This is a genomic window from uncultured Dokdonia sp. (assembly GCF_947492535.1).
GTDB lineage: Bacteria > Bacteroidota > Bacteroidia > Flavobacteriales > Flavobacteriaceae > Dokdonia.
In genome coordinates this window covers 1-439,906 of record NZ_CANLNH010000002.1, presented here as the reverse complement: position 1 = coordinate 439,906, position 439,906 = coordinate 1, and the positions used below count along the sequence as shown (strand labels likewise).

395 protein-coding genes, 3 tRNA genes and 2 pseudogenes are annotated in these 439,906 nt (G+C 34.5%); 224 read left to right on the top strand and 176 right to left on the bottom strand.

Annotated features, from left to right (window positions below; all coding sequences use genetic code 11):
- The 4 genes and pseudogenes from Q1A60_RS04820 to Q1A60_RS04805 form a co-directional block, all read right to left on the bottom strand.
- Positions 1-3,564: pseudogene (locus Q1A60_RS04820) on the bottom strand (hypothetical protein); the annotation flags it as partial.
- A 68-nt stretch (positions 3,565-3,632) separates the two neighbouring features.
- A complete protein-coding gene (locus Q1A60_RS04815) occupies positions 3,633-6,686 on the bottom strand; it encodes a carboxypeptidase-like regulatory domain-containing protein (RefSeq protein WP_299762175.1) in 3,054 nt (1,017 codons plus the stop codon).
- Between the two features lie 164 nt (positions 6,687-6,850).
- Complete coding sequence (locus Q1A60_RS04810; protein ID WP_299762172.1) at positions 6,851-9,298, bottom strand: TonB-dependent receptor plug domain-containing protein; 2,448 nt, start codon at positions 9,296-9,298, stop codon at positions 6,851-6,853.
- 54 nt (positions 9,299-9,352) lie between these two features.
- Positions 9,353-10,429 carry a PA0069 family radical SAM protein gene (locus Q1A60_RS04805; RefSeq protein ID WP_299762169.1) on the bottom strand — a complete coding sequence of 359 codons (1,077 nt, stop codon included), beginning with the start codon at positions 10,427-10,429 and terminating at the stop codon, positions 9,353-9,355.
- A gap of 122 nt (positions 10,430-10,551) precedes the next feature.
- On the opposite strand from Q1A60_RS04805, the gene Q1A60_RS04800 reads away from it, so the two are divergent.
- Positions 10,552-11,964 (top strand): Gfo/Idh/MocA family oxidoreductase, encoded by a 1,413-nt coding sequence (locus Q1A60_RS04800; RefSeq protein WP_299762166.1) that lies wholly within the window; start codon positions 10,552-10,554, stop codon positions 11,962-11,964.
- 7 nt (positions 11,965-11,971) lie between these two features.
- Here Q1A60_RS04800 and Q1A60_RS04795 read toward each other — a convergent pair whose 3' ends face one another.
- The 9 genes from Q1A60_RS04795 to Q1A60_RS04755 form a co-directional block, all read right to left on the bottom strand.
- Complete coding sequence (locus tag Q1A60_RS04795) at positions 11,972-12,481, bottom strand: hypothetical protein (RefSeq protein ID WP_299762163.1); 510 nt, start codon at positions 12,479-12,481, stop codon at positions 11,972-11,974.
- Positions 12,482-12,539: 58 nt separating this feature from the next.
- Positions 12,540-13,355 carry a DUF2807 domain-containing protein gene (locus tag Q1A60_RS04790; protein ID WP_300007325.1) on the bottom strand — a complete coding sequence of 272 codons (816 nt, stop codon included), beginning with the start codon at positions 13,353-13,355 and terminating at the stop codon, positions 12,540-12,542.
- Between the two features lie 58 nt (positions 13,356-13,413).
- On the bottom strand, positions 13,414-14,196 hold the full coding sequence (locus tag Q1A60_RS04785) for an enoyl-CoA hydratase-related protein (RefSeq protein ID WP_299762157.1): 783 nt from the start codon (positions 14,194-14,196) through the stop codon (positions 13,414-13,416).
- Positions 14,197-14,220: 24 nt separating this feature from the next.
- Positions 14,221-15,624, bottom strand: coding sequence for a HAMP domain-containing sensor histidine kinase (locus Q1A60_RS04780; protein ID WP_299762154.1), 1,404 nt, complete (start codon positions 15,622-15,624; stop codon positions 14,221-14,223).
- A gap of 120 nt (positions 15,625-15,744) precedes the next feature.
- Complete coding sequence (locus Q1A60_RS04775; RefSeq protein ID WP_299762150.1) at positions 15,745-16,296, bottom strand: CopD family protein; 552 nt, start codon at positions 16,294-16,296, stop codon at positions 15,745-15,747.
- Between the two features lie 100 nt (positions 16,297-16,396).
- Entirely contained in the window at positions 16,397-19,450 is a 3,054-nt protein-coding gene (locus tag Q1A60_RS04770; RefSeq protein WP_299762586.1) for a glycosyl hydrolase, read from the bottom strand.
- A 194-nt stretch (positions 19,451-19,644) separates the two neighbouring features.
- Complete coding sequence (locus Q1A60_RS04765; RefSeq protein WP_299762147.1) at positions 19,645-21,030, bottom strand: MATE family efflux transporter; 1,386 nt, start codon at positions 21,028-21,030, stop codon at positions 19,645-19,647.
- Between the two features lie 67 nt (positions 21,031-21,097).
- Complete coding sequence (gene hemH, locus Q1A60_RS04760; protein ID WP_299762144.1) at positions 21,098-22,132, bottom strand: ferrochelatase; 1,035 nt, start codon at positions 22,130-22,132, stop codon at positions 21,098-21,100.
- A 154-nt stretch (positions 22,133-22,286) separates the two neighbouring features.
- Positions 22,287-23,054: a ThuA domain-containing protein gene (locus Q1A60_RS04755; RefSeq protein WP_299762141.1), complete on the bottom strand. Its 768-nt coding sequence runs from the start codon at positions 23,052-23,054 to the stop codon at positions 22,287-22,289.
- A gap of 239 nt (positions 23,055-23,293) precedes the next feature.
- Here Q1A60_RS04755 and Q1A60_RS04750 point away from each other — a divergent pair, with 239 nt between their 5' ends.
- On the top strand, positions 23,294-23,821 hold the full coding sequence (locus Q1A60_RS04750; RefSeq protein WP_299762138.1) for a hypothetical protein: 528 nt from the start codon (positions 23,294-23,296) through the stop codon (positions 23,819-23,821).
- Here the strand turns inward: Q1A60_RS04750 and Q1A60_RS04745 are convergent.
- Complete coding sequence (locus Q1A60_RS04745) at positions 23,804-24,700, bottom strand: AraC family transcriptional regulator (RefSeq protein ID WP_299762135.1); 897 nt, start codon at positions 24,698-24,700, stop codon at positions 23,804-23,806. The genes Q1A60_RS04750 and Q1A60_RS04745 overlap by 18 nt on opposite strands.
- A 180-nt stretch (positions 24,701-24,880) precedes the next feature.
- On the opposite strand from Q1A60_RS04745, the gene hemA reads away from it, so the two are divergent.
- From hemA to Q1A60_RS04700, 9 genes are all read left to right on the top strand, one after another.
- A complete protein-coding gene (gene hemA / locus Q1A60_RS04740) occupies positions 24,881-26,131 on the top strand; it encodes a glutamyl-tRNA reductase (protein ID WP_299762132.1) in 1,251 nt (416 codons plus the stop codon).
- Positions 26,124-27,041 carry a hydroxymethylbilane synthase gene (hemC, locus tag Q1A60_RS04735; RefSeq protein WP_299762129.1) on the top strand — a complete coding sequence of 306 codons (918 nt, stop codon included), beginning with the start codon at positions 26,124-26,126 and terminating at the stop codon, positions 27,039-27,041. The genes hemA and hemC overlap by 8 nt, the downstream gene beginning before the upstream one ends.
- 43 nt (positions 27,042-27,084) lie before the next feature.
- Entirely contained in the window at positions 27,085-28,164 is a 1,080-nt protein-coding gene (locus Q1A60_RS04730) for a DUF559 domain-containing protein (protein WP_299762126.1), read from the top strand.
- 97 nt (positions 28,165-28,261) lie between these two features.
- Positions 28,262-29,293 carry a uroporphyrinogen decarboxylase gene (gene hemE / locus Q1A60_RS04725; protein ID WP_299762124.1) on the top strand — a complete coding sequence of 344 codons (1,032 nt, stop codon included), beginning with the start codon at positions 28,262-28,264 and terminating at the stop codon, positions 29,291-29,293.
- Between the two features lie 28 nt (positions 29,294-29,321).
- Positions 29,322-29,783, top strand: a complete 462-nt coding sequence (locus Q1A60_RS04720) for a hypothetical protein (RefSeq protein ID WP_299762121.1) — start codon at positions 29,322-29,324, stop codon at positions 29,781-29,783.
- Complete coding sequence (locus Q1A60_RS04715; RefSeq protein WP_299762119.1) at positions 29,776-30,555, top strand: EI24 domain-containing protein; 780 nt, start codon at positions 29,776-29,778, stop codon at positions 30,553-30,555. Before Q1A60_RS04720 ends, Q1A60_RS04715 begins: the two co-directional genes overlap by 8 nt.
- A gap of 14 nt (positions 30,556-30,569) precedes the next feature.
- Complete coding sequence (gene hemF / locus Q1A60_RS04710) at positions 30,570-31,472, top strand: oxygen-dependent coproporphyrinogen oxidase (protein ID WP_299762116.1); 903 nt, start codon at positions 30,570-30,572, stop codon at positions 31,470-31,472.
- A 304-nt stretch (positions 31,473-31,776) separates the two neighbouring features.
- Positions 31,777-33,069 (top strand): AAA family ATPase, encoded by a 1,293-nt coding sequence (locus tag Q1A60_RS04705; RefSeq protein ID WP_299762113.1) that lies wholly within the window; start codon positions 31,777-31,779, stop codon positions 33,067-33,069.
- A gap of 7 nt (positions 33,070-33,076) precedes the next feature.
- Positions 33,077-34,291, top strand: a complete 1,215-nt coding sequence (locus Q1A60_RS04700; RefSeq protein ID WP_299762110.1) for a tetratricopeptide repeat protein — start codon at positions 33,077-33,079, stop codon at positions 34,289-34,291.
- Between the two features lie 2 nt (positions 34,292-34,293).
- On the opposite strand, the gene Q1A60_RS04695 is transcribed toward Q1A60_RS04700, so the two are convergent.
- A complete protein-coding gene (locus Q1A60_RS04695; RefSeq protein ID WP_299762107.1) occupies positions 34,294-36,957 on the bottom strand; it encodes a DEAD/DEAH box helicase family protein in 2,664 nt (887 codons plus the stop codon).
- 67 nt (positions 36,958-37,024) lie between these two features.
- Between Q1A60_RS04695 and hemB the strand changes: the two genes are divergently transcribed.
- Together hemB and Q1A60_RS04685 are read left to right on the top strand one after the other, a co-directional pair.
- Positions 37,025-38,014 (top strand): porphobilinogen synthase, encoded by a 990-nt coding sequence (hemB, locus tag Q1A60_RS04690; RefSeq protein ID WP_299762104.1) that lies wholly within the window; start codon positions 37,025-37,027, stop codon positions 38,012-38,014.
- Between the two features lies 1 nt (position 38,015).
- A complete protein-coding gene (locus tag Q1A60_RS04685) occupies positions 38,016-38,225 on the top strand; it encodes a hypothetical protein (RefSeq protein ID WP_299762101.1) in 210 nt (69 codons plus the stop codon).
- A 264-nt stretch (positions 38,226-38,489) separates the two neighbouring features.
- Here Q1A60_RS04685 and Q1A60_RS04680 read toward each other — a convergent pair whose 3' ends face one another.
- On the bottom strand, positions 38,490-39,098 hold the full coding sequence (locus tag Q1A60_RS04680; protein ID WP_299762097.1) for a superoxide dismutase: 609 nt from the start codon (positions 39,096-39,098) through the stop codon (positions 38,490-38,492).
- Between the two features lie 332 nt (positions 39,099-39,430).
- On the opposite strand from Q1A60_RS04680, the gene Q1A60_RS04675 reads away from it, so the two are divergent.
- From Q1A60_RS04675 to Q1A60_RS04660, 4 genes are all read left to right on the top strand, one after another.
- The gene (locus Q1A60_RS04675; protein ID WP_299762094.1) at positions 39,431-42,589 is read left to right on the top strand and encodes a UvrD-helicase domain-containing protein; all 3,159 of its coding nucleotides are present in this window, start codon (positions 39,431-39,433) and stop codon (positions 42,587-42,589) included.
- 27 nt (positions 42,590-42,616) lie between these two features.
- Entirely contained in the window at positions 42,617-43,813 is a 1,197-nt protein-coding gene (kbl, locus tag Q1A60_RS04670) for a glycine C-acetyltransferase (RefSeq protein ID WP_299762091.1), read from the top strand.
- Between the two features lie 115 nt (positions 43,814-43,928).
- A complete protein-coding gene (locus Q1A60_RS04665; RefSeq protein ID WP_299762089.1) occupies positions 43,929-45,335 on the top strand; it encodes an OmpA family protein in 1,407 nt (468 codons plus the stop codon).
- 113 nt (positions 45,336-45,448) lie between these two features.
- Positions 45,449-48,172, top strand: a complete 2,724-nt coding sequence (locus Q1A60_RS04660) for a PD-(D/E)XK nuclease family protein (protein ID WP_299762086.1) — start codon at positions 45,449-45,451, stop codon at positions 48,170-48,172.
- A 219-nt stretch (positions 48,173-48,391) separates the two neighbouring features.
- On the opposite strand, the gene Q1A60_RS04655 is transcribed toward Q1A60_RS04660, so the two are convergent.
- Together Q1A60_RS04655 and Q1A60_RS04650 are read right to left on the bottom strand one after the other, a co-directional pair.
- A tRNA-Ala gene (locus Q1A60_RS04655) sits at positions 48,392-48,465 on the bottom strand.
- Between the two features lie 59 nt (positions 48,466-48,524).
- Positions 48,525-49,319 (bottom strand): universal stress protein, encoded by a 795-nt coding sequence (locus Q1A60_RS04650; protein WP_299762083.1) that lies wholly within the window; start codon positions 49,317-49,319, stop codon positions 48,525-48,527.
- A 49-nt stretch (positions 49,320-49,368) separates the two neighbouring features.
- Here Q1A60_RS04650 and Q1A60_RS04645 point away from each other — a divergent pair, with 49 nt between their 5' ends.
- Both Q1A60_RS04645 and Q1A60_RS04640 read left to right on the top strand, forming a co-directional pair.
- Positions 49,369-49,872, top strand: coding sequence for a GNAT family N-acetyltransferase (locus Q1A60_RS04645; protein ID WP_299762080.1), 504 nt, complete (start codon positions 49,369-49,371; stop codon positions 49,870-49,872).
- Positions 49,873-49,908: 36 nt separating this feature from the next.
- A complete protein-coding gene (locus tag Q1A60_RS04640; protein WP_299762583.1) occupies positions 49,909-51,255 on the top strand; it encodes an MATE family efflux transporter in 1,347 nt (448 codons plus the stop codon).
- A 4-nt stretch (positions 51,256-51,259) separates the two neighbouring features.
- Here Q1A60_RS04640 and Q1A60_RS04635 read toward each other — a convergent pair whose 3' ends face one another.
- Positions 51,260-53,110: a sodium:proton antiporter gene (locus Q1A60_RS04635; RefSeq protein WP_299762077.1), complete on the bottom strand. Its 1,851-nt coding sequence runs from the start codon at positions 53,108-53,110 to the stop codon at positions 51,260-51,262.
- Between the two features lie 215 nt (positions 53,111-53,325).
- On the opposite strand from Q1A60_RS04635, the gene Q1A60_RS04630 reads away from it, so the two are divergent.
- The 3 genes from Q1A60_RS04630 to Q1A60_RS04620 are packed head-to-tail and all read left to right on the top strand — an operon-like array spanning position 53,326 to position 57,713.
- A complete protein-coding gene (locus Q1A60_RS04630) occupies positions 53,326-54,183 on the top strand; it encodes an MBL fold metallo-hydrolase (RefSeq protein ID WP_299762074.1) in 858 nt (285 codons plus the stop codon).
- Between the two features lie 17 nt (positions 54,184-54,200).
- Positions 54,201-55,868, top strand: coding sequence for a S8 family peptidase (locus tag Q1A60_RS04625; RefSeq protein WP_299762071.1), 1,668 nt, complete (start codon positions 54,201-54,203; stop codon positions 55,866-55,868).
- A 6-nt stretch (positions 55,869-55,874) separates the two neighbouring features.
- Positions 55,875-57,713 (top strand): M1 family metallopeptidase, encoded by a 1,839-nt coding sequence (locus Q1A60_RS04620; protein ID WP_299762068.1) that lies wholly within the window; start codon positions 55,875-55,877, stop codon positions 57,711-57,713.
- 66 nt (positions 57,714-57,779) lie between these two features.
- Here Q1A60_RS04620 and Q1A60_RS04615 read toward each other — a convergent pair whose 3' ends face one another.
- The 7 genes from Q1A60_RS04615 to Q1A60_RS04585 form a co-directional block, all read right to left on the bottom strand.
- On the bottom strand, positions 57,780-60,506 hold the full coding sequence (locus Q1A60_RS04615; protein ID WP_299762065.1) for a T9SS type A sorting domain-containing protein: 2,727 nt from the start codon (positions 60,504-60,506) through the stop codon (positions 57,780-57,782).
- 79 nt (positions 60,507-60,585) lie between these two features.
- The gene (locus tag Q1A60_RS04610) at positions 60,586-61,206 is read right to left on the bottom strand and encodes a lipoprotein signal peptidase (protein ID WP_299762060.1); all 621 of its coding nucleotides are present in this window, start codon (positions 61,204-61,206) and stop codon (positions 60,586-60,588) included.
- A 33-nt stretch (positions 61,207-61,239) separates the two neighbouring features.
- On the bottom strand, positions 61,240-61,872 hold the full coding sequence (locus Q1A60_RS04605) for a DUF4097 family beta strand repeat-containing protein (RefSeq protein ID WP_299762057.1): 633 nt from the start codon (positions 61,870-61,872) through the stop codon (positions 61,240-61,242).
- Positions 61,873-61,904: 32 nt separating this feature from the next.
- On the bottom strand, positions 61,905-62,291 hold the full coding sequence (locus tag Q1A60_RS04600) for a TraR/DksA C4-type zinc finger protein (RefSeq protein WP_299762054.1): 387 nt from the start codon (positions 62,289-62,291) through the stop codon (positions 61,905-61,907).
- Between the two features lie 5 nt (positions 62,292-62,296).
- On the bottom strand, positions 62,297-65,719 hold the full coding sequence (ileS, locus tag Q1A60_RS04595) for an isoleucine--tRNA ligase (protein WP_299762051.1): 3,423 nt from the start codon (positions 65,717-65,719) through the stop codon (positions 62,297-62,299).
- A gap of 195 nt (positions 65,720-65,914) precedes the next feature.
- Positions 65,915-66,982: a hypothetical protein gene (locus tag Q1A60_RS04590; protein WP_299762048.1), complete on the bottom strand. Its 1,068-nt coding sequence runs from the start codon at positions 66,980-66,982 to the stop codon at positions 65,915-65,917.
- A gap of 370 nt (positions 66,983-67,352) precedes the next feature.
- Entirely contained in the window at positions 67,353-67,943 is a 591-nt protein-coding gene (locus tag Q1A60_RS04585; RefSeq protein ID WP_299762045.1) for a carboxymuconolactone decarboxylase family protein, read from the bottom strand.
- 241 nt (positions 67,944-68,184) lie between these two features.
- On the opposite strand from Q1A60_RS04585, the gene Q1A60_RS04580 reads away from it, so the two are divergent.
- The 3 genes from Q1A60_RS04580 to recJ are packed head-to-tail and all read left to right on the top strand — an operon-like array spanning position 68,185 to position 71,926.
- A complete protein-coding gene (locus tag Q1A60_RS04580; protein ID WP_299762042.1) occupies positions 68,185-68,616 on the top strand; it encodes an OsmC family protein in 432 nt (143 codons plus the stop codon).
- 22 nt (positions 68,617-68,638) lie between these two features.
- On the top strand, positions 68,639-70,231 hold the full coding sequence (locus Q1A60_RS04575; RefSeq protein ID WP_300007303.1) for an SPOR domain-containing protein: 1,593 nt from the start codon (positions 68,639-68,641) through the stop codon (positions 70,229-70,231).
- Between the two features lie 3 nt (positions 70,232-70,234).
- Complete coding sequence (gene recJ / locus Q1A60_RS04570; protein WP_299762036.1) at positions 70,235-71,926, top strand: single-stranded-DNA-specific exonuclease RecJ; 1,692 nt, start codon at positions 70,235-70,237, stop codon at positions 71,924-71,926.
- Between the two features lie 207 nt (positions 71,927-72,133).
- Here the strand turns inward: recJ and Q1A60_RS04565 are convergent, their stop codons facing one another.
- From Q1A60_RS04565 to trpS, 4 genes are all read right to left on the bottom strand, one after another.
- Complete coding sequence (locus tag Q1A60_RS04565) at positions 72,134-73,066, bottom strand: alpha/beta hydrolase (RefSeq protein WP_300007300.1); 933 nt, start codon at positions 73,064-73,066, stop codon at positions 72,134-72,136.
- 27 nt (positions 73,067-73,093) lie between these two features.
- Positions 73,094-73,861 carry a UDP-2,3-diacylglucosamine diphosphatase gene (locus tag Q1A60_RS04560; RefSeq protein WP_299762030.1) on the bottom strand — a complete coding sequence of 256 codons (768 nt, stop codon included), beginning with the start codon at positions 73,859-73,861 and terminating at the stop codon, positions 73,094-73,096.
- Positions 73,862-73,864: 3 nt separating this feature from the next.
- Positions 73,865-74,314, bottom strand: a complete 450-nt coding sequence (locus Q1A60_RS04555; protein ID WP_299762027.1) for a 6-carboxytetrahydropterin synthase — start codon at positions 74,312-74,314, stop codon at positions 73,865-73,867.
- A 193-nt stretch (positions 74,315-74,507) separates the two neighbouring features.
- Complete coding sequence (gene trpS, locus Q1A60_RS04550) at positions 74,508-75,479, bottom strand: tryptophan--tRNA ligase (RefSeq protein WP_299762025.1); 972 nt, start codon at positions 75,477-75,479, stop codon at positions 74,508-74,510.
- A 196-nt stretch (positions 75,480-75,675) separates the two neighbouring features.
- Here trpS and Q1A60_RS04545 point away from each other — a divergent pair, with 196 nt between their 5' ends.
- Positions 75,676-76,368 carry a lysophospholipid acyltransferase family protein gene (locus tag Q1A60_RS04545; protein ID WP_363322569.1) on the top strand — a complete coding sequence of 231 codons (693 nt, stop codon included), beginning with the start codon at positions 75,676-75,678 and terminating at the stop codon, positions 76,366-76,368.
- 111 nt (positions 76,369-76,479) lie between these two features.
- Here the strand turns inward: Q1A60_RS04545 and Q1A60_RS04540 are convergent, their stop codons facing one another.
- The 4 genes from Q1A60_RS04540 to recA form a co-directional block, all read right to left on the bottom strand.
- A complete protein-coding gene (locus Q1A60_RS04540; protein ID WP_299762019.1) occupies positions 76,480-78,033 on the bottom strand; it encodes a hypothetical protein in 1,554 nt (517 codons plus the stop codon).
- Positions 78,030-78,578: an RNA polymerase sigma factor gene (locus tag Q1A60_RS04535; protein WP_299762016.1), complete on the bottom strand. Its 549-nt coding sequence runs from the start codon at positions 78,576-78,578 to the stop codon at positions 78,030-78,032. Before Q1A60_RS04535 ends, Q1A60_RS04540 begins: the two co-directional genes overlap by 4 nt.
- A gap of 29 nt (positions 78,579-78,607) precedes the next feature.
- Positions 78,608-79,021 carry a hypothetical protein gene (locus Q1A60_RS04530; RefSeq protein WP_299762014.1) on the bottom strand — a complete coding sequence of 138 codons (414 nt, stop codon included), beginning with the start codon at positions 79,019-79,021 and terminating at the stop codon, positions 78,608-78,610.
- 98 nt (positions 79,022-79,119) lie between these two features.
- Entirely contained in the window at positions 79,120-80,127 is a 1,008-nt protein-coding gene (recA, locus tag Q1A60_RS04525) for a recombinase RecA (protein ID WP_299762011.1), read from the bottom strand.
- Between the two features lie 437 nt (positions 80,128-80,564).
- Between recA and Q1A60_RS04520 the strand changes: the two genes are divergently transcribed.
- Positions 80,565-81,602 carry a rhodanese-related sulfurtransferase gene (locus Q1A60_RS04520; RefSeq protein ID WP_299762008.1) on the top strand — a complete coding sequence of 346 codons (1,038 nt, stop codon included), beginning with the start codon at positions 80,565-80,567 and terminating at the stop codon, positions 81,600-81,602.
- 6 nt (positions 81,603-81,608) lie between these two features.
- Here the strand turns inward: Q1A60_RS04520 and Q1A60_RS04515 are convergent, their stop codons facing one another.
- Entirely contained in the window at positions 81,609-82,997 is a 1,389-nt protein-coding gene (locus tag Q1A60_RS04515; RefSeq protein WP_299762005.1) for a peptidoglycan DD-metalloendopeptidase family protein, read from the bottom strand.
- Positions 82,998-83,179: 182 nt separating this feature from the next.
- Here Q1A60_RS04515 and ricT point away from each other — a divergent pair, with 182 nt between their 5' ends.
- From ricT to Q1A60_RS04485, 6 genes are all read left to right on the top strand, one after another.
- Positions 83,180-84,487, top strand: a complete 1,308-nt coding sequence (gene ricT, locus Q1A60_RS04510) for a regulatory iron-sulfur-containing complex subunit RicT (protein WP_299680063.1) — start codon at positions 83,180-83,182, stop codon at positions 84,485-84,487.
- A complete protein-coding gene (locus Q1A60_RS04505; protein WP_299762002.1) occupies positions 84,480-84,962 on the top strand; it encodes a gliding motility lipoprotein GldH in 483 nt (160 codons plus the stop codon). The genes ricT and Q1A60_RS04505 overlap by 8 nt, the downstream gene beginning before the upstream one ends.
- Before the next feature lie 5 nt (positions 84,963-84,967).
- The gene (locus Q1A60_RS04500) at positions 84,968-87,298 is read left to right on the top strand and encodes a transglycosylase domain-containing protein (protein ID WP_299761999.1); all 2,331 of its coding nucleotides are present in this window, start codon (positions 84,968-84,970) and stop codon (positions 87,296-87,298) included.
- A gap of 116 nt (positions 87,299-87,414) precedes the next feature.
- A complete protein-coding gene (locus Q1A60_RS04495) occupies positions 87,415-88,116 on the top strand; it encodes a CoA transferase subunit A (protein ID WP_299761996.1) in 702 nt (233 codons plus the stop codon).
- Between the two features lie 36 nt (positions 88,117-88,152).
- A complete protein-coding gene (locus Q1A60_RS04490; RefSeq protein ID WP_299761993.1) occupies positions 88,153-88,809 on the top strand; it encodes a CoA transferase subunit B in 657 nt (218 codons plus the stop codon).
- Between the two features lie 3 nt (positions 88,810-88,812).
- On the top strand, positions 88,813-89,469 hold the full coding sequence (locus Q1A60_RS04485; RefSeq protein ID WP_299761990.1) for a hypothetical protein: 657 nt from the start codon (positions 88,813-88,815) through the stop codon (positions 89,467-89,469).
- Positions 89,470-89,925: 456 nt separating this feature from the next.
- Here Q1A60_RS04485 and Q1A60_RS04480 read toward each other — a convergent pair whose 3' ends face one another.
- Entirely contained in the window at positions 89,926-91,611 is a 1,686-nt protein-coding gene (locus tag Q1A60_RS04480) for an ABC transporter ATP-binding protein (protein ID WP_299761987.1), read from the bottom strand.
- A 482-nt stretch (positions 91,612-92,093) separates the two neighbouring features.
- Here Q1A60_RS04480 and Q1A60_RS04475 point away from each other — a divergent pair, with 482 nt between their 5' ends.
- The 4 genes from Q1A60_RS04475 to Q1A60_RS04460 all read left to right on the top strand — a co-directional run bounded on the left by Q1A60_RS04475 (position 92,094) and on the right by Q1A60_RS04460 (position 105,526).
- Positions 92,094-93,560 (top strand): spondin domain-containing protein, encoded by a 1,467-nt coding sequence (locus Q1A60_RS04475; protein ID WP_299761984.1) that lies wholly within the window; start codon positions 92,094-92,096, stop codon positions 93,558-93,560.
- Between the two features lie 317 nt (positions 93,561-93,877).
- Positions 93,878-97,141, top strand: a complete 3,264-nt coding sequence (locus Q1A60_RS04470; RefSeq protein WP_299761981.1) for a S8 family serine peptidase — start codon at positions 93,878-93,880, stop codon at positions 97,139-97,141.
- Between the two features lie 362 nt (positions 97,142-97,503).
- Positions 97,504-101,226 (top strand): S8 family serine peptidase, encoded by a 3,723-nt coding sequence (locus tag Q1A60_RS04465; RefSeq protein ID WP_299761978.1) that lies wholly within the window; start codon positions 97,504-97,506, stop codon positions 101,224-101,226.
- A 280-nt stretch (positions 101,227-101,506) separates the two neighbouring features.
- The gene (locus Q1A60_RS04460) at positions 101,507-105,526 is read left to right on the top strand and encodes a M36 family metallopeptidase (protein ID WP_299761975.1); all 4,020 of its coding nucleotides are present in this window, start codon (positions 101,507-101,509) and stop codon (positions 105,524-105,526) included.
- A gap of 136 nt (positions 105,527-105,662) precedes the next feature.
- Here Q1A60_RS04460 and Q1A60_RS04455 read toward each other — a convergent pair whose 3' ends face one another.
- The 3 genes from Q1A60_RS04455 to Q1A60_RS04445 form a co-directional block, all read right to left on the bottom strand.
- Positions 105,663-106,376: a 3'-5' exonuclease gene (locus Q1A60_RS04455; RefSeq protein ID WP_299761972.1), complete on the bottom strand. Its 714-nt coding sequence runs from the start codon at positions 106,374-106,376 to the stop codon at positions 105,663-105,665.
- Positions 106,377-106,580: 204 nt separating this feature from the next.
- On the bottom strand, positions 106,581-107,738 hold the full coding sequence (locus Q1A60_RS04450) for a serine hydrolase (RefSeq protein WP_299761969.1): 1,158 nt from the start codon (positions 107,736-107,738) through the stop codon (positions 106,581-106,583).
- Between the two features lie 34 nt (positions 107,739-107,772).
- Positions 107,773-108,246, bottom strand: a complete 474-nt coding sequence (locus tag Q1A60_RS04445) for a methylated-DNA--[protein]-cysteine S-methyltransferase (RefSeq protein WP_299761966.1) — start codon at positions 108,244-108,246, stop codon at positions 107,773-107,775.
- A 112-nt stretch (positions 108,247-108,358) separates the two neighbouring features.
- Here Q1A60_RS04445 and Q1A60_RS04440 point away from each other — a divergent pair, with 112 nt between their 5' ends.
- Entirely contained in the window at positions 108,359-110,578 is a 2,220-nt protein-coding gene (locus Q1A60_RS04440) for a response regulator (RefSeq protein ID WP_299761963.1), read from the top strand.
- A gap of 3 nt (positions 110,579-110,581) precedes the next feature.
- Here Q1A60_RS04440 and Q1A60_RS04435 read toward each other — a convergent pair whose 3' ends face one another.
- The 7 genes from Q1A60_RS04435 to Q1A60_RS04405 all read right to left on the bottom strand — a co-directional run bounded on the left by Q1A60_RS04435 (position 110,582) and on the right by Q1A60_RS04405 (position 117,405).
- Positions 110,582-111,100 (bottom strand): DinB family protein, encoded by a 519-nt coding sequence (locus Q1A60_RS04435; RefSeq protein ID WP_299761960.1) that lies wholly within the window; start codon positions 111,098-111,100, stop codon positions 110,582-110,584.
- The gene (locus Q1A60_RS04430) at positions 111,093-112,184 is read right to left on the bottom strand and encodes a hemolysin family protein (protein WP_299761957.1); all 1,092 of its coding nucleotides are present in this window, start codon (positions 112,182-112,184) and stop codon (positions 111,093-111,095) included. The genes Q1A60_RS04435 and Q1A60_RS04430 overlap by 8 nt, the downstream gene beginning before the upstream one ends.
- A gap of 316 nt (positions 112,185-112,500) precedes the next feature.
- The gene (locus Q1A60_RS04425) at positions 112,501-114,399 is read right to left on the bottom strand and encodes an amidophosphoribosyltransferase (protein WP_299761954.1); all 1,899 of its coding nucleotides are present in this window, start codon (positions 114,397-114,399) and stop codon (positions 112,501-112,503) included.
- Positions 114,400-114,453: 54 nt separating this feature from the next.
- Positions 114,454-115,380: a PfkB family carbohydrate kinase gene (locus Q1A60_RS04420; RefSeq protein ID WP_299761951.1), complete on the bottom strand. Its 927-nt coding sequence runs from the start codon at positions 115,378-115,380 to the stop codon at positions 114,454-114,456.
- A 57-nt stretch (positions 115,381-115,437) separates the two neighbouring features.
- Positions 115,438-116,052 carry an START domain-containing protein gene (locus Q1A60_RS04415; RefSeq protein WP_299761948.1) on the bottom strand — a complete coding sequence of 205 codons (615 nt, stop codon included), beginning with the start codon at positions 116,050-116,052 and terminating at the stop codon, positions 115,438-115,440.
- Positions 116,053-116,111: 59 nt separating this feature from the next.
- Positions 116,112-116,750: a ribonuclease H family protein gene (locus Q1A60_RS04410; RefSeq protein ID WP_299761945.1), complete on the bottom strand. Its 639-nt coding sequence runs from the start codon at positions 116,748-116,750 to the stop codon at positions 116,112-116,114.
- A gap of 64 nt (positions 116,751-116,814) precedes the next feature.
- Complete coding sequence (locus Q1A60_RS04405; RefSeq protein ID WP_299761942.1) at positions 116,815-117,405, bottom strand: phosphoribosylglycinamide formyltransferase; 591 nt, start codon at positions 117,403-117,405, stop codon at positions 116,815-116,817.
- 180 nt (positions 117,406-117,585) lie between these two features.
- On the opposite strand from Q1A60_RS04405, the gene Q1A60_RS04400 reads away from it, so the two are divergent.
- The 6 genes from Q1A60_RS04400 to pyk all read left to right on the top strand — a co-directional run bounded on the left by Q1A60_RS04400 (position 117,586) and on the right by pyk (position 123,545).
- Positions 117,586-117,819 carry an acyl carrier protein gene (locus tag Q1A60_RS04400; protein WP_008269813.1) on the top strand — a complete coding sequence of 78 codons (234 nt, stop codon included), beginning with the start codon at positions 117,586-117,588 and terminating at the stop codon, positions 117,817-117,819.
- Positions 117,820-117,831: 12 nt separating this feature from the next.
- Positions 117,832-119,085, top strand: coding sequence for a beta-ketoacyl-ACP synthase II (gene fabF, locus Q1A60_RS04395; RefSeq protein WP_299761938.1), 1,254 nt, complete (start codon positions 117,832-117,834; stop codon positions 119,083-119,085).
- A gap of 4 nt (positions 119,086-119,089) precedes the next feature.
- Entirely contained in the window at positions 119,090-119,827 is a 738-nt protein-coding gene (gene rnc / locus Q1A60_RS04390) for a ribonuclease III (RefSeq protein WP_299761935.1), read from the top strand.
- A 55-nt stretch (positions 119,828-119,882) separates the two neighbouring features.
- A complete protein-coding gene (locus Q1A60_RS04385) occupies positions 119,883-121,514 on the top strand; it encodes a HAMP domain-containing sensor histidine kinase (RefSeq protein ID WP_299761932.1) in 1,632 nt (543 codons plus the stop codon).
- A gap of 118 nt (positions 121,515-121,632) precedes the next feature.
- Positions 121,633-122,118, top strand: a complete 486-nt coding sequence (locus Q1A60_RS04380) for an IPExxxVDY family protein (protein ID WP_299761929.1) — start codon at positions 121,633-121,635, stop codon at positions 122,116-122,118.
- Entirely contained in the window at positions 122,118-123,545 is a 1,428-nt protein-coding gene (pyk, locus tag Q1A60_RS04375) for a pyruvate kinase (protein ID WP_299761926.1), read from the top strand. The genes Q1A60_RS04380 and pyk overlap by 1 nt, the downstream gene beginning before the upstream one ends.
- Positions 123,546-123,614: 69 nt before the next feature.
- On the opposite strand, the gene Q1A60_RS04370 is transcribed toward pyk, so the two are convergent.
- The 3 genes from Q1A60_RS04370 to uvrC all read right to left on the bottom strand — a co-directional run bounded on the left by Q1A60_RS04370 (position 123,615) and on the right by uvrC (position 128,569).
- On the bottom strand, positions 123,615-124,424 hold the full coding sequence (locus tag Q1A60_RS04370; protein WP_299761923.1) for a hypothetical protein: 810 nt from the start codon (positions 124,422-124,424) through the stop codon (positions 123,615-123,617).
- 123 nt (positions 124,425-124,547) lie between these two features.
- Positions 124,548-126,776 (bottom strand): patatin-like phospholipase family protein, encoded by a 2,229-nt coding sequence (locus Q1A60_RS04365; protein WP_299761920.1) that lies wholly within the window; start codon positions 126,774-126,776, stop codon positions 124,548-124,550.
- Positions 126,773-128,569 carry an excinuclease ABC subunit UvrC gene (gene uvrC / locus Q1A60_RS04360; RefSeq protein ID WP_299762580.1) on the bottom strand — a complete coding sequence of 599 codons (1,797 nt, stop codon included), beginning with the start codon at positions 128,567-128,569 and terminating at the stop codon, positions 126,773-126,775. Before uvrC ends, Q1A60_RS04365 begins: the two co-directional genes overlap by 4 nt.
- Before the next feature lie 190 nt (positions 128,570-128,759).
- On the opposite strand from uvrC, the gene rimK reads away from it, so the two are divergent.
- The 14 genes and pseudogenes from rimK (at position 128,760) to Q1A60_RS04290 (ending at position 139,548) form a co-directional block, all read left to right on the top strand.
- The gene (rimK, locus tag Q1A60_RS04355; protein WP_299761917.1) at positions 128,760-129,632 is read left to right on the top strand and encodes a 30S ribosomal protein S6--L-glutamate ligase; all 873 of its coding nucleotides are present in this window, start codon (positions 128,760-128,762) and stop codon (positions 129,630-129,632) included.
- Positions 129,633-129,640: 8 nt separating this feature from the next.
- Positions 129,641-130,651, top strand: coding sequence for a succinylglutamate desuccinylase/aspartoacylase family protein (locus Q1A60_RS04350; protein ID WP_299761914.1), 1,011 nt, complete (start codon positions 129,641-129,643; stop codon positions 130,649-130,651).
- A complete protein-coding gene (locus Q1A60_RS04345) occupies positions 130,620-131,183 on the top strand; it encodes a 5-formyltetrahydrofolate cyclo-ligase (RefSeq protein WP_299761912.1) in 564 nt (187 codons plus the stop codon). The genes Q1A60_RS04350 and Q1A60_RS04345 overlap by 32 nt, the downstream gene beginning before the upstream one ends.
- A gap of 47 nt (positions 131,184-131,230) precedes the next feature.
- The gene (locus Q1A60_RS04340; RefSeq protein WP_299761909.1) at positions 131,231-132,370 is read left to right on the top strand and encodes a PAS domain-containing sensor histidine kinase; all 1,140 of its coding nucleotides are present in this window, start codon (positions 131,231-131,233) and stop codon (positions 132,368-132,370) included.
- Positions 132,371-132,530: 160 nt separating this feature from the next.
- Positions 132,531-133,673 carry a PAS domain-containing sensor histidine kinase gene (locus Q1A60_RS04335; RefSeq protein WP_299761905.1) on the top strand — a complete coding sequence of 381 codons (1,143 nt, stop codon included), beginning with the start codon at positions 132,531-132,533 and terminating at the stop codon, positions 133,671-133,673.
- A gap of 36 nt (positions 133,674-133,709) precedes the next feature.
- Complete coding sequence (locus Q1A60_RS04330; protein ID WP_299761902.1) at positions 133,710-134,123, top strand: response regulator; 414 nt, start codon at positions 133,710-133,712, stop codon at positions 134,121-134,123.
- A 248-nt stretch (positions 134,124-134,371) separates the two neighbouring features.
- Positions 134,372-134,851 carry a hypothetical protein gene (locus Q1A60_RS04325; RefSeq protein WP_299761899.1) on the top strand — a complete coding sequence of 160 codons (480 nt, stop codon included), beginning with the start codon at positions 134,372-134,374 and terminating at the stop codon, positions 134,849-134,851.
- 42 nt (positions 134,852-134,893) lie between these two features.
- Positions 134,894-135,283 carry a ribonuclease P protein component gene (rnpA, locus tag Q1A60_RS04320; protein WP_299761896.1) on the top strand — a complete coding sequence of 130 codons (390 nt, stop codon included), beginning with the start codon at positions 134,894-134,896 and terminating at the stop codon, positions 135,281-135,283.
- A complete protein-coding gene (locus Q1A60_RS04315; RefSeq protein ID WP_299761895.1) occupies positions 135,255-136,118 on the top strand; it encodes a DUF4349 domain-containing protein in 864 nt (287 codons plus the stop codon). The genes rnpA and Q1A60_RS04315 overlap by 29 nt, the downstream gene beginning before the upstream one ends.
- A gap of 109 nt (positions 136,119-136,227) precedes the next feature.
- A complete protein-coding gene (locus Q1A60_RS04310; protein ID WP_299761892.1) occupies positions 136,228-137,850 on the top strand; it encodes a S41 family peptidase in 1,623 nt (540 codons plus the stop codon).
- A 4-nt stretch (positions 137,851-137,854) separates the two neighbouring features.
- A pseudogene (locus Q1A60_RS04305) lies at positions 137,855-138,160 on the top strand (OmpA family protein); the annotation flags it as partial.
- Positions 138,161-138,376: 216 nt separating this feature from the next.
- Positions 138,377-138,730, top strand: coding sequence for an OmpA family protein (locus Q1A60_RS04300; RefSeq protein WP_299761889.1), 354 nt, complete (start codon positions 138,377-138,379; stop codon positions 138,728-138,730).
- A complete protein-coding gene (locus Q1A60_RS04295) occupies positions 138,731-139,300 on the top strand; it encodes a sterol desaturase family protein (protein ID WP_299761886.1) in 570 nt (189 codons plus the stop codon).
- A gap of 17 nt (positions 139,301-139,317) precedes the next feature.
- Entirely contained in the window at positions 139,318-139,548 is a 231-nt protein-coding gene (locus tag Q1A60_RS04290) for a sterol desaturase family protein (protein ID WP_363322570.1), read from the top strand.
- A gap of 2 nt (positions 139,549-139,550) precedes the next feature.
- Here the strand turns inward: Q1A60_RS04290 and Q1A60_RS04285 are convergent, their stop codons facing one another.
- The 3 genes from Q1A60_RS04285 to Q1A60_RS04275 form a co-directional block, all read right to left on the bottom strand.
- A complete protein-coding gene (locus Q1A60_RS04285; RefSeq protein ID WP_299761883.1) occupies positions 139,551-140,009 on the bottom strand; it encodes a GNAT family N-acetyltransferase in 459 nt (152 codons plus the stop codon).
- 31 nt (positions 140,010-140,040) lie between these two features.
- Positions 140,041-140,472, bottom strand: coding sequence for a ribose 5-phosphate isomerase B (rpiB, locus tag Q1A60_RS04280; RefSeq protein WP_299761880.1), 432 nt, complete (start codon positions 140,470-140,472; stop codon positions 140,041-140,043).
- Positions 140,473-141,092: 620 nt separating this feature from the next.
- Positions 141,093-141,251 (bottom strand): hypothetical protein, encoded by a 159-nt coding sequence (locus tag Q1A60_RS04275; protein WP_299761878.1) that lies wholly within the window; start codon positions 141,249-141,251, stop codon positions 141,093-141,095.
- A gap of 184 nt (positions 141,252-141,435) precedes the next feature.
- On the opposite strand from Q1A60_RS04275, the gene Q1A60_RS04270 reads away from it, so the two are divergent.
- From Q1A60_RS04270 to Q1A60_RS04250, 5 genes are all read left to right on the top strand, one after another.
- Positions 141,436-142,896 carry a T9SS type A sorting domain-containing protein gene (locus tag Q1A60_RS04270; RefSeq protein ID WP_299761875.1) on the top strand — a complete coding sequence of 487 codons (1,461 nt, stop codon included), beginning with the start codon at positions 141,436-141,438 and terminating at the stop codon, positions 142,894-142,896.
- A gap of 371 nt (positions 142,897-143,267) precedes the next feature.
- Positions 143,268-145,493: a ribonuclease R gene (rnr, locus tag Q1A60_RS04265; protein WP_299761873.1), complete on the top strand. Its 2,226-nt coding sequence runs from the start codon at positions 143,268-143,270 to the stop codon at positions 145,491-145,493.
- 435 nt (positions 145,494-145,928) lie between these two features.
- Entirely contained in the window at positions 145,929-148,487 is a 2,559-nt protein-coding gene (locus Q1A60_RS04260; protein WP_299761870.1) for a M1 family aminopeptidase, read from the top strand.
- Positions 148,488-148,642: 155 nt separating this feature from the next.
- Positions 148,643-149,311 (top strand): head GIN domain-containing protein, encoded by a 669-nt coding sequence (locus tag Q1A60_RS04255; RefSeq protein ID WP_299761867.1) that lies wholly within the window; start codon positions 148,643-148,645, stop codon positions 149,309-149,311.
- Between the two features lie 504 nt (positions 149,312-149,815).
- Positions 149,816-150,496 carry a LysE family transporter gene (locus tag Q1A60_RS04250; RefSeq protein ID WP_299761861.1) on the top strand — a complete coding sequence of 227 codons (681 nt, stop codon included), beginning with the start codon at positions 149,816-149,818 and terminating at the stop codon, positions 150,494-150,496.
- 8 nt (positions 150,497-150,504) lie between these two features.
- Here the strand turns inward: Q1A60_RS04250 and Q1A60_RS04245 are convergent, their stop codons facing one another.
- The 4 genes from Q1A60_RS04245 to Q1A60_RS04230 all read right to left on the bottom strand — a co-directional run bounded on the left by Q1A60_RS04245 (position 150,505) and on the right by Q1A60_RS04230 (position 151,976).
- Entirely contained in the window at positions 150,505-150,903 is a 399-nt protein-coding gene (locus tag Q1A60_RS04245) for a hypothetical protein (RefSeq protein WP_299761858.1), read from the bottom strand.
- 221 nt (positions 150,904-151,124) lie between these two features.
- Positions 151,125-151,195: transfer RNA gene (locus Q1A60_RS04240), tRNA-Cys, on the bottom strand.
- 85 nt (positions 151,196-151,280) lie between these two features.
- Complete coding sequence (gene folB / locus Q1A60_RS04235) at positions 151,281-151,640, bottom strand: dihydroneopterin aldolase (protein WP_299761855.1); 360 nt, start codon at positions 151,638-151,640, stop codon at positions 151,281-151,283.
- Positions 151,641-151,766: 126 nt separating this feature from the next.
- On the bottom strand, positions 151,767-151,976 hold the full coding sequence (locus tag Q1A60_RS04230; protein ID WP_089370310.1) for a zinc ribbon domain-containing protein: 210 nt from the start codon (positions 151,974-151,976) through the stop codon (positions 151,767-151,769).
- Between the two features lie 164 nt (positions 151,977-152,140).
- Between Q1A60_RS04230 and Q1A60_RS04225 the strand changes: the two genes are divergently transcribed.
- Positions 152,141-154,174, top strand: a complete 2,034-nt coding sequence (locus tag Q1A60_RS04225; RefSeq protein ID WP_299761848.1) for a glutamine--tRNA ligase/YqeY domain fusion protein — start codon at positions 152,141-152,143, stop codon at positions 154,172-154,174.
- 455 nt (positions 154,175-154,629) lie between these two features.
- Here the strand turns inward: Q1A60_RS04225 and Q1A60_RS04220 are convergent, their stop codons facing one another.
- The 4 genes from Q1A60_RS04220 to Q1A60_RS04205 all read right to left on the bottom strand — a co-directional run bounded on the left by Q1A60_RS04220 (position 154,630) and on the right by Q1A60_RS04205 (position 160,373).
- The gene (locus Q1A60_RS04220) at positions 154,630-156,099 is read right to left on the bottom strand and encodes a T9SS type A sorting domain-containing protein (RefSeq protein ID WP_299761846.1); all 1,470 of its coding nucleotides are present in this window, start codon (positions 156,097-156,099) and stop codon (positions 154,630-154,632) included.
- 112 nt (positions 156,100-156,211) lie between these two features.
- Positions 156,212-157,684: a T9SS type A sorting domain-containing protein gene (locus tag Q1A60_RS04215; RefSeq protein WP_299761844.1), complete on the bottom strand. Its 1,473-nt coding sequence runs from the start codon at positions 157,682-157,684 to the stop codon at positions 156,212-156,214.
- A gap of 112 nt (positions 157,685-157,796) precedes the next feature.
- The gene (locus Q1A60_RS04210) at positions 157,797-159,269 is read right to left on the bottom strand and encodes a T9SS type A sorting domain-containing protein (protein WP_299761842.1); all 1,473 of its coding nucleotides are present in this window, start codon (positions 159,267-159,269) and stop codon (positions 157,797-157,799) included.
- A 147-nt stretch (positions 159,270-159,416) separates the two neighbouring features.
- Complete coding sequence (locus tag Q1A60_RS04205; RefSeq protein WP_299761840.1) at positions 159,417-160,373, bottom strand: SPFH domain-containing protein; 957 nt, start codon at positions 160,371-160,373, stop codon at positions 159,417-159,419.
- Between the two features lie 155 nt (positions 160,374-160,528).
- On the opposite strand from Q1A60_RS04205, the gene Q1A60_RS04200 reads away from it, so the two are divergent.
- The gene (locus Q1A60_RS04200; protein ID WP_299761838.1) at positions 160,529-161,203 is read left to right on the top strand and encodes a hypothetical protein; all 675 of its coding nucleotides are present in this window, start codon (positions 160,529-160,531) and stop codon (positions 161,201-161,203) included.
- Positions 161,204-161,272: 69 nt separating this feature from the next.
- Here Q1A60_RS04200 and gltX read toward each other — a convergent pair whose 3' ends face one another.
- Complete coding sequence (gene gltX / locus Q1A60_RS04195; protein WP_299761836.1) at positions 161,273-162,787, bottom strand: glutamate--tRNA ligase; 1,515 nt, start codon at positions 162,785-162,787, stop codon at positions 161,273-161,275.
- Positions 162,788-162,961: 174 nt separating this feature from the next.
- Here gltX and Q1A60_RS04190 point away from each other — a divergent pair, with 174 nt between their 5' ends.
- A complete protein-coding gene (locus Q1A60_RS04190) occupies positions 162,962-163,948 on the top strand; it encodes a hypothetical protein (protein ID WP_299761834.1) in 987 nt (328 codons plus the stop codon).
- A 255-nt stretch (positions 163,949-164,203) separates the two neighbouring features.
- On the opposite strand, the gene Q1A60_RS04185 is transcribed toward Q1A60_RS04190, so the two are convergent.
- Together Q1A60_RS04185 and Q1A60_RS04180 are read right to left on the bottom strand one after the other, a co-directional pair.
- Entirely contained in the window at positions 164,204-164,950 is a 747-nt protein-coding gene (locus Q1A60_RS04185; protein ID WP_299761832.1) for an Abi-alpha family protein, read from the bottom strand.
- A gap of 170 nt (positions 164,951-165,120) precedes the next feature.
- On the bottom strand, positions 165,121-166,173 hold the full coding sequence (locus tag Q1A60_RS04180) for an alkane 1-monooxygenase (protein WP_299761830.1): 1,053 nt from the start codon (positions 166,171-166,173) through the stop codon (positions 165,121-165,123).
- Between the two features lie 91 nt (positions 166,174-166,264).
- Between Q1A60_RS04180 and Q1A60_RS04175 the strand changes: the two genes are divergently transcribed.
- From Q1A60_RS04175 to Q1A60_RS04160, 4 genes are all read left to right on the top strand, one after another.
- Complete coding sequence (locus tag Q1A60_RS04175) at positions 166,265-169,780, top strand: hypothetical protein (protein ID WP_299761827.1); 3,516 nt, start codon at positions 166,265-166,267, stop codon at positions 169,778-169,780.
- On the top strand, positions 169,773-170,201 hold the full coding sequence (gene ybeY, locus Q1A60_RS04170; protein ID WP_299761825.1) for an rRNA maturation RNase YbeY: 429 nt from the start codon (positions 169,773-169,775) through the stop codon (positions 170,199-170,201). Before Q1A60_RS04175 ends, ybeY begins: the two co-directional genes overlap by 8 nt.
- Positions 170,202-170,320: 119 nt before the next feature.
- Positions 170,321-172,198: a tRNA uridine-5-carboxymethylaminomethyl(34) synthesis enzyme MnmG gene (mnmG, locus tag Q1A60_RS04165; protein WP_299761822.1), complete on the top strand. Its 1,878-nt coding sequence runs from the start codon at positions 170,321-170,323 to the stop codon at positions 172,196-172,198.
- A 48-nt stretch (positions 172,199-172,246) separates the two neighbouring features.
- Positions 172,247-173,077, top strand: coding sequence for a class I SAM-dependent methyltransferase (locus Q1A60_RS04160; RefSeq protein WP_299761819.1), 831 nt, complete (start codon positions 172,247-172,249; stop codon positions 173,075-173,077).
- 62 nt (positions 173,078-173,139) lie between these two features.
- On the opposite strand, the gene Q1A60_RS04155 is transcribed toward Q1A60_RS04160, so the two are convergent.
- Positions 173,140-173,703, bottom strand: a complete 564-nt coding sequence (locus Q1A60_RS04155; RefSeq protein ID WP_299761816.1) for a lipocalin family protein — start codon at positions 173,701-173,703, stop codon at positions 173,140-173,142.
- 337 nt (positions 173,704-174,040) lie between these two features.
- On the opposite strand from Q1A60_RS04155, the gene Q1A60_RS04150 reads away from it, so the two are divergent.
- Positions 174,041-174,559, top strand: a complete 519-nt coding sequence (locus Q1A60_RS04150) for an OmpH family outer membrane protein (protein WP_299761812.1) — start codon at positions 174,041-174,043, stop codon at positions 174,557-174,559.
- 101 nt (positions 174,560-174,660) lie between these two features.
- Here the strand turns inward: Q1A60_RS04150 and Q1A60_RS04145 are convergent, their stop codons facing one another.
- The 3 genes from Q1A60_RS04145 to Q1A60_RS04135 all read right to left on the bottom strand — a co-directional run bounded on the left by Q1A60_RS04145 (position 174,661) and on the right by Q1A60_RS04135 (position 176,792).
- On the bottom strand, positions 174,661-175,146 hold the full coding sequence (locus tag Q1A60_RS04145) for a hypothetical protein (RefSeq protein ID WP_299761808.1): 486 nt from the start codon (positions 175,144-175,146) through the stop codon (positions 174,661-174,663).
- A gap of 27 nt (positions 175,147-175,173) precedes the next feature.
- The gene (locus Q1A60_RS04140; RefSeq protein ID WP_299761804.1) at positions 175,174-175,575 is read right to left on the bottom strand and encodes a DoxX family protein; all 402 of its coding nucleotides are present in this window, start codon (positions 175,573-175,575) and stop codon (positions 175,174-175,176) included.
- A 68-nt stretch (positions 175,576-175,643) separates the two neighbouring features.
- Positions 175,644-176,792 carry a DNA polymerase III subunit gene (locus Q1A60_RS04135; RefSeq protein ID WP_299761801.1) on the bottom strand — a complete coding sequence of 383 codons (1,149 nt, stop codon included), beginning with the start codon at positions 176,790-176,792 and terminating at the stop codon, positions 175,644-175,646.
- 170 nt (positions 176,793-176,962) lie between these two features.
- Between Q1A60_RS04135 and Q1A60_RS04130 the strand changes: the two genes are divergently transcribed.
- The 3 genes from Q1A60_RS04130 (at position 176,963) to Q1A60_RS04120 (ending at position 180,907) form a co-directional block, all read left to right on the top strand.
- Positions 176,963-178,150, top strand: a complete 1,188-nt coding sequence (locus tag Q1A60_RS04130) for a phosphoglycerate kinase (protein ID WP_299761798.1) — start codon at positions 176,963-176,965, stop codon at positions 178,148-178,150.
- Positions 178,151-178,309: 159 nt separating this feature from the next.
- A complete protein-coding gene (locus Q1A60_RS04125) occupies positions 178,310-179,905 on the top strand; it encodes a lytic transglycosylase domain-containing protein (RefSeq protein WP_299761795.1) in 1,596 nt (531 codons plus the stop codon).
- Between the two features lie 24 nt (positions 179,906-179,929).
- On the top strand, positions 179,930-180,907 hold the full coding sequence (locus Q1A60_RS04120) for a DUF4837 family protein (RefSeq protein ID WP_299761792.1): 978 nt from the start codon (positions 179,930-179,932) through the stop codon (positions 180,905-180,907).
- Positions 180,908-180,982: 75 nt separating this feature from the next.
- Here the strand turns inward: Q1A60_RS04120 and tatA are convergent, their stop codons facing one another.
- Positions 180,983-181,174 (bottom strand): twin-arginine translocase TatA/TatE family subunit, encoded by a 192-nt coding sequence (gene tatA / locus Q1A60_RS04115; RefSeq protein ID WP_299761789.1) that lies wholly within the window; start codon positions 181,172-181,174, stop codon positions 180,983-180,985.
- 96 nt (positions 181,175-181,270) lie between these two features.
- Between tatA and Q1A60_RS04110 the strand changes: the two genes are divergently transcribed.
- The 11 genes from Q1A60_RS04110 to Q1A60_RS04060 all read left to right on the top strand — a co-directional run bounded on the left by Q1A60_RS04110 (position 181,271) and on the right by Q1A60_RS04060 (position 194,698).
- The gene (locus Q1A60_RS04110; protein WP_299761786.1) at positions 181,271-182,140 is read left to right on the top strand and encodes a M23 family metallopeptidase; all 870 of its coding nucleotides are present in this window, start codon (positions 181,271-181,273) and stop codon (positions 182,138-182,140) included.
- A gap of 1 nt (position 182,141) precedes the next feature.
- Positions 182,142-183,629, top strand: coding sequence for a GH3 auxin-responsive promoter family protein (locus Q1A60_RS04105; protein WP_299761783.1), 1,488 nt, complete (start codon positions 182,142-182,144; stop codon positions 183,627-183,629).
- Positions 183,630-183,647: 18 nt separating this feature from the next.
- Positions 183,648-185,336 carry a hypothetical protein gene (locus tag Q1A60_RS04100; RefSeq protein WP_299761780.1) on the top strand — a complete coding sequence of 563 codons (1,689 nt, stop codon included), beginning with the start codon at positions 183,648-183,650 and terminating at the stop codon, positions 185,334-185,336.
- 21 nt (positions 185,337-185,357) lie between these two features.
- Positions 185,358-186,371, top strand: a complete 1,014-nt coding sequence (locus Q1A60_RS04095) for a hypothetical protein (RefSeq protein ID WP_299761777.1) — start codon at positions 185,358-185,360, stop codon at positions 186,369-186,371.
- Between the two features lie 30 nt (positions 186,372-186,401).
- Positions 186,402-187,517, top strand: a complete 1,116-nt coding sequence (gmd, locus tag Q1A60_RS04090) for a GDP-mannose 4,6-dehydratase (protein WP_299761774.1) — start codon at positions 186,402-186,404, stop codon at positions 187,515-187,517.
- A gap of 3 nt (positions 187,518-187,520) precedes the next feature.
- A complete protein-coding gene (locus tag Q1A60_RS04085) occupies positions 187,521-188,561 on the top strand; it encodes a GDP-L-fucose synthase (RefSeq protein ID WP_299761771.1) in 1,041 nt (346 codons plus the stop codon).
- A gap of 12 nt (positions 188,562-188,573) precedes the next feature.
- The gene (locus tag Q1A60_RS04080) at positions 188,574-189,818 is read left to right on the top strand and encodes an oligosaccharide flippase family protein (protein WP_299761768.1); all 1,245 of its coding nucleotides are present in this window, start codon (positions 188,574-188,576) and stop codon (positions 189,816-189,818) included.
- Positions 189,815-190,891, top strand: coding sequence for a glycosyltransferase (locus Q1A60_RS04075; protein ID WP_299761765.1), 1,077 nt, complete (start codon positions 189,815-189,817; stop codon positions 190,889-190,891). The genes Q1A60_RS04080 and Q1A60_RS04075 overlap by 4 nt, the downstream gene beginning before the upstream one ends.
- A gap of 622 nt (positions 190,892-191,513) precedes the next feature.
- Complete coding sequence (wzy, locus tag Q1A60_RS04070) at positions 191,514-192,308, top strand: O-antigen polysaccharide polymerase Wzy (RefSeq protein ID WP_300007255.1); 795 nt, start codon at positions 191,514-191,516, stop codon at positions 192,306-192,308.
- A complete protein-coding gene (locus tag Q1A60_RS04065; RefSeq protein WP_299761759.1) occupies positions 192,295-193,542 on the top strand; it encodes an O-antigen ligase family protein in 1,248 nt (415 codons plus the stop codon). Before wzy ends, Q1A60_RS04065 begins: the two co-directional genes overlap by 14 nt.
- Entirely contained in the window at positions 193,517-194,698 is a 1,182-nt protein-coding gene (locus Q1A60_RS04060; RefSeq protein ID WP_299761756.1) for a glycosyltransferase family 4 protein, read from the top strand. Before Q1A60_RS04065 ends, Q1A60_RS04060 begins: the two co-directional genes overlap by 26 nt.
- A gap of 5 nt (positions 194,699-194,703) precedes the next feature.
- On the opposite strand, the gene Q1A60_RS04055 is transcribed toward Q1A60_RS04060, so the two are convergent.
- Positions 194,704-195,843 (bottom strand): T9SS type A sorting domain-containing protein, encoded by a 1,140-nt coding sequence (locus Q1A60_RS04055; RefSeq protein WP_299761753.1) that lies wholly within the window; start codon positions 195,841-195,843, stop codon positions 194,704-194,706.
- A gap of 87 nt (positions 195,844-195,930) precedes the next feature.
- Here Q1A60_RS04055 and Q1A60_RS04050 point away from each other — a divergent pair, with 87 nt between their 5' ends.
- The 5 genes from Q1A60_RS04050 (at position 195,931) to Q1A60_RS04030 (ending at position 201,645) form a co-directional block, all read left to right on the top strand.
- Entirely contained in the window at positions 195,931-197,154 is a 1,224-nt protein-coding gene (locus tag Q1A60_RS04050) for a WcaI family glycosyltransferase (RefSeq protein WP_299761750.1), read from the top strand.
- Between the two features lie 62 nt (positions 197,155-197,216).
- Positions 197,217-198,524 carry a UDP-glucose/GDP-mannose dehydrogenase family protein gene (locus Q1A60_RS04045; RefSeq protein ID WP_299761747.1) on the top strand — a complete coding sequence of 436 codons (1,308 nt, stop codon included), beginning with the start codon at positions 197,217-197,219 and terminating at the stop codon, positions 198,522-198,524.
- 2 nt (positions 198,525-198,526) lie between these two features.
- Positions 198,527-199,516 carry a UDP-glucuronic acid decarboxylase family protein gene (locus tag Q1A60_RS04040; protein ID WP_299761744.1) on the top strand — a complete coding sequence of 330 codons (990 nt, stop codon included), beginning with the start codon at positions 198,527-198,529 and terminating at the stop codon, positions 199,514-199,516.
- A 1-nt stretch (position 199,517) separates the two neighbouring features.
- Positions 199,518-200,873 (top strand): undecaprenyl-phosphate glucose phosphotransferase, encoded by a 1,356-nt coding sequence (locus Q1A60_RS04035; protein ID WP_299761741.1) that lies wholly within the window; start codon positions 199,518-199,520, stop codon positions 200,871-200,873.
- On the top strand, positions 200,857-201,645 hold the full coding sequence (locus tag Q1A60_RS04030; RefSeq protein WP_299761738.1) for a glycosyltransferase family 2 protein: 789 nt from the start codon (positions 200,857-200,859) through the stop codon (positions 201,643-201,645). Before Q1A60_RS04035 ends, Q1A60_RS04030 begins: the two co-directional genes overlap by 17 nt.
- A gap of 25 nt (positions 201,646-201,670) precedes the next feature.
- On the opposite strand, the gene Q1A60_RS04025 is transcribed toward Q1A60_RS04030, so the two are convergent.
- Entirely contained in the window at positions 201,671-202,984 is a 1,314-nt protein-coding gene (locus tag Q1A60_RS04025; protein ID WP_299762574.1) for a phenylacetate--CoA ligase family protein, read from the bottom strand.
- Between the two features lie 218 nt (positions 202,985-203,202).
- On the opposite strand from Q1A60_RS04025, the gene purD reads away from it, so the two are divergent.
- Positions 203,203-204,471, top strand: a complete 1,269-nt coding sequence (gene purD / locus Q1A60_RS04020) for a phosphoribosylamine--glycine ligase (protein WP_299761735.1) — start codon at positions 203,203-203,205, stop codon at positions 204,469-204,471.
- Here purD and Q1A60_RS04015 read toward each other — a convergent pair.
- Positions 204,466-204,729 carry a uracil phosphoribosyltransferase gene (locus Q1A60_RS04015; RefSeq protein WP_299761732.1) on the bottom strand — a complete coding sequence of 88 codons (264 nt, stop codon included), beginning with the start codon at positions 204,727-204,729 and terminating at the stop codon, positions 204,466-204,468. The two genes, purD and Q1A60_RS04015, sit on opposite strands and share 6 nt — an antisense overlap.
- A gap of 86 nt (positions 204,730-204,815) precedes the next feature.
- Between Q1A60_RS04015 and Q1A60_RS04010 the strand changes: the two genes are divergently transcribed.
- The 9 genes from Q1A60_RS04010 to Q1A60_RS03970 all read left to right on the top strand — a co-directional run bounded on the left by Q1A60_RS04010 (position 204,816) and on the right by Q1A60_RS03970 (position 212,251).
- Positions 204,816-205,742, top strand: a complete 927-nt coding sequence (locus Q1A60_RS04010; protein WP_299761730.1) for a DUF6427 family protein — start codon at positions 204,816-204,818, stop codon at positions 205,740-205,742.
- A gap of 86 nt (positions 205,743-205,828) precedes the next feature.
- Positions 205,829-206,818 (top strand): DNA adenine methylase, encoded by a 990-nt coding sequence (locus Q1A60_RS04005; protein ID WP_299761727.1) that lies wholly within the window; start codon positions 205,829-205,831, stop codon positions 206,816-206,818.
- Between the two features lie 5 nt (positions 206,819-206,823).
- A complete protein-coding gene (locus Q1A60_RS04000) occupies positions 206,824-207,435 on the top strand; it encodes a DUF4254 domain-containing protein (RefSeq protein WP_299761724.1) in 612 nt (203 codons plus the stop codon).
- Between the two features lie 71 nt (positions 207,436-207,506).
- On the top strand, positions 207,507-208,520 hold the full coding sequence (locus Q1A60_RS03995) for a glycosyltransferase family 9 protein (RefSeq protein ID WP_299761721.1): 1,014 nt from the start codon (positions 207,507-207,509) through the stop codon (positions 208,518-208,520).
- 53 nt (positions 208,521-208,573) lie between these two features.
- Positions 208,574-209,524, top strand: coding sequence for a nitronate monooxygenase (locus Q1A60_RS03990; protein WP_299761718.1), 951 nt, complete (start codon positions 208,574-208,576; stop codon positions 209,522-209,524).
- A gap of 387 nt (positions 209,525-209,911) precedes the next feature.
- Entirely contained in the window at positions 209,912-210,220 is a 309-nt protein-coding gene (locus tag Q1A60_RS03985; protein ID WP_299761715.1) for a hypothetical protein, read from the top strand.
- Entirely contained in the window at positions 210,217-211,005 is a 789-nt protein-coding gene (locus Q1A60_RS03980) for a DUF6734 family protein (protein ID WP_299761712.1), read from the top strand. Before Q1A60_RS03985 ends, Q1A60_RS03980 begins: the two co-directional genes overlap by 4 nt.
- Entirely contained in the window at positions 211,005-211,913 is a 909-nt protein-coding gene (locus tag Q1A60_RS03975; RefSeq protein WP_299761709.1) for a DUF6734 family protein, read from the top strand. The genes Q1A60_RS03980 and Q1A60_RS03975 overlap by 1 nt, the downstream gene beginning before the upstream one ends.
- Positions 211,904-212,251 (top strand): hypothetical protein, encoded by a 348-nt coding sequence (locus tag Q1A60_RS03970; RefSeq protein ID WP_299761706.1) that lies wholly within the window; start codon positions 211,904-211,906, stop codon positions 212,249-212,251. Before Q1A60_RS03975 ends, Q1A60_RS03970 begins: the two co-directional genes overlap by 10 nt.
- Positions 212,252-212,301: 50 nt before the next feature.
- Here Q1A60_RS03970 and Q1A60_RS03965 read toward each other — a convergent pair whose 3' ends face one another.
- From Q1A60_RS03965 to Q1A60_RS03955, 3 genes are all read right to left on the bottom strand, one after another.
- Positions 212,302-212,964: an ATP-binding cassette domain-containing protein gene (locus Q1A60_RS03965; RefSeq protein ID WP_299761702.1), complete on the bottom strand. Its 663-nt coding sequence runs from the start codon at positions 212,962-212,964 to the stop codon at positions 212,302-212,304.
- On the bottom strand, positions 212,961-213,254 hold the full coding sequence (locus tag Q1A60_RS03960; RefSeq protein WP_299761699.1) for a hypothetical protein: 294 nt from the start codon (positions 213,252-213,254) through the stop codon (positions 212,961-212,963). The genes Q1A60_RS03965 and Q1A60_RS03960 overlap by 4 nt, the downstream gene beginning before the upstream one ends.
- 298 nt (positions 213,255-213,552) lie before the next feature.
- Positions 213,553-214,608: a ferredoxin--NADP reductase gene (locus Q1A60_RS03955; RefSeq protein ID WP_299761697.1), complete on the bottom strand. Its 1,056-nt coding sequence runs from the start codon at positions 214,606-214,608 to the stop codon at positions 213,553-213,555.
- Positions 214,609-214,703: 95 nt separating this feature from the next.
- Between Q1A60_RS03955 and Q1A60_RS03950 the strand changes: the two genes are divergently transcribed.
- From Q1A60_RS03950 to Q1A60_RS03845, 22 genes are all read left to right on the top strand, one after another.
- On the top strand, positions 214,704-216,173 hold the full coding sequence (locus tag Q1A60_RS03950) for a DUF5687 family protein (RefSeq protein ID WP_299761695.1): 1,470 nt from the start codon (positions 214,704-214,706) through the stop codon (positions 216,171-216,173).
- A 4-nt stretch (positions 216,174-216,177) separates the two neighbouring features.
- Positions 216,178-216,885 carry an ABC transporter ATP-binding protein gene (locus tag Q1A60_RS03945; protein WP_299761693.1) on the top strand — a complete coding sequence of 236 codons (708 nt, stop codon included), beginning with the start codon at positions 216,178-216,180 and terminating at the stop codon, positions 216,883-216,885.
- 296 nt (positions 216,886-217,181) lie between these two features.
- Positions 217,182-219,677, top strand: coding sequence for a hypothetical protein (locus tag Q1A60_RS03940; RefSeq protein ID WP_299761691.1), 2,496 nt, complete (start codon positions 217,182-217,184; stop codon positions 219,675-219,677).
- Positions 219,678-219,699: 22 nt separating this feature from the next.
- On the top strand, positions 219,700-220,107 hold the full coding sequence (locus tag Q1A60_RS03935; RefSeq protein ID WP_299761690.1) for a polymer-forming cytoskeletal protein: 408 nt from the start codon (positions 219,700-219,702) through the stop codon (positions 220,105-220,107).
- Entirely contained in the window at positions 220,076-220,294 is a 219-nt protein-coding gene (locus Q1A60_RS03930) for an AtpZ/AtpI family protein (protein WP_299761687.1), read from the top strand. Before Q1A60_RS03935 ends, Q1A60_RS03930 begins: the two co-directional genes overlap by 32 nt.
- Entirely contained in the window at positions 220,291-220,698 is a 408-nt protein-coding gene (locus Q1A60_RS03925; protein ID WP_299761685.1) for a DUF6168 family protein, read from the top strand. Before Q1A60_RS03930 ends, Q1A60_RS03925 begins: the two co-directional genes overlap by 4 nt.
- A gap of 83 nt (positions 220,699-220,781) precedes the next feature.
- Positions 220,782-221,900, top strand: a complete 1,119-nt coding sequence (atpB, locus tag Q1A60_RS03920) for a F0F1 ATP synthase subunit A (RefSeq protein WP_299761683.1) — start codon at positions 220,782-220,784, stop codon at positions 221,898-221,900.
- Between the two features lie 38 nt (positions 221,901-221,938).
- Complete coding sequence (atpE, locus tag Q1A60_RS03915) at positions 221,939-222,172, top strand: ATP synthase F0 subunit C (protein ID WP_299761681.1); 234 nt, start codon at positions 221,939-221,941, stop codon at positions 222,170-222,172.
- Positions 222,173-222,257: 85 nt separating this feature from the next.
- Positions 222,258-222,758, top strand: coding sequence for a F0F1 ATP synthase subunit B (locus Q1A60_RS03910; protein ID WP_299761679.1), 501 nt, complete (start codon positions 222,258-222,260; stop codon positions 222,756-222,758).
- Positions 222,759-222,764: 6 nt separating this feature from the next.
- Entirely contained in the window at positions 222,765-223,307 is a 543-nt protein-coding gene (gene atpH, locus Q1A60_RS03905; RefSeq protein WP_299761677.1) for an ATP synthase F1 subunit delta, read from the top strand.
- Between the two features lie 54 nt (positions 223,308-223,361).
- Positions 223,362-224,939 carry a F0F1 ATP synthase subunit alpha gene (atpA, locus tag Q1A60_RS03900; RefSeq protein ID WP_299761675.1) on the top strand — a complete coding sequence of 526 codons (1,578 nt, stop codon included), beginning with the start codon at positions 223,362-223,364 and terminating at the stop codon, positions 224,937-224,939.
- A gap of 83 nt (positions 224,940-225,022) precedes the next feature.
- A complete protein-coding gene (atpG, locus tag Q1A60_RS03895) occupies positions 225,023-225,883 on the top strand; it encodes an ATP synthase F1 subunit gamma (RefSeq protein ID WP_299761672.1) in 861 nt (286 codons plus the stop codon).
- Between the two features lie 1,065 nt (positions 225,884-226,948).
- On the top strand, positions 226,949-227,491 hold the full coding sequence (locus tag Q1A60_RS03890; RefSeq protein WP_299761669.1) for an outer membrane beta-barrel protein: 543 nt from the start codon (positions 226,949-226,951) through the stop codon (positions 227,489-227,491).
- A 36-nt stretch (positions 227,492-227,527) separates the two neighbouring features.
- Positions 227,528-228,958 carry an oligosaccharide flippase family protein gene (locus Q1A60_RS03885; RefSeq protein ID WP_299761666.1) on the top strand — a complete coding sequence of 477 codons (1,431 nt, stop codon included), beginning with the start codon at positions 227,528-227,530 and terminating at the stop codon, positions 228,956-228,958.
- Positions 228,955-229,389, top strand: coding sequence for a dUTP diphosphatase (gene dut, locus Q1A60_RS03880; protein ID WP_299761663.1), 435 nt, complete (start codon positions 228,955-228,957; stop codon positions 229,387-229,389). The genes Q1A60_RS03885 and dut overlap by 4 nt, the downstream gene beginning before the upstream one ends.
- 119 nt (positions 229,390-229,508) lie before the next feature.
- The gene (locus tag Q1A60_RS03875; RefSeq protein WP_299761660.1) at positions 229,509-230,528 is read left to right on the top strand and encodes a sugar phosphate nucleotidyltransferase; all 1,020 of its coding nucleotides are present in this window, start codon (positions 229,509-229,511) and stop codon (positions 230,526-230,528) included.
- Between the two features lie 31 nt (positions 230,529-230,559).
- Positions 230,560-231,939, top strand: a complete 1,380-nt coding sequence (locus Q1A60_RS03870; RefSeq protein WP_299761657.1) for a tetratricopeptide repeat protein — start codon at positions 230,560-230,562, stop codon at positions 231,937-231,939.
- A complete protein-coding gene (locus Q1A60_RS03865) occupies positions 231,936-232,712 on the top strand; it encodes a DUF4292 domain-containing protein (RefSeq protein WP_299761655.1) in 777 nt (258 codons plus the stop codon). The genes Q1A60_RS03870 and Q1A60_RS03865 overlap by 4 nt, the downstream gene beginning before the upstream one ends.
- Positions 232,702-233,934, top strand: a complete 1,233-nt coding sequence (locus tag Q1A60_RS03860; RefSeq protein WP_299761652.1) for a peptidoglycan DD-metalloendopeptidase family protein — start codon at positions 232,702-232,704, stop codon at positions 233,932-233,934. The genes Q1A60_RS03865 and Q1A60_RS03860 overlap by 11 nt, the downstream gene beginning before the upstream one ends.
- A gap of 71 nt (positions 233,935-234,005) precedes the next feature.
- Positions 234,006-234,713, top strand: a complete 708-nt coding sequence (locus Q1A60_RS03855) for a hypothetical protein (RefSeq protein WP_299761649.1) — start codon at positions 234,006-234,008, stop codon at positions 234,711-234,713.
- On the top strand, positions 234,703-235,308 hold the full coding sequence (locus Q1A60_RS03850) for a hypothetical protein (protein ID WP_299761646.1): 606 nt from the start codon (positions 234,703-234,705) through the stop codon (positions 235,306-235,308). Before Q1A60_RS03855 ends, Q1A60_RS03850 begins: the two co-directional genes overlap by 11 nt.
- A gap of 119 nt (positions 235,309-235,427) precedes the next feature.
- Positions 235,428-235,919 carry a hypothetical protein gene (locus Q1A60_RS03845; protein ID WP_299761643.1) on the top strand — a complete coding sequence of 164 codons (492 nt, stop codon included), beginning with the start codon at positions 235,428-235,430 and terminating at the stop codon, positions 235,917-235,919.
- Positions 235,920-235,927: 8 nt separating this feature from the next.
- On the opposite strand, the gene Q1A60_RS03840 is transcribed toward Q1A60_RS03845, so the two are convergent.
- From Q1A60_RS03840 to Q1A60_RS03820, 5 genes are all read right to left on the bottom strand, one after another.
- The gene (locus Q1A60_RS03840) at positions 235,928-236,830 is read right to left on the bottom strand and encodes a T9SS type A sorting domain-containing protein (RefSeq protein ID WP_299761640.1); all 903 of its coding nucleotides are present in this window, start codon (positions 236,828-236,830) and stop codon (positions 235,928-235,930) included.
- Positions 236,775-237,020, bottom strand: a complete 246-nt coding sequence (locus tag Q1A60_RS03835; RefSeq protein ID WP_299761637.1) for a hypothetical protein — start codon at positions 237,018-237,020, stop codon at positions 236,775-236,777. Before Q1A60_RS03835 ends, Q1A60_RS03840 begins: the two co-directional genes overlap by 56 nt.
- Before the next feature lie 290 nt (positions 237,021-237,310).
- The gene (locus tag Q1A60_RS03830) at positions 237,311-237,820 is read right to left on the bottom strand and encodes an acyl-CoA thioesterase (RefSeq protein WP_299761634.1); all 510 of its coding nucleotides are present in this window, start codon (positions 237,818-237,820) and stop codon (positions 237,311-237,313) included.
- Positions 237,821-237,909: 89 nt separating this feature from the next.
- The gene (locus Q1A60_RS03825; protein WP_299761631.1) at positions 237,910-238,239 is read right to left on the bottom strand and encodes a hypothetical protein; all 330 of its coding nucleotides are present in this window, start codon (positions 238,237-238,239) and stop codon (positions 237,910-237,912) included.
- A 204-nt stretch (positions 238,240-238,443) separates the two neighbouring features.
- Positions 238,444-239,379 (bottom strand): SPOR domain-containing protein, encoded by a 936-nt coding sequence (locus Q1A60_RS03820; protein ID WP_299761629.1) that lies wholly within the window; start codon positions 239,377-239,379, stop codon positions 238,444-238,446.
- A gap of 224 nt (positions 239,380-239,603) precedes the next feature.
- Between Q1A60_RS03820 and dprA the strand changes: the two genes are divergently transcribed.
- A complete protein-coding gene (gene dprA, locus Q1A60_RS03815; RefSeq protein WP_299761626.1) occupies positions 239,604-240,707 on the top strand; it encodes a DNA-processing protein DprA in 1,104 nt (367 codons plus the stop codon).
- A 42-nt stretch (positions 240,708-240,749) separates the two neighbouring features.
- On the opposite strand, the gene Q1A60_RS03810 is transcribed toward dprA, so the two are convergent.
- The 8 genes from Q1A60_RS03810 to Q1A60_RS03775 all read right to left on the bottom strand — a co-directional run bounded on the left by Q1A60_RS03810 (position 240,750) and on the right by Q1A60_RS03775 (position 250,273).
- Positions 240,750-243,191: a T9SS type A sorting domain-containing protein gene (locus tag Q1A60_RS03810; RefSeq protein WP_299761623.1), complete on the bottom strand. Its 2,442-nt coding sequence runs from the start codon at positions 243,189-243,191 to the stop codon at positions 240,750-240,752.
- 141 nt (positions 243,192-243,332) lie between these two features.
- Positions 243,333-245,489 (bottom strand): prolyl oligopeptidase family serine peptidase, encoded by a 2,157-nt coding sequence (locus Q1A60_RS03805; protein WP_299761620.1) that lies wholly within the window; start codon positions 245,487-245,489, stop codon positions 243,333-243,335.
- Positions 245,490-245,635: 146 nt separating this feature from the next.
- Positions 245,636-246,013: a DoxX family membrane protein gene (locus tag Q1A60_RS03800; RefSeq protein WP_299761617.1), complete on the bottom strand. Its 378-nt coding sequence runs from the start codon at positions 246,011-246,013 to the stop codon at positions 245,636-245,638.
- Between the two features lie 103 nt (positions 246,014-246,116).
- On the bottom strand, positions 246,117-246,740 hold the full coding sequence (locus Q1A60_RS03795; RefSeq protein WP_299761614.1) for a CatA-like O-acetyltransferase: 624 nt from the start codon (positions 246,738-246,740) through the stop codon (positions 246,117-246,119).
- 85 nt (positions 246,741-246,825) lie between these two features.
- Complete coding sequence (locus Q1A60_RS03790) at positions 246,826-247,815, bottom strand: aspartate-semialdehyde dehydrogenase (protein WP_299761611.1); 990 nt, start codon at positions 247,813-247,815, stop codon at positions 246,826-246,828.
- 208 nt (positions 247,816-248,023) lie between these two features.
- The gene (gene mscL, locus Q1A60_RS03785) at positions 248,024-248,428 is read right to left on the bottom strand and encodes a large conductance mechanosensitive channel protein MscL (protein ID WP_299761608.1); all 405 of its coding nucleotides are present in this window, start codon (positions 248,426-248,428) and stop codon (positions 248,024-248,026) included.
- A gap of 84 nt (positions 248,429-248,512) precedes the next feature.
- Positions 248,513-249,610, bottom strand: coding sequence for an alanine racemase (gene alr, locus Q1A60_RS03780; RefSeq protein ID WP_299761605.1), 1,098 nt, complete (start codon positions 249,608-249,610; stop codon positions 248,513-248,515).
- A gap of 6 nt (positions 249,611-249,616) precedes the next feature.
- Positions 249,617-250,273, bottom strand: a complete 657-nt coding sequence (locus tag Q1A60_RS03775; protein WP_299761602.1) for a thymidine kinase — start codon at positions 250,271-250,273, stop codon at positions 249,617-249,619.
- A gap of 102 nt (positions 250,274-250,375) precedes the next feature.
- Between Q1A60_RS03775 and Q1A60_RS03770 the strand changes: the two genes are divergently transcribed.
- From Q1A60_RS03770 to Q1A60_RS03755, 4 genes are all read left to right on the top strand, one after another.
- On the top strand, positions 250,376-251,236 hold the full coding sequence (locus Q1A60_RS03770; protein WP_299761598.1) for a hypothetical protein: 861 nt from the start codon (positions 250,376-250,378) through the stop codon (positions 251,234-251,236).
- An 11-nt stretch (positions 251,237-251,247) separates the two neighbouring features.
- Entirely contained in the window at positions 251,248-251,613 is a 366-nt protein-coding gene (locus Q1A60_RS03765; RefSeq protein ID WP_299761595.1) for a DoxX family protein, read from the top strand.
- A complete protein-coding gene (gene rsmI, locus Q1A60_RS03760; protein WP_299761592.1) occupies positions 251,606-252,286 on the top strand; it encodes a 16S rRNA (cytidine(1402)-2'-O)-methyltransferase in 681 nt (226 codons plus the stop codon). The genes Q1A60_RS03765 and rsmI overlap by 8 nt, the downstream gene beginning before the upstream one ends.
- 92 nt (positions 252,287-252,378) lie before the next feature.
- Entirely contained in the window at positions 252,379-252,954 is a 576-nt protein-coding gene (locus Q1A60_RS03755; RefSeq protein ID WP_299761590.1) for a uracil-DNA glycosylase family protein, read from the top strand.
- A 7-nt stretch (positions 252,955-252,961) separates the two neighbouring features.
- Here Q1A60_RS03755 and Q1A60_RS03750 read toward each other — a convergent pair whose 3' ends face one another.
- The 4 genes from Q1A60_RS03750 to gdhA all read right to left on the bottom strand — a co-directional run bounded on the left by Q1A60_RS03750 (position 252,962) and on the right by gdhA (position 259,885).
- Positions 252,962-255,382, bottom strand: a complete 2,421-nt coding sequence (locus Q1A60_RS03750; protein WP_299761587.1) for a TonB-dependent receptor — start codon at positions 255,380-255,382, stop codon at positions 252,962-252,964.
- Complete coding sequence (gene recO, locus Q1A60_RS03745) at positions 255,383-256,102, bottom strand: DNA repair protein RecO (protein ID WP_299761584.1); 720 nt, start codon at positions 256,100-256,102, stop codon at positions 255,383-255,385. It abuts the gene before it with no gap.
- Complete coding sequence (locus Q1A60_RS03740) at positions 256,102-258,378, bottom strand: two-component regulator propeller domain-containing protein (RefSeq protein WP_299761581.1); 2,277 nt, start codon at positions 258,376-258,378, stop codon at positions 256,102-256,104. Before Q1A60_RS03740 ends, recO begins: the two co-directional genes overlap by 1 nt.
- Before the next feature lie 163 nt (positions 258,379-258,541).
- A complete protein-coding gene (gene gdhA, locus Q1A60_RS03735) occupies positions 258,542-259,885 on the bottom strand; it encodes an NADP-specific glutamate dehydrogenase (RefSeq protein ID WP_299761578.1) in 1,344 nt (447 codons plus the stop codon).
- A gap of 217 nt (positions 259,886-260,102) precedes the next feature.
- Here gdhA and Q1A60_RS03730 point away from each other — a divergent pair, with 217 nt between their 5' ends.
- Positions 260,103-260,927 carry a glutamate dehydrogenase gene (locus Q1A60_RS03730; RefSeq protein WP_299761575.1) on the top strand — a complete coding sequence of 275 codons (825 nt, stop codon included), beginning with the start codon at positions 260,103-260,105 and terminating at the stop codon, positions 260,925-260,927.
- A 93-nt stretch (positions 260,928-261,020) separates the two neighbouring features.
- Here the strand turns inward: Q1A60_RS03730 and Q1A60_RS03725 are convergent, their stop codons facing one another.
- Positions 261,021-262,160 (bottom strand): cystathionine gamma-synthase, encoded by a 1,140-nt coding sequence (locus Q1A60_RS03725; protein ID WP_299761572.1) that lies wholly within the window; start codon positions 262,158-262,160, stop codon positions 261,021-261,023.
- A gap of 414 nt (positions 262,161-262,574) precedes the next feature.
- Here Q1A60_RS03725 and Q1A60_RS03720 point away from each other — a divergent pair, with 414 nt between their 5' ends.
- On the top strand, positions 262,575-265,967 hold the full coding sequence (locus Q1A60_RS03720; protein WP_299761569.1) for a T9SS type A sorting domain-containing protein: 3,393 nt from the start codon (positions 262,575-262,577) through the stop codon (positions 265,965-265,967).
- Between the two features lie 157 nt (positions 265,968-266,124).
- Here Q1A60_RS03720 and Q1A60_RS03715 read toward each other — a convergent pair whose 3' ends face one another.
- Positions 266,125-266,583 (bottom strand): DinB family protein, encoded by a 459-nt coding sequence (locus Q1A60_RS03715; RefSeq protein ID WP_299761566.1) that lies wholly within the window; start codon positions 266,581-266,583, stop codon positions 266,125-266,127.
- 81 nt (positions 266,584-266,664) lie between these two features.
- Between Q1A60_RS03715 and Q1A60_RS03710 the strand changes: the two genes are divergently transcribed.
- Genes Q1A60_RS03710 through Q1A60_RS03700 form a run of 3 tightly spaced genes read left to right on the top strand, consistent with a single transcriptional unit; the run spans position 266,665 to position 269,042 of the window.
- A complete protein-coding gene (locus Q1A60_RS03710) occupies positions 266,665-267,015 on the top strand; it encodes an ArsC/Spx/MgsR family protein (RefSeq protein ID WP_299761563.1) in 351 nt (116 codons plus the stop codon).
- Between the two features lies 1 nt (position 267,016).
- Positions 267,017-267,913 carry a DMT family transporter gene (locus Q1A60_RS03705; protein ID WP_299761560.1) on the top strand — a complete coding sequence of 299 codons (897 nt, stop codon included), beginning with the start codon at positions 267,017-267,019 and terminating at the stop codon, positions 267,911-267,913.
- Positions 267,906-269,042, top strand: coding sequence for a peptidogalycan biosysnthesis protein (locus Q1A60_RS03700; protein WP_299761557.1), 1,137 nt, complete (start codon positions 267,906-267,908; stop codon positions 269,040-269,042). The genes Q1A60_RS03705 and Q1A60_RS03700 overlap by 8 nt, the downstream gene beginning before the upstream one ends.
- 58 nt (positions 269,043-269,100) lie before the next feature.
- Here Q1A60_RS03700 and Q1A60_RS03695 read toward each other — a convergent pair whose 3' ends face one another.
- Entirely contained in the window at positions 269,101-269,469 is a 369-nt protein-coding gene (locus Q1A60_RS03695) for a DUF1761 domain-containing protein (RefSeq protein WP_299762571.1), read from the bottom strand.
- On the opposite strand from Q1A60_RS03695, the gene Q1A60_RS03690 reads away from it, so the two are divergent.
- Together Q1A60_RS03690 and Q1A60_RS03685 are read left to right on the top strand one after the other, a co-directional pair.
- Positions 269,381-269,581 carry a hypothetical protein gene (locus Q1A60_RS03690; protein ID WP_299762592.1) on the top strand — a complete coding sequence of 67 codons (201 nt, stop codon included), beginning with the start codon at positions 269,381-269,383 and terminating at the stop codon, positions 269,579-269,581. The genes Q1A60_RS03695 and Q1A60_RS03690 overlap by 89 nt on opposite strands.
- A 106-nt stretch (positions 269,582-269,687) precedes the next feature.
- Entirely contained in the window at positions 269,688-270,056 is a 369-nt protein-coding gene (locus Q1A60_RS03685) for a nuclear transport factor 2 family protein (RefSeq protein WP_299761554.1), read from the top strand.
- Positions 270,057-270,105: 49 nt separating this feature from the next.
- Here Q1A60_RS03685 and Q1A60_RS03680 read toward each other — a convergent pair whose 3' ends face one another.
- The 6 genes from Q1A60_RS03680 to Q1A60_RS03655 all read right to left on the bottom strand — a co-directional run bounded on the left by Q1A60_RS03680 (position 270,106) and on the right by Q1A60_RS03655 (position 274,174).
- Complete coding sequence (locus tag Q1A60_RS03680; protein WP_299761552.1) at positions 270,106-270,585, bottom strand: acyl-CoA thioesterase; 480 nt, start codon at positions 270,583-270,585, stop codon at positions 270,106-270,108.
- Positions 270,575-271,429: an alpha/beta hydrolase gene (locus tag Q1A60_RS03675; protein WP_299761549.1), complete on the bottom strand. Its 855-nt coding sequence runs from the start codon at positions 271,427-271,429 to the stop codon at positions 270,575-270,577. The genes Q1A60_RS03680 and Q1A60_RS03675 overlap by 11 nt, the downstream gene beginning before the upstream one ends.
- Positions 271,430-271,475: 46 nt before the next feature.
- Positions 271,476-272,066, bottom strand: a complete 591-nt coding sequence (locus tag Q1A60_RS03670) for a TetR/AcrR family transcriptional regulator (protein WP_299761545.1) — start codon at positions 272,064-272,066, stop codon at positions 271,476-271,478.
- Between the two features lie 117 nt (positions 272,067-272,183).
- The gene (locus Q1A60_RS03665) at positions 272,184-272,936 is read right to left on the bottom strand and encodes an SDR family oxidoreductase (RefSeq protein WP_299761542.1); all 753 of its coding nucleotides are present in this window, start codon (positions 272,934-272,936) and stop codon (positions 272,184-272,186) included.
- A 21-nt stretch (positions 272,937-272,957) separates the two neighbouring features.
- Positions 272,958-273,542: an NAD(P)H-dependent oxidoreductase gene (locus tag Q1A60_RS03660; protein ID WP_299761539.1), complete on the bottom strand. Its 585-nt coding sequence runs from the start codon at positions 273,540-273,542 to the stop codon at positions 272,958-272,960.
- 50 nt (positions 273,543-273,592) lie between these two features.
- A complete protein-coding gene (locus Q1A60_RS03655; RefSeq protein ID WP_299761535.1) occupies positions 273,593-274,174 on the bottom strand; it encodes a TetR/AcrR family transcriptional regulator in 582 nt (193 codons plus the stop codon).
- A 169-nt stretch (positions 274,175-274,343) separates the two neighbouring features.
- Here Q1A60_RS03655 and Q1A60_RS03650 point away from each other — a divergent pair, with 169 nt between their 5' ends.
- From Q1A60_RS03650 to Q1A60_RS03640, 3 genes are all read left to right on the top strand, one after another.
- Positions 274,344-275,315 (top strand): alpha/beta fold hydrolase, encoded by a 972-nt coding sequence (locus tag Q1A60_RS03650; RefSeq protein WP_299761532.1) that lies wholly within the window; start codon positions 274,344-274,346, stop codon positions 275,313-275,315.
- A gap of 151 nt (positions 275,316-275,466) precedes the next feature.
- Positions 275,467-275,970: an azurin gene (gene azu, locus Q1A60_RS03645; RefSeq protein ID WP_363322568.1), complete on the top strand. Its 504-nt coding sequence runs from the start codon at positions 275,467-275,469 to the stop codon at positions 275,968-275,970.
- A 23-nt stretch (positions 275,971-275,993) separates the two neighbouring features.
- On the top strand, positions 275,994-276,500 hold the full coding sequence (locus Q1A60_RS03640; RefSeq protein WP_299761526.1) for a hypothetical protein: 507 nt from the start codon (positions 275,994-275,996) through the stop codon (positions 276,498-276,500).
- A 127-nt stretch (positions 276,501-276,627) separates the two neighbouring features.
- On the opposite strand, the gene Q1A60_RS03635 is transcribed toward Q1A60_RS03640, so the two are convergent.
- The 4 genes from Q1A60_RS03635 to Q1A60_RS03620 all read right to left on the bottom strand — a co-directional run bounded on the left by Q1A60_RS03635 (position 276,628) and on the right by Q1A60_RS03620 (position 281,588).
- On the bottom strand, positions 276,628-277,866 hold the full coding sequence (locus tag Q1A60_RS03635) for a S8 family peptidase (protein WP_299761523.1): 1,239 nt from the start codon (positions 277,864-277,866) through the stop codon (positions 276,628-276,630).
- Positions 277,867-278,129: 263 nt separating this feature from the next.
- A complete protein-coding gene (locus Q1A60_RS03630; RefSeq protein ID WP_299761520.1) occupies positions 278,130-279,077 on the bottom strand; it encodes a TIM barrel protein in 948 nt (315 codons plus the stop codon).
- Between the two features lie 188 nt (positions 279,078-279,265).
- Positions 279,266-279,907 (bottom strand): gluconate 2-dehydrogenase subunit 3 family protein, encoded by a 642-nt coding sequence (locus Q1A60_RS03625; protein ID WP_299761517.1) that lies wholly within the window; start codon positions 279,905-279,907, stop codon positions 279,266-279,268.
- Between the two features lies 1 nt (position 279,908).
- The gene (locus Q1A60_RS03620; protein WP_299762568.1) at positions 279,909-281,588 is read right to left on the bottom strand and encodes a GMC family oxidoreductase; all 1,680 of its coding nucleotides are present in this window, start codon (positions 281,586-281,588) and stop codon (positions 279,909-279,911) included.
- 190 nt (positions 281,589-281,778) lie between these two features.
- Between Q1A60_RS03620 and Q1A60_RS03615 the strand changes: the two genes are divergently transcribed.
- The 7 genes from Q1A60_RS03615 (at position 281,779) to Q1A60_RS03585 (ending at position 288,216) form a co-directional block, all read left to right on the top strand.
- Positions 281,779-282,768, top strand: coding sequence for a TIM barrel protein (locus tag Q1A60_RS03615; protein ID WP_299761514.1), 990 nt, complete (start codon positions 281,779-281,781; stop codon positions 282,766-282,768).
- Positions 282,769-282,774: 6 nt separating this feature from the next.
- Positions 282,775-283,998, top strand: coding sequence for a nucleoside permease (locus Q1A60_RS03610; protein WP_299761512.1), 1,224 nt, complete (start codon positions 282,775-282,777; stop codon positions 283,996-283,998).
- Between the two features lie 55 nt (positions 283,999-284,053).
- Positions 284,054-285,193: a Gfo/Idh/MocA family oxidoreductase gene (locus Q1A60_RS03605; RefSeq protein ID WP_299761510.1), complete on the top strand. Its 1,140-nt coding sequence runs from the start codon at positions 284,054-284,056 to the stop codon at positions 285,191-285,193.
- A 142-nt stretch (positions 285,194-285,335) separates the two neighbouring features.
- Complete coding sequence (locus tag Q1A60_RS03600) at positions 285,336-286,388, top strand: sugar phosphate isomerase/epimerase (protein WP_299761508.1); 1,053 nt, start codon at positions 285,336-285,338, stop codon at positions 286,386-286,388.
- Between the two features lie 27 nt (positions 286,389-286,415).
- Positions 286,416-287,033 carry a hypothetical protein gene (locus Q1A60_RS03595; RefSeq protein ID WP_299761506.1) on the top strand — a complete coding sequence of 206 codons (618 nt, stop codon included), beginning with the start codon at positions 286,416-286,418 and terminating at the stop codon, positions 287,031-287,033.
- A 27-nt stretch (positions 287,034-287,060) separates the two neighbouring features.
- On the top strand, positions 287,061-287,807 hold the full coding sequence (locus tag Q1A60_RS03590) for a DUF1080 domain-containing protein (RefSeq protein ID WP_299761504.1): 747 nt from the start codon (positions 287,061-287,063) through the stop codon (positions 287,805-287,807).
- Positions 287,808-287,859: 52 nt separating this feature from the next.
- Positions 287,860-288,216, top strand: a complete 357-nt coding sequence (locus Q1A60_RS03585; protein ID WP_299761501.1) for an SdpI family protein — start codon at positions 287,860-287,862, stop codon at positions 288,214-288,216.
- A gap of 77 nt (positions 288,217-288,293) precedes the next feature.
- Here the strand turns inward: Q1A60_RS03585 and Q1A60_RS03580 are convergent, their stop codons facing one another.
- Genes Q1A60_RS03580 through Q1A60_RS03535 form a run of 10 tightly spaced genes read right to left on the bottom strand, consistent with a single transcriptional unit; the run spans position 288,294 to position 297,228 of the window.
- Entirely contained in the window at positions 288,294-288,908 is a 615-nt protein-coding gene (locus Q1A60_RS03580; RefSeq protein WP_299761497.1) for a PASTA domain-containing protein, read from the bottom strand.
- A gap of 6 nt (positions 288,909-288,914) precedes the next feature.
- Positions 288,915-290,186, bottom strand: coding sequence for a PASTA domain-containing protein (locus Q1A60_RS03575; protein WP_299761494.1), 1,272 nt, complete (start codon positions 290,184-290,186; stop codon positions 288,915-288,917).
- 11 nt (positions 290,187-290,197) lie between these two features.
- Entirely contained in the window at positions 290,198-290,917 is a 720-nt protein-coding gene (locus tag Q1A60_RS03570; protein ID WP_299761491.1) for a hypothetical protein, read from the bottom strand.
- A 12-nt stretch (positions 290,918-290,929) separates the two neighbouring features.
- Positions 290,930-292,036, bottom strand: coding sequence for a hypothetical protein (locus tag Q1A60_RS03565; RefSeq protein WP_299761488.1), 1,107 nt, complete (start codon positions 292,034-292,036; stop codon positions 290,930-290,932).
- A 3-nt stretch (positions 292,037-292,039) separates the two neighbouring features.
- On the bottom strand, positions 292,040-292,540 hold the full coding sequence (locus tag Q1A60_RS03560; RefSeq protein WP_299761486.1) for a hypothetical protein: 501 nt from the start codon (positions 292,538-292,540) through the stop codon (positions 292,040-292,042).
- 5 nt (positions 292,541-292,545) lie between these two features.
- Positions 292,546-293,331, bottom strand: a complete 786-nt coding sequence (locus Q1A60_RS03555; RefSeq protein ID WP_299761484.1) for a hypothetical protein — start codon at positions 293,329-293,331, stop codon at positions 292,546-292,548.
- A 34-nt stretch (positions 293,332-293,365) separates the two neighbouring features.
- A complete protein-coding gene (locus Q1A60_RS03550) occupies positions 293,366-293,815 on the bottom strand; it encodes a hypothetical protein (protein ID WP_299761482.1) in 450 nt (149 codons plus the stop codon).
- Positions 293,815-295,617, bottom strand: a complete 1,803-nt coding sequence (locus tag Q1A60_RS03545) for an OmpA family protein (protein WP_299761480.1) — start codon at positions 295,615-295,617, stop codon at positions 293,815-293,817. Before Q1A60_RS03545 ends, Q1A60_RS03550 begins: the two co-directional genes overlap by 1 nt.
- Before the next feature lie 22 nt (positions 295,618-295,639).
- A complete protein-coding gene (locus Q1A60_RS03540; RefSeq protein WP_299761477.1) occupies positions 295,640-296,191 on the bottom strand; it encodes a hypothetical protein in 552 nt (183 codons plus the stop codon).
- Positions 296,191-297,228: a hypothetical protein gene (locus Q1A60_RS03535; RefSeq protein WP_299761475.1), complete on the bottom strand. Its 1,038-nt coding sequence runs from the start codon at positions 297,226-297,228 to the stop codon at positions 296,191-296,193. Before Q1A60_RS03535 ends, Q1A60_RS03540 begins: the two co-directional genes overlap by 1 nt.
- A 131-nt stretch (positions 297,229-297,359) precedes the next feature.
- On the opposite strand from Q1A60_RS03535, the gene Q1A60_RS03530 reads away from it, so the two are divergent.
- From Q1A60_RS03530 to Q1A60_RS03510, 5 genes are all read left to right on the top strand, one after another.
- Complete coding sequence (locus Q1A60_RS03530) at positions 297,360-297,494, top strand: hypothetical protein (RefSeq protein WP_299761472.1); 135 nt, start codon at positions 297,360-297,362, stop codon at positions 297,492-297,494.
- A gap of 57 nt (positions 297,495-297,551) precedes the next feature.
- Complete coding sequence (locus tag Q1A60_RS03525; protein WP_299761470.1) at positions 297,552-298,409, top strand: YicC/YloC family endoribonuclease; 858 nt, start codon at positions 297,552-297,554, stop codon at positions 298,407-298,409.
- 20 nt (positions 298,410-298,429) lie between these two features.
- Positions 298,430-299,038 carry a guanylate kinase gene (gene gmk, locus Q1A60_RS03520; protein ID WP_299762565.1) on the top strand — a complete coding sequence of 203 codons (609 nt, stop codon included), beginning with the start codon at positions 298,430-298,432 and terminating at the stop codon, positions 299,036-299,038.
- 61 nt (positions 299,039-299,099) lie between these two features.
- Positions 299,100-299,681 (top strand): nicotinate (nicotinamide) nucleotide adenylyltransferase, encoded by a 582-nt coding sequence (gene nadD, locus Q1A60_RS03515; protein ID WP_299761468.1) that lies wholly within the window; start codon positions 299,100-299,102, stop codon positions 299,679-299,681.
- 10 nt (positions 299,682-299,691) lie between these two features.
- Positions 299,692-300,003, top strand: coding sequence for a hypothetical protein (locus Q1A60_RS03510; protein ID WP_299761466.1), 312 nt, complete (start codon positions 299,692-299,694; stop codon positions 300,001-300,003).
- Between the two features lie 55 nt (positions 300,004-300,058).
- On the opposite strand, the gene Q1A60_RS03505 is transcribed toward Q1A60_RS03510, so the two are convergent.
- Positions 300,059-300,682, bottom strand: coding sequence for a hypothetical protein (locus Q1A60_RS03505; RefSeq protein WP_299761464.1), 624 nt, complete (start codon positions 300,680-300,682; stop codon positions 300,059-300,061).
- Between the two features lie 249 nt (positions 300,683-300,931).
- Positions 300,932-301,897, bottom strand: coding sequence for a nicotinic acid mononucleotide adenyltransferase (locus tag Q1A60_RS03500; RefSeq protein ID WP_299761462.1), 966 nt, complete (start codon positions 301,895-301,897; stop codon positions 300,932-300,934).
- Positions 301,898-302,101: 204 nt separating this feature from the next.
- Between Q1A60_RS03500 and Q1A60_RS03495 the strand changes: the two genes are divergently transcribed.
- Positions 302,102-303,103, top strand: coding sequence for an NAD(P)H-dependent glycerol-3-phosphate dehydrogenase (locus tag Q1A60_RS03495; RefSeq protein WP_299761460.1), 1,002 nt, complete (start codon positions 302,102-302,104; stop codon positions 303,101-303,103).
- Between the two features lie 4 nt (positions 303,104-303,107).
- Here Q1A60_RS03495 and Q1A60_RS03490 read toward each other — a convergent pair whose 3' ends face one another.
- The 3 genes from Q1A60_RS03490 to pheS form a co-directional block, all read right to left on the bottom strand.
- Positions 303,108-303,503 (bottom strand): hypothetical protein, encoded by a 396-nt coding sequence (locus tag Q1A60_RS03490; protein ID WP_299761458.1) that lies wholly within the window; start codon positions 303,501-303,503, stop codon positions 303,108-303,110.
- Positions 303,496-304,020, bottom strand: a complete 525-nt coding sequence (locus Q1A60_RS03485) for a GNAT family N-acetyltransferase (protein WP_299761456.1) — start codon at positions 304,018-304,020, stop codon at positions 303,496-303,498. The genes Q1A60_RS03490 and Q1A60_RS03485 overlap by 8 nt, the downstream gene beginning before the upstream one ends.
- A gap of 99 nt (positions 304,021-304,119) precedes the next feature.
- A complete protein-coding gene (gene pheS, locus Q1A60_RS03480) occupies positions 304,120-305,142 on the bottom strand; it encodes a phenylalanine--tRNA ligase subunit alpha (protein ID WP_299761454.1) in 1,023 nt (340 codons plus the stop codon).
- A gap of 288 nt (positions 305,143-305,430) precedes the next feature.
- Between pheS and Q1A60_RS03475 the strand changes: the two genes are divergently transcribed.
- Positions 305,431-305,595 (top strand): hypothetical protein, encoded by a 165-nt coding sequence (locus Q1A60_RS03475; protein ID WP_299761451.1) that lies wholly within the window; start codon positions 305,431-305,433, stop codon positions 305,593-305,595.
- Between the two features lie 156 nt (positions 305,596-305,751).
- Here the strand turns inward: Q1A60_RS03475 and Q1A60_RS03470 are convergent, their stop codons facing one another.
- Both Q1A60_RS03470 and Q1A60_RS03465 read right to left on the bottom strand, forming a co-directional pair.
- The gene (locus Q1A60_RS03470) at positions 305,752-306,306 is read right to left on the bottom strand and encodes a tyrosine-protein phosphatase (protein WP_299761448.1); all 555 of its coding nucleotides are present in this window, start codon (positions 306,304-306,306) and stop codon (positions 305,752-305,754) included.
- 7 nt (positions 306,307-306,313) lie between these two features.
- Entirely contained in the window at positions 306,314-306,670 is a 357-nt protein-coding gene (locus tag Q1A60_RS03465) for a hypothetical protein (RefSeq protein ID WP_299761445.1), read from the bottom strand.
- 50 nt (positions 306,671-306,720) lie between these two features.
- On the opposite strand from Q1A60_RS03465, the gene Q1A60_RS03460 reads away from it, so the two are divergent.
- Positions 306,721-307,257, top strand: a complete 537-nt coding sequence (locus Q1A60_RS03460) for a CvpA family protein (RefSeq protein WP_299761442.1) — start codon at positions 306,721-306,723, stop codon at positions 307,255-307,257.
- Between the two features lie 64 nt (positions 307,258-307,321).
- Here Q1A60_RS03460 and Q1A60_RS03455 read toward each other — a convergent pair whose 3' ends face one another.
- From Q1A60_RS03455 to Q1A60_RS03400, 12 genes are all read right to left on the bottom strand, one after another.
- On the bottom strand, positions 307,322-309,199 hold the full coding sequence (locus Q1A60_RS03455; RefSeq protein ID WP_299761439.1) for a SulP family inorganic anion transporter: 1,878 nt from the start codon (positions 309,197-309,199) through the stop codon (positions 307,322-307,324).
- A 102-nt stretch (positions 309,200-309,301) separates the two neighbouring features.
- The gene (locus tag Q1A60_RS03450; protein WP_299761436.1) at positions 309,302-309,949 is read right to left on the bottom strand and encodes a carbonic anhydrase family protein; all 648 of its coding nucleotides are present in this window, start codon (positions 309,947-309,949) and stop codon (positions 309,302-309,304) included.
- A gap of 2 nt (positions 309,950-309,951) precedes the next feature.
- On the bottom strand, positions 309,952-311,526 hold the full coding sequence (locus Q1A60_RS03445) for a SulP family inorganic anion transporter (RefSeq protein ID WP_299761433.1): 1,575 nt from the start codon (positions 311,524-311,526) through the stop codon (positions 309,952-309,954).
- A 131-nt stretch (positions 311,527-311,657) separates the two neighbouring features.
- A complete protein-coding gene (locus Q1A60_RS03440; protein ID WP_299761430.1) occupies positions 311,658-311,963 on the bottom strand; it encodes a hypothetical protein in 306 nt (101 codons plus the stop codon).
- A gap of 45 nt (positions 311,964-312,008) precedes the next feature.
- Positions 312,009-312,782: a tetratricopeptide repeat protein gene (locus Q1A60_RS03435; RefSeq protein ID WP_299761427.1), complete on the bottom strand. Its 774-nt coding sequence runs from the start codon at positions 312,780-312,782 to the stop codon at positions 312,009-312,011.
- A 1-nt stretch (position 312,783) separates the two neighbouring features.
- Positions 312,784-314,559: a BatD family protein gene (locus tag Q1A60_RS03430; protein WP_299761424.1), complete on the bottom strand. Its 1,776-nt coding sequence runs from the start codon at positions 314,557-314,559 to the stop codon at positions 312,784-312,786.
- A gap of 15 nt (positions 314,560-314,574) precedes the next feature.
- Entirely contained in the window at positions 314,575-315,444 is an 870-nt protein-coding gene (locus Q1A60_RS03425; RefSeq protein ID WP_299761422.1) for a tetratricopeptide repeat protein, read from the bottom strand.
- A gap of 9 nt (positions 315,445-315,453) precedes the next feature.
- Positions 315,454-316,488, bottom strand: coding sequence for a VWA domain-containing protein (locus Q1A60_RS03420; RefSeq protein ID WP_299761419.1), 1,035 nt, complete (start codon positions 316,486-316,488; stop codon positions 315,454-315,456).
- 39 nt (positions 316,489-316,527) lie between these two features.
- Positions 316,528-317,532 (bottom strand): VWA domain-containing protein, encoded by a 1,005-nt coding sequence (locus Q1A60_RS03415; RefSeq protein ID WP_299761416.1) that lies wholly within the window; start codon positions 317,530-317,532, stop codon positions 316,528-316,530.
- Positions 317,532-319,193, bottom strand: a complete 1,662-nt coding sequence (locus tag Q1A60_RS03410; protein ID WP_299761412.1) for a hypothetical protein — start codon at positions 319,191-319,193, stop codon at positions 317,532-317,534. The genes Q1A60_RS03415 and Q1A60_RS03410 overlap by 1 nt, the downstream gene beginning before the upstream one ends.
- 11 nt (positions 319,194-319,204) lie before the next feature.
- The gene (locus Q1A60_RS03405; protein ID WP_299761409.1) at positions 319,205-320,071 is read right to left on the bottom strand and encodes a DUF58 domain-containing protein; all 867 of its coding nucleotides are present in this window, start codon (positions 320,069-320,071) and stop codon (positions 319,205-319,207) included.
- A 168-nt stretch (positions 320,072-320,239) separates the two neighbouring features.
- Positions 320,240-321,244, bottom strand: a complete 1,005-nt coding sequence (locus tag Q1A60_RS03400) for a MoxR family ATPase (RefSeq protein WP_299761406.1) — start codon at positions 321,242-321,244, stop codon at positions 320,240-320,242.
- A gap of 162 nt (positions 321,245-321,406) precedes the next feature.
- Between Q1A60_RS03400 and Q1A60_RS03395 the strand changes: the two genes are divergently transcribed.
- The 4 genes from Q1A60_RS03395 to Q1A60_RS03380 all read left to right on the top strand — a co-directional run bounded on the left by Q1A60_RS03395 (position 321,407) and on the right by Q1A60_RS03380 (position 325,266).
- Positions 321,407-322,279: an aldo/keto reductase gene (locus tag Q1A60_RS03395; RefSeq protein ID WP_299761403.1), complete on the top strand. Its 873-nt coding sequence runs from the start codon at positions 321,407-321,409 to the stop codon at positions 322,277-322,279.
- Between the two features lie 79 nt (positions 322,280-322,358).
- Positions 322,359-323,108: an SDR family NAD(P)-dependent oxidoreductase gene (locus Q1A60_RS03390; RefSeq protein WP_299761401.1), complete on the top strand. Its 750-nt coding sequence runs from the start codon at positions 322,359-322,361 to the stop codon at positions 323,106-323,108.
- A 166-nt stretch (positions 323,109-323,274) separates the two neighbouring features.
- Positions 323,275-324,411: an ATP-binding protein gene (locus Q1A60_RS03385; protein WP_299762561.1), complete on the top strand. Its 1,137-nt coding sequence runs from the start codon at positions 323,275-323,277 to the stop codon at positions 324,409-324,411.
- A 93-nt stretch (positions 324,412-324,504) separates the two neighbouring features.
- Complete coding sequence (locus Q1A60_RS03380) at positions 324,505-325,266, top strand: metallophosphoesterase family protein (protein ID WP_299761398.1); 762 nt, start codon at positions 324,505-324,507, stop codon at positions 325,264-325,266.
- Positions 325,267-325,641: 375 nt separating this feature from the next.
- Here Q1A60_RS03380 and Q1A60_RS03375 read toward each other — a convergent pair whose 3' ends face one another.
- The gene (locus tag Q1A60_RS03375) at positions 325,642-327,066 is read right to left on the bottom strand and encodes a PcfJ domain-containing protein (protein WP_299761395.1); all 1,425 of its coding nucleotides are present in this window, start codon (positions 327,064-327,066) and stop codon (positions 325,642-325,644) included.
- A gap of 514 nt (positions 327,067-327,580) precedes the next feature.
- Here Q1A60_RS03375 and Q1A60_RS03370 point away from each other — a divergent pair.
- Positions 327,581-328,714 (top strand): SPFH domain-containing protein, encoded by a 1,134-nt coding sequence (locus Q1A60_RS03370; RefSeq protein ID WP_299761392.1) that lies wholly within the window; start codon positions 327,581-327,583, stop codon positions 328,712-328,714.
- A 60-nt stretch (positions 328,715-328,774) separates the two neighbouring features.
- Positions 328,775-329,896, top strand: a complete 1,122-nt coding sequence (locus Q1A60_RS03365; RefSeq protein WP_299761389.1) for a DNA helicase PriA — start codon at positions 328,775-328,777, stop codon at positions 329,894-329,896.
- A 59-nt stretch (positions 329,897-329,955) separates the two neighbouring features.
- Here the strand turns inward: Q1A60_RS03365 and Q1A60_RS03360 are convergent, their stop codons facing one another.
- From Q1A60_RS03360 to Q1A60_RS03325, 8 genes are all read right to left on the bottom strand, one after another.
- On the bottom strand, positions 329,956-330,684 hold the full coding sequence (locus Q1A60_RS03360; RefSeq protein WP_299761386.1) for a glycerophosphodiester phosphodiesterase family protein: 729 nt from the start codon (positions 330,682-330,684) through the stop codon (positions 329,956-329,958).
- Between the two features lie 70 nt (positions 330,685-330,754).
- Positions 330,755-331,357 carry a hypothetical protein gene (locus Q1A60_RS03355; protein ID WP_299761383.1) on the bottom strand — a complete coding sequence of 201 codons (603 nt, stop codon included), beginning with the start codon at positions 331,355-331,357 and terminating at the stop codon, positions 330,755-330,757.
- A 17-nt stretch (positions 331,358-331,374) separates the two neighbouring features.
- Positions 331,375-332,325: an OmpA family protein gene (locus Q1A60_RS03350; RefSeq protein ID WP_299761381.1), complete on the bottom strand. Its 951-nt coding sequence runs from the start codon at positions 332,323-332,325 to the stop codon at positions 331,375-331,377.
- Positions 332,326-332,483: 158 nt separating this feature from the next.
- Complete coding sequence (locus tag Q1A60_RS03345; protein ID WP_299761378.1) at positions 332,484-333,659, bottom strand: MFS transporter; 1,176 nt, start codon at positions 333,657-333,659, stop codon at positions 332,484-332,486.
- 340 nt (positions 333,660-333,999) lie between these two features.
- A complete protein-coding gene (locus Q1A60_RS03340; RefSeq protein ID WP_299761375.1) occupies positions 334,000-335,553 on the bottom strand; it encodes an aldehyde dehydrogenase family protein in 1,554 nt (517 codons plus the stop codon).
- Positions 335,554-335,634: 81 nt separating this feature from the next.
- Positions 335,635-336,222: a pyridoxal 5'-phosphate synthase gene (locus tag Q1A60_RS03335; protein WP_299761372.1), complete on the bottom strand. Its 588-nt coding sequence runs from the start codon at positions 336,220-336,222 to the stop codon at positions 335,635-335,637.
- Between the two features lie 6 nt (positions 336,223-336,228).
- Positions 336,229-336,768, bottom strand: coding sequence for a 3-hydroxyanthranilate 3,4-dioxygenase (locus tag Q1A60_RS03330; RefSeq protein ID WP_299761369.1), 540 nt, complete (start codon positions 336,766-336,768; stop codon positions 336,229-336,231).
- A gap of 134 nt (positions 336,769-336,902) precedes the next feature.
- Positions 336,903-337,397: a CAP domain-containing protein gene (locus Q1A60_RS03325; protein ID WP_299761366.1), complete on the bottom strand. Its 495-nt coding sequence runs from the start codon at positions 337,395-337,397 to the stop codon at positions 336,903-336,905.
- Positions 337,398-337,672: 275 nt separating this feature from the next.
- Between Q1A60_RS03325 and Q1A60_RS03320 the strand changes: the two genes are divergently transcribed.
- Complete coding sequence (locus Q1A60_RS03320; protein WP_299761363.1) at positions 337,673-338,029, top strand: hypothetical protein; 357 nt, start codon at positions 337,673-337,675, stop codon at positions 338,027-338,029.
- Positions 338,030-338,703: 674 nt separating this feature from the next.
- On the top strand, positions 338,704-339,741 hold the full coding sequence (locus Q1A60_RS03315) for a hypothetical protein (RefSeq protein ID WP_299761360.1): 1,038 nt from the start codon (positions 338,704-338,706) through the stop codon (positions 339,739-339,741).
- Positions 339,742-339,963: 222 nt separating this feature from the next.
- On the opposite strand, the gene Q1A60_RS03310 is transcribed toward Q1A60_RS03315, so the two are convergent.
- Positions 339,964-340,995, bottom strand: coding sequence for a hypothetical protein (locus tag Q1A60_RS03310; protein ID WP_299761358.1), 1,032 nt, complete (start codon positions 340,993-340,995; stop codon positions 339,964-339,966).
- Between the two features lie 236 nt (positions 340,996-341,231).
- Between Q1A60_RS03310 and Q1A60_RS03305 the strand changes: the two genes are divergently transcribed.
- Complete coding sequence (locus Q1A60_RS03305; RefSeq protein ID WP_299761356.1) at positions 341,232-341,753, top strand: hypothetical protein; 522 nt, start codon at positions 341,232-341,234, stop codon at positions 341,751-341,753.
- Between the two features lie 444 nt (positions 341,754-342,197).
- On the opposite strand, the gene Q1A60_RS03300 is transcribed toward Q1A60_RS03305, so the two are convergent.
- The gene (locus tag Q1A60_RS03300; RefSeq protein ID WP_299761354.1) at positions 342,198-342,410 is read right to left on the bottom strand and encodes a hypothetical protein; all 213 of its coding nucleotides are present in this window, start codon (positions 342,408-342,410) and stop codon (positions 342,198-342,200) included.
- A 306-nt stretch (positions 342,411-342,716) separates the two neighbouring features.
- Here Q1A60_RS03300 and Q1A60_RS03295 point away from each other — a divergent pair, with 306 nt between their 5' ends.
- Both Q1A60_RS03295 and Q1A60_RS03290 read left to right on the top strand, forming a co-directional pair.
- Positions 342,717-343,019: a hypothetical protein gene (locus tag Q1A60_RS03295; protein ID WP_299761352.1), complete on the top strand. Its 303-nt coding sequence runs from the start codon at positions 342,717-342,719 to the stop codon at positions 343,017-343,019.
- A 37-nt stretch (positions 343,020-343,056) separates the two neighbouring features.
- Entirely contained in the window at positions 343,057-343,602 is a 546-nt protein-coding gene (locus Q1A60_RS03290; protein WP_299761350.1) for a hypothetical protein, read from the top strand.
- A gap of 432 nt (positions 343,603-344,034) precedes the next feature.
- Here Q1A60_RS03290 and Q1A60_RS03285 read toward each other — a convergent pair.
- Positions 344,035-344,115: transfer RNA gene (locus tag Q1A60_RS03285), tRNA-Leu, on the bottom strand.
- Between the two features lie 8 nt (positions 344,116-344,123).
- On the bottom strand, positions 344,124-344,369 hold the full coding sequence (locus Q1A60_RS03280) for a GIY-YIG nuclease family protein (protein WP_299761347.1): 246 nt from the start codon (positions 344,367-344,369) through the stop codon (positions 344,124-344,126).
- Positions 344,370-344,622: 253 nt separating this feature from the next.
- Between Q1A60_RS03280 and Q1A60_RS03275 the strand changes: the two genes are divergently transcribed.
- From Q1A60_RS03275 to Q1A60_RS03215, 13 genes are all read left to right on the top strand, one after another.
- On the top strand, positions 344,623-345,564 hold the full coding sequence (locus Q1A60_RS03275; RefSeq protein ID WP_299761343.1) for a ribose-phosphate pyrophosphokinase: 942 nt from the start codon (positions 344,623-344,625) through the stop codon (positions 345,562-345,564).
- Between the two features lie 25 nt (positions 345,565-345,589).
- Positions 345,590-346,204 (top strand): 50S ribosomal protein L25/general stress protein Ctc, encoded by a 615-nt coding sequence (locus tag Q1A60_RS03270; RefSeq protein ID WP_299761340.1) that lies wholly within the window; start codon positions 345,590-345,592, stop codon positions 346,202-346,204.
- A gap of 156 nt (positions 346,205-346,360) precedes the next feature.
- Complete coding sequence (pth, locus tag Q1A60_RS03265) at positions 346,361-346,990, top strand: aminoacyl-tRNA hydrolase (protein WP_299761337.1); 630 nt, start codon at positions 346,361-346,363, stop codon at positions 346,988-346,990.
- Positions 346,991-346,992: 2 nt separating this feature from the next.
- Positions 346,993-347,928, top strand: coding sequence for a bifunctional riboflavin kinase/FAD synthetase (locus Q1A60_RS03260; protein ID WP_299761334.1), 936 nt, complete (start codon positions 346,993-346,995; stop codon positions 347,926-347,928).
- A 10-nt stretch (positions 347,929-347,938) separates the two neighbouring features.
- On the top strand, positions 347,939-349,282 hold the full coding sequence (locus tag Q1A60_RS03255; RefSeq protein ID WP_299761331.1) for an HTTM domain-containing protein: 1,344 nt from the start codon (positions 347,939-347,941) through the stop codon (positions 349,280-349,282).
- 155 nt (positions 349,283-349,437) lie between these two features.
- The gene (gene serS, locus Q1A60_RS03250) at positions 349,438-350,709 is read left to right on the top strand and encodes a serine--tRNA ligase (protein WP_299761328.1); all 1,272 of its coding nucleotides are present in this window, start codon (positions 349,438-349,440) and stop codon (positions 350,707-350,709) included.
- Positions 350,710-350,793: 84 nt separating this feature from the next.
- The gene (locus Q1A60_RS03245; RefSeq protein WP_299761325.1) at positions 350,794-352,584 is read left to right on the top strand and encodes a tetratricopeptide repeat protein; all 1,791 of its coding nucleotides are present in this window, start codon (positions 350,794-350,796) and stop codon (positions 352,582-352,584) included.
- Between the two features lie 8 nt (positions 352,585-352,592).
- Complete coding sequence (locus Q1A60_RS03240) at positions 352,593-352,973, top strand: hypothetical protein (RefSeq protein WP_299761322.1); 381 nt, start codon at positions 352,593-352,595, stop codon at positions 352,971-352,973.
- The gene (locus tag Q1A60_RS03235; protein WP_299761319.1) at positions 352,970-353,278 is read left to right on the top strand and encodes a DUF4286 family protein; all 309 of its coding nucleotides are present in this window, start codon (positions 352,970-352,972) and stop codon (positions 353,276-353,278) included. Before Q1A60_RS03240 ends, Q1A60_RS03235 begins: the two co-directional genes overlap by 4 nt.
- A complete protein-coding gene (rsmA, locus tag Q1A60_RS03230; protein ID WP_299761316.1) occupies positions 353,278-354,153 on the top strand; it encodes a 16S rRNA (adenine(1518)-N(6)/adenine(1519)-N(6))-dimethyltransferase RsmA in 876 nt (291 codons plus the stop codon). The genes Q1A60_RS03235 and rsmA overlap by 1 nt, the downstream gene beginning before the upstream one ends.
- 38 nt (positions 354,154-354,191) lie before the next feature.
- Positions 354,192-355,550: a magnesium transporter gene (mgtE, locus tag Q1A60_RS03225; RefSeq protein WP_299761313.1), complete on the top strand. Its 1,359-nt coding sequence runs from the start codon at positions 354,192-354,194 to the stop codon at positions 355,548-355,550.
- Positions 355,547-355,972, top strand: coding sequence for a thioesterase family protein (locus Q1A60_RS03220; RefSeq protein ID WP_299761310.1), 426 nt, complete (start codon positions 355,547-355,549; stop codon positions 355,970-355,972). Before mgtE ends, Q1A60_RS03220 begins: the two co-directional genes overlap by 4 nt.
- A gap of 180 nt (positions 355,973-356,152) precedes the next feature.
- Complete coding sequence (locus tag Q1A60_RS03215; protein WP_299761307.1) at positions 356,153-357,841, top strand: S41 family peptidase; 1,689 nt, start codon at positions 356,153-356,155, stop codon at positions 357,839-357,841.
- Positions 357,842-357,854: 13 nt separating this feature from the next.
- Here the strand turns inward: Q1A60_RS03215 and Q1A60_RS03210 are convergent, their stop codons facing one another.
- A complete protein-coding gene (locus tag Q1A60_RS03210; protein ID WP_299761305.1) occupies positions 357,855-359,243 on the bottom strand; it encodes a TlpA disulfide reductase family protein in 1,389 nt (462 codons plus the stop codon).
- 122 nt (positions 359,244-359,365) lie between these two features.
- Between Q1A60_RS03210 and Q1A60_RS03205 the strand changes: the two genes are divergently transcribed.
- Complete coding sequence (locus Q1A60_RS03205; RefSeq protein ID WP_299761302.1) at positions 359,366-359,752, top strand: cupin domain-containing protein; 387 nt, start codon at positions 359,366-359,368, stop codon at positions 359,750-359,752.
- 9 nt (positions 359,753-359,761) lie between these two features.
- Here the strand turns inward: Q1A60_RS03205 and Q1A60_RS03200 are convergent, their stop codons facing one another.
- Together Q1A60_RS03200 and Q1A60_RS03195 are read right to left on the bottom strand one after the other, a co-directional pair.
- Positions 359,762-360,769, bottom strand: a complete 1,008-nt coding sequence (locus tag Q1A60_RS03200; protein WP_299761299.1) for a helix-turn-helix transcriptional regulator — start codon at positions 360,767-360,769, stop codon at positions 359,762-359,764.
- Positions 360,770-360,789: 20 nt separating this feature from the next.
- Positions 360,790-361,335, bottom strand: a complete 546-nt coding sequence (locus Q1A60_RS03195) for a hypothetical protein (RefSeq protein ID WP_299761296.1) — start codon at positions 361,333-361,335, stop codon at positions 360,790-360,792.
- Positions 361,336-361,556: 221 nt separating this feature from the next.
- Here Q1A60_RS03195 and Q1A60_RS03190 point away from each other — a divergent pair, with 221 nt between their 5' ends.
- The 12 genes from Q1A60_RS03190 to Q1A60_RS03135 all read left to right on the top strand — a co-directional run bounded on the left by Q1A60_RS03190 (position 361,557) and on the right by Q1A60_RS03135 (position 370,638).
- Entirely contained in the window at positions 361,557-362,495 is a 939-nt protein-coding gene (locus Q1A60_RS03190) for a 2-hydroxyacid dehydrogenase (protein WP_299761293.1), read from the top strand.
- Between the two features lie 14 nt (positions 362,496-362,509).
- Positions 362,510-362,923, top strand: a complete 414-nt coding sequence (locus Q1A60_RS03185; protein ID WP_299761291.1) for a response regulator transcription factor — start codon at positions 362,510-362,512, stop codon at positions 362,921-362,923.
- Positions 362,924-363,022: 99 nt separating this feature from the next.
- A complete protein-coding gene (locus tag Q1A60_RS03180; RefSeq protein ID WP_299761288.1) occupies positions 363,023-363,517 on the top strand; it encodes a DUF4199 domain-containing protein in 495 nt (164 codons plus the stop codon).
- 10 nt (positions 363,518-363,527) lie between these two features.
- The gene (locus Q1A60_RS03175) at positions 363,528-363,911 is read left to right on the top strand and encodes a VOC family protein (protein ID WP_299761285.1); all 384 of its coding nucleotides are present in this window, start codon (positions 363,528-363,530) and stop codon (positions 363,909-363,911) included.
- A 111-nt stretch (positions 363,912-364,022) separates the two neighbouring features.
- Positions 364,023-364,457 carry an NINE protein gene (locus Q1A60_RS03170; protein ID WP_299761282.1) on the top strand — a complete coding sequence of 145 codons (435 nt, stop codon included), beginning with the start codon at positions 364,023-364,025 and terminating at the stop codon, positions 364,455-364,457.
- Positions 364,458-364,569: 112 nt separating this feature from the next.
- Positions 364,570-364,893: a metalloregulator ArsR/SmtB family transcription factor gene (locus Q1A60_RS03165; protein WP_299761279.1), complete on the top strand. Its 324-nt coding sequence runs from the start codon at positions 364,570-364,572 to the stop codon at positions 364,891-364,893.
- Complete coding sequence (locus Q1A60_RS03160) at positions 364,865-366,349, top strand: pyridoxal-dependent decarboxylase (protein ID WP_300007180.1); 1,485 nt, start codon at positions 364,865-364,867, stop codon at positions 366,347-366,349. Before Q1A60_RS03165 ends, Q1A60_RS03160 begins: the two co-directional genes overlap by 29 nt.
- 63 nt (positions 366,350-366,412) lie before the next feature.
- On the top strand, positions 366,413-366,904 hold the full coding sequence (locus Q1A60_RS03155; protein ID WP_299761273.1) for a DUF6428 family protein: 492 nt from the start codon (positions 366,413-366,415) through the stop codon (positions 366,902-366,904).
- A gap of 56 nt (positions 366,905-366,960) precedes the next feature.
- On the top strand, positions 366,961-367,458 hold the full coding sequence (locus Q1A60_RS03150; protein WP_299761270.1) for a GNAT family N-acetyltransferase: 498 nt from the start codon (positions 366,961-366,963) through the stop codon (positions 367,456-367,458).
- Between the two features lie 129 nt (positions 367,459-367,587).
- Positions 367,588-368,007 carry an arsenate reductase ArsC gene (locus Q1A60_RS03145; RefSeq protein WP_299761267.1) on the top strand — a complete coding sequence of 140 codons (420 nt, stop codon included), beginning with the start codon at positions 367,588-367,590 and terminating at the stop codon, positions 368,005-368,007.
- 181 nt (positions 368,008-368,188) lie between these two features.
- Positions 368,189-369,220, top strand: coding sequence for a hypothetical protein (locus Q1A60_RS03140; protein ID WP_299761264.1), 1,032 nt, complete (start codon positions 368,189-368,191; stop codon positions 369,218-369,220).
- Between the two features lie 95 nt (positions 369,221-369,315).
- The gene (locus Q1A60_RS03135; RefSeq protein WP_299761261.1) at positions 369,316-370,638 is read left to right on the top strand and encodes an MBOAT family O-acyltransferase; all 1,323 of its coding nucleotides are present in this window, start codon (positions 369,316-369,318) and stop codon (positions 370,636-370,638) included.
- Here Q1A60_RS03135 and Q1A60_RS03130 read toward each other — a convergent pair.
- Positions 370,635-370,760: a hypothetical protein gene (locus Q1A60_RS03130; protein ID WP_299761258.1), complete on the bottom strand. Its 126-nt coding sequence runs from the start codon at positions 370,758-370,760 to the stop codon at positions 370,635-370,637. The two genes, Q1A60_RS03135 and Q1A60_RS03130, sit on opposite strands and share 4 nt — an antisense overlap.
- Before the next feature lie 176 nt (positions 370,761-370,936).
- Here Q1A60_RS03130 and Q1A60_RS03125 point away from each other — a divergent pair, with 176 nt between their 5' ends.
- Positions 370,937-373,387, top strand: a complete 2,451-nt coding sequence (locus Q1A60_RS03125) for a prolyl oligopeptidase family serine peptidase (RefSeq protein ID WP_299761255.1) — start codon at positions 370,937-370,939, stop codon at positions 373,385-373,387.
- Between the two features lie 125 nt (positions 373,388-373,512).
- Here Q1A60_RS03125 and Q1A60_RS03120 read toward each other — a convergent pair whose 3' ends face one another.
- Positions 373,513-374,265: a DUF5995 family protein gene (locus tag Q1A60_RS03120; protein WP_299761252.1), complete on the bottom strand. Its 753-nt coding sequence runs from the start codon at positions 374,263-374,265 to the stop codon at positions 373,513-373,515.
- Positions 374,266-374,410: 145 nt separating this feature from the next.
- Here Q1A60_RS03120 and Q1A60_RS03115 point away from each other — a divergent pair, with 145 nt between their 5' ends.
- A complete protein-coding gene (locus Q1A60_RS03115) occupies positions 374,411-375,883 on the top strand; it encodes a M28 family peptidase (RefSeq protein ID WP_299761249.1) in 1,473 nt (490 codons plus the stop codon).
- Between the two features lie 79 nt (positions 375,884-375,962).
- On the opposite strand, the gene Q1A60_RS03110 is transcribed toward Q1A60_RS03115, so the two are convergent.
- Genes Q1A60_RS03110 through Q1A60_RS03100 form a run of 3 tightly spaced genes read right to left on the bottom strand, consistent with a single transcriptional unit; the run spans position 375,963 to position 379,565 of the window.
- Positions 375,963-377,777, bottom strand: coding sequence for a lysophospholipid acyltransferase family protein (locus Q1A60_RS03110; RefSeq protein WP_299761246.1), 1,815 nt, complete (start codon positions 377,775-377,777; stop codon positions 375,963-375,965).
- A 39-nt stretch (positions 377,778-377,816) separates the two neighbouring features.
- Positions 377,817-379,070 carry an aspartate kinase gene (locus Q1A60_RS03105; protein ID WP_299761243.1) on the bottom strand — a complete coding sequence of 418 codons (1,254 nt, stop codon included), beginning with the start codon at positions 379,068-379,070 and terminating at the stop codon, positions 377,817-377,819.
- A 12-nt stretch (positions 379,071-379,082) separates the two neighbouring features.
- A complete protein-coding gene (locus tag Q1A60_RS03100) occupies positions 379,083-379,565 on the bottom strand; it encodes a GNAT family N-acetyltransferase (protein ID WP_299761240.1) in 483 nt (160 codons plus the stop codon).
- Between the two features lie 117 nt (positions 379,566-379,682).
- On the opposite strand from Q1A60_RS03100, the gene fbp reads away from it, so the two are divergent.
- From fbp to Q1A60_RS03075, 5 genes are all read left to right on the top strand, one after another.
- Entirely contained in the window at positions 379,683-380,690 is a 1,008-nt protein-coding gene (gene fbp / locus Q1A60_RS03095) for a class 1 fructose-bisphosphatase (RefSeq protein WP_299761237.1), read from the top strand.
- 78 nt (positions 380,691-380,768) lie between these two features.
- Positions 380,769-381,119: a fructose 1,6-bisphosphatase gene (locus tag Q1A60_RS03090; protein WP_299761234.1), complete on the top strand. Its 351-nt coding sequence runs from the start codon at positions 380,769-380,771 to the stop codon at positions 381,117-381,119.
- A gap of 21 nt (positions 381,120-381,140) precedes the next feature.
- Entirely contained in the window at positions 381,141-381,938 is a 798-nt protein-coding gene (locus Q1A60_RS03085) for a cell envelope biogenesis protein OmpA (protein ID WP_299761231.1), read from the top strand.
- Entirely contained in the window at positions 381,925-382,419 is a 495-nt protein-coding gene (locus Q1A60_RS03080) for a Rab family GTPase (protein WP_299761228.1), read from the top strand. The genes Q1A60_RS03085 and Q1A60_RS03080 overlap by 14 nt, the downstream gene beginning before the upstream one ends.
- Positions 382,412-383,974: an ATP-binding protein gene (locus Q1A60_RS03075; protein ID WP_299761225.1), complete on the top strand. Its 1,563-nt coding sequence runs from the start codon at positions 382,412-382,414 to the stop codon at positions 383,972-383,974. The genes Q1A60_RS03080 and Q1A60_RS03075 overlap by 8 nt, the downstream gene beginning before the upstream one ends.
- A 58-nt stretch (positions 383,975-384,032) precedes the next feature.
- On the opposite strand, the gene Q1A60_RS03070 is transcribed toward Q1A60_RS03075, so the two are convergent.
- Positions 384,033-384,464, bottom strand: a complete 432-nt coding sequence (locus tag Q1A60_RS03070) for a TerB family tellurite resistance protein (RefSeq protein ID WP_299761222.1) — start codon at positions 384,462-384,464, stop codon at positions 384,033-384,035.
- 88 nt (positions 384,465-384,552) lie between these two features.
- Here Q1A60_RS03070 and Q1A60_RS03065 point away from each other — a divergent pair, with 88 nt between their 5' ends.
- The 4 genes from Q1A60_RS03065 to Q1A60_RS03050 all read left to right on the top strand — a co-directional run bounded on the left by Q1A60_RS03065 (position 384,553) and on the right by Q1A60_RS03050 (position 387,570).
- Positions 384,553-385,146: a HupE/UreJ family protein gene (locus tag Q1A60_RS03065; RefSeq protein ID WP_299761220.1), complete on the top strand. Its 594-nt coding sequence runs from the start codon at positions 384,553-384,555 to the stop codon at positions 385,144-385,146.
- Between the two features lie 102 nt (positions 385,147-385,248).
- Positions 385,249-385,677, top strand: coding sequence for a dCMP deaminase family protein (locus Q1A60_RS03060; protein WP_299761219.1), 429 nt, complete (start codon positions 385,249-385,251; stop codon positions 385,675-385,677).
- Positions 385,677-387,263: a S41 family peptidase gene (locus Q1A60_RS03055; RefSeq protein WP_299761218.1), complete on the top strand. Its 1,587-nt coding sequence runs from the start codon at positions 385,677-385,679 to the stop codon at positions 387,261-387,263. The genes Q1A60_RS03060 and Q1A60_RS03055 overlap by 1 nt, the downstream gene beginning before the upstream one ends.
- Before the next feature lie 13 nt (positions 387,264-387,276).
- A complete protein-coding gene (locus Q1A60_RS03050) occupies positions 387,277-387,570 on the top strand; it encodes a hypothetical protein (protein WP_299761216.1) in 294 nt (97 codons plus the stop codon).
- A gap of 16 nt (positions 387,571-387,586) precedes the next feature.
- Here the strand turns inward: Q1A60_RS03050 and Q1A60_RS03045 are convergent, their stop codons facing one another.
- Together Q1A60_RS03045 and Q1A60_RS03040 are read right to left on the bottom strand one after the other, a co-directional pair.
- Positions 387,587-387,802: a hypothetical protein gene (locus Q1A60_RS03045; protein WP_299761213.1), complete on the bottom strand. Its 216-nt coding sequence runs from the start codon at positions 387,800-387,802 to the stop codon at positions 387,587-387,589.
- A gap of 5 nt (positions 387,803-387,807) precedes the next feature.
- A complete protein-coding gene (locus Q1A60_RS03040) occupies positions 387,808-388,389 on the bottom strand; it encodes a MarC family protein (RefSeq protein WP_299761210.1) in 582 nt (193 codons plus the stop codon).
- A 262-nt stretch (positions 388,390-388,651) separates the two neighbouring features.
- Here Q1A60_RS03040 and Q1A60_RS03035 point away from each other — a divergent pair, with 262 nt between their 5' ends.
- From Q1A60_RS03035 to Q1A60_RS03000, 8 genes are all read left to right on the top strand, one after another.
- Positions 388,652-389,221, top strand: a complete 570-nt coding sequence (locus tag Q1A60_RS03035; protein ID WP_299761207.1) for a DUF3109 family protein — start codon at positions 388,652-388,654, stop codon at positions 389,219-389,221.
- A 64-nt stretch (positions 389,222-389,285) separates the two neighbouring features.
- On the top strand, positions 389,286-390,428 hold the full coding sequence (locus Q1A60_RS03030; RefSeq protein WP_299761204.1) for a methionine aminotransferase: 1,143 nt from the start codon (positions 389,286-389,288) through the stop codon (positions 390,426-390,428).
- A gap of 154 nt (positions 390,429-390,582) precedes the next feature.
- Positions 390,583-391,545 (top strand): DUF2268 domain-containing putative Zn-dependent protease, encoded by a 963-nt coding sequence (locus Q1A60_RS03025; RefSeq protein ID WP_299761201.1) that lies wholly within the window; start codon positions 390,583-390,585, stop codon positions 391,543-391,545.
- Between the two features lie 31 nt (positions 391,546-391,576).
- Positions 391,577-394,513: a histidine kinase gene (locus Q1A60_RS03020; RefSeq protein ID WP_299761198.1), complete on the top strand. Its 2,937-nt coding sequence runs from the start codon at positions 391,577-391,579 to the stop codon at positions 394,511-394,513.
- A 5-nt stretch (positions 394,514-394,518) separates the two neighbouring features.
- Positions 394,519-395,265, top strand: coding sequence for a LytTR family DNA-binding domain-containing protein (locus Q1A60_RS03015; RefSeq protein ID WP_299761195.1), 747 nt, complete (start codon positions 394,519-394,521; stop codon positions 395,263-395,265).
- Positions 395,266-395,617: 352 nt separating this feature from the next.
- Positions 395,618-396,601 carry a hypothetical protein gene (locus Q1A60_RS03010; RefSeq protein WP_299761192.1) on the top strand — a complete coding sequence of 328 codons (984 nt, stop codon included), beginning with the start codon at positions 395,618-395,620 and terminating at the stop codon, positions 396,599-396,601.
- Positions 396,602-396,839: 238 nt separating this feature from the next.
- Positions 396,840-398,945: a T9SS type A sorting domain-containing protein gene (locus tag Q1A60_RS03005; protein WP_299761189.1), complete on the top strand. Its 2,106-nt coding sequence runs from the start codon at positions 396,840-396,842 to the stop codon at positions 398,943-398,945.
- A 275-nt stretch (positions 398,946-399,220) separates the two neighbouring features.
- Entirely contained in the window at positions 399,221-400,045 is an 825-nt protein-coding gene (locus Q1A60_RS03000; RefSeq protein ID WP_299761186.1) for an alpha/beta hydrolase, read from the top strand.
- A gap of 5 nt (positions 400,046-400,050) precedes the next feature.
- On the opposite strand, the gene Q1A60_RS02995 is transcribed toward Q1A60_RS03000, so the two are convergent.
- Positions 400,051-400,632, bottom strand: a complete 582-nt coding sequence (locus Q1A60_RS02995; protein ID WP_299761183.1) for a DUF2459 domain-containing protein — start codon at positions 400,630-400,632, stop codon at positions 400,051-400,053.
- Positions 400,633-400,704: 72 nt separating this feature from the next.
- Positions 400,705-401,853 carry a serine hydrolase gene (locus Q1A60_RS02990; protein WP_299761180.1) on the bottom strand — a complete coding sequence of 383 codons (1,149 nt, stop codon included), beginning with the start codon at positions 401,851-401,853 and terminating at the stop codon, positions 400,705-400,707.
- 233 nt (positions 401,854-402,086) lie between these two features.
- Here Q1A60_RS02990 and Q1A60_RS02985 point away from each other — a divergent pair, with 233 nt between their 5' ends.
- Positions 402,087-402,551 (top strand): ankyrin repeat domain-containing protein, encoded by a 465-nt coding sequence (locus Q1A60_RS02985; protein ID WP_299761177.1) that lies wholly within the window; start codon positions 402,087-402,089, stop codon positions 402,549-402,551.
- 10 nt (positions 402,552-402,561) lie between these two features.
- Here the strand turns inward: Q1A60_RS02985 and Q1A60_RS02980 are convergent, their stop codons facing one another.
- Entirely contained in the window at positions 402,562-403,032 is a 471-nt protein-coding gene (locus tag Q1A60_RS02980) for a DUF6252 family protein (protein WP_299761174.1), read from the bottom strand.
- Between the two features lie 169 nt (positions 403,033-403,201).
- Positions 403,202-404,497: an OmpA family protein gene (locus Q1A60_RS02975; RefSeq protein ID WP_299761171.1), complete on the bottom strand. Its 1,296-nt coding sequence runs from the start codon at positions 404,495-404,497 to the stop codon at positions 403,202-403,204.
- 117 nt (positions 404,498-404,614) lie between these two features.
- On the opposite strand from Q1A60_RS02975, the gene Q1A60_RS02970 reads away from it, so the two are divergent.
- Positions 404,615-405,157 carry a sigma-70 family RNA polymerase sigma factor gene (locus Q1A60_RS02970; protein WP_299761168.1) on the top strand — a complete coding sequence of 181 codons (543 nt, stop codon included), beginning with the start codon at positions 404,615-404,617 and terminating at the stop codon, positions 405,155-405,157.
- Complete coding sequence (locus Q1A60_RS02965) at positions 405,150-405,878, top strand: hypothetical protein (protein ID WP_299761165.1); 729 nt, start codon at positions 405,150-405,152, stop codon at positions 405,876-405,878. The genes Q1A60_RS02970 and Q1A60_RS02965 overlap by 8 nt, the downstream gene beginning before the upstream one ends.
- On the opposite strand, the gene Q1A60_RS02960 is transcribed toward Q1A60_RS02965, so the two are convergent.
- The 5 genes from Q1A60_RS02960 to Q1A60_RS02940 are packed head-to-tail and all read right to left on the bottom strand — an operon-like array spanning position 405,868 to position 412,672.
- Positions 405,868-408,939 (bottom strand): CHAT domain-containing protein, encoded by a 3,072-nt coding sequence (locus Q1A60_RS02960; protein ID WP_299761162.1) that lies wholly within the window; start codon positions 408,937-408,939, stop codon positions 405,868-405,870. The genes Q1A60_RS02965 and Q1A60_RS02960 overlap by 11 nt on opposite strands.
- Positions 408,940-408,994: 55 nt before the next feature.
- A complete protein-coding gene (locus Q1A60_RS02955) occupies positions 408,995-409,642 on the bottom strand; it encodes an HAD family hydrolase (protein WP_299761159.1) in 648 nt (215 codons plus the stop codon).
- Positions 409,639-410,295, bottom strand: a complete 657-nt coding sequence (locus Q1A60_RS02950) for a 3'-5' exonuclease (RefSeq protein WP_299761157.1) — start codon at positions 410,293-410,295, stop codon at positions 409,639-409,641. Before Q1A60_RS02950 ends, Q1A60_RS02955 begins: the two co-directional genes overlap by 4 nt.
- Entirely contained in the window at positions 410,295-412,202 is a 1,908-nt protein-coding gene (locus tag Q1A60_RS02945; RefSeq protein ID WP_299761154.1) for a DUF294 nucleotidyltransferase-like domain-containing protein, read from the bottom strand. Before Q1A60_RS02945 ends, Q1A60_RS02950 begins: the two co-directional genes overlap by 1 nt.
- A gap of 53 nt (positions 412,203-412,255) precedes the next feature.
- Positions 412,256-412,672, bottom strand: coding sequence for a hypothetical protein (locus tag Q1A60_RS02940; protein WP_299761151.1), 417 nt, complete (start codon positions 412,670-412,672; stop codon positions 412,256-412,258).
- Positions 412,673-412,834: 162 nt separating this feature from the next.
- On the opposite strand from Q1A60_RS02940, the gene Q1A60_RS02935 reads away from it, so the two are divergent.
- On the top strand, positions 412,835-413,614 hold the full coding sequence (locus Q1A60_RS02935; RefSeq protein ID WP_299761148.1) for an amidohydrolase: 780 nt from the start codon (positions 412,835-412,837) through the stop codon (positions 413,612-413,614).
- Here the strand turns inward: Q1A60_RS02935 and Q1A60_RS02930 are convergent, their stop codons facing one another.
- On the bottom strand, positions 413,615-415,186 hold the full coding sequence (locus Q1A60_RS02930) for an Ig-like domain-containing protein (protein ID WP_299761145.1): 1,572 nt from the start codon (positions 415,184-415,186) through the stop codon (positions 413,615-413,617).
- A gap of 113 nt (positions 415,187-415,299) precedes the next feature.
- On the bottom strand, positions 415,300-415,980 hold the full coding sequence (locus tag Q1A60_RS02925; protein ID WP_299761142.1) for a phosphoribosyltransferase family protein: 681 nt from the start codon (positions 415,978-415,980) through the stop codon (positions 415,300-415,302).
- A 54-nt stretch (positions 415,981-416,034) separates the two neighbouring features.
- Between Q1A60_RS02925 and Q1A60_RS02920 the strand changes: the two genes are divergently transcribed.
- The 3 genes from Q1A60_RS02920 (at position 416,035) to Q1A60_RS02910 (ending at position 420,631) form a co-directional block, all read left to right on the top strand.
- Positions 416,035-416,916, top strand: a complete 882-nt coding sequence (locus Q1A60_RS02920; protein WP_299761139.1) for a hypothetical protein — start codon at positions 416,035-416,037, stop codon at positions 416,914-416,916.
- Positions 416,917-417,078: 162 nt separating this feature from the next.
- Positions 417,079-418,620 carry a glycine--tRNA ligase gene (locus Q1A60_RS02915; RefSeq protein ID WP_299761137.1) on the top strand — a complete coding sequence of 514 codons (1,542 nt, stop codon included), beginning with the start codon at positions 417,079-417,081 and terminating at the stop codon, positions 418,618-418,620.
- A 124-nt stretch (positions 418,621-418,744) separates the two neighbouring features.
- Positions 418,745-420,631 carry a T9SS type A sorting domain-containing protein gene (locus Q1A60_RS02910; protein ID WP_299761134.1) on the top strand — a complete coding sequence of 629 codons (1,887 nt, stop codon included), beginning with the start codon at positions 418,745-418,747 and terminating at the stop codon, positions 420,629-420,631.
- Positions 420,632-420,774: 143 nt separating this feature from the next.
- Here Q1A60_RS02910 and Q1A60_RS02905 read toward each other — a convergent pair whose 3' ends face one another.
- A complete protein-coding gene (locus Q1A60_RS02905; RefSeq protein ID WP_299761132.1) occupies positions 420,775-421,122 on the bottom strand; it encodes a hypothetical protein in 348 nt (115 codons plus the stop codon).
- 41 nt (positions 421,123-421,163) lie between these two features.
- Positions 421,164-424,583 (bottom strand): hypothetical protein, encoded by a 3,420-nt coding sequence (locus tag Q1A60_RS02900; RefSeq protein ID WP_363322567.1) that lies wholly within the window; start codon positions 424,581-424,583, stop codon positions 421,164-421,166.
- 317 nt (positions 424,584-424,900) lie between these two features.
- Here Q1A60_RS02900 and Q1A60_RS02895 point away from each other — a divergent pair, with 317 nt between their 5' ends.
- The 4 genes from Q1A60_RS02895 to Q1A60_RS02880 are packed head-to-tail and all read left to right on the top strand — an operon-like array spanning position 424,901 to position 428,200.
- Positions 424,901-425,665, top strand: coding sequence for an exodeoxyribonuclease III (locus Q1A60_RS02895; protein ID WP_299761126.1), 765 nt, complete (start codon positions 424,901-424,903; stop codon positions 425,663-425,665).
- 41 nt (positions 425,666-425,706) lie between these two features.
- The gene (locus Q1A60_RS02890; RefSeq protein ID WP_299762558.1) at positions 425,707-426,690 is read left to right on the top strand and encodes an OmpA family protein; all 984 of its coding nucleotides are present in this window, start codon (positions 425,707-425,709) and stop codon (positions 426,688-426,690) included.
- Positions 426,691-426,709: 19 nt separating this feature from the next.
- Positions 426,710-427,120, top strand: coding sequence for a hypothetical protein (locus tag Q1A60_RS02885; RefSeq protein ID WP_299761123.1), 411 nt, complete (start codon positions 426,710-426,712; stop codon positions 427,118-427,120).
- Between the two features lie 45 nt (positions 427,121-427,165).
- Positions 427,166-428,200, top strand: coding sequence for an aldo/keto reductase (locus Q1A60_RS02880; protein WP_299761120.1), 1,035 nt, complete (start codon positions 427,166-427,168; stop codon positions 428,198-428,200).
- Positions 428,201-428,395: 195 nt separating this feature from the next.
- Here the strand turns inward: Q1A60_RS02880 and Q1A60_RS02875 are convergent, their stop codons facing one another.
- The 6 genes from Q1A60_RS02875 to panC form a co-directional block, all read right to left on the bottom strand.
- A complete protein-coding gene (locus Q1A60_RS02875; protein ID WP_299761117.1) occupies positions 428,396-429,154 on the bottom strand; it encodes a T9SS type A sorting domain-containing protein in 759 nt (252 codons plus the stop codon).
- 78 nt (positions 429,155-429,232) lie between these two features.
- The gene (gene radA / locus Q1A60_RS02870) at positions 429,233-430,603 is read right to left on the bottom strand and encodes a DNA repair protein RadA (protein ID WP_299761114.1); all 1,371 of its coding nucleotides are present in this window, start codon (positions 430,601-430,603) and stop codon (positions 429,233-429,235) included.
- 367 nt (positions 430,604-430,970) lie between these two features.
- Positions 430,971-432,119, bottom strand: coding sequence for an alpha/beta hydrolase-fold protein (locus Q1A60_RS02865; protein WP_299761111.1), 1,149 nt, complete (start codon positions 432,117-432,119; stop codon positions 430,971-430,973).
- 39 nt (positions 432,120-432,158) lie between these two features.
- Complete coding sequence (locus Q1A60_RS02860; protein ID WP_299761108.1) at positions 432,159-433,121, bottom strand: lysylphosphatidylglycerol synthase transmembrane domain-containing protein; 963 nt, start codon at positions 433,119-433,121, stop codon at positions 432,159-432,161.
- Positions 433,122-433,125: 4 nt separating this feature from the next.
- Positions 433,126-433,476 (bottom strand): aspartate 1-decarboxylase, encoded by a 351-nt coding sequence (gene panD / locus Q1A60_RS02855; protein WP_299761104.1) that lies wholly within the window; start codon positions 433,474-433,476, stop codon positions 433,126-433,128.
- Between the two features lie 19 nt (positions 433,477-433,495).
- Positions 433,496-434,344 (bottom strand): pantoate--beta-alanine ligase, encoded by an 849-nt coding sequence (gene panC, locus Q1A60_RS02850; protein ID WP_299761101.1) that lies wholly within the window; start codon positions 434,342-434,344, stop codon positions 433,496-433,498.
- A gap of 95 nt (positions 434,345-434,439) precedes the next feature.
- Here panC and Q1A60_RS02845 point away from each other — a divergent pair, with 95 nt between their 5' ends.
- The 5 genes from Q1A60_RS02845 to Q1A60_RS02825 all read left to right on the top strand — a co-directional run.
- Positions 434,440-435,249 (top strand): glycogen/starch synthase, encoded by an 810-nt coding sequence (locus tag Q1A60_RS02845; protein WP_299761098.1) that lies wholly within the window; start codon positions 434,440-434,442, stop codon positions 435,247-435,249.
- A gap of 7 nt (positions 435,250-435,256) precedes the next feature.
- Positions 435,257-436,954 carry a DUF4270 domain-containing protein gene (locus Q1A60_RS02840; protein ID WP_299761095.1) on the top strand — a complete coding sequence of 566 codons (1,698 nt, stop codon included), beginning with the start codon at positions 435,257-435,259 and terminating at the stop codon, positions 436,952-436,954.
- A gap of 23 nt (positions 436,955-436,977) precedes the next feature.
- Complete coding sequence (glmS, locus tag Q1A60_RS02835) at positions 436,978-438,825, top strand: glutamine--fructose-6-phosphate transaminase (isomerizing) (RefSeq protein ID WP_299761092.1); 1,848 nt, start codon at positions 436,978-436,980, stop codon at positions 438,823-438,825.
- Positions 438,826-438,936: 111 nt separating this feature from the next.
- Positions 438,937-439,371 (top strand): hypothetical protein, encoded by a 435-nt coding sequence (locus tag Q1A60_RS02830; RefSeq protein ID WP_299761090.1) that lies wholly within the window; start codon positions 438,937-438,939, stop codon positions 439,369-439,371.
- A gap of 227 nt (positions 439,372-439,598) precedes the next feature.
- On the top strand, positions 439,599-439,906 hold a 308-nt coding region (locus Q1A60_RS02825), incomplete at its 3' end, for a DDE-type integrase/transposase/recombinase (protein ID WP_300007148.1).

Sequence of the window (439,906 nt, the reverse complement as noted above, 5' to 3'; positions counted from 1 at the left end):
ACTTGCTATTTGTTGTACATCTAAAAAGTTAGGAGGGTCTTGATAGGGCGTACCATTGACAATCCAAATAGGAGGGATCTCATTTTCAATAGATTGATTTCCTCCTCGTATTTTATATACGACATCACTACCACTATACAATCCACCTTCTACAGACACCCCAGAAACCTTTCCGGTAATAAGCTGTCGTAAATTGGTAGCTCCAGCTGCAAAATCATTCTCCGTCAATTCTGATGCTGCATAGCCTAATTTGTCCTTATCAACACGCCTGCCATCATTTCCTTCTATAGTATTATCCACACGCTTATCTCCTGATACAATCACTTCGTCTAACTCGTCATTCTTTGGCGTAAGTTCAATACTTCCTACATCTTGGGTCTCTATCAAAACTTCTTTAGCAAACATTCCCGCTTTACTTACCACTAGTACATCGCCTAAAGAAGCCTTTATCTTAAAAGCACCTTGAGCATCTGTATAGACCTCGTCAAAACTGCCTTTACGCGTAATCGTAGCGTCTTCTAAAAATCCTTTTGGAGATCTTACAACACCACTTACCAATACCTTAGATGAACTCCCTAATAAAGGATCTGATAAAGATTTTACTTCTTCTTCAGCATAATCATTACCCTCTACCAAAGCAGAAGGAGTTTCTTTCTTTGCTAAATAAGAAGTATCATACGGAATTGTTGTTATTTTTATCACACCTCCTTCTCCTTGGCCTGCTGCACTCGTAAAACCAGAATTAATTACTTCTACTTTAGTAATTATATCCATATTTATAAAATCTAATATTTCTTGATCATAAAGAACACCATCTAAAAGAACACCAAAAGGAGCATTTGTGGCGGAGCGAGGATTTACGAGTACTAGATTTGGAGAAATCCCCTTAGCTTCAGTTCCAGAGAACTTTCCAGCAATAAGATCGATTAAATCGTGAGAATTAGATTTTGCAATTTCGTCTTTGGTTAAAACTCTTGGGCTATATGATTTACGTTTATACTCTTCATCAATAGCTTCTATTTTTTTAAGTTCGTCAGATTTATTTTCTCCGTTCAAAACAACCTCATCTAATACATCATTTTTAGGTACTAGATTAATTCTATAAGAAGTCTTATCATCTACTACAAAACCTGTAGGATACATTCCTAAATAAGACACAATCAATTGATCTCCTTCATTTGCAAGAGCTTTAAAACTACCATCGGCTTTTGAGGTATACTCTTCAAACGTTCCTTTTTTAATGATTGTCGCCCCTTGAATAGGTTTTCCTAGACTTATTATTTTTCCTGCAATTTGAGTTTTAGTATCAACTATTCCATTTTCAATAGTTGGTATCTCTTCAGCATAATCATTGCCTTTAACCAATGGAGAAGGTTGTTTTAAACTAGGATCTATAAATTGTTTCGTATTTATGAAAATAGCTCTTCCCGTAAAGCCTTCTACATTTCCTAAGCTTCTTTTTACAGAAATAGATTCTACAATTATTGGATTGAGATTTTCAAATTGCAAGGCATCTACAAGCTGTCCATCTATGAAATAAAAAGGGGTTTCGCCTCTCACTAAAACTCCGCCGTTTCCTTTAGTTACCCCTGCAAGTTTGCCATTTAATCCATCTACAAGGTCTTTAAAATGATCAAAATTAAAATCATCTCTTGTTAACGTTGTAACGTTGTATATGGCATTCCCTAGTTTATATTGTCCTCTTTCTAATATAGGACCTGCTACTTCAGGGATAACTGTTTTAGCCTTTCCTTTAATAACTACCTCATCTAGTACATCATTTTTTGGCAGTAATTCTATCTCAATAATTTTAGAGCTATCTTCTACTACCGCAAGCTTGGAATACATCCCTAAATATTTAAATACTAAAACATCTCCTTTATTAGCAAAAATTTTAAAGCTTCCATCTGAAGCTGAAGTAACTTCATCAAATGACCCTTTCTTAGTAATAGTTACCCCTTGAATAGGTTTTCCAAGACTAATTACTTTTCCTGCAATTTGAGTTTTACTATTTATTACAGAACTGGAGTTTATATCTTCTAATGTCTCATTAAAGTCATTATTCTTAGCTAAATATTCTTTTTCATTCTTAAATTCTTCACGTCCTCTCTTTGTTGTAACAATCACCTGTAATCCTGCTTCTCCCTGACCTCCGTATTTCAAATTTGTCATATCTGAATCTTTTACAATGATAGATGCAATCTCACTATCTAGAATATACAACGGCGCTGGTTCTCCTGGATTTAAAGCAAAACCATTTACTATCCATACAGGCGCTTTTCCAAAAATTGTAACCACTTCTCCATATGCAGTATAACTTACTGTTACCCCACTAAATTTTTCTCTAAGTACAACTTCTAATGTTTTACCATTAGGAACGATATCTTTATTGGTAATGTAAAAATCTCCTAATTTTGTAATACCCCCAGGTATATGAGGTTCGTTTGTTCCTTTTATGACTTTATTTCCAACAATGATATCTTCGTATTTTTCTGTGAGTATGACCTCATCCAACACATCATTTCTAGGCATCAATTCTATCTTGAGATCCTCTACGTTTTCTACCAAGACAACTTTGGGGAACATTCCTAAATACCGAAATTGTAATACATCTCCATCTCTTGCTGGTAATTCAAAACTCCCATCGGCCTTTGTGAAATATTCTGTCAAATCTCCCTTCTTACTAATAGATACTTCTTGCAATGGCTTCCCAAGACTCTCTACACGTCCACGTATCATTGAGACTTGGGATTTCTGAGCTGTTTCTTTAGTAGTAGACACTTGACCAGTATATGCTTGTAATAAACTAAACCTTCCTTGTGTGTATGAAGCCAATGAACGCATATAGTCTACCTCAACATCAATGTTCTTACTTGCAATGGCAGACACAGGAACCTCTTGAGACACTTTTAACGTTCCATAATTAGGATTTCCATTCGAACTCAATATCACAGCATCTGCAGTTGCAATATCCAGCACATCATAGTTAGAAGGACCGTTGTAAATTAAACTGTTTACGCTTTCGCGAAAGCGGGAAATGTCTCCATTACGAATCGTAATCAACTCCTCACTTCTCACCTTATAATCAAACACCACGAGTCGTAGCTTCAACTCTTTATACGCTGAAACATAATTTTGCACATATCTAACCTCCGCTTCGATATCTCTACCTTGCATATCTTCTGAAACATCCCAAAAAACAACTAGATCCTTAACCTGTGTCTGTTTTTGCTTCTTAGAAGTTGGTTGTAATTCTATCTTACTAGATCTATTAAACAGCGTACGAACCTTTTCTGCATCTAAGTGTACAGATTCATAACCCGTAGCACCAACTACAAGTTTACTGTCTGAAGTTAAAACCTCATGGTACTTTCTGTAATTGAAAAAACCTTTCGTATTGGTGATCTCACCTACACCTTGATTGCTAATACCTACACGCGCTTCTGCAATAGGTTGCTTTGTTTCTGAGTCAATTACAGTACCTCGAAATACGGTCTGTGCCATAGTCATCGTACTACATAATAGTAGGAAGACTATACTGAATAGTGTGATATGTGTTTTCATATAATAGCGTCTCTTATATATGTTATTGTAAAGTTTTAGTCTTATATTTTTGTTTTTATGTGATTTTTTTATCTAAGTGTTAGGGTTCCTAAGGTTGTTTTATCTTTCTGCTGAAAAAGCTTTATAAGCTTTATTTCTTTGGTTTCTTGAGGGGTTGCATAATTAAGGTACAGTGTATATTTGAGGTAAGATGGCGGCTGTATGCGATCTTCTCCTAAGTACTGTACATTGATGATCCATTCACCAGGAGGTGCATCATCAAGTGCGAATTCTTCTATACTATATCCTTTTGTTACTTCGTCCTTAAGACGTTCTTGATTTGAGAAAACAGAATGCTCCCATTTAAAGTATTTCCCTTTTGGGTTTACAAATTGAATTTCAAAATCTGCTTGAGGATTGGTCCACTCAAAAACAAGACGACGGTCTTTTTTAAACCCTACAACAAGTAGCTCATTAGAAACATCTTCATAACTGACTTTTGATTTATGAAACGTGAGTAATCGCATCATTTCATATTCTGCTGTTTTTTTAAGTGGTAAGAAATTGAGTCCTACAGTTTCATTAGCTAATATTTGTTTAAACAACTCGAAAGCCTGTTGATAGTTTCCTATTTCTTGATGCGATATAGCAAGATCTCTATACGATTGTATACGATCTGGTGCAAGTGTTAAAATCCTTTTATATAACGTATTCGCAAGTTGGAATTCATTAAAAGATTCTAAGTGATATGCCATTAGTTTTAAAACTTCAATATCTCCAGAAAGTGTTTCTGGTAGATTAGAAAGGATACGTAGAGCAATATTCTTATTCCATTTTTGAAAATACGTAGCAACATCTGTATAAAATACTATAGGATCTTCTAAGGTTGTATTCTTATAATCGTAATAGGTATTTAAGGCTTCTTCTAATGTGGTTGCTTTTTCTAATTGAATAAGGTAAAATGGTTTGTTTATGTTATCATCTAAAACAGCGACATCTTCTGCAACATAATCGTTACCCTTAATTAATGCTGAAGGTATTTTAGCTCTTTGATTTTTTTGTGCATAATATTCAGGATTACCAGATTTTGTTTCTACAATGATTGCGCCTCCTCTTCCTAATGTTCCATATAATGCATTTGCGTGTAATGATGTAATGACTTGAACTGAGAGAAGATCTTGTGGATTTATAGGAGGTACTCCACCATTAGCTTGTTCATAAACGACACCGTTTACTACAACAACAGGTAATACTTGCTGGGTAATGCTAATCGCTCGTGGGTTTATATATACTTCTTCTCTTGTAATAGGGTTTTGTTCTACTCTAATACTTGAAAGTCTTTTTAAAACATCTCCTAATGTTAAAAATGCAGGACTTATATCTTCCTCTCTAATAATGTTTGTTTTAAAAGTAACAGCATCAAAGTTCTTTTTTCCACTAGCGGTTTGTACTAACGCTTCTTCCTTTTCTTTCTTTTTACCTTTAAGGACAATTTCTTTTAGCCAATCTCCTTCTGTTTCTAAAGCAATCTGTACTTTTTTATTTGATGTTACTCGTATCAGCTTTGTTTTCATACCGGGAAACCTAATTTCAAGTTGGTCTCCTACTTGTGCTTCTATTTCAAAAGTTCCTAAACTATCTGAAATTACTTCATTAAAAGTTCCCCGCACTGCTATTCTAGCTCCATCAAGAAGTCCTATTTCTGAAGTAATCTTTCCAGTAACTTTTAGTGTATTTGGCTTTTGTATTGTAGTATCGGTTGGGAGATCTTTTAAAAGGAATTCTAATGCTTTTTTAGATGTATACGTATTCAAATTTATAAAGACTCCATCGGCATACAAAGCGACTTCTTCTAAGACTTCTTTATCTATATTTTCTGCACTAGATAGCGTAAAGGTTGTATTATTAAAGGAAGGTTGTAAATCAGAAAACAACGAATTCCCATCTGTAAATAACAGATTATAATGTTGTTGTTCTGGTTTCTCTCGTAATAAGCTATAGTCTGATGTTCCTCCGTATATAGTGCTTTCTATATATTCTATAACAGCATCTGAAGCCTCTTTTTTTACTGTAAATATTTGCGTTTCTTGGTAACCAAATGCAAACTTTTGAACGGTTACGTCTACATTTTTTAGTACTCTCAAATAGCGTTCTAAAAGTTCTAATTCTAAAGATATGTTTCGATTATTCGCTTTCGCGGAAGCGTCCCAAAAAACAGTAATTGCATTAGGTGATGGTCTATCTAAGGTTTCTTTAGCTCCCTTTTTTAAAGGATATGACACATCCATCGTAAAAGCCATGGCCTCTTTTTTATGAGGTTGCCAGTAATCTTGGCTAATAGATCTTGTAAAAGACGCATTTTTATTAGCGCTTCCTGCGACAGCAAACCCCAAACGATCTCCATAAATTTCTATCAACTCAATACTGACAATGATATCTGTATCTGTAAATATGTTATATTTAGATAAAGGAATACGTTCTATACCTTCTCTTCTTGAGATCGTATGGTAAATAGTCGTGTTTAAAATATTATTTTGAGGAATCCTAAAAATAGGATCTATATCATACACGTTTACGCGAACTCGTATACTGTCTGATAGATTTTCTAATACTGGAAAGCTTAAACTTTTTAGTTGGGTCTTCTCTTTTTTAATTTTAATTTTTGAGGCAATCTCTCCTCCTAAACCTAATTCGTTTTTCCAATAACCGAATTTTTCAGCATCTATTTTTGAATTTCCTATCGTCGCATTTTTAATTTTTGTATCTCCTAATACTACTTCTTCTAAACTATATCTTTCTGGAGATAGCGTAATGATATTGTTTTTTGATAGTATTGTTGAAATAGAAGCAATTTGGATTTGCTTTGTTTTAAATCCAATTATAGAGAATTGAATAATATCTGAACCTTTGATCTTTCGGGAATCATATGTGAGCTCAAAATACCCTTGCCCATCTGTTACAGATCCTATCCCTTTCCCAATAAAACCAACGTTAACAAAAGGAATAGGTTTTTTTGTGTCTTGGTTTATTACTCTTGCTTTTAAGCTTGAGTTTGTATCATTAGAAATATATTGAGCTTTTACATCTATTGTATAAGCACAACATGCCAAGAAACAAAATAATAAGAGCGTACTTTTTATCATAAGCAATGGTTACTAGTTATGTATCAAATTATTGTATACATAATGTATGATTACTTACTAAAGATAATTCATAAAATATTGCCTCTAGTATATACCGATAAATCCTTACTTAGCGTATATATAGGTATTCATGAATTTTAAAAGACTTAAAAACAGGTTGTTTACTATAACAAGAATTCGTCAAGCTGGGCTTTTCCTATATCGGAGGTAAGTTTTATAACTTTTACATCTTTACGCTCACGAGACGTTCCATAGTCTCTATAAATAGTATACTTGAGATATGGTGGCACGGTTGTAAAGGTCTCTTCTCCTAAATATTCTATATTCACAATCCACAAGCCGTGAGGAGCATCATCAATAACAAACTCTTCCGTTTGAAAACCTGATTTTACTTCGGCTTCTAGGCGTTCTTTATTATCAAATAGTGTATGATTCCATTTAAAGTATTTCTTATTAGGGTTGACAAACTGAAACTCAAAAGGAGCTTCTCTATCAGACCATTCTAATACCATACGTAAGTCTAGACTATAACTAGTCAACAACCAATCTTCCGGAAGTCTTTCTGTGTTTATTTTATCTTTATGTAAGGAGACTAAATGTAATAGTTCATGTCCTAAAGGTTTATCTAACCCAGAAAAATCAACCCCAAGAATTTGCTCTCCTAGCATGTTAATATATAGCTCTAAGGCTTTGTCATATACTCCAGCTTCTTCATAGGCTTTTGCAAGATCGCGATACGATTGCGCTTCACGAGGAGCAATGCTTGTAATACGTTCATACAATTTTAAAGCATTATCATACTCTCCTGCACTTTCATATAAATAGGCAGCTACTCGTAATACTTTAGGGTTCTTTTGAGCAACTTCTACAAGTCTTGATCTAATGGTTGCTGCTTTTTCTCTATCTAATGGCTGAAAATATAATGCCATATCTATAAAAAATGCCGCATTTGTCGTGTTGGCTTTAGAAAGGTTTTGATACATTGTAAACTGCTCATCTACACCTTCTATCCCTTGTATTTGTTTTACATAATTAGGTTTTAAAGCCTCTAAATTAAGTTGTGCGACTTGCTCTGTATAATCATTCCCTGTTACTAAGGCTGTATCTACAATTTCTCCGTCATCACCCACAGTTACAAATGCTTTTGTCTTTACAATAAAAGCACCTCCTGAAGCAATAGATCCATAACGAGCAGATGCTTGTATTGATTTTAAAATAGAAATACTTGCTACATTTTGAGGATCTACAAAATTTGGAGTTTGCTCATAAAGAGAACCGTCTATTATCCAAACAGCTGGTTTAGGACTATTACCTCCTCTTATTGTAAATACGGCTTCACTGCCAAAGCCTGATACTTGAACTCCTGCAAAGCGCCCTCGGATAATATCAGCTAAATACTGTGCGTTAGGACGTATATCTGCACTTGTAATTGTATTTACAGAAACTCCTACTTGATCTTTACTTCGCTCTCCAAAACCCGTATCAGATGTTTCTTTACTCTTTGCTCTTTTTCCTGTAATAACAACTTCTTTAAGTAATTCATCTATAGGTGTCATTTCTACAAGAAGTGTCTCTTTATTTTCTACAAGCATTTCTTTAGGATGCATTCCTAAATACCGTATTTGTAACACATCTCCTACCTCTGCAGGAACCGTAAAACTTCCATCTGATTTTGATAAAAATTCTTCTAAATCCCCTTTTATGGTTATACTAGCCCCTTGAATAGGTCCTATGGTTGTTTTTACAATCCCATTAAACGTAGATGCTATGGCAACATTTTTATCTTTAAAAAGAATTCCTCTTTTAATCTGATCTACACTCTCTGCAATTGATGCTTCCGAAAGGTTTACATAACTTCCAGAGGTAAATCGTGCCAATGATCGTAAATACGTATGATTGGCTCTAGACTGACTACTTATCGCATAAAAAGGAATATCTCTATCTCCTTCCCATTGTCCTAAGACTGCTTCTCCGTCAGAAAATAAAAGAGCCGCATCCGTATTACCTGTTGTAAGAATATCATATGAAGTTGTGCCTTCATATACCAATCCTTCAACTTCTTTTTTTAGCGTAGAAATATCTTTATTAATAGTGTGTCTTCTTGTAGAAAGTATCTCTTCATTAAATACAACAAAAGTCACATTAACTTCTCCTAGTTCTTCAAAATAAGCTTCTATAAATCCCCATTCTTTTTTAAAATCTCTTCGATCTGAAGATAAAGATGCATCCCAAAAGATTTTTATATTTTTTTGATCAGCAAATGCTTTTGATACTTGAGGGTCGCTCGTTTTTGTAAGGTAAATTTTACTTGATTTATTAAACAAGCCTCGTATATTTTCTCCTCTTAATTCTATAGTTTCATAACCAGCGGCACTAATTCTGAGTCGAGAAGCATTGCCTACAGTTTGATGGTATTTTCGATAATTAAAAAGTCCGTTAGCACTCGTGACAACACCAACTCCTTGATCTGTAATTCCAATCTTAACATCTCCTATGGGAGCTTTTGTTTCTTCATCTAAAATCTTACCTCTAAACACGGTTTGTGCCATAAGTGTTTGTAAAAACACCATAGCAATAAGTCCAAAAATTAAGATACTATATTTCTTTTTCATGCCTTAAAAGTACATTAACGCTGCAAATATGGCAAAACGTGTAAAAAAAGCATCTTAAAGATTGTTAAAAAGCCCCAATTGACCCTTGTTTGTCTTTATAAATAGGTTTGTATTGAGTGGAGGGAGTTCTCTATCCTTAAAATATCGATTTCTTCCTATCTCAAATTGCTTATGAATTTGTGTTGCATAATGTCCTTCTCCTTTCATACGTTGTCCAAATCTAGAGTCGTTTAATTGACCTCCGTGACAATCGGCTATTTGATGAAGTACCTTATCGGCTCTATCTGGTAAAACCTTTCGAATCCAATCTTCAAAAATACCACCAATAGCTCCATTTAATCGTACAATCGTATATCCTACTTTTAAAGCCCCTCTATCTGCAATCTCTTTTAGTAAAGGTAAAATTTCATGCGTATTAATACCAGGAATCATAGGGCCTGCCATGACCATGACAGGAATTCCTTCCTTACTTAACCGTTCTATAGCTTGCAACCTTCTTTTAATAGTTGCTGTACGTGGTTCCATAAGACGTCTTGTCTCTTCAGATAAAGTTGTCACTGAAAAAATAACTCTACATAAGCTGTCTTTAGCAAGTGCTTTTAAGATATCTATATCTCGTTCTACTAAAACGTTTTTGGTAATAATCCCAACAGGATGTTTATACTTTAAAAATAGTTGTAATAATTGCCTAGTAATTTCTAATTTCTTTTCTATAGGTTGGTAGCAATCTGTATTTCCTGACAATACAATTGTAGCCGCTTCCCATGATGCACTTTGTAGTTTTTTTTCTAGTAATGCAGGTGCATTTTTCTTTACTAATATTTTTTGTTCAAAGTCCAGTCCAGCGCCATAACCCCAATATTCATGACTGTTTCGTGCGTAGCAATAAATACATCCATGCTCACACCCTTGATAAGGATTTAAAGAATATCCCATACCTACATCTGGACTGGTTACTTTGTTTACAATTGTTTTCGGGAAGGTGTCTATGTATACCGTTTTAGGGTTACTCGGAAGTTCGTTTTCGCGAAAGCAAAATTCTAAAAAATCATCACGCATCTCCTCACTATGTTCAAAAAAGCGATTCGATACATGTAATTGAGCACCACGTCCTTTTATAGATTCTTTCATATATGCTTTCGCGAAAACAGAAACCTTCTGTATTAAAATTGGATTTAATACAAAATTATGGAATTATTCCAAATAATCAACTATTTAAAAGAATTAATTAACTTTAAAAAAAATCTCATCACATGAAACGTCGTTCCTTTATAAAAAAATCTGCAGCTGCCAGTGCAGCCTTCTCTATTGTGCCTAGTTTTGTATTAGGAGGAAACCATATTCCACCCAGTGACACACTCTATATCGCTGCTGTGGGGGTAGGTGGAAGAGGAGGAGGTGTGGTAAGAGATCTCACCAATCATGGAAAGGTGAAATTTGTTGCTTTATGTGACGTAGATGATAAAATGGGAGCGGGAAGTTATAAGTTACATCCTAAAGCAAAGCAATACCGTGATTTCAGAAAAATATATGATAATCATCTTAATGATATTGATGCGATTATGGTGGGAACACCAGATCATACACATGCAACTATTGCACTTCCTTTTATGCGTGAAAAGAAACATGCCTATGTAGAAAAACCACTTACACATAATATCTATGAAGCTCGCCTCATGGCAGAGACCGCTGCAAAGCAGGGTATTGTTACTCAAATGGGAAATCAAGGAGCTTCTGGAGATGGGATTCGTATTGCACAAGAATGGATTAATGCTGGGGTGATTGGAAAAGTGCATCGTGTAGACTGTTGGACCAATCGTCCAGTATGGCCACAAGGATTTAAGCATATTACCCAAGGACAAACCATACCAGATCATTTAGATTGGGATTTATGGCTAGGACCTGCTGCCAATAGACCGTACAATGAGAATTACCTTCCCTTTAAATGGAGAGGTTTCTGGGATTTTGGAACGGGTGCTATGGGCGATATGGGATGCCATATTATGGAAACTCCGTTTAAAACTTTAGAGTTAGGTTTTCCTTATGAAGCAGAAGCAAGTTGTACGACTATTTGGTCTGGTGATTTTGTAGAAGCCGATTATGCTGAAGCCTGTCCTCCGAGTTCTATTGTACGCTTAAAGTTTGACTCTCCTACACAGGGAGATGTTTCTTTAAATTGGTACGACGGTGGTATCATGCCCGATCTTCCATCTGAATTAAAAGATGGCGAAAAACCTGGTGACGGTGGCGGCGGAAGTATCTTTTATGGTACGGATGGTATTATGATTACAGATACGTATTCTCGTAACCCTAGATTACTACCTAGCGAACGTATGAAGGATTTTAAACGTCCAGCAGAAACCATTGCTAGGGTTACAACATCGCATGCAGGCGAGTGGATTGAAGCTTGTCTAAACAATAAACCAACCTCTTCTCCTTTTTCATATGGAGGGCCGCTTACAGAGGCTGTACTAATGGGTAATCTTGCTATTAAAGCATTTCAATACAAAACCTTAAAAGATGGGAAGAAAGTGGGTGATTGGGATCCATATGAGTATCCTGGACGTCGTACCATAAAATGGGATGGTGCTAATATGCGCGTAACCAATTACGAAGCTGCAAATGCATGGGTAAAACGTGCCTACCGAGAAGGATGGGAGTTGTAATATAATATCATTTTACCTGTGTCCTTGAATATTTTACTCTTAACAAAAGATATACTTTATTGAGAAAGTAAAAAACAGGTAATCCTATAATTATAGTAACTATAAGTGTAGCTATCATTAGCTTAAATCCTAGGAATGGAACTTTTCTTATTTCACTTAAGATATCTGTATCTTCAAATAAGAAATAAGAAAATCCAACAGAAATTGTATAAAATAATACGATTCCTAAGACACCTATAAACGCTGCATTGTCATATACATATACATTAGTATTATACTGATATGCATGAACTAACGCAAGTATAACCCCAGCAATAATAAGCATTCCTATAACTAATCTCTTATTCTTATAGAAATCTCCTTGTTTATAACTATAATTTCTGCAACTAGGACAGATATTTTCGTCCATGTTCAAACAAGTATAACACATGCCTCTATAGCATTCGTTACATTTTTTTTGAGAAAATAAGTTTGTATGTGTATGACAGAAATAGGCTTCTTTTTCTTGCTCATTCATAAATGTAATCTTTCTTTAAAAGGCGATTACGCCAATTTAAGTATAAAAAGATACAAACTTACTCCTTCTTTAAAATCTTAGCCTTATTTTTTAATCCTGTTACCGTTATGGTAGGTTCTCCATAAAGTTGCAAAACAGCACTGTCTTGGGCGTATAAAGTAATGGCTTCTTTCACTTGAATATAGGCATCTGCATCATCTGAAAGATTGATTTCTGTAGTAGTCAATAAGGCTTCTTTAGCCGTTAATTTTCCATTTCCTGCTAGGGTGAAATTTGTTGTTTCTAGCGTACCGTCTAATATCAGTTTTGATGTATCACTTATTTGAGATTCTAATCTATTTACAATAGCATACATTTTTAAAGTAGCTCTTCCTTCTAATGCTACCTTACTAGATTCAGATTTTGCTTTAAGTGTACCTTCTGCATCACTAAACAATTCAACATCAATAGCGTTTGTATAGGCTACATCGAGATCAAATTTTGAAGATTTACCCGCTGTAAGTATTAAGTTTTCTCCCGTTATGAGCCCTTCCCCTTTTATGCGAGCTTCATTATTCAAATGAATTTCAGCAATCGTACTCGCGGTGATTGTAATTTTAAATCTTTTCTTTTTTACAATACGATGTGTGGCCGATATTTTAAGTGTGTTATCTTCTACAGTAAACTGAATGACATCTATAAGATTATCATCTGTTTCTATGGTGTATACATCTGTGTTTCCTTGATTTAATTCAATATCAAAATCTCCATCGATATCAATCGTATCAAAAGACTCTTCAATCTCAACTTCTTTTAGAGTTACAATTCCAGACCCTTTAATTTTAGGCAATTGTTGTGCAAACGCACTCATGCTTACTAAAAGTAAGCAAATCATCCATAATCTTCTCATCTTCTACAAATAATATAGGTTAGTATTTAAAAGGAACCCTATATCATTTTCCAGGAAAATCGGCTTTGCGTTTTTCTAAGAAAGCAGTAGTTCCTTCTTTAAAATCTTCTGTACCAAAGCATGTGCCAAAAGCATCTATCTCTGCATCAAATCCATTTACACCATCTGTAAATCCTGCATTAATCGCTTTAATTCCTTCGGCAATGGCTACTGATGAATTACGCATAATCTTTCCAGCGATTTTTTCAGCAAGCGGCAGTAATTCTTCTTGTGTCACTATATGATTTACAAGTCCGTAGCTCAATGCTGTAGGAGCGTCTATCATGCCTGCTGTCATGATCATCTCCATAGCGCGTCCTTTTCCTACCAATTGTGGTAAGCGTTGTGTTCCTCCATATCCTGGAATGACGCCTAAAGAAACTTCTGGCAATCCCATACGCGCATTATCACTTGCTAGTCTAAAATGTGCTGCCATGGCGAGTTCTAAACCTCCGCCTAATGCAAATCCATTTACGGCTGCAATCACAGGTGTACTGAGGTTTTCTACAAAATCAAATAAATCTTCTTGTCCTTTTCTAGCAAGCTCAGCACCTTCTTCTACTGAGAAATCAGCAAATTCAGAAATATCGGCTCCGGCAACAAATGCTTTTTCTCCTGTTCCCGTAATGATAATTACTTTTGAGGTGGTGTCTTCGTTTGCTTTCGCGAAAGCGGTATGCAACTCTCCAATCGTTTCGGTATTTAAGGCATTTAACTTTGAAGGTCTATTAATTGTAATGGTAGTAATACCATTGTTTTGATCTACAAGAATGTTGTTATAATCCATGTGTATGTTATCTAGGTGTGTTGTTTATTCTTTTGGGAAGGTTACCGTAAATACGGTTCCTTTTCCTTCTTGGGATGTAAAATTAATACTTCCGTTATAGGTTTCCATAATATTTTTTACCATGGCAAGTCCAAGTCCCATTCCACTGGTTTTTGTAGTGAATTTAGGTTCAAATATTTTAGGTTTATTTTCTTCTGTAATCCCTATTCCGTTATCACTTACTTTGATGTGAACATCAGATCCTATTGTTTGTACATCAACAAGAATCTTAGGGGATTCTGTATTTTTAGTCGCTTGAATTGCGTTTTTAACTAGGTTGGTGACAACTCGTATTAACTGAGTTCTATCAAACTTTGCGCGTATTTCATAGTCCGCTTTCGCGAAAGCGATATTACGTTCTCTAAAAATATCTAAGGCTAGTTTTACCACATTAGAGACATCTAACGTCTCGCTTTGTTGCGCAGGCATATCTGCAAAATTTGAAAACGCCGAAGCAATACTACTCATAGTATCTATTTGCTGAATCAGTGTATTACTATATTCTTTGATTTTTGTATTGATTTCTGGATCTTCAGGATCAAAACGACGCTCAAAACTTTGTACCGTTAATCGCATAGGTGTCAACGGATTTTTGATCTCATGGGCTACTTGTTTTGCCATTTCGCGCCAAGCTGCTTCACGTTCATTTTGAGCTAACTGTGCCGCACTTTCTTCAAGTTCATCTATCATTCCATTATACGCAGAAACTAAGGTTAATAACTCTGTAGGAAGGCTTTTTGTATCTACTTTTTTATTCCGCTTATCAAGTTGAGTTTCCTTAATCTTTTCTTCTATATCCTTAAGACGAAGCGTAATATATCTCGCTAAAATAAAGGCAAGAAAAATAGCAGTGATAAAGACAATAAGTGCTACAACACCTATACGTAAGAGGAGTTCGCGCATTTCTTTATTAATAAACGACTCACTGTCTTCATATTGTATTTGAAGAATCGCTAATCGTTTAAACTTAGGATCATCTATGTATGAATATGATATTTGTTGTGGTATTTCTGTGTCTACACGCTCTACATATCTTTTTTCAACGGAAGCCGTTAAGGTTTCTAGAATACGATTAGATATATTCTCTTGATTATAGCTTTTGAAAAGATTTTCTGTCGAAGAAATCAAGGGATTCCCTTCTAAATCATATAGTGTTATATTTTCTCCATGAATACGGGCAATCTCATAAATTTCATCTCTAAAGATTAAATGAATTTTATCTGTTTGGAGTAAGAATGTTGTTTCTTTAAGGGTCCTATCTATGTCTTTTTTTATAGCAACCTCTTTACGTTCTAAACGGTCTTTATTATAATCTTTTATCTGCTCTCGATACTGGAAATAAGTAATCCCAGAAATTAAAGAAAAAGCAATCAGTACCAATATGAGCATAGAGGTAAAAATGCGAAAGCTTAAAGATTTACTATTTAAATTCAGCACACTATTATTTGTTGAATGACTAAGGTACTAAGAATACTATTGTATTAAGGTTATATACTACTTATAACTTTGTTAAGCATCTGGATTTTTTTCTTGAATCTTACGATATAGTCGTATGCCAAGCATTAACAATACACCTAGACCTATAATTCCAAAGACACCATAAATCCAGTTGGTTGCGCTTTTTGTAACTGCTAGAAAAACCACAGCAAATAAAATAATGGTGGCACCTTCATTCCACATACGCATAAATTTAGAAGAATGCTTAAATTCTCCTCTTTGTAATTGCTTGTATATACTCCATGTCTTAGCATGATAGATATATAGCAATATAACAAAACCTAATTTTATTTGCATCCAAGGGCTTTCTAATAAGGTAGGTGCGATATGCAACATCAAGAAGGCAAATAGCGAGCAAAGTACTAATGAAGGGGCTGTAATAATCTTCCAAAGACGCTTTGCCATTAGGCCTAATTGCTTTCCTAAAATCTCACGATCTGGGGAAGGTTTTTCATTAGCCTCTACTTGATATACAAATAGCCGAGGCATATAAAAGAGACCCGCAAACCACGTTACCATAAATATGATGTGGAGTGCTTTTATATAAAAGTAGTATTCTGCCATATGGCAAAGATACGAAGGGCATCTTTAATACTTAAAACATCAAAATAAAAGCCCAGTCAATATTGACTGGGCTTTTATTTTCTATTGTATATACTTTTCTTTAATCCTCTACAAACAAATAATTCAATTTTAAGTTATTAAAATCTGAATTAAACTGTGCCACCTCAGCATCTAACATGTTGTCAAAAGCTGTGAGTTGTGTTTTTATTTGTGCCGAGAGTTCATTTTTAACAGCAATATCTTGATCAGTGGGTCCAAAATCACCCATTCCTACAAGGCTATTTAAATGCCCTAACTTATTTGTTAATTTAATTGGGAAGTTCAAAGGATCTTGACCTGAACGATTTTTCGTTTGATATAATTCCTTTTCTATGTTACCGAACTCTTCTTGCATTTTCTTTGCTTTTTCACGTAGATCAGCCGTACGAGTATCGTCTTTATACTGAGCTTCAAAAGCTTTTAGTTGTGCATTAATCTTTCTAATTTTCTTAATACTTTGATGTGCACGATCTACTGTTTTATTTACATCGGCTATAAAGTCATATTGTCGTTGCATATCAGCCACTGTCGCTTCTGCATTTGGATTTGGTTTGATCACAAACGACTGCGTTTGCTCCTCTCCATTTACATTCATGACTACTTTATAGTTTCCTGGAACGGCTTTAGGTCCATCAAGACTTGCCCACCAAAGAATCATTCCTTTAAGACGTTCTGCACCATCGGTACGTGTATTCCAAGAGAATAAATTTCCTCCTTTTTCAGCTTTTAATTGATCTTTCTTCTCTTTAGCGCCTGTACTAAATGACTGTATCGTATCACCTGCTACTGTCATATAAGTCAATGAAACGGTATCTTTTTTGGTATCAAAATCTTTCAAATTAAAATAGGTCATGACTCCGCTTGGGTGATTGGTTCCAGTCGTAAGACTCCCAGCACGACCACCACCTCCCATACGGTAGGTATCTTTTGGTTTAAATAAGTGGTTTGCTCCCGCTTTCGCGAAAGCGGACTGATGTAACATCCCAAGGTCATCAATAATCCATAAACTACGTCCTTGCGTGGCTACAATAAGATTATTGTCTTTAATTGTCAAATCTGTAATAGGAACAATAGGAAGGTTTAACTGAAATGATTTCCAGTGTTGACCATCGTCAAAACTGATATACATTCCAGTCTCGGTTCCTGCATATAATAACCCTTTTTGTTTTGGATCCTCACGCAATACACGTGTAAAATGCTCTGAAGGAATTCCGTTGGTAATTTTCTTCCATGTTTTTCCATAATCAGATGTTTTATATAAATACGGCGCAAAATCACCCGACTTATAACGCGTACCTGCAACATAAGCTGTTCCTTCATCAAAAGCACTAGGCTCTACACTATTAATCATCATCCATTCTGGCATTCCTTTAGGCGTTACATTATCCCACGTTTGACCACCATTACGGCTCACGTGTACTAGTCCATCATCACTTCCTACCCAAAGTAATCCTTCTTTAAGAGGAGACTCAGCTGCAGCAAAAATGGTACAGTAATATTCTACCGATGTATTATCCTGCGTAATGGGTCCTCCAGAAGATTTCATCTTTTCTGGATCATTACGTGTTAAATCTGGACTAATTACTTTCCAACTTTGCCCTTCATTTTCAGTAACGTGTACATTTTGAGAAAAGGTGTACATACGATTAGGATTGTGCTTACTAAAGATAATAGGGAAGTTCCATTGGAAGCGGTATTTCATATCTTCTACACCATGACCCATTGGATTGTCTGGCCACACTGAAATAGAACGCACCGTGTTTTTTTCGTGATTTACTCTTGTTAAGAAACCATCATAACTCCCTCCATATACAATTTCATTATTTTTTGGATCTACTGCAATGTGAGCACTCTCACCTCCAGCTGTACTTTCCCAATCGTCTTCAGAGATGCTTCCACCTTCCGTTCTGTGCGGAATACGGATGGTACTATTATCTTGCTGTGCTACATAAATACGGTATGGAAAAGCATTATCTGTTGTTACACGATAAAACTGTGATGTTGGCTGATTCAAATACGTACTCCAACTACGTCCACCATCATACGTCACTTGCGCTCCTCCATCATCTCCAATAATCATACGATTTGGATCTTCTGGAGCAATCCATAAATCGTGATGATCTCCATGTGGTGCGTTATAGGTACTAAAGGATTTTCCTCCGTCTGTTGATTTATGATAACGTACATTTAAAACATATACGGTATTTTCATCTTTTGTATCTGCATACAGACGTGTATAATACCATGCACGCTGACGTAATTTACGTTCTGAATTTACCTTAGACCAATTCATTCCGCCATCTTTAGAGGTATATAGACCTCCTTCTTTTTCATTTTCGACCATCGCATAGAGACGGTTGCTATTTACAGGAGATACGGTAATACCCATAATTCCTAGAATACCTTTTGCAAAACCATCATTAGTAGATAGTTCTGTCCACGTTTCTCCTTCGTCTGTACTTTTCCATAATACCGATCCATCGCCACCAGAACTCAAGCTATACGGCGTACGTCTTGCATTCCATGTTGTAGCATATAATACTCTATAGTTATTTGGATCTATGATTAAATCGACAACCCCAGCATTTGAATTACTAAACAATGTTTGTCTCCATGTTTTTCCTCCGTCAACACTTTTATATACACCACGTTCTTGTGTAGGCTTATAGATATTACCTAACACACCTGCATATACAATATCAGGATTGGTAGGGTGTACTCGTATACGAGGTACGTGACGACTATTTTTTAGTCCTACCTGACTCCAGGTTTGTCCTGCATCTACTGTTTTCCAGATACCATATCCAGAAGACACATTTCCTCGAAGGGTTTTTTCTCCTCCGCCTACATAAATCACATTAGGATCACTTTTTGAAACCTCTACGGCTCCAATACTTCCTCCAAAAAAACCGTCAGAAATATTTTCCCATTCCTTTCCTCCATTGGTGGTACGCCAGACACCACCACCGGTACTCCCCATATAAAATAAATCAGGTTGTCCTGGCACTCCTGTGACAGCAGCACTACGGCCACCTCTAAAAGGACCAATTAATCGATATTCTAAGGCTTCATACGAAGATTCATCTGGGGTTTGCGCACTTGTTTGTAGTACCATTCCTGAGAAAATACTCAGAAAAAGGAAGAGAATGTTGGTTTTCATTGAATTTTAGTTTGGTATTTTGACAGAAATTTAAGGAATTCTTAAGAAGGATTTCTTTTTTGGGAGTTTTTTAACGTATTCTACAAAAGAGAATAATAGTTCTTTTTAAAAGGAGTATAGCTGTGTACGCTTTCGCGAAAGCATATACATCATCCTTCTTCTTGAAGAGCAAGTTTTGTTTTTACTTCTTTGTTTAAGAAAAACCCGGTCACTACTGTAGAAAGCACATCGGCGATGGGGAAAGCGATCCAAACACCCCAAACACCTATAAATGGAGGTAGTATTAAGATTAAAGGAATTAAAAAGAATCCTTGTTTTGTTAGACTTAAAAGTAAGGCTGGCACAGCTTTTCCTATAGATTGGAAATACGCAGATCCAATAAGTTGTACTACAATAATAGGGGTTGCGGCAAATACCCAACGTAAGGCATTAGGTGTACGTGCAAAGATTTCTGCATTGTCTGCAATGGTTTGAGCATCGCCTCCTTTGTCACTTAAGAATATAGACACAAAAAAGTCTGGGAAACTCATAATAATCGCAAAGATGAGTAGTGCCAGTATTCCTGCATATTTTATAGACGTATTAATAGTCTCTCTTACACGAGTATATTTTTTTGCTCCATAATTATATCCTGCAATGGGCATAAACCCTTGCGTGACTCCTATTACTGGAAATAAGGCAAACATAAGCATCCTACTTATGATTCCATAAGATGCTTGATCCAATGCATCGCCATACGTAATCAATACATTATTAAGTAAGATTCCTAAAACACTAATGATTCCTTGGCGTGCTAAGGTAACACCACTCAAACCGCTGATCTCTTTAAAAATAGTGGGTTCCAGTTTAAATGATTTTAATTTAAGACGTAATTCACTCTTGGCAACAAAAAACCAAAAGATAAAACCAAAGCAGATCCCATAACTTATAAATGTAGCCCAAGCGGCACCTTCCATTCCATATCCTAATACTTTAATAAGTATATAGTCCATTAAAATATTTCCAACCGCAGGAAGAATCATCGCATACATAGCAAATTTTGGCTTCCCTTCTGCGCGTATGACGTTATTCCCCATCATACATAAAGCAAGCATCAAAATACCGTAAAGTACGATACGATAATAGGTAAGTGCCATCTCTTTATAAGAATCGGCAGCACCAAAAAACTCTATAAAAAAGTCTTGAAACACAAGTCCTATAATGGCTAATGAGCCTGAGATGAGTGTGGTAATTGTGATTTGATTTCCAAAAACACGTAATGCTTTTTCTTCATCTCCTGCGCCTAAGGCTCTAGAAAGTACAGAGCTTCCTCCAATTCCCACAGCAAGACCGATAGCCGCAATAAAAAAAGTAAACGGAATAACAACGGTGATGGCAGAAATTGCTTGCGGTCCAATCCATCTTCCCACAAAGATGGTATCTACTATCATATTTAGAGACATCACCAAAATACCTATAGAGGCAGGTACTGCCTGCTTAACAAGTAATTTTGAAATAGGTTCTGTGCCTAAAGCTGTAGATTGTTTTTTGGACAAGAATTATGTGTTAGTTATATGCAAGATGCAACCACTTTTTGAAAAAGTGTGTTAATAGAACGTGAAATTAAACCGCTTCCATTTTAACACCTTCCCAATCTTTAATCCAACTTGCAATAACGGCTGCCCAATCATCACGATCATTTAAACAAGGGATCGTTGTAAATTCTTTTCCTCCAGCTTCATGAAAGATTTCTTCCCCTTCCATGGCGATTTCTTCTAAGGTTTCTAAACAATCAGATACAAATGCAGGAGTAACAATAGCCATTTTCTTAAACCCTTCTTTTCCCATACGTTCTATAGTACGATCAGTATACGGTTGTAACCAAGGATCAAACCCTAAACGTGATTGAAAAGATGTAGAAAAGGTTCCTGGTTCTAGATTGAGATATTGCCCCACTTTACGCGTGGTTTCATAACACTGATGACGATAGCAAAACTCATGTGCTTTTGAGGCTGCACTACAACAACTTCCATCCATCTTACAATGGAGTTTGGTTACATCACTTTTTCGAATATGCCTTTCGGGAACACCATGGTAACTAAATAGTAAATGCTCGTAGTCTAGTTCTTTAAGATGTTCTCCTATGCTTTCTGAAAGTACTTTTATATAATCATCTCTATGATAAAACGCAGGAACATCTGTAATTTTCATTGAAGGGAAATGCTTTGCGCGCAATTCTTCTGCTAAAACGAGAATTGTCTCTGTAGTTGCCATGGCAAATTGAGGATATAAAGGTAATAACATCACATCATCTACACCTTGATCATGAAGCTTTTGCAACCCTTCTTTAATAGAAGGTGTTCCGTAACGCATTGCAATTTCTACAGGTAATTGTGTATGAGATTGTACTTTCTTTTGTAAACGCTCTGTAAGTACAATAAGTGGCGAACCTTCCTCCCACCATATTTTACTATAGGCTTTAGCACTTTGTTTAGGTCGTGTGTTGAGAATGATTCCTTTTACTAGCAATGCGCGTGCTGCATAAGGAACGTCAATCACACGCTCATCCATTAGAAACTCTCCTAAATATTTTTTTACATCTTTAGGATCTGTACTTTTTGGAGATCCTAAGTTAACGAGTAAAACACCTTTGCTCATTCTTTATCTTTTATAATAGCTCTCTACGTTGTAGAAATAAATCTTATTCAAAATGTCTAACCTTTATTTAGTATGTTTAGACAAAATTCATTCGCAAAAATACGGAGTATCTTACAATACCGCATTATGAAACGTATAAGAGTTTTTGATAGTACTATTCTAAACACCATAAAAGTGCTTCTTCAAGATGTTTTCTAAATCCAACTTCTGCATACGACTCTTTCGTATGACCACCTCCAGTATAAAAAGCTTTACCGCCATCATAAAGATGATACCAAGCAATAGGATGAAAATCTCCATTGGTTCCGCCTTCGTAACTTGATTCATCAAGTTGCAATACGGCAGTAAGATTAGGGTTTAGGTTCTTATAATTATACCACTCATCGTCTCTTGAAAACGATGATTCGTAATGTTTTGTACTCCCGTGCTTATTTGTTGTTTTTTGTAGGGTTGCTTTCCTAATATTGGGATTATTAGGATGACTTTCAAAATAGCCTCCTACTAATTTTCCATACCAAGGCCATTCATATTCAGTATCAGCAGCAGCATGAATTCCTAGGTAACTTCCGCCTCCTTGTATATAAGCTTCAAACTTTTTTTGAGCGTCATCATCCAATACATTTCCAGTAGTACTCAAAAAGACAATTGCATCATATTTTGGTAAAAAAGCGGTTGAAAAATGTGTGCTATCTTCTGTATGTTCTACTACAAAGTTATGTGCTTTCCCAAAATCTTTTATGGTAGCAATACCTGTTTCAATGGATTTATGGCGCCACCCTAGTGTTTTCGTAAAAACCAACACCTTCTTTGTTTGGGTTTGCTTTTCGGTAGCAAGACTTGTAGTTGTGGCTTCTGTATTTTTTTTCGCGCAAGCGGAAAGAAGAAATGTAATACAGATTATTATAAAAAGTTTATTTATCATAATATCTTCAAAAAATGGATGAGAGGATAAAGTTACTACATATATGTTATTTTACTCATTGAAAACGCTAAATCCCTCATTTAGGATTTCATAGTATTCCAACAATATATATGTTTGTTTAAAGCACCTACTTTATGAAATTTTCAACGTATGTAATAATAAGCATTCTAATTTGCATTAATATCTCCTGTAAATCTACAATTCATAGTAATCAAGAGAAGGTTAAAAAGCCTTATACATTGTCTGACATAAAGCAAAAAGCGTATGTATTACATAGTATTGATTCTAATAAAGATAGTTTTTGTGATTTTATTTTAGTTGATGGGGTTCCTCATGATATATCTAACATAGATTCCGTACTATCGAGATATAATCAGAAAAGCATTGAATACATCCAATTTATAAAAAATACTTTTTCTCATAAACCTTGTGAAAATATAACCGTAATACGAACAGAAAAGCAATCGGAAAAAGAAAAGAAGAAAGAGCTGTTAGAAATTAAAAACCTACTTAACAATAAGGTCTCTAATATTGCTGTTAGACCTAGAATATGCAATTCTTGTCCATTAATTACTATTAATGACAAACCTATTTATGATCCACATGAACAGAAAAAGATTATCAACGAAATAGATATTAATACGATACAATCAATATATTATTTGCCTAGGGCACTTCGAAAAGATTTATGGGGAAGCTTAGGAGTCAATGGAATCGTACAAATAAAACTTAATAAACTAATTGTTAAATTACCCCAAAGACATTAAATACTTCTTAGGGGTGGTTCCAAATTTCTTTTTAAAGCCTGCGATAAAATGACTAGAGGTACTATACCCTACTTTAAGTCCGACTTCATTGACATTATACTGACCAGAGGCTAATAATTGCCGAGCCACTTCCATTTTATAATCAAACAAAAAGCTATATACAGAATCTCCATAAATCTGCTTAAATCCTTCTTTTAGTTTTTTAAGAGAAAGACCTATCTCTATGGAAAGTTCTAATAAAGTAGGAGGTTCTGTCATACGAGCAATAATGATCTCTTTGGCTTTTTTGATCTTGGTAACATTATCTTCATCTGCCAGAAAAGGACATTGTGCAATATCTGCATCTACAGGTTTATTAAAGTAAAGGCTCAATAACTCATATGCTTTTCCTTTAAAGTATAATTCTTTAATACTAGGGTGTAAATTATAATTCATTAACTGATTTAAGACAATAGCCATACTAGGCGTTACAGCACCATCTTTATAGTATTTACGATCTTTATTTTCTTCACTTAAAAAGGTAATATAATTTGCTTCACGCGAAAACAGACTATGAAACTTTTTAATAGACATCAATATAGAAACCACCCATGTATCAGGCTGTAATTGAAGATTCATAGGTAAATCTCGCTGTGGATTATACAGTAATAATGATTGATCTTCTGGCATAGGTAAATGATACGCACCATTATTAAATGTAAAGATAGATTGTCCTTTTAAACAAAAATGAAACTGAATAATACTGCTATCTACTTCGCGTACAATTTGTCTGTTGACATCTAATACATTAGAAAATGTCAATACAGAAAATCCAGACTCTAATATAGTTTCTGTTTCTAAACCTTGAGCGACACTTTTTTGATCTATTTGTAGAGCCATATTTACTATTTTATTTAGAATCATTCTAATTAACGATATATGCATATCGCTTACAGCACCTCTAAAATAAGGCGTTTTACAGAAATCTGCACGTAGAAATACCTGAATTTGTTCAATTCGACAATTTTGGAACGTCTAGCGTTATTTTTTTTCGACTAAGGAAGATATTTTTGCGCCACTATGAAAGTTTCAGAGTCTTCAGAATTTTATGTCATTGGTCTTAGCTATAAAAAAGCTGATGCCGAAGTACGTGGACATTTTAGTGTTTCTGAAGACGCACAAGAACACATCCTATCAAATGCTAAGGCTTCGGGAGTAGAAGCACTTACTGTAATATCTACGTGTAATAGGACCGAATTATACGGTTTTGCACAGAGTCCATCGCAACTTGTGCAACTTCTTTGCAAATACACTCTTGGAAGCGTAGAAGAATTTGAAAAAGTATCATACATACACGAAAGCGATGATGCCATTCAACATTTATTTAAAGTAGGGACTGGTCTTGATAGTCAGATTTTAGGAGATTTTGAAATTATCGGACAACTTAAAGTTGGATTTAAAAAAGCAAAAGCACACAATTTGGTCAATCCTTTTATGGAACGATTAATCAATAGTGTGATCCAAGCAAGTAAGCGTATTAAGACAGAAACAGAAATTTCATCGGGTGCCACTTCTGTAAGCTTTGCTGCTGTACAATACATCATGGCACGTGTACCTTATGTTTCTGAAAAGAACATTCTTCTTTTTGGAACTGGAAAAATAGGACGTAACACCTGTGAAAATCTCATTAAACATACCAAAAATGAGCATATCACACTTATAAATCGTACCAAGGAAAAGGCTCAGAAAATAGCAGGAAAATTCAACTTACTTGTAAAAGATTATGCAGATATCCAAAGTGAGATTTCACAAACAGATATCTTAGTTGTCGCTACTGGTGCTCAAAATCCTACCATTACAAAAGAGCTTATTTATACAAAAAAACCATTATTGATACTTGATTTATCCATTCCTAAAAATGTATCAAGTAATGTAACAGATTTAGAAAACGTAACGCTTATTCATCTCGATCAACTTTCTAAGATGACGGATGATACCTTAAAGCGTCGTCAAAAATATATTCCTAAAGCCGAAGCTATTATAGCACAAATCACAAAAGAATTTAATGCCTGGCTTTCTACAAGAGCATTTGCTCCAACCATACAAGCATTAAAATCAAAATTGAATGATATTAGTACCTTAGAACTCAATAATCATCGTAAGAAAATAGAACGCTTTAATGAAGAGCAAGCAAACCTAATTTCTGATCGCCTTATCCAAAAGATCACTAATAGATTTGCAAATCACTTACGTACTGCAAACGGTAGCACACAACAGAGTATTGAACTCATACAAGCTATTTTTCAACTAGAACAATCAGACAGTGAATAAAGTCATACGCATCGGGACTCGTGATAGTGAGCTCGCATTGTGGCAAGCAACAACCGTACAAAAACAACTTGAAGATCACGGTTATAAAACAGAGCTAGTTCCTGTAAAATCTACAGGTGATCTCGTACTAGATAAACCATTATACGAACTCGGTATCACGGGTATTTTTACAAAAACACTTGATGTTGCAATGCTTAATGGCACAGTAGATATTGCTGTGCATAGTATGAAAGATGTACCCACAGCCCTTCCTATCGGTATCGTTCAAGCAGCTGTATTAGAAAGAGCCGCTACACAAGATATCTTAGTTCATAAAGGGAATCCTGACTATACACAGCGTTGTACAATTGCAACAGGAAGTTTACGTCGTCAAGCACAATGGCTTAATAAATATCCTTCTCATACGACAACAGATCTACGAGGGAATGTAAACACACGACTTCAAAAACTAGCAGATAGTGATTGGACAGGGGCTATTTTCGCGAAAGCGGGATTAGAACGCATTAATGTCCTTCCATCTAATTATGAAGTATTGGACTGGATGACACCCGCACCCGCACAAGGAGCCATGCTTATTGTTGCACTAGAAGAAGATGATTTTTCTAAAACCGCTTGCGCGAAATTAAACCACAAAGCAACCGCCTTGTGCACCTATATAGAAAGAGAATTTTTACGAACGTTAGAAGGAGGATGTACTGCTCCTATAGGAGCTAGTGCTACCATAGAAAATGAAACGATTCATTTTACAGGTGTTTTATTTTCACTAGATGGTAAGATAAAATTAGAAGTTAATCAGTCTATTTCCATATCGCATAGTCAAGGATTTGGTGTAGACTGTGCATTAGAAATATTAGACAATGGAGGCCGCGAACTCATGAAAGAGATTAAAGCATCTATGAATAAGAAGTAAAATGCCCTCATCCCTAACCCTTCTCCCGCTGAGAAGGGAAATTATGAAAAAAGCTACCAAAAAAGATATCGCTCGGCACTTAAGACAGGAACAAACACCTGCCGAGGAGCATCTATGGCAATTACTAAGAAACAGGCAATTTGAAAATCTTAAATTTAGAAGACAACATCCTATAAAAGAATACATCGTTGATTTTTGTTCTCTAGAAATTATGCTTGTCATAGAGCTTGATGGAGCATATCACAATAAGAAAGATCAAAAAGAAAAGGATGAACTTAGAGATACTCATTTAAGAGGATTAGGATATCGTGTACTACGCTATCCAAATAAAATAGCTCTTGAAAGCATTCAAGTTATTTATGATGATATTATCAAAAGAAAAGGAGAAAAAGCTCCTTCTCCCTTGAGGGAGAAGGTTGGGATGAGGGTGTTATCCACAAAAAAACTACTCTCAAACCAGCGAGAACTCCTTCTCAATGCAGGTGTCAGTTTTGTGGAATATGATGCGATTTCTGTACAACCCATCGATTTTGAGATTCCAAAAGATATTCAGAATGTCATTATTACAAGTCAAAACGGGGCTAAAGCATTTTTAAATGTGATTAAAAAGCTCCCTCTCCTTGAGGAGAGGGCTGGGGTGAGGTGTTTTTGCGTTGGAAATAAAACAACGGCTCTTTTAGAAGAAAACAGTTATAAAGTAGCCAAAACAGCTCAAAATGGAGCAGAATTAGCACATTTTATAGCAAAAAACTATAAAAACGAGCATTTTACGTATTTCTGTAGTAAACAACGTAGAGACGAATTGCCTACAATTTTAAAACAAGCGAAGATTCCTTGTAACGAAATTGTGACTTATGAAACTCATAGAAATGAGCAGGTATTTCATCAGGCGTTTGACGGAATTTTATTTTATAGTCCCAGTGGAGTACAAAGTTACTTTAGTGCAAATAAAAAGCTACCCTCTCCTCAAGGAGAGGGGCTGGGGGTGAGGTTTTTCTGCATTGGAGAAACCACAGCAACCGAAGCAAGAAAATACACAAATCAAGTGATTGTATCTAATGCAACAACCATAGAAAGTACCATCGCAAAAGCGGTAAATACATTAAAAAAATTAACTAGTTAAGTTTAACAAAACAAATGTGTCCCCTCGAGCGCAGTCGAGAGGCCAACAAACAACATATTATTTTAGTTCTCGACTGCGCTCGAACAGACATAACATTATGAGTACACTAAAAAACGATTTATTTTTAAGAGCTTTAAAAGGAGAAACTGTAGAGCGTCCTCCCGTATGGATGATGCGTCAGGCAGGACGATATCTCCCTGAATTTATGGAAATCAAAGCAAAATATGATTTCTTTACACGCTGTCAAACACCTGAACTAGCTAGTGAAATTACCGTACAACCTATACGTCGTTACGGGATGGATGCTGCCATTTTGTTTTCAGATATTCTCGTGATTCCACAAGCTATGAATATAGATGTAGAGATGAAACCAAATATTGGTCCGTGGTTACCTAACCCTATTCGATCTGCAAAAGATGTAGAACAGGTGATTGTTCCAGATATTCAGGAAACATTAGGATATGTGATGGATGCGATCAAAATGACCAAAGAAAAACTCAATGATGAAATTCCGTTGATTGGTTTTGCTGGTAGTCCGTGGACAATTCTTTGCTATTGTGTGCAAGGACAAGGATCAAAAAACTTTGATAAAGCTAAAGAGTTTTGTTTTACACAACCGCTCGCAGCGCATACATTATTACAAAAAATTACAGATACGACGATTGCTTATCTTAAAGAGAAAGTAAAAGCAGGTGTGAATGCTGTACAAGTTTTTGATAGTTGGGGAGGCATGCTTTCTCCAGAAGATTATCAAACCTTCTCATGGCAATATATCCAGCAAATTATAGATGCGCTTAAAGACGAATCTCCTGTGATTGCTTTTGGAAAAGGATGTTGGTTTGCGTTAGATACGATGGCAAAATCGGGTGCTTCAGCATTAGGTGTAGACTGGACTGTAAGTGCTCGTAATGCGCGTTATTTAACGGGTGGAAACATTACATTACAAGGTAATTTTGATCCTACACGTTTGTTTTCGCCTCCGAGCGAAATTAAACGAATGGTTACAGAGATGATTCGTGCCTTTGGAAAAGATAAATACATTGTAAATCTTGGGCATGGTATTTTACCTAATGTACCTTTAGAAAATGCAGGTGCCTTTATAGAAGCTGTAAAAGAATACAAAGAGTAGTGTGAACCTCAATAAGGTCATAAAATCAATGGATTTTAAGCAGCTCTGGAGTCTTGCCGGGTTTTGCTTACGACATCCATTGTATGTGATTCCAACGTATACGGCCACTCGTAAAACAGTAAAGGTTTGTGACCAAAAATTCGGAAAAGCACATCATAAAAATGGTCGTGCTAATGCGTTTAGACATGCGCTATGGAATGTTTTAATTATCCGCAGATGCAAACGATGGTCTTCTATAGAAAAAGCTGCTTCATGGGCAAAACGTATTACCGATTGGCATGAAGATTTTTCTGTAAACGCACCTTTAGCAAGAGCTATGGATTTACATAATAATCATGTAGGACGTACCTTTGCAATGAAACATACAGATGCAAGTGAGAGCCAACTCGTACAATTGGTGATGGTGTTGATTCCGCTTTCGCGAAAGCATACCACTATAGAACAAATGCAGGAGCACCCTGACACATTAACACATATAGAAGATGATTAAAGGTATTCTTAACGGACTTAAAACCTACGGCAGCTCTTTTGGGCTTGTGACTAAACTAGGTCTTTGGAAATATTTTGCCATTCCGATGACTATTAGCTTACTCACTGCTATTATTATAGGCGTTTCTGCTTATAGCCTTTCTGATAATATTGGACATTGGATAGAACAAATCTGGCCTTGGGAATTTGGAAAACATGCCTTTTTTGTATTTGCCGAAATCTTAAGTGCATTATTCATCATTGCAATTGGATTCATCTTATATAAACACATTGTCATGGCATTAAGTGCTCCTTTTATGAGTCCTGTATCAGAAAAAATTGAAGCCCATTTATCCGGAGCAAATCATACGCATAGAGAGACGAGCTTTAAGGCACAACTCTGGCGAGGTATTCGAATAAACGTACGTAACCTAAGTATGGAATTGCTCTTGACGATTCCTATACTGTTACTAGGACTTATTCCTGTGATTGGTCTTATTTCGACAGTACTCTTATTTTTAACACAAGCGTATTATGCTGGTTTTGGTAATATGGATTATACCTTAGAACGTCATTATGACTATGATAAAAGCATACAATTTGTTCGTAAAAATAAAGGACAAGCGATAGGAAATGGTATTGTGTTTATGCTGTTTTTATTAATTCCAATTGTTGGGGTTATTCTTGTATTACCGCTTTCTGTAACTGCAGCTACTAAACAAACTATTGAGTTATTAGAGCCTGACACAAAACAACAGCTTCCCGCATCTCAAAAAAACAAACAACTCTCTTAAGAAGAAAGTACCTTATGAAAGACCAATTTGTATCCTACATTAAAAACTTACAAGACACTATTACAACAGCTATAGAAACTATAGATGGTAAAGCCACATTTCAAGAAGATCTATGGAAACGTCCTGAAGGTGGGGGTGGTCGTACGCGTGTGATTGAAAATGGGAATGTATTTGAAAAAGGAGGCGTGAATATCTCTGAAGTTCACGGGAAATTACCAGAAACCATGCAGCAGTATTTTGGCGTAAAAGATGCTAACTTCTTTGCCTGCGGACTGTCTCTTGTATTACATCCAAAAAGCCCCATGGTGCCAACGGTACATGCAAATTGGCGCTATTTTGAAATGTATAATAAAGAGGGGGAGATCGTAGATCAGTGGTTTGGTGGAGGTCAGGACTTAACGCCTTATTATCTATTTGATGAAGATGCCATTCATTTTCATACGGTATGTAAAAATGCCTGTGATGCACATGATCCTGCATTTTACCCAAAATATAAAGCACGTTGTGATGAGTATTTTTATAATGCACATCGCAATGAAGGTCGTGGTTTAGGTGGTCTGTTTTTTGACTATCTCAAAAAGACAGAAGAAATGTCTATGCGAGATTGGTACAATTTTGTGACGACCGTTGGAGATAGCTTTTTAGAAGCCTATATTCCAATAGTAGAGCGTAGAAAGGATACCGCTTTCGCGAAAGCACAAAAAGATTGGCAAGAAGTACGTCGTGGCCGCTATGTAGAATTTAATCTCGTACACGACAAAGGCACCCTATTTGGTCTTAAAACCAATGGCCGTATCGAGAGTATTTTAATGAGTCTTCCTCCTGTAGTACAATGGAAATATGATCATCACCCTGAAGAAGGAAGTGAAGAAGCTAGGCTTCTAGAAGTATTGAAAAATCCAAAGGAGTGGGTGTAATTTTTTAATTCTTGAATACGATTAATACCTATTTAGAAGGAGAGGCATCACTTTTGACCAAAATTTATATATAATAGATAATCTTTCTAATTATAGTGAGGTTTCCAAACTTATTAAAGAATTGAAAAAATAAAAATATATAGTACTACTGCAACTATATATCTATTTCTAAATATCAATTGTTTTTATTTTAAGTCCTCTTTCTATATTTAAATAATGAAAACGTATTTTTAGTCTCTCTTTACTTCTTATAAAAGTCAAGATGAGTTCTAAATAATATTTTTGAAAAAATAATTTATTCTCCATGCTAGAAAGTTTATTAGAAGCACTTCAATTTTCTCCTAACAATATTCCACTTAAAATACAAGTGGCCAAGCTCTATATTGATCAGGGTGATTTTACAGAAGCCGAACAACACTTAATTGAAGTACTCAATATAGAAAGCACTCATAAACAGGCAAAATTTATCTTAGCTACTTGCTTTTACAAGCAGAACAAAATACCTGCTGCTCTTGTACTATTAGAAGAGATAACATCAAACTCTAGTGATATAAAACACTTGGAATTACTTTGTTATTGTCAGCTTAACCAAAAGGATATTGCCGAAGCACAAAAAACATATCAAGTCATTCTTTCTATAGACCCTTCATATAGCAATGAAGATTTTGATCAGTATATGAAAGTAAGTACTACTCCAGATGCTGATTTTACAGATGAAGATGCGCTTTCTTTTATTAGCAAATCTGATGCTTCTTTTAGTGATGTAGGTGGTATGGATCTTGTAAAAGAAGAAATTTCTCTTAAAATTATTAAGCCATTACAACATCAAGATTTATACAAAGCGTATGGCAAGAAAATTGGAGGAGGTATTTTGTTATATGGACCTCCTGGCTGTGGAAAAACTCACCTAGCAAAAGCAACGGCAGGAGAGATTAATGCTAGTTTCATTAATGTAGGAATTAATGATATTCTAGACATGTGGATAGGAAGTTCTGAACGTAACTTACACGAAATTTTTGAAGTCGCTCGTAAAAATAAACCTTGTGTTATTTTTATTGATGAGATAGATGCTTTAGGCGCCAATCGAAATGATGTCAATAAAACAGCTGGTCGAACAGTTATTAATCAATTTTTAGCAGAATTAGATGGTTTAGAATCTGATAATGATGGCATCCTTGTTTTAGGCGCAACCAATGCCCCATGGTATTTGGACCCTGCGTTTAGAAGACCAGGTCGTTTTGATAGAATTATTTTTGTGTCACCACCTGATGCAGAAGCACGCGAAGCTATTTTTAACATCCATCTCAAACAAAAACCTACAGATCCTATAGATTACAAATCACTAGCAAAAGCATCTAAAGAATTTTCAGGAGCAGATATTATGGCAGCTATTGATATTGCTGTAGAACATAAATTACAAGCTTCTTTTAAAGATGGTATTCCTAAACCACTTAGTACAAAGGATATTTTAAAAGGGATAAAAAAGTCGAAACCTACCACAAAAGAATGGTTTAGATCTGCAAAGAATTATGCTTTATATGCTAATGATGGAGGATTGTATGATGATATTCTTGATTATTTAAAATTAACCAAATAGGAATACGATGGAATCATCAGATTTACTGAGAGGAGTACAATTATATGAATTAGGCAGATATCAAGATGCGGTTACGTATTTTGCAAAAGATTTAAAAAATTGGGAAAGTAGATTTTATCTGGCACAGTCTTATTATATGCTTTCTGAATATAAAAAAGCAGCAGACCTTGCAGAGGGATTACTTTCTGAATCTCCAAATGATCAAGATGTCTTCTATCTAAAAGCGCGCATCGCTTTACAACAAGATCAAGAACAAGAAGCATTACAAAACATTAATGAAGCGATCTCAATAGATCCTTATGATTCGAATTACTTTGGGTTTAAAGCTGCAATACTTCTCCAATTAAAAAAGTATGAAGAAGGATTAGAAAATGCTAATGAAGGTTTACATATAGATCCTAAAAATAGCTTTTGTCTTAATATAAGAGCACAATTACTTACAAAGTTAAATCGCGTATCAGAAGCAGGGCATACTATTGAAGATATTTTATTTGAAAATCCTGAAGATTCTTATTCGCATGCAAATGTGGGTTGGGTAGCTCTTGAAAACAATAAAATAGATACCGCATTATCTCACTTTAAAGAAGCATTACAAATCGATCCTAATTATCAGTATGCTAGAGAAGGCATGAGTACTGCCCTAAAAGCAAAAAATTTTATCTATCGTAATTATTTAAAATACTCTTTTTGGATTAGTAAACAATCTACAAAAAACCAATGGGGAATTCTCATAGGAATTTATATAGTGTATCGCTTCTCATTTAAGTTTTTAAGTGCAAATGGCCTTACATACTTAGCAATTCCTCTTCTTATTGCTTATTTATTATTTGCGTTAGGAAGTTGGATTATGGAACCTATGTCCAATGCTATCTTAGGTTTTAACTCCTATGGGAAATATCTATTAAGTAGCAAAGAACAATTAAGTGGTTATTTTTTTACTGGATTAATCACCCTTGGACTCCTATCTATTCTTGTGTTTTATACTCTTAAAATAGATTATTTTCTCCCTCTGGCTATCGCTAGTTTATCTGCTTTAATCCCATTACCAAGAGCTTTTCTGGAATACTCCAAGAAGGCACGCTATTTTGGAATTTCTGTAGGCGCACTTATTATATGTATAGGGATTTTTGGATTCTTATTCACAAGCAGTATTGCCACAATAGGAGGTGCCGCTTTCTTAATCATGGTTATATTTACATGGACTGCAAATATTTTTAAGTAACATCACTTCCAAATAGCTGCCGTCTTTGTTTTAAAACCACCTTCCGTATTTAAGTAATGGAAACGTGCTTTTAATAGTTTTTTACGACCTTCTGTATTTCTAGTAAAAATTAACTTAGCAGATCCTTTATAGATTTTCCAATAGTTAAAAAACAGCAAGGCATCTTCTTTACGCTCTGCAAAAACAGCAGGCACAGCAAAATAATTTGAAAAGCCAAATTTGCGTTGTAACCAGCCAGACTGAGCGATCATATATCTTGGACTATCTATTCTTTCAACGATTTCTTCTAGATTATTTACAAACAATAACTCCTCTTTGGCAGTCGCACCATATATAAAACAAGAAACCTCTCCTGTATCAAATTTTTCTATTTGTAATTGTATGTGTGATATAGGTGTTATAATCTGGTGTTTATCATACATTGTCTTAAGAAGTGCCTGTCCTATTTTATAGAGTTGTTTATCAATACGCCCATATTTTATGTAAAGTACAATTGCCTTATACGTTTTAGGAAGAAAAAGAATAGCCAACCCAGAAAGTATCGCATAAAAAAAGTATAATGCTCCACGGGATAAAAAGGTGCCTAAATTTTTAAAAAACAGTTCTGGTAATGTAAACGTTGCGAGTGTGACTAACTCAATAAAGGTATATTTTACTACATCTTTATAGTATACTTTCTTCTGTCCTGATCTTCCTTTAAGATTCTCTAAATTTAGCTTTAATTCTCTTACGAGAATATTCCCTTTAGCAATTGCTATATCCCATCTACTTTTTACTTCTTGGCGTTGTGCCGCAAATGAAAACATCTGTGTATTAAGAGTGTCTTTATCTAAATGCTCTTTAGGAATCGCAAAACGATCAACACCATTTTCTATAAAAGGATTACCTGTAAGAGAAACACCACAAAAAGCCTCAAATCTTTTATATAACTTTTTAATATCTTCTCCTCCGTCTGCAACTGTAGGGTCAATACATCCGAGATGCCATACAGATGCTACCTTATCTGGATTTTTTGCAAGTACTCTTATGGCTCTCCCTCGCATCTGATTAGACATCACAAAAGACCCAACATAAGAAGCTAGCACTAGCGTATTAATGGCAGGCGCATCCCATCCTTCGCCTAATAAAGATGTAGTCCCTATCAATACTTCTATATGTCCTTTTTCAAACAGCTCTGTCATCACGCTTACAATCTGACTTTTTCCTTTTTCTCTGGGCGTGATAATTAAAAAGTCTGTTTCTCCCAAAGGCGCTACCGAATAATAATCTGAAGGAATAGCAGCATCCAAATGAGATCGCATACGGTCATGTATAATAACTAAAGTTCCTGTCAGAACAGCTAGTTTCTCTTGTCTATTGGTAGCTTGCCATTTTTCAGGATCTCGCCTTAAAGAAGCTTTTAAATATTGAAATATTGGAACAACACCTAACTTATTAATCGTGTTCAATTGCTCTTCAGGAGTATCTAAAAACTCTTTCCGTATATAATCGGCAAGTACAACTGCACGTAAACCGGTTTTTAATTGTGCTGACTCAAAAGCTATAATCTCTTGTATGCTTTTGAGTTTGTTAGGGCTTTGTGCTAAGGATTTATAGAGTTCGTTCTTTCCTTCCAGATGAACACGCTTCTTATGAAAAGCTCCTATTTTTCGTAGTTCTTTTTCGATACTTGAAAGTAATGCCTCATGCTCAAATAATGCCTCTCTATGCTCAACCAACAACGGTTGTAGTAACGAAGTCACCCAGGTGTAGGTAAAATCAGGAATGATTGCTTTTTTACTTTTAACACCTAGAACTTCCAATTTTTCTAAAGGAATTTCTGTTTTTGTGGCATTCAAGTAAATCAACATGGCTGCATACAGATCGGAATGGTCATAAATAGCTTCTAATTCCTCAGAAGTTTGGGTGTAAAAAGGATGTTGAAGGATGAAATTTTTAAACGCTACGTCGGCTACAAGGTTATTAATGAAAGTCATTAACTTCATTCTATACGCAATGATATATTGTACTTGTGCTTCATCTGGTTGTGAAAAATGGATATAATCTTGATGCGGACACAAATTTCCTTCTTTGACTAATTCTGGCACACCAATCTCTACATCAATAGGGCCGCATAATTCAAAATACTTAGCAATTTCGCGTTGCTCACTATCATAGGGTGGCGTTGCCGTAAGGGCGATTAAGGAGCATTCAGGTAATGCTTTTAAAGCAAACAGCGGTTTCCACCATTCGTTTTTAAGATGATGTGCTTCATCTAATACGATATTTTTTATGCCCGCTTTCGCGAAAAAACCCACAAGTTTCTCTCCATCACTCTCCATTTCATTTTTAAAAAATGCGTGTAATGATTGATAGGTTGAAAACGTAATATGTGCGGGCTGTTTTATATTTCGCGAAAGCGGAATATCACAACGCCCCTTATCTACAAAACATTCAAACATGCGTTCTTCCCATTGATTTCGTATAGTTAACGTTGGGGCAAATACGATTGTCTTCTGATCTACACGTCGTATCATTTCTAAACCTAGCACCGTTTTTCCAGAACCTGGTGGAGCAACAACATGTAAATGACGATCTTCAAAATGAGTATCAAACCCTTCTAGAAAGCGACGTTGATAACTACGCCACTCATATTTAAACTGAAAGGTTTTTTGTAATGATATCAAACTACAGACTCGATTTTTAATTTGGTAAATTTGCACTATAATAAGGAATAGCAAAATACAGTATTTTATGTATCCATTACGAAGAAATCGTAGATTAAGAACTTCTGAGGCCATACGAAGCCTTGTAAGAGAAATTAGTATCACGCCTAACGACTTTATTGTTCCGTTGTTTGTCGTAGAAGGCACAGGAATTAAAGAAGAAATTCCGTCGATGCCTAATTACTATAGACAGAGTTTAGACCTTCTTGGAAAGGAAGTAAAAGCACTTTGGGCAATGGGTCTCAAATCTGTATTGCTGTTTGTAAAAGTTCCTGATAATTTAAAAGACAATGCCGGAACTGAAGCTATCAACCCCGACGGATTGATGCAACGTGCTATCAAGGTAGTAAAAGATGCCTGTCCTGAAATGCTTGTCATGACTGATGTGGCTTTAGATCCATATTCTAGTTATGGACATGATGGTGTTGTGGGTCATGGTCAGATTGTAAATGATGATACCAATGCAATTCTCGCAGAAATGTCTTTATCTCATGCAAAAGCTGGAGCCGATATTGTGGCGCCTAGTGATATGATGGATGGACGTATTTTTGAAATCCGAACCTTATTAGAAGATGAAGGATTTTATAATACAGGCATTATGAGTTATAGTGCGAAATATGCTTCTGCTTTTTATGGCCCTTTTAGAGATGCTTTGGATAGTGCTCCTGCAGATATACAAGATGTTCCTAAAAATAAAAAAACCTATCAAATGGATTTTGCAAACCGTGATGAAGCGGTTAAAGAAACGCTTATGGACATCGAAGAGGGTGCCGATATTGTCATGGTAAAACCTGGACTTGCCTATCTTGATATTGTACGTGATATACGCGATGCTGTAGATGTTCCTGTAGCTGTATACCAAGTAAGTGGGGAATATGCTATGCTGAAAGCTGCTGCTGCACAAGGTTGGTTAGATCATGATGCTGTGATGCTAGAGCAAATCACAGCCATTAAAAGAGCAGGCGCTCATATGATCGCAAGTTATTTTGCAAAAGATGTAGTAAAATTATTAGGATAATATGAAAGATAATACCGTACTCATATATGCGGTTACACTCATAGGTATCGCATTATTAAGTTATATCCTATGGAATCTTGATTATTCAGAACAACCTACTGAAGAACCTGTAGCGGTTAATAACAACTTTTGTGGTGGTGTTATTTCTATGCATCCGCAACCAGCTACTGAACTAGAAATAGAAGGAAAGGTTTTATTTAAAACGAACTGAGCTGCTTGCCATAAAATTTATAAGAGAGCGACTGGTCCTGCTGTGTATGAGTCTATGAAAAAATTTCCTTCAGACTCTATATTCCATGCGTTTATAAAGGGACAAAAAGTTCTCGATAGTCTTGAACACAATGCTTCCACACGAGCAAATCCATTTCCTCATTTAAGCTATAAAGAAGCCAGTGCTTTAAAAGCATATATTCAAATACATAATTAAAAAAGCCACTCAAATGAGTGGCTTTTCAGTATTTACAACAGTAATCTCTTACTTGTTATTTGCATATTTTGCGCTTACTGCTTCCCAGTTAATTACATTAAAAAATGCATTGATATAATCTGGACGTCTGTTTTGGTAGTTTAAGTAATACGCATGTTCCCATACATCTACTCCTAAGATAGGGGTTCCTCCACATCCTACACCTGGCATTAAACTATTGTCTTGGTTTGGTGTTGAACACACTTCTACTTTTCCTCCTTCGTGTACACACAACCATGCCCATCCAGATCCAAACTGAGTCGCTGCTGCTTTTGAAAATGCATCTTTAAAAGCTTCAAAGTTTCCGTACGCTTCGTTGATCGCATTAGCAAGCTCTCCAGTAGGCTCTCCACCTCCTTCAGGAGACATCACTTCCCAGAATAAACGGTGGTTATAAAAACCGCCTCCGTTATTACGTACAGCTCCATTTGACATATCAAGATTTGTCAATATATTTTCTATGGTCTTTCCAGCCAAGTCTGTTCCCTCTACAGCTGCATTAAGCTTCGAAGTATATCCATTATGGTGTTTGCTATGGTGTATCTCCATAGTGCGTGCGTCTATATGTGGCTCTAATGCATCATATGCATAGTTCAGTTTTGGTAACTCAAATGACATATCTGTATAATTTTAAGTGAATAAATCGATTGTTCACAAAGTTACGTAATAGTAAGAGTAATTAAAATGCTTACAGCTATAAATATCATATTGCGGTATAGACAGGATTGATATAACACATATGATTATTGGGCCTTTTTTAATCTTTTCAATAAAAAATCTATAAAATAAAGCAACCCTTTTGATAATCTTCCGTCTTTTATATATGTAACGGTGTTGGTTTTAGTCACATTCTTACATTTTAAGTTGGTTAGTTAGGTTTGTTTAGAAAAGCTACTCGCGTCTCGGGTAGCTTTTCTATCTTTATACCTCCCTTTATACTGGGTTAATCAATGGTATCTTCAAATAGTTTAACGGTATTAAATGCTTCGGCAGGCTCAGGAAAAACCTATAGCTTAGTAAAAGCGTATATCTCGACCTTACTTTTAAGTGAGAACCAAAAAAAATACAGACAGCTTCTAGCAATCACGTTTACCAATAAGGCGGTTCAGGAAATGAAAGAACGTATCTTGAAAATGCTGCATACGTTTAGTACGTATAAAGAACAAGATTCCATTCATGATATGATGGCTACCATTGCTAAGGAAACTGCACTGTCTCCAGCCACCATTGCAAAAAGAGCATCACACATTCTAAATGCTATTTTACATAATTATGCTGCTTTTGATGTGGTAACCATAGATACGTTAACACATCGTATTTTAAGAACATTTTCTAAAGATTTAGAAATCTCTGGAAATTTTGAAGTATCATTAGACACAAAAACACTACAAGCTAGAGCCGTAGATGCACTTATTGATAGTGCAGGCCAAGATGAGCGTATTACTGATATTCTCGTAGCATTTGCACTTCAAAAAGCGGATGATGATAAAAGTTGGGATATCACCAGAGATCTTAATGAAATAGCTCAATTGCTTTCTAGTGAAAATGATGCTCCTTATGTTGCTCAATTACAATCTAAAACATTAGATGATTTTGATACTTTAAAAAAGGAGTTGACTCAATTTGAAGTTTCGCTTAAAGCAGGTATAGAACATAGCGCAACAACACATTTAGACCTACTACATAGTTTAGAACTAGACGAAACCCATTTTTCAGGAAAATATTTTTATAATCACTTAGTCAAACTTCAAAAAAACCCGCTAGAAGTAGATTATAAAGCAAAATGGAAACAAGATATTGACAACTATACATTCTATAAAAAGGCAGAAAAACAACCTATAAAAGATGCTATAGATAGTATACGAGATCAGCTTATTGATTGTTTTAAGCAAACTAAAAACCTATACTATAAATACCAACTCGTCAATGCATTTACAAAAAAGGTAGTTCCGCTTTCTGTATTACAATTGATACAGAAAGAACTTCAAAAAATTAAAGAAGATGAAAATATTCTTTTAATCTCTGATTTTAATGCCTTAATTTATAAATCGCTTAGGGAACAACCTGCTGCTTTTATTTACGAACGTCTTGGAGAACGCTATGTACATTACTTTATTGATGAGTTTCAAGATACGTCGGTAGTGCAATGGCATAATTTAATACCTTTAGTAGATAGTGCGATAACGACAGAGACGCAAGATACTGTCAAGAATAGCTTATTGCTTGTTGGAGATCCAAAACAAGCCATTTATAGATGGCGTGGAGGAAAAGCCGAACAATTCATAGATCTTTCTAATAAGATACATCCTTTTTCTATAGAGCATACAACGGTAGAACAGCTAGACACTAATTATAGAAGCTATTCTGAAATCATTGCTTTTAATAATGGCTTTTTCACATACCTCTCTTCTTTTTTTAAAGACCCAACATATACCTCTATTTATAAGACTGATAATAACCAAGGATATAATCATAGAAAAGGAGGTCTCGTTTCTTTACAATTTATAGAAGCAGAAACAACTCAGGATGCAGATGAAATGTATCCCGAAGAAGTATTAAAAATCATTAATACGGTTATAGAACAAGGATTTCTTAAAAGTGATATTTGTATTCTTACCCGTAGTAATAAACATGGGGCTCATATTGCACAATATCTAGCTGCACATCAAGTGAAAGTGGTTTCTTCAGAAAGCTTACTCATATATAGTGCTCCGACAGTACGATTTGTTCATTCCGTTTTAGAATTACAGCTACAACCTAATACGCCTCAAATCACCCTGAAACTCCTTTCGTTTTTAGCACATAGATTTCAAATTGAAGACACTCATGACTTTTACAATCAATGGGCAAAAGCGCCTACAACTGATTTTCTAAAAGGCCTGGAAGAAAAACATATTTACTATTCCCCTTCTTTATTTGAATCATTACCTCTTTATGAAGGTGTAGAATATATCATACGTGCTTTTCATCTTGAAAAAGAAGCCGACGCCTATCTCTTTGGATATCTCAATACCATTTTTGAATATACACAACGAAATAATGGCGGACTCATTGGGTTTTTAAGTTATTGGGAAGAAAAGAAAGACAAACTCAGTATTGTTGCACCTCCGCAAAGTGATGCCATACAAATCATGAGTGTGCATAAATCAAAAGGGTTGGAATTTGATGTTGTTATTTATCCATATGCCGATTCAGAATTGTATACACATCGTAATGAGCACCACTGGTACCCTACAAGCGCATCTGATTTTGCAGGATTTGAACATTTACTAATAGGTCATAAAACAGATGTATCATCATACAGCGATCACGGGCGTGTTTTATATGAAGAACGTATCTCGCAACAACAATTTGACGCTATTAATATCTTATATGTAGCCTTAACCAGAGCTGTAGAACGGGTGTATGTCTTATCACGCTTTCGCGAAAGCGCACTCAAAACTAATACCACTAGCGACCCAAAAACATTTGGTGATCTATTTATAGCATATCTGCATCAGGAAGGAATTTGGGAAGGGCCCGAAAAACCATATATATATGGAGAGGCTCAAATAAAAGTTCAAAATGATATAGAAGACACTAAAAAAGCAGTAACCATTCCTTTCTTATCTTCTTCAAAAGAATCACATAACATTCGTACCATTACAAAAGCCGGGTTTTTATGGAATGAAGAACGCCAAAACGCTATAGCTTATGGAAACTTAATTCATGAGTTAATGGCTAAAGTGATAGACCGTCAAGATATAGATCACGCGGTTACAGAAGCTGTATATGAAGGAATGATTGCTGAAGATGAAAAAGAAGTGGTAAGAGGTATCCTTTCTAGTGTTGTAGATCACGCTGAATTACAGTCTTATTTTTCTCGGGCACATACCGTATATAATGAACGACAAATCCTTTCGGCCGATGGGACAATTCACATTCCTGATAGAATAGAAATTCTTCCTGAAGGAGATGCTGTTATTATGGATTATAAAACGGGAATTCCTTCAGAAACTCATGCATTTCAAATACAGCAATATGCACTGTTATTACGTGAAATGGATATTGTGATAAAACAATTATTCTTAATATACATTAATAAAGAAGTAACTATTATTAAGGTGTAATATATACATTTGCAAAAAACTAAAACCATGTACGGAAAAATACAAGAGCACTTACAAAACGAATTAGCTTCTATAAAAGAAGCTGGACTCTATAAAAAAGAACGTATTATTACCTCGCCACAGGATGCGGTAATTAAAATTTCTACAGGAGAAGAAGTGATTAACTTCTGTGCAAACAACTATTTAGGCCTCTCGTCAAATAAAGAAGTGATCCAAGCAGCAAAAGATGCCATGGATACACATGGTTTTGGAATGAGTTCTGTACGTTTTATTTGTGGTACTCAAGACATACATAAAGAACTAGAGCAAAAGATTGCCCATTTTTATGGAACAGAAGACACCATACTATATGCTGCTGCATTTGATGCCAATGGAGGTGTATTTGAACCCTTATTAGGTAAAGAAGATGCTATTATTTCAGATTCTTTAAACCATGCTTCTATTATAGATGGAGTACGCTTATGTAAAGCAGCTCGTTATCGTTATCAAAATAATGATATGGAAGATTTAGAAGCACAGCTTATAAAAGCAAACGAAGCAGGAGCACGTCATAAAATTATTGTAACCGATGGTGTATTTTCTATGGACGGACTCGTTGCTCCTCTAGATAAAATTTGTGACTTGGCAGACAAATACGATGCGCTGGTGATGATAGATGAGTGTCATGCTACTGGGTTTATTGGAGAAACTGGAAGAGGGACACTTGAAGAAAAAGAAGTGATGGGACGTATTGATATCATCACAGGTACGCTTGGGAAAGCATTAGGCGGTGCTATGGGAGGATATACAACGGCTAAAAAAGAAGTTATCGAGATCTTACGTCAACGCAGTAGACCTTATCTTTTTTCAAATTCTCTTGCACCAGCAATTGTTGGCGCCTCTATTAAAGTTTTTGAGATGTTAGAAAATGACACCTCGTTACGTGATAAACTGGCTAAAAACACAGCATATTTCAAAAATGGGATGAAAAATGCAGGATTTGATATCATAGATGGCGATTCTGCGATTGTTCCTGTCATGTTATATGATGCAAAACTTTCTCAACAAATGGCAGATGCTCTTTTAGAGGAAGGAATCTACGTTATTGGTTTCTTTTTTCCTGTTGTACCAAGGGATAAAGCCCGTATACGTGTACAATTAAGCGCTGCTCACGAGGTAAAACATCTTGATAAGGCAATAGAGGCATTTACAAAAGTGGGAAAAGAATTAGGCGTTATTAATTAGCAAACTTTACACTATAGTCAATGGAATTTCTAAAATTTTAGTACTTTTATCTTTGTTGATTAGTTTTAACAACTTACTTTTGCTTTTAATTAACACTTAAAATTAAGAATAAACAATGAAACATCTTAGCAGATTTTTAGTTGCTTCGCTTCTGATCATGGTAATCGGATCGGTGAATGCACAAGACCAAAATAACCCTTGGGCAATCAGTGTCGGTGCCAATGCTATTGACACTTATCCGGTTGGAGACCGTGCTCGTCAAGCTGGAACAAACCTTGAACTTAGAGGGGGCTTATTTGAAGAATTTTATAATGTAAATGATCACTGGAACATCGTTCCTTCAGTTTCTTATATTAACATTTCTAGATATGTTGGTGACGGATTTATCGTTGGAGTAACTGGAACATTAAACAGAATAGATAAATTAGGTGATGCTTCTCCTTCAAGTGAATTACAACATTATGCTGTAGATGGAGCTGTTTCATATAGTCTTAAAGAAGTTATCGGAACTACTTGGTTTGACCCATATTTATCGGTTGGAGCTGGTTATACTTGGATAGACAGTGAATTAACAGGAGGAACTCCTGGATTTGGAACTGCTAACGGAGGTGCTGGAGTACGTTTCTGGTTATCTGAAAACTTTAACGTAGGATTACAGTCTTTATATAAGCATGTATTTGAAGAAGAAACAGGACCTAAGCACTTTCAGCATTCTGCTTCTTTAGGATTCTCTTTTGGAGGAAAAGATACAGATGGTGACGGAATCTATGACAAAGATGATGCTTGTCCAGAAGTTGCTGGTATTCCTGAATTTGACGGATGTCCTGATTCTGACGGAGATGGTATCCAAGATTCTAAAGATGCTTGTCCTACTGTAGCTGGTTCAGCTGAGTTTGAAGGATGTCCTGATACTGATGGTGACGGAATCCCTGATCCTAAAGATGCGTGTCCAAATGTAGCTGGTGTTGCTGCTTTAGGTGGATGTCCAGATGCTGATAGCGATGGAATTAAAGATGCTGATGACGGTTGTCCAAATGAGGCTGGTCCTCGTGCTAACAACGGATGTCCTTACCAAGATAAAGATGGTGACGGTGTATTAGACAAAGATGATGAGTGTCCAGACGTTGCTGGTACTGTTGCAAATAATGGATGTCCTGAAGTATCTGTAGAAGTTCTTAACGAACTTAACGTACAGTTCAAATCAGTTCTTTTTGATTACAACGCGGCTACTGTTCGTGCAGAATCTAATGCAACTCTTGATAATGTTGCTAAAATCATGAAAGAATATCCTAAGACTCGTTTCTTAATCGAAGGACATACTGACGATAGAGGACGTGATGCTTATAACTTAAACCTTTCTAACGAAAGAGCAGCTTCAGTTAAAAATTACTTAACTAGTCATGGTATTGATGCTTCTCGTTTAGAGTCTAAAGGTTTTGGAGAGTCACAACCAATCGCTTCTAACAAAACTGCTGCTGGACGTCAAGAAAACAGACGTGTACAGCTTTCTATTCTTAAGTAATAGAAAAACAAACATATATTAAAAAAAGCCTTGCTAACGCAAGGCTTTTTTATTTTCCTTAATTTATTCTAGGACAATGCTCCATTTATAGAATAAGTGATTATTTTAGATACATGCAATCATTTATAGAAGACGTTATCACTAAATGTATAGAAGAATTACATGATTTTTCTTCTGTAGCATTTATTGTTCCTAGTAGACGTGCGGGAAGTTTTCTTCGTAATCGTATTGCAATTCATTTAGAGAAATCTATTTTTTCTCCTGAAATATATAGTATTGAAGAATTTATAGAATACTTATCTGGTCTTAAACAGGCATCACAAACAGATCAAATATTTGCATTATATCAAGCATATTTAAAAATAACACCTCCAAAGGAGAAAGAATCTTTCTCTATCTTTTATGGTTGGGCACAAACTATTTTAAGTGATTTTAATGAGATAGACAGATATCTTGTAGATCACACCTCTTTTTTTGATTACCTAAGTGCTATACAAGACTTAAATCACTGGTCTAAGGAAAAAGACACAACTTCTCTCATTAAGAATTATCTTAAATTCTGGAAACTACTCCCTGACTATTATACCCATTTTACTTCAATACTGCTTGAAGCCAATACAGCACACCAAGGACTTATCTATAGGAAAGCTGCAGAAGATATAGAACATTACATTAATAACAATGCAGATAAAAGACATGTGTTTTTAGGTTTTAATGCCTTAAATACTTCTGAACAACATCTTATACAGGCACTTTTAGCTACTGGCAACTCTAAAATTTATTGGGATGCTGAAGCTTATTTTATGGATAATAAAGCTCATGAGGCATCCCTATTTATGAGGGAACATATAAAAAATTGGCCTTATTTTAAATCACATCCTTTCGAAACAGTTTATACTCATTATAACCAACAGAAAGAAATAACAATTACAGAAGTTACTCAAGGATTACAACTTGCAAAATATATTGGAAATGTACTCTCTTCATACTCTAAAGAACAACTAAATGAAACTGTTTTAGTATTAGGTGACGAGTCACTTTTATTACCTATTATTAATGCCCTCCCAAAAAATATTAAAAACATTAATGTTACCATGGGTATTCCGTTAAGACAAACACCGCTAGCGTCTTTGTTTGAACATTTTTTTGTACTAAAAAAAGAGCATAATCAAAAAGGGTTTTATTATAAAAATGTAATTACTCTATTACAACAACCTATTATACATAAACTTCTCTTAGGTCAATCTGAACTGATTATTACTGCGATCCAACAATCAAATATTATTTATATCAATAATGAAGATCTAAAAGAAATAGTAAAGACAGAACAACTTCCTGAAGCGATTGTGACACTATTTGATATTTGGGAAGACAATCCTGCAAAGGCTATAAAAAATTGTTTAACACTCATTCAACTCCTTAAAAACACATTAGATCCTTCTGAAGATGCACTTAACTTAGAATATCTATTTGGTTTTTATAAAACCTTTAATAAATTATCTACATTAAATACTACACATACGTATATAGAAGATATCCCTACGTTTATACGATTCTATAGAGATACCATCTCTTCTGAAACTATAGATTTGCAAGGAGATCCTTACCAAGGATTGCAGATTATGGGAATGCTAGAATCTAGACTTCTAGATTTTAAGCATGTAATTGTTACATCGCTTAATGAAGGCATTCTGCCTGCCGGGAAAAGTAGCAACTCTTATATTCCATACGATTTAAAATACATGCATAACCTACCGACGTATCAAGAGAAAGATGCCGTGTATGCTTATCATTTTTATCGTTTATTACACAGATCAGAACACATTCATTTAGTGTATACCTCAGCAACAGAAGGTGTCGGGGCTACAGAGAAGAGTCGTTTTATACTACAGTTAGAATTAGAAGGAATCCACCCTATTCGTCATGAAGTTGCAACGCCAGCAGTAACTATGACAACGCTTCCATCACAATCCATCACAAAAACAACTGCTGTTATAGAAAGTCTCAAAGGCTTATTTGCATCTGGCTTATCACCCTCTGCAATAGGAACGTATTTACGAAATCCATTAGAGTTTTATTACAAATACGTATTAGGTATTAAAGAGTTGGATGAAGTAGAAGAAATTGTGGCTGCCAATACCATGGGAACCATTATTCACAATGCATTAGAATATCTATATAAACCGTATGTCAATACAAAACTGACTACCGGACATATTGATACCATGCTCTCTAAAATAACCCCAGTGATCAAAGCACAATTTGATCTTATTTTTAAGAGTATGAACCTTTCTAAAGGAAAGAATTTAATTATCTATGAAGTTATACAGCGATACTTAGTTAATTTCCTAGCATTTGAAAAACAAAGTATTCAAAAAGGAGACGACATACGTATTATTCAACTAGAGCAACAATTACAAACCCCTTTACAGCAAGATCAGTTACCTTTTACAACCGTTTTAAAAGGAACCGCTGATCGTATTGAAATACGAAATAATGAAGTTCGTATTATAGATTATAAATCAGGTAGTGTAGATAGAGCTGATCTTATCATCAAAGAATGGTCTGATCTTTTACTTCCTGAAGGCCGTTATGAAAAAGCATTCCAAGTACTCTTATACACCTACATGCTCTACAAATCAAACGGCATTACCTTTCCTGCAAAAGCGGGTATTATATCCTTTAAGAGGCTTAAAAATGGTTTTATGCCTTTTAAATTCGGGAAGGATAGTGACATCACAAAAGAAACCTTACTGGAGTTTGAAAAAGTATTGACGCAATTGATCTGTGAAATTGGAAGTCAGGAGTATGTTTTTGAGGAACAGCTTATCAAATAACAAAAGCTTTTAAGTATGCTAACCTTAAAAGCCATTGTTTAATATTTAAAAGTGGAGAAGATGGGATTAACTTCGTTGGGCCCATAAACACCGCTACTGCAAATAGAAAACCAGAAATGCTAGCGCATCCCTTGGTATTGTTTTTTCAAAAACTCGAAAGGGGACCTTTCGGTTTTCTCCAAAAGAAAAACCACACTCTCGTGTGTTTTCTAATTGATGTGGAGAAGATGGGACTCGAACCCACGACCTCTTGACTGCCAGTCAAACGCTCTAGCCAGCTGAGCTACATCCCCGACATATGCTAAATACGATTTCCTATCTGCCGATAGGCAGGCGCGAAAGCATATAAATACTACTCTTCTACTCGTAAAATAAGCAACGGTTTTGTCGTATAAAAATCTTTTTTCAAGACAGCATCTGTCTCCCAAAGCTTTTTGAAAAACCCTCGTTTCCTTTGTACTACACAAATCATATCTGGATCGTGAGATTGGAAATGTTCTAAAACACCTTGATACGTAGTTGCGTTTTTTGTTTGGGTATATGAAGATATTATTCTTTTAAGTTTACCACTCACTTCTAGCATTTCTGGAGTGCTATCTGGTGTCTCAACATGTAAAAGATGTACTTTACTATCAAAATGTTTTTGGAACTTAAAAATAGGATCTAGCATTCTCTTTTTAGAGAATTTTCCATACTTGAATGCCATTAGTATTTTTTCTGGTGCTTTAAACACTTCATTTACAGGAACAACAAGTGCTGGAATATTAGTGTCTTTAACAAGTTTTCCAGAGGTTTTTCCTAGATACACCTCATCTCTTTGCGAGTTACTACGAGGTGATAGTATCATTAAATCTACTGGAACATGTTTATTAAAGCGTTCTACACCTTCTAATATTTCTCCTTTAATAGGGTGTGCTATAACAGATACACTCTTCTTATCTACAGAGTTAAGTACCGTATCAATACGATTTTCAGATTCTTCTTTAAGTAGGGTATTTACTTTTGACATACCACCAACTCTTGAAAACTCTTGAAAAACAGAAATAACATATACATTAGCATCTATCTTTTCGGCAAGATCAATTGCATATTGTAGTGTCGTAATGGCACCATTAGATGAACCTATAGGAACAAGTATATTTTTCATAGAATAAGACTTATTTTAGCTGTATATAAAGCAAAAATACTCTATATCTGTGATTGTACCCGCAAAAATTTCGGAAATCCCTGAAATTCTATCGCTTACTAAGGCTTGCGCTGCCTTTATGATCTCTAAAGGAATCTACCAATGGAATGAGCATTATCCATCAAAAAAGGCTTTTGAAAGGGATATAAAACGTAATGAACTCTATCTTTTAAAAAAAGAAAATCAGATTATAGGAACAATTGTCATTTCTACCTTCATGGATGATGAGTACACCACTGTAAATTGGCTTTCGCCAAATGAAAAGAATCTTTACATTCATAGGCTCGCCGTACATCCATCGTTTCAAAAACAAGGGTATGCCATTCAATTAATGGAATATGCGGAAGCTTTCGCGAAAGCGAATAATGCCATTTCCGTACGATTAGATACGTTTAGTCAGAATCCTAGAAATCAAAGATTTTATGAGCAAAGAGGCTACAAACGCCTCGGCAATATTTATTTCCCTAAACAAAGCGAATTTCCTTTTTATTGTTATGAACTTCTCTTAACCTAGACTAACACGTAATTCACTTACTAAAACGTATTACATATCGAAGATAATTCCTCCATAAATATTTCCTTTAAGCGTATTCAGCAGCTGGCAATACCCGCTATTATTGCTGGTATCGCAGAGCCTGTTCTTTCTAGTACAGATGCTGCTATTGTTGGAAACATGGATGCTTATAGTACAGAATCACTTGCTGCTGTAGGGATTGTAGGCGCTTTTTTGTCGTCACTCATTTGGATATTAGGACAAACGCGAAGTGCAATATCTGCTGTTATTTCTCAAAATTTAGGTGCTGGAAAACTAGACGATATTAAAGTTTTACCTGCGCAAGCTGTCTATTTTAATATCATCCTCAGTTTTATCGTTTTGGGAAGCACTTACTTTTTTGCTGAAGAAATTTTTAGGGTACTGAAGGCAAAAGGAATGATCTTAGACTTAAGTTTAGAGTACTATAATATCAGAGTATGGGGATTCCCGTTGACCCTATTTACGTTTGCTATTTTTGGTATTTTTAGAGGTTTACAAAATACCTTTTGGCCTATGATTGTTGCTATGTCTGGCGCGCTTATTAATATAGGACTCGACTTTGTTCTTGTATATGGTGTTGAAGATGTAATAACCCCTATGGGTATTAAAGGTGCTGCATGGGCAAGTCTTATTTCACAAATTTTTATGGCAATTATGGCACTTATTTTTGTGCTCATAAAGACCGATGTTTCATTGCGTTTACGCTTTCCCTTACATAAAGAAATTAATAGACTTATTGGTATGAGTCTTAATTTATTTGTGCGTTCCTTGTCGCTAAATATTGCTATTGTTCTGGCTGTAAAAGAAGCCACGGCACTAGGAAAAGAAACGATTGCCGCACATACCATTGCTGCTAATATTTGGTTATTTACAGCCTTTTTTATTGATGGATACGGTGCTGCTGGTAATGTATTAGGAGGAAGATTACTTGGAGCAAAAAGCTATAAAGACCTCTGGACCTTAACGAAACGACTTAATCTATATAATCTAGTGGTTGCAGGGCTATTAATGATTACTGCCTTTTTATTTTATAAATCCTCAGGCCTTCTGTTTAGTAAAGATGAAAGTGTACTTGAAATCTTTTATACGGTCTTCTTTATTGTGATTCTTATGCAGCCTCTTAATTCTATCACCTTTACACTAGATGCTATATTTAAAGGCTTAGGAGAAACCGCTTATTTACGTAACACTTTACTAAGTGCTACTTTTTTAGGGTTTATTCCTATGATATACCTTAGTAAATATATGGGGTGGGGTCTTACGGGAATTTGGATCGCTTTTGTTGTATGGATGTTTATTAGAACTGGCGCTCTAATCATTAAGTATCATAACACCTATTATAAATTAGCCAAAAGAAACTAAATCACTATTCATTTGCAGTTTTCTCAAGTTTGTTAATCATCGGCTTTCCTAGATATACCACATTACAACCTTCAAAAGATTTTGATTCTATCTCTTCTATACGGGAGCTTATAATATCAATATACCCATCTTTCTCTTTAATGAATAGAGGGATCATTTCCTTTTCCTGTAATAATACTTCCGTTATAGATGTAAACTCTTCTTGAGAATTTACAGGAACTTCCTGAATAGTTGGATATTTTCTAGCGACTTCTATTAGATTGATATAATCGTCTGTTGTAGAAAAAAGACCCTCTTTAGGAATATTATTTGGATCGTCCATCTCTCTTTTTGAAATAAGTCTAAAAGCGCCATTCTCACCAAACTGTTTTCTAAATCGGTTTATTGCGTAGTTATTCACTTCACTACTTCCCGTTAGTGACATTAAATAACCTATATGACTAAGCTCAACATTATCTGTAACATCATCAGAATATATGTTGGCTTCGATAGCATCTAATTCTGCTTCTTTTGCCATACGAACATTTGCTCCATTACTATCTAAAAGTACTACATGCCTATCATTTTTTTGTAAATATTTAGCAATTAATCGTGATACCTCTGAGGCTCCTACAATTAAGATTCCATCAGATTTTTTAAGGAAAACGCCTATTGCTTTAGCAAAGATTCGTGCTGTAGTAGCGTTTAATAATACTGTTCCTAATACAATCATAAAAACTAACGGAGTAATATACTCTGCTCCTGGTTCTCCTTTTAATAATAATTTTGAACCAAACAGGGAAGCAATACCAGCAGCGACAATACCACGAGGTCCTACCCAACTGATAAAAATACGCTCATTCATTTTGAGATCAGAGCCATTTGTACTAAGAAATACGCCTATGGGTCGTATTACAAACACAACAACAAGAAACAAAACAGCTGTTTCCCATCTATACAGTAATTGTAGGTCTTCTATATTAATATTTGCAGATAGAAGTATAAATAAAATAGAAATTAATAAGACACTTAACGATTCTTTAAAATATAAGAGCTCTTTTAAATTAGGTAAGTTAATATTCCCAAGCACCATTCCCATTACTACAACTGCAAGTAATCCAGATTCATGTGCAAACGCATCTGACATCACAAAAACACCTAATACAGCAGATAATGTAGCTACATTAAGGAGGTAGTGCGGAATCAAATGTTTTTTAGTTGCAAAAGCTAGTGCATGTGCAAAAGAAAAACCAAATGTACTTCCAAAAAGAACAATTTTACCAAATTCTTTAAGTGCTGTGACTGTAAATTCTCCTCCTCCCTCTGCTGAAATAAACTCATATACTAATACAGCAACTAATGCACCTATAGGATCTATTAATATCCCTTCCCATTTTAATACAGAAGATACATCCTTTTTAAGGGGAATGTTACGTAAAATTGGAGAAATCACCGTAGGGCCTGTTACAATAATAAGCCCAGAAAACAGAAAAGAAATCTTAAGACTAAGTCCAAAAATAAAATAAGTAGCAGCGCCAGCTCCTACAAAAGTTACGATACTACCAAGAGTAATAAGTTTGGTTATTACAGGACCTATATTACGAAGTTCAGACCGTTTAAGCGTAAGTCCTCCTTCAAAGAGGATAATACTTATGGCTAATGAAACAAAATAATAAAGACTTTCTCCTGGAAAAAACCCTTCTACTCCATTCCATATGGGTTCTATCCACTTTGTTCCATCATCAGAAAATAATGTAGAAAAAGGTCCTACTAAAAGGCCTATCAGTATAAGCGGTAGAATTGCAGGCAATTTTAATCGCCAAGCCACCCACTGTGCAATAATTCCTAGAATAATAATTCCTGCTAATTCTAACATATACGCTCCATTTAGATGTTAAAGCTACTTCACAAATAAGGAATATACAATTCTTTGTTAAAAAGGCATCGAGAAATCTTTGTAAAAATGCCTTTTTCCTTATTTTGCATAGATTTTAGATATGAGAAAAAGATGGTTTTATACGCTTTCGCGAAAGCGTATACAGATCAACACCTATTTTATCTACGCTCTTTTTAAATATACAAATAGATTTTATGAAAATATATCCCATAGAAGCTGGTCATTTTAAATTAGATGGTGGCGCTATGTTTGGCGTAGTTCCTAAAACGTTATGGACACGTACCAATCCAGCAGATGCAAACAATATGATTGATATTGCTGCGCGCTGTATGCTTATAGAAGATGGGGATCGTCTTATTCTTATAGATACGGGAATGGGAAATAAGCAATCTGAAAAGTTTTATAGTTATTACCATTTATGGGGGGATTATACTATAGATACTTCATTGGCAAAGCATGGTTTCCATCGAGATGATATTACAGATGTGTTTATGACGCATCTTCACTTTGATCATTGTGGAGGCTCTGTACAATGGAATAAAGACAGAACAGGATACGAACCTGCGTTTAAAAATGCTACCTTTTGGAGTAATGAAGATCATTGGAAATGGGCAACACAACCTAATAGAAGAGAACGTGCTTCTTTCTTAAAAGAAAACATTCTTCCTATGGAAGAAAGTGGCCAATTACAATTTATCTCAAGAGAAGGAACTCATTTTCAAGAAACATCAGAACTGGGTTTTGGTATCTTTTTTGCAGATGGGCATACAGATAAACAAATGATTCCTCATATTACATACCAAGACAAAACAATTGTTTTTATGGCAGATTTACTCCCTACTGCGGGGCATTTGCCTTTGCCCTTTGTAATGGGGTATGATACGCGACCGCTACTTACTTTAGACGAGAAAGAACTCTTTTTAAATACTGCTGCAGATAAAGGATATTATTTATGGCTAGAACATGATGCTCATAATCCTATCATTACTGTACAGCATACCGAAAAAGGAGTCCGTCTTAAAGATACTTTTGCTCTAAATGAAATTCTTTAAATTTATTACCTATTAAAATGCATACTATTTATAAAAAAATCACCCTTATCATTACAATGGCTACTCTTATAGTAGCTTGTGATACTCCTGCTCCTTTAGTTTCTGTGGCAGAAGTAAATGTAGACAACAATCCTTTAAAAGTTAAATCACTTTCAGAAGCACAAGAAAAATCGTGGAGTTCTAAAGATTTGATGAATGACACTATACCTGGTATGAGTGTTGAAAAGACATATGCCGAAATCCTTCCAGGAAAATCAGGTGTTCAAACTATTGTCGCTGTTATTGATAGTGGAATAGATATTACTCACGAAGATCTTAAAAACTCCATTTGGACAAACTCTAAAGAGATTCCTGGTAATGGAAAAGACGACGATAATAATGGATATATAGACGATATTCATGGATGGAATTTCTTAGGAAACATTACAGACGAACAATTAGAACTTTCCAGAATTGTAGATCGCTACGATTCTGAGTTTAAAGGAAAAACAGTTGCTCAAATTCCAGCAAATAAAAAAGATGTTTTCCTGTCTTATCAAAAAGCAAAATCTGAACATTCTGAAAAAATACAAGAGCTTCAAGGTGTTTTACAACGTACTACCCAAATAAAACAACAAGTAGAAGCATCACATACAGTTGTATCAAAAAAATTAGGGAAGGAAGATTATAGTCTTAAAGAATTAAACGCTATTAAAAATCCAAATGAAGAAATGCAGAATCATATTGGTTTTTTAACGCAAATGTTCCAGTTTAGTGATAGTATTCCTGATATTATAACATTAATAGGGAAAGATTTAGAACAAATTGAAGATCAGTTTGTTAATTACAGTTTAAATGCATCTTTCAGAAAAGTATTAGGAGATAACCCCTATGATATAGAAGATAAAGGATACGGAGACAATAATGTTACTGGACCTGAAGCTGAAGGAGCTAGACACGGTACACATGTGGGGGGTATTATTGCTGCACAACGCAATAATGGTAAAGGTATGGATGGCATTGCCAATAGCAATATCAAACTTATGGTATTGCGCGCTGTTCCTAACGGAGATGAGTACGACAAAGATATTGCATTGGCTATTCGTTATGCTGTAGATAATGGAGCCAAAGTAATCAACACTTCTTTTGGTAAGTATTATTCTCAAAACCCAGGATGGGTATATGATGCGATTAAATATGCTGCCAAAAAAGATGTGCTTATTGTGAATGCTGCTGGGAATGAAGGATATAATCTAGATGATGCTACACATAGAGTATTTCCTAATGATCAATGGGGTAATAATCCCGAAATAAGTAATACATTTCTAACAGTAGGCGCATTGAATAAAAAATACGGAGGTGAAATGGTTGCAAACTTTTCCAACTATGGAAAGTCCAATGTAGATGTTTTTGCTCCTGGAGTTCGTATTTGGTCAACAACACCTAATAACACCTATGAATTTCTACAAGGAACGTCTATGGCGGCTCCAAATACAGCCGGAGTTGCTGCTATGTTACGAAGTTATTACCCTAAGCTTAAAGCAAGTCAAATAAAAGACATTATTATGAAAAGTGGATCACTGACTACTAACTCTGTAATTGTATCTGGAGATCCATCTAAAAGAGCTCGTTTTGATGAACTTTCTAAATCAGGAAAAATAGTAAATATGTATAATGCCTTTAAATTGGCAGCACTAAATAAATAAGTACCAATGATCAAACCTATTCTAAAATGCTTTCTTTTTGTAGGCCTATGTGCCTTTTTTATCACAAATAGTATTGCACAAAACACCTCATATTGGCAACAACATGTTGATTACAAAATGGAAATCGACATGAATGTAAATAACTATCAATACGATGGAAAACAAGAGTTAACGTATACCAATAACTCTCCTGACACCCTAACTCAGGTGTTTTATCACCTTTATTTTAATGCCTTTCAACCAGGAAGCGAAATGGATATACGATCACGCTCTATTGCCGATCCAGATCCTCGCGTAGGTGATCGAATAAGCAAATTAGCCCCTGATGAAATTGGATTTATGAAAGTAAATAGCCTTAGTCAAAATGGAAAAAACACCTCTTATACTGTTGCTGGAACTGTACTAGAAGTAATATTGGCTCAACCTATTTTACCTGGTCAAAAAACCACTTTTAAGATGGATTTTACAGGACAAGTGCCTGTACAAATACGTCGTAGTGGCCGCAATAATAAAGAAGGTGTTGCATTATCTATGACCCAATGGTATCCTAAACTTGCCGAATACGATTTTGAAGGATGGCATGCAGATCCTTATATCGGACGTGAATTTCATGGGGTATGGGGCGATTTTGATGTGAAAATCACAATAGATGCCGACTTTACACTAGGAGGAACTGGTTATGTGCAAAATGGAAATAAAGTAGGACATGGCTACCAAGATGAAGGAGCTTCTGCTACTCCTAAAACAAAAAGAGGAAAATACACTTGGCATTTTGTAGCACCAAACGTACATGATTTTACATGGGCTGCAGATCCAAATTATAGACATGATACTATTATAGGTGAAAATGGTGTAGAACTACACTTCTTATATAAGAACAATCCAGAAATAATAGAAAACTGGAAAAATCTACAATCTAAAACAGCAGCTATCCTTTCTTATCTTAATAAACATGTAGGCAAATACCCATACAAACAATACTCTGTTATACAAGGAGGTGATGGTGGTATGGAGTACGCAATGTGTACTTTAATTACTGGAGAACGAAGCTTTGGAAGTTTAGTAGGAGTAACTGCTCATGAATTTGCCCACACATGGTTTCAATTCTTATTAGCAACAAACGAAGCAAAACACGAATGGATGGATGAAGGTTTTACATCGTATATCTCTGCAAAAGCCATGAATGAAGTGATGGAACAAAACAGAGAAAACCCTGTTTCTGGATCTTATAGCGGATATTATAGATTAGTTGAAAGTGGATATGAGCAGCCACAGACAACGCATGCAGATCGCTATAATAGAAACTTTGCTTATGGAGTAGCAGCGTATAGTAAAGGAGCCATCTTCCTATCTCAATTAGGCTATATTATTGGTGAAGAAAACTTGGCAAAAACCTTAAAAAGGTATTATGCTGATTTTGCATTCAAACATCCTACGCCTAATGATATCAAGCGTACTGCAGAAAAAGTATCAGGCATACAATTAGATTGGTATCTAACCGATTGGACACAAACTACCAATACAATAGATTATGCTATTACAGAAGTTGTTGAAGATGGTAATAAAACGAAAATTACGCTTTCGCGAAAAGGTGAGATGCCTATGCCTATAGATTTACAGATTACAACGACTAAAGGAGAATCAATGTATTACGTACCTTTACGAATCATGCGTGGAGAAAAACCTAATACAACGAATTATACTCAATTAGAAGATTGGCCTTGGACAAATCCAACCTATACATTTACCATTGATGTTCCTATGTCAAAAATAAAATCAATGACTATTGATCCTAGCACATTGATGGCAGATATAAATCGAGAAAATAACGATTGGAGAAAGTAAGCTATTTCCAAAAAACAAAAATCCCGCTTTAATAGCGGGATTTTTTATTGTATATATTATTGTTTACTATCTCTTAATAAATCGAGTAGTAACTGTTGCATTATTCTGAGTAATAGCACGTATAAAATATACTCCATTTGTATATCCACTTACATCTATTGTACCTTGAGAAAGATTAGCTACATCTCCTCCTTCCAGAATTCTTCCTGTATAATCTATGATTTGATATTCTCTAATATTGTTAGCTCCAGAAGTTCTAAAGTTCAATATGTCGCTTGTAGGGTTCGGAAATACTCGTAGTATATTCTCATCTGCATCATTTTCTGCAAAATCATCTACAGCAAGTACGGTTGTTAATTCTGTAGCAAACATTCCATTTCCATGAGTTCCTATTAATAAAGTATTATCTGAAGGACGATACTCTAAATCACTTACAACAGGAATACCTAATATACTTCCTCCTTCTAGTTCCCAATCAATATTTTCTGGATCAATATTACTATATAAACCTCTTGCAGTCCCTACAAAATATTGTATCTGACCTTCAACTTCTAAAATTTGAGCTGACCTCATAGAGTTAGGAGCTATATTACCTTCTACTAACGTCCAATCAGGCGTGTCACTTGTTGCATTTGAAGTTATAAAAATACTAGGGATGTTATAATTAGCATACACAACCATTGCAATATCAGGATTTGTTGGATGGATTGCCATTGCACTAACAATTGACCCTTGCACCGTCGAAGCTGCTGGGGGTGTTATATTAATTGCATTACCTAAACTAGATGCATTTTGAGGGTCATCTAACCTGAAAACCCCTCCATTTTGTCCTCCAATTAATAAATAACTTGTAGCTGGGTCATAAGTTCCTCTAGTTGTTGCAAATGATCTTAAAAGTTCATTAGTTGGTAAAAATCCTAAATTATTCCAAGTACTTGAATTAACTGTACTCGCGTTTGTAGTTCCAAATAATTGTCCTCCATTAGCATAATACAATGCATTATTATTATCAGGATCTAAATGGAATAACGTCACAAATAGACTATTATTAGTATTAGTAGGCTGAATATTTACCAAATTTCCTGTTGTAAAGTTTTGTCTTAAAATCAATCCTAATTGAGATCCAAAATACCCAATAAGATTCCCTTCAGTTCTACCTATTCCAACAGAAACTCCATCACCTCCAAAAATAGTAAGCATCTCTGTTTCATTAGGTAATCCAACACTAACACCACCTCCAGTGGTTCCATTATCCTGAGCACCTCCAATTACAAAATCAGACCCCTCTAATTGATCTAGGAAAACATCATAATACTGATATGTTTGATAATTATTATTAAGATTTACCCAATCAACTGTTGGGGCATTAATGTCATCTGTTCTATGAACTCCTCCATCAGATCCTGTAAAAAAGACATTAGTATCAAATGGACTAAAAACTAGACTGTGAACATCTGGGTGATGTGTATCTCCATTTGGAGTGTCATAAAGTGCAATCATAGCTCCGTTATACCCTCCTATAATCTCAAACGAATTATCTGTTTCAATATTTTCAATACGATAAGCACTTGTGCCAGCAATTGCTACATAATTTGCATCATCAGGCCTAACAACAATATCTAAATCATATCCTCCTTGGATAGAAAAAGGGTCAACACCTCCTATAGGACCTCCTGGTAAATTAGGCATTTTTGAGGTAAAATCAGTCCATTCATCTGCAGCTAAATCATAGCGCCATATATCTGACTCTACTTGATTTGCAGCACTACTTGCTCCATTCCCATAAATAACATAAAGGACATTCGTATCTGATGGTGCTGTCGCAACAACAACTCTTCCAACAGAAGACCAACCTGTAGGATCTCCATTTTCAGCAATGCGTATCCAGGTTCCATCACCAGTTTCAGAGGTATAAACACCATTATTAACTCCTGTTCCTCCTATAGCAGCATAAACACGGCCGGTTGTATCTATATCTACATCAGTAAAGTTGTTTCCTCCTGCATTAAGTTCTGTTGTAAAGGTAGCTCCATCATATCGCATAATAGAGTTGATAGTTGCTACAAAGAGATCTCCTGTAATAGGACTAACTGCAAGTGAAAATGTAAGATCAAAAGGTGAATCAAATGCTTCAAATGTAGAATCTGTGCCTGGTATTTGAGTCCAAGTAACCCCTCCATCTACAGATTGCCATATTCCTTGTCCGAGAAATCCAGCACCCAATGATGCTGAATTTCCTAATGGTTCTCCTGTAGAATAATACATTATATTTTGAAATCCAGGACGAGGATCTTGTGCAATTGATACGACGTTATGAATTTCATTATTAGGTGTAACTTTAGTCCAGCTCTCGCCACCATTTGTTGTTCTAAAAACACCACTACTCACACCACCAGCTAACATGGTATTTCCTGTTGAATCAGAAATATCAATAATAATAGATCTTGTTCTTCCTCCTAAATTTGATGGCCCTCTAAGGGTATATGAATTCTCAGAAGCTTGAGTAATATTAGTAGTACTTAGTTTTTCTAATCCTATATTTAACTCTAGAGCTCGTTCTATTTTTGGAACTTCTCCAGAAACGGGATCTTTCTGAAGATTAAATTCATACTCTACACGATCTTGAGTATGTTCGTATTTTTCTTCTATTGTTTTTTTCTTTGTCTTGGCAGGAGTAGGAACTACTAAATGTAACTCTTTATTTTGTCTTTCTCCATTAGCTCCTCTATTTACGAGTAAATAGGAAAACACTCCTAAGGACAGGAATGCTAAAGCATACGTAATTTTTTTCATTTTAATAACAATTTTAATATTCTTAGTGTATATAGAGATTGACTAGGAATACTATGGTCGTTATTAATTATAAATCATTTCAAGCAGATTCGGTTTTTGGAAATACTTTTTTATTAAAAACAAGAAGTATTCCCACACCAGTACTTATTGCCATATCTGCTATATTAAAAATAGCATTAAAAAAAGTAAATGTTTTCCCTCCTATAAAAGGAATCCAAGAAGGAAATGTTGCGTCTTTTATAAATGGAAAATAAAGCATATCGACCACATTACCATATAATGGTTTTGCATACCCTCCTCCTCCAGGTAAGAAGTTTGCTATATTTCCGTTATCACTAGATTCAAAAAATACGCCATACAATAAAGAGTCAATAATATTACCTACAGCGCCTGCAAATATTAGAGAGACAGAAATAATAAGAAGTTTTGGAGCGTTATCTTTTACTGATTTATAGAGCCAATATCCAATTAATGGCGCGATAATTAAGCGAAATAATGAAAGTATAATTTTACCGTATTCTCCTGGTAATTGCGCACCCCAAGCAGCACCTTCATTTTCAACAAAATAAATTTGAAACCAATCCAATCCGAAAACTTTAATTGATTCATTTAAATGAAAATGTGTTTTTATATAAATCTTGATACATTGATCTACAAGAAGTATTAAAAAGACAATAAGTCCTGCTTTTTTTAGTGACATACAATTTATTTAAGGTGGTAAAAATACGTCTTTTTACTGTGAATTTATAACTGTTATATCACCATCGATACTCTGTAAATACAATGTTTTGGCTCCAGTCATCCCTTTAGGAATAACGATCATTCCGTTGCGAGATTGCGCGTCTATATTTACATTTTTTGTTTCTAGATCAATATTTCCAGATATTGTATTGATATATACGCTTTCGCGAAAGCGGAAACTGGATAAATAACATCTTCCTTTTTCTAAATTAACACGTATTTGATTATAATCTCCTTGCACTTCTACACTTGCTAGTGTTGAATACACATCAAGAGTGAGTCCTTCTGGAAGGGTTATATCTAATACAATAGATAATACCTTATGGGCTGATAGTTTATCGTTAAAAGGAATAAAATCTGGTGTGCGACCTGTCGTAATTTTTAAGGTTCCATCTTTAAGTACCGTGTGAAGTAATGTACTTTCAAAAGTTTCTCCTTCTATTTGAGTATATATCTCTATTTTATCTGTTTGACTTGTCGTGACTTTAATTTGAAAAATCTCATCACTATCAATGTACAATGTGTGCGTACTGCCTACATCATATTCTTTAAATAGTTTTTTTTGCGCAAATGTAGTACTTGGAAACGCAACTAATAGTGTAAAGAAGAAGAAGTAATATTTCATAAAAAAGCGTCCCGAAAGACGCTATTATAGTGTTAGCTCTGCATATTTTTAGCTTCAATGCTAAGTGTTGCATGCGGTACTAGTTTTAATCGCTCAGGATTAATAAGTTTTTTAGTGACACGACAAATACCATATGTTTTATTATTGATACGCGTAATCGCATTTTTAAGATCTCTAATAAACTTCTCTTGCCTAATCGCAAGTGCACTATTAGCTTCTTTACTCATCGTTGCACTTCCTTCTTCAAAAGATTTGAATTGAGGAGATGTATCGTCTGTACCATTTGTGCCATCGTTAAGATAAGCGCTTTTTATTAAATCTAAATCGCGTTGCGCTTTATCTATTTTTTCTTGAATGATGATGCGAAATTCTTCTAATTCGGCATCGCTATATCTTTGTCCTTTTGTTGTATCTGCCATATTAATTAATGTTTTGATATGGTTAAATATGTTGTTATATTATCAAAGCTTATTTCAAGCCCATCTGTTACTTTTTCTACTACTTCAAGAGAATCTGCTAGTGTCTCTGTTTTAATATACGTTGCATTATCTTTTACAGTTTGCTCAATAAGCGATTCTTTCTGTAAAACAACATGAATCCGATCTGTCACTTCAAATCCAGAGTCTTTACGTAAATTCTGAATACGATTCACCAATTCTCGTGCCACACCTTCTTTACGAAGCTCTTCTGTGATTGTAATGTCTAGTGCTACGGTCATTCCATTCTGACTTGCAACTAACCAGCCGTCTATATCTTGAGAAGAAATTTCTACATCACCCGATTCTAATGTAGTCATTTTTCCATTAATTTCTATCTCAATTTTACCATCACGCTCAATTTTTGCAATTTCATCAGCACCAAACTCTCGTATAGCACTAGCTATCAGCTTCATGTCTTTTCCAAATCGAGGTCCTAAAACTTTAAAATTAGGCTTAATCTGTTTAACTAATATGCCAGAATCATCACTTATAAGCTCAATTTCTTTAACATTTACCTCAGATTTTATAAGATCTGCAACTGCTAAAATCTCTTCGCGATCTGTATCTGACAATACAGGAATCATAATACGCTGTAATGGCTGACGTACTTTAATTTTTTCTTTTGCACGAAGTGATAACACCAATGAACTAGCTGTTTGCGCCTTTTCCATCTTGTGCTCTAACGTACTATCTATGTAATTAGTATCACTTTTTGGAAAATGTGACAGATGTATGCTATTAAATTTTTCTTTTCCTGTTATTGCATTCAAATCTTTATAGAGTCTCTCCATAAAAAATGGTGCTACAGGAGCTGCTAGTTTTGCCACTTCAACAAGACATGTATATAGTGTTTGGTACGCGCTTATCTTATCTGTACCATAAGATCCTTTCCAGAATCGTCTACGGCTTAATCTTACAAACCAGTTAGATAAGTTTTCTTGTACAAAAGTATCTATAGCTCTCGTTGCTTTTGTAGGTTCGTATTCTGCATAGAACGTATCTACTTTTGCAATAAGCGTATGTAATTCTGAAAGTACCCAACGGTCTATTTCTGGACGTTCGGCAAACGGCACTTCTGCTTCAGCATAGGTGAAATTATCAAGATTTGCATACAATGCAAAGAAGCCATACGTATTATAAAGTGTTCCAAAAAACTTACGCTTTACCTCTTCTATTCCTGCTAAATCAAACTTTAAATTATCCCATGGATTTGCATTACTGATCATATACCAGCGTGTAGCATCAGGTCCATAGGTGGCAAGTGTTTCAAATGGATCTGCTGCATTCCCTAGACGTTTAGACATCTTCTGCCCGTTCTTGTCTAATACAAGGCCATTAGAAACTACGTTTTTATACGCAACATCATCAAAAATCATCGTTGCAATGGCATGCAATGTATAAAACCAACCTCTTGTTTGATCTACTCCTTCGGCGATAAAATCTGCTTTACGCCAAGTTTCTTCTACAAGTTCTTTATTTTCAAAAGGATAATGCCATTGTGCATACGGCATAGACCCTGAATCAAACCACACATCGATAAGATCGCTCTCACGATTCATAGGTTGTCCTGAAGGTGATACTAATACAATACGGTCTACTACATTTTTATGAAGATCTACGAGGTCATAGTTTTCTTCACTCATATCATCAGCAACAAATCCTTCAAAAGGATCGCTATTCATCACTCCAGTATCTATTGCTTTTTTGATTTCTGATTTCAATTCTTTTACAGAACCTATAATGAGTTCTTCTTTCCCATCTTCAGTACGCCATATCGGTAATGGGATTCCCCAAAAACGACTACGGGATAAGTTCCAATCATTTGCATTGGCAAGCCAGTTTCCAAAACGACCTTCTCCAGTAGCTTTAGGTTTCCAATTAATGCCTAGATTAAGCTCGTGCATACGATCTTTAAAATCAGTTACCTTGATAAACCAAGAATCTAATGGATAATACAATACAGGCTTATCAGTACGCCAACAGTGTGGATAACTGTGTACATACTTCTCTACCTTAAATGCCTTATTTTCTTCTTTCAAACGAATAGCAAGCTCAACATCCATTGATTTTTCTGGAGCTTCGCCATCAGTATAGTATTCATTTTTGATATATTTATTTCCAAACTCCTTCAATTCAGGACGAAATCTTCCTTGTAAATCTACAAGCGGAACTAAATTATCATTCTCATCTTTAATTAATAATGGTGGTACTTCTGGAGATGCTTGCTTTGCTACCAAGGCATCATCTGCTCCAAAAGTAGGCGCTGTATGTACAATACCAGTACCATCTTCGGTGGTTACAAAATCTCCAGCAATGACTCTAAAAGCATCTTGAGGATTATCGTGTGGCTGTACAAAATCAAATAATTGTTCGTAACGTAATTCTAAAAGATCGGCTCCTTTAAATTCACGTGTTACGAGGTATGGTATTTTCTTGTCTCCTGCGGTATATGTTTCTAAGTCCGCTTTCGCGAAAGCGGTATCACCTCCAACTTCATAAAACTTCCCAGAAAACTGCTTCCCGACAAGCGCTTTTGCCAAAATGACTTTGACAGGCTCATGTGTATATTGGTTATACGTCTCAACTAGCATATAGCCTATCTTCTTTCCAACCGTAAGTGCTGTATTAGAAGGTAAGGTCCAAGGGGTAGTCGTCCAAGCTAGGAAATAGGTTTGCCCATCGGCTAATTCTTTGGCAAGAGGGTTCGTGCCTTCTGCTGTCATTTTAAACTGAGCAACTACCGTGGTATCAGTTACATCTCTATAACATCCAGGTTGATTAAGTTCATGCGAACTCAACCCAGTACCTGCTTTAGGAGAATACGGTTGTATTGTATATCCTTTGTATAGTAAATCTTTATTATAAATCTGCTTGAGTAACCACCAAACAGTTTCCATATACTTAGACTTGTATGTGATATATGGATCAGTCATATCTACCCAGTAACCCATCTTTTCAGTTAGGTCATTCCAGATATCTGTGTAACGCATGACTGCTTTTTTACACGCCTCATTATATTCTTCGACAGTGATTTTTTTACCTATGTCTTCTTTGGTAATCCCTAATTCTTTCTCTACACCGAGTTCTACGGGAAGGCCATGTGTATCCCATCCTGCCTTACGTTTTACTTGAAATCCTTTCATGGTTTTATACCTTGGAAAGATATCTTTGATAGCACGCGCTAATACATGGTGTACCCCAGGAAGTCCATTAGCAGATGGAGGTCCTTCAAAAAACACATAAGGAGTTGCTCCTTCACGTGTCGTGATACTCTTTTCAAATACCTTATTTTCTTTCCAGAAGGCAAGAACCTCATCGGCTACTTGAGGAAGGTTTAATCCTTTATATTCAGTGAACTTAGCGCTCATTTTATATGCTTTTAAATAAGGGAGCGAATTTACGGAATTTTTGTATGAAAAATAAGAGGTTTCTAGACTGTTATAATCTTCATTAAAATCAAGGGTAAAACTGACTCTTTTTTACATAAAAAACCTCCATAACAATATTGCTATGGAGGCGCTATAATTTAATAAGATTTCTATTATAAAACCTTATGTATAGTTCTAGTTGTTCTGTCTAAGTACTTGCTTGAATGCTTCGTAATCAACATTTTCTGAATGTAACATTGGCACATCAAATGGATCGTCAAAAGAAGAAGTTCCTGTACGACCATTCCATGTCCATATCCCTTTTTGTCCATCTATCGCTGTACATACATTTGATGGAGGGTCTGCAAAATCACTATTGTGGAATCCATGATTAACAAAAGTAGATCCATTGCTATCTACTAATCCGCTACTTTGCCCTAACCAATATTCTAACGTAGCATTTCCTAATTGAAATGATTGATTTTGTGCCCAAAACTCATTACGCCCATTTGGTGTAGTCATAGGATCTTCATGTAAAAACACAGGGGCTATCTCTGTAATAGTAGTTTCAAAAAAACAGAGGTAATTAAACATTTCGAAATCTGTATCTGAATATACATTCCCATTATTGGTAACTGTAATCACAACTTCTGTTAATAATGGAAAATTAAATGCATCAGGATTTGGTGTTCCGTCTGTAAGTAAGTCCCAAGTTCCTGAAATAATATCATCAGGATTATCATTTGTTGCAAATGTTCCTAATATAGCCGCAGCACGTTGCCCTGCTCTGTCTTTTACAGAAGCCACATGACCTGGTTTTGAATCTACGATTACATTAGTTGCAACAGGATTATTTATATCACTTATATCATAATCAAAAGTGCCTCTTTTTCCTCTAAAAACAAATTTACTGTTATCGAAATTTACTGGCTTCCCTAAAAATTTAAATCGATCTCCTTGATTTGTTACAACCGTAGCATTATAATGACCATCATTGTTAATGTTTATCCAGATTTTACCGTGAAGGTTATCTGATTGTCCTGGCTCTACAGTAACAATAACTCCATGATAAAGACCTTCGCTTGCATCATTAAATCTATTATTAGGTTCTGCCGTTTCCGGATCAAAGTCTATTTGTTCAATTTGTTCAATAGTAACTTCAAAATCTGTAATAGCATCATTACTAGTAATTATTTCTTCATCACTACAAGAAACAAAAAAAGCAGAAGCAAAAACACTTAAAAGTAGTATTTGTTTTTTCATATTATACATATTATTTATTTCAAAAAATCTCACGTAAATATAGAATTAATGAGTCTTTTATTTATTTAAAAATGTAATCGATCTGTTTTTTAACAATTCAATGCTTTTTAACCGATAAATATGCTTTTTAAAGACTTTTTAAATTCTATTAAGTAAGAATTGTTCGCCAAACATAAGAAAAAATTACGTTTTTTCCGTAATAGCCATAAGGTTTTTTAATATCGCTTTATAGTTTAAAATTCTAAAAACTAATAATTAAACCTAAAGAACGTTTTATTTTTGATGGTTTATAAAATAAAAATGCAAGAAAGATTCTCTTTTAAGTTTATCTTTCTTGCATAAAATATTTGGTTCTTTTTATAGTATGTATTTAAACGTGTTTTCCTACTTCAAACCCGTGTTTTCCTAAATATTGATTTCCACTTTCAATAGCATCTCCTTCTAGGGTAGTTCCCATAGAGTCATTCCAACGATTTAAATATCCAAATAAAGAAATCACTCCTAACATTTCTACAATTTCGCCTTCATTCCAATACTTATATAACTCTTCTTTAATTTTGTCATCTACAGCATTAGGCACTTGACTTGCTGCCAATGAAAAGTCTAGTGCAGCTCTTTCTGCATCAGAAAACGCAGCATGCGTTCTATATTCCCATATATTATCTAATTGCTCTTGTTCTGCTCCATAACGCTCTGCTGCTCGTATAGCATGTGCTTGACAATAACGACATCCTGTTGCATTACTAGAAACCCAAGCAATCATACGCTTTAGAGCAGAAGTAACATTTCCTTGGTTAGCCATTACCGCTTTATTAAGGTTTATAAATGCACGAGAGATATCTGGACGACGCTGCATCGTCAGGACAGAATTAGGGCAGAATCCTAATGTCTCATTAAAAAATTCAGCAAGTTCTCTCGTTGTTTCATCATGCTCTGGATTCAAAGGTGTTACTAATGGCATAGTTTTTTTATTTTTTGTGGTCGTAAAACTTATATCTACGTCACAAGTATTATACGTTATTTTTTGCTTTCGCGAAAGCGTATAGTTAAATATAACTAGTTTTTAAGACTTCTTATATATCATAAAAGCAGTATTTTTATACGCTATTTTAGAATAGATCATCTATTTTTTTCGCGAAAGCAAGATAGGCATTTCCCTATCATTTTTGTACCTTCAAATCTTTAAAAAAATTCACAAAATAATGGCATCACATACAGTTACTACCATCTATAAACAAGGAATGCAATTTGAAACCGATAGTCCAACGGGATATAAAACACTCATAGATACTTCTCCAGAAAACGGAGGGAATAATGACGGAATGGGACCAAAAGCACTTATGTTATCATCTCTAGCTGGTTGTACTGGTCTTGATATCGTTTTTGTACTCAATAAAATGCGTGTTTCCATTCCTGAATTTAAAATGGAAGTAAAAGGTGAACTTACTGAAGAGCACCCTAGATATTATCATAAAGTTTGGTTAGATTATCATTTTTATGGAGATGATCTTGATGAAGTAAAAATTCAAAAAGCAGTAGATCTTTCTGAAAGCACCTATTGCGGTGTTATGGAAATGTTTAGAAGATTTGCTACCTTAGAGGTTGGCGTACACTTTCATAAAGACAACGCTTAACTAACTATATTCCCCAGATCTTATGCGTTTTTCTTTTATTCTATTATATATGTTGTTTGCAGTTGCTATGTCTGCACAAAACAGCGCAGCATTTACACGAGTAAATGAATTTTATATTCATGGAAATACTCAAGTGATAGGAAACAATAATGTAAGTAAGCATAAAAGCAAAGCCATAGATGCTACAGATGAGTTTAATGACGAAACGAAGATGAAGTTTGTGGATATAGATAATACGCCCACTACATATAATTCTAGTAGTGCTAATCTTACGATTCCTGATGGGGTTTCTATAAAATATGCTGCTCTATATTGGGCAGCAACATATCCTACAGAAAAAGGAACGAAAGTTCCCAAAGGAAATCGCTATGTCTACAAAAAAAATGGAGAGCCTGTACATGATATTCAAGAGATACAATTAAAAATTCCTGGAGGAGCATATACCCCAATTAGAGGGAATTTAATTTTTGATGGAAAACAAGGTACAGTAAAAGGGGTTACCTCTAGTAGACCTTATACCTGTTATAAAGACATTACTGATCTTATAAAAAATAATCAAGTAATTAACGGAACCTATACTGTAGCAAATATTGCGGCTACACAAGGGTATATCTCTGGAGGAAGCTCGGCAGGATGGATGCTATATGTTATCTATGAAAATCAGGAAGACCCTTTACAGTATATTACAACCTATAATGGCTTTAGTTATATTAATAAAAAAGGAGTGGAAATTAATTTTGGAAACTTTAAAGCTCCCGAAAAAACCGAAACAAAAACAGCTCTTACTGTAAGTGCTCTTGAAGGAGATAGTACCCTTAAAAAAGATCAAATCGCTATCTATTATCCTGAAGAACAAAAATATGTCACTTTGGATAATGGGGTGAGGGCTTCTGACAATTTTTTTAATAGCAGTATCACCATAGATAATACATACTATACAGACCGCATACCAAATAGCAAAAACACGCTAGGCTTTGACATCGCAAAAATTACGGTTCCTAATGAAATAAACACAAGTATCGCAAACAACAGCAGCGGCTTTAAACTACAATTTAAAACGAGAGCAGATAGATATTATATTTATTTTGTTGCCTTTCAAACTACATTAAACAAATCGACTTCTGACATTGAACCCATCACCTCAACAACAGAAACCGAAGAAGAAGAAGAAGTAATAGAAGTTGTTGAAACTATTATTCCAAAAGAGCCTAAAGAAAAAGAAGTGATCGCCATCGTTGAAACACCTACTCCAAAACAACCTGAAGTCGTTAAGGAAAAAGAGGAAATTACGATCCCTCAAGAAAAAGAAACAACCCCCATTGATGATACTTTAGTGGAGATCATTGACAAAAAACCTACAAAAGTTCCTGATGTACTAAGAGGATATTATATCATCTCCAATGTATTTTCTTCAAAGACAAATGCCGAAAAATGGGCCGCTAAACTAAAAGGGAAAAACATTCAATCCAATATTTTCAGGAGACCACAAAATAACTTCTATTATGTTTCTGTAGGAAACAATGAAGATCCTGTATTACTTTATGAAGTTTTAAAAAAAATGAGAAAAGATCAAGATTTAAAAGATGCTTGGATACTTAAAATAAATATCCAGTAATCTATGCGATGGAATGTAAAACCAATACAAAATTCTGAAAACGTACAGTCACTTTCTCAGGCATTACAAATAGATACTACTATTGCACAATTATTAATAGCGAGAGGCATTGATAGTTATGACAAAGCAAAGCAATTTTTTCGCCCTTCACTAGACGAACTCCATGATCCTTTCCTTATGAAGGATATGGATAAGGCTGTTATTCGTATTGAGCAAGCAATTATTCAAGAAGAAAATATATTGGTGTATGGAGATTATGATGTAGATGGCACGACAAGTGTCGCATTAGTATCTTCTTATTTAAAGACCATTCACCCAACTATTGCCACGTATATTCCAGATAGATATGCAGAAGGGTATGGAGTTTCTTATATGGGTATAGACTATGCTTCAGATAATGACATCACGCTTATCATTGCATTAGATTGTGGCATAAAAGCAATAGATAAAGTAGCTTATGCAAAAGAAAAAGGGATTGATTTTATAATCTGTGATCATCACCGTCCTGGACCACAATTACCAAATGCTGTTGCTGTATTAGATCCTAAACGAGATGATTGTGAGTACCCCTATGATGAGTTATGTGGCTGTGGCGTAGGTTTTAAATTAATAAGTGCGCTTTCGCGAAAGCGTAATCAGCCGTTTTCAGAACTTCACCCATATCTTGATCTTGTCGCTACCGCCATAGGCGCCGATATTGTTCCTATTACCGGAGAAAATAGAACTCTTGCCTACTATGGACTAGAAGTAATCAATACAGCTCCTCGGGCAGGCTTTAAAGCAATTATACAACAACTCAAAAAAGATACACTTACGATTACCGATGTTGTTTTTATTATCGCACCACGCATTAATGCTGCAGGACGAATGAAACATGGAAACCATGCAGTAACATTACTTGTAGAACAAGATTATAATACGGCACAGATTTATGCTGTCGAAATAGAGCAATACAATTCCGATCGTAAAGATGCCGACAAGGCAATTACAGAAGAAGCCCTCGTTCAGATTCAAAAGAATAATGAGACCGACAGAAAAACGACTGTTGTTTTTCAAGAAGATTGGCATAAAGGGGTCATAGGAATTGTTGCTTCTAGACTTATAGAAACCTATTACCGTCCTACATTAGTGTTTACAAAAAGCGGTGATAAACTCGCAGCTTCTGCACGATCTGTAAAAGGGTTTGATGTATACAATGCACTACATGAATGTGAAGAATTTATAGAGCAATTTGGCGGTCATAAATATGCCGCTGGACTTACATTGAAAGAAGAAAACTACGAAGCATTTAAACAACGCTTTGAAGAAGTCGTAGCTGCTTCTTGCGAAGAACGTTTGCTTATTCCAGAAATTACCATAGATGCCAAAATTGACCTTAAGGATATTACTCCAAAGTTTTATCGTATTCTAAAGCAATTTGCTCCTTTTGGCCCTGGAAATATGAAGCCAATATTTATGACAGAAGACCTTGTAGATACAGGATATGGCAAAAAAGTAGGCGCTGATGAATCACATCTTAAAATAACCGTCACACAGCACAACAAAGGACCCCGTATAGGAGGCATCGGTTTTGGTATTGGGGATGCATATGATCTTATTAGCAACAAAAAACCATTTAGTGCGGCCTATACGCTAGATGAAAACACATGGAATGGAGAAGTAAGTTTACAACTTCGTCTTAAAGACATTAAATAAGCATACATGAAAGTAAAGCACATACTTGCATTATTCTTAATCGCCTATATTGCTATGACAATTGGGGCTTTATTAAAAATTATGCATTGACCATACGGCAATGAACTCATTACATTTTCTACAGTATTAAAAGTCATTGCAGCATTACTTGCTATTTGGAAAGTATTCACTATGAAAGGATTTAAAGACTTTTTGAATAGGTAGACGCTATTTAATAAATTCTAAAATCATCTGTACAATTTCTTGAGGCTTCTCTTCTTGAATAAAATGTTTTGCCTCTAGGATATGTACATCTTCATCTTTTATTCCTAAATCTTTCTGAAGTGCTTCTTGTTGTGGCTCTAATTTTAAGAATGTATCGTTCTTCCCCCAAATAATAGTGGCAGGCGTATCCATCTTTTGAATCATAGGTTGATACTCGGGAAGTGCATTACACGTCTGCGTAAAAAAGTAATACATCGCACGTGTCTTTCCTTCTTTAAGTGGTCGTTTATACCCTTCTATGTCTGTTTTATTTAAAGTATTTTCTGTTAATCCTTCTTTAAAAAGACCTTTAAGCATCATGTTTGTTGTAATACCATTACGATATCCCCACATCGCGGTACGCGCCATAAAACCAGGCTCAAAACGGATAGGAGGATCAAAGCCTTCTTCATAAATGATTGTATTTAAAATCACTAAATGATCTACTTTATCTGAAGCTTGTTCTAATAATTCCCATGTCCATAATCCTCCTGCATCATGCATCACATGTGTCCAAGCATCTATATTGAGGTGATTTAACAATTCTAGCAATCGTTGAGCATGCATCTCTTCGGAATAGATTTCATATCCTTCTGGAGAGTCACTATTTCCAAATCCTAACATATCTGGTGCAATCACTCGATACCCACTGTCTACTAAAGGATCTATCATTTTACGATACAACCATCCAGAAGTAGGAACTCCGTGTAATAATACAATAACAGGTCCTTCTCCTTTATCTATATATTTTATAACACCATCTTTTGAAGTAAACGATTGTTGTTGAGCTCTAAAGCTATCGTATGTTATCTGTTCTGGTCTCATAGTAGTTGACTGATAAGGTTTACAGGCTGTAAAAAATAAAACAAAAGATAATACTGTAAGAATGTATCTCATAACTCTTAATTTCTATAAATATACACCTTAGTCTTGAGTAGATTCAAATTTTTTTATCGAAAATACTGTTCCATCAAAAACACCATAGGTATAATGATCAATCCAATCTCCTATATTAAAATAGGTTGATTGTTCTCCAACTTTAATTTCCATAGGCAAATGACGGTGTCCAAAAACAAAGTAGTCGTAATGCTCCGTTTCTAGCTTACGTTTAGCATATGCAGCAAGCCATTCATTTTCTTCCCCTAAAAAAATATGGTCATCATTTCCAGAGATTAGTTTATTCTTTACTGAAAAATATTGTGCTATGCGCATTCCAATATCTGGATGCCCCCATCTAAATATCCATTGAAAAAAACGTCCTCTAAAGACTTTTTTCATACGCTTATAGCCTTTATCTCCTGGCCCTAGACCATCGCCATGTCCTAAGAAAAATTTCTTATCATTTATGGTAAATACTTTAGGGTTATGATATACTGGAATCCCTAATTCATCTTCAAAATAGCCATTCATCCACAAATCATGATTCCCTACAAAAAAATGAATCTCTATACCACTATCTCTAAACTCGGCAAGTTTCCCTAGGGTTCTCACAAACCCTTTTGGAACAACCGTTCGATATTCAAACCAAAAATCAAAAAGATCTCCTAGTAAGAAAATGGCATGCGCATCTGGACGAATCTCATCTAGCCATCGTAAAAACTTTTGTTCTCTAGGTCTACTCTCATTATGTGTAGGAGCTCCTAAGTGATTATCACTAGAAAAATATACTTTCTTTCCTGCGGGGATATTCATAGGCTAATTATCGCTTGCAAACCATTCTGCATAACTTGTACGCGTTTCTTGAAGTCGTAGTGAGTGAAGTTTAATATGATCTGGAAGTAAGGGTTGAATTTTTTTAGCAAAATCAATCACCATCATTTCGCTTGTAGGTTGGTAATCTACTAATAAGACATTGTGCCCTCTATCCGAAAGTTCTTTTGCAAGCTCTACATGAGGTGTATTCTTATTAAAAACAGTAGCGTGGTCAAACACATCTACAATTTCTTTATTAACGATCTTTTTAAGGTCTCCAAAATCAATTACCATCCCGTATTTTACGTGACTCGTATCAGAAATAGGGGTTCCTATTACAGTAACACTTAATTCATAACTGTGACCGTGTACATTTTTACATTTTCCGTCATACCCATAGAGCGCATGACCTGTCTCAAATGTAAATTGTTTTGTAATGCGAATATTTGCCATTATATGCTTTCGCGAAAGCGTACTATTAACGCCTTCTATTCTTAATTTTATTATATAAAAATACGATAATTAATACGAGTGCCAGTATCAAGAATATACCGCTACCTCCTAAAAAACTTAAAATATCCATACGACACGATTAGATTTAAATATAGGGTTATTTACTGTCTTTACCTTTTTTTACACTATTGAATTAATATCCTACTACTTTTCTAACTCTGGATAATACTTCATTTGCAACTGTTTTAGCTTTTTCTGCTCCAACAGCTAATGCTGCGTCTACCTCATCAAGGTTTGCCATATAATGGTTATATCGCTCACGTTGTGTTGCATATTTCTCTACTACTAGCTCAAAAAAGGCTTGTTTTGCATGACCGTATCCATAATTACCTCCTTCATAATTTGCACGCATCTCTGTGATTTGTTCTGGAGAAGCGATAAGTTTATACAAAGCAAATAGATTACAGGTGTCTGGGTTTTTAGGTTCTTCTAAAGGAGTGCTATCGGTTTGAACACCCATAATTTGCTTTCGCAATTTCTTATCTGGCTGAAAAATATCTATAATATTTCCTTTAGACTTACTCATTTTTCCTCCGTCAGTTCCTGGAACATACATGGTATCTTCATTATGCTTTACCTCTGGCATAACAAATACTTCCTTACCCGCAGAAGCATGAAAACGACTTGCTACATCTCTCGTCATTTCTAGATGTTGTGCTTGATCTTTTCCTACAGGCACGATCTCTGCATCATACAAAAGAATATCTGCTGCCATGAGCATAGGATATGTAAATAGCCCTGCATTTACATCTTCCAGACGATCTGCTTTATCTTTAAAACTATGTGCCAGTGTAAGTCTTTGATATGGGAAAAAGCAACTTAAATACCAAGAAAGTTCTGTTACTTGAGGAATATCGCTTTGTCTATAAAACACTGTTTTTTCTATATCGAGTCCAAAAGCTAACCAAGTAGCTGCAGTACTATATGTATTCTGTCTTAAAACATTCCCATCTTTGATTTGAGTGAGCGAATGCATATCTGCAATAAACAAGAACGAATCATTGCCTGGTGCATTTGCCATTTGGATTGCTGGAATGATTGCTCCTAATAAATTTCCTAAGTGAGGTGTTCCTGTACTCTGTACACCTGTTAAAATTCTTGCCATACTAATTACCTAAATAAGTAGGTGTCACATTATAATTACTATTCATTCTAGGCACTTTCTGTAAGATTATGACTAGTTTTTACAGCAAAGTTACTTTTTTCTAGGCATAGGCTACTACCTTTTGCCTATTTTTGAAGCAATGAATTTTTTTAGAAAAATCGGAATAGCAATTTGGAGGATCTGGTTTTACCTTCTTATGCTTATCATTATACTTATATTATTCCCGATACTTATCATAAGTATCTTAAAAGAATCTTGGTACCCTCTATTTTTTAGATTGGCTCAGATATGGGCTAGAGGGATCATGCTAGGGATGGGATTTTATCCTAAAGTTACGAGAGAGCAAACTTTAAAAAAAGGAGAAAGTTATATGTTAGTCTCCAATCACGCATCGATGCTTGATATTATGCTAATGCTACATCTTTCAAAAAACCCTTTTGTTTTTGTAGGGAAAGCTGAGCTTGCTAAAATTCCGTTATTTGGATTCTTTTATAAAAGGACGTGTATTCTCGTAGATCGCGGAAATGCAAGAAGTCGTAAAGCCGTTTTTGACCAAGCACAAAAAAGACTACAACAAGGCTTAAGCATTTGTATTTTTCCAGAAGGAGGTGTTCCTCATGATACGTCTATTGTTTTAGATAGTTTTAAAGATGGGGCCTTTAGACTTGCTATAGATCATCAAATTGCAATTGTTCCTATGGTATTTTATGATAATAAAAAGCTATTTCCATATCAATTTTATGAAGGAGGTCCTGGTAAAATGAGAGCAAAAGTTTTTTCTTTTATTCCTACAAAAGGCATGTCTCAGAACCAGAAAAAAGAATTGAGAGAACAAACGCGTACTGTAATATTAGATGCGTTACTTGAAGATTTAAATAATACAAATTAGATAACAAAAAAAGGCGCCGTAACCAGCGGCGCCTTGTTGTAATTATTGCAAGATTTTGCAACAACTAACCTAACCAACTAAAAAACTTAACCTAACGGTAAGTATTCTTTTTTAGAAGCGATAATTCACTCCTGTATATAGTCCAACATAATAAGGCTTAAATTCTCCTACGCTATTACTGTAGGCATTAAGCTGATATTTAAGTGATGGTTCTATATTTATTTTTACTTTTTCTGTTACTTTATAATTAAGTCCTAAACCTACATTTGTTGTAAAACTTACATCATTAAGCGCATTAGAGGTTCCTAGACTTGTTCTTAAACCATTAGACGCTAAAAAGACTTCATTGTTGTTTAATAGTAACGTACTTACTCCTCCTATAAGCTCAACACCTAGTCTCTTGTCTGAAAGCACATAGATCGCTTCTAAAGGAATCTCTATATAGCCAACATTTTGTTGAATCTCTCCATTAGAAAAAGTATTACCGCCTTGTCCAAATGAATCTTCATTTTGACCCGCTACTGCAGACGAAGGGTTTACTCGATCAGTTATATCTAAGAAACTGGCATTTTGAGAAAAATCTATGCCTCTTAATGTACGTGCGCTATTACTAGGGGCAAACGAAATATCTTGTGTATTGTAATTCAGATCTACATTACTAACTCCTGTTCGTACTTTAAATTTTGGAGTAACAGCATAGCTTACTTGTACTCCATAACTCAAGTTAACATCACTTGTCTTGGTATTATCTTTAAACTGAGGATCAATTCCTGAACCTCCAAAATCTCCATAATAAACAGGTGCTGCGACAGCTCCTACATCCCACCTACGAGCTATAGCATCTTTTTCTTGAACATCATCTTCTGTAGTAGCTTCTGCTATACGTGCAGCTTCATCAACAAGAGATTTCTTATTTTCTTCTTCGTCTACACTTTTGTTTTCTGTCTCTTCGTTTTGAGATGTATTAGCTGTGTCTTCCGTTACAGCTATTGCTGTATCATCTACACTTTTATCTATCGTGATATTAGGATCTATAAAGTCTGATCTTTTTTGTGGAGTGTTTTCTTGTTTTTCTTTAATTGTAGTTACATCACCAGTCGTTGACTGATCTGTGTTTATAGTAGTTGTATTATCAATATACGGTTGGTTTTTATTTTCTTTAGTATTAGTTTTCTGACTATTAGTAGGTATATCCTGATTTGCTATAGCTCCTTGCGTATCCTGTACACCAAAAAGAGAATTTTCTTCTTTCATTAGTTTATCCTTCTCTTCTCCTGAGGTAGCCTTATTAGAAGTAGTGTTTTCTATAGCTAGTCCAGATTCAATTTCTTTAGAATCAGAATTCACATCTTCACCGGGTGCGATATTCGTATTTATTGACTCATTTGGATTTGAATCTTCATTTCCATTTGGATCAGATTGAACAAGTTCTGGAGTTGTATTATTAAGATCTGAAGAGTTATTCCATAATGCAATACCTGTTGTAACAAGAATCAATACTAGTGCTGCTACTCCTGCAAATCGCCACCATATAGGAACAATTTTTCGGTCTTCTTTCTTCTTTTTTGCCTCAACAATATTCTTCCATACCTGATCACTAGGATGTACTTCAAAATCTTTAAATTTCTCCTGAAAAAGCCGATCTATGTTCTTTTTCTCTTTCATTGGTTTTGAGATTGATTTAAGGTATAGTCTTGACTTACCTCAATTTTATTCTTTAATATTTTGCGGGCACGAGCTAAATTAGATTTAGACGTACCCTCTGAAATTTCTAATAAATCAGAAATTTCTTTATGTGAATATCCATCTAATACATACAAGTTAAATACCATTCTGTATCTATCAGGTAATTCTTGGATAATTCTAAGTAAATAGTCTAGAGGCACACTTTCTTCTTCTACTTCTACATCTACTTCACTTATATTTTCTTCATTTATCAAATTAAGAACTCCTGCTTTACGATATCGCTGAAGTGCTGTATTGATTGCTATTCTTTTTAACCAACCTTCAAAAGAGCCTTGGTTTTTATATTGAGACACTTTATCAAAAATAATGATAAAGGCATCTTGCAGTATGTCTTCAGCATCTGCATAATTAGAAGCATATTTCAAGCAAACCGAAAAAAGTGAACTAGCATATCGCTTGTATAACTCTTCTTGGGCTTTTGCATGTTTCTTTTTACAATTATCAATGAGTTGTTCTAAACTCAAAATATCTCTATTGGTTAGTTTTCTTAAATTTATTCTATAATAGGCACATTAAATGTTAAAAATGTAGGATCACCTATTTCATTATTTCCTGTAAAAAAACTCAAATTTAATTGCCCCGCTTCTTCTGGTGTAATAACCAGAGGCGCTGTTCTTAAATCATTATCTAAGTCAGAACAGGTAGCTCTTCCTTGAACTACTTTTGTTATTATCGCAACTTCTCTTACATCTTCATCGTTTGTAATATCAAATCCATTAAATGCATGACACGTAGAAGGTCTTCTATACGTTACTTGTATCGTATCTGTTTGTCCTACTACAAAAACATCTGGCACATTACTTACCGTATTTACTGGTGTTACTTCAAAAAAGAAGAAAGGTGTATCATCGGTACTACATCCTATAAGGAATACAAGAATGAGTGATAATATACTTACTTTTTTCATATACAACGGGGGACATTATATACTATAGATACTAAATAGGACAAAAGGTTGCGTCTACCTATAAAAAAACCTCCTAGTAGTTAGGAGGTTTTTTTTATTTATTCGGCTGAAATTTTAATGGCTTCGTGAATTTTGGTTTCTAATTCTTCCATCAGATCAGGATTATCTAGCAGTAATGCTTTTACAGCGTCTCTACCTTGACCTAGTTTCGTGTCTTGATAGCTAAACCACGAACCACTCTTCTTGACAATTTCATAATTAACACCTATATCTATAATTTCACCCACTTTAGAAACTCCTTCACCATACATAATATCAAACTCCGCCATTCTAAAAGGAGGTGCTACTTTATTTTTAACAACCTTAACACGGGTTTTATTCCCCTTTACATTTGCGTTACTGTCTTTAATTTGAGTAGATCTTCTTATATCTAAACGTACAGAAGCATAAAACTTTAAAGCATTTCCTCCGGTAGTCGTCTCTGGATTACCAAACATAACGCCTATCTTCTCACGTAATTGATTAATAAATATAACGGTACAATTTGTTTTACTTATAGATCCCGTCAGTTTACGCAATGCTTGAGACATTAATCGAGCATGTAATCCCATTTTAGAATCTCCCATCTCTCCTTCTATCTCACTTTTTGGAGTCAAAGCAGCTACAGAATCTATTACAATAATATCGATAGCCCCAGAACGTATTAGATTATCTGCAATTTCTAGCGCTTGTTCTCCATTATCTGGTTGTGATATAATAAGATTTTCTATATCTACATTCAGTTTTTCTGCATAAAAACGATCAAATGCATGCTCTGCATCAATAAACGCAGCAATTCCTCCTGCTTTTTGAGCTTCGGCAATAGCGTGTAGTGTTAATGTTGTTTTTCCAGAAGATTCAGGCCCATATATTTCAATAATACGCCCTCGAGGATATCCTCCTACACCTAATGCAACATCAAGTCCTAAAGAACCTGTAGGAATAGAATCTACATCTACAATTGCTTGATCTCCCATCTTCATTACAGCTCCTTTACCATAGGTTTTATCAAGCTTATCTAGGGTAAGTTGTAATGCTTTTAATTTTGCTTCTTTTTCACTACTCATTTTCGTCATCTGTTTTGAATTCTAAAAATTGGATAGTAAAAGTAGGGTTTCTATTTGAAGGGGACAAGGTGCGCTTTCGCGAAAGCAAAATACTTTTTAACAAAAAAAATACGCAACCCTTTTCTTTTTTAGAAGTCTACTTCATGAGAAGTAATATTAAAAATGAGTTTACAACGAATTAAATACAATAAAATCCAGCTTAAGGCGAAGCGTTATTTGATGCTAGCGCATTGCCGAAAGTTGGAAGGCGGCTAGTTTAGATCGTATTTCTGTGCTTGTAACACAAAAGAAATAAGTCTAACAAAATGAATTAGCCGTTCAAAAAAATGCCCGCAGGATCGCCCTCCGGGCATTTTTTTGTGATCGTAATTCTTCCGTTTTTTAATTTCATCTATCTTTGCAAAAAAATAATTCTTTTAAACTTAAAAAAGTATAGCATGCAACTGTACAACAAATTAAGTGCAAAAGAGAGAGCCGCCCTTATTGATGAGGCTGGAGACGAGCGTTTCACACTCTCTTTTTACCAATATGCACACATCGGGAATCCTGAACTTTTTAGAAATCATTTGTTTATCGCGTGGGACGAAATGGACGTTTTAGGTCGTATTTATGTAGCCAAAGAAGGTATTAATGCCCAACTTTCTGTTCCCGCAACAAATTTTAACACATTCAAATCTTTCTTAGATGGCATTTATTTTCTAAATAATGTACGTCTTAATATTGCTATAGAACAGGATAATAAGTCTTTCCTTAAGCTTAAAGTAAAAGTGCGTCACAAAATTGTAGCCGATGGCCTAAATGATGATTCTTTTGATGTCACAAATAAAGGAGTGCATGTAGATGCACAAACATTTAACTCTCTTATAGAAGATGAAGATACCGTTCTAGTAGATATGCGTAATCATTACGAGAGTGAAATAGGTCATTTTAAAAATGCGGTGACTCCAGATGTAGATACGTTTAGAGATTCATTAGACATTATAGAAGATGATTTAAAAGACCACAAAGAAGACAAAAAACTTGTCATGTATTGTACAGGGGGTATTCGGTGTGAAAAAGCCAGTGCCTACTTTAAACACAAAGGGTTTAAGAATGTATACCAACTTGAAGGAGGCATTATAGAATATGCACGTCAAATAGAACAACAAAACCTTGAAAATAAATTTAAAGGGAAGAACTTTGTCTTTGACCACAGAAGAGGAGAACGTATTTCTGAAGATATTATTTCAAATTGTCATCAGTGTGGAAATCCTTGCGACACACATGTAAACTGTGCTAATGAAGCATGTCACCTTTTATTTATACAATGCGAGTCTTGTAACGCACAAATGGAGAGTTGTTGTTCTCAAGAGTGTGTAGAGATTACACATCTTCCATATGAAGAACAAAAAAGGCTTCGAAGTGGTAAAGGAAATAGTAATAAAATATTCAAAAAAGGACGTTCAGAGAAACTAAAATTTCAGAACAAAGTCTAGTTTACATTACTTTTTAAGAACTCGCAACAAGGTTTGTGCATCAGAATCTAAAGCTTCTGCTGTTACAAAGTAAATTCCTGTTCTTAAGTATGAAAAATCCATTTCTACGCTAATTCTATTCAAATCACGGTATTCAAGAACTGTTCTTCCTACAGCATCTCTTACTGTGATTTGTTTAAAAGGAACTGGTGCTCCTATCGTAACAATATCACTTGTAGGATTTGGAAATGCTCTAACCTCATCAAACACTTCATCTTCTACAGAAAGTTGTCCTACATTAAACGTGTGGGTATCACTTTCTCCATTGTAGGTTATAATATACGTCCATTCTCCTGTTTGGTTATTAATGGTTCTTTGTTGTGCCCACCACGATGCCACAAAATCATCATTAAAGTTTGTATTCCAACTTGAAAACAGATCGCCATTAGGATCATAAATTTCATTAAGAGCCGATGTTCCTGTTACTTGATCTTTAAAGTATCCTATAAACCATACCGTATCTCCTGGGTCAAATTGATTACTCTCAAAAGTTTCTTCTATTTCTGGACACGTTCCGAAATTAGGAAGATCTGTATGAGTGAGTGCTGCATTTACGCCAGAGTTAAGGTATTCTTTTTGTTCTGCCCACCAGCTTGTATCATTTAAATCATTACACGGTCCTGCATAAGGATCTATCAAGTTATTATTTTCATCATACACTTCAAAATGCAAATGAGGTCCTGTAGAGTTTCCTGAACTGGCAACAATTCCTAAATACTCTCCTTGTGTTACAGTATCACCAACATTTTTTGAAGTAAGGCTTCCATTTTTCATATGTCCATACCATGCAATACTACCATCTGAATGCTCTACAAAAACAGCATTCCATTGATCATTATTAAAAGAACAATTTTGATCAGAACTTCCATCATTTTTGTATATGATCTGACCCGAAGATGCAGCAATGATCTTTGTTTGTTCTTCATCAACTTGTTTCCAAGTAAATGGCCATAAGAAAATATCTACTCCTTGATGATTGTATCCGCTAGAAGTATCATAGGTACGTGTACCGCAATTCCAATCTTGTAATCCGCCTGTAGTTTGGTCATGATCAAAGTATACAGAAATTGCCCAAGTACTATTGTAATCAAAACCATCTGCTTGCTTTACAGGCCATATAAATGAAACTTGTTGTTCAGAACGACTTGCATTATCTTGATATAAGCGTAATCCTTCTCGAGAAAGATATTCTTGATTTGTAGCAACTGCATTATGATATACCTGATATTCTTCTTCAGAGACACAATTAATTCCTTCTGGATTAAAAACTCTTTCTCCACCAGCAGTTTGTGCAGTACTTATACCAAATGCGAGAAACATGCATAATAAAAAGGATACACGTAGAATTAGTTTCATAAGGTGAACTTTAAGTCTTAAATTTGTTCGATAACTTTTTTCTAAATGCTAATCAAGTAGTAAAGAACTTTAATAAATTGGTATCTTTAAACTTTAGCTAGTTATCAAATCTAAATAATAATAACGAGTAAAACACATAAATATATTGATTTTTAAGTGTTTTACCTTAAGATATATACTATATGGCGTGTGGAAATTGCGGAACAGGAGCTGATGGACAACCAAAAGGTTGTAAAAATAATGGCACCTGCGGTACGGACGGATGTAATAAACTTACTGTTTTTGATTGGCTTTCCAACATGACAATTCCAGAAGGTCAAGAAGCATTTAATTATATAGAGGTACGTTTTAAAAACGGACGTAAAAACTATTATAAAAACACTGAAAATGCAACATTAAGCATTGGTGATATTGTTGCTACTCAGGCAGCTTCGGGACATGACATAGGAATGGTTACACTTACAGGTGAACTTGTCCGTGTACAAATGAAGCGCAAAAAAGTAAAACAAGACACAGAAGACACCTTAAAAATATACCGTAAAGCCACTCAAAAAGATATTGATATTTGGACAAAAGCTAGAGATCGTGAAGAACCTATGAAGGTAAAAGCACGACAAATAGCTATCCGACTAGATTTACAAATGAAAATTTCTGATATCGAGTTTCAAGGAGATGGTTCAAAAGCTACATTTTATTATACTGCCGAAGATCGTGTAGATTTCAGACAACTTATTAAGGAGTTTGCGCAGGAATTCAGAACACGTATTGAGATGCGACAAATTGGTCTTCGTCAAGAAGCTTCTAGATTAGGAGGTATAGGGTCTTGTGGGCGTGAGTTATGTTGTTCTACCTGGCTTACAGACTTTAGATCTGTTACCACAGGAGCAGCTCGATACCAACAACTATCCCTTAATCCACAAAAACTAGCAGGTCAATGTGGGAAACTTAAATGTTGCCTTAACTATGAATTAGACGCCTATATGGATGCTTTAAAAGAGTTTCCAAAAACAGAAGTCAAATTACACACAGAAAAAGGAACCGCAGTATGTCAAAAAATAGATATTTTTCAAGGATTTTTGTGGTATGCATATGAAGGAGAATGGATGAATTGGCATAAGCTTACCGCAGCTCAAGCCAATGAAATCATCACGTCAAACAAAGCAAAAGAACCTGTTGCGAGTCTTGAAGAATTCTCTTCAGAACACATTGAAGACACTAAAATAGACTTTGGAAACGTTGTAGGACAAGATAGTCTTACGCGTTTCGACAAACCAAAATCAACTAACAAACGTCGCAACAATCGAAACCGAAATAAAAAACGCGCAACAGCTAACGCAACCAACAAAAAACCAGATCAGAAAAAAGCAGGTCAGAAGCCTAATCAAAAGAAGAAAGACCCTAACAAACCAGCACAAAAACAAAACCCAAACGCCAAACGTTCTAATAACAGACGTAACAGATCTAAAAAGAAACCAGACAACAATGCATAAAGTAGGCATAGTTATTCTTCTTGTCATCACTATGATCTCATGTGATACAAATCGGGTATATGACAATTACCAAACGGTAACTAATGGATGGAATATAAATGAATCGATCCAATTTGAGATTTCTGACGTAGATAGTATAACACCACATAATGTATTTATTACATTACGAAACACCAACGAGTATAAGTACAGTAATTTATTCCTGATCACAAGAATGGATTTTCCTAATGGCAAACAACTCACAGATACCCTTGAGTATCCTATGGCGACTCCAGAAGGAAAATGGTTAGGCACTGGATTTAATGACGTAAAAGAAAATAAATTATGGTATAAAGAAGGGGTACGCTTTCGCGAAAGCGGAGCCTATACCTTTTCCATAAAGCATGCGGTTCGTAAAAACGGAAGCATCACAGGAGACGAACATTTAGAAGGAATTACAGAAGTAGGATTGCGTATAGAACGCCCTCAAAATTAATAATAATGGCAAAGAAGCAGATTAAAAAAAAGCAAGCGACCAATACACAAACTGGCTTTAAGAAGTTTATTAAATGGTTTTGGGGATTATTTGCGGGAGGACTTTTAGCAGTCGTATTGTTATTTTTACTAGCAAGTTGGAATGTATTTGGCAAACTTCCCACCTTTGAAGAATTAGAAAATCCTGAAAGCAATCTTGCTACCAAGATTCTTTCTGCAGATGGTAAACAATTAGGGACGTATTATAATGAAAATCGTACACCTATTAAGTATGAAGACCTTCCTCAACATCTTGTGGATGCCTTAGTCGCTACAGAAGATGAACGATATTTTGATCATTCTGGCATTGATTTTAGAGGAACGGCAAGAGCCATTGCTTATTTAGGACAAAATGGAGGGGCAAGTACGGTGACACAACAATTATCCAAGCTTTTATTCTCAAACCCACCAAGATCTACAGTAGAACGACTAATTCAAAAGGTAAAAGAATATGTCATCGCTACGCGTTTAGAGCGTCAATACACCAAGGAAGAGATCATTACCATGTATCTCAATAAACAAGGGTTCTTATTTAATGCTATTGGAATAAGCTCTGCTTCTCGTATTTATTTTAATAAAAATGTAAGCGATTTATCTATTGAAGAATCGGCTGTTTTTGTAGCGATGCTTAAAAATCCTAGACAATATAACCCACATAGAAAAATCTCTAGAGAAAAATCTAAAAGGCGCCGTAATCAAGTATTTAAGCAGATGGAAAAAAATGGTTTCCTCACTACTGCTGAAAAAGACTCCTTACAAGGATTACCAATGGTGGTAAGATATACACCTGAAGGACATAGAGATGGAATGGCAACCTATTTTAGAGAAAATCTTAAAAAATTCTTAGCAGATTGGATTGAAAAAAACCCTAAAGGAGAAGATTCTGATGGAAATCTAGAATACTATAATATCTATAGAGATGGGTTAACTATCACCACAACCATAGACTCTAGAATGCAGCAAATAGCAGAAGAAGCTGTACAAAAACACATGCCTAGACTACAGGCTGAGTTTGATAAGCAAAATATAAAAAACAAAACAGCTCCTTTTAGAGATATAGAAGAAAGTGAAATAGAGACTATATTTAATAATGCTATAAAAAGCTCTGAGCGTTGGCGTAAAATGAAAGCCTCTGGAAAAAGCGAAAGTGATATTAGAAAGTCTTTTGACATAAAAACAGATATGTCTATTTTTTCTTGGCAAGGAAATATAGATACAATAATGACTCCTCGTGATTCTATACGTTATTACAAAAAGTTCCTACGTACAGGAATGATGTCTATGGTTCCACAAACTGGCGAAGTTCGCGCATGGGTAGGAGGTATTAATATGTCACATTTTCAATATGATCATGTACAAACAGGAAAACGTCAAGTAGGATCTACTTTTAAACCTTTCTTATATGCTACTGCGGTAGATCAGTTACATATTTCCCCATGTGATACACTTCCAAATACACTATTTTGTATTGCTGAAGGAAAAATGGGAAATACCAAAGAATGGTGCCCTAAAAACTCTGATGGAAAATATGGAGGGATGATGACGATGAAAGATGCACTTGCAGGATCTGTTAATACGATTTCGGCCAGATTAATGAATGAAGTAGGACCTCAACCCGTAATTGATCTTGTAGAAAAATTAGGTGTAGATGTAAGTAATATTCCTGCTGTGCCTTCCATTGCATTAGGAACTGCAGACTTAAGCCTTTATGAAATGGTGTCTGCCTACAGTGCTTTTGCAAATCAAGGCGTATATATAGAACCACAAATTGTAAGTACCATACAAGATAAAAACGGGACTATTTTATATCAACACGTTCCAAAAACACATGATGTTATCAGTGAAGAAGCTGCGTATGTAACCTTAAAATTGATGGAAGGGGTTACCCAGTCTGGATCAGGTAGAAGATTACGTACTGGAAAATCTAATCGAGCTGACTACAAAAATGTCGTCACTGGACATCCGTATTCTTTTACAAATCCTATTGCTGGAAAAACAGGAACCACACAAAATCAAAGTGATGGTTGGTTTATGGGTATTGTTCCTAACCTAGTCACTGGTGTCTGGGTAGGAGGCGATGATAGAGCAACACATTTTAGAACTACTCGATATGGACAGGGAGCCTCTATGGCATTACCCATATGGGGATTGTATATGAAAGATGTTTATAAGAATAAAGATCTTAATATCTCTGATGGTAGTTTTACAAAACCCAAAAATCTATCTATTGAAGTAGATTGTGAAAAATATAAATCGCAAAATACAGATAATGATGATTTTGACGAATTAGACATTTAATTAGTTTCATCCTAAAATATATTTATAACCCTATCTTTTTTGATAGGGTTTTTTTATGCTTTCGCGAAAGCGTACTCCCCTCTAATTTTTGTATTTTTAGTTCAAATTAAATAACAATGATCACAAAGAAAGTTGACGGTGTCCAAAATGCCTTACAAGGTGTGAAAAGTGGAATGACAATGATGCTTGGAGGTTTTGGATTAAGTGGTATTCCGGAAAATGCTATCGCAGAATTGGTGCACCTTAATATAAACGAGCTTACCTGCATTTCTAATAATGCTGGAGTAGATGATTTTGGACTGGGATTATTGCTTCAAAAGCGTCAAATCAAAAAGATGATTTCTTCGTATGTTGGTGAAAATGCTGAATTTGAAAGACAAATGCTTAGTGGAGAACTCGATGTAGAGCTTATTCCACAAGGTACACTTGCCGAACGTTGTAGAGCTGCTCAAGGTGGTTTTCCTGCATTTTACACTCCCGCTGGATATGGTACTGAAGTAGCAGAAGGAAAAGAAACTCGAGAATTTAATGGCAAAATGCATGTGCTAGAATATGCTTTTGACGCAGACTTTGCATTTGTAAAGGCTTGGAAAGGAGATGCTGCTGGAAATCTTATTTTTAAAGGTACCGCTCGCAACTTTAATCCGAATATGTGTGGGGCTGCAAAAATTACAGTAGCAGAAGTAGAAGAGCTTGTTCCCGTAGGAACTTTAGATCCTAACCAAATACATATCCCTGGTATTTTTGTACAACGTATTTTTCAAGGAGAACATTATGAAAAACGTATTGAGCAAAGAACCGTAAGACAAAAACACTAAAATAGTCATTGATTATACCATTAACTCATTGCAAATATGGCATTAGATAAAAATCAAATCGCACAACGCATCGCTCAAGAAGTAAAAAATGGATATTACGTAAACTTAGGTATAGGTATTCCAACATTGGTGGCAAATTATGTTCGTCATGATATAGAAGTAGAGTTTCAAAGCGAAAATGGCGTATTAGGTATGGGGCCTTTCCCATTTGAAGGAGAAGAAGATGCCGATATTATAAATGCAGGAAAACAAACTATCACTACGTTACCCGGCGCAAGCTTTTTTGATAGCGCTACTAGTTTTGGTATGATACGTGGCCAACACGTAGATCTTACCATTTTAGGCGCTATGGAAGTGGCAGATAATGGAGACATTGCAAATTGGAAAATCCCAGGTAAAATGGTAAAAGGTATGGGAGGCGCCATGGATCTGGTAGCAAGTGCAGAAAACATTATCGTTGCTATGATGCATACCAACAAAGCTGGGAAATCAAAATTATTAAATACGTGTAGCTTACCACTTACTGGGGTAGGATGCGTTAAAAAGATTGTAACAAATCTAGCTGTACTAGAAGTTACCAAAGATGGTTTTGTACTCTTAGAGAGAGCTCCTGGTGTTTCTGTAGAAGATATCAAAAACGCAACCGAAGGAAGATTAACAATTCCTGATAATGTTCCTGAAATGAATCTCTAATGTATGGTTATCTACGATCTTCAAGACATCCCACATCCATATATCTATATTGAAGATCATGATTACAATACAATCACTGATCGATTTTTACGAAATACTACAAAAGCATTAGATTATTTACATAAGACTAATGCGCTTACCATTACTTATGAAGATAATGGAGCCCTAGAAACCGTAGATATTATCGATGTTCTTATCGCAGATACCCAAAACAATATTAAAATTGTATATTCTGAAGGTAAAAACTTTTATAGTCCCGCAAATAATACGGTAGGCTTTTATGATACACATGGCGTCGTCTTTAGAAAAAACCACAAAAAAAAGTGGTTTGTAAAAAATAAAGGATATAATTCTCCCATGGCAGTATTAGCTCATGAGTTAATACATTGCTATAATGAACTCTACGAAACAGAAGAATATCTTAAGCGTAAAAGAGATCACTCTCCTAGAGGAAAAAAATTAGATCATATAGGGCGAGATCTTTCTTTTCCTAATAAAGAAGAAGAATTTGTAATTAGAATGACAAATCAAGTTGCAAAACGACTTCAAGAAGATAAGCGTTCCAATTATGGCCGGTCTTATTATAAAGTTGCAGATGTATGTGACGTACGAAAACACGGAACAAAAGAAAAAAGAAGAATTTCCCGAATTTTCAAATAGTTTCATTCTCAAAAACAACTGTTTTATACAAGCATTTTCTTTCAGCTATTTCATTTTCACGATTAAAAACTCAATAAAATCGATGAAATACACAAATTTTTAACATTTGAATGAAAAATTTAAGAATAAAGTTTGCATAAGTAAAAAAATATACTACTTTAGCAATCCCCAAATACAATAATTGATACCGATAAAGTGTACGAAAGATCAGACTAATGACCAACTAAACTTTATCAAAACCATATAGCTTTAAAACTCATACGAGTGTTTAATGTTATGATTTGTTAGAAATCCGCGGGGGGAGCCCTGCGGATTTTGTTTTATCCCTAAACTGACTACCATGCAAAAAAAGTACTCCCTACAACCTATCAAGTCATTTTTTGAAAGTATTAAAGAAGCGTTTACATTTATGGGTAATTGCTTATACCTAGCCAAGAAAGTATTTCTATTTATGATTTAAGATCCTTTAGGTATTGCGTCTATAAGATTCTTAGTATACACTTTTTGAGGATTTTTATAAATCTCATCTGCTTCACCTATCTCTTCTATTCTCCCTTTATTCATTACCACGAGTTGATCTGCCATGTATTTTACAACCGCTAGATCATGGGAAATAAAAATATACGTAAACTTAAAATCCTGTTTAAGTTCATTAAGTAAGTTTAATACTTGTGCTTGCACAGAAATATCTAATGCACTTACAGATTCATCACAGATGATCAATTTAGGTTGTACGGCAATAGTGCGTGCAATTCCTATACGCTGTCTCTGCCCTCCACTAAATTCATGAGGATACCTATTAAATTGAGCACTTTCCAGACCTACTCTCTCCATGATTTCTAATGCTTTCTCTTTACGAGTTTCCTTATTTGAGAAAAGCTTATGAACCTCCATAGGTTCAATGATTGCTTGCCCTATAGTAAGTCTAGGATTTAATGACGCGTATGGGTCTTGAAATATAATTTGTATGTCTTTACGCAATGCTCTAAGTTCCTTCCCTTTTACATGTGTTATATCATTCCCTTTATAGAGCACACTTCCAGCAGACACTTTATCCAATTGCAAAATAACATTTCCTAATGTTGATTTCCCACAACCTGACTCTCCTACTAATCCTAAGGTTTCTCCTTCATAAAGAGAGAAAGAAACATCGTTGACTGCATTCACAACTCTAGCTTTTCCAAATAACCCGGTTTTTGAAATATATGTTTTCTCAACATTGTGTACTTCTAAAATAGGTGTTGTCTCATACAATTCTTTTAACCTTTTAGTACGCTCTTCAGGAATTTCGATTTCTGTATGTAATGTGTCTGAGAGATAATCTTTAATAGTAGGTAGTGTAATTAACCTGTTCTCAAGAGAAGGTCTGGCACTCAATAATGCTTTTGTATAGGTATGTTGAGGTGTTTTAAAAATCATTTCTGAAGAAGCTTCCTCTACAATATCTCCTTTATACATGACAAGGACACGGTCTGCGATCTCTTTTACTAAAGATAAATCGTGTGAAATAAAAATAATACTCATTCCTGTATCCTTCTGTATGTCTTTTAGAAGCTGTATAATTTCTTTTTGAACCGTAACATCAAGTGCCGTAGTAGGTTCATCGGCAATAAGAATTTCTGGGCTACAAGCAATAGCCATAGCTATCATGACACGCTGCTTTTGACCCCCACTTATTTGATGTGGATAGGCATTAAACAATTCTTTAGGATCAGGTAATTTCACTTTTTCAAAAAGTGCTATTGTTTTATCTTTTGCCTCATGCTTAGTAAGCGAAGTATGTTGCTTTAGTATTTCAACCACCTGATAACCGCACGTAAGAGATGGGTTTAAAGAACTCATTGGTTCTTGAAAAATCATAGATATTAAACGCCCACGAATCGTTCTATACAATGATTCAGAATAGGAGAGCAAATCTTGCTCTTTAAAATTAATCTCTCCTTTTACAATTGCTTTCTTATCTAATAACCCTAAAGTAGCAAGTGTAGTAATTGATTTTCCAGATCCAGACTCTCCTACGATAGCAAGAATTTCGTTTTTATAAAGATCAAAGGAAATATGATGTATAATTTCTTCCATCTTTTTCCCTTGAGGAAAAGCTATTGAAAGATTTCTAATAGAAAGTAGCGCTTCTTGATCCATATGCTTCAAAATTACACATTAATTTGTGGTATTCTGTCGATAAAAACGCATGCGCATTCCTTTATTTTAAAAAATAGTTAACTCAATTCTGAATAAATACATTCATATCCAACGTAAAAAAAGTCAAATTTCTGTTTTTGCTTTCGCGAAAGCGTAATTTTTTTGATAAAAATCAGTGATGAAACATTTTTTCTTTATAAAGATTCCTTTTTAAAACCCAAAATCACTATAAGAAAAAACTATAGGTCATAGAATTTTAACATATTTCCTTTTTAGTGCTTTTTTTTCCTTTTTAAAACTCATTTCTTTTTTCCATTTTTCGCTCATTCCGCTTTAAATAGGGTTTTTCCTCTTCATTTAGTTTGTTTTAGACGCAGGCTATTTCTTGCCATAATATTGCACTATCAAAATAATCGAACGCAATTTCAACTCGATTATCAAAACTTGAATTATAAAAAAGACAATATTAAAAAGATTTAAAAATGAAAAAGACACTTTTATCGGCATTTGCCTTAGTAACCATACTCGCAGCATGTGAGTCTGATGACAACGATATATTCGTTGAAGAGCAGCAAGAAGAACAACAAGAAGAGCAACAACAGGAAGAAGAAGCAAACCTCGTTACTTTTGATATTACAGTAACAAATGCAGCAAATTATTTTGAAGCTATTCCTTTTTCAGAACGTTTAAGAGATGGTGAAACTCCTACCCCAGGACCACTGAATCAAAATGGAGATCAGTATCAAATCTCTTTCCAAGCAGTGCCTGGTACAAAATTTACTCCAGTAACTATGATGGGGAATAGTAATGATTGGTTTTTAGCGCCAGAAGATTTTGGAGGAATTGATCTATGGGAAAATGGCGCTCCTGTTACAGGAGACATCGCTAGTGAACTTATCTTATTTGATGCAGGAACAGAAGCAGACAACCTTCCGGAGTTTTTCCCACCAGCAGGAGCAAATGTAGGTCCTGAAGATCCAAATACAGCTACACGTATCGTAGATAGAAATGGTCGTCGTGGAGATACCTATATCACAGCTGTTCTAGATTATGAGGCAGGTACAGCAAATAGTGCAGGAACGTTTACGTTTACTATAACTGCTATTATGACTCCAAATCCAGATGAAGCACCGAGCTCACAAAATGGATTTGTAGTAACTCCTGGTATAACTGTATTACACGCATTAGCAAATCCACTATTCACATTAGGAGAAGCAGATCGTGGGGTTGGTCTTGAAGCTATTGCTGAAGATGGTATGCCAACTGCATTAAATAACTGGTTTCATGAAGAAGGACCTAATGGAGATCCTATTCGTCTAGCATCTACTTATAGTGTGCTTTCTGGAGGTGTTGCTTATGCATTTACTCAAGAAAGTGATCCTTGGTTCTCTCAAGGTAGTGCTGCAAACCCAAATAGTGGTGTAGAAGAAATCGCTGAAGATGGAAATAGAGCTGTAGCGGTAACTTACCTAAATACATTAGAAGGTGTAACGGCTGTTGCAAATAATGAAAATGCAAATGTACGTCCAGGAGAGAGTCTTACTTTCGAATTAACAGTACCTGTAGGAGCAGCTTATAAATTTGGATACGGAACCATGCTTGTAAATACTAACGACTGGTTTATTGCATACAATAATGAAGGATTCCCATTATTTGGAGAAGACGGAGAAACTCCATACTCAGGATTTGGAGCTACTACAAAATCATATTTATATGATGCTGGAACAGAAATAGATCAAACTGTAGGGTTTGGTGCAGATCAAGCACCTCGCCAAGCAGGTCCTAACACAGGAGCAGCAGATTCAAATACAACTATACGTCGTGTAAGTAATCTTGAAGATGTACAATACGGTAAAGGAGTATACAATAGTGGCCCTGGAGTAGTTGCTGTAGAAGACGGAAGAGGAGGTTATAATCTTGTAACTGTTGAAATCCGTCCTAGAAACTAAAAATATTAAGTGTTCATAATTGATTGTTTGGTTTGTTGAAGGGCTGTAATATTTTATTACAGCCTTTCTTTATGATATATATTTATTAAAATTGAGGGATTCCCTCAATTTAAGTTGTTGGTTTTCATCAAACATGCTATTTTAAAATGTTAAAATTGTGTCATTCATCGATGAAAATTTACTGCTATTTACAGGTAAAAGATTTTTTTGCGCATTTTGTCGAAAAATTTTTTTCTTTCTGTTTTTTTGATTGACTTTCGCCGCCGAAGTAATGCAATTGTATTGTAGATACTTAACCCCAAATTATAAAATAAGTCATGAAAAAAAATTACCTAAGAGTACTATCTCTAGGATTGGCATTATGCGCAACACAAGCATATGCACAAACGCTAAGCCAAATCTCGCAAATCACTAAAGAAAACAATCAAGAAAGACTTGCTCAATTAGAACAGCAGTTTTTACAAGTGAACGCTCAACAACGCCAGTTTGCAAAGCAACAAGCGTCTCAAAAAGGAATTCCTGCACAAATCACTTTAGATAACGGAGGAGTTGCAGAGTTACAACGTATCCTTCCTGACGGAACGCCTATTTACTATAGCACTTTTAACGCAGATGCTGCAGTTTCTACTAGAACAACACACATTAATGCTGGAGGTTCATTAGGATTAAACCTAATGGGACAGAATATGACAGCATATGTATGGGATGGTGGTCACGCAAGAGCATCTCACCAAGAATATGACGGTGCAGGAGGAACAAACCGTTACACGGTACAAGACGAAGCTAGTGAGGGTATTCAACTTAACTTTCATGCTGCTCACGTAACAGGAACTGTAATGGCCTCTGGTGTACAAGCAGAAGCACAAGGAATGGCTCCTCATGCAAAAATTAACGGATATCGTTGGAATGATGATGTTGCTGAAGCTACTAATGCTGCTGCAAATGGAATGCTTATCTCTAATCACTCTTATGGATTATTAGGAACTAATATTCCAGATCAGTGGTTTGGATCGTATTCTAGTGAGTCTCAAAGTTGGGATGAAATCATGTATAACGCACCATTTTACCTTATGGTTGCTGCTGCAGGTAATGAAGGGAATATAAACACATATAACGGAGCTCCACTTGGTGGGAATGCTGCGTATGACAAGCTTACTGGAAAAGCAATCACAAAAAACAACCTAGTTGTTGCAAATGCACAAGATGCTACTATCGCAGCAGATGGATCTCTAATAAGCGTAAACATAAATAGCGGAAGTAGTGAAGGTCCTACTGATGATTTCCGTATTAAGCCAGATATCGCAGGTAACGGAACAGAAGTATATTCTACATATCAAAACAGTGATACAGCCTATAATTCTATTACAGGAACGTCTATGGCTTCTCCAAATGTTATGGGATCATTACTTTTGATACAACAACACTATAATGATGTTAATGGCGCTTTCGCGAAAGCGGCCACATTAAAAGGTCTTGCTTTACACACAGCAGACGATGCTGGAGCAATAGGTCCTGACGCTATCTTCGGATGGGGATTATTAAATGCAAAAAGAATGGCAGAAACAATTACTGCCAATGGAACAACAAGTACAATCGATGAGCGTACGTTAACGGATGGTGCTTCATACCAAACACAAGTTACTGTACCAGCTGGTAAAATTTTACAAGCTTCTATTTCTTGGACAGATGCTCCAGGAACTCCAGTTACAGGAACAAATGATCCTACACCAGTACTTATCAATGACCTTGACTTACGTATTACTAAAGATGCAGATACTTTTATGCCTTGGAGATTAACAGGCGTTGACTCAAATGCAAAAGAAGATAATCTTGTAGATCCATATGAGCGTGTAGATGTTGCTGATGCAGATGGAACGTATACAATTATGGTAACTCATAAAGGAACTTTATTTTCTGGAAGTCAAAATTACTCACTTATTATAACAGTAATAGATACACCTGTAGAACCAGATAATAGCTGTGTTGCAGAAGTAACTGCTTTCCCATACAGTCAAGGGTTTAACAATACTCTTGGACAATGGTCTCAAGATACTAACGATGATTTTAACTGGACAGTAAGAACTGGAGGAACGCCTTCTGACGGAACTGGACCTTCAGGAGCTGTAGAAGGATCTCATTATATTTATATGGAGACTTCAAATCCTAATAACCCTGCAAAAGTAGCTATCTTAAACTCTCCTTGTTTTGACTTTACGGGAATGACAGAAGCACATGCTACTTTTCAATACCAAATGACAGGAAACGCAGTAGGAACTATTCGTTTAGAAGCAAGTACTAATAGTGGGATTTCTTGGACAGAAATATGGTCAAAATCAGGGAATCAAGGAGCTGATTGGCAAAACGCTATTGTAAATCTTGACGCTTATACAGGAGGCACTCTTACATTGAGATTTAATGGAACTTCTGGGAGCTCTTGGCAAGGTGATATTGCTATAGATGACCTAAGAATAGCAGAAGGAGCATTTGTAGATATTGTTGCACCATCTACTCCTATTAATTTAAATGCTTTAAACATAACTGAAACTACGGTAGATTTAACTTGGGACGCATCTACAGATAATATAGGAGTAACTGCCTATGATGTATACGTAGACGGAATCCTTTCTACAACAGTTTCTGGAACATCATCACAAATACAAGGTCTTACCCTTGATACAGCTTACCAATTCCAAGTTCGTGCTAAAGATGCTGCAGATAATGTTTCAGCATTAAGCAATGCTCTTAATATAACGACTGCAGGAGGTATCTCAACAGGGTGTGTTGGAGGAGAATCAATTCCATATGGAGAAGGTTTCGAATCAAGTATAGGTCTTTGGACACAATCTAATGAAGATAATATTAACTGGACAAGAGATGCTAATGGTACTCCTTCAAGAAGTACGGGACCATCAAGTGGATCTACAGGATCATTCTATATGTATGTAGAAGCATCTGGTAACGGAACAGGATTTCCAAATAAAAGAGCTATCTTAAATTCTCCGTGTCTTGATCTAACAAATGTTTCTAGTGCAAACTTCTCTTTTGACTACCATATGTATGGATCTTCAGATAGTGGAACTATTGCTGTAGAAATTAGTGATGACGATGGAGAAAACTGGACAGCTATCTGGAGTCAATCTGGAAATCAAGGAAATCAATGGATTTCTGTATCTCTAGATCTTTCTATATATACTGGAGGAGGTGTACAATTAAGATTTAATCGTGTAACAGGAGGTACTTGGCAATCTGATGTTGCTATAGATAATATTTCACTTGACTCTGGTAATGGTAACTTTGCTGAAGTACAAACACCATCAAACTTTACAGAAGACACAAATTCAAATATTCAAGAATCATTTGACTTTACTGTATTCCCTAATCCAGTAACAAACGGACAACTTTCTATTAAAGTTGTTGGAGCAGACGTAGAGCGATATGCTATCTATAACATGCTTGGTCAAATTGTAAATTCAGGTAACTTTAGCAATACATTAGATGTATCAAGACTTAAAGCTGGGATGTATATTTTAAAAGTTACTGCAGGTAATGAAACATATACAAAGCGATTTGTTAAAAAGTAACATTACATACTTGAACACACTTTTAAACTAGTGTAAAAAACCCGATGTTGAATAACATCGGGTTTTTGTTTTTTTAAGCTTTCTGCGATAGTACATCTCTTCTTACAGATTCCTTCCTAGTTTTCTAAAAAACAACCTTCGTGAATTGAAGTTTTTATATGTTTTTTATAAAAAAACAGTCATTACATCATTTATTCATCAAAATTATAATGAATATTGCTGTGTTTTTTATGATTTATTAAAAATACTGTGTAGTTAGTCGAAAAAATTTTTGTAATAAAAAACAAATCAGTTTTTTTTGCCAAAATGTTTAAGTATTCTCACAAATTAACTTAAATACACTAACCAAAATTAAACAAATCATGAAGAAAATGTACTTAAAAGGATTTTTCCTTTTAGCTGTGCTTTTTGGATCAATGCAGGTTTTTGCACAAACTACTGCACAAATTCAAAAAATCACTAAAGACTATGATCAATCTCGTCTATCACAATTAGAACAGAGACTTTCCCAAATTAATCAACAACAAAAACAACTGGCTAAACAACAAGCCACACAACGAGGATTAGCACTAACTCTAACATTAGATGATGGAGGCTTTGCAGAATTACAACGTATTTTGCCAGATGGAACTCCAATATACTATCGTACATTTAATGTAGATGCTGCTAGATCTACTCGTACTAATCATTTAAATGCTGGAGGATCTTTAGGACTTAATCTAATGGGGCAAAATATGACTGCTCACGTATGGGATGGAGGTCATGGTCGTGTAACACATCAGGAATACGATGGTGCAGGAGGAAACAATCGTTTAACGATAAGAGATATTGCATCTGAAGGAGGAACACAATTAAACTTTCATGCAGCTCATGTAAGTGGAACTATTATGGCTTCGGGAGTACAAGCTGATGCTAAAGGAATGGCTCCACATACAAAAGTGGATGGATATATGTGGAATAATGATATAGCTGAAGCTGCCGCTGCTGCTGCAAACGGGATGTTGATATCAAATCACTCGTATGGTTTTAGAGGAGATCTTGTTCCTGATCAATATTTCGGAGCTTATATTGACGAATCTCGTAATTGGGATGAAGTAATGCATAATGCGCCTAGTTATCTTATGGTCGTTGCCGCTGGTAATGACGGAAATCAAAATGGATATAATGGAGCTCCTTTAGATGGAAACTCTTCATATGATAAACTAACAGGACACTCCACTTCAAAAAACAACCTTGTTGTGGCAAATGCCCAAGATGCAAATATTGCTGCAGATGGAACTTTACTAAGTGTTACTATCAATAGTAGTAGTAGTGAAGGTCCTACAGATGATTATAGAATCAAACCAGACATTACTGGGAATGGTACAGGTGTTTATTCTACATATCAAAATAGTGACACAGCCTATAACTCTATTACTGGAACTTCGATGGCTTCTCCTAATGTAGCAGGATCTTTATTATTACTTCAACAACATTATAATAATACTAATGCCGCTTTCGCGAAAGCGGCAACAATCAAAGGTCTTGCCTTACACACTGCAGATGATATTGGTCCTACGGGTCCTGATGCTGTACATGGCTGGGGGTTATTGAATGCTAAGAAAGCGGCTGAAACAATTACTGGTAATGGTTCTTCTTCTATTGTAGATGAATTAACACTTACAAATGGAGGGTCTTATCAAATTCAAGTAGATGCTAATGGTGGTCCACTTTTAGCTTCTATATCATGGACAGATCTTCCAGGGACAGCTACTACAGCAACCAACTCATCTACATCAAGATTAGTCAATGACCTTGATATACGTGTTACTAAAAGTGGAACAACTTCTACTCCTTGGAGATTAACCGGAGTGACTACAAATGGAAAAGGTGATAATACTGTAGATCCATATGAGCGTGTAGATATAGATAATGCAACAGGAACGTATACAATTACAGTTACACATAAAGGATCTCTCTCAGGAGGAAATCAAGCCTTTACATTAATCGTAACAGGAACTGGAACAGCAACTCCTCCTCCACCTATTACGTGTAGCACTACCGTTTCAAGCTTCCCATATAATGAAGGTTTTGAAAACACATTAGGCGCTTGGTCGCAAGATTCAAGTAATGATTTTGATTGGACAATCAACTCTGGAGGAACACCTTCTAACAGCACAGGACCTGCTGCTGCGTTTGAAGGCACTTACTACGTATATATGGAAGCATCTGATCCTAACTTTGGAGGAAAGACTACGATTTTAAACTCTCCTTGTTTTGACCTAGCTGGGGTAACTACTCCTACAGCTAATTTCCATTATCAAATGACAGGTAATTCTGTAGGAACTATTAGACTTGAAGCAAGATTAGATGGAGAAAACACATGGACCGAACTATGGTCACAATCTGGAGATCAAGGTGCTGCTTGGATAGATCAAGACGTAAGTCTTGCTGCGTATAGTGGTAATACAGTACAATTACGATTTAGAGGCACAACAAATACTTCATGGCAAGGAGATATCGCTATTGATGGATTCAGCATTGAAGGTACACAAGCAGGAGATACACAAGCGCCAACAGTACCAACAAATCTTGCAGTAACAGGCGTAACAACTAGCTCTGTAGCTCTATCGTGGACAGCTTCTACTGATAATGTAGGAGTAACTGCATACGATGTATTCCAAGGAAGTTCTAATCTAGGAGAAGTTACAGGTACAACTGCTAATGTAACTGGACTTGCTGAAGGAACGACATACCAATTCTCTGTAAGAGCTAAAGATGCCGCTGGAAATGTATCGGCTAATAGTAATACCGTATCTGCAACTACAGACACAACAGCGCCTCCTGGTGGATGTACTGGCGGTGTTAATTCGTTGCCTTACGGCGAAAGCTTTGAAGCTAACCTTGGACTATGGACACAAGCTGGTGGGGATGACCTAAACTGGACGCGTGACTCTGGAGGAACACCTTCTAATAATACAGGACCGTCTTCAGGATCTGATGGATCATTCTATGTATATGTAGAAGCATCTGGTAACGGAACTGGATTCCCGAACAAACGTGCTATATTAAATTCACCATGTTTTGACTTAAGTGCGCAAACTGAAGCTTCTTTCATCTTTGATTACCACATGTTCGGTTCTACAGATGGAGGACGTGTTGACTTAGAAGCAAGTACTGATGATGGGGCTACTTGGACAAGTATCTGGAATCAAACTGGAAACCAAGGAAACCAATGGAATAATGTAACGATTGACCTTGCTGCTTATGTAGGTGGATCTGTACAATTAAGATTCAACCGTATCACTGGCGGTACGTGGCAATCGGATGTCGCTATTGATAATACAAGAGTTGTCGCTGGTGGTGGAAATGATCCGAATCCTCCTTCTGGATATTGTGCATCGAATGGACAAAACACAAATGATGAGTATATCTCTAGAGTGCAGATAGGAAGTATAGACAATAGTACTGGGGCTTCTGCTGGTGGATATGGAGATTTTACAAACCTATCTACAAACTTAAGTGGAAGTGCTAATATTACAATTACTCCAACCTGGACTGGTACTGTTTATAATGAAGCATATACTGTATTTATAGATTGGAATAGAGATGGTGACTTTGCTGACGCAGGAGAAACAGCATTTACGCAAGCGCCTACGCAAGCAACTTCTATTTCAGGTACTATCACAGTGCCTTCGGGAGCAGCTCAAGGACCTACTCGTATGCGAGTATCAATGAAGTATAATGCTGCACCAACAGCTTGTGAAAGCTTTAACTTTGGTGAAGCAGAAGATTATATTGTGAATGTAAGTAGTTCGACAACTAATACTTCATTCTCAGATCCTAATGCTTTAGATAATACAACTAGTTCTATTTCTTCTTTTGACTTTACAGTTTTCCCTAATCCTGTAACTAGAGGACAGCTTAGTGTAAATGTAATTGGAGCAGAAGCAGAAAATTATACTATTTATAATATGCTTGGACAAACTGTGCACAAAGGAGCATTTATAGAAACTGTAGATGTATCTAAACTTAAAGCTGGAATGTATATTATAGAAATTACTATAGGAAATGAAAATCATACAAAGAGATTCATTAAAAAATAAATAATATTACTTGAACATTAAAAACGAGTGTTCAAACCCCGGTATCAAAATATGATATCGGGGTTTTTTATTTCAAAATTCATTTTTACACAAAGTCTATCGATTTGGCGGGTTTTTGTTTAACGTTTTTAAGAAAAAATTAAATCTTAAAGAAATCTTAAAAAAAATTGTGCGTTTCATCGATTAAATTTCATTTATTTCAAAATTATTACGTTTTTTAGATAAAATCTTGAGTTTTTAACAAACGAGTTCCTAATTAACAAACAAATTACTAACGATTATGAAAAAATTGTACACATTTTTCTTGACAGCTTTTCTGTTAGGATCAACTGCTATTGCCCAAAATATGGATGGCATTATCCAGAATTATTTTGGTAAACACACTGAAAAATCCGAAACTGGTTTTTCATCTCAGGATGTATCTGAATGGCGAGTTACAGATATTGTCCCATCTTTGAATCCACAAATACAACACGTATATGTGCAACAAATGTATCAAGGAGTACCTATTCAAAACGGTACTTATAAGCTAACTGTTAAAAACGGCGAAGTAACTTGGGAAATTAATCAATTCATTAGTGACTTAGGAGCAAAAGCTAGTGTAACACAAGCATCATTAACGCCAGAAAGCGCTATTATGTCTGTTGTTAATGCGCATCAAATCTCAACACCAACAAACCTAAATTCAACTCAAAAATCGAAAGGCGTATTTGCATACGAAAATTCGGGAATAAGTATTGAACCAATTAATGTTGAAAAAGTATACCTATATCAAGATGGTGCTTTACATTTAACTTGGAAAGTGTCTATTTATCCTCTAGATGGAGAACATTGGTGGAGTGTAAATGTAGATGCTACCTCAGGAGCTATTTTAAGAACTGAAGACTGGGTAATTTCTTGTAGTTTTGGGGATTCTGATCATGCAAATCATGGTCATGATGCTACTGCAGTAGAAGAAACAATAGAAATGGGTCCTGTTACTTATAATATGACTTCTGTAGACGCTGCTTTTGTTGGTGGAGGTACATATAATGTATACCCATTAGGAATTGAAAGTCCTAGCCATGGTAACCGTGCATTGGTTTCAGATCCTGCAAATGCTACGGCTTCACCTTTTGGGTGGCATGATACAAATGGTAGTGCGGGTGCAGAATTTACAACAACTGTAGGTAACAACGTTACTGCTCAGGAAGACGCAAATGGAAATAATGGAACAGGATCAAGACCTAATGGAGGAAGTTCTCTTAATTTTGATTATCCTGTAAATTTAAATAACAATCCTTCTTCCTACCAAAATGCAGCTATTACTAATCTATTCTATTGGAATAATATTATACACGATGTATGGTATCAATATGGATTTAATGAAGCTTCTGGAAATTTTCAAGAAAACAATTATGGAAATGGAGGGGCTGGAAGTGATTCTGTAAATGCGGATGCTCAAGATGGAGGTGATATTAATAATGCAAACTTTGCAACACCACCAGATGGATCTAATCCAAGAATGCAAATGTTTCTTTGGAATACAACAAATCCACAATCAGATGGAGATTTCGACAATGTAATTATTGCGCATGAGTATGGGCATGGAATTTCTACACGTCTTGTAGGAGGCCCTGGAACAAATGCATTAGGAGGATCTGAGCAAATGGGAGAAGGATGGTCTGATTGGTTTGGACTAGTTATGACAATTCGTCCTGGAGATGATAGAAATACAGCAAGAGGAGTTGGTACATTTGTACTAGGACAACCTACTACAGGAGCTGGAATTCGCCCAACAAGATACTCGACAGATTTAGCAGTAAATGGTACTGATTATGGAGACATAGGAGGTCTTGCTGTACCACATGGTGTAGGATATGGTTTTGCTACTATTTTATGGGATATGACTTGGGATCTTATTGATCTTGAAGGCTATGATGCAAATCAATATACGGGAACTGGAGGTAATAATATTGCTATGGCACTTGTTATTGAAGGTCTTAAAAACACAGCTAATAATCCAGGATATGTGTCTGGACGTGATGGAATTCTTCAAGCAGATCAAGATCTTTACGGAGGACAATACAACTGTTTAATCTGGGATGCTTTTGCTAGAAGAGGTGTAGGTGTAGATGCTGTTGAAAACTCTAACGGAGGAACAAACACAAATACAGATCAAGTTATCTCATTTACAAGTGGATGTACTGGACCACCACCACCTGCAAGTTGTAATTCTACAGTAGCTAGTTTCCCATACAATGAAGGTTTTGAAAATACATTAGGGGCTTGGTCTCAAGATACGAGTGATGATATAGACTGGACAATCAATTCTGGAGGAACACCTTCTGATAGTACAGGACCTGCTGGAGCTAATGAAGGAACTTTCTATATCTATATGGAAGTGTCTGGTGATGGTGCAGGATTCCCTAATAAAACAGCCATCCTTAATTCACCGTGTTTCAACCTTGCGGGCGTAAACGCACCTTCTGCATCTTTCAGTTATCAAATGACAGGAAATGCTGTAGGGACAGTACGACTAGAAGCAAGAGAAGATGGATCACAAACTTGGACCGAACTATGGTCGCAATCGGGTGATCAAGGAGCCGCTTGGATAGATCAAAACGTAAGTCTTGCTGCATACTCAGGTACCGTACAACTAAGATTCCGTGGAACAAGTGCCGCTTCTTGGCAGGGAGACATCGCTATTGATGGATTCAGCATTGAAGGTACGCAAGCAGGAGATACACAAGCGCCAACAGTACCAACGAATCTTGCTGTTACTGGAGTAACAACTAGCTCTGTAGCACTATCATGGACAGCTTCTACTGATAATGTAGGAGTAACTGCTTATGATGTATTCCAAGGAAGTTCTAATCTAGGTGAAGTTACAGGTACTACTGCTAATGTAACTGGACTTGCTGAAGGAACAACATTCCAATTCTCAGTAAGAGCTAAAGATGCCGCTGGAAATGTATCAGCTAATAGTAATACCATATCTGCAACTACAGACACAACAGCGCCTCCTGGTGGATGTTCTGGTGGTGTGAATTCATTGCCTTACGGCGAAAGCTTTGAAGCTAACTTAGGACTATGGACTCAAGCTGGTGGGGATGACCTAAACTGGACGCGTGACTCTGGAGGAACACCTTCTAATAATACAGGGCCGTCTTCAGGATCAGATGGATCTTTCTACGTATATGTAGAGGCTTCTGGTAATGGAGCTGGATTCCCGAACAAACGCGCTATATTAAATTCACCATGTTTTGACTTAAGTGCGCAAACTGAAGCTTCTTTCATATTTGATTACCATATGTTCGGATCTACAGATGGAGGACGTGTAGACCTTGAAGCTAGTACTGATGATGGAGCTACTTGGACTAGTATCTGGAATCAAACTGGAAATCAAGGAAACCAATGGAATAATGTAACTATTGACCTTGCCGCTTATGTTGGAGGTTCTGTTCAATTAAGATTTAACCGTATCACCGGAGGTACTTGGCAATCTGATGTCGCTATCGATAACACAAGAGTTGTTGCTGGTGGTGGAAACACAGGATGTTCTACAGTTGATTTGAATACTACATACAATTCTTTCTCTAATCAAGATAATGGAACAGCTCAGTTATTGAATGGAAATACAGAATTAAAATTAGCCGACAATGCTTGGAAGTATATCAACTTCCCATACACAATTACTGCTAATACAGTTATTCAATTAGAGTTTAGAAGTGATATTCAAGGAGAAATTCATGGTATAGGACTTGAATCTGACAATACCTTATCTTCAGATTTAGTATTCCAATTCCACGGAACACAAAATTGGGGTATCCTTGACTTTAACAATTACTCTGGTAATGGATGGGTAACATATACCATTCCTGTAGGAACATTCTACACAGGGGCTGCTGATCGTTTACTATTTGTAACTGACCATGACGGCGGAGCTAGCAATGGAGATTCTTTCTATAGAAATGTTACTGTCTTTGAAGATGCTAACGGAAATGGTATTTGTGATAATGCAGAATCTAATGTGGTTACTAGCTTTGGAGGTGATGAAAATACAAATCCACTTGTTGGAAATAATAGTATAGAAGGTGTTGAGTTTGAAATATTCCCGAACCCAACAAAAGGAATACTAAATATCAATGTTGGAAATATAGAAGCAAAAAACCTTACTATCTATAATACACTTGGACAAGTAGTACGTCAAAGTGAATTTACAAATACTATTAATGTTGCTAACTTAAAGAAAGGAATGTACATTATAGAAATTGAAACAAATGGTAATAAAATGATAAAACAATTCATCAAAAAATAACCATATTTTTTGACACTAACCATTCAATCATGAATAGAAAACCCCGGTCAATGACCGGGGTTTTTGTTTTGAGACATATATCGTCATGAACTAGTGATGTCGATTATTTAGGACGAAACAACATTAAAACTATCTATTACACAGAAATGATCTCATGACCTTCTAATAGTCGTTCATTGCGTAATTTGAGAAGAATCTGAGCGACAGCTACGGTATCTTTTTCGCAATAAATAATAATTCTATCTATATCTCCTTCTTCATAATATACATTTCTAACCTCACTTCCATCTATATCATCTTTTGGAGAAGGAATTCCTAAGATATGGGTTAGTAATTTAAGCGATGTATAATGTTTATAATCTCCAAATTTCCATAAATCTAATGTGTCTAAATGGGGTACTTCCCATGGTTTTTTACCAAATAAATTAAGTTTATAAGGTAATTCTATGCCCAATATTATCATTCGTCTTGCTATATATGGAAAATCAAATTCTTTTCCATTATGGGCACATAATATGTGATTTGATCTATTAAAGTGCGTTTCTAATAGGTTTTTAAATTCCATAAGAAGGGTACGCTCTTCTCCATAAAAAGAAGTTGTCCTAAATGTTCTCGTATCTCCTGTTGTTTTAAAATACCCTACAGATATACACACAATCTTTCCGAATTCTGCCCAAATACCTGCACGTTCATAATACGCTTCTGGTGTATACTCGTCTTTACGCAAATATTTAGTTTTATCTGCATATAATGTTTTTGTTGTATTATCTAAGGTATCAAAGCTAATGGCTTGTGGTACTGTTTCGATATCTAAAAAGAGGATGTTTTCTAATTTTAATTTTGAGATCATATATGTATTTAAAATCTCTAAAATAAGAAAACCCTTTGTTCATTTTAAGTATCGGTTCTTATTTTACATTAGCGCTTAAAATGTATTATAAAGGTTGTAGCCGTCTTGCGTGAAGGATTGTAGTGAAAATCCCGCACCACACGAACGTGTGGGAGGAATTGTAGCGAAAAGCCTGACCCTTGTGGTCACGCCCAAAAAATAGAATTAATTGTTTTCAAGCATTGCATATGCCTCATCAATATAGATATAGAAGTCTTCTGTAAAAGATGCTCCTTCAACAAAGTTTCCCCTTTTGTGGCCTAATCTTACGATAATCATATCATCTTCAGGAATGGTAATTACATATTGTCCTAAAATACCTCGCATAACAAATATGCTTTTATTCTTATGGTCGCTAAGCCAAAAGCCATAGCCATACATATTATCATTTGGAAATCTAGGGTGTGTTGACTTTGCAACAAAGGTAGAATCTAGAAGTTGTTTTCCGTTCCACCTTCCATGATCTTTATAAAGTTTACCAAACTTTGCAAAATCTCTAGCATTACTTGCGATACAACAGTATGTTTTTACTAACCTATGGTCTGAGTCATCTACTTGCCATAAGGCAGATTGTTCCATTCCTAGTGGTTTCCAGAAACTTTCTGAGAGATATGATGCTAATTTCTTATTTGTCGCTTTTTCTATTACCATCCCTAATAATTGCGTGTTTCCACTTAAGTATTTAAAAGAACTCCCTGGTGTTTCTACTACTTTTTGATGTAGGATGGTTTCTGCTAAATCATCATCATAATAGGCTCTTGCGGTTACACTAAACGGACTTGTATAGCTTTCTTGCCAATCTAATCCTGATGACATGGATGACAGATCTCCAACTGTTGTCTTAGAGCCTTTATATTGCTCAAAAAAATCTCCTAAGGGTTGCTCTAAACTTTTTATATAACCGTCTTCAATTGCTTTGCCTAATAAAGCGCTGGTTATACTTTTTGCCATAGAAAAAGAGTTTGTTTTTGAAGTGGGACCGTACATTATTTCTCCATCTTCTTCATAGTTCTCATACCATATACTGTCATTTTTAATGATAAGGAATGCAATGGTTCCTAATTCTTGATGTGTCTTCTCTAATTTAGCGGTTGCTTTAGCTGTATTATATGCTTTATGTAATGCCCATGGTTGTGGTGTTCCATTTGCTATTTCTTCATTTTCAAAATGTGGATAATCGTCTATATAGGCTGTTACATGTCCTGTCATATAGACCACGCGAACTCCTTTCAAAATGTACTCGTAATCTGTTATATAGGCAATAATAACGAGTAGGATGATCACGCTTATTAATCCTTTTAAAAATTTCTTTATAAACTTCATAAGAGTATAAAATATCGTTTTAAATTGTATCTAATTAAAAAAGAGAAGTTTGTTTTAGAGGGCTTTCATGCTCTAATAACCATTTTTTACGATGTAATCCTCCTGCATATCCTGTAAGAGATCCATCGCTCCCTATGACTCGATGACACGGGATTATAATAGATATAGGGTTTTTCCCATTAGCACTTGCTGCTGCACGGATTACTTTTGGGTCTCCCAAGGCTTTTGCCATATCTAAGTAAGATGCTGTCTTTCCAAAAGATATTGTCTGTAACTGAGACCATACTTTTCTCTGGAAATCTGTTCCGCGTGGGTTTAATTTTAAATCAAAATCTGTTCTTTCTTTTGCAAAATATTCATTGAGTTGTTGTACCGCATCCTTTAGAACATCAGGGATTTCGTCAGTTGAAGGGAGATCTCCATCTAAAAAAGTAATTGCAGTAATACCTTGATCATCTCCTTCTATTTCTAACGTTCCTACAGGACTATTTATGTATACTTTATGCATATCTAAAGGTATGCATTTTGCTAAAAGTTTTGAATGATTTTTGGGTAGAATCTATTTTTTGTGTATCCTATTGTTTATGAGTAATTTTGTTATAGCCCTATAAACTGCGTAGATGAAGTGTAACCTATACTATATCATCCTTCTTCTTTTTTGTGTAAATCTTTCTTTTGCACAAGAAAAATCTATAACTCAAGATAGCATATACAATTTAAGTGAGCTGGTATTTAGTAATATAGATGAACTTGAATATAAAAATGCTATTGAGATTGCTACTCAAATTATAGCTGAAGGTGAAAGACAACAAAGTCCTTATTACACTTTTATTGGGTATGACCTTATGGGGAGTATTAATAGCGAAATGAAAGATACGCTTCAGGCTAGATTAAATCATGAAAAAGCATTAAAAATTGTAAAAGATAGTAAGCAAGATTCGATACTTTATTGGGCCTATTTAAGTTTAGGAAATGTAGAATCTGATGGAAAAGAAAATTATCAAAAAGGAATTGATTATTACAAAAAGAGCATTGAGCTTAATTCAGAAGGTAATGAATTAACAAAGATAGCCCCGCTTCTTAATATCGCCTGGACCTATCTAGATGAAAATAGAGCAGATGAAGCGCTTCCTTATCTTCTTCAGGCACAAAAACTCTATGAAAAAGATACGTTATACCCTAGAGATATTGTTGATGGTGAGACACTATTTGGCAGGTATCATACTCAAAAAGGAAACTATAAACTTGCCGAACAAGCTTTTTTAAAGGTTGAAGAAGTCATTAAAATAGAAAAATACAGTTCTATTGCTTTAGAGTTCTATAAACATTATGGTAAGCTTGCCGAACTTCAAGGGAATTATGAGAAAGCATATATATTACTTAAGGAAGCAAAAAAGCTTGATGATAAGAAGTATGAGCGTGATAAATTAAGAGAAGTACAGGCTGCTAATACTCGCTTTAATATTAAAGAATATGAACGCACTATAAAGTCTGCCAGGAATGAACAAATCATAAATGATAAACTCGTTGAGAAGTCTAGAGATTTGCGCAATATATTTATTCTTGCCTCTATTATTTTATTAATTGCGCTTATTGCTATCTTTTTTGCTTTTAAATCTCGAAAAAAATATATCAGACGCTTGCACGAAAAGAATAATCAATTAATGGTTGCTAAAGATGATGCAGAACGATTATCTCAACTTAAAACACAGTTTTTTTCTACAGTAAGCCATGAATTACGTACACCCTTATATGGTGTTATTGGACTAGCTTCCATTTTACTAGAAGATGAAGATTCTAAAAACAAGGAAGATCTTAAATCTTTAAAGTTTTCTGCAGATTATTTATTGGCACTTATAAATGATGTGCTTCTTTTAAATAAAATGGATGCTAATGGAGTTACTTTAGAGAAAACAGCATATCGATTATCTAGTCTTACAAAAAGTATTACACGTTCTTTCGAATTTAGTTTAGAGCAGAATAACAACAAAATACATTTACATATAGACGAAAACTTACCCGATAAACAAGTAGGAGATTATGTAAGGCTCTCTCAAATCCTCATGAATTTAATAGGAAACGCTATAAAGTTTAATGAAGATGGAAATATATGGGTATCTATTGATCTTTTAGAAAAGACAAAAGAAGGGTTATACAAAACAAAATTTACTATAAAAGACGATGGAATTGGTATTCCTACGAGTAAACAGAAAACAATCTTTGAAGAGTTCTCTCAAGTAGAAAACCGTAACTATAATTATCAAGGTACGGGTCTTGGTTTACCTATTGTAAAAAAGCTTTTGGCTTTATATGATAGCAAAATAGTTTTAGAAAGTGAAATGGGCAAAGGTTCTATTTTTACTTTTACGATCAATTTAGAGGCTAATGTTGCTAATGAAAATGAAACTGTAAAGAGTATTGGTAAAGAGAGTACTGCTATTCATGTATTCGAAAATGTGCACATTCTCGTAGTAGATGATAATCGTATCAATCAAAAAATCACCCAAAAGATTCTTGAAAAGCGTCAATTTCAATGCTCTTTAGCTGATGATGGGGAGCAAGCAATTGCATTGGTAAAAGAAAATACATACGATCTCATTTTAATGGATATTCATATGCCTAAGGTAGATGGGGTTCAAGCTACGAAAGCAATTAGAACGTTTAATACTGAAGTTCCTATTGTAGCCCTCACCGCTGTAGAGCTAGATGAAATGCGTGCTACAATTATGGATTCTGGAATGAATGATATCATTCTAAAGCCTTATGATATCTCACAATTTTTAACGACTATTTTACGTAACTTAAACAAGGCGTTTACAAAGTCTAGAAAAGCATTATAATAACTACCATCCGCTATAATCTGGAGGAACAATCTCGTTTAAGTTAAGATATACTATTATTTGACCTCTATGGTGTGTAAGATGATCTTGTAGAAGGTTTAAGATTTGTAATTTAGATTTAGGTCCTGCAAAAAACTGTACGGTTTCTTTTAATTCTTCTGGTAATGTTTTTTCAACAAGTACATATACATCATCAAAAGACTTTTTTAAAGCATTAATTATCGCTTCTTTCCCTTCTGGAGTGTTTTTAGAGAGCGCCTTTCTATCAAATCCTTCAGAAGAAAAATAAGTATTTCCTAACCAAAGCATATTACCTCTCATGTGTAATAGTTGAGCGCCAAAATTCATTTCTCTTTCTGTAGGAGCATATGTATACTTATCTTCTGGCATCGCTTCTGCGATCGCAATTAAATAATTTTTAGAATTATTCCATTTTTCTAGAAAAGCATCTTTTGCATTATCCTTTTGAGCATAGGTGATTGTAGTCAATAAACAAAGTGCTACACATAGTATTTTATTCATCTGATACTTTATTTTCATCTAATAATCCCAGCTCTTTTGCTCTCTTTTCCCAGTTTTTTCTAGCTAGTGTTTGTAAGTCTGCAACACGATCACTCTCGTCCATAATTTCTAGACCTAATAGTGTTTCAATAACGTCTTCCATGGTTACTAAACCACTTGTAGTACCATATTCATCTACTACTAATGCAATGTGGTTTTTTGTAGAAATTAACTCTTCAAAAAGGTCTGGTATAGGGAGATTACGATTTGTAATAAGTATAGGTCGTTGTATATTTTCCAATATTTTTTGATCATTCCCAAGCGCCATTTCTCTATACACTTCGCTTTTTAAAACAATACCCGTAACCTGATCTATATTTTTATCATATACTGGAATTCTAGAAAAACGCAATTCTTGATTCTCTTTAAAGAAATCACTTATTGTCATTTTAGAGGCGGCCGTTTTCATAACCGTACGAGGCGTCATTACATCTTTTGTAAGTACATCTTTAAATGATAATAAATTGGTTAGGATCTTACTTTCTGATTCTTCAAAGACTCCTTCATCACTAGCCATTTGAGCCATTGCTGTAAAATCTTCTCTACTTAAAACACTTCCATGGTGTCCTTTGCCTCCAACGAGTTTTGTTGTAAGCTGTAACAACCATAAGATTCCTGTCCATTTGAGCGGAAAAATAAGTGCTCTAAGTGCTTTTGCTGTAAAATTAGCAAGTTGCTTCCAATAGGTAGCTCCTATTGTTTTAGGTATAATTTCTGATGCTACTAGAATAAGAAACGTCATGATACCAGAAACCAATCCAACAAAATTTACACCTAAGATTTCAAAGTCTGGATATAAATCTGCAGCAACATTACCTACCATCATTGCACCTACAGTATGTGCTAATGTATTTAGAGTTAATATAGCAATAAGAGGTTTATCTACATCTTTTTTTAATTCTTCAAGACTAGATGCATACCCTTTGCCTTCACTTTTTTTAATATTTATAAATGTAGGAGATATACTTAGCAATACCGCTTCCAATATGGAACATAAAAATGAAAAGAAAATTGAAACGGTTGCCCAAAAAAGGAGTTGACCCATGGCTTATAAAACTGTTTCTGTAAAGGTATGTAAATTGAAATTAATCTGTAGACAGAAAATTTTAACTCTTCAAAAAAATAACAAGCCGATATTTTATACTTATTATCTACTTTTCTATTTAAAATTTTGGGCATAAAAAAAGGCGGAAAGTTCCACCTTTTTTTGCCCCAAATCTACCATGAACTTAACCTACTTATGCTATGGCTCTGCTAATATAATATTGATTTACAACCGTACAACATCTTTTAGACCAACTACACGATTTTTAGACCAAATACACAAAAAATATGAGATTTGTGATTTACTTAAGATCAATCTAATAAGCTCTGGCACTATTTCCTTCCATATAATTTATAAAAGCACGGTTAACAACGCGATTCCCTCCATTGGTAGGATAGTCTCCCGTAAAATACCAATCTCCTAAATTTTTAGGACATGCTTTATGAAGGTTTTCTACTGTCTGATAAATGATTTCTACTTCTGGTTTTACAGTTTCATCACTTAATAATTCTGAGATTTTTGATGAAATTTCTTGATCTGTAAAAGGGTCATAAATTTCTTTTACAAAGTTTTGTACATCTTTATCTTTAAGATCTACTTGTGCTTTGCATTTTTCATATACTTCTGAAATAACAGCTTCTTTTCCATTTTCTTTAAGAAGGGCTATTGCCGCTCTAAAAGCAATAAAGTCTTCCAGTTTTGCCATATCAATACCATAACAATCTGGATAACGTATTTGCGGAGCAGAAGAGACAACAATAATCTTTTTAGGATTAAGGCGCGCCATCATTTTAATAATACTCTTTTTAAGTGTCGTCCCTCTTACAATACTATCATCTATAATAACAAGTTTATCTTCAGGTTGAATCACGCCATAGGTAACGTCATATACATGGGCAACTAGGTCGTCACGACTACTATCTTCTGTAATAAAGGTTCTAAGTTTTGCGTCTTTTATCGCAATCTTTTCTGTTCTTAGCTTTCGCGAAAGGATACGTTCAACGGTTTCCTTATCTAGGTCTTCTTTTGAAGCTAACAGCTCTTCTCCTTTTTGTTTATTAAGTTCATCTTGAGCAGCCTCTACAAGTCCATAAAAAGAAGTTTCGGCTGTATTAGGGATAAAACTAAAAACGGTATTCTTAGTATCGTGATCTATGCTCTTAAGTACTTCTGGCATTAAAAGTCTTCCTAACAATTTACGCTCTTGATATATCTCAGCATCACTCCCTCTTGAAAAATAAATACGTTCAAATGAGCATGCTTTTCGCGTAAGCGATTCTAATACTTTTTTAATACTTAACTTTCCGTTTTTCTTTACTATTAGCGCACTTCCAGGATCTAATTCCTTTACATCATCAAAGTCTACATTAAATGCTGTTTGAATTACAGGACGTTCACTTGCAACCACTGCTACTTCATCATCTTCATAGTAATATGCTGGACGTATTCCTGCAGGATCTCTTAACACAAATGCATCTCCATGACCTAAAAGACCTACCATAGCATAACCGCCATCCCAGTCTTTTGAGGCTCTTTTTAATATTTTTTCAACTTTTAATCGTTCTGCTATTTGAGGAGAAGCTTGTTGCTTGTTATATCCTTCTTTTTTTAATTTCTTATATAATTTTGCCACCTCATCATCAAGAAAATGCCCTATTTTTTCCATAACAGTAATGGTATCTGCATGCTCTTTAGGGTGCTGGCCTAATGAAACAAGCTTATTAAAAAGCGTGCTTACATTTGTCATATTAAAATTACCCGCAACAATCAAGTTACGATGCATCCAATTATTTTGGCGTAAAAATGGATGTACACTTTCTACACTATTTTTTCCAAAAGTTCCATATCGTACATGTCCCATAAGTACCTCGCCTAAATAAGGAACATTGCTTTTTTGCCATTCTACATCATCTTTACGATCTGGATTTGCCGTCATGACTTCATTAATACGACCATTAATCTGAGCAAAAATATCCTGAATAGGTTGCTGTTCTGTAGATCGTTGCCTTGAGATATAACGCTGCCCAGGAGCCATATCTAACTTAATACTTGCAAAACCAGCACCGTCTTGACCACGGTTGTGCTGCTTTTCCATCATTAGATACATTTTATTTACTCCATAAAAAGCAGTTCCATACTTCTCTTTATAATAGCTAAGTGGTTTTTTTAATCGTATAAGGGCGATTCCACATTCATGCTTTATTGCATCACTCATAGTAGGTACTTTATAGTAAAAGCAAATGCGCCCCAAATTTGGGGCGCATTTATATTAATTAAGTTCTATTTCAAACTGCGTTAGCTGTTTAAACTGCTGCAGACGTTTTCTTATTTCTTCGGTTGTTACGTTTTCTAGTCGTTCTGTTCCAAATTTTTCTACGGTAAAGGAAGCGAGACAAGATCCATAAATCAATGCTTGTTTCATATTTTCAAACGTAATATCTCCGCTACTTGCTAAAAATCCAGCAAATCCTCCAGCAAAAGTATCTCCTGCTCCTGTAGGATCAAATACTTCTTCTAGTGGTAATGCAGGTGCAAAAAACACTTCTTCATTATGAAATAATAGTGCTCCGTGCTCTCCTTTTTTAATCACTACATATTTAGGACCCATTTCATGAATCTTTCTAGCTGCCGTCACTAAAGAATACTCTCCACTTAATTGACGAGCTTCCTCATCATTTATCGTAATAACATCTACTTTTTTAAGTGTTGTCTTAAGTTCATCTAATGCAATATCCATCCAGAAATTCATAGTATCGAGAATAACTAGCTTAGGGTCTGTCATTTGTTCAATGACACTAAGTTGCACAGTAGGCTGTAAGTTACCTAACATTACAATCTCTGCATCCTGATAACTCGCAGGAACTTGAGGGTTAAAATCTCCAAGGGTATTTAATTCTGTAACAAGGGTGTCACGAGTATTCATATCATTATGATATTTACCACTCCAAAAAAAGGTTTTTCCTCCTTTTACTACTTCTAATCCTTCTATATTAATATTTCTATTAGTCAGAAGGTTTATATATTCTTGTGGAAAATCTTCTCCAACAACAGATACAATAGCGGTATCTACGTTTTTAAATTGTGAGGCACAAAGACCTATATACGTAGCAGCACCACCAAGAATCTTATCTGTTTTACCAAAAGGAGTTTCTATAGCATCAAATGCACAACTTCCAACAATGACTAATTTACTCATCTATGTTTTTTTGCAAAGATATAGTTTTAAAGAAAAAGAAAAACACGAAATCTTGTCTCAATTTTGAGACATTTCTTTATATGAATCTAGCTTACGATGTAGCTCTGTAAATGTCTTAAAAGGTCCTTTTACTATAAGTGGGTTTACAATAATAGCTGGCACTCTACCTCCTGGGTCCATATGTATTTGTTGTGTCGCTCTTATACCCTCTTCTTCTTTCTCTAATAACCAAAACCCAGAAAGTTTTTCAATACGCAAACAGTTATCTTGAACATCTAATACATTAGATACTGTTTCTATAGAAAGGTATATTCTATCTTCTGTATGTTCTACTAGTTTTAACTCTGTTACTACATCTCTATCTTTTAGTGGCCAAGGCATTTCCTGTTTATAATAAAAAAATCGTGAGTTTTCTTTATCACTAGGAATACGATAGCTTATGTTAAATTCGCAAGAAGATGTATAGGTAGGTGCTTCATATAGTTCAAACAATAACTCTTCAAAAGTAGTCTCTATAACAGACGTTGCTTTAAATTCTTTAAAAGGACTATCTGGATATGCACGTGTATAGATCTCTATATTATCTTTTGATTTTTTAAGTTTCCATTTCTCTGGAGTGCTTGTACCAAAAGAGAGTAACATAAAAAAAGTAAGATAAAACAATGTCTTCATAGCGGGGGTTTAGTAGCGCAAATTTTAAAAAAATTACAAATCAAAGGGTATAAAAGTAATTACTTTCTTCCAAAATCTGCAGGAATCTCTCCCCAAGCTTTTGTTTCCCACTTGACAATAGTAGTTGTGTACGTATTTGTTTTTAGCCATTTTTCGGCACGACGTACAAGATCATATACTTCTTTATTACGAGGACTTTCTTGAAGTTTTGTATTGCAGGCTTTCTTTTTCACCCAACCTATAGCAATACGAGAATCTGAATAAATAATACGATCACTCCCTATTTTTTTTAGATATGCTAACCCATGTACAAGCGCTAAGAACTCTCCTATATTATTTGTTCCTTGTTTAAAAGGTCCTTGATGAAAAAGTTGCTTTACTGTTTGTGTATCTACTCCTCTATACTCCATAATGCCTGGATTTCCTGAACTCGCAGCATCTACGGCAATAGAATATAGATTAGGTTCTCCATATTTGGCTTTTTCTTCTGGAGTAAGCACTTTCTTTTTTTTAGAAGTTCCTTTTACATCAGCATAGTCTTTATTATACGCCGTTTTTGCTTCTGCAAAGGTTGGAAAAGATTTATACTGTGCTCCTGCAAAACCATCTATCATTGCCTTACAGTCTTTCCAAGTAAGATAAATGCCTGGTCTCTTACCTTGCCAAACCACATAAAACTTTTCTTTCTTTTTACTCATTGTTATGTCCCGTAAGCGGGTATATTTTCATTTCTCAATTTCAGCGAAGGCGGAAATCTCATCTCTATTTCGTATTAAATAAGAGCCTTTCTATTACTACAGGAAAGTGTTCATACTCTAATTGATGTACTTTTTCGGCTATTGTTTCTGGCGTGTCTTTTGGGGTAACTTCTACTTTTTCTTGGAAGATATAATCTCCTTTATCATATTCTGGTGTTACCTTATGTATTGTAATTCCCGTATAGGTTTTTTGCCCTTTATGCGCTTTCGCAAAAGCGTATACAGCTTCATGAACATGCTTCCCATACATACCTTTACCTCCAAAATTAGGTAATAATGCAGGATGAATATTGATAATTTGCTCAGGAAACAGATTAATTATTTTTTCTGGAAAAAGCCATAAAAATCCTGCCAAGACAATTAAGTCAGGTTTTGTTGCTTGTAAAAGATGTACAATATCGTCGGTTTTATAGAGTGCTGTTCTGTTAAAACTAATGGCACTTATTTGACTCTTATTTGCACGCTCTAAAACTTTGGCATCCTTGTTGTTACTGAGCACTTGCACGACTTGAGCATCCGTACGACCCTTAAAATGATTAATAATACGTTGGGCATTTGTACCGTTACCCGAAGCAAAAATTACAATACGTTTCATATATTTATGACACTGTTATAATGTGCAAAACAAACGATTATTATTAACAATTTGAAGGTTTTTATTAGAGAAATTATTTAATATTTACGTAAATTACCTTCATATTTTTGCGGCAATAGTGATCAAACCATAAAGGTTTGTTATTTTTGCCACTTAATTAAAAAATTAAATTTAGAAATTATGTCAGACATTGCATCAAGAGTAAAGGCTATCATCGTAGACAAATTAGGTGTAGACGAGAACGAAGTTGTAACCGAAGCTAGCTTCACAAACGACTTAGGTGCCGATTCACTAGACACTGTTGAACTTATTATGGAGTTTGAAAAAGAATTTGATATTCAAATTCCAGATGATCAAGCCGAGAACATTGCTACCGTAGGTCAAGCAATATCATATATAGAAGAGGCAAAATAAGTCTTATTATTTATGGAGTTAAAGCGAGTAGTAGTTACTGGACTTGGTGCACTTACACCAATAGGAAATAATATTCAAGAGTACTGGGATGGATTATCCACAGGAAAAAGTGGGTGTGCTCCTATTACATATTATGATGCAGAAAAGTTCAAAACAAAATTTGCTTGTGAACTTAAAAACTTTAACGCTCTAGATTTTTTTGATCGTAAAGAAGCTAGAAGGTTAGATAAATTTGCCCAGTACGCATTGGTGGCTTCAGACGAAGCCATCAATGATGCTGGAATTGACCTAGAAAAAGTTGATAAATTTAGAGTAGGTGTTATTTGGGGTGCCGGAATTGGAGGATTAGAAACTTTTCAAAATGAAGTTATTAATTTTGCTCAAGGTGATGGTACACCTCGATTTAATCCTTTCTTTATTCCTAAAATGATCGCAGATATTGCACCTGGTAATATCTCTATTAAGCATGGCTTTATGGGACCAAATTATACAACGGTCTCTGCTTGTGCTTCTTCTGCAAATGCAATGATCGATGCTATGAACTATATACGTTTAGGGCATTGTGATATCATTGTAACGGGAGGAAGTGAAGCTGCTGTGACACAAGCAGGAATGGGAGGATTTAATGCAATGCATGCCTTATCTACTAGAAATGACGATCCACAAGCAGCATCAAGACCTTTTGATGCTACACGTGATGGTTTTGTTTTAGGAGAAGGTTCAGGCGCATTGATATTAGAAGAATATGAACATGCAAAAGCTAGAGGGGCTCATATCTACGCAGAAGTTGTAGGTGGAGGAATGTCTAGTGATGCCTATCATATGACAGCACCGCATCCTGATGGAATTGGTGTAGAACGTGTAATGCTTAATTGTTTACGTGATGCAGGAATGACTCCTCAAGACGTAGATCATATTAATACACATGGTACTTCTACTCCTTTAGGAGATGTCGCCGAATTAAAAGCTATTTCTAAAGTTTTTGGAGATCACGCAAAAAACATCAATATTAATTCTACAAAATCTATGACAGGTCACCTTTTAGGTGCCGCTGGAGCGATAGAGGCTATTGCTTCTATTCTTGCTATGAAACATAGTTTAGTGCCTCCAACAATTAATCATAGTGTTGTAGACGAACGTATTGATTCTTCATTTAATCTTACATTAAATGAGGCACAACCTAAAGAAATTAATGTAGCGATGAGTAATACCTTCGGTTTTGGAGGTCATAATGCTTGTGTGCTATTCAAAAAAATAGACGCTTAATAGTATGAGCGCCATAAAAAAAATATTTTCTTCCCGTTCAAATACGAACGGGATTTTTTTTATGCGCATGCAAAGTATCTTGGGGTTTAAACCTAAAGACATAAGCCATTATGAAAAGGCTTTTACACATAGATCCTTAGGACTTAAAAAAGAAGATGGCAACCCTTTAAATTATGAACGATTAGAGTTTTTAGGTGATGCAATGCTAGGCGCTGTTATCGCTGCACATCTTTTTGAAGCTGTTCAAGGTGGAAATGAAGGATATCTTACCAAAATGCGCTCTAAAGTTGTAAGTAGAAAACACCTAAATGAATTGGGTAATGAGCTCAATTTATTACGATATGTAAAAGCAAATATTCCAAAAGAGAATTTTGGAGTTAATATTCATGGAAATTTATTCGAAGCACTTATCGGTGCAATATATTTAGACAGAGGCTATCCATATTGTAAAAAGTTTATCTATAAGAGGGTTATTAATCCTTATGTAGACATCGAAAAACTTGAAGGTAGAATTATAAGTTATAAGAGTGTTCTTATAGAATGGTGCCAAAAAGAAAAGAAAACTTTTAAGTTTGACACCTATGAAGATACAGGAAAAGATACCGTTAAACATTTTGCTGTTCGATTATATATTGACGGTAAAATTATAGCGAAAGCACGGGCAACGTCTAAGAAAAAGGCTGAAGAAATCGCATCTAAACGGTCTTTTTACGTGTTTCAACGACAAATAGAAAACAAATAAAGAAAGTCTTTAAGATTTTATTTACATTTGTTGTTTAACAGAGCCCTAACTCTAGATGTCTTTTCGTTTACCTAAAAAATATTATTCTGTTTTTGCACTATTTGCTATAATAAGTGGTATTCTAGTATTTTGGGCTGATTCATATATCACCGAAAAAGAAAAAGAAAACAGAAAAATACGTTTAGAAAAGTTAAACAAAAAAACAGCATCCGATTTTCAAAATGCTCTGAACAACTATGCCACTTTAATGTCAGGTATACGTTCATATGTTAAACTATCAAATGAATTTCCCTCTCAAGAAGCACTTCATCAATTTGTAGATTATCAGTTATCTAGTCTCCCAATAGATGATAGTTATGTTATTTCGTATATAGATTCAACACATTTTTTTAAATATTCTTTTACTAAAGACCTAATAGATCCTAGCGATCTTATTGGAACATCTATTAAAGACCTTGTAAGCGAAAAAGGGGTCAAACTCATGGAAAAGAAACTAAAAAGAAGAGACTATGTCGCCTTTAACCCATATAATATTGTGGAAGGTCGCGTAGGGCTTCCTATTGGTTTCAAAGCGTATAGTTCTCTTAACAAGGACATGGGCTACTTTTCTATTATAAAAGATTTCAAACCTATTATTGATCGTGTATATAGCAATATAGATACTACACAATATACTTTTAGATTTAAAACGTCTACGGGTGTAGAGTTTGATAGAGAACGTGTATATGACGGTAAAAAAATATACAATACTAAAAAAGATGAACAGTACTGGAGAAATTTTGATCTAAAGGATGAAGATTTTATAGGCACACAAATTCCATTTTTCAATAAAAAGTTTATTATAGAAACTGCCTACAAAGATTCCTATAAAAGGAATCCTAGATTGTTATTATTAATGATCTTATGGTATACCTTATTGTTAAGTTTTATGCTTTTTATTATTATTCAACTATATTTTTATAAGCGTAAAAACAGAACAATTGCTAAACAAAAAAAGGAACTATCAGAACTTGTTGCAACAAAAAATAAATTTTTTACCATCATTGCTCATGATCTTAGAAGTCCTTTATCTTCTGTTATTAATTTTCTAGATCTTTTAAAAGAAGAACAGAAGCCAAACAATCAAACAAATCAGATCATAGAGGCTCTTGGGGACTCCAGTAAAAATAGTCTCTCTCTTTTAGATAATTTATTGAAGTGGTCAAAAATCCAAACAGGTAAAACTCACTATGAGCCACAAAAAATTGATATTCTTAGCCTTGTAAAAGATCAAATAAAGACACAGAAACAACAAGCCCTTAGAAAAAATATAAACATAGTTATAGAGGCCAGTACAGACGTCAAAGTAATGGCAGACAAGAATATGATTGCGACTGTTGTTCGTAACTTATTATCTAATGCTATAAAATATTCTCATCCTGATGGGGTTGTCGTTATAGAGCTAAATAAAGTAGATACTTCCTTTTCTTTTAGTATTGAAGATAATGGTATTGGTATGCCTGAAGAATATCTTAATTCTTTATTTGATGTTACTAAAATAACAACTCAAAAAGGAACTTTACAAGAAAAAGGCTCTGGTTTAGGTCTCATTTTATCTAAGCAATTTATAGAGATCCACAATGGAATTTTAACAATAGAAAGTACACAGAATAAAGGAACTATTACTTCTTTCACGCTTCCTGTATAAAACTTTCGGCTTAATTATCTAACTCAAACGTTTGCGTATCTTTTTATATAAGATTGTCGCATATATCCATATGTAATAAGGTTAGTTTTATGTATCTTTAAATTTCGCAGTCATTTTTATGGGGACATTTAAGCTAGTATTAGAAGATGATTTTGGTTATGACTTTACACTTATTGCTATACATGGAGCTATAGAGTCTTATTATCTTGCTTATTTACTTAATAAGCATTTAAATCTTAGACTCAAAAGAAGTAGAACCAATTTAACAATAAGTCATGATGTTATCCCTGCAGAGTTTCCAGTATATGAATATCATAACGAAAAACAATACGCAACGTATCATCTTTTTAGTAATCTTACAAAAATTAAAAAAGAGCGAACTGATACGCATTCCAGTCTATTTGAATCTGAAACTGCTATAGAAAGGCGTTTTTTTTTAGAAGATTTACCTCGTGTAGACTATTTATTAAAAGTAAGTGAAGAAGGGAGTGGGTTTGCGCAAACAAAAACACTAAAAGAGCTTAACCAAATACCACAAATTGTAACCGCATACACTGTTGATATAAAACAACTTAAAACAAAAGAAAACTTAATTTTTGAATAATGCCAACTAGAAAAAAAACCAAAATCGTTGCTACCTTAGGTCCTGCTACAAGTACAGAAGAGACTCTTTTAAAAATGATGAAAGAAGGGGTTGATGTTTTTAGAATTAATTTTTCGCATGCAGACTATGAGGATGTCATAGAACGTATCAAAATGATTCGTAATCTTAGCAAAAAATACAAACATAATACAGCGATCCTTGCAGATCTTCAAGGACCTAAACTAAGAGTAGGTCGTATGAAAGAAGAAGTCGTTGTTAATCCTGGAGATAAGATTATCTTTTCTACAAAGGAAGAGTTTGAAGGTACTAAAGACAGGGTATATATGAATTATGCTCAGTTTCCTAATGATGTAAAAAAAGGCGAACGTATTTTACTAGATGATGGTAAACTCATGTTTGAAGTAGTAAAAACAGATGGTAAAAACGAAGTAGAAGCAAAAGTTATACAAGGTGGGCCTTTACGTTCTAAAAAAGGTGTAAACCTTCCAAACACAAATATTTCGTTACCTGCACTAACAGAAAAAGATGTTAAAGATGCCATTTTTGCTATTAGCCAAAAAGTAGATTGGTTAGCCCTTTCTTTTGTGCGTCATGCAGAAGATTTAAAGCAATTACAAGCTATAATAGATGAGCATTCAGAATATAAAATTCCTATCATAGCTAAAATTGAAAAACCGGAAGCTGTAGAAAATATAGATAAAATTATTGCGTATTGTGATGGCTTAATGGTTGCTCGTGGAGACTTAGGTGTAGAAATCCCTGCAGAAGAAGTTCCACTTATTCAGAAAAAACTTGTGCTACGTGCTAAAAAAGCACGTATTCCTGTAATTATTGCTACTCAAATGATGGAGACTATGATTTCTAGTCTTACTCCTACAAGAGCAGAAGTAAATGATGTTGCAAACTCTGTTATGGATGGAGCAGATGCCGTAATGCTTAGTGGAGAAACATCTGTAGGACAATATCCTGTGCAGGTCATCCAGAAAATGGCATCCATTCTCAAAAATGTAGAAGATTCTGAACTTATTCAAGTGCCACAGGACCCACCACATATACGTACGAAAAGATACATTACAAAAGCCATTTGTTATCATGCAGCACATATGGCAAATGAAATAAGTGCAAAAGCAATCTCAACACTTACCAATAGTGGATACACTGCTTTTCAAATCTCTGCCTGGAGACCAAAAGCACATATCTTAGTATTTACATCAAATAAACGTATTTTAACGCAACTTAATCTCTTATGGGGTGTTAGAGCTATTTTTTATGATAAATATGTTAGTACTGATGAAACGGTAGAAGATGTAAATAAAATTGCCCACGAGATGGGATTTGTAAAAAAAGGAGACATGCTTATTAGTCTAGCAGCAATGCCTATTGTAGAAAAAGGTATGGTAAATACATTACGTGTTTCTGAAGTGTAAGAGATATACTATAAAAAGCAAAAAGCGTTCTTAAAGAACGCTTTTTTTGTGCTATAAAAATGAGCATAATTACTTCGAAACCTCAACTTCCTTTACAATAAATCCTTTTTTATCTTTTGCAATGGTAACACTTCTGTTATAACCTCTTAATTGATATGTATACACGATAGATGTAATTTCTGATGCGGTGCCTCTATGTACTGCGATCTCATCTTTAAATGTTTTTTCTCTTTTATTTACATTAGCCACAACTTCAGATTTCTTTTTTGAAACTAAATCAGGTTGTAAACTTTTAGGTAAATCAAATAATTCTTTTGTAATTCTATAGGCTTCTGTCCAATTAGAAGCTGGTAGTTCTATACGTGTTGTAATACCAAATGCTTCTCCTTTTGGGTTTTTAACCTTACTAACCTTTACCGCATGATCTTTTGTTGAAATACGCTTTGCATATCCTTCTACAGATTCTCCATCTTGTGGAGGCGCTAATCGAGTAAGATATCCATCAAAAACAAAGCCTCTTGCTCCTTGATACTCTACTTCAATCATATCTCCAGTAATACCCGCAATAGTCATTGTTGTATGTTCTGGCGAGCTCATATGTTTTACTTGTGATCCGTAGGGAAGTGTCAAAATTTTCTTTGAACGTAAGTTTGTTCCTGATCGTAATGAAAGACCACTTGTTGCGTTTACATAAAATACAGAGGCAACAGGAGCTTCTTTTGGAACATCTAATTGTGCTAATAATGGTTTTTCAGAGGTAACCTCACTCTTAGTCTCTAAAGTAGTGGTATCGTTTTTAGGAGTTACTTCTTTTTGCTTGTTTGTGCAGCTAGTTAGTAAAATAGTTGCGGCGGCGATAGTTGTGATGATGATCTTCATAATAAATAGGTTTTAGTTAAACATTTATTATGAAAACACACATAACGTGCCATTATTTTAATTGATTATGTTAAAAAATTGATAATTATATAAAATTTTAACTTAAAATCAATCAATTTTTAATTAAAATTGAAATCCTATAGCTATAAACCATTCACCTGTTTTGATCTCAGGACTGTACGTATACTTTAATTCAAGGGGTCCTAAAAATGTATCCATCCCGTATCCTAATGCATATCCAGTAAAATCTGGACGCGTAAGCCACTCTTCTGAAGTAAAGAGATTATATCCCGCATTAGCAACGTTTACACCTATATTAAAATGATTCTTTTTAAGAAATTCAAAATCTACAGAAAACCCTGCTTTTACATACCCGTCTCCTGCAATACTTATAAAATCATATCCATAAAAGGGAACTAGATTATTGATCTTTTTATTGCCATATCCGCCTAGAAAAAAATCAAGAGATCGCACATCTTCACCGCCTATTTTAAAACCACCACTTAACTCTGTTAAAAATGTCCACTTTTTGGCAATACTTGCTGCATACAGAAAGTAAGCGTTTGCAATTGAAAACTCCGTAAAATTATCATTAAAATCTGAAGAATATAAATTCAAATCAAAATCACCATCAAAGTACACTCCAGATTTTGGGAAGTATCTATTATCTAAAGAATCATATCGCAACTGCCCATAGGCTCCAAAAAAATTGCTTTTTTCAAAAACAGAACCTGGTATATCATCATCGTCATCTACTGTTTCGGTTTCTACATCAAGAAACTTATGTTGTATGCCCAAGTCTAAAGAAAATTGTTTTACAAAAAGTGTTTGTAAATAAATCTGATTGGTAAGATCTTGATAGTCTAATGTAACGCGACTAAGTCCAGCTAAATCAGCATTACTAACTTCTTCTACAAGTCGAGCACTTACGCCTTTATTAAATGTATTATACGTAGATCGTATGCCTACACTCCAATAATATCCTTTATCTATATAATAGTTAAATGCATATCGAATATTATCTCCTATGATAAGATCAAACGTAGCGATATCATTATCAAAAAGAATACGTTTTCTAGTATAATTTACTAGCGCTGCACTACGATATAAATCATCATAATGTAATCCTAAACCTATAGATTGTTTGCTTTTAGACTCTTGAACATCTATGTTTAATAATGTCCCTTCAGGTATCTTGTCAAATCGATGTCCTATACGATCAAAATTTGCCGTTGCAGCGAGATTATTAATCCCATTACTGAAACGTTCATAGTCTAATGTAACTGGAAGATCTAACTGTAATTTCCCTAAAATATACGATCGTGTATAATCTTTATTTCCCCGAATTACAACAGCATCTATCTTGATGCTATCTTTTAATTTAGGTTCCTTCATACGCTTTCGCGAAAGCGTACCCTGCCGCATTGCAATGTCCTTTAAGGCATCAAATTGCTTTAATGCCTCCGTCTCTCCTCGATCAATAATCACATTTGCTTGATCAAAATCGACCACACTAAAATCTTTAATGTCAGGGCGTATATACACATCTGTACTATCGCGTTTTCCTTCCATTTCCTTTATAGTACGGTAATTATTGATCTGTAAAAAAATATCTGGTGCCGTAGTCAGTTGATCTCTCTCACGAAGTCCATCTTGTACATCTACCCCTATAATCACATCAACGCCTTTGGCTCGAAGCTCGTTAACCGGATAATTATTTAAAACCCCTCCATCAATAAGCATTCTATCGCCTAGAGTTACAGGTTTAAATAATGTAGGAAGTGCGCCACTAGAACTTATAGCTTCTGGTAAAAACCCTGTGTCTAAAATAACTTGTTCTGCTTTTTCTATATCTGTAGCAACACAAAAAAACGGAATAGGTAATTGTGTAAAATCATCTATGCCATTTACATGTTCTAAAAGACGTATTAATAGATTATACGTATTCTGTCCTTTAGAAATAGACTGTGGGAGCGACAATTTAAAACTATCAAATGGTAATGAAATCGCATACTTTTCTGAAGCCTCTTTTTCATAAAATGTCTTTGCCTTACGTGGCAACTCATCTTGAATGACTTTGTCAAAATCTACAGCTCTAAAAAGGGAATCTAATTGTGTGGCACTATATCCAGAAGCATACAATCCTCCTACGATAGCTCCCATACTTGTGCCTGCTATATAATCTATTTTTACACCTGCCTCTTCTAATACTTTAAGAACACCTACATGTGCAAGTCCTTTAGCTCCTCCTCCACTTAAAACAAGTCCTACTTTTACATCTTTTTCATTACCTACTTGAGCACTTAAAGAAAGTACAGCAAATAGGAACAAAAAAGTAAGTTTTAGTTTCATTCTTTTATATGGTAATAATTATAAATTATAGCCGCTTTTGCTGTTCCAACTACTTCTGTAAGACTCTTTTTACTCGCTTCTTTTACTTTAGAAACAGAGCGATAATGCTTTAGTAATGTCACAATTGTTTTTTCTCCAACACCCGGGATTTCTTCTAGCTCTGTACCTAACGCAGCATTGCTTCTTTTATTTCTATGAAATGTAATCCCAAAGCGGTGCGCTTCATTACGTAATTGCTGTATGATTTTAAGGCTTTCTGTTTTTTTATCCAGATATAACGGAATACTATCACCAGGATAATATATTTCTTCCAGTCGTTTTGCAATCCCTACAATGGCTATTTTACCTCGTAAGCCTAATGTTTCTAATGCTTTTAAACCGCTTGAAAGTTGTCCTTTTCCTCCGTCTACGATCACTAGTTGTGGTAAGGGCTGATCTTCTTCAAGGAGTCTTTTATACCGTCTAAAAACAACTTCTTCCATACTCGCAAAATCATCAGGGCCTTCTACCGTTTTTATATTAAACTTGCGATAGTCTTTTTTACTAGGTTTTCCATTTTTAAAAACCACACATGCTGCCACGGGATTTGTACCTTGTATATTTGAGTTATCAAAACATTCTATGTGTCTGGGCTCTTCAGAAAGTCGTAAATCAACTTTCATTTGCGCCATAATACGATTGGTATGACGATCAGGGTCAACGATTTTAGTTTGCTTAAAACGCTCCATCCTATAATACTTTGCATTGCGTTCAGAAAGTTCTAAAATGCGCTTTTTATCGCCCAGTTTAGGGACTGTTACTTTTATTGCATCACCAAGATCGACTTCAAAAGGCACATAAATCTCTTTAGATTGTGAGTCAAACCGCTGCTGAATTTCTATAATCCCTAACTCCAATAACTCTTTATCTGTCTCGTCAAGTCGTTTTTTAAGTTCTAGTGTATGCGATCGTATAATCGCTCCATGTGATAATTGCAAGAAATTTACATACCCATAGCCTTCATCACTAATAATAGAAAACACATCTACATTGGTAATTTTAGGATTTACTACAGTACTTTTTGCTTGGTAATTTTCAAGTATGTCTAGTTTCTCTTTGATACGTTGCGCATCTTCAAACTCCATAGCCGCTGCATGTTTTTGCATCTGATCTCTAAACTGATGTAACGATTCCTTAAAATCTCCTCGTACGATCTGACGGATATGTTCTACATGTTTGTGATAATCTTCTTCGGTTTGTTTTCCTTCACATCCGCCTTCACAATTACCCAAGTGATACTCAAGACATACTTTATATTTTCCAGCTGCTACCTTTTCTTTAGAGAGATCATAATTGCACGTTCTAAGCTTATATAAACTTTTAATAAGATCAAGTAATGTCTTGACTGTTTTCATGCTCGTATACGGACCATAATACTCACTGCCATCCTTAATCAAACGTCGAGTAGGAAATACTCTAGGAAAACGTTCATTTTTTATACAAATCCAGGGATAACTCTTATCATCTTTTAAAAGTACGTTATACCGAGGTTGGTATTTTTTTATCAAATTATTCTCAAGCAGTAATGCATCGGTCTCAGTCTCTACTACAATATGGCGTACTTCATGTATTTTTTTAACCATCGTACGAATACGACCGTTATCAAGCGTTTTATTAAAATATGAGAGGACTCTTTTCTTAAGATTTTTTGCTTTACCTACATAGAGTAATTTTTCATCTTTATCGTAATACTGGTATATTCCAGGGCTTGTTGGGAGTGTTTTTAATTGTATGTCGAGTTGAGAAAGCTCCATACTCAAAGATATAGATTCTCTTGCATAGACACTAGATGATATACATAAAAAGTACGCTTTCGCGAAAGCGTATAAAGAATCCTTCCAAGCGGTAAAAAACACATTCAAGAAATATGTAAATTGCAGAAATGATTTCTGTTAAGATCGTATGACGCTTACTACAGAATTCCATGTTTAAAATGTCTCTTTCATGAATTTGAAAATACTTTCTCGTAATGCACATCTGTATTCTACAAAACGACTTGTAGAAGCGGGCTTGCAAAGAGGTCATAGTATAGAGGTAATTGACCCTTTAAAATGTGACCTTATTATTCAAAAAAAGAATCCTACTGTGTATTACAAAGGGCGTCATCTTGATACTACAGATGCTATTATTCCTCGTATTGGTGCATCTATCACGTATTATGGAACAGCCGTAGTGAGACAGTTTCAAATGATGGGTACTTTTACGACAACTACCTCAGACTCTCTTATTAAAAGTAGGGACAAATTGCGAAGTTTACAGATTCTTTCTAAATCTAAATTAGGACTTCCTAAAACTATTTTTACAAATTACTCTAGAGACGTAAAAGAAGCAATACAACATGTGGGTGGAGCTCCTTTAGTTATAAAGCTATTAGAAGGAACACAAGGATTAGGAGTTGTACTTGCCGAAACAGAAAATGCTGCCGAGTCTGTTATTGAAGCTTTTAATGGTCTTGAAGCCAGAGTGATTGTACAAGAATACATAAAAGAGGCACAAGGAGCAGATTTAAGAGCTTTTGTTGTAGACGGTAAGATTGTAGGTGCGATGAAACGTCAAGCAAAGGAAGGAGAGTTTAGGTCCAATTTACATCGAGGAGGCACCGCACGAATTATTAGACTTTCTGAAGCCGAACAATATGCTGCTATTAAAGCTGCAGATGCTATGGGACTTGGCGTTGCTGGCGTTGATATGCTACAAAGTACAAGAGGTCCTCTTATTCTTGAGGTAAATTCTTCTCCTGGATTAGAAGGAATAGAAAGAGCCACCGGAACAGACATAGCGACAGCAATAATTTCCTATATTGAGCGAAATACATAAAGAGATACATGGCATTTATAGATACTGAAAATATATTAACCTTATTAGGACAAAAAGTAGGACCCGGAGAAAGTGCTACTATTAACTTTAATCTTGCCAAACTATATACAACCTCATCTGTTGAAATTCCTGTTATTGTAGAGCGTTCTAAAAAACCCGGACCGGTGATACTTATAACCTCAGGTATTCATGGTGATGAGATCAATGGAGTAGAAATTGTACGTCAGCTTATCGCTAAAAAAATAAATAAGCCTAAAAAAGGAACCATTATTTGTATTCCTGTGCTGAATATTTTTGGGTTTTTAGATATGAAACGTGCTTTTCCTGATGGTAGAGATTTAAATCGTGTATTTCCTGGTAATCCTAGAGGATCTTTAGCGAGTAGGTTTGCCTATCAATTTGTAAAAAAAATTCTTCCTATTGCAGACTATTGCTTAGATTTTCATACGGGAGGTGCCAGTAGGTTTAACGCAGCTCAAATACGCATAGAACCTCAAAATAAAACAGCTGTAGAATTTGCCGACATCTTTAATGCTCCTTTTACATTACATTCTAAAACGATCCCAAAATCCTACCGCGCTACCTGTTCAAGGTTAGGGATTCCTGTTTTATTGTTTGAAGGGGGGAAATCTAAGGTAAGTGATAAAGAAATTGCAAAAGTGGGAGTGGATGGTGCCATTCGATTTTTAAATCACTTAGGAATGTTACGATCTGCTATTGAAGTTCCTTCTATAAATAAGCCTTCTGTGCTTGTAGAAGCTACCAAGTGGATGCGTGCAAAGTATAGCGGATTAATGCATGTAAAAGTAATATGCGGACAGTATATCTCTAAAGGAGAGCATATCGCTACCATAACAGATCCTTATGGGAAGTTCAGATATCCTGTAAATGCACCGCATGATGGGTATATTATCAATGTAAATGAAGCCTCACTCGTATACCAAGGAGATGCTATTTTTAATATTTCTACCACTAAAACTGCTGGGCATGGAAAAAAAGAAGCTGAGGAAGAAGTATAAAGAACTCCGAGCAAATTTATCGGAAGAACAAATAGACACAAAAAGTCTTTCTATAGCAAACCACGCTCTTGAGTTAGATATATGGGACCATCAATATTATCATATTTTTTTACCTATTGTCAAACAAAAAGAAGTAGATACTTCCTATATTTTAAATATCCTTCAAGGAAAAGATAAACATATACTTATTTCTAAAAGTGATTTTACAACACATCATATGAAGCATTATTTACTGACGGATGCAACTCGATTTATTGTAAATGAATATGGAATACCTGAACCTGAAGATGGTATTGAAATTGACTCAAAAAAAATAGACGTCGTTTTCATACCATTATTAGCATATGACCTCCAGGGGAATAGGGTTGGGTATGGCAAAGGTTTTTATGATCGATTCCTTTCTGGATGCAAAAAAGAGGTTGTAAAAGTAGGGGTTTCACTGTTTGAGCCTGAGGTAAGGGAAATACGTAAAGATGATACGGATTCACCTCTAAACTACTGTATATCAACAACAAAGGTGTATAAATATTAGTTTTTATTAGAGAATTTAAATATATTATGGTTCCCAAATCATAGTATATGTTATTAAAAAGACGTAATCGCTTTAGTGTATTTACTGCAAAAAAAGACACTTCAAATTATCTAAATTATTTATGTGATAGTTTTCGTTATAGTGATATTTCAAACGGAACAGCTTCTGGCTGTTGGGGGGTTGATTTTATTAAAAAACAATCTCATCTTGACCTACAAGCTAGAAAATTATTAAACATCCCTCCAGATTATTCAATTTCTTTAAAAAATGGATATCGCTTTTTTGATCTACAAGATTTAGAAAAAGCATCAACACTATTTAACGTATGCTCCCAAGGAGAATCATTCAAAACAGAATTAAGAATGAGAACCTTTCAAGGAAAAACTTTTTATGCTAGAGCACAAGGAAAAGCTATAAAAAATGAATTAGGAGACATTATTGGAATACGTGGTGTTTTTCAAAATATTGAGGCAGAAAAAAAACAGGAATTAAAACTATTAAAATCTCTTAAATATACAGAAGAGCATAATAAATGGTTATATCAATTATCACATATTGTAAGTCATAATCTTCATGCTCAAGTTTGTAATTTACAGCTTACCTCTAAGCTAATGGATGTAGAAACCTTAACTAAAGATCAAGAAGAGCTTGTCACAAACATAAAAAACATCAGTCATAATTTAGAATGTACATTAGCACATCTTACTACTATTGCAACGTTACACAATGTTGATAAACAAGCCAAGTACATTGTTATAAAAGAGCTATTTCAAGAAGTTGTTCAAGAAATAAAAAAATCTACTTTTCAACAAAGAGCTATTTATTATACAGAATTTTCTGAGGTTGAGTTTATAAAATATATCCCTGCGTATTTAAAAAATATTCTTTCCCGTCTTATTATTAACGCTTTAAAAAACAAACACCCTGAAAGAGAGTGTGAAATCAATGTATTTACATATGAAGAAAACAGAAAAAAGTTTTTGGTTGTTAAAGATAATGGTATTGGTTTGCCACAAGATAAAATAGATTATTTAGTGTCAAAAACGCGCACAAGCCACTCTTATGTTGAAGATGAATATGGTTTAGGTATATTCCTTATAAAGAGTCAAATAGATGCTATGGGAGGTTCTTTGATGATAGAAAGTAAGTTAGGAAAAGGTGCTAAGTTTACCGTACAGCTCCAATAACAACATTTTAAAATTAACAATTTGATTGTTTTTTCTACATTAAAACCATTAAAACATCGATAAAATACACATATGTATCGCTAAAAAACCAATTTTCTTTAAAAAATGCTCTAAATTCAAAAAAAACTAGCTAACTTACGACATTGAACATTCAATTGTCATGGAGTTAAAATCTATAAAAAAACATTTACGCCCTTCCCTAAAACGCGTACAAGAAGAAAAAGCAAGTTTTTTTGCTATGGACGATTTCTATTATGAAGAAATCTCTAATCTTACACAAGCTGGAGGTTGGAGTGTAGATTTCGTAAATAAAAAAAGTTATTTTGATAAGCAAGCAAGGAAAATACTCAAAGTTCCAGATAGCTATATCCCTACTTTAAATCAATCTTATTTATTTTATGCCGAAGAACATATGCAAAAAGCAACTAATTTGTTTTTTGCTTGTGCACAAGGAGAGTCTTTCTCGGCAGAGGTTAAAATGGTGACATACACCAAAGAAGTTTTCTGGGCAAAAGCTCATGGAAAACCTTTAAAAAACGAAGAAGGAGAAATTATAGGAATACGAGGTGTTTTTCAAAGTATAGATGATGAAAAGAAAAAAGAACTTCAAATAGAAGCTTCGTTAGATATTATAGAAGGCCACAACAAGCGATTGTATAATTTTGCTCATATCGTATCACACAATTTAAGATCACACGTTAGTAATTTACAATTAACTACAGCCCTATTTGACACTAAAACTTTAGATCAAGATCAAAAAGAGCTTTTTGACAATTTCTCTAAAATAGCAACGAACCTAGATGTTACTCTTAAACACCTTAATGAAATTGTCACATTACAAACGAACGTTAATAAAGAAAAAGAGGTTGTAAATGTAGAAGAAGTATATAAAAGGGTCATAGGTTCTATAAGACAAATAAGCATTCAAAATAGAGTTGTTTACTATACTGAATTTTCTGAAGTAGAGGAGTTTCCATATGTCTCTGCATATTTAGAAAGTATACTTCATAATTTAATCACCAACGCTATTAAATATAAACATCCAGATAGAGATCCAGAAATCAATATATTTACATACGAAGAAGATAAAAAAAACTATCTTGTCATCAAAGATAATGGCTTAGGAATAGACCTTGAAAAATATGGAACTCAGCTTTTTCAAATGTATAAAACCTTCCATAACCATGATGACGCAACGGGATTAGGATTATTTTTAACAAAAAGCCAAATAGAATCCTTAGGAGGAAAAATTACTGTAGAAAGTACCGTTGGAAAAGGTTCTAAATTTACAGTTCAATTATAAAAAATAACTAAATATAAATTTCATTAACCCCTTAAAATGAAATATCCAATTGAAATGGCATGCATCATTGATGATGATGACATGTATGTTAACCTCATCACCAAGGTACTAGATATGAAAAACCTTGTGAAAAACCTTCTCATATTTAAAAATGGAAAGGAAGCACTAGATTATTTTGTAGGAGCCTTAAAAAAGCTAGAAGAACAAAAAATCCCTCAGGTTATTCTTCTAGATTTAAATATGCCTATAATGAATGGTTGGCAATTTCTTAGCAATCTTAGTGAATATGATTTTCCTGAATTAAAAAACTCTACACTATATATTGTAAGTTCTTCTATTAATCCTACAGATATAGAGCGTTCAAAAGCAATCAACTTAGTAACAGACTTTTTAATTAAACCTGTAACTATGGATCAATTGTCAGAGATTTTTATAGATAAATCTGCATAATTTTATTTTCAAAAGCTAGGTTTTATATATGCTATTCTTGAGTTGATTCCTTTTATTGGGTTTAGAACTGGCCTAGAATTTAATATCATAATTATGTATTTCAATACACTGTGTCATTCTATATAATTAAATGTATATAGAATATTAATGTTGTATGGGTATATAATTTCAATTAGTTTTATACGGTTGATTACTCATTGAACTTATGGCATCAATATTGACTGCTATAATCAATAAACAAAAAGCTTATGAAACTAGTTATTTCATCTTTTACTATAATTGCAACAATCATTATGTCAAGTTGTGGAGGTCATAAAAATGCTACTTTTGAAAAAGAAGGGACACTTTCTTTTAAAGAAGCTACCTATTCAAAATGGGTTGCTGGAATTAAAGGGGGTGGTGCAGGTTATAACATTAAATTACTATTAGATCCTACTCATGCAGACATCAAATTAGACAGTATTTATTTTAAAGATTTCAGTGCTTCACTTATAAGTAATGGAGACGGTCTTTATACTAGTTTTATTGATAATGGTCAAAATAGAGAAGTACTAAGCCCTATATATAAAAGAACTCCCGAAGTAACAGAAGCACCAAGCAAAAAAAATCTACAAACACTCTTTGAATTAACAGGAGACAACGCTGTCGTTTCTTATCTAAAAAATGGAAATACCGTCTATTATAAAGTAACACTTACACCTAATAGATCTATTAACTTACCTAGATAATACAAAAGACAGAATGCATACTTTTGTATCCTAGATTTTAAAATGACACAACCACATACATTTCCAAAAGAAGAAAAGCTAAAATCAAAAAAACTTATTGATGCTCTTTTTGTAGAAGGTACATCTGTAAAAGCATTTCCTTTACGAATTGTTTATTTAGAAACACCGCTACCCTATCCTGAAATTGTAATACAAACAGGGGTTTCTGTATCAAAACGAAATCACAAATTGGCTGTTACTCGTAATCGTATTAAACGATTAATGAGAGAAGCCTATCGCACTCATAAACAGCTAGTAGACACAAAAGGCACAACTTTTGCAATGCTAATCATATACACTCACCGTGATGTAGTGACCTATTCTGAAATGGAACGCGCTATGATCAAGGTCTTAAAACGATTTAATGATGCGATTACTACTACTCCTTCTTAGTTTTTTTATTCTTTTATCTTGTAGCAATTCAGAATACGATAGTGTTGAATATGCAGAAGAAACTACTTCCTTTGAAAGTTTTGCTCCTATTGGGAATCGAAATATTGATTTAAATGCTGAAATGTTAGATGATGTGGTTACTATAGAAAAAACAACGGCACCTAGATCTTCTCAAACCACTTCTCAAAAAATTATCAAAACAGGAAATCTTCGTTTTGAAACACAAGATCTTGAAAAGACACATCAAAAAATACTAGACGCTGTACGTAATGCAAAAGGATATGTACAACGTGATAATACAGGTAAAAACTACAACGCTCATTATCATAATCTTTCTATAAGAATTCCTTCCGAAAACTTTGATACCGTAATTCAAGCAATTTCTGATGGGGTTTCCTATTTTGAAGAAAAGACCATTTCGCAACGTGATGTTACTGAAGAATTTGTAGATCTCAACGCTCGTCTTAAAGCAAAACGCACTTTAGAAAAACGGTATTTAGAATTACTCTCTAAAGCTGGGAATGTAAAGGAAATGTTAGAGATAGAGCGCGAACTCTCAAAAATACGTGAAGAAATAGAAGCTCGAGAAGGAAGGTTGCAATACCTTCAAAGTCAGGTTTCAGAAAGTACTATCTCTATTTACTTTTATAAGGTCACTTCAGAAAGAGGGATTACCGTTTCTTATGGGCGTAAAATGACAAATGCACTCAAAAATGGATGGAACGGTATTTCAGAATTTTTCCTTGGGTTGCTACACGTCTGGCCTTTTATTATCTTAGTGGTCTTCGGGGTTCTTATAATTCGCCGTTGGATCAAGAAAAGAAAAAAGAAATAGTACGCTTTCGCGAAAGCGTAAACAATATAAATACCGATGTTGGGTTTTACATATATACTAGGTGTATTATGTGCTAAAACCCTAGTCATATAGAAGATAGTATGAGTCTATGAAAAAGAAAATTAGTATTTCCGTTATTGCTGTTGTTCTCCTTTTTACAACCGTAAGTTTTAAAAGCGATTTTTTTGAAATTGCTAAACAAATAGAAATTTTTACAACTCTTTTTAAAGAGTTAAATATGAATTATGTAGATGAAACCAATCCTGCAGAACTCATGGATGCCGCTATTGAGGGTATGCTTGATGATCTTGATCCGTATACAAAATACTGGACAGAGCAAGAGGTAGAAGATGCAAAAATTAATAGAAGTGGAGAGTATTCTGGTATTGGATCTACCGTTCGTACCAAAGATAAGGTGATGACTATTATAGAGCCTCGTAAAGGATATCCTGCTGACAAAGCAGGTCTTAAAGCGGGTGATCAAATTATAAAAATTGGTGATATCTCGGTCGCTGACTTTGAAGGAGATGCTGGTGATTTACTAAAAGGGTCTCCTGGAAGTAATCTTAATGTCACATACTTAAGACAAGGTAAAACAGCACAAGCCACTATAAAAAGAGCTGAGGTAGATGTAGATGCTGTTCCTTTCTATAAACTCGTTAATGGAAACACAGGATATATTGTTTTAACAAAATTCAATAAAAAAGCATCTGCCCAAGTAAAAGAAGCACTTATTAGTCTTAAAAATGATGGTGCTGAAAAAATCATCCTTGACCTTAGAGGTAATGGAGGAGGATTACTCGTAGAAGCGATTCGTATTTGTAATTTGTTTTTACCAAAAGGAGAAGTAATCACAACGACAAAATCTGTTGTAAAAAAATACAATAAAACCTATAAAACTAAAGAAGAGCCTGTAGATACAGAAATTCCATTAGCTGTATTAATTAACGGTCGCAGTGCTTCGGCAAGTGAGATTGTATCTGGAGGATTACAGGATTATGATCGCGCGGTTGTCATAGGAGCTCGTAGTTTTGGAAAAGGACTTGTACAGCGCCCTAAACCGCTTACGTATGGCACACAGCTTAAAGTAACTATCTCTCGTTATTTTACACCGAGTGGTCGTTGTATACAAGCATTAGATTATTGGAACAGAGATGAAAAAGGAAATGCTGTACGTACAGATGCACAAGATTATAAGGAATTTAAAACAAAAAATGGTCGTAAGGTTTTTGATGGTGGTGGTGTTTTTCCAGATATTGAAATAGCTTCTGCAAAAATGAGCCCTATTACAAAAGCTTTAAGTAAAGACAATGCCATTTTTGAATATGCTACAGAGTATTATTATAAACATCAATATGCCAACTTAGATGAGTTTCGTTTTACAGATACTGATTATGAAGACTTCAAGAAGTTCCTAAAAAAGACGCAGTTCAAATTTGAAACGGAAACTGAGGTTGCTTTCGCGAAAGCGTTACAACAAGCAGAAAAAGACGACTTAAAAGATGAGGTTTCTTCTATATACAATCAATTGGAAAGTACTATAGAGAAAGCTAAAAATAAAGAACTAGATGATCGTCAAGAAGAAATTCAAAATTTACTCATTGACGAGATTGTAAAACGTTATTTCTATCGTGATGGATTGTATGAATATCAACTACTAAACAATAAAGAAATTGCCGAAGCTGTTAGTATTCTTAATGATACTAAACGTTATGAAAACACTTTAAAATAAAACTATTAAGCAATTTTATATACATATTGTCTTTTTACTATACTCTGCGATTTCTATAGCACAAGTAGATAGATCTCACGAGACTTTTTTTGATACAGATCAATATGACATAACTAAGATAGAAACTGCAAAACTTAACCGTTTTATTGCGAGCTTACCTAAAGATAAAATAGAAGATATTTCTATTTATGGGTATTGTGATGACCGAGGAAGCGATGCCTATAATAAAAAGCTTTCTCAACAACGTGCAGATGCTATTAAAGCTATTTTTTCTGCTCAAGGTATCTCAGATACTATTATTAAAAATTCTGATGGGAAAGGAGAATTATTACTTACCCGACTAGATGATATCACAAATGAAGTACAACGTAAGCTTAATCGTAAAGTAGAAATTATTGTTTCTATTGCGCAACCTAAAATTGTAACGCCCGAAGAAGAAAAAACAGAAAAAGAACTTGTTAAAGCTGTTGAGGAAAAGCGTTATAAATCTTTTACAGATACTATTGTAAAAGGAGATCGTATTTTATTGGAAAATATTCTCTTTAAAATTAATTATAGCTATATAAAAGGAAGCTCTTATAAAAGTTTAAGAGAACTTGCAAAGTTTCTTAAAGAAAATGATAATATCATTTTTAAAATACAAGGACATGTCTGTTGTATAGGGAGAGGTCGTGATGCTATAGATTTAAAAACAGGTAAACGTAACCTATCTGTATCTCGCGCAAAATTTGTGTATGATTATCTATCTAAAAATGGGGTTTCTAAAAAACGAATGCGTTATGAAGGTTTTGGAAGCAAATACCCTTTAGGTGGAGATACAAAACTAGATAGACGCGTTGAAATTCTGGTAACATACGTCAAAAAGAAAAAGAAGAAATAAATGGAAGCGTTTCTTTATTTTTTTGAATCAATGCCTATCTGGCAAAAGTTGATTTGGCTTATAACTGTTATCACTCTTTTTTGGATATTAGAAGGGTATTATCCTTTTCAAAAAAAGAGTTATAAAAAATGGAGACACGCTCGAACTAATCTTACACTTCTTTCATTTACCATGGTTATTAATACTGTTTTTGGGATTGCTACCGCTGGTATTTTCTTATGGGGACAAGAGGTTCAATTTGGGTTATTACATTGGTTTGAAGCTCCTGTATGGATAGAACTTATTATATCACTCCTGCTTCTAGATCTTATTGCACAATACGGAGTACATTACTTTCTTCATAAAAATAAATGGTTGTGGCATTTACATACCGTACATCATAGTGATACACATCTTGATGTTACTTCTGGAACAAGACATCATCCTATAGATTTTATTATGAGGGAAATAGCAGCATTGTTTGCAGTGCTTATTACTGGAATGCCTATTTCATTTTATCTTTTATACCGTATCATTACGATCTTTTTACCTATTGGACACATACGAGTTTTACTATCCCAGAAAAACTAGATAAGGCTTTGAGTTATGTGATCGTAACACCAGGAATGCATCGCTTTCATCACCATAGAGAAATGCCATGGACCGATACGAACTATGGAAATATACTCTCCATTTGGGATCGTTTATTTGGAACCTTTTTATATGATGATCCTAGTAAAATTGAATTTGGGCTAGATATTATTGATGAAACTAAAACCGATGTACTTAGTTACCAATTAGGGCTTCCTTTTGATAAACGTGTAACGTATAAGAAATAGTCTTAAGACGTTCGTATCATCCCGATATGTGGGATTCCATCTTCGAGATACCCCTCTCCTACTTCTTTAAATCCTAGGTTATTATAAAATGATTTTAAATACGTTTGTGCTGAAATTTTAATAGTAGTTGTCGCGTATGCTTTTTCTGTGGCTTCGATAGATTTTTTCATAAGATCATATCCATATTTAAACTTACGTTCTGAAGCGCGTACCACTACCCTACCAATACTTGCATATTCAAAATACGTTTTTGGCGGAAAAATACGTGTATATGCAACAAGTTCTTTATCCTTATACCCTAATATATGTAATGCTATATCATCTTTACCATCTATGTCTTGATATACACAATCTTGTTCAACCACAAAAACTTCAGCACGTAATTGAAGTATTGCATATAACTCATCCCTACTAAGATCTGTATATGATTTTACTTCAAAAAAAAGTGGCTTGGTTTGCATATCATACCCGCAAAGCGGTTTTTTTAGAAAATTAACAATGAGATATTTTATCTACACGACGCTGATGACGTCCTCCCTCAAATGCTGTAGTTAAAAACGTTTTAACCATTTCTAATGCTTGATTTTCTGAAGTATATCGAGCAGGAATACTAATGACATTTGCATCGTTATGTTCTCTTGCTAATTCTGCGATTTCTTTCATCCAGCAAAGAGCAGCACGCACATTTTTATGCTTATTGACACTCATTGCAATACCATTACCGCTTCCGCAAATAACAATTCCAAAATCTACAACACCATTTTCAACATCTTTTGCAACTAGATGTCCAAAATCTGGATAATCAACACTATCAGTAGTATCTGTTCCATAATTTGTTACTTCATGTCCTTCACTTTCTAGATACTTTACAATTGTGTGTTTGTAATCTGGACCTGCGTGATCATTTCCAATGGCAATTTTCATGAGTTTGTTGTATTTGTTTTTGCAAATTTATATAAACTCTAAGGTTTAATATATACGCTTTCGCGAAAGCGTATACACTTTTAATAAACAATACTGATTGATTATAGTTTCATACCCAATGCTTGTTTATAAACTGTGAATAGTAGTTGTCAATAACTTTTAAAATATATTAATAACTGAAATTGGATACTATCTATTTTTTTACAATACAGGCTCTATAAGAATCTCACAACTTTTTATTTGATTAGTTTTTATCAATTATATCCATCATTTTTCACCTAATATTTAATAACTAACAACCTAAATTATCTTCAAAATAGTGTCAATTATGGTTTTCAACAATTGTGAATAGCTATTTATAAAACACCTATTATCAAGACATACAATAGTAATTTACTTTTCATAAGCAGTGAATAACTCATAGTAAGTGACAAATCAAAAAAAATGATCAAAAAGTTATACCGCTATTCACACCCTATTATAATCATCATATTTTTTTAAATTTTTAAAGAAAAGAAAATGATATATATATTATATGTTGATAACTGGATTTATGAAAATATTGAAGTAGATTATTTTAAAAAAGTAGAAATGAAAACTTTAGATATAGCTACTTATTTTTAACTAGCAATGTTTTCTATTTTAGAAGAAGGAGTAGAGGTGTGATTTCCATCTTTATTGAAAGAATTGTTAATATATACGCCTATGACAACGAGTCCTAATATGAATATTAAGATGAAAAGAATCGTAGTTTTATTTAATTTTTTAATAGAATTCATAGGTTATGTCTTACATAAAGACGCAACTTTTTACATATTGTTACATTAAATTTAAGTTTTTTTTAAGAATTATACCATTTTTGTTTAATCTATCTGTATTATTTTAATGTTAAATAAATATTTAATTAAACAATTTTTTATTAATAATAAATATTTCCGTTCTTTACATAAACATAATGGTAAAATGAAATTTCCATTACTTTTTATTCTTTTTCCTTTTATAGCCTTTGGACAAATCCAAATAGGTCAAACTATTCATGGAGAGGCTACAGGTGATCTTTTTGGTACAAATCTTAGTATATCTTCAGATGGTAGCACTGTTGCTATTGGTGCTTTTGATAATGATGGAAATGGTACTAATTCTGGACATGTACGTATTTATCGTAACATTAATGGCGTATGGACCCAAATAGGTCAAGATATTAATGGAGAAGGTGCAGGTGATCTTTCTGGAAGTAGTGTTAGTCTTTCTTGTAATGGAAGAATAGTTGCTATAGGTGCTAGTAACAACAATAATAATTCTGGTCATGTACGTATTTATGAAAATAATAATGGTGTATGGTTACAAGTAGGTGAGGATATTGATGGAAGTAGTTCACAACGTTTTTTTGGAAGTAGTGTTAGTCTTTCTTGTAATGGAAATATAATAGCGATAGGCTCAAATCTTAATAGCACTACAAATTCTAATTCTGGTCAAGTAAATATTTTTAGAAATGAAGGTAATACTTGGAGTAGGATAGGTAGCGCAATTAATGATGCAATAACTGCCAATGTTTTAGGAACTACTGTTAGTTTATCTGATAATGGAAATACAGTAGCTATAGGGACTCCTTTTGATATTGGTGATGGTGTTTTATCTGGCCATGTTCGTGTATATAAAAACTTACAAGAATCATGGAATCAAATAGGTGACGATATCACTAGTGATATGCTAGGTGATCAATTTGGCAGAGAGTTAAGTCTTTCTGGTGATGGTACGGTTGTAGCAATATCTTCTATGATAGACAGTGTAGATAATAATCAAACGGGCCAAGTTATTGTTTATAAAAATGTAGGAGAAAACTGGGTGCAAACAGGAAATAAAATTACTGGAGAAATGGCAGGCGATCAGTTTGGTAGAGGCGTAAGTTTATCTAGGAATGGATCTATTTTAGCGGTAGGCGCTAGACTTAATAATGATAATGGAATTTCATCTGGTAGTGTTCGTATATATCAAAATCAAAATAATCTTTGGAGACAAATTGGTGAAGATATAGATGGAGAAATGGCAGGCGATCAGTCTGGTATTGGTGTGAGTCTTTCTGCAGAGGGAACTATTGTTGCTATAGGCTCAAATTTAAGTAATTCTAGTACGGGACATGTACGTGTTTTTGATATTACCAATACATTATTATCTACAAAAGAAGCATCTATAACGTCTCAATTTAAACTTTTTCCAAATCCAGCACCTTCTAATGTTACTATAGAATTACCAAAAGAAGAAGCTGTAGCTATTCAACATATTACCATGTATAATGCCTTAGGGCAGCATGTGTTTTCTACGCAAGACACCACAATTAATACGAGTCAATTTCCAAAAGGAATCTACATAGTTGAAATTCGTACTAATGAAGGAATTGCTTCTAAAAAGCTGATTGTAGATTAATTAATAGGAATTATACTGAGTACGCTTTTAAGGAATTTATGACGTAGAAGTTTATACTGAGCTTGACGAAGTACGAAAGCGAATACTTTTAAAAATAATGAAAGCAAACCTGTTATAGGTTTGCTTTTATCTTTTATAATCTTAAATAATAGTCTTTTAACTTTAAAATAACGCTATAAATATTCCATTTAATATTTAAACCGTAGCTTTGCGGTAATCTTAATGGATTTATTTTAAAGAATTCATTCTATTTTTATAGACTTCACTATACTCACGCATTTATCCTTCAAAATGCATTACAATACATTCATTAAGTAAAAATAAATACATTTCTACAATGATAGAAATACAATATGATTACACAATTTTAAATGACTAGAAAAAAACGCAGACGTAGTTCTGCCAAGATAAATAACCTCACAGAAAGGATCATGCGTATCCTTAAAGAAGATCACCACCAAACGTTTAATTACAAACAAATATGTGCAAAACTCGATGTAAATGATACGAGTAGTCGCAATATGGTGATCAAAAGATTAGGACAATTAAGAGCCAAAGGTCAAATTATAGAACCTGAACGTGGCAAATATCAACTCACACCTAATCGTAACTACCATACTGGAATTTTAGATGTTTCTGGTAAAGGAGGTGGCTATGTGATGGTACCCGATATGGAACAAGATATTTATGTACCACCACATCACTTAAATAAAGCATTACATGGTGATGAAGTAGAAGTATATGTATATAAACAACGCCGTAGTAAAAAACACGAAGGTGAGATTGTTAAGATTATACAACGTAAAACAGAAGAGTTTGTAGGTGTTATAGAAATACAGAAAAAATTTGCTTTTGTACATACATCAGAAAGTAATAAGATGTATACAGATGTATTTGTACCGCTTAAAAAAATAGGAAAAGCTGAGCATGGTGATAAAGTAGTTGTCAAATTAGAAGATTGGCCAGACAAAGCAGATTCTCCATTTGGAAAAGTAACTAAAGTTCTTGGAAAACCAGGAGAACACAATACAGAAATTCATTCTATTTTAGTGCAATATGGTCTTCCTTATGAATTTCCTCAAGAGGTAGAAGACTATGCAAATAAGATAGATACTTCTATTAAAAAAGAAGAAATAGCAAAACGTCGTGATATGCGAGACATTCTCACATTTACGATAGATCCTAAAGATGCAAAAGATTTTGATGATGCCTTAAGTTTTCAAAAACTAGAAAATGGAAACTATGAAATAGGAATTCATATCGCCGATGTAAGTCACTATTTAGTACCAGGAACCATTTTAGATGATGAAGCTTATGAGCGTGCTACCTCTGTATATTTGGTAGATAGAGTAGTCCCAATGCTTCCTGAAATTTTAAGTAATGGCGCTTGTTCCTTACGACCACATGAAGAGAAATATACCTTTTCTGCAGTGTTTGAAATGGATCCTGCTTCCGCGAAAATACATAACCAGTGGTTCGGACGTACTGTAACCTATAGTGATGCACGTTTTGCTTATGAAGAAGCACAAGCCATTATTGAACAAAATGTCAGTTCGAGCGCAGTCGAGAACAAATCGTACAACAATACTATCCCTGCCGAAGTTTCCTTAACTGGAAAAACATACAAGGTAGATGATACATTGGTGGAAGCAACCTTAGAGTTAGATAGACTTGCTAAACTCATGCGTAGACAACGTATGAAAGACGGTGCCATTTCTTTTGATAAAGTAGAAGTAAAATTCAACTTAGATGAAGATGCCAATCCAACGGGGGTTTTCTTTAAAACATCAAAAGATGCAAATAAACTTATTGAAGAGTTTATGTTGTTAGCCAATCGTAAAGTATCTGAATTTATTGGTAAAAAGACACCAAAACATACCTTTGTATATCGTATCCATGACGAACCAGATGACGAGAAATTAGCAGCCTTAGAGAAGGTTGTAGGGAAGTTTGGGTACAAACTCAACTTAAAAGATCGTAAGAGCGTTACAAGCTCTTTAAATACCCTACTCGTTGATGTACAAGGGAAGAAAGAACAAAACATGGTAGATACCCTTGCCATACGTACTATGTCTAAAGCCGTATATTCTACAGAAAATATAGGACATTACGGACTCGCATTCGATTATTACTCACATTTTACATCACCTATACGTCGTTATCCAGATGTGATGGTACACCGTTTACTACAACATTATTTAGATGGTGGAAAGCCAGCAAGTGAAGAAGAGTATGAAGAAAAATGTAAACATTCCAGTGCCATGGAACAGCTGGCAACCAATTCAGAACGTGATAGCATAAAATACATGCAAGTCAAGTTTATGCAAGATCATAAAGATGAAGAATTCTTAGGGGTGATTTCTGGCGTAACAGAATGGGGAATCTATGTAGAAATTATTTCTAATAAGTGTGAAGGAATGGTACGTTTACGGGATATTAAAGACGATCATTACGAATTTGATCAAGAAACGTATTCTATTATTGGGCAAAGAACCCATAACCAAATCACGTTAGGAGATGAAGTAATTGTCAAAGTAAAAGAAGCCGATCTTGTCAAGAAACATCTTGATTTTCATTTGATAGGCGTGAAGGAATAATTAAATTCCCTCGAAGGAGGGAATCTTATTTTTTTAAAACTAAATTATCATTAATTTGTTGTCAACCTGAACTCGTTTCAGGTTCTCATCACATTGAGAATTTTTGTAGTAAGATTATGATAATACATTCATAATGCGGTTTAAATATATACGCTTTCGCGAAAATATACCAAGTATATCTCCCAAAAAGAATTAAAAGACTTTTTTAAAATAGCTTAGTACGCTATTTTACCCACGTCAACCTGAACTCGTTTCAGGTTCTCACTAGATATATAGTAAGGATTTCTCCTCTAGAAAGCTATGTAATGAGCATGTCGAAGTATCGTACTAGTTTATCTCTCGTTTTACAGTTTAAACAACAATACATACATTCGCATAAAGTCTTGACTTCTGATTCTTGTAGCATAGCGATCTTGAATCATAAATAAAAAATCTATGTTTAAATCTATTAGTAGTCTTATAATAGCACTTCTTTTGTGTCTATCCTGTAAACAAACAACCACCCCAGAAACTATATCCTTAAATGATACAGGCGTGCCCTTAGATATGGCAACCTATAGACGCTCACAAGTAGCAGATGTGGTATATAATCTATCTTTTGTCATTCCAGAAAAAAAGAACCTGCCTATTACTTCCCGAGCAACCCTAGAACTAACAGTGAATGATCTATCAAACCCACTATACCTAGACTTTAAAGAAGATAAAAATCTTATAAGCAGTGTTGCTGTTAATGAAAACATCATTAAAACCATACACGAAAAAGAACACCTCATCATTCCTGTAGAAGCCTTAGAATTAGGAAAAAATACTATTGACATTGGGTTTACAGCTGGAGAATTATCTCTAAATCGTAACGATGATTATTTATACACATTATTAGTTCCAGACCGTGCCAGAACCGTTTTCCCATGTTTTGATCAACCAGATATCAGAGCCAGTTATGTTGTAAAAATAATAGCTCCTTCGGCCTGGGAAGTATTGTGCGGAGCACCATTAGCATCTAAAGAAATAGCAGAAGAATTTACGACCTATCAATTTGAACCTTCGGATAAGATGAGCACCTATTTGTTTTCGTTTGTAGCGGGACAATTTGAAAAAGTGACCTCTCAAGATACCAAGCGTGAAATGAATATGCTGTACAGAGAAACCAATAAAGAAAAAATTACCGCTAGTACAGCTCGTATTTTTGAATTACACCAGTCGTCGTTAGATTTTCTAGAAGACTATACGCAAGTTGATTTCCCATTTAAGAAATTTGATTTTGCAACCATTCCAGGATTTCAATATGGAGGAATGGAACATACAGGAGCCATTCAATATCGAGAATCTAGTTTGTTTTTAGATACTAGTGCTACACGAACTCAAGAATTATCCAGAGCCAAACTCATTGCGCACGAAACTGCCCATATGTGGTTTGGAAACCTCGTTACCATGGAGTGGTTTAATGATGTGTGGATGAAAGAAGTGTTTGCTAATTTTATGGCAGATAAGATTGTAAACCCAGTCTTTACAGATATTAATCATGACTTACAGTTTTTAACATCACATTACCCAAGAGCCTATAGTGTAGATCGTACAAAAGGAAGCAATCCTATTCGGCAGGAGCTAGATAATCTAAAAAATGCAGGCTCTTTATACGGAAGTATCATTTATAATAAAGCACCTATTATGATGCGCCAACTAGAACTTTCGCTAGGGAAAGAGAAGTTTAAAGAAGGAATAGGGGAGTACATAGCCACCTATGCAAATGGAAATGCAGATTGGAACGGACTGGTAGAAATTCTTGATACAAAGACAGTATTAAATTTAAAAAAATGGAGTGATGTTTGGGTGAATTCGGCAGGGAGACCTGTATTCTCTGGTGACATTCAATATGATGACAACCATAAGATCAAACACTTTACAGTATCTCAAAAAGCAGAAGATGGCTCTGATAACCTATGGCCACAATCTTTTGAAATTAGCTTAGTATATCCAGATGCAATGAAGAAAATCTCTATAGTAAGCAATGCAAAAACCATTGAGGTATCTGAAGCGATAGGAGATGCGAGGCCTTTATATATTATTTATAATAGCAACGGGTATGGATATGGTGTATTTCCTGTAGACGCCGTATTACAAACCCCTTATATTCAAGAGGAAGTAGCAAGAGCACAGACATATCTTAATCTCTATGAACAAACATTACTAGGAACAGTAGAAACAGCAACGGTATTTGAAAATAGTATCAATGGGGTTGGTATAGAAACAAACGAACTTATTCTACAATTAATTACAAGACAACTCTCTAGTCTGTATTGGAATGCGTTTACAGAACAACAACGAACCGCCTATCAGTCAAAAATAGAAACGGTTTTATATAAAAGATTACAACAATCGGAACCCAAGAACATAAAGAAAATACTCTTTAATACGTATCGTTCTATAGCACATTCAGAAGAAGGAATGGCAACACTATATCGTATTTGGAATAAAAAAGAAACGATAGATAATTTGGTTTTAAATAAAGATAATTACACCAGTTTAGCACAACGATTAGCTTTATATGGTCATCCAGATGCTGAGGCAATTTTAGCGAAAGCGAAATCAGAATTGACCAATCCTGATAAAATAAAACGTTTTGAATTCTTAACACCAGCCTTAGATCAAGACGCTGCTGTGAGAATAGCTTTCTTTGAGTCATTTAAAGACGCTACAAACCGCGAAAAAGAAAATTGGGTACAAACAGCCTGCTCGTATATACATCATCCGTTACATCAAAAAGAAAACGGTGCTACCGTTGCGTTAAGTTTAGAGTTACTAGAAGAGATTCAGCAGACAGGTGATATTTTCTTTCCATTAGGATGGTTAAATAATACCATAGGACAATATACCTCTGCCGAAGCATATACACTTGTAGAAAACTACCTAACAACACATCCTGATCTTGATAAAAATCTAAAACGAAAACTCCTTCAGGCTACAAATAATCTATACAGAAGAAATAACAAATAATAATAAAAGCTCCTCCCCTCGCCGAGGGGAGGTGGATGTATTGAGGAACGAAAATACAGACGGAGGGGAGGTTTCAGTAATTAATTTAAAAGGCAATTTTTTAAAAACTGTAACATATACATAGATCATAGGTCTCTATAACAAATAAGAACAAAATGAAGAAGATCATACTAACAGTAATTGCAATATGTATATCAGCAATTACATTTGGACAAATCACAAAAAATGTAGGAGACTTTAATACCGTAAAAGTGTATGACCGTATTGTCGTAAACTTGGTAAAGTCTGATGAAAATAAAGTAGTTATTTCTGGAGCAGATGCTAGTCAAGTAGAAGTTGTCAATAAAGACGGAAAATTAAAGATTCGTATGGAGTTTGATTTGATTTTTGATGGTAATAATACCTTTGTAAACGTGTATTATAATAACTTAAAAACCATTGATGGTAATGAAGGTGCAGAGATTACTTCAAATGAATTGATAGAGCAAGACGAAATTGAAATCAAAATGCAAGAAGGTGCGCGTATTAATGTAGGATTAAAAGTAAGAAATGCTAATATGCGTGCTGTTACAGGCGGTGTTATAGAAGCTACAGGACTCGCAAAGACCCAAGATGTCACGGTAAACACAGGTGGTATTTATGAAGGAAGAGATTTAGAAACAGAAGAGGCTAAAGTATTTGTTCAGGCTGGGGGAGAAGTAGAGGTATATGCCTCTAAAAAAGTAGACATTACCGTACGTGCCGGAGGCGATGTAGATGTGTATGGAAAACCTGCAGAAGTGAAACGTAGAAGAACTTTTGGAGGAAGAATTAGGATTTTATAAGTGTTATACCACTTCTTATTTGGAATTACCGTAAAGAAAATGAAATATTTTTGTGAAAGGCGAAATATAAAATCAAAGCATAGCCATAGCTACGGTTTTATTTTATAATAAAGCATAGCGCAAAAAGAACAATTTTAAGAAGTTAATTTCAGGTAAGAAGTGGTATTGAATAGTTCAATGCTAAATAAAGGTATGTACACAGTATGTACCTTTATTTTTTTGCAATTATACGCTTTCGCGAAAGCGTAATAAGTAATAATAGATGATAAAACAAAGAGTTCTTTGGAGGTTAACTGGCATTCCCTAACTTTGTGTAAAAGGATACAACCCGAATTATGTAGTATAATTTCGTAATGAGGGTTAAAAGCATAATAAAATAAAGTGTTTTCTTAATTTTATCATAGCGTCGCTATGGTTATATTTAAAAAACACAGTAAAACGTTTTATTTTGCAGTGATTTTAAGACGTAATAGATGTTCTATTGCATAATACTGGTTTAATTATATGTTTCAAGATTTTCCTGCTGCACTTACCTCTGGTCTCGTACTGGCGTTTATGATAGGTCCAGTATTTTTTGTGCTTCTTGAAACAGCCGCTACCAGAGGATTTAGAGCCGCAATTATCTTCAATTTAGGGGTTTTTACAGCCGATATCGTATTTATTGGAATAGCATATTTAAGTAGTTATCAGTTATTGGAAAACCTCAGTAATGCTCCAGGCCTTTATGTCTTTGGAGGTGTCATACTCATTGTATATGGTCTGATGATGTATTTAAAAAGACCTACACGAGAAATGCTAGATCCTACACGCGTAAAAGGAGGAAAACATGGATACTTTCAACTTTTTATCAAAGGCTTCTTACTTAATTTTATTAATATAGGTGTACTCGTAATTTGGCTAGGTGTTATTATCGTAGTAGGACCTACGGTAGATAATGATCCTGTACGACTCTTTACTTTTTTAGGAATTATGCTTAGCACCTATTTTGTAGTAGACTTAGGTAAAATTGTATTAGCAAAACAACTAAAAGGATATCTTACACCCAGACGTATCTTTAAAGTAAAAAAATTACTAGGCCTTATTCTTATTATCTGCGGACTCGTATTAACCGTAAAAGGCTTTTTACCTAAAGATAAAATGGATATTAAAAAAGGTCTTGAAAACTTTCGCGATAGTAGAGAGTAATACCATTTCTACTCATAGACCAATACAGCAGCTCCGTCTTCACAAATCACATCTATCGGTTCTGCAGGAACATCACAAGTGGATCCAATACCATGATTAGCATTATATATAGCTTCTTCAGTCGTGTAGTTTTCTACCATTAATAAAAAGGCTTCTACATCTATCGTGGTAGGATAAGCAATATATCCTTGAGGTCCACCACAGGCTTTAGACCCATAAGCGACAAACTCCCATGCTGTTTCATCAGTACAAGGCTCATCAACCATCAATGTAATTTCATTAAATAATTCTTGTAATAGCTCCAAATCTTCTTCTTGACTTGTGGGCGGGGTATCATCATCAATACTACATCCACAAAAAAGGATTAATAAGCAGAAAATAGTTAAAGCATTTTTAAGAGTATTCATGATTGTTGTTTTTAATAAGATACTATGAATACAAAATAGTTGCGTTCTATTTTTTTATTAGTGAAACTCAATGTTGAGAAGTCTGTAAGACGTACTCAATAGTGTAAGTTGAACTAATCCCGCTTTTTCAGCGGGATTTAGGTTTAATATTTTTTATTTTAATGATTTTATAAAAGATATAAAAAACAAAAAGAGCTTCAATTTTGAAGCTCTTTTTGTTGAGGTATCGAGCGGATTCGAACCGCTGTAGATGGTGTTGCAGACCACTGCCTAGCCACTCGGCCACGATACCTTTTTAAGGTGATTGCAAATGTAATATATTTTTTAAGAGTATAGAAAATAGAAGCAAGAATATAGTATAAAAAAATACATATATGCTATACTCTGCTTTTACTACGTTCTACAGTGACCATTTCTACGTCGCCTCCAATAGGTGGATTTAATTTTGAAACCTGTACAGTGGCATGTCTAATTAAAGGTTCTTGATCTATAAAACGTTGTAAAATACGCTCACAAACCGTTTCTAATAAATGAGAAGACATAGACATTTCTTCCTTTACAATATGATTAAGTAATACATAATCTACTGTGTCTCCCAATTGATCTGTTTGTGCGCTTTTGGATAAATCGGCATCTACCTCAACATCTACACGATAATCGGATCCTATTTTTTTTTCTTCTGTTAGGCATCCGTGGTAGGCATATACTCTAATATTAGTTACTCTAATTTTTCCCATATTCTTTTCCCGCGTAGGCGAGAATCTTATTAATTTATAACAAAGTTACTTTAAAAAATAAAGAATGCTTTTGTTTTTAATTATACGCTTTCGCGAAAGCGTATTTATAACTATTTTTTATTGAAATTAACCTGTAAATAAATCAAATACATTACTAATAGCGCTGGTTTTTGCTTTGTAAAACTCTGTATATGTGCAATTTTCACAAGTAACAGAAGTATACTTTTCTGTCTGTACGTCAAATATTTTGGATAAGGTTCCTCCTGTGGCTCTCATTTGTCCAACAGTATAATGACGGTGATTGCACTTAGGACAACTATAATTTAAATGTTTCATGATTGATGTTTTATGTATTAGTGCTAGATAAAATAGTATTGTTACAACAATTCTTTTCTAAATAGCAATCTTTAAATGGCAGAAGCTACTTTAAATATCCTCTTTTCTTTTTCTCTAGTAGCGCAAGATTTTTCCGTAATTTTACGCCTTCAATTTTTAGGGCGATGAGTGATACACAAAAATCATTGAATTTTTTAGAACAAATTGTAGAAGACGATTTAGCAAATGGCTATACAAAAGACCAGTTGCGATTTCGATTTCCACCAGAACCTAATGGGTATTTACACATTGGGCATTGTAAAGCAATTTGTATCAGTTTTGGACTCGGAGAGAAGTATAATGCTCCTGTAAACTTACGTTTTGATGATACCAATCCTGCTAAAGAAGAGCAAGAATATGTAGATGCGATTAAGGAAGATGTAGCTTGGTTAGGGTATCAATGGGATAAAGAATGTTATTCAAGTGATTATTTTCAAAAACTATATGACTGGGCAATCCAACTAATTAAGGATGGAAAAGCCTACGTAGATAGTCAAACCAGTGAAGAAATTGCCGAACAAAAAGGAACACCTACAGAACCAGGAGTTGCTGGACCGTATCGTGATCGTTCGATAGAAGAAAACCTAGACCTTTTTACTCGCATGAAAGATGGAGAGTTTGAAGCAGGAGCACATATCTTACGTGCAAAAATCGATATGGCAGATCCTAATATGTTGATGCGAGATCCTATGATGTATCGTATTATGTATAAAGAACACCACCGTACAGGAAACGATTGGTGTATCTATCCAATGTATGACTGGACCCATGGAGAAAGTGATTATATAGAACAAATCTCACACAGTTTATGTTCGTTGGAATTTAAGCCACATAGAAAGCTATATGATTGGTTTTTAGATCAAGTATATACAGGAGAAGATGTACGTACCAAACAACGTGAATTTGCCCGTCTAAACTTGAGCTATACTATTATGAGTAAGCGTAAGTTATTACGTTTAGTAGAAGATAATATCGTTTCTGGATGGGATGACCCGCGTATGCCTACCATTTCTGGATTACGTAGACGAGGATATACTCCAGCAGCTATTCGTAAATTTATTGATACCGTAGGTGTTGCAAAGCGTGAAAATGTAATTGATGTTTCTTTATTAGAATTTAATATTAGAGAAGATCTTAATAAAACGGCTACACGTGTGATGGGCGTTTTAGACCCTATAAAACTTGTTATTACCAATTATCCAGAAGGAAAAGAAGAACTTGTTACGGCAGAAAATAACCCTGAAGATCCAAATGCAGGGGAACATCAAGTTCCGTTTAGTGGTGAATTATATATAGAAAAAGAAGACTTTAAGGAAGAAGCAGGAAACAAATTTTTCCGATTGACCCTTGGGAAAGAAGTCCGTTTAAAAAATGCCTATATCATCAAAGGGGAGAGTGTTGTTAAAGATGCAGACGGAACCATTACAGAAATTCATTGTACCTATGATCCAGAGAGTAGATCTGGAAGCGGTACAGAAGCATCTAAGCGTCATGTAAAAGGAACCTTGCACTGGGTGTCAATAGCACACGCAGTTCCTGCAGAAATACGTCTATACGATCGTTTATTTAACCATGAAGCACCCGATGGAGACAAGGATAAAGATTTTATGGAATACATCAATCCAAACTCTCTAAAAGTGATTACAGGATACGTAGAACCTTTTTTAGCAGAAGCTAAAGTAGGGGACAGGTTTCAGTTTCAACGTATGGGGTATTTTAATGTAGATACCGATAGTACTACAGAAAAATTAGTATTTAACCGTACGGTAGGATTACGTGATTCTTGGGCAAAACAAAAACCAAAGCCACAACAAAACAAACCGCAACAGCAAAAACCACAACCTCAACAAAAGGCTTCGTCCTTGAGTCAAATAAATAAGCTAGGTAAGAAACTAGCCAACCTTCCTGAAGAGAAACGTCTAGCAACGATGGAAACCATCCAAAAGCTAGCGATAGATTTAACAGAAGAAGAGGTGGTAGGATTCTTTAACACAGCCGCAAAAAAAGTGGGAACGCGTATGGCGGGGATTGAAAGTTTATACGCTTTCGCGAAAGCGCACTCAAAAGAAATTTCAACAATTCCAGGTGCCGATGAATTTATTCAGAAAGCGAAGGAAGATGCTAATGAATTATTGAGTGAGGCTGCAAGTAAACTATAAGATTAAAATTCTAATTTTTATTTAAAATAAAAGAAGGCTGAGAAAATTTCTCAGCTTTTTTTGTTAAAAAAACGTAGATAGATAAAATCAATACTATAAAAATAATAATCAATTTATCTTATTAAAAATGGCTTTACTAGAGCGGTTTTCATGTACTTATTTTTTATAGAAATATATTGTGTCGATTTAAAAAACAGAGTGGCTATAGGAGCTTTAAAATGCTTATTTGTCTTAAGGGAAGTTAAGAAATACTATTTTTTAACCGTATACTTATAAAATTTAAAATATTATAAAAGAAGCTATCTAAAAGTTAATCTAATACGTCATTCTGAATTTATTTCAGAATCCTTTTACATTGATTAGTAATCAATTTCTTGAGAAACTGAAACAAGTTCAGTTTGACGGAAATCACAACTTTTCAGATAGCTTTTTAGTTTATGGATTGTAGAAAAAATTTACTCTACAATCAATTTCTTAGAAGAAATTCCTTGATTGGTTTTTACTTCTACAATATATACTCCTTGCGATAGTGTAGAAGTAGTAATTGTTGTTTCTTTTGAACTTAGTACTTGCTGTCCTAAACTATTATAGATGGTTATTTTTTCTAGTGTACTTTCTTGTGGAATTTCTATGGTTACTTGTGTTGTAGCTGGATTTGGATATAAAGAAAAATTAGATGATATAAATTCTTCTGTAGAAAGCAGATCACTAAGATCAAATACACGTACATGGCCAGATTGATTTCCATTATCATTATTTCTTATGGCTCCTATAGCTACTTCTTCTCCAGTAGATGATAAACTAATACCAAGTCCTGAAAAATCACCTGGATTTTCTCCATTTATATTATTCCCTATTTGAATCCAGTTACCTTCTTGATTTCTATAAATACGAACCTGCCCAGAATTAGATCCATTTCCGTCATGGAGACGAGCTCCTACAGCTAAAATAGTACCATCACTAGATAAACTTAAATTAAATCCGAAATCGTCACCTTGATTTTCTCCATCAATATCTTGTCCAATTTGTATCCAAGTTCCTCCTTGATTTTCATAAACTCTTGCATGACCAGAAATAGAAGAATTCCCATTATTAAATACCGCTCCAATAGCTAAAATAGTACCATCACTAGACAAACTAGTACTAAAACCTGAAAAATCACCTTGATTTTCTCCATCAATATCTTGTCCAATTTGTACCCAAGTTCCCCCTTGATTTTCATAAACACGTACATGACCAGAGTTTGATCCATTTCCATCATTTTGATCAGCTCCTATAGCTAGAATAGTCCCATTATCTGATAAGCTAATATTTTGCCCTGAAAAATCACCAGAACTTTCTCCATTTATATCTTGTCCAATCTGTGTCCATGTACCATTATTATTTTCATAAATACGTACATGACCAGAAGAACTTCCATTACCATTATTTGACGGTGCTCCAATTGCAACAATGTCTCCATTTGATGATAAGCCTATACTAGTACCTGAAAAATCATTAGAGTTTTCCCCATTAATATCTTCTCCTATTTGTACCCAATTTTCGTTTTGATTTTGGTATACACGCACATGTCCGGCATTTTCACCATTCTCATTATTGTTATCAGGTGCTCCAACAGCTAAAATACTGCCATCAGAAGAAAGTTTTACACTGAAGCCAAAAAGATCTTCTGAACCTTCCCCATCGATATCCTCTCCGATTTGTATCCAATTTCCATTTTGATTTTGATATACACGCACATGTCCAGCATCTTCACCATTATCATCATTTCTAAATGCACCAATAGCGATAATAGTTCCATTTGAAGACAAACTTACATTTCTACCAGAAGCATCCCCAGCAGCCTCGCCATCAATATCTTGTCCAATTTGAACTTGTCCATATGTGATAAATGGAACTAATAAAAGAAGTACTAATTTTTTCATAATCAATTTTTAATTAGAATTTTAAGATGTCAAATAACGTATTTTTTTGTGTAAAAATAAAAGGCTTACATTAATTTGTAAGCCTTTTAAACTCTATGTTTAGAATAAGAACTTACTCTACTATCAATTTCTTAGAATAACTTCCTTGATTGGTATTTACTTCTACAATATATACTCCTTGCGATAGGGCAGAAGTATTAACTATTTTTTCTTTTGAAGTTAGTATTTGTTGTCCTAAGCTATTATAGATGGTTATTTTTTCTAGTGTACTTTCTTGTGGAATTTCTATGGTTACTTGTGTTGTAGCTGGATTTGGATATAAAGAAAAGCTGGACGATGTAAATTCTTCTGTAGAGAGGAGATCACTAAGATCAAATACACGGACATGACCTGAATTAAAATCATTTCCATCATTGAAATCAGCACCAATAGCAATAACAGTACCATTGGCTGACACGCTTATACTTCTTCCAAAAGTATCTTCTTCAGCTTCTCCATTGATATTTTCTCCTATTTGTACCCAATTTCCATTTTGATTTTCAAACACACGTACTTGTCCTGAATCGAAACCATTGGCATCACTGCGTATGGCGCTAACACCTAATATATTTGCTTCTGAAGAAAGACTTACTCGAACACCAAATTGATCACCTTCAGTAAGTCCATTGATATTTTCTCCTATTTGTACCCAATTTCCATTTTGATTTTCAAACACGCGCACTTGTCCTGTACCCTCTCCATTATCATCATTTCCTGGAATACCAATAGCAACAATATTCCCATTATTAGAAAGACGTACAGCAGAACCAAAACGATCATTCACGTTTTCACCATTAATATTTTGCCCTATTTGTGTCCAAGTATTGTTTTGATTTTCAAAAATACGCACATGACCAGAACTATCTCCATTTACATCATTTTGGGGAGCACCAATTGCTATAATTGATCCATCTGCAGATATATCTGAGGTAAATCCAAAGATATCTGCTTGATTTTCACCATTAATGTCCTGTCCGATTTGTGTCCAGACGCCATTTTGATTTTCAAACACACGAACGACTCCTGGGTCTGGATTTGCTGAATTAAGGGGAGTACCTCCAATAAGAATAATTGTCCCATCAGCAGAAAGGCTCACACTAATTCCAAAATTATTTTGGTTTTCTTCTCCATTAATATCTTGTCCTATTTGTGTCCAGATTCCATTTTGATTTTCAAATACGCGAACATGTCCAACATCGACTCCATTTTCATTCCCATCATTTCCAACTGCTCCAATAGCAACGATAGTTCCATCAGCTGAAAGACTAACATCTCTTCCTGAAAAATCAAGGAAGTCTTCTCCATCAATATCTTGTCCGATTTGTACCCAGTTATTGTTTTGATTTTCAAAAATACGCACATGACCAGCCGCTTCATTACTGTCACTATTATTGATGGCTCCTACAGCAAGTATGTTACCGTCAGCGGATAATTCTACTCGGATACCTGATTGATCGTTGGGAGCCTCTCCATTTATATCTTGACCAATTTGAACTTGTCCATATGTGATAAATGGAACTAATAAAAGAAGTAATAGTTTTTTCATAATCAATTTTTAATTAGAATTTTAAGATGTCAAATAACGTATTTTTTTGTGTAAAAATAAAAGGCTTACATTAATTTGTAAGCCTTTTAAATTCTATGTTTAGAATAAGAACTTACTCTACTATCAATTTCTTAGAATAACTTCCTTGATTGGTTTTTACTTCTACAATATATACTCCTTGCGATAGGGTAGAAGTATTTATAGTTGTGCTTTTTGATGAAAGAACAAGCTGTCCTAAACTATTATAGATGGTTATTCTTTCTAAAGTACTTTCTTGTGGTATTTCTATGGTTACTTGTGTTGTAGCTGGATTTGGATATAAAGAAAAATTAGACGTTGTGAATTCTTCTGCAGAGAGAAGATCACTAAGATCAAATACACGTACTTGCCCAGAGCTATCTCCGTTGCCATCACTTAAAAAAGAACCTAAAGCAACCGTATCTCCATTTGATGATAAACTTATATCAATACCAAAAACAAAGTTTGACGCTCCTGAATTAATAGCTTGTCCTATTTGCACCCAATTTCCATTTTGATTTTGATAGATATACACATGATCAAATTCTAATGCATTCTCATCATTAGCTGTAACACTTATGGCAACAATATTTCCATTGGCAGAAAGACTAATACCTGCTCCAAAAAATTCTTCGGTTGTTTGTCCATCTATATCTTGTCCTATTTGTGTCCATGTACCACCCAGGTTTTCATAAACTCGTACATGACCAGAACTATCTCCATTTTCACTATTACCTCTAGCACCAATAGCGACAATTGTTCCATCTGCAGAGAGACTTAAATTACCTGACTGATCATTTGAATTTTCTCCATCTATATCTTGTCCTATTTGTGTCCATACACCTTCTATATTTTCAAAGAGCCGTACATGACCTGAATCGGTTCCATTTCCATCATTAATTGTAGCGCCAGTGGCTACAATTGTTCCATCTGCAGAAAGGCTAACATTATTAACACTACCTAAACGATCTTCGAGAGCTTCTCCGTCTATGTCTTGCCCAATTTGTATCCAAGTGCCTTCTTGATTTTCATATATACGTACGTGACCAGAAAAATTTCCGTTGCCATCATTTCCGTCAGCACCAATGGCTACAATGGTACCATCTGCAGAAAGGCTAACACTTCTACCTGAAAAATCTTCTGAAGCTTCTCCATTAATATCTTGTCCTATTTGCACCCACGTACTTTCAATATTTTCATACACTCGTACATGTCCAGCATTTTCACCACTGGTATCATTTCCTCTAGCTCCAATAGCTAAAATATTTCCATTAGCAGAGAGACTAACACTACTACCTGAAAGATTTCCTATCGCTTGTCCATCTATGTCTTGCCCTAATTGAGTCCAAGTACCTTCTAAATTTTCATACACGCGTACATGACCTGATAAGTTTCCATTTTCATTGGTATTACCTTCAGCGCCAATAGCCACAATAGTGCCGTTTGCGGATAAGCTTATGCTCCTACCTGATTGATCGTTGGGAGCCTCTCCATTTATATCTTGACCAATTTGAACTTGTCCGTAAGCTAATACAGGGAATAATAAAAGAAGTACTAATTTTTTCATTTTTCATTTTTTCATTTATAAAGCGCAAAACTCTATTATTTAATTAAATAAGACAAAGTTTGTGTGCTAAAATTCACGAATTTAGCCATTAAAAAGGCTTGCAATATTTTTATTACAAGCCTTAAATTTTTAAAAGTATATAAAATTCTATTCGTCTCCTCTAGACTTCTTTTTATTTATGATCCCTTTTGCTTCATTGTCTATTTTCATTTGTTCTCCTATTTGATTAGAAGCGACAAAAGAAGCAATCATATCATTAAGCATATTACTTCCCGCTTGTGGAGAGTTAGGCATTAAGATTAGGTTAGAGTTGGTTTGCTCTCCCATAGATTGTAATGTATCATAATGCTGCGTTACTACAATAAGTGCTGATGCTTCTTGAGAATTAATCCCTACATTGTTTAATACATCTACAGACTCTTCAAGACCACGAGCAATCTCACGACGTTGATCTGCAATACCTTGTCCTTGAAGACGCTTAGATTCTGCTTCTGCACGTGCTTTTGCAACAATCTTAATACGCTCTGCTTCTGCTTCAAACTCCGCAGCTACTTTTTCACGCTCTGCGGCATTAATACGGTTCATTGCTTCTTTCACTTGTAAATCAGGATCGATATCTGTTACAAGGGTTTTAATAATATCAAAACCATAGCTAGACATCGCTTCATTAAGTTCTCCTTTTACAGCAATTGCAATATCATCTTTACGCTCAAATACATCATCCAATTTCATTTTTGGCACCTCTGCACGTACTACATCAAATACATAGGATGTGATCTGATCATGCGGATTTTCTAGTTTATAAAAAGCATCATATACAGCATCTTTACGCACCTGAAACTGTACAGAAATTTTAAGACGTACAAATACGTCATCTTTTGTTTTTGTTTCTACCACAACGTCTAGTTGTTGGATACGTAAATTAACACGTCCTGCAATACGATCAAAAACAGGAATCTTAAATCGAAGCCCTGAATGACGCGTACCAATAAATTTTCCAAAGCGTTCGACAATTGCAGCTGTCTGTTGCTTCACCATAAATATTCCTGAAAAAAGAATAAGAACTATTAGGAATAGAATTGCATATGTGATGATTTGTCCCATATTTTTTGTTTTGAAAGTTGATTAAAGTGTTGAAGTTATTAAAATAACTACATATATGTCTACGTTATAAGCAAAATGTAACAAGTCTTTTAGGATTTACTACATTTGCGCCCTTAACTAACGAACTAAAACGTCAATTTTATCCCCAAGTCTTTATGAAATTACACATTTTCATTTTTCTATTTTTTGCTAGTATTTTAAGTGCGTATGCACAATCTCACCGTAATTCAGGGAGTTATAATAGAATAGGTTTACAAGGAAGAATTTTACTTACGTCTATAGATAGTGATAATCTTAACATAGATGGCAATGAAGGGTTTCAAGGAGGATTTACTACTCGAGGACGTCTTTATAATAATTGGGGTATTGTATATGGTATTGACTTTATGAGTGCTAGTGTTTCTGTACAAGGTACAGGTGCAAGTCAAGCGATAGATAATCAAATAGATTATAACTTTATAGGAGCACAACTTAATTTCTTAGCAAGTTATAACCTAATAGGACAGAACCTAGCGATAGATTTTGGCCCAGCATTGCTTGTGAACGGTAAAATGAATCTTAAAGATAATGCACAAGCAGATACAAGAGTTGCAGGTTTTTCAAGTTTAACAGCAAGTGATATAGAAGAAATTTCAAAAATTAATCCGTTTGCTGTCGTTGGGTTAACCGGAGGTTTTGAAAATGTACGTTTGACAGTACAATATCAATATGGCGTGACAAATATCCTTAATGGATTGAATAAACAAGAATTAGAGACTATTGATTCTGAAGCTAGAAACTTTAAAGGAACCGCTTCCTTTATTTCTGCAGGAGTTGTATTTTATTTATAATACGATCACAAAAAACAAAAAAGCGTCACTCTTACAGTGACGCTTTTTTGTTTATATAGATATTCTTTTTTATAAGGTTTCTATTGCTTTTTTAATACGCGCAATCGTTTCTTCTTTTCCTATCGTAGTAGCAATAGCAAAAACATCAGGTCCCTGCATCGCACCCACAAGACTTAAACGTAAGGGTTGCATTACTTTTCCAAAACCTAATTCATTACTTGTAATCCATCCTTTTACAGCATCCTGTAGGGTAGGGGTATCAAATGTATTTACTCCTTCCATTACAGTAACGACTTTTTCCATAATAGAAGCCGTATCTTCTTTCCATCCTTTTTTTGCAGCTTTCTCATCATAGGATGTAGGTGCTTCAAAAAAGTAACTTCCTAGATTCCATAAATCAGAAACAAATACAGCACGCTCTTTTATAAGTGCTGTAACAGTAGTTACATACTCTAAAGAAGTGTCAACACCTTTTTCTGTAAGAAGCTCCATGAATTTATTAGCAATTACAGGAATAGCTGTTTGTTGTAAATAATGTTGCTGAAACCATTTTGTTTTTTCTGGATCAAATTTAGCTCCAGCTTTATTGACACGTGTAAGATCAAAGGCGTGTACCAATTCTTCTAAAGAAAAAATCTCTTGCTCTGTTCCTGGATTCCAACCTAAGAAAGCGAGCATATTGACAACAGCTTCTGGGAAATATCCATCTTCTCTATATCCTGAAGAAATGTCTTTGTTTTTAGGGTCTTCCCATTGTAATGGAAACACAGGGAATCCTAATTTATCTCCATCACGTTTACTTAACTTTCCTTTTCCTACTGGTTTAAGAATTAAAGGAAGGTGTGCAAACTTAGGAGCATCCCATCCAAAAGCACGGTATAATAACACATGTAATGCTAGCGATGGCAACCATTCTTCACCACGTATTACGTGTGTGATTTCCATTAAATGGTCATCTACAATATTAGCAAGATGATAAGTAGGCATGCCATCTGATTTAAAAAGAACTTTATCATCTAGTACATTAGTATCTATTTGGATATCGCCACGAATCTCATCTTGCAATTCTAAGATTTCATCTTGTGGTGCTTTAAAACGAATTACATATTCGGCTCCAGCATCAATACGTTGTTGTACTTCTTCTTCAGAAAGTACTAAGGAGTTATCTAATTTTAATCTGTTATGCCAGTTATAGATAAAGGTTTTTCCTTTTGCTTCGTGATCTTTACGATGCGCGTCTAGAGCTTCAGCGGTATCAAATGCATAGTAGGCATTTTCTGAATCTAATAACGCTTTCGCGAAAGCGGAATACGTCTCTTTACGCTCACTTTGTCTATAAGGACCAAAATCGCCTTCACGACCGGGTCCTTCATCATAAGGAATTCCACACCAATCTAAACTCTCTTTGATGTAGTCTTCGGCACCTGGCACATACCTATTTTGATCGGTATCTTCTATACGCAATACAAAGGTTCCGTTATGCTTTCTTGCAAAGAGGTAATTAAAAAGGGCTGTACGTACACCACCTATATGTAATGGTCCTGTTGGACTAGGAGCAAAGCGTACTCTTACTTGTTGAGACATAAATCAATCTTTTGAGGGTGCAAAGATAAATGTTTGTATGTGGAAAGTCTTAAAAGTTTTTACAAATAACCATCTACTTTTTAGGTAAAGAATTATAGGTGTTACGTTTATTATTATCGGCAATACCGTTTCTTTTAACACCTAATTATAGATTGGTCTCATAAAACAGTTATTATGAGAAAAAGATACTTTTTATTAGGGTTTATACTGTGTTTAATAAGTTGTTCTGAAGAAGATAATGTAATCAATCAAGTGCTCAATGCTGAAAGAGGGGCATTCTTAAGAACAAGTAATATTTTGCAAGGAGAATTATATGTAAATCAACCAAATTCAACTTTTGAAATAGAATTAGAAGAAATGGATAGTGCAGATGGAGGTCTTTTATCTTCTGTGGATGTATATCTAAGTTTTATAGATAATACGCCAGAAAATAATACTTCTACATCTAGTAATTTATTCAAAACATATAATGCGAGTGATTTTACAACAGGCCCTAATAATTTGCCAGTTATCTCTTTAAGATATACATATACTGAGTTGCTTGAAGCAGTCGGATTACTTATTGATGAAACACATTGTAAAGATCAGTTTAGACTTGATTTAGAACTTAATTTAACTGACGGACGTGTTTTTAAGCACGAAAATGCTGCAAATAGTGTTGTACATACTATAAGTTTTTCCAGATCTCCATTTTCATATCTTATAAATATTGTAGACCCAGTTTCTGAAGATTTATTTTTAGGAGAATATCAAATGGTGCATATTGAAGATGGTTTTTTTGGACCTACTTTTCTGTTTGATCAGCCCGTTTTAATTGAACAGGGACATTCTACAAATGTTAGAACGTTTGAGCTTAAACACCCGTTTATTAGAGTAAGAGGGCGTATTGTTGTAGAATTTACAATAGCATGTGATGCTTCGATAGTGACAAAATATATTAGAGCTGTCGATGTTTGTCAGGACATTAATGATGCTCCTAATCCACCTATTGAAACGTTTCCTCCAGAAGGAGGAGTGATAGGTCCAGACATATTTTTTGCCCCTTTATCTATGACAGACGATACTGTATTTGAATTATGGTATGTTGAAGGATTTGAAGGAAGAAGCAATGGGTGTGATTATAGTGATTTCCCTGCAAAAATTAGATTGACTAAACAATAGCATAAATGACTTTATAGAACACTCTTACTAGGAAATATAGTAACGTAAAATGTAAAAGTATTTTTTGTAAAAAAACAAACTCCTTCTCCTTTTGGGAGAAGGTTGGGATGAGGGTTTTAAATTCCTTTTTTTAACCAGTTTAAGAAACGTTAGGTCTCTGATCTTCAGGAACTCGCTTATTAGGAGGGTTAGTAACGCAAAATTCTTACTAATTTGTTCTAAAATTTACAAATTACTTAAGAATAACCACCAAGACTATTTGGTTTTTGAACAAAGTTGTATAAATTGATTACCTAGTTCGGTAATTCTGTGATAAGAAGAATGGGGTTCGTATTTTGCTTTTATTTTATGCCAATTTTCAGTTGAACCAAAGCCGCTTCCACCTGTTTTAAATTCCTCTATATAAATTTTAGGTGGCAGTTTTTTTATTAATCCTAGTCTAATCAAATTTGCTAATTCATATTCTTCTAATGAAACATAGAATCCTTCTTCTTCGTTATTCTCTAGTTCATTTTTAATTTTATTATCTTCTAGATTAAGAAGTTCGCCAGATTTTTTTCGGTTATTTATTCTTTGGAAAAGAATAAAGTGGTGTTTTTCGTTTTCGTGTAACTTTTCTAAGCCAGTAAATTCTTCAATAGATATTTGTCCAAGTATATATGGAAAAACATGGTTTTGTAAATTTGATTCACTGTCTGCCATATTACTAATCATATTAGCCCATTTATCTTGAAGATTTTCATTTTCTTCTAATGATGCATTTTCTAATAGTGGAACTAATATTTTTACGGGAATTTGTTTTGTTGAAATATTTCTAGATTCAATATATTTTTGAGCTTTGTTTAAAATTCTAATTTGGTTCTTAAATCTAAAGTATTTGATATTCTCTGAAACTAATAATCCTACTTCTTCAAATGAAGGTCCAAGTAGCTTACCTAAAAATTCTTTTGCTAATTCTAATCCTTTTTCAATAGTTGATGATTTAATATTTATATCTTTCATTACTTTATACTGTAGATAACAAATGTATTAAATAACTAGCTAGTTATTAATATTATAAAACTTTCTTATTGAAAATATAGTAACGCAAAATTCTTACTAATTTGTTCTAAAATGTACAAATTAGTTAAGAATAACTACCAAGACTATTTGGTTGTTATAATAGTGATATTCTATTTCTTAGCAAGTACCTTCTGATCTTCAGGAACTCGCTTATTCATAATCTTAAACCAAATAGGAGGGAAGAGGGATAAGACCATACTAGTAGGATATCCATAAGGCAGTTGCGGACTGATCTCGTGGTAGTCTAACAATTGAAATTTCTTATTGGCACGATAGTGATGATCGCTATGACGTGTTAATTCAAAAAGCATAATACGTCCAAATACATGATTGCTATTCCAAGAATGTACTTCACGTACACGCTCATAACGTCCGCTTTCTTTCTTTTTACGACGTAAACCATAATGCTCTATGTAATTAATGGTTTCTAAAAGTAAAAACCCAGAGATTGCAGCAAATAGTAAAACCTTAAACCCTAAAAAACCAAAGAAATAATAACCTGCATACAAATAAGCTATTTGAATAATAGTATACCAAAGCATATCATTTTTATAAGAGAAGAAAGAGCGGTTTTCTCTTTTTAATAAATCCTTCTGTATGCTCCATGCACTTGTATATTGTCTAATAATAGAGGTAATCCAAAAATGATATAGCGGTTGATTGTATTTTGCAGTTGCAGGATCTTCAGGGGTCGCTGCTTTAAGATGATGTCCAAAATTATGCTCTATAAAAAAATGCATATACAACGCGGGAAGCAATAGAAATTTTCCTAAGAATTGCTCTACTCTGCTATTGCGATGTCCTAACTCATGGGCTACATTAATTCCATTAGAACCTATAACAATACCACAAGAAAAAATAAGCCCTACTAACTCATAGGTTGCAATTTCTTTTGAAGTAATTGTTGTGATTGTAACGTAAAGCAATCCAAAAACGACAATAAGATTAAGATATAATAGAAAGTCTGTCCAATGCAAGGAAGCCTTAGATTGTTTTTCTTCTTCAGAAATGTTGGTGTCATTTATAGGGAAAATAGATTCTAAAACAGGAACCAATGCAAAAGCATATATAGGTGCTAGAAAAGACCAGATTCCTTGAAAATAAACTCCAATAAATGCACATAATGGTACAAGATATGCTGACAAATACTTTAAATCTTTCATAAATAGGCAAACTTTAACAAGGCGTTATAAAAGTATACTATTTAGAAAACATAATAAAATTGTAGTTTTAGGGGTTGGTATAGAAAGAAAAATGAATAAATTTAAAAACATAGAACAGAAGCTAGAACGCTTTATTCGTAAATATTACACAAACGAACTGCTTAAAGGAGCGATTCTTTTTTTTGCATTTGGTGTATTATATTTTTTACTCACCCTTTTAATAGAATATTTTTTCTGGCTAAGTCCTTCGGGAAGAACGGTGTTATTTTGGCTTTTTATAGGTGTAGAAATTGCGTTGCTTGCTAAGTTTATCATCATTCCGTTAGCGAGATTGTTCAAATTATCTAAAGGCATTAATTATACAGATGCAGCGCAGATGATTGGAAATTATTTCCCTGAAGTAAGTGATAAGCTTATTAATACCCTTCAGTTACATCGTGTTTCACAAGATTCGGAACTCATGCTGGCGAGTGTAGAACAAAAAAGTCAAGAATTAGAACCTGTTCCTTTCCGTTTAGCAATTAATTTTAAAAAGAACCTTAAATACTTAAAATATGCGGCGATTCCTATCGTGGTTTTTTTAATTGCAAATTATACAGGTAAAGATGAGGTCTTTTCATCTAGTTATGAGCGAGTTGTAAATTACAGTGAAGCCTATGAACCACCAGCACCCTTTAGTTTCTTTGTTGTCAATGAAAATTTACAAGCGGTAGAGAACAGAAATTACAAATTACAAGTACGTACCGTAGGTGATATTGTCCCTGATGAAGCATCTATACATTTCAATAACGAGATTTATTTTTTACAACAAGTTGCTCCAGGGGAATATAGTTTTACGTTTGAACAACCTACGGGTGACATCTCTTTTTATTTACAAGCAAATAAAGTTACTTCTCAAGCATATAATTTAGAAGTTTTAAAGGTTCCTGTGCTTGTTAATTTTGAAATGGAACTAGATTATCCTGCACACACTAAAAAGGTCACAGAACGCATTAAAAACACAGGTAATGCCATTATTCCAGAAGGGACGAAAGTTACTTGGATGTTAGATACACGTGAAACAGAACAGGTAGAACTTGTCTTGAAGGATACTTTATACGCTTTCGCGAAAGCAAAAGAAACCAACCCCACAACATCGTATAGTTTATCACAACGTATTTATAAAAACACACCCTACGAGGTGAGCACCAGTAATACGTCATTAAAAAACTTTGAAAACCTTGCGTATAATTTACAAACCATCAAAGATGAATTTCCTCAAATGAATCTTGAGGTAAAGACAGATAGTATAAGTAATCAACAAAATTATTTTTATGGAAAAGTAAGTGATGATTACGGACTTACGAAATTACGCCTTGTATACTATCCATCACAATCTGAAGATAAGAGCTATAAAAACATTGCAGTTTCAAAAGGAAATGTCGATCAATTTATTTATGCATTTCCTGACACACTTCAACTTCAAGAAGGGGTAAACTATGAATATTACTTTGAGGTTTTTGATAACGATGCTATTCATAATTATAAAAGCACGAAAAGTAGCGTGTTTAGTTTTGTGAAATTTACAGAGAGCGAATTAGAACAACAACAATTAGAACAACAGAATAAGGCCATTTCAGGTCTTGATAAATCGTTAGAAAAATTAAAAGAGCGAGAGAAAGAACTTCAAGAAATTTCTCGTACACAAAAAGAAAAGAAAGAGCTCAATTTTAATGATCAAAAGAAACTTCAGAATTTCCTAAAGAGACAAAAACAACAAGAGGAATTAATGAAAGATTTTTCTAAACAACTTAAAGAAAATTTAGAAGAATTTCAAAAAGATGAAGAGCTGACAGATGAGGAAAAAGAAAAACTAAAAGAACGTTTAGAGCGCCAAGAAAAGAAAGCGAAAGAAAACGAAAAGCTATTAGAAGAACTTGAAAAACTTCGTGAGAAAATCAGTAAAGAAGAGCTCTCTGAAAAACTAGAAAAGCTACAAAAGCAAAATAAAAATAATAAGCGCAATCTAGAACAAATGGTAGAGCTTACAAAGCGCTATTATGTTCAGAAGAAAGCTGAGAAAATAGCTAGGGATTTAGAAAAGTTAGCCAATAAGCAAGAAGAGTTGAGTAAGAAGGATGGAGAGGAAAATAATAAAGAAGAACAAGATAAACTAAATGAGGAATTCAAAAAATTAGAAGAAGACCTTAAAGATTTAGAAAAGGAAAATGAAGGGTTAAAAAAACCTATGGATATTCCTTCTGATGAAAAGAAACAAGAAGAAATTAAAGAAGAGCAACAAGGAGCTTCTGAAGAATTAGAAAAACAAGAGCAAGAACAGGAGAAACAAGAACAAGAAAACGGAGAAAGCCAACAGAGTCCACCCAGTAAATCGGGAGCACAGAAGAAGCAAAAGAAAGCTGCTCAAAAAATGAAACAAATGAGCCAAGCGATGCAATCTCAAATGCAGCAATCAGGTGAGCAAGGAATGGAAGAAGATACTGAGATGTTACGTCAAATTTTAGATAATTTACTTGTATTTTCTTTTGAGGAAGAAGGAGTGATGAAAGACTTCAAATCAATGGATGATAAGAATCCTAATTTTGCAAATAAGCTTAGACTTCAAAATGTATTAAAACAAAACTTCCAACATATTGACGATAGTTTATACGCACTTGCGCTGCGCAGACCAGAGCTAGATGAAAAGATCAATGAGTCATTAACAGAAATAGATTTTAATATTACAAAAGCATTAGAACGTCTTGCTGATAATCAAATTATTCAAGGTGTAAGTAGTCAACAATATATAGTGACAGGAGCTAATGAATTAGCAGATTTTTTAAGTAATTCTTTAGATCAGATGAATAATCAAATGAGTGGTCAAGGACAAGGTCAGGGACAAGGTCAAGGACAGGGGCAAGGTCAAGGTCAAGGAAGAGGTCAACAATTGCCTGATATTATTCAGAGTCAAGAAGAATTGAATAAAAAAATGGAAGAAGGAAGTAAACCTGGAGAAGGTAAACAAGGTGATAAAGGCAAAGAAGGAGAAGGTGAGAATGGAGAAAGTGGAGAAGGAAAAGAAGGTCAAGGAGAAGGCGAGGGTGAAGGACAAGGTGATGGTGAAGGACAAGGAAATGGAAATGGAGAAGGTGGTCAAAATGGAAAAGATGGCCGTGGAGAAGGAGAAGGAAATGGGGATAATGAAGGAGATGAATATGAGCAAGGATTACTCTATGAGATTTATAAAGAACAACAAAAACTCCGCCAACAATTAGAAGACGAGATACGTAAAAGCGGACTAGGAGATGATGCAGAACAATTGGTAAAAGACATGAAAGATGTAGAACAACAATTGTTAGATAAAGGTTTTAATAATGAAACGTTAGAGCGTATGACAGAATTAAAACATGAGTTGTTAAAATTAAAAGAAGCTACTTTTCAACAAGGAGAAGAGGAGAAAAGAGAGTCAAATACCAATTTAAAAAATTATGCAAATCCTGTAAATTCTTCTATTGAAAAAGCAAAGAAGTATTTTAATACAACAGAGATTTTAAATAGAAAAACACTTCCATTAAAAGAAGAGTACAAGAAAAAAGTACAAGACTATTTCCAAAAAGATAATGATTGAATTTAATAATACAAATGATTTTGAATTAGAAAATGCTGAATCAGTTTCAGCATGGTTACATCAAGTAATTGTAGAAGAAAAAAAAGAGCTTGGTGAGCTAAATTATATCTTTTGTGATGATGATTATTTACATAAAATGAATGTAGAATTTCTAGATCACGATACCCTTACTGATGTGATTAGTTTTGATTATACAGAAGGAATTGTCATAAGTGGCGATGTCTATATTTCAACAGAAAGAGTTGCTGATAATGCAAAAGATTTTAAGGTTTCTTTTTCTGACGAATTACATCGAGTAATGGTGCACGGAGTATTGCATTATTGTGGCTATAAAGACAAGACAGATAAAGATCAAGATGTGATGACAGAAAAAGAAAATTATTATTTGGACAAGAGAGATGTGATAAATTGTTCCACGTGAAACAATGGATAAACACCTTATAAAAACAATAAAAGAAAGGGCGTATATTTGCGAGCTAATTTTTTGCTGATAGTACGTCTTTTTCGTTTTACAGTAAATTTAATGTTCCACGTGAAACAATGAGCCTATTTCAAGATGTATACGATGTGATTGTAGTTGGTGCTGGCCATGCTGGTTGTGAAGCTGCCGCCGCTGCTGCCAATATGGGAAGTAAGACATTACTTGTGACGATGAATCTTCAAACCATCGCACAAATGTCATGTAATCCTGCTATGGGAGGAATTGCAAAAGGACAAATTGTAAGAGAGATTGATGCCCTAGGAGGATACAGTGGAATCGTTTCTGATAAAACAGCCATACAGTTTAAGATGCTCAATAAATCAAAAGGACCTGCTATGTGGAGTCCAAGGGTTCAAAGTGATCGTATGCGTTTTGCAGAAGAGTGGAGATTACGATTAGAGAGAACACCTAATTTGGATTTTTATCAGGAAATGGTGAATGGCTTATTGGTAGAGAAAGATAGAATTACGGGTGTTCGTACATCATTAGGAATTGAAATAAAAGGGAAGTCTGTGGTACTTACCAATGGAACTTTTTTGAATGGATTAATCCATATAGGAGAGAAGCAATTTGGAGGAGGAAGAGCAGGAGAAAGAGCGGCAACTGGAATTACAGAACAGCTCGTTGATTTCGGTTTTAATACCGGAAGAATGAAAACGGGAACGCCTCCTAGAGTAGATGGACGATCCTTAGATTTTTCTAAAATGATTATTCAACCCGGAGATGATATTCCAGAGAAGTTTAGCTATTCTAAAGAAACAAGTCCGCTTACACATCAGCGACCTTGTCATATGAGTTATACATCTCCAGAAGTACATGAGTTGCTGAAAGAAGGTTTTGATCGCTCACCGATGTTTAATGGAAGAATTAAATCTATAGGACCTAGATATTGTCCATCAATTGAAGATAAAATTCATCGGTTTGCAGATAAGGATAGACATCAATTATTTGTAGAACCTGAAGGTTGGGATACCTGCGAAATTTATGTAAATGGATTTTCAACATCACTTCCAGAAGATGTTCAATTTAAAGCATTACGTTCTGTAGCTGGTTTTGAAAATGTAAAGTTTTTTAGACCTGGTTACGCTATAGAATATGATTATTTCCCACCTACGCAATTAACACATACCTTAGAAACAAAACTAGTACAAGGATTGTTTTTCGCAGGGCAGATTAATGGAACGACAGGATATGAAGAGGCTGCTTCTCAAGGATTAATGGCAGGGATGAATGCACATTTAAAAGTGCATGAAAAAGATCCTTTTATGTTGCAACGTAATGAAGCATATATAGGCGTTTTAATAGATGATTTAATTACAAAAGGTACAGAAGAGCCGTATCGTATGTTTACCTCAAGAGCAGAGTATCGTACGTTATTAAGACAAGATAATGCAGACGAACGTTTAACTCCTTTGTCACATAAAGCTGGATTAGCTACGCAAGAACGCTTACACCTTATGGAGGAAAAACGCGAAGCTTCCGAAAAATTAGTAAAGTTTTTTGAAGACACAAGTATCCTTCCAGAAGAAGTAAATGATATTTTAGAAGAAAGAGGATCTTCTCCTATGAAACAATCTGATAAAATGTTTAAGGTGTTTTCTAGACCTCAAATTTATTTAGATGACATTAAGAAGTTTAAAAAAGTAGCAGCCTATATAGAAGATAATGCCATCGAAAAAGATGTGTTAGAACAAGCTGAAATTAAAGTAAAGTATGCAGGCTACATTGCAAAAGAAAAAGCAAATGCTGACAAATTAAATCGTCTGGAGAATATTAAAATCCCTGCTAATTTTGATTACAGTAAACTAAAGTCTCTTTCATACGAAGCCAAAGAAAAACTAGAAAAAATTAGACCGGCTACGATTTCTCAAGCATCTCGTATTAGTGGAGTATCTCCTTCAGATATTAGTGTGATGCTGGTGTACATGGGTCGATAATTCTTATAATGTTTCACGTGGAACATTGAAAATTCCTTATAAATAGTTATGAAAACTACCCTTGAAGTAAAAGATCATTCAGTTTCTGGAGAATCCTTTCGTCTAGAATACGATGCAAAACTTCATATGTATGTTACGACTCCAAAACCTTCCAAAGAAAAATTACCTTCTTATTATGCGAGTGAAGATTACATTTCTCATACAGATGGCAAACGATCGTTGTTTGAAAAAATGTACCAGGTTGTAAAAGGAATTACGCTTTCGCGAAAGCAAAAACTTCTTACGTCATATATTCCTCAAAAAGGAGCTCTTTTAGATATTGGTGCTGGCACAGGTGATTTCCTAGAATATGTTTTAAAAAAAGGATGGAATGCTTCTGGCGTAGAACCAAGTGAAAAAGCAAGAGCATTAGCAATACAAAAAAATGTTAGTGTCGTTGAAGCATTACCAGAAAATTCAAATGGATATAATGCTATTACCATGTGGCATGTATTAGAACATGTATATGATTTAGAAGAACAATTACGTTGGCTTAAAAAGAATTTGAGTAGGGAAGGAGCACTTTTTGTAGCCGTTCCCAATTTTGAATCACATGATGCTTCTATGTATAATACAGATTGGGCAGCGTATGATGTGCCCAGACATTTATATCATTTTTCGAAAAAAGCAATTCAATTATTATTTGAAGAACAACAAATGAGAGTTGTAGCGATACACCCCATGAAGTTTGATGCTTTTTATGTGAGTTTATTATCTGAAAAGTATAAAACAAGAAAAATGAATTACGTGAAAGCATTTTTATGTGGATGGCGCTCTAATCAAAAAGCGAGGAAAACAAACAATTATTCTTCACTTATTTATGTCATTAAGCATATATAGTTGAAATAAGGCATAAAAAAAGCGACTTTTTTAAAAGTCGCTTTTTTTAAATAATGATGTTTTTATTGTCTAGCAAAAACAATTACACTGCTCACACTAACACTTACTGTAATGCCTTCTTGAGTTACTTCTTCATTCACTTCTTGACCTAATCTCAATGTAGTATCTGTCAATTCAAGAATTGTAAGATCACTCATACCCATTGTATCCCCAACAGGAATATCAATGTCAAGATCAATAATCTCTCCGTCAATAGAAAGGATATTTCCATTTCGTTCCCAAGTACCTTCTTGTTGAAGATTATCAATAGAAGTTGTTTCTGTTTCAGACATTCCGTTTACAGTAAAATCTAAAACAATATCATAAGAACCTTCAGAGGTATATTCATTTGGATTTTCAGTAAATGTGAAATTTAAATCTAAATTTTGACCTACCCCATCAAAAGAAGTATTTACAGTTTCTCCTAGAAAATCAAAACTTGTAGTTCCTTCATAATCTAAAGATGTAACGGCCCAAGTCCCAACTAAACTAGCAGAAGTTTCATTTCCTCCTTCATCATCAGAACTACATCCTACTAAAGATATAATAAGAAATAATGCCATACATAATTTGCCAATTGTTTTCATAAATTTTTTATTTTAAGATTATTTAAATTTTGAATCGGCTAATAAAATAAAAATTATCATACGAGCTTGTTTTTTTATCAATTCGCACTATTTTATTTCAAATATGCACACATAAACTTAAAATAAGCCGTTTTAAGAGCATTTTAATCGTAAAAACACCCATATACTATTCAAGTATTTCTTTCTTTCTTAAAATTTATGTGACAAATTCCTTTTCTATAAGAAATTTCTATTCAATAAAAATAAGTTCATAGTTTTTTGTTATAGTGTAAGATTTTTACAATTTTACAGGTCAAACTAGTCAAACTTTATATTTTTGCCGCAAAACACACATACCATGAAAAAAATAGGAATCTTAGTTATAATTGCAATTTTATCTATTGCCTGTCAAACAGAAAAAACCGCATATGTAGATACAGAACAATTATTTAAAGATTATCAAGAGCTTACTGATGTAAAAGAACGTTTTACAAAACAAAATGATGCGATTTTAAGCGATTTAGAAGTAAAAATTCAAGCGTATCAAATAAAAGAAGATCTGTTTAGAAAAAACGGACCAACAATGGCTAGAAAAAAGCAAGAAGAAAAGTATAACGAACTTGCAGCTGAAGCACAACAATTACAACAAGAACGCCAAGCGCGTCTAGGGAAATTACAGGTTGAAAGCCAAGGTGCAATAGATAGTTTACTTACAAAAGTAAAAGATAAAGTAAAAGAATATGGGAAGAACAATGGGTATACCTATATTTATGGTAGTAATGACGCTGGAAGTGTAATGTATGCTAAAGAAGAACTTAACATTACAGAAAGTGTTTTAGAATACCTTAATGGAGCTTATAAAGGTTCTAAAGAGTAATTTAGACTTTAAAAATATACTAAGGCGATGAAGAAATTCATCGCTTTTTTTGTTATTATTTTTAAGCGTTTTAAAATATACAAGTATAAAATAAATACAATTTATCTTTCCCTTTTTAACATACTGATTTCTAGTATTCTTATTAAGTGTTTAAGTCCTTTTTTTGAGATGAATATAAATACTATTTCTAATGATATTCTGAAGACTAGAGTCGCCATTATGCTATGAAAAATAAGCTCTTTGGAAACATCAAACCCTCTGAGTACAAATGACGCTAGAAGCCCTAATAGAGGATATAAAAAGAGGAACCCCAATATCCACTTATAAATAGTCTTTATCTGTATTTCTATATGAATGCCTTTATCTTCTACAATCCCCTTGAAAAAACAAAGTTTACCGTAATATGTACTAGATAGTGTAACATCAAAAGAATTTTCGTGTACTAGCCCATTAAACGTAGTTGCACTCCAGTCAACAACATATTGATTATCTAATTGGGTTTCTTTTTCCAATTTTGATGCTAAAAATGAATAGTCTTTTTTTAGAATTCCGGAATAATGTCTTGATGGAAAAACCTTTACATTCAAAATAGACGCTTATTTTAAAAAGTAATTTTAATGATTAGATAAGAGCCATACACCAAAAATAACCACTATAAAATAGCCTACAATGGTAAAGGCACCTGCATAATCTTTTGCAATACGTTGCCCAAATAAGAGCATTAATAATGTAATGGCAGCAACGATAGATCCGTATAATGCTATCGTAGAATTATCCTGTACAGCAAGTTGATATATACCTATTCCAGCAAGCACAGAGGCAAGCAAATCTAGCACCACTAAAACTGCTACGAGAAGAGGAACTATACTCCCTAAAAAAGTGTCCTTAAAATGACCGTTCAACCAGCTTATTTGACCCTTCCAATCGAACACTTTATCGAGCCCAGATTGTAAAAAAGTAATGATAATAAATAAGAGGATTAAAATCTCAGTAATATTAGGCAATAAAAAGTCCATATAGTGTGTTTTAAATGGCTAAACATTTTTTTAGGGTATCCTAAAAATAATATAACTAATTGATTAGATCATTGTTTACGATGTAATAATCGTGTTAGTTTTATAGAAAGGTCTGATAAAATAATACGAGCATTCCCATTGCGTTCTATGTGATATGAGGCGTCTTGTAGCTCAGAAATGATGTCCATAATGTTATTTCCATGCACAAAAGGAGCAAATTTACGAAGGTCAAAACCTGTCTTTGGTTCTAAGTATACAAGGGGCTCTGTTTTATAATTTAAAAGCATCGCCTGACGAAAAAATTGCACACAATAATTGAGGAAATTTTTCTGTGTTTCTCGACCCGTTTTTGCAATAGTTTCACTCCAGTTTAGTAACTCAATAACAGACTCTTTTTTTCCTTTAGCCATAAAAGCAGTACGTACCCATGTGATAAACCATTTTTCAAATTGTACATCATCTCCATCCTGGTGTATTATGTGTAATGCTTTATTGTAATCTCCTTGTGCTTGATGTGCTATTTTTTGCGCCTCTTTGGGATCAGATTGTTGTCTTGATACAAGCGCATTTGCAAGATGTGCTTCACTTATAGCAGGAAAATGTAATACTTGACAGCGAGACTTAATCGTATCGATAATTTTATCTTCATTTTCTGTGATAAGAATAAATAGGGTCTTAGATGGAGGTTCTTCTATAAGCTTTAAAAGCTTATTAGCTGCAGCAGTGTTCATTTTTTCTGCCATCCAAATAATCATCACTTTATACCCTCCTTCATAGGCTTTTAATGCCAGTGATTTATTAATATCTATAGCCTCATCTACACCTATTTGACCTTGCTTTTTTTCTATATCGATATGCTTATGCCATTCAAAAAGATCCCCATAAGGATTTTCTTGTACAAAAGATCGCCATTCAGTCGCAAAGTGACTTGATACGGGATGACTTTTTACAGAACCATTTGTAGCTACTGGATATGCAAAATGTAAATCGGGATGAGCGAGTTGCTCAAACTTAATATTACAAGAAGCATTACCTCCTATATTTTCCCCATTTGTATTTGAACATAAAATGTATTGCGCATAAGCGATGGCCATAGGTAAAGTACCTGAACCTGATGTTCCCACAAAGAGCTGTGCATGAGCAATACGACCTGCATCCACACTTGTGGTAAGGTGACTTTTAATAAAATCTTGACCGATAACGTTTTCGAAAAGCATAGTATGTCAAATATAAAAGAAATGTGACGTATATAAACGCTCTAACTACTATATTTGCTAGGAAACTACCTTGAGGTAAGCCCATGAGGTAGTTTAAGTAAAAAACCATTTGATTTCGAGGCAAACCTCGGAGCTTTTAAATCTCGGTTATCGAGTAAAATTAAAGAATAATGAAGACAGTAGACCACTTCAATTTTGAAAATAAAAAAGCATTAATACGTGTAGACTTTAATGTGCCTTTAGATGATGAACTTCAAGTAACTGATACGACAAGAATTGAAGCAGCAAAACCAACCATTTTAAAGATTTTAGAAGATGGAGGAGCCGCTATTTTAATGTCACACTTAGGAAGACCTAAAGCACAGGAAGATGAGTTTTCTATGAAGCATATCTGCCGTAAAGTGTCCGAAATCATAGGTGTTGAAGTTATTTACGTAGCTAATTGTGTTGGTGATGAAGCTACCCAAGCTGCTCAAAACCTTGAAATGGGGCAGATTTTATTACTTGAGAACCTCAGATATCATAATGAGGAAAAGCAGGGAGATGAAGCTTTCGCGAAAGCGTTATCAAAACTAGGAGATATTTATGTAAATGATGCCTTTGGTACTGCTCATAGAGCTCATGCATCTACAACGATTATTGCGCAATTTTTCCCAGAAAATAAATGTTTTGGAAAATTGCTTTCTAAAGAAATAGAAAGCTTAGATCGAGTACTAAACAATAGCGAAAAACCAGTACTTGCCATTTTAGGAGGTGCTAAAGTATCTTCAAAAATTACCGTAATCGAAAATATCTTAGATAAGGTAGATGAGATGATTATAGGTGGAGGTATGGCGTATACTTTTATTAAAGCTCAAGGCGGAAATGTAGGAAACTCTATTTGTGAGGATGATAAAATGGAACTTGCATTAGCTATTTTAAAAGCGGCTGAAGAGAAAAATGTATTGATACACCTTCCTGTAGATGTTCTTGCTGCCGATGATTTTTCTGAAACGGCAAACACAAAGGTGGTAGCTATTGATAACATTCCAGAAGGATGGCAAGGACTTGACGCAGGACCTGCATCTCAAACGGTATTTGATGCTGTTGCTCAAAGGGCAAAAACTATTTTATGGAATGGACCTTTAGGTGTCTTTGAAATGACCCCTTTTGCAGGCGCAACAATTGCACTTGGAAATAGTATCGCGCAAGCTACTAAAAACGGAGCGTTTTCTCTTGTAGGAGGCGGTGATAGTGTGGCTGCTGTAAAGCAATTTGGCTTTGATTCGAAAGTAAGTTATGTGTCTACTGGAGGAGGAGCGATGCTGGAAATGCTAGAAGGAAAGACATTACCTGGTATTGCTGCTATTTTAGAGTAAATAATGACAAACCTGCATATAAAGGAATAAAAAGCTACCTATTTTTGGTAGCTTTTTTCAGTCTTTACAGTCGTATGTTGAGATCACTTATGAATAAACACCTATATTTGAAGGACGCACAATTCATACGAATTTTGTAATACCCTCGTTGTAAAAACTATGAGATTACTTCATATATACAGTCTTGTTGGATGTTTGTTGGTTTCCGCTTTCGCGAAAGCGCAAGACACCATACCCTATGAGTCTTTTAAGAAAAATAATAAGGAACGTGTGGGTCTAGAAAGAGATACTATCACCATTATAGATTCTATTACCACCACTTCTTTTGTAAAAGAAATAAATAAAGTAGAGCTTAAAACCCTCTCAAGAGATTCTATAGTATTTAAACTGAAAGATGAGCCTTTTGCAGCACGTCTGGATTCTTTATGGCGTCATGAATTAGCTCGAATGGATTTGTATGATTCTATTACCAATATGGTACAAGGATTAGAATACAAAGAAGAAGTATATCTAGATTTACCTACAGATACCTTAAAAAAACGATTAGCACGTATTAACGAGCGAACGCCTTTTAATGTAGGCTATACGCCCTCTTTAGAAAATGTCATAAAAAGATATTTAAAGCGTCATAAACCAAGTATGGAGCGATTGATGGAAGTCAGTCAGTTTTACTTCCCGATGTTTGAAGAGACCTTAGATAAGTATGATATCCCATTAGAGATGAAATACCTTGCTATTGTAGAGTCTGCCTTACGACCACGTGCTAAGTCTAGAGTGGGCGCAACAGGTTTGTGGCAATTTATGTTTAGTACAGGAAAAATGTATGATCTTGATGTGAATTCATATGTAGATGAGCGTATGGATCCTATTATGGCAACAGAAGCTGCGTGTCAATATTTATCAAAACTCTATGAGCTTTTTGGAGATTGGGATCTTGCTTTAGCATCGTATAATTCGGGTCCAGGAAATGTTTCGAAAGCCATTCGTCGTAGTGGAGGCTATCAAAACTATTGGAATATTCGTAATAATCTTCCACGTGAAACAGCAGGATATGTACCTGCTTTCTTAGCCACCATGTATCTTTTTGAATATGCAGACGAGCATGGATATCAGCCTAAAAAAGCGCCTGTAAATTATTTTGAAACCGATACCGTTCACGTAAAAGAATTAATTACTTTAGAGCAGGTTGCTAAAATTACGGGTGAACCTTTAGAAGTAATTCAGTTTTTAAACCCTTCTTATAAACTTGATATTATTCCTAAGATAGAGAATGAAAAATATTATGTAAGACTTCCTATAGAAAAGATAGGTCCGTTTGTTCAGAATGAGGAAGAAATATACGCTTTCGCGAAAGCGGAAATAGATAAAAGAGAACAACCATTACCAAAATTTACAACGGCGAGTTCTCAAATTCGCTACCGAGTGAGAAGTGGCGACTATTTAGGTAAAATAGCTAATAAATATGGTGTTAGAGTAAGCCAATTAAAAAAATGGAATAACCTTCGGTCTAATAGTTTAAAGGTTGGACAACGCTTAACCATCTACCCTCGTAAACCGGTTACTTCTTCAAGTACGTCTAGTACTACAAAAACTGTAGTTGCTAATGGAAAAAAAGTATATACAGTAAAACAAGGAGACTCTTTGTGGAAGATTGCTAATAAATTTCCAGGTGTTAGTGTGAGTAATATTAAAGTTTGGAACGATATTAGCGGTGATAGGGTAAAACCAGGAATGAAACTTATTGTTTCAAAATAGAGACATTAAAAAACGTATGATATCATGAAAAAATTACTCGTAGCCATTCTCTTTTTAGGCGTTTTTATTTCTTGTGAGGAAACGTCAAAAAAACGATCATTAGAGGGGTCTGTAGGAAATACAAATAACTTAAAAATGGTCATAGATAAAGAGCTATGGCAAGGTCGTGTAGGAGATACGATGCGCACTATATTAGCTGCTACTGTAGATGGATTACCAAGAGATGAACCTCTTTTTACATTAGATCAAGTTACACCAGATAAGTTTACGGGATTTGTATCAAAAAGTAGAATTTTTCTTTCTACAAAACTGGGAGAACCATCACATTTTTCTATAGAAGAAGATGTTACGGCAAGGAGACAAACCGCTGTAATGATTTCTGGAGAAGATGAGGATGCTATTATTGAAGTCTTTAAAACTAACAAGGACAAAATAATTGCAGCTTTTAAAGCAAGAGAACTTGAAAACACACAAGGACGTATTCGAAGTTCTTTAAAGAAAACAGATTCACTAAAAGCTACGTTTGGAATAAGCATGCGCTTCCCAACGATTTATCAATACACCAAACAAGAAAAGAATTTCTTTTGGATGCGTAAAGATTTAAAGAGAAGCGGAAACATGAATATCACGGTATATGAAGTGCCACTTAATGTAATAGATAAAGACACATTTTCTGTAGCACGTATTGTACGTATGAGAGATTCTATTTCTGGAGCTAACATCGATTTAAATCAAGGTCGATTTGTAACAGAACCTTCTTTTTCACCTCAATTATTTGAAACAGAGATAGACGGTCGTTTTGCTTGGGAAATGAAAGGAACATGGGAAGTAAGAGATGGAAGATTGATGGTAGGTCCTTTTATAAATTATGCGATACGTGATGAAAAGAATAATAGATATGTGGTTGTAGAAGGGTTTGTATTTTCACCTTCATTAGATCAGCGAGATACAATGTTTGAGCTAGAAGCTATCTTAAGATCTACTCGGTTTTTAGATAAGTAACAGGTTCTGTAAAAAGATATTAAAAAAGCCCAATGTATCAATACATTGGGCTTTTTTAATATGCTGTAGTAAAAATTAATTTTTCTCTTCTAATTTAGAGTCTCCATCTTCATCTTTGGATGCTTTCTTAAATTCTTTAATACCGCCACCAAGACCACGCATCATTTCAGGTATCTTTTTACCTCCAAAAAGTAATAAAACTACCAAAACAATAAGACCTATTTGCCAAGGTCCAATCATACCTAAAAATATTCCTAAAAAATTCATGTCTTTAATTTTAGAACTGCAAAGATACTAAAGAAATATGATGAGGGAGTAGTATAGGTGATTTTTTAAGACTTTAGATAGTATATTTGCAAGCATATGTCACGTAAAAAAGGCGAAAAAAAAGCGATTGCAAAAAAACTCCTGCATAAGTACAGGCTTGTTATCTTAAATGAAGATACGTTTGAAGAACGTATATCTTTCAAGTTAACAAGGCTTAACGTATTTATTTTGGTAGGTATTTCTGCAGTTGTACTCATTATTCTTACAACATTGCTTATTGCATTTACCCCCATACGAGAATACATTCCTGGGTACTCTAGTAAAAAACTAAAATCACAAGCTGAAGAATTGTTAATACAAACGGACTCTTTAAAAACAGTCATTGCGATTAATGAGCAGCAATATGCATCCATACGCAAAGTATTAACAGGAGATTTAAAAACTATTGAGTTTGATAAAGATTCTATAGAAGGCGTTATTGATCCCGACAATGATGACATTACCATCCAACCATCTAAAGAAGATTCATTACTTAGAGCAACGGTAGAAGCACAAGACAAGTATAATCTTTTTGAAACAGCGACTAGACCAGCAGATTTTGCCTTGTTTCCTCCTGTAAAAGGACATATTAGTGCAACATATGATAGTGCTTCAAAACACTATGCCGTAGATGTGGTAACAGAAAAAGATGAGCCTGTGAAAGCAGCAGGAGATGGGACTGTTATTTTTGCCTCTTGGACGGCCGATACGGGACATGTGATTATCATAGAGCACCAAAACAATTTAATTACGGCATATAAGCATAATGCTTCTCTTTCAAAAGAGCAAGGGGATCTTGTAAAAGCAGGAGAAGTTATCGCTATTGTTGGAAACACGGGAGAATTAACAACGGGCCCACATTTGCATTTTGAGTTATGGAATAATGGATATCCAATAAATCCAACAAATTATATAGATTTTAAATAAGATGTCTCTTAAATCATTTGCAGCAAAAATATTTGCAAAGCGTATAAAACGTAAAATAGATGCTTGGGCTTCCGATCCCATAGCGACGCAAGAAAAAGTCTTCAAAAATTTGATAGACGCAGCACAGTATACAGATTTTGGGAATGATCATCATTTTGATAAGATCCATTCGCATGAGGACTTTGTGCGAGAAGTTCCTGTGAGAGATTATGAAGCATTACGTTCTTATATAGATCGTGTAGTAGCAGGAGAAGCAAATGTCGTATGGCCTGGAAAACCTTTATACTTTGCAAAAACATCGGGTACAACTTCAGGTGCAAAATATATTCCACTTACTAAAGATAGCATGCGCACACATCCTGATACGGCACGAAATGCTATTTTATGCTATATCGCTGAGACAGGAAATACCAGCTTTGTAGATGGGAAGATGATTTTTTTACAAGGAAGTCCTGAAGTAGAAGAAAAAAACGGAATCAAATTAGGAAGACTCTCAGGAATTGTAGCACATTATGTTCCTAATTATCTTCAAAAAAACAGACTCCCAAGTTGGGAGACTAATTGTATTGATGATTGGGAGACAAAAGTAGATGCTATTGTAGAAGAAACAATAGATAAAGACATGACCATTATAAGTGGTATTCCTTCGTGGGTGCAAATGTATTTTGAGAAGCTTATAGAGAGGTCAAACAAGCCCGTAGGAGCGCTTTTCAAAAACTTTAACCTCTTTATATACGGAGGTGTAAATTATGAGCCTTATCGCGCAAAATTTGAAAACCTGATAGGACGTCGTGTAGATAGCATAGAACTATACCCGGCCAGTGAAGGCTTTTTTGCTTTTCAAGATACCCAAGGAGAAAAAGGAATGCTGTTGCAGTTAGATAACGGTATTTTTTATGAATTTATAAAAGCAGACTCTTTTTTTGAAGAAAACCCAGAAAGAATTACACTAAAAGATGTAGAGGTAGGTGTAAACTATGTAATCATTATTTCTACTACAGCAGGTTTATGGGCATATAACATAGGAGACACAGTTATATTTACTTCTGTAACCCCTTATCGAATTATTGTTTCTGGACGAATTAAGCATTTTATTTCGGCATTTGGAGAGCATGTGATTGGTAAAGAAGTAGAGCAAGCATTGCAAGAGGCCATTGAAGGAACTACTATTCGCATCAATGAATTTACAGTAGCACCACAAATAACACCAGAAGAAGGCTTACCATACCATGAATGGTTTATAGAGTTTGAAAATGAAGATGGAGATGTGTCCGCTTTCGCGAAAGCAATAGACGATTCTTTACAATCTCAGAACTCATATTATTATGATCTCATTGTTGGGAAAGTACTGCAACCGCTGAAAATTTCAAAAGTGAAAGCAGGAGGATTTAATGACTATATGAAATCTATAGGAAAACTAGGAGGGCAAAATAAAATCCCAAGACTTTCTAATGATCGTAAAATCGCAGATAGATTACCGATTATTTAAGTATCTTTGAACTTTAATATGAGTATATTAAAAAAACAAAGGCGTACACGAGCACAAGAGAGTAGCAGCGCCATCGAACGCATGTATATAACCATGCGCCATCTTTTTAACCGTGGTTTCTACAAACCCATGGGAGTTTCTGGAGAAACACTAAGAGAAGCATTATTAATTTTACGTCCCGAAATTTATGGCTCTATCGCAGAAGAAAAAGTAGAGCTAGACGGATTGTTGTATGTAATAGATAGACTTCCAGAAAGAATTGAAGAATGTAGATTTATCAATTTAACAAGTGATGAAGGCTATAAAAACAGTCTTTTTGAACCTATTATCCCTCGTAAACGTAGGCGTAATTGCTACCGAATTGATGAGGAGCAAATGAATATTGAAGTCACAAGAGGACGCTCTGAGATTTATGATATTCTTACCCATCTCACATTCCTATTTATAGAATCTCACAAAATCATGAATCGTGTGTTGATAAATGATAGAGGAGATCTTACAAGAGATTGGGAAAAACTAGAGAAAGCCGTACTCTCTGATGATGAGTTCACTCAAAAAGAACGAGAAGTTGCTATTACCCATACAGCAAATATTTTAGGAAGAACGTTTGAAGAAGTAAATGAAGTAGCTCCTTTATTTAATACAAAAAATAATACAAGACGTTTTCTTGAGATTATCTATTGGTTAGGGAAACTTGCCATTGCAGAAATGACACAAGATGAAAAACGTACAGTTACCTTTAGCCCTGTACTAAGAGAGCGTTTAGGACACCATATACACGGAGAAATATGGGCTCAAAACATTAAAAAGACACTTAAAGAAAACGACCTTATACACAGACCTATTCATATCATAAGTGCAAATATGCATAGTGTTATGAATACGATATACGCACCAGTTGCATTAAAAAATGAACTTAAAAAAGGATCTAAACTAGACATTTACGAACTTTTGAGTGATGCAAAAAGCGGGAAACTAAGAAGCAAGGTCGAAAAAGTTGCGATACAAAACGGAATGATTTACGTGGCTGATGATAGCGGAACAAATATCAATGTGCAAATATTTGATATGTGTAAACTGGCTATTGAAGAAAACGAATTTTGTGACCAGGCGACGCAACCAAACGACAATCCTGTCATCTTAGTAATGGATTATGCCTTTGGAGAACAAGCGTATGAAACCATGGAAGAGTTGTTAAAACCCTTTAAAGAAGATGATAACACAACCTATTTGGACGTACGATCAGTATCTATAATGGGTAAAGCTGGAATTTTAGAAGGAGGTAAAGGGGATATTATGATTCCTTCTGCGCATCTTTTTGAAGGAACAGCAGATAATTATCCATTTAAAAACGCACTTAAGAAGGAAGATTTAGAAGGCAACGGGCTTAAGGTTTTTGAAGGAGCAATGGTTACTGTACTGGGGACTTCATTACAAAATAGGGATATTTTAAAGTTTTTTCACGATAGTACTTGGAATGTAATAGGACTTGAAATGGAAGGAGCTCATTATCAAAAAGCCATTCAGGCGGCATCTAAACTAAGAGGGAATATACAGGAAGATGTTGAGGTGCTGTATGCCTATTATGCATCAGATAATCCCCTAGAAACGGGAAGTACATTAGCTTCTGGAGGATTAGGCACAACAGGGGTAAAACCTACCTATTTAATTACAGAAAAAATACTGTATCATATTTACAAATTATAACAACCAAAAACCAAAAAATAAATGAGTGCATCACAACCAGCATCTGACGCTGATCAAGAAATGGACCTCACAGATATTTTTACGCTTTTTCAGCGTATATTCTATAAATTTTTAGCATTGTGCTTTAAAGCTCTAGATTTTATATTTAAGTCTTGGTGGGTTATTTTATTACTCATCATACTAGGAGCCACGCTAGGATATTTCACCAAAGGAGAACCTAAGTATACATCTGATATAATTATTAAAACCAATTATAAGAGCCAATCGTATGTTTACAATGCTATTAAACAGTTTGATGATAATCTTTCTGAAAAAGATGAAGAGTTTATAAAATCTGTAGGATTAGATATTAATAACCTTACAATAAAAGGAGTAAAAATTAGTCCAATTATTGATGTCGTTGCCCTAATAGGAGGAGAAGTAAAGATTTCAGATAGAGCGCTAAGTACTGTGATTAAAGAACTAGATGTTAATGAAGACACAGAATTATTTGCTAGTGATCGGTTTTATTCAAATTATGAATTCCACAAGATTACAGTTACACTATCTGGTGAGAGCGCTAAGAAAGACATCGATAAAATTATAACATTTATAAATAACCAACCCTACATTCAAAAAATATCAAAAGAGTTTGTTCAAAATATTGAAGATCATATTGCTAAAAATGAAATAGTATTACAGCAAGCTGATAGTATGATGAAAATTTATGCTTCCAGTAGTGATGTTTCTCAAGAAATTAAAAGCAAAGACCTTTCTTTTTTTAATAATCAGAATAATTTAAATGTTAATGGGGTTTTAGTGTTTAAAAATACAGTTCTTAAAGAAATACAAGAACTTAAAGATGAGCTTGTCACATCCTCTTCAGCCATTATTGTTATGAGTGACATACAAGTTTCATTAAAAGAATCATTAAAAGATAGAAAAGAGATTATATATCCTATACTTTTTGTGTTTTTCTTTTTAATATTAGCAGGTATTAGATATACGTATATTTCTTTGAGAAAGATAGTAGAGGCTCAAAATTTATTAGATTAATTAATGACATTTTTTGTCAAAAAATAACACATGACCAAAACAGCATTAATAACAGGAGTTACTGGACAGGATGGCGCATATTTAAGTGAGTTTCTTCTTAAAAAAGGATATATAGTTCACGGAATAAAAAGAAGATCTTCTTTGTTTAATACAGATCGCATAGACCATTTATATCAAGATCCACATGTTGATCATCAGAACTTCTTTTTACATTATGGAGATCTAACGGATAGTTCTAACTTACTACACATTATCCAAAAAGTACAGCCAGATGAGATCTATAATTTAGGAGCGATGAGTCATGTTCAAGTTTCTTTTGAAATGCCAGAATATACAGCAAATGTAGATGGGCTAGGCGCATTGCGATTATTAGAATCCATTAGAGCATTAGGGTTAGAGAAAAAAACAAAAATATATCAGGCATCTACTTCAGAACTTTATGGAAAAGTTCAAGAAGTTCCTCAAACAGAAAACACACCTTTTTATCCCAGAAGTCCATATGCAGTAGCAAAAATGTATGCTTATTGGGCTACGGTAAATTATCGTGAAGCCTATGATATTTTTGCATGTAATGGTATTCTTTTTAATCATGAATCTCCCATACGTGGAGAGACCTTTGTGACTCGTAAAATTACACGAGCAACTTCCCGAATAGGATTAGGACTTCAAGAGAAAATGTACTTAGGGAATCTTGATGCAAAACGAGATTGGGGACATGCAAAAGATTATGTAAAAATGATGTGGATGATTCTTCAAGCAGATCAAGCTGAAGATTGGGTCATTGCTACAGGAATTACAACAACGGTAAGAGACTTTATAAGAATGGCTTTTAAGCATATTGGAGTGACACTTGAGTTTAAAGGAGAAGGAATTAATGAGAAAGGGATTGTTGTTGCCTCAGAAAACGCTGATTACAAAGTAAAAATAGGACAAGAAGTCGTTGCTGTGGACGAGAAGTATTTTAGACCTACAGAAGTAGACTTATTAATAGGAGATGCTACAAAAGCGTATAAAAAACTAGGGTGGAAACCTGAATATGAGTTACAAGATCTTGTAAACGATATGATGAAGAGTGACATTAACCTTATGAAAAGAGACAGCTATCTTAAAGAAGGAGGATATACAACCTTAAACTACTTTGAATAGTGTATGAAGAAAGATGCAAAAATATATATTGCAGGCCATCGTGGCTTAGTAGGTAGTGCAATAAAACAAGATTTAGAAGGGAAAGGATATACAAACCTTATCTATAAAACGCATAAAGAATTAGACTTAACAAATACGCTTGAGGTTGAAACCTTTTTTAATACAGAACAACCTGAATATGTGTTTCTAGCAGCAGCAAAAGTTGGTGGAATTATAGCGAATAATACCTATAGAGCAGATTTTATACACACTAATCTGATGATTCAAAACAATGTGATTCATCAAAGCTATAAGACCAATGTCAAGAAATTACTTTTCTTAGGGAGTACGTGTATTTACCCAAAAGAAGCTCCACAGCCCATGACAGAAGATAGTCTTCTTACAGGAGTTTTAGAATACACAAATGAACCGTATGCCATTGCAAAAATTGCGGGAATTAAAATGTGTGAAAGCTATAATTTGCAATACGGGACCAATTTCCTTTCGGTGATGCCTACAAATTTATATGGCTATAATGACAATTTTGATTTAGAAAAATCTCATGTATTACCTGCATTAATTCGTAAGATGCATTTGGCAAAATTACTTTCTGAAGGGAAAGAAGAAGAGGTGATGCAGGATTTAGGTGTTTCCGCTTTCGCGAAAGCGGAAGAAATCCTACAAAAATATGGAGTATCTAGCTCTTCTGTAGAAATATGGGGAACAGGAGCTCCACGCAGGGAATTTCTATGGAGTAAAGATATGGCGAATGCGTGTGTCTTTATTATGGAACATATAAATTTTGAAGACGTAAAGCCTGCAGGAGCTATTAGAAATACGCATATTAATATCGGTACAGGAGAGGATATTTCTATTAAAGAATTGGCCCAAACTATTCAAAAAACAGTAGGGTTTTCAGGAAAACTTACATTTAATACATCAAAACCAGACGGTACATTACGTAAACTAACAGATGTTTCTAAATTACATACCTTGGGATGGAAACATAAAATTCAATTACAAGAAGGAGTAGAAAAGTTATATGCTTGGTATCTAAAAAAGTAATTTATACCAGATATGCTAAAATCTCTCTTGAATAATGAAAAAAGTCGCACAGTAGCAGGTAACTATATTGCACTACTTTTAATTCAAGGAGCTAATATAATTTTACCCTTACTAACCCTTCCTTATTTAATTAGAACCATAGGTACAGAACGTTTTGGACTTGTTATGATTGCGCAAGCTATAGGTGTTTTTCTAACTATTATTGTAGATTTTGGATTTAATATAAGTGCGACAAGAGAAGTGTCTTTATTACGCAACGATAAGGAGAAGTTATCTCAACTGTATTGGAATGTATTTTATATAAAATCTATATTACTACTTATTACTTTTCTTGTTGTAGTGGTATTAATAACTACGATAAGTAGATTTAAGGCAGAAGCATTCGTTTATATATTAAGTTTTGGAATGGTTTTAGGACAAGCCATATTTCCTACTTGGTTTTTTCAAGGAATTGAAAAAATGAAAGTAATTACATTTATTAATGTACTCGCTAAGATTCTTTTTACAATAGCTGTTTTTCTCTTTATTTTAAACCCCTCTGATTATGAATTGGTACCATTATTTAATGGGGGAGGATTTATTATATCAGGAATTATAGGGCTTATTTATAGTTTAAAATTTGTTAACTTTAAAAAGCCTGATTACAATCAAATAAAGAGTTTAACAAAGGATACTTCAAGTCTGTTTGTTTCAAATTTTGCAACAAGTCTTTACACATCAGGAAATACATTTATACTAGGAATGTTAGGAGGAGATGCAATTGCAGGAATTTATTCAAGTATGGAGAAACTTGTTTTGGCTTTGAAAAATGTTTTTGTTCCTCTATATCAAGCTATATTTCCTTGGCTTGCTACTAAAGGGCCTAAAGAAATGAGGAGTTTTATTAAAAAAATGACACTTCCTATAGGACTCATAGGGCTTATAATTACGATTACGATCGTATGTATAGCTAAACCGTTATTACATTTTATTTATGATGATCCTAAAATAGATAATTATAGTTATATATTTCAAATCCTTGCTTTAATTGCACTGTTTTCTGCACTTAATATGTTACTTGTATCTTTATACTATCCAGCAGCAAAGTATTATAATAAAAGAATGTATGCCCTTGTTGCGGGAGGGTTATTTAATTTATGTATGGCATTAATTATAGGGTATTATTATGGTATAACTGGCATTGCAATTGTTGCTGTATGTTCAGAGCTTTTTATTCTTATAGTAGCTAAATATTTGTTTAATAAAATTAATGTATGAAACAGTTAATTATTATTCAAACAACGACCCCTGATTATAGAACAGGTTTTTTTAAAATGTTGAGAGCTACATTGAATGAAAATTTTAAGCTTTATAGAGGTTCTAGGTATTTTGAAAAATCTATAGTAACAGATTCAAGAATTGAAGGTATTGACATTAAAAATCATTTTTTCTTAAATAGAAAGTTTTTATTCCAAACAGGAATATGGCATCTCTTATTTAAAGATGTTGTTATTGTACTAGAAATGAATCCTCGTATTATTTCTAATTGGATATTTCTTTTTGTAAGAAGGATTAGTAATAAAAAAACAGTACTGTGGGGACATGCATGGCCAAGAAAAGGTAAAAATAGTAAAACAGATATTTTAAGAAACTACATGAGAAGACTTGCGTCATCTATTGTTGTATACACAAAACAACAACAAAAGGAACTATCTTCTTACATGCCCAAAAAGACAGTTTATGCAGCTCCTAATGCCTTAATTTATCAAAAAGACATGTATGCTCAAAAAACTAAAAACCCTGCAACAAACCTTATTTATGTAGGAAGGTTGTCTAAAAATAAAAAACCTTTTTTTCTTGTTGAGTCATTTAAAAAATGTTTAGATATTATTCCAGAAAATGTATGCCTTCTCTTAGTTGGAGAAGGAGAAGAGAGCATACGTATTTCTAACTATATTAAAGAGCATGGAATAGAAAAAAGAGTTTTACAGAAAGGACATATTAATGATTATGATACTTTAAAGTCTTTATATGAAAGTAGTATTTTTAGTGTTTCCCCAGGCTATGTAGGCTTATCAATTACACAGAGTTTTGGTTTTGGAGTACCTATGTTAATATCAAAAAATGAACCCCACTCTCCAGAAATTGAAGCTGCAATTGATGGGCAGAATGCTCTTTTTTATACTACAGACGATGATTTACATTTTGGCGAAAGCATAAAAGAAATATATAATAATCCATCCTATTGGATCGATAAGAGATCAGAAATAGCCGCTCATTGTAGAGAAAATTATTCTATAGAAACAATGGCAGCTACATTTATAAATTTAGTAACAGTCTATGGCGCTTAAAACTTTATTATTGATTGTTTATGTGTTGATTACAACTGTACTCTTCGCAACATTTAATGCTGTTTTTCCAGTTTGGATCTCTTTTTTTATAAATGCTTTGATTCTTTTTTTTATAACTGTTTTTCATGTGTTTGAAGAAAAAGAGTATTCGCCATACATCTCTTCTTTTATTGTTTTTTCATTTCTTTTTTTCCAAGTAGCTCCTATCGTTCAAATCAACTCTTTTACAGGTATAGATAGGGTTTTTATGACAAATTATCCCTACAGAGAAAGCGAAATTATATTCACAAACGTTTTAATAGGTATTTTTAATATTCTTTTTTTTCTAAGTTATCTTTTACTTAAGAAATATAAACCCATTAGAAAGATCCCTTCGATTCAAGAGAAAAACTTAAATATTCTCCCGTTAACTATTATTTGCACATTTATAGTATGTGTACTCGTGTTTTTTATAAGTTATAGTTTTGTTCAAGATGAAATAAATAGACCCAATTGGATAACATCTCGCTATTCCAAAATGTCATTACTTATTTATAAGAAAGTACTTTTTTTAGTTCCTTTTGGTGGAATTTTATTATGTGTTCAATATTTTAAAAAGAGAAAAAGGAAAGCTATAAATAGCGTGGCAATATTTTTCTTTCTAATCGCATTCTTATTCTTATTATTATGGTTTAAAAATCCATTAACGGAAAAGCGTAATGCACTGGGTCCTATATATATATGTTTAATGTTTTTAGTGATTCCTAAATTGTTGAATACAAATGTAAAAACATTGTTTTTTTTGTTTTTTACAATGATTATAGGTTTTCCTGTATTTGCCATTGTAACCCATAGTGATGCAACATTTAATGCCATTATAAAAAACCCTGGAATATTAATAGAAGAAATGAAGGGCGGCGGTATAACAAATGCGTTTAATACATTAAATTATGATGCATTTATAAATATTACAGCAAGTGTGGATTATGTGTCTACTTATGGATATTCTATGGGATATCAACTATTGAGTGCATTGCTGTTTTTTGTGCCCAGGAGTATATGGGAAAATAAACCGTATTCTACGGGAGCTGTAGTAGGGGAACATCTTATAGAAAGTCATGGGTTTACTTTTAGTAATCTTTCTAATCCACTTGTTTCAGAAGGTTATATAAATTTTGGAATTATAGGTGTTTTTATAGGCGCTTTTGCCTTAGCATATGTTATTATAAAACTCATGTCATGGTTTAAAAGCGATGATTATTTAAAAAAAATAATGAGTTTTTATTTTGCATTGCATATGATCTTTTTATTGCGCGGAGATTTTGCAAATGGTCTTTCCTATTATGTAGGGACACTCGCTGGGGTTATTATCATTCCAAAGTTCATAGAATACATTATAAAGCAAATTTTAATACACCAAAAACATGGAAAGGATTAAAGGCTTATTTGAGTTTAGAGCATTACATACTACGCTATGCATTCTATTTGCTTTGGTTATTGTACCATCAAATCTAAAAGCAGTAGTTATATTTTTATCTGCTCTTACAATTTTGGTGGTCAAAATAAAAAATGGTTTTTCAATTAGAAAATCTTTCTTACTATTAAATAGTAGTGTTTATTTGTTGATAGTCATTACATTATTTTATACGACTAATTTTGACTATGGAATAAAAAAATTATCTACGATGCTCTCTTTAGGGGTGTTTCCTATCTTATTTTCCCTTTTTCAAAAAGAGGAAATTATTCAAGTGAGAAAAAAGTATAAATATTATTTATGGATTTATATTATAACGGTTCTTTTATTTAACTGTATCTCTTTTCTTTGGTTTTATTTTTCAAACCCTAATTATGATTTTCCGGGTATTATTGAACACTTTGAAACTATTGTGAGGGTTGATATGGGAAAATTTAATATCCATCCTATCTATCTATCTATGCATTGTGCCATAGCAATACTTTTCTCGTTCAAAATCTTGAGTACGTTAGTGTCCAAAAAAGCAATATTACTTCTTTTAAGCATCGATATAGTATTGTTGAGTTTTATCCTTTTATATGCTAAGAAAGGACCTATAATTGCATTATTATTAGTGTTCTCACTATTTCTCATGTTTCAGAGAAATAAAAAACATACTAAGACACATATAATAGTGGTCTTATGCCTAGTAGGTGTAACAGTAGCTATCCCAAAAACAAGAGAACGATTTGTAGAACTATTGAAAATAGAAAATATCCAAACAGGACCAATTACGTCTACTAATATTAGATATACTATTTATGATATAGCGCAGGACTTAATAAAAAAATCTCCAGTAATTGGTTATGGAATAGGAGACTATAATGATACTCTTATAAAGCAATATAAAAGTGATGGAGAAGCTATTTTGGCTATTAGAAAATATAATTCCCATAATCAATTTTTCAGTCTATTATTAATAGGAGGAATACCATTACTTATTGTCTTTCTATTAATGATAGGTGTCAATTTGATATATGCCATAAGATATGATAATCAATTACTTATTCTTTTACTTATTTTTTATTGTATAGTAATGTTTACTGAAAACATACTTGAAAGAGAATCTGGAGTTATTTTCTTTTCTTTCTTTATTAATTTTTTCGCATTGTTTAACAACGGATTATTAGAAAATGAAAATAGCCCAAATACACAATAGATATAAAGACATAGGCGGAGAAGATATTGTAGTAGAAAGAGAAAAAAACCTATTACAAGATGCAGGGCATGAAGTCGTACAGTACTTTGTGTCTAATAATGATATCATATCAACGAAAGAAAAAATACATACATCTATACATCTTTCTTATAGTTTGAAATATAAAAAAAAAGTAATTTCTTTTTTAAAAAAAGAAACTCCTGATGTAGTTCATGTACACAATTTTTTACCAATACTTTCCCCATCGGTTTTCTATGCTACTAAACAATTAAATATACCCGTAGTATTAACATTACATAATTTTAGGCTATTATGTATAAACGGACTTTTATACAGAAATAACAAAACTTGTGAGAACTGTGTGTCAAAAAAGATACCACTTGATGGTATAAAATATGGCTGTTATCAGAATTCAAAGGTGATTTCACTATTTCCTACAATTAGTAATAGCCTACATACATTTATGAAAACATGGCAATCAAAAATAAATAAGGTTATTTTTTTGTCAGAGTTTTCAAAAGGCGTGTTTTCTAGATCTCATATATCTTTCAAACCTGAACAAATGAGCGTGAAGCCTAACTTTCTTGAAGACAAAGGGTATAGCTATGAAAAGCAAAATTATTTTTTATATGTAGGAAGAATTTCTGAAGAAAAAGGAATTCTTACGGTTTTAGAATCATTTATAGCATCTGGAAAACTCCTAAAAATAGCTGGTACGGGTCCCTTACAGGATGAGGTGATAGCATACAGTAAAACACATAAAAACATAGTCTATTTAGGCTTTCAGAATCAGCAACAACTTAAAGACTTATATCTAAATGCTAAAGCAACTGTTTTTGCTTCAAAAATGTATGAAGGGTTAGGTCTGGTAGTCATTGAATCTTTTTCTTTTGGAACTCCAGTCATTGGACCTGAGTTTGGGAATTCTGGACAGCTCATAACAGAAAACTATAATGGAAATAAATATGAGTTAGGAAATGCTACTTCGCTCTCTGAAGTAATCAGATCATTTGAAGAAAATCAAAACCAAAAATCACTAAGAAAAAATGCGAGAACGACTTTTGAAGAAAAATTTACAGCTCAAAAGAATCTACAAACGCTAGAAAAAATCTATAAAGAATCTATAGAATCCTCAAGAGACCTTACCTCAATATAATTCATTTATCTTTTGAAGATTCTAAGATACTTTTTTTGATTCCCTAATTTTAAAAAATACATACCTGTAGGTAAACTACTAATCGTAATTTCATTAGTATCAATAAAGCCCGATAATACAATTTTGCCAGTAAGATCAATTAATTCAAAACTACTAGGCGTCTCGAGATTTTGTATAAATAAGATCTCTGATGAAGGGTTTGGAAATATGTTGAATTCACCAGATGTATTATTTTCTTGAATAGTATCTATCACAAAATCTTCAAGAGGTCTTCTCCAAGAACCATAATAAAAATAATCTTCAAAAATGAAAAAAGAAGAGACGGTGTCATTACAGTACACATCACTATATATTCGTTCTGCAATGGGAGACGAAATATTAAAAATACTAAGAGTTGCATTTGGGTGTGTACCATTAGTTGTGTAAAGGAAATCCCCAGTGCCCCCTAAATAATACCCATAATGTCCTGGATTAGAATTAAAAAGAACGGGTTCTGGGTTAGGTGCATTTAAGTCAACTTGATAAATCTTCCCTTCAACAATATCTGTAAAATAATATGTGTCATTTAATATAATAGGACTGAAAATTAAATTTAAACCTAAGACGTTATCTGTAAACTCAAATAACAAAGAAACCCCTGCGTCAGGATTTTCTGTATCAAAAGTATATAAATTTCCAGGATAACCATTTTCACTCGTAGTGTAATGAGAAAAATATAATTTTGAGCCATTGGAACGCATCCTCATTCTAGAAAAGATACCTGTATAGTTTCCTATTGTATCTAAAACTAAAGAAACTGTAGGAGATGTCGTATTAAAATCTATTTTATATAATTTGTATGTATCTGTGTCTAGATTGATAATGTACAAATCATCTCCAGAAAAAGTCATACTTATAGGATTATTAAAAGGAACTTCAGTAATAAACTCAGAAGAGGTATGGGGAAGATTTTCTTCTGTAGTAGACAATTTTTCTAAAGTTAATACATTGTCTTCGTTATTAATTACAATATATCTATATCCATCATGATATGTGGATAATACGGTATTTTCAACTAATGAAAATACAACACTAGGTCCAAAACATTCTTGCGTAATTCCAGATGTACTTATAACTAAACAGATGAATACAAATAATTTGTTCATAATAAAAATAGATAACACAATAAATCCTCATTAAAGATATATAAATCTGTGTAAAAATCTTTTCTTTGTAACATTAACAAAATTTCCTTGAAAAAACGCACCCATATCACATTTATTGGACTCAATTTCTATCCTGAAAGTACTGCAATTGGCCTATATTCAACGCAGCTTACACAGTATCTAGAAGATCATGATATTCAATTGGATGTAATTACCGCATTTCCCTACTACCCACAATGGAAAATTGCTAAGGAGTATCAAAATAAAAAGTCATACCTAAAAGAAGAATTAGGATCTATACATGTATATAGATATAAGCAATATGTACCTGCAAACCCTACATTTCTAAAACGAATCATTCATATTCTTTCCTTTACATGGGGTTCTTTTAGGAATCTTTGGAAAATAAAGGAATGTGATATTGTTATTTCTATCGTTCCTTTTACGAGCGCTACGCTTTTAGGCTATATTCAAAAAAGACGTTTTAATGCTAAATCTTGGATTCATATACAAGATTTTGAATTTGATGCAGCCTTTCAATCTGGACTTACTAAAAGTGGTGAGCAAAAAGGAGGTATCGTGTATCGTTTATTGATGTGGATTGAAAAATCGCTCTTTTCAAAAGCCGATATCGCTAGTACGATTAGTCATACAATGATTAAAAAACTGGAGAAAAAAACAACGGCTCCTACGTATTTCTTACCTAACTGGATAGATGAAAAGCAAATTGATCCCGCTTTCGCGAAAGCGCACTCCTATTTAACATCCTCAAAATTTAAAATTTTATATTCTGGAAACATAGGAGACAAACAAGACTGGGACTTTTTTATGAAATTTGTCGAAGCAATCGATTTTGAACGCTTTGAAATTGTGATTGTAGGAGATGGTTCAAAACGCATATGGCTTGAAGAAGCAATAGCAGGATACCCTGAGATTACACTATATCCTCCCGTTGCATATGAAGAATTATCAGATTTATTATGTAGTGCAGATACCCATATACTCTTTCAAAAGCCTGAAGTAGTAGACACTGTGATGCCATCTAAAATATTAGGAATGATGGCAAGTGCAAAACCTTCTATTATTACAGGACATGCACAATCTGAAGTTGCTACTGCAATGACAGATGCTCAAGGAGGTTTTTATAGCTCTGAAAAAGAGGTAGATACTGTAATAAGCCAGTTAGAAACACTTATAAATAATCCTGAGATAGCTAAAGAAATGGGTACAAAAGCAAGACAGTATGTAGTATCAAACTTTGCTAAAAATCAAATTTTAGATGCGTTTTTAGAGCAACTCATGCAATTATAAGCTCTATAGAGACAAAAGACTGTAAATACTTCCCTATTTTTGTGCTTTAATTAAGTTGAGATATGAAGATAACCGTAGTAGGAACAGGCTATGTTGGTTTAGTAACTGGAACATGCCTCGCCGAAACAGGTAACGAAGTAGTCTGTGTAGATATAGATGAAAATAAAGTGCAACGTATGAAGAACGGAGAGGTGCCTATTTATGAGCCGCATCTCGATGTACTCTTTGAGCGTAATATTAAGGCAAGAAGACTTTCTTTTACAACAAAACTTCAAGAAGGTCTTGATCATGGAGAAATCATATTTTTAGCATTACCTACACCCGAAGATGAAGATGGGTCTGCCGATTTATCATACGTATTGGGAGTTGCTGAAGATATAGGGAATCAAATGAAAAGCTACAAAGTAATTGTAGATAAAAGTACCGTTCCTGTAGGAACAGCAGAAAAGGTAAGAAAAACAATTGCTGCTAAGACGACTATTGATTTTGATGTTGTCTCAAATCCAGAATTCTTAAGAGAAGGATTTGCGGTAGATGATTTCTTAAAGCCAGAACGTATTGTAGTGGGATCCTCTTCAGAAAGAGCTACGCAACTTATGGAAAGACTCTATAAGCCTTTTGTCCGATCAGGAAACCCCATCATTATTATGGATGAGAAGTCTGCCGAACTTACGAAGTATGCAGCAAACTCTTTTCTTGCGACAAAGATTACATTTATGAATGAGATTGCAAATTATTGCGAACTCGTAGGAGCCGATGTAGATAAAGTGCGCCGAGGGATGGGAACAGACTCTCGTATTGGAAAACGATTTTTATTTCCAGGTATAGGATATGGAGGTTCTTGCTTCCCTAAAGATGTAAAAGCACTTCATAAATCTGGAAAAGAATCTGGATACGATTTTCAGATATTAGATGCCGTAATAGATGTAAATAATCACCAAAAAGTAAAATTGATTCCTAAAATTTTATCACATTTTAATGGAGATATACAAGGTAAAACAATTGCGATATGGGGATTGGCATTCAAACCAGAGACAGATGATATTAGAGAAGCACCTTCTCTATACATGATTGATGCATTACTCGCAAAAGGAGCAAAAATCAAAACATTTGATCCTGAAGCTATGGATAATGTAAAAGCAAAATACAATGATAAAATAGAATTTGCGACCACTATGTATGGCGCTACCGAAAATGCAGATGCATTGGTTATAAGTACAGAATGGAGTATTTTTAGAACACCAGATTTTACAAAACTTATAAATAACCTAAACCAACCTGTGATTTTTGATGGACGAAACCTATATGATGTAGCCGATATGGAGAAAGAAGGGTTTACATATATATCTATTGGTAGAAAAGAAGCATAACTATGCGTAAACGAGTTTTAATAACAGGAGCTGCGGGCTTTTTAGGTTCTCATTTATGTGATCGATTTATAAAAGAAGGATATCACGTAATAGGAATCGATAACCTTATTACGGGAGACCTTGCTAATATCGAACACTTATTTAAACTCGAACAGTTTGAATTTTATAATCACGATGTTACAAAATTTGTACACGTACCAGGGCAATTAGACTATATACTACACTTTGCTTCACCAGCAAGTCCTATCGATTATCTTAAAATACCAATTCAAACACTTAAAGTAGGATCTTTAGGAACACATAATCTTTTAGGACTAGCAAAAGAGAAGAATGCACGTATTCTTATCGCATCTACATCCGAAGTATATGGAGATCCATTAGTTCATCCACAAACAGAAGACTATTACGGAAACGTAAATACTATAGGCCCTAGAGGAGTATATGATGAAGCAAAACGTTTTCAAGAATCTATTACGATGGCATATCATCGTTTTCATGGTCTAGAAACTCGTATTGTGCGTATTTTTAATACCTATGGTCCTAGAATGCGACTTAATGATGGAAGAGTCATTCCTGCGTTTATGGGACAAGCATTACGAGGAGAAGACTTAACTATTTTTGGAGATGGGTTACAAACGCGTTCTTTTTGCTATGTAGATGATCAAATAGAAGGGATATATAGATTGTTAATGAGTGACTATGCGTTGCCTGTAAATATTGGAAACCCTGATGAGATTACCATAAAAGATTTTGCACAGGAGATTATAAAATTAACAGGAACAGATCAAAGAGTCACATACAAAGATCTCCCTGTAGATGATCCATTGCAGCGTCAACCAGATATTAGTCTTGCAAAAAAGATGTTAGGATGGGAAGTAAAAGTGTCTCGTAGTGAAGGTATGAAACGCACCTTTGAATATTTTAAGAATCTCACAAAAGAACAGCTTCATAAAAGCGAGCATAAAGATTTTTCAAAGCATATTGTAAAATAAAATGGCCTACAAAAAAGGAAGATATTCTGGTTTTATTAGGCCTATTGTTTATAGCCTCGACCTTTTGATTATTGTCATTTTGGCAAAGCTCTGCCTTGTGATGGGCTCGCACTTATTTCTTTTTGTTGGTTTTATTACGTGTACTTGGATTGTCTCTGCTATAAAATCTAATTTTTACGAAGTATATCGATATACACCTCTTATCAGAATTTTTTCATTATTAGGAATTCAATTAGTATTATTTACCCTATTAGTTTTTGCTTTTTTCGGATTCTTCTCCGAGATTAATAGTACTCCGAAGCAAGTTATCTATTATATACTCTATGTCTTTTTAGGTATTACTATAGTAAAACTAGGCATCTTTTATCTTCTTAAGAAGTATAGAACAGTCTTGGGAGGAAACTTTAGACGCGTTGTTATTTTAGGAGTTAATGCTAAAACGCAACAACTAGAGAACTTCTTTAAATCTAATAAACCTTATGGCTATCAGGTAATTAATAAGTTTGATGTACAGCAGTCAGGTGACCAATCGTTAGAGTCTTGTTTTGCTTTTATTGTAGAAAATAGTATTGATGAGATTTATTGTTCTATTTCTGAGTTTACAAATGAGCAAATACGAGAAATATCAGAATTTGCCGATAACAATCTCAAGATCCTTAAATTCATTCCAGATAATAAAGAGATTTTTACAAAAAAGCTCAACTATCAATACATTGGGATCACTCCAATATTATCATTACGTACCATACCCATAGACACTCCATTAAACCAGTTTATCAAACGTACCTTTGATATTGTGATGTCTATTTTGGTGCTTGTAGGGTTGCTTTCTTGGCTTACACCTATCATGGCCATTTTGATAAAGTTAGATTCAAAAGGCCCCGTATTTTTTAAACAAAAACGCAACGGATTAGATTATAAAGAATTCTATTGTTATAAGTTTAGATCGATGCAACCTAACCCAACAGCAGATCTTCATCAGGTGAGCAGAAACGATCAACGTATTACACGTTTAGGGAGAGCGATACGACATACCAGTATAGATGAGTTACCTCAGTTTATAAATGTACTTAAAGGAGAAATGTCTGTTGTAGGTCCAAGACCACACATGGTAAGCCATACACATATGTATGCAGAGCGTATCGATAAGTTTATGGTGCGTCATTTTATAAAACCAGGGATTACAGGACTTGCTCAAGTAAGTGGTTATAGAGGAGAAGTTGAAACAGATAATGATATTATAAACCGTGTAAAGTTTGATATCTTTTATGTAGAAAACTGGTCCTTGCTTCTAGATATAAAAATTGTTGTTCAGACGATTATAAAGGCACTTAAAGGAGATGAAAAAGCCTACTAACCACCTTCCGCTTGTCTCTATTATCACTCCTCTGTACAATGCAGAAAATTATATCATACCTACCGTAAAAAGCATTCAAGAACAAACCTATACGCATTGGGAACATATTATTGTAAATGATTGCTCTACAGATAATTCATTAAACATAGTAGAAGAGCTTTCAAAAAAGGATACACGTATAAAAGTGGTTACGCTTTCGCGAAATAGTGGGGCAGCACAATCCCGTAATAAAGCGACAGAACTTGCTACAGGAGATTATATTGCTTTTCTAGACGCAGACGACTTATGGCATCCAGAAAAACTCGAAAAACAGCTCAACTATATGGAAACGCATAATGCAGCCGTTTCCTATACGAGTTACACCCATATTAATGAAGCGGGAAAACCCTTAGGCAAACGTATCAAAGCATTGCCAGAACTCACCTATCAAAAACAACATAGTAATAACTATGTGGGAAACTTAACAGGCATCTATAAAGCTTCCGAAATAGGTAAAATAATAGCGCCTAACATACGTAAACGACAAGACTGGGCTGTTTGGTTAGAAGCGATCAAAAAATCAAATAGACCCGCTGTAGGACTCCAAGAAGATTTAGCCTATTATAGAATACGAGAAGGATCTATAAGTTCTAATAAACTCAACTTGGTAACCTATAACTTCAAGTTTTATAAAGAGTATCTAGGTTATTCTTGGATTAAGTCTGCCTTTTGTTTACTTCGCTTTTTTTATGAGTACTTTTTTGTGAGAACAAAACGGATTGAGAACTATTAAATTTTATAATACAATATGTAATTAGTTAGGAAATTCTACTCACAAACTGTTTTAATTTCCCACGTTTACTACGATCCATCTTTTCAACTTTTTCAAAGAGTACAGTAAGCCCGTCTTCTAAGTAGGTGTAGGTGGCTTTTTTGATGGTTTCTTCTTCTGATACAGTAAGTGCTCGCTGTGCAGTATAAATTACGTTAAACGTGTCTAAAGCGGTTTGTTCAATCACAAACTCAGAGACGTTTCCATCTTCTTCAATGACACTTTTAGTGACATAATAAAACGTAAGACCAGGTACTACTTTTCCGCTGGGGAGACGTGCAATATCGTTGGTACGTCCAATCAGTTTTTCTAAGATGGGTTTTTTAGGCGTGCTTTTTCGCGAAAGCGTACCCACATCCCCAATATCATAACGAATAAAAGGATGCGCTTTATTATAGAGCGATGTAATTACAATACGACCCGATTCGCCATGAGGCACAGGCATATTCTGATCATCTAGAATTTCAACATATAATAATTCGCTATCTACTTGAAACTCGTCATTGGTATTTTGAAATGCAATAAGACCTAATTCGGAAGCCCCATATTCATTAATCACAGGGATTCCAAACTGTGTTTCCATTAATAGTTTATCACTTTTAAAAAGCATTTCACTAGTTACAATACAGGCCTTAAGCGATGGACATACCTCTTTAAGAACGATGTGATGTTGTCGCAGATATTTGGCAAATAGTACAATACTACTCGTGTATCCGTTGAGGTATTCAAAAGTAGTGGTTGTAAATTTTTGATGTATTTTCTTGAGCTGGACATCACTTAAATCAAAAATAGGAAAGCGATATCTATTTCCTAACCAATCTTTAAGACGTTCTTTACGATATTCCATAAAATCTAATGGAATTCCATAAAAACGAGCTTGTTTAGAGGTATTTATATCTAGATCAAACCAATCATATCTGTCTTGAAAACTTGCCCAAGAAAGCGCATGAGATATTTTGTCTTTGGCAAAAACAAAAGGATGTCCAGAAGAACCCGATGTTTTATTGACATACACATTTTTACGTGTATATCCTGTAGAGAGGCGTTCCAGTAATGACTGTTGTAAATGTGCTTTGGTAAGTACAGGTAGCTCATTCCACGAGTCACTTTTTTGTGTAGCAGTAAGTTGTTTGTAAAATGAGTTATGTTGCTTGTGATAGGCTACAATAGCTTGTTTTTTTTCTTCAACATAGGCAAGAAACTGATCTTCAGGAATGGATTGGATACGGGCTAATTCCGCTTTCGCGAAAGCGATATCAAACCCCTTAAATTTTAATGTCCAATTAAATAAATTCACGATCCTAGTATGAGTGTGGCAAAATACAAACAATTTCATTCCTATCAAGATTTATTCCCTCGAAGGAGGGAATCTCCATCTTTTAGTTCTTATCGCAAAGTTGTAATACATAATGCGGGTTAAATGAACATTAGAATAGATCCTCAATATTTTTATCAGAATACCTTGCCCTAAAAGTACAGACAAACTACTTTTGCATTTTGATACAAAAACACGACTCAATGAATATTTTAATCTTAGGATCTGGAGGAAGAGAGCACACATTTGCATATAAAATCGCAGAAAGTGCACATTGTGATAGCTTATTTGTAGCACCTGGAAATGCAGGAACAGCTCAAATAGCAACAAATGTTGCTATAAGCGTGACAGATTTTGAAGCGATTAAAGCACTAGTGATTAAAGAAACTATTGAGATGGTTGTGGTAGGACCAGAAGATCCTTTAGTACAAGGAATCTATGACTTTTTTAAAGCAGATGAAGCATTGCAAGATGTCGCAGTGATTGGTCCATCAAAAGAAGGGGCTACACTTGAAGGAAGTAAAGAGCGTGCTAAAGAGTTTATGATGGCGCACGGAATCCCAACGGCAGCATACCAAAGCTTTATTCCAGAAACACTAGCTGAAGGTCAGGCCTTTTTAGAAACATTACAACCGCCATATGTATTAAAAGCAGATGGACTTGCGGCTGGAAAGGGCGTTTTAATTATACAAGATATTGAAGAAGCAAAATCAGAACTTGCTCAGATGCTTGGCGGGAAATTTGGTGATGCAAGTACCACAGTGGTGATCGAAGAATTTCTAGACGGAATTGAATTAAGTGTTTTTGTACTTACCGATGGAAAAGAATATAAGGTGCTTCCAACGGCCAAAGATTACAAGCGTATAGGAGAAGGAGATACAGGATTAAATACAGGAGGAATGGGAGCTGTAAGTCCAGTTCCTTTTGTAGATGAGGCTTTTATGCAAAAAATAGAAACACAAGTTGTCAAACCGACTATTAATGGTCTTGCTAAAGAAAATATTGAGTACAAAGGCTTTGTATTTATAGGATTGATTAAAGTAGGAGATGAGCCTAAGGTGATAGAGTACAATGTCCGTATGGGAGATCCAGAGACAGAGGTAGTGTTGCCTCGTATTCAGAGTGATCTAGTGGAATTATTTCAAGCCGTTTCTCAAGGAAAACTTGCGGAGCAAACATTACAAATAGATGAGCGTTCTGCGACAACAATTATGCTCGTTTCAGGAGGGTATCCAGAGGCTTATGAGAAAGGAAAAGTGATTACAGGAATAGAAAGAGTAGAAGATAGTATTGTATTCCATGCGGGAACAACTCATAAAGACGAAGCTATTGTTACTAATGGAGGACGTGTTATTGCGATTACCTCTTTTGATACTAACTTTAGAGAAGCCATAAAAAAATCCTATCAAAATATAGAAAAACTACACTTTGATAGGATGTATTATCGTACAGATATAGGTTTTGACCTATAATTCGTGGGTTAGATCGCTGTCTTTTCCTAAGAAACCATGAGATATGGCATCACGTCTCTCATCACCTTCTTTGTTGTGATCAACAAGTTGGCGCATCCAGTAACCAATAGCAACACAGCAAATGATCATAAATAACCAGTTGACGCCGTTTGCACCCCACCAGTTTGTTAATTCTGTTTCTGCAAACCAATTAAATGGCGTAAATAATGTTTCTTCTGCAAATGCTTGAATTCCTTCAAAAAATCCTTTCAAACTCATAAGTTCGTATGTTTACAATAATGGTATCTTAGCTATACGCAGTAATACTATTTACTACGATAGCGCAAAAATAGAAAAAACCACCTATGCTCACAAGCTTTTTTAGCACATCAAAGCCTATTCATACCATTATTATTTTGGTATATATGTCTATAAGTTATTTTGTGGCTAATAATACCTTGTTTTCTGAAGGGTTTTCTTGGACCGTTTTTTTACAAACAATAGGGGTGTGGCTATTGTATATCATCACGATGTTTATCCTAAATTTTGTATCACAAAAAAACGAATTAAACAAGCGTTCTTCCTATAGGATCTTATTATTTGCGATGTTTACGTCTTCATTACCCGTTGCACTACAAACGCCTACGATCATAATCACGGGTGTGTTTGTAATGTTAGCCCTACGACGTATTCTTAGTTTTAGATCAGGACTACATATGGAGAGGAAATTGTTTGACGCAGGTCTTTGGTTATGTCTAGCCTGTATTACATATTTCTGGACAAGCACCTTTTTTATTTTATTGTTAGCAGGGTTATTATTTTATGGAAGCACTACCCTACGATATTGGTTTATTCCTATACTTTCTGTTGTCTGTGTGACTGTACTCTGTACTTGCTATGTTATTTTTATAGGGGAAGATCAATCCTACATACTAACTATTGTAGATGATTTTTCTTTTGATTTTTCTAAGTATACATCGTTACTCATATTAGTTCCTATAGCTTTATTTTCAACATTGTTTTTATGGACTATTTTTAGATATATACAAGATTCAAAAAGAGCAACTATTGCGCAACGTCCCTTATATCTGTTGGTTATTTTTATGGCAATCATAGCCATAGCTATCGTTATTATTACAGATAATAAAACGGGTGCAGAGTGGTATTTCTTCATCATACCGCTTGCTATTATTATGACTAATTATCTTGAAAATGCTTCTGGAAAATTCTTTAAAGAGTTTCTTCTTTGGATGGTTGTATTAGTGCCATTTGCACATTATTTTTTAGCATAGTCTACTAGAAACATGATAAAGCACAAGAACTCCTTACATTTGCAGCCCGTAGCTATATCATCTAAGATTAGTATCTAGGCAAAACCATGAATTATATAGGATCAAAACATAGACTCTCTGATTTTATTAAAACAACTGTAAAAGAAGTTTGTGGAGATGATTTAAGTCAGAAAACATTTTGTGACCTATTTGCAGGAACGGGAAGTGTAGGGCGTAATTTTAAACCACTCGTAAAATCTGTAATTGCAAATGATTTAGAGTACTATAGCTATGTTTTAAACAGAAATTATATTGGAAACCATAAAGAACTTCTCTCCAAAACGTATTTTGATGAACTTAATAACCTAGAAGGAATACCTGGTTTTATTTACACGCATTATGGAGAAGGAGGAGGAAGTGATCGGTTGTATTTTTCAAAAGAAAATGCACAAAAAATAGATGCAATTCGTCAAAAAATAGAAACATGGAAACATACAGGAACTATTTCTGAAGACATTTATTTTTTACTACTTGCGTCTCTTATAGAAAGCGCAGATAAAATTGCAAATACAGCTTCTGTATATGGTGCTTTTTTAAAAAAAATAAAGGTAATGGCAGCATTACCTATACAATTAGAACCTGCAAGCTTTGATAAGACACCAAACAGCCATACAGTATTTCATGAAGAGGGGAATGCTCTTGTTAAAAAGATAGAAGGAGATATTTTATATCTTGATCCACCCTATAATGTGAGACAGTACGGATCAAACTATCATATACTAAATACTATTGCAAAATATGATACCTTTGTACCCAGAGGAAAAACGGGTTTACGAAACTATAATAGAAGTGCGTATTGTAGTAGCGTAAAGGTAGAAGCAGCCTTTGAAGAACTAATAAAAAATGCCCAATTCAACTACATTTTTTTAAGTTATAGTAATGAAGGGTTAATGCCGCCAAATATTGTAAGAAGTATCATGCAACGTTATGGAAAATATGACCTTGCAACGGTCGATTACAAACGTTTTAAAGCAGATATGAATAGAAAACATAAAGCCCAACGCACTACAGAATATTTACACATTTTAGAAAAGTAAGAACTATGTTTACAGATAAAGCAAACCGTATTTTTAGAGAAGCGATAGAAAATTATCATATCATCAATACGGTAGATCAATCCTTTGAAAATAAATATGACAAAAACGAAGATGTAATTTCTCATCTGTTATATCGTAAATGTTGGATTGATACTGTACAATGGCATTATGAAGATATTATTCGTGATCCTCAAATAGACCCTGTTGCTGCACTTACGCTAAAGCGTAAAATTGATGCATCTAATCAGGATCGTACAGATATGGTAGAATACATAGATAGTTACTTCTTAGACAAATACAATGGCGTAACAGTCAAAGAAGATGCAACGATAAATACAGAAAGTCCTGCATGGGGAATAGATCGTCTATCTATCCTCGCACTAAAAGTATATCATATGCATGAAGAAGCAACAAGAGAAGATGCTTCACAAGAACATCGTGATGCGTGTAAAACAAAATTAGATGTACTTATAGAACAACGTGCCGATTTATCTACAGCTATAGATACATTATTAAGTGATATAGCTCATGGTGATAAGTATATGAAAGTATATAAGCAAATGAAGATGTATAATGACGATGAGCTGAATCCAGTACTTCGTAATATAAAAAAGTAATTGTCCGTTCGAGCGCAGTCGAGAACTCAATACCTCTCGACTGCGCTCGAGGAAACATTGGGGATTATTCTATGCAACAACCACAACACATTCTCGTGATTCGCCTTTCGGCTATGGGAGATGTGGCTATGTTAATTCCTGTGATATACGCTTTCGCGAAAGCGTACCCAGAAACAAAAATCACAGTACTGTCAAAACCCTTCTTTAAGGCCATTATTAACACCCTACCTAACGTACATTTTGTAGCTGCCGAAACCAATACACAACACAAAGGGGTTATAGGTATTTGGAAGCTTTCTCGCCAACTCAAAAAACGAGGAATCACACACGTAGCAGATACGCATAACGTACTTCGATCTAAAATTCTTCGATTTTTTTTAGGACTTCCTAATGCCAAAATAGACAAAGGAAGGGCAGAAAAAAAAGTACTAACCGCTTCTGAAAATAAGATATTTAAACCCCTCAAGACTACGGTGCAACGGTATGTTGAGGTTTTTGAAAATGTAGGATTTTCAGAGATAACACCTACACTACTTTCAAGGCCAGATATACATAGGGATGTCCTTAACGTTATAGGAAAAACCAATAACAAACTCATAGGAATAGCTCCTTTTGCAGCACATCAAGGCAAGCAATATCCGTTAGATTTAATGAAGGAAGTGATTCAAAAATTAGATCAACAATCTGGAATAAGACTGTTTTTATTTGGAGCTCCCAACGAAAAAGAATTATTAGAATCTCTTACCGAAACGTGTGAAAATGCAACAGTAGTTGCGGGTGCGTTAAAATTTCCAGAAGAGATTAATCTAATAGCGCAACTAGATATTATGCTTTCTATGGATAGCGGAAATGGCCATCTAGCAGCGATGTATGGAGTTCCTGTGGTAAGTCTGTGGGGAGTAACACATCCTTATGCTGGATTTGCTCCTTTTAAACAAGAAACACATTGTATACTATCTGATAGAGAAGAGTATCCGGCTATTCCAACATCAATATATGGTAACAAAGTTCCTGAAGGATATGAGGAAGTAATGCGTACGATTACACCACAAATGGTTATAGAGAAACTAATGAGTTTGTTATAATTTATTATGCATGCATACTATTTTTGTATCTTTGAATATCCAAAATAAAAATCATGAGCCAGAAAACACCACTTACAGAACTTCTTGATATAAAGCACCCTATTATTATGGCACCTATGTTTTTAGTGTCTAATGTAGCGATGCTTACTGCAGGAATGGAGTCTGGGATTGCAGCTTGTGTACCAGCACTTAACTACAGGACTATAGAAGAGTTAAAAGCAGCGATTACTGAATTAAAAGCAGCAAAAGTGCCTGGAGGAGCTTTTGGAATTAATCTTATTGTCAATAAATCTAATTTAAAATATCCAGCACAATTAGAAGCTGCTTGTGAGCTTGGTGTTGATTTTATTATTACATCATTAGGAAGTCCAAGGCAAGTGATAGAAAGTGCAAAACCAAAAGGAATTAAAGTGTTTTGTGATGTAGTAGATCTGGCGTATTCTAAAAAAGTAGAAGCCATGGGATGCGATGCTTTAGTTGCTGTAAATAACCAAGCAGGTGGTCATAGAGGTGATGCGACCCCAGAAGCATTGATTAAAGAATTGAATGAAAACTGTACCATCCCTGTTATTTCTGCAGGAGGGATTGCTGATAAAGCAGATCTAGATAAAATGATCTCTTACGGGGCCATAGGGGCAAGTATAGGGAGCCCTTTTATTGCAAGTGAAGAAGCACCTGTTTCTCAAGAATATAAACAAGCTTGTGTAGATTATGGCGCTGATGATATTGTGATGACTCAAAAAATATCAGGAACGCCCTGTACCGTTATTAATACACCGTATGTTCAAAAAATAGGGACAGAACAAACGTGGCTGGAAGGTATTCTTAATAAGAATAAAAAACTCAAAAAATGGGTGAAAATGATTCGTTTTGCAAAAGGAATGCGAGATACGACCAAAGCAGCACAAGGAGCCACGTATAAAACTGTATGGGTGGCGGGACCTTCTATCGAAAAAACAACAGCTATTAAGCCTGTAAAAGAAATTATTAAACGATTTATTTAAGAAATAAATCGTTTAAGCTATCACTAAGGTTTCCTTAGTATGAAACCTCTCAGAAATGAGAGGTTTTTTTATTCTAGGAGGTTTAATACTCCATCTTATCTACCGAAGTAATCATTAAACAGCGTAAAAACGAAAAATCTGTTGAATGCCTCATGGGCTTTCCTCAAGAACTATTTATACCTGCTTATTTTCTTAAAACAAAACAATATGATGAAGCTACTGATAAACAGAGGGTTAAAAATTTTAAAATAGACTTATTTAATAGAAGTTTGCATACAGAATACCCAGTATTCTATTAAAATTAGCTTTTAGCGCTTGAGAGATTTTACCATAAGCATTTATATAAAATAAGCGCTCTTTTTTAAAATAATCATAAATGAATAAAAAATGTGTCAAGTAAGATTTACAGTAGAAACAGAAAATAATATGGAACCTATTTTAAGCGGTCAAGGAAGATATAGACGTGTAGGAGATCAAACCTGGATAGATTTTGATATAGACCTATCAGATATAATGACTCCAAACATCACTATTGTTGGAAATTATGAATTAGAAGTAAGGGTGAGTTATGAAGCAGTTCCAACAGCATTAGATTGGAGTCTATGGAGAGGAAGTACCTTTAAAATTTCAGAAGACGGTTGTGATGATAGCGTGTATTATTATGCAAAAGGAAACCAAACCATAGGCGCTTTATGATCATTATTCACTCATTATATTCCTTACCACTCTTAAATAATAGATGGGGCCTTCAAAATCAATTTGAAAAGAGCTATTATTTGTCTTTTTTATATGCGAAGCGATTGGGATATGAAGTGGTTTTACATACTGATAATGCAGGGTATGAATTATTGAAAAATATTGGTTACGACCGAATAGAGTTAAGTTTAAATGATTTAAAGCCAGAAGACTCAACATACTGGTCTTTGGGTAAAATAAGAGCTTTAGAATTAGAAGGATTACATAGTATTCATATAGACGGAGATGTATTTTTAAAATCCAATACAATAAAATCCCTTTTTGAATCTGATTATGATGTCTTAACTCAAATGATAGAGGCTCAAAATGCTTTTACCAATGACTATGTGCCTCAGGTAGATCTTTTAGGTTCAGTCTCAAATGTTCTAGTCTCAGATATTAGACATTCATACAATTGTGGTGTATTGGCTTTTAAAGACACACAATTATTTATTGAGTATGCTAATTTATTTAGAGAGTTAGTATCTATTTATAAAAATAACCCTAAGATTAATGACTTCTATAAAAATGAGTTTAGATATTATGAGAAGATGCTAGTAATAGAACAGTATAGCTTGCCTGTTCTCACAAATAAACTAAAGAAGGAGCCAAAATTTATTATCAATGAAAATGAAGATTTAGTTGAAGCGTGTGATCATTATGGATTTGTTCATGCATTAGGAAGTTCAAAATATACAGACTCTTTTCAAGCGTTGGTAAAACAAAGAATTAAAGAAATAAAATAATGATATATAGTCAAACATTTAGTACAGATTTATTGCACACGCTAAAGAAAGAAGATGTATCCTATATGTTGAGTTTACACTATCTAAGCGCATTATCTATTTCCAGATATTTAAAAAAAGGAGATGAGTTTATCTTAATTACAGATACCAAAGGAAGAGAGCTTATAGGAGATGCCTTTCCTTATACGAAAGTAGTAAATGCACTAGACAATTATCCATATATACGTCCATTCAAAATGAGTGCGTATAAATTATATTCTGTAGAGTTATTTAAAGGTAAAGATTTTGTTCACTTTGATAATGATGTGTATTTGTTTAAACCCGTTCCTGAATTTGAAGATACATTAGTACAAAGTAATGAAGGTTATTTTGTGAGGTATATTTATTGTAATAAAATAAAACACTTTGATTACATCTTGCCAGATTACACAAAAGACATACGTAATAACTATAATCCTGGAGTTTTTGGTTTCACGAAAGACTCAATAATTAGAGACGAGTATTTCAATACCTTTTTAGAGTATTCTCATAAAAATATCAATAAATATGCTGCAATGCCTGAGGGACTTCAAAAAGAGTTTTTTTTACTCAATTTTCAGGATGTATACCTTGTTTTAGAAGAGGCGCTCTTACATTATCTATGTGAAAAAAATAAGGTGCCAGTTACAGAAGTAATTCCAGATAAATATGAAAATTATCCTGGAGTTTGGGGTGTTTTTTACAAAAAAAAGTACCGAGATATCAATTGGGATGATGTTATAGAGATTAGTCATCATAGCTGGCGTAAACATGAATATTGCCATTTAGTAAGTCAAAAAGATGATAAAAATACCCACGTACAAGAAGTGATGTTAGAAATATATAAAGAAAATAAAAATACAGTTAATACTTTTTTAGAATGGATATAGTAATTACAGGACGAAATATATATGATTATCTATTTGTTAATTATCTAATCTACGGTCTAGAATATAAGCTTAAAATCACCTGGAGTAATACTATTTCTGACGACATAGGTTTTATGTATAAAGACTTAGAAGATGCAAGTTGGGCAATAGAAAATGATGATTTTGTAGCACCTCTTTTAAAGCAATATCACGCACTTTCTAAGACTTTATTTGTAACTGAAAATGACCTAGAAAAACTACAACTTATTTATGGTAATGAGAAGAGAGTAGTTAACTTCTCTAAATTCATAACCGTTAACAATTATAAGATAATTAAAGAAAGGTTTATTAATTTGTAATATATTTTTAAAACTAGCTATAAGCCTGTTTTTTATGTAGATTCTAGATATTATTTCAAATACCCTAACCGTTTCAAATCTTCTACATTTTCAGCAGTTGTACAAACGCCATCTATTATCACCAAATTACGGTCGGAAATATCCAGTACATCTCTGTAATAATGATCAGTTAATAAAATTCCTTTTTTCGCTTTAAGCGAAAATAAAAACTCTTTGATTGCTTTTTTGTATAATGGTTCAATCATAGAAAAAGGTTCATCCAGTAATAAAAAAGGATGTTCTAGATGCGCTACCAATAATAACTCAAGATACCGAAGTTCGCCCAACGATAAAGTCCCTATTTTACGAGTGGTTATTTTTTCTACAAAAGGCGCTCTGAAAATACGATCTTGATCATCACCATCTGTATGAAATAAAGGAATTACATCACGTACTTTTAAATGCCTAGGAAGGAAGTTGTCTTGTGGTAAATACCCTATCCATTGATTAGGAATGACATCTTTTGGGTGTATATTTTTTCCATGTATTTGTAATTCAATATTGTCTGCTTTAAGAGTTCCAAATACAATTTTAAGTAAGGTAGATTTTCCAGAACCGTTGCGACCAAACAAACTTACGATTTCGCCTTGAGCGAACTGTAAAGAAACGTCTTTAAGCACTTCTTTTTTGCCAAACCTCTTACGAGCATGTTGTATCTGTACTACTTTTTTCATCCTAAAAGAGCGAGTATGCCTATAAAAATAATAGCGATAATGCTATTTACATACCAGGTTCGTTTAATAAGTTGCGCTCTTGTAAAACCAAGATTATGATACATATAATATTGTGCTTTCTGAAAATAATTAAAAGCAAGAACGCCTAATCCTGTTCCGAAAACGCCAAAAATAATGACTAGATTATAGAGCCTTTCTATAAATGAATCATACATCCCGGCACTAGCGAAAGAAAAGAATACTGTAATAACAAGTGTATATAAAGTAACATCTCGGTAATAGGTCCACATGCTCGAAAAATACAAATTACAATCTCTAAAAATCTAAAAGAAATGGTAATTTAAAATAGAATCAAGCCTGGCTGCCAGTGGACAGGATCGCTTCGCTTCAAGAATCAAGATCAAAAAATAGAGTAATACTCTAATTTAGAGTATTACTCTATTTTTTATACTTTCTTGACTATTCCTTTTAGCAGATAATACATCCCTTCTCCCCAAGGGAGAAGGCTAGTGCCTGTGCTGAACTTGTTTCAGTAATGAGGGTTTTTCTAAAAGAGAATGCTCTAAAGACTAATAACTAACGGCTATATTACACATCGTCATAATCTACCACCAGTTTTGTTGAGGTAGGATGCGCTTGACATGTAAGGATAAGTCCTTCGGCTACTTCACTATCGGTTAAGATTTGGTTTTTCTCCATCACAGCAGTTCCTTCGGTCACACGTGCAATACAACTACTACAAATACCACCTTGGCATGAGTGTGGTGCATCGATATCTTCGTCAAGAGCTGCATCTAGAATGATAGCATCTTGAGACATGGTCAATTCAAATTCTTCATCATCTACAAGAATTTTAACGTGCGATTTTCCATCCAATGCTTCTTCTATGACAGCAGTCTCTGTAGATGCTGTAAAAAGTTCAAAATGAATAGTTGAATCGGCAACACCGTTTGAGGTTAATACATTACTTACCTCTTTAATCATGGCTTCAGGACCACATAAATAGTAATCGCTAAACTCGTGAGAGGCATATTTGTTTTTAACCACAAAATTTACCGTAGACTTCATAATACGTCCAAAATGAGCGCCGTCTTCTCGCGACTGACTATAAATAAACTCGATAGAAAAACGATCTTTATATTGATCTCTTAACGCAAGTAAAGCATCTCTAAAAATGGCATCTTCTGGACGTTTGTTTCCGTAAACAAGTACAAAACCACTTTCTGTAGACGTTTCGAGCGTAGTTTTGATCATACTCATAATGGGAGTGATCCCTGAGCCTGCTGCAAATGCTAAATAGGTTTTTTTTGCTTTCGCGAAAGCGGAATCTAAGAGAAACCTTCCTTCAGGTGGTGCTACCTCAAGGGTATCGCCTTCCTTTAACGATTGATTTGCAAATGTAGAAAACGTACCACCTTCTACTTCCTTAATAGCAACACGTAATTCTCCACTTTCAGGAGTACTACAAATGGAATAGGCACGACGTACTTCTTGTCCATTGATCGTTGTTTTTAAAGTAATATATTGTCCAGCTTGATAGCTAAAAATGTCTTTTAAGTCTGAAGGAATCAAAAAACCAACAGAAATAGCGTGTGCTGTTTCTCGGGTAATTGATTGTATAGTAAGTGTATGGAAATCTGCCATTGTTTATTTTTGATGGCAAAAATACAAAGGATTCACAGTACTATGTAACAATTTACATTTTTTAAACACTAACAACTCGTAAACAATCAAGAGCAATGATTAAACGATTTCTAAATTTAGAATGGAAAGCATTCTTTAGGAGTGCTTCTTTTCAAGTAAACCTATTCCTGAAAATTCTGATGGGATTGGGGGCACTCTATTTCATTTTTGTGTTTGTCGGATTGGGTGTAGGACTATTTTTTGGTTTGCAAAAAATGGAGCTAGAACCTTTAGTAACGGTAAATAAATTTCTTATTTATTACTTTGTTGCCGACTTAATAGCGAGGTATTTCTTTCAGAAAATGCCTGTTATTAATATCAAACCTATGTTGCTGATGCCTTTTAAGAAAAGTAAAATTGTAAATTTTGCTTTAGGGAAAACAGCATTGTCATTCTTTAATATTATTCATGCCTTCTTTTTTATTCCGTTTAGTATCGTTCTTTTAGCACAAGGGTATAGTCTTGTAGGAATTATAGGTTGGCATTTAGGAATTATGGCATTGATTTACATTAATAACTTTATCAATGTATTTTTAAATGATGAAACGGTTTTTGTAGTACTTTTTGGAGCTGCATTTATCATTTTAGGAGGATTACAGTATTACGGGTATTTTGATATTACAGCCTATACGGGGCCATTTTTTCAGGGACTATATGAAACCCCTTGGCTGGCAATTATACCTATGGTTGTTCTTGTAGGTGTTGCTTATTATGCATTTACCTATTTCATAAAACGTTTATATCTGGATGCAGGGTTATCTAAAAAGACACAAACTGCGACCACAGAGAATATGGAATGGTTAGATCGTTTTGGAAAAGGGTCTACCTTCTTAAAAAATGATTTAAAGCTAATACTTCGTAATAAACGCTCCAAAACAACCATATTTATGAGTGTGTTATTTCTTTTTTATGGATTATTATTTTTCGGTAATGCGATTGAGGTATACAGCGGTCCTTTTTGGAGAATGTTTGCCGCAGTATTTGTAACCGGAGGATTTCTATTTAGTTTTGGGCAATTTGTGCCAAGTTGGGATAGTGCGTATTATCCTTTAATGATGACACAAAACATCAGATATAAAGAATATTTGCGATCTAAATGGTTGCTCGTAGTCATTGGAACAGCAATCTCTACGATACTGTGTATTCCATATCTATACTTTGGTTGGGAAGTACTTGCTGCTATTCTTGTAGGAGCGATCTTTAATATGGGAGTCAATGCGCACCTTGTATTATTAGGAGGTGCCTATATCAAAACACCTATCGATCTTACCAGTGGGAAAAAAGCATTTGGGGATAAGAGCGCCTTTAATATTAAAACATTATTGATTAGTCTCCCTAAAATGTTAGGACCTATGGCATTATATGCTATAGGACATTTTACACTAGGACCTGTATCTGGTTTTGCACTTGTAGCGATTGCAGGACTAGCAGGATTTGCTTTTAGAAATAAAGTATTTGATATGATCATTAAGATCTATAAAAAAGAGAAATACAAAACATTACAAGCCTACAAACAAAAAAATTAAGACCATGATTGAGATACATAATTTATCAAAGAACTATAATGGAGTGTCTGTTTTAAACCTAGAAAGAATCAGTATTCCTAAAGGACAATCTTTTGGACTGGTAGGAAACAATGGTGCTGGAAAAACGACCTTATTTAGCAGTTTGTTAGACCTTATTCAACCTACCACTGGGTATGTTAAAAATGGAGGATACGAAGTAAATAAAGGCGAAGAGTGGAAAACACATACTGCTTCATTTATTGACGAGAGCTTCTTAATAGGCTACTTGACTCCTGAAGAGTATTTTTATTTTATAGGAGATCTAAGAGGAGAAAATAAGGCTGATGTTGATGCACTTCTTGCTGGTTTTGAAGATTTCTTTAATGATGAGATTATCGGAAAACGTAAATATCTTAGAGATTTATCTAAAGGAAATCAGAAAAAGGTAGGTATTGTAGCTACGCTTATTGGAAACCCAGATGTTATCATTTTAGATGAGCCATTTGCAAACCTAGATCCTACGACACAAATACGTTTAAAAGGAATCATAAAAAAACTAGCAACAGATAAAAATATTACAGTACTTGTATCAAGTCATGACTTACAGCATGTAACTGAAGTTTGTGAGCGTATTGTAGTACTTGAAAAAGGAGAGCAAGTAAAAGATATTATGACCTCTCCAGAAACACTTAAAGAACTTGAAAGTTATTTCTCTGGAGAAGAGGTGATTTAATAAATACAATGTTCCTAATAAAAAGAAACGCTATCTTTTTGAGCAGATATATACTCAAAAAGATAGCGTTTCTTGATTTTTATAGGAACTATCGTCTATAATACACCAATTTTAAAGATGTAACTCTCGGTTTTTTCAAAAAGAAGTGTATTTTTACAGGCTTCCATACTAAAAATGGACATTTTCTGTTTTTATCAAAAAACAATGTGAGTTTGAAACTACTTATAAAATATACTTGTTGCGTCTTCTTTGCAGTTTTGTTCTTAACAAGCTGCTCTCGTAAAAAAAATTCTTTTGTGAGCCGTAATTTTCATGCGGTCACTACAGAGTATAATACATTATACAATGGTGAGGTTGCTTTAGATGCAGGACGCGAGTCTTTAATCTCTACGTTTAATGATAACTATTGGGATATCCTTCCCATAGAACGTATTGCTTTTAAAGATGAGATCTCTATTCGTTTAGAGGAAGAAGATGGAGATCCAAATTTTACAAAAGCAGAAGAAAAGGCAATTAAAGCCATACAAAAACACTCCATGAAAATAGATGGAGAAGAATATAATCCTCAAATAGATGAGGCTTTTATGATATTAGGAAAGGCACGTTATTATGATCAGCGTTTTGTTCCTGCCTTAGAAGCATTTAATTATGTATTAGCGTATTATCCTAAAAGTAATAATATAGCACAAGCTAAAATCTGGAAACAAAAAGCAAATATCCGTCTTGACAATAATGAAATTGCTATTGAAAATTTATTGAAAATTTTTAAAATAGAAGACAAGCTTAAAGATCAGGATAAAGCAGATGCTTATGCAATACTTGCGCAAGCATATCTTAATTTAAAGCATAAAGACACAGCGCTCATTTACATGAAGGAAGCTACGAAGCTTACCAAAAGGAATGAAGAGCGAGGACGTTATAATTATATAAAAGGACAATTATATAACAACTTAGGTGATAAAGACAGTGCAAATTTAGCTTTCCAGGAAGTGATCGATTTGAATAGAAAAATTCCTCGTAAGTACTTGATCAATGCACATATCGAGCAGGCTCGCAATTTTGATTATGAAAATGGAGATCAATTAGTACTTTTAGAATTACTAGAAAAATTAGAAAAGAATAGAGAGAATAGACCTTTCCTAGATAAAATTTACTATGCTAAAGCAGAGTACTACCAAAAAACAAATCAAATAGATTCTGCACTTGCAAACTATAATAAATCCTTGCGAGAAGATTCTCAAGATAAGTATCTGAATTCTAGAGACTACCTTGCTATTGCCGAGCATAACTTTGAAATTGCACAATACCAAACAGCAGGGTCTTATTATGATAGTACGATGGGAGAGCTTAATGATAAAACCAGAGAGTTTAGAATCATTAGAAAAAAGAGAGAAAACTTAACAGACGTTATTAAATATGAAGAGCTTTCTCAACGTAATGATAGTATTCTTCGATTAACAACTTTATCTGAAGAAGAGCAACGTACATTCTTTGAAGAATATATTGCAAAAATTAAAGAAAAAGAGCTCCAAGACTCACTAAGCCGTGTGGAAGATATTAGAGATAATGAATTCTTTAAAAAAACGAATGCAAATAGTAAAAATGGCGGCAAATCAGGAAGAGGTTTTAATACTTCTGGAAATCAAATAGGAGAGTTTTATTTTTACAATACAACAGCCGTAGCATATGGAAGACAGGCTTTTAGAAAACGCTGGGGTAAAAGAGCCTCTGCCGATGGATGGCGTATCTCTACAAGACAAGATATCCCGCTTAATCCAAGTGCATTACCATTTAGAGGAGATAGTGGAGAAGAAGATACCGCACTCACGGTAGATGATTACTTAGCAAAAATCCCAAAAGAGAAGAAAGAATTAGACAGTCTAAAAAAAGAACGTGATTTTGCATACTTCCAATTAGGACTTATTTATAAAGAGAAATTTAAAGAATACCCATTAGCTTCAAATCGATTAGAAAAATTGCTTGACTTTGGACCTGAAGAACAATTAATTTTACCGGCCAAATACAATCTGTACCAAATCTATGGACAGATGGAAGACACTGGAAAGCAAAATAGCTATAAGCAAGATATTACGTCAAACTATCCAGATTCTCGATACGCATCTATTATCAATAATCCAGATAAAACATTAGAGCAAGATGCATCATCTCCAGAAGCTATTTATAACGGACTCTTTAGAGAATTCCAAAACCAGCGTTTTGGACCCCTATTAACAAGCCTTGATGAACGGATAGAGCAATTTTATGGAGATCCTTACTTGCCAAAGTTTGAATTGCTTAAAGCAATGGCTTTAGGAAGATATAAAGGATATAAATCATATAATGAAGCTTTAAAATATGTAGCACTTACGTATCCTAGATCTGACGAAGGTAAAAAAGCACAACAATTGCTTACCAATGCTATTCCTAGCATGAAATTTAAAAGCTTCGAAGATGAAGCGACCGCTACAAATTGGAAAATTGTATATGCATTTAATAACTCAGATATAGCAGGAGCTAACAAAATAAAGGAACAATTAAATGAAGCCTTTGAAACCATAGGATATACAAACTATGTAACCTCTCTGGATGTCTATAATGACAAAAAATCTTTTGTTGTTGTACATTATTTAAATAGTAAATCCCAAGCAGAAGGATTGGTAGAATTGCTCGCTATAAATAAAGAGATTAAAGAAAAAATCACAAAAGAAAATACAATTATATCATCAGGAAATTATAAAATTATCCAACTTCATAAAAACCTCGAAGACTATATACAGCAAAGCACTAAATAACCCTCTATAACACCCCCTCACTATGTTTTCAGATAATAAAAAAGGAAAAAATCTAGACCACAGCAGTCAGCAAAATAGAATAAGCCAAGGAACAAAAATTGTTGGCGACATTACATCTCAAGGCGGTTTTAGGATAGATGGGGAAATAGAAGGAAACATAAATACCCCTAATAAAGTAGTGATAGGGAAGACTGGTGTAGTAAATGGATCTTTAATTTGTAAAGATGCAGATATAGAAGGATTGGTAGAAGGAACAATGCAAGTAAACAATCTTCTATCCATAAAATCTACAGCGCGCATTGAAGGAGAGGTTACTGTTGGAAAACTTGCCGTAGAACCAGGTGCCACTTTTAATGCCTCTTGTGATATGAAAGGCAATTTAAAATCCATTGCAAAAGATGGGAAAAAACAAGGAGAAAAAAGCGCTTAATAACTGGGCCGTTTTTTCTGGCATTGGTTTGCAGATGGGACTTACGATATTCTTAGGGAATAGATTAGGAATCTGGCTTGATGGAAAATTTGAAACTTCCTTTTTAGAAACTACACTTACGCTTATTACAATTTTCGCATCTATGTTCCTTATTATTTACCGTGTAAATAGACTCAATAAAGAATGATCAAACAATTAAGTCTCTATAGCATCATCTTTGTGTTATTTTCATTTGCAGGGTATTATATACATACGACTGTCTTTACTAGTCTAGCAAACCAAGCTCCTTTCTCTTTACAAGATGTATATCTATACCATGGAGTATTTTCATTACTGTTATGTGCTATTTTTTTAGCGCTTTTAAATAGTAAAAAATTTAAAGACCAATTAGGTTTTTTGTATTTAGTAAGCGTTGCTTTAAAAATAATGCTTTTCTGTATTGCTTTTTACACTCCTATTTTTAAAACAGATTCTTTCACAAATACAGAAGCAGCTAATCTTCTGATTCCCATAGGTTTATTCTTAATTTTAGAAGTGTTTTTTATTAGTAAATTACTAAATAAAATAGCTCCTTTAAAAAATGATAGATAAGGTGTTTTAAGTCTAAAAATAATACCTATCTTTGCGCCGAATTTTAGACCTCATTATTCGGATCATAAAGGAATTAAAAAAGAATGAAGGTAATAACAAAAACACTTACGTCTTTAAGTCTTATTTTACTTTTCTCACTTACCGCTTTCGCGAAAGGAGATAAAAAAGACGGTCAAAATAGTCAGGGAGATCCTATCAATACCAAAGAGGAAATCAATGAATATATCCAGCACCACGTTAAAGATTCTCACGATTTTCATTTATTTTCATATTTTTCTGGTGGAGAAGAACATCATGTAGGTTTTCCACTTCCTGTTATTCTTTGGGGAGAAAATGGACTAACAGCTTTTATGTCTTCTGCATTTCACCACGATGATGACGGAAAAGAAATTGTAGAAAAAGGAGGAAGTAATTTTGTAAGACTACACGGAAAGATTTATGAGCTAAACGCAGGTGCTACTGAAGTTGCTTTTGATGAAGCGCATCATCCAACAAATGCAAGCATGCCTATAGATTTATCGATCACTAAAAGTATATTCGGAATCTTATTATTAGGATTTCTTATGTTGCTATGGTTTAGCAAATTAGCAAAACAATATAAAAAGAAAGCGATCCCTACAGGTTTTGGAAGAGTATTAGAACCACTTGTACTTTATGTAAGAGATGAAATAGCAAAACCAAACATTGGTCCTAAATACAGAAAGTTTACAGGATACTTAATGACCGTATTCTTTTTTATATGGCTTTCAAATTTATTAGGATTAATGCCTTTTGGGTTCAATATTACGGGACAACTTGCTGTTACCGCTGCTTTGGCAATACTAACATTTGTTGTATATATGGCAAGTAGTAATGGACATTTCTGGAGTCACCAATTATGGATGCCTGGAGTTCCTTATATATTAAGACCTGTATTAGCAGTTATAGAATTAGCAGGAACATTAATTATTAAGCCATTTTCATTAGCGGTACGTTTATTTGCTAATATTACAGCAGGCCACATTGTAGTAATGAGTTTGATTGCTATTGGTATTACAATGCAAGAGCAAATGGGAGCGGTAGGGTCAACATTATTATCATTTGTATTATCATTATTTATTACGCTTATAGAAGTGCTAGTAGCATTCTTACAAGCCTATATATTTACGATGCTTTCAGCTTTATTTATTGGAATGGCAGTAGAAGAGCCTGAGCATCACTAAACAATTGAATTTATTTTTTAACTATATATATTTAAATTATGTCTTTAGAGATTTTACAAGCAGCTGAAGAAGCAACATCATTAGTTCCTAACTTAGTAGGAGCTGGTCTTATTGTAATTGGAGCTGGTATTGGATTAGGACAAATCGGTAGAGGTGCTATGGAAGGTATTGCACGTCAGCCAGAAGCTACAAACAAAATTCAAACTGCGATGATTATTATTGCAGCACTTTTGGAAGGGCTTGCGTTCGCAGCAATTTTCTTAGGAAAATAATCCTTAAAAGAATTCCATTATCCTGTAACGGTTGGTTGCAGGATAATGGTTATTAAAACACAGTTAAAAAGTATTTGAAAATATTATGGAGCAGTTATTAGAAAATTTTTCACTGGATTTATTTGTAAAGCAAACAATCTTGTTTCTTGTACTTATTTTCTTAATGGTAAAGTTTGCTTGGAAACCTATCCTTACAGCATTAAATGACCGTGAAGAAAGTATTCAAGGAGCATTAGATTCTGCAGAAGCTGCAAAGAAGGAAATGCAAAACCTTCAGGCAGATAACGAAAAGCTAATCAAACAGGCTCGTGCAGAACGCGAAACCTTACTTAAAGAAGCACGTGAGATCAAAGCAAAAATGATCGAAGATGCAAAAGGAGAAGCAAAAGCAGAAGCAGACAAAATGATTGCTCAAGCGCAAGCAGCTATTGAAGCAGAGCGTAAATCTGCAATTGCAGATCTTAAGAGTCAAGTAGCATCACTTTCTGTAGATATTGCAGAGAAAGTTGTGAAGAGCGAACTTTCAAATAAAGATAAGCAACTAGGTCTTGTAGAAGAGATGCTAGGTCAAGCCACTTTAAACTAAACCAATATGGGTAGTACAAGAGCAGCAATACGATATGCAAAAGCAGTCTTGAATCTTTCTAAAGATACGGGGTCTACAGATGCTGTATTGAATGACATGAAATCTATTGTAGCAACTTTAGGTGAAAGCAAAGACCTTCGCCTTGCGTTACAGAGCCCAGTCATAAAAGCAGAAGATAAAAGAGCTGTATTAAAAGAAGTTTTTAAAACAGCTTCAAAAGAGACGATAGGACTTATAGATATTATAGTAGACAACAAACGTGTTGATATACTTGGAAATGTAGCTACTAGTTTTGTATCCCTTTATAATGAAAGCCAAGGAGTACAATTGGCATTAGTAACAACAGCCGTTCCTTTAACTTCAGAAATAGAAGCAAAGGTGTTAGCAAAAGTTACAGAGTTAACAGGAAGTACAAACGTAAAATTAGAAAACATCATTGATGAGAGCATCATCGGTGGGTTTATATTACGTGTAGGTGATACGCAATACAATGCAAGTATCGCTAGCCAGTTAGGCAAATTAAAAAGAGAATTTAGTAATAGTTTATAATAAACTTTCGCGAACCTGCCTGACGGTAGGCAGGAGCGTTAAAACCAATATAAAATGGCAGAAGTTAAACCAGCAGAAGTTTCAGCAATTTTGAAACAACAACTTTCAGGTTTTGAAGCAGCAGCTTCACTTGATGAAGTAGGAACTGTATTAACCGTGGGTGATGGTATTGCTCGTGTATACGGACTTTCTAATGCTCAATATGGAGAATTAGTAGAGTTTGAAAGCGGCCTTGAAGCAATCGTTTTGAACCTTGAAGAAGATAATGTAGGAGTTGTACTTCTAGGAGCTTCAACAGGAATTAAAGAAGGAGATACCGTAAAGCGTACACAACGTATCGCTTCTATTAACGTAGGAGAAGGTATTGTAGGACGTGTAGTAAACACCTTAGGACTTCCTATAGACGGTAAAGGACCTATTTCAGGTGAAACCTATGAGATGCCATTGGAGCGTAAAGCACCAGGAGTAATCTTTCGTGAGCCGGTAACTGAACCATTACAAACAGGTATCAAGTCTATTGACGCGATGATTCCTGTAGGTAGAGGACAGCGTGAGTTGGTAATTGGTGACCGTCAAACTGGTAAATCTACTGTTTGTATTGATACCATCCTTAATCAAAAAGAATTTTACGATGCTGGTGAACCAGTATATTGTATATATGTAGCCATTGGTCAGAAAGCTTCTACTGTAGCAAATATTGCTCAGGTATTAGAAGATGCTGGCGCACTTGCCTACACAACTATTGTTGCAGCAAACGCATCAGATCCAGCAGCAATGCAGGTATATGCACCATTTGCTGGAGCAGCAATTGGAGAATATTTCCGTGATACAGGACGTCCTGCATTAATCATTTATGATGATTTATCTAAGCAAGCCGTAGCATACCGTGAGGTATCTCTTTTATTACGTCGTCCACCAGGACGTGAGGCATACCCTGGAGATGTATTCTTCTTGCACTCAAGATTGTTAGAGCGTGCAGCAAAAGTGATCAATGATGATGCTATTGCAGCAGATATGAATGACCTTCCTGATAGTTTAAAACCTATCGTAAAAGGAGGAGGATCTCTTACAGCACTTCCAATTATTGAGACACAAGCAGGAGATGTATCTGCATATATCCCAACAAACGTAATTTCGATTACAGATGGTCAGATATTCTTAGATGGAGATTTATTTAACTCAGGTGTACGTCCAGCAATTAACGTAGGTATTTCAGTATCTCGTGTAGGAGGTAATGCTCAGATTAAATCAATGAAGAAAGTATCTGGTACATTAAAACTGGATCAAGCAGCCTTCCGTGAATTAGAAGCATTTGCTAAGTTTGGATCTGACCTTGATGCAGCTACATTAAATGTAATTGAAAAAGGAAAACGTAACGTAGAGATTCTTAAGCAATCTGAAAACACACCATTTACGGTAGAAGATCAGATCGCAATTATTTATGCAGGTTCTAAGAACTTATTACGTGATGTTCCTGTAAATAAAGTAAAAGAATTTGAAGCAGAGTACTTAGAATTTTTAAATGCAAAGCACAGAGGTATTCTTGATACATTAAAATCAGGAAAACTTACAGACGAGGTAACAGATACGTTAGTAGCTGTTGCTAAAGATCTTTCGGCTAAGTATAATTAAGAAGTACGCTTTCGCGAAAGCTGTCTTAGATACAGTAGAAGTAGCGAAAATATCATTAACAATAACCCTTAACAAGAGCGCCAATGGCAAATCTTAAGGAAATTAGAAACAGAATTGGTTCAGTATCTTCAACGATGCAGATTACCAGTGCCATGAAAATGGTATCTGCTGCAAAATTGAAGAAAGCGCAAGATGCGATTACAGCAATGCGCCCATATGCAGATAAGCTTACTGAGCTTTTGCAGAACTTAAGTTCTGGACTAGACAGTGATTCTGGAAGTAATTATGCAGATAATCGAGAGGTGAATAAAGTACTTATAGTTGCTATTTCATCTAATCGTGGTCTTGCAGGAGCTTTCAATTCTAACATTATCAAAGAAGCAAAACGATTAGCTGAAACAACATATGCTAATCAAGAAGTTAGTTTTGTAACTATAGGTAAAAAAGCAAATGATATTATTGGAAAATCACATACTGTGATTACAAATAATAATCAAATATTTGACGATCTTACTTTTGATAATGTAGCTGTGATTGCAGAAGACTTAATGGAGCGTTTTGCTACAGGTGAATTTGATAAAATCGAAATCATCTACAATAAGTTTAAAAATGCTGCAACACAAATAGTAACAACAGAGCAATTCTTGCCTATTCTACCTGTAGAATCTGCAGAAGCTTCTAATGCTGACTATATTTTTGAACCATCTAAAGGAGAAATCGTAGAAGGATTAATTCCTAAAGCTTTAAAAACGCAATTGTTTAAAGGAATACGCGATTCTGTAGCGAGTGAGCACGGAGCACGTATGACAGCAATGCATAAAGCAACAGATAATGCTACAGAGCTTAGAGATGCACTTAAGTTACAATATAACAAAGCACGTCAAGCTGCTATTACCAACGAAATCTTAGAGATTGTAGGTGGAGCAGAAGCACTAAATAATTAATTCATTCCCACGAAGGTGGGAATCTCAATATAAAAATCCCAACCTTAAAAAGGTTGGGATTTTTTTGTTACAGCTCATATTTAGAAGGATTATCTAACCTTTACATGCTAATTTCTAAATTTAATTTTGGAAACAATTATCGGGACTCACTGGTTTTATGGTGATTGAGTATACATTTACAACACTTTCTTCACAAATATTTTGGTTTGAGTTATAAGCCTCGAGATGTAACATTCCTCGAGGCTTATCTTTTTATTCCCGCGTAGGCGGGAATCTCATTCTCACTAAGTTCAAATCTTCTTTTGCGTAGGCAGGAATCTTATTCTTATATATTTAGAACTATCTCCACTCTTCGAGTATGCTCAGGGTGAACTCCAACAAGAATTTAATATGGGCATCACTAGCGCTTTTTTTGAATAGGTCTACGTTTATTTTTAGTTAACGACATTATACGTATTCTAAACATCAAACAAGACACTCTCTTAGCTTTTATGATAATACCTAGCAATAACGTATAAAATATAATTTTAGCTATGTATAGAGCTTTAAAATTAGCCGTAGTCTATAAATACATGAAGTATATGGTAATTTTTTTGCTTTCGCGAAAGCGTATATAGAATCACTGTTATTAGTTGGATTTATATCATATTTTAAATGATATTAAAGGAAACGATTATCGGGTTTCACTGATTGTATGGGAGTTAGATATATATTTACAACACTTTCTTCACAAATATTTTGGTTTGAGTTATAAGCCTCGAGATGTAACATTCCTCGAGGCTTATCTTTTTATTCCCGCGTAGGCGAGAATCTCATTCTTACTTAGTTCAAATCTTATTCTTCTGTTTTTAGAGTTACCTTTTTGGGATACCATGATTTCCTCTTTGTGTCGTTAAAAATCTTTTTTCGCGAAAGCGTAAATAACAAATGTCTATTGAAAGATAGAGGGTTGCGTCTTGTAATAGTAGTTTATTTAAAGTTTAACAAACGATCATAATCTATTCTTAATTAGGAAGTATTAACATTTCTCTCTTCTATTTTTGAAGTTCATCAATAAAAAATTACATGAAAAATAGAATTTTATTTTGCTCATTAGTATGCTTACTCATATTTCAAAATGGATTTAGTCAATTGAAAAAAGGAGATCAATTATTGTCAGTTACGTTTGCTCCATATCCCACAACTTCTAATGGAGAAAAAGATTTTGGTGTTATAGCAAAAGCAGATGCAGAATTCCTACTTACGAATCGGTTGTCTTTAGTCACCAGTGGTTTTTACTCTAATAACACTGCATTTGACAATGCTAGTGGTATCACATTTAATGCCTTTGGAGTTATTCCGTCCTTGCAGTATTATATACTAAATAAAGAAAAATGGAATGTGTATGCACTTGCAGGATATGGTTTTGGGTTTACAGACCGAAGTTTTAGAGATTCTCAAAATAGTGCCATTACGGTCGCTACTTTTGGAGCTGGCGCACAATACAAGGTAGGAAATAAATGGTTTTTAAAATTACAACTCCCATATTTTAAAGCACAAAATATATCATTTGACTTTACAGAAGTAGAAGGAATTGCTCCATTTATTGGTGTGAGTTATCTATTATAAATTTGTTACTTTTAACAAGTTATAATACTTCCTTTTTTGAGTACACTTAAACGCTTTTTTAAAGACACTGTTATTTATGGATTGGCAACAGTGCTGCCTAGACTAATGGGTATTATTTTAGTGCGTTTGCATACCGATGCACTTCCTAGAGAAGGGTATGCAGATGTAGCTTCCTTTTATGTTGGAGCTGCATTTCTAAATATCATTTTGACGTATGGAATGGAAACTGCTTTTTTTAGATTCTTTTCTAAAAGTGACAAAAAGGAAAAAGTATACAGTACTGTTTTTATAGCGCTCATAATAAGTACACTCCTTATTTCTATCGTATTGTATGCGTGTAAAACGCCTATTTTACAATTTTTAGAATTGCCTGAATCTTATTTTTGGTATTTAGCTGGAGTAGTATTACTTGACACATTAGTTGTGGCTCCATTTGCGTATTTAAGAGCGAGAGGGAAAGCACTACGATTTGCTGGATTTAAATTGGCTAACTTATTTGTTTTTGTAGCGCTAAATTTTTTCTTCCTTTGGGCTATCCCAAAATTTAATTGGTATTTTGAATGGTATGATACTTCAGATATACGGCAATATATATTTATAGCAAACTTAATGGCGAGTATTGTCACATTGCTGCTTATTGCACCAGAATTCTTTAGAGTTAAAGCTGTTTTTGATAAACAGATATTTAAAAAACTTTGGTCATATGGATGGCCCATTATGATTGCTGGCTTAGCATTTGTAGTAAATGAGCAGCTTGATAAATTATTTATTAATAAGATGCTTGATAAAGATACAGGAGGGGCCTACGCTGCTTGCTATAAAATAGCTGTTTTTATGACCATCTTTATTCAAGCATTTAGATTAGGAGCAGAGCCTTTTTTCTTTAATCATGCAAAAGAAAAAAATGCACCAACTACGTACGCTCTCATCTTAAAGTATTTTGTGATAGTAGGCGCTTTTGGATTGGTTATCATTACAGGTTTTGTAGATATTATTAAAGATGAATTGGTAAAAGATACTTCCTATCATATCGCTATGGAAATAGTCCCATATGTATTGTTAGCTAATCTTTGCCTAGGGATTTATCACAATCTTGCAATTTGGTATAAACTCACTGATAAAACAAAATACGGAATGTATTTTTCCATTATAGGAGCGATTATCACGATTTGTTTTAATGTATTTCTAATTCCTATCATCGGATTTATGGCTTCAGCATATGCGACACTTGCAGCTTATGGAACGATGATGGTACTCTCTTACATTTTTGGTAAAAAATACTATCCTATTCCTTATGAACTTAATCGTATAAGTCTATATCTACTCCTAGCCATTGTAAGTTCTGGGGTTTCCTTTTATATTTTCAGAGCAAATTACTTGGTAAGTGCTATCTTGTTAGGGATATTTGCACTGGTTATTTTTCTTATGGAAGGAAAACAACTAAAAGCAATCATAAAAAGATCATGAAAGTTAAAATTATAAACAAATCAAATCACGCGTTACCGCATTATGAAACCATTGCAAGTGCGGGTATGGATTTACGTGCAAACATTACAGAACCTATTACAATAGGTCCTTTAGAACGAGCAATAGTGCCTACAGGACTTTTTATAGAACTTCCTATTGGAACAGAAGCACAAGTACGTCCTAGAAGTGGTCTTGCTGCTAAAAAAGGGATTACAGTTCTTAACGCACCAGGGACGATAGATGCAGATTATAGAGGCGAGGTAGGGGTTATTTTAGTAAACCTATCTAATGAGGCGTTTACGATAGAAAATGGAGAACGTATTGCTCAAATGGTCATTGCTCAACATGAGCAAGCTGTTTGGAAAGAAGTTATTGAACTTTCAGATACGGAGAGAGGTGCTGGAGGTTTTGGAAGTACAGGTGTGAAATAAATTCCTGCGAAGACGGAAGTCTTACACAATAGAAGAAGAATATTCTGGTAACTCCAGATAAATGAAGAATAATTAATAGAGGATTCCCTCCTTCGAGGGAATGAAAATAAGAATTTTCAATGAAAATAATAGTCCCAATGGCTGGACGCGGAAGTCGTTTACGTCCACATAGTTTAACAGTGCCAAAACCATTAATTCCTGTTGCAGGAAAACCCATTGTACATAGACTTGTACGTGATATTGCTAACGTATTAAAACAACCTATAGAAGAGATTGCTTTTGTACTAGGAGATCCCGCTTGGTTTGGTGATGATGTGGTTAAAAGTCTAGAAGAACTTGCTAAGAGTTTAGGAGCAAAGCCATCTATTTATCGTCAGGATCAACCTTTGGGAACGGGTCATGCCATTATGAGTGCAGCACCATCACTTTCTGGACCTGCTGTCATTGCCTATGCAGATACACTAATACGTGCCGAGTTTGACCTAGACCCAGAAGCAGATAGTGTGATATGGACTAAAAAAGTAGACAACCCAGAAGCATATGGTGTTGTAAAGTTGAACGAAAAACAGGAAATCGTTGAGCTCGTAGAAAAACCAGAGACCTTTGTTTCTGACCAAGCAGTGATCGGAATATATTATTTTAAAGATGTAGCCGTTCTTAAAGGAAAGCTTCAAGAAGTGTTGGAAGAAAACATTATGAATGGAGGAGAATACCAAATTAATGATGGTATTAAGAAAATGATGGCAGAAGGTCGTATCTTTAAAACAGGAACTGTAGATGAGTGGATGGACTGTGGAAATAAAGTCGTTACGGTAGAGACAAATGGTAGAATGCTTCAGTTTTTACACGATGACGGAAAAGAACAACTGGTAGCGGATAGTGTTGTTTTAGACAATGCAAGCATTATTCCACCATGTTATATATCAGAAAATGCAGTTTTACGCAATGTTACGGTAGGTCCTAACGTTTCAGTAGGAGCTGGCACGGTGATTGAAGACAGTACCGTGAAAAATAGTTTGATTCAATCTAATAGTGTTATTAAAAATGCGCAATTGGATCAAGCAATGATAGGAAACCATGTAAAATACAATGGTAAGTTCACACAAGTAAGTCTTGGTGATTATACCGTTTTAGAATAGGAGTCCTTTTTAAAGGGAATAGTAAAATACAATGAAAAGAAATCAGTACATAGTATTATTGTTTTTGTGTTTGAGTATGCTTTCGCGAAAGCATATATATGCACAAGACCCAACGCCTTTTGCAGATCAAAATGTCGATGATCTTGGCGATGTATCTGATGAATTTCAAGAGGCATTTTTTGAAGCCCTAAAACAAAAAGGAATTGAAAACTATGAGCTTGCCATTTCTTCTTTAAATGAATGTATAGCCATAGAACCTGCTAGAGCTATCCTGTATTTCGAGAGAGGTAAAAATTATGAAGCGCTCAAAAAACATGACCTCGCTGAAGATGATTTTTTGAAAACACTTTCGTTAAAACCAAATCAAGAACCTGTTTTGGAAGCACTTTATGAAGTGTATTATAAAAATCGGGATTACGAAAAAGCAGAAAATATCGTAAAGCAACTTATTCCATTTGATATTCAATATAAAGAAGATCTTGCTCGCATTTATGTAGCCACAAAACGATATGATGCCTCTTTACAATTACTAGACGAATTAGATACTGTAAAAGGGAGTGATATTTATAGAGAACAATTAAGAGATCGTATCTATAAACTTTCTGGTAATGAGAAAGGACGTACAGACGCCATTGAAAAAAAGATTGCAAGTAACCCTACTGCCGAAGCAGATTATCTTAAACTTATTTATTTATATAGTGAGCAAGGAGAAACTAAAAAAGCCTATGAAACGGCCTTAAAGCTAAAGGAAATTAATCCTAATGCTGAGGAAGTAAATCTTGCATTGTATAAACTGCATTTAGAAGACGGAAAGACGAATGATGCTATTGAAGCGATGAAAAGTACCTTAAAGAGTAAGAAAATAACACCCAAGGCCAAACACAGGGTGTTAAATGACTTCTTACTATTTGTAAATAATAACCCTTCATACGAAACACAATTAGAAGAAGCAATTTCGATCTTTGATTCTCAGGTAGTTGATGCTAAGATCAATCAAAAATTAGCAGCATATTATATTAAAAAAGGAGTGAAGGATAAGGCGTTACCTTATCTTAAAAAAGCATTATCAAATGATTCTGAGAATATAGATATTATTAAAAGTACACTTTTATTACAGTTAGATACAGGAGCATATACAGAAGCAGAAGAAGTCGCTTCTTCTGGATTAGAATTATATCCTTCTCAACCATTACTATATCTTACCTATGGAGTTGCTCTTAATAGACAATCTAAATTTAAAGAAGCTATAGAACAGCTTGAAGTTGGGATAGATTATATTATAGATGATGTAAAAATGGAATCCGATTTTTACCAACAACTAGGGGAAGCATATACAGGAACTGGAAATGCCACAAAAGGGCAACAGTATATCAATAAAGCAAATGCACTTAAAGCACAAATGGATAAATGAAAAAGATAGCATTTCTTTTTGTATTTAGTATGTTAGTTAGTTGTGGCGGCACAAAGAAAACCACCAATAAAGCTACTACAGAAGATATTGCCACGGCACGTCTTATTGAAAATCATTACGGTAATACTTTTGAATTTAACACATTGGTAGCGCGCACACGTGTACGATATCAAGATAAAAAATCAAGGCAAGCGGTTACGGTAAATATCCGAATGGAGAAAGATAAAAAGATATGGATGAGTGCTTCTATCTTAGGGATAACAGGAGCAAAAGCACTGATAACACCAGAAAAGATATCTTTTTATGAAAAGATAAATAGACGTTATTTTGAAGGAGATTTTTCATTTTTAAGTCAGTATTTTGGCGTTCAAATGGACTTTGAACAATTGCAACGCCTTCTTATTGGACAGACTGTTTATAATTTAAGAGATGGAAATTACCAAGTAGATCAGGTTGAAGGATTATACAAGATTACTCCTAAAAAGCAATTAGATATTTTGAATCTCTTTTTCTTCATGGAGCCTCAAGATTTTTTAATTAAGAAACAGCAAGTCACGCAACCCAAAGATAATCTCTCATTAGATGTAAATTATACAACACATCAATTAGTGAAAGGAAAGTCATTTCCTAAAAATATTGCTATTGAGGTACTTGAAAATACAGATCAAACCCATATAGATATAGAATACAGAAGTGTTGAAGCAGATGTTCCTGTACGATTTCCATTTTCAATCCCTTCTGGATATAAAAAGATAACGTTAGATGAGTTCTAGTAAAAAGAACTATATATTGATGTTACTCGTATGCTTTTTTTTAGGAGGCCTACAAACCAGTTTTGCTCAAAAACCAACACGTAAACAATTAGAAGAACGTAGAGCTTCTTTGATTGCAGAAATGCAACAACTATCACGCTTACGCGAAACCAATAAGAAAAAAGAAATCTCCTTATTGACACAAGTAGAAGATTTGGATCAGCAAATAAAAGTGCGATCAGATATTATAAAAGTAACCAATCGTCAAGCAAATCTCCTGACACAAGAGATCAATGAAAATCTCAATAAAATGGAAAACTTGAGGGATGAACTTAAAGACCTCAAAGATGATTATGCGTTGATGATTCAAAAATCTTATAAGAGCAAAAGCGGACAAAGTAAAATTATGTTTCTATTGTCTAGTGAGAGCTTTAAACAGGCGTATAAGCGTATGCAGTACATGAAGCAATATGCAAACTACCGCAAGAAACAAGGGGATCAAATAAAAGAGCGTACAGTACTCTTACAACAAGTTAATACAGATCTTATCCAGCAGAAAAAAGATAAAGATGCACTAATTGCTGAAAATAGACTTGCTAGGAAAGAACTTGATAAAGAGAAACAAGCACAAGATGCACTTGTTGCACAAGTACGTAAAAAGTCAAATGTGTATGCAGCTCAAATTAGAAAAAAGCAACAACAAACAGATGAGATTGATCGTCAAATAGATAAGATTATTGCAGATGCAATCGCAGCGAGTAATGTAAAAGCAGGGAAACCAAAGTCTAGTAAGAAATTTTCGCTTACTCCAGAAGAAAAAAGCCTTGCTTCAAATTTTGCTTCTAATAAGGGCCGCTTAATATGGCCTGTAGAAAGAGGTCGCGTGTCAAGACGATTTGGAAAGTCTAGACATCCTACATTGCCCAATATCACAACCTATAGTAGTGGTGTAGAAATAGAAACGTCTCCTAATGAGCCAGTGAGAGCGGTTTTCAAAGGAGAAGTTTTAAAAATACAAGATGTTTCTGGAAGTAATCTAGCTATATATATAAAGCATGGAGATTACATTACAGTGTATTATAACATCAAAAAAATCACTGTTAAAGTAGGAGATAAGGTAGATTTTAAGCAATCTATTGGAGAAGTGGGTCTTAATGCGTTTAATGGTAAAACTATTCTGAAATTTTTGGTTAGAAAAAACAATACAAAACTCGATCCTTCAGATTGGGTTAAGGGCATGTAAACGTTATTAATACAAGATGATACGCAACCTAAAAGGGTTTTACGTATCTAAAGAGTATGTGTAAAAAAATAATGGGTACGCTACTTCTTGTATGTTGCTCTTTCCTAAGTTGTAATGAACTAGAAAATAATAGTCGTATCGCCTTTGACATAAAAGTCATTGATGATGCTAATCAACCCATTCCTGATGTAGATCTTAATTCATACGCTTTTAGAGAATCTGTTTTCATACCATTTATTTTGTTATTTGAAGGCTTTGAAGGTATTCTAGGTGTGGGGAGTACAGATAATCAGGGAGAAGCAACATTAATATCTTTAGCGCCTAATCAAGAACTTAATCTGATAGGGGTTTTAATAAATAGCAATGAACAATTTGAAGGAACTCCAATCAATGAAGAATATGGGGTAGTAATGTATCTATTGGACAGTAATGTAGATGTAAATGAGCTTGTTATATTACCTGAGACCGTATTAAAACGAAGCGCTACATTAGAGATAGAAATTATTGACTCTCCTGATGTAGAAGGAAGTTTAGAATACGCTATAACCTTCCCAACAAGAATTCAACAATTTCAATTTCCAGAAGGAGAATCATTTACAAGTGATATTGTAGATGGAGTAGGGATTCCATCTATGTCAAAAACAGAAACTTTTGATACACTTCAAAATACGATGGCAGTATTTGAATATACAATTACATCTAGTAGTGGAGAAGTAGAGACGAATACTATTGAAATTCCAATTAATCAAGACGTTGTACAGTATGTATTTGAATTTTAAGATAGTTATAATAGCACTTTTATGTGTTCAGTTAAGTTGGTCTCAAGAAAAAGACACTCCTATAACTAGAGATACATTTGTAGAAGGATTTATAGAAGTCGCTTATACGCAGCCTATATTTTATGGAAATAATTTCATTAGCGAAGGATATGATGTAAAAAGTACTCTTAATTTGGGGTTTACAAAAGGTATCCATTCTATGGTTTTACACTTTGATCTAAACATTTCATCTAGTGATGTTGTGAGACCTGAGGTAACAGGAAATGTAAGAAATGCAAACTTCACAAGAGTCTCTGGAGGCGTAGGCTATCCATTGGATATTAGTTCTAAATGGCAATTTTCACCCTCTTTGAATATAGGATACTTAAAAATAGGACAGCTTTTTGGTGATGAAAAGATAAGAGACGATGGTTTTTTTATAAATGCCGAAGTAGCTTTAAATTATAGAATTTATGAATGGGTAGATATTTCATTGGGAGCCCAAAATTACTTTGATTTTATTAGTATAGATGCACCATCAGAAATACAATCTTTTTTTAATAATGCGCAATCTATATATCCTTTTTTAGGATTACGATTTAGAATAGCTGAATGACTTAGAATAGTTAACTCTTTCACGTTTGTTTAACCTTTTCTTGTTGATTGTTTGTGAGTTAGTTAGTAAAACTTAACACTTTTTGATTCTTTCTTTGTTTCAAAGGAAAAGAAACCATCATGAAAAATATTTCATTACTCGTATTCTTACTTGTTATACAGAGTCATGCACAAACAAAAGAAGTATACACGACCGAGACTACTGGAGCTTCTGTAAGCGGTCAAAATGAAGGTCAATTTGAGTTTTATGGACAAGATAGAGGTGTGTTTATTAAAAGATCACTGTCTCCATCTATAAGTATGCTAGCTGGTTTAAATCAATCACGTATAGATAATAAAGATTTTTTAGAATTCCCATTACTTTTTCAATATCAGTTTTCACCAAAGTTGAAAGTATCTGGAGGGTCGCAACTTGAATTAGTTCGAAATAGAGATACAGGAACCTTTACAGTAAAGGGAGTTTCCTTTTCTGTTGGTATTGATTATCAGTTTACAGAAAATTGGGATGCAGGTATACGATTTATACAACCTGTCATTAAACGTGAAGCATTTGATCGTTCAAGTCCATTTGTGCCAAACCCCATACGATTACGTACAGGGTTTAAGTTTTAAAATATATACTATTGTACAATAATTCTTTCTATAAGTCTTCCCTCTGCTGTATCAATAGCTAAAAAATAAGCACCGCTAGAAAGGGTGCTATCAAATATGTTAAGTGCAATATCTTGAGGTGTATATTGCTTTATAATACGCCCAGTTACATCAACAATGGTGATATCATTCACAATTTTTCCTTGTAATCCTTCAATAGAAAATTGTCCTTGATTTGGATTAGGAAAAACAGTGATAGTATTTGTTACTATTTCGTCTGTTAAAGACAGCACATTTCCCTGAAATCTTGATAAAATACCAGAACCGTTCTGAACAAAATATAGATCATCGTTAAAAAAGCTTACACCAAAAGGATTGTTTTGCCCTGATACAATTTCTACAGCCGTAGGAGAAGTTTGTGAAGTATCTATTCTAAATATAGAACCATTGTCTACAAACTCTGTAACAAGTAGTATTGAGCCTTCAGCATGTATGCCAGCAGGATTATTAAGCCCCGTAACGACATCTTCTAATGTTGGAGTCGTATCTGTCACATCAAACTTAGAAACGCGATTTGCACCTGCGTGTGCAATAAATAACTCATCTCCTATAAGTACAATCTGCTCAGGAAAATTAAGCCCGTTTATGACTGTAGATACAGTTCCGGTAGTAAGATCAACACGGCCTATTCTTCCACCTTGGAATTCAGAAAAATATAAATTATTATCAATACGTACCATAGAAACTGGAGTTACGAGTCCAGATGCAATAGTCACTTGGTTTGATGTAAGATCACTCGCATCTCTTCGCGTTATAAGACCTCCTACTTGAGAAATATATACATCATCTCCATCAAAAAGAAGACTTGTAGGACCATTAATACCTGTTACAACATCTTCGGCAGTAGGATTTGTAGCGGTTAAGATCAACACGTACAATGGTATTGCCTGTAAATTCAGCAACATAAGCGTCAGTACCTTGTATCACGACATCAAAAGGATCAGAAAGTTCTGTGACTACAGATGATACTTGTGAAATAGATACGAATGGAATACTAATAAGTAGAAATAATAAGGTAGTTTTTTCATGATAGGTAGGATTATAAGTTGTTAAAACACGCATCTATTAATAACAATAAATGATGCATTCATGTAAAGTCATATTTCTAAATAATTCCTTACAAGTAATATATATTCATTATACGCTTTCGCGAAAGCGTATACCATAGATTTCTTATACTTCAAATAGTGTATAAAATGCGGTCTGAAAGTAACTTCATACGTCATTCTGAATTCATTTCAGAATCTCATCATATCAGTTATATCAGTAATGGGAAACTGAAACACGTTCTGTTTGACGAAAATCATACCTTTTCAGATACTCTCTTTAACGATGTTGAATGATATGATTTCTTATGTAAACAGTGCTTTTAACTCTGTAGCATCGTTAGGTTTCATTTTTCCAGCGAGTACTAAGCTTAATTGTTTGCGTCGTAAAGCGCCGTCATAACGATCTTTCTCATCATCGGTTTCTGGTACAACTGGCGGGACAGGGACAGGTTGTCCTTGTTCATTTACAGCCACAAATGTATAGATTGCTTCATTAGCTTTGGAGCAGATACCGCTCTCACGATCCTCAATCCATACGTCTATGTAAATCTCCATAGAGGTTTTAAATGCTCTAGAGATTTTAGCCTCTACAGTTACGACACTTCCAAGAGCAATGGTCTTGTTAAAGGCAACATGATTAACTGAAGCTGTCACTACAATTCTACGCGAATGCCTTCTTGCAGCAATACTAGCTGCTCTATCCATACGCGCGAGGAGTTCACCTCCAAAAAGATTGTTTAAAGGGTTGGTTTCGCTAGGTAAAACAAGATCTGTAAGTATTGTTTTAGATTCGCTAGGCGTACGTGTTTCCATAGGAGACTTAATTTTTTAACAAAGGTAGGAGGTATCTAACGAAAAATGAAGTCTGCAACTAGAAAATAAGCAAATTTGAAAAACATACTTTATGCATTCTGAGTCTTAGGGCGAATCCACATAATAATTAAGTACCCTACAGTTAATCCAATACATGAAAACAACACATCATTTTGATCAAAAACATTATTTCCGCCTAAATTATGAATTTTAAATTCTTGTGTGATAACATAAATAGCTGTTAAAATTATGGCTATAGTATATATAAAATGATCCTTAATCTTCTTTTTAGGAGTTATTACTTTACTATTTATATAAAGCCCAATACTGGTTAATGTTAATATGCCTACAATAGCTTCAAAAAAGTTAGGGAGAGACAATAAGATTACTTTGAATAAATTGGGAGAATCACTATTCAAAACAGAAGGTCTGATAAATTTAAAAAAAGCGAATAGTATGATTATAAGAATTTGTATTCGAGCTAACTTTAAAATGTCATTCATTTAAACGAATTGTACTATCCCTGTTTTATGGAATAGGATTTAATGATTAATACCTTAGAGGGTATCTAGATGACTAGTAAACAATATACTATAAGAAATGCTATAAGAAGTAAGGAGGATTTACAATTCTCTTACATCAAGCCATGCTGTTTTGTTGTCTTCTTTTCGAACGTTACGAAGTATCGCTAATGCTTCCTGAGGATTAGCATAACTACCATACACTACTTGGTGTAGTCCAAATTTGTTAACACTTACAAGTCTTGCTTTGTCGTATCCTTTATCCTGTAATTGTTGGATTCTTTTTTCAGCATTTTCTTTTACTCTAAACGCGCCAGCAACCACATGATACTTGCCTTTAGGTTGAATTAAATCTAACGTGATAGCAGGTAAAGGGTTTTCAATAACAAAAGTTGCTTCTTGTATCTTTTCATCAACCTGCGTTTTTGCTTCTTGTTCTGCAGCATAATTATGCGCTTCTACATTTTTAAGGTATTTAAACCCTCCGAAACCAGCCATTCCAAGACCTACAATAGCAATAGCAGCATATTTCATCCACCCGTAAGAAGCTCTCCTCTCAGGTGTAAATGCAATAGGCGCTTTTTCTTCTAAAGCTTCAACTTCCTCTTTGTATACTTCACGCGCTATTTGAGGAGACGTAAATGAAGAAAGCCCAAAAGACGAAGTAAGATAATTAAGATGATACGAAGGTTCAAATTGAAGTGTGTTTTCTTCACTCATTTTAAAGGAACCAATATTCTTAAACTCAACAGCAGTACCTTTATGTAGACTATCAAATAAGAAGCGTACATAGGATGCAATTTTAGTATTTGCATCTTCATGAGGAATCATTTCCTTCTTAGCAATGTAATTAGCAAGTAACCCATCAGTATCTGTAAGCTGTGCATTGAAAGAAAGCTTCTTCTTTGGTGGGTAAAAAGCTTTTGTGCTTTCGTGAATGATAGCAGATTGATACTGAGTTAAAAACGCCCCAAAACCTGGTACGATTACACACTCATAACGATATAAAAGGTCACTTATGTATTGGTCTAATTGCATAAAATAAAGATACTTTTTTTTAAAACTTTGCAAACAGTCATAATGATATTTTATTAACAAAAATCAAATAGGGATGTGGCCTCTTGATTTCCTGTGTGTTGCTTCAGAAGTAGGCATGTTATTTAGAAATATTCGATGATGTCTTAATTGTGTATAGAAAATGATAATGCAGACTTTTATACTAGTAATAAAAATTGTTTCTTGTGTGTTTGTAAATAACATATATGGCTGAAAACGAATTCCTTTCTTTACTTACACTCCAACATATTCCACATTTAGGAGATGGTAGTATTAAAAAGCTTATTCAACATTTTGGAAGTGCCGAAGCCGTTTTACAGCAAAAAAAAGAACACCTTTTGAAAGTAGAAGGGATAGGAGAACATAAACTTCAATCGTTTTGGGATGAAAAGCATTCCGCTTTCGCGAAAGCAGAATTAGAACACCTACAAACACATAAGATTCACTATAGTTGTTACACAGACAATGACTATCCTCAGCGACTAAAACATTGTATAGATGGTCCTGTTGTGCTATTTCAAAAAGGAAATATAAAATTGGAGCAACGCAAAATAATTAGCATTGTTGGAACACGAAAAATTACGTCTTATGGAACTGCTTTTGTCGAAAAACTCATAGAAGAGATTGCCCCATTCAATCCTATTATTGTATCTGGATTTGCGTATGGTGTAGATATCACGGCGCATAAAGCTGCTTTAAAAAACAACCTTCAAACCATTGGCGTTTTAGCTCACGGGCTTGATAAAATGTATCCCAAAACACATAGTAAATATGTAAAAGATGTAGAAAAGAACGGTGGTTTTATGACCGATTTTTGGACATCAGATTCGTTTGTACACACTAATTTTTTACAACGTAATCGTATTATAGCAGGACTTAGTGAAGCTACTATTGTTATTGAAAGCGCCGCAAAAGGAGGTTCGCTAGTCACCACAGATTTTGCCAATGGATATCATCGTGATGTCTTTGCGGTTCCCGGAAGAGCAACAGACCCATTGAGTATAGGGTGTAATAATTTGATTAAACAACATAAAGCACACGTTCTTACGTCAGCGGCAGATATTGCATATATTCTTAATTGGAAGTTAGAAGAAGAAGCGCCATTGCCTGTACAGAAAAAGCTTTTTGTGACCTTAGAAGAAGATGAAAAATTGATTTGGAGTTTTCTGAAAAAGCATGGAAAAGAAGAATTAGATATCATTGCTTTACACTGTAAAATGCCAACCCATAAAATCGCAGGCATCCTCCTCACCATGGAATTGAAAGGAGTGATACGTCCTTTGCCGGGTAAGTTGTTTGAGGTGATGTAGATTATAAATTAAGAATGGTTTTTCTATTTATAACTGCTCATACTATTTCTTTATTACTTTAGTTTGCCAAAGTTGCTTATTCGTATCTTTCATAGTAACTAAATATAGGCCAGGCTGTAAAAAGCTAATATTTATACTAGTAATACCTTCATTATTTATGTTATGATATACTTCTTGACCAATAACATTATATACATTTATCTCTTGTATTAACATTCTTGAATCAATACTTATTGGACCAGTAGTAGGGTTAGGGTATAATAATGATTCTTTAGGTGGATTGTCATTATCTGGAACACTTAATACAGTTGAGTTTTCATACCATCGAAATCTTCCAGATGATACAAAAATGTCTATATCAGTATCACCATCCATATCGGCAACGTGTAGTCCACGACCCGCTGCTTCAGAAATAGCAATAATTTGTTGAGGACCAAAGTTTCCTTGTCCATCCAAATTTTCGTAATAAGCAATTGTATCATCACCTTGTGAAGTAGAAATAACATCTTGATCGCCATCTAAATCAAGATCCGCAGAGATTACTCGGTTTGGAAAATCAGTTTCTGTTGTAATAATATTTGGGTTACTAAAATTTCCAAGTCCATCTGTGTTTTCATACCAAGCAACCATATTATCACCTGCAGAGACTGAGAGCACATCCATATCTCCATCCCCATCTATATCTGAAGAGTGTACTGACCAAACAAAGTCTGCATTTTGAAAAATCATGGTAATAGGTCCAAAATTTCCTTGACCATCTGTATTTTCAAACCAAGCTAGTTTATCATCAAAAGGAGATGCTGCTAATATATCCATATCTCCATCTCCATCCAGATCTGAAACAAAAACATCTCGTACAGATTCCATATCAGTAGTTAATATTTGTGGGAAATCAAACGTTCCTTGTCCATCTATATTTTCATACCACTCAACTTTGTCATCAGTGCTTGATGCGGACACTACATCCATATCCCCATCTCCATCCAAATCACAAGCTAAAACATCAGAAGCGCCTTCTGCATTAAGAGTTATTATATTATCTAGTCCAAAGTTTCCTTGTCCATCTATATTCTGATACCACGCTACTTTATCTTCAAAAGGATTTGCGTAAAGTATATCCTTGTCTCCATCTCCATCAATATCTGAAGCAAAAACAGCTCTCCCTCCCTCAAAGAATGGTGATATGATGCGCTGGACTTCGATATCTCCGTCTCCATTTGCATTTTCAAACCAAGACAAAAGATTATTTGTTCCACTTAAAATATCAGTATCTCCATCTCCATCAATATCATCTGCAAAAATCTGATTAGTCCCTGGTGGAAAAAAACTCCTAAAACTACCAAATGTTCCTTGTCCATCGAGATTTTCATTCCAAGCAAAAAGGGTAAAATCAGTACTACCCCACATGACATCCATATCTCCATCGTTATCAAGATCATTTACAAAAATATTATTTGGATATAAGTCAGGATTATCTCCATCTTCAATGATCTGTGGCGACCCAAATGCCCCTTGATTATCTATGTTTTCATACCATACTACGTTCCTGTCATCAGTACTAGCTATAACGATGTCTAATCTATTATCGCTATTAATATCGCTAACATATACTTCACTGTCTATATTATTACCATTATCAGCAATAAAATTTGCAATGAAACTTTCTGAACCATCATTTTCATGCCATGTCACACCACTAGCGGCACTACTTACAACATCGATATCTCCATCCTGATCAATATCTACAGTAAAGAGAAAATCAGGCATGAAGATTGTCGTTGTAACAATTACTTGATAAGACCCAAATGTTCCTTGTCCATTTAAATTTTCAAACCATCTGATATAATGATCTCCTGTATAGTTTCCACTTGCAATTATAACATCTGAATCCCCATCACTGTCAATATCTTCAGCTTGAATTGCAGCCGAAAAGCTAGCATCTCCAAGTTCTCCTATATAAGTTTGAGGTCCAAAATTTCCATTGCCATCCAAGTGTTCGTACCAGACTACATCTCCTTGCAAGGCTACAATGTCTAGAAAATTATCTCCATTTATATCAATAATTTGAAAATGTTCACCAGTGTCTGGGGCAATGATTTGTTGTGCGCTAAAATCGCCTAAACCATTTAAATTTTCGAACCAAACAATATTATTAAAACCACCAGAGATAATATCTAAATCTCCGTCATTATCCAGATCTTTAGCAAAAACGGTAAGAAATTGGCTTTGATTTGGTTCTTCAGCAATTAATTTTGGTAAACCAAATTCAATTCTATCATTAATGTTTTTGAACCAAATGAGGTGATCTAAGGAAACAAATATAACATCTTGATCTTCATCTCCATCTACGTCAGCTGTTATAAAGTCAGTGGGCGCTTGAAATCCCGAAAAGTTTCCTGCTCTGCGTTCTTCAAAAGAAATTTGACTATAAGATAAAGGGCAAATCAATAAGAAAATTATTACGTAAAGTATTTTCTTTTTCATGTTTTCAAGATTGTTTTTTGATTTAAAAACATTTGTAACTGTTGAGAATCATTTAATATAATTATAATCTTGACTTTTCCTAAAAAAGCTCAAATTAATAAATCTGAGCCTTTTCTATTTTCTAATAGACAATAAATATAATTACCCTTTTATCTTCCCAGGTAATACTTTATAACCCATATTATATAATGTAAACCCATAAATATCGGCATACTGTTCTATGGTTTTACTTACAGGGGTTCCTGCGCCATGACCAGCATCGGTTTCAATACGGATAAGTGTAGGCGCACTTCCAGCTTGTTTTGCTTGTAATTCGGCAGCAAATTTAAAGGAATGTGCAGGGACTACACGGTCATCATGATCACCTGTCGTGACAAGTGTTGCTGGATAGGATACTCCTTCTTTTACATTATGTACAGGAGAATATCCTTTTAGGTATTCAAACATTTCTTTGCTATCTTCTGCAGTGCCATAATCATAAGCCCATCCTGCACCTGCAGTAAAGGTATGATATCTAAGCATATCCATTACTCCTACAGCTGGCAATGCTACTTTCATAAGATCTGGACGTTGCGTCATCGTTGCTCCTACGAGAAGTCCTCCATTAGATCCTCCGCGTATGGCTAAGAAATCACTAGAGGTGTATTTTTCAGCTATAAGATACTCGGCTGCTGCGATAAAGTCGTCAAATACATTTTGCTTTTGCATTTTTGTTCCTGCATCATGCCATTCTTTACCATACTCACCGCCACCTCGTAAATTAGGAACCGCATAGACACCTCCTTGTTCCATCCATACTGCATTTGCAATACTAAAACCAGGTGTAAGACTTATATTAAAACCTCCATAACCATACAATATAGTTGGATTTTTACCATTGAGCTCGATTCCTTTTTTATGGGTGATAATCATTGGCACTTTTGTACCATCTTTAGAAGTATAAAAGACCTGTTTACTTTCGTAAGCATCTGGATTAAAGTCAATATCTGGTTTTCTAAATAATTCTGAAGCTCCACTTTTTATATCATATTTATAAATGCTTCCAGGCGTCTTATAATTACTAAAGCTATAATAGAGTTCTGTTTCTTCTTTTTTAGCACCAAAACCACCTACAGATCCTACACCAGGTAATGTGACTTCACGAATGAGTTTTCCGTCATAATCATATTGCATTACTTTAGAAACAGCATCTACCATATAGCTTGCAAAAATAGTTCCTCCACCAGTACTGGCACTTAATACATTTTTTGTTTCAGGAATAACATCTATCCAGTTTTCAGGACGTGGGTCGCTGGCATCTACAGTTACTACACGTTGGTTAGGTGCATTAAGATTTGTAGATAAAATAAGTTTTGATCCTACATTAGTAATAAGATAGGTATCACTATCGGTGTGATCAAGAATAGTAACCAGATCACTATTCGGTTTTGTAAGATCTTTTAGGTATAATTTATTTCCAGAAGTACTTACTCTAGGACTAATCAATAAATAACGATTGTCTCGAGAAACGCTTCCGTAGATATAGCGGTGTTTTTCTTCTGGAGTTCCTCCATAAATAAGAGCATCTTCAGATTGGGGCGTTCCAAGTTTATGATAATATACTTTATGTTGATCTGTTTTGGCAGAAAGTTCACTTCCTTTAGGCTTATCATAACTTGAGTAGTAAAAACCTTCATTTTTATACCAACTCATCCCTGAAAACTTAATATCTACCAAGGTATCTTCTACAATTTTTTTAGACTCCGTATCCATGATCAGGATTTTTCGCCAATCACTTCCTCCTTCAGAAATACTGTATGCAAGTGTACTTCCATCTTCAGAAAAACTTGTTCCTCCCAAAGAAATAGTTCCATCTTCGGCAAAGGTATTTGGATTTAAAAATATAGTAGCTGTTTCTGGATCTTCACCCGTTTTATAACGGTAGATGACATACTGATTTTGTAATCCATCATTTTTATAGAAATAGGTATACTCTCCTTCTTTGAAAGGAGATCCTATTTTTTCATAATTCCATAATTTTTCAAGTCTTTCTTTAAGTTGTGCTCTAAAAGGGATCGTATCTAGATATCCATAGGTTACCTGATTTTGACGTTTTACCCAATCTTCAGTTTCTGAACTACGATCATCTTCCAGCCAGCGATACGGATCTGGCACATCTGTTCCAAAATAGGTGTCTACGGTATCAGCTTTTTTGGTTTTTGTATAGGTCACTGCAATAGAATTTTCTATAGATTTTACATCATTTTGACAAGCAAATAGCATGCTACTCGCAAAGGCTAAAAAAAGAACTTTTTTCATATGGATGGAGAATATTATTGAAAGAGTGAAGATAGGGATTTGTTCGCTTTCACGAAAGTGAAGTTTATACTGAGTTCGTCGAAGTACGAAAGCATAAAAAACCCCACCTAAAATAGGCAGGGTTTTAGAGTATATATGAAATGTACTTATTGTACGAGATGTCTGTAATTATTCCAATTTTTATAAATGAAATAGATATTTACAATGGCCACTAATAGTGCAGGTCCTATATTTGGTGGGTCTAAAACAGCATGAAAAAGAACTACATTAACAGAGATGGGTATTAATGCTAATAATGCTGCTGGAAATGCTTTTTTAGTAATAAAAAGAATTCCGACAATAGCTTCTAAGCCTCCAACTAATGGCCACATATATCCACTATCTGTAAATGCTTGGAATAAATTTGCTGCACCTACATTTTCTCCAAATTCAAAGTCTGGCATAAACCAGAAGAATTTATTAAGTCCAAAGGCAAGGAGCATAAGTCCGAGTCCGATTCTAATAATTGTGTTTACTATTTTCATGAGTTTGTTTGTTTTGGTTATTATAGCGACTTAGACGCAAGAGCATTCCATCGATTACAAAATACTTCTAAAAAATTGTCAATTTACCCTTTAATTATTTTATTTATGCGTTAAGCAGATTTTGGAAAATGGTTATAAAACGGCTTATATGAAGGGCATCAACAAGAGCGTGATGAACATATACAGCTAAAGACATTGTCTTTTTTTCATCAGCATCCATTACCTTTCCAAAAGATATTTTGGGTTCACTTCCTCTCGATTTAAACATTCTAGCGTGGGTAATGGAGCTAAAATTAAGCCAAGGAATCGCAGAATAATGAATAACATTGTCAGGATTATTGGGTGGAAAAAGCATATCACTTTGTTGAATACGGTCTATTTCTTTTTGTATTGATTTTGAAAAGGTGTCAAAATCTTCTGCATAAGGAATATCACTAAAAGCAAATGTTTCATTAGATCGCATGATGGTTGCCGAGGCTCCAATATGATCATATAGAACTACTTGGTTGTCTGGAGTGATACGGTATCTGAAATTTTCTATTTGATTAGAAGCCAATACACATTTATGTAAGTAATAGGAAAAGAATGAATATCCTTTTTCTTTTGCTACGCGCATGGCTCTGGTTACATCTATAGAAACCGTTACTCCATAGAAAGGCTCTTCAAATTGATTAAAAAATTCGAAGTGTTGTTTGCGTTTCCATGTAGAAAGATCGATTGTTTTCACAGAAAATATTTTTACTAATAGCCAATGTACTAAAAAGAAAAACCTCCACAAGGGAGGCTTTCTATTTATAGTAAGGATGATTATTTTATACTAATTTATTTTCTACCAAATATTCTCCAATCTGAACAGCATTTGTGGCCGCTCCTTTACGAAGGTTGTCAGAGACAATCCACATATTAAGTGAGTTTTCTTGTGAGTGATCACGGCGTATACGTCCTACAAAAACATCGTTTTTGCCCTCGGCATAAATAGGCATCGGGTAGGTATTTGTATCTGGATTATCCTGTACAGTAACCCCATCTGTCTCACTAAGTAACTTGCGAAGCTCCGTAAGGTCATACTCATTTTGAAATTCTAAATTAACAGACTCACTATGTCCACCTACTACAGGAATACGCACAGCAGTTGCTGTAACAGCAATCGTACGATCATCTAATATTTTTTGAGTTTCATTAACAAGTTTCAATTCTTCTTTAGTGTATCCATTTTCTTGGAAAACATCACAAGCAGGAATCGCATTACGATGAATAGGGTATGGGTACGCCATTTCTCCTTTCTCTCCTGCATATTCATTCTCTAATTGCTGCACAGCTTTTACACCCGTTCCAGTAATAGATTGATAGGTAGATACCACGAGTCTTTTAATGCCATATTTTTTATGTAGTGGTGCTAGAGCCAATACCATTTGTATCGTAGAGCAATTAGGATTTGCAATAATCTTATCGTCTTTAGTTAACGCATTTGCATTAATTTCAGGAACTACTAATTTTTTTGTTTGGTCCATTCGCCATGCAGAAGAGTTATCTATAACTGTTGTTCCGACTTCAGCAAATTTTGGAGCATATTCAAGAGACGTGTCTCCTCCAGCAGAAAAAATAGCAATATCTGGTTTGGCAACAATAGCATCTTCCATAGAAGATATAGTGTACTTCTTCTGTTTATATGTTACCTGTTTACCTACAGATCGTTCTGAAGCAACAGGGATTAATTCTGTGATTGGAAAATTACGTTCTGCAAGCACTTGCAACATCACTTGGCCTACCATTCCGGTAGCACCTACTACGGCTACTCTCATGAGAATATGAATATTTTTAAATTAAAACCCCAAATTTAGGGAGATGAACTTGATTTATAGACGTTAAAACAAATAAAAAAAGGATAATGTTTTAAGGATACACAAAAGAGTCGGAAAATGTATAATTACTAACAAAAAAACTGCCTTAGCTAGATTACTAAGGCAGTTTACAGTTAAAAATATGTACTGTAGCGGTGGCTACGTATGTTTATTTTTTAAGAGAATCTCTGATTTCAGTCAATAAATCAATTTCAGATGGTCCAGCAGGAGCAGCCTCTTCAGCAGGTTTTTTCGTTTTGTTATACGCTTTTACAAGTAAAAACATTACAAAACCTATTACGATTAAACTAATTATAGTATCAATCCATGCACCATATTCAACTGCTGCAACACCAGCTTCTTTTGCAGCTGCAACGGTTTTATACTCTACATCTCCAGGAGTCCAAAATTTATCAGAGAAGCTTACGCCTCCTGTTACTAGACCAATTAGAGGCATAGCAATTTTAGAAACGAATCCGTTAATCACAGCTCCTATTGCTCCAGCCATAATAACCGCAACTGCAAAATCAATCACGTTTCCGGTCATGATAAAATTCTTAAATTCTTTTAACATTTTAATTTGGTTTAAAGGTTAATGAGTCTCTAAGGTACTAAAAAAACAAATTCAATTAACAAAGCTTTAAGAATATCAAAGCCGCTATCGAAGAACGACACGTTTTACCCGTTGAGATACCGCTGTAAGGAGTTCATATGAGATAGAATGAATCCTAGCAGACACATCAACTGCTGAGGCTTCTTCTCCAAAAATAATCACATCATCTCCTTCTTTACAATCAATACCTGTGATATTCACCATAAGCATATCCATACATACGTTTCCTATTATGGGAGCTTTTTCACCTTGTATTGTGACATATCCTTTACCGTTACCATAAGCTCTAGAAATACCATCGGCATGTCCTATAGGGATTGTAGCCGTTTTTTCGTAATGCGTTGCTTTATAAGCGCGATTATAGCCTACAGTTTCTCCTGGTTCAATCCTATGTATTTGTGAAATGACTGATTTAAGTGAAGCAACAGGACGTAAATTCTGATCTTCTTCAAGTGTATTTCCATACCCATATAATCCTATGCCTGTACGTACCATGTCAAATTGTGCTTCTGGATAATTAATAATGGCTGAGGTGTTACTCTGATGTAAGAAAGGTGTATACGCTAATGCATTTAGAAGCGTTTTTGCTATTTTAGTAAAACTAGCAATTTGGTTTTGAGTAAACGTCTTCTCTTCTAGATCTTCACTGGCAGCCAAATGAGAAAAAATAGACGCTACTTTAATAGTTTCAGTTTCTGTAAGACGTTCTAGGACCCAAGCGGTATCACTTTCCCAGAACCCTAAACGATTAAGACCGGTGTTAAATTTTAAATGAACAGGATAATGTTTCTGTTTATGCGCTTTCGCGAAAGCGGAAAATTCTTTAAAAACACGGGCACTATATAAACTAGGCTCAAGGCAATTTTCAATAACCGTCTTGAAATTGTCAGGTTGTGGATGGAGTACTAAAATAGGGATTTGTACTCCCGCTTTACGCAATACTTCTCCTTCATGTGCGTAAGCCACAGCAAAATAATCGATTCCTAATTCTTCTAGAAATAGTGCCACTTCACTCGCATCACTACCGTAACCAAAAGCTTTTACAACGCCCATCATCTTTACCCCTTCAGAAAGCTTAGACCTAAGGTAGGTATAGTTATGCTTTAAGGCATTGAGATTTATTTCTAGACGGGTGATCCCCATAAGAGACTATTTATCGGTGTTTGTATCGGGTATTTTTTCTACAGGAACTTCAGTAGGATCAGTTACCTCCATTTTTTTGAGACGATCTCGTAGCATAGCCTTGTAATAAGCACCTCTACTTAAGGGTTCATATTCTTCGGTTTCTCCTAAAAGGACAATATTGTCATTTTGCGCTTTTCTGTAACTATATTGAGCTAAGTTACCTGTACGTGTACATACGGCATGTACTTTAGTAACATACTCTGCAGTAGCCATAAGGGCTGGCATGGGACCAAATGGGTTTCCTTTAAAATCCATATCTAATCCTGCAATAATGACTCTAATGCCTCTGTTAGCAAGGTCGTTACATACTTTTACAATCTCGTCATCAAAAAATTGAGCTTCATCAATTCCGATTACATCACAATCATCTGCTAAAATTGGAATATTTGCAGCGGCGGGAACAGGTGTAGAACGTATTTCGTTAGCATCATGGGACACTACCATTTCTTCGTCATAGCGAGTATCTACAGCAGGTTTAAAGATTTCTACTTTTTGTTTTGCAAACTGGGCACGTTTGAGCCTTCGGATGAGTTCTTCTGTTTTACCAGAGAACATAGATCCGCAAATTACTTCAATCCAACCGAATTGCTCCTTATGATTTACTGTGTTTTCGAGAAACATTTTGTACTTTTCAAGACCAAAACGTCATTTTTGACGTTTGGTTTTAGATCAGGGTAAATTTATCAAAAAAGAGACGTAATCAACGTTAAGTATTCGAAAGTTATGAAGAAATCTATTAAAGCAGAATTAATAAGTCTCGCACACAAAATATTACAACTTAAAGATGATACTTCATATGCGCAAATGACAGAGCAATCTAGAGCGCTTTATGAGAAATTAATGGTGTTATCTTATGCAGAAAAGCTTGAAAAATCAGGACAACCTACCATAGGACTTTCTAAAATTGAAGCAAGTATCGATGCAATACCTGAAGTAGAGGTAACGGAGCCTATCGTAGAAGAAATAATAGAAACCCCTGTCGAAGAAAAAGTAGTGGCGCCAGAACCAATCCCTGAAACTCCAAGAGCTAAAACTCCTGCAGAAATTGTTGCCGAAAATGAAGCGCGTTTTGCTGAGGCAAGAGCAAATGATAGACATCGACCTGATGGGACTGTTTTTAATCAAGATGATCCTGTACATGAGCCCGTTATTGAAAAAATTAAAGATATGGTGGCCGAAATGCCTCCAGAAGCCTCTGTGATAGATGAGTTAGTAGAGTCTATAGCGCCTCAAGATCGTTATCAAAAAAATGATATGTTAGAAATAGGAGGGGAGTTTGCCCAGATGCCTATTTTTGACCCTGTAGCAGTTGTAGAAGAAGACGTAGCGCCCAAAAATCTTAATGACAAACTTAAGAGTGGCCTTAAAATAGGTCTTAATGATAAACTTGCTTTTATAAAACATCTCTTCCAAGGAAGTGATGCAGACTATAATAGAGTATTATCGCAACTAAGTACGTTTAGTTCACTGGAAGAAGCAAAACAATTTATATATCAAATGGTAAAACCAGATTATGATTCTTGGGATGGAAAAGAAGAATATGAAGAGCGTTTTATACAAATCATTGAGAGTAAATTTAATTAATGATATAAATAATGAAGGTTCAAAAAATCAGCTATTGGATCGCCACGATTATTACCTGTGGTGTTTTCACGTTTTCTGCTCAGATGTATTTTAGAAATACAGCGATGGTCGAAGGGTTTTTTGAAGCACTTCAGTATCCTTCCTACATTGTGATTCCTTTGGCTATTGCTAAAGTGTTAGGAATTGCCATGGTTTTATGGCGGGGTATTCCATGGCTAACAGAATGGGCATATGCGGGATTCTTTTTTGATGCAGTGCTCGCTTTTGCAGCACATATTCATGCAGATGATGGAGGCTACATGTTTTCACTACTAGTATTAATTTTCTTACCGATATCGTATTTCTTAGGAAAAAGAGTACGACCTATGTATGACTGAAAGTAGCAAACTATACCTAGTTCCAACACCTATTGGAAATCTAGAAGATATTACATTACGAGCCATTCGTGTATTAAAAGAAGTGGACTTTATTCTTGCAGAAGATACGCGTACAAGTGGTAAATTATTAAAGCATTTAGGAATTTCAACGCAAATGATGAGTCATCATATGCATAATGAGCATAAAACAGTAGAAGGTCTTGTTAAAAGATTACAAGCAGGAGAGACGATGGCGCTGATAAGCGATGCAGGAACTCCAGCTATTTCTGATCCAGGATTTCTATTAACGAGAGCCTGTGTAGAAGCAGGTATTACAGTAGACTGCCTCCCTGGAGCAACTGCATTTGTACCCGCATTAGTAAATAGCGGACTCCCAAATGATAAGTTTGTTTTTGAAGGATTTTTACCTGTAAAAAAAGGGCGACAAACCCGTCTTCTGTTATTAGCTAAAGAAACGAGAACGATTATTTTTTATGAGTCTCCACATAAATTAGTGAAGACACTAGGACATTTTGCTGAATTTTTTGGAGAAGATCGTCAAGTGTCAGTTTCTAGGGAAATTACTAAACTTCATGAAGAAACAATACGAGGTACCGTTACTGAGGTTTTAGCGCATTACACAAAAAAACCACCTAAAGGAGAGATTGTGATTGTACTCGCTGGAAAAAAATAGAGCAAACTCAAAAAAAGTACAATTAACATTCCTTTTCTAGTAGTATGTCTTGTTGTTAATCTAGTTATAATTGTAGTTTAATATGATCTATTATGGAAACACTTCTTACTAAAATACGAGCTTGCGGGATATGTGCTGCACATTTACCTTTAGGGCCCAACCCTATTGTGACGGCTCACCCAGATGCGCGAGTTATTATAATTGGGCAGGCTCCTGGGACAAAAGTGCATAAAACATCTATTCCTTGGGACGATCCTAGTGGTAGACAATTACGTAAATGGTTAGATTGTGATTCAGAAGTATTTTACGATCCAACAAAGGTTTCTTTAGTGCCTATGGGATTTTGTTATCCCGGAAAAGGAAAGACAGGAGATTTGCCACCAAGACCAGAATGTGCTCCAGAATGGCATGAACAGTTACTTGCTAAAATGCCTAATATCCAACTTATCATTCTTATAGGTATGTATGCTCAAAAGTACTATTTGAAAAATACAGCAAAAAAGACATTGACAGAGACGGTGAGAAATCATGAAGAATATGCTCCTAAGATTATTCCGTTGCCACATCCTTCGCCTCGCAACAGGTTTTGGCTCACAAAAAACCCTTGGTTTGATGTAGAAGTAGTGCCTAAACTTCAGTCCGCTTTCGCGAAAGCGATCTCAGAATAATTTCCTTTTAAAAAGAATACTTAGCTGCAAGAATCAGATTACGTCCTGCTGCCGAAATTCCAGACGCATATGTTCTATAACGTTGGTCTGTAATGTTTTCTAAGTTTGCAGTAAAATTCCATTGTTTGTTAAGTTGGTACTGGCTAGAGAGATTAAGAGTATACCATCTTGGAGCAAAAGGATTTCCATTTGCATCTACCGCAAAAAGTTCTGGACTATCACTTACTTCTGGAGATAAATCGTCAAAATTTAAAGCCCCATTATAGTTTACAAAAGCATTCAATGTCCATTTGTCTTTTTTCCAAATAAGATGTGTATTTCCAAAGGTAGGAGCAACATGTCTTACAGGAAGTAACGATCCGTCTTCTTCTTCTTGTTCTCCTCTGGTAATATTAAATTGAGAGGTCACACTAAGGTTATAAGGTAATTTAATGTCTATACCCGCTTCAAATCCCCATACCTGAGCAGTTCCTGCATTTTGGATGGCTTCTATATTAACGGTTTCACCTTCAAACTCTATTGTAGAAGAGCCATTGAGGGTGAAGTCTCTACGGACTAATGCATTTTCTAGTTGCGAGTAATATATATTAGCATCAAAAGTAACGACATTACTAAAGTTAAGAACCGTACCTATTTCTGCATTATAAGCATACTCTGCTTTTAAGTCAGGATTAGGGATTATAAGATCTCCGTCACCACTATCAAATACTTTTCCGATGTCGTCTATATTTGGTGCTCTAAAAGCAGTAGAAAGATTGGTTTTAAGCAATACCGTTTTAGAGATTTCGTAATTAAGGCCTGCACTTCCTGTAACATTCCCAAAATTAACGCGAGACTTTTCAAAAGGGAAATTAAAAAACTGATTGTTGCCTCTAAAATCTGTAAAAATAAATAGTTGATTATAACGTAATCCTGAGTTTAACTTTAGTTTTGAGCTAAGATCAAATTGTCCACTTGCATAGGCAGCAAGTGACTGCCATTCAGATCCGTCGGGATATCGAGTATCTGTAAGTTCAAATTGACCCGTTTCTATGTCAGTAATAGAACCGTTAGAGTTTATATAATTATAGACATATTCAACACCATAATTGAATTTAGTCTTTCTATTTTTTAATGTTTTTTCAAAGTCTAAAGCTCCAGAAAAAGCATTTACACGTTCCGTACGTGTACGAAGACCTGTTCTGCCAACACGTCTATCGTTTCTGCTTTCTTCAGAATTTTGAAAGGCGAGTGTACCTTGTACTCTATCATACAAAGGGCCATTACCTTCTTTATTTACTTGTAAACTGGTTAAAAACCATTTTTGGGGCCCATAAAACCATTGGGCTGATCGCAAATTGCCATCTTCGTCTCTTTGCGTAAGACGGTCATAACGATCATAATCTGATGTGTTTGCAAATGAAACATTAAAATTAAAGTCCCAAGTGTTATTAGGAACATATCGTATTTTTTGTAAGAGATTATAACTGCTATATCCTGTACTTACTTGCTTTAGGGGGTCATCATTTTGAACGACAACATCTTCCCCATCAATACGACGTATAAATTCGTTACGTAAAAAGGCATCAGGGCCATGATTCCCTTGTCTTTGATTTCCATAATCAGAGTAACTAGCACTGGTAAGAAATGCCCATTTTTGGGACCCTAGATTAAAATCTAAATGTCCTGTTTTTTCATTATTAGAGGTGCTGTAACGTGCAAGCGCATTTCCAGACACTTTAAACCCTAGTGTATCTGTTTTAGAAAGCTGAGGTTTTTTGGTATAAAAATTTAAAACACCACCTACAGCATCACTACCATATACAACAGACCCGGGGCCTAGAATCACTTCTGTTCTTTCTAAAGCAAAGGGGTCAATAGAGATAATATTTTGGACATTTCCTCCTCTAAAAATAGCGGTATTAAATCGTATACCATCTAGTGTAATAAGAAGGCGATTGGTAGAATATCCTCTTATGGATGGACTTCCACCTCCTAATTGACTTTTCTGAACAAATACTTGTCCGCTCGTTTGTAATAAATCTGCTGCTGTTTGTGGATTATATAATTCAATATCTTCTTTAGAAAAGCCAACGATTTTTTGAGGAATCTCGCTTTTTTTTTGTCCAAATTTTGATACAGATAATACAATTTCATCAAGATTGTTTTCTAGCTTTCTTAAGAAAACTTTATTTCCGTATGCAATTATTTGAGCTTTAGTGTGTATAGCTTGTTGATGAGCTACTTCTGAGAAGATGATTTTTTCTGCTTTCGCGAAAGCGGAAATATCTGCCTTACCATCAAAATCAGTAATCGTACTTATACTCTTATCTTCATTGTAAATAGCAACACTAATAATAGGTTCTCTTGTATCTATATCAAGAACAGTAATCTGTTGCGCTTGCGATGCTATTGATATAAATAAAAACAGAATAAATATGTGGCGCATTTAGGTAAAAATTGAATTAAGCACAGCGAGCGAGCGAGGCTTTTTAAAGCCGTGCAAATGTAGCTCATAATACTGTAATAACATAGTGAGGAAATCACTACGTTGCTTTTGGTTTAGCTTGATTTCAGATAGTGTATCAAATTTTATGCCTAATAGCTGTTTTAGAATTATTATTTGCGCTCCATTTTGACAATAAATATTGAGTTCTGAAGGCTCAAAGGTACCTTCTATAAGATTAAAATATTCATACGTAATATGGGTTTCATCAGGATAAAATCCAAGATATTGTGTGAGCTTTAATAAAAATAAGAGATGAAAATTTGCAATGGTGTCATGCGTGTCTAACCATATGATAGACGTTGTTAAATAATCAAATAAAGAGCTGTTTTCTTCTTCTTCAATAATGGTGTTACGCAACATATCTGAAATAAAGAAAACAAGAGCTGTTTTAGTGATGTCTGTATGTAGGTTTCTGTATTGATAGGCTACCTTTGCTTCTCGGATAGTTTCTAAGGTTCCTTTGTCTTTATGATTTGCTTCTATTTCTAGCTGCATTAAGGGTTGAAACATAGCTGTTCTGAGCTTCCCTTTTTTAGACTTTAAGATATTACGTAAAAGGTATGATTTTAGTCCGCTACTTTTTGTAAAGCATTTTACAATAAGATCTGCTTCACTGTATTTAAGAGCAGAGATAACAATTGCTTGTGTCGTAATAAGCATTATCGTATGATCATCAGTTTTGCAATCTGAGTTTCTAGTGCATCTGGACCTGTAATAAGGATAAGATAAACACCAGAAGCTACTCGGTGTCTTCCAAAAGCTCTCGTATCCCAAGTAATACTGCCTCCTACCGTATTTTCTTCATGAACAAGGTTTCCTGTAAGATCTGTAATTTTTACGTTGGTGCGGGCGGTAAGACCTCTTATAGTGACTTCTCCATTAAACGTTGGTCGTACAGGATTAGGGTATACCACAACGTCTTCTAAATCTTCTGCTGGACCCGTATTAGACCCATCAAAAGAAACAAGTCCTCGTAGGGTAGCAAAATATACGGTGCCTGATTCTGGATCTAATGCAATGTCTTGTACATTATTGGAGGGGAGGGGAGAATTATCTTCTGTAAAATGCTGCAGAGTCTCTTGCCCACTTGGAGAGAATAGAAAAACACCAGAATCTACCGTAGAGATCCACTTGTTATTAGCGCCATCTACCACAATCTCTGTTATAATTTGATCATTAAGTAATTCTTGAGCGATACCATCTTGTAGAATGATAATAGCGTTGGTAGATACATTAGGTTCTGTAAATATGGATGATGGTGAAAATAAAACACGAAGCCCTCTTCGAGTTCCAATCCATAAAGATCCGTTACGATCTATGGTGAGTGCTCTAACATCGTCACTAGGAAGGTTTGCAGCACCTTCTTCCCCAGCAATACGAGCAAAACTTCCCGTATTTGGATCATACCCTGCAACTCCTTGATTACTAGTTCCTATATAAATTCTTCCATCTCCTGCAATAGTTACATCATCAATACCATTTGCATCTTCTACCAGCGTAGGTAAATCGTTTAGGAAATTGACAGTACTAAACTGACCTGCTGGAGAAAGTCTAGAAAGAATATTAGGGACTCTAGAATTTGAAATCCATAAGTTCCCTTCTCTGTCAAAAGCAGATCCGTTAATTCTAACACTACTATTATTTGCTCCAATTCCTTCTAAAGGACTGTTGTTTTCATCAAACAGAACGGTAGGAACTTCTTCATTTATTTCAAGTAATCCAGCGCCAAAAGAACTTACAAAAACTTGACTTGTGTTTTGGGGATTAATCGCAATAAAAGAAAGATCTCTTGCTCCAAAAATACTATCCTCCGAAATATTATTCCATCCTAGTTCTGTGGTGAGATGACTTATACCTCTTCTTCTATTTCTTGGAGCGTATGAAACACTATATTCACCATATACAACCCATAATTCATTAGTAGATGCTGTTATATTGAATGGATTATTAAATAAAGGGCCATTGGGTAATATTTGCGATACTTCATTTCCATTTAAAGGAACTCTAATCACTCCAGAACCTAATGTTGAAATAAATAAAGAGCCATTTACAATAACAGAAGCACTATAAGGGTCCTCAAAATCTGGAATATTTGAAAAGGAGTTTATAAGCGTTCCAGCTGCATTATATATCGAAGCTGTATTTTCTGTAATGACACTTAACTCCACGCCATTTGCCTCAAGGTCTTCTATAGCTTCAGGTAGCTGTTGAAAAGGAGTAAAGTTTGTTCCTGTTGTAGATTGCAGTAATTGTGATCCATTTGCTACATATACAGTATTATCCAAAGAAGTAATGGCTTGAAAGGACCCATTGAGAACCGTAGACCAGTTATTAAAATCTATAATATTTGTATTGTTTACAATAGCTCTACGCACACCTCCTTCAGTACTGGAAGCATAAATATACTCATCAAGAATTGCCGTTTGTGTAATATCCAGTAATGAACCATTATCTCCAATAAAATAGGAATCGTCAAATTCTAATTGGCCTAAGTCATATAATGAAATACCAAATCCTGTAGAGATATATACAAATCCGTTAAATTCTGTAAAGTGATTTATTCTTTTTCTATCTGGAGGAATAGAAACCCTATTAAATATATCGACGACAGTAATTACGTTTTCACTATTCCCTACAATAACGTCTATAATTCCATTTTCATACCCAATAAGAAGTGTGTCAAAAGCTTCGCTATAATAAATGGAAGAAATTGTATTTCCAGAAAGGCCATTAATAGTTGATCTTGTTATGGTACTTCCATTAATGGTAGAAAATATAAAAACAGCATTTTCTGAAGCAGCATATACTCGTCCATTTCCGCTATCAATATCTCCTACAGAGGCAAAAGAAAAGTATCCTGTCCATTCATCAGAAAAATCTTGTGCATAGAGTGGTAGGGAAAACAGTACTAGTAAGAGTATATAGAGATGTTTCACGTATTTTTATTTCTTCTTTTAAAACCGTTCAAAAATACAATTATTGCCTTAGTCTTTAAATAAGATAGTGTGGTATTCTATTTTTTCGCTTAAAGCGAAAAAAGATTTAAAAAAAATAGGCGACATCTGTCGCCTATTTACTATCTATAATGGTATTGAATGTTTAAACAACACCTTGAGCCATCATTGCTTCTGCTACTTTTACAAAACCAGCAACATTAGCACCTTTTACATAGTCTACATACCCATCTTCTTGGGTTCCATATTCTACACAAGCTGCGTGGATATCTAACATGATATTATGAAGTTTTTCATCTACTTCTTTTGCTGTCCAGTTGTAACGCATACTGTTTTGAGACATTTCAAGACCAGAAGTGGCAACACCTCCTGCATTAGATGCTTTTCCTGGTGAGAAAAGGATTTTAGCATCTTGGAATGCTTCAATAGCTTCTGGTGTAGAAGGCATATTAGCTCCTTCTGCCACACAGATACATCCGTTTGCAATTAATGTTTTTGCAGCTTCGTGATCTAACTCATTTTGAGTTGCGCACGGAAGTGCAACATCACACGTAATACCCCAAGGCTTTTGCCCTTCGTGATATTCGGCAGATGGATATTTGTCTAAATATTCTTTGATTCTACCACGACGTTCATTTTTAATCTGCATAACGTATGCTAATTTCTCAGCATCAATTCCATCTTTATCGTATACAAAACCACTTGAGTCAGAAAGTGTAACGACTTTTCCTCCTAGTTGTGTTGCTTTTTCTGTAGCATATTGCGCTACATTTCCAGATCCAGAAATCACTACTGTTTTTCCTTCAAAAGATTCATTTCTTGTTTTAAGCATACTTTGAGCAAAGTATACATCTCCATATCCAGTAGCTTCAGGACGTATTAAAGATCCTCCGTATGACAATCCTTTTCCTGTAAGTACTCCTGTAAACTCATTGCGTAGTCTTTTATACTGACCAAACATATATCCTATCTCACGTCCTCCAACACCAATATCTCCAGCAGGGACATCTGTATTTGGTCCTATGTGACGAGATAACTCAGTCATAAAGCTTTGGCAAAAACGCATTACCTCTGCATCAGACTTTCCTTTTGGGTTAAAGTCAGACCCTCCTTTTCCACCTCCCATAGGAAGTGTTGTAAGGCTATTTTTAAACACTTGTTCAAAACCTAAAAACTTAAGAATACTTAAGTTTACTGAAGGGTGAAAACGTAACCCTCCTTTGTAAGGGCCTATTGCGCTATTAAATTCTACTCTATAGCCACGATTTACTTGGATTTCTCCACTGTCATCCGTCCAAGGAACTCTAAATATAATAGTGCGCTCTGGCTCTACCATGCGCTCTAATAATTTCTTACCTTGATATTTTGGGTTTGCTTCTATAAAAGGAATAACCGTTTCTGCAACCTCATGAACAGCTTGCATAAATTCGGGTTCATTCTGATTGCTTTTAGCAACATAATCGACAAAGTTTTTAATGCTGTCTGACATATCTTTTGAGTATTAGATAATTTTAATCTTAAAAATGCGTTTTTAATAGGATGCAAATATAGTGTATCCTGAAAATTGAGTCGTTTTTTTTTCGAAATTCGTAAAAATAATGTGTTTTTTTAGAAATTTACTTGTTTTTTGGAAACCTGATGGTTATAAAATTTCGCTGTTAACCTAGTTTTTATATATTTGTTGCTGTCTCAAATTACCTATTTTCATGAAAGCCAGATACCTACTCATGGCAATTATTTCATTTTGCTTTGCTCACCAGGAGCTTAAAGCGCAACTAGGCTTTTCCCATGAAGTCGGCGTTATCACTGGTCCCGTAGCATTTCAATCTGATTTCGGATTGCGTAATAACTTCGATACAAACCGTGGAAACATTGGTTTTGGTATCGGTATTGTACATTATTTAAACTTTGCATATAGAGCAGATTGTAACTGCTATTCTAGAGATACTTACTGGAATGATCACTTCAAAGTTAGAAACGAAATAGATTATCACGTCACAAATCTTGACCATTTTGGGGAAGAATCTGAAGATAATGATCTAGGAGGTTTACAACTTAGAGGACACAAAGGAAGAGCCAATGTTTTTGAAATTGGATCTCAATTGGAATATTTTCCAATGAGTATTCGAGATTTTACAGCAGGCGCTTATCGAGTTGCTCCTTATGTAAGTCTTGGTGTTCATTTTGTGTCTTTTGATCCTGAAGCAACTTCAGAATTAGGAGATATTCAAGGACAATTTATAAATCCTTTTAGTGGGGAACTAGCTCCCACGCTTTTTCCTGGTTTTGCCCAAGGAGAAGGGCAAAATAATAGCGGTATCGATGATAGGCCAGGTTCTACGTGGGCTATTACTTGGAGTGCAGGGATTCGATATAAATTAGCCCCACTCAGTGATTTAGTATTAGATGCTAGATGGCATTATTATACATCAAACTGGGTAGATGGATTAAATCCAGACCCAAGACCAGTAAACCGAGCCAATGATTGGATCTTCTGGTTAAATGTTGGATATATCTATTATTTAGAATAATTGTAGTATACGCTTTCGCGAAAGCGTATATAAAAAATAAAAAAACGGTTGCTATATTTAGCAACCGTTTTTTGTTATAATATTAAGATGTAATTAAGCTAATGCTTGCTTTATATCTGCTATAAGGTCATCTATATCTTCTATACCAACACTTAAGCGTATTAAAGAATCTTTCACTCCTGTTTTTTCTCGCGCTGCTTTTGGAATTGATGCATGTGTCATAGATGCAGGATGCCCAGCTAGAGATTCAATACCTCCTAAACTTTCTGCTAATGTAAAGACCTTTAACTTTTCTACTACCTTTACAGCACCTTCATAAGAATCTTCTTTTGTTGTAAATGAAACCATCCCTCCAAAATCATTCATTTGCTCTTTAGCTGTCTGATGATTAGGATGATCTTTAAATCCAGGCCAGTAAACTTTATCAACGTTAGGATGTGTTTTTAAAAAATGCGCAATCGCTTTTCCATTTTCACAATGACGTTGCATGCGTACATGCAATGTTTTTATACCTCTTAACGCAAGAAAACTATCTTGAGGTCCGCATATGGCACCACTAGCATTTTGAATAAAATATAATTTTTCAGCAAGTTTTTTGTCCTTTACAATAAGAGCACCCATCACAAGATCACTATGGCCTCCTATATATTTTGTAGCGCTGTGCATCACAATGTCGGCCCCTAAATCTAAAGGTTGCTGTAAATAAGGAGTGGCAAATGTATTATCTACAGCAAGCATGATATTGTGTTTTTTGGCTATAACTGAAGCTGCTTTAATGTCTATAATATTCATCATTGGATTTGTAGGTGTTTCAATCCAAATGAGTTTTGTTTTTTCAGTGATATGATTTTCTATAGCATGGGCATTTTCCATACCAATAAAATGAAATTTGATACCAAAGCCTTCAAATATCTTAGTAAATAATCGATAGGTACCTCCATATAAATCATTTGTAGAAATAACCTCATCTCCATGTTCTAAAAGTTTCAGAATAGCATCTATTGCTGCAAGACCAGAGCCAAACGCAAGACCATGCGTTCCGTTTTCTATACTCGCAAACGCATTTTCTAGTGCATTTCTAGTTGGATTATGTGTTCTACTATATTCGTATCCTTTATGACCTCCTGGAGTAGATTGAGCATATGTAGACGTTTGATATATAGGAGGCATTACAGCGTTATACGCTTTATCAGGTTTCTGACCTCCATGTATTGTTTTGGTATTGAATTTCATATATAATGTATTAAGAAAGCGAAGTTCATGACTTTCTTTTCATTCAAAAATACAATTAAACACCTCTATACACAAGACAACTATGTAGAGATAAGCAGTATAAAATCAAGATACTTTATCTAATTGTGAATTAATAAATTATACGCTTTCGCGAAAGCGTATTTAGTAAGGATCGTATTTTTCAAATTTGCGATGAAATTAATGGATACTTTGTTTTAACATATTTTGATATAAAAAATGGGGTAAACGCTTTTTCTATGTTAATATTGTGTCTTTTTCTTAAAACTTTATGTTTTATGACGATTAATAGATGTCACTCGTCGAAAATACGTTACATTTTTCTTAAAAAAGATTTAGAGTATTTATCTTTTAGGTCCGCATTTCTTGCGGTTTCACTTTAAAAATAAACCAAACATGAAAAAAATTACATTATTATTATGTCTTTTTGTCGTCGTTACGGCATTTGGGCAGACCCCTCTGACTTTGCAAGAGTACGCAAATGCAGGTCTTGAAAGAGGAGCAGTTGTACAAGGGCTTGAGGTTCAAACAGCTACTATTAATACCCTAGGGGCAAATGTCACTACATTTGATGATAGAGATGATTATCTGGCAAACTGTTCAGATGGAGCTTTTTTAACATCAGAAGACTTTACTGGAGGTCCTACAGCGCTTGTAGGGTGTGACGATGTTTTAAGTTCAGCTGGAGATACTTGTTATCCTGCCGGTGAATTAGCGGAAGGATTTGAAATTACAATAAGTACTCCAGGAAATGGTACTGTATATATTGATCCTGCCGATGGATTTGGTACATTAGATCCAGCAGTGGGTTCTAACACATTTACTGATTTTACAATTATAAACTTTACAGGAGATGACCCAGTAACTAGTGTTGGATTTGATCTATATTCTCTTTTAGGAGGCTCACCTGTAGATATAAGAGTGATTGGAGAAGCTGGTTTAATTGATACAGTAACTATAGATGCTACTGTTGGTCCTGTTTTTGTTGGGATTGTAGCAGTAGAGCCAATCGTAAGTTTAGAATTAGAAGATCTTTCAGGTGCTAATGTAGAGATTATTGCTCAGTTTTTATTTGGAAGTTGTGGGCCTTTAGAACTTAATGATGACCCAGAAACAGCTAGAAACTTAGTTGTAGGAGAAGTATTTGAAGATAATCCTGTTATTGCAGATAACACAGAAGCAACAGCAACAGTTATTGATGATCCTTCTTGTGGTAACTTTACTGAAGCAGATTTATGGTATAGCTTTGTAGTTCCAGATAGTGGATCTGTTTCTGTAGAATCTAGAGAAGATGACGGTTCTATTACAGATACAGCTTTAAGTATTTATGAAGGTGAGATAGGAGCATTAGTTGAAGTGGTTTGTAATGATGATGGTGGAGTTGGCTTATTCTCTTTAGCAGAAGTAGAAGGTAGAACTCCAGGAGAAGTACTATATGCGCGTGTATGGGAATGGAATGGAGGTTCTTTAGGAACTTTCCAGATGTCTGCATATGATACACCTCCACCTGCAAATGATGATCCAGAAGGAGCTATTCCTTTAATGGTTGGTTCTGTATTTACAGATTTTCCTGTAACCGCTTCTAATGTAAGTGCTACAGATACAGCCATAGATGATCCATCTTGTGGTAACTACGGTGGAGCTGATGTTTGGTTTACTGTTGAAGTACCTAGTACTGGACAAGTAAATATAGAAGCAGATACAGCTGGAGGTATTACTGATACTGGGATGGCTGTATATTCAGGAGAGATAGGAGCTCTTTTAGAAATAGCGTGTGATGATGACGGAGGGAATGGACTATTCTCTTTAGTGGCAATTGATGATCCAGCATTAGCAGGCATGACATTATTTGTTCGTGTTTGGGAATGGGGAGGCGGAGGCTTCGGTCCTTTCCAAGTAGCTGCTCATAGTGATTGTGCTGTAGATGCTGCAGAAATTGTAACTACTACAGGTGACACAGAAGTAAGTATCTGTACAGGTGATGGTAATCCAGACCCAATAGATGTTACTATTATAGGAGAAGGAATTGGAACAAATAATGGTTGGGTGATTACAGATAATGCTACTGGAGAAATTTTAGGATTACCAATGGCGCCTCCATTTGATCTTGAAGGAGTTTTCCCAGGAGTATGTGCAATATGGTATATCCGTTATGAAGATGGATTAATGGGTCTTGATATGGGATCTAATGTAGCAGATCTTGATGGTTGTTTTGACCTTTCTAATCCAATCTTAGTAGATAGAATTGATGAAGGAGGAATATGTGACGTGTGTGAATATACACTTGAAATGAATGATACATTTGGAGACGGATGGAATGGAGCAATTATGGATGTTCTTGTAGACGGTGTTGTTGTTTTAGATGACGTTTCTTTAGATGATGATCCTAATAATGATGGACTTCAAGGAATCCTCGGTATTCCAGTAAACTCTACAGCAGATATAACTACTGTATTTATAGATGGTGGTGGATTTCCAGGAGAAGTTTCATATAGAATTTTAGATGTAGACGGAAATGAAGTAGGAGCTGGTACAGCTGATCCTACAACAGATATCCCATCTGGAACGATTGCGGCTGATTGCCCAAGTTGTTTACAACCTGTTGATCTTGCTGTAGCCAATATTACAGCTATGAGTGCAGAATTGAGTTGGGTAGACCTTGATAATACGGTACCTATGAGTTATGATTTAGAATGGGGATTAGAAGGTTTTATGCCTGGTGATGGTACTTTAGAAGCTGGACTTACAATGACTACCTTTTTATTGGAAGGTCTTGATCCAGAAACATCGTATGATTTTTATGTAACTTCTAATTGTGGAGGTGATGATATCAGTGAGACTTCAGGGCCAGTTACATTCATGACTATGCCTACGTGTCCACCTCCGTTTGATTTAGCAGCAGGTAACTTCTTACCAGGATCTGTAGATTTATCTTGGTCTATGTCTGTAAATGCATTTGGATATAACTGGGAGATACAAGACGTAGGAGTTCCTCAAGGAGATCCAGGAGCTATTGCTACAGGAAACACACTTGTAGATACATTTGATACTGCAACTGGAGCATTTGTAGATGGAAACATGTACACATTCTATCTTCAAGCAGGATGTACTGCAGATGATTTTAGTACATACGTATCTATTGATTTCTTATATTTCTTACCACCAGCAAATGATGATTGTGAAAATGCAATCGAAGTTTTCTGTGATGATGTAATAACAGGAGACACAACAAATGCAGGAGATTCAGGATCTAACCCATCAGGGGATGTATTCTATACGTATGTAACTCCAGAAATTGCACAGACTGTAACGATTTCATTATGTGAGGGTACAGATTATGATTCATTATTAAGAGTATTTGATGATGAGTGTAACCTTGTAAATGAAATTGCAACAGATGATGATGGTTGTGGTACTTTACAATCAGAACTTTCATTTGTAGCAACTGTAGGAAATTCATATACAATTATGGTAGAAGGATTTGGAGCAAGCGTAGGTAACTTCACTATGGCAGTTACTTGTGAAGATGCTCTATCTGTAGATGATAATGTATTAGAAGGATTTAACTTCTATCCTAACCCTGCTCAAGATATGATTAATCTTAATGCTAGAACAGGAATTGAAAATGTAACATTATTTAACCTTGTAGGTCAGAAAGTACTTGAGCAAAAAGTAGGCGGACTATCTACATACCAACTAAATGTAAGCACTATGGCTAAAGGAACTTACTTAATGCAAGTAACTTCTGACGACGGTCAAACAGGAGTATACAGAGTTCTTAAAAACTAAGAACATGTTATCCTATTTTAAGTAATTACTATATAGTAGCTGCTTAAAAATTAGATATCAAAATGAAGAAAAACCCATCACTGTAAAGTGATGGGTTTTTTGATTCGATTATTTAGGAGGAGACACATATATAGCTACTTCCTCTCTTATAATTATTTTAAATAGCCTTAACTAAAGCCATTGCATATCCTAGATGTAATCCTTCATGAAAATTATTAAAAGCAATAGCATCTTCTACCTTGTGAAGTATTCCTTTACTAGTGCTTAATGTATAGGTTTTAAAAGAGGTAAAGATACCGTTGTTATAATCTTTTTCTAATTGTGTTATTGTAGAAAACAACAATGATTTTATTTCTTCTATTTCTTTTAACGTTGCAAATTTCTCAGGCTTAGTTCCTTTTCGGTAAAGATCAATAATGTGTTTAGGAACCTGAATATCTTCTCCAGATAAGCCATATACTAATAATTGTTGTGTAGCAATGCTATGCCCAATATTCCAAAGGATGTTATTATTATAACCTTCAGGAATTTTATTGAGTTGTTCGGGAGATAACTTTTCCATTAAATTGTGTAGTAATTGTCGGTTTTTTTGACAAATATCAAAGTCGTAAAGCATGGTGTGAAATTTTTATTAAAAGTAGTTTATTTAGTAATAAATGATCGAATTTTGCAATGATAACTATATAGCTATTTCATCGTGAAAAAAATATACCATCTTTCTACCTGTGACACGTGTAAACGTATTATACAGGAAATAAACCCTGATAGTGATGTGCAATTGCAAGACATAAAGACCGAAGCAATTACAGAAAGTCAACTAGAAGCTATGCATCACTTAACAGGAAGCTATGAAGCCTTGTTTAGTAAAAGAGCACAATTGTATCGTCAGCGTAATTTAAAAGAACAGACGCTTTCTGAAGAGGATTATAAAAATCTTATCTTAGAGCACTATACATTTTTGAAACGCCCAGTTATGATAATAAATGATGCTATTTTTGTTGGAAATAGTAAAAAAGTAGTAGCCGAGGCTGTAGCAGCTTTTAATTAATATGAGTAAGCGTCACTTAGCTTTACTAGCAGCGTTTGGTGCCAGCTTTATATATGGAATCAACCATACACTTGCAAAAGATTTAATGCCTACATATATAAAACCCTTTGGTTTTATTATGTTGCGTGTGTTAGGGGCCGCTATTTTATTTTGGATTACAAGCTTGTTTTTTCCTAAAGAGAAAATAGATCGTAAAGATTGGGGACGAATTGTTCTTTGTGCGTTGTTTGGAATGACTATTAATATGCTTATGTTCTTTAAAGGACTGGCTTTATCTACCCCTATAAATAGTAGTGTGGTGATTACCCTATCTCCTGTAATTTTATTAGTCCTTTCTGCTATTTTCTTAAAAGAAAAAATTACTTGGTTTAAAGGATCGGGTATTGGAATAGGCTTAGTAGGAGCACTTGTTTTAATACTTTTTGGAGCAAAAACACAAGAAAATGCGCCTAATATCCCTTTAGGAAACATATTATTTATAGTAAATGCGACGGCCTATTCAGTATATTTAATTATAGTAAAACCACTTACCGCCAAGTACTCTTCTATTACACTTATGAAGTGGTTTTTTCTCATAGCAGTATTCACAAACTTACCCGTAGCATTGCCAGAATTCCGCGAAGTAGAATGGACAACGCTTCCAGCATCAGTGATTGGCGTAATGATCTTTGTGGTTGTAGGAACGACTTACCTTACGTATTTGTTTAATGTGTTTGCATTACGTACGCTTAAGCCTTCTACAATAGGAGCGTTTATTTATCTTCAACCCTTATTAGCAACATTAGTAGCCATTGTTTTAGGTGCAGATACATTAACAGGAATACGCATTTTTGCAGCGGCACTCATTTTTTTAGGAGTATATTTAAGTACAAAACGCAAAACAGTTACTGTTGAGTGATATAAAGATTACATATCATACTACGATACAAGAAGTGCCAGATACAGTTTTTACAACACTAGTTTGTAAAGACACTTTATATTTTGAAAAAGAATTTCTTTCTGCTTTTGAAAAAGCAAATCCTAAAATTGAATATTGCTATTTTGTGCTTTCTCAAGATAATGATTGTATAGGGTTAGCTATTTTACAGCGTATGAGTGTTGCTATTGACAATGCACAAGAGCATCTTCCTTTTTCAGAACGTATAGCACGCTCCTTACAATGTTATATAAGTGCTCGTAAAATACATACCATTGTATGCGGAAATGTCTTTTTAAGTGGTAATTATGGGGTTATTATAAAAGAAGGAATACCACAAGAATCTATTTATAAAAAAGTAGCTCAGGAGATTAAAAAAGTACATACAAAAAAGAAAGCTTCAGTTTTCTTTTTTAAAGACTTTATCGATCAGGATATTTCTGTAGTTTCTGAAGTAGAAAAACATCAATTTCAGCCCTTTGCAGTAGAACCCAATATGCGCCTTAAGATATCTAACGATTGGATAGATTTTGATCAATACAAAGCGGCGTTAAAATCAAAGTATCGTGTTAAGGTTAATAAGGCAGATAAAAAGAGTGCACCATTAACGATGCGATCTTTTGAGGCAGAAGATATAGAAAAGCATCGTGATGAGCTTCAACAATTATACTGCAATATTACAGATCGAGCATTGTTCAAGACCATAGATTTAGAAATAGAAACGTATAAATTGTTAAAAATACGCTTTCGCGAAAGCGTACTCATAAACACCTACTGGTATGAGAATCGTATCGTAGGATTTGCAACCGCATTCAAAGTAAAAAATAGTATAGATGCGCACTTTATAGGTATAGATTATACCTACAATAAAGAATTGTCAATCTACCCTAGAATTTTGAATGATTATGTACGATTAGGAATTGAAATGAAAGCCGAAGAAGTTAATTTCGGGAGGACTTCTTCAGAGATTAAAAGTACATTAGGAGCAACCCCTGAGAACCTTACGTGTTATGTAAGGCATCGTAGAACGGTTGCGACACTTTTATTTAAGCCACTTGTAAGACAGATCAAGATGAAGGAGTACAAACAACATACACCTCTTAAATCATAAAAGACCCATTAAAGGAAGAACCTTTAATGGGTTTAAATTTAATAATGTGCTTTCTTACCTATGTCCAGGCATTAATAATTCCACCCATAACAGCGAGAGTTACTGTCCAGTATCCCACAGCAATCAAAACATATTTGATAGATTTTCGCTCATATAGCGCAATGGTGCCTAAGACAGGAAGTATCACAAAAAGGCCCATAAGTACCCCGTGGAAAGCTCCATGTTTAAAGGTAAGATAAGGATCTTGTCCATGAATTTCGCCACCGCCACCGCCTATCAATACTTGTGCCCACATAGAGAATGCTAAAAAGAATCCGAAAACAAAGCTCAATCCAAAGATGAGTGCCATATTTCCACTTTTTATTTTTTCTTCAGTCATGCCAGATGCTGCCATCCAAGCTTTACCAAATAGTGGTCCATACCATATAAACCCTACTACTAAAGAAGAAGCTGCCGCTGCCAGTAAAGCCAGCCAGTTAACATCAAAATCTTCCATAAATTCTATTGTTTTTTTGGTTAGTTATGAATTAAAGGTATAAAAAAGTAAACTTTGTTTAACATAAACCACTTGTAATCGTTGTTTAAAGATTGTAATTTTAAACAAATAACTCATTACGTATTATGCGTATCAAAAACTAATCATATATGGAAACTAAAGAAATTGCAGAAAAATTAGTTAGTTGGTGTAATAAAGGAGATTACGCCAGTTGTTATCAAAATCTATACAGCCCTAATATCGTAAGTATTGAACCTAAAGGAGCGGAGATGGAAGAGGTACAAGGTATGGAAGCCGTGGCTAAAAAAGGAGTTTGGTGGGAAGAAACCTTTGAAGTTCATAGTAGTAAGGTAAGTGAGCCTACAGTAGCAGATAGTTGGTTTTCTGTTCGCTTTGAGATGGACACCACACATCGCCCAAGTGGGTATCGCTCGCAATCTTCAGAAATTGCGGTCTATGAAGTAAAAGATGGAAAAATTGTAAAAGAACAATTTTTTTACGATATGCCAAGTCAATAAATAACAGCCCCAAATACAGAAGGTATTTGGGGCTTTTTTCTTCTTGAAATTACCCCTCTAAATGCACAGGCGTCTGTCCATGCGCACGCATATCTTCTTTAGTTAATATTTTATAATCGGGAGTTTTAGGAGCTTTTTCTAACATGGGTAGCAATGCTTCAGGAAGACCGCATAATTTACGGGTGGTTAAATCCATCCAACCTCCTTGCATAGTTCCACGAGCTATATTTCGCCCTTTATGATCGTAAAAATTATGTACAAATTTAAAAAACATCCCATCTGGACTACTTCCTCCTAATTCAAAACTTACTCGAATAGGTTTCCCTTGAAAAGCTTCTTTAAAAAAGAATAGCTGCTCATGAAAAACAACAGGGCCAATATTGTAAATCACCATTTCTTTTTGGCTTAATCCATTTTCTATCATAAACCCCATACGAGTATGACTCATAAAATTTACATAGGCACTATTTGCTAGATGCCTATTAGCATCTATATCGCTCCATCTGATATCAAATTCTTTAAAGTACATAATTCTTTACTGTTTTATATTTTAAAAATTCTTTAATACTATCTATGGTTTCTTGGCCTTTCAACATGTGATTTTGGCCTTGAATGTATTTTCTATCTATATGTGGTAAATGTTCAATAGCACTTTTGATAGGGGCTAGGGGTGTTACAAGATCTGACTCCTCATGAATGACTAAGCAAGGAACATCTACCTTTTCAAAGAATCGTTGCAAAGTTACTTCCTCTAAAGGAATTTTAAGGACTGTATCTATTTTATTACGAAGATTTTTTAATGCCTTTTTCGAAAGAGAAAGCATTTCTTTGGAATAGTTTAAAATAGCGTGTATTCCTGACGGAGTTCCCATAATGACATAAGCACCAATAGACGTTTTAGGGTTCAATAAATATTGGTAACTTGTGGATAGCGACCCTAAAGAATGGCAAATAGCACAATCAACTTCTCCAATATAATGTACCGAAGATTGAATGGTTTCTCTATATAATTCTACATTAAGATGAGTGCCTTCAGAGGCTCCATGAGCAGGTGCATCTAATGCATAAATAGTATATTCTTGTAAATCAAATTGTTCAACATAAGGTTGCCATTGTTTACTATTACTAGTCCATCCATGTAAGAACAATAACTTTTTGTCACCAGTTCCCCAGTGATGTAAAGCCACATTTGTTCCCCTAGAAGTAGGTAATAGGGTTGTAGTACCTGTTTCAAAAAAAGCTTTGGTAGCAGGTTTTAATGGAGGCTTCTTTACTTTACAAAGCAATTTGAATTGAAGGTTTTGATTGTACTTTGTAAAAATAGTAGTGGCATTAATGTAAAAACCGATACATTTTAATACTAATTTTTCCATAAGATTAGTTGTAGATACCAATCGGTATCTTTTAGGTTAAATTTTTTTAAACTGAAATTTCTTTTATAAGATGTCGTAAATGTGTGATTGCATGTGTGATTGCTGTTTTATTACGCTCTAATTTACTCATCATAATACCTCCTTCAAGCGTTGCAATAAACAGGGTGGTATAATAATCAATATTAATAGATGATTGTACTTGATTGTTTTTAATGGCATTACTAAATAAAGTTTCTAATGATGTTCTTAAACGAGACAACATAGAAAAAGCCTGTTGTCTTAAGATAGGGTTTGTATCATCAGACTCTATAGCGACATTAAGCAAAGGGCATCCGCCTTTATATAAAGGGGTTTCCATATACGAATCAAAAAAGATAAAAATAGCTTCCATTTTATCTTGGAAATCTTTAGCAACTTTAATAGAAGTACTTATTTCTTGAAACATGCGTTTTGCAAGACTATGTAAGGCTTGTTGTTCTAAATCTTCTTTGTTTTCAAAATGACGATAAATAGCTCCTTTAGTAAATCCAGTAGCTTTGGTTATATCAGATAAGGAAGTAGCCTTGTATCCCTGAGTATTAAAGAGATCGGCGCTTTTTAATATGATAAGCTCTTTGGTAGCTTCTGGATTTCGCATACACAAAGATACCAATTGGTATCTAAATATACAATAGTTTAATTTTTGAGGAATTTTTATATAAAAATACCCCCTATTTTAGGGGGTATTTTATTTTTATGCGAATTAAGATTAGAATTAGATCTGACTCATTCCTCCATCTATTTCAATTTCAATACCATTTACATAACTAGCATCTTCACTTGCAAGAAAAGCAGCAGCACCGGCAATTTCTTTAGCTTCTCCAAAACGCTTTAATGGAACATTTTGTGCAAAGCTAGTGCCCATTTCTTGTACTTGTTCTTCTGTCATACCTTCCATTTTACTATAAATAGGAGTTCCTATAGGACCAGGTGCAATACTATTCACTCGGATGCCTCTTGGAGCGAGTTCGCTTGTTAAAACACGTGCATAAGATCGTAAAGCACCTTTTGTTGCACTATAAACTCCAGCACCTTCAAATCCTTTTTGATGTACGATAGAGGTATTAAAAATGATACTAGCTCCATCATTAAGATTAGGAATAGCTTCTTTTACAAGAAAAGCAGGACCTTTAATATTAGTATTAAACTGATTGTCAAAAAAGTCTTCTGTAATTTGATCTGATGGCGCAAATTGTGCGACACCTGCATTTGCAAAAAGCACATCAATTTTCCCATAGGCATTTACAGCTTCTTCGATAAGACGTTTATTGTCTGCTGGATTTGATTGATCTGAAAGCACAGCTTTAAAATCGCCTTCTAATAATGAAGAAGCCTCGTCTAATGCCTCTTGTCTTCTTCCCGAAAAAACAACTTTTGCTCCTTCTTCTAAAAAGCGTTGTACAGTGGCAAATCCTATTCCTGAATTTCCTCCAGTAATTACAGCAACTTTGTTTTCTAATTTTTTCATAGTATTTTAATTTTTGATTGTTTAAAATGTTGAGATTAATTCTTTAGCGTTTGAAATGGCATGTTCTTGATTAGCCATTACTTCATCGGCAGGGATAAATGTGATATCAGTGATACCCAAAAAATTTAAAAAGGTTGTAAGATAAGTAGTCACGTAGTCTACAGGAGATTTTAATTTTGTGCCTCCTGTTGTTATAATCACATATGCCTTTTTGTTCTTAAGTAAACCTATAGGACCGTTTTCTGTGTATTGAAAGCTAATACCAGCTCTGGCTATAGAATCTATGTAGGTTTTAAGTCCTGCAGTCACTGAAAAATTATACATAGGAGATGAGATAATATACGTATCGGCATTTGCAAATTCTTGAGCCAGTATATTTGAATTGTGTACAGCTTCTTTTTGCGCTTCTGTTAGCTGATTTTCAGGAGTAAAGAAAGCAGTTACTTGATCTTCATTCCCTAACTGTACAAGATCATCATAATATACATCTCGATGTAAAAGACGATCACCATCACGTTGTAAATGTTTTTGGAGCGTAGTGGCTAGTTGGCGATTAATGGAAGTTTCTTTTCTAGGACTACCGTCTATTCTTAATAGTGTTTTCATTGTATATGTTTTTATTTGAAACAATCGTTCCAAAATGGATTAAAAAATTTTTAGTTTAATATTTTTAAGGTGTTAGCTACTATTTTTTTTAGTTTTTCCTCATCACGTGTTAACATACCTGTCATTCTAAGACCCTGAAAAGCACTAAATAAATAATAGGCATAATTATTTGAAGAATCTTCTTTATTAATCACTCCTTGTTGTTGTCCTTTATCTATCAAATCTTTAAAAATAGAAATAGTATATTCTTGTCTAGACGTCAAAAAACCTCTTATACTTATATCAACACGAGATAATTCTGTTGTGCAATTCATATTAAAACATCCTTTACCTTCTACATCTTGTAAAATAGCTTGAATCATGTTATCAAAGACAAGACAGATTCCTTCAAAAGCATTTTCAGTTTGTGATAATGCAGTTTTAAAAAGTGTTTTTCCTTCTTCTTGGTATTGTTTTAAAACAAGCTCATAAAGGGCTTTTTTATTTCCAAAAGAATTATAGATACTACTTCTGTTAAGCCCAGTAACATCTACAAGATCTTGCATAGAAGTACCATTGAAACCTTTGTCCCAAAATAAGTGCTTTACTTTTTCTAGCACTTGAACTCTATCAAAAACTTCGACTCTTGGCATTTTATTTGAAATGATTGGTACAAATATAATTGAAACGATTGGTTCAAAATAAATTTTTTAGAAAACTTTAGGATTTTGATGTTTTATAAGAGGCTTTACAAATGCTTTGATTTCTCTGTATCAAATGTGTACTTTTATCGTCATATAAAAAATCACTTATACTCAATCAATGCCTTTAGTCACGTCTAGGTTTCGTGCAAACGGATTCTTTAAAAACACACATTTTTCTACCATTTATTCTGCTAAAATTCGGCAAGTAAAAGGCGTACATCAAGAACGTGAGCGCGTTACATTGCCAGATGGTGATTTTTTAGATATAGATTGGTCGTATACGCTTTCGCGAAAGCGCACTCAGAAAGTAGCCCTTCTTTTTCATGGATTAGAGGGAAATGCGCAACGTACCTATATGCTTGCAATGGCAAAACTACTTACCCAAAATGGATATGATGTAGCTGCAGTAAATTTTAGAGGATGTAGTGGCAGTGATAATGTATTGTATCGTTCCTATCATAGTGGGGAGACAGAAGATATGCGTTTTCTTATACAAACGATTGCAGAAAAAGACACTTATAATGAGATCTTTCTTTATGGGGTGAGTTTGGGAGGAAATGCATTACTTAAATATGCAGGCGAAAAAAAAGGAATCCCATCTCAAGTAAAAGCAATAGCTACTGTAGGAGTTCCAGCCGATTTAAAAGCGTCTCTTGAACAATTAAATTATCGCGAAAATTGGGTATATCGCACTTCATTTCTTGTAGACTTAAGAGGAAAATACCGAAAGAAAATGGTAAAACACCCTGAGTTAATGACCTCAGAAGTATATGCTACCATAAAAACGCTTAAAGATTTTGACGATGTATATACAGCACCTGCTCATGGTTTTAAAGATGCATTAGAGTACTATGAAAAAGCAAGTAGTTTTGAATTCCTCCGTGAAATTGAAATCCCTACGCTTATTTTAAATGCAAAAAACGACTCTTTTTTACATGGAGATTGTTATCCGTATGAGCATGCATCTTCTTCAAATTGTCTTTTTTTAGAGACCCCAAATCATGGCGGACATGTAGGATTTTATAAACGAGGGGACTTTTACTATAGTGAGCAACGCACACTAGACTTTTTTACAGAAAAAACCCCGTAAAATATGGAAGTTTAGTATCTTCGATGTTCTATAATAAATTCTCTCGAGACGAGCTCCTGAGATATTTATACAAAACTGAATTCTAATTTATAGGCAAGCTTTTGGGTATTAAACCCTTTGGCGGTGCCAATAAAACGATTAAAAAATGAAAATGACAAGAATTTTAATGGCATTTGCTCTTATAGGGCTGTTAATGAGTTGTGGTGGTGATAAAAAGGAAGAGAAAAAAGAAAAAGTAAAAATAGGAGGTGCTAAAACTGAAAAGAAAAAAGATGATTCTAAAGTAAATCTTGCACTTTCAGGAAACGACCTTATGCAATTTGATAAAAAAGAATTTAAGGTAAAAGCTGGTCAAGAAGTAACACTTACTTTACGTCATACAGGAAAGATAGATGTAAAAGTGATGGGGCATAACTTTGTACTCTTAAAATCAGGAACTGCGATTCCAGCTTTTTCTGCGAGTGCTGCTTCTGCAGGACAGAAATCAGATTGGATTCCAGATGGAGGAAAAGATGTCATTGCACATACAAAAATGATTGGTGGAGGACAATCTACTACGGTTACCTTTACAGCTCCTGCTGCTGGAACATATGATTTTATCTGTAGCTTCCCAGGACATTCAGGTCTTATGAAAGGAAAGTTTATTGTGGAATGATTATGATGAAATAATCATTCTTTATGGAAAAAGTTAGTTGTCCAGCTTGTAAAAAAGAGCATATCGAAGTTCTCGATAATTGTGATAATTGTGATTTTCCTTTTAATGGTACTGAAAAAGAAAGAGCTGTTCATATAGGAAGATTTATAAATAAAAAAGGAGTGTTAATAGACTCAGATACGACCATAAAAAAAATTCAAAAACTTTTTTTTGGTATTGCCGGGTTTAATATCATACTTCTAGTAATACATTTACTTTTAGGACCTCTTTATACAGTTAATTCGTTCTTAGATTTTATTTTTTTCATAGTATTCCTGATTTGTGGAATTTTCATTCATAAAAGACCATTGTTGTTTACAATTGCTCCACTGGTTTTTATGATAGGAATTAACGCTCTGTATTATCTTATTGATCCGCAGTTAGTTTTAAGAGGAATACTCTATAAAATAGTTGTTATAGGATCTTTACTATATTGTATTTATATAGTATTGAAGGCTCAAGATTTTAAAAGAAAATATGATGTTGGTTAAGAAATTGGTTTTGAAAAATATTTAAAACCGATTATAACATAACTTATAACTAGGGAATTATCTAAATATATAAAAGAGGCTGTCTAATTAGACAGCCTCTTTTTTGTGTTATACAACTATAAATATCTTATAAGTGAATGATCGGATCAGGATTTCCATCAGGATCATTGTTTACAAAGCCGTCAGTAGAACCATTACTTAATAAAAGAACACCAGCGGCATGTGGCGCAGCCATTGATGTACCACTTATAGTGTTATATCCTCCACTTTTCCAAGTTGAGAATACCGCAACTCCAGGAGCAGCATAATCTACAGGAGATCCAAAGTTTGAGAAATTTGCAAAGTTATCATTGATATCCATTGCAGAGATCGTATATACATTGTTTCCATTAGCTCTTGCAGGAGAAGAATTGTTAGCATCTTGAGATTCATTACCAGCGGCAAGCACAAACTTCACGCCTGTTGCAGCAGCAGCGATTACAGCATTATCAAGCGCTGTAGAAATACCACCACCTAAACTCATATTTGCTACATCTCCATTTGCTCCGTTTGCAGCTACATAATCTACACCAGCAATTACTCCAGAGTTAGAACCACTTCCTCTACGATCTAATACTCGTACAGCTACAACAGTAGTACCTGGCGCTACACCTACAGATCCTATAGTATTATCGATAGCCGCAATAGTACCAGCTACGTGTGTACCATGACCATTTTGATCATTAGGAGATTGGTTGCTAGGAGACCCAGAAAGAAAAGAAATACTGCGTCCAGTATCAACATTTAGATCAGGATGCGTTAAATCAATACCACTATCAATTACCCATGCAGTGTTTGAAGAAGCAGAGGTGCCTCCACCTACTCTTGTTGTACCATAAGGTGTCACTTGCGCTGGGTCACCTCCGCCGCCATTTCCATTTCCTGGTTTACCCATTTTAATGGTGAAATCTTGCTCAATACTAGCTACACGAGGGTCTTTTCTTAATTCATTAAGTTGCGTATCAGTTAGCTCTGCTGTAAATCCATTAAAAGCATATCCGTAAGTAGCTTTAATGTTTTCTTCAGTAAGTCCAATTTTAGAAAACTCACTAATAAAAATATCTTTCTTAGAATTGATCTGTGCTTTATAATTCTGAATAGAAGTTGCTTTTGTTAATGTAGACATTTTGTTAGTAATGTCATTGTAAACAATTACATAACGCCCTTCGATAGGCGTTACATTATCAGCTGTAACAGTTTCTACTTGCACCTGCACTTCCAGAGAAGCGCTATCTGTTATTGCCCCATCTTCACTGTCTGGTTGACAACCAATAATAGCCATACCTAATGCTGTAAGTACACTATACTTTAAAAAATTAATCTTCATAAATAATTTGATTTTGTTGTTAAATGTTCAACAATATATAAGAATAATTGTTAATAAAATTAACGGTTGTAGTATTTTTCGACGAAATACATACTTTTTTATTAAAAATATAGCTATTTCATCGAAATCGATTTCGTAGCTATTTATTTTGTTTAACGATAATTGGAATTGCTTAATCTAAAGTTTTGATAATAGCTCAGTTATATACAAAAAGCGCTGTTATTTCAAAATAACAGCGCTTTTTGTATAAATAGAAGTTTCTTTTATAAAAACTGATCGCTCTCTACATACGCATCAATCACGCGTTGCTCTCCTGTTTTTCCTTCTATAGAGTTTCCGTGCTCCATCCCTAATACACCTTCAAAACCTCGACTATGAATGTATTTAAATACATTTTTATAATTAATTTCTCCAGAGGTGGGTTCGTTACGCCCAGGATTGTCTCCTATTTGGAAATAGGCAATTTCATCCCAACATTTTTCAATGTTTGGAATTAAATTTCCTTCCTGAATTTGCTGATGATAAATATCAAAAAGTATTTTACACGAAGGACTATTTACAGCTTTACAAATCTGATACGCTTGTGGAGATTCTGATAAGAATAATCCAGGGTGATTTCTAAAATTCAATGGTTCAAGCACCATCGTAATATGATGTGGTTCGAGAATTGCACTTGCTTGTTTGAGGGTTTCGACCACATGTGCAGTCTGATAAGCCATATTCTGTCGTAGGTCTACATGACCAGGCACCACTGTCATCCATTTTGCGTTTACACGTTTGGCAACCTCAATAGAACTTTTAATATCGGCTAGAAATTCATCTCGCCACGTTTGTTTGCCACTCGCAAGATTAGGTTCTGTCCAGTAGATTTTATGTGCGACAAAAACACCCATAGTCATGTTGTGTTTTTTCATGGTTTTTGCCATTGCCTCTTGTTGCGCTATAGGTCGATTACGCATTTCATTATCTTCAAAAGCTGTAAACCCTTGTGCGGCCATAAATTCTAATTGCGCAACAGGATCTTCACCTGCATGCTGTTTAAACATGCCTATATGAGGTGCATATTTTAGATTGAAATGGTGTTTTGCTGTGTCCGCTTTCGCGAAAGCGGAATTATCAACAGTTGTTGCCATAGCATTGATACTTAATCCACCTAAAGACAAAAAGGAACCTGTAAGGGCTCCTTTTTGTATAAACTTTCTTCTGTCCATATTATTTCCGCGAAGGCGGAAATCTCATCCACCTTACTTATTTAGGTTATTGATTTGATAATTCTTCCGCTTTAACGGTTCAATAATTTATTTCCGCGAAGGCGGAAATCTTATATTGTCATTGCTATTATTGTATATATAAGATCCTTGTCCTTACTTTATGAGTTTCTCGCCTTCGAGGGAATTAATTATAGAGAATATACCTTTCCTCCAGTCGCATCTTCTACAGAAAGACAACCTACTTGTTGTCCTGGAATAGGCTCATACGCAAGTACATTTTCTCCAATTTCTTCAGAGTTTTTCCAACCCCAAATAGTCATTCCTCTTAACTGACCAAATAATTGATTACAAGCAAGATCACTGTCTAATGTAGTATTTGGATCTTTTACAAATGCTTGATAGAATTCTCCAAAACGTTTGTCAAATCCTTTTTGTTCTTCTTCGTTTACAGCAAGGTATTTTCCTAGTAATTGATCAAACTCTTCAGATGTTCCAGCTTCTAAATCTTTTGAAAAGGTCTTTTTAAATTCTTCTGCGAGTCCTTTGAATCCCATACGAACTTGTGCTTTTCCTCTTTCTGGAATTACTTCATTCCAAAAATTATCGATAAACTCATGTACCCCTACATCTACAGCTCCAGGTATAGTAGCATCAGATGGAATGATAAGATCTACGATACGACGGAGTGCGTGTCCTTCTCCTTTTGTTACAAAGTTTGGAATAAATTCAGGTTCATTTGAACAGCTTTGTAATAAACTCATTATAGCAGGCGTAGCAACAAGTGCAGTTGCTCCTAATCCTAAGTTCTTAAGTACTTGTCTTCTATTCATCTTATGCTTCTTTTTTTAATTGAGCAGCAGCGTGATTTGCAGCACGTGCTGTAAATGCCATATACGTAAGTGATGGGTTTACACAACTAGCAGAAGTCATGAAGGCTCCGTCTGTTACATAAACATTAGGTACTGCGTGTAATTGGTTATTTCCGTTACATACAGATGTTTTAGGATCACGACCCATACGAGCGGTTCCCATTTCGTGAATTCCATTTCCTGGAGCGCTTGGGTCATCCATTGGTTGGATATCTGTAAATCCAGCTTTTTCAAGCATGTCTTTTGCAGAAGCAATCATGTCTTTACGCATCTCCCATTCATTTTCTTTCCACTCGGCATCAAAAGTAACAGTAGGTAATCCCCATTGATCTAGTTTATCATAGTCAAGTGTCATTTTGTTTTCATGATAGGGAAGACATTCTCCGAATCCCATAAGACCTATCGTCCAGCCTCCTGGTTCTTGAATGGCTTTTTTAAGACCAGCTCCATACCCAGCTTCAGCAATTTGTGGTTGATAATCACCACGACCAGCACCTCCTTGATATCCATATCCTCTTTTGAACGTTGCTTGATCGGTTTCTCCTCCTATATTTCTAAAACGAGGAATATAAATTCCATTAGGACGACGTCCTTTATAATATTTGTCTTTATCACCAGACCATTTTCCAGTAGCTCCCGCTTTAAAGTGATGATCCATAAGATTATGTCCTAATTCACCACTATCATTCCCCATTCCGTTAGGGAAGCGTTTACTTTTAGATTGCAGTAAGATACTCGCACTTGCAATAGCAGAGGCACATAAGAATATTACTTTTGCATTAAATACTTTTTCTTCTTTTGTTTCTGTATCTATTATTTTAACACCTGTTGCTTTTCCAGATGCTTCATCATATATCACTTCTTTTACAATAGAAAATGGGCGAAGGGTCATATTTCCAGTACGTTCTGCTGCAGGAAGTGTAGAAGAGTTACTACTAAAATATCCTCCAAATGGGCATCCACGCATACATCTATTTCTAAATTGACATGCCGAACGACCATCATACGTTTTTGCACCTGTTATATGTGCTACACGACCTATCGTTAATAAACGACCATCTTTGTAATTTTCTGCCATGTTCTTTTTAAGAACTTCCTCCACGCAATTTAATTCCATAGGAGGGGAGAATTTACCATCAGGTAATACTTCTAAACCTAAGCTTTCCCCACTTACAGAAATATATTCTTCTACTTTATCATACCAAGGCGCAATATCTGCATAGCGTACAGGCCAATCTACAGCGATTCCTTCTTTTTTATTTGCTTCAAAATCTATATCACTCCATCTATAACTTTGACGTCCCCACATAATAGAACGACCTCCTACATGATATCCACGTATCCAGTCAAAACGTTTTGTTTCATTATAAGGATGATCTATATCGTCTACAAAAAAGTGACGACGTTCAGCTTTATGTACATACCCAGTTCTTGATTGTTTCTCATAACGAGCTTCAATTTCTGCTGTATTTTCACCTTTAAATTTAGAATCCCAAGGGTCCATATGCATAGTAGGATAGTCTTCTATATGCTTTACCATACGACCTCTCTCTAAAACTAATGTCTTTAAGCCGTTTTCGCATAATTCTTTGGCAGCCCATCCACCACTAATTCCTGAACCTACGACGATCGCGTCGTACATTTCGTTTTCTGTACCTGTATTCACTTTGATATGTGTTTTTGAAAAAATATTGTGATATATGTTACCAAATATATAAATTTTAAGTTGTTTTTTGTCAATTTTAAAAAAAGACTAACTTAGTCAAACCGTAGATTTAACAGTTAATCGCAAGCGAAAACGTTATAGTACGGCTTTAATTAATTAGAACTCCATGAAAAATTATTTTACGATTGCATTAGTATGCGTATTTGTCCTTTTTTCTTGTAAAAATGATGCAAAAAAAGAAGAGGAAACTACCCAAAAAGAAGAACCAAAAACAGAAGTTGTGGCAAAAAACAATGATTTTAAACATTCTTTAGCACAATGGTCACTTCACAAACCCTTTCAAGATGGATCATTAGATCCCATGAACTTTGCCCCTATAGCAAAGGACTTAGGGTTTACAGGTGTTGAATATGTAACACAGTTATATCCTTCTGTGCGTGAAACAGGTGACAATTATAAAGAGCGTGTAATGACGCTTGCTAATAAACTTTTAGAAATAAGTAAACAAGCCGAAATGGATAACGTACTTATTATGGTAGATCATGCAGGAGAACTTGCAGATCCTGATCCAAAAAAACTAAAAGAAGCCATAGAAAATCATAAAATATGGATGGATGCTGCCCAGCTGATGGGAGCGCATTCTGTAAGAGCCAACCTTTTTGGAGAGTTAGATCCAGAAAAATGGCACGCACTATCAGTAGCGTCTCTTTCTGAATTAGGGGCTTATGGAAAAGAAATAGGTGTTAATGTAATTATTGAAAATCATGGCGGATGGTCTAGTGATGGTGCAAAACTAGCAGCCGTTATGAAGGAAGTAGGTATGGAAACCGTAGGGACACTTCCAGATTTTGGAAACTTTTGTGTAAAACGTGAAGGCGGAGAGCGTTGGGGAGCACCTTGCGTAGAAGAATATGATACGTATAAAGGAACCATGGAGTTAATGCCATATGCAAAAGGAGTATCCGCTAAATCCTATAACTTTGATGAAGCTGGTAACGAAACAAAACTAGATTACGGTCGCTTACTGCAAATTGTAAAAGATGCAGGTTTTAAAGGATATGTAGGAACCGAGTACGAAGGACCTCTTGAAGACCCTAAGGAAGGCATTAGATTAACCAAAGCATTGGTTGAAAAATCAATCAGTAACCTTAAATAATATACTATGAAAGCATCAACTAGAGTACAATTATCCATTATGATGTTCCTTGAATTCTTTATTTGGGGAGGATGGTTTGTAACCATGGCAACTTTTTTAGGAAATAACTTATCTGCTTCTGGAGCAGAGACAGGAATGGCATATTCAACACAATCATGGGGCGCTATCATTGCGCCTTTTATTATAGGATTGATTGCAGATCGCTTTTTTAATGCCGAAAAAATTTTAGCGGTATTACATCTTATAGGAGCAATATTGATGTATCAAGCATATCAAGCAGATGATTTCGCTACATTTTATCCTTACATATTAGGCTATATGATTGCATACATGCCAACCCTTGCCCTTGTTAATTCAGTAGCTTTTAATCAAATGAAAAATCCATCTAAAGATTTCCCTTTTATTAGAGTTTGGGGAACTGTAGGTTGGATATTGGTAGGATTACTAATTAGTTTTGCATTTGATTGGGACTCAAAAGAATCAATTGAAGAAGGACTTCTTCGAAATACTTTTTTAATGACAGCTATTGCATCTGCAGTATTAGGGATTTATAGTTTTATGTTACCTAAAACACCACCAAGTGCAAAAGGAGAGAAGGTTAAAATATCAGATATACTAGGATTAGATGCTTTAAAATTATTGAAAGATAGAAACTTTTTAGTATTCTTTGTTTCTTCTATCTTAATATGTATCCCGTTGGCTTTTTATTATCAGAACTTAAGCTTGTTTTTGACTGAGAACGGAGTAGAAGATTCTACAGCTTGGACTATTGTAGGTCAGATTTCAGAAGTTCTTTTTATGCTTTTATTGCCTTTTTTCTTCAAAAAATATGGTTTTAAAAAGACAATTTTGGTAGGGATGTTAGCTTGGACACTTCGTTACTTATTATTTGCATATGGAGATGGTGATGGACTTTTTGGAATGATCGTTATGGGAATCGTTTTACATGGGATATGTTATGATTTCTTTTTTGTGTCAGGGCAGATATACACAGATAATAAAGCAGGAGAAAAAATTAAAAGTGCAGCACAAGGAATTGTAACACTTGCAACTTACGGAATAGGAATGCTTATTGGTTTTTATATAGCAGGAAAAGTTGTTGACGCAAACATTGTAGGAGAAGGACATGGTTGGAATTCAATTTGGATTTTCCCAGCAATTTTTGCAGCAGTGGTATTTGTGATTTTTGCAATTGCATTTAAGAATGAAGAAATAGAATATACAGAATAATTAAATGTCACCCTGAGTTTATCGAAGGGAGATGAAATAAACTAATAGCTTAGCAATGAGTAACAAAATAAAATGGGGCGTCCTTGGAGGCGGAGGCGATAGTTTAATAGGCGTGTTGCACAGAGTAGCAGCCAGTATGTTTGATGCATATCAACTTACAGGAGCTGTTTTTAATCCCGATGTGAATGTAAGTCTCGCTTTCGCGAAAGAAATAGGTATCTCAACAGATCGTATTCATGCCAATTTAGATGAGATGATCGCTGCAGAACTAGCACGCCCAGAAGAAGAGCGTATTCAAGTATTCTCCATACTAACGCCTAATTTTCTTCACTTTCCAATGGCAAAACAACTATTGGAAGCTGGATTTCATGTGATTTGTGAAAAACCAATGACCATGACACATGAAGAGGCATTGGAATTACAAGCGATACAGCAGAAAAATGGAAATATTTTTGGGTTGACACACACCTATACAGGGTATCCAATGGTGCGTCAAATGAAACAGATGATTGCCAATGGAGAGATAGGTGCCGTTCAAAAAGTAGACGCACAGTACTATCAAGGGTGGATCAATCCATTAATTCATGACCAAGAACAACGCGCTACGACATGGCGTTTAAATCCTGAAAAATCAGGAATAAGCTGTTGTATGGGAGATATAGGCGTACATGCCTATCAAATGTTAGAATATGTGACAGGTCAGAAAGTGAAGTCAATTCTAGCAGATTTGAATCATCTCTATGCAGATAATCAAATGGATATTGATGGAACAGTATTACTCCGTTTAGGAGAATATACCAAAGGAGTGCTCCGATCAAGTCAAATAGCAACAGGAGAAGAAAATAATTTTACCGTTGCGATCTATGGAAAGAAAGCAGCTTTAAAATGGGAGCAAGAAAATCCAAACTATCTGTATTTACTAGAAGAAGGACAGCCTTTAAGAGTTCTTAAACCTGGTCATGGATATAATAGTGAGTTTTCATTAGACGGAACCAAGCTTCCTCCAGGACATCCAGAAGGAATATTTGATGCTATGGGCAATATCTATAGGGGAGTAGCCAAAGCCATACGAGGTGAAAAATTCCACGAAGGAGAGTTTCCAGGTATGACCGATGGTGTACGGGGAATGAATTTTATAGAAAAATCTGTACAGTCTCATCGCGATGGGAATGTTTGGGTTACGTTAGAAGGTTAAAGTATACGCTTTCGCGAAAGCGAACTCATGAGACCTACCTGCCGGCAAGCAGGTTCACGACCATAGGGAGAGCGAAACGTTAAAGCGTATAAAGAAAAATAAATAAAAAGATATCCGCCTTCGCGGATATGAAAAGAATACTATGAAAACAGTAAAAGGACCAGCGGTATTTTTAGCGCAATTTATGGATGATAAAGCGCCGTTTAATTCATTAGACGGACTTTGTAAATGGGCAGCAGATTTAGGATATAAAGGGATCCAAATCCCAACATGGGAAAGTCGATTAATAGACTTAACCAAAGCAGGAGAAAGTAAAACGTATTGTGACGAATTGAAAGGAAAAATCAATGATTATGGCCTTGAAATCACAGAACTTTCCACCCACTTACAAGGGCAATTAGTAGCGGTACATCCCGCATACGATTTGATGTTTGATAATTTTGCGCCAGATGATTGTAAAAACAATCCTAAAAAACGTACAGAATGGGCACGCCAGCAAATGATTAGTGCGGCAAGAGCAAGTAAGCATTTAGGATTGAATGTAAGTGCTACGTTTAGTGGCTCTTTATTATGGCATACCATGCACCCATGGCCACAACGTCCAGCAGGACTTGTAGAACTAGGTTTTGAAGAACTCGCAAATAGATGGCTCCCTTTACTTAATGAATATGATGAAAATGGGGTAGATGTAGCTTATGAAATACACCCAGGAGAGGATTTACATGATGGTGTGACATTTGAACGTTTTCTAGAAGCTACTAATAATCATAAACGTGTTAATATTCTGTACGACCCTAGTCATTTTGTATTACAACAACTGGATTATATAGAATATATAGACCATTATCATTCGTTTATAAAAGCATTTCACGTAAAGGATTCAGAGTTTAAACCTGATGGAAAACGTGGAACATTTGGAGGATATAGTGACTGGCAAGATCGTGCAGGGCGTTATCGTTCTCCAGGAGATGGACAAATAGATTTTAAAACTATCTTTACAAAACTGACCGAGTATGGTTGTGATGTGTGGGCAGTGATGGAATGGGAGTGTTGTGTAAAAAGTCCAGAACAAGGAGCGAGAGAAGGAGCTCCCTTTATCGCAAGTCATATTATAGAAGCTACACAAAAACGATTTGATGATTTTGCAGGCGCTGATATTGATAAAGAACTATTAAAGAAAATATTAGGACTCTAAAAAAGAGAGTAGTAGAAATTATATATCATGAATAAATTTACTTATTACTTCCTATTCTTAATTTTCTTTACACTCTCGTTTTCGACAAATTTATTTTCTCAAGAAGTTGAAGTCATACAAGATAGCGTTACGTTTAAATTAGAAAAGTCCAAAAAAGTTAATAGAAGAATGAATCCTTCTTTAGTGGCAGTTCTTGATAAACGATTTAAACAGGTGCGTATAAAAGTAAAAATGACTCCACTGTATTCAAAGAAAGTATTTTTTGACCCTAATAAATTTTCTTTAGTTTCTGAGCCGTTAAAAGCAAGATATAGACCTACAGATGTGTTTTTTAAAAACTTTACAGATATTTGGACTTTTACTAGATGTACGTCTAAAAAACCTAGAAAAGAAAATAGAGGGAATGCACTTTACACGCCAGATCTAGAGGATTCATTTTCAGATTATAGTTACAAGGATTTCAAGAACGTTGATTATCTAGTAAATTTAGGCTCAAGGAAAAAGCCAGATATACATGTTATCTATTTTAAACCTAGAGAAATAAATGAACGTCTGCTTCAGCTTTTTGTAGCGATTCCATCGGTTCTAAAAAAAGCAGACCTTTATTATGGAGATGTTAAAATAGGAGAAGTAAACTTTAAATAATATATAAGATTATAAAACGTAAAACCAATGAAAAAACTAATCATACTTTCTGTAGCACTAGCCGTTTTTAGTTGTAAAAATGAAACAACAGAAACAAAAACTGTTAAAGAAGAAGTAAAAGCAGTTACAGAGAAAGCCGAAGAAACCACATCAGAGTGGATTACATTATTTGATGGAACTTCTATGGATCAGTGGAGAGGATATGGTTCTGAAACAATGCATTCAGAATGGGCAATTGTAGATGGCGCTATGGCTTTCACTCCTGGAGAAGAAGGAGGTAAAAATATCATTACTAAAGACACCTATGAGAATTTTGTTCTTTCATTAGAATGGAAAATTTCTGAAGCTGGAAATAGTGGTATTTTCTGGGGAGTTCACGAGTCTTCAGATTTTAAAGAAGCGTATGAAACAGGACCAGAAGTTCAAGTGTTAGATGATGCAAAGCATCCAGATGCAAATCGAGGAGGTAAAACGCACAGAGCAGGAGCATTATATGATATGATAGCCCCTATGGATAATATTGTAAAACCCGCAGGAGAATGGAATGCCGTTATTCTAGAAGTAAATCATAAAACGAATCTAGGAAAAGTAACCATGAATGGTACAGAAATGTATACATTTCCAGCGCATGGAGCAGAATGGGATGCTATGGTAGCAACATCTAAATTTGCAGATTGGAAAGGTTTTGGTAAATATCAAAATGGTCATATAGGATTACAAGATCATAGCGATAAAGTATGGTATCGTAATATCAAGATTAAACGTATCAAATAATCTTTTTAAAAGCGTTTGTAAACCCAAGTACTAAAAGTAAAATAGACAAGGTATGAGTGTAGAAAATAGTGCTCTCTTATTCCAAGGAATTTTATTTCTAGTGCTTGGGTTTTATTATTTAAAAAGGCCACCTAAAAAGATTAATCATTGGTATGGATATCGTACGCGACGTTCTATGGCAAATCAAGAGATTTGGGATTTTGCAAATCGCCAAAGTGCCAAAGATTTTTGGCACGTTGCGATAGCAGTAATGCTTACAGGTCTCGTTTTGCTTGTCTTTGATATTCCTTTTAAGGTTCTTATACAGGTAGCAGTATTGCTTATTGGTTTGGCAATATCTGTTTGGCATACAGAGAAAGAGATTAGTAAACGCTTTGATAAAAATGGAAATAAAAAAAGTAAAACGTAGTAGCTTTTAATGTTTGAAAAATGTGTCTATTAAAAAGATACTGTGAATGAGTTCGCTTTCGCGAAAGCGTATATCACCTAATTATCATCCGTACTCGTGTTAAATGTAAGTTCAACTGTATTTCCCAGTCGTGTTGTACTTCCTTTTATAGGAATTTGTGATGCAATCGTTGTTGCTGAATCTCCAGAAGTAATCTCATAATTTAAATTAAATTCACCTAAAATCTCTTCAGCTTCACTAAGTGTTTTCCCTATAAGATCTGGTGTTCTTCTAAGTTCGGCACCTTCTGGTGCAGGAATAGGTTTAATGGTAAAGTCTAACTCAACACTTGCATTTACATTTAAGTTATACTTATTTGTATTAGTTGCATTAATAGGCGTTGCATACATCTTAACCTTTGATAATCTGTTAGATTGTATCTGAGAAGAATTACCTGATTGAGACATCGCTAATGATATCTTTGCCTTTACTTTTGTTTCTGGAATGGTATAAAAAGTAGGTTGGTACCCGATTTCACGTAAGCGTTTATTCATAATATCCCCATCTTCATCATCATATAGCGCAAGTGTTTGCGCTAATGAACCAGCGTCAAGTGCTGCTTGTGCATCTGCAACACCTTCGCCTATAGAGGCAATAAGATTACCTAAGGGCGCTGCCATAGTATCGTTCATAAATTCTTTAGGATTTGACATAATCTATTAGTTTAGGTGTTGGTTGTTTTTTGCAAAAATGACAGTAATGGTTGCGTCTGGCGTTGTTGTCGTTCCTGGCTCTGGAGATTGTTTAAATGCTTGTCCTTGCGAAAGCGTACTGTTTTGAGTATCGATAAGCTGATACACAGGGTCTAAGCGTAAGCTAAATTTTTCTAGGTAATTGCGAGCAGCGGTTTCCGTAAGACCTATAAGTTTCGGTACAATAAGTTCGTTTACGACAGGAGTTTCGTCTTCTGTAATATCAATTTTTATATCGCTAATAGCTGCTCCATTGATAGCAGAAGCATTATTGATATCAATTACTTGAAAACGTAATCCTCCTTCATCTTTTTCAGCGACAGTTTTTAGATTAATTGAAATGTTAGAAAGTTTAAAACCAGAAGCCACTGTGTTTTCTTTGGCTATTTTAATCTCGTCAATGACATCAGTATATAATTTATTTGCAGAAACAGATTTAGGAATGTATTCTTCTTCAACAGTTTCTTGAGATGATTCGTCTATTTGTTGCTGTAATGTTTGTTTTTCAGCCTCTAAAGTTGAAATGGTGTTTTGTTGTTGTTGCTCTATATTTTTATAATGATTGATTTCTCCAAGTTGACTACTTATGGTTTGGTTTTGTTGTGTTATAGTAGTTTCTAGCACTCCTTTTTCTGATGCGAGGTTATTGATATCTTCTTCTAAAGAACTCACTCTTCTAGTAAGAAAATCTATTTCTTCTACTTGTTCTCCTGAAGTAGTATTTGTTTCATTATTTGCCTCTTGTTGTCTGATCTGTTCTTTTAAATCATCTATTTCCTTTTGTAGATCTTCCATTTCAGGAGTTGTATCCTGCGCGATCTTTGCAGTAGCAATAAGTACAGATGGTATTTTAGGATTATCTAAGTCTTCTATTTGTTCCCTTTGTAAAAGGGATAAGTTCCCAAAATCATAAGAGATAGCATCTTCAAGCATGGTATATGCTCCTTGTTTGGCAAGAATATATACTTGTTCTTTAGAAAGAGCATCTATAAGCCTAAACATAGGCATTCCTCCAGTTTGTAGTACTTCGCGTACTTTACGTAAGGTTGGTTGATCACCATATATACGAGAAGGAATATAATATTCAAAATTATATGTGCCTTCTAGGTATCCTGCGTTTTCTGAATCAATTTTTTCCCAGGCTTTTGTGTCTGTATTAAAAAATTGAATATCGAGTTTCATTTCTTCTGGTATCTTACCATGATGATCTCGTAGGGTTACTTTAAAAAATAGTTTCATGCTTGATAAGATTATAATTTACTAATAGCTATTTTTTTAAAAATCGTTCCTGCATTTATATCAAAAAAGAGCACTTTGCCACTGTTGTAATCTATTGGATCAATAGTAAGTGTATTAACAGCAATCCCCAGTCCATCTGTTTGTACTTCTTGAGCATCAAAACTTGGTGTTGTAGTAAGCGGAGTGCCGTTTATTTGTGTGGTTTTGTCTTCATTAAAGTTAAATTCTACACGCATACCAGGTAGTTTTTCTCCCGCAGCATTTTCCATCACGACCTCTATAGCTATCGTATAGACATTGTTTTGTAAAACAGGTTCCTGATAGTTACAACGCAATAGTATTTGAGGAACTCCTTCATTAGGCATTGTAGCAATAAAACGCCCACTTATAGTACTGACCACTTCACTAGACGTGTGAGATGTTTTTTGCTGAGGTTTCATAGGCCGAAACATCATCTTAGGTTTATAATATACAGCCTGTTTAGGAGGAAATGCATCATCATTTGAAGGTGATTGTGCAGAAGGTGTTGATGTCTCCTGAGGAATATTTTCAAATTCAGAGGTTACCTGTAGATTAAAATCTAAGTAAGGTATTTGATACATCGTATTAGGACGCCCATATTCGTCATAGGGTTCCATATTACGTAGTTTATGTTGTGCTTCATTAAGACTGTCTGTGATTCCTAATAGAATCTCTTTAAGTGTTAATGCACCAGATGATTGATTATCCATAGTATATATAGGTTAAAAAAACCGATCGTCTTTTTTTTGTTGTTTACGTTCTTGAGCTCTCGCTTGTTTTCTAGCTTCGGCTTTGAGTTCTTCTTTTTTAAGTGCTAGCGCTTCTTTTAATCGCTCTTTTTTGAGCAGATCACGTTTTTCCCAAAGACCCTTTGCTATTTTGGGAGCCACATTCATTTTGCGTTCTATTTCTTTTTTATGCTTTTTTGTTTGAGAAACCGCTTCTCTTTTCTTGTCTAGAATGTCTCCCCAGCTTTTTTTAATGTCGGGTTTTTTAAAAGGCATTTCTTTTTTTGAGACTACCTTTTTGATATCGACAGTAAGCTTATTGATTTTTCCTTTTTTGTTTTTTGAATCTAGGTAAGCATATACGTCCTCTACAGGTTTCTTAATACGTTTAGGGATTGCTTCTTGTACTCTTTTATCTTTTAATATCTCTAATGCTTTTTGTTTTGTAGCCTCTTGTTTCTGAACCCATTTTGAAACAGTCTCTTTTTGTTCTTTGATCTGTTGTAGCGAACGTTGTGCTGTTTGCTCTCTTTTTGAAAGCCATTGTTGTGTTTCTTGTTTTTTTTCTTGTATGGCTTTGTTGTTCTCAACACGTTCTTTAAGCCATTGTTCGATATCATTTTTGGTATTCTTTCTACGTATACGGCTTGTTGGTTTTAAAACAGGGGCATCTTTCTTTTTAACAGGTCTTTTTTTTCTTGTTGTTTCTTTTTTAGAAACAGTATCGATCTGTTTTTTTGGAGGCATTGCTATTGTTGGTTTTTTTGAGCGTTTTTTCTCCCAAGCGTCGGCTTCTTTTTTTTCTTGTTGTTTCTTTTTTAATAGAGACGCTCGTTTGTCAGACCATTTTTTTTCTTGTTGTTTCTTTTTTGAAATGGGAATAATTTCGCTTTCGCGAAAGCGTGCATCTCCAGCATCCTTTTTTTGCGTGCCAGGGGCATTTTTTAGTGCGTGTTCTAGCTGTTCTTTTTCTTTAAGTAACTCACTAATGTCTTCATTTTCTTTAAGGATCTCTTCAAAGTTTAACGAAGGATTTTTCTGCTCTTTTGCGTTATTTTTAGAGATATCGCTTTTTAAAAATGAGGTCCACTTTTTTGCCATTGCTTATGATGAAGGGTTTTCAGTACGTAATAATTCTTTTAGTCGTTGTTCAAAAATAGCAGGCGAAGGTACTGTTACCAGTTTGGTACGAATCATCGAACTGCCTTCTGCGGAGTATTGATACTTTTGAGAGTAACTTGCATTTACAGATGCGGTTACCATAAAGGCTCTCACTTTTACCTCAGCACCGACCTTAAATTCTCTAGATTGTGACATAGAGAAAGAAGTCTTGATTTCCATCAATGTATCTACATACTGATAAAAGGTAGGTGTAAATCCTAGGGCAAGTAGGCTATACCCTGGTTCTCCTTCTTTAAGTTTGATCAATGTATTAGGGTCTTGTACGAGTTCTCCATTGTCATCTTCCTTAAAGCCCGACATCATCTGCGCAATCTTAATAGATACTTTATCTAGCGCATATTGTGCCTCAGCAATCCCTGTCCCGAGATTCTTAACCATCTCGGGCAGGGGTGCATTCATGAGTTCTTTGGTGATATTCGCCATTACCTCTAGTTATTTGCTGCTTGTTCTCTCGCAATATCCATTTGTTCTTGTATGCGCTGTTCCAGAATGGCTGGTGGCGGTATAGGAACTAATTTTGTACGCATCAAACTAGACCCTTCTGCTGAGTAACTATATTTTTGAGCATAACTTGCATTTACTTGTGTAGTAGTTACATTACGTCTAGCTCTTATACGACCTCTCTTAAACTCTAGAGAAGCACTTCTTGTTTTACTATTAGTTTTTACCTCGACATTAGAAGATCGTTCACTTGTCATTGACATACTTAGTTTTAACTCTATAACTGTATCTACAAATTGATAAAATGTTGGAGTAAACCCTAACTCTAATAATGAAGAACGGCTTGGAGCATATATTTCTGTAACAGTATTTGGAGGAAGTGGATCTTTAAGTTTTATTTTTTTGTCGATATCTTCAGGTGGAATAGGTGTTACATATTCGTATAGATTATTGTTAATCTTAGGTGTAGCATCAGGATTGAAGATTTGACTTCTATATGCTAAGTCTTTTGAGGTATTATATAAAACAACTGCATTAGCAATAGAGAGTTTTTCTTTACCAAAAAAGACTCTACTATCTTCAAAAGTTACTACTTCTTTTCCATCAATATCTGCAGTGACAGTTTTTAGTCCTCCCATCATTTCAGCGACTTCGATGGAGTTCTCATCGAGTGCCATCTGTCCTTCTGCAATTGCACTGGCCATTTGATATATCATTTCGCCCATGGGAGCATTGAGAAGTTCCTTACCTATACTTGAATTATTATTAAACATAGTTTTTATTTTTAATTATTAGTAATTTAAATTATTATGAATCTGCAGCGAGTTCTTTTAAGAGTTCGTGATAAATATCTGGCGCAGGTAAGGTGACAATACGTGCTGCGATAGACGAAGCTCCTTCTGCACTCATTTCAAATTTTCGAGCATAACTTGCAGTTAGACTTGCGCTAAACATTTCGGTTTTTAACTCTGCAGAACCTCCTACACTAAAAGATTCTGATTCCGATAGTGAAAACTCTAGTTTTGCCTCTACAGTAGCTTCTGTAAATGAGTAGAAAGTAGGTGCAAACCCTAAAGCTATCAGGCTATATTGCTGATCTCCTATCGTTACTTTTTCTGTGCTCATGGCATTTGCCAGACGTATAGAATTTTTATCTAATGCAGCTTGCGCATTGGCAATAGAAACCCCCAATTGCTCAATGAGCTTAGGAAGGGGTGCATTGACCAATGTTCTTGATATTTCAGCACCAACAGACATTAGGATGCACTATTTGAATTAGACAATACCTGAGTGATGTAATCCAAAAATTCCTGAGGAGCTGGCACCGATTTCATTCGAGCAGCTAAAGAGGCATTTCCTTCTACAGACATATCAAATTGTCGGGAAGTTCTAAAATCAATACTTCCGCTTACGGCAAACGTTCTGTTTCCATCTACTTCTTTTGAAGACGTATTTAAACGTGTCTTGGAAGTTTCTGTTTCGCTTACAAATACCTTTGTTTTTTCTTTATCAAGTTCGGCAGAGGCAACTCCGTCTACTGTCACGTCAAGCTCTTCAGACTCGCTATTGTATACGGTATAATTTACCATAGACTCTTCGTGGAGTAAGTAACTAAGCTCTCCTACTTTTTCATGATGGAATCCTGCAATGAGGCTTTTACTAGAGAGTTTTAGAGTCTCATCTACAGCAGCTTCTTTAATGACTACTTCTTCGCCTCCATAGGTGAATTTGATAATTGTAGGTGCAGCAGGAGCTGTTGTGTTTTCTAAAACAATAAACTTGTCATTATTTGAAGAACTAGGTTTTGGTCCCGCGGGTGTTTTTGTGATTTCGCCCCCTTTAAAGAAAATGTAATCATGAGAAGAAATGATTTCGATAGATACAAATCGCAAGGTTTCATCTTTATTTTCATTTGTGGCTAGCGATTCTCCTTCATAAAGTGCCGTTTTAATTCTAGCTTCCGAAACGGTATCACTTACTTTTCCAAAAATATGTTCCTTTACGGCATCTACTCTTCGTTTACTAAGATCTTTATTGTAGTCTTCTTTACCGCTCCCATCTGTATATCCCTTAATGTTGATTTTTGATTCAGGATCTTCTTTCAATATGTATTTTATGGTTTCTAAATATAGATCTAATTCTGGAACAGCATTAGATACACCTCCTTCTGCATATGTTGGATCAAATTTATCTATGTCCCAACCAAAAAACACTTTAGGTTTCACAAAGGTTGTTCCGTCTGTAGTAAATCCATCTGCTGTAATACCTAGTGTTTTACCTGCTGGAGTATTTGCCGCTTTTGCTGCATCAAAAGTGGTGTCAAAATCTGTTATCTTATCAAAAGTAACACCCGATTTTAACGTGATGGTTGTTCCTGCAACAGAAGGATATGTGCTATCTAGTTTCAGTAGTCCAACAGTTTCATTTGGAGCTTGTGGAAGATACACCGTAACATAAGGTCCTGCTTTTCGTATAATAACTCCAGTAGAAGATTGGTTTACAACTTCTTTAGCCTCTTCAATTTCTTTACTTACACGGTATTCTTGATTATTTGTACGTACATTTTCTCCAAAATCTTCAACTCTAGAGATAGCTCCATCTTCTTGATGCATGTTATAAGAATCAGCATTAAGGGTGATGTTACTTTCTATTTTCGCTTTAAGCGAAATATCCTTTACAGATTTAAATTCTTTTCGAGTCTTCTTCTTCTTTTTGTCTTCTAAACTCTTAAAAAAATCTTTATCAAAATCGGCATTACTCTTATAGTCTGCACTTAACTTTAAACCAAATTCGTCTGATTTTTTTAATGCCATACGCAGGCTTATAGAAGCACTTACGTCTGCATAATCAAAAGAATAAAATGCAGGTGTAAAACCTAATTCTAATAATGACTTATCGCCAACTTCTGTTTCAGATAGCTTGGTAAGTTGTTTAATAGAATTATCATCTAGCTTTTCTTGAGCTTCTGCGATGCCAAGAGCAAGCGATGTAATAATGTCTGTAACATCTACTTGTTGTAAAATGCTAGCACCGTTCGTAATATCTTCGGTATAACTCATTGTTTTTGTTTTGTTTTAATAATTAAGAAATGATTTCTGGAAGCTCAAAAGCTATTTTTGGATTGACAAGATCTGCGCGAACAATAAAGTATTGATGTTTCTTTTGTAAAGCAGCGATTTGTTGTTTTGTAATCATGAAGCCACGTTGTAACCAGTTTACTAATTGATCAGTAATAGGTTGCTTTCCATTACCTACATGGCTTTGAGCTTCTTTTAGCAGTTCTAATGAGATGTCTTTCTCATCTTTATGTAGGTGTTGAATTGCTTTCTTTTCGAGTACAGTTGCATAGTGTTTTTTGATAATTATACTATCATCATCTTTCTGATCTAAAAAGTCTATATAACGCTCGCAAAAACTAATCACTTCATCATGAGCGCCAGATAATTCTAAAGCTTCCATCACACATTGGCTATAGTGTTGAAAGAAGATTTCACTATCCTTAAATTGTTGCATCATTTTGATAGCTTCTTTATAATGGCGCAAGGCTTCTTTGTAGTTTCCTTCTAGGCTATACAACTTTCCTTTTTCAGCGATACGTATATGTAATGTTTCGTTTTTAGTAGATGTTTCCATTAGGCATTGATTTCTAGTGAGGTTTGTATTTCAGTTAATTTTGATTCTATATAGCGTGCGATCAATTTTTTGATATACGGAGATGTCCAAGATTGTCCTTCTTTGGAAGGGAGTTCTTCTTCTGTAATAAATTGACTTAATAAATTTCGTGTAGCTTCTAGATTGACTATCGGATTTATGTTTACTTGCGTATCTGTAGTAGCTAAAGGCCTACAAGAACATTGTAGTCCAGCCATTTTATAGGTTTCTATTAGTGCAATAGTTTCTTGTATCGTGATTCCTTCTTCTAATTGTACAGGAAGATTTGCTAATACGGTATCTATAATTTCTTCTGGCATTCCAATCGTAGTGGTAAGGGTTTCTTTGTAACGAGGATTGGACGGATTCACTTTTTCTAAGAGAAGCTCATAACGAAGATGACTCTCGTTACATATGGTGATTTTATTACTAGTTCCGTATTTACGCCATATGCGTTGACTATCGGTGTATGAAATATTTACAAAAGGATATTCTTTTGTTTTTAATTCTTTAGAAATCTGTTGTACTAATACGTCCTGGTCAGGTTGCAGAGTGATGGTATAGGTGTCATTTGTTATTTGAGAAGCGACTACTCTGGCATCTACTCTTTTTGAAAACGCATCGACGGTTGCTTTTGAAACACCACCAAGTATAATACCCGAAGGTTCAGCTAGAAGATGAAAGGCTTCTTTAAGACTACATCCTAAGAATTCACTCACTTGTCGAGTCACTGTAGGCAATGCTTCTATGTCTTCTATATAGACACTTATTTCATAACTGGTATTGTTGGTAGGTACCGATACAGAAGCATCTTGTACACTTACTTCTAAACCTAGTTGAGATAGTGTTTTTGTGGCTTTATCTGCAAGTTTTTCATCTACTTTATGGAGCAAAACAGAAGGAGCGCCGTAAATAAGTTTGGTAATGAGCTCTTGAGGAATTTCAAAGGCATCTGATAAGATTTTAGATGCAATGGGTTTTGCTGTTCCTATGGAATTTATGATAACAGAACTAGTCATAATTGCTTTTTTGTTTTTGAGTCTGAGACCCAAAATTCTTACAATTATTAAGGATTCATCAGGGGCAATAGATGTTATTATTTGGGGCAAATACCCTTTTTTTAATTAGGTAAAGTACTTGTACTTTTTTCATGTATTTTGATTTTTCGCGAGATGTAGCTGTATACGCTTTAACGCTTCGTTCTCCCTATGGTCATGAACCTGACTGCCGACAGGCAGGTCTCACTAGTTCGATTTCGCGAAAGCGTACTCAAAAAGAAACGTAAGATTTCTTAATTATAGATAGCTTATATGATCCTAGTAAAACTCTTATATTTGCTGATATGATAAAATCAATGACTGGCTTTGGGAAGAGTGTATTACAACTTCCTGGAAAAAAAATTACCATTGAGGTTAAATCTCTTAATAGTAAGAGTTTAGATCTTAATGCCCGGATTCCATCTACCTATAGAGAAAAAGAACTTGCGATGCGTAATCGTGTTGCAAAATCATTAGAACGTGGAAAAGTAGATTTTGCATTGTATGTAGAGAGTACGGGAGAAAATACAAATACCAAAGTCAACGAAGGAATCGTAAAAGAGTATATGCGACAGTTAGGAAATGTAGCAGATACAAATGCTGCAGAGCTTTTAAAAATGGCGGTACGTCTTCCTGATGCTTTAAAAACAGAGCGTGAAGAAATGGACGAAAACGAATATAAAAGCATTGTTGACACATTAGATCTAGCACTTGAAGAAATTAATGTCTACAGGTCTGATGAAGGGGCTTCTCTTAAAGGGGAATTCGAGCTGCGTATTAAGAATTTACAAGAGTTACTTGAAAAAGTAGTTGTCATGGATGTAGATCGTCTAGATAGTGTAAAAATACGTTTAGAAAGAGCCGTAGCAGATCTTAAAGTAGAACTTGACGAAAATCGTTTTGAGCAAGAGCTTATATATTACTTAGAGAAATATGATATTACCGAAGAAAAAGTACGTCTTAAAAACCATTTAGCGTATTTTACTGAGGCATTAAATTCTGATAATTCTAATGGAAAGAAATTAGGATTTATTAGTCAGGAGATAGGTCGTGAGATCAATACTATTGGTTCAAAATCTAATTATGCGCCCATGCAACAACTGGTAGTGCAAATGAAAGATGAATTAGAGAAAGTAAAGGAACAAATGCTAAACGTACTTTAAGAGTATAAGACGTGACAGAAATAAAAAAACACTTTGGGAAACTTATTGTTTTTTCAGCTCCTTCTGGAAGTGGTAAAACAACAATTGTACGACATTTACTGGCTCAAGAAGAATTCAATTTAGAATTCAGTATTTCTGCCACAAGTCGTGAAGCGAGAGGAGAAGAGCAAGATGGAAAAGATTATTACTTTATCTCTCTTAAAGAATTTAAGCAGCATATTAAAGATGAAGATTTCCTAGAGTGGGAAGAGGTATATAGAGATAATTTTTACGGAACACTTAAAGAAGAAGTACATCGTATTTGGGCCATGGGGAAACATGTGATCTTTGATATTGATGTGGTAGGAGGATTGCGTATTAAAAAGAAATTTCCAGAACGTACCCTTGCTGTTTTTGTAAAACCTCCGAGTGTAGATGAGCTTAAAATACGTCTTAAAAAGCGTAAGACAGAAAGTGAAGATAAAATCAATATGCGTATTGCAAAAGCCTCTGTAGAGTTAGCAACGGCACCTCAATTTGATCATATTATACTTAATGATAATTTGGATAAAGCATTAGGAGAAGCAGATACACTTGTAGAGGAATTTCTTAAAATTCCATTACGAAGAGACGAAGAAGAGGAAGAGTAGATTTGAGATTTGAAAAAAACATATAAGATACAAATAGATCTTTTTTAAACACCCATAACTCTTGAAGATAGGACTGTATTTCGGCACATTTAATCCTATACATATAGGACATCTGGCTATTGCAAATCACATGGCAGAATATAGTGATTTGGATAAAATATGGATGGTGATTACACCTCATAATCCTTTTAAAAAGAAAAGTAGCTTACTCGATAATAACCATAGATATCAGATGGTACAGCGGGCATTGGATGAATATCCAAAAATCGAAGCGAGTACGATTGAATTTTCACTTCCACAACCTAATTATACAGTGTATACACTTGCACACCTTGAAGAAAAATATCCAGACCATGAGTTTTGTCTTATTATGGGAGAAGACAACTTGAAAAGCCTTCATAAGTGGAAAAACTATGAAGTAATACTAGAAAATCATGAGGTATATGTATACCCTCGCATTTCTGAAGGTATTATAGAGACTCAGTTTGATAATCACCCTAAAATACATCGCGTAGCAGCTCCTATTATGGAAGTCTCGTCTACAGCGATACGTAATGGGATTAAGGAAAAGAAGAATGTGCGACCACTACTTCCTTATGAGGTGTTTCAATATCTTGACGAAATGAATTTTTATAAGTCATAAAATTGTAAAAATGCCAAAGCTTGATATAGAAAACCCATACTCAAGACGATCTTATTACTTTGGTATTCTTGCACTGATATCATTCTTTGTGATTAGTTTGCTACAAGGAGTAAAAAGAATTACTGATACTAAAGTACCGCTAGCCTTATTTATTATAATTCTGACAGTTTGTGTCTTTTGTGGATTGACTTGTATTTATACAATTATAAAAGCAAGAAAAGAATCGACTTCCTTTAAAAAAGTAGTAGCTACTTTTTTAGCGATAGGGTCATTAATTTATATTATGCTCTTGATTAAAGATTTATTCTCAGTTAGTTATTAAAAATAAAGGCCAATTATAAAATAATTAGCCTTTATGTAGAATGTCATTTTGTTGTTTAGAAAATAATTGGAGGAGTGCCTCCATCGTCAGTATCACAATCTGATAACAATGCATTTACGTACATTGCCCAGTTATTGCCTTCAAACTCTTCACCTTCTGCCCAAGCAGTTTCTCCACCTGTAGGACCAGAAACTTCTGCGTGTGCAGCAAAACAATAGTTGTCATCTAAAACAGATGTGTCGAGTATGTAAACAACTTGATTTGTTCCATCACTATGTGTTGAAGAATGTTCAAAATGCCCTACTTTAGGGTTTCCAGAACCTGTAGTAGGAATTGTTTGTTCAGCACAATTACCAATACTTAAATGTGTAGCTCCTATGGTCCAGTCTTCATTTGTAGTATACGTAATGATAATATCACTACCATCTATATCTACTGTAACAGTACCAGCTATATGATGCTGACCAGCAATAAGATTTGTAGATAAGCAAGGTTCATTTCCTCCATCTGGTAAGGAGATCCTGTTGTTGTGCTGGACTACGTCATTAATGATAGCTTCAGTAACCCTAAAATTAGGGTCTAATGAAAGGTTTAAAGAATCGTCTTCAATTTGTTCGGGGGAACAACTTTGCATTAGCAGTGTAACTAATGCAAATAGTTGCAAGGTAATTTTCTTCATAATTATATTGATTTGGGGTTAATCGGGCTAAATCTAAAAATTAAGAACCACATAATCGACAAAAAACATAATTATTCGATATAATACACAAAAACTTATTAAACCTATGGAAAAAATGTTAAAACATTACGGATAAACAGTACTGTTTCTATTATTTGTTGTGAATAATATTTTACACAAAAAGAAACCGCCCACACTATAAATTAACACTAGGTGAGCGGTTTCAAACTAAATAACCAACCAAAATTTTTATAGCGCTGTTAGCTTTTGAAGCTTTTTTGTTTTAAGCGCTTGTATGTCTTTTTTAATGTCCTCAGTTTTCTTTCTATACTTAGGAGCATTTTTATCTTTATTTTCTCTAGAAATTTTATACTCTATGTATCCTCTTCCTTTGAATTCATAAGTGGTTCCTGTACTTATCTGGAACAACTCTATGGTTTCGTCATCTATAACGATCAGTTCAAAAAATTCATTGTCTGGAAAGTTATAATCTAATGTTAAAGTTTTTTGATACAAATTCCCAGGAACATCATCTACATCATAAATACCGTCATAATCCCAAAATATAGTATCAATAGCCGTGCCATTTACATCTTCTGAACTCCTAAAATTACCACTTTGTCCAGCTGGAAGGAATTGAAGGAAGTTTTCATTATCAAATGGATTGATAGTTCCTTCATCACTTGTATAGGTTTTCTCCCAAGCTTCAAACTCTTGTAAGAAGTAATGGATGTTCTCATAAAATACAAGGTCGTAATCGAACGTACTTCTTTGGTATCCTTCTAGAATATAACTAGCTCCAGTATTAGGATGATATAATTCTATTTCATTTACAGACAGCTGGCGCACATCAAAGCTATACGACCCATCTAGGTCATGAAAGGCATCTAATTCAAAATTAATAGTATCATAATACCCTACATCTATTCCAAAACCACCACCATTATTTCCAATGCCAGAAAGATTATTATTTGCAAAGATATTTCCGTTTCTAAAAGAGATCGTAAACGCTTTCTTTAAAAAAGGAATCACCGTATTACCCGATGAACGATTAATATCTACATACCAGATTTCATAATCATTCAATACATCATTTAATGTAATAACAGGTGCGTCTACTACTACAATATCTTCTTCAATAATTACTTCTGTATAACATGAAGTACATAAAGTTGCCACTAGTGCAAATGCCGAAAGGAGTTTGATCGTCTTCATAATCTTGCTGTTTTTTGATTTGCTTATATAAAACCAAATGGCGTGCCAAAAATATAAGTAATTGACAATAAGATATTTAGTATTTATTTTTATGCTTTCGCGAAAGCGCACTCAACTCCAATCCTATAGGTATAATGATAAAAAATGTCTTATTTTTACAAAAAGCATGAATACATTATTAAGTGATCATTAAAATTTAAACGTGTGAAAGAAAAACCAACATTTGGGGTAATTGGTGGTGGAAGTTGGGCAACAGCTATCGTAAAAATGCTTTGCGAAAATTTAGACCAAGTAGGATGGTATATGCGTAGTTTATATGCTATAGAGCACTTAAAAAGAGAACAGCATAACCCTAGTTATTTAAGCGCTGTAGAGTTTGATCCTAATCAGTTATTATTAAGTAATGATATTAATGAGATTGTAAAGCATGCAGACATCCTCATTTTTGCGGTACCGTCTGCTTTTGTAGGTGGGGAACTTAAAAATTTAGAGGTTTCTTTAGAGGGTAAAATCATATTTTCTGCCATCAAGGGAATTATGCCTGAAAGTGGTAAGCTTGTAGGAGCTCATTTTCACGATGTATACAATATACCATTTGAGAATATAGGCGTTATTTCTGGACCTTGTCATGCAGAAGAAGTAGCACTTGAGAGATTGTCTTATTTAACTATTGCGTGTGCAAATAATGAGATTGCGCAAACAGTAGCAGATCATGTTTCATGTGATTATATAAAGTGTACAACTAGTGATGATATTATAGGAATAGAATATGCAGCTACCTTAAAAAATATTTATGCTATTGCTGCTGGAATTGCGCATGGTTTAGGGTATGGAGATAATTTCCAAAGCGTTTTAATGAGTAATGCCATACGGGAGATTAAACGGTATGTAAAACGTGCGCATAAGATGAAGCGTGACATTAATGGTTCTGCTTATCTAGGAGATTTATTGGTAACTGGATATTCTGTTTTTAGTAGAAATAGAATGTTTGGGAATATGATTGGAAAAGGATATACGGTAAAGAGTGCTCAGATGGAAATGTCTATGGTTGCAGAAGGGTATTATGCAGCAAAGAGTGCTTTAGACCTTAATAATACACGTGAAAAGAAAGCACGTATTCCTATTATAGAAGCTGTACATAGTATTTTATACAAAGGAAAAGAACCTAAAAAGGTTTTTAAGAAACTTGCAGATAGATTGGATTAACTATTTATTTAGCTAAAACCCCTTTTTTACTCATTACAGGAACAGAAGTCATATTTGAGTCTTTTATACTATTTGCAGGAAATTCCCAACGTTTTTCATACATCTTGTTATTCAAGAAATAGGTAACAGTGTAAAAGTTATCTAATTTAAAGACACGTTCTTCTATAAACTCAATCTTTGCAAACCCTTTAGCTGGTAAGACAGCAATTTTGTGACGCATATGTGTTGTCATCTGCGTTTCATTATAGCCCTGTACTGTAATAAGAACAATTTCTAGAGGTTCATTCCCATCATTAATGATATAGGCATTCCAATCTTCGGTTTTAAACTCTTCGTGAAGTTCTTTTACAACAGCGATGTATACATCTTTTACTTCAGGAATCTCAATATCTTTACGCATGGTCAGTTGAATTAGAATAAAATAATAAAGGGTCAGGGTCTTTGGGGAGTGTAATAGTTTTTATATACCTAAGCCCTAATTTTTCTAGTAATTTTTGTGAGCCTATATTTTCTTTAATAGTGATACCATTTACGTGAGTAATTCCATGTACGTCTTTTCCATATTCCATAAGTTTAGACGTACTCTCATACCCATACCCTTTTCCTTCATAAGAAGGTAAAAAAGCAAAACCCACATCAATACCTTCTAATCCTTCTCTATCATATAGACCACAGCATCCTATTTTATGATGATCTTCTTTTCTGATGACTATATAATTTCCAAACTGCCTTTCCTTAAATTGTGGGAGCATTTTTGATTTGATATAGGTTACGGCATCTTCTTCTGTATGCACTTGGCGATCTCCAATGTATCGAAGCCATTTAGGAGTATTTAGTAACTCGAATATGAAATGAGCATCTTCTACAGCGGTGGGACGCATACCAAGTCGTTCGGTTTCAAAAGTATATTCTTCCATAACTTTTAACTTCAGGATAAGACAAAATGATCACTTAAACTATAGACTTTTGATTCTAGATTTTAAGCTTTCTTATTACGCTTTCGCGAAAGCAAAACCTTATAAAGCACTTTTAAATTGCTCTAAGAAACGAATATCGTTTTCACTGAGCATACGGATATCAGAAATTTGATGAAGTAATAGCGCAATACGGTCTATTCCCATACCAAAAGCAAAACCACTATATTCTTTACTATCAATACCACAGTTTTCAAGTACGTTGGGATCTACCATTCCACAACCCATAATTTCTAACCAACCCGTTCCTTTGGTCATTTTGTAATCGGTTTCTGTTTCCAGACCCCAATACACATCAACCTCGGCACTAGGCTCTGTAAACGGAAAGTAAGAAGGACGTAATCTAATTTTACTTTTTCCAAACATTTCAGTGGTAAAATATTGAAGCGTTTGTTTTAAATCAGCAAAAGAAACATCCTTGTCTATATATAATCCTTCTACTTGATGGAAAAAGCAGTGCGAACGACCGCTTATTGCTTCATTACGATACACACGTCCTGGAGATATGGTACGGATAGGTGGTTTGTTATTTTCCATGTAACGTACCTGCACAGATGAGGTATGTGTACGTAATAATACATCTGGATCTGTTTGGATAAAGAAGGTATCCTGCATATCACGTGCTGGGTGATATTCTGGTAAATTTAACGCAGAAAAGTTATGCCAGTCATCTTCAATTTCTGGACCTTCAGATACATTAAATCCAATACGAGAAAATATATCGATAATTTGATTTTTTACAATAGATATAGGATGACGTGCACCTATCTCTATAGCTTCACCAGGTCTAGAAGTGTCATTAATTCCATTAGTAGAAGCGTCGACTGCATCTTCTAATGTTTCCTTAAGTGTATTTACTTTTTCTAAAGCTACAGTTTTAAGCTTATTGACAACTTGTCCATAATCTTTCTTAAGCTCATTAGGTACATTACGAAACTCTGCCATAAAATCATTAACCAACCCTTTCTTTCCAGAATATTTAATTCTGAATGCTTCTACCTCTTCTAATGTAGAGGCCGTAAATGCTTCTACTTTTTCTATGTGTTCTTTGATCTTGTCTAGCATAGCTATGATTTTATCCCTTTAAAAATCGAGAGGTGCAAATTTAGTAAAAAACGGGTATTTGTGGTCTATATCTAAAGAATATTGCTCTTTTGTACTTGATTATAAATACAACCATTGATCGTTTTCTAAAAGATTCATGCTTTTTGTATTAATAGATCTCTAAAGAATACTCTTTAAAGTATTGTTTTTAGCTGAAAAACAAATAGTTAAAAAATGAAATTAACAGTATTGAGCTTCTTTTTTATATATCTTTATAAGGAATCAAAAATTTAAATTATGTTAAAAAAAATGTTAGAATTCCAGGGAGCTAAGGAGATTAGCTCAAAAGATCAAAAAGCGGTAAGTGGAGGTTATGTACCATATCCATGTAGTGGACCAAACGGATCAAACTGTTACAGAGGAGGTAAACATTGCCCAGGAACATGCATGTCAGGAGAATGTATTCCTTGGTAGATAAGATCTAAACTGTATACTAAAATACACCTTTATTTCTAAGAACTTGTTTATTCTCATCTCTCAATGAAGACACTTCATTATCTAGAATAAAGTCCCTCAAGTAGAAATAAATTCCAACAAATAATAGTGTGTTTTAGTGTATTACTATTTTTACTATTCGTTTTTAAGAAGCTGTTCTTTAACTTTTGTGAGATCTACTCTGTTAAAATAGTCATCTATATTTTTCATTCCTTCTATAGACATTGAGATAAGATCCTTATCCACATCTCCATCACTTAGTAAATATTCTTCTATAATTACCTTTTTATCAATTCCTAGAATAAGAAGTATTGCTGCTATAACAATACCTGTTCTATCTTTTCCAGAAAGACAATGTATGAGTATAGGAAAGCGTAAAGCTGGTTTTTCAAAAGTGCCTATAATCTTATTTAACCAAGTACGAACTTCTCTTTGTGTAGTATCGTATTTTTCAATTTTGTTTGACATAGGGAAGTGTAGATAATCTATGTCAAAGTAATCAGGATCTGGGCCATTTCTAAGATTAATAATTGATTTTACGTGCTCAATTTCCTTATGATCTTTTATATAATCGATACTGCCTCCTCTATAAATACGATTTTCAGGGAGTACCTGTTTTCCAGAAATTAGATGGATAAAAACACCAACATCTCTAAAATTTACGCAACCATCTGTATAATCTAAACCCATGGTATGTTTAAGAGATGAGCTCTTTTTCCATAAAATATTGGACAATAGCTTCTTTCATTAAGATTTGTTGTTCTCCAGCCTTTAGGGGAGGTAAAGGTTCGATAATCTTATAGTGAGGCCATCCATCAGGATCTTCAAAATCAAACTGATAATACCCAAAAGGTTCCAATAATCTACATATCGCAATATGCATTAAATTGACCTTATCATCTTTTTTAAAGGTAGTATTTAACTGCCCTAATTCTTGAATACCTATTAAATATATAATACTATCAAGATCTAATGTGTCTCCATCTGCAAAACGTTCTGAAAGAAGTTCTACAACAGTTTCCCATCGTTCTTTTAATTGTGTGTCTCTTGCCATAGATAATAGCAAAGATAACTTTACATAGGTTAAATTACTATATTTATGATATGAATACGATCGATATTGTTTTTGGGATTATTCTCATTTTGGGCGCTATACAAGGCTATAAAAAAGGCTTGTTTGTAGAGTTAGCGTCGTTAATTGGGCTTATAGCGGGTATTTTTGGTGCTATTTATTTCTCTCATTTTGTGGGAGACTGGCTAGCAGAAAAGACATCTTGGAGTGAACAAGTGATTAACCTTACAGCTTTTGCTATTACATTTGTTATTATTGTTGTAGCCATTTCTATGGCTGGAAAACTGCTTACCAAAATAGCAGATTTTGCGATGCTTGGTATTGTCAATAAACTTGCGGGTGCTGTTTTTTCTGTACTTAAGTTTGCTTTTTTACTAAGTGTGGTTATTATGTTTTTAAATGCGGCAAATGATCGTATTGGTTTTGTAAGCGAAGAAGCTATGGAAGAGTCTGTTCTTTTTACCCCTGTAAAATCTGTTGCGCCACTTATTCTTCCGTCTATTCTAGCAAAAGCCAAAGAAGAAAATATATACAATCCAGACAAAAAAGAAGAAGAGGAATCTGAATAGATTCCCCTTTTTAAATGTTATTAAGTACGCTTTCGCGAAATCGAAGCGTTAAAGCGTATACTCATTAATTTTTATCTTTTACAAAAGTTTGTAAGTGATTCATACACTCATCAAACGTTTTAAAGATATACTCCTTTGGAATTAAATCTGGAACAATATCAATACGTTCCATCATAAATAGTGGTTGCTTTTGAACACCAACAATATAAACACTAATCTCTCGTAATTGTAATGCTAGTACCGTATCTTCTACGGCATAAACTCCAGACTGATCCATATAAGGGACTTTATCCATACGTAAAATTACATGAGAAGCGGTATCAGATATTTGTTCTGATAATTCTTGAAACTCATTGGTATATCCAAAAAACAACGGCCCACTTAGGTGCTTTATAAAGATTTCTTCTTTTAATGTTTCTGGGAAAGAGGCCTCGTCACTCCACAGAATTTCATTTTCTCGGGTATCTATATAATTTAAAACTTTAGACTGTCTCGCTGTAAAGTCTCCCATCTTTTTCATAAACATTAATGAAGAAAGAACAAGTCCGATACCTACAGCATTAATCAAATTCCAAAAAACAGAAAGAATTAAAACAATAAGCATAATAAGCACTTCGGAGCTTAGTTTTAATCCAAATAAATTGATGTCTCTAGGAAGATTAGGTATAGCCTTTAGACCCTTATAATCCATAACACCAATTCCTACCGTTAATAAAATTCCTGCAAGAACAGCTGCTGGTATTTTTGAAGCTACAGGACCTAATGCTAATAGAATAACCAACAGAAGTACTGCAGCGATCATTCCAGAAAGCTTTGTTTTACCTCCTGCATTGATATTCACTACGGTACGTATCGTAGCTCCAGCCCCAGGAATCCCTCCAAATATAGAGGCTATAGCATTCCCAATTCCTTGACCGACTAATTCTTTATTAGGCTTATGTTTCGTTTTGGTCATGTTATCTGCGATTACAGAAGTAAGCAGAGAATCTATAGTTCCTAAAAAAGCTAAGGAGACAGAGGCTAGAATATAAGGCGTAATTGCACTTAAGCTAAAACTGGTAAAGATTTCAGTATTAGGTGTAGGAAAACCAAAAGGAATTTCTTGAATAGAAATGTAATTTAGTTTTGCAAAATAAGCGATACCAGAAACCACAACTAATGCGACTAAAGTGCTAGGGACTGCTTTTGTGATCCTTTTAAAACCATAAATAATTAGAATAGTTGCTAACGCCAGAATGAGTTCCAAGAAATTAATGTTTTTTAAAGCTTTAGGCATTAACTTTACAGCACCAATTACTCCAGAAGCATTTGAAGCGGCAAGTGTTTTGGCTTCTGTGTTAATTTGGTCTGGAGTTATACTTTTAGCTGTTTTAATAGATTCTTCAAAATCATTAATAGAAAGAATTGCTTCCCCTTTTTCTTCTTTCAGAATATTATCTAGTATGACTTCGTTTGCTTGTGGTTTAAAGGTGTCTACATAAGCTGTATCTTCTTTAGGATAATAGCCTAAAGCAGGTAAAATTTGTGTGATAATGATCATAACCCCAATAGCAGTCATAAAACCTGACACAACAGGGTAGGGGATATATTTAATATATTTCCCAATTCCCAAAAGACCTAATCCTATTTGTATGAGTCCTGCTAAAAGAAAAACAGTTAGGATAATAGGTAATGCTTTAGAAGCATCTCCATCATTTGTAGATACAATACTTGCTATCACAACCATACTTACGGCTGTCATTGGAGCCGTGGGGCCAGATATTTGTGTCGATGTACCCCCAAAAAGTGCTGCAAAAAAAGCAATAAAAATAGCTCCATATAGTCCAGCGCTTGGACCTAAACCTGATGATACTCCAAAAGCTAATGCTAAAGGCAAGGCAACAATACCAGCGGTGATTCCGCCAAATGCATCTCCTTTTAAATGTTTAAAAAAATCTTTCACTGAATTATTGATTATGGTTAATTAGATAAAGAACTAAAAATAAAAGGCTGATCTTTTAAATATAAAATAATCAGCCTTCTAAAAATACTACATTTTATGTGATTAGTCCATAAAAGTAACTTTTCCATCGCCTACACTGTATACGGCACCTACAATTTTTATCTCTTTATTCTCTTCCATTTCTTTTAAAACAGGAGAGTCATTTTTGAGATTTTCTATTGTAAGCGCTACATTTTTGTATACAACAGCATCAAAAAATTCTTTATTCTCATACGTGCGCTCACTAATCGTATCTGGCGTTTGTACAGCATGTACTGAAGGCTTAATATTATCTAATAATGATCTGATACTGCCTAGTTGTAATGGACTTACAGCATTTGCATCCTGAATGGCAGTTTTTACAGCTCCACAGCCTGTATGGCCCAGTATAACAACAACTCTTGATCCAGCAACTTTACAGCCATATTCTATACTTGCTGTAATATGAGGACTTACAACATTACCTGCAACTCGTGCACTAAAAATATCTCCGATACCTTGATCAAAAATAGTTTCTACGGGAACACGAGAATCTATACAACTTAAAACAACCGCATGTGGCCACTGACCCCCTGAAGTATCACTTACTTGTTCTAGAAGGTTACGTTGCGCTTGTGATGTAGAAGTAAATCTTGCATTACCATCTTTTAATCTTTGTAATGAATCAGCTGGTGTAATAGCTGCTTGTGTATCTTTATTTAATGCTTTCATAGTTATGATGTTTTAGGTCTAAGTTTAAAAAATTCAATGTAACTAGGTGGGTTTTCTACAATGCCACGTTCTGAAACGAGTTTGATATCTATATTACGTTGTTTTGCTTTATGAGCAAAATCTTCAAGTATTTCAATAATATCTGGGTCTAAATAACGTGTTTTTCTAACATCAAGCTCTAAGAATGAATTTTCTGGCAATGCGTCTAACTCTTTTAAAATAGAACCTTTATTAAAAAAGGTTACTTCTTCAGCAAGTGTCATTTTTACTTTTCCATCTGTAGGATCATCATTTTCTTTATGTAAGAAATGGGAGTTTTTATAACTCTTATACAGCACAATAATAACACCTACAATTAATCCTAAAGCTAATCCTTTTAGTAAATCTGTAAGAACAATTCCTAAAACAGTAACGATAAATGGAACAAACTGTGTCCAACCTCCATTATACATAGCTTTAAACGTTGAAGGTTTCGCTAGTTTATATCCTACAATAAATAGTACGGCAGCTAGAACAGAGAGCGGAATCATTTGTAATAAAAACGGGATAGCTGCTACAGATGCAATTAATAGAAAACCATGAATAATGGCCGATGATTTTGTCTTTCCACCCGATTGAATATTGGCAGATGAACGTACAATTACCTGAGTAATTGGCAATCCTCCTATAAATCCTGAAATAATATTTCCAGCTCCTTGTGCTAATAACTCACGATTTGTAGGAGTAACACGCTTGTCTGGATCCAGCTTATCAGTCGCTTCTACACACAATAAGGTTTCTAAACTTGCTACCAATGCAATTGTAAAAGCCGTAATCAGAACAGGAGTTGTTAATGCTTGACTCCAGTCAGGTGTTACAAATTGTGTTAATAAATTATCGGTATTTCTATCCTCACTAAGAGAAACCAAATGTTGTTGAGAAATCCCAAAATCAGTTCCCTGAGTTAATAAATGATAAATAATTCCAACAACAACAACGACCAATGGTCCTTGAACTAATTGAAATATTTTTGATTTTTTAGAAAGAACATTACTCCATAATATAAGTATTGCTAAAGAAATCAAACCTATTAAAGTGGGACCAAGACTAGGATCTCCAATAGCATTTATGATTTCAGTAAACGTGTTTTCTCCATCTATTTGAAAAAAAGCGAAGTCTCCTTCTGGATCATCATCTTTTCCAAGGAAATGAGGAATTTGTTTTAATATAATAATAATTCCAATTCCTGTAAGCATTCCTCGTATTACAGAGCTTGGGAAATAATACCCTATAATTCCTAATTTAGCTATTCCAAAGAGTACTTGGATCACTCCACCAATCACAACAGCTGAAAGAAATATTTGAAACCCTAATTGATCAATGGCAGCTAGTACAATAGCAGCTAGACCTGCAGCAGGACCACTTACTCCTATTTGAGATCCACTTAATGCGCCTACAACAATACCTCCAATAATACCTGCAATAAGACCAGAAAAGAGAGGGGCGCCACTGGCAAGAGCAATTCCTAAACATAACGGAAGTGCTACAAAAAATACAACGATACTAGCGGGTAGATCGTTCTTTAAATATTTGAACATGGTAATAAATATAATGCTATGCTAAAAACCACATAGCTTGTTTAGTTTAAAATAGTAATGGGTATCTTACTCAAAAAGGAATCTATGAATGGTACTTCTATTCCTTATAATTTTATAGAGCGTATACAGATTTAAATATAAAGACTATACTTTGGAGGAGGTGATTGTACATCAATAATATGATTTCTATACTGATGTAATATATGATTGTTTTGAGATATTTGACGGCATTTTTTTTCAATTACAGGAGTCGTATATAATTGAAAGAAAGCGTCTTTTTCATCAAGTTCTTTTTTTGCATCTTTTTTACTTTCTTCTTCACCAAAATCTAATGCAATTTCAATATCACAATGGCTATCTATAAGCATCAAAAAAGAGGGCCCCAAAATAGAAAGAGACAACATGCAAGAAAGCGATATGATAGCGATACTTTTCAAAAAAACTAAGTTAAAGAAATTTATGGTAAGTTTAGTTAAGGGATTTTAAAAATTGTTTAATAATTTGATATCTCCTTTAGGAATCCAACCCGTTTTACCATCAATAAGTTTGATTTTATTCCATTCATTAACTTCCTCTAAAACAAACACTTTGGTTCCTTCATGGAGTTTGAAGGCTTGGGTGCTTGATAAGTTAGGTTCGCTTTTTACTTCTACTTCAGATGTGAATACAATAGCAGGGTTGTCTTGTTCCGCTTTCGCGAAAGCGGTATATGCAAAACTCACACTTATAATAGCTAAAATCAATACGACGAGAGACGAAATGAAAAATGCACGTTTTTTTGTGGTATTATATGCAAAATAATACCCTAAAAAGAAGAGTACAAAAAGAATCACACATATCACAGCGGCTTTTGCCCATCCATCTATAGTAAACAAGCTTATGGCACTATTTGTCCATTCCTGTAATGTGTTTACGGGAAGGGTTTCTATAGCGTCTATTTTCATGTTTTCTGCAAAAGCGGCATTATTGCGTATATCTGGATCTGCTGGAGCAAGTTGTAGCGCTTTTTCATAATAATATACCGTAGGCGCCACATTGTTCAATTTATAATGTGCATTTGCGAGATTGTAATAAAGTTCGGCAGACTCGACGTTTTGATCTAATATTCTTTTGTAAGCATCAATAGCTTCTTGAAATCTCCCTTGTGCATAATGATCATTACCAGCTTTAAATAAGAGATCTGTTTGTTGTGCATAGGTTGTGCAACTTAAAAGGAAAGTTACGACAACAAGAAAGAATTTTGAAATTTTTGTCATCTTATAACTGTTTATCCATGGTTGATATTACACGTACAGCCTTATCATAATCCTGTTGCATAGCTACATTACTAGAAGGTGTATATCTAGCAAATTCACAACTTTCTAAAAGGCCAATAAATTCGATGGTCGTTGATTGATCTACTTCACGCTCTTTAAGCAATCTCGTAATACGATCTTTACTCATCTCACTCGTTTGAATATTGAGTTTTGCTTTAAGGTAATTATGAAGTGCACGTTCCATAGCGATATAAAACTCTTTTTGACTTCCTAAATTCTTTTTAGCTTCACTCAAGAACTTGCGTGCAAGTTTATCTGCTTTTCTAATACGATTACCTTGTACATCGCTAGTATATGCTTGTCGTTTTTTGCGAACAATCATTGCGATAGGAATGAATAAAAAGGGTACGCCTAATAATGTCCAGAATAATCCAGATTTAAAAAATTGCTTCTTTGTGATAGATTGAAGATTCGGAGTAGATTTTATGTATGCAAATTGTTTATCTGCTGCAATTACTTGTTGCTTATTTGTGCCACTTGCAGCTGTAGAGGTATTTATGTTTGCAGTAGCATCTACAGGACCATTCATTACTTCTATTACAATTTCATCTGAGGTCTTACGTTCGTAACGTTCTGTCTTAGGGTTAAAATAACTAAAAGAGATAGGAGGGATCGGGTATTTTCCTTTATAAGCAGGAACTACCGTATATGTACTCCTTTTAAGACCACTCATTCCACCTAGATTTGTACGAACTCTATCTGCGTTTTCTGGTTCATAAACCTCCAACTTACTAGGTAAATTAGGTTTTGGTAAATCAAAAAGTTTTAGATTTCCATTTCCATTTGCTTCTACACTTAATTGAAAAGCTTCAGATGCATCCAGTGAATTCTTATCTGTTTTTACTGTAAAATCAAACTCTCCAACAGCTCCTGTAAAATCATCGGGTCTTCCTTCTAAAGGCAATGGTTTTACATTAACGGTTCTATTTTTTGCAGCAACAGTAATGTTTGCATTTTGAGTTAAAAAACGACCAAAAATATCACGTCTATTTGTAGGAACTGCAACAGAAACACTAAGACTTAATGGTTCAATATTAAGCTTTCCTGTTTTTTGAGGATATAGAACAGTACGCCTTAAAATCACATATCTATAAGGCTCTCCTTGATATTCTCCTTCATATATTTTAAACTGCTTTTCATCTATATTCTGACTCCAGAAATCAGAAAATTTTGGAGAATCAATTTCTCTCCAGTTACTCACACTCGTTTCTGGAGATACATATAGTTTGTATACAACAGTAAATGCTTGGTTTAGATAAGGACTGCTTTTAGAAACTTCGGCTACTAAATGGATCTTTTCTGACGCAATATAGGCAGCGTCATTCCCATCTTTTGGTTTATCTACTGCAGCAGTTACTGTTACTTCTAAAGGAGGAGATTTATACACCTCACCTTTAATGGTAATTTCTGCTTGTTCTATTGTAAATTTTCCTCTTTTTGTAGGAATAAGAATGTAACTAAAGGTTTTAGAATACGTTCCTTTTCCATTTACCCAACTTCTACTTACTGATTGATTAGGTCCTGAAAATACTTTGAAGCCTTTAAAATCAGGTCTTTTAAAATTATCTCCATCTTGATTTACTTCAAAGTCAATACGTAATCGTTCATTAACACCTAGCTTTTTCTTATTTACTTTGGCATTGAAGGACACATCCTGTGCAGATACCGTTGCTATAGAAAGCAAGATTATAGAGAATATGTACAGTTTTAATTTCATAATGATGTTACGAATTTACCAATCTTTCTCGGTTTTTACTTTTGCTCCTTTTTGTTTTCTAGCATTTATTTTTTCTTGCGTTTTTTGTTCTTCATTACGCATTGCTTCTAAGAGGCTACGTACCTGCTGAGGAGATAATTGTCCTGGTTGCGGAGCTTGCTGCTTAGGTTTTTCTTTCTTTTCGTCTCCTTTATCGCTAGATTCTTCTTTTTCTTTATCCTCAGGTTTTCCATTTTCATCTTCTTTCTGATCTCCTTTATCTTCTTTTTCTTCACCTTCATCATCAGTCTCTTTCTTTTCGCCTTCGTCACTCTCTTTTTCGTCTCCTTCGCCGTCTTTATCTTTTTCGTTTTTATCCTTATCTTGATTTTGATCTTTATCTTGATTTTCATTTTCATCGTCGCCACCGCCACCGCCGCCACCGTTTTTGTCTTTTTCTTTTTTGGCTAGCATGAGATTATAACGCGTCTCTTCATCAGTAGGATCATTGCGCAGTGCATTTTTATATGCTTCGACGGCGCCTTCCCAATTTTCTTGTTGGTAGAGTGCATTTCCTAAATTATGAAAGGCTTTATGCTTTTCTTTTTTAGTTTGTGCAACTTCAGAAGCTTTTACTAAAGAAGCCATGCTTTCTTCATACTTCTCATTACGATAATAGTTGTTTCCTGCATTGTATTTTGCAGGAACACTTGTAGGGTCTAAAGATATTGCTTCTCTGTAGGCTACTTCCGCTTTCGCGAAAGCGTTATCAGTGAGATGCTCATTACCATCTAACACAAGCTCTCTTGCTGTATCTGCATACGGATTTATAGGTGCTTGTTTTTTGCTCTGAGCACTTATTGTCAGAGAAAAGCATATAACATATATGTAAAGAAAGTGTTTCATGACGTTCTTTTAGTTTTCATTAAATAAATTTAATTTTTTTAGCCAACTCGTTTTGCGATCTAACAAAAAGACATCTAAGAAGAGAAGCAGTAATCCAGCACCTAAAAACCATTGGAATTGATCTTTAAAATCTGCAAATTGCTTTGCTTCAAATTCTTTTTTATTCATTCCATTAAGGATTTCTTTTACCTTCTCGGTTACATCTGATGTGTTCTTTCCATAAATATATTCACCATTGGCTTCTGAGGCAATATCTTGTAATGTTTGTTCGTCCAGTTTTGTGATAACGGTTTCTCCGTTTTGATTCTTTTTATAGGATTGTATAACACCATTACGTTTTAAAGGGATAGGACCTCCAGTAGTCTCTCCTACACCTATTGTAAAAATGCGAATCCCTTCTTGATTTGCTTGTTCTGCAATATTTGATGATTCTCCTATATGATCTTCCCCATCTGAAACAATAAAAAGAACTCTATTGGTTTGCTCTTCGTCATTATAATACGTTTTAGCAAGCTCGATGGCCTCACTAATGGCTGTTCCTTGACTAGAAAGCATATTGGTATTCATCTGACTTAAAAACAGTTTAGCACTGCTATAATCTGTTGTAATAGGTAATTGAGGATAAGCACTCCCAGCATAGGCAATGATACCTATACGATCGCTTCCTAAATTGTTTATGATTTGTGTCACTAACTGCTTAGATTTTTCCATACGATTAGGAGCAATATCTTCAGCGAGCATACTTTTTGAAACATCGATGGCGAAAACAAGATCAACACCTTCTCGCTTTACAGTTTCTAGTTTTGTACCCATTTTAGGGTTAACTAGTGCAACAACGAGACAAAATAAAGCAAGGCTTATAACGAGAATTTTAAGTGTAGGTTTGAACAGTGAACGTTCTGGACTTAGTTTTTTAAGTAAAGCGCTGTCTGCAAAACGTTTTTGTGCTGTACGTTGCCAAAAAACAACGGCTAGAAACAAAATTATTACTGCTGGGATTACCAGTAATAACCAAAACCATATTTTTTCTTCTAATAGATACATTGTTGTATGTGCTTTCGCGAAAGCGTAATTAGTATTTTATTAAACAAAACTTCTAAATAAAGTAAATTTAAGGAGCAATTCTAGTAACAATAATATACCTGCTAATAGAATAAGAGGTCGGTATTTTTCTTCATAATTCGTATACTTAAACTCTTCTACTTCTGTTTTTTCTAGTTTATCTATTTCGTCGTAAATTTCTTTTAGTTTTTTGTTGTTTGTCGCTCGGAAATATTTTCCTCCTGTAACTTCTGCAATCTCTTTTAATAAATCTTCATCGATCTCTACAGGTACATTATCATATACAAAAGAGTTATTATTGTTTAATGCAACGGGAGACAATGCTGTACCATTTGTTCCGACACCAATAGTATAAGTTCTTATACCAAATTCTAGTGCGAGTTCGCTTGCTATTTTTGGATCTATAAAACCAGCATTATTTACTCCGTCAGTCATTAGAATAATGACTTTACTTACAGCCTTGCTATCTTTTAATCTGTTTACAGAAGTAGATAATCCCATTCCTATAGCCGTACCTCCTTCTATAATATTATTATATCGTATGCTATTAAGTGAGCTTAACACAATACTTTTATCACTAGTGATAGGCGTTTTGGTATAACTTTCTCCTGCATATTCTACAAGACCAATGCGATCATTGGGTCTTCCTTTTATAAAATCGGCAGCAACAAGTTTTAAAGCTTCAAGACGGTTAGGTCGTAAATCTTTTGCAAGCATACTAGCAGATACATCTATAGCAATAATAATATCAATACCTCTTGTGCTTTTGGTACGTGTAGAAACATCTACTGTGCGAGGACGAGCCATGGCAGTAATTAGTGCTGCGAGAGCTACAAGTCTCAATAAAAATAGTAGCGGGCGTAATTTTGGTAAAAAACTACTTCCAGCTTTAAATCCTTTAATACTCGATAGTTTTACGGCAGGTGTTTGTTTTTTACGCTTCCATATATACCATGCGATTGCTACTGGTAGTGCTAAAAATAACCAGAAAAACTGCGGATTTGAAAATTCAAAATTCTCTAACATTATTTTGTTTCGGCTTTTTGAAGTTCAACACTATTTATAATACGTTCTGCTATTTCGGCACTGTAAGTATCGTCTTTGTCCCAAGTAATGATCACTTGTTGGATAATATTTTCTGCTACAAAATTTAACATAGCATATTCTCCAGATATAGAAATGTCTTTTTCTTTATCAATCATAAATTTTCCAGTTCCAAACGTTTTAATACCTTCAGCTCCATTAGGAGTTTTAAACTCTTCTTGTTTTATAATATTTGCTACAAATCCTTTCTCTTCTAATTTAGCAATTTGTCCGTCTATAATTTCTTTTACAGGAGGTTCTGTGCCCTTAGGAAGAATTATTTGAATTACAGCAACAGTAATGGCTGGAGGGTCTGTTTGCCAACCAAAAGCATTAGCCTGCATTTTATCCTTAAGATCATCTGGAATTGGGGTTTCTAGTCGCTCTAATACTTTAGGAGTACTAATGACAATACTTGGGAAGCCGTATTCACTTGTAATCCAATTGCCCTCTGCGAGTTCGCGTGTTTGATTTCCTAATACAAAATCCTTTACCTCATCATACCCTTTAATGACAATACCTGCAATTAATGCTACCAATAAAATCCCTACTACGCCAGAAATTCCTGTAAGCCATAATTTTCGAGTACGTTTACGTTCCATTGCTTCACGAAAATCTTGATCTTTCATGAGTTCTTCAACGGTAGGTTCAGGAAGTGCTTCTTTGGTTTCTTTTACAATCTGCTCTATCGCAAGTCTATCTGCCTCTGCTTTCCCGGAAGGGGGATTAATACGCGCAAATTTCACAAGATCTGCACGTTTAAAAATATCTTTGAGTTGCTGTATTGTTTCTGGATTGAAATCAATATGACCACTATCTTTTTCTGCCTCTAATCGTGCTATAAGTTCATCTGTCGTACTTTCTAATGCCTTATCATATACTTTTTCATCATAGTAACGACGTACAGTATCTGTAAGTGTAGAATAATATTCTTTATACTTTGCAGAGACAATAAAATCTGTTTCATCAAGTTGGCGTAAAGAAGCCAATGCTCGCTCAAACGGAGGCACATATTTTTCTGCTTCTATGCGTTTTTTGTGTCTACGTAACAACCAAAATAAAAAGAGTGCAATGGCTAGTATAACAGGAAGGATCCATAAGAGATATTTCCAAAACTTACTATAATCAGTAGGGAGTTCTATTGCAGGTTTGATATCATACAATCCCTGATTAACGGTGTCTAAAACGACATTAGCAACTTCTACTTGAAAAGAATCAGTGTGTATCGTGCGATCACCTATAAGGATACGCTGCTTAGGGATTTTATAAGATCCGCTATCAAATTGTGTGAGGCCATATTTTTTGATTAATGTCATTTTCGCTTCTGCGAAAGACGTATCTACTTTATAACTCTCAATCATTTCTAAAGGAGAAAATGTCTGTCCTTCAGGAAAAATAACCGTAGCGAGTTGATCTGCTTCTACAACAACCGTATAGTTAATTTGCTCACCAAGACGAATTTTGGTGGTATCTATCTTTGTTTTTACAGTAGGCTCAATTTGAGCATGTACTGATAAAAAAGAGAAAAGAATAAAAAACACAGCGACGCTGTATGCGTAGATGGTATTCTTTGTTCTTGATATATTAGTATGGGGATGTGTCATCTCTTTTTCTATTATCCTCTTCGTTTAAAATAACCTAATAATTTTTTAACATAACTCTCATCAGTACGTATGTTTATGACACCAGAGCCACTTCTTTTAAAGCTTTCTTCATAATAAGCGACACGTTCTTTATAATAAGCCTCATAGTTTCTGCGCACTTTTTTGGAAGAAGTATTGACTAGTACTAATTCTCCTGTCTCTTCATCTTCCATTTGTACCATTCCTAGACTTGGAATCGCTTCCTCACGTTGGTCATAAATACGAATACCTGTAATATCATGTTTATTACCCGCAATCTTTAATGTTTGATCATATTCATCTGAAATAAAATCAGAAAGAATAAATGTGATCGCTTTTTTCTTCATCACACTACTTAAAAACTTAATAGCTTGTGCAATATCTGTTTTTTTAGATTTTGGTTTAAACTCTAGAAGTTCACGTATAATACGTAATACATGTGACTTCCCTTTTTTAGGAGGGATATATAGTTCAATCTCATCTGTAAATAAGATCAATCCTATTTTATCATTGTTTTGCATAGCGCTAAACGCTAGTGTAGCGGCTACTTCGGTAACGATTTCATTTTTAAATTGCTTGTCTGTTCCAAAAAATTCTGAACCACTCACATCAGCAATAAGCATCATGGTAAGCTCTCGTTCTTCTTCAAAAACTTTGACAAATGGTTCGTTATAACGTGCCGTAACATTCCAATCAATATTACGTACATCGTCTCCAAATTGATATTGTCGTACTTCACTAAAAGTCATACCACGACCTTTGAAGGTAGAGTGATACTCACCTCCAAATATATGATCAGACAAACGCCGTGTCTTGATCTCGATCTTTCGTACTTTTTTAAGTAATTCCTTTGTATCCATTTTCCCTCATCCTAACCTTCTCCTACAGGAGAAGGAACTTAATGCTAGTTATTTAAAAATAAATTGATATATCATTGGTTTTTTGAATAAAAGAGTCGTCGTAGACGCTCTCATTTATTACAAGTCATGCGTAAGCATGACGAGCTATCGACTAAAGACTACCGACTACTAAGGTACTTCGATTTGATTTACAATTTTGTTGATGATATCTACAGAAGTGATGTTTTCTGCTTCTGCTTCATATGTAATACCAATACGATGGCGTAAGATATCATGTACAACGGCTCTTACATCTTCAGGAATAACATACCCTCTACGCTTTATAAATGCATAGCATTTTGCAGCAGTTGCAAGATTGATACTTCCACGAGGAGATGCTCCAAAATTAATAAGTGGCTTTAAGTCTGCGAGTTTATAATTTTCTGGATAACGTGTTGCAAAGATGATGTCAAGAATGTATTTCTCAATTTTTTCATCCATGTACACTTCCTTTACAGCGTCTTGTGCACGAAGTATTTGCTCTACAGAAACAACAGCATTTACCTTTTCAAAACCACCTTTTAGGTTTTGACGAATAATCATTTGCTCATCTTCGATTTTAGGATAATCGATAACAGTTTTAAGCATAAAACGGTCTACTTGTGCTTCTGGTAATGGATAGGTTCCTTCTTGTTCTACTGGATTTTGAGTTGCCATTACCAAAAATGGTTTATCCAATATAAATGTCTCATCACCTATAGTCACTTGCTTTTCTTGCATGGCTTCAAGAAGTGCAGATTGTACTTTTGCTGGTGCACGGTTAATCTCATCGGCAAGTACAAAATTTGCAAATATGGGTCCTTTCTTAATACTAAAGTCATTGACTTTCATATTATATATCATGGTTCCTACTACATCGGCAGGAAGTAAATCAGGAGTAAATTGTATACGACTAAAAGAACCGTGTACTGCTTGCGCCAGTGTATTGATAGCAAGTGTTTTTGCAAGACCAGGAACACCTTCTAATAGAATGTGACCGCGACCTAAAAGACCGATAAGCAATCGTTCTATCATATGCTTTTGACCTACAATCACCTTGTTCATCTCCATGGTCAGGATATCTATAAAAGCACTCTCTTTCTCTATCTTTTCATTGATAGCGCTTATATCTATCGTCGTCATATTTTCTTCCATACTTTAAAATTAAATTTAGTGGGATTTTAAAATATTGCAAAGTGCGGTTTTATTCCCAAACTTCTTGTTAACAATTGGTTAAAAATTCTATTAAATAAAGGGCTTCCCACGTATTTTTCTATCTTGGGAAGTCGTATTTTTAATCAGAACGCAAAATATAAAATGGATAAAAAATTTTCAAAAATAATTCAAGGGTGTATGACATGGGGTGCATGGGGAAAACAACTCAATGACTCTCAAATGATTGATATGATGGATCACTGCATATCACAAGGCATCACAACGTTTGATCACGCAGATATTTATGGTGATTATAGCACAGAAAAGGATTTTGGGTCCGCTTTCGCGAAAGCAAATATAGATAGATCTTCTATTCAATTGATCTCAAAATGTGGTATTCAATACCTAGAAAATGCACGCCCAGAAAATCGTGTAAAGCATTATGAATATACTGCCGAGTATATTATTTGGAGCGCCGAAAGATCATTGAAGTTGTTGCAAACTGAATATCTCGACTTGTTATTATTACATCGCCCAAGTCCTTTGATGCAGGCAGATGAAGTTCAAAAAGCTATTGAACAATTAAAAGCACAAGGAAAGATTCTAGATTTTGGGGTCTCTAATTTTACACCTTCTCAAATAGATTTAATTGCCACAAAGTCTCCTGTCACTGTAAATCAAATTGAATTTAGCTTAACGCAACATACGGCAATGCATGATGGAAGTTTAGATCATATGCAAACCAAAGGCATTATGCCAATGAGTTGGAGTCCTCTAGGGAGCGTGTTTAGAGAAGATACACCACAAACACAGCGTATCAAGACATTGTTAGGTACTTTGACAGAAAAATATAATGCGACACAAGATCAATTATTACTTGCTTGGGTCCTGCAACATCCATCTGGTGTACATCCTGTAATAGGAACCACAACTAAAGATCGTATCACAAATGCAGTAAAAGCGGCAGATATTACGCTAGAGTTACAAGATTGGTTTGCATTATTGATAGAAAGCCAAGGTCATAAAGTACCGTAAGTCCCTATCCCCAAAAGGAAATTGTTTTAAGATAAATCTATATATCAGAAAAAGATACCCGCCTTTGCGGACATACATTATGAAGACAGCATTAATAACAGGAGCCACCAGTGGTATTGGAAAAGCAACGGCAGAGCGCTTTGCAAAAGAAGGAATTCACTTAATTCTTTGTGGAAGAAGGCAAGAGCGGCTTGACGAATTAAAAGAGGCTTTTCAAAATCAAGTTAAGGTGCATACCTTAAATTTTGACGTACGTGATAAAGAAAAAGTAGTACAAGCAATAGAAGGATTGCCTGATACATTTAAGCAAATAGATATTTTGATTAATAATGCGGGTAATGCACATGGTCTTGATCCTATTCAGACAGGAAGTACAGATGATTGGGATGCCATGTTAGATATTAATGTAAAGGGATTGCTCTATGTGAGTAAAGCAATTATCCCGCAAATGACAGATCGTAAGCAAGGTCATATTATTAATATAGGATCTACGGCAGGAAAAGAAGTATATCCCAATGGAAATGTGTATTGCGCCAGTAAACATGCAGTAGATGCGATAAATCAAGGAATGCGTATAGATCTTAATAAACATAACATTAGGGTAGGTGCTGTTAATCCAGGAATGGTTCATACAGAGTTCAGCGAAGTGCGATTTAAGGGAGATGTAGAACGTGCAGATAAGGTATATCAAGGCTTTGATGTGTTAAAACCAGAAGACATTGCAGATATTATTTATTTTGTAGTGTCAAGGCCTTATCATGTAAATATTGCAGACCTTGTGGTTATGTCTACAGCGCAAGCTAGCTCTACTATTATTAATAAGACGTAAGCCCCCTAGCCCCCGAAGGGGGAATTCAAAATAGTTCTTGAGCTAGTTTGATAAAAATAGAGTAATACTCTATTTTAGAGCAGTACTCTATTTTTGTAATTTAATAAAAGAATGAAATATTTCTCTCCCTTTGGGAGAGATGCCCGAAGGGCAGAGAGGGATCAATATGATTAACAAACGACTTCTTATTAAAAATTTACTAGCTCATAATGATGAGAATAGTTTTTATGATAAGAAGCGTAAAATTGATATTGGAAGTAAAGAAGGAAAAGCTAAGTTTTTAAAACATATCTGCGCACTTTCAAATTCAAACCCTAAGAATAATTCCTTTATTGTTATTGGAGTAGATGACGGTGAAAATAAGATTATAGGTGTTCCATTTTTTGACGATAGCAAGTTGCAAAATCTTGTAAATGCTTATTTAGACAATCCGCCTATTATATCTTATGAAAATATTCCCTTTCCTCATTTACCTGAAGACAGAGTAGTAGGGCTTGTGACGATTAGAGAACAAGATAAGCTTACTGCTTTAAGAAAGAATATTTGGAAATATTGGGGAGGGACTGTTTTTTTTAGAGATGGTAGTATCTCTATGCCTAAGGTTTTTAAATCTGATGTAGAAGATGTAAATAGTGAGATTGTTGCAGCTATAGAAAACCATGCAAAAAACAGTATTGAATTGACATTAGATGGCGTGATAGATTTTATAAATCATCGTCATAATGATATGGAAAGTCAGTATAAAGTGTTTAAAGAGCAATTTGTACTTTGTTGGGCAGGACATAAAAAGGTCGTAAAGGGAGAGACGTATTATTCAAGAGTAGATATAGAACTCATTAATGAGCATGTGCGATTATTTTATTCGGCGTTAGATGAGGTGTCTATACATTATGATGAAGACTCTTTTTCTATACTAGAGTATGTACATTTGGGGATTCAGGAACAGTTTAAATATTACCCGTTAGAAGAAGTGGTTATACGCTTTCGCGAAAGCGGAACCTACACCATTGATACTACATTGATTTTTGATCCTCCTAAGGTAGATAAACGCACCTTGTATCATATATATAATAATAACAATGTCATTTTTTATAAACTGAAGCGTCAAATAGAACTGAATCAAGGGGAATATAATGACTTATACGAATTGCCTAACACCTATTTAATCTGTTATCTTAATGGTTTTGAAGGGGCCATTCATAAGTTAGAAGAAGTAAAACCGTTTCTTAAAAAATACAAAGGAGCTATGTATAGTCGTTATAAAGAAACCATGCGCATTTTGCGTAAAGTAAGATATAATTAGTTTTTGAATATAGACCCTGTAAGCGAAAGTGTAGCAGTTGGTTTAAGTAGAAAATTTAGTTGTTTCATTTTATGAAATAGAAATTTAAAATAGATGAAAAGAACATTAGTTGTAGGAGATATTCATGGAGGGTTGCTCGCGCTTAAGCAAGTATTAAAAAGAGCCGAAGTAACAAAAGACGATCATTTGATCTTCTTAGGAGATTATGTAGATGGATGGAGTGATAGTGTGGGCGTTATTGATTTTCTGTCAGAATTATCTATGAAACAGGAAGTCACCCTTATTAGAGGGAATCATGATAATTTGGTCTATCAGTGGTTAAAGGGCAAAGAAATGAGTCCTAAATGGATACAACATGGAGGGCAGAGTACAAAAGATGCGTATGCAACATTATCTGATGAAGAAACATTAGCACATCTTCCTTTTTATGAACGATTGAAAGATTTCTATATAGATGATCAAAATCGTATGTATTGTCATGCAGGTTTTCAAAACCTTAATGGACCAAATCATGAATGGAATAGTACTACGTTTTATTGGGATCGTACGTTATGGGAAATGGTGTGTGCTATGAACGAAGATTTATCTCCTTCAGATATATTTTATCCAAAACGGTTACAGCTTTTTAAGGAAATATATATTGGACATACCCCTGTGACTCGTTTAGGAGCAACAATTCCTTTACAAAAAGCTAATGTTTGGAATATAGATACGGGTGCTGCTTTTATGGGACCTATTTCTATTCTGGATGTTGACACGAAAGATTTTTGGCAAAGTGATCCTGTTTGGGAATTATATCCAGAAGAAAAAGGACGTAATAATCATTCATTTATAGGGTCAAAAGCCCTTATATAATTAAGAATAAATAAAAAAAGGGGCAAATGCCCCTTGTGATACTTACATAGCTATGTGATATTTGCAACGTATTAACCATTCAAAATAGTAGGCTTTTATTTATAATCCTATTCACGAGTTATAGACATTGTTTATATGTAATGATTTAAATGCTCGCTTTATGCTGGTATTGATATAATTTAAAAGGGGAAATAGCTTTACGTGAATATTATGAGAACGCTTACATGACTATATGCACCACAGTAGTCATTTTGAATATAGAAAACGTCCAATACTTGGGGGAGTAGAGGACGTTTTTTTATGCCCATACTATTAATCCACTTTATACATTAGGAAATCTATTACGTATTGAAATCTCTAATGTATACATTTGGATTAATTACCTAGACGACTTAGCACTATGATTATTTTAATGATGATTAAAATAATCCTAATGATCGTACTTACATCAATGTCTGAATCATTTATATGCGCAGGAGGTCTTTGTCTATAATTTGCATATTCTACAACCTCTCTTTGCTCAATAGGCACCTGTTGAGGTGGGTTTTGAGGAATAGGCTGATCTTGATTAGAAACAATGACCTTTTCATTAATTCCTAGTAGGTCCGTCCAAAGGTTAAATGCCATAGTTGCTTCAACTGAAAGCGGCGTATTACAATTACCCTCTGCTTGTAAAACCTCTAGTGTTCTTGGATTTATTTCAATTGTTGCTAGCTTTTTTATCGTATCTCCTTCTTGTTTTCTTAGAGAGAAAATACTCGTATCCATAGCATAACAATCATCTATATAATCTGCAACACAGTGATTCATATCGTGTCCTTCTTGGTACAACTCTTCAGAAGTCAAAAGCTCTTTTGCGATGTATATCACTTTTTTTCCGTCTTTTTCGACCTCTTTATGCATCTCTTTGATACCACTAGGAAACCATGATAAATAATTAGCTTCATTGCGCATTTTTTGCATTTCGATATACCATGCATGTGATTGATTTAAAAGAGCTTCAAGCGTTCTTCCTTTCATAGTAAAACGTCTATCTCTCTGAATTCTAACTTCAAGGTATTCTAATGCCTTATATAGTTCCCAATGAGTGACTTGTTTTTGAACCGAAAAAAACTGAATAACACGTGTCCAAAAAGGGATATTGCCTTCAATCTGAGCTAATTTTGACCTTGTAAGTTCTATCGCTATTTGTTGTGATGCTCCATATCCTAATGCTTGTGCGTGAACGATTGCCTCTGATACGCTAAATCCTTTAGGTGTATTTCTAAATTCATGCATCATTTTTGAAGTGAACTTATCTGGTAAACCGATAAGTGACTTAACACTTTTACCAGAACCAAGTTGTACATACCAAAGCTGGTGTCTTAATGAAGATTCATAAAAAGAACTGATCAAAAAGACAGGCGTAGGATATTTTGCAAAACAGTGATCTATTAGATCTTCTAGTTGCTCTTCGGGCTCAAAACTTGGACGTTGCCACTTTTCGATTGGACGTACCATTTTAAGGCCAAACGTACTTATATTCACAAGTACTTGGATAAATAATGGACTTCTTAAGACCGCATAACACCCTTGTGTATGCATGTGTATAAGTAGCGTTTTAAAAGTTGCACGTTTCCAAGTGTTGCGTGTTTTGCTCATTTTTGAAAATGAACTCCACAATAGTGATGCTACAGTTCCCTTGTTTTCTTGGGGTTTGTTTTCTGCATTGTAGATCTTTTCTACCAGCGCAATGTACTTGCTGTCTGCTTTTGAAGTAGTCGTTACTTCGGGTGTTTGTGTAGTGTATAGTGTTTCCATGATTTCATAAACTTTGATTTTAGATGAAAGACTGGAAACACTGTAGTGCTTACAGTCTATAGATTACTGTTTGTTTTTGATAGCATATAATTGCTTTTTAATTGACCCCGCCAAAGGGTTTATTACTCCGAGGTTTGTCTCGAAATTAAAATTCAGTTTCGTATAAATCCCTCGTGGGCTTTCCCTGAGGTAGTTTACTTTGTTTAAAACAAAAACCCCAGAGTTTTGAAGCTCTGGGGTTTTATAGATTGTTATGTTTTTATTAACTACAATACCGTGCCAAGAGCTGCATATGCGCTTCGGAGATTAGTTGATATGTAATTACTATTTGCATGTTTTTTCTTTTTATCTGTAAACTATTTTTGTTTACAAGGATGCAAATCTAACGGCTTTTTTATGATTTCAAAACTTATATGATTATTTAGATTTAGTCTAATTTTTATTGAGTGATTTTCTTTTTCGGATATGCGGTGTATTTTGTAGCTTTAGAATTCCAATTAAAAACCAATCAACTATGGGACTTTTTGATAAAATAAAAGAAAAACTTACCAATGAATTTATTGATATTGTTGAGTGGCTCGATTATACAGATGATACGATAGCACATCGTTTTGAGCGCTATCAGAATGAAATTAAAAATGGCGCAAAACTAATTGTACGTGAAGGACAAGCAGCCGTTTTTGTAAATGAAGGACAACTTGCAGATGTGTTTACACCGGGAACCTATGATCTTACAACGCAGAATTTACCTATTCTTACCACACTTAAAGGATGGAAGTATGGATTTAACTCTCCTTTTAAAGCAGAGGTGTATTTTGTAAATACGCATCTTTTTACAGATGAAAAATGGGGAACTAAAAACCCTATTACATTAAGTGACGAGCGTTTTGGTCTTGTAGAGATACGTGCTTTTGGGACCTATGCTTTTAAAGTGTCAGATCCGGGGAAGTTTATTGTAGACATTGTAGGGACGGATAGCAATTTTACCAACTTTGAGATTAATGAGCATTTAAAAAGTTTAATAGCGACTCGTTTTACAGACACCGTAGGTGAGGCAAACCTTCCTATTGAGTTATATGCAGCCAATACGTCAGAGCTATCTGAGACATGTCAAGAAGTAATGCAACCTGAGTTTATGTCTGTGGGAATTTCATTAGAGAAATTCTACATCGAAAACGTATCGATGCCGGAAGAGCTTAAGAAAGAGATTTTTGAATATAGTCGTATCGATAAATTAGATCTTGATAAGTTGACTAAATTCAAAACGGCTAAAGCTATTGAAGCTGCTGCTGCTAATGAAGGAGGAACTGCAGGTGCTGGAATGGGGATGGGAATGGGCTTTGTGTTAGCGCAACAAATGGGCGGCATGATGTCTCCTCAGATGGGTGGACAACAGATGATGCCACAACAAGCACCCGCTACACCACCGCCAATGCCTTTACAAACGCAATATTTTTATGCTGCAAATGGCGCACAGCAAGGACCTGTATCTTTTGATCAGCTTAAAGCCCTTTTTGCAAATAGAACTATAAATAAAGATAGTTTGGTTTGGAAACAAGGAATGGCTAATTGGACTGCACTTAAGGAGGTTGAAGAATTAAAATCATTCTTGGGAGGAAATACACCACCACCATTACCTCAACAATAAATAGAGATTACTAAATTCATAATAGGTTGCGCTTTTTTTAAAGCGCAACTATCCTAATGTATGGCAACATCAGAATCTACTGTACAACAACATACAGAACTTAAAAAGTCATGTATCAACTGTGGGGCAGAGCTTACCTATAAGCCTGGCACCTCATCGGTTACGTGTGATTATTGTGGTCACAAAGAAGAAATCACAGTAGATCCAAATGGTTTTGAAGAGTTAGAGCTTTCATTATATCTTAAAGAGATGGGAGCACAATCACATAGTGAGAAAATCTCTATGTTGAATTGTAAAAACTGTGGTGCAAACCAACATGTAGAAGAGAATTATAAATCATTACACTGTGTCTATTGTAGTATGCCTTTGATTGTAGAAGACATGTATACAGAAGATTGGATTTTACCGGGTGCTGTATTGCCTTTTCAAATAGATCAAAAACAATCATTTCAAACGTTTAAAAAGTGGGTAAACGGACTTTGGTGGGCACCTAACAACCTTAAAAAAGCTTCTTTAGATCCTCAATTTACAAAAGGGTTGTACTTGCCCTATTGGACATTTGATGCTCAATTAAGAGCTACTTATACTGGACAACGTGGTGTGTATTATTATGAAACACAAACCTATAGGGATAGCAAAGGGAATTCGCGTACACGTCAAGTTCGTAAAACAAGATGGTATCCTGCATCAGGTAGGATTTCAGGTTTTATAGATGATACTCTTATAAAGGCTTCGCAACAGAAAGCTGGCCGTATTCCTAAGAAAATTGCACGTTGGAATTTACAAAAATTACAACCTTTTAATAGTAGTTTTTTAAGAGGATTTATCACAGAAAAATATACAATTCCGTTACAAAAAGGACATTTAGAATCCAAAGAAGAAGCTCGTCGTATTGCAGATCGTTGGTGTAGAAGAGATATAGGAGGAGATACACAACGAGTGAATAGTATTGACATGAAACTTTCTGAAGAAACCTTTAAACATATATTACTTCCTGTATATGTAAGCTCTTATAGGTATAATGGAAAAGAATATAATTTCTTTGTAAATGGAGAGACAGGTGTTGTTTCAGGAAGTAGACCTTATTCTTTTTGGAAGATATTTTTTGCTATTGTTTTTGCCATCTTATTAATTGTAATTATCGTGTTTGTAGCACAAGCTTCAGAAGGGGGTTCTTACTGATTTTGTGTCTATCATTTGATAAATGATCAAGAAGAAAGTAAATACATATAGATCCCTTTTTATATTTTAGGAATAAATCCTTCAAAAATAATGTTATCAAAAATAGTATGATATTTATCTACCTGTGATTGATTTCGTACAGTCCAAAGAAGTATAGGTACTCTCTTTTCTTTAAAATAAGCAACTCTTTTGTTAGAAACATCATCGATATCATATGCCACAAAATCAGGATGCATAGTTCTATTAAGTTGTAAATAATCATAGAGATAATTTAAAGGCTTAATAGCCAGAGAGGGTTCTGCTAATTGCCCTACAGGATAGTTGTGGTTTTGTTTACTAAGCCACTTTACCGATGATCTATTAAACGACTGTAGCGCGACTTCTCCTTTGTATTTTTTAAGTAAGGATAAGGTGTTTTGTTCTAATTTTTTTGATAAACGATGTGTTTTAAATTCTATAAGCAAAGGCACTTTCCCTTTTACAAGATCTAATACTTCTTGAAGCGTAGGAATTGTTTGGGAAGTATTAAAGAGGGTGTGCTTTTTTAGGTCTTTTTTTGTTAGTGATTTTGTCTTTTTAGAACTGTTACAAATACGTTTTAAATCGGTGTCGTGAAAAACGATTACGGTTCCATCCTTTATAATCTGTATGTCAAGCTCTATCGGATACTTTTCTTTTATTGCTTTCGCGAAAGCGGATAAAGAATTTTCAGGAGTTTTAAGATTGCCATCATGCAAACCACGATGTGCAATAGGAATAGAGGTAAGCCAAAGAGGGATATTACTCATATATTAAAGATATAAAAAACCGCCTTGATCATAAGGCGGTTTTAATGGGATTAAAAAGGGTAGCATCTATCTACTCTTTTCCGTAATCGTGTTCGTCTTGCCATTTTTTAAGTTCGTCCCATTTTCCTTGAGCCGCAAGTTTTGCTTGCATAGGCCATGTTTTAGGACGATGTATTTCAAAACGTTTTCCACCACTATTAAGTACTTCTTGACATTTTTCTACAGAAGTATCTCCTAAAGCAGCCCATGTTTTGATATCAAAATTGTGAAATAACTCTCTGATTTTAGGTCCAATTCCTTCCACAACAGTTAGATCGTCTTCTTTGATGGTTTTCCCAAAAGCCGCTTTTGCAGCTGCGGCATCAAAAAGAATCAATGTAATTGTGGGTTCAGGAGTTGTTATAGGTGCAGCAGCAAATGATGAAGACATACTGGCACTACTACTCGCTGCGACAGGAGCAGCAGTGGCTGTTTTAAGCTGAGAGCGACATGCATCTAAATCTGCTTTTAAGGAAGCATTTTTGCGTTTCCATAAATCAAGATCATCACTAACGTCATCACCTTTTCCAGAGAGACGTCCTAATAAGTATCCTAAAATTGCACATATAAGACCAACAAGAAGTGGTATGAGCCAACATGGTATATTTGATAAGTCTATTAGTAATACATTCATTTTCTTAATTTTTTTAGTTAGTTTATTTTAACGATAGAACGTCTATTTTTTGCTCTACCTTCTTCTGTGGCATTAGATGCAATAGGTTCATCTGGCCCTTTTGAAGTTGTAATGATTTTAGCTTCAGGTATTCCGTTACGTTGAAAAAATCCTTTTACAAAATCTGCTCTTTTTTTACCAAGAGGAATATTTGTAGCACGTTTTCCGCTATTATCTGTATGACCTTCTATGGTTATAGAAGAGCTTTCTATTTTGTCTAAATAACGGCTAATATCTGCTATTTTTTGACGCTGCTCAGCTGTAAGATTTATAGATGCTTGGGCATTTTCAAAATAAAGAATCAAAGGGTCATCATTAATACGTTTTTTGAGATCTTCTAGCTCTTTATTTTCACTAGCTGCATCTGTGTTAGGAGCTCTCCCATGTATTAAATAGCTTATAGGTCCTTTAAATATAGAGCCATCTGGAACTAATGAATTATCTTCTTTTCCAAAGATATTTATTTGTTTTGAAGAGATTCCTTTTGAACTCAAGTAGTTCTTTACAGCATTTGCTCTAGCAATACCTAAATTAGGAAATGCAGAGGTGTTTTTTTCATCAGAAGTATAATGGCCTGTAATATCTAAATATTTTCCATCATTACCATTAAGGTACTTTTGTAGTTCTCCTATGCCTAAATTTATTTTGTCAGATATAGGCGTTAATGGGTTAAAATCTGAAACAGTAAAGTTAAAATTATCATTGCTTGAATATGCAAAGTTGCCGTCAGGGTCTTTAAAAGAAAAGCCCATGTTTGTAGTTGCAGTAGGTGTTGTTTTAACAACTACGTCTTTCGGATTGTTTTGATTTTCATCATTTGTGATTTCTTTTTTATCTGTAGCATTTTTACAACAGAAAAACCACATTAAAATCATTCCAATAACAATCGTAAGCAAAATACCAAAGAGGTATCTCGTTTTCTTACTCATTCTGGTTAGTTTTGGTTAATAGTGTTTTAAAGTTACTAAAAAAGTGTTAAAGAGACATTTTAATAGCTTTTGATCGATCATTTTGTAAATAATCGATATAGATGCTGCTATCATCGATAAAATAGAAATGACTATTTATATATTTAAAATTAGATCGCTTACTTCTTTAGAATAGAAATTAATCCAACTACAGGTCCTATCCCTAATAGTACGAATAGATATGAAGTATCTATATAATTTTGTAAAAGAAGGAGTAATTGTATGCTCACAATGGTAATCGCAAAGCCAATACAATTTACAATGGTAAGTGCTGTTCCCTTATATACAGGGTTTGCATTTTGAGCTACGAGTGTAGAAAACAAAGGAGAATCTGCTATTACTACCATTCCCCATATGGATACTAAGGATATGAATAAGAATTGAGAAGAGATCATAAAGAGCAGAGGAGAAATAAAACAAAAGATACCAGATATTGTAAGTGCGATTGTTGCTATTTTTTTTGTTCCTTTTTTAAGCGATAAATACCCACTTATAACACAAGCAATAGCACCTATTCCTATAACAATAAATGAAGAGATTGCATTATTTAAAGTGCTTTCTGGGTGTAATGTATTGTAAAGTGAAATGATTACTGGAACAAATGCCCAAAAAGCATAGAGTTCCCACATATGTCCAAAATAACCAAAAGCAGCTGCTTTAAAAGGTTTGTTTTTAAAAATGGTCGTAATTACAGAAAAATCTAATGAAGACCCTTTTTTTCTATAAGGACCATCAGGAACTAAGAAGAACAAAAGAAGTCCGCCTAAAGATGCAATTATAGAAGTAATGATTAATATGGTTTTCCAAGGCAGTTCTGCTGTAAAACCTTTTAATATATGTGGAAAGGCAGTCCCTAAAACGAGTGCCCCTACTAGAAACCCTAGAGATTTTCCTAATCCTTTATCATAATAATCGGCAGCAATTTTCATTCCTATAGGATAGATACCTGCCAAGAAAAAGCCTGTCAAAAATCGCAAAATAAGAATACTCGTAAGCGAATTAGACTCCCAAACAATCGCAAGATTGAAAATAGCAGCAATGAGTGCACTTATCAAAAATACTTTTGATGGAGAAAATCTATCGGCAATCGTAAGAATAGCAAATAAGAGTGTTCCTGTTATAAATCCAAATTGTACGGCAGAAGTAATATGTGCAAGTGTATTTTCAGGCAATGAAAAATGAATGATAAGATCTTCTAATATAGCATTGCTTGAAAACCAAAGAGATGTACCACAAAATTGAGAAATTACAATAATGGGTAAAATCCATTTAGGAATATGTGTATTATTAATCAAATTCGCTATAAATTTTTATATGATAATATCAGTCTGTAAAATAGATAATTACTATCATTTTGACACTTCAATTTCATTTTTTTAAAATAAAATGAAATTAGAGGGTAGGAGTTATTGACTTTATATTGTTTAATAAGCAAACGTATTAATCCTACTGATTAGAATTAAGTTTTTTGACTGGAAATCATAACAAGACTATCAGATCTTAATCCTACTTATGCTATCTCTGTTTAGAGAGTACAGTTAAAGAAATACTTAATTAAAAACTACAAAACTACACACAAGAAACCCCCACATTATTTATGTGGGGGTTTTATTTTATGAATAAGTTAGTATAGACTTATAAGTCAAATTTAATTCCTTGTGCTAATGGTAGTTGTGTAGTATAGTTGATCGTATTTGTTTGACGACGCATATATACTTTCCAAGCATCAGAACCAGACTCACGTCCTCCACCTGTATCTTTTTCTCCTCCAAAGGCTCCTCCTATTTCGGCACCAGAAGTTCCAATATTTACGTTTGCAATCCCACAATCAGATCCTGCAACACTTAAGAAACGTTCTGCCTCACGAAGATTATTAGTCATAATAGCACTAGATAATCCTTGTGCAACCCCATTTTGAGCTTCGATAGCATCTTCTACATTTCCAGAATACTTAAGAAGATATAATACGGGAGCAAATGTTTCGTGTTGTACAATAGGGAAACTATTATCTGCCTCAGCGATAGCTGGTTTTACATAACATCCACTTTCATACCCTTCTCCAGAAAGTACACCTCCTTCAACGATAATTTTACCGCCTTGTGCAACTACTTGTTCTAGCGCATTGTTATAATTTGCAACGGCATCTGTATCAATTAATGGCCCTACGTGATTATTTTCATCAAGAGGGTTTCCTATACGTAACTGTCCATAAGCTGCAACTATAGCATCTTTTACTTTGTCATAAATACTTTCATGAATAATAAGACGTCTTGTAGATGTACAGCGTTGACCGCAAGTACCTACAGCTCCAAATACACCTCCAATAACAGTCATTTTGATATCTGCATCTGGAGTGACAATAATAGCATTATTTCCTCCTAATTCTAATAAAGAAGTACCTAGACGCTCTCCTACTGTACGAGAAACAATTTTCCCCATACGTGTACTTCCTGTCGCAGAAACTAAAGGAATACGAGTATCTGTAGTTAAATATTCACCCACTTGATAATCTCCATTAATAAGACAAGAAATACCTTCTGGAAGATCATTTTCTTTTAAAACGTCTGCAATAATATTTTGACAGGCAACACCACATAAAGGTGTTTTTTCTGAAGGTTTCCAAACACATACATCTCCACAGATCCAAGCTAAAGCTGTATTCCATGCCCAAACCGCTACCGGAAAATTAAATGCAGAGATAATCCCTACCACCCCAAGTGGATGATATTGCTCATACATACGATGCCCTGGACGTTCTGAGTGCATCGTAAGACCGTGTAATTGACGTGAAAGACCTACTGCAAAATCACAGATATCTATCATTTCTTGTACTTCACCAAGACCTTCTTGATATGATTTTCCCATTTCATAAGAAACCAATTTTCCGAGAGGTTCTTTAAGTTCACGTAGCTTTTGTCCAAACTGGCGAACGATCTCTCCTCTTAAAGGAGCAGGTTTTGTTCTCCAGGTTTTAAATGCAGCCGTAGCAGCATCCATTACTTGGTCATAATCTTCACGTGTAGTAGTGGTTACTTTTCCTATAAGTTGGCCATCAACTGGAGAGTGAGACTCGATGATACCTCCATTAGAAAACCATTTGTTTCCCGTAGAAGTTCCATCATTTATATCTTTTAAACCTAGTTGTTTTAAGGCTTGATCCATTCCAAAATCTGTAGCGACTGTACTCATTTTGTTTTGTTTTTTATATTAAAGAAATCGTTTGCGAAGATACAGATAATACTATGCCTGAAAAAAAATACAGCATCTTTATTATGGTTGTAATTGTGTGATATCCCACCCTTCTTCAGATAGGGTATATAATACTCTATTATGGAATCGGGAAGCATTAAACTCTAAAAACTCAATACGGTGAGGTTTGATTTTCCAACCACTCCAATGTGTTGGTTTTTCAATAGGTTTTTGGTTTTTTACGCTTTCGCGAAAGCGGACTCTTAACGATTCTACGTCTTTTGTAGGAACTCCCTGTTTACTTATAGTGCTTACAACTTTAGAGGCATAATTCCGATCATTAAAAAAGAAATGGGCATCTTCTTCAGAGATTATAGAAGTTGTGCCTTGAATGCGAACTTGACGTTTGGTCTCTTCCCACCAAAAGGTAAGCGCGACTTTGGGATGTGCATTAATTTCTTTTCCTTTTCTGGATACCGTAGATCCTGTAATGATTAAGTAAGGACTTTCAATAGATTTTAGAGAGACATTACGGGCGTTTGGAAACCCATCTAGTCCTTGAGTAGATAAAACACACGCCGAGGGATGGCTATTTTTGGTCGCTGCTACTTGTTGGTGCATCCAGATAGCAAATAAGTTAAGTGGATCTGAATGTTCAGCGATATTCATAATGAATTACTCTTGTGGAACAAAACGCTTATCTGTAGGCATAACCTCTCCACAATTAGAGCAAGTACGTTTTGCCTCATCTCCATAAAAGTCTATAAAATGACCTAAGAAATCTTTTTCTACGTCTTCTAGAAGAAAACGAACTTCATATAGTTTGGTATTGCAATTATCACAAAACCAGAGTAACCCATCTTCTCCTTTTAGATCAATTCGTTTACGTTCTATAACAAGACCAATAGAGTTTTCATGGCGCACAGGTGAGTGCGGTACGCCTGCAGGATGTAAATACATATCTCCAGGACCTAACTTCATTGTTTTTTTCTGTCCATCTTCTTGAATGTGTACTTCAATATGTCCTTCAAGCTGGTAAAATAATTCTTCCGTTTCGTTATAATGATAATCTTTTCGGGCATTTGGACCTCCTACAACCATGACAATATAATCTCCAGCATCTTTATATAGATTTTTATTTCCTACAGGCGGTTTAAGAAGATCTCTGTTTTCTTCTATCCATTGGTTCAGGTTGAAAGGTTTTGCTATAGCCATGATCTTAAAAGAATTTGTATAAAAATACAATAATCTCTTTTACATAGCTTCATTAGAAGTACAATTCATATGTAAAAAAACAACCCCGTCAGTAAATACCGACGGGGCTGTAAACCAATTATGGTTTGGGGTTCTTATTTAAGAAAAATGTGTGTAAAAAAGTTAACACCACTATCTGTTTGAGCAACACTAATGCCTGAATGCGTGAAATCGCTTTCTATAGCTGCTTTATGATCTGGACTATTCAACCATCCATCTACTACAGCTTGCGCAGTGCGATATCCAAATGCTACATTCTCACTGACAGCATCAGCTCCATTTGATTTTAATTTATCTGAACGTTGAAAGAAGTTGTCATGACTTACTCTATTATTCACAATCATGTACGCAGTATGATCCAAAGCTTCTTCTTTAGCTAAATTATGTGGAGAAAAAGGTGGAAGATTCAACGTTGCCCTATAATCATTGATGATTGTTAGTATTTCACTAGACATAGCGTCATTGTTTTCTACACTAAATTCGCTTTCAAAATTTACAGTAGTAGATGGATCATCTATTTCATCTGTACTGCACGATACGAATAGGCATACGAATCCTATGACAAACAGGGTGTTTGTAAGTAACTTCATGATTTGGGGTATTATGATTTGGGATTACTAATATAGAATAAAAAAGCAGATAAACGGCATAACAATGCATTTAATCGATGAAATGCACAAATTCTTACAACATTCTCGCTGAAACTATTGAAATTCTTACAGAAAAAAGAAAGCTTTCTGAAAAGCACTAGTAATTAATTTATTACTTTTAGGGTAAGAAGCTTATGGTATGTCTATGATATATAAAAGTTTTGATATCTAACTTATTTAGTGACTTTTAAAGATCAAAAAGGTATATACAATATATGGAGAAAAATTGTCTTGAATGTGGAACACGTATTATAGGTCGTGCAGACAAGAAGTTTTGTAATGATTCCTGTCGTAATAGTTACAATAATAAGTTTAATAAAGATTCTAAAAATCTTGTACGCAACATAAATAATAGATTGCGTAAAAATTATCGTATTCTAGAAGCGCTTAATCCTGGAGAAAAAACAAAAACAACAAAAGCAAAACTTATTGCAGCAGATTTTGATTTTAATTACTTCACTAGTATATATACCACTAAAGTAGGAACCGTGTATTATTTTGTGTATGACCAAGGATATTTGCCTTTAGATGGAGGAGAGTATTATGCGCTAGTTCAACGAAAAGTAAAATAAGAGTGACACTCTCTAAAAGTATTTAATTTTATGGCTTAGTTTTTGCTATATGTTTAACGGTTATTTATTATGAATCTTTAAAAAGATTTTTTAAGTTTGATGTACGAAAAGGGGGTAGTATAAAATAAAGCTAACACATTGTTATATACTATAATTCGTATTTATCCGTTATAAATAATGCACCCTAAATCAAAAACAATAGACACCATTTTTGGTGTCGGTTCGCTTTCATGCACCACTTTAGAAAAGCGTTTTGTTTTTATAAATAAAACATAGTATAATTTAATTTTTAAAGTATTGAAAAAGCAACTAAAACTCTTTTATGTTTTTACATGCAAGGCATGATTTTAAAACAGCAGAATGACATTCTTTATATAGTAAAAGAAAAATAACATTTCTTTTCCCAAACCACACTTTAAGGAAAGTATACATAAGTACTTGCTCTTATATCTGAGAGCACTAAAATCGATGATATAATAGACGTCGTTGGGGGATGACAACTTTTAATAAATCGTAAGCTATATTGTAGTTAACCATTCTATAATACAGCTTGATATTATGATATCTTGTGGAAAGAGATATCGATACTATGACTTTTTATGCACCACATCTAAAAAGCATATTAGTGCTCTCCCTAAGAGCAATTACAACATTAATTTAAAAAAGAGATTCACATGAAGAAGTATTCTTCAAAGGCAGATGTGGCCTTAATTGACCCAGCATTAAATAATAAGAATGATAATCAATATCTTATATATCCTCCAGCAAACAAGACAAGTCATTTTGTTAAAATCACACGTATAAAAGATCTAGACAAAAGAGCTGCTGCTATGGGAAAAGCAGTGAGGATGTATAATGTTTTTGAGAATAGTCTAGAGATTCGTAGTGCATTACCATCCTTATACGATTTTTCACTATGGCTATCAGAACATAAGGGAGAATTCTCCTATAGCACTATTAAGAGAAGTGCAAAACGCATAACGTTATTAACAGAAGCGCAAGAGATCTTTATTTGGGAAAATTTAATATATCAAATTGTAGAAAAGCAATCATTAGTGGTAAAAGAAACACTAATACGCTTATTAGTCAGCAATGAATTTTTAAAAGAATTTATTGATTTTAGCCAAGAGAACGATACGCATTACGAAGATATTCTATTTACAGAAGAGCAACATCAAAAGTTTACAATGATTGCAAATGCGACCGTTGTCATAACAAAAGAGTTACTAGATGTAGAGACAAGCGTTTCTGAAGCGTTGGTAGAAGATCAGACACAACAATTATTTATAGAAAAATGTATTCTCTTACAGAACAAGATAACATTGTATAAAGAAGTTCTTGTAGAGTTAAAAAAAATAAGCACATTATATGATCATGAGTATGATAACGGATTTCATAAAGCGTTGAAAGCACAAAAAGAAACAGTTACAATTGCTGCAGACGATATGCTAAATGCTAAGGAAACTATTATAGATGTTTATACAGGTGATGAGGTAGAAGCGCAAGTATATATACCTTCCTTTTTATTTGAGGTTAAAAAACCATTACAACTAAAATCTATACTCCATAAAGTAAAAGAAGCATCCAAAATAGTGATTGAAAAGGAACTAATTCCTGTATGTAAAACACTAGTAGAAGGACTCCATTTATTAAGACAAACTATTTTATACTATCAACAATGTATGGATATATTTTTATCGAAAACAATCTAATAGTAACATATTTTAATACCCGCAAAAAGAAAAGCCTTGATGTATCATACATCAAGGCTTTTTTAGAAATTACTATGAAAAGTAAGGTGATACAATCACTTACTTTATTGTTTTAGTTACAACATACGGTTTGTATATTAAACCTAGAAATCACCTCTTTGTTAAGCGTTTGATACTCTTTTCTACTACGATCTTTCGTTAGGTTATCGTCAGGCAGAAACGTTAAAACCGTATCACCCCAACCGTATCTGTCATCATTTCTGTAAACCATAAATTACCGTTCGCATCCATTTTGATACGATGCATCATGGTTCCAGTATTTGGTACGATATGAATGCTAAACGGTACTTCCGAAATAGAATCGCTAGGCGTATTTCTGATGGAAGCATCAAATTTAATGAGGTAATCACGTCCTTTAGGAGTAGGGTTGTTATGATCTACATATACCTGAACCCATAAATTATGATCACTATCAAAAGCTAGTGAGGCAAGAATATCATTCTTTTGAAGTGCCGGAACAGGATATTCTGTAATCGTACCGTCCATATCAATCTTTCCAATCTTGACACCCGCTTCTTGCGTAAACCACATACATGATTTAGAAGGATCTGGAATAATACCAATAGGACGACTACTGGATGTGGGAATCGTATGTTCTTTAATACACCCATCACTAGTTACTTGCAAAATCGCACTACTAAATAACTCCGTTCCCCACATCGTATTATTGGGTCCTGCCGACAGAAAAATAGGCAAGGAAGAAAGATTATCTAACTGAAAATGTTCTACAGCTTCTGTTGCAATATTAAATTTGCCCACGGTACTAGTGCGTTTTCCCGTAAACCAGATATGTGTTCCATCTGCATCTAGCCCAATCCCATGAGGTGCCACATTGATAGGCGTTTTTGCATCTTTGGCATAGAGTTGTACATCGATTTCTCGTACAATAGTACCTTTTGTGTCTAGTTGTGCGACCGTTCCTTTAAACTCTAGGGACACCCAAAGATTTCCTTCTTTGTCTAATAACAACCCATGCGGACCACTTTTTTCTGGCATTTTATAATAGTCAAGAATAGTGCCTTCATAATCTAATTTGGCCACCATATCCATATTTTGCCCTGTGACATAGATAAAGTTTTTATCAATAACGAGCTCATGAGTAGAACATTTCTCATCACTAGGCCAGTTAAGCGGATATTCTGTAATATTTCTAAGTGTTTTTATCGTTGTTGGAGTTGTATGATCGTGATTCATAGTTGTATTTCAGGTGGTTATAGTGATTTTCTTCAAAAATAGGAATTAAAAGAACATCATTTCCAAGTGGATTCTTTTTTATACGCTTTCGCGAAAGCGTATATATGAGATTCACAACTTTCAGAGAAAACGGCGTTAAAATATATAGCTGATTACAGGGAGCCTTACGATTTATATTTTTCTTTTTATCTTTAAAATATTGATAGTCAATTGGATTTGCTCTAAAAAGATACATAATGAAACTACACGATGAAATAGTAATGAAAGAGCTAGATCTGATTGATCAAACCATTTCTAGATTAGATAAACAAATTCAGACCTCTAAAACAGTATGTATTACCCTTTGGACAGCCTGGATAGGTTGGTTTATTGTAAAAGTAAATACTACAACATCATCGCATGAGTTGGGACTTCTGATTGTTTTTTCAGCCGTTTTTCCAATCATTTTTTGGAAGGTAGATTCGTACTATAGAGCTGCTGTTATCTCCTCAAGTAAAAGACAAAGTCTGATTTCTCTATACCTTAATCTTTCAGATGAAACGATTAAATTCCCAATACTAGATCCCGTCGGGAGATTATATGATGACAGTAATTATGATGCATTACTCGAATCTTCAAAAGATAGATTATCTGAACGTAGCTATCATGAATTAAAAAACAAGAACCTTCCCAACAGATATACCTATAAAGAAGTAGTGTGGTTTTACCTACCCTTAATGATCGTCTCTCTTGCTCTAGGAGGATATTTTCTTTTGTAGCTGGATTTCCCTCAATTAAAGGTTAACTTCTCAATTTCGAACTTTTTAAATTTTTCTAACATAACTGTACTAATGAGCGTGAATAATTGAGTTGAAGTTAACTAATCATATTTATAAATGGAAGACTGTATTGAAAATTAACAATTAATTGAAGCGATTAATTACCTGTGTAATCAATGTTTAATATTACTTGGATTTCTTGCCAAGACATTATTATAGGATTAAAATCAGAATTTGGGAGGTCAAGATAATTAAGCCTATCATTATCTGAAGAACAACTATAGGTGAACAATACAATAAAAAATAATATTGGGAATTTTAAAAACCGGTACATAAGACTAAAAATCAAGAAAAAAATAAGTTAACCATTACATTGGTTGAGTAGCGATAGCATAGCGTAAAAAAGAAAAGCGACCCGAAGATCGCTTTATATAAATGAATAGTTTATTGTCCTGGTCCAGGACCGTCAGGTGTCGTAGGAAGTACACAACAGCCTGCATATTCTCCAGACCTATTTACCAACCAGTCGTCAAGGTTTCTTTGTGGATTGCAAGGAACACTTCTTTTAATACAACGATTTTCCAAAGCTCCTCCGCTAATTGTTTTCTGTTCAACTCTATTTAGAATTGTGCCAATTTTTAAAATCTTCTTCAACATTATTTGTAATTTATTGATTAATAATGATTTAAGATAGTATTTATAGGTCGAAAATAAAGGTTTAACAAATAAATAACTGATTTACAGAATTTTAAATCAATTTTTAAAAGATTTATTACCCTATTGTTATTATGATAAAACACCAGATGCAAAAGCAAAAGCATAGATCTATCGTTGATTCCTTTTATAAAAGCTCTTATTCCTGGAATAGGAGCTTTTTTGGTGTATAAGATTTGATAACTCTTAATCGAGTTAAGTTTTAAGTGTCTAAAAATCAGTTAGATTTATATATAAAATATATTAGAAATGAGAGATTATTCTGAGGAACAACAAAATGTACATAATGCTTTAATTGATTTATTAAACAAACAATCTCTATATAGAGATGAAAAAGGAAAGGGTAGGTGTAAAAAACGCTCAAAATCTATTAATTCTTCTGACTTATCAAAATTGAGTATTAATGAAATAAATCTAACAGTTAAAGTAATAGTTGATTTTTTGAACTTAACTGGTGGATCAATAGGTGACTATAACTTGTATGAGTTATTGCAAAGTTACCTTTTAGATACAGATAAGAGAAAAGCAATAAATGAAATTATAAAAATCTAATAATATTCTTTAATAATAATAATTGATTTGAGAGAACATGGATTGGTATATGAAGAAATTTGATTTAAAGACAATTGATAAATTAAAAGAAGAAAATGTAATAGTAAATGGCTCAAAAGGAGGGCTTTTATTAGGGCCTTCTCATGAAGAAGGAGGGATTATTATTTTAGTAAAATATGGAGATTATTATTCATTATATGGAGAAGCAGAGGGTTATGAGTATATAATTTCCCCTGATTTAATTGATATAGCCTTACTTGATTATCAATTTGAATTAATAAATGATAGATTACGAGATATTAGTTTTAATTTTAATGGTGAGGAAGATCTTTCAAAAATCACAACAATAGATGCAAAACTTACAATTACTTCTAATAAGTATAAATCAAAATATGTATTGTTAGATAATAGGAGATTTGCAATTATCAATAAAAATTCAACTAAAAGGTATCTTAGAGAAATAGAATGTATTAATAATAATCAAGAGATAGAATACGATCGTGAAACAGATAATATTATATATTCTGAAGAAAAAGGTATTTTAAGTAGACTATGGTTTAATTTTAAAAAACTATGGATATAAATCGAACTTATGTAGTGTAATTTCTATCACAAAACACAATATTACAAACTCTTGTAATGCTGTAATATGCTATAAAACAGTGATTTGCAATGAAAAATCATATCTAATTACAAACCGATTTTTGAGTGTTTTATTTTTGTAATATTTTTAAAGCCTTAATTAATAGGTAATTAACATTTTGTTTTATCAAAAAATAACAAAAATTAGAAAAATAGTAAAAACAAACAAAGAACTTGACGTAAGCATTAAAACGTAAAATCTATTATCTACAATAATGGAATCTTTGGTATGATTTCTTGAGATATAGGTTTGAGTCGCGCGCGTCTGTCTGCTTCGGCAGACTGGACTACATTTTTAACTGAATTAAAGTTTAGGATGACGGGTTACATTAAAAAAGGGTCTAATCTTTTAAGATCAGACCCTCGTAATAAGTACCGAAAGTGGGAATCGAACCCACACTCCAAAGGAACGCGAGTTTGAGTCGCGCGCGTCTACCAATTCCGCCATTTCGGCTTATGTTATCAGAGCGTATCTCTGATAGTTCTGAGCTGTTCTTTTCCAACTCCAGATTTCCAGTATTTTTCTCGTTTTCGAGCACTGGATCTATCAAGACATGCCTCTTGATAAATAATTTTATAAGGAAGATATGGTTTGGTAGTACGTTCTCTCCCTGTATTGTGTCTATGAAAGCGTTCTTCTAGATTCTCAGTCATTCCTACATAAATATAGTTATGATGTATACTAGAGAGTGCATAAACATAGATCATTTCTTCAAAATTTCAATGGCTACGAGTTTGAGTCGCGGCGCGCCTGCCTGTCGCCAGACAGGTCTACCAATTCCGCCCTACCTTGCTCGGTAGGCAGGCATTTCGGCTTAATGGACGACAAAATTAAAGAATAAATTCGATCAAACCACATAAAAGCCCATTTTTTCTAAGGCTAGACGTATTTTTATTCCTATTTTTGCACCTCCTTTTGAAAAAAGGAATTAGTAATCAATCTGTTTAACCGTTACCAAAGATGGCAGCTACAGTACCACAACCTAAAATATTTGCTTGTCAAAAAAGCAAAGTTCTTGCAGAGTCAATCGCAAAAGCTTTTGGACAACCCCTAGGAAATGTTATTACCTCTACGTATAGCGATGGGGAATTTCAACCTTCATTTGAAGAGTCAGTACGTGGGTCAAGAGTATTTATTATAGGAAGTACCATGCCTAATAGTGACAACTTAATGGAAATGTTGTTAATGCTAGATGCTGCAAAACGTGCATCAGCAAGACACATTACTGCCGTGATTCCTTATTTTGGATGGGCACGTCAAGATCGTAAAGACAAGCCTAGAGTTCCTATCGCAGCAAAACTTAAAGCAAGTTTATTAGAAACTGCAGGAGCAACACGTATCATTACCATGGATTTACACGCAGATCAAATCCAAGGATTTTTTGAAAAACCAGTAGATCATTTATTTGCTTCCACCATATTCTTACCTTATTTACAAGACTTAGGATTGGATAATCTTACCATTGCTTCTCCAGATATGGGAGGTAGTAAAAGAGCCTATGCCTATAGTAAAGCGATGGAAAGCGATGTGGTTATTTGTTATAAGCAACGTGCGAAGGCAAATGTCATCTCACATATGGAACTTATTGGTAATGTAGAAGGACAACACGTAGTTCTTGTAGATGATATGGTAGATACTGCAGGCACCTTAACCAAGGCTGCAGATTTAATGATGGAAAAAGGGGCATTAAGTGTACGAGCAATATGTACACACGCTATTTTAAGCGGTAATGCCTATGAAAAATTAGAAAATAGTCAGCTTAAAGAATTAATCGTTACAGATTCGATTCCTAAAGAGCACAAAAGCGATAAAGTAAAAGTTTTGAGCTGTGCACCACTATTTGCAGATGTTATGCACCGTGTTAATAGTAACACAAGTATCGCATCTAAGTTTGTTATGTAATTAATTAATACTTAATATATTTAAAATGAAGTCAATTTCGATCAAAGGATCTAAAAGAGAAAGCGTAGGCAAAAAAGCTACTAAGGCCTTACGTAATGCTGGACAGGTACCTTGCGTAATCTACGGAGGGGATCAACCAATGCATTTTAGCGCAGGAGAATTAGCGTTTAAAGGTTTGGTGTATACACCAGACGCGCATACCGTAGATATTGAACTTGATGGTACAACATACCGTGCTATTCTTCAAGATATCCAATTTCACCCAGTAACAGATCGTATTTTACACGTTGATTTTTATCAGATTTTTGATGATAAAGAAGTAATGATGGTCATTCCTGTAAAATTTGTAGGAAGTTCTAAAGGTGTTCTTAATGGAGGTGTTCTTCGTAAGAACAACCGTAAACTAAGAGTAAAAGCTTTACCAGATAATCTTCCTGATTTTATCGAGGCAGATATTACTGAGCTTAAAATCGGTAATAAATTATATGTTACTGCACTTGAGAATGATGATTACAAATTTATGCACCCAGATAACACAGTGGTGTGTCAAGTAAGAACATCTCGTAACGCTGTTGTAGAAGATGAAGATGAAGATGAAGAAGAAGGAGCAGAAGCTCCAGCAGAAGCTGCTGCAGAATAAATACAATATGTATAAAATAGATCAAAGCACCCTTTTTAGGGTGCTTTTTTTATGAATGGATGTTATAAAAAGTATAATACAAATGCTTTAGTTCGTATGATATTTGTTAAGGCGTAATGCATTTAGTACTTTTATGTTTTAAATAAACAGCGCACTATGTTTTCTTTTTTTAAACGCATTTTTAAGCAAAAAGAAAGAGAATTCCCTGTTGAAGATCCTATGAAAAAATTTCTCATTGTAGGTTTGGGTAATATAGGTCCCAAATACACAAACACACGACATAATATTGGTTTTAAAGTTTTGGACGCTTTCGCGAAAGCTAAAGAAGCCACCTTCGAAACAGAAAAACTAGGTGATATCGCCAAAACCAAAGTAAAAGGAAAAACCGTTGTACTTCTTAAGCCAAGTACTTATATGAATCTTAGCGGAAAAGCAGTGCGTTATTGGTTGCAACAAGAAAAAATTCCAATAGAAAATCTATTAGTCATTACAGATGATCTGAATTTAGAATTCGGAACCATTAGAGTAAAAACCAAAGGAAGTGATGGAGGTCATAATGGACTAAAAGATATTCAGGCACAACTCAACACGACAAAATACAATAGATTTCGGTTTGGAATAAGTGATCAATTCTCAAAAGGACGCCAAGTAGATTATGTACTAGGAGAATGGAAATCAGAAGAAGATGCAGCGCTTCCTGAACGTTTTGAAAAAAGCTGTGAGGTGATTACTTCTTTTGTAGGAGCAGGCATCTCAAATACTATGAATGCATATAACGGGAAATAAGATTGAAAACACATTCAAGCGCACATACATTTACTAGCAAAAAAGGAACGGTAGTCACTATAGGTACATTTGACGGTGTTCATATAGGTCATAAAAAGATTATAACCCGACTCATTGAAAGTGCGCAAGCAAATGATTGGGAATCTGTAGTGCTTACTTTTTTTCCGCATCCACGTATGTTATTGCAAAAAGATGCAGATATAAAACTCATTAATACCATTACAGAACGAGGCGATCTATTGGAAAAGTTAGAATTAGATCATCTTGTTGTACATCCATTTACGATTGATTTTTCAAGAATGCATGCTGAAGAATTTGTAGAAGAAATTCTTGTAAATGCCTTACAAGCAAAGAAAGTCATTATAGGATATGATCATCGTTTTGGACGTAATCGTACCGCAAATATTGAAGATTTAAAAGCATTTGGAGCGCAGTTTGGGTTTGAAGTAGAAGAGATTTCTAAACAAGAATTAGAAGATGTAGCGGTGAGTTCAACAAAGATTAGAACGGCCTTACGTGATGGAGATATTGATAAGGCAAATGCCTATTTAGGATATCCTATCATGTTAGAAGGTATCGTCATACACGGAAAAAGCCTTGGAAAAACATTAGGATACCCAACAGCAAACCTTCATATTGAGGAAGACTATAAGCTTATTCCTGCACAAGGAGTATATGTCGTACGTTCTTTTATAGAAGGTATACTCGTATATGGAATGATGAATATAGGCACCAACCCAACAGTGGGAGGTGTTGAACAAACGATAGAAACCTATTTCTTTGATTTTGATAGTGATTTGTATGACAAGCGACTATCTATAGAAATTTTATGTAAAATTCGAGGAGAACAACATTTTGAATCTGTCGATGTTCTTATAGCAGCGATGAAGGAGGATGAGGTGTTTTCGCGAACGTATATTCAATCAATACAAGAATAAATGCTAATCCATGAAGGTGAATCAATTTCTCTTTTCACGTGTAGATAATAGCCCTTTAGTTGCTTTTAGGGTATTTTTTGGGTTGCTAATTATGTTAGAAGCTTGGGGAGCCATTGCTACAGGATGGGTGAAACGTATTTTTGTAGACCCTGCCTTTACATTTAATTTTATAGGATTTGATTTTTTACAAACCTTTCCCGGCACAGGACCACAGATGTATGTCTACTTTATTGTGATGGGTATCTTCGGTTTAATGGTCATGTTGGGGTATCGATATAGACTTGCGATACTAGGATACGCGATCATGTGGAGTGCTGTATATCTTATGCAAAAATCTGCTTATAACAATCACTATTATTTATTGATGTTATTGCTGTGGATTATGGCTTTATTTCCTGCACATACGTCTTTCTCGCTAGATGCTAAAAGAAACCCTAATATACGGGATGAAAGTATGCCAAGATGGGTACCTGTCCTTATTATAGCACAATTATGGATTGTGTATACCTATGCATCTATAGCAAAGTTATATCCAGATTGGCTTGATGGAACAGCCACTCGCTTACTGATGTCAGGAAGAAGAGGTACTTGGCTTATAGGAGATATGTTACAATGGTCTTGGGTTCCTTGGGTGGTGGCGTATGTAGGCATTCTTTTTGATGGTTTTATTATACCAGCATTGCTTTGGAAAAAAACTCGAAAATGGGCCTTCGGAATCTCTATATTCTTTCATCTCTTTAATTCTGTAGTATTTCAAATAGGCATCTTCCCGTATATGTCTTTAGCATTTACACTATTTTTCTTCCCTACAGATGTAATACATCGCATATTTTTAAAGAAGTGGAAACCATTTTATGAAGCAACACAAGAAATACGAGTTCCGAAACTTCGTAGTTTTGGAATCGTAGCTATAGGACTCTACCTTATTATACAGATCGCACTGCCTTCTAGGCATTGGTTTATAGACCAGAATGTATTATGGTCTGAGGAAGGACATAGATTAAGTTGGCGTATGATGTTACGTACAAAATCAGGAACCAGTCATTTTACCGTACAAGATAAAGTGACTAAGAAAAAAACAAGTATTAAGCTTAAGGATTATTTGTCTAAAAAACAGCTACGCACTATTAGAACCAAACCAGATGCTATTTGGCAGTTTGCACAACGTCTTAAGGCAGAATATGCTGCTAAAGGACAAGATATTTCTGTATTTGTAAATTGCCGTATCCGAATAAACGGCAGGAAATCAGCTCGATTTATAGATCCAACAGTAGATTTAACCGCTGTTGCGTGGGATCCATGGAAGCATGCAACATGGATATTAGATAGTAAAGATTATTTGGAGAAAGAATAGGCCCTCTTGTTTTACTATTTCCTTAAATTTGCCATCTTATGTAAACGACCTCAGGGCAAGCCTACGAGGTAGTTATACGAAACTAAATTTTAATTTCGAGGCTTGCCTCGAAGTAGTAAACCCTTTGGCGGAGCCAATAAAAAGAAGATACGATCATGCTGGAAGTAGCTCAAATTAGAGAACACAAAGATGCTTTTGTAAAAGCACTTCAAAAAAGAAACATAGATGCAACCGCACTATTAGATCAAGTCATTGCTGCAGATGAAACACGTCGTGCATCACAATCACAATTAGATCAAGTATTAGCAGATAGTAATAAGTTCTCCAAAGAGATAGGAATACTCTTTAAAAATGGAGAAGCTCAGAAAGCAAATCTTCTTAAAGAAAAAACAGCTGGATTAAAAGAACAATCTAAAGGATTACAAGAACAATTAAATGAAGCGAGCGAAACGCTTAAAAATTTATTATTCACGATTCCAAATATTCCTCATGATAGTGTTCCTGAAGGAAATACAGATGAAGATAATGAAGAAGTATTCCGTAAAGGAGATATTCCTGTATTACATGATGCGGCACAACCACATTGGGAACTAGCAAAAAAATATGACATCATAGATTTTGAGCTAGGAACTAAAATTACAGGCGCAGGATTTCCTGTATATAAAGGAAAAGGAGCTCGTTTACAACGTGCATTAATTAGTTATTTTTTAGATAAAAATACAGCCGCTGGATATACCGAATATCAAGTGCCACATTTAGTGAATGAGGCATCAGGATATGGAACTGGGCAATTGCCAGATAAAGAAGGGCAGATGTATCACGTTACTGAAGATGATTTATATCTAATACCTACAGCTGAGGTGCCTGTTACTAATATGTTTAGAGGTGATATGATCGCTGCGAGTGACTTGCCTATTACGTGTACAGGATATACGCCATGTTTCCGTCGTGAAGCAGGATCTTATGGAGCACACGTACGTGGATTAAACAGATTACACCAATTTGACAAAGTAGAGATTGTACGTATAGAACATCCAGACAATTCTGCTGCAGCATTAGATGGGATGGTAGATCATGTAAAAACAATCTTAGAAGAATTGGAATTACCCTATCGTATCTTACGCCTTTGTGGAGGTGATCTAGGTTTTACAGCACATCTCACCTATGATTTTGAGGTGTTTTCTACCGCACAAGATCGTTGGTTAGAGATTAGTTCTGTATCAAATTTTCAAACGTTTCAAGCAAATCGTTTAAAACTACGTATTAAGGATAAAGACGGTAAAAAAATGCTGGCGCACACCCTTAATGGAAGTGCATTAGCATTACCTCGTGTACTCGCAGGAATTCTTGAAAATTGTCAGACTCCAGAAGGAATTAAAATCCCTAAAGCCTTAGTCCCATACTGTGGATTTGAGATGATAGATTAAAAAACACAGAAAATAATGTTAAAAGTCCCTTCTCCTTTTAAGAGAAGGGATTTATGGTTAAAGGCTTTTGGTTATCTTTAGCGTATGAAGAAGAGATTTATTTTTGTAATGGTGCTTGTTTTTGTATTCGCTTTCGCGAAAGCGCAAACAGAACAACGCGCACGTAATTACTTTGATCAAGGGCAGTTTGAAAAAGCACTCATTTCCTATCAAAAAGCATTAAAAAAACAACCTACTAATAATACCGTACTTCTTGGTCTTATTAAGACATATCAACAATTGGAAGACTATGCTGCTGTTGAAACACTCATAGGAAAACAAATTGACAACTCTCGTTATAAAGGGCAGCTGCATGTTGAATTAGGCTATAATTATCAGCTACAAGGACAAGATTCATTAGCAAAAGTAGCCTATAATACGTCGATACAATTGGTGCAAGATCGTATGACGAGTGCGTATCGCGTAGGGAAGACACTCCAAGACCACAATCTTTTAGAAGAGGCTGTTAGAGCCTATGAGGCAGGAATGGTAGCTAATCCTAATAGCAATTTTAATAGACAATTGGCGCGTATTTATGGAGAGCTTGGGCAATTAGATAAAATGTTTGAGAGCTACTTAAATTTAGCTAATGAAAATCAAGCATACGTAGCATCTGCGCAACGTAATTTTGCTATGTTTATTACAGAAGACCCTACCAATGAGGCCAATATTATATTTAGGAAAACATTACTTAAACGCCTTCAAACCGAACAAAACATCATTTATAATGAGCTATTGAGTTGGCTGTTTATTCAGCAACGACAGTATAAAAAAGCATTTGTACAAGAAAAAGCCATTTTTAAACGCACCGATGGAAATATTACAGGCGTCGTTGATCTTGCAGGCATTACGATAGAGGCAAATGCACTAGATGAAGCAAAAGATATTCTTGAATATATAAAAGAAGTTGCGGTAGATGATGAGACAAAACTAGATGCAGAGCAACAATTACTGAAAATCGAAATTAAAAAAGCAACAACTACCTCTGAACATGAAGAAATTCGAGATCGATATGAAGCGCTTTTAGATCAATACGGAGTTAATAGTTATACCGTTCCGATTCAAATTGATTATGCGCATTTTCTAGCTTTTGAGATGAAAACACCAGGAGAAGGAGCTACCTTTTTAAAACAAAGTGTGAAGAAGGACATGAACCGCTTTGATGAAGCTAGATTAAAAATGGAACTTGCCGATATTTTAGTGTTACAAGAAAAATTTAATCAAGCATTGATCTATTATTCGCAAATTCAGAATAAAATTAAAAATAGTGTGATCTCTCAAGAAGCACGTTTTAAAGTAGCAAGAACGAGTTATTATAAAACCGATTTTGAATGGGCAGAAACACAGCTAGATGTATTAAAGTCTAGTGCAACACAACTTATTGCAAACGATGCTTTAGAGCTGTTATTAGTGATTCGTGATAACTCTCTGGAAGATACACTACAGACGGCACTTAAAAAGTATGCGCGAGCTGATTTATTAGGCTATCAGAATAAACCTGAATTTGCCATAAAGAAGTATGATGAGATTTTAGAACAGCATAAGGGTGAGAGTATAGAAGACGAAGCATTACTCGCTCAGGCAGCGTTATATGAGGCGAAATCCGCTTTCGCGAAAGCAGAAAAAAATTACATCACCATTATTGAGTTTTATAAAGATGGTGTTATCGCAGACGATGCTTATTACCGATTGGCAAAACTCTATGAAGGCCCGTTACAGCAACCAGAAAAAGCGAAGAACAACTATGAGCGTCTCATCTTTGATTTTGCAGATAGTATTTATTACGTAGAAGCTCAGAAGCGATTTAGAGCACTGCGTGGAGATGCAATTAATTAGCCTTTTTTATGAAAATTTTCATAATCGTTTTTATAATTTCTAATGCCCTAATAGGTCAAAACCCTAAATATCCAAATTCCGTAGAAGAAATTAAAAAAAGTCTAGAAGGAGAATGGGTTTTAGATGGTGACGATTCTAATGAACATATTCACTTCTGGTTTTCAGAAAAATCAGGAGGTATAGAATATAAAGATGTTAAAACAGATATGATAATAGATGATCATACGATAGTAGAAATCTTAAAGGATGAACGTCAAATATTCTGGATAAAATTTATTAAACGTTTGTCATCACGTATGTATTCCATACAATTATTAAATGACGACTATTTTGTTTTCCGTGGTGAATGGCAAGATGTTCGTTATAAGAAAATTAAAACAACAGAATGATTATATATAATGTCACTATAAATATAGAAACGTCTATAGAGCAAGATTGGCTTGCTTGGATGCAACAAGAACATATTCCTGAGATGCTAGCAACGGGTAAATTTGTAAAGGCATTGATGACTAAAGTCCTTATAGAGGAAGAAATGGGAGGAGTTACGTATTCGGTACAATATGGTTGTCCTAGTAAAGAACATTTACAATCTTATTATGATCAAGATGCTGAGCGTTTAAGAGCAGAAAGTAATAAGTTTGCTGGTAAATTTGTAGCTTTTAGAACAGAATTGGAAGTGATAAGTCAACATTGATGGGTAGAAAAAAATCAAACTCGACGTCAAAGAGAAAATTCGAAAAACCACATTCAAAATCCAATAATCGCGATCAAGGTGTCAAAGCAAAAAAACATCTGGGACAGCATTTTTTGGGAGATGAAGAAGTGGCAGAAAGAATAGGAGATACGCTTACATTAGAAGGGTATTCGAATGTATTAGAAATAGGTCCAGGGACAGGTGTATTAACCAAATATATTCTTCATAAACCAGTGCAACTCGTAGCTATGGATTTAGATACAGAATCTATAGCATACTTAAATAGTTCTTTTAAGTTAGAGCAAAAAGTAAGTAGTCCAGAGAAATTTCAAGTCATTGAAGCCGATTTTTTAAAACACCCAATAGAAATGTTGTTTCCTAAAGCGCCTTTTGCTATTACAGGAAATTTTCCTTACAATATATCTACTCAGATTGTATTTAAGATGTTGGAACATAAAGAACGAATTCCTGAATTTACAGGGATGTTTCAAAAAGAAGTAGCACAACGTATTTGTGCATCTCATGGTAGTAAAACGTACGGTATTTTATCAGTACTTGCACAGGCTTTTTATGATGCAGAATACCTTTTTACAGTACCTCCCACGGTTTTTATTCCACCGCCTAAAGTAGATAGTGGGGTACTTAGATTACGACGTAAAGAAAATTATACTGCTATTGGTTGCGATGAAAAGGAATTATATAAAGTCGTGAAAATGGCATTTCAGCAGCGACGTAAAACCTTACGTAATAGTTTAAAAGGGATGGGGTTAAGTGACCGCTTTCGCGAAAGCGAAATTCTAAATAAACGCCCGGAACAATTGTCCGTTCACGATTTTATAACATTGACTAGCGATATTACATCGGATTTAGAATAGTGTTTCCCTATATTTGTGGCTGCCTAAACTGAAAAGGTATGTCATTTGAAATTACAGACATATTATTAGAAGAGATAAAAGTTCATATCAGCAATGAGGATGATAAAGTCTTGCTTGAACTTTTTGAAGATGTACATCACGCCGATGTTGCAGAAATTCTTGATGAAGTAAACTGGAATGAAGCTGTATACCTTGTTCGTTTATTAGATAGTGAGACGACTTCTGAAGCGCTTATGGAACTCGATGATGATGTTCGTGAGCGTTTACTGGATAGTCTTACGCCTAAAGAGATTGCCGAAGAGATTGAAGAAATGGATACCGATGATGCGGTAGATGCCATTGCAGAGCTAGATGAAGAGATCCAAGAGGCCGTAATAGAGCAGATAGAAGATGAAGAGCATAAGGCAGACATCCGTGAGATGCTGCAGTATGATGAAGATTCTGCTGGAGGTCTTATGGCAAAAGAACTTATTAAAGTAAAGGAAACATGGACAGTTGCTGGCTGTGTACGAGAAATGCGTCGTCAGGCAGAAGAAGTAACCCGAGTACATTCTATTTATGTGGTTACTAAAGAAAACGAATTGATAGGAAGACTATCCCTCAAAGATTTATTGACCTCTGATACAAAGACCAAAATTTCTGAAATATATATTCCTAAGGTAGATTCAGTTCACGTACATGATGAAGGGGAAGATGTCGCTAAAGTGATGCAGAAGTATGACTTAGAAGCGATTCCAGTAGTAGATGATGAAAATAAACTCTTAGGCCGTATTACGATAGATGATATCGTAGATTTTATACGTGATGAGGCAAAAGAAGATTATCAACTTGCAGCGGGTATTACGCAGGAAGTAGAGGCAGATGATAGTATTATAGAACTCACGCGTGCTAGATTACCATGGTTATTTTTAGGGTTGATAGGTGGTGTAGGAGCTGCTACCATTATGGGAGGGTTTGAAGATATTCTAGAAGACTACGCATTGCTCTTTTTTTATACACCACTTATAGCAGCAATGGCAGGAAATGTGGGTGTACAATCTAGTGCGATTATTGTACAAGGATTGGCTAATGATGATGTGAAAGGAAGTATTAGTAATCGTTTATTAAAAGAGATGGCGCTTGCTGCTCTTAATGGCTTGTTATTAGGATTAGCCCTTTTTGCCTTTACGGCACTTTGGTATAGGAGTGAGCCCGATAGTTTACATACGGCGCTTGCTATTTCTATTTCTCTTTTTGCAGTAATTATTATGGCTGGAATTATAGGTACTTTTATTCCGTTATTTTTAAATAAAAGAGGCATTGATCCTGCAATTGCAACGGGGCCTTTTATTACTACGAGCAATGATATTTTTGGAATTTTAATTTATTTTTGGATCGCCAAACTTATTTTATTTTGACCTCTACTTCACTTGAATACACGCTTGTTGTTCCTGCGTCTGCTATAGATGTGATGGGACATGTCAATAATGTGGTGTATTTAGATTGGGTGCAAACAGCAGCTTCTAAACATTGGAATCATGCAACGGCTACGTATTTTAAAGGTGAAGATCCTAACGAAGAACGTGTAGGAATCAAAAAGATGGCTTGGGTGGTATTAGATCATCATATTAGTTATAAAGCAGAAGCTTTAGAAGGAGATGAGTTGGTCATATCCACATTTGTAGAAAAAATGGCGGGTGTACGTTCAGAACGTCATACAACAATCACACGAAAAAAAGACCAAAAGCTATTAGTAACTGCAGTCACCAATTGGTGTTTACTTAAAATGCCAGAAGGAAAACCCATGCGTATCCCTGAAGAGATACGCATCTTATTTTAATTCTTCTACACATCTCATTCCTAGATCTTGTAAACTGGAATCATGACAGTTATTATTTGGTAAACTTTAAGTGATCATTGATATTAATTAATAATAATGTTAACTCAAGATTAACTTGGGAAAGGATAGAATACGGTATTATAAAAATTAATTTTGATCTAAATTAAAACCTAGTATGTTATGAATAAACCCCTATTCCTGTTACTATTAGTAGCTTTTTCTGCCAATTCGCAAACTAAAATCACACAAGTAGAAAAATATACACAAATTGGTTTAGTTTGGGGAATCTTAAAATACCATCATCCTGATATAAGTAAAGGAATGTATACTTGGGATTTAGAATTAATACATCTCATAAATGATATAGAGGAGATAGAAGAGCAAGAAAAATTAAATAATGAGTTAATTAATTACATTAGAAAGTATACAAAACCCTCAACTAAATTTAACACAGACCCGATTAAAATAGATCAGGATAAAGTTTTCAAAAATAATTTTAATTATGATTGGATTGATAAAATAGCATTTGGGCCAGTGTTAAGAGAAGAATTAATCCGTTTAAAAAACAACAATAATATTGGAGATTATTATGCTTCTTCTAATACTCTTTCTAAAATGTTAGAGTTTAAAAATGAGCAAGGAATTCTTGATTTCGATCCTTTATTAAAAAGTCATAGATTATTAGAGTTACATAGTTTTTGGAATATTATTCAATATTGGAATGTAAACAAATACTTAACGGATACTCCCTGGATTAATGTATTAGAAGAACTGATAGATAATTTTTTAAATGCAGAAACGATCGCAGCATATGAAATAGCAAAACTAGAGATGTTTTCTAAGCTAAATGATTCGCACTCATATAGTATATCTGAATTTATGTACAAATCCCTATTTAATCGTTTGCCTCCTTTTGGAGTCAAGATTATTAATGATTCTTTGTTAGTCACAACTACATACAATAAAAAACTTGCAGAAAAAGCAGGTATTCATTTGGGGGACATCATTGTTGGAATAAATGATTTAAGCGTACCAGAATACATTAATAATACGTTTCTGAATTTAATTTCGGTGTCTAATAAAAGCTATTTAAAACAACGATTAAATACATTCATATTAAGAAATAATACAGATTCTCTAAAAATTAAAATTCTTACAAATGAGGGAGAGTTAAAAAATAAAACAATAAAATTATATGAATCGTTTAAACTAGAGAATGCAAAACGATTAATTCCATTAGAAAAGTCTAATTGGAAAAAAATTACACCTAAAATCACATACATAAATCTGAGTGAGATATCCTCAAAAGAATTCTCAAGTGTTTTTAAAGAAAGTATGCAAAATGACGGAATTATATTAGATCTGAGAAATTACCCTAGGAATATTAAATTAAAAGATTTTTCTAAATTTTTATACCCTAAAAGAAAAGAGTTTGTAAAAGTATTACTTCCTTTAAAAAGAAACCCTTCCATGGGAGAATACAATGCAGAAGCTCCTTTAAAAATGATTGCTAACCCCTTTAAAATAGGAAAGAAAAATACCAATTATTATAAAGGAAAAATAATCCTGCTTGTCGATAGAAAAACAGGTAGTCAGGCAGAATGGTTTGGAATGGCGATACAACAATCACCTAATTGTATCACTATAGGACACCAAACAATGGGAGCGGTTATGAATATTACTTCTGCAATATTACCTGACAAGCAAGAATTTTATTTTACAGGTGCTGGAGCTTTTTATCCGAATGGAGAAAGTGTACAGAGAAAAGGACTGCGTATAGATTACCCTATCAAAGAAAGTTGTGTCAATTATAATTCAGAACTGTATATTGAACAAGCTGTAAAAATAATTGAAAGCGGTATTAAATAATACAAAATCAAGATTATTTCAATAAATCGTCAAGTTTTGATTCTATACTAGCATCAGATGGTCTTGTAGCATCTGCACTTACAATATTTCCTTCGGGATCAATAATAATAAACCTAGGGATAGCATTGATAGCATAACTTTCTATAAAGTCAGAATTAAAGGCGTTTTCTGTTATAAGTTGTGTGCCCCCTAATTCTTTATTAGCAACCATTTTACGCCATTTTGTATAATCGTCTTTTGTATCTACAGAGATACTCACAAACTCAATGTTTTTATTTTCATATTTGTGTTCTAATTCTTTTAGATAAGGGATTTCTCCAATACAGGGTCCGCACCAAGTAGCCCAAACATCTATATACACATACTTTCCTTCAAGGTCGTTTAGAGCTGTTTCTCCTCCTTTGTAATTCTCATAGGTAAATGCAGGAGATGGTTGTCCTTTTACAAGTGCTTTTATTACATCATAACGAGCTGTTATTGATTCTTCTAGTTTCTGGTCTGAAACTAATGCTAATAATCGATCTTTCATTGCATGTACATCTCCTTCACTAGGACTGAAAGCAAATAACATACTACTTATGACATGATTTTTAATAGTAGGGCTTTTGTAATTTTCTAATTCATTGACAATGCCTTCTAAGAAAGGGGTAACAGTATCTTGTTTTGTTTCTAGGGTATTCATAAGATCATTTGTAACAATCTCTAAATACATACTATTATATTGTCTTGCGTTTGCATCGTTATCTTTATCTAATGCTCCTACATCATCTAAAAACCCATCAGGAATCATTGAGTCATCTCCTCCCGCCAAGTATTTTTGATTGCTGACATAATGCATTTTTAGATTCATATTATAGAGCGTTAATGCTTTCAATTCTATTTTTTTGAATGCTTCTGGAAATGCACTTGATTCAAGTATTTTGATTTGACGTTCTTTCAAGCTATTGATATCACTTATGAAAGTTTCAGGTTCTTGACCAAAGAATAATTCATAATCCTGCATGAGGGTTGTTTGCTCTTCATTCTTGGTCATAATATATTGTTGTATTGTAGCGCTTTCTCCTGTAAAAACAGTGGGACTATCTTGCGAAGCAATATCTGTGGTAAATGTGAGTTCGTCTCCTTGGGACAAAAACATATCAATAGTACTATAACCAGCTCTTAATTTTACATAACCGCTTTGAGATAGATGTAATGTATCTGTAAAAGTACCATCAGGATTAACAGCGATAGGACCATTGACATCGGGATTATCAAATAAAAATACTTTTAGATCTCCAAGGTTTTTAATGGTACCATGTAAAATGGCATAATCAATTTCTTTTTTTTCTTCCTCTTTTTTCTCGCAAGATGTTATACTAAATAAGCATATTGCTGCTATCAATACAATATTTGTTTTCATAGGATTTAAGATAAATACATACTAGAGTCTAATTTATAATTTTAAAACGAATAATAGATGTCTAGTAGTATAGTTTCTTTTTAAATATCAATATCTTAGTGCTTAAAAACAGATATATTGTTATGAAACCTATTAATATTAAAGAAAAATACACCAAGTTTGATAAACAGTGGCATCCACACCAAATTGCTGTGGTAGATGATATGCAGGTAATTCTAGCCAAGATTTCGGGCGAATTTGTATGGCATAGTCATAAGGATGAAGATGAATTGTTTTATGTCCAAAAGGGTGTGTTAGAAATGCGCTTTCGCGAAAGTGGAAACACAGAAAATGAATGGTCTGAGATTGTCAATGAAGGAGAAATCATAGTGGTGCCTAAAGGAGTAGAACATTGTCCAACGACAAAAGAGGGTGAGGAAGTACATTTACTGCTTTTTGAAAAACAAAATACAGCACATACAGGAGATGTTCAGCATGAAAAAACACAAACGGAATACCCTAAAATTTGATTTAGGTAATTAAAAGTCCATTGCGTCTTTACGAGACTTTATTTGGAGTTTACTGTATATATTACTTACGTGAGATTTTACAGTGCTTACACCTATGTTATGCTGTTCGGATATTTCTTTATTAGAATGTCCTGCCTTTATAAGGTCAAATATTTTTCGTTCTTGAACACTGAGTGCTTTAAGTTTTTTAGAAGGTTTAGAATTCCTTTTTGAATACCAACGATGTAAGAAAATACCAAGAAGAAAAAAGAGTACTCCCAGTACGAGATATATCCAGAAAGGAGAGATTTGTTTTTGAAGAGAAAGCTCTTTACGGAATATAGAAAAATAAGACGATTTTTCCTTTTTCCATTTTTTAAAATAGGCATTGTAAAACTCTGGATGTTCTATACTATGATTTCTGTAGTCGCTCCTGTATAAAGCATATAAAGAAGGTAAAGGCTCTGATAGCGTATCAGCTATGTTGCGTAATTTTTCATGTACTCCTGTAGCGATAAAGTCTCTTTTTAATTGCGAGCCTGCATATTGAGTACTATCTACATAACTTGCAATAAGGTCTACTTGTTTTAACCAACCTGTAGCTGAAGAGTTTGAGATAGAAACCTTACTAAACGGAAATTGTTGAGAGTAGCCTTGTAAAGAGACTCCTTTCGTTTTACTAGCAATCACAAAGAAATGATTCTCCTCAGGCCCTCCAATTATGAGGGACACTACGGGCGCTCTCTTTTTTGAAAAATGAATTCGATATACCTGTTCTTCTTCTGGAAAATAGTTTGTAGGAAACTCAAAATAACCATCTGAATCAATCGTAGTTTCTGCAATGATCATATCTTTAGAAATGGTGTACATATCATTAAATGATCGTATGTGAGAAAGATATGCTTTGGACTCCCATAGTGTAGAATCCAAAGCAAATGTTCCTCTTATGGCATTAATTTCCTTGGTGTTTTGAGCAATAGCCGATAAAGACAAACAATAACCACAAAACGATATAAAAAATACAAAGATTGATTTCATAAAGAGAGAGGGCTATCTAATTATTTGATTTTAGTTTGTATTAAAATATCTGCAGTTACTTTTTCTGCAATAAATTTTAGAGACCATGTCCCACTTATAGGATTACTGTATCTTTTATTGATGGTCCCTCCCACAGTTTCTGACCAACCAGATGTGTCATTACTTCCTTTTACAGAGAAATTGCCTCTTTTTGCTCCTTTTGGATCATAAATTTCAACATTGAGAGCGCCAGATTTTAGACTGCAATTAACAGATAATAGAAGTTCTGCGGTTTCTTTATTCACTTCAATAGGAATTGTTTTTGATCCAGAATTGTCTGAAAGCTTTATTTCTCGATTTAATGAGAAATCAGTTTCTTCAGGTCGAGAAAATCCAGTTATTACAAAACGATTAGTCGTTAAAGGAACACTATCTATTTTAAATTTAAAGGAGTTCTTTAGTGCGATTGCTGGTGATTCAAAATAGAAGGTATCAACCTTTGTAGATTTTACTTTTTGACCAAAACTTTGTTGACCTGAAGTAAAACATATAATAAGAATTAATAACTGTACGAACGTTTTTTTCATGATGAGAATTTTAAAAAATTTGTATGATACAAATCTATATGTAAGTATCTCCAAATACAGAAAATAAAGGTTTGAAAAAGGTACTAAAAAAGGTTTAAAAAAGTCTTGAGAGTTAGATTTAAAGAGATCTAGCCATACTATCTAAAAAGAAAAGACTATCAATTAAGTAATTATTATCTGGAAAAACCAATGCGTATCTTTGATATAAATTACACATAAAGATGCGCATTCTCCATTTAGATCAAAACCATCCATTACTTATAGAGCAATTAGCTGCAGCAGGACATCATAATCATGAAGATTACACCATTTCAAAATCAGCAACCGAAAAGATCATTGCTGAATATGATGGCATTGTGATACGAAGTCGGTTTAAGATTGATAAGCAATTTATAGATGCAGCACATCAATTAAAATTTATAGCAAGAGTAGGAGCTGGTTTAGAAAGTATCGATATACCTTATGCAGAAAGCAAAGGTATTTATCTTATCAGTGCCCCAGAAGGGAATCGCAATGCAGTTGGAGAGCATGCACTAGGTATGATACTATCTCTTTTTAATAAACTAAACCAAGCAGACGCTGAGGTGAAATCTGGACAGTGGAATCGAGAACCTAATCGAGGGGTGGAACTAGAAGGTAAAACGGTTGGAATTATTGGATATGGGAATATGGGGAAAGCCTTTGCAAAAAAACTACAAGGATTTGATTGTGAAGTACTCTGTTACGATATCTTAGATCATGTAGGAGATGCTAATGCCCGTCAGGTATCACTTGAGGAGTTACAGAAAAAGGCAGACGTATTGAGTTTACATACGCCCTGGACACCTCAAACGGATAAAATGGTTGGGGATACATTTATAAACGCTTTCGCGAAAGCGTTCTACCTCATAAATACGGCACGAGGGAAAAGTGTGGTCACATCTGCGTTGGTCACGGCTTTAAAAAGCGGAAAAATAAAAGGCGCAGGATTAGACGTTTTAGAATATGAAAAACTGTCTTTTGAAAATCTCTTTACCTCAAAAGAAGAGATGCCAGACCCACTGAAATATCTCATTACAGCAGAAAATGTATTGCTAACACCACATATCGCAGGATGGACGATAGAAAGCAAGCGTAAGCTAGCGCAAACGATTGTAGATAAAATCCTCGCCAAGTTTTAGTATTTTTAAAACGAATGAAGAAAACGATTTTAATTTTTGGGATGTTGGCATTGGCCATTTTGGCATTACTACAATTGAGTAGCTACAGCTTAATTTCTGGAGATTTAACCATCGAGTTTGTCATAAGCGGAATCGCAATCTTATTTTTTATCATAGGCGTATTTATTCAGAAAAAATTTAAAAAAGAAAACATTGTTTCTAAAGAAGTAGACCAAAAACAAATCAATGCTATTGGTTTGAGTAAACGAGAATATGAAGTGCTACTCGAAATGGCTTCTGGATATAGTAATAAAGAAATTGCAGAACGACTTTTTGTATCTGAAAGTACGATTAAAACCCATGTGTCTAATGTCCTTTTAAAACTCGATGCAAAACGACGCACCCAAGCGATCCAAAAAGCAAAAGAGCTACATATCTTACCTATATAAGGCAATTCCGACCAAAGTAGGATAGATTTGGTACTTTAGTATGAGACTGTTTTTTGAGGTTTCTGATACTTTTGACCAAACATTTTAATAAGCATGATTATGAAAAAAGTAGTTTTTAAATATGTAGCGTATACTATGATTACAGGGATGATAGCGTTTGGCTTCTCATTATTCTTAGGCGCTTCAGAAGTATTAGGTTACACCGCAATTTTTGTAGCACTATCTTTTGTGTTTTTTGGAATCAAATATTTTAGAGATACCGAAAATGATGGAAAGATAAGTTTTACAAAAGCTTTTACAGTAGGGATATGTATAGCGCTGTTTACAGCATTGGGTATTGCTATTGTAGATGGATTATATGTAACCGTAATTAATCCTGATTTTTATCAAGAATATGGAGAAGCTGCTGTAGTCGCAGCTAAAGAAACGGGAGATACAGTGAAAATTACTGATGCAGAAACACAATTAAAGGAATTTAGTGCGATGTCACTTACGCAACTAGGGCTTTTTTCAGGCGGATTTATGTTTGCCTTAGTGAGTGTTATAGGACTCATAGTAACGATAATTTCTGGATTGATTTTACAAAAGAAATAATTATATACTTATGAAAAGAGTTACAGGAATAGGAGGGATGTTTTTTAAAAGCGAAAATCCCGACGCACAAAAAGAATGGTACAAAAAACACTTAGGATTACCTACAGATCAATACGGATGGACATTCTGGTGGTGCGATGAACATGGAAATAAATGCTCAACCCAATGGAGTCCTATGAGTGCAGATACCACGTATTTTTCTCCCAGTGAAAAACCATTTATGTTTAATTTTAGAGTAGATAATCTTATAGCGTTGCTAAAAGTACTCAAAGAAGAAGGTGTCACGGTAGTGGGTGAAGTAGAAGAGTATGACTATGGAAAATTTGGGTGGATTCTAGATCCAGAAGGAAATAAAATAGAATTATGGGAACCTATAGATAGCGCATTTTTATAAGTTCATAGGGATAGATATATTTTTAGATTAATGAAAAAAAAGTGTTTTTTGTCGATTTCTGCTCTTTTTTTAATAGATTTAAGATTCTAATTAACTAATCAATAATATACAATGAGCGAAGAAACGAACGAAGGTCTTGGGGATGACCTTAAAGACAAAGCAAAAAAAGCAGCAAGTGAAGCTGGCGAAAAAGCAAGTGAATTTGCAGACGATGTAAAAGAATCTGCAAAAGAGTTTTCTGATAGCGCAAAAGAAGAATGGAATAAAGTAACCAATAGTAATGACAATAAAAAAATGCTTGCTGGATTGCTGGCAATATTTTTAGGATCTTTAGGTATTCATAAATTTATTTTGGGATACCAGAAGGAAGGAATCATTATGCTAGTTATAACTGTAATAGGTATTGTGTTATCTTGTATAGGAATAGGCGTTTTTGTTGTTTGGGCAATGAGTCTTGTCGGGTTAATAGAAGGTATTATGTACCTCACAAAATCTGACGAAGAGTTTTACAATACATACCAGGCTGGAAAAAAACCTTGGTTCTAAACATAATTTAAAAAGCCTGAAGAAATCCTTCAGGCTTTTTTATTAAATTTAACATCGTAATATTGCTATATTACTTTTTATTCGTAATTTTGGAAAACTAAAGACTAAAAATATGGGCGTTACAAAAAGACATATTCACTCGATGAGAGCAAACCAAATGGCAGACCTAGCAAAGGTACTTTCTAATCCAGCTAGAGTCGCTATTTTAGAATATATAGGAGATTGTGATGGCTGTTTATGTCAAGACATTGCAGAAAAAATACGATTGTCACAACCTACAACCTCACAACATTTACAAGTAATCCGAAAAGCAGGGCTATTAAAAAGTCAGTTTAAAGGGAAAGCACAATATTATAGTATTGACTTAAGAAAGTGGGAACAATTACAACAGCATTTTCAAGATTTCTTTGAAGCAACCAAAGCAAAATGTTGCTAATGGTATGAGTACAGAATTACTACATAAAGCATATAGTGGAGCTCTTTTTAAAGAGGAAGGAGATGATCTTATTGCATTGCTTGCAAACCATCTTAAAACCACAAAAGAGGGAACCCCTTCTAAAGTGACTCGTTGGGTTTCTCCTACTAATGAATATAATTTCTGGCAAGAATATGTAAAAGAAAATCACAGTACAAAAGAATTTTTCACAACAGTACTAGAGCGATCTATTCATACACACCACCCTAAATATATTGGACATCAAATTGCATCTACAGTTCCAGTTGCTGCATTAGCAACCTTATTTAGCGCACAACTCAATAACGGTATGACTGTATATGAGATGGGACAGGCCAGTACAGCCATAGAAAAAGTGGTGATAGATATGTTTGTACATGCCATAGGGTATACCGAAGGCGATGGGTTTTTAACTTCAGGCGGTACCTTAGCAAACTTAACCGCAATGCTCGCTGCACGTAAAGCGATTGCCAATGATGATATCTGGAATGATGGCCATGCAAGTAAATTAGCGATAATGGTCTCAGAAGAAGCTCATTATTGTGTAGATAGAGCTGCACGCATTATGGGTTTAGGGAATGATGGTATTATAAAAATCCCAGTAGATGATCAGTATGCCATTCGTACAGATCTATTAGAAACCTATTATGCAAAAGCAGTAGCAGACGGCCGTCAAGTAATAGCTATTGTAGGAAGTGCTCCTTCTACGAGTACGGGTGTTTATGATGATTTAGAAGCGGTTTCCGCTTTCGCGAAAGCAAAAAAAATATGGTTCCACGTAGATGGAGCTCATGGAGGAGCCGCTATATTTTCATCAAAATATAAACATCTCCTTAAAGGAATAGATCAAGCAAACTCCGTGATTATAGATGGTCATAAAATGATGGGGACTTCTTCCATAACAACCGCCGTCTTATTTAAAAATAAAGTAGATAGCTATGCTACTTTTGAGCAGAAAGCACAATACTTATGGGATAAAAATGACGACCCAGAATGGTATAATATAGGCAAGCGTACATTTGAGTGTACAAAAAGCATGATGAGCTTACGTTTTTTTGCCATTATGAATGCGTATGGAACTCAGTTTTTTGACGATAATGTAACCGTATTATACGATGCAGGGCGAGAATTTGCCACGTATATAAAACAACATCCTGATTTTGAATTAGCACTAGACCCTATTTCAAATATTGTCTGTTTTAGATATATAAGAAATCTAAGCCCTGACCAGTATGAAGAAGTCAATAGAAAAATCCGTCAGGAATTATTAGAAGATGGTGAGTTTTATATTGTTTCTACACTATTAAAAGGAGTATTCTATTTACGCACCACTTTTATGAATCCATTTACAAACAAAGAGCATATGGAGGCATTACTTGAAAAAATTAAAGCAATAGCAAGCAACATTGAACTTAAAAAAGAACAAATTAATTTATAAACCAACACCTTACGATGATGTAGTGACTACATCGATTAGGAGTAAGTATAAAATACGGACACTATGAAAACACAAGAATTTTTAGACCTATTAAAAGAACATCAAGGCAAATCATTACTGTTTGAATATGCACCCAATTTATTAGTAGGTGCAAATTATCATATCACAGAAGTAAAACACGTCACTATTGATTCTGTAGATTGTGGTGCTGGGGTAGACGCTTGGAAAGAAACGATTATTCAACTTTGGGAAGACCCTAATGAATTAGGTAAAACAGAATTTATGAGTGCTTATAAAGCAATGACGATTCTTTCTAAAGTAGGTCGTATGAAACCCTACGTGATGGATGCAGAAGTACGTATTGAATATAGCAATGCAAACTTTCACACAGCACAACTATATGTTAACGATTACGAAATACGTGGTGGGAATTTGCTTCTTAAATTAGCTGGCCAACCGACAGATTGTAAAGCAAAAGAAGCTTGTGGTATTGCTGCTCCTGTAACTGCCGATGCACAAGCAGGAGGATGCGCTCCTGGCAGTGGTTGTTGTTAATACTATCTCCTGAGCTAGTCGAAGGGCTGTAGAGAAATGAAACTTTAGTTTATGTAATGATACCTCAAGTCTATATTCGTAATTTTCAAAAAGAAGATTATTCCGCTTGCGCGAAAATTTATAAAGCAGGTATGGATACAGGCATTGCTACATTTGAAACAAAAGTGCCAGATTGGGATGCTTGGGATGCCAAATTTTTAAAACAATGCCGCTTTGTTGCCGAAGCAGATCAGACCATTTTAGGATGGTGTGCGTTGAGTCCGTTTTCTTTAAGAACCGTTTATAAAGGAGTTGTCGAGGTGACTATTTATATAGCAAAAGAAGCGCAGCAAAAGGGAGTTGGAAAACAATTATTACAGCATTTAGTGTTAGAAAGTGAGCATGCAGGATTTTGGACATTACAAGCCAAAATATTTCCACAAAACGTAGCAAGTATTAAACTGCATGAAAAATGTGGTTTTCGGCAAGTAGGGATACGAGAAAAACTAGGAATGCGCGATGGAACTTGGTATGATAATGTGTTGTTGGAAAGAAGGAGTCGTTTTGTTGAATAGGCTAATCAAATATAGTAGAGACTTAGAAAAATATAAAAAAGATATCCGCCTTCGCGGATATGGAAAGAATTAGATATTCGCCTTCGCAGGCTTTAACCAAATAAGCACCCGCTTACGCGGGCATTGAAAATGAAAAAAAACATACTCGTACTTTGTACAGGAAACAGCTGTCGTAGTCAGATGGCACATGGATATTTAAACCTATTAGCAGGCGATAAAGCGATGATCTATTCAGCAGGAATAGAAACGCATGGAATTAATCCAGGGGCAGCAGCGACCATGGCGAAAGAGGGTATAGATATTACCTCGCATACATCAAACAATGTAAATGAATATGAAGGTGTTAACTGGGATTTTATTATTACGGTATGTGATCATGCGTATGAAAATTGTCCTTTTATCGCAACACCTAATGCCACGCGATTACATCATAATTTTTATGACCCCTCAAAGTTTGTAGGTTCTCCAGAAGATACAGAGGCAGCTTTCGCGAAAGCGAGAGATGAAATAAAAGCATATTGCCAAGATTTTATATCAAATCATTTGTGATTTTCTTGATTTAACGGGATTTTCTTACAAAAACAGGGGGATTCCCCTGTTTTTGTAATTATAAATTTTTATACATTTAGGGCTATAATTAACTAACCAATCCATTTTTAGACAATTTCCTTGTCAATATTGAAATAGTCAAGTTCCCCCGTATTGTCATTGGGTTACCAATAACAGTTAGATGAACCTAAAAAAATCAGTAGGCATTGCTGTCATACTCGGCATTGCTTTTATTACAGTATGGGAACTGTATGTCCGCTCTCTAGGATATGTATCCGAACTTGATGATAACAAAGCACTTTGGGCTATTCAAAGAGCCAAAGTAGATAAACTTTCTTCAGATGATGTCGTACTATTAGGCTCTTCAAGAGTTCATTTTGATATTCAACTTAATGAATGGGAAGAAGCTACGGGTGTTCGCCCTATTATGCTAGCTTCTGATGGTACAACACCCACCCCTATTTTTAAAGAAATTGTTGAAGAGACCGATTTTAAAGGTACTGTAGTCATAGGTGTGGCTCCGGCATTATTTTTTTCACAACCAGAAAAAGGATTTATGTGGGATCGTCCTACCAAGAGACTCCGTCATTATTATGAACAAACCTATGCCCAACGTGCCAACCATTATCTATCGGTTCCTTTAGAACGGAGTTTCTCGTTTTTGAATGCCTCAGAAGAAGAATGGTCTGATGATATAGATTTAAAAACATTGGTCAATACTATCAAGATAGGCAATAGAGGTCCAGAAGGAAGACCTCCTTTCAATAATTTTGGATTCGTAGATGCCGATCGAAATGTGACCATGTTTGAAAAGACCAAAACAGATACAGCCTTTGCAAATGGAATTGTCAAAATATGGCTAGGCGGGATAGAGAGACGTCCCACACCCGTTGTAGACTCAGTAATACTTTATTACCAACCTTTAATTGAAAAATTTAAAAAACGTGGAGGAAATGCTATTTTCTTAAGATGTCCTTCTAACGGAAAACTCAGAGAAAAAGAGAACGAAATATACTCCAGAACTGTCTGTTGGGATGAACTACTTTTACAATCGGGACTTAAAGGATATCACTTTGAAGATTACCCAAAGTTAAATCAATTTACCTGTCCAGAACAGTCACATCTCTTTTCTAAAGACGCACGTATTTTCACTAAAGAACTGGTTAAAATCCTTTTGGAAGATGAGCAAATTCCTAACCTTAAAACACGATAATTATGTTATTCAATTCACTCAGTTTTTTGGTTTTCCTAGTCATCGTTTTGGCGCTCTATTATTCAAAAATCCTGTCTTGGACAGGTAAAAAACGAATGCTTTTACTTTCAAGTTATGTGTTTTATGGTATGTGGAATCCTCCATTAGTTATTTTACTTTGGATCTCTACAGTCGTTGATTGGACTGCTGGAAAAAAACTAGCAACATTAGAAAATAAAAAGAAGCGAAAGTTATGGCTCTTGTTAAGTATGGTTGTAAATCTTGGCTTTTTGGGATTCTTTAAGTATGGTAATTTTTTATTAGAAAATTTTACAGCCATCCTCCAAAAGATAGGAATAGAATACGAAGCGCTTCCTATGGACATCATTTTGCCAATGGGGATTTCCTTTTATACATTCCAAACCATGTCCTATACCATAGATATGTATTATAGAAAAGGAGAACGTGCGCGTACCTTCTTAGATTTTGCATTATATGTGACATTTTTCCCACAATTAGTTGCGGGACCAATTGTAAGAGCAAAAGATTTGATCACACAGTTTTATGAGCCCAAAAAAGCGACTATCAATCAATTTTTATGGGGGTTATTTTTGTTGACTATAGGTGTGTTTCAGAAAGTGGTATTGGCGGATGCATTGCTATCTAGTACATCAGATAAAGTCTTTGATGCAGGTAAAATCTTGCACGGCGTTGATGCTTGGATAGGAACCCTTGCTTTTTCAGGACAAATATTTTTTGACTTTGCAGGCTATTCTACCTGCGCGATTGGGATTGCATTGATGTTAGGAATTATATTACCGGATAACTTTAGGTATCCATATGCATCTATAGGCTTTTCTGACCTTTGGCGTAGATGGCATATTTCTTTGTCTAGTTGGTTACGAGATTATTTATACATCCCATTAGGAGGCAATCGTCATGGAATTACAAGAATGTATGTAGCACTTATGCTTACCATGTTATTAGGAGGATTATGGCATGGAGCTGCTTGGACATTTGTAATCTGGGGTGCTTTGCACGGCATATACTTGGTAGGAGAACGCCTGCTTAAAAAGCTAATTTCTATAAAAGTGAATGCTTGGAACGGTATTTTCTTAGCCTTTTTAACCTATACATTGGTCAATATTACATGGGTCTTCTTTAGAGCAAAAGGGTTTGCAAACGCAAATGATATGATTACGTCTATGTTTTTTTTGAATCCAGAGGGAGATAAAATTTTAGGAATTGCAGAAATAGGGAAGGTGGTGATTGTCATCGCAGGACTGTTTTTATGTCATTGGTGTATGCGTAATACGTCTATGAAAGAAGTGTCACTTAAAACACCTTCTTGGGTATTAGGTATCGGCTGGGCGGTACTCTTCTTTTTGATTTGTCTGGCGCAAGGAAGCGGAGAACAGTTTATTTACTTTCAGTTTTAAGACAGGTTAAACTGCTTTTTAAGTTGTTTTTGCTTTCGCGAAAGCGAACTTGTGAGATCTACTTGTCGGCAGTAAAGTTCACGACCATAGGAAGAGCGAAGCGTTAAAAGGAATACAACCATAATATCAAGATTTTATAACAAATCATTTGCGATTTTAATAAAGCACTTAGTTTTTTGTAATACGTATATATCTTGCTGTTTTTGAGTTGTTTTTATAGATTTAAAATGGATTCTTACAAAACATTAACAGTTTGTCGCGTGCTTTTTCTGTAATTTTAAGGAAACGAATCTTACCGATGAAAAAAGTACTATACTCACTCAGTTTTTTGCTAGTTGTTTCTAGCGCAATAGCTCAAATTAACCTTGATTATCAGAAACCTCCTAAAGAAATTTTAGACCTTGTAGATGTACCACTTGCACCTAGTGTTGTCATGAACTCTGATGGTGATATGATGTTACTGCTGTATCGTGATAGCTATAAAGATATTGCAACACTTTCTGAAAAAGAACTTCGTTTGGGGGGTCTTCGTATTAACCCAAAAACCAATATTGGAAGTCGTGTTACCTATTTTAATAACGTTAAAATCAAAAGCGTTACAGAAAAAAAGGAAAGACAGATTACAGGACTTCCTGAGAATGCAAAGCTGAGTAATTTTAGTTGGTCTCCAGACGAATCTAAAATGGCACTTACAAATACAATAGAGGATGCTGTCGAAATCTGGATTCTTGATGTGGCTACTGCAAAAGTTTCGAAGCTTGCGACACCTCCACTCAATGCAAATATGGGAAATCCAATACGCTGGTTTAAGGAAGGAAATAGTCTATTGATAAAAACAATACCAGACTCTAGAAAGGAACTTATAAATACCGCAGAAGCAGTACCTACAGGACCTACGATTTCAACGAGTGATGGCTCAAAAGCCCAAAACCGAACCTATCAGGATTTATTACAGAATCCAAACGATGTATTTAATTTTGAGCAATTAGCGACATCTAGTCTTATGAAGCTTGATCTAAATGGGACCATCACACCATGGAAGGAAGCTGCTATGTATAGTGGTATTTCATTGTCTCCTGATGGAAACTATTGGATGATTACGACCATAGAAAAGCCATTTTCTTATATCGTTCCGTATCGTCGTTTTCCGCAGACGTCTGTTATTTATAATACCAACGGAACAGTAGTAAAGACCATAAACGAAGTACCTCTTATTGAAGAGTTACCAAAAGGATTTATGGCGGCTCGTAAAGGTAAACGAAGAATGCAATGGCGTTCAGATGCTCCAGCTACGTTAGTATGGGCAGAAGTGTTAGATAACGGTGATCCTGATGTAGATGTAGCATACCGTGATCAAGTATATATGCAAGAAGCACCTTTTACAAAAGAACCTCAAAAAGTATTACAAACGGTAGGACGCTTTAGTGGCATTCAATGGGGGAATGATCAAACAGCTGTGGCATATGATTATTGGTGGAATACACGTAATACAAAAACATACCTTTTTAACCCTTCTAGTACGAGTAATTCCGGAAAGATTATTACAGATCGTAATTACCAAGATGTCTATAGTGATCCAGGTAGTTTTGTAACCCATGAAAATGAATATGGTCGTAATGTTTTAACCATAGAAAACAATGAAGTCTTTTTAATGGGAGACGGCCATAGTAAGAAAGGACAATTTCCGTTTATAGATGCTATGAATCTAAAAACTGGGAAAACAAAACGTATGTACGAATCCCAGTATACAGATAAGTTAGAAAATTTACAAGATGCTATTGATATGAAGAAAGGCGAAATCCTAGTTCGTATTGAAGCACCTACCGAGTATCCTAATTACTACATACGTAACATCAAAAAAGACAAACTTACTCAGATTACAGATTTTGAAAACCCTTTTGCAAGTTTACAAGATATCCATAAAGAAGTGATTACCTATAAACGTGATGATGGATTAGAGCTTTCTGGAACGATGTACTTACCTGTAGGATATGATAAAGAAAAGAAAGAAAAAATGCCTATGATTTTATGGGCATACCCAGAAGAATTTAAGGATAAAAATAGCGCAGCACAGTCTACGAAGAATAAAAATGAGTTTACGTATTTGTACTATGGTTCTATGATTTACTGGGTAACTCGTGGTTATGTAGTATTAGATGATGCGTCGTTCCCAATAGTAGGAGAAGGTGATGAAGAACCTAATGATAGTTTTAGAAAACAATTAGTAGCTAATGGAAAGGCTGCGATAGATGCTGTAGATGCATTAGGATATATAGATCGTAATCGTGTAGGTGTAGGCGGACATTCATATGGTGCATTTATGACTGCAAATTTACTTTCCCATTCCAATCTATTTGCTGCGGGTATTGCTCGTAGTGGGGCTTATAATAGAACACTTACCCCTTTTGGTTTCCAAAGCGAGGAGCGTAGTTACTGGGAAGCGCCAGATGTATATTACAATATGTCTCCATTTATGCATGCAGACAAAATGAAAACACCTTTACTTTTGGTACACGGAGTAGCAGATAATAATTCAGGAACATACCCTTTACAAAGTGAACGTTATTTTAATGCTTTAAAAGGATTAGGAGCGACAGCGAGACTTGTTATGCTTCCTAAAGAAAGTCATGGATACCGCGCAAAAGAGTCTATACTTCATCTTTTATGGGAACAAGATCAATGGCTAGATAAATATGTAAAGAATAAAGAAACATCTACCATTACTGATGGCGAAGAGTTAAAAAATTAAAGTGCTATTTATAATAGCTAAAACCATCTAGCTTTTTGTTAGGTGGTTTTTTATGCTTTAATGTGTTGTTATCTGTATGGTCGTGAGTCTGATAAGTTCGCTTTCGCGAAAGTGTATAAAGAGGCTTAACTACTTAAAACATCGGCGACTTTTGCTACATTCTTACTTTCAAACCAACGTATAAATCGAATGGCCCAACGCAAGATTCTGCTTTTTGTAGTTGAGAGTTTGAGGGCCAATTTTCCAATGGACGCATCGCGTGTTGAGAGAACAGCTTCTTTATCTGAGGCATCATGATATTCATTGGCAAATAGCCACGCTTCATCACGTGCTATATTGATGCTAAAAGTTGCAATGAGATCTTCTTTTCCATCTGCTACTTTGTCGAGTAAATAAAAGAAAGGAGAGACACGTCCTATTTTTTGTTGAACACCGTCTACCATACTCGCTAAAATGGCATTGATTTTATTAAAATCATTATGAATATTTTCTAATGTTCCTTGTGGACCAACCGTCTCAGAAACAGCAATACCTAAGTCTAAATTAATATGTGCATTGATCCCTAAAAGTAGATGTTGAAGAATTAAAAGCCGTTGGTTTTTTGCGGCTTCAAAAGCATTCTCCCAAGATAAAGATGGTTTTTCACCTTCTTTATAAGCGAAATAAGCTGCTAAATATCTATTGGCAAAAATCACATCAAGACGCTCCATTCTGGGATTATCTTCAAATTCTTTTTGAGCAATTCCTTCTTTGATGCGTTCAGTTACTTTTTTATAAAGTATCGGAAAAAAAGCGAGATTACTACCAGCAGCAACTTCAGTAGTTATAATACCCCCTAAAATCGCAATAACTTCATCTATGGTTGTGGCTTGTTTCATGTATACAATCAGGTAGTTACAAAAATTAAAGTTAGAGATAAGTAGTTATATGATCAAATTATTTAGAGACTATAATTTTTTGGAGTGAATCTTTTACTACGTAAATGATATAGAATACTTATTTTTAGTGAATAAATCAGACGTCATGAAAAAATTAGCATTTCTTTTTATAGCAGTAGTAAGTACTACTATTTCTTTTGGTCAAAATGATAAAAATAAAGTTCAGGAGACTGTTACAAAATCAAAAATTGAAGGACATATTTATTTCTTAGCCGATGATTTATTAAAGGGAAGAGAGACAGGAACTCCGGAAAATAAGATCGCAGCATCTTATCTGGCAAATACATTACGTAGCTATGGAGTAAAGCCTAATCCTAAAACAGGTGATTACTATCAAGTTGTAAATCTTCAAAAAACAGCACCTCCTTCAGATGTTACTATTTCTATTAATGGAACAACTGTAAAACAATATGCGTTATTAGATAAAGCAGCAGTAGATTTTTCTAAAGGCGCTGTATATATGGGATATGGATTAGAGAAAGATTACAAAGGCAAATCTGTAGATGGTAAGGTTGTCATTATAAAAGCAGGTAGCGCCGATACAAAAGATGCACGTGCAGCTTTTGGGCTCTTAGATGAAAAAAGAGAATTGGCAAAACAACATGGTGCTGTAGGTGTTATTGAACTACTAAATGCAGGCGAACAAATGTGGGGTTTTATAGAGCATAACTTTAATGCACCATCTCTTGGAATTGTAAAGAAGGAAACTAAAAAAGGGACAATGCCTTATGTGTGGGTATTAGACAAAGATGATAAGATGTCCCAAAGTCTTACGTCAAAAACGACAATTCCTATTCAATTTACAATGAGTGATGCTAAAGAAGAGGTTATAACATCTCAAAATGTTATTGGTATTGTAGAAGGAACAGATCCAACATTAAAAAATGAATACATTATATATTCGGCACACTACGACCACGTAGGAATAGGAACGCCAGATGAGACAGGAGATACGATTTATAATGGGGCTCGTGATAATGCTATCGGAACAACTACTGTATTGAGTATGGCAGAAAATCTTGCAAAATATCCTACAAAACGATCGGCGTTATTTATTTTATTTACAGGAGAAGAAAAAGGATTATTAGGAAGCTCTTTTTATGTAGAAAATCCTGTATTACCGCTTAATCAAATGGTGTATTGTTTTAATAGTGATAATGGAGGATATAATGACACATCACTAGCCACTATTATTGGATTGCCAAGAACGACAGCATCTCAGCATATAAAAGATGCGGCAAGTGTTTTTGGATTAACCGCCATAGATGATCCTGCACCTGAACAAGGGCTTTTTGATAGAAGTGATAATGTGAATTTTGCAGCAAAAGGAATTCCTGCACCTACTTTTTCTTTAGGGTTTACGGCGTTTAATGGTGATGTAACTAAATATTACCACAGGCCAGGAGATGAGGCAAACACATTAGATTATGACTATCTGTTTAAGTTTTTTAGCGCCTATGTACTCGCTGGAAGAAATATAGGGAATGATCCTGTAACGCCTACATGGACTGCTGGCGATAAGTATGAAGCGGCAGGAAAAGCATTGTATAAAAACTAGTGGTGTTGTTATATACGCTTTCGCGAAAGCGTATAATGAAATAGGATAGGTTAAAAATTAAAACTGTAGAAATCGAAGGCTATTCCTCTTCTAGATTTCTATGTCCATATTTTTTTTCAAGTTCAGCTTGGAACTCTTCCATAACAGGTTTTACCGTGCTTTCAGGTAAGTCTGCAATACGTATATACATAAGACCGTCTACGGCATTATTAAATAAGGGGTCTACATTAAAAGCGACCACTTTTGCATTTTGTTTTATGTATTTTTTGATAAGAACAGGAAGTCGTAAAGAGCCTGGTTCTACTTCATCAATAAGTTTATCAAACTTATTGAGGTCGGCAGCACTTTCATCAAAAACAAATTCCTTATCTGCGTCTTTAAGACGGACTTTAAATTCTTTTTTAGGACGAATGTATTGGGCTACATAGGGATCCCAATAATGAGATTTCATAAATTCAATCATCAACGATTTTGAGAAATTTGAAAATTGATTTGAAATACTCACACCTCCAATGAGATATTTGTGTTTTGGGAAGCGTAGTGTGGTATGAACAATTCCTTTCCATAATAGGAATAGGGGCATTGGCTTTTGTTGATATTCTTTGATGATAAAAGCACGTCCCATCTCGATACTTTGACTCATCATAGTATGTAATTCGGTGTCAAAACGAAAAAGGTCTTGAAGGTAAAATCCGTCAATACCATATTTTTCAAAAATTTCTGATCCTAATCCCATACGATAGGCTCCTGCTATTTTTTTGGCATCACTATCCCATAAAAACATATGATGATAGTAGCGATCAAATTTATCTAGATCAGTCGCTTCGTTAGTACCTTCTCCTATGGCTCTAAATGTGATTTCGCGCAAGCGGCCTATTTCTCTAAGGGTATTAAGCATTTCATCGGCAGGAGCAAGAAAAACTTCGTAGTTTTTGGATTGTAATAAACGACGATCATTAGAACGTAATTTATCAATCTCTTCATAAATTAAATCACTACTTATCGAAACAGCAATTTCTTTAGGTTCTTTAGGGACTTTAAGGGTTTGAGGTATATTACTAAGACGACTTTTTGTTTCAAAAGACTTTGCGAGCATATATGTTTTCTTACGAAGAAACTCAGTAAAACTAGGCAAATCTGTATACTCCTTTTGGGCCGTAACTTTTATAGGGTGTCCAATACGTACTTTTATGACTCTATTTTTTTGAGTGAGTAATTCACTTGGAAGTTTAGCGGTACGTAAGGTGCTGCTTATACGTGATAATTGATAAAAGAGTCTGCTGTTTTTTGCATGAAAATAGATCGGTACAATTGGAACTTCAGCCTTTTTGATAAGTTTTATAGCGGCTTCTTCCCAAGGTTTATCAATAATGAGTTTATCATCTTTATACGTAGATACCTCTCCTGCTGGGAAAATGCCTAACGGGGATCCGTTTTGGAGATGTAGTAATGCATTTTTAAAACCAGCAATACTTGATTTTACATCTTTACGATCTTCAAAAGGATTTACAGGCATTACATAGGGCTTTAAGGGATCTATGCGATGCAATAGGAAATTTGCTATGATTTTAAAGTCCTCACGCTGTTCAAGCATAAGTTTAAGTAATAAGATACCATCGATACCTCCTAATGGGTGATTTGATATAGTAATATAGGCTCCGCTTTTAGGAAGTCGTTTAAGATCTTCTTCAGGAATATCAAATTTGATTTGAAATTCATCTAATAAAGCATTTAAAAAATCAAGATCACTCAAATGTTTATTTCGATCATAAATCTTATTTAAGCTCGAAATTTTGAGTGTTTTCATGAGTGACCACCCTAAGAACGTACCTAAAAAGCCAAATTTATCGACGTTTATGGCTTGAGCAACTTCTTTTGCAGTAACTAGACTCATACATTATTATTTAAACTCTATAATCAAATATAGCAATACTTACTCTTCTTTTAGTACATACTGCGTAACTGTTCTATTTTCTTGCTTTAAAAGCACTTTTCTGCCGTGTAAAAGCATATTCATTTCATTTGCTGAAGCATGTCTAGCCGTAAGTAATGTGACTCCTTCATTCCATCGTACCTTGTATGTCGCTCTCAATTTTTTAAGTAACGGTTCTAATGTGTTAAACTTATTTTCAATGCAAACAGAAAAGCTAATAGCAGAGTTTTGCATCATGGTTACTTTCATTTTATAGATATGTAATAAATTAAAGATATCGCTTATATTTTCTTCCATGATAAAACTAAAATCTATGGAAGATAAGGAAATGAGTATCTGGTTTTTCTTTACAATAAAGCAGGCAACCATAGGATCTAATTGAATGCCTTTTCCTATAAATGTTCCAGAATCTTCGGGAGTAATAAATGATTTTACATATAGCGGTATTTCTTTTCTCTGTAATGGTTGAAGTGTTTTTGGGTGTATTACTGAAGCTCCATAAAATGCCATTTCGATAGCTTCATTATAAGAGATTCGTTTTAATAGTTTGGTGTTTTTAAATACTCTAGGATCGCCGTTTAATACACCAGGAACATCTTTCCATATCGTAAGGTTATCTGCATTTAGGCAGTATGCAAAGATAGCTCCCGTATAATCACTTCCTTCTCTACCAAGTGTTGTCGTAAAGTTATTAGCTTCAGAGCCTACAAATCCTTGTGTGATAAAGAGACCTTCTTTTTGAATTGATTTTTGAATATTTTTTTGCGTTACTTCCCAGTCTACTTTAGCATCTCTATAATTGGTGTCTGTTTTTATGAGTTCGCGAGCATCTACCCATTTATTTTTGATGTTGTTTTCAGAAAGAAAAGCACTTACAATCTTTGTAGAGGTGAGTTCTCCGTAACAAATCACTTGATCATATACAAAATCATAATTAGGAGATTTATTAAGGTCTAGGAAATTTTTAAGATTTTTAAATAAGGTATGTACACTTTCAAAAATAGAATGTCCTTGAGAAAAAAGAGCAGCAACTATATCTAGATGATATTTTAGACATACTTCAATTGTTTCAGAAAGGTGGGTAGGATCATTAAAATAAGCATGTATTACTTTTTCTAATGCATTGGTAGTTTTACCCATAGCAGAAATCACAATTAATTTATTTGTGAGACCTGTCTTTTGTAAGACAGTCACTATGTTTTTTACACTTTCTGCATCTTTTACAGAAGCTCCTCCAAATTTAAATACCTGCATTATATATCGTAATTATGATATGGAACGAATATAGTTATGTAATCTTTCTTTATTCATTTGAACAAGATGCCAATTTTTTAGTAATAGTGCGCCACTATTTTCGTAAAAAGTAATGGCTGGCGTATTCCAATCTAACACAACCCATTCGACTCTATTTACATTTTGGTCTATAGCATAACGCATAACTTCATTATATAATGCGCTGCCAAAGCCTTTTCCTCTATAATTTTGTGATACAATAAGGTCTTCAAGGTGTAAAGATTTTCCTTCCCAAGTAGAAAATCTAAAATAAACAAGCGCCATTCCTACAATTGTTTCTTCCTGTTCTGCTACAAAACAGGTAAATAAAGGATTTGTTCCTGTGCCATTTTTAATAAGCGTATCTACAGAGATGTGAACAGCATCTGGTTCTTTTTCAAAAACAGCAAGCTCATTGATAAGAGCAAGAACAGCTGGCATATCCTCTACCTCTGCCCTGCGAATAATATAATCCATAAGAAATCCGATCTAAGCGAGCTAAAGTAAAAAAATATATAGATAAAAGAATACGAAATCGTTGTAGTTGTGGTGTTTTTTTTGAATATTTTTGCAAAAAATAATGATAGACACTACATGGCACGTAAAAATCAAACTTTAGGAGAATTTATAATTGAAAATCAATCAGAGTTTAAGTATTCTTCTGGGGAGTTATCTCGATTAATTAATTCGATTCGATTAGCTGCAAAAGTGGTAAATCACCAAGTAAATAAAGCTGGATTAGTAGATATATTAGGTGAGGCTGGAGATACAAATATACAAGGAGAAGATCAGCAAAAATTAGATGTAATTGCAAACGAGACTTTTATAAATACCCTTAAAAATAGAGAGATTGTTTGTGGTATAGGAAGTGAAGAAAATGATGATTTTATTACGATAGAAGGGCATAATGACGATCATCAAAATAAATATGTAGTGTTGATGGATCCTCTAGATGGATCTTCAAATATAGATGTAAATGTTTCTGTAGGGACTATTTTTTCTGTTTATAGAAGGATTACTCCTTCAGGTACTCCTGTAACTATTGATGATTTTTTACAACCAGGACGTAACCAAGTAGCAGCAGGATATATTATTTATGGAACAAGTACCATGTTAGTATATACAACAGGTCATGGCGTTAATGGATTTACATTAAATCCAGCAATTGGAACATTTTACTTATCACATCCTAATATGCAATTTCCTGAAGAAGGAAATATTTACTCAGTAAATGAAGGGAATTACACGCATTTCCCTCAAGGAGTTAAAAATTATATTAAATATTGTCAGGAAGAATCAGAAAATCGTCCGTATACATCTAGATATATTGGTTCGTTAGTTTCTGATATACATCGTAATATGATTAAAGGGGGTATTTATATGTACCCAAAAAGTTCTCTTAATGCTAAAGGAAAACTTAGATTATTATATGAATGTAACCCTATGGCATTTATTACTGAGCAAGCTGGAGGGAAAGCAAGTGATGGGTATACTTCAATATTAGATCTCCAACCTACAGAATTACATGAGAGAGTTCCTTTCTTTTGTGGAAGTAAAAATATGGTTGAAAAAGCAGAAGCTTTTATGGCAGAATCATTATAATACCTATATGTTTAGGCGCTTATCGTCATTTTTTATATATTTGATTTGCTATAACGCAATGAATCCCTGATCAATATTATGTCTAAAGGAAATAAAGAGCAAAGCAATCAGAGTCAATTAGAAGCAAATTCTAAAATTGACGCAATCAAACAGCTTATTTTTGGAGAAAATATGGCTGAATACAGCCAAGAATTTGATACTCTAAAAAAAGAACTAGAAAAGAGACGTCAAGAATTATCAGATTATATTGACGATACTCGAAAAGAACTTATGACTGCTATTGATAATCTAAGTACAGATTTGAATATTCGTATTTCTGACTTAGAAGAATCATTAAATGATAAAGCAGCATCTCTCGATGAGAAAAAAGTAGATAGATCGCAATTAGGTAATTTACTAATAAAGTTAGGCGAGAGTATAAAATCTTAATAGTTCTAACTCTTCTCTGTAATGGATTCTAAGGAAAGACTTGAGATTTTAAAGGAAATCTTACTTACAGAAGAACGTGAGTTTGACAGAGATCTTGTGCTTAAAATTGAGCAATTAAAATCAGAACAAGAAAACCTTTCTGATAGGGTAACTCCAATCCTTGATGAACGCATGGATGATTTTGTAGAAAAAATGCCTAGAGCCTTAGGTCCTGTAATTACAGAAACTCTTAAGACAGAAATAAAAAAATCACAAGAAGCCGTAGCTGAAGCTTTATATCCAGTAATGGGTAAAATGATTAAAAAATATGTTCAAGCTGAGATTAAAAAGCTAAACGACGATATTAATAAAAGGCTTAATAAAACATTCTCGTTTAGAAATTGGTTTTCAGGAAACGATAAAAATATTGATGCAGCGGCATTAATGTACGAGCAATATAAAGCAAGGATTGAGCAAATTATGATCATTGAAAAAGGATCAGGACTGCTCAAAGCAAATTATGCAAAAAGACCTACGCTAGACGAAGATATGTTAGCAGGGATGTTAACCGCTATCAAAAGTTTTGTGGAAGATGCTTATAATCAGGGAGAGATGGAATTGGAGAGAATTGATTATGAATTATTTACAATTCATCTCCAAAACTTTTCAAATTATTATATTGCAGTAGTTATTACTGGTATCTATGATGATGATTATAAAGACAAATTAGAGGATGTGCTATTGGATTTTGCACAATTTGTTGTAAATAAAAGTGATTTAGAAAATCCAGAAACTTTTACCAAAAAATTAAAATCATATTTTACTGATGAGCGTATCTAAAAAAGTTGTATTGTTAGGGCATTTTGGCGTAGGAAAATCTTCACTTCTTAGACGTTTTGTAGAAAATACTTTTTCAGAAAGTTATACAGTTACGATAGGAGTACATATCATGAAAAAGGAAGTACATTTAGAAAAGGAGAACATTACTTTAGTGATATGGGATGTTGAAGGAACAGATGATTTTACGAAGTATAGACCTTCCTATCTCATGGGTGCTTCTAGTTTTATATATGTGTTTGATGCTTCTAGATCAGTCACTTATAGTGATATAAAATATAATTTAGAACATTTAAAAGAGAAGTTTCCTCATGTTTCTGTGCACATTATCGGGAATAAAGTGGATTTGGTCGATTCTGAAGTGTTAATAAATGATTTAAACGCACAAGATATTCAGCATTCTTATCTTTCTAGTGCAAAAACTGGAGAAAATGTTGAATTGCTGTTCAAAGATGTAGCAGCACAATTACTTGAAAATGCTTGAAAAGCTTAGACAAGAATTCTTAGAGAACACCACTCAGATACTTATTATAGACAACACGAATCGAGTTTTAGAGACCGACAACTCTTTATTTTATATAAAGAAGAACTCTGACATTACTGAATTTCATCCCTTTTTTTATGTTATTTCATCTCTTTTTGAAGAAGATAGGAAAGAGCAGAAATTCTATTGTGTCCAGATTGAGGTAAAAGGACGAACTTGTTTTTATGATATCAGGTCAATTGTTGATTTTGATAAAAAACAAGTAGTATTGTTTGTGGAAGATCTTACAGATCATTACAAAACAGTACACCAAATAAAACAGGTGCGTAATGAGTCTATCATTAATTTTAACATTACACAAGAACTTAATCATGAACTAAATGTTCAAAGAGGGTTTAAAAATAAATTTCTTGCAAATGTTAGCCACGAGATTAGGACACCTCTTAATAGTATTCTAGGTTTTTTAAGTGTGCTTGAAAACACAAACTTAGATAGAGAACAATTAGACTTGGTAAGGATAGTTAAAGACTCTTCTAAAAACCTTGTTTCTATTGTAGATGATCTTTTAGACATTTCAAAAATAGAAGCTGGAAGGCTAGAAATTAAGAATAAGCGATTTAACTTCAAGAAGTTTACAGATTCACTTGTAAAAACGTATGAATTACAGGCTGAAGAAAAGCGATTAGAACTTATTTCAGATATAGGAACAAATCTTCCTCGTTTTCTTATTGGAGATCAACTTAGATTGAATCAAATCTTAATTAATTTACTTGAAAACGCATTGAAGTTTACCCATAAGGGTTCTGTTACATTTCGCATATCGACGAGCTCTAGGAATATGCGTCGTATCCCAGTTACTTTTGAAATTAGAGATACTGGAATAGGAATTCCTAAAGAACACCTGACTACCATTTTTGAAAGCTTCACACAATTAGAAAAACGTGGTTTGTTTGGAGGTTCAGGGTTAGGACTTAGTATTGTAAAGCAGCTTACCCAATTAATGGATAGTGATCTTGAAGTAGAAAGTATAGAGAACGAAGGATCTACGTTTAGATTTACAATTTCTATGGGTGTTTCTCATGACCAAAAAGAAGAGAAGAAAGTCACTACAAGAAGGGTAAAGAAAAGTTCAGGCCCAAAAGGAAAAAAATATCGCATCCTTTTAGGAGAAGATATAGAAGTAAATCAACTTCTTATGATGCGTTTATTTGCAGATGAAGGGAGCTATAGTTTAGACATTGCTAAAAATGGAGAACAACTCGTACTGTTCCTTGAAAAATATCAATACGATTTAATTTTGATGGATCTTTCTATGCCGGTTATGGATGGATATGATGCCACATTGCGAATCCGAAATCATAAGGATAAGAAAATAAAGAAAATTCCTATTATTGCATTAACGGCTCGTACAACAGAAGAAGAAAGAGAAGCCGCAAAAGAAAGTGGGATGAATGCCTATTTAACAAAACCAGTAAATGCTGAAATCCTATTTAAAACAATAGATCGATTATTACATCGCTATAAGAATAAAAAGACTGAAGAGAGTGTAGAATAATAAAAAAAGCGACATATATATATGTCGCTTTTTTTATAGAATATGATCGTTATATTAATTAACGATTCATTAATTTGATTTCTTCTTTAAAGGTATCTAAATCTACACCTTCATTTACAAGAGATAATGCTTTATCAACAACATACTTTACATTGTTTACTGTAAAACCTAATCCCACAGCAAGTCTTTCTAGCATTACTACTTGCTTATCTCCAAGCTCATCATCTGCATATACCATTCTTCCTAAGTCAAAGAGGCGTTCTAAACGATTCTCATACGTAATAGGCGGATTAATCTTATGAGTTTTATACTCTTTTAATATCGCTTTATAATCTTCTTCTGAAATATCAAGATTACGAGCTGTTCTATCTAGGAATTTTTTTTCATCTTCAGTGATTATGGTATCACTCATTGCAATACGTACCATAGCTGCAAAATGATCTTCATTACGCTTGCGGAAACCGCTATCATACAAATCTGAAATAGACATAGTTTTATCTTTATAATTAAGTCGCAAATATAGCTATTCTTGCATCATTTTTAATTTGTACATTTGGAAAACCCCTAATATATTTTTGATGGATACTTTTTGGTTTTATTTTAAAGAAGGGCTTTTTCATGTACTCGATTGGAATGCCTATGATCATATCCTTTTTATTATAGTTCTAACAGTACCATATACCTTTTCTAGCTGGAAAAGATTACTCTCATTAGTCACCATTTTTACAGTAGGACATACTATTTCTTTGAGTCTTTCTGCATACGATGTTGTTAAGATTAATACCACCCTTATAGAATTTTTAATTCCTGTAACGATATTAATTACAGCATTTTATAATATTTTTACTGCAGGAAGAAAAGGCAGAAAAGAGCAAGTGGGTGTTTATTTTATCTCAACATTGTTTTTTGGTCTCATTCATGGTTTTGGTTTTTCAACCTATTTCAAAATGATGACCGCCAGTACAGAGAACAAGTTTTTGCCATTATTAGAATATACATTAGGTATTGAAGCCTCTCAAATTATTATAGTGCTTTTAGTACTTATATTGAGTTTTGTAGGGCAGTTTATATTCCGTTTTTCATTAAGAGATTGGATTATGGTTATCTCTGCTATTGTCATTGGAGTTGCGATTCCTATTTTTAGAAATGCATTAATTGCGTTAAATATTTAATAATCGGTTGCGTATCCCATAAGAGGCACTTACTTTAGTGGTTGTAAATTAGTTTTATTTTTTTATACGCTTTCGCGAAAGCGTATACCGCACCGTAAATACATGGCTTCAAAGCAACACAAATACGATATCGCTTATTTAAGAATGGCTCGCGAATGGGGAAAACTTTCCTATTGTGAGCGTAAGCAAGTAGGAGCAATCATCGTAAAAGATAAAATGATTATATCAGATGGATATAATGGTACGCCTACAGGGTTTGAAAATTTTTGCGAAGATGAAGAAGGATATACAAAGTGGTATGTGCTTCATGCCGAAGCAAATGCTATTTTAAAAGTAGCCTCATCTACACAATCCTGTAAAGGAGCCACATTATACATCACATTAAGTCCTTGTAAAGAATGTAGTAAGCTTATTCATCAAGCAGGAATAAGACGTGTTGTTTTTAAAGAAGGATATAAAGACCAGAGTGGTGTGAAATTTTTAGAAAAAGCAGGCGTTGAGATAGTACATCTTTCAAACTTAGAAGATTAATGAAATTAAAAAAGAAATACGTACCCGCTCTTTTTAGCTTAGGCATTGTCTTTGGAATTATATTAGGGAGTTTTTTAAACTTCGGTACTTCCTCAGATACCGCTTTCTTTAGTGCAAATAGCAAAAAAGAAAAACTCAATAAACTTATAGATTATATAGATTATGAATATGTAGATACGGTCAATACAGATAGTATTGTAGAAGTAACGGTAAATGGAATTTTAGATAATCTCGATCCTCACTCTACGTATATTCCTCCTGAAGAATTAAAAGAGATTGAAGAAAATATGAAGGGAGATTTTGTAGGGATTGGTATTCGTTTCTATCCTTATAAAGACTCTGTAGCTGTTATACATGCAATAGAAGAGGGCCCTAGTGCCAAAGCGGGAATACGCGCAGGTGATCGTATCGTATATGCAGATGATATCCCACTTTCAGGAAAAACAATAGATGACGACTCCTTATCTAAAATTTTAAAAGGACGCGTAAATACATCGGTAAACCTTAAAGTAAAAAGGCAAGGAGAAGAGGAGCTTATATCTTACCGTGTAAAGAGAGATATTGTCCCTATATCAAGTGTGGTGGCAAGCTACATGCTCACAGATCAATTAGGGTATATTAAGATTAATAGATTTGCAGAATCTACCTATGATGAGTTTAAGACAGCTTTAAAAGCTCTGAAAGCTAACGGAGCTACACAATTGGCACTTGATTTAAGAGATAATCCAGGAGGGTATGTTTCAAGCGCAGAAGCAATTGCTGATGAGTTTTTAGAGAAAAATAAACTCATTTTATTCACTAAAAATAAAACAGGAAAGATTAATAAAACGTACTCAAATAGAGGTGGTATTTTTGAAGATGGTGAAGTGTTTATTTTAATTAATGAAAATTCTGCTTCTGCCAGCGAAATTGTTGCAGGAGCATTACAAGATAATGACAAAGGACTTATTATAGGAAGACGTTCTTTTGGAAAAGGACTCGTACAAAGAGAAATGTCTCTGGGAGATGGTAGTGCCGTACGCCTTACGATTGCTAGATATTACACACCTACAGGAAGATCAATCCAAAAACCCTATGAATTAGGAAATAAAGACTATTTTGAAGATTATCTAGAACGTTATGAAAATGGAGAATTGCGTAGTGCAGATAGTATTAAAGTAGCAGATTCCCTTAAATTTAAAACACCTTTAGGAAAAGTAGTGTATGGCGGAGGAGGTATTATTCCTGATGTATTTGTTCCTAAAAATATAGATTATGAAATTCAGAATCTTAATTATTTACTTAGATCTGGAGACATGCGTATGTTTATTTTTGAAAAATTAGAGAAAGATCGCCCGTATTATAATAGCCTTTCATTAGAAGAATTTCAAAATGAAATTACGATATCTGATGCAAGTGTAGAAGATTTTATATCTTACGCCAAAATAAGGGGAATTAATTTAAGAGCAGAAAAATATAAAGAGGTCTATAAAAGCTACCTCAAAGCCACTATGGCAAAACAGCTCTTCGGTAATAATGCTTTTGAACAAATGGTTAATCAAGATGATGCGATTATCCAGAAAGTGATAAGTATAAGTGCCAATTAGGGGATAAATTATTATGGTTATAATTGCATCAGTATTTGTTTTTATTATCGCTGTTATTTTTAGATTACTAGATAACAGTGCAAAACTGTTTATTTCAAATGGAATATCAGTAAGTCCGTTTTATTTATCGGCAGAAACGGTCATCGAAGAGATGAATAAGCTTGACGATGAAAAACTAAAGCAAAAACTAAAGCGTAATTTATTATATCAAAAATTACATAAGCTATTTACTATACTCTCTATTATAACACTTCTTGTAGGAATAGGTTTAGAAATATATAAGCCCGAGCTTATACATTTATTCTAAGATATATATTACAGACTTACTTAGCGCTTCTTCTATGTTCCTTTTGCTTTCTTGCAATTTTTCTAGACAGCTGTAAAATAAGAAGTAATATAATCGCACAAGCACTTCCTAAAATACCTATAAGAGCTATACTACTGTTCCCTTGAAACGGAGCATCAAAATTAACCTGTGTTATATTGTAAATAAGTAAGATTATTGCAAGTGCAATAAATAGTGGAATAGCAATACGCATATGATCTATTTAAATAATTCCTGAATATTTGCGGTAAATAATTTTACAGCAATGGCTAGCAAAATTACGCCAAAAACTTTTTGAATCACAGCAATTCCGTTTTTACCCATAAAACGCTCAATATGTCTAGATGTTTTTAGAACAATATAGATGAGTAAAATGTTTATTGTGATAGCCACGATAATATTTTCAATTTTGTATTCTGCACGTAATGCAACTAGAGAGGTAAGACTTCCAGGTCCTGCAAGTAAAGGAAAAGCAAGTGGGAAAACCGTCACTGTTTTAGGACTTACTTCTTCATCTTTAAATAAGGTAATCCCTAAGATCATTTCCAAAGCAATAAAAAATAAAATAAAAGAACCCGCTACAGCAAATTCATTTACTTGCACGCCAATTACATTTAAAATACGCTCTCCCAAAAAAACAAAAGCAATCATAATTACTAATGCCACAATAGATGCTTTGGCACTTTGAATATGCCCTGCCTTTTTGCGTAGTTTGATCACAATAGGAATATTCCCTACAATATCAATAACGGCAAATAAAATCATTGTTGCCGCTGTTATTTCTTTAAAATCAAAGTTCATAACCTGAGGTTTTAAAATTCGCGGCAAAATTACTATAAATTATAGGATCTTACTTGTATATTTCATGTGAAATTAAGGTAAAATATATGTGAATTTATACGCTTTTGACAGAGTCAAAGTTTATGCTGAGTTTACCGAAGTACGAAAGCGTATATGACAATACTACATATCAAGAGAATTTGTTTAGAGATTCTATAAAAAGTATTTTTTTAATCTTACTAAGGCTATTTTTTAGCTCATACTTTCGAGGTATCTTTGTGATATGTTTCAGCTTAAAAATACCATCGTATCTGAAGAAATTATAGAGAAAGATTTTGTCTGTAATCTGAATGCTTGTAAAGGTGAATGCTGTATTGCAGGTGAAGCAGGAGCGCCACTTGAAAAAGAAGAAGTTCAAATATTAGAAGCTATTTATGAAGATGTAAAACCTTTTCTAAGACCTGAAGGCATCGCTGCTATAGAACAACAAGGAACGTCTATTGTAACAGATTTAGGAGAATTAGAAACCACTTTGGTAAATGGTGCTGAGTGTGCGTATGTCACGTTTAATGACAAAGGGTTTGCTAGTTGTGGAATAGAAGATGCATACAATGCTGGGAAAGTAGATTTTAAAAAACCTATTTCCTGTCATTTATACCCTGTGCGTGTACAAAAATATAGTTCGTTTTCGGCAGTAAACTATCATAAATGGCCTATTTGTGATGATGCTTGTACCTTAGGGAAAGAATTACAAGTGCCTGTTTATAAGTTTACAAAAGATGCGCTTATTCGTAAATTTGGAGAAGCTTGGTATGAAGAGCTAGAAAAAGTTGCAAAAGGTATTAGACCGTAAAGTCTAACATGCTATAAGGATCATATTACTGTGATCCATACTTCCAATGGAAAGAAAATACACTATGAAAAACACTTCCAAATTGCCAGAAGTAACCTCCTCTATTTTTAGTGTGATGGGACAAATGGCACATACGCATAATGCAATTAATCTTTCACAAGGATTTCCGGGCTTTGACACCGATCCTGAATTGCATGCATTAGTTACTGAGGCGATGGCTTCTGGGCATAATCAATATGCCCCTATGCAAGGCGTATATAGTCTTAGAGAACAAATAACGTCAAAACTTAACACGCTTTATGGGAGTGATTATCATCCAGAAACAGAAGTAACAGTAACTGTTGGCGCGACTCAAGCAATTTATACAGCGATCTCTGCTTTTATACATGTGAATGATGAGGTGATTGTACTAAAACCCGCATATGACTCTTATGAACCTGCAATTTTAGTAAATGGAGGGAAGGTAGTGCCTATACAGCTTAAAGCTCCAACATATAAAGTAGATTGGAAAGCCGTGCAACAAGCCATCACACCAGCTACAAAAATGTTGATCATCAATACGCCTCATAATCCTACAGGAACGGTATTGACAAAAGCAGATATGATCGCTTTACAAACTATTTTAGAAGGAACCAATATCATATTACTGAGTGATGAAGTATATGAACATATTGTTTTTGATGGAGTCACTCATGAAAGTGTTGCTAAATATCCTAAGCTAGCAGAGCGAGCTTTTATAACAGCTTCTTTTGGGAAAACATTTCACAATACAGGCTGGAAAATGGGCTATGCAGTGGCACCTAAAACGTTGATGGAAGAATTTCAAAAAGTGCATCAGTTTGCTGTTTTTTCAGTACATCACCCTACGCAAAAAGCATTTGCTACGTATTTAAAAACACCCAATCATTATTTGAAATTAGGAGCATTTTACCAACGCAAAAGGGATTTATTTTTAGAGCTTATAAAGGGCTCTCGATTTAAAATGACTCCTTCTTTAGGAACCTATTTTCAATTAGTAGATTATAGTGCCATTACAGAAGAATCTGACATTGTTTTCGCTGAAAGGCTGATTAAAGAAAAAGGAATTGCTTCTATACCAACATCTGTATTTAATTTGGATCAAGAAGATTTTAAAATGTTACGTTTTTGCTTTGCTAAAACAGATGAGACATTAGAGCAAGCTGCAGAAATTTTGAATTCGATTTAATTAAATTTTATGTGTTTAGTTAAGAAATGCAAAGGCGTATTTCAACAAGTATGAATCTGCTTTGAGCAGTTTGTAAATCGTTTTGAGTAGGATACTCTTATTTTTATGTAATGATTATTCATTTTAAGCAGATGAACCTTTTATTCTAAACACAATGAAACGATTTTTTCTTTTTTTCTTTCTGATATATTTAGGAACATTACAAGCCCAGAATAGTACAACAGTTCAAACAAAAGACATCACCCATTTTTGGGAAGCTTTTGATGCGCTAGCTACCTGTAAAACCAATACAGATAGTATACAGACCATGCAGCGATTGTATTTAGATCGCGCGACAAGAGGTTTAAAAGATTTTGCAAAAGTAAGAGATTTTACTGCCGAGGGGTTTGTAGAAGTGATTGCTACATATCCAAAATATTATCAATCTATTAGAGCAAATACGCTTACTATTTCCAAAATACTTCCCGAGCTAGAAAGTATTGTTACCGCTTTTAAAAATGTATACCCTAGGTTTGAAGAAAAAGGGATTTGTTTTGCGATAGGAATGCTTAATACAGGCGGAACCATCTCTGAAGATTTCTTATTAATAGGTTCAGAGATTGCAGCTTCTACAAATGCTACCGATCTTTCTGAAATTGATAATGATGCTTTTAAAAAAGTGTTATCATCTGGTACTAGTGTGAAACAGAAAATACGTAATATGATTGCGCACGAGTATGTTCACACACAACAGAAAATAATGTATAGTGATAATGCAGTAACATGTTCACTGCTAAAGAATACACTAGAGGAAGGACAGTGTGATTTTATAGGAGAACTTCTTGCTGGCGGTCAAATTAATACCATCGCAAAATCCTATGGAGATCAACATGAAGAAGCACTTTGGAATTCTTTTAAAAATGAACTATGTAATGTTTCTGATGAAAACTGGTTGTACAATTTTACAACTGTAAAAGAAAAACCTGCAGATCTTGGATATTACATAGGATACCAAATTACTAAATCGTACTATGAGCAAGCTACAGATAAACAACAAGCTATTATAGATATATTAGAAATGGATAACCCTTTACACTTTTTACAAATGAGTGGCTATGATCAAAAATTTAAAGATTAATTTGCCTGTGTCTAACACCTTTTAAGTTTTATTGAAGAATCTTGTTTTCATATTATTTTTTATTAGCTCTTGTTTTAGTTTTGGCCAGAGTCCTGTTTATATACATCTTACAGAAAAAGACGGATTGCCAGATATTGAGTTTTATGATATGCTAGAAGATCGTAATGGTTTTATATGGTTTGCAGCAGATAAAGGACTTTTTAGATATGATGGTAAAGAATTTAAAAGCTACAGTAATGCCTCAAAAAAAGGACTCTCAGTTTTTGAACTATTTGAAGATGATAAAGGTCGTATCTGGTGTACTAATATTTCTGGTCAGTTTCTTTATGTGGAAAATGATAAGCTTCACACGTTTATCGATGTCTCTGACAATCTAAAAGGGTCATTGGCAAACTATAAAATAATTAATAAAGCACTCATTATTTTTGGAGATGGGCAAATCATTAAAGTTTCTCTAGCAGATGGTTCTAAAAAAGTGATTTCTCAAAAAGAGAAGAGTGTTATAGGTTCTCCTTTTTCGGTGCCGGACGGAATTTTATTTAAAGATGAGAAAGATATTTTTAAGTTAGATTTTAATTTTGAAAAGACAAGAGTTGCGGCTGCAACAGCCTTATTTGAAGATTTAACCGCAAAAAATGCCATCCCTACAAAGAAAACAACAATATTTCAAGTGGGTGAAAGGCTGTTTTTTTTTCATACTATTAGTAAAGAAAATATATTTTATACGCTTTCGCGAAAAAGTAATACTCTTCATAAAACCAGAACTCCAGAAATTTTAAAATCATGCCTCATCACTCGTGTGATCGAACTTAATGATAAACTTTGGTTTTTAACAAGTACAGGAGCTCATGTTTTTAAAATGACTAATAATGAACTCTTATATGAACAAACGTATTTGTCTAATGAATTTGTTACTAAAATAGTGATAGATAAGGATAACAATTATTGGTTAACAACACTACGTAATGGAGTCTTTATAATCACAAATATTTATGTAGAAAATTATAACATTCAAAAATCAGTATCAAATGTAAGTACGCTAGAAAAGATAGATGAGCAAACTTTTGCCTTTGGGACGGTACGTGGTGATATAGGTGTGTATAACCTCCACAACAATGATATTAAAATCTTAAAGTCTTCTTCCGGAAGTAAAGTCTCTTCTTTGAGTTATAATGCATACTATCATAAATTATACATAAGCCACGATACTGATGCTTATGAGTTGGATCTAAAAACAGGATTTTTTGGATCTAGACTTAACGGAGTTGGAGCAAAAGATCTTGTTATTAAAGGAAGAGATACACTGCTTATTATAGGGGGTGGTAAATCTTATTTTGTGGCTAGAAATGATTTAGAGAAGAGAATCTCTTTTACGTATACGCTCACTAAGAAAAGAGCTTATGCGGGTTTCTATGACAAAACCCTAAAAAACACATACATAGCAACTATAGATAACTTAATTCAATATGATAGGAAACTAATAGCACACAAAATTTTATACAATGGAGCTCCTATTTTAGGTAAGCAAATCACTCAAACAAGAGATGGAATTATATGGGTCTCTACGTTTAAAGATGGTGTGTTCGGTATAAGAGGTAATCAAGTGATAAGGCACTTCTCTACAGATAATGATCTTGTTGCTAATGAAATTGTAGCCATTACAAATGATGAGAACAACTTATGGATTGCCACAAATAAAGGCATACAACTTATTAATAGGACTACAGGCTCTATTAAGACACTCACAAAACGAGACGGTATACCTTCCTATAAAATATCTGGTATGATTGTTTTTGAAGATCATATTGTTTGTGCCAGTAATGTAGGCATCTTTAGTGTAGATAAAGAAAAAACATTTTACAGTAGACCTTTACCGGAACTTTACTTTACAGCGATTAAAATTGCTGACACGGATACTGTTTATAAACCCAATTATAAATTAGCGCATGATCAAAATAGTGTACGTCTAGACTTTAGAGCAAATAGTTTTCAGTCAAGTGAGCATATCGTTTATCAATACAAACTCAATGCTGAGCCTTTTACCTCATTAGACAAAGGAGTAGACTATCTTGATTTAAAAAATCTAAAAAATGGAACCTATAATCTTAAATTAAGAGCCAAAAACAGATACAATAATGAGGTGTCGCCTTTACAACATATTTCATTTGTAATCGCATTGCCATTTTGGGCACAATGGTGGTTTATCTTGTTAACTCTGTTATCTGTAGTATTAATTGTATATTTTTATGTACGTAGTATTATTACAAAAAGAAAACGATTACAACTTATTGAAGTAAAGCAACTACAGCAAAGTAACAGACTTACAAGTCTAAAGCTTGAGAATTTACGCTCGCAAATGAATCCTCACTTTATATTTAATGCACTTAACTCCATTCAAGAGTATATTGTGTTGAATCAAAAAGATTTAGCAAGTGATTATCTGGGAAAATTTGCAGATCTTGTTCGTAAATATTTGAATCATAGTAATAAAGGGAGTATCACTCTTAGAGAAGAAATAGATTGTTTGCAAATGTATTTAGAGTTAGAAAAACTGCGATTTGAAGACAAATTGATGTTTTCTATTACGGTAGATAATTCTATAGATACTCAAGACATTACAATTCCAACAATGCTCGTACAGCCTTATGTAGAAAATGCAATTAAGCACGGACTTCTTCATAAAAAATCCCAACGACGGCTTACGATTCTTTTTCAACCCTCAAAAACTAAAAATACAATACAATGTCAAGTGATAGATAATGGTATTGGTCGGGAGAAGGCAAGTGAAATAAAAAAGAGTCGCAATCCTGCACATACATCTTTTGCTACAAAAGCAACAGACAATAGACTTCAATTGATCAACTTAAATAGAGATCACAAAGTAGGTGTACATATTAAGGATTTAAAAGACAGTAATGATAATGCTCTGGGAACAGAAGTTGCCATTGAAATACCTTATAAAATTTAAATATAATGAAAGTAATACTTATAGATGATGAACCTAAAGCTCGTAGACTTTTAGAAGTTCTTCTGAGAGAAAACTGCCCAAAAATTAAGCAGATAATTCAAGCTGAAGATTTACTAAGTGGTGTTGCTTTAATCAAAGAAGAACAACCTCAGTTGGTTTTTCTTGATATAGAAATGCCAGAACACTCAGGACTAGAAATTTTAAACTTTATAGATAAGGAGTCTTTTAATTTTGAGATTATATTCACAACAGCATATAGTGAATATGCGATACAAGCTTTTGAATTATCTGCGGTAGATTATTTGCTTAAACCATTAAGGGCTCAAAATGTTTTAACTGCTGTAGAAAAAGCCATCACAAATCTTGGCGCGAGTCGAATAAACCTTAAACTTGAAGAGCTTAAGGAAACTTTAAACAGTGCTCAATTTAAAAAAATTGCACTCCCAGTGTCTAATGGAATTCGTTTTGTGCCTTTTGAGGAAATTATGCTTTTAGAAGCAGATGGAATGTATACAAAAATAAGTACCATTCAAGAAGAAATTCTCATAAGCAAACCCTTACGCCATTTTGTAGGTTTATTAGATAAGATCCCCACTTTTTACAGACCCCATCGTTCTTTTCTTATCAATCTTTCATTCATACAGCAGTATGTAAAAAGTGATGGAGGTTATATTTTGATGGATAATGGAAAGAGTGTTTCCATATCCAAAGACAAAAAAGAAGCGTTTTTAGAACTGGTAAATACTATTTAGGTTTTAAAAAATCGAAAATTAGATTTCAGAAACTGTTAGAGCGAACTATTATTTTTTAATTAGAGATTTATCATATGATTATATCTCACTAAAATTAGATGTTACTATGATCAAGCTCCATTATACATAATGGGGTTTGGTTTTTTACGTTTTATCGCTTTGCTCTTCCTTTGGTCGTGAATCTTCCTGGCGGTATGCGGATCTCGCATGTTCGCTTTCGCGAAAGCGAACACCTTCAAAAAAGAACCTATTTTAAAAGTTTAGCAACCCAACTGTGACTTTCAGAAATTAGAAAGTATTAATTACCCTAAAGAGGAGGTTATTTGTGGTGTTACTAACTAAAAATACACTCATGAAAAATATTTTAGCACTATTTGTTTTTTTTGCTTTTGTTATAAATACACAAGCACAACAATCATTTTTTGAAGCCTTGGCCGCAAATGGAGAAAATGCAGTCTACGAGGGATTTGGCGGAGGCAGAAGTAGGCCTACCATAAAAGTAAGTATCCAGCGTATTGCAGGAGGGATTCCTGTAGGATTTACTGGAGAACCCGTAACAGAAGATTGGGGATCTATTGGCCAGACAGAATTAAGTGATTATGGGAGAATGGATCATTATCCGCTAGCTATGAATATGAAACACACCTATACCAACGATGGGTATGTGGTGATAGACAATGTGATTTTTGCAGTTGATAATATTCCTAATGATGGATTACCTAAGTTTGAAAATGTGACTGTAATATATCTATTGAAAAAAGAAGGACAAAGCAATCAAGACAAGACCAAAAAAGGAAAGAAAAAGAAAGGTGGTCTTCTCTCAAAAATGAAAAAGAAGTTAGGGAATACAGGGCAAAATTCTGTACAGAAATACATAAAAAGTGTAAATATTGAACAACTATTTACAGACTATGTAACAGCTATGAAAGCAAAGCAAGATGCATATACACTTACCTCAAAAGACAAGATGAATATTGCTGCCATAAAAGCAGCACGTAACGCAGGAGATGAGGAAATTAAAAAGTATAACGACTCCATTAGAAAAACACCTGAATATAAAAAATTAAAAGAGCACCAAGCGCGCATGGAGCGTATGGAAAGTAATAACATTGTAACTCTTAAAAACAATACAGGCAGTATTATTTATGTAGGGACTTCAGGGAGTCGTAATCGTGGTACTAAAATCAATCCAGGGGATACCGCACGATGGGATTGTACTACAGATGGTTATCTACAATCTGAAACCGTTTCGGGAGGAAGCTATAATTATAGTTCTACAAACCGTCTGGTATATAGTTCAAATGCTGGATGCGGTAGTACAGTATCTATAAACTAAAGTCTTTCACCCTTACATCAATTATTAATATATAATCCCACTGTAATAGTGGGATTTTTTATATGCTTTCGTGCTTCGATAAACTCAGTGTAAACTTCAGCCTCTCCGAAAGTTTATACATAACCACTACTTTTTTAAAAATTTAGAAATTCAAAGCTACTATTCAGAAACTGAGATCAAAATGACTGTCGATCTCTATGTTATTTAGCCATAAATAAAGATTAAAAACCAAGAACTTATGAAATCAAAATTACTTATTACAGTATGTCTAATCATTAATCTATATGGTTATGCACAAAATGTGAACATACCAGATGCTAATTTTAAATCGCTATTAGTAGCAAATTCAAACATTAATACCAATGGAGATGGAGAAATACAAGTAGCTGAAGCCATGTCTTATACAGGAGGTATTTCTGTTCCAAATCAAAACATACAAGATCTTACGGGAATAGAAGCTTTTACAGAAATTGTAGCATTACAAGCGTTTTTTAACCCTATATCGAGTATAGATATTTCTCAAAATACACAGTTAACCCAGTTACTTATAGAACAAACAAATATTTCTGGAGAATTGGACTTAAGTATGCTTACCCAGCTTACCGATTTTAAAGGACATACTACAAACTTAACAGCTGTTAATATGGCTAACGGTAATAATGTTAATATGACAAGGTTTGAGGTGCAAGATACCCCAGTTACCTGTGTACAGATAGATTCTGGCTTTACACCTAGTGCTAATTGGTTAATAGACGCAAGTGCTTCTTATAGTGAGACTTGTCCTGAATTTACGTGTATTGTAGATATACCAGACCCTATTTTTAAAAGTGTTCTTTTAGGGTCTGCAATTGTGAATACTAATGGGAACAATGAGATAGAGTGTAGTGAGGCTGCATCGTTTACTGGAGAACTATTTTTGACAGTTCTTAATATACAAGATTTAACAGGTATCGAAGCATTTACATCATTGACTTCTCTTAATTGCTCAGAAACGTTACTTACAAGTTTAAATGTAAGCGCTAACATTGCTTTGACTGAATTAAATATAGCTAACACTCAGATAACAATATTGGATTTGAGCTCTAATAATCTACTTAATGAATTTATTGGAGTAAATACTTCTCTAACAAGCTTAGATGTAAGTGCAAATTCTATGCTATCAAGAATAGTGGTTAGTAATAATGCTCAACTTGAAGATCTAAATGTGGCAAATGGTAATAATACTGCTATTACGGATTCAGATTTTTTTGCTAACAACAACCCTAACTTATCTTGTATTACCGTAGATGATGTTGCTTATAGTGATGCTAACTGGACAAATATTGATACTCAGACAAGTTTTAGTTTAAATTGTAGTTCAAATACAGACACAACACCTCCAGTAGCGGTATGTCAAGATATTACAATACAGCTTGATGCAAATGGTAATGCAACCATATTAACAAGTGATATAGATAATGGTTCTACAGATGATGTTGGGATTGGTGCCTTTTCTGTAACACCATCTGGATTTGATTGCGATGATATTGGAGCAAATACTGTGACATTAACAGTAGTGGATACAGCTGGAAATACAGATACTTGTACAGCAACAGTAACGGTAGTAGACACTATAAATCCTACCATTGTTTCTGTAGCAGATATTACAGAAAATGTAGATACAGGTATGTGTAGTGCTATGGTTTCGTTTCCAGTAATTATTGTAAACGATAACTGTTCTAGTACAAGCTTTACGACAGATGCACCAGCAGGTCAAATTTTTCCTGTAGGTACTACGGTAGTTACTGTTACAGGAATGGATGATTCAGGAAATATCGCTACAGACACTTTTAATGTAACGGTAGTAGATAATGAAGCTCCGATTCTTGATTGTGTTGTCTTAGAGACGATAGAGGTAAACGAAGGGGAAACGTTTACGTTGCCAGATTATGTAGCAGATGGTGATACCACAGCAACCGATAATTGTTCAGTAACGATTACCCAAGATCCAGCAGCTGGGACAGTGTTAGTAGCAGATACATACCAACTTACGTTTACAGCAACTGATGCAAGTGGTAACACAGAAACATGTACACAAAACCTTATTATTGAAGAAGTATTAAGTGTTCAAGATGTTTCTATAGAGAGTGCAATTTCATTATATCCTAATCCCGCAACAGACGTTATTCAGATAACATCTGAAATAGCGCTTACAAATGTTGAGGTGTACAATATTAACGGACAATTGGTACTTACTAGCAATCCCGTAGCGGAGATTAATATTTCAAAGTTATCTTCAGGAGTGTATTTTGTAACCTTATATTCAGAAACTAGTTTTATTACTAAAAAACTGATTAAAAAATAATTGACAACGTTGATTTTTAAAGGCCGTCTATTTTTGATAGATGGCCTTTTTTTGTTTTATTTGGTATATGCTTTATCGCTTTGCCCTCCTGTGATCGTGAACCTGCCTTCCGGCAGATAGATCTCATAAGTTAGCTTTCGCGAAAGCGTTCACTTAAAAACATAAACTAGTTTACATTTCAAACGCTGTTTTGTTTTACAAAAGATGATGAAATGCTCAATATGACTATAGCTATTTTGAAATGCAGGGTACTACAAAGACTCTGGGTACATTTTATGCTTGTCATGTTATGTTCTTCCTGCACCGTATTACAATGGCGATCTAATGATGAAGAAATCCAAGCGTATTTTGCTAAAAAAGAGATTCCTACAGAAATCAGTTATTTTGAGATTGATAGCATGGATCTGAAAATTCGTGTGCAACATATTAAACAGTCTGACACAGATATACATATTGTCTTTTTTCATGGCTCTCCAAGTTCGTTGTCTGCATGGAATGGGTATTTAAATGATACTACATTTATAAAAGAAGCAACGATTCACGCGGTAGATAGACCTGGATATGGGTATTCTAATTTTGGTGATGCCATGACGTCCATAGACACACAAGCCAAAGTTATGAGTCTGCTGTTAGATGATTATGAGCTTGATAATGTGATTGCCATCGGCTCTTCCTATGGCGGGCCATTAGCTGCTCGACTTGCATATGAAAATCCTCGTGTAAAAGGCGTTGTTATGATCTCACCAGCGATTGATCCCAATAATGAAAAGAAAATCTGGCAATCTAAGTTTACACAATGGTGGATTACACGTTGGTTATGTCCTACAGGATATCGTGTTGCAGGAGATGAAAAAACAATACACGCACAAGAACTCGCATTCATTGCCGATGATTGGGATGAAGTTACGGTTCCTGTATTACATATTCACGGGGATATAGATGATATCGTTCCTTATGAAAATGTGAAGTATACTAAAGAGGTATTTCCTGATATCGAAATCATCACAACTCCAAATACAGGCCATGAAATCGCATGGGGACGTCCTGAATTGATGAAGCCTTTGATTTTGAAGTTTATGGAACGCGTGTTTGTAGAATAATTTTACTATTCTTCATGCCATCTTAAAACCCCAAAATCAAAAGGCGTCCATAAACTCGCTTTCATATCACTTTCTTTAAGAGCAGAATTTGCCCATGTATTACAGGTTTTATAAAACATGTAATTCCCTTTTGCTCTATAAAAATTATCTCGGTCTGGTGTATAGGTAGCGCCTTCTACAAGTTGTTTTCCGTTTTCATTTTCATTAAACGCACTTAGAATATATGCATTGAGTTTTTGAAGCTGATTATCTGTTACAGGAACTGCAATCCATTTATCTCGTTTGGTGCGATATCGTGTCACATGAACCAATGTTTTACTTTTTAAAAAAGCAGCTCTAAACGCTGTAGAAAAGGTAAGGTCGCCCCAAGTAGGTGTGTTGATATAAAAGTTTTCTTCTCCCCAGCCAAAAGCAAAATACTGCTCTTTAGGATGATATTTTTGTCCCTTAAGGAGTGTAGGTGTTATCAGTTTTTTCGGGAGTATAATATCACTATGAACACCGTTGGTTGTGAGATATATGGTATGTTTTTTTGAAGCATTTTTTGTTTTTTCATCAATAGGAATATAGGTCAAAAGTAATGACACAAGAATATAGGTAATAGGTATAAGTAAAATATACCCAATACCTTTCAAAAAAAGCTTTACATATCGCATCTATTATAATGCTTTTGTGAGTTTTGCCATAAATTCGCCAACTTTACTTGGCTCTAACCAGCGAGTAACGACCACAAGATCATGTGCACGATCTACAATAATAAAATTTCCTCCAAAACCAGCAGCATAATACACATCTTCTCCTACATTTTTCCAATGTCTAGGTCCTTGTTTATTTAACCACCACATAAATCCATAATTTACATTAGGTTTAGAGGGTTGTATAGCATCTTGTATCCATTTAGAAGAAATAAGACGTTGGTCATTCCAAACACCGTCATTTAAAAATAATAGTCCAAAGCGAGCCATATCTTCAGCACTTATAAATAGGCCAGCACCACTATGTCCTCCACCAGTAACAGATTTCATATTGACACCATCTATTTCTGCCCATGCATCTTTGTATCCGTGCCATCTCCACGTTGTTGAAGCTCCTATTTTATCCATGACTTCATCTTTTAAAACCTGTGGTAACGGTTTACGCCATACATTCAAAAGACTATAGGATAATACATTTACGCGCACGTCATTATATTCCATAACACTGCCAGGAGTTTTGGGAGCGGCATATTGCCAGTCATCAAGATCACCTTCTCTTGGCGGACGGTCCGCCCAATCTTTACCACCCCAAAGAATGCCTTGCCAAGCACTATTTTGCTGTAATAAATGGCGCCACGTAATTTGAGAATTATGACGTCCATTAAATGTGCCGTCCCATATATAGTTTTTTACAGGATCGTCTACACTAGCAATCAGATTGTGATCTATAGCAAGTCCCGCCATGGTAGATAAGAAACTTTTGGTGACAGAAAATGTCATGTCTACCCGTTTGGTATCTCCCCACTGCGCTACCAATTTTCCGTTTTTTAAGATCATACCCGCAGGACCTCCACGTTTTTTTGTAGGACCTAAAATTTGATGGAATGGTTCTCGTTTAAATCCTTCCAAAATAGCAATACGTAAGTCTCTAGAGCCTGAATATTCGTTCGCTTTCGCGAAAGCGATCACATCAGCAAGACCTTGGGTATTTATGTTAGCCTCTTTGGCAGTTATCTCTTCCCATGTGGCATTGCGTTCAGGAAAATAATAGTTTTGAGCGATCCCTTGAGAACATGTAAGGGCAACAATAAAAAGAATACTAAGTGTTTTCATTACTTTTAAATTTCTATTTCATAGACTTTAAAAGTACTATTTTACTTTTTATAAAGAAAAAAAGGAAAACTGTTTAAGATTTAGTTATGAAGAATATCAGTTTTAATTGATTTTTTGATAATTAAGTATGAATTTTACGGTATTTGTATCCCTAATTTATGATTTTTCGAAAAATTAAATAGCTTACATAAAAAAGAAGAGTACGTATCTTGTTTTTTTATATCTTAATACCCATGAATAACTCACTATTTGATGCTATACGCTCTGCAGATTTAGAAACGGTTTCAAAAATATTGAATGCGCATCCAGAACTAGTTGATATAAAAGATCCGAGAGGATCTACACCTTTATTATTAGCAACTTATTATGGACATAAAGATATTTCTGAAGAACTATTAAAGCACAAACCAGATGTAAATGCAAAAGACGGTTCGGGTAATACACCGCTCATGGGTGTGTGTTTTAAGGGATATCCTGAAATTGCAAGGCTTCTTATAGATGCTGGTGCAGATGTAAATGCTATTAACTTTAATAATGCTACTGCACTTATTTATGCAGCAACGTTTGCACAGTCTGAAATTGCAAAATTATTAATTGAAAAAGGTGCCGATAAAAATCATAAAGATGATCGAGGGCATACTGCGTACGATCATGCTAAAATGCAAGGAGTGACTGCACTTATGGAGATTTTGTCTTAAACAGAATATATTAATACGCTATCTTAAACATACCTTCAGTAATATCAAAAGAAGGATTTCCTTTTACTAATGGTTTTGTAGTAAAATAGAAAGTGCCTTCTATCTGCTTTTTCCCTATATCGTGTGTTGTAATGGTTACCGTACCGCGAGTAGCAAATCCTGAAAGCTCCTCATTTTCCTGATATTTCCCTTGAACAAGGAGGTCTTCAAATTTATAGGCTCCGGGAGTTACTTCTTTAGGTAGAAATAACTGTATATCTTCTCCTGTACCCATGGCTCCCGTAAGTAAAAGTGTATTAGGTATTGTAGCCATAAAACCCGTAACGTGAATAGCGTTATATGATTTTCCATTTACAGCAGCTGTTAAACTATTGGTTGTGCCAGAAACACTTTTTGTGTCTTTTTGTTGGTTACAACTACTCGTCGTAAATAAACATAGTAGAAAAAAGAATGAGATGTATATATAGTTTTTAACTTTCATATGTTGCGTTTTAATTTGTTAATGTTTGCGCCTAATTAAAGGCGCAAACAAACAAAAAATGGGGTGTTTTAGTGAGATAAGGTTACTATATTGATAAGCGGGTTCTTCATCACGTATCAATTTATATAGCAGTGTAATTAGTCCCCATTTAGAGATGGCAATTCTAATATTATAACTGGATGATTTCTACACGTCTGTTTTGAGCTTTCGCTGTTACGGTGTTTTCATTAGAAAGAGGTTCTGACGATCCTTTTCCTAGGGTTTGAAGTCTGGAGGAGTCAATGTCAAATTCTTTCTTTAATATTTTCTGTACTGCAATGGCTCTATTTTCTGATAATGGGATATTAACACTATCACTACCATCATTATCTGTGTGCCCTACAATCGTATACGATTTGTCAGGATTTGCTTTCATGACTTGAGCAATTTGTTTGAGTGTAGCATATGAAGATGCTTTGATACTTGCAGATCCGCTATCAAAAGTAATCCCATGCGCTTGATAGCTTCCGTTTTCAAATAAACGATCTGAACTATTAACCCCTGTGGCAAATTTGATATTATTGAGATAAAAATGCTCATTTTCAGTAGTGATTTCAGATTCAAAACGAATGGTTTTGAATAAGATGTCAGGTTCTGCAGCTCTTGGAATATCTATGACTTTTTCTTCATTGGAATATATCTTGATACGCGTTCCCTTTTTTAGAATAGAAATATGTATAATTTCATATGGAGTTCCCTTTTTTGTAAAAGGAATAGGATAGCTCTTACTAGTCATATTTAAGCCTTTATTAGGCGTTTTCTTTGTGAAAAAAACACCTCTTCCACTACCGCTACCTACAGCAAGTCCTACTTTAGCAAAGTTTTTTCCTTGGTTGTGTTTTCCCATATACGTATTGGGATCTTCTAAATCTGACAATAGAATATTTAGGTGCCTTTTAAATGCCCATGAATCTGGTTTGAAGTCATAAATAATATCAAATTCTAAGGTAAAGTCTTCTGGAATATCACTTGGTATTTCTGAAAATACGTACACGCCAACTCCTTTTCCTATGCGCATCCAATTTCCAGGAGTTGTATTTATAGTGACGATCTCAGAACTTAAATTAGTATTCCATTTTTGGGGTAAATCTCCTACCATATCATTCGAAAAATCTTCATAGGCAACTAACTTTTCTCCAGGTATAAAATCATATTTAGAATAGGCTTTAAAACTTACTTCTGGGGTTGTTGTTTCCATTTCAGAAGTATCATCTACTTCAGGGTTTGAAGATTTTTTCTTCTTACGCTTTTTCTTTTCTTTTTTTTCACCGTCAAAAACATCGTCGATTTCTTTGTCTACTTGCTGATCGACTTTTTGTTCAATTTTTCGTTCTACCTTGTTTTTGATTTTTTTAAAAAGCTGTGCCTCTGCCTGTGTGCTGCATAATAATGCAATTAAGACAATTACTAAAGATGTATGTTTCATAATAAATTGTTGTTAATCTCACCTCTTTATGAGTAGGATTTTAAAAAGGTTAACATAGTCTCAGAAAAAAAAATTACTTTAGACTTTTTGTTAACCTCTTACACTTTATTTACATAAATGAAAAATGAACCCTCTATCACTACACTTAGGACTGGAGATCCGGTTGCATATCAAGTGATTTATGAAGGTTATAGAGATGCTTTTATTGGTTTTGCTAGTAAATATGATATACAGCAGGATACTATTCTAGATGTCTATCAAGAAAGTATGCTTGCCTTGTATGAAAATGTGATGAGCGGAAAGGTGAAAGACTTTAGCAGCAGTATAAAGACTTATCTTTTTGGTATAGGTAAGTTGAAATTATATGAGCAGCTAAGAGCTCAAAAAAAAATGGTGTTAGTAGATGATTTTCCAGAGCAAGGGGAAATAGAAGAGATAGAAACCATGGAATTAACATCACAACAAAAGGCATTAAAGAAACATTTTCAGAATTTAGGAGATCGCTGTCGTAATATATTAGAACTTTTTTATTTGAATGGTTTACGAATTAAAGAAATTATGATTGCCGCCAATTATGAAAATGAGAATACCGTGAAAGCACAAAAATCACGATGCCTTAAACAACTTAAAACAATGATGAACCCCCAAAATTATGGATAGGGATATACTTATACATAACTATTTCCATCAGAAGCTTTCTGACGAAGAGCAAGTAGCTCTGAATGAATTATTGGAAAATGATCCTGAATTTAAAGCGACTTTTGAACTTGAGAAAGATCTGAATACGGTACTGATAGACACAGGTAAAGAACATTTAAAACAGCAATTTGTTGATTTTGAAAACCAAGAATACGAACCACAATCAGAAACATCTTTTCCTTCCTTCTTAAAATACGCCATTGCAGCGTGTGTTATTATAGGACTTAGTGTTTTTGCTTCTAAATATTTTATAGATACTACAAATACAGATGATCTTTTTGCTGAAAACTTTGCAGCATACCGAAATATTGTACTTCCTATAGAACGAGGAGAAGGGATAGATACGCCTCAAGAAGAGGCTTTTTTTAAGTATGAAATGAAAGAATACACAGCTGCGATAAAAGGATTTGAAGCTGAATTTGAAAAAACAAAAGAACCTTACTATCTATTTTATATGGCAAATGCATATTTGGCATTAAATGAGACAAAACAAGCAATATCACTACTTGAAAAGCACCAAAATTTTAAAGATGATTTTTATGAAAAATCACGATGGTATTTAGCATTAGCATACCTTAAAGAAAAAAACAAAGAGAAGAGTGTAATGCTTTTAGAAGAGATCAGTACTGGTGACGGATACAATAATAAAGAAGCGGGAACTCTCTTAAATGCTATTCGTTAGCTTTTGTACGCTTTCGCGAAAGCGTATACAACAATCCTAAAAGGAGAATTCCACCTGCAATATACCACCACATATACGAAGCGTTTCCAATAGGGGAGGTGTCACCACTAAGTATAAACCCAGCCCAGTAATAAGGTTGTTTTAAATCCTGATCTGTGGTTGTGCTTAAGTATAATCGTTTTGCCTCTTGTAATGCTTTATCCTTTGTCATCTCAGATTCTAAATTAGTATAAAAATAAGTGGTGATTGTCGCTGTTTCTTGATCTGGAACTTTCCATAAAGTCATTAAAGTACTGCCCACACCTGCATAGGTAAATGCGCGAGACATACTCATGACGCCCTCTCCTTTCTCTAGTTTTCCAAAGCCAGTATTACACGAACTTAAAACAGCAAGGTTTGCCTTGAGGTTAAGTCCATAAATTTCAGAAGCTGTAAGTAGACTATCTCCTTGCTTCTGAGAAAAAAGCATTTTATTATAAAGTGGGTTGTTTTGATCTACTTCTGTATGAGTTGCAAGATGAAGAATATTATACTCTTTACTCAGGGCGATAAAATTTTCTTTGGTGGCCTCTTCTCCAAGATAGGATTTCCCGTTTGTTATTTTTTCAATTTCTTTTACTTCTTTCGCATTATTAGGCAGCGGATTTTTATAGTATTTTGGGGCAAAACCTAACCACCCTTTTCCTCTATTATTTAGGTTGATTTGTTCTTCTAATAATTGTAAAGATCCAGCATAACTAATCGCATACTTCTCTATAAGAAATGTTTCTTTTTGTTGTAATACCTCAAAAGGAAGTAAACTTAAAATATCATCTGTAATGAATGTTAATTTTGTGATTTCATCTGGAAGTTCTGGCAATAGCTGATCATACATTTTTTGTGATAAAGAGCTATTGAATTTTTGTTTAGATATAGAAGTTACTAATTGATTAATATCCTCTTTTAGTAACTTAGACGTAGAAAATTGTTCTATTTGGTTTTTGTTTTTAGTGATAGTAAATCGATACCATGTATGAGTATCGATAAAATACATAATAATAGCTTCTTCTTCCTGAAGATGTACATTTGTAAAATCATTAAAATCTTTTGTAGCAGATAAGTATTTAAGGTTTTTTAATTTAGGATATGTATTTAGAATGACACTCTGTAAACTATCGTATGTATGTTCAAATAGAAGCTGTCTATTATATAGCTTTTGTATTTTATCTGAATCTTTATACTTAGATTGTTTTGTATTGTAAATACGTTTATTATTACGCTGTAGGGAGTCTAATAATTGTGCTTCAGTATACAGTAATTCTTCTGGAATACCCGCTACTTTTTTAAATCGTGTCCCTTGAATTCCCTCTAATAAAACTGAATTTTTATTGATTTCTAGATATCTGAAAAAAATTGACTTCAAGTCTTCAGAATCTTCCAGTTGTATACGGTCATAAATTTTTGAAATAATTTTAGCTAGAAGTTCTTTTATTGTATTACCATACATGATTTTATTAAACTGATTTGGAAATCTGTTTTTATGATCAATAATTGTTCTTAAAAAGTGTTCATACTCCTTACTTGTTGGGCTAGTATTTAAAAGAAGTTCATAAGCTTCAATTTTTAACTCTATATCTGGATATGTATATTTTTGAGGAATTTTTTCTCTGATCGATTTGAGAGCCTGTGTTGCGTTTTGAATGTCATTTATTGCTGTGTAATATATGATAGTATTCATCTCATCACGTCTATGAAAGTAATCGGCATCTTTAAAACGATCCTGTAAGACCTCTTGAGATTTTTCTAGTAAAGGAGGTACTTTCTCTAATTGATTGGTTTTCAAATAGAGTTCAGGAAGACTATTGTATACATCTATTAAAAATAAATCTCTATTTATGGCTTGTGCAACACGCTCTGTTTTTAAGAAATAAACTTCAGCTTTATCTAACATTCCTAAATATTTATACGTGTTTGCAAGATGAAGATATCCTGCACAAACCCAATGATGGTTTTCAGGCACTACTTTGATAACAATATCTATTGCTTCCTCTGCTAATGAAATAGCTTCTTCTTTCCTCCCTATTTGGGCATATACCTTACCAAGGGTGCGGAGTGATTCTGCAATACGAGATGGTTGTTGATTTAAATACAACTTTGCATGTTCCAATGCTTTTTCTCCATAAATCTGTGCTTTGGTATAATCGCCTATTTTCATATATGAAGTGGCTACTTGATTATAATCTAATGCCAGATAAGGATTTTTCTCATTAGCTTTTGAGTCATATTTTACAGCTTCTTGAGCATAAAAAAGACCTTTTTGATTATTCCCTAACCGATCGCCAAACAAAAGTGCAAGATTATAACTAGTACTTGCCAATACATCAAGACTTGGTTCTTGAAGTTGATCTCCTATTTGTAAAGATTTTTCATAGTATTTTGCAGCCATTTCAAAATCTTCTATGAGATCATAGGTAGCTCCCATAATACTATATGCAATACTTACCTGATATTTATAGCCTAGATTTGAAAATAATTCAATAGCTTTTGTAAGATTTGAAATAGACATTTCATACTCTCTCCAGTCTTGTTTAATCCTTCCCATATACTCATAGCTTAAGGCCTCTATAAAAGGATCATTACCAGGTTTGTTTTTATAAGTTGTAACGTATGTTTTAATTTTTTCAGTATCGTATTTTTTTGAAACTTGAATATCTAGATACATCTCATAATAGGCAATAGTATGCTTTATTCTTAGGTCATTAAGAGAAGCTGCTTCATAGCTTTTTTTTGCTTTTTTTATGAGTATTTCCGCTTCATTAAAACGCCTCTTGTTTGATAGAATACGTGCAATATATACTGTTGCTTTTGTATTTTGAAGAGGAGCATTTTGAGTTTGCTGTTCTATGTGTTGAAAAGAGGTAAGTAAAGAATCTTGTTTACTCATAGCTCCTGTTTTATACATGAGCTCAAATTCAGATATAGTAAGATCTAAGCGTTCTTGAATAGATTGTGAATAGCCAATAATACTAGTACACAAAAAAGTAATCATAAAAAGGATATATGTATAAACCCTTGGATTCATAATAAAGAAGATGGTTAGTCAATTAATTGCATGTCAATGTTAAAGATAGCTTTTTTTAAATTTTATAATTTCTAAAATTTTCTATCCAATCTGTACACCCATGTTGTAACATTACTTCTTTGTTCTTTAGACCTACCCCTAGAAAATCGATATTTAATTCTTGCGCAGCTTTTAAATCCCATAATCCATCACCCACAGCCACGATTTTAGTAAAATCTCGATTGTAAAATTCTTTAGACTTAGTTATCGCTTCTTTTACAAAACCTACTCTAGAAACACTTGTTATTGAAGTTGCTAAAACTTCTGGAATAAAAGGAATCTGAGCATCATTCATTTTAATAGCCGTTGCTTTAGGGAAAGCACCTGTTCCATAAGCAAAAGGAATTTTTTGATCTTGAAATTGTAACAGCAGCTCTCTCGCGCCAGGGATCTCTACCACAGGATCCTGTTTTTTGAGTTCAATTTCTAGTAATGTATCTAACTCAAATCGCAAAGAATCGGGTGCTTTCTTTCCGAAATTTCGCTCATAATTATATTCTAATGCATACCGATCTGTATGATGTAAATAATTGTCATAATCTGTATCAATATCTTTCAAACCAATATCTGAAAGCACGTTAGTGATGACTTTTAAGTAGGTAGGAATACTATCTGTTAAGGTGCCATCTATATCAAAAATATATAATGTATCAGCAATGTTCATGTAACTAATTCTTTGAGTTTTAATGTGCCTTTATGAGCAAGGCGTTTGCTTATTTTAATAAATGCAAGAGCTGTAATCATAGCATCTCCAGAAGCTGTATGTCTATCATATAAAGGTATTTTTAAGGCTTCACTTAATTGATCTAAACTATATCCTTGCTGCATTGGCATTCTATGTACAGGATGTTGTAGTTTTTTATACAAAACCCCTGTGTCGATTACGTTATTTTTTAGTTTTCCAAGATGGTGTCTTTGTAACATTTTATTGATAACGGCAATGTCAAAACCAATATGATGTCCAACAATAATATCAGTGCCTATAAAATCTAAGGTTTGTTGTATCGCTTCTAGCTCTGATACTTTATCAAAGCTTCCGTTCTTTAAAATACCGTGTATTGGAGTGCTCTTAGGATCATAATGTTCTTGCGCAACATATAGCTCCAAACTATCAGAAACAATAATAGCATTTCCCTTTATGGCAATAGCACCTATAGATAAAATACGATCTTTTTTGATGTCTAGGCCTGTGGTTTCTGTATCTAAGGCAACAAAACGTATCTCGGGTACTGATTTTTGTTCCGCTTTCGCGAAAGCAGACTCATACGCCTTCCAAAATGGAGGATATTCTTTCGTATGTTGCCAAGGCCATTTCATTAAATATGCTGTGTTTGATAGCGTACACGAAGCACTTCTTGAACATCACGTAAAGGTTTAAAGCATCGTTTTAATTTTAGTTTTTCAGCTTTTGTGAGGGCTTCCAGATTGATAAAACGACCGCTGTCATTTTGTGCGATGCCTCTTTTAGTTCGAAACTTTAATAATGCTTTAAATGCATACGAACAATTTTCAAATAATTCTCGATTAGGAGGATCTAGTTGTGCTAATGCAGTAAAGCGTTCGGAAGTGTTTTTGGTATGTAAAATCCCTTGACCAAGTGCTAGTACTCTGGCGGCATCACTTAAAGGCGCAATGGCTCTATGTTTAATGTCAAAAAAGTCTTTATGCTCTCCATTGGATTCTACAATGAACTGCCTGAAAAAGCTAATAGGAGGCAAATTTTTAAGAGAATGCTTTGCCATATGGCGGAGTAAAATTTTCTGATTTGAGAGTTTTTGCGAAATATGATCCGTAAGTTTTTTTACCAATGTTTGATCTCCGTAGGTATATGTATAATCAAAGAAAATACCTGATAATAATATATTTTCTGGTGTGGGACGAGTAATCCACGTAGAGAATTGCGTTTCCCATTCTGAAAGCGAAAGGCAATACAAAGGATTACTAGCCATCATATCTGCTGGGCAGTAATCATAACCTACTTTATGCAATCGCTTGTTCATTCTATTGGCAAGCTTTAAGAAATACTGTTTTGCTTGTTCAGTATTTTCTGTGTCATGATCTGCATATATCAATGCATTATCTTGATCGGTATATAATAATTGCTCTTTACGCCCCTGACTTCCTAAAGCTAACCATGCAAAAGAAACCGGTGGAGGTGTTTCCATTTTACGTAATGATAGTTGCATCGCTTGATGGATAAGCGCATCTTTAAGTTCGCTAAATATTTTAAGAATTTGCGAGAGCGGTAAATTTTGATCTAAATATCGCTTTAATAATACCATCGTTTTATCCCAAGCTTCTCGTAAGTGTTTTGTACGTGTCGCTCGTTTTATTTCTTTAAGAAGTCCGATAGGACTATTCCCAAAAGAGATCACAATATCATGTTTGCTTAAAATGCCAACAATCGTTGTTTGAGGCGTTCCGTCTTTTGTGATTACGAGGTGACTTATGCCGTTTTTGAGTAGTATAAGTTGTGTTTGAGTCACATTAATATCTGGAGAAGCACAAATTACAGGAGTGACCATGACATCTTTTACCAATGTAGTTGCTGTAAATGCTCCAGAAGCAATGACATTACGTAAATCTCTATTAGTTAGAATTCCTATGGGGATATTATTTTCTGCTACCACTAAACAGCTTATCTGATGTTTTTGCATCTGGCTAGCGGCTTCTTGAATAGAAATATCTTCCGAGCTTTGAATCACTTTTTCAGTAAAACGAGCTTTTGAAACACCGTATATATTTTGAAATCTTTCAGGATCATATTCACTTAGAAGTTGTCCGCTGTTTTCAAGAGTATATGGGTCTTTTATATTAGAAGCAAAACTTGTGATGAGGTAATTGGATACAGCTTTATTTGCCTTTGTAAGTGTAGAAAATGCTTCCATAGGAAGCGCATATAAAATGGTTTCTTCATTAGCGATTGCAGTAGTGCGATACGTGTCTTCTCTCGTTACTCGTAATCCTAAGAGATCTCCTTCATCACAAATATCTACGACTTTAACGCCTTCATTAGAAGGTCTAGAAAGCTTTATAGCTCCTTGATGTACAATATAAAAATGAGTGTTGTAAGAAGCATCTCGTTCAAAGAGTACTTGATCTTTATCTAGGTACTGTACTTGCGCTAACTCAGAAATTTCTAACAAATCTCTTTTTGCCATAAATTGAAATGGCGGAAACTGTTTTAAGAAATCATAGATACGATAAGCAATCGTATTTTTCATGGGTGATAGCTATATATTTACATATACTAATCTATTAATTAGTATATAATTTGTTACGATAATCGTCCTGTTTTTTTTGCTAATGAAATGTATTTTTCTGAGTTTAAAAAATTAATAACGTATTGTATTAATTCCTCAACTCTTTCCCCATCACTTTTATTTGATAATTTCCAATATTTAGAATGCCATTCTTCAGAGGCTTTAATTTTTGATAATATATCAATTATTCGCTTTTCTTTTCCAGAGTGAACTTCTATTAATTCTTCATTGAAGTACAATCCGCCAGGCCAATATCCTTCTTTATATGGTTTGTCTTCAAATCCGTTTATTACGGCTCTTACCCAAAATTTTTCACCTTGATTTTCACAATAGAAAGAAGTCCTTCCGTTGTCTAATAATGAGAAGTTAGTAATTTTTGATTCACCAGAAATTTTATAGAGCTTTACAGAATTTGTTTTGTTTGTATCCATATTAAAAATAGTACATGCTTTCTTCTCAAAGTTACATAGAATTTAAGCATTTGGAAACAACAGGTTTTTGTTATTTGGTATTATATAATTTTAATATTGCAATATTACATTAATGTAAAATGTGCTAGTATTATTTTTTTAACTTCTCGTATCTTTGAGTTTATGACAGATACACTTCAAATTGCTATTATTCAGACACATCTTGTCTGGGAAAATGCCATCGCAAATCGTAAGAATTTAGCGGTTTTATTGGCACAAGTGCCAGATACGGTACAACTCGCTATTTTGCCAGAAATGTTTACTACAGGTTTTAGTATGGATCCTGTACGTCTATCAGAAACGATGGAAGGCCCTACGGTACAATGGATGAAGCAATGGGCTACACAAAAAAATATGGCTATTTGTGGGAGCATTATTATAACAGAAAATAATGCCTATTATAACCGATTTTTATTTGTAAAACCAGACGGTACAATTACCCATTATGATAAGCGTCATCGATTTATGATGGCTGGAGAAGGAGAACTATATACCGCTGGAGATACTCAAGTGGTTATAGAATATGAGGGATGGAAATTATTTCCACAAATATGTTATGATTTACGTTTCCCTGTTTTTGCACGTAATACGGTAGATTATGATGTTGTATTATATGTAGCAAATTGGCCAAAACCTCGTGTGGCAGCATGGGACGCCTTATTGAAAGCAAGAGCGATAGAAAATATGAGTTATGCTATAGGTGTAAATCGTATAGGCCTTGATGGAAATGGATTGGAATATGTAGGGCATTCAGGAGTATATAATGTATTAGGAGATGAGATCGCTTTCGCGAAAGCGGAAGAAAAAATTATTACGACGACCTTATCAAAAACTCATATAGAAGCAACACGAAAAAAGTTGCCTTTTCTTGAAGACCAAGATGTATTTACTTTGGAAACCTAATTAATCTTTAAGTTCAAGAGTTTTAATAAGAGACCAACTTGTATTTACTTCAATGACTTCTCCAAAATGAATTACTTTTTCGGGCTGTCTTTTTTCAAGATAATTTCCAGTATCATAGATTTTATTCTGGTTTTTATCTTCTATCACTTGTATAAGGTAAGAAGCAGGCTGTAATAAATTGAAATCGAATTCAGTTTCAGTTTCATTAGTAGTATAGCGTTCTTCGATGACTTTTCCTTTTTGATCTGTCAGTTGAATGATATATGGAAAATGTTTTGCATTTGTAATGAAAAACTTAATATTCCCATAGTCAGACGTTTCTTTTGTTGTGGTTGTAAAGGATAATGTATCATTCGTATTTCCAAAAAAATCTGTCATAGCACCAGGTAAAGCAGCAACTGTATATGTGGATTTTTCTTGGGTATCAAAAGACATAGAAAGCTTTGTGTCTCTTTCTGAGATGAGCATTTCATAATCTATTGGAATAGAATCTTGAAGTACACGAATAAGGCTATCTTTTACAGTAGTTAAAGGGATGTTACTTTTTAGCTCAAAGGGAGTTCCTAGCACAAGTGTCCTTCCATTTTTTGAAGAAAATTGTAAAGAGTCTACATCAGGGGTGCGTAATTTGGCAACCAATGTATCTCTATATTTAGGACCTTTTACTTCAAAAACAAGGGAGTCTATCTCTGGTTTAGGATCAAACCAATAGTATAATGTGTCTGCATTGGTTTTTCTAGTAATCTTAGATTTAAAATTTGGAGGAGTCTCTGTAAGTAAGTCTATCGAAATACTATCTATAGGCCCTGAAACTCCAAAAGTGAGTCTGTTTAAGGCTGAATGTCTAGGTCGAGAGACCTTAGTCTCTGGAACTTCTTTAAATAGCTTTAACGTATACGAACTATCTGTTGGAATGGTAATAAAGTCTTCTAAAAAAGCAACTTTGTCTTTATTAGGTTGGAATGTAAAATTGGCATCCTCATCTTTCATAGCAATGAGCATGTATTTCCCTTCTTTAATATTTCCAATTTCAAATGTGGTCAAACTATCTAATGTGCTTGTCACATATCTAGGCCGTTCCTTATAAATAATAGAGTCATTAAATGTGCTGTCTACAGCATATAGCATGACAGATACAAAATTATCAGGCTCTGTTTTTAATTCATCTGTAATCGTTCCAGTAACAGTAAGACTATCTATATAATCTCCGGTAGAAAAGACATATTTAAAATAGGAGAAAGGATTGCTTTCATTATTGTCTACAATGCTCTGTCCAAAATTAAATACATAAGTTGTATTAGGTTCTAATGTGTCTTTAATCTCAATATTTACAAATTTAGAAGCAGATCCTTGAGGAGAAATCACACTGTTTTCTAATGGAGGCGATATAATCAATTGCTTTTGATACTCTTTAAGCTTGATATACTCGTCAAAATAGATGCGTATTCTATTGCCGTCAAAGTTTGTCGTAAAATTAGGAGGCTCCGATTTAATAAACACAGGAGGGATACTGTCTTGAGGCCCACCAGTAATAGAACCTCTCTTTGCACAATTCACTAACGTAAGCGACATAAACGCTATCATACCAAAATAATAGAGGCACTTTTTTACTTTCAAAATATATGGAGATGTAGTATTCATTTAATACAGCAAAGAAACAACTAATTTTTAGCCAAACGAAATACTTATTGCGCTATTGCCATTGTAGCGATACTTAACTTTATTTTAGGAATTTTAAGTAATTGCAAAGCGCAGGCTTCTAAAGTAGCTCCCGTTGTGAGAATATCGTCTACTAATAGAATATGTTTTCCTTCAAGAGATTGATGTTCTGTAATTGAAAAAGCATCCAAGATTTCATCGCTTCTAGAAAAACGACCTTTAAAAACTTGTGTTTTGGTATTTTTAGATTTTATTAAAATATCTTCTACACACATAGCTTCTAAATGTTTGGCTAATGCAATTGCAAAACCTGTTACTTGATTATACCCACGCTTTTTTCTCTTTTTAGGATGTATAGGAACTGGTATGACAGCATCTATAGCTTGATATGAAGGTAATTGTGCTAATTCTTGACCTAGCCAATCTCCTAAAAAGGAACTGATCTCCTCTTTATCATTATACTTTAGGTTATGTAATAATGATTGCACAGGACCTTTCTTCTCAAAATAAAGCAAAGCAGTAGCTTGTTCTAGCATAATACGTCCGTAAAATACTTTTTGAACAACCCTTTCGTTATACAAATGAAATTGAGTAAGTGGTAAATAATGTCTGCACTGTGTGCAAATCATATATTCTGATGCTTGTAAGCTCTCAGAACACGCATGACAAGCCTTTGGAAATAAAAAATAGCGTAACGATTGCAACATGCATTTGTTATTTTTTTTCTAATTTAACCACTTTTGAAAGAATAGATAGCTTCTATGGGTACTAAAAGTACTAAAAACACACTTCTCATACTCACGATACTACTTTGCTTAGTAGTTGTGGGACTAGGCGCATACACCCTAAAGGTTCATGGTGAGATGCAAGAAAATGAGTCACGCCTTAAAGAAGAAAAAGCACTTATTGAACAAGAATTAAAAGAAGAAATAAAGAAGTACAATGATATTTTAACCGAAAAGAATATCCTTTCAAACGAACTTTCTGATGCTAAAGAAAATTTGGAGGCACTACAGAAACGATTAGACAGTAACGAGATCACACAATCTACTGTAAGAGGCTATAGGATAGAACTTAATAAAATGCGTCGAGAGCGGGAGTTGTTATTTAAACAAAATGATAGCCTTCTTAATGAAACAGAGCGATTAGCAAAACTGCAAGCAGAGACGCAAGATGCTTTAGAGAAAGCAACAAAAGCACAAAGTACATTAGAAGACGATAAAAGAGCTCTTGAAGAAAAGATAAGCTTGGGTGCACAGATCACAGCCAGTAATCTCGTAGTTCGTGGTGTTATACAGCGTAATAGCGGTAAATTTTTTAATACCTCTAGAGCCAATAGAGCCAAAATGGTGCGTATTTGTTATGAAGTAAATGAAAATAAACTAGCCAAAGCGGGTGATCTAGATTTCTTTGTGCAAGTACTTAATAGTGATGGGAAAATGATAGGCATCCCAAGAGAAGAAACCTTTTCTAATGGACAAAAAATCAGTTTTAATTCACGCACAACAATTCCCTACACAAATAAACCTTTTAATGTATGTGAATTAGTGCTGCCAGTACAAACGTTTGAAAAAGGAGCGTATACTGTTAATGTATTTCATGAAGGAAGACTTCTATTAACATCAGTACTTGAATTAAAATAACACACCTTCAATTTCTTCAAATTAAGCGGTATCCCTATTTTTGCGATCTTATTACGAAGTTACTCCTGTGATTTCTAATAAAGATGTATACGCTTTCGCGAAAGCGTATAAAGAAACAAAACAATAATATAGCAACATCATAAAAGAAATAGGAAATAGATTATGGCTAAGCAAGAAGATAAATTCAAGAAAGTAATCTCTCACGCAAAAGAATACGGATATATTTTTGGAAGCAGTGAGATTTATGATGGATTAAGTGCCGTATATGACTATGGTCAGAATGGAGTAGAGCTTAAAAAGAACATACGTGAATATTGGTGGAAAAGTATGGTGCAAATGCACCAAAATATTGTAGGGCTTGATGCGGCTATCTTTATGCATCCTACCACTTGGAAAGCTTCTGGTCACGTAGATGCCTTTAGTGATCCTCTTATAGATAATAAAGACTCTAAAAAACGCTATAGAGCAGATGTGCTAGTAGAAGATTATAGAGAAAAAATAAATCAGAAAATAGAGAAAGACATTGCCAAAGCAAAAAAACGATTTGGAGATGCCTTTAATGAAAACGAATTTAGAAGTACAAATCCTAATGTACTACGCCGTCAAAAAGAGATCGATAAAATTACACTGGAATTAACACGTGTTCAAGAAGAAGAAGACTTAGCTGGATTTAAACAGCTTATCGAAGATCTTGGAATAGTGTGTCCGGTTTCTGGGTCTAAAAACTGGACAGATGTACGTCAGTTTAACCTAATGTTTGGAACAAAGTTAGGAGCCTCTGCAGAAACTGCTACAGATTTGTATTTACGCCCGGAAACTGCTCAAGGTATTTTTGTTAATTTTTTGAATGTTCAGAAAACGGGAAGAATGAAAATTCCTTTTGGAATTGCACAGACGGGGAAAGCATTTAGAAATGAGATTGTGGCAAGACAGTTTATTTTCCGTATGAGAGAATTTGAACAAATGGAAATGCAATTTTTTGTACGTCCAGGAGAAGAAATGAAATGGTACGAGTATTGGAAAGAAACACGTTTAAATTGGCATAAGTCATTAGGATTAGGAGAAGAAAACTATCGTTTTCATGATCATGATAAACTAGCTCATTATGCTAATGCTGCTGCCGATATTGAATTTAATTTCCCATTCGGTTTTAAAGAATTAGAAGGAATTCATTCTCGTACTGATTTTGACCTTAAAGCACATGAAAAGCATTCAGGCAAAAAACTGCAATTCTTTGATCCAGAGTTAAATGAAAGCTATGTTCCTTATGTGGTAGAAACGTCTATAGGACTTGATCGTATGTTTTTAGCTGTGCTTTCTACATCTTTACAAGATGAAGAATTAGAAGATGGAACATCAAGGGTGGTCTTAAAGTTACCTTCTATACTAGCTCCTGTTAAAGCTGCTATCTTGCCACTTGTGAATAAAGATGGGTTGCCAGAAATAGCACAACAAATAGTAGATGACTTAAAGTTTGACTTTGAAGTGACTTATGATGACAAAAAAGATAGTATTGGTCGCAGATACCGCCGTCAAGATGCCGCAGGAACACCATTTTGTATTACAATAGATCATGATACTGTCGAAACAAAAACAGTAACGATACGTCATCGTGATTCTATGAAACAAGAACGAATTGCTATAGAAGAAATTAAAGGAATTATTGATCAGCAAATTCATTTTAAAAATTGGATGGACTCTTAAAAAGAATTATGCATACATAATGAAATAGGGTGTTTTTAGTGGTTTTATACTATAAATAACGGGGTTTTACGTAAATTTGTTAACTTTTTAACAAAAATCTTACTACAAATAAAAACTACACGCGATGAAAAAACACATCAAATTAATGGCGGTAGCATTATTAGCCACAGGCTTTAGTGCTCTTGCTCAAGAAACACCCAATACTACAAATGAAGTAACCGTCCTTCGACCCGTAGAAGTATATGTAACTCAACGTATGGATTCGTATCCTACAGTTACAGCAGATCAAATTCCTGAAAAGGAAGTTCCAAGAGGAATGTTTAGTGGACATAGGCAAAGACTAGCAGATCACCTTAATTCAGTTGAAGATAGTGATATTCAGGAAGATCCATTAGCACAAACATCTCCGCCAACAAGAATAAGTAGGGCTCCTATTCAAAATTTTCCCGGAATTCCTCTTAATGTAAGTCCTCCAGATCCATCAGGTGCTGTTGGACCTAACCACTATGTGCAAATGACCAATGGTCTTTGGAGTGTATGGGATAAACAAGGAGTGCAGGCATCAGGTTTTCCAAGAAATTTATCAGATCCTTTAGGGGCTGGAGGTGATGGTGATCCAATTGTGCTTTATGATAGAGAAGCAGACCGTTGGTTAATAAGCGAATTTAGAAACCCTTTTAATCCTAGTGCTAGTAGATTTACAGTAGCTATTTCTAATACACCAGATCCTACAGGTACCTATACTGTATACTCGTTCAATCCTATTGCTGCAATTGATTACCCTCATTTTGGTATTTGGGGAAATAGTATTGTAATAACAGGTAATTTCGCTCAAAATGGTAATACAATTCCAGACGGAAGAATGTATGCCATAGATCGAGAAGCAATGCTAAACGGGGATACTGATGTTGCATTTGTAGAGGTATTTATGCCTGATTTTAACCCTGGAGTAGCATTTTCTGCACCACAACCTGCACATTCTGAAGGTGCAGGAATGGCATCTGGTCCAGTTCCTATTGTTTGGATGCAAGACAATATTTTTCCTGGAGTAACGACAGATAATATTAGTGTTTGGGATTTTGACGTTGATTGGAGTGACCCTTCAACAGCTACTGTAACAGGACCATTGGCTATCCCGATTGCCCCTTTTGACAGTTTTATAGCAGGGACAGGTAATAATCCGTTTGCAAACTTAGATCAGCCGAATACTAATAATAGAATTGATGCTTTAGTAAATGTTGTGAATTATCAAACACATCGTTATGATTTTGGAACTCATGAATCTATAATTGTCAATTTTGTAGTAGAAGTAACAAATGGAAGTCGTAAAGCTGGTTTACGATGGATAGAGCTTAGAAGAACTCCTGGTAATGATTGGGAATTATACCAAGAAGGAACGTTTGTAGACCCAACAGGTGATGAAAGTGTATTTATGGGTGCTATGGGTATGGATCAAGAAGGAAATATTGCAATGGGATATATTAAGACTGGAAATGATACATTCCCTTCGTTATATTATACAGGAAGAGGTCCTAATGACCCACTTGGAGAAATGACAATTGCAGAACAATTGATCATAGAAGGAACAAATTCTGTAACAACTAATGATCGCTATGGAGATTATGGACAACTCACTAGAGATCCTGTAGATGATTTAACTTTTTGGTATACTTCTGAATATTCTGGACAGCCTAGAAGGACACAAATCGCATCATTCAAAATATCAGATTTTTTATCTGTAGACGAATTAGTAGCTAATGATTCAGATTTTACAGTAAATACTTTAGATAATAGAAATTTTGAAGTTGCATTACGTACAGAATCAACTAATGATATTTTAAGATTATCAGTACATAATACATTAGGTCAAAGAGTCGTATATAATCAAATAGAAAGACAAGGTAATACGTATAGAAAACTTGTTGATTTATCGGGAATGAGTTCTGGTGTTTATATTGTTACTATTGGTAATTCTAAGACAAAATTAAATAAAAAGATTATTGTTAAGTAATTAAGTCATTTTATTAAAATAAGGAAAGGGCGAAAGCATATGCTTTCGCCCTTTCCTTATTTAATTTTATAACCAATTACTTATAAAATAGTAGAAATTTTCTGTATTCGCTTTCGCGAAAGCGCACCCAAAATGATATAATACTATTTTTTTGCCGGAAGCATTTCCTTTATAGATACAGGATTAGCTTTATTACAACGATTCTTCATGCGTAGCGGACTAAATTTAAAATAAACAGTCATTCCATCTTTCTTATATCCGTCTTCTAGATTGATAGGATCATAATATAATCCGTCTTTTAATTTGATGGTATACTCACAATCCTCTTTTTCTTGAGAATACTCAATGACACCTGAAGTATACCCTGTTGAGTCAAATGTTTCTTCAGTTGCTTTTTCTTCAATGTTATCTTTTGTCACTTCTTCTGTGTTTTTACAAGAAACAAAACATAATAATGCTGCTGCTCCTAATACTATTAATGTAGTTTTCATAATAATGGTTTGATTTTAAAAATTTAAAGGTCGTAAAAATATTAGAATAACGCTTTCAACTGAATGTTACCAGTGTGTATCGTTCTAGAATCTTCACTTTTTCTACCAAAATAGGAGATGTTTAAATCTAAGAATTTAGTCAATCTCTTTTGAGCAATTAGATTCCAAGTAAAATTAGTACCTGGTTGTAACCCTTCCAGTATTTGAAAAGCAACAGGACTAAATGCACTTCCTTCAAATTGATTGTCTATATAATTAAATTCTCCCATAAGTGATAGTTTCTCACCATCTGCTATGGCAAAAGAAGTGCCAAAACTATTTTGCTGTAAAGCTTCCAATCCTTCATTCGTGTTTTGCTTGTCTTGATAGGTATAGAATAATGATACTCTAGAAGTCTTACTAATAAGGTAGGAAATCTTAGGATTTACATTAGCATTATCAATACTAAAATTTCGCGATGGAAAATTTTCTGCTACACTTTCAGTAGTTCCAGTTTCTGCTTTGAAGTTGAAAAGCCAACTTTCTTTTATCTTATGTAAAAAATTGATTTGATGTGTTTCTAATTCATTATCCTGAAGACCTGTAGAAAGTAGATTGGTTGATTTATTAGAAACATAACTGTAGGTTGTGGTGTAGTTTTGCTTCCCGCGATTAAATGTAAATGCATTCCGAAAATTCAATCCTAACCCTATTTCATTTTCATCTGCTTCAAATGGATTGATTGTAAAGCTTTCTCCTTCGCGTAACGCTCTTCTATCTATACTATAATTAGTTTGGTTATAAAAGCGCGAGAGAAACTTCTTTAGGCCTTTCTGGCCATTCCATTGTTGCGGATTCAAAGTCAACTGACTGCTTAGTTTGTTTTGATGTGTTTGTAAGAATAATTGATTGGGTAATAATACACGTATAAAATCTGCTTGATCTTGAAATTGAGCAAGATCAAATTCTTCTAATTGCTGAATTCCATCGCCATTAAAATCGTTCCAGGTATGCGTCCCTTGTCCTTCATCTACCGCAATAAATGTAAATTCTTGCTGTGGTTGTGTACCACTATTGGTCTCAAAAACAGTATTGAGTCTTATGATGTCTTTTGCAAAACGCTGGTCGTATAATAATCTTGAGTTTAGTGAATTTTGAGTTTCTATCTCGGTATCTTCAAAAGCTAATGTTCGGTAATTAATAAATACCGAAAGATTGGTTTTTTTATTTTTTAGTAATTGTGATTTTAAAAAGTAGGTGTTGGATGTATTTACACGTTCTATCCTATTAGTTCGTAAACTATCATTCACACGGTAGCGATATCCAGCTTCTACATACACATTGGTACTATCTCCAATACCTACAAACCCTTCATACAATTGAAATCGCTGACTATCGGGAGTGATAGAATCATTTATTTTAGTTGTCCTAACATTATCTTCTGTATAAAATTTACCACCTACCCAAGCTTTTTTAAGGTCATATACAGCACTACTGTATAACTTAGAAAAATTAGATGTTACATTCAGATCGTTTGTATTTAATATACTTCCATTAATAGCACCTTTCAGTTTTTTAGCATTAATAGTACTTGCTACAGAATGTCTAGTTCCTGAATATGTGGTATTAAAATCTAGATTTTCAAAACTATATATGATAGATCCTAATTTCCTGTTTTCGTATCGTAACCCTGTGGTTAAAAAACTTTGATCGCCTACGATTATAAGTCCGTTGCCATTTGTATTTTGAAGGTCTGTGTCCAAGTTCCAGTCACGATTAAATTCTACATTATATAATCCTTCTACATTGGTAAAACTCTCTTGGATATAATCCCATTTCCCAAAAGCTTCTAAGGTTGCCGTACTGTCTTTTTTAAATAGTTGTTGTTTAGCCTTTAGATGGGTAGCAAATGCATTATTGTCATCATCATCTAGATTAGAAAAAAGATTGAGATCATTTTTGCTTCCTGCCGCCTCAAATGTGATTGCTGTTTTTTCTGAAGGGGTATAACTTCCATTTACAATAGCAAGTTGCAATAAGGTAGGCGCAAAAAGACGTATTTGTGGTGCAAAAGACCCTTGTGGTACACCATCAATAGGCGCTACATATTCAAAAGTACGTCGTAATGTATTCGTTGTGCTCAGTATATAATCACCTTGATTAGGCCCTACATTACTAAACCGAACATTAAATAGTTCCTCTTCAGGATCGGTACTAAATTCAAATACCTCAACACCATTTACAGTAATTTGACGATACAATACTTTATTGTCACTAAAGGTATCAGGCACGGCACTTTGCGCTACCATTTGATTGGGGTCATCTCCCGCATTTGCTAGAACTGTCACTTGATCTTCACTTAACGTTTGTTGTAACGGTTGATTTTTAGCATCAGATTCTGAATACACTTGTGCGGCAATCTTAAAAGTATCGCTTTCGCGAAAGCTACCACCGCCATACGCCACAAAACGAGTAAAATTACGTTCACTAAACTGGTAATCTACCGTGATACGCATCTCACTTGTAATAGGAAATGTAGAGTTAAAACGAATCTCTCCTGCATTATAATCAATGATATAATCTTTTGCTTCTCCACGTTCCAGAAGAATTCCATTTACATATACAGCCTCACTTCCAGAAACAATCAACACAAAAAGTTCGCCGTTTGGACCTGTAAGTTTATATGGTCCTTGGTTTCCTTCCTGTCCTGTAAATACACTCGTATTAAAAACGCCTCGTACCAAAGCACCTGTTGCAAATAGACTCGTTTTACTGTCTTCAGAATGGTTAATATCTCCACGTAATGATAGTCCTTGTATTTTTTTAGTAAACTGTCCGTAATACGATTCTGTGTCTTGAAGATTAATATCTCCCGCTCTGATATTCCAGTTATCACTAAAAAGCTCAATAAAAATTTGATCAAACTCATCTAGATTTTGAGAAAAACCACCTTCTTGACTTGGAATATTTGCATCTTGGATAGAGGCTCGTAAGGTAACCTTATCACTCAGTTTCCCGCTTAATTGTAAATCTAATTCAGAGTTTACAGTGCTATTTTGATTGCTTCCAACGGTTACGCCACGTACAATACTACCACTCGTATTTAAGCCATTAAAAGGTGTAAATCCTGTTCGTTTTTTTTGATTTCTTAAATTGGTAAGTCGGTCTAGATTTCCAGAACTTGTTACAATACGCTTTGGATCAAACTGGACATATTTTCGAGTGAGAAAGTTGGGATATACTCTGTATGTAATGACTAAAGTGTCTGTGGGTATGGTTTCTTTCGCTTTAAGCGAAAGCAGACTATTTGCATAATCAACGGTATATTTTGTACTATCTAATGTAGCACCTTCTCGTGTTTCTATTTTAAATAGAGAAGGATTGATACTTACCGAATCTAATTGTATCGTATCTCGCAACGGAATTCTTTTGGTACGTACCTCTTGGGCTACGAGTGTAGCTGTGCATAAGAAGAAAAGCAAAAAGTAAAGATTCCGCATTATAACTAGAACTCTCTTGTGTTAAAAATATTTTGTAGGTATTAGAAATCAAAGGTAAACTTTATAGCCTTTTTAACTTCTTATGTGTACTACTTTTATAAATTAGCATTTTACCCAAAATATGTATTAGAAAATCTATTACATCATAAAACAATAGGAAATACTATTGCTACGCTACATTTTTTATTTTAACCGTAGCGATGCTATGCTAAAAACAAGAAAATGTTAGTATTTAATGTTGTTTTACGCTTCATTATGAAGTTCTAATTCATAGTTTTGAGATAACATTTTAGACACTTATGAAGATTATTTCTTACAATGTAAATGGAATCCGAGCAGCCCTCCGTAAAGGGTTTGATACTTGGTTACAAGCTACAGATCCAGATGTAGTATTACTTCAAGAAACAAAAGCAACTGTAGATCAGGTAGATGTGGCTGTTTTTGAAGCGTTAGGCTATCACCATTATTGGTTTAGTGCACAAAAAAAAGGATATAGTGGGGTGGCTATTCTAACCAAGCAAAAGCCCAATCATGTCGAGTATGGTACAGGCATTGAGTCTATGGATTTTGAAGGTCGTAACATCCGCGTAGACTTTGATGACGTATCTGTAATGAGTTTATATCTCCCATCAGGAACCAATAGTGCTCGATTAGAACACAAACTAGAATACATGGATTTATTCCAATCGTACATTACTGATTTAACAAAAGAATACCCTAATCTTGTGATAGGAGGCGATTATAATATTTGTCATGAAGCGATAGATATACATGACCCAATACGTAATAAAAATACGAGTGGTTTCCTTCCTGTAGAGCGAGAATGGATTGGTAATTTTATGGAAAGTGGTTTTATAGATTCTTTCCGTCATTTAAATAAAGAACCCGATAATTATACGTGGTGGAGTTATAGAGCAAATTCAAGAGCCAATAATAAAGGATGGCGTATCGATTACAATATGGTCAGTACACCTTTAAAAGATAAAATTGCACGTGCCGTCATTTTAAAAGATGCGATGCATAGTGATCACTGCCCACATATGGTTGAATTATCACTCCACTAAATAAAAAAACAACAATAACCCAAAAATTGAGAATACCTATGATGATGAAGAAAGTCCTACTACTATGCCTTGCAGGAATTACCCTAAGTTCTTGTGTTTCAAAAAAAGTCTTTGAAGACCTTGAGTCAAAATACGCACGACTTCGTAAAGAAAATCGCAATTTATCAAGTGATCTCGCTTCCGCGAAAAAAGACTTAGCTAAAATGACCAGTGATTACGAAGTAGCTTCTAAAGATTTAGAAGCAGCACAATCTTCTTTGGCTGATTATAAAAGTAAATATGAAAGTACACAAGCAAGTTTAGAAAGCCTTCAAGCATCGTATGATGCATTAGAAGCCAATAGCAGTGCGAGTATTGCAGCAAATTCAAAGAAAAATAGAGAATTGCTCGCTGAATTAGAAGTAAAGCAAGCAGCACTTGCTGCAAATAAAGAAGCTTTAGAAGCAGAACGCAAACGACTAGAGCAGTTACAAAAAGACCTTGCAGATCGCTCTAATCGTATTGATGAACTAGAAGCTGTAATTGCAGCAAAAGATGCCAATTTGCGTAATTTAAAAGATGCTATTTCAAAAGCCCTTACTGACTTTGAAGGAAAAGGACTTACAGTAGAACAAAGAGATGGAAAAGTATATGTCTCATTAGAAAATAAACTATTATTTGATAGTGGTAGTTGGACCGTAGGAGCCAACGGAAAAACAGCAGTAAAACAATTAGGAAATGTACTTGGTGATAATCCAGATATCGCAGTGTTGATAGAAGGACATACAGATGATGTTCCCTATTCTGGAAGTGGAAACTTAAAAGGAAATTGGGATTTATCAGCAAAAAGAGCCACGGCTATTGTGAATATATTACGAGAAAATAAAAGCATTGATCCGAAGAATTTAACAGCTGCGGGTCGTGGAGAATATGCGCCTGTTGCACCTAATGATACTGCTGAAAACAAAGCAAAAAATAGACGTATCGAAGTGATTCTAACGCCAAAACTTGATGAAGTCACTGCGTTATTACAAGATATAGATTAAGTGATTAAATAATGAGACAATGAAAGAATATAAGGATTTGACCATTAAGGAGTTCCTACGTATTCTTTTTTATAGCCTTATCGCACTGGTATGTGTGTCTTTATTAGTTTTTTTATTATTAATAAATACAATGGGAAATCATTTTGTTGAGCGCGAATTTTCGTCTAAAGTTTGGAAAAAAGATGAAAATAAGCGAGTAGAAATGATAGATGATCTTATAAGTAAAAAAGTAATAGATGATTTACCAGCATGGCAGGTGATTACTCTTCTAGGTATGCCAGACGAAGACTGTTATTTTTATCAACTAGGTCATGATATGATCTATTATTTAGGACCAGAGAGAGGTTACTTCAGTATAGATAGTGAGTTTTTGCTAATCTGGTTAAATGATGATAATTTTGTAGAAAAATATGAAATAGGACTAGATTAAATACTCTAGTTATAATTAAAAAACCGTTGTTGCGGAAATTGAAAAATGAAATACACCCACTTACCAAACACAGACATTAAAGTCTCAAAAATATGCCTAGGTTCTATGACTTGGGGAGAACAAAATACCGAAGCCGAAGGGCATGCACAATTAGACTATGCTATATCACAAGGTGTTAATTTTATTGATACGGCAGAGCTATACAGTGTGCCTAATGCACGAGCAGAAACCTATGGAAGCACAGAGCGTATCATAGGAAGTTGGCTAAAGAAAACAGGAAAGCGCGATCAAGTAGTAATCGCTTCTAAAATTGCAGGTCCAGCGGAGTTTACAAAGCATATCCGTACAGGAGGGTTTGCAAAACATGAATTAGAAGATGCCGTTAATAAAAGTTTAGAGCGTCTCGGAACAGATTATATTGATTTGTATCAGTTGCATTGGCCAGAACGACCAACAAACTTTTTTGGTCAATTGGGATATACGCATAATGAAAATGATGGCTGGGAAGATAATTTTGCGCAAATCTTAGAAGATTTAGATGGCTTAGTAAAAGTAGGGAAAATTAGAAATGTTGGACTTTCTAATGAAACACCTTATGGATTATCAAGATATCTAGAAGAAGCGCGTAAAGGAGCTCCTAAAATGATTACAGTACAGAATCCGTATAGTTTATTAAATAGAAAAGACGAGGTAGGACTTACGGAAATTATGCATAGAGAAGACGTAGGGCACTTACCATATTCTCCTCTTGGTTTTGGACAATTAACTGGAAAGTATCTTGATGGATATCCTCCAAATGCGAGAGTTACGTTATTTCCTAACTACAGTAGATACCATAATGAAAATTCATTTGAAGCAACGAGACGTTATAAAACCATTGCAGATGCTCATGGATTAAGTTTGACACAAATGTCTCTTGCTTTTGTAAATACACGTCCTTTTGTGACGGCAAATATAATTGGAGCTACTTCGGTAGAACAACTTGCTGAAAACATAGGAAGTATTGATGTTGAATTATCTGAAGAAGTTTTAAAAGCTATAGAAGAAGTACATGCGGCAATTCCTAATCCTGCGCCTTAAGTAAACTACCTTGGGACAAGCTCACGAGGCATTTATACGAAACTGAATTTTAATTTCGATACAGGACTCGGGATATTAAACCCTTTGGCGGGGCCAATAAAATAGTAAATGGTATTATACGCTTTCGCGAAAGCGTATTTAGAAGCCTTCATAGTCTACATGCTATGAAGGCTTTTTAATTTTGGTATATATTGATTACGATTTTATAAATCGAAATATGCCTCTATTCGAAGGTGTCATCACAATAGAATAATACGTTCCCATTGCTAATGGAGCAATATCCATTCTTAGAAGATTTGTGTTTGTTATTCGTTCTTCCATGACGAGCTCTCCAATAAAATTATAGGTGCGTATAGTGATTTCTTGTTGGAAGCTTCCTAGCGAGACATCAATAATTTCAGAGGTAGGATTTGGATATGCTGAAATGATCATAAGGTCTAAATCATCTAAAGCTAAAAACTCATCAGTAATACTAACGTTAAATACAAAATCTACTACTTGACCAAATTCTCCACCGTTTTCAAAAGCAAAGCCTCCTGGATAGGGATTATTAATATCTACTAGAAGATTTACCGTAACTCCTGGAATTTGAAATGTAAAAATATCTCCACTAGTGATCGGAAATTCTTCTGCAAGATTGATTCGTAAACTCTCACCTGCAGCTCCAAAATTCATCACTGGAAATTCTTGTGTGTAAATAGGTTCGCCAGATACCGTTGCACCTTCAAAAATCTCTAAGGTTCTTGCTTGTTGAGTACCACCACTTCCAGTGATAAACTCTACATATTCTAAAAAGCCATCACACTCTGCTGTAAATGATTGTGCCCAGTCAAAATTGTTTTGAGGGTCAAATGATCCTACGTCATTTCCAAAGGTACATTGCGCCTGTATTGAGGAAGGCATAAAAGCAACAAGGAATAAAAAAATATAAGGTAACGTGTAGTTTTTTGTCATAATATATATGTTATTGTTTTGCATTTCAGTCGTAAGCCTATATATGCGCTTACGAATAACATATCTATTGCTAAGGGGTTACCCAAATAAATGTCTTACAACATCATGTACTTTGGCTACTTTAATAATGGAGATTTTGTAGTCATGATCTGGAATTTTACAATATTTAGAAACAATAATTCCACTGAATCCTAATTTTTCCGCTTCATGGATACGTTGCTCTACTCGTGTAATTGGGCGTACTTCACCTGCAAGTCCAATTTCGGCAGCGAGGCATAGTGACTTGTCTATGGCGATATCTACATTGCTAGATAATACAGCGGCAACCACAGCAAGATCAATAGCAGGATCATCTACAGAAATTCCTCCTGTAACATTTAGAAACACATCTTTTGCACCTAATTTAAAACCTGCTCTTTTTTCCAACACAGCGAGTAGCATATTGAGGCGTTTTACATTATAGCCAGTAGCACTACGTTGCGGTGTTCCATACACAGCCGTACTTACCAACGCTTGAATTTCAATCATGAGAGGACGCAAACCCTCTAATGTTGCTGCTATAGCTGTACCACTTAACTCTTCATCATTTTTTGATATTAAGATTTCACTAGGATTAGATACTTCGCGTAAACCGCTTCCTTGCATTTCATAAATACCTAACTCATTGGTACTTCCAAAACGATTTTTATGAGCTCTTAAAATTCGATATACGTGATTACGATCTCCTTCAAACTGGAGTACCGTATCTACCATATGTTCTAAAATTTTTGGTCCCGCAATATTTCCGTCTTTAGTGATGTGGCCAATTAAAATGACAGGGGTTGCTGTTTCTTTTGCATATTTGATGAGTTCTGAGGTAGTTTCACGTATTTGTGAGATGCTTCCGGGACTGCTTTCTATATGATTGGTGTGTAGTGTTTGTATGGAGTCTATAATGACAATATCAGGTTGTATTTCTGAAATATGTCTAAAGATATTTTGTGTTTTGGTTTCTGCAAGAATATAGCATTGATCACTATCAGGATGAATACGATCTGCACGCATTTTAATCTGTTGCTGACTTTCTTCGCCAGAAACATACAATGTTTTATAGGGAAGGTTTAAAGATATCTGAAGACATAATGTACTTTTTCCAATACCTGGTTCTCCTCCTAAAAGCGTTAATGATCCAGGTACAAGACCTCCTCCTAAAACACGGTTGAGTTCCCCATTTTTTGTATCTAACCTTGTTTCGGCAGAGGCAGTAATCTCATTTATTTTCAACGGTTTATTGGTGCGAGTATTCGCTTTCGCGAAAGCGGTATCCTGTTTCCAATCTTTTTTATCTTCCTTTTGGATGATTTCTTCAACAATAGTGTTCCATTCTTTACAGGCATGACACTGACCTTGCCATTTAGCGTGTTGTGTGCCACAGTTTTGACAGAAAAATGAAGTTTTTGTTTTTGCCATTGTTACATTTCGCTTTAAGCGAAAATACTAAATAATACCACCTATCAGTTGAATTTGCTGTGATAAAACACCCTTCTTTTCTTCCTATTTCAAAAGAAAAATAAAACGTAGGTAAGACTATATTTTATTTTTCTTTCTCCTATAAAGGGAAGAGTTATCGTTTTTTTTCGAGTAAATTTAATTGCTAGCTAGCATAAAAATAGGTAGAAATACGTGTTTTTTAATAATAAGGACGTTCTATATTTGTCTTCATCAAAAAACATGTCGTGTTTTGATAAAAATATTTGATTGGGGGATTGAATATTATGCAAAAGAGCAGTTACTTAGTAACTGCTCTCTTTTGTTTTAGATAAGTTGTATAAGTGTCTTAATATCCGAAATCGGCTTTAATTTTATCTGCTTTGTCAAGCATTAAGTCTTTGGTTAAGAAAGATATTTCTTCTAGTAAATATGCATTTTGGTAGGTACGCATTGCTTTTTTAGGTTCCCCAGATTTTTCAAAAGATAAAGCGAGGTAATAATTCCCTAACATGGTTTCTGGATATTGTTTTCTGGCAAGTTGACCTAATTGTTCCATGCCATCCCAGTTTGATTTTTTTTCTAATGCTTTTCCAACAGCGACAATGTCATTAACTCGCATAGGATCATCGAGTCCAAAAAGTTGTTTTACGGTAGTGTACTTGTCAATGAGATAGTCATAAGGAGAGCCATCTAATTTTAGAAGGACTTCTTTATATTCTTTTTTGCTAATAGGGCGATATATAGAAAAAATTTCTTCGATTGCTTTAGGAATCGCACGTCCTACAAGAGAATAGTGTGTTGCGCCCTCAAAGTTATCGTAGTAATACTTTAAGTTGGAGTTTGAAACCAATTTTATTTGATTGTTTAGAGGCTCTATGGTTTCTCGTAATACACGTATGTCTTCTGTAGCGGTTGCTAAATAATAAAATATTTTTTGATCAGATGCTCCTAGTCTTGCTACAAGACGTGTTTCCATTTCTGGGGCAAGGTCAGGACTTAATGATACATATCCTTGAAATAGTGCAGGACTTTTCATAAGATAATAATTCATGAAGTTTGCTGTAAGATCATGACCTACCACCATTCTAAACTGATTGGTACGGTATTTTTCATCAAGCCATGGCATTAATTCTAGGCCTATAAACTCAAAAAAAGCAGCACCTTCATCTACAGGTAAATAACTTACATCGTCATAATAGGTGTCATCATCTCTTGTATCTACTTGATTAATGCCAACAACAATGGCTTCTGGCATTTCTTCCCAGTAACTATAGTAATCTACATTACCAGCTACAGGTTCAAATAAATAATCTCCGTCTAACACAATAATGACAGGATATGTTTTTTCAACATTAGAATCGTAGTTACGCGGTAATTGTATTTTAAGTTGGCGACCTCCATCTAGCTTTATAGAAGAGATTTCTTCATATTGTGTTTGTGCGATACTTGTAAATGATAAGCATACACATAAAATTGAAAAAAGAATTGATTTCATTAGGGCTGTTTTTTAATAAGTGCCCTAAAATACAAAATTTTATCTGCGGCGTATTACAAATACATAAAGAGCACAAATACCACCAATAAGTATATTGAATATGGTTTGTGTTCCCCAGATAATAGATCCAAAGGCATTCCCATCTGCTTCGTTATATCCAAAAAAGGAAAAGACAGTGACCATAGCAATAGGATAGGCACCCATTCCTGCATTGGTTGCGCTCATTGCAAAAGCACCTACGACAAAGGCTGCAAGTGTTATGCCCGTAGAGATACCTTGAAGTCCTGGAACGGTAAGCGTTACAATCCAGAACATAGCAATATACATGGCCCAAATAAATAAAGTATGGAAAATAAAAGCAGCATTTTTTTTCATAGATAAAATGCTTTTTACGCCTTCTAAAACACCTAAACCGAATTCGCGAACTTTTACAATAAATGGATGTGATGATTTTTTTAAAATACGAAGCCCTACAATTCCTATTATGAGAAGGATTGCTAGGCTTATAATGGAAGATATAGGGTTTGCTTTTTCTTTAAATAGATCTATTAAAGCTGTAGACTGTAATATGACTGCGGTAATCATTATAAAAAGAAGCATCACTAAGTCTGCAATACGTTCAGAAACTACAGTTCCAAATGCTTTTTCAAAAGGGATCTTGTCTGTGCGCTGTATAGATACAGCACGTAATACCTCGCCAGATCTTAGTACAAATGTATTTGCAAAATATCCTGTCATTACTGCAGCAAGGCTATTCCCAAATTTAGGTTCGTACCCCATAGGTTCTAACATAAACTTCCACCTATAGGCTCTAGACATGTGGCTTAGGATAGAAAATATAAAAGAAAGTATAATCCAAATAGGATCTGCATTTTTTATGGTATTCCACAAGTCAATTCTTTCTTGCGGGGTCATCCCTCCAAGCCAATACCACATTAAAAAAACTCCCAAAGCAAGTGGGAGTAAAATTTTAAGTGTTTTTAAAGCTTTTTTATAAGCCACAAGTTTACTTTAATAAATTTGTGCTCTCGTCTGGGAAACAAAGTGTAGGCTTGAATTTTTTTGCTTCATCAAAATCCATAAATGCATAAACAATAAGAATTAAGATGTCTCCTTTAGAAACCTTTCTAGCAGCGGCACCGTTTAGGGTGATTTCTCCACTTTTTCTAGGGCCAGGAATCGCATAGGTTTCTAAACGTTCTCCATTGGTCACGTTTACAATTTGAACACGTTCTCCTTCAATAATATTTGCAGCATCCAAAAGATCTTCATCTATGGTGATACTTCCTATATAATGTAATTCAGCTCCTGTTACTTTAACACGGTGAATTTTAGATTTTACTACATTTACTAACATGGGGGCAAAGATAGGTATTTTAGTTAATAGCCATATTGTCTATGAGACGTATTTCTCCTGCAAAAGCAGCAATAAAGGCACGGTATTTTTGATGTGTACGCTTTCGCGAAAGCGGTCTCAGATTCTTTACATTTGATATTTCAAAATATTCTAACCTAAGATGAGGATTGTTTTTAAATTGAGTAGTAACCCAATCTCTGAGTGTCTTAGCACTTTTTGAATCAAAATCCTCTTTTACTTGATTAAGTATTTTATAAATAAAGGTTGCTTCTTCTAATTGTTGAGGTGTTAATCTGGCATTACGACTGCTCATAGCAAGACCATTTTCTTGTCTATGAATGGGACATCCTGTTATTTTAAGAGGTAATTTTTCTATTTCGACAAGTTTTTTTACAATAAGTAGTTGCTGAAAATCTTTTTCTCCAAAAAAAGCTTCATCAGGATTTACGTGTCTAAATAAATGATTTAACACCGTTCCAACACCATCAAAATGTCCAGGTCTATGTGTGCCTTCCATAACAACTTCGATCCCTTTAAAGTTATATTGTTTTGATTGTACGTTATCACCATAGACTTCTTGAGCTGTAGGGGCATAAATAGTAACGCGGTCTTTGTATTTGCCTAGAAATGAGGCATCTTTGTCTAAAGTGCGAGGATATTTTTCTAAATCAGAAGCATTATTAAACTGCGTAGGATTTACAAAAATGCTTACAATTACATAATCATGATGTTGTAAACCATACTCAATGAGGGATGCATGTCCTTGGTGTAAAGCCCCCATTGTAGGTACAAAGCCTATAGAAGATTTTTGCTTTCTTTTCTCTGAAACGTAATTAGCTATTTCAGTTTTTGTTTTTATTAAGTTCACTTTATCAAAAAATTAACGCCTGCAAACTTACTATATTAAAGGGAGATTGCATAAAATTTAGTATTTTTGCGTGTTTTTAAATCAACAATATATATATGAAAGATAAGAGGATATTGTACGTGTCATCTGAAGTTATTCCCTATTTACCAGAGACCGAAATTGCCTCTATGTCGTTTGAAGCTCCTCAAATGGTTAACTCAAAGGGGGGACAAATACGCATTTTTATGCCTCGCTATGGCAATATCAATGAGCGCAGGCACCAACTACATGAAGTAATAAGGCTTTCAGGAATGAACCTAGTCATTAATGACTTTGACATGCCTCTTATTATAAAAGTTGCTTCAATTCCAAAAGAACGCATACAAGTATACTTTATAGATAATGAAGAGTACTTTAAAAGAAAAGCTACATTTACAGATGAAGATGGAAATCTTTTCCCTGATAATGATGAGCGTGCTATTTTCTTTGCGAAAGGAGTTGTTGAAACTGTAAAGAAATTAAATTGGTCGCCAGATATTATCCATGTACATGGATGGTTGGCTTCATTATTACCATTATATCTTAAGCAATATTATGCTAGTGAGCCTCTTTTTAGCCAGAGTAAAATAGTAACATCTATTTATAATCAAGGGTTTGAAGGTTCATTGAATAAAGAGATGATCAATAAGATCGCTTTTGATGGTGTTGATACAGAAAGTATTTCAGAGTTACAAGATCCTACTTATGAGAATCTTATGAAAGTAGTTGTAAAAAATTCTGATGCTGCTATTATTGGGTCTCCAGAATTAAATGAAGACTTAGCTAAAATACTTAATACATCTAAGATTCCTGTTTTACCATATAAAAAGAAAGAGGAATTTCCACAAGCGTACGAAGAATTTTATACCACCAAAGTACTAGAGTAAAAGGACTATGAAAATTTATAATTATATAAGTAAAGGCCTAGTGGCCTTACTTTTCGTATTGGCATTTATTGCCTGTGAAGAAGATTTAGGAGAAGTAGGTACTGGAATTGTAGGAGAGGTAAATTTTGATACCGAAATGATTGATGATTTAAGTGTTACTGCCTACAGTATGAATTATCCTTTAGGAGTTCAAACGAATGGAGCTCCTGTAGGAGTTTTAGGAGTTTATAATGACCCTGTATATGGTAAAACAACAGCTTCTTACTTATCTCAAGTGGTACTCTCAAGAACAAATCCAGATTTTGGAGAAAATACAGTGCTTGATAGTGTGATATTTACAATGCCACATTTTTCTAGACAAGTAGAGGTGGACGAAGATGGTAATAATACGTTTGAGCTTGATTCTATATTTGGTAATTCAGGAGGGATTACATTATCTGTATATCGATCTAACTTTTTCTTAAATGACCTTGATCCAGATTCAAACTTTGAAGATCCTGAAATCTATTTTTCTAATGATGTTCCAAATTTTCAAGGAATACAAGGAGACTTATTATTTCAAGTAACTGATTTTGTTCCACAACCTGATGAAATTATTCTAACAGAAGTTACTTTTGATGAAGATGGAGATCCTGTTTTAGATGAAGATGGAGAGATTGTTAAAGAATTTTCTGAACGTATTTCTCCAGCATTAAGACTGCCGCTTAATGTTGATTATTGGAATCAAAACATTATACAAAGGGAGGGAGATGATGTATTATTAAATATAAATACGTTTAATGACTACTTTAGAGGTCTTTATCTACAAGCAGAAGATCCTGATAATAATGGGAATTTATTCTTATTTGATTTCAACCAAGCAAATATTACCCTTTACTATAGTTTTGAAGGCGATGATGATTCAGGTGATCCTGGTGAGCCTAGTAATGATGGGTTTGGAGAAATCAGTTTAAATTTTAGTGGGGTTAGTGTTATAGACTATCAAAATGATTTTAATCCTTCTATCGTCGATGCTATAGAAAACGCTAATACAGATGATGGAGAAGATAACTTGTATTTAAAAGGAGGTGATGGTAGTATTGCTATTATAGAACTTTTTGGTCCAGATTTTGACGGAGATGAGGTAGCAGATCAATTGGAAGTACTTCGTACGTGTGATAATATTATTATTAACGAAGCAAACTTAACTTTCTATGTAGATCAAGATGATTTAGGAGCTGGCGGAGGTGCTTTAGAGCCTGAAAGATTATTTGTAGTAGACTTTGATAATAATAGTCTATTAATTGATAACTTGATTGATAATACTGCTGGAATTAACGGCCCTATTAATACAAGAACAAATCATTTAGGAAGACTTGTTAGAGAAGAAGATGGTAATGAGTCAAGTTTAGGCCAGAGTTATAGAATACGAATTACACAGCACGTAAATAATATTATTAAAAATGATTCTACAAATGTGCGTCTGGCGCTAGCGGTATCACAAAACGTAAATGTTGATAATACTGCTATCATAGCAGGTACAGGAGGAATAGAAGATGCTCGAAGAACACCTATTTCTAGTGTAATCTCTCCAGAAGGAACAATTCTTCATGGTAATTTAAGTACTGATGAAGCCAAAAAATTAAAATTAAGGATATTCTATACTTTAACAGGAGATATAGATCCTAATAGCCCTTGTGGTCAGATATTAGGTTTAGATAATTAAATAATCGAATAACATATAGCAGTATGTGCGGAATTGTTGGTTACATAGGATACAGAGACGCGTATCCTATTATTTTACAAGGATTACAACGTCTTGAATATAGAGGATATGATAGTGCTGGAATAGCGCTTTATGATGGTGAAAATCTTAAAGTATCAAAGACAAAAGGAAAAGTTGAAGATTTAAAAAATCGTTTAGAGAGTGAGATTTCTACAAATGGCTCTATAGGAATAGGACATACGAGATGGGCAACACATGGTGTGCCTAATGATATTAACTCACATCCTCATATATCAAATTCTGGAAATCTAGTGATAATACACAATGGAATTATAGAAAATTATGATCCATTACGTAAAGAGCTTATTAATAGAGGGTACTCTTTTACATCAGATACAGATACAGAAGTACTTGTAAACTTGATTGAAGATGTAAAGATAAAAGAAGGCGTAAAATTAGGGAAAGCTGTACAGATAGCACTTAATCAAACAATTGGAGCTTATGCTGTAGCTGTTTTTGATAAAACCAAACCTAATGAAATTGTAGTAGCTAGATTGGGAAGTCCTCTAGCAATAGGTGTAGGTGAAAATGAATTTTTTATTGCATCTGATGCCACTCCTTTTATAGAGTATACAAACAACGCTATCTATCTTGAAGATGGTGAAATGGCTGTTGTGCGTAACCATAAGAAATTAAAAATACGTAAGATTAAAGATGATTCTCTTGTAGATCCATATATTCAAGAACTCCAATTAAATCTAGAACAGATTGAAAAAGGAGGGTATGATCATTTTATGCTTAAAGAAATTTACGAGCAACCCGACGCTATTACAGATACGTTTAGAGGACGTATGCTTGTAGATAAGGGTATTATAAAAATGGCAGGGATCGATGATCATTTAGATAAGTTTTTAAATGCTAGACGTATTATTATAGTTGCTTGTGGTACTTCATGGCATGCAGGTCTTGTTGCTGAGTATATTTTTGAAGAATTTGCTAGGGTTCCAGTAGAAGTAGAATATGCTTCAGAATTTAGATATAGAAATCCAATCGTATATAAAGACGATGTTGTTATTGCCATTTCTCAAAGTGGAGAAACAGCAGATACAATGGCAGCAATTAAGTTAGCAAAAGCTCAAGGAGCATTTGTCTTTGGTGTGTGTAATGTTGTTGGTTCGTCAATTTCTAGAGAGACTCATGCAGGTGCATATACACATGCAGGTCCAGAAATAGGAGTGGCTTCAACAAAAGCATTCACAACTCAGATTACAATCCTTACATTAATTGCTCTGAAATTAGCAAAACATAAAGGGAAGCTTTCAAATTCTGAATTTAGAGCGTATTTACAAGAATTAGAGCGTATACCAGCAAAAGTTGCTAAGGCTTTAACCTGTAATGAACAAGCAGAGTATGTTGCAGCACAATATAAAGATGCATCTAATGCTTTATATCTAGGTAGAGGATATAATTTCCCCGTTGCCTTAGAAGGAGCATTAAAGCTTAAGGAAATTTCATATATCCATGCAGAAGGATATCCCGCTGCCGAAATGAAACATGGACCCATTGCATTAATTGATGAGCAAATGCCAGTAGTTGTTATTGCTACAAAAAAAGGACATTATGAAAAAGTGGTTAGTAACGTAGAAGAGATTAAGGCAAGAAGTGGAAAAATAATAGGTATTGTAACCGAAGGTGATAAAGAGGTGAGAAAACTGGCAGATCATGTTATTGAAATACCAGAAACGTTAGAGCCATTTACACCATTATTAGCTACAATTCCTTTGCAATTATTATCCTACCATATTGCAGTAATGTTAGATAAGAATGTAGATCAACCTAGAAACTTAGCTAAATCAGTTACAGTAGAATAATAGCAAGTATCATATAGAATATAAAAAGAGGCTGTCTTGACTCTTTAGACAGCCTCTTTTATTTCAGAAGTGTCTCGTCCTGAAATATCGATACACTAAAACTTTAGTGTAATGAAAACATCAGTAAACACAGGGATTGTCAAACGCACTCAAAAAGATTACTCCCTCTCTTTTAAGCTTCAATTAGTTGAAGAAGTAGAATTGGGTTTGTTGTCAAAATCACAGGCAAAGCTCAAGTATGGTATTCAAGGGGATTCTACAGTCTCTAAATGGTTGCAAAAATATGGTACTTTTGATTGGGAGAATCAATCTCCTAGAATTATGTCAAAAACTCCCGAGCAGAAAATATTAGAACTAGAGGCTAAAGTTAAATTGTTAGAAAAGCAAAAGGCTAGAGCAGAACATCTTGCTGAACGAGCAGATAAGAAGGTCATCATATTTGATATGCTTGTTGATATGGCTGAAAAGGAATATGACATCCAGATTAGAAAAAATTACAAACCCGAGTTATCGACCACTTTAAAGAAGAACACAAAGAAACCTTAGTTTCTACCTGTGATTTACTCGGGGTGAACAGACAGGTTTACTACAGATCTATTAAATCAAGAGCCCATAAACAGTCAATCGCTCAAAAGGTGATTGTATTAGTTAACACCATACGAAGTTCTATGCCTAAGTTAGGAACACGAAAATTGTATCATATACTTAAAGACAAACTATCCGTATTAAATGTGGGTAGAGATAGACTTTTTAGAATATTACGCGCTAACCATATGCTGATAAAACCAAAGCGAAGTTATCATATTACAACAGACTCTCATCACCGTTTTAAAAAGCATAAGAACCTTGTGAGTACTATAGAAATAGAAAATCCAGAATCTGTATGGGTAAGCGATATAACTTATGTTGGAACTAGAATCAATCCATCATACCTAGCTTTAGTTACAGATGCCTATTCTAAGAAAATAGTAGGATATGATGTATCTAATAGTTTATCACTGGACGGTGCTTTAAGAGCCTTAAATATGGCTATAAAAAATAGAGTGTATAAGGAAAGACCATTAATACATCATTCAGACAG

What these genes read in the sequence shown, in the direction of transcription:
- Q1A60_RS04430 (WP_299761957.1), bottom strand. Translation starts at nt 112,184, where the DNA reads ATGGGTCAACTCCTTTTTTGGGCAACCGTTTCAATTTTCTTTTCATTT.
- folB (WP_299761855.1), bottom strand. Translation starts at nt 151,640, where the DNA reads ATGGGAAAAATTAGAGTAACTAATATTAGAGTATATGCCTACCACGGA.
- Q1A60_RS04190 (WP_299761834.1), top strand. Translation starts at nt 162,962, where the DNA reads ATGAGAAAAAGATACTTTTTATTAGGGTTTATACTGTGTTTAATAAGT.
- Q1A60_RS04465 (WP_299761978.1), top strand. Translation starts at nt 97,504, where the DNA reads ATGAAGAAAATGTACTTAAAAGGATTTTTCCTTTTAGCTGTGCTTTTT.
- purD (WP_299761735.1), top strand. Translation starts at nt 203,203, where the DNA reads ATGAATATTTTAATCTTAGGATCTGGAGGAAGAGAGCACACATTTGCA.
- Q1A60_RS02935 (WP_299761148.1), top strand. Translation starts at nt 412,835, where the DNA reads ATGACAGATACACTTCAAATTGCTATTATTCAGACACATCTTGTCTGG.
- Q1A60_RS03855 (WP_299761649.1), top strand. Translation starts at nt 234,006, where the DNA reads ATGGGTACGCTACTTCTTGTATGTTGCTCTTTCCTAAGTTGTAATGAA.
- Q1A60_RS04540 (WP_299762019.1), bottom strand. Translation starts at nt 78,033, where the DNA reads ATGAAAGAGAAAAAGAACATAGATCGGCTTTTTCAGGAGAAATTTAAA.
- Q1A60_RS03485 (WP_299761456.1), bottom strand. Translation starts at nt 304,020, where the DNA reads ATGGAAGAATATACTTTTGAAACCGAACGACTTGGTATGCGTCCCACC.
- Q1A60_RS03290 (WP_299761350.1), top strand. Translation starts at nt 343,057, where the DNA reads ATGGATTGGTATATGAAGAAATTTGATTTAAAGACAATTGATAAATTA.
- Q1A60_RS04030 (WP_299761738.1), top strand. Translation starts at nt 200,857, where the DNA reads ATGAAAAAGCCTACTAACCACCTTCCGCTTGTCTCTATTATCACTCCT.
- Q1A60_RS04160 (WP_299761819.1), top strand. Translation starts at nt 172,247, where the DNA reads ATGAAAACTACCCTTGAAGTAAAAGATCATTCAGTTTCTGGAGAATCC.
- Q1A60_RS04425 (WP_299761954.1), bottom strand. Translation starts at nt 114,399, where the DNA reads ATGAGTGATGCAATAAAGCATGAATGTGGAATCGCCCTTATACGATTA.
- Q1A60_RS03215 (WP_299761307.1), top strand. Translation starts at nt 356,153, where the DNA reads ATGAATAAACCCCTATTCCTGTTACTATTAGTAGCTTTTTCTGCCAAT.
- atpE (WP_299761681.1), top strand. Translation starts at nt 221,939, where the DNA reads ATGTCTTTAGAGATTTTACAAGCAGCTGAAGAAGCAACATCATTAGTT.
- Q1A60_RS03085 (WP_299761231.1), top strand. Translation starts at nt 381,141, where the DNA reads ATGGATTCTAAGGAAAGACTTGAGATTTTAAAGGAAATCTTACTTACA.
- Q1A60_RS04185 (WP_299761832.1), bottom strand. Translation starts at nt 164,950, where the DNA reads ATGAAAGATATAAATATTAAATCATCAACTATTGAAAAAGGATTAGAA.
- Q1A60_RS03550 (WP_299761482.1), bottom strand. Translation starts at nt 293,815, where the DNA reads ATGTCTGTTGGTGCTGAAATATCAAGAACATTGGTCAATGCACCCCTT.
- Q1A60_RS03255 (WP_299761331.1), top strand. Translation starts at nt 347,939, where the DNA reads ATGAAGGTGAATCAATTTCTCTTTTCACGTGTAGATAATAGCCCTTTA.
- Q1A60_RS02830 (WP_299761090.1), top strand. Translation starts at nt 438,937, where the DNA reads ATGAAAACATCAGTAAACACAGGGATTGTCAAACGCACTCAAAAAGAT.
- Q1A60_RS02840 (WP_299761095.1), top strand. Translation starts at nt 435,257, where the DNA reads ATGAAAATTTATAATTATATAAGTAAAGGCCTAGTGGCCTTACTTTTC.
- Q1A60_RS03390 (WP_299761401.1), top strand. Translation starts at nt 322,359, where the DNA reads ATGAAGACAGCATTAATAACAGGAGCCACCAGTGGTATTGGAAAAGCA.
- rnr (WP_299761873.1), top strand. Translation starts at nt 143,268, where the DNA reads ATGACTAGAAAAAAACGCAGACGTAGTTCTGCCAAGATAAATAACCTC.
- Q1A60_RS03040 (WP_299761210.1), bottom strand. Translation starts at nt 388,389, where the DNA reads ATGAACTTTGATTTTAAAGAAATAACAGCGGCAACAATGATTTTATTT.
- tatA (WP_299761789.1), bottom strand. Translation starts at nt 181,174, where the DNA reads ATGAATTTTTTAGGAATATTTTTAGGTATGATTGGACCTTGGCAAATA.
- Q1A60_RS04785 (WP_299762157.1), bottom strand. Translation starts at nt 14,196, where the DNA reads ATGGATTATAACAACATTCTTGTAGATCAAAACAATGGTATTACTACC.
- Q1A60_RS04330 (WP_299761902.1), top strand. Translation starts at nt 133,710, where the DNA reads ATGAAATATCCAATTGAAATGGCATGCATCATTGATGATGATGACATG.
- Q1A60_RS04415 (WP_299761948.1), bottom strand. Translation starts at nt 116,052, where the DNA reads ATGAAGACATTGTTTTATCTTACTTTTTTTATGTTACTCTCTTTTGGT.
- Q1A60_RS04650 (WP_299762083.1), bottom strand. Translation starts at nt 49,319, where the DNA reads ATGAAAAATATACTTGTTCCTATAGGTTCATCTAATGGTGCCATTACG.
- mnmG (WP_299761822.1), top strand. Translation starts at nt 170,321, where the DNA reads ATGAGCCTATTTCAAGATGTATACGATGTGATTGTAGTTGGTGCTGGC.
- Q1A60_RS02885 (WP_299761123.1), top strand. Translation starts at nt 426,710, where the DNA reads ATGAAAGAATATAAGGATTTGACCATTAAGGAGTTCCTACGTATTCTT.
- Q1A60_RS03445 (WP_299761433.1), bottom strand. Translation starts at nt 311,526, where the DNA reads ATGTTCAAATATTTAAAGAACGATCTACCCGCTAGTATCGTTGTATTT.
- Q1A60_RS03790 (WP_299761611.1), bottom strand. Translation starts at nt 247,815, where the DNA reads ATGAGAGTAGCCGTAGTAGGTGCTACCGGAATGGTAGGCCAAGTGATG.
- Q1A60_RS03930 (WP_299761687.1), top strand. Translation starts at nt 220,076, where the DNA reads ATGGGAAAAAACAAGGAGAAAAAAGCGCTTAATAACTGGGCCGTTTTT.
- Q1A60_RS03015 (WP_299761195.1), top strand. Translation starts at nt 394,519, where the DNA reads ATGAAAGTAATACTTATAGATGATGAACCTAAAGCTCGTAGACTTTTA.
- Q1A60_RS02940 (WP_299761151.1), bottom strand. Translation starts at nt 412,672, where the DNA reads ATGGATACAAACAAAACAAATTCTGTAAAGCTCTATAAAATTTCTGGT.
- Q1A60_RS04035 (WP_299761741.1), top strand. Translation starts at nt 199,518, where the DNA reads ATGGCCTACAAAAAAGGAAGATATTCTGGTTTTATTAGGCCTATTGTT.
- Q1A60_RS03965 (WP_299761702.1), bottom strand. Translation starts at nt 212,964, where the DNA reads ATGAAAAAAGTAGTACAGATACAACATGCTCGTAAGAGGTTTGGCAAA.
- Q1A60_RS03025 (WP_299761201.1), top strand. Translation starts at nt 390,583, where the DNA reads ATGAAACGATTTTTTCTTTTTTTCTTTCTGATATATTTAGGAACATTA.
- Q1A60_RS04435 (WP_299761960.1), bottom strand. Translation starts at nt 111,100, where the DNA reads ATGAATAAAATACTATGTGTAGCACTTTGTTTATTGACTACAATCACC.
- Q1A60_RS03835 (WP_299761637.1), bottom strand. Translation starts at nt 237,020, where the DNA reads ATGCGTGTTTTAACAACTTATAATCCTACCTATCATGAAAAAACTACC.
- rsmA (WP_299761316.1), top strand. Translation starts at nt 353,278, where the DNA reads ATGGGTAGAAAAAAATCAAACTCGACGTCAAAGAGAAAATTCGAAAAA.
- Q1A60_RS04660 (WP_299762086.1), top strand. Translation starts at nt 45,449, where the DNA reads ATGCAATCATTTATAGAAGACGTTATCACTAAATGTATAGAAGAATTA.
- Q1A60_RS03130 (WP_299761258.1), bottom strand. Translation starts at nt 370,760, where the DNA reads ATGGTTGTATTCCTTTTAACGCTTCGCTCTTCCTATGGTCGTGAACTT.
- gmd (WP_299761774.1), top strand. Translation starts at nt 186,402, where the DNA reads ATGACCAAAACAGCATTAATAACAGGAGTTACTGGACAGGATGGCGCA.
- Q1A60_RS04380 (WP_299761929.1), top strand. Translation starts at nt 121,633, where the DNA reads ATGGGGACATTTAAGCTAGTATTAGAAGATGATTTTGGTTATGACTTT.
- Q1A60_RS03270 (WP_299761340.1), top strand. Translation starts at nt 345,590, where the DNA reads ATGAAGTCAATTTCGATCAAAGGATCTAAAAGAGAAAGCGTAGGCAAA.
- Q1A60_RS04370 (WP_299761923.1), bottom strand. Translation starts at nt 124,424, where the DNA reads ATGAAGATCATCATCACAACTATCGCCGCCGCAACTATTTTACTAACT.
- Q1A60_RS04105 (WP_299761783.1), top strand. Translation starts at nt 182,142, where the DNA reads ATGTCTCTTAAATCATTTGCAGCAAAAATATTTGCAAAGCGTATAAAA.
- Q1A60_RS04080 (WP_299761768.1), top strand. Translation starts at nt 188,574, where the DNA reads ATGCTAAAATCTCTCTTGAATAATGAAAAAAGTCGCACAGTAGCAGGT.
- Q1A60_RS04610 (WP_299762060.1), bottom strand. Translation starts at nt 61,206, where the DNA reads ATGTCACTAAAAAAAGCAGGACTTATTGTCTTTTTAATACTTCTTGTA.
- Q1A60_RS03590 (WP_299761504.1), top strand. Translation starts at nt 287,061, where the DNA reads ATGAAAAAACTAATCATACTTTCTGTAGCACTAGCCGTTTTTAGTTGT.
- Q1A60_RS03325 (WP_299761366.1), bottom strand. Translation starts at nt 337,397, where the DNA reads ATGAAGTTACTTACAAACACCCTGTTTGTCATAGGATTCGTATGCCTA.
- Q1A60_RS03010 (WP_299761192.1), top strand. Translation starts at nt 395,618, where the DNA reads ATGAAAAATATTTTAGCACTATTTGTTTTTTTTGCTTTTGTTATAAAT.
- Q1A60_RS04365 (WP_299761920.1), bottom strand. Translation starts at nt 126,776, where the DNA reads ATGAAACTAAAACTTACTTTTTTGTTCCTATTTGCTGTACTTTCTTTA.
- Q1A60_RS03890 (WP_299761669.1), top strand. Translation starts at nt 226,949, where the DNA reads ATGAAAAATAGAATTTTATTTTGCTCATTAGTATGCTTACTCATATTT.
- Q1A60_RS04445 (WP_299761966.1), bottom strand. Translation starts at nt 108,246, where the DNA reads ATGCATAAAGTATACATAAATAGTCCTGTAGGAACGTTAGAAATAGAA.
- Q1A60_RS04555 (WP_299762027.1), bottom strand. Translation starts at nt 74,314, where the DNA reads ATGGCAAATATTCGCATTACAAAACAATTTACATTTGAGACAGGTCAT.
- Q1A60_RS02965 (WP_299761165.1), top strand. Translation starts at nt 405,150, where the DNA reads ATGGATAGGGATATACTTATACATAACTATTTCCATCAGAAGCTTTCT.
- Q1A60_RS03750 (WP_299761587.1), bottom strand. Translation starts at nt 255,382, where the DNA reads ATGCGCCACATATTTATTCTGTTTTTATTTATATCAATAGCATCGCAA.
- Q1A60_RS04675 (WP_299762094.1), top strand. Translation starts at nt 39,431, where the DNA reads ATGGTATCTTCAAATAGTTTAACGGTATTAAATGCTTCGGCAGGCTCA.
- Q1A60_RS03640 (WP_299761526.1), top strand. Translation starts at nt 275,994, where the DNA reads ATGGAAAAAGTTAGTTGTCCAGCTTGTAAAAAAGAGCATATCGAAGTT.
- Q1A60_RS03115 (WP_299761249.1), top strand. Translation starts at nt 374,411, where the DNA reads ATGAAAAAATTAGCATTTCTTTTTATAGCAGTAGTAAGTACTACTATT.
- Q1A60_RS02960 (WP_299761162.1), bottom strand. Translation starts at nt 408,939, where the DNA reads ATGAATCCAAGGGTTTATACATATATCCTTTTTATGATTACTTTTTTG.
- Q1A60_RS03275 (WP_299761343.1), top strand. Translation starts at nt 344,623, where the DNA reads ATGGCAGCTACAGTACCACAACCTAAAATATTTGCTTGTCAAAAAAGC.
- Q1A60_RS04470 (WP_299761981.1), top strand. Translation starts at nt 93,878, where the DNA reads ATGAAAAAAAATTACCTAAGAGTACTATCTCTAGGATTGGCATTATGC.
- Q1A60_RS04805 (WP_299762169.1), bottom strand. Translation starts at nt 10,429, where the DNA reads ATGAAAGAATCTATAAAAGGACGTGGTGCTCAATTACATGTATCGAAT.
- Q1A60_RS02970 (WP_299761168.1), top strand. Translation starts at nt 404,615, where the DNA reads ATGAAAAATGAACCCTCTATCACTACACTTAGGACTGGAGATCCGGTT.
- Q1A60_RS03775 (WP_299761602.1), bottom strand. Translation starts at nt 250,273, where the DNA reads ATGTTTCTCGAAAACACAGTAAATCATAAGGAGCAATTCGGTTGGATT.
- Q1A60_RS03370 (WP_299761392.1), top strand. Translation starts at nt 327,581, where the DNA reads ATGGGACTTTTTGATAAAATAAAAGAAAAACTTACCAATGAATTTATT.
- Q1A60_RS03725 (WP_299761572.1), bottom strand. Translation starts at nt 262,160, where the DNA reads ATGAAATTCAATACCAAAACAATACATGGAGGTCAGAAACCTGATAAA.
- Q1A60_RS03635 (WP_299761523.1), bottom strand. Translation starts at nt 277,866, where the DNA reads ATGAAGATTAATTTTTTAAAGTATAGTGTACTTACAGCATTAGGTATG.
- Q1A60_RS04475 (WP_299761984.1), top strand. Translation starts at nt 92,094, where the DNA reads ATGAAAAAGACACTTTTATCGGCATTTGCCTTAGTAACCATACTCGCA.
- alr (WP_299761605.1), bottom strand. Translation starts at nt 249,610, where the DNA reads ATGGGGATCACCCGTCTAGAAATAAATCTCAATGCCTTAAAGCATAAC.
- Q1A60_RS04150 (WP_299761812.1), top strand. Translation starts at nt 174,041, where the DNA reads ATGAAAAAAATAGGAATCTTAGTTATAATTGCAATTTTATCTATTGCC.
- Q1A60_RS03055 (WP_299761218.1), top strand. Translation starts at nt 385,677, where the DNA reads ATGAAATTAAAAAAGAAATACGTACCCGCTCTTTTTAGCTTAGGCATT.
- Q1A60_RS04665 (WP_299762089.1), top strand. Translation starts at nt 43,929, where the DNA reads ATGAAACATCTTAGCAGATTTTTAGTTGCTTCGCTTCTGATCATGGTA.
- Q1A60_RS03675 (WP_299761549.1), bottom strand. Translation starts at nt 271,429, where the DNA reads ATGGAAAAATTAGTATTAAAATGTATCGGTTTTTACATTAATGCCACT.
- Q1A60_RS04775 (WP_299762150.1), bottom strand. Translation starts at nt 16,296, where the DNA reads ATGGCAGAATACTACTTTTATATAAAAGCACTCCACATCATATTTATG.
- Q1A60_RS03035 (WP_299761207.1), top strand. Translation starts at nt 388,652, where the DNA reads ATGTTTCAGCTTAAAAATACCATCGTATCTGAAGAAATTATAGAGAAA.
- Q1A60_RS03120 (WP_299761252.1), bottom strand. Translation starts at nt 374,265, where the DNA reads ATGAAACAAGCCACAACCATAGATGAAGTTATTGCGATTTTAGGGGGT.
- mscL (WP_299761608.1), bottom strand. Translation starts at nt 248,428, where the DNA reads ATGTTAAAAGAATTTAAGAATTTTATCATGACCGGAAACGTGATTGAT.
- Q1A60_RS03620 (WP_299762568.1), bottom strand. Translation starts at nt 281,588, where the DNA reads ATGTACGACGCGATCGTCGTAGGTTCAGGAATTAGTGGTGGATGGGCT.
- Q1A60_RS03580 (WP_299761497.1), bottom strand. Translation starts at nt 288,908, where the DNA reads ATGTCAAATCCTAAAGAATTTATGAACGATACTATGGCAGCGCCCTTA.
- Q1A60_RS03295 (WP_299761352.1), top strand. Translation starts at nt 342,717, where the DNA reads ATGAGAGATTATTCTGAGGAACAACAAAATGTACATAATGCTTTAATT.
- Q1A60_RS03705 (WP_299761560.1), top strand. Translation starts at nt 267,017, where the DNA reads ATGAGTAAGCGTCACTTAGCTTTACTAGCAGCGTTTGGTGCCAGCTTT.
- Q1A60_RS03595 (WP_299761506.1), top strand. Translation starts at nt 286,416, where the DNA reads ATGAATAAATTTACTTATTACTTCCTATTCTTAATTTTCTTTACACTC.
- Q1A60_RS03135 (WP_299761261.1), top strand. Translation starts at nt 369,316, where the DNA reads ATGCTTTTACTTTCAAGTTATGTGTTTTATGGTATGTGGAATCCTCCA.
- Q1A60_RS04060 (WP_299761756.1), top strand. Translation starts at nt 193,517, where the DNA reads ATGAAAATAGCCCAAATACACAATAGATATAAAGACATAGGCGGAGAA.
- Q1A60_RS04215 (WP_299761844.1), bottom strand. Translation starts at nt 157,684, where the DNA reads ATGAAAAAACTATTACTTCTTTTATTAGTTCCATTTATCACATATGGA.
- Q1A60_RS03625 (WP_299761517.1), bottom strand. Translation starts at nt 279,907, where the DNA reads ATGAATAGAAGACAAGTACTTAAGAACTTAGGATTAGGAGCAACTGCA.
- Q1A60_RS03555 (WP_299761484.1), bottom strand. Translation starts at nt 293,331, where the DNA reads ATGTTTAATAATAATTCAAGTATAGGTAAGGAACTTCTCAATGCTCCC.
- Q1A60_RS03575 (WP_299761494.1), bottom strand. Translation starts at nt 290,186, where the DNA reads ATGAAACTATTTTTTAAAGTAACCCTACGAGATCATCATGGTAAGATA.
- Q1A60_RS03320 (WP_299761363.1), top strand. Translation starts at nt 337,673, where the DNA reads ATGGAGAAAAATTGTCTTGAATGTGGAACACGTATTATAGGTCGTGCA.
- Q1A60_RS04545 (WP_363322569.1), top strand. Translation starts at nt 75,676, where the DNA reads ATGCTTATCATTATACTTATATTATTCCCGATACTTATCATAAGTATC.
- mgtE (WP_299761313.1), top strand. Translation starts at nt 354,192, where the DNA reads ATGTCATTTGAAATTACAGACATATTATTAGAAGAGATAAAAGTTCAT.
- hemH (WP_299762144.1), bottom strand. Translation starts at nt 22,132, where the DNA reads ATGAGCAAAGGTGTTTTACTCGTTAACTTAGGATCTCCAAAAAGTACA.
- Q1A60_RS04095 (WP_299761777.1), top strand. Translation starts at nt 185,358, where the DNA reads ATGAGTGCATCACAACCAGCATCTGACGCTGATCAAGAAATGGACCTC.
- Q1A60_RS03545 (WP_299761480.1), bottom strand. Translation starts at nt 295,617, where the DNA reads ATGAGTTATACCGAAGATATTACGAACGGTGCTAGCATTTTACAACAA.
- Q1A60_RS03865 (WP_299761655.1), top strand. Translation starts at nt 231,936, where the DNA reads ATGAAAAAGATAGCATTTCTTTTTGTATTTAGTATGTTAGTTAGTTGT.
- Q1A60_RS02985 (WP_299761177.1), top strand. Translation starts at nt 402,087, where the DNA reads ATGAATAACTCACTATTTGATGCTATACGCTCTGCAGATTTAGAAACG.
- Q1A60_RS03125 (WP_299761255.1), top strand. Translation starts at nt 370,937, where the DNA reads ATGAAAAAAGTACTATACTCACTCAGTTTTTTGCTAGTTGTTTCTAGC.
- Q1A60_RS04615 (WP_299762065.1), bottom strand. Translation starts at nt 60,506, where the DNA reads ATGAAAAAAATTACGTATGCTTTAGCATTCCTGTCCTTAGGAGTGTTT.
- Q1A60_RS03650 (WP_299761532.1), top strand. Translation starts at nt 274,344, where the DNA reads ATGCCTTTAGTCACGTCTAGGTTTCGTGCAAACGGATTCTTTAAAAAC.
- Q1A60_RS02910 (WP_299761134.1), top strand. Translation starts at nt 418,745, where the DNA reads ATGAAAAAACACATCAAATTAATGGCGGTAGCATTATTAGCCACAGGC.
- recO (WP_299761584.1), bottom strand. Translation starts at nt 256,102, where the DNA reads ATGCTTATTACGACACAAGCAATTGTTATCTCTGCTCTTAAATACAGT.
- fbp (WP_299761237.1), top strand. Translation starts at nt 379,683, where the DNA reads ATGGCACGTAAAAATCAAACTTTAGGAGAATTTATAATTGAAAATCAA.
- rnc (WP_299761935.1), top strand. Translation starts at nt 119,090, where the DNA reads ATGAGCGCCATAAAAAAAATATTTTCTTCCCGTTCAAATACGAACGGG.
- Q1A60_RS04580 (WP_299762042.1), top strand. Translation starts at nt 68,185, where the DNA reads ATGGCATCACATACAGTTACTACCATCTATAAACAAGGAATGCAATTT.
- Q1A60_RS03165 (WP_299761279.1), top strand. Translation starts at nt 364,570, where the DNA reads ATGGGCGTTACAAAAAGACATATTCACTCGATGAGAGCAAACCAAATG.
- Q1A60_RS04755 (WP_299762141.1), bottom strand. Translation starts at nt 23,054, where the DNA reads ATGATAAATAAACTTTTTATAATAATCTGTATTACATTTCTTCTTTCC.
- Q1A60_RS03530 (WP_299761472.1), top strand. Translation starts at nt 297,360, where the DNA reads ATGTATTTTGATTTTTCGCGAGATGTAGCTGTATACGCTTTAACGCTT.
- Q1A60_RS02905 (WP_299761132.1), bottom strand. Translation starts at nt 421,122, where the DNA reads ATGAAAACTACATTAATAGTATTAGGAGCAGCAGCATTATTATGTTTT.
- atpH (WP_299761677.1), top strand. Translation starts at nt 222,765, where the DNA reads ATGGGTAGTACAAGAGCAGCAATACGATATGCAAAAGCAGTCTTGAAT.
- Q1A60_RS03560 (WP_299761486.1), bottom strand. Translation starts at nt 292,540, where the DNA reads ATGGCGAATATCACCAAAGAACTCATGAATGCACCCCTGCCCGAGATG.
- Q1A60_RS04420 (WP_299761951.1), bottom strand. Translation starts at nt 115,380, where the DNA reads ATGAGTAAATTAGTCATTGTTGGAAGTTGTGCATTTGATGCTATAGAA.
- Q1A60_RS04565 (WP_300007300.1), bottom strand. Translation starts at nt 73,066, where the DNA reads ATGAGATACATTCTTACAGTATTATCTTTTGTTTTATTTTTTACAGCC.
- ileS (WP_299762051.1), bottom strand. Translation starts at nt 65,719, where the DNA reads ATGAGCGCTAAGTTCACTGAATATAAAGGATTAAACCTTCCTCAAGTA.
- Q1A60_RS03245 (WP_299761325.1), top strand. Translation starts at nt 350,794, where the DNA reads ATGAAGAAGAGATTTATTTTTGTAATGGTGCTTGTTTTTGTATTCGCT.
- Q1A60_RS04455 (WP_299761972.1), bottom strand. Translation starts at nt 106,376, where the DNA reads ATGATCTCAAAATTAAAATTAGAAAACATCCTCTTTTTAGATATCGAA.
- Q1A60_RS04125 (WP_299761795.1), top strand. Translation starts at nt 178,310, where the DNA reads ATGAGATTACTTCATATATACAGTCTTGTTGGATGTTTGTTGGTTTCC.
- Q1A60_RS04770 (WP_299762586.1), bottom strand. Translation starts at nt 19,450, where the DNA reads ATGGTACTACAAACAAGTGCGCAAACCCCAGATGAATCTTCGTATGAA.
- Q1A60_RS03800 (WP_299761617.1), bottom strand. Translation starts at nt 246,013, where the DNA reads ATGAAAATAGTAAACACAATTATTAGAATCGGACTCGGACTTATGCTC.
- Q1A60_RS04310 (WP_299761892.1), top strand. Translation starts at nt 136,228, where the DNA reads ATGAAAAAGAAAATTAGTATTTCCGTTATTGCTGTTGTTCTCCTTTTT.
- Q1A60_RS03500 (WP_299761462.1), bottom strand. Translation starts at nt 301,897, where the DNA reads ATGAAGACGATCAAACTCCTTTCGGCATTTGCACTAGTGGCAACTTTA.
- Q1A60_RS04010 (WP_299761730.1), top strand. Translation starts at nt 204,816, where the DNA reads ATGCTCACAAGCTTTTTTAGCACATCAAAGCCTATTCATACCATTATT.
- Q1A60_RS04790 (WP_300007325.1), bottom strand. Translation starts at nt 13,355, where the DNA reads ATGATTTGCTTACTTTTAGTAAGCATGAGTGCGTTTGCACAACAATTG.
- hemA (WP_299762132.1), top strand. Translation starts at nt 24,881, where the DNA reads ATGAAAGTTTCAGAGTCTTCAGAATTTTATGTCATTGGTCTTAGCTAT.
- Q1A60_RS03830 (WP_299761634.1), bottom strand. Translation starts at nt 237,820, where the DNA reads ATGGAAACACGTACGCCTAGCGAATCTAAAACAATACTTACAGATCTT.
- recA (WP_299762011.1), bottom strand. Translation starts at nt 80,127, where the DNA reads ATGAGTAGTGAAAAAGAAGCAAAATTAAAAGCATTACAACTTACCCTA.
- Q1A60_RS04585 (WP_299762045.1), bottom strand. Translation starts at nt 67,943, where the DNA reads ATGCCATTAGTAACACCTTTGAATCCAGAGCATGATGAAACAACGAGA.
- Q1A60_RS02915 (WP_299761137.1), top strand. Translation starts at nt 417,079, where the DNA reads ATGGCTAAGCAAGAAGATAAATTCAAGAAAGTAATCTCTCACGCAAAA.
- Q1A60_RS02945 (WP_299761154.1), bottom strand. Translation starts at nt 412,202, where the DNA reads ATGAAAAATACGATTGCTTATCGTATCTATGATTTCTTAAAACAGTTT.
- Q1A60_RS04045 (WP_299761747.1), top strand. Translation starts at nt 197,217, where the DNA reads ATGAAGATAACCGTAGTAGGAACAGGCTATGTTGGTTTAGTAACTGGA.
- Q1A60_RS04440 (WP_299761963.1), top strand. Translation starts at nt 108,359, where the DNA reads ATGAAGTGTAACCTATACTATATCATCCTTCTTCTTTTTTGTGTAAAT.
- glmS (WP_299761092.1), top strand. Translation starts at nt 436,978, where the DNA reads ATGTGCGGAATTGTTGGTTACATAGGATACAGAGACGCGTATCCTATT.
- Q1A60_RS03185 (WP_299761291.1), top strand. Translation starts at nt 362,510, where the DNA reads ATGAAGAAAACGATTTTAATTTTTGGGATGTTGGCATTGGCCATTTTG.
- atpA (WP_299761675.1), top strand. Translation starts at nt 223,362, where the DNA reads ATGGCAGAAGTTAAACCAGCAGAAGTTTCAGCAATTTTGAAACAACAA.
- Q1A60_RS04250 (WP_299761861.1), top strand. Translation starts at nt 149,816, where the DNA reads ATGTTTCAAGATTTTCCTGCTGCACTTACCTCTGGTCTCGTACTGGCG.
- Q1A60_RS03805 (WP_299761620.1), bottom strand. Translation starts at nt 245,489, where the DNA reads ATGAAAAAAGTTCTTTTTTTAGCCTTTGCGAGTAGCATGCTATTTGCT.
- Q1A60_RS03505 (WP_299761464.1), bottom strand. Translation starts at nt 300,682, where the DNA reads ATGAAGAAAATTACCTTGCAACTATTTGCATTAGTTACACTGCTAATG.
- Q1A60_RS03415 (WP_299761416.1), bottom strand. Translation starts at nt 317,532, where the DNA reads ATGTTAGAGAATTTTGAATTTTCAAATCCGCAGTTTTTCTGGTTATTT.
- Q1A60_RS03060 (WP_299761219.1), top strand. Translation starts at nt 385,249, where the DNA reads ATGGCTTCAAAGCAACACAAATACGATATCGCTTATTTAAGAATGGCT.
- Q1A60_RS04075 (WP_299761765.1), top strand. Translation starts at nt 189,815, where the DNA reads ATGAAACAGTTAATTATTATTCAAACAACGACCCCTGATTATAGAACA.
- Q1A60_RS04205 (WP_299761840.1), bottom strand. Translation starts at nt 160,373, where the DNA reads ATGGGACAAATCATCACATATGCAATTCTATTCCTAATAGTTCTTATT.
- Q1A60_RS03240 (WP_299761322.1), top strand. Translation starts at nt 352,593, where the DNA reads ATGAAAATTTTCATAATCGTTTTTATAATTTCTAATGCCCTAATAGGT.
- Q1A60_RS04130 (WP_299761798.1), top strand. Translation starts at nt 176,963, where the DNA reads ATGAAGACAGTAGACCACTTCAATTTTGAAAATAAAAAAGCATTAATA.
- Q1A60_RS04260 (WP_299761870.1), top strand. Translation starts at nt 145,929, where the DNA reads ATGTTTAAATCTATTAGTAGTCTTATAATAGCACTTCTTTTGTGTCTA.
- Q1A60_RS04400 (WP_008269813.1), top strand. Translation starts at nt 117,586, where the DNA reads ATGTCAGACATTGCATCAAGAGTAAAGGCTATCATCGTAGACAAATTA.
- hemF (WP_299762116.1), top strand. Translation starts at nt 30,570, where the DNA reads ATGAAAGACCAATTTGTATCCTACATTAAAAACTTACAAGACACTATT.
- Q1A60_RS04345 (WP_299761912.1), top strand. Translation starts at nt 130,620, where the DNA reads ATGGAAAAAAAGAAGCTGAGGAAGAAGTATAAAGAACTCCGAGCAAAT.
- Q1A60_RS03845 (WP_299761643.1), top strand. Translation starts at nt 235,428, where the DNA reads ATGAAAAATATTTCATTACTCGTATTCTTACTTGTTATACAGAGTCAT.
- Q1A60_RS03175 (WP_299761285.1), top strand. Translation starts at nt 363,528, where the DNA reads ATGAAAAGAGTTACAGGAATAGGAGGGATGTTTTTTAAAAGCGAAAAT.
- Q1A60_RS03925 (WP_299761685.1), top strand. Translation starts at nt 220,291, where the DNA reads ATGATCAAACAATTAAGTCTCTATAGCATCATCTTTGTGTTATTTTCA.
- Q1A60_RS03450 (WP_299761436.1), bottom strand. Translation starts at nt 309,949, where the DNA reads ATGAAAGCATTAAATAAAGATACACAAGCAGCTATTACACCAGCTGAT.
- Q1A60_RS03755 (WP_299761590.1), top strand. Translation starts at nt 252,379, where the DNA reads ATGGAAACACTTCTTACTAAAATACGAGCTTGCGGGATATGTGCTGCA.
- hemE (WP_299762124.1), top strand. Translation starts at nt 28,262, where the DNA reads ATGAGTACACTAAAAAACGATTTATTTTTAAGAGCTTTAAAAGGAGAA.
- fabF (WP_299761938.1), top strand. Translation starts at nt 117,832, where the DNA reads ATGGAGTTAAAGCGAGTAGTAGTTACTGGACTTGGTGCACTTACACCA.
- Q1A60_RS04560 (WP_299762030.1), bottom strand. Translation starts at nt 73,861, where the DNA reads ATGAATATCCCCGCAGGAAAGAAAGTATATTTTTCTAGTGATAATCAC.
- Q1A60_RS04040 (WP_299761744.1), top strand. Translation starts at nt 198,527, where the DNA reads ATGCGTAAACGAGTTTTAATAACAGGAGCTGCGGGCTTTTTAGGTTCT.
- Q1A60_RS02950 (WP_299761157.1), bottom strand. Translation starts at nt 410,295, where the DNA reads ATGAAATGGCCTTGGCAACATACGAAAGAATATCCTCCATTTTGGAAG.
- Q1A60_RS03100 (WP_299761240.1), bottom strand. Translation starts at nt 379,565, where the DNA reads ATGGATTATATTATTCGCAGGGCAGAGGTAGAGGATATGCCAGCTGTT.
- Q1A60_RS03685 (WP_299761554.1), top strand. Translation starts at nt 269,688, where the DNA reads ATGGAAACTAAAGAAATTGCAGAAAAATTAGTTAGTTGGTGTAATAAA.
- Q1A60_RS03970 (WP_299761706.1), top strand. Translation starts at nt 211,904, where the DNA reads ATGGATATAGTAATTACAGGACGAAATATATATGATTATCTATTTGTT.
- Q1A60_RS04680 (WP_299762097.1), bottom strand. Translation starts at nt 39,098, where the DNA reads ATGTCATTTGAGTTACCAAAACTGAACTATGCATATGATGCATTAGAG.
- serS (WP_299761328.1), top strand. Translation starts at nt 349,438, where the DNA reads ATGCTGGAAGTAGCTCAAATTAGAGAACACAAAGATGCTTTTGTAAAA.
- atpG (WP_299761672.1), top strand. Translation starts at nt 225,023, where the DNA reads ATGGCAAATCTTAAGGAAATTAGAAACAGAATTGGTTCAGTATCTTCA.
- Q1A60_RS03360 (WP_299761386.1), bottom strand. Translation starts at nt 330,684, where the DNA reads ATGAGTAATATCCCTCTTTGGCTTACCTCTATTCCTATTGCACATCGT.
- Q1A60_RS03110 (WP_299761246.1), bottom strand. Translation starts at nt 377,777, where the DNA reads ATGAGTCTAGTTACTGCAAAAGAAGTTGCTCAAGCCATAAACGTCGAT.
- Q1A60_RS03610 (WP_299761512.1), top strand. Translation starts at nt 282,775, where the DNA reads ATGAAAGCATCAACTAGAGTACAATTATCCATTATGATGTTCCTTGAA.
- trpS (WP_299762025.1), bottom strand. Translation starts at nt 75,479, where the DNA reads ATGGCAAGAATTTTAACAGGTGTACAGAGTACAGGAACACCTCACTTA.
- Q1A60_RS04485 (WP_299761990.1), top strand. Translation starts at nt 88,813, where the DNA reads ATGGTTATCTACGATCTTCAAGACATCCCACATCCATATATCTATATT.
- rsmI (WP_299761592.1), top strand. Translation starts at nt 251,606, where the DNA reads ATGACTGAAAGTAGCAAACTATACCTAGTTCCAACACCTATTGGAAAT.
- Q1A60_RS04745 (WP_299762135.1), bottom strand. Translation starts at nt 24,700, where the DNA reads ATGGCTCTACAAATAGATCAAAAAAGTGTCGCTCAAGGTTTAGAAACA.
- Q1A60_RS03280 (WP_299761347.1), bottom strand. Translation starts at nt 344,369, where the DNA reads ATGATCTATGTTTATGCACTCTCTAGTATACATCATAACTATATTTAT.
- Q1A60_RS04175 (WP_299761827.1), top strand. Translation starts at nt 166,265, where the DNA reads ATGAATAAATTTAAAAACATAGAACAGAAGCTAGAACGCTTTATTCGT.
- Q1A60_RS03975 (WP_299761709.1), top strand. Translation starts at nt 211,005, where the DNA reads ATGATATATAGTCAAACATTTAGTACAGATTTATTGCACACGCTAAAG.
- Q1A60_RS03210 (WP_299761305.1), bottom strand. Translation starts at nt 359,243, where the DNA reads ATGAAAACAAATATTGTATTGATAGCAGCAATATGCTTATTTAGTATA.
- pheS (WP_299761454.1), bottom strand. Translation starts at nt 305,142, where the DNA reads ATGCTAGACAAGATCAAAGAACACATAGAAAAAGTAGAAGCATTTACG.
- Q1A60_RS03420 (WP_299761419.1), bottom strand. Translation starts at nt 316,488, where the DNA reads ATGTATCTATTAGAAGAAAAAATATGGTTTTGGTTATTACTGGTAATC.
- Q1A60_RS04460 (WP_299761975.1), top strand. Translation starts at nt 101,507, where the DNA reads ATGAAAAAATTGTACACATTTTTCTTGACAGCTTTTCTGTTAGGATCA.
- Q1A60_RS03045 (WP_299761213.1), bottom strand. Translation starts at nt 387,802, where the DNA reads ATGCGTATTGCTATTCCACTATTTATTGCACTTGCAATAATCTTACTT.
- Q1A60_RS04135 (WP_299761801.1), bottom strand. Translation starts at nt 176,792, where the DNA reads ATGCTTTTCGAAAACGTTATCGGTCAAGATTTTATTAAAAGTCACCTT.
- Q1A60_RS03765 (WP_299761595.1), top strand. Translation starts at nt 251,248, where the DNA reads ATGAAGGTTCAAAAAATCAGCTATTGGATCGCCACGATTATTACCTGT.
- dut (WP_299761663.1), top strand. Translation starts at nt 228,955, where the DNA reads ATGAAAGTTAAAATTATAAACAAATCAAATCACGCGTTACCGCATTAT.
- Q1A60_RS04635 (WP_299762077.1), bottom strand. Translation starts at nt 53,110, where the DNA reads ATGTTAGAATTAGCAGGAATTATTATTCTAGGAATTATTGCACAGTGG.
- Q1A60_RS04350 (WP_299761914.1), top strand. Translation starts at nt 129,641, where the DNA reads ATGGCATTTATAGATACTGAAAATATATTAACCTTATTAGGACAAAAA.
- Q1A60_RS04405 (WP_299761942.1), bottom strand. Translation starts at nt 117,405, where the DNA reads ATGAAACGTATTGTAATTTTTGCTTCGGGTAACGGTACAAATGCCCAA.
- Q1A60_RS03075 (WP_299761225.1), top strand. Translation starts at nt 382,412, where the DNA reads ATGCTTGAAAAGCTTAGACAAGAATTCTTAGAGAACACCACTCAGATA.
- Q1A60_RS02890 (WP_299762558.1), top strand. Translation starts at nt 425,707, where the DNA reads ATGATGAAGAAAGTCCTACTACTATGCCTTGCAGGAATTACCCTAAGT.
- Q1A60_RS03140 (WP_299761264.1), top strand. Translation starts at nt 368,189, where the DNA reads ATGAACCTAAAAAAATCAGTAGGCATTGCTGTCATACTCGGCATTGCT.
- Q1A60_RS03300 (WP_299761354.1), bottom strand. Translation starts at nt 342,410, where the DNA reads ATGTTGAAGAAGATTTTAAAAATTGGCACAATTCTAAATAGAGTTGAA.
- Q1A60_RS03820 (WP_299761629.1), bottom strand. Translation starts at nt 239,379, where the DNA reads ATGCAATTAGACCAATACATAAGTGACCTTTTATATCGTTATGAGTGT.
- dprA (WP_299761626.1), top strand. Translation starts at nt 239,604, where the DNA reads ATGGCTGAAAACGAATTCCTTTCTTTACTTACACTCCAACATATTCCA.
- Q1A60_RS03955 (WP_299761697.1), bottom strand. Translation starts at nt 214,608, where the DNA reads ATGGCAGATTTCCATACACTTACTATACAATCAATTACCCGAGAAACA.
- Q1A60_RS04285 (WP_299761883.1), bottom strand. Translation starts at nt 140,009, where the DNA reads ATGCAAACCAAGCCACTTTTTTTTGAAGTAAAATCATATACAGATCTT.
- Q1A60_RS03000 (WP_299761186.1), top strand. Translation starts at nt 399,221, where the DNA reads ATGCTTGTCATGTTATGTTCTTCCTGCACCGTATTACAATGGCGATCT.
- Q1A60_RS04730 (WP_299762126.1), top strand. Translation starts at nt 27,085, where the DNA reads ATGAAAAAAGCTACCAAAAAAGATATCGCTCGGCACTTAAGACAGGAA.
- Q1A60_RS04600 (WP_299762054.1), bottom strand. Translation starts at nt 62,291, where the DNA reads ATGGCAGATACAACAAAAGGACAAAGATATAGCGATGCCGAATTAGAA.
- Q1A60_RS04325 (WP_299761899.1), top strand. Translation starts at nt 134,372, where the DNA reads ATGAAACTAGTTATTTCATCTTTTACTATAATTGCAACAATCATTATG.
- Q1A60_RS04315 (WP_299761895.1), top strand. Translation starts at nt 135,255, where the DNA reads ATGATGCGATTACTACTACTCCTTCTTAGTTTTTTTATTCTTTTATCT.
- Q1A60_RS04055 (WP_299761753.1), bottom strand. Translation starts at nt 195,843, where the DNA reads ATGAACAAATTATTTGTATTCATCTGTTTAGTTATAAGTACATCTGGA.
- Q1A60_RS04625 (WP_299762071.1), top strand. Translation starts at nt 54,201, where the DNA reads ATGCATACTATTTATAAAAAAATCACCCTTATCATTACAATGGCTACT.
- rimK (WP_299761917.1), top strand. Translation starts at nt 128,760, where the DNA reads ATGAATTTGAAAATACTTTCTCGTAATGCACATCTGTATTCTACAAAA.
- Q1A60_RS03070 (WP_299761222.1), bottom strand. Translation starts at nt 384,464, where the DNA reads ATGTCTATTTCAGATTTGTATGATAGCGGTTTCCGCAAGCGTAATGAA.
- Q1A60_RS03180 (WP_299761288.1), top strand. Translation starts at nt 363,023, where the DNA reads ATGAAAAAAGTAGTTTTTAAATATGTAGCGTATACTATGATTACAGGG.
- Q1A60_RS04620 (WP_299762068.1), top strand. Translation starts at nt 55,875, where the DNA reads ATGATCAAACCTATTCTAAAATGCTTTCTTTTTGTAGGCCTATGTGCC.
- recJ (WP_299762036.1), top strand. Translation starts at nt 70,235, where the DNA reads ATGCGATGGAATGTAAAACCAATACAAAATTCTGAAAACGTACAGTCA.
- Q1A60_RS03355 (WP_299761383.1), bottom strand. Translation starts at nt 331,357, where the DNA reads ATGAATGTATTACTAATAGACTTATCAAATATACCATGTTGGCTCATA.
- Q1A60_RS04500 (WP_299761999.1), top strand. Translation starts at nt 84,968, where the DNA reads ATGGCAAAGAAGCAGATTAAAAAAAAGCAAGCGACCAATACACAAACT.
- Q1A60_RS03340 (WP_299761375.1), bottom strand. Translation starts at nt 335,553, where the DNA reads ATGAGTACAGTCGCTACAGATTTTGGAATGGATCAAGCCTTAAAACAA.
- Q1A60_RS03995 (WP_299761721.1), top strand. Translation starts at nt 207,507, where the DNA reads ATGCAACAACCACAACACATTCTCGTGATTCGCCTTTCGGCTATGGGA.
- Q1A60_RS03660 (WP_299761539.1), bottom strand. Translation starts at nt 273,542, where the DNA reads ATGAAAACACTATTAAGAATAGACGGTAGTCCTAGAAAAGAAACTTCC.
- Q1A60_RS04715 (WP_299762119.1), top strand. Translation starts at nt 29,776, where the DNA reads ATGATTAAAGGTATTCTTAACGGACTTAAAACCTACGGCAGCTCTTTT.
- Q1A60_RS04100 (WP_299761780.1), top strand. Translation starts at nt 183,648, where the DNA reads ATGAGTATATTAAAAAAACAAAGGCGTACACGAGCACAAGAGAGTAGC.
- Q1A60_RS03380 (WP_299761398.1), top strand. Translation starts at nt 324,505, where the DNA reads ATGAAAAGAACATTAGTTGTAGGAGATATTCATGGAGGGTTGCTCGCG.
- Q1A60_RS04225 (WP_299761848.1), top strand. Translation starts at nt 152,141, where the DNA reads ATGAGTGATACACAAAAATCATTGAATTTTTTAGAACAAATTGTAGAA.
- Q1A60_RS04085 (WP_299761771.1), top strand. Translation starts at nt 187,521, where the DNA reads ATGAAGAAAGATGCAAAAATATATATTGCAGGCCATCGTGGCTTAGTA.
- Q1A60_RS03870 (WP_299761657.1), top strand. Translation starts at nt 230,560, where the DNA reads ATGAAAAGAAATCAGTACATAGTATTATTGTTTTTGTGTTTGAGTATG.
- gltX (WP_299761836.1), bottom strand. Translation starts at nt 162,787, where the DNA reads ATGTCTCAACAAGTAAGAGTACGCTTTGCTCCTAGTCCAACAGGACCA.
- Q1A60_RS04780 (WP_299762154.1), bottom strand. Translation starts at nt 15,624, where the DNA reads ATGCTCATATTGGTACTGATTGCTTTTTCTTTAATTTCTGGGATTACT.
- Q1A60_RS04210 (WP_299761842.1), bottom strand. Translation starts at nt 159,269, where the DNA reads ATGAAAAAATTAGTACTTCTTTTATTATTCCCTGTATTAGCTTACGGA.
- Q1A60_RS03335 (WP_299761372.1), bottom strand. Translation starts at nt 336,222, where the DNA reads ATGAATATCGCTGAACATTCAGATCCACTTAACTTATTTGCTATCTGG.
- Q1A60_RS03400 (WP_299761406.1), bottom strand. Translation starts at nt 321,244, where the DNA reads ATGGAAGAAAATATGACGACGATAGATATAAGCGCTATCAATGAAAAG.
- Q1A60_RS03680 (WP_299761552.1), bottom strand. Translation starts at nt 270,585, where the DNA reads ATGTACTTTAAAGAATTTGATATCAGATGGAGCGATATAGATGCTAAT.
- Q1A60_RS04630 (WP_299762074.1), top strand. Translation starts at nt 53,326, where the DNA reads ATGAAAATATATCCCATAGAAGCTGGTCATTTTAAATTAGATGGTGGC.
- Q1A60_RS04335 (WP_299761905.1), top strand. Translation starts at nt 132,531, where the DNA reads ATGGAGTTAAAATCTATAAAAAAACATTTACGCCCTTCCCTAAAACGC.
- Q1A60_RS03655 (WP_299761535.1), bottom strand. Translation starts at nt 274,174, where the DNA reads ATGCCAAGAGTCGAAGTTTTTGATAGAGTTCAAGTGCTAGAAAAAGTA.
- Q1A60_RS03030 (WP_299761204.1), top strand. Translation starts at nt 389,286, where the DNA reads ATGAAAAACACTTCCAAATTGCCAGAAGTAACCTCCTCTATTTTTAGT.
- Q1A60_RS04705 (WP_299762113.1), top strand. Translation starts at nt 31,777, where the DNA reads ATGCTAGAAAGTTTATTAGAAGCACTTCAATTTTCTCCTAACAATATT.
- Q1A60_RS04110 (WP_299761786.1), top strand. Translation starts at nt 181,271, where the DNA reads ATGTCACGTAAAAAAGGCGAAAAAAAAGCGATTGCAAAAAAACTCCTG.
- Q1A60_RS03470 (WP_299761448.1), bottom strand. Translation starts at nt 306,306, where the DNA reads ATGGGTTTAGATTATACAGATGGTTGCGTAAATTTTAGAGATGTTGGT.
- Q1A60_RS04450 (WP_299761969.1), bottom strand. Translation starts at nt 107,738, where the DNA reads ATGAAGTTTATAAAGAAATTTTTAAAAGGATTAATAAGCGTGATCATC.
- Q1A60_RS04155 (WP_299761816.1), bottom strand. Translation starts at nt 173,703, where the DNA reads ATGAAAACAATTGGCAAATTATGTATGGCATTATTTCTTATTATATCT.
- Q1A60_RS04520 (WP_299762008.1), top strand. Translation starts at nt 80,565, where the DNA reads ATGCAACTGTACAACAAATTAAGTGCAAAAGAGAGAGCCGCCCTTATT.
- pyk (WP_299761926.1), top strand. Translation starts at nt 122,118, where the DNA reads ATGCCAACTAGAAAAAAAACCAAAATCGTTGCTACCTTAGGTCCTGCT.
- Q1A60_RS03600 (WP_299761508.1), top strand. Translation starts at nt 285,336, where the DNA reads ATGAAAACAGTAAAAGGACCAGCGGTATTTTTAGCGCAATTTATGGAT.
- Q1A60_RS04120 (WP_299761792.1), top strand. Translation starts at nt 179,930, where the DNA reads ATGAAAAAATTACTCGTAGCCATTCTCTTTTTAGGCGTTTTTATTTCT.
- Q1A60_RS03310 (WP_299761358.1), bottom strand. Translation starts at nt 340,995, where the DNA reads ATGAATCACGATCATACAACTCCAACAACGATAAAAACACTTAGAAAT.
- Q1A60_RS03490 (WP_299761458.1), bottom strand. Translation starts at nt 303,503, where the DNA reads ATGCGTAAAGATATTGAGATTCCTGAAGTAAAAGATGTATACATCGCT.
- Q1A60_RS03605 (WP_299761510.1), top strand. Translation starts at nt 284,054, where the DNA reads ATGAGTAACAAAATAAAATGGGGCGTCCTTGGAGGCGGAGGCGATAGT.
- Q1A60_RS02975 (WP_299761171.1), bottom strand. Translation starts at nt 404,497, where the DNA reads ATGAAACATACATCTTTAGTAATTGTCTTAATTGCATTATTATGCAGC.
- Q1A60_RS03770 (WP_299761598.1), top strand. Translation starts at nt 250,376, where the DNA reads ATGAAGAAATCTATTAAAGCAGAATTAATAAGTCTCGCACACAAAATA.
- Q1A60_RS04515 (WP_299762005.1), bottom strand. Translation starts at nt 82,997, where the DNA reads ATGAAACTAATTCTACGTGTATCCTTTTTATTATGCATGTTTCTCGCA.
- Q1A60_RS04700 (WP_299762110.1), top strand. Translation starts at nt 33,077, where the DNA reads ATGGAATCATCAGATTTACTGAGAGGAGTACAATTATATGAATTAGGC.
- Q1A60_RS04800 (WP_299762166.1), top strand. Translation starts at nt 10,552, where the DNA reads ATGAAACGTCGTTCCTTTATAAAAAAATCTGCAGCTGCCAGTGCAGCC.
- Q1A60_RS04270 (WP_299761875.1), top strand. Translation starts at nt 141,436, where the DNA reads ATGAAATTTCCATTACTTTTTATTCTTTTTCCTTTTATAGCCTTTGGA.
- azu (WP_363322568.1), top strand. Translation starts at nt 275,467, where the DNA reads ATGACAAGAATTTTAATGGCATTTGCTCTTATAGGGCTGTTAATGAGT.
- Q1A60_RS03585 (WP_299761501.1), top strand. Translation starts at nt 287,860, where the DNA reads ATGAGTGTAGAAAATAGTGCTCTCTTATTCCAAGGAATTTTATTTCTA.
- Q1A60_RS04245 (WP_299761858.1), bottom strand. Translation starts at nt 150,903, where the DNA reads ATGAATACTCTTAAAAATGCTTTAACTATTTTCTGCTTATTAATCCTT.
- Q1A60_RS02865 (WP_299761111.1), bottom strand. Translation starts at nt 432,119, where the DNA reads ATGAAATCAATTCTTTTTTCAATTTTATGTGTATGCTTATCATTTACA.
- Q1A60_RS04295 (WP_299761886.1), top strand. Translation starts at nt 138,731, where the DNA reads ATGGAAGCGTTTCTTTATTTTTTTGAATCAATGCCTATCTGGCAAAAG.
- Q1A60_RS03715 (WP_299761566.1), bottom strand. Translation starts at nt 266,583, where the DNA reads ATGCTTTACGACTTTGATATTTGTCAAAAAAACCGACAATTACTACAC.
- Q1A60_RS04720 (WP_299762121.1), top strand. Translation starts at nt 29,322, where the DNA reads ATGGATTTTAAGCAGCTCTGGAGTCTTGCCGGGTTTTGCTTACGACAT.
- Q1A60_RS03950 (WP_299761695.1), top strand. Translation starts at nt 214,704, where the DNA reads ATGATTAAACGATTTCTAAATTTAGAATGGAAAGCATTCTTTAGGAGT.
- Q1A60_RS03365 (WP_299761389.1), top strand. Translation starts at nt 328,775, where the DNA reads ATGGCAACATCAGAATCTACTGTACAACAACATACAGAACTTAAAAAG.
- Q1A60_RS04815 (WP_299762175.1), bottom strand. Translation starts at nt 6,686, where the DNA reads ATGATAAAAAGTACGCTCTTATTATTTTGTTTCTTGGCATGTTGTGCT.
- Q1A60_RS03860 (WP_299761652.1), top strand. Translation starts at nt 232,702, where the DNA reads ATGAGTTCTAGTAAAAAGAACTATATATTGATGTTACTCGTATGCTTT.
- Q1A60_RS03090 (WP_299761234.1), top strand. Translation starts at nt 380,769, where the DNA reads ATGTCTAAAGGAAATAAAGAGCAAAGCAATCAGAGTCAATTAGAAGCA.
- Q1A60_RS03170 (WP_299761282.1), top strand. Translation starts at nt 364,023, where the DNA reads ATGAGCGAAGAAACGAACGAAGGTCTTGGGGATGACCTTAAAGACAAA.
- Q1A60_RS03960 (WP_299761699.1), bottom strand. Translation starts at nt 213,254, where the DNA reads ATGTGGACCTATTACCGAGATGTTACTTTATATACACTTGTTATTACA.
- Q1A60_RS03540 (WP_299761477.1), bottom strand. Translation starts at nt 296,191, where the DNA reads ATGGAAACATCTACTAAAAACGAAACATTACATATACGTATCGCTGAA.
- ybeY (WP_299761825.1), top strand. Translation starts at nt 169,773, where the DNA reads ATGATTGAATTTAATAATACAAATGATTTTGAATTAGAAAATGCTGAA.
- Q1A60_RS04490 (WP_299761993.1), top strand. Translation starts at nt 88,153, where the DNA reads ATGGCATTAGATAAAAATCAAATCGCACAACGCATCGCTCAAGAAGTA.
- Q1A60_RS03050 (WP_299761216.1), top strand. Translation starts at nt 387,277, where the DNA reads ATGGTTATAATTGCATCAGTATTTGTTTTTATTATCGCTGTTATTTTT.
- Q1A60_RS04575 (WP_300007303.1), top strand. Translation starts at nt 68,639, where the DNA reads ATGCGTTTTTCTTTTATTCTATTATATATGTTGTTTGCAGTTGCTATG.
- Q1A60_RS04385 (WP_299761932.1), top strand. Translation starts at nt 119,883, where the DNA reads ATGTCTTTTCGTTTACCTAAAAAATATTATTCTGTTTTTGCACTATTT.
- Q1A60_RS03200 (WP_299761299.1), bottom strand. Translation starts at nt 360,769, where the DNA reads ATGAAATCAATCTTTGTATTTTTTATATCGTTTTGTGGTTATTGTTTG.
- Q1A60_RS04810 (WP_299762172.1), bottom strand. Translation starts at nt 9,298, where the DNA reads ATGAAAAAGAAATATAGTATCTTAATTTTTGGACTTATTGCTATGGTG.
- Q1A60_RS03535 (WP_299761475.1), bottom strand. Translation starts at nt 297,228, where the DNA reads ATGACTAGTTCTGTTATCATAAATTCCATAGGAACAGCAAAACCCATT.
- gdhA (WP_299761578.1), bottom strand. Translation starts at nt 259,885, where the DNA reads ATGTCAGACAGCATTAAAAACTTTGTCGATTATGTTGCTAAAAGCAAT.
- rpiB (WP_299761880.1), bottom strand. Translation starts at nt 140,472, where the DNA reads ATGAAAATTGCCATTGGAAATGATCACGCAGGTCCAGATTACAAACAC.
- Q1A60_RS03105 (WP_299761243.1), bottom strand. Translation starts at nt 379,070, where the DNA reads ATGCAGGTATTTAAATTTGGAGGAGCTTCTGTAAAAGATGCAGAAAGT.
- Q1A60_RS02920 (WP_299761139.1), top strand. Translation starts at nt 416,035, where the DNA reads ATGGGTACTAAAAGTACTAAAAACACACTTCTCATACTCACGATACTA.
- Q1A60_RS03145 (WP_299761267.1), top strand. Translation starts at nt 367,588, where the DNA reads ATGAAAAAAAACATACTCGTACTTTGTACAGGAAACAGCTGTCGTAGT.
- Q1A60_RS04255 (WP_299761867.1), top strand. Translation starts at nt 148,643, where the DNA reads ATGAAGAAGATCATACTAACAGTAATTGCAATATGTATATCAGCAATT.
- uvrC (WP_299762580.1), bottom strand. Translation starts at nt 128,569, where the DNA reads ATGGAGCTTTCTCAACTCGACATACAATTAAAAACACTCCCAACAAGC.
- Q1A60_RS03430 (WP_299761424.1), bottom strand. Translation starts at nt 314,559, where the DNA reads ATGAAATTAAAACTGTACATATTCTCTATAATCTTGCTTTCTATAGCA.
- Q1A60_RS03305 (WP_299761356.1), top strand. Translation starts at nt 341,232, where the DNA reads ATGAAACTACACGATGAAATAGTAATGAAAGAGCTAGATCTGATTGAT.
- Q1A60_RS03235 (WP_299761319.1), top strand. Translation starts at nt 352,970, where the DNA reads ATGATTATATATAATGTCACTATAAATATAGAAACGTCTATAGAGCAA.
- Q1A60_RS02955 (WP_299761159.1), bottom strand. Translation starts at nt 409,642, where the DNA reads ATGAACATTGCTGATACATTATATATTTTTGATATAGATGGCACCTTA.
- Q1A60_RS03375 (WP_299761395.1), bottom strand. Translation starts at nt 327,066, where the DNA reads ATGGAAACACTATACACTACACAAACACCCGAAGTAACGACTACTTCA.
- Q1A60_RS02845 (WP_299761098.1), top strand. Translation starts at nt 434,440, where the DNA reads ATGAAAGATAAGAGGATATTGTACGTGTCATCTGAAGTTATTCCCTAT.
- panD (WP_299761104.1), bottom strand. Translation starts at nt 433,476, where the DNA reads ATGTTAGTAAATGTAGTAAAATCTAAAATTCACCGTGTTAAAGTAACA.
- Q1A60_RS04220 (WP_299761846.1), bottom strand. Translation starts at nt 156,099, where the DNA reads ATGAAAAAATTAGTACTTCTTTTATTAGTTCCATTTATCACATATGGA.
- Q1A60_RS03315 (WP_299761360.1), top strand. Translation starts at nt 338,704, where the DNA reads ATGAAGAAGTATTCTTCAAAGGCAGATGTGGCCTTAATTGACCCAGCA.
- Q1A60_RS04495 (WP_299761996.1), top strand. Translation starts at nt 87,415, where the DNA reads ATGATCACAAAGAAAGTTGACGGTGTCCAAAATGCCTTACAAGGTGTG.
- Q1A60_RS03945 (WP_299761693.1), top strand. Translation starts at nt 216,178, where the DNA reads ATGATTGAGATACATAATTTATCAAAGAACTATAATGGAGTGTCTGTT.
- Q1A60_RS03395 (WP_299761403.1), top strand. Translation starts at nt 321,407, where the DNA reads ATGGATAAAAAATTTTCAAAAATAATTCAAGGGTGTATGACATGGGGT.
- Q1A60_RS03435 (WP_299761427.1), bottom strand. Translation starts at nt 312,782, where the DNA reads ATGACAAAAATTTCAAAATTCTTTCTTGTTGTCGTAACTTTCCTTTTA.
- Q1A60_RS04230 (WP_089370310.1), bottom strand. Translation starts at nt 151,976, where the DNA reads ATGAAACATTTAAATTATAGTTGTCCTAAGTGCAATCACCGTCATTAT.
- Q1A60_RS04065 (WP_299761759.1), top strand. Translation starts at nt 192,295, where the DNA reads ATGGAAAGGATTAAAGGCTTATTTGAGTTTAGAGCATTACATACTACG.
- Q1A60_RS03005 (WP_299761189.1), top strand. Translation starts at nt 396,840, where the DNA reads ATGAAATCAAAATTACTTATTACAGTATGTCTAATCATTAATCTATAT.
- Q1A60_RS04015 (WP_299761732.1), bottom strand. Translation starts at nt 204,729, where the DNA reads ATGAGTTTGAAAGGATTTTTTGAAGGAATTCAAGCATTTGCAGAAGAA.
- Q1A60_RS04410 (WP_299761945.1), bottom strand. Translation starts at nt 116,750, where the DNA reads ATGAGTAAAAAGAAAGAAAAGTTTTATGTGGTTTGGCAAGGTAAGAGA.
- Q1A60_RS03385 (WP_299762561.1), top strand. Translation starts at nt 323,275, where the DNA reads ATGATTAACAAACGACTTCTTATTAAAAATTTACTAGCTCATAATGAT.
- Q1A60_RS03615 (WP_299761514.1), top strand. Translation starts at nt 281,779, where the DNA reads ATGAAAAATTATTTTACGATTGCATTAGTATGCGTATTTGTCCTTTTT.
- Q1A60_RS04530 (WP_299762014.1), bottom strand. Translation starts at nt 79,021, where the DNA reads ATGAAAAAAGTAAGTATATTATCACTCATTCTTGTATTCCTTATAGGA.
- Q1A60_RS03875 (WP_299761660.1), top strand. Translation starts at nt 229,509, where the DNA reads ATGAAAATAATAGTCCCAATGGCTGGACGCGGAAGTCGTTTACGTCCA.
- Q1A60_RS04685 (WP_299762101.1), top strand. Translation starts at nt 38,016, where the DNA reads ATGAAAGATAATACCGTACTCATATATGCGGTTACACTCATAGGTATC.
- Q1A60_RS02990 (WP_299761180.1), bottom strand. Translation starts at nt 401,853, where the DNA reads ATGAAAACACTTAGTATTCTTTTTATTGTTGCCCTTACATGTTCTCAA.
- Q1A60_RS04275 (WP_299761878.1), bottom strand. Translation starts at nt 141,251, where the DNA reads ATGAATTCTATTAAAAAATTAAATAAAACTACGATTCTTTTCATCTTA.
- pth (WP_299761337.1), top strand. Translation starts at nt 346,361, where the DNA reads ATGTTTTCTTTTTTTAAACGCATTTTTAAGCAAAAAGAAAGAGAATTC.
- kbl (WP_299762091.1), top strand. Translation starts at nt 42,617, where the DNA reads ATGTACGGAAAAATACAAGAGCACTTACAAAACGAATTAGCTTCTATA.
- Q1A60_RS03150 (WP_299761270.1), top strand. Translation starts at nt 366,961, where the DNA reads ATGATACCTCAAGTCTATATTCGTAATTTTCAAAAAGAAGATTATTCC.
- ricT (WP_299680063.1), top strand. Translation starts at nt 83,180, where the DNA reads ATGGCGTGTGGAAATTGCGGAACAGGAGCTGATGGACAACCAAAAGGT.
- Q1A60_RS03065 (WP_299761220.1), top strand. Translation starts at nt 384,553, where the DNA reads ATGGATACTTTTTGGTTTTATTTTAAAGAAGGGCTTTTTCATGTACTC.
- Q1A60_RS02925 (WP_299761142.1), bottom strand. Translation starts at nt 415,980, where the DNA reads ATGTTGCAATCGTTACGCTATTTTTTATTTCCAAAGGCTTGTCATGCG.
- Q1A60_RS02895 (WP_299761126.1), top strand. Translation starts at nt 424,901, where the DNA reads ATGAAGATTATTTCTTACAATGTAAATGGAATCCGAGCAGCCCTCCGT.
- Q1A60_RS04505 (WP_299762002.1), top strand. Translation starts at nt 84,480, where the DNA reads ATGCATAAAGTAGGCATAGTTATTCTTCTTGTCATCACTATGATCTCA.
- Q1A60_RS03985 (WP_299761715.1), top strand. Translation starts at nt 209,912, where the DNA reads ATGTGTCAAGTAAGATTTACAGTAGAAACAGAAAATAATATGGAACCT.
- Q1A60_RS04590 (WP_299762048.1), bottom strand. Translation starts at nt 66,982, where the DNA reads ATGAAAAAACAAATACTACTTTTAAGTGTTTTTGCTTCTGCTTTTTTT.
- Q1A60_RS04340 (WP_299761909.1), top strand. Translation starts at nt 131,231, where the DNA reads ATGTTATTAAAAAGACGTAATCGCTTTAGTGTATTTACTGCAAAAAAA.
- Q1A60_RS03425 (WP_299761422.1), bottom strand. Translation starts at nt 315,444, where the DNA reads ATGAAACACTTTCTTTACATATATGTTATATGCTTTTCTCTGACAATA.
- Q1A60_RS04140 (WP_299761804.1), bottom strand. Translation starts at nt 175,575, where the DNA reads ATGGACTTTTTATTGCCTAATATTACTGAGATTTTAATCCTCTTATTT.
- Q1A60_RS03730 (WP_299761575.1), top strand. Translation starts at nt 260,103, where the DNA reads ATGAAAGCCAGATACCTACTCATGGCAATTATTTCATTTTGCTTTGCT.
- Q1A60_RS03510 (WP_299761466.1), top strand. Translation starts at nt 299,692, where the DNA reads ATGCCAAAGCTTGATATAGAAAACCCATACTCAAGACGATCTTATTAC.
- Q1A60_RS03720 (WP_299761569.1), top strand. Translation starts at nt 262,575, where the DNA reads ATGAAAAAAATTACATTATTATTATGTCTTTTTGTCGTCGTTACGGCA.
- atpB (WP_299761683.1), top strand. Translation starts at nt 220,782, where the DNA reads ATGAAGGTAATAACAAAAACACTTACGTCTTTAAGTCTTATTTTACTT.
- Q1A60_RS03330 (WP_299761369.1), bottom strand. Translation starts at nt 336,768, where the DNA reads ATGGCTATAGCAAAACCTTTCAACCTGAACCAATGGATAGAAGAAAAC.
- Q1A60_RS03935 (WP_299761690.1), top strand. Translation starts at nt 219,700, where the DNA reads ATGTTTTCAGATAATAAAAAAGGAAAAAATCTAGACCACAGCAGTCAG.
- Q1A60_RS03190 (WP_299761293.1), top strand. Translation starts at nt 361,557, where the DNA reads ATGCGCATTCTCCATTTAGATCAAAACCATCCATTACTTATAGAGCAA.
- Q1A60_RS02930 (WP_299761145.1), bottom strand. Translation starts at nt 415,186, where the DNA reads ATGTCGCTTACGTTAGTGAATTGTGCAAAGAGAGGTTCTATTACTGGT.
- rnpA (WP_299761896.1), top strand. Translation starts at nt 134,894, where the DNA reads ATGACACAACCACATACATTTCCAAAAGAAGAAAAGCTAAAATCAAAA.
- Q1A60_RS03465 (WP_299761445.1), bottom strand. Translation starts at nt 306,670, where the DNA reads ATGGCAAGAGACACACAATTAAAAGAACGATGGGAAACTGTTGTAGAA.
- Q1A60_RS04200 (WP_299761838.1), top strand. Translation starts at nt 160,529, where the DNA reads ATGAAATTACACATTTTCATTTTTCTATTTTTTGCTAGTATTTTAAGT.
- Q1A60_RS03195 (WP_299761296.1), bottom strand. Translation starts at nt 361,335, where the DNA reads ATGAAAAAAACGTTCGTACAGTTATTAATTCTTATTATATGTTTTACT.
- Q1A60_RS02880 (WP_299761120.1), top strand. Translation starts at nt 427,166, where the DNA reads ATGAAATACACCCACTTACCAAACACAGACATTAAAGTCTCAAAAATA.
- Q1A60_RS03690 (WP_299762592.1), top strand. Translation starts at nt 269,381, where the DNA reads ATGAGTGCCATATTTCCACTTTTTATTTTTTCTTCAGTCATGCCAGAT.
- Q1A60_RS03980 (WP_299761712.1), top strand. Translation starts at nt 210,217, where the DNA reads ATGATCATTATTCACTCATTATATTCCTTACCACTCTTAAATAATAGA.
- Q1A60_RS03475 (WP_299761451.1), top strand. Translation starts at nt 305,431, where the DNA reads ATGTTAGAATTCCAGGGAGCTAAGGAGATTAGCTCAAAAGATCAAAAA.
- Q1A60_RS03525 (WP_299761470.1), top strand. Translation starts at nt 297,552, where the DNA reads ATGATAAAATCAATGACTGGCTTTGGGAAGAGTGTATTACAACTTCCT.
- Q1A60_RS03910 (WP_299761679.1), top strand. Translation starts at nt 222,258, where the DNA reads ATGGAGCAGTTATTAGAAAATTTTTCACTGGATTTATTTGTAAAGCAA.
- Q1A60_RS03405 (WP_299761409.1), bottom strand. Translation starts at nt 320,071, where the DNA reads ATGGATACAAAGGAATTACTTAAAAAAGTACGAAAGATCGAGATCAAG.
- Q1A60_RS03990 (WP_299761718.1), top strand. Translation starts at nt 208,574, where the DNA reads ATGAGCCAGAAAACACCACTTACAGAACTTCTTGATATAAAGCACCCT.
- Q1A60_RS03670 (WP_299761545.1), bottom strand. Translation starts at nt 272,066, where the DNA reads ATGCGAAATCCAGAAGCTACCAAAGAGCTTATCATATTAAAAAGCGCC.
- Q1A60_RS03565 (WP_299761488.1), bottom strand. Translation starts at nt 292,036, where the DNA reads ATGGCAAAAAAGTGGACCTCATTTTTAAAAAGCGATATCTCTAAAAAT.
- Q1A60_RS03155 (WP_299761273.1), top strand. Translation starts at nt 366,413, where the DNA reads ATGAAAACACAAGAATTTTTAGACCTATTAAAAGAACATCAAGGCAAA.
- Q1A60_RS03080 (WP_299761228.1), top strand. Translation starts at nt 381,925, where the DNA reads ATGAGCGTATCTAAAAAAGTTGTATTGTTAGGGCATTTTGGCGTAGGA.
- Q1A60_RS04180 (WP_299761830.1), bottom strand. Translation starts at nt 166,173, where the DNA reads ATGAAAGATTTAAAGTATTTGTCAGCATATCTTGTACCATTATGTGCA.
- Q1A60_RS03205 (WP_299761302.1), top strand. Translation starts at nt 359,366, where the DNA reads ATGAAACCTATTAATATTAAAGAAAAATACACCAAGTTTGATAAACAG.
- hemB (WP_299762104.1), top strand. Translation starts at nt 37,025, where the DNA reads ATGTATCCATTACGAAGAAATCGTAGATTAAGAACTTCTGAGGCCATA.
- Q1A60_RS04605 (WP_299762057.1), bottom strand. Translation starts at nt 61,872, where the DNA reads ATGAAATATTACTTCTTCTTCTTTACACTATTAGTTGCGTTTCCAAGT.
- Q1A60_RS03410 (WP_299761412.1), bottom strand. Translation starts at nt 319,193, where the DNA reads ATGACACATCCCCATACTAATATATCAAGAACAAAGAATACCATCTAC.
- Q1A60_RS03630 (WP_299761520.1), bottom strand. Translation starts at nt 279,077, where the DNA reads ATGGACAGAAGAAAGTTTATACAAAAAGGAGCCCTTACAGGTTCCTTT.
- Q1A60_RS03460 (WP_299761442.1), top strand. Translation starts at nt 306,721, where the DNA reads ATGAATACGATCGATATTGTTTTTGGGATTATTCTCATTTTGGGCGCT.
- Q1A60_RS04480 (WP_299761987.1), bottom strand. Translation starts at nt 91,611, where the DNA reads ATGGATCAAGAAGCGCTACTTTCTATTAGAAATCTTTCAATAGCTTTT.
- Q1A60_RS04795 (WP_299762163.1), bottom strand. Translation starts at nt 12,481, where the DNA reads ATGAATGAGCAAGAAAAAGAAGCCTATTTCTGTCATACACATACAAAC.
- Q1A60_RS04005 (WP_299761727.1), top strand. Translation starts at nt 205,829, where the DNA reads ATGAATTATATAGGATCAAAACATAGACTCTCTGATTTTATTAAAACA.
- Q1A60_RS03665 (WP_299761542.1), bottom strand. Translation starts at nt 272,936, where the DNA reads ATGAAAAAATTAGAAAACAAAGTTGCTGTAATTACTGGAGGAAATTCA.
- Q1A60_RS03810 (WP_299761623.1), bottom strand. Translation starts at nt 243,191, where the DNA reads ATGAAAAAGAAAATACTTTACGTAATAATTTTCTTATTGATTTGCCCT.
- Q1A60_RS03350 (WP_299761381.1), bottom strand. Translation starts at nt 332,325, where the DNA reads ATGAGTAAGAAAACGAGATACCTCTTTGGTATTTTGCTTACGATTGTT.
- Q1A60_RS02980 (WP_299761174.1), bottom strand. Translation starts at nt 403,032, where the DNA reads ATGAAAGTTAAAAACTATATATACATCTCATTCTTTTTTCTACTATGT.
- radA (WP_299761114.1), bottom strand. Translation starts at nt 430,603, where the DNA reads ATGGCAAAAACAAAAACTTCATTTTTCTGTCAAAACTGTGGCACACAA.
- Q1A60_RS03570 (WP_299761491.1), bottom strand. Translation starts at nt 290,917, where the DNA reads ATGGATAATCAATCATCTGGTGCATTAACACTTAAAGAGATTCTATTA.
- Q1A60_RS04000 (WP_299761724.1), top strand. Translation starts at nt 206,824, where the DNA reads ATGTTTACAGATAAAGCAAACCGTATTTTTAGAGAAGCGATAGAAAAT.
- Q1A60_RS02875 (WP_299761117.1), bottom strand. Translation starts at nt 429,154, where the DNA reads ATGACAAAAAACTACACGTTACCTTATATTTTTTTATTCCTTGTTGCT.